At 71.4% G+C, this 454,520-nt stretch carries 436 protein-coding genes, 9 tRNA genes, 1 other RNA gene and 2 pseudogenes (2 of these 448 running past the window's edge); 239 read left to right on the forward strand and 209 right to left on the reverse strand.

Going from position 1 to position 454,520, the window contains the following annotated elements; genetic code table 11:
* The 4 genes from ORG17_RS18305 to ORG17_RS07235 all read left to right on the forward strand — a co-directional run.
* A protein-coding gene (locus tag ORG17_RS18305; RefSeq protein WP_214521232.1) for an ABC transporter permease crosses the window boundary here: on the forward strand, positions 1-1,115 show its 3' portion. 286 nt of this gene lie to the left of the window's left edge; only the last 1,115 of its 1,401 coding nucleotides appear in the window; its start codon lies beyond the left edge, outside the window; the stop codon is at positions 1,113-1,115.
* Positions 1,116-1,579: 464 nt separating this feature from the next.
* Positions 1,580-3,349 (forward strand): 2-isopropylmalate synthase, encoded by a 1,770-nt coding sequence (gene leuA / locus ORG17_RS07225; RefSeq protein WP_110860436.1) that lies wholly within the window; start codon positions 1,580-1,582, stop codon positions 3,347-3,349.
* A 211-nt stretch (positions 3,350-3,560) separates the two neighbouring features.
* Positions 3,561-4,415: a DNA repair protein RecO gene (gene recO / locus ORG17_RS07230; protein ID WP_027465318.1), complete on the forward strand. Its 855-nt coding sequence runs from the start codon at positions 3,561-3,563 to the stop codon at positions 4,413-4,415.
* Complete coding sequence (locus tag ORG17_RS07235) at positions 4,412-5,209, forward strand: isoprenyl transferase (protein ID WP_214526339.1); 798 nt, start codon at positions 4,412-4,414, stop codon at positions 5,207-5,209. The genes recO and ORG17_RS07235 overlap by 4 nt, the downstream gene beginning before the upstream one ends.
* 77 nt (positions 5,210-5,286) lie before the next feature.
* Here the strand turns inward: ORG17_RS07235 and ORG17_RS07240 are convergent, their stop codons facing one another.
* Entirely contained in the window at positions 5,287-6,234 is a 948-nt protein-coding gene (locus ORG17_RS07240; RefSeq protein ID WP_214526338.1) for a LysR family transcriptional regulator, read from the reverse strand.
* Between the two features lie 70 nt (positions 6,235-6,304).
* Here ORG17_RS07240 and ORG17_RS07245 point away from each other — a divergent pair, with 70 nt between their 5' ends.
* From ORG17_RS07245 to ORG17_RS07260, 4 genes are all read left to right on the forward strand, one after another.
* Complete coding sequence (locus tag ORG17_RS07245) at positions 6,305-7,360, forward strand: aminotransferase class V-fold PLP-dependent enzyme (RefSeq protein ID WP_214526337.1); 1,056 nt, start codon at positions 6,305-6,307, stop codon at positions 7,358-7,360.
* Positions 7,361-7,467: 107 nt separating this feature from the next.
* Positions 7,468-8,853 carry a glycine--tRNA ligase gene (locus ORG17_RS07250; RefSeq protein WP_027465322.1) on the forward strand — a complete coding sequence of 462 codons (1,386 nt, stop codon included), beginning with the start codon at positions 7,468-7,470 and terminating at the stop codon, positions 8,851-8,853.
* A gap of 130 nt (positions 8,854-8,983) precedes the next feature.
* Entirely contained in the window at positions 8,984-9,718 is a 735-nt protein-coding gene (locus tag ORG17_RS07255; RefSeq protein WP_214526336.1) for a DsbA family oxidoreductase, read from the forward strand.
* Between the two features lie 5 nt (positions 9,719-9,723).
* Entirely contained in the window at positions 9,724-9,969 is a 246-nt protein-coding gene (locus ORG17_RS07260; protein ID WP_214523611.1) for a hypothetical protein, read from the forward strand.
* An 8-nt stretch (positions 9,970-9,977) separates the two neighbouring features.
* Here the strand turns inward: ORG17_RS07260 and ORG17_RS07265 are convergent, their stop codons facing one another.
* Positions 9,978-10,463 (reverse strand): aminoacyl-tRNA deacylase, encoded by a 486-nt coding sequence (locus ORG17_RS07265; RefSeq protein ID WP_214526335.1) that lies wholly within the window; start codon positions 10,461-10,463, stop codon positions 9,978-9,980.
* A gap of 47 nt (positions 10,464-10,510) precedes the next feature.
* On the opposite strand from ORG17_RS07265, the gene dusB reads away from it, so the two are divergent.
* The 11 genes from dusB (at position 10,511) to ORG17_RS07320 (ending at position 24,403) form a co-directional block, all read left to right on the forward strand.
* The gene (dusB, locus tag ORG17_RS07270) at positions 10,511-11,683 is read left to right on the forward strand and encodes a tRNA dihydrouridine synthase DusB (RefSeq protein ID WP_071248081.1); all 1,173 of its coding nucleotides are present in this window, start codon (positions 10,511-10,513) and stop codon (positions 11,681-11,683) included.
* Positions 11,680-12,975: a deoxyguanosinetriphosphate triphosphohydrolase gene (locus ORG17_RS07275; RefSeq protein ID WP_111057776.1), complete on the forward strand. Its 1,296-nt coding sequence runs from the start codon at positions 11,680-11,682 to the stop codon at positions 12,973-12,975. The genes dusB and ORG17_RS07275 overlap by 4 nt, the downstream gene beginning before the upstream one ends.
* 40 nt (positions 12,976-13,015) lie before the next feature.
* The gene (gene dnaG / locus ORG17_RS07280; protein WP_214526334.1) at positions 13,016-14,935 is read left to right on the forward strand and encodes a DNA primase; all 1,920 of its coding nucleotides are present in this window, start codon (positions 13,016-13,018) and stop codon (positions 14,933-14,935) included.
* Positions 14,936-15,954: 1,019 nt separating this feature from the next.
* Positions 15,955-17,571, forward strand: coding sequence for an ABC transporter substrate-binding protein (locus ORG17_RS07285; protein ID WP_214527824.1), 1,617 nt, complete (start codon positions 15,955-15,957; stop codon positions 17,569-17,571).
* Between the two features lie 117 nt (positions 17,572-17,688).
* Complete coding sequence (locus tag ORG17_RS07290) at positions 17,689-18,765, forward strand: ABC transporter permease (RefSeq protein WP_214527827.1); 1,077 nt, start codon at positions 17,689-17,691, stop codon at positions 18,763-18,765.
* 2 nt (positions 18,766-18,767) lie between these two features.
* Positions 18,768-19,793, forward strand: coding sequence for an ABC transporter permease (locus ORG17_RS07295; RefSeq protein ID WP_176708626.1), 1,026 nt, complete (start codon positions 18,768-18,770; stop codon positions 19,791-19,793).
* On the forward strand, positions 19,790-21,514 hold the full coding sequence (locus tag ORG17_RS07300) for an ABC transporter ATP-binding protein (protein WP_214527823.1): 1,725 nt from the start codon (positions 19,790-19,792) through the stop codon (positions 21,512-21,514). The genes ORG17_RS07295 and ORG17_RS07300 overlap by 4 nt, the downstream gene beginning before the upstream one ends.
* A gap of 148 nt (positions 21,515-21,662) precedes the next feature.
* Positions 21,663-22,592, forward strand: coding sequence for an ATP-binding cassette domain-containing protein (locus ORG17_RS07305; protein WP_110862089.1), 930 nt, complete (start codon positions 21,663-21,665; stop codon positions 22,590-22,592).
* The gene (locus ORG17_RS07310) at positions 22,589-23,599 is read left to right on the forward strand and encodes a D-isomer specific 2-hydroxyacid dehydrogenase family protein (protein WP_301565240.1); all 1,011 of its coding nucleotides are present in this window, start codon (positions 22,589-22,591) and stop codon (positions 23,597-23,599) included. The genes ORG17_RS07305 and ORG17_RS07310 overlap by 4 nt, the downstream gene beginning before the upstream one ends.
* Before the next feature lie 115 nt (positions 23,600-23,714).
* A tRNA-Asn gene (locus ORG17_RS07315) sits at positions 23,715-23,787 on the forward strand.
* Between the two features lie 121 nt (positions 23,788-23,908).
* Positions 23,909-24,403, forward strand: a complete 495-nt coding sequence (locus ORG17_RS07320) for a hypothetical protein (RefSeq protein ID WP_214527822.1) — start codon at positions 23,909-23,911, stop codon at positions 24,401-24,403.
* 58 nt (positions 24,404-24,461) lie between these two features.
* On the opposite strand, the gene def is transcribed toward ORG17_RS07320, so the two are convergent.
* On the reverse strand, positions 24,462-25,037 hold the full coding sequence (def, locus tag ORG17_RS07325; protein ID WP_071248054.1) for a peptide deformylase: 576 nt from the start codon (positions 25,035-25,037) through the stop codon (positions 24,462-24,464).
* 39 nt (positions 25,038-25,076) lie between these two features.
* On the opposite strand from def, the gene ORG17_RS07330 reads away from it, so the two are divergent.
* The 6 genes from ORG17_RS07330 to ORG17_RS07355 all read left to right on the forward strand — a co-directional run bounded on the left by ORG17_RS07330 (position 25,077) and on the right by ORG17_RS07355 (position 30,036).
* Positions 25,077-25,991 carry a DMT family transporter gene (locus ORG17_RS07330; protein ID WP_181440182.1) on the forward strand — a complete coding sequence of 305 codons (915 nt, stop codon included), beginning with the start codon at positions 25,077-25,079 and terminating at the stop codon, positions 25,989-25,991.
* Between the two features lie 113 nt (positions 25,992-26,104).
* Positions 26,105-27,316 carry a glycosyltransferase gene (locus tag ORG17_RS07335; RefSeq protein WP_027465335.1) on the forward strand — a complete coding sequence of 404 codons (1,212 nt, stop codon included), beginning with the start codon at positions 26,105-26,107 and terminating at the stop codon, positions 27,314-27,316.
* Between the two features lie 13 nt (positions 27,317-27,329).
* A tRNA-Ile gene (locus ORG17_RS07340) sits at positions 27,330-27,404 on the forward strand.
* A 7-nt stretch (positions 27,405-27,411) separates the two neighbouring features.
* Positions 27,412-28,536, forward strand: coding sequence for an AI-2E family transporter (locus ORG17_RS07345; RefSeq protein WP_173033412.1), 1,125 nt, complete (start codon positions 27,412-27,414; stop codon positions 28,534-28,536).
* Complete coding sequence (locus ORG17_RS18310) at positions 28,533-29,378, forward strand: DUF1684 domain-containing protein (RefSeq protein WP_214527821.1); 846 nt, start codon at positions 28,533-28,535, stop codon at positions 29,376-29,378. The genes ORG17_RS07345 and ORG17_RS18310 overlap by 4 nt, the downstream gene beginning before the upstream one ends.
* A 157-nt stretch (positions 29,379-29,535) precedes the next feature.
* Positions 29,536-30,036, forward strand: coding sequence for a DUF3145 domain-containing protein (locus ORG17_RS07355; RefSeq protein WP_027465337.1), 501 nt, complete (start codon positions 29,536-29,538; stop codon positions 30,034-30,036).
* Positions 30,037-30,279: 243 nt separating this feature from the next.
* Here ORG17_RS07355 and ORG17_RS07360 read toward each other — a convergent pair whose 3' ends face one another.
* From ORG17_RS07360 to aceE, 6 genes are all read right to left on the reverse strand, one after another.
* Positions 30,280-31,524, reverse strand: coding sequence for a beta-ketoacyl-[acyl-carrier-protein] synthase family protein (locus tag ORG17_RS07360; RefSeq protein WP_027465338.1), 1,245 nt, complete (start codon positions 31,522-31,524; stop codon positions 30,280-30,282).
* Positions 31,525-31,611: 87 nt separating this feature from the next.
* On the reverse strand, positions 31,612-31,860 hold the full coding sequence (locus ORG17_RS07365; RefSeq protein WP_017886710.1) for an acyl carrier protein: 249 nt from the start codon (positions 31,858-31,860) through the stop codon (positions 31,612-31,614).
* 122 nt (positions 31,861-31,982) lie between these two features.
* Positions 31,983-33,035, reverse strand: coding sequence for a beta-ketoacyl-ACP synthase III (locus tag ORG17_RS07370; RefSeq protein ID WP_071405345.1), 1,053 nt, complete (start codon positions 33,033-33,035; stop codon positions 31,983-31,985).
* On the reverse strand, positions 33,032-33,973 hold the full coding sequence (locus ORG17_RS07375; RefSeq protein WP_111039661.1) for an ACP S-malonyltransferase: 942 nt from the start codon (positions 33,971-33,973) through the stop codon (positions 33,032-33,034). The genes ORG17_RS07370 and ORG17_RS07375 overlap by 4 nt, the downstream gene beginning before the upstream one ends.
* 78 nt (positions 33,974-34,051) lie before the next feature.
* A complete protein-coding gene (locus ORG17_RS07380; RefSeq protein ID WP_027465341.1) occupies positions 34,052-35,278 on the reverse strand; it encodes a PucR family transcriptional regulator in 1,227 nt (408 codons plus the stop codon).
* 7 nt (positions 35,279-35,285) lie between these two features.
* On the reverse strand, positions 35,286-38,030 hold the full coding sequence (gene aceE / locus ORG17_RS07385) for a pyruvate dehydrogenase (acetyl-transferring), homodimeric type (protein WP_071405343.1): 2,745 nt from the start codon (positions 38,028-38,030) through the stop codon (positions 35,286-35,288).
* A 241-nt stretch (positions 38,031-38,271) separates the two neighbouring features.
* Between aceE and ORG17_RS07390 the strand changes: the two genes are divergently transcribed.
* Together ORG17_RS07390 and ORG17_RS07395 are read left to right on the forward strand one after the other, a co-directional pair.
* Complete coding sequence (locus ORG17_RS07390) at positions 38,272-38,760, forward strand: peroxiredoxin (RefSeq protein WP_017886715.1); 489 nt, start codon at positions 38,272-38,274, stop codon at positions 38,758-38,760.
* 56 nt (positions 38,761-38,816) lie between these two features.
* Positions 38,817-39,743: an alpha/beta fold hydrolase gene (locus ORG17_RS07395; protein ID WP_214527820.1), complete on the forward strand. Its 927-nt coding sequence runs from the start codon at positions 38,817-38,819 to the stop codon at positions 39,741-39,743.
* A gap of 15 nt (positions 39,744-39,758) precedes the next feature.
* Here the strand turns inward: ORG17_RS07395 and ORG17_RS18315 are convergent, their stop codons facing one another.
* The 5 genes from ORG17_RS18315 to ORG17_RS07420 all read right to left on the reverse strand — a co-directional run bounded on the left by ORG17_RS18315 (position 39,759) and on the right by ORG17_RS07420 (position 44,225).
* Entirely contained in the window at positions 39,759-41,345 is a 1,587-nt protein-coding gene (locus tag ORG17_RS18315; RefSeq protein ID WP_214527819.1) for an alpha/beta fold hydrolase, read from the reverse strand.
* Entirely contained in the window at positions 41,342-42,313 is a 972-nt protein-coding gene (locus ORG17_RS07405; RefSeq protein ID WP_214527818.1) for an amino acid--[acyl-carrier-protein] ligase, read from the reverse strand. Before ORG17_RS07405 ends, ORG17_RS18315 begins: the two co-directional genes overlap by 4 nt.
* Entirely contained in the window at positions 42,310-43,485 is a 1,176-nt protein-coding gene (locus ORG17_RS07410) for an acyl-CoA dehydrogenase family protein (protein ID WP_214527817.1), read from the reverse strand. Before ORG17_RS07410 ends, ORG17_RS07405 begins: the two co-directional genes overlap by 4 nt.
* Positions 43,482-43,769, reverse strand: a complete 288-nt coding sequence (locus ORG17_RS07415; RefSeq protein ID WP_214527816.1) for an acyl carrier protein — start codon at positions 43,767-43,769, stop codon at positions 43,482-43,484. The genes ORG17_RS07410 and ORG17_RS07415 overlap by 4 nt, the downstream gene beginning before the upstream one ends.
* Before the next feature lie 81 nt (positions 43,770-43,850).
* Positions 43,851-44,225, reverse strand: coding sequence for a holo-ACP synthase (locus ORG17_RS07420; protein ID WP_171907809.1), 375 nt, complete (start codon positions 44,223-44,225; stop codon positions 43,851-43,853).
* Positions 44,226-44,331: 106 nt separating this feature from the next.
* Here ORG17_RS07420 and ORG17_RS07425 point away from each other — a divergent pair, with 106 nt between their 5' ends.
* Both ORG17_RS07425 and ORG17_RS07430 read left to right on the forward strand, forming a co-directional pair.
* Positions 44,332-45,369 (forward strand): nitroreductase family protein, encoded by a 1,038-nt coding sequence (locus ORG17_RS07425; protein ID WP_214527815.1) that lies wholly within the window; start codon positions 44,332-44,334, stop codon positions 45,367-45,369.
* Positions 45,366-46,940 (forward strand): phenylacetate--CoA ligase family protein, encoded by a 1,575-nt coding sequence (locus ORG17_RS07430; RefSeq protein ID WP_254791666.1) that lies wholly within the window; start codon positions 45,366-45,368, stop codon positions 46,938-46,940. Before ORG17_RS07425 ends, ORG17_RS07430 begins: the two co-directional genes overlap by 4 nt.
* 18 nt (positions 46,941-46,958) lie before the next feature.
* Here ORG17_RS07430 and ORG17_RS07435 read toward each other — a convergent pair whose 3' ends face one another.
* The 5 genes from ORG17_RS07435 to ORG17_RS07455 form a co-directional block, all read right to left on the reverse strand.
* Complete coding sequence (locus ORG17_RS07435; protein WP_214527814.1) at positions 46,959-47,510, reverse strand: hypothetical protein; 552 nt, start codon at positions 47,508-47,510, stop codon at positions 46,959-46,961.
* Positions 47,507-48,487, reverse strand: a complete 981-nt coding sequence (locus ORG17_RS07440) for an aldo/keto reductase (protein ID WP_071248013.1) — start codon at positions 48,485-48,487, stop codon at positions 47,507-47,509. Before ORG17_RS07440 ends, ORG17_RS07435 begins: the two co-directional genes overlap by 4 nt.
* A gap of 77 nt (positions 48,488-48,564) precedes the next feature.
* The gene (locus ORG17_RS07445) at positions 48,565-49,098 is read right to left on the reverse strand and encodes a hypothetical protein (RefSeq protein WP_027465351.1); all 534 of its coding nucleotides are present in this window, start codon (positions 49,096-49,098) and stop codon (positions 48,565-48,567) included.
* 41 nt (positions 49,099-49,139) lie between these two features.
* Positions 49,140-50,012 carry a hypothetical protein gene (locus ORG17_RS07450; protein ID WP_214527813.1) on the reverse strand — a complete coding sequence of 291 codons (873 nt, stop codon included), beginning with the start codon at positions 50,010-50,012 and terminating at the stop codon, positions 49,140-49,142.
* Complete coding sequence (locus ORG17_RS07455; RefSeq protein WP_214527812.1) at positions 50,012-50,656, reverse strand: SatD family protein; 645 nt, start codon at positions 50,654-50,656, stop codon at positions 50,012-50,014. Before ORG17_RS07455 ends, ORG17_RS07450 begins: the two co-directional genes overlap by 1 nt.
* A gap of 248 nt (positions 50,657-50,904) precedes the next feature.
* Between ORG17_RS07455 and ORG17_RS07460 the strand changes: the two genes are divergently transcribed.
* Positions 50,905-53,076: a hypothetical protein gene (locus ORG17_RS07460; protein ID WP_214527811.1), complete on the forward strand. Its 2,172-nt coding sequence runs from the start codon at positions 50,905-50,907 to the stop codon at positions 53,074-53,076.
* Between the two features lie 54 nt (positions 53,077-53,130).
* Positions 53,131-53,203: transfer RNA gene (locus tag ORG17_RS07465), tRNA-Val, on the forward strand.
* 16 nt (positions 53,204-53,219) lie between these two features.
* Here ORG17_RS07465 and ORG17_RS07470 read toward each other — a convergent pair.
* Together ORG17_RS07470 and ORG17_RS18435 are read right to left on the reverse strand one after the other, a co-directional pair.
* On the reverse strand, positions 53,220-54,017 hold the full coding sequence (locus tag ORG17_RS07470; RefSeq protein ID WP_348522465.1) for a helix-turn-helix transcriptional regulator: 798 nt from the start codon (positions 54,015-54,017) through the stop codon (positions 53,220-53,222).
* The gene (locus ORG17_RS18435) at positions 53,960-54,142 is read right to left on the reverse strand and encodes a hypothetical protein (protein WP_348522466.1); all 183 of its coding nucleotides are present in this window, start codon (positions 54,140-54,142) and stop codon (positions 53,960-53,962) included. The genes ORG17_RS07470 and ORG17_RS18435 overlap by 58 nt, the downstream gene beginning before the upstream one ends.
* A 147-nt stretch (positions 54,143-54,289) precedes the next feature.
* Between ORG17_RS18435 and ORG17_RS07475 the strand changes: the two are divergent.
* From ORG17_RS07475 to ORG17_RS07500, 6 genes and pseudogenes are all read left to right on the forward strand, one after another.
* A pseudogene (locus tag ORG17_RS07475) lies at positions 54,290-54,487 on the forward strand (Atu4866 domain-containing protein); the annotation flags it as partial.
* On the forward strand, positions 54,485-55,219 hold the full coding sequence (locus ORG17_RS07480; RefSeq protein WP_214527825.1) for an SDR family oxidoreductase: 735 nt from the start codon (positions 54,485-54,487) through the stop codon (positions 55,217-55,219). The pseudogene ORG17_RS07475 and the gene ORG17_RS07480, both read left to right, overlap by 3 nt.
* A gap of 204 nt (positions 55,220-55,423) precedes the next feature.
* Positions 55,424-55,666, forward strand: coding sequence for a hypothetical protein (locus ORG17_RS07485; protein ID WP_214527809.1), 243 nt, complete (start codon positions 55,424-55,426; stop codon positions 55,664-55,666).
* Positions 55,667-55,747: 81 nt separating this feature from the next.
* Positions 55,748-56,287: a GNAT family N-acetyltransferase gene (locus tag ORG17_RS07490; protein WP_214527808.1), complete on the forward strand. Its 540-nt coding sequence runs from the start codon at positions 55,748-55,750 to the stop codon at positions 56,285-56,287.
* Between the two features lie 89 nt (positions 56,288-56,376).
* Entirely contained in the window at positions 56,377-57,042 is a 666-nt protein-coding gene (locus ORG17_RS07495; RefSeq protein WP_214523786.1) for a hypothetical protein, read from the forward strand.
* A gap of 66 nt (positions 57,043-57,108) precedes the next feature.
* Positions 57,109-57,624 (forward strand): hypothetical protein, encoded by a 516-nt coding sequence (locus tag ORG17_RS07500; protein ID WP_214527807.1) that lies wholly within the window; start codon positions 57,109-57,111, stop codon positions 57,622-57,624.
* Positions 57,625-57,767: 143 nt separating this feature from the next.
* On the opposite strand, the gene ORG17_RS07505 is transcribed toward ORG17_RS07500, so the two are convergent.
* On the reverse strand, positions 57,768-59,939 hold the full coding sequence (locus ORG17_RS07505; RefSeq protein ID WP_214527806.1) for a phosphocholine-specific phospholipase C: 2,172 nt from the start codon (positions 59,937-59,939) through the stop codon (positions 57,768-57,770).
* 239 nt (positions 59,940-60,178) lie between these two features.
* Between ORG17_RS07505 and ORG17_RS07510 the strand changes: the two genes are divergently transcribed.
* A complete protein-coding gene (locus ORG17_RS07510) occupies positions 60,179-60,931 on the forward strand; it encodes a GntR family transcriptional regulator (protein WP_214527805.1) in 753 nt (250 codons plus the stop codon).
* 84 nt (positions 60,932-61,015) lie between these two features.
* On the opposite strand, the gene ORG17_RS07515 is transcribed toward ORG17_RS07510, so the two are convergent.
* Positions 61,016-62,350: a nucleotide disphospho-sugar-binding domain-containing protein gene (locus ORG17_RS07515; protein ID WP_214527804.1), complete on the reverse strand. Its 1,335-nt coding sequence runs from the start codon at positions 62,348-62,350 to the stop codon at positions 61,016-61,018.
* Positions 62,351-62,479: 129 nt separating this feature from the next.
* On the opposite strand from ORG17_RS07515, the gene ORG17_RS07520 reads away from it, so the two are divergent.
* The 3 genes from ORG17_RS07520 to ORG17_RS07530 all read left to right on the forward strand — a co-directional run bounded on the left by ORG17_RS07520 (position 62,480) and on the right by ORG17_RS07530 (position 65,382).
* Positions 62,480-62,605, forward strand: coding sequence for a hypothetical protein (locus tag ORG17_RS07520; RefSeq protein WP_284731136.1), 126 nt, complete (start codon positions 62,480-62,482; stop codon positions 62,603-62,605).
* Positions 62,606-62,863: 258 nt separating this feature from the next.
* The gene (locus ORG17_RS18320; protein WP_214527803.1) at positions 62,864-63,850 is read left to right on the forward strand and encodes an endonuclease/exonuclease/phosphatase family protein; all 987 of its coding nucleotides are present in this window, start codon (positions 62,864-62,866) and stop codon (positions 63,848-63,850) included.
* 182 nt (positions 63,851-64,032) lie between these two features.
* Positions 64,033-65,382: a cation:dicarboxylate symporter family transporter gene (locus ORG17_RS07530; protein ID WP_214527802.1), complete on the forward strand. Its 1,350-nt coding sequence runs from the start codon at positions 64,033-64,035 to the stop codon at positions 65,380-65,382.
* 26 nt (positions 65,383-65,408) lie between these two features.
* Here the strand turns inward: ORG17_RS07530 and ORG17_RS07535 are convergent, their stop codons facing one another.
* Positions 65,409-65,921, reverse strand: coding sequence for a hypothetical protein (locus tag ORG17_RS07535; protein ID WP_214527801.1), 513 nt, complete (start codon positions 65,919-65,921; stop codon positions 65,409-65,411).
* 132 nt (positions 65,922-66,053) lie between these two features.
* On the opposite strand from ORG17_RS07535, the gene ORG17_RS07540 reads away from it, so the two are divergent.
* From ORG17_RS07540 to ORG17_RS07550, 3 genes are all read left to right on the forward strand, one after another.
* Positions 66,054-66,896, forward strand: coding sequence for a hypothetical protein (locus ORG17_RS07540; RefSeq protein WP_214527800.1), 843 nt, complete (start codon positions 66,054-66,056; stop codon positions 66,894-66,896).
* A 258-nt stretch (positions 66,897-67,154) separates the two neighbouring features.
* Positions 67,155-67,850 carry a FadR/GntR family transcriptional regulator gene (locus tag ORG17_RS18500; RefSeq protein ID WP_214527799.1) on the forward strand — a complete coding sequence of 232 codons (696 nt, stop codon included), beginning with the start codon at positions 67,155-67,157 and terminating at the stop codon, positions 67,848-67,850.
* Between the two features lie 174 nt (positions 67,851-68,024).
* The gene (locus tag ORG17_RS07550) at positions 68,025-68,993 is read left to right on the forward strand and encodes an amidohydrolase family protein (protein WP_214527798.1); all 969 of its coding nucleotides are present in this window, start codon (positions 68,025-68,027) and stop codon (positions 68,991-68,993) included.
* Between the two features lie 152 nt (positions 68,994-69,145).
* Here ORG17_RS07550 and ORG17_RS07555 read toward each other — a convergent pair whose 3' ends face one another.
* From ORG17_RS07555 to ORG17_RS07570, 4 genes are all read right to left on the reverse strand, one after another.
* A complete protein-coding gene (locus ORG17_RS07555; protein ID WP_301565237.1) occupies positions 69,146-70,354 on the reverse strand; it encodes a glycosyltransferase in 1,209 nt (402 codons plus the stop codon).
* A gap of 120 nt (positions 70,355-70,474) precedes the next feature.
* On the reverse strand, positions 70,475-71,812 hold the full coding sequence (locus ORG17_RS07560; RefSeq protein ID WP_214527796.1) for an ABC transporter substrate-binding protein: 1,338 nt from the start codon (positions 71,810-71,812) through the stop codon (positions 70,475-70,477).
* A gap of 56 nt (positions 71,813-71,868) precedes the next feature.
* Positions 71,869-72,699, reverse strand: a complete 831-nt coding sequence (locus ORG17_RS07565) for a carbohydrate ABC transporter permease (protein ID WP_214586008.1) — start codon at positions 72,697-72,699, stop codon at positions 71,869-71,871.
* Complete coding sequence (locus ORG17_RS07570; protein WP_214527794.1) at positions 72,699-73,685, reverse strand: carbohydrate ABC transporter permease; 987 nt, start codon at positions 73,683-73,685, stop codon at positions 72,699-72,701. The genes ORG17_RS07565 and ORG17_RS07570 overlap by 1 nt, the downstream gene beginning before the upstream one ends.
* Before the next feature lie 241 nt (positions 73,686-73,926).
* Here ORG17_RS07570 and ORG17_RS07575 point away from each other — a divergent pair, with 241 nt between their 5' ends.
* On the forward strand, positions 73,927-74,808 hold the full coding sequence (locus tag ORG17_RS07575; RefSeq protein ID WP_214527793.1) for an inositol monophosphatase family protein: 882 nt from the start codon (positions 73,927-73,929) through the stop codon (positions 74,806-74,808).
* Between the two features lie 78 nt (positions 74,809-74,886).
* Here ORG17_RS07575 and ORG17_RS07580 read toward each other — a convergent pair whose 3' ends face one another.
* The 6 genes from ORG17_RS07580 to ORG17_RS07605 all read right to left on the reverse strand — a co-directional run bounded on the left by ORG17_RS07580 (position 74,887) and on the right by ORG17_RS07605 (position 80,482).
* Positions 74,887-75,906, reverse strand: coding sequence for a LacI family DNA-binding transcriptional regulator (locus ORG17_RS07580; protein ID WP_214527792.1), 1,020 nt, complete (start codon positions 75,904-75,906; stop codon positions 74,887-74,889).
* A 2-nt stretch (positions 75,907-75,908) separates the two neighbouring features.
* Positions 75,909-76,559 carry a 2'-5' RNA ligase family protein gene (locus ORG17_RS07585; RefSeq protein ID WP_214527791.1) on the reverse strand — a complete coding sequence of 217 codons (651 nt, stop codon included), beginning with the start codon at positions 76,557-76,559 and terminating at the stop codon, positions 75,909-75,911.
* Positions 76,560-76,726: 167 nt separating this feature from the next.
* The gene (locus tag ORG17_RS07590; protein WP_214527790.1) at positions 76,727-77,746 is read right to left on the reverse strand and encodes a LacI family DNA-binding transcriptional regulator; all 1,020 of its coding nucleotides are present in this window, start codon (positions 77,744-77,746) and stop codon (positions 76,727-76,729) included.
* Positions 77,747-77,883: 137 nt separating this feature from the next.
* On the reverse strand, positions 77,884-78,990 hold the full coding sequence (locus ORG17_RS07595; RefSeq protein WP_214527789.1) for a tyrosine-protein phosphatase: 1,107 nt from the start codon (positions 78,988-78,990) through the stop codon (positions 77,884-77,886).
* 169 nt (positions 78,991-79,159) lie between these two features.
* Positions 79,160-79,981 (reverse strand): trypsin-like serine protease, encoded by an 822-nt coding sequence (locus ORG17_RS18325; RefSeq protein WP_214527788.1) that lies wholly within the window; start codon positions 79,979-79,981, stop codon positions 79,160-79,162.
* A gap of 3 nt (positions 79,982-79,984) precedes the next feature.
* Positions 79,985-80,482, reverse strand: coding sequence for a hypothetical protein (locus ORG17_RS07605; protein WP_214527787.1), 498 nt, complete (start codon positions 80,480-80,482; stop codon positions 79,985-79,987).
* A gap of 185 nt (positions 80,483-80,667) precedes the next feature.
* On the opposite strand from ORG17_RS07605, the gene ORG17_RS07610 reads away from it, so the two are divergent.
* Complete coding sequence (locus ORG17_RS07610) at positions 80,668-81,321, forward strand: TetR family transcriptional regulator (protein ID WP_214527786.1); 654 nt, start codon at positions 80,668-80,670, stop codon at positions 81,319-81,321.
* A gap of 45 nt (positions 81,322-81,366) precedes the next feature.
* Here the strand turns inward: ORG17_RS07610 and ORG17_RS07615 are convergent, their stop codons facing one another.
* The gene (locus tag ORG17_RS07615) at positions 81,367-81,894 is read right to left on the reverse strand and encodes a COG4315 family predicted lipoprotein (protein WP_214527785.1); all 528 of its coding nucleotides are present in this window, start codon (positions 81,892-81,894) and stop codon (positions 81,367-81,369) included.
* Between the two features lie 131 nt (positions 81,895-82,025).
* On the reverse strand, positions 82,026-82,532 hold the full coding sequence (locus tag ORG17_RS07620) for a hypothetical protein (RefSeq protein WP_214527784.1): 507 nt from the start codon (positions 82,530-82,532) through the stop codon (positions 82,026-82,028).
* A gap of 133 nt (positions 82,533-82,665) precedes the next feature.
* Between ORG17_RS07620 and ORG17_RS07625 the strand changes: the two genes are divergently transcribed.
* Together ORG17_RS07625 and ORG17_RS07630 are read left to right on the forward strand one after the other, a co-directional pair.
* Complete coding sequence (locus tag ORG17_RS07625) at positions 82,666-83,037, forward strand: tRNA-dihydrouridine synthase (RefSeq protein ID WP_152377983.1); 372 nt, start codon at positions 82,666-82,668, stop codon at positions 83,035-83,037.
* Positions 83,037-84,341: a glutathionylspermidine synthase family protein gene (locus ORG17_RS07630; protein ID WP_071244428.1), complete on the forward strand. Its 1,305-nt coding sequence runs from the start codon at positions 83,037-83,039 to the stop codon at positions 84,339-84,341. Before ORG17_RS07625 ends, ORG17_RS07630 begins: the two co-directional genes overlap by 1 nt.
* A 6-nt stretch (positions 84,342-84,347) precedes the next feature.
* On the opposite strand, the gene arr is transcribed toward ORG17_RS07630, so the two are convergent.
* The 5 genes from arr to ORG17_RS07655 form a co-directional block, all read right to left on the reverse strand.
* Positions 84,348-84,770, reverse strand: a complete 423-nt coding sequence (gene arr / locus ORG17_RS07635; RefSeq protein WP_214527783.1) for an NAD(+)--rifampin ADP-ribosyltransferase — start codon at positions 84,768-84,770, stop codon at positions 84,348-84,350.
* Positions 84,771-84,790: 20 nt separating this feature from the next.
* A complete protein-coding gene (locus ORG17_RS07640; RefSeq protein WP_214527782.1) occupies positions 84,791-85,183 on the reverse strand; it encodes a hypothetical protein in 393 nt (130 codons plus the stop codon).
* Positions 85,180-85,752 carry a TetR/AcrR family transcriptional regulator gene (locus ORG17_RS07645; RefSeq protein ID WP_214527781.1) on the reverse strand — a complete coding sequence of 191 codons (573 nt, stop codon included), beginning with the start codon at positions 85,750-85,752 and terminating at the stop codon, positions 85,180-85,182. Before ORG17_RS07645 ends, ORG17_RS07640 begins: the two co-directional genes overlap by 4 nt.
* Entirely contained in the window at positions 85,745-86,593 is an 849-nt protein-coding gene (locus ORG17_RS07650) for an alpha/beta fold hydrolase (RefSeq protein WP_214527780.1), read from the reverse strand. Before ORG17_RS07650 ends, ORG17_RS07645 begins: the two co-directional genes overlap by 8 nt.
* 73 nt (positions 86,594-86,666) lie before the next feature.
* The gene (locus ORG17_RS07655; RefSeq protein WP_250892544.1) at positions 86,667-87,509 is read right to left on the reverse strand and encodes an SDR family NAD(P)-dependent oxidoreductase; all 843 of its coding nucleotides are present in this window, start codon (positions 87,507-87,509) and stop codon (positions 86,667-86,669) included.
* Positions 87,510-87,633: 124 nt separating this feature from the next.
* Here ORG17_RS07655 and ORG17_RS07660 point away from each other — a divergent pair, with 124 nt between their 5' ends.
* The 3 genes from ORG17_RS07660 to ORG17_RS07670 all read left to right on the forward strand — a co-directional run bounded on the left by ORG17_RS07660 (position 87,634) and on the right by ORG17_RS07670 (position 89,477).
* Positions 87,634-88,623, forward strand: a complete 990-nt coding sequence (locus ORG17_RS07660) for an MFS transporter (protein WP_301565236.1) — start codon at positions 87,634-87,636, stop codon at positions 88,621-88,623.
* Positions 88,560-88,832, forward strand: a complete 273-nt coding sequence (locus tag ORG17_RS07665) for a hypothetical protein (RefSeq protein ID WP_250892543.1) — start codon at positions 88,560-88,562, stop codon at positions 88,830-88,832. Before ORG17_RS07660 ends, ORG17_RS07665 begins: the two co-directional genes overlap by 64 nt.
* A 69-nt stretch (positions 88,833-88,901) precedes the next feature.
* Positions 88,902-89,477: a GrpB family protein gene (locus ORG17_RS07670; RefSeq protein WP_214527778.1), complete on the forward strand. Its 576-nt coding sequence runs from the start codon at positions 88,902-88,904 to the stop codon at positions 89,475-89,477.
* Positions 89,478-89,502: 25 nt separating this feature from the next.
* Here the strand turns inward: ORG17_RS07670 and ORG17_RS07675 are convergent, their stop codons facing one another.
* Entirely contained in the window at positions 89,503-90,456 is a 954-nt protein-coding gene (locus tag ORG17_RS07675) for a nuclear transport factor 2 family protein (protein WP_214527777.1), read from the reverse strand.
* A 240-nt stretch (positions 90,457-90,696) separates the two neighbouring features.
* Complete coding sequence (locus ORG17_RS07680; protein ID WP_017885670.1) at positions 90,697-91,167, reverse strand: MarR family winged helix-turn-helix transcriptional regulator; 471 nt, start codon at positions 91,165-91,167, stop codon at positions 90,697-90,699.
* A 63-nt stretch (positions 91,168-91,230) separates the two neighbouring features.
* Between ORG17_RS07680 and ORG17_RS07685 the strand changes: the two genes are divergently transcribed.
* Both ORG17_RS07685 and ORG17_RS07690 read left to right on the forward strand, forming a co-directional pair.
* Positions 91,231-91,758: a phenolic acid decarboxylase gene (locus ORG17_RS07685; RefSeq protein ID WP_017885669.1), complete on the forward strand. Its 528-nt coding sequence runs from the start codon at positions 91,231-91,233 to the stop codon at positions 91,756-91,758.
* 2 nt (positions 91,759-91,760) lie between these two features.
* Positions 91,761-92,573, forward strand: coding sequence for an alpha/beta hydrolase (locus tag ORG17_RS07690; protein WP_214527776.1), 813 nt, complete (start codon positions 91,761-91,763; stop codon positions 92,571-92,573).
* Here the strand turns inward: ORG17_RS07690 and ORG17_RS07695 are convergent.
* Together ORG17_RS07695 and chrA are read right to left on the reverse strand one after the other, a co-directional pair.
* Positions 92,551-92,943 (reverse strand): arsenate reductase ArsC, encoded by a 393-nt coding sequence (locus ORG17_RS07695; RefSeq protein ID WP_214527775.1) that lies wholly within the window; start codon positions 92,941-92,943, stop codon positions 92,551-92,553. The two genes, ORG17_RS07690 and ORG17_RS07695, sit on opposite strands and share 23 nt — an antisense overlap.
* A 14-nt stretch (positions 92,944-92,957) precedes the next feature.
* Positions 92,958-94,172, reverse strand: a complete 1,215-nt coding sequence (gene chrA / locus ORG17_RS07700; protein ID WP_214527774.1) for a chromate efflux transporter — start codon at positions 94,170-94,172, stop codon at positions 92,958-92,960.
* Positions 94,173-94,217: 45 nt separating this feature from the next.
* Between chrA and ORG17_RS07705 the strand changes: the two genes are divergently transcribed.
* Complete coding sequence (locus ORG17_RS07705; protein ID WP_214527773.1) at positions 94,218-94,886, forward strand: arsenate reductase/protein-tyrosine-phosphatase family protein; 669 nt, start codon at positions 94,218-94,220, stop codon at positions 94,884-94,886.
* A gap of 165 nt (positions 94,887-95,051) precedes the next feature.
* On the opposite strand, the gene ORG17_RS07710 is transcribed toward ORG17_RS07705, so the two are convergent.
* Positions 95,052-96,209 (reverse strand): glycosyltransferase family 4 protein, encoded by a 1,158-nt coding sequence (locus tag ORG17_RS07710; RefSeq protein WP_214527772.1) that lies wholly within the window; start codon positions 96,207-96,209, stop codon positions 95,052-95,054.
* Between the two features lie 504 nt (positions 96,210-96,713).
* On the opposite strand from ORG17_RS07710, the gene ORG17_RS07715 reads away from it, so the two are divergent.
* A complete protein-coding gene (locus ORG17_RS07715; RefSeq protein WP_214527771.1) occupies positions 96,714-97,055 on the forward strand; it encodes a hypothetical protein in 342 nt (113 codons plus the stop codon).
* Between the two features lie 25 nt (positions 97,056-97,080).
* Here ORG17_RS07715 and ORG17_RS07720 read toward each other — a convergent pair whose 3' ends face one another.
* Entirely contained in the window at positions 97,081-97,578 is a 498-nt protein-coding gene (locus ORG17_RS07720; RefSeq protein WP_027465412.1) for a hypothetical protein, read from the reverse strand.
* Positions 97,579-97,715: 137 nt separating this feature from the next.
* Positions 97,716-98,549: an SDR family oxidoreductase gene (locus tag ORG17_RS07725; protein ID WP_111057716.1), complete on the reverse strand. Its 834-nt coding sequence runs from the start codon at positions 98,547-98,549 to the stop codon at positions 97,716-97,718.
* A gap of 189 nt (positions 98,550-98,738) precedes the next feature.
* Here ORG17_RS07725 and ORG17_RS07730 point away from each other — a divergent pair, with 189 nt between their 5' ends.
* On the forward strand, positions 98,739-99,053 hold the full coding sequence (locus ORG17_RS07730; RefSeq protein ID WP_071244494.1) for a hypothetical protein: 315 nt from the start codon (positions 98,739-98,741) through the stop codon (positions 99,051-99,053).
* 22 nt (positions 99,054-99,075) lie between these two features.
* Here the strand turns inward: ORG17_RS07730 and ORG17_RS07735 are convergent, their stop codons facing one another.
* Positions 99,076-99,405, reverse strand: a complete 330-nt coding sequence (locus tag ORG17_RS07735) for a hypothetical protein (protein WP_214527770.1) — start codon at positions 99,403-99,405, stop codon at positions 99,076-99,078.
* Between the two features lie 106 nt (positions 99,406-99,511).
* Here ORG17_RS07735 and ORG17_RS18330 point away from each other — a divergent pair, with 106 nt between their 5' ends.
* From ORG17_RS18330 to ORG17_RS07750, 3 genes are all read left to right on the forward strand, one after another.
* A complete protein-coding gene (locus ORG17_RS18330) occupies positions 99,512-100,468 on the forward strand; it encodes an AraC family transcriptional regulator (RefSeq protein ID WP_214527769.1) in 957 nt (318 codons plus the stop codon).
* Positions 100,469-100,587: 119 nt separating this feature from the next.
* Complete coding sequence (locus tag ORG17_RS07745; protein WP_051596707.1) at positions 100,588-101,202, forward strand: DapH/DapD/GlmU-related protein; 615 nt, start codon at positions 100,588-100,590, stop codon at positions 101,200-101,202.
* Positions 101,203-101,444: 242 nt separating this feature from the next.
* Positions 101,445-101,861, forward strand: coding sequence for a VOC family protein (locus tag ORG17_RS07750; RefSeq protein WP_027465416.1), 417 nt, complete (start codon positions 101,445-101,447; stop codon positions 101,859-101,861).
* Here the strand turns inward: ORG17_RS07750 and ORG17_RS07755 are convergent.
* From ORG17_RS07755 to ORG17_RS07770, 4 genes are all read right to left on the reverse strand, one after another.
* Positions 101,842-102,597, reverse strand: coding sequence for a methyltransferase family protein (locus ORG17_RS07755; RefSeq protein WP_301565235.1), 756 nt, complete (start codon positions 102,595-102,597; stop codon positions 101,842-101,844). The two genes, ORG17_RS07750 and ORG17_RS07755, sit on opposite strands and share 20 nt — an antisense overlap.
* Before the next feature lie 33 nt (positions 102,598-102,630).
* Positions 102,631-102,789, reverse strand: a complete 159-nt coding sequence (locus ORG17_RS18335; protein WP_301565234.1) for a hypothetical protein — start codon at positions 102,787-102,789, stop codon at positions 102,631-102,633.
* Positions 102,790-102,853: 64 nt separating this feature from the next.
* Positions 102,854-103,000 (reverse strand): hypothetical protein, encoded by a 147-nt coding sequence (locus ORG17_RS07765; RefSeq protein ID WP_155896806.1) that lies wholly within the window; start codon positions 102,998-103,000, stop codon positions 102,854-102,856.
* 155 nt (positions 103,001-103,155) lie between these two features.
* Positions 103,156-104,376, reverse strand: coding sequence for an alcohol dehydrogenase catalytic domain-containing protein (locus tag ORG17_RS07770; RefSeq protein ID WP_214527768.1), 1,221 nt, complete (start codon positions 104,374-104,376; stop codon positions 103,156-103,158).
* 123 nt (positions 104,377-104,499) lie between these two features.
* Here ORG17_RS07770 and ORG17_RS07775 point away from each other — a divergent pair, with 123 nt between their 5' ends.
* Together ORG17_RS07775 and ORG17_RS07780 are read left to right on the forward strand one after the other, a co-directional pair.
* Complete coding sequence (locus ORG17_RS07775; RefSeq protein ID WP_214527767.1) at positions 104,500-104,838, forward strand: DUF3140 domain-containing protein; 339 nt, start codon at positions 104,500-104,502, stop codon at positions 104,836-104,838.
* A 23-nt stretch (positions 104,839-104,861) separates the two neighbouring features.
* Positions 104,862-105,077 carry a hypothetical protein gene (locus ORG17_RS07780; protein ID WP_138803199.1) on the forward strand — a complete coding sequence of 72 codons (216 nt, stop codon included), beginning with the start codon at positions 104,862-104,864 and terminating at the stop codon, positions 105,075-105,077.
* Between the two features lie 42 nt (positions 105,078-105,119).
* Here the strand turns inward: ORG17_RS07780 and ORG17_RS07785 are convergent, their stop codons facing one another.
* The gene (locus ORG17_RS07785; protein ID WP_214527766.1) at positions 105,120-105,968 is read right to left on the reverse strand and encodes a glycoside hydrolase family 16 protein; all 849 of its coding nucleotides are present in this window, start codon (positions 105,966-105,968) and stop codon (positions 105,120-105,122) included.
* 125 nt (positions 105,969-106,093) lie between these two features.
* Positions 106,094-106,354, reverse strand: a complete 261-nt coding sequence (locus ORG17_RS07790) for a hypothetical protein (protein ID WP_027465422.1) — start codon at positions 106,352-106,354, stop codon at positions 106,094-106,096.
* Between the two features lie 75 nt (positions 106,355-106,429).
* Here ORG17_RS07790 and ORG17_RS07795 point away from each other — a divergent pair, with 75 nt between their 5' ends.
* Positions 106,430-107,389, forward strand: coding sequence for an SDR family NAD(P)-dependent oxidoreductase (locus tag ORG17_RS07795; protein WP_214527765.1), 960 nt, complete (start codon positions 106,430-106,432; stop codon positions 107,387-107,389).
* A 239-nt stretch (positions 107,390-107,628) separates the two neighbouring features.
* Here the strand turns inward: ORG17_RS07795 and ORG17_RS07800 are convergent, their stop codons facing one another.
* The gene (locus ORG17_RS07800; RefSeq protein WP_214527764.1) at positions 107,629-108,855 is read right to left on the reverse strand and encodes a cobalamin-independent methionine synthase II family protein; all 1,227 of its coding nucleotides are present in this window, start codon (positions 108,853-108,855) and stop codon (positions 107,629-107,631) included.
* A 390-nt stretch (positions 108,856-109,245) separates the two neighbouring features.
* Here ORG17_RS07800 and ORG17_RS07805 point away from each other — a divergent pair, with 390 nt between their 5' ends.
* Both ORG17_RS07805 and ORG17_RS07810 read left to right on the forward strand, forming a co-directional pair.
* The gene (locus ORG17_RS07805) at positions 109,246-110,085 is read left to right on the forward strand and encodes a DUF1684 domain-containing protein (RefSeq protein WP_071244514.1); all 840 of its coding nucleotides are present in this window, start codon (positions 109,246-109,248) and stop codon (positions 110,083-110,085) included.
* A 68-nt stretch (positions 110,086-110,153) separates the two neighbouring features.
* Positions 110,154-111,176: an SLAC1 family transporter gene (locus ORG17_RS07810; RefSeq protein ID WP_027465426.1), complete on the forward strand. Its 1,023-nt coding sequence runs from the start codon at positions 110,154-110,156 to the stop codon at positions 111,174-111,176.
* A gap of 69 nt (positions 111,177-111,245) precedes the next feature.
* Here ORG17_RS07810 and ORG17_RS07815 read toward each other — a convergent pair whose 3' ends face one another.
* Positions 111,246-111,806, reverse strand: coding sequence for a histidine phosphatase family protein (locus ORG17_RS07815; RefSeq protein WP_214527763.1), 561 nt, complete (start codon positions 111,804-111,806; stop codon positions 111,246-111,248).
* A gap of 243 nt (positions 111,807-112,049) precedes the next feature.
* Between ORG17_RS07815 and ORG17_RS07820 the strand changes: the two genes are divergently transcribed.
* From ORG17_RS07820 to ORG17_RS07830, 3 genes are read left to right on the forward strand one after another with little or no spacing between them, the layout of a single operon-like run.
* Positions 112,050-113,276, forward strand: a complete 1,227-nt coding sequence (locus tag ORG17_RS07820; RefSeq protein WP_214527762.1) for an LLM class flavin-dependent oxidoreductase — start codon at positions 112,050-112,052, stop codon at positions 113,274-113,276.
* Positions 113,273-114,658, forward strand: a complete 1,386-nt coding sequence (locus tag ORG17_RS07825) for an NtaA/DmoA family FMN-dependent monooxygenase (RefSeq protein ID WP_214527761.1) — start codon at positions 113,273-113,275, stop codon at positions 114,656-114,658. The genes ORG17_RS07820 and ORG17_RS07825 overlap by 4 nt, the downstream gene beginning before the upstream one ends.
* Positions 114,655-115,797: an LLM class flavin-dependent oxidoreductase gene (locus tag ORG17_RS07830; RefSeq protein ID WP_214527760.1), complete on the forward strand. Its 1,143-nt coding sequence runs from the start codon at positions 114,655-114,657 to the stop codon at positions 115,795-115,797. The genes ORG17_RS07825 and ORG17_RS07830 overlap by 4 nt, the downstream gene beginning before the upstream one ends.
* A 418-nt stretch (positions 115,798-116,215) precedes the next feature.
* On the opposite strand, the gene ORG17_RS07835 is transcribed toward ORG17_RS07830, so the two are convergent.
* Genes ORG17_RS07835 through ORG17_RS07845 form a run of 3 tightly spaced genes read right to left on the reverse strand, consistent with a single transcriptional unit; the run spans position 116,216 to position 119,166 of the window.
* Positions 116,216-117,232, reverse strand: a complete 1,017-nt coding sequence (locus ORG17_RS07835) for a transporter substrate-binding domain-containing protein (RefSeq protein ID WP_214527759.1) — start codon at positions 117,230-117,232, stop codon at positions 116,216-116,218.
* A 45-nt stretch (positions 117,233-117,277) separates the two neighbouring features.
* Positions 117,278-118,051: an amino acid ABC transporter ATP-binding protein gene (locus ORG17_RS07840; protein ID WP_214527758.1), complete on the reverse strand. Its 774-nt coding sequence runs from the start codon at positions 118,049-118,051 to the stop codon at positions 117,278-117,280.
* Positions 118,051-119,166: an amino acid ABC transporter permease gene (locus tag ORG17_RS07845; protein ID WP_214527757.1), complete on the reverse strand. Its 1,116-nt coding sequence runs from the start codon at positions 119,164-119,166 to the stop codon at positions 118,051-118,053. Before ORG17_RS07845 ends, ORG17_RS07840 begins: the two co-directional genes overlap by 1 nt.
* Positions 119,167-119,321: 155 nt before the next feature.
* Between ORG17_RS07845 and ORG17_RS07850 the strand changes: the two genes are divergently transcribed.
* From ORG17_RS07850 to ORG17_RS07865, 4 genes are all read left to right on the forward strand, one after another.
* Positions 119,322-119,573, forward strand: coding sequence for a DUF4287 domain-containing protein (locus ORG17_RS07850; RefSeq protein ID WP_214522219.1), 252 nt, complete (start codon positions 119,322-119,324; stop codon positions 119,571-119,573).
* A 92-nt stretch (positions 119,574-119,665) separates the two neighbouring features.
* The gene (locus tag ORG17_RS07855; protein ID WP_214527756.1) at positions 119,666-120,673 is read left to right on the forward strand and encodes a hypothetical protein; all 1,008 of its coding nucleotides are present in this window, start codon (positions 119,666-119,668) and stop codon (positions 120,671-120,673) included.
* Positions 120,674-120,755: 82 nt separating this feature from the next.
* A complete protein-coding gene (locus tag ORG17_RS07860) occupies positions 120,756-122,147 on the forward strand; it encodes an alpha/beta fold hydrolase (protein WP_214527755.1) in 1,392 nt (463 codons plus the stop codon).
* On the forward strand, positions 122,144-123,694 hold the full coding sequence (locus ORG17_RS07865; RefSeq protein ID WP_214527754.1) for a GMC family oxidoreductase: 1,551 nt from the start codon (positions 122,144-122,146) through the stop codon (positions 123,692-123,694). Before ORG17_RS07860 ends, ORG17_RS07865 begins: the two co-directional genes overlap by 4 nt.
* 28 nt (positions 123,695-123,722) lie before the next feature.
* On the opposite strand, the gene ORG17_RS07870 is transcribed toward ORG17_RS07865, so the two are convergent.
* Together ORG17_RS07870 and ORG17_RS07875 are read right to left on the reverse strand one after the other, a co-directional pair.
* Positions 123,723-124,289: a GIY-YIG nuclease family protein gene (locus tag ORG17_RS07870; RefSeq protein WP_214527753.1), complete on the reverse strand. Its 567-nt coding sequence runs from the start codon at positions 124,287-124,289 to the stop codon at positions 123,723-123,725.
* Positions 124,290-124,776: 487 nt separating this feature from the next.
* Positions 124,777-125,622 (reverse strand): siderophore-interacting protein, encoded by an 846-nt coding sequence (locus ORG17_RS07875; RefSeq protein WP_110863873.1) that lies wholly within the window; start codon positions 125,620-125,622, stop codon positions 124,777-124,779.
* 84 nt (positions 125,623-125,706) lie between these two features.
* Here ORG17_RS07875 and ORG17_RS07880 point away from each other — a divergent pair, with 84 nt between their 5' ends.
* The 10 genes from ORG17_RS07880 to ORG17_RS07925 all read left to right on the forward strand — a co-directional run bounded on the left by ORG17_RS07880 (position 125,707) and on the right by ORG17_RS07925 (position 136,521).
* The gene (locus tag ORG17_RS07880) at positions 125,707-126,390 is read left to right on the forward strand and encodes a biliverdin-producing heme oxygenase (protein WP_214527752.1); all 684 of its coding nucleotides are present in this window, start codon (positions 125,707-125,709) and stop codon (positions 126,388-126,390) included.
* Positions 126,391-126,561: 171 nt separating this feature from the next.
* Positions 126,562-129,219, forward strand: a complete 2,658-nt coding sequence (locus ORG17_RS07885; protein WP_214527751.1) for a phosphoenolpyruvate carboxylase — start codon at positions 126,562-126,564, stop codon at positions 129,217-129,219.
* A gap of 632 nt (positions 129,220-129,851) precedes the next feature.
* On the forward strand, positions 129,852-131,060 hold the full coding sequence (locus tag ORG17_RS07890; RefSeq protein WP_301565232.1) for a multidrug effflux MFS transporter: 1,209 nt from the start codon (positions 129,852-129,854) through the stop codon (positions 131,058-131,060).
* A gap of 59 nt (positions 131,061-131,119) precedes the next feature.
* Positions 131,120-131,455 carry an STAS domain-containing protein gene (locus ORG17_RS07895; RefSeq protein WP_017886068.1) on the forward strand — a complete coding sequence of 112 codons (336 nt, stop codon included), beginning with the start codon at positions 131,120-131,122 and terminating at the stop codon, positions 131,453-131,455.
* The gene (locus ORG17_RS07900) at positions 131,455-131,868 is read left to right on the forward strand and encodes an ATP-binding protein (protein WP_035808261.1); all 414 of its coding nucleotides are present in this window, start codon (positions 131,455-131,457) and stop codon (positions 131,866-131,868) included. The genes ORG17_RS07895 and ORG17_RS07900 overlap by 1 nt, the downstream gene beginning before the upstream one ends.
* 130 nt (positions 131,869-131,998) lie before the next feature.
* Entirely contained in the window at positions 131,999-132,982 is a 984-nt protein-coding gene (locus ORG17_RS07905) for a helix-turn-helix transcriptional regulator (RefSeq protein WP_214528147.1), read from the forward strand.
* A 50-nt stretch (positions 132,983-133,032) separates the two neighbouring features.
* The gene (locus ORG17_RS07910) at positions 133,033-133,638 is read left to right on the forward strand and encodes an RBBP9/YdeN family alpha/beta hydrolase (protein ID WP_214528145.1); all 606 of its coding nucleotides are present in this window, start codon (positions 133,033-133,035) and stop codon (positions 133,636-133,638) included.
* A 107-nt stretch (positions 133,639-133,745) separates the two neighbouring features.
* A complete protein-coding gene (locus ORG17_RS07915) occupies positions 133,746-134,819 on the forward strand; it encodes a hypothetical protein (protein WP_214528143.1) in 1,074 nt (357 codons plus the stop codon).
* A gap of 119 nt (positions 134,820-134,938) precedes the next feature.
* Positions 134,939-135,784, forward strand: coding sequence for a Nif3-like dinuclear metal center hexameric protein (locus tag ORG17_RS07920; protein WP_214528141.1), 846 nt, complete (start codon positions 134,939-134,941; stop codon positions 135,782-135,784).
* Positions 135,785-135,786: 2 nt separating this feature from the next.
* A complete protein-coding gene (locus tag ORG17_RS07925) occupies positions 135,787-136,521 on the forward strand; it encodes a zinc ribbon domain-containing protein (RefSeq protein WP_214528139.1) in 735 nt (244 codons plus the stop codon).
* Positions 136,522-137,089: 568 nt separating this feature from the next.
* Here the strand turns inward: ORG17_RS07925 and rnpB are convergent.
* From rnpB to map, 3 genes are all read right to left on the reverse strand, one after another.
* An RNA gene (gene rnpB / locus ORG17_RS07930) (RNase P RNA component class A) lies at positions 137,090-137,450 on the reverse strand.
* 205 nt (positions 137,451-137,655) lie between these two features.
* Positions 137,656-138,405, reverse strand: coding sequence for a polyphosphate--glucose phosphotransferase (gene ppgK / locus ORG17_RS07935; RefSeq protein ID WP_027465446.1), 750 nt, complete (start codon positions 138,403-138,405; stop codon positions 137,656-137,658).
* Between the two features lie 41 nt (positions 138,406-138,446).
* A complete protein-coding gene (gene map, locus ORG17_RS07940) occupies positions 138,447-139,310 on the reverse strand; it encodes a type I methionyl aminopeptidase (protein ID WP_027465447.1) in 864 nt (287 codons plus the stop codon).
* 150 nt (positions 139,311-139,460) lie between these two features.
* Between map and ORG17_RS07945 the strand changes: the two genes are divergently transcribed.
* The 6 genes from ORG17_RS07945 (at position 139,461) to ORG17_RS07970 (ending at position 149,222) form a co-directional block, all read left to right on the forward strand.
* Entirely contained in the window at positions 139,461-139,640 is a 180-nt protein-coding gene (locus ORG17_RS07945; RefSeq protein WP_027465448.1) for an SPOR domain-containing protein, read from the forward strand.
* 101 nt (positions 139,641-139,741) lie between these two features.
* Entirely contained in the window at positions 139,742-141,079 is a 1,338-nt protein-coding gene (gene glnA / locus ORG17_RS07950; protein ID WP_027465449.1) for a type I glutamate--ammonia ligase, read from the forward strand.
* 36 nt (positions 141,080-141,115) lie between these two features.
* The gene (locus ORG17_RS07955) at positions 141,116-144,067 is read left to right on the forward strand and encodes a bifunctional [glutamine synthetase] adenylyltransferase/[glutamine synthetase]-adenylyl-L-tyrosine phosphorylase (protein WP_214528081.1); all 2,952 of its coding nucleotides are present in this window, start codon (positions 141,116-141,118) and stop codon (positions 144,065-144,067) included.
* Between the two features lie 547 nt (positions 144,068-144,614).
* On the forward strand, positions 144,615-146,249 hold the full coding sequence (locus ORG17_RS07960) for a glycosyltransferase family 2 protein (protein ID WP_214528080.1): 1,635 nt from the start codon (positions 144,615-144,617) through the stop codon (positions 146,247-146,249).
* Positions 146,242-147,798 (forward strand): glycosyl hydrolase, encoded by a 1,557-nt coding sequence (locus ORG17_RS07965; RefSeq protein WP_214528079.1) that lies wholly within the window; start codon positions 146,242-146,244, stop codon positions 147,796-147,798. Before ORG17_RS07960 ends, ORG17_RS07965 begins: the two co-directional genes overlap by 8 nt.
* Positions 147,795-149,222 (forward strand): UDP-glucose dehydrogenase family protein, encoded by a 1,428-nt coding sequence (locus tag ORG17_RS07970; RefSeq protein WP_051596711.1) that lies wholly within the window; start codon positions 147,795-147,797, stop codon positions 149,220-149,222. Before ORG17_RS07965 ends, ORG17_RS07970 begins: the two co-directional genes overlap by 4 nt.
* A gap of 456 nt (positions 149,223-149,678) precedes the next feature.
* Here the strand turns inward: ORG17_RS07970 and glnA (ORG17_RS07975) are convergent, their stop codons facing one another.
* Entirely contained in the window at positions 149,679-151,103 is a 1,425-nt protein-coding gene (gene glnA, locus ORG17_RS07975) for a type I glutamate--ammonia ligase (RefSeq protein WP_027465453.1), read from the reverse strand.
* Between the two features lie 141 nt (positions 151,104-151,244).
* Here glnA (ORG17_RS07975) and ORG17_RS07980 point away from each other — a divergent pair, with 141 nt between their 5' ends.
* On the forward strand, positions 151,245-151,700 hold the full coding sequence (locus tag ORG17_RS07980) for an RDD family protein (protein WP_071244549.1): 456 nt from the start codon (positions 151,245-151,247) through the stop codon (positions 151,698-151,700).
* A gap of 183 nt (positions 151,701-151,883) precedes the next feature.
* On the opposite strand, the gene ORG17_RS07985 is transcribed toward ORG17_RS07980, so the two are convergent.
* Positions 151,884-152,600, reverse strand: coding sequence for a DUF4191 domain-containing protein (locus tag ORG17_RS07985; protein ID WP_027465455.1), 717 nt, complete (start codon positions 152,598-152,600; stop codon positions 151,884-151,886).
* A gap of 128 nt (positions 152,601-152,728) precedes the next feature.
* Between ORG17_RS07985 and ORG17_RS07990 the strand changes: the two genes are divergently transcribed.
* Entirely contained in the window at positions 152,729-153,619 is an 891-nt protein-coding gene (locus ORG17_RS07990; protein ID WP_214528078.1) for a hypothetical protein, read from the forward strand.
* A gap of 77 nt (positions 153,620-153,696) precedes the next feature.
* Here the strand turns inward: ORG17_RS07990 and sucB are convergent, their stop codons facing one another.
* The 3 genes from sucB to ORG17_RS08005 form a co-directional block, all read right to left on the reverse strand.
* Entirely contained in the window at positions 153,697-155,211 is a 1,515-nt protein-coding gene (gene sucB / locus ORG17_RS07995) for a 2-oxoglutarate dehydrogenase, E2 component, dihydrolipoamide succinyltransferase (RefSeq protein WP_138803228.1), read from the reverse strand.
* A 73-nt stretch (positions 155,212-155,284) separates the two neighbouring features.
* On the reverse strand, positions 155,285-156,658 hold the full coding sequence (lpdA, locus tag ORG17_RS08000) for a dihydrolipoyl dehydrogenase (protein WP_027465458.1): 1,374 nt from the start codon (positions 156,656-156,658) through the stop codon (positions 155,285-155,287).
* 156 nt (positions 156,659-156,814) lie between these two features.
* Positions 156,815-158,305 carry a leucyl aminopeptidase gene (locus ORG17_RS08005; protein ID WP_214527607.1) on the reverse strand — a complete coding sequence of 497 codons (1,491 nt, stop codon included), beginning with the start codon at positions 158,303-158,305 and terminating at the stop codon, positions 156,815-156,817.
* Between the two features lie 76 nt (positions 158,306-158,381).
* Between ORG17_RS08005 and ORG17_RS08010 the strand changes: the two genes are divergently transcribed.
* The 6 genes from ORG17_RS08010 to ORG17_RS08035 all read left to right on the forward strand — a co-directional run bounded on the left by ORG17_RS08010 (position 158,382) and on the right by ORG17_RS08035 (position 164,855).
* On the forward strand, positions 158,382-159,311 hold the full coding sequence (locus ORG17_RS08010) for a proteasome assembly chaperone family protein (protein WP_027465460.1): 930 nt from the start codon (positions 158,382-158,384) through the stop codon (positions 159,309-159,311).
* A gap of 157 nt (positions 159,312-159,468) precedes the next feature.
* A complete protein-coding gene (locus ORG17_RS08015; RefSeq protein WP_111057239.1) occupies positions 159,469-160,788 on the forward strand; it encodes an MFS transporter in 1,320 nt (439 codons plus the stop codon).
* A gap of 193 nt (positions 160,789-160,981) precedes the next feature.
* Positions 160,982-162,241, forward strand: a complete 1,260-nt coding sequence (locus ORG17_RS08020; protein ID WP_027465462.1) for an RNA polymerase sigma factor — start codon at positions 160,982-160,984, stop codon at positions 162,239-162,241.
* A 6-nt stretch (positions 162,242-162,247) separates the two neighbouring features.
* Entirely contained in the window at positions 162,248-163,507 is a 1,260-nt protein-coding gene (locus ORG17_RS08025) for a MurT ligase domain-containing protein (protein WP_214527606.1), read from the forward strand.
* Positions 163,504-164,277, forward strand: coding sequence for a type 1 glutamine amidotransferase (locus ORG17_RS08030; protein WP_214527605.1), 774 nt, complete (start codon positions 163,504-163,506; stop codon positions 164,275-164,277). The genes ORG17_RS08025 and ORG17_RS08030 overlap by 4 nt, the downstream gene beginning before the upstream one ends.
* Before the next feature lie 128 nt (positions 164,278-164,405).
* Positions 164,406-164,855 (forward strand): hypothetical protein, encoded by a 450-nt coding sequence (locus ORG17_RS08035; protein WP_071244556.1) that lies wholly within the window; start codon positions 164,406-164,408, stop codon positions 164,853-164,855.
* Between the two features lie 71 nt (positions 164,856-164,926).
* Here ORG17_RS08035 and ORG17_RS08040 read toward each other — a convergent pair whose 3' ends face one another.
* Positions 164,927-165,151, reverse strand: a complete 225-nt coding sequence (locus tag ORG17_RS08040; RefSeq protein ID WP_017886093.1) for a DUF7455 domain-containing protein — start codon at positions 165,149-165,151, stop codon at positions 164,927-164,929.
* Positions 165,152-165,318: 167 nt separating this feature from the next.
* Here ORG17_RS08040 and ORG17_RS08045 point away from each other — a divergent pair, with 167 nt between their 5' ends.
* Positions 165,319-167,445 carry a DNA gyrase/topoisomerase IV subunit B gene (locus ORG17_RS08045; RefSeq protein ID WP_214527604.1) on the forward strand — a complete coding sequence of 709 codons (2,127 nt, stop codon included), beginning with the start codon at positions 165,319-165,321 and terminating at the stop codon, positions 167,443-167,445.
* 286 nt (positions 167,446-167,731) lie between these two features.
* Here the strand turns inward: ORG17_RS08045 and ORG17_RS08050 are convergent, their stop codons facing one another.
* On the reverse strand, positions 167,732-170,218 hold the full coding sequence (locus ORG17_RS08050; RefSeq protein WP_214527603.1) for a DNA gyrase/topoisomerase IV subunit A: 2,487 nt from the start codon (positions 170,216-170,218) through the stop codon (positions 167,732-167,734).
* A 43-nt stretch (positions 170,219-170,261) separates the two neighbouring features.
* Between ORG17_RS08050 and ORG17_RS08055 the strand changes: the two genes are divergently transcribed.
* The gene (locus ORG17_RS08055; RefSeq protein WP_214527602.1) at positions 170,262-171,428 is read left to right on the forward strand and encodes an alkaline phosphatase family protein; all 1,167 of its coding nucleotides are present in this window, start codon (positions 170,262-170,264) and stop codon (positions 171,426-171,428) included.
* Between the two features lie 33 nt (positions 171,429-171,461).
* On the opposite strand, the gene sepH is transcribed toward ORG17_RS08055, so the two are convergent.
* Complete coding sequence (gene sepH, locus ORG17_RS08060; protein ID WP_173033640.1) at positions 171,462-172,490, reverse strand: septation protein SepH; 1,029 nt, start codon at positions 172,488-172,490, stop codon at positions 171,462-171,464.
* 298 nt (positions 172,491-172,788) lie between these two features.
* Here sepH and ORG17_RS08065 point away from each other — a divergent pair, with 298 nt between their 5' ends.
* On the forward strand, positions 172,789-173,088 hold the full coding sequence (locus ORG17_RS08065; RefSeq protein ID WP_017886098.1) for a DUF4193 domain-containing protein: 300 nt from the start codon (positions 172,789-172,791) through the stop codon (positions 173,086-173,088).
* Positions 173,089-173,216: 128 nt separating this feature from the next.
* Here the strand turns inward: ORG17_RS08065 and ORG17_RS08070 are convergent, their stop codons facing one another.
* Positions 173,217-173,648 carry a DUF3093 domain-containing protein gene (locus ORG17_RS08070; protein ID WP_110859581.1) on the reverse strand — a complete coding sequence of 144 codons (432 nt, stop codon included), beginning with the start codon at positions 173,646-173,648 and terminating at the stop codon, positions 173,217-173,219.
* 63 nt (positions 173,649-173,711) lie between these two features.
* On the opposite strand from ORG17_RS08070, the gene dut reads away from it, so the two are divergent.
* From dut to dxs, 5 genes are all read left to right on the forward strand, one after another.
* Positions 173,712-174,203, forward strand: coding sequence for a dUTP diphosphatase (gene dut / locus ORG17_RS08075; protein ID WP_071244561.1), 492 nt, complete (start codon positions 173,712-173,714; stop codon positions 174,201-174,203).
* Positions 174,200-174,922 (forward strand): DUF3710 domain-containing protein, encoded by a 723-nt coding sequence (locus ORG17_RS08080; RefSeq protein ID WP_232536646.1) that lies wholly within the window; start codon positions 174,200-174,202, stop codon positions 174,920-174,922. The genes dut and ORG17_RS08080 overlap by 4 nt, the downstream gene beginning before the upstream one ends.
* A gap of 32 nt (positions 174,923-174,954) precedes the next feature.
* Positions 174,955-175,734 carry a DUF3159 domain-containing protein gene (locus ORG17_RS08085; RefSeq protein WP_111030153.1) on the forward strand — a complete coding sequence of 260 codons (780 nt, stop codon included), beginning with the start codon at positions 174,955-174,957 and terminating at the stop codon, positions 175,732-175,734.
* A 128-nt stretch (positions 175,735-175,862) separates the two neighbouring features.
* Positions 175,863-178,679 carry an aconitate hydratase AcnA gene (acnA, locus tag ORG17_RS08090; RefSeq protein WP_027465472.1) on the forward strand — a complete coding sequence of 939 codons (2,817 nt, stop codon included), beginning with the start codon at positions 175,863-175,865 and terminating at the stop codon, positions 178,677-178,679.
* 151 nt (positions 178,680-178,830) lie between these two features.
* Positions 178,831-180,768 (forward strand): 1-deoxy-D-xylulose-5-phosphate synthase, encoded by a 1,938-nt coding sequence (gene dxs, locus ORG17_RS08095; protein ID WP_214527601.1) that lies wholly within the window; start codon positions 178,831-178,833, stop codon positions 180,766-180,768.
* Between the two features lie 121 nt (positions 180,769-180,889).
* Here dxs and ORG17_RS08100 read toward each other — a convergent pair whose 3' ends face one another.
* The 4 genes from ORG17_RS08100 to ORG17_RS08115 all read right to left on the reverse strand — a co-directional run bounded on the left by ORG17_RS08100 (position 180,890) and on the right by ORG17_RS08115 (position 186,295).
* Positions 180,890-183,028, reverse strand: a complete 2,139-nt coding sequence (locus ORG17_RS08100) for a 3-hydroxyacyl-CoA dehydrogenase NAD-binding domain-containing protein (protein ID WP_301630798.1) — start codon at positions 183,026-183,028, stop codon at positions 180,890-180,892.
* 2 nt (positions 183,029-183,030) lie between these two features.
* Complete coding sequence (locus ORG17_RS08105; protein ID WP_111030148.1) at positions 183,031-184,248, reverse strand: thiolase family protein; 1,218 nt, start codon at positions 184,246-184,248, stop codon at positions 183,031-183,033.
* Between the two features lie 128 nt (positions 184,249-184,376).
* Entirely contained in the window at positions 184,377-185,717 is a 1,341-nt protein-coding gene (locus ORG17_RS08110; protein ID WP_372450003.1) for an HRDC domain-containing protein, read from the reverse strand.
* On the reverse strand, positions 185,714-186,295 hold the full coding sequence (locus tag ORG17_RS08115) for a DUF3000 domain-containing protein (RefSeq protein ID WP_214527599.1): 582 nt from the start codon (positions 186,293-186,295) through the stop codon (positions 185,714-185,716). Before ORG17_RS08115 ends, ORG17_RS08110 begins: the two co-directional genes overlap by 4 nt.
* Positions 186,296-186,318: 23 nt before the next feature.
* On the opposite strand from ORG17_RS08115, the gene ORG17_RS08120 reads away from it, so the two are divergent.
* On the forward strand, positions 186,319-187,542 hold the full coding sequence (locus ORG17_RS08120; protein ID WP_071244565.1) for an alpha/beta fold hydrolase: 1,224 nt from the start codon (positions 186,319-186,321) through the stop codon (positions 187,540-187,542).
* Between the two features lie 129 nt (positions 187,543-187,671).
* On the opposite strand, the gene ORG17_RS08125 is transcribed toward ORG17_RS08120, so the two are convergent.
* The 10 genes from ORG17_RS08125 to ORG17_RS08170 all read right to left on the reverse strand — a co-directional run bounded on the left by ORG17_RS08125 (position 187,672) and on the right by ORG17_RS08170 (position 198,274).
* Positions 187,672-188,205 carry a hypothetical protein gene (locus tag ORG17_RS08125; protein ID WP_214527598.1) on the reverse strand — a complete coding sequence of 178 codons (534 nt, stop codon included), beginning with the start codon at positions 188,203-188,205 and terminating at the stop codon, positions 187,672-187,674.
* Positions 188,202-188,927 carry a hypothetical protein gene (locus tag ORG17_RS08130; RefSeq protein WP_214527597.1) on the reverse strand — a complete coding sequence of 242 codons (726 nt, stop codon included), beginning with the start codon at positions 188,925-188,927 and terminating at the stop codon, positions 188,202-188,204. The genes ORG17_RS08125 and ORG17_RS08130 overlap by 4 nt, the downstream gene beginning before the upstream one ends.
* A complete protein-coding gene (locus ORG17_RS08135) occupies positions 188,924-189,340 on the reverse strand; it encodes a DUF6188 family protein (RefSeq protein ID WP_017886112.1) in 417 nt (138 codons plus the stop codon). The genes ORG17_RS08130 and ORG17_RS08135 overlap by 4 nt, the downstream gene beginning before the upstream one ends.
* The gene (locus ORG17_RS08140) at positions 189,337-189,747 is read right to left on the reverse strand and encodes a DUF6188 family protein (protein ID WP_071244569.1); all 411 of its coding nucleotides are present in this window, start codon (positions 189,745-189,747) and stop codon (positions 189,337-189,339) included. Before ORG17_RS08140 ends, ORG17_RS08135 begins: the two co-directional genes overlap by 4 nt.
* Positions 189,737-190,336: an Imm26 family immunity protein gene (locus ORG17_RS08145; RefSeq protein WP_214527596.1), complete on the reverse strand. Its 600-nt coding sequence runs from the start codon at positions 190,334-190,336 to the stop codon at positions 189,737-189,739. The genes ORG17_RS08140 and ORG17_RS08145 overlap by 11 nt, the downstream gene beginning before the upstream one ends.
* A gap of 210 nt (positions 190,337-190,546) precedes the next feature.
* Entirely contained in the window at positions 190,547-191,011 is a 465-nt protein-coding gene (locus ORG17_RS08150) for a hypothetical protein (protein WP_214527595.1), read from the reverse strand.
* Between the two features lie 48 nt (positions 191,012-191,059).
* On the reverse strand, positions 191,060-191,407 hold the full coding sequence (locus ORG17_RS08155; RefSeq protein WP_214527594.1) for a hypothetical protein: 348 nt from the start codon (positions 191,405-191,407) through the stop codon (positions 191,060-191,062).
* Between the two features lie 13 nt (positions 191,408-191,420).
* Complete coding sequence (locus ORG17_RS08160; protein WP_214527593.1) at positions 191,421-196,760, reverse strand: DUF6531 domain-containing protein; 5,340 nt, start codon at positions 196,758-196,760, stop codon at positions 191,421-191,423.
* Between the two features lie 147 nt (positions 196,761-196,907).
* Complete coding sequence (locus tag ORG17_RS08165; RefSeq protein ID WP_111110380.1) at positions 196,908-197,366, reverse strand: SufE family protein; 459 nt, start codon at positions 197,364-197,366, stop codon at positions 196,908-196,910.
* Entirely contained in the window at positions 197,363-198,274 is a 912-nt protein-coding gene (locus ORG17_RS08170; protein WP_214527592.1) for a sulfurtransferase, read from the reverse strand. Before ORG17_RS08170 ends, ORG17_RS08165 begins: the two co-directional genes overlap by 4 nt.
* Before the next feature lie 124 nt (positions 198,275-198,398).
* On the opposite strand from ORG17_RS08170, the gene zapE reads away from it, so the two are divergent.
* The 14 genes from zapE to ORG17_RS08240 all read left to right on the forward strand — a co-directional run bounded on the left by zapE (position 198,399) and on the right by ORG17_RS08240 (position 210,360).
* Positions 198,399-199,421 (forward strand): cell division protein ZapE, encoded by a 1,023-nt coding sequence (gene zapE / locus ORG17_RS08175; RefSeq protein WP_214527608.1) that lies wholly within the window; start codon positions 198,399-198,401, stop codon positions 199,419-199,421.
* A gap of 210 nt (positions 199,422-199,631) precedes the next feature.
* Positions 199,632-200,906 (forward strand): ammonium transporter, encoded by a 1,275-nt coding sequence (locus ORG17_RS08180; protein WP_182709770.1) that lies wholly within the window; start codon positions 199,632-199,634, stop codon positions 200,904-200,906.
* Positions 200,907-201,003: 97 nt separating this feature from the next.
* Entirely contained in the window at positions 201,004-202,125 is a 1,122-nt protein-coding gene (locus ORG17_RS08185) for a DUF6177 family protein (protein WP_214527591.1), read from the forward strand.
* The gene (locus ORG17_RS08190) at positions 202,122-202,478 is read left to right on the forward strand and encodes a hypothetical protein (protein ID WP_214527590.1); all 357 of its coding nucleotides are present in this window, start codon (positions 202,122-202,124) and stop codon (positions 202,476-202,478) included. Before ORG17_RS08185 ends, ORG17_RS08190 begins: the two co-directional genes overlap by 4 nt.
* 45 nt (positions 202,479-202,523) lie before the next feature.
* Positions 202,524-202,883, forward strand: coding sequence for a DUF6507 family protein (locus ORG17_RS08195; protein ID WP_027465489.1), 360 nt, complete (start codon positions 202,524-202,526; stop codon positions 202,881-202,883).
* Positions 202,880-204,880 (forward strand): hypothetical protein, encoded by a 2,001-nt coding sequence (locus tag ORG17_RS08200; protein WP_214527589.1) that lies wholly within the window; start codon positions 202,880-202,882, stop codon positions 204,878-204,880. The genes ORG17_RS08195 and ORG17_RS08200 overlap by 4 nt, the downstream gene beginning before the upstream one ends.
* A gap of 16 nt (positions 204,881-204,896) precedes the next feature.
* Positions 204,897-205,646 carry a hypothetical protein gene (locus tag ORG17_RS08205; protein ID WP_214527588.1) on the forward strand — a complete coding sequence of 250 codons (750 nt, stop codon included), beginning with the start codon at positions 204,897-204,899 and terminating at the stop codon, positions 205,644-205,646.
* Positions 205,647-205,840: 194 nt separating this feature from the next.
* Positions 205,841-206,488, forward strand: a complete 648-nt coding sequence (locus ORG17_RS08210) for a hypothetical protein (protein ID WP_214527587.1) — start codon at positions 205,841-205,843, stop codon at positions 206,486-206,488.
* Between the two features lie 5 nt (positions 206,489-206,493).
* Positions 206,494-206,832 (forward strand): hypothetical protein, encoded by a 339-nt coding sequence (locus tag ORG17_RS08215; protein WP_214527586.1) that lies wholly within the window; start codon positions 206,494-206,496, stop codon positions 206,830-206,832.
* Positions 206,833-206,889: 57 nt separating this feature from the next.
* Positions 206,890-207,237 (forward strand): hypothetical protein, encoded by a 348-nt coding sequence (locus ORG17_RS08220; RefSeq protein ID WP_214527585.1) that lies wholly within the window; start codon positions 206,890-206,892, stop codon positions 207,235-207,237.
* 283 nt (positions 207,238-207,520) lie between these two features.
* Positions 207,521-208,345, forward strand: coding sequence for a hypothetical protein (locus tag ORG17_RS08225; RefSeq protein WP_214527584.1), 825 nt, complete (start codon positions 207,521-207,523; stop codon positions 208,343-208,345).
* 239 nt (positions 208,346-208,584) lie between these two features.
* Complete coding sequence (locus ORG17_RS08230; protein ID WP_214527583.1) at positions 208,585-209,379, forward strand: hypothetical protein; 795 nt, start codon at positions 208,585-208,587, stop codon at positions 209,377-209,379.
* A gap of 139 nt (positions 209,380-209,518) precedes the next feature.
* Positions 209,519-209,668, forward strand: a complete 150-nt coding sequence (locus ORG17_RS08235; protein WP_214527582.1) for a hypothetical protein — start codon at positions 209,519-209,521, stop codon at positions 209,666-209,668.
* A gap of 35 nt (positions 209,669-209,703) precedes the next feature.
* Entirely contained in the window at positions 209,704-210,360 is a 657-nt protein-coding gene (locus ORG17_RS08240; protein WP_214527581.1) for a tyrosine-protein phosphatase, read from the forward strand.
* 119 nt (positions 210,361-210,479) lie between these two features.
* Here ORG17_RS08240 and ORG17_RS08245 read toward each other — a convergent pair whose 3' ends face one another.
* Positions 210,480-211,451 carry an aldo/keto reductase gene (locus ORG17_RS08245; protein ID WP_176708751.1) on the reverse strand — a complete coding sequence of 324 codons (972 nt, stop codon included), beginning with the start codon at positions 211,449-211,451 and terminating at the stop codon, positions 210,480-210,482.
* Positions 211,452-211,550: 99 nt separating this feature from the next.
* On the opposite strand from ORG17_RS08245, the gene ORG17_RS08250 reads away from it, so the two are divergent.
* Together ORG17_RS08250 and ORG17_RS08255 are read left to right on the forward strand one after the other, a co-directional pair.
* Entirely contained in the window at positions 211,551-211,958 is a 408-nt protein-coding gene (locus ORG17_RS08250; protein WP_111057211.1) for a ChaB family protein, read from the forward strand.
* Positions 211,959-212,027: 69 nt separating this feature from the next.
* Positions 212,028-212,996, forward strand: coding sequence for a beta-ketoacyl-ACP synthase III (locus ORG17_RS08255; RefSeq protein ID WP_027465501.1), 969 nt, complete (start codon positions 212,028-212,030; stop codon positions 212,994-212,996).
* Positions 212,997-213,090: 94 nt separating this feature from the next.
* Here the strand turns inward: ORG17_RS08255 and ORG17_RS08260 are convergent, their stop codons facing one another.
* Complete coding sequence (locus ORG17_RS08260) at positions 213,091-213,963, reverse strand: hypothetical protein (protein ID WP_185974168.1); 873 nt, start codon at positions 213,961-213,963, stop codon at positions 213,091-213,093.
* Between the two features lie 38 nt (positions 213,964-214,001).
* On the opposite strand from ORG17_RS08260, the gene ORG17_RS08265 reads away from it, so the two are divergent.
* Positions 214,002-214,649, forward strand: coding sequence for a hypothetical protein (locus ORG17_RS08265; protein WP_214527580.1), 648 nt, complete (start codon positions 214,002-214,004; stop codon positions 214,647-214,649).
* Positions 214,650-214,666: 17 nt separating this feature from the next.
* On the opposite strand, the gene ORG17_RS08270 is transcribed toward ORG17_RS08265, so the two are convergent.
* From ORG17_RS08270 to ORG17_RS08290, 5 genes are all read right to left on the reverse strand, one after another.
* On the reverse strand, positions 214,667-215,629 hold the full coding sequence (locus tag ORG17_RS08270; RefSeq protein WP_214527579.1) for a hypothetical protein: 963 nt from the start codon (positions 215,627-215,629) through the stop codon (positions 214,667-214,669).
* Between the two features lie 252 nt (positions 215,630-215,881).
* The gene (fliW, locus tag ORG17_RS08275) at positions 215,882-216,250 is read right to left on the reverse strand and encodes a flagellar assembly protein FliW (RefSeq protein ID WP_027465503.1); all 369 of its coding nucleotides are present in this window, start codon (positions 216,248-216,250) and stop codon (positions 215,882-215,884) included.
* The gene (locus ORG17_RS08280; protein WP_214526922.1) at positions 216,247-217,128 is read right to left on the reverse strand and encodes a flagellin N-terminal helical domain-containing protein; all 882 of its coding nucleotides are present in this window, start codon (positions 217,126-217,128) and stop codon (positions 216,247-216,249) included. Before ORG17_RS08280 ends, fliW begins: the two co-directional genes overlap by 4 nt.
* A 2-nt stretch (positions 217,129-217,130) precedes the next feature.
* On the reverse strand, positions 217,131-218,552 hold the full coding sequence (gene flgK, locus ORG17_RS08285; RefSeq protein WP_071244592.1) for a flagellar hook-associated protein FlgK: 1,422 nt from the start codon (positions 218,550-218,552) through the stop codon (positions 217,131-217,133).
* Positions 218,553-218,556: 4 nt separating this feature from the next.
* Positions 218,557-219,042, reverse strand: a complete 486-nt coding sequence (locus tag ORG17_RS08290; RefSeq protein WP_214526924.1) for a flagellar protein FlgN — start codon at positions 219,040-219,042, stop codon at positions 218,557-218,559.
* A gap of 443 nt (positions 219,043-219,485) precedes the next feature.
* On the opposite strand from ORG17_RS08290, the gene ORG17_RS08295 reads away from it, so the two are divergent.
* From ORG17_RS08295 to ORG17_RS08390, 20 genes are all read left to right on the forward strand, one after another.
* Positions 219,486-220,301 carry a sigma-70 family RNA polymerase sigma factor gene (locus tag ORG17_RS08295; protein ID WP_214526926.1) on the forward strand — a complete coding sequence of 272 codons (816 nt, stop codon included), beginning with the start codon at positions 219,486-219,488 and terminating at the stop codon, positions 220,299-220,301.
* Positions 220,302-220,419: 118 nt separating this feature from the next.
* Positions 220,420-221,277 carry a flagellin N-terminal helical domain-containing protein gene (locus ORG17_RS08300; protein WP_027465508.1) on the forward strand — a complete coding sequence of 286 codons (858 nt, stop codon included), beginning with the start codon at positions 220,420-220,422 and terminating at the stop codon, positions 221,275-221,277.
* A 106-nt stretch (positions 221,278-221,383) separates the two neighbouring features.
* Positions 221,384-222,763 (forward strand): flagellar filament capping protein FliD, encoded by a 1,380-nt coding sequence (gene fliD / locus ORG17_RS08305; RefSeq protein WP_301565400.1) that lies wholly within the window; start codon positions 221,384-221,386, stop codon positions 222,761-222,763.
* An 11-nt stretch (positions 222,764-222,774) separates the two neighbouring features.
* Positions 222,775-223,248, forward strand: a complete 474-nt coding sequence (gene fliS / locus ORG17_RS08310) for a flagellar export chaperone FliS (RefSeq protein ID WP_027465510.1) — start codon at positions 222,775-222,777, stop codon at positions 223,246-223,248.
* Entirely contained in the window at positions 223,238-223,564 is a 327-nt protein-coding gene (locus tag ORG17_RS08315; RefSeq protein ID WP_027465511.1) for a hypothetical protein, read from the forward strand. The genes fliS and ORG17_RS08315 overlap by 11 nt, the downstream gene beginning before the upstream one ends.
* A 503-nt stretch (positions 223,565-224,067) precedes the next feature.
* Entirely contained in the window at positions 224,068-224,412 is a 345-nt protein-coding gene (locus ORG17_RS08320) for a flagellar basal body protein (RefSeq protein WP_214526929.1), read from the forward strand.
* A complete protein-coding gene (locus tag ORG17_RS08325) occupies positions 224,409-224,804 on the forward strand; it encodes a flagellar basal body rod protein FlgC (protein WP_071244596.1) in 396 nt (131 codons plus the stop codon). The genes ORG17_RS08320 and ORG17_RS08325 overlap by 4 nt, the downstream gene beginning before the upstream one ends.
* Positions 224,804-225,145: a flagellar hook-basal body complex protein FliE gene (gene fliE, locus ORG17_RS08330; protein ID WP_214526931.1), complete on the forward strand. Its 342-nt coding sequence runs from the start codon at positions 224,804-224,806 to the stop codon at positions 225,143-225,145. Before ORG17_RS08325 ends, fliE begins: the two co-directional genes overlap by 1 nt.
* Positions 225,145-226,815 carry a flagellar basal-body MS-ring/collar protein FliF gene (gene fliF / locus ORG17_RS08335; protein ID WP_214526932.1) on the forward strand — a complete coding sequence of 557 codons (1,671 nt, stop codon included), beginning with the start codon at positions 225,145-225,147 and terminating at the stop codon, positions 226,813-226,815. Before fliE ends, fliF begins: the two co-directional genes overlap by 1 nt.
* A gap of 8 nt (positions 226,816-226,823) precedes the next feature.
* On the forward strand, positions 226,824-227,864 hold the full coding sequence (gene fliG, locus ORG17_RS08340) for a flagellar motor switch protein FliG (RefSeq protein ID WP_071244891.1): 1,041 nt from the start codon (positions 226,824-226,826) through the stop codon (positions 227,862-227,864).
* Positions 227,857-228,531, forward strand: coding sequence for a FliH/SctL family protein (locus tag ORG17_RS08345; protein WP_214526933.1), 675 nt, complete (start codon positions 227,857-227,859; stop codon positions 228,529-228,531). The genes fliG and ORG17_RS08345 overlap by 8 nt, the downstream gene beginning before the upstream one ends.
* On the forward strand, positions 228,528-229,871 hold the full coding sequence (locus ORG17_RS08350; protein WP_214526934.1) for a FliI/YscN family ATPase: 1,344 nt from the start codon (positions 228,528-228,530) through the stop codon (positions 229,869-229,871). The genes ORG17_RS08345 and ORG17_RS08350 overlap by 4 nt, the downstream gene beginning before the upstream one ends.
* Complete coding sequence (locus tag ORG17_RS08355) at positions 229,871-230,302, forward strand: flagellar FliJ family protein (protein WP_214526935.1); 432 nt, start codon at positions 229,871-229,873, stop codon at positions 230,300-230,302. Before ORG17_RS08350 ends, ORG17_RS08355 begins: the two co-directional genes overlap by 1 nt.
* The gene (locus ORG17_RS08360) at positions 230,299-231,036 is read left to right on the forward strand and encodes a C40 family peptidase (protein WP_027465519.1); all 738 of its coding nucleotides are present in this window, start codon (positions 230,299-230,301) and stop codon (positions 231,034-231,036) included. Before ORG17_RS08355 ends, ORG17_RS08360 begins: the two co-directional genes overlap by 4 nt.
* Complete coding sequence (locus tag ORG17_RS08365; RefSeq protein ID WP_214526936.1) at positions 231,033-232,469, forward strand: flagellar hook-length control protein FliK; 1,437 nt, start codon at positions 231,033-231,035, stop codon at positions 232,467-232,469. The genes ORG17_RS08360 and ORG17_RS08365 overlap by 4 nt, the downstream gene beginning before the upstream one ends.
* A gap of 25 nt (positions 232,470-232,494) precedes the next feature.
* The gene (locus ORG17_RS08370) at positions 232,495-232,938 is read left to right on the forward strand and encodes a flagellar hook assembly protein FlgD (RefSeq protein WP_027465521.1); all 444 of its coding nucleotides are present in this window, start codon (positions 232,495-232,497) and stop codon (positions 232,936-232,938) included.
* An 80-nt stretch (positions 232,939-233,018) separates the two neighbouring features.
* Positions 233,019-234,194 carry a flagellar hook protein FlgE gene (locus ORG17_RS08375; protein ID WP_214526937.1) on the forward strand — a complete coding sequence of 392 codons (1,176 nt, stop codon included), beginning with the start codon at positions 233,019-233,021 and terminating at the stop codon, positions 234,192-234,194.
* A 177-nt stretch (positions 234,195-234,371) separates the two neighbouring features.
* Positions 234,372-234,545 carry a hypothetical protein gene (locus tag ORG17_RS08380; protein WP_176708767.1) on the forward strand — a complete coding sequence of 58 codons (174 nt, stop codon included), beginning with the start codon at positions 234,372-234,374 and terminating at the stop codon, positions 234,543-234,545.
* A 23-nt stretch (positions 234,546-234,568) separates the two neighbouring features.
* Positions 234,569-234,895, forward strand: coding sequence for a Cd(II)/Pb(II)-sensing metalloregulatory transcriptional regulator CmtR (cmtR, locus tag ORG17_RS08385; protein ID WP_111093928.1), 327 nt, complete (start codon positions 234,569-234,571; stop codon positions 234,893-234,895).
* A complete protein-coding gene (locus tag ORG17_RS08390) occupies positions 234,877-235,566 on the forward strand; it encodes a cation diffusion facilitator family transporter (RefSeq protein WP_214526939.1) in 690 nt (229 codons plus the stop codon). Before cmtR ends, ORG17_RS08390 begins: the two co-directional genes overlap by 19 nt.
* A 25-nt stretch (positions 235,567-235,591) precedes the next feature.
* Here ORG17_RS08390 and ORG17_RS08395 read toward each other — a convergent pair whose 3' ends face one another.
* From ORG17_RS08395 to ORG17_RS08445, 11 genes are all read right to left on the reverse strand, one after another.
* A complete protein-coding gene (locus ORG17_RS08395; protein ID WP_071244608.1) occupies positions 235,592-235,882 on the reverse strand; it encodes an ArsR/SmtB family transcription factor in 291 nt (96 codons plus the stop codon).
* A 120-nt stretch (positions 235,883-236,002) separates the two neighbouring features.
* Positions 236,003-236,158, reverse strand: a complete 156-nt coding sequence (locus tag ORG17_RS08400) for a hypothetical protein (protein WP_017887460.1) — start codon at positions 236,156-236,158, stop codon at positions 236,003-236,005.
* A 111-nt stretch (positions 236,159-236,269) separates the two neighbouring features.
* On the reverse strand, positions 236,270-237,118 hold the full coding sequence (locus tag ORG17_RS08405; RefSeq protein ID WP_214526941.1) for a pentapeptide repeat-containing protein: 849 nt from the start codon (positions 237,116-237,118) through the stop codon (positions 236,270-236,272).
* Positions 237,119-237,383: 265 nt separating this feature from the next.
* Entirely contained in the window at positions 237,384-238,985 is a 1,602-nt protein-coding gene (locus ORG17_RS08410) for a Na+/H+ antiporter (RefSeq protein ID WP_301565228.1), read from the reverse strand.
* A gap of 160 nt (positions 238,986-239,145) precedes the next feature.
* Positions 239,146-240,279 carry a DUF475 domain-containing protein gene (locus tag ORG17_RS08415; RefSeq protein ID WP_214526943.1) on the reverse strand — a complete coding sequence of 378 codons (1,134 nt, stop codon included), beginning with the start codon at positions 240,277-240,279 and terminating at the stop codon, positions 239,146-239,148.
* A gap of 214 nt (positions 240,280-240,493) precedes the next feature.
* A complete protein-coding gene (locus ORG17_RS08420; protein WP_027465528.1) occupies positions 240,494-242,062 on the reverse strand; it encodes a helix-turn-helix domain-containing protein in 1,569 nt (522 codons plus the stop codon).
* 110 nt (positions 242,063-242,172) lie between these two features.
* Positions 242,173-242,970, reverse strand: coding sequence for an anti-sigma factor (locus ORG17_RS08425; protein WP_214526944.1), 798 nt, complete (start codon positions 242,968-242,970; stop codon positions 242,173-242,175).
* Complete coding sequence (locus tag ORG17_RS08430; protein ID WP_214526945.1) at positions 242,967-243,512, reverse strand: RNA polymerase sigma factor; 546 nt, start codon at positions 243,510-243,512, stop codon at positions 242,967-242,969. Before ORG17_RS08430 ends, ORG17_RS08425 begins: the two co-directional genes overlap by 4 nt.
* A 68-nt stretch (positions 243,513-243,580) precedes the next feature.
* On the reverse strand, positions 243,581-244,198 hold the full coding sequence (locus ORG17_RS08435; protein ID WP_214526946.1) for a class F sortase: 618 nt from the start codon (positions 244,196-244,198) through the stop codon (positions 243,581-243,583).
* A 29-nt stretch (positions 244,199-244,227) separates the two neighbouring features.
* Positions 244,228-245,067 carry a DUF4397 domain-containing protein gene (locus ORG17_RS08440; protein WP_214526947.1) on the reverse strand — a complete coding sequence of 280 codons (840 nt, stop codon included), beginning with the start codon at positions 245,065-245,067 and terminating at the stop codon, positions 244,228-244,230.
* Positions 245,068-245,176: 109 nt separating this feature from the next.
* Positions 245,177-246,256 carry a hypothetical protein gene (locus ORG17_RS08445; protein WP_214526948.1) on the reverse strand — a complete coding sequence of 360 codons (1,080 nt, stop codon included), beginning with the start codon at positions 246,254-246,256 and terminating at the stop codon, positions 245,177-245,179.
* 128 nt (positions 246,257-246,384) lie between these two features.
* Here ORG17_RS08445 and ORG17_RS08450 point away from each other — a divergent pair, with 128 nt between their 5' ends.
* From ORG17_RS08450 to csrA, 13 genes are all read left to right on the forward strand, one after another.
* Positions 246,385-246,687, forward strand: coding sequence for a flagellar FlbD family protein (locus ORG17_RS08450; RefSeq protein WP_110863815.1), 303 nt, complete (start codon positions 246,385-246,387; stop codon positions 246,685-246,687).
* A 1-nt stretch (position 246,688) separates the two neighbouring features.
* Positions 246,689-247,513 carry a motility protein A gene (locus ORG17_RS08455; protein WP_214526950.1) on the forward strand — a complete coding sequence of 275 codons (825 nt, stop codon included), beginning with the start codon at positions 246,689-246,691 and terminating at the stop codon, positions 247,511-247,513.
* 2 nt (positions 247,514-247,515) lie between these two features.
* The gene (locus ORG17_RS08460; RefSeq protein WP_214526952.1) at positions 247,516-248,445 is read left to right on the forward strand and encodes an OmpA/MotB family protein; all 930 of its coding nucleotides are present in this window, start codon (positions 247,516-247,518) and stop codon (positions 248,443-248,445) included.
* Between the two features lie 143 nt (positions 248,446-248,588).
* Positions 248,589-249,467 carry a flagellar motor switch protein FliM gene (locus ORG17_RS08465; RefSeq protein WP_027465537.1) on the forward strand — a complete coding sequence of 293 codons (879 nt, stop codon included), beginning with the start codon at positions 248,589-248,591 and terminating at the stop codon, positions 249,465-249,467.
* Entirely contained in the window at positions 249,467-250,171 is a 705-nt protein-coding gene (fliN, locus tag ORG17_RS08470; RefSeq protein ID WP_214526954.1) for a flagellar motor switch protein FliN, read from the forward strand. The genes ORG17_RS08465 and fliN overlap by 1 nt, the downstream gene beginning before the upstream one ends.
* A gap of 7 nt (positions 250,172-250,178) precedes the next feature.
* Complete coding sequence (locus ORG17_RS08475) at positions 250,179-250,739, forward strand: FliO/MopB family protein (RefSeq protein WP_027465539.1); 561 nt, start codon at positions 250,179-250,181, stop codon at positions 250,737-250,739.
* A complete protein-coding gene (fliP, locus tag ORG17_RS08480; protein ID WP_071244631.1) occupies positions 250,736-251,572 on the forward strand; it encodes a flagellar type III secretion system pore protein FliP in 837 nt (278 codons plus the stop codon). Before ORG17_RS08475 ends, fliP begins: the two co-directional genes overlap by 4 nt.
* A 9-nt stretch (positions 251,573-251,581) precedes the next feature.
* Positions 251,582-251,857, forward strand: a complete 276-nt coding sequence (locus tag ORG17_RS08485) for a flagellar biosynthetic protein FliQ (protein ID WP_027465541.1) — start codon at positions 251,582-251,584, stop codon at positions 251,855-251,857.
* Complete coding sequence (locus ORG17_RS08490) at positions 251,857-252,615, forward strand: flagellar biosynthetic protein FliR (protein ID WP_214526957.1); 759 nt, start codon at positions 251,857-251,859, stop codon at positions 252,613-252,615. The genes ORG17_RS08485 and ORG17_RS08490 overlap by 1 nt, the downstream gene beginning before the upstream one ends.
* Positions 252,616-252,619: 4 nt before the next feature.
* Positions 252,620-253,813: an EscU/YscU/HrcU family type III secretion system export apparatus switch protein gene (locus ORG17_RS08495; RefSeq protein WP_035808276.1), complete on the forward strand. Its 1,194-nt coding sequence runs from the start codon at positions 252,620-252,622 to the stop codon at positions 253,811-253,813.
* Positions 253,810-255,864 carry a flagellar biosynthesis protein FlhA gene (locus tag ORG17_RS08500; RefSeq protein ID WP_027465543.1) on the forward strand — a complete coding sequence of 685 codons (2,055 nt, stop codon included), beginning with the start codon at positions 253,810-253,812 and terminating at the stop codon, positions 255,862-255,864. The genes ORG17_RS08495 and ORG17_RS08500 overlap by 4 nt, the downstream gene beginning before the upstream one ends.
* Positions 255,839-256,804 (forward strand): hypothetical protein, encoded by a 966-nt coding sequence (locus ORG17_RS08505; RefSeq protein ID WP_214526959.1) that lies wholly within the window; start codon positions 255,839-255,841, stop codon positions 256,802-256,804. The genes ORG17_RS08500 and ORG17_RS08505 overlap by 26 nt, the downstream gene beginning before the upstream one ends.
* 4 nt (positions 256,805-256,808) lie before the next feature.
* Positions 256,809-257,087, forward strand: a complete 279-nt coding sequence (gene csrA / locus ORG17_RS08510) for a carbon storage regulator CsrA (RefSeq protein ID WP_027465544.1) — start codon at positions 256,809-256,811, stop codon at positions 257,085-257,087.
* A gap of 90 nt (positions 257,088-257,177) precedes the next feature.
* Here csrA and ORG17_RS08515 read toward each other — a convergent pair whose 3' ends face one another.
* Positions 257,178-259,316, reverse strand: coding sequence for an acyl-CoA dehydrogenase family protein (locus tag ORG17_RS08515; protein ID WP_214526960.1), 2,139 nt, complete (start codon positions 259,314-259,316; stop codon positions 257,178-257,180).
* A gap of 198 nt (positions 259,317-259,514) precedes the next feature.
* On the opposite strand from ORG17_RS08515, the gene ORG17_RS08520 reads away from it, so the two are divergent.
* The gene (locus ORG17_RS08520) at positions 259,515-260,981 is read left to right on the forward strand and encodes a peptide MFS transporter (protein WP_214526962.1); all 1,467 of its coding nucleotides are present in this window, start codon (positions 259,515-259,517) and stop codon (positions 260,979-260,981) included.
* A gap of 166 nt (positions 260,982-261,147) precedes the next feature.
* Here ORG17_RS08520 and ORG17_RS08525 read toward each other — a convergent pair whose 3' ends face one another.
* From ORG17_RS08525 to ORG17_RS08545, 5 genes are all read right to left on the reverse strand, one after another.
* On the reverse strand, positions 261,148-261,435 hold the full coding sequence (locus ORG17_RS08525; protein ID WP_214526964.1) for a hypothetical protein: 288 nt from the start codon (positions 261,433-261,435) through the stop codon (positions 261,148-261,150).
* Positions 261,436-262,414: 979 nt separating this feature from the next.
* Entirely contained in the window at positions 262,415-265,783 is a 3,369-nt protein-coding gene (locus tag ORG17_RS08530) for an ATP-binding protein (RefSeq protein WP_214526966.1), read from the reverse strand.
* Positions 265,780-266,568, reverse strand: a complete 789-nt coding sequence (locus tag ORG17_RS08535) for a DUF4194 domain-containing protein (RefSeq protein WP_214522518.1) — start codon at positions 266,566-266,568, stop codon at positions 265,780-265,782. Before ORG17_RS08535 ends, ORG17_RS08530 begins: the two co-directional genes overlap by 4 nt.
* Positions 266,565-268,130, reverse strand: a complete 1,566-nt coding sequence (locus ORG17_RS08540) for a DUF3375 family protein (protein ID WP_214526968.1) — start codon at positions 268,128-268,130, stop codon at positions 266,565-266,567. The genes ORG17_RS08535 and ORG17_RS08540 overlap by 4 nt, the downstream gene beginning before the upstream one ends.
* A 115-nt stretch (positions 268,131-268,245) precedes the next feature.
* Positions 268,246-268,318, reverse strand: a tRNA-Val gene (locus ORG17_RS08545).
* Between the two features lie 215 nt (positions 268,319-268,533).
* Between ORG17_RS08545 and ORG17_RS08550 the strand changes: the two genes are divergently transcribed.
* From ORG17_RS08550 to ORG17_RS08565, 4 genes are all read left to right on the forward strand, one after another.
* A tRNA-Gly gene (locus tag ORG17_RS08550) sits at positions 268,534-268,605 on the forward strand.
* 82 nt (positions 268,606-268,687) lie between these two features.
* A tRNA-Cys gene (locus ORG17_RS08555) sits at positions 268,688-268,761 on the forward strand.
* A gap of 47 nt (positions 268,762-268,808) precedes the next feature.
* Positions 268,809-268,883, forward strand: a tRNA-Val gene (locus ORG17_RS08560).
* Between the two features lie 126 nt (positions 268,884-269,009).
* On the forward strand, positions 269,010-269,390 hold the full coding sequence (locus ORG17_RS08565; RefSeq protein ID WP_214526970.1) for a hypothetical protein: 381 nt from the start codon (positions 269,010-269,012) through the stop codon (positions 269,388-269,390).
* 195 nt (positions 269,391-269,585) lie between these two features.
* Here ORG17_RS08565 and ORG17_RS08570 read toward each other — a convergent pair whose 3' ends face one another.
* The gene (locus ORG17_RS08570; RefSeq protein ID WP_214526972.1) at positions 269,586-269,783 is read right to left on the reverse strand and encodes a hypothetical protein; all 198 of its coding nucleotides are present in this window, start codon (positions 269,781-269,783) and stop codon (positions 269,586-269,588) included.
* A 190-nt stretch (positions 269,784-269,973) separates the two neighbouring features.
* Between ORG17_RS08570 and ORG17_RS08575 the strand changes: the two genes are divergently transcribed.
* The 3 genes from ORG17_RS08575 to ORG17_RS08585 all read left to right on the forward strand — a co-directional run bounded on the left by ORG17_RS08575 (position 269,974) and on the right by ORG17_RS08585 (position 272,586).
* The gene (locus ORG17_RS08575; RefSeq protein WP_214526974.1) at positions 269,974-270,156 is read left to right on the forward strand and encodes a hypothetical protein; all 183 of its coding nucleotides are present in this window, start codon (positions 269,974-269,976) and stop codon (positions 270,154-270,156) included.
* A gap of 166 nt (positions 270,157-270,322) precedes the next feature.
* On the forward strand, positions 270,323-271,456 hold the full coding sequence (locus tag ORG17_RS08580; protein WP_214526976.1) for a YwqG family protein: 1,134 nt from the start codon (positions 270,323-270,325) through the stop codon (positions 271,454-271,456).
* Positions 271,457-271,611: 155 nt separating this feature from the next.
* Positions 271,612-272,586 carry a DUF6891 domain-containing protein gene (locus ORG17_RS08585; RefSeq protein ID WP_214526978.1) on the forward strand — a complete coding sequence of 325 codons (975 nt, stop codon included), beginning with the start codon at positions 271,612-271,614 and terminating at the stop codon, positions 272,584-272,586.
* On the opposite strand, the gene ORG17_RS08590 is transcribed toward ORG17_RS08585, so the two are convergent.
* Together ORG17_RS08590 and ORG17_RS08595 are read right to left on the reverse strand one after the other, a co-directional pair.
* Entirely contained in the window at positions 272,583-273,560 is a 978-nt protein-coding gene (locus ORG17_RS08590) for a hypothetical protein (protein ID WP_214526980.1), read from the reverse strand. The two genes, ORG17_RS08585 and ORG17_RS08590, sit on opposite strands and share 4 nt — an antisense overlap.
* 300 nt (positions 273,561-273,860) lie before the next feature.
* Positions 273,861-274,322 carry a hypothetical protein gene (locus ORG17_RS08595; RefSeq protein ID WP_214526982.1) on the reverse strand — a complete coding sequence of 154 codons (462 nt, stop codon included), beginning with the start codon at positions 274,320-274,322 and terminating at the stop codon, positions 273,861-273,863.
* A gap of 149 nt (positions 274,323-274,471) precedes the next feature.
* On the opposite strand from ORG17_RS08595, the gene ORG17_RS08600 reads away from it, so the two are divergent.
* Positions 274,472-275,656, forward strand: a complete 1,185-nt coding sequence (locus ORG17_RS08600; protein WP_301565224.1) for an MFS transporter — start codon at positions 274,472-274,474, stop codon at positions 275,654-275,656.
* Between the two features lie 24 nt (positions 275,657-275,680).
* Here ORG17_RS08600 and ORG17_RS08605 read toward each other — a convergent pair whose 3' ends face one another.
* Entirely contained in the window at positions 275,681-276,076 is a 396-nt protein-coding gene (locus ORG17_RS08605; protein ID WP_214526984.1) for a hypothetical protein, read from the reverse strand.
* 225 nt (positions 276,077-276,301) lie between these two features.
* Here ORG17_RS08605 and ORG17_RS08610 point away from each other — a divergent pair, with 225 nt between their 5' ends.
* The 3 genes from ORG17_RS08610 to ORG17_RS08620 all read left to right on the forward strand — a co-directional run bounded on the left by ORG17_RS08610 (position 276,302) and on the right by ORG17_RS08620 (position 278,318).
* Entirely contained in the window at positions 276,302-276,448 is a 147-nt protein-coding gene (locus ORG17_RS08610; RefSeq protein ID WP_214526986.1) for a hypothetical protein, read from the forward strand.
* Positions 276,449-276,524: 76 nt separating this feature from the next.
* Positions 276,525-277,019, forward strand: a complete 495-nt coding sequence (locus ORG17_RS08615) for a hypothetical protein (protein WP_214526988.1) — start codon at positions 276,525-276,527, stop codon at positions 277,017-277,019.
* Positions 277,020-277,265: 246 nt separating this feature from the next.
* Positions 277,266-278,318, forward strand: coding sequence for a BLUF domain-containing protein (locus ORG17_RS08620; protein ID WP_214526990.1), 1,053 nt, complete (start codon positions 277,266-277,268; stop codon positions 278,316-278,318).
* 3 nt (positions 278,319-278,321) lie between these two features.
* On the opposite strand, the gene ORG17_RS08625 is transcribed toward ORG17_RS08620, so the two are convergent.
* From ORG17_RS08625 to ORG17_RS08655, 7 genes are all read right to left on the reverse strand, one after another.
* Entirely contained in the window at positions 278,322-278,822 is a 501-nt protein-coding gene (locus tag ORG17_RS08625) for a GNAT family N-acetyltransferase (RefSeq protein WP_301565223.1), read from the reverse strand.
* Positions 278,823-278,852: 30 nt separating this feature from the next.
* Entirely contained in the window at positions 278,853-279,086 is a 234-nt protein-coding gene (locus ORG17_RS08630) for a DUF4190 domain-containing protein (protein ID WP_173033783.1), read from the reverse strand.
* 35 nt (positions 279,087-279,121) lie between these two features.
* Positions 279,122-279,760, reverse strand: coding sequence for a DUF1345 domain-containing protein (locus ORG17_RS08635; protein ID WP_027465558.1), 639 nt, complete (start codon positions 279,758-279,760; stop codon positions 279,122-279,124).
* 51 nt (positions 279,761-279,811) lie between these two features.
* Positions 279,812-280,987, reverse strand: coding sequence for a zinc-dependent alcohol dehydrogenase (locus ORG17_RS08640; protein WP_214526992.1), 1,176 nt, complete (start codon positions 280,985-280,987; stop codon positions 279,812-279,814).
* The gene (locus ORG17_RS08645) at positions 280,984-281,436 is read right to left on the reverse strand and encodes a hypothetical protein (protein WP_071244646.1); all 453 of its coding nucleotides are present in this window, start codon (positions 281,434-281,436) and stop codon (positions 280,984-280,986) included. The genes ORG17_RS08640 and ORG17_RS08645 overlap by 4 nt, the downstream gene beginning before the upstream one ends.
* A gap of 303 nt (positions 281,437-281,739) precedes the next feature.
* Complete coding sequence (locus ORG17_RS08650; RefSeq protein WP_214526994.1) at positions 281,740-283,395, reverse strand: catalase; 1,656 nt, start codon at positions 283,393-283,395, stop codon at positions 281,740-281,742.
* Between the two features lie 234 nt (positions 283,396-283,629).
* Positions 283,630-284,373 (reverse strand): HpcH/HpaI aldolase family protein, encoded by a 744-nt coding sequence (locus tag ORG17_RS08655; RefSeq protein ID WP_214526996.1) that lies wholly within the window; start codon positions 284,371-284,373, stop codon positions 283,630-283,632.
* A gap of 272 nt (positions 284,374-284,645) precedes the next feature.
* Between ORG17_RS08655 and ORG17_RS08660 the strand changes: the two genes are divergently transcribed.
* The 3 genes from ORG17_RS08660 to ORG17_RS08670 all read left to right on the forward strand — a co-directional run bounded on the left by ORG17_RS08660 (position 284,646) and on the right by ORG17_RS08670 (position 286,978).
* Positions 284,646-285,239 carry an HdeD family acid-resistance protein gene (locus ORG17_RS08660; protein ID WP_181440137.1) on the forward strand — a complete coding sequence of 198 codons (594 nt, stop codon included), beginning with the start codon at positions 284,646-284,648 and terminating at the stop codon, positions 285,237-285,239.
* Positions 285,239-285,529, forward strand: a complete 291-nt coding sequence (locus ORG17_RS08665) for a hypothetical protein (protein ID WP_071244650.1) — start codon at positions 285,239-285,241, stop codon at positions 285,527-285,529. The genes ORG17_RS08660 and ORG17_RS08665 overlap by 1 nt, the downstream gene beginning before the upstream one ends.
* A gap of 66 nt (positions 285,530-285,595) precedes the next feature.
* A complete protein-coding gene (locus ORG17_RS08670; protein ID WP_214526997.1) occupies positions 285,596-286,978 on the forward strand; it encodes a hypothetical protein in 1,383 nt (460 codons plus the stop codon).
* An 84-nt stretch (positions 286,979-287,062) separates the two neighbouring features.
* Here ORG17_RS08670 and ORG17_RS08675 read toward each other — a convergent pair whose 3' ends face one another.
* A complete protein-coding gene (locus ORG17_RS08675; RefSeq protein WP_209134452.1) occupies positions 287,063-287,269 on the reverse strand; it encodes a hypothetical protein in 207 nt (68 codons plus the stop codon).
* A gap of 133 nt (positions 287,270-287,402) precedes the next feature.
* On the opposite strand from ORG17_RS08675, the gene ORG17_RS08680 reads away from it, so the two are divergent.
* Positions 287,403-287,474: transfer RNA gene (locus ORG17_RS08680), tRNA-Gly, on the forward strand.
* 284 nt (positions 287,475-287,758) lie between these two features.
* Here the strand turns inward: ORG17_RS08680 and ORG17_RS08685 are convergent.
* Genes ORG17_RS08685 through ORG17_RS08695 form a run of 3 tightly spaced genes read right to left on the reverse strand, consistent with a single transcriptional unit; the run spans position 287,759 to position 289,409 of the window.
* Complete coding sequence (locus ORG17_RS08685; RefSeq protein ID WP_182709820.1) at positions 287,759-288,028, reverse strand: DUF6510 family protein; 270 nt, start codon at positions 288,026-288,028, stop codon at positions 287,759-287,761.
* Entirely contained in the window at positions 288,028-288,819 is a 792-nt protein-coding gene (locus tag ORG17_RS08690) for a ferredoxin reductase (RefSeq protein WP_214526999.1), read from the reverse strand. The genes ORG17_RS08685 and ORG17_RS08690 overlap by 1 nt, the downstream gene beginning before the upstream one ends.
* A complete protein-coding gene (locus tag ORG17_RS08695; RefSeq protein WP_111022879.1) occupies positions 288,816-289,409 on the reverse strand; it encodes a molybdopterin-dependent oxidoreductase in 594 nt (197 codons plus the stop codon). Before ORG17_RS08695 ends, ORG17_RS08690 begins: the two co-directional genes overlap by 4 nt.
* Positions 289,410-289,644: 235 nt before the next feature.
* Here ORG17_RS08695 and ORG17_RS08700 point away from each other — a divergent pair, with 235 nt between their 5' ends.
* The 8 genes from ORG17_RS08700 to ORG17_RS08735 are packed head-to-tail and all read left to right on the forward strand — an operon-like array spanning position 289,645 to position 298,681.
* Entirely contained in the window at positions 289,645-291,246 is a 1,602-nt protein-coding gene (locus ORG17_RS08700; protein WP_214527000.1) for an ABC transporter substrate-binding protein, read from the forward strand.
* Positions 291,243-292,271, forward strand: coding sequence for an ABC transporter permease (locus ORG17_RS08705; protein WP_111022881.1), 1,029 nt, complete (start codon positions 291,243-291,245; stop codon positions 292,269-292,271). The genes ORG17_RS08700 and ORG17_RS08705 overlap by 4 nt, the downstream gene beginning before the upstream one ends.
* Positions 292,268-293,155, forward strand: coding sequence for an ABC transporter permease (locus ORG17_RS08710; protein ID WP_214527001.1), 888 nt, complete (start codon positions 292,268-292,270; stop codon positions 293,153-293,155). Before ORG17_RS08705 ends, ORG17_RS08710 begins: the two co-directional genes overlap by 4 nt.
* Positions 293,152-294,939: a dipeptide ABC transporter ATP-binding protein gene (locus ORG17_RS08715; protein ID WP_214527002.1), complete on the forward strand. Its 1,788-nt coding sequence runs from the start codon at positions 293,152-293,154 to the stop codon at positions 294,937-294,939. Before ORG17_RS08710 ends, ORG17_RS08715 begins: the two co-directional genes overlap by 4 nt.
* Complete coding sequence (locus ORG17_RS08720) at positions 294,936-297,032, forward strand: CocE/NonD family hydrolase (RefSeq protein WP_214527003.1); 2,097 nt, start codon at positions 294,936-294,938, stop codon at positions 297,030-297,032. The genes ORG17_RS08715 and ORG17_RS08720 overlap by 4 nt, the downstream gene beginning before the upstream one ends.
* Positions 297,029-297,673 carry a TetR/AcrR family transcriptional regulator gene (locus tag ORG17_RS08725; RefSeq protein ID WP_035808288.1) on the forward strand — a complete coding sequence of 215 codons (645 nt, stop codon included), beginning with the start codon at positions 297,029-297,031 and terminating at the stop codon, positions 297,671-297,673. Before ORG17_RS08720 ends, ORG17_RS08725 begins: the two co-directional genes overlap by 4 nt.
* A 29-nt stretch (positions 297,674-297,702) precedes the next feature.
* Positions 297,703-298,125 carry an SIP domain-containing protein gene (locus ORG17_RS08730; protein WP_214527004.1) on the forward strand — a complete coding sequence of 141 codons (423 nt, stop codon included), beginning with the start codon at positions 297,703-297,705 and terminating at the stop codon, positions 298,123-298,125.
* A gap of 52 nt (positions 298,126-298,177) precedes the next feature.
* Positions 298,178-298,681 carry a Dps family protein gene (locus ORG17_RS08735; RefSeq protein WP_071244661.1) on the forward strand — a complete coding sequence of 168 codons (504 nt, stop codon included), beginning with the start codon at positions 298,178-298,180 and terminating at the stop codon, positions 298,679-298,681.
* 86 nt (positions 298,682-298,767) lie between these two features.
* Here the strand turns inward: ORG17_RS08735 and ORG17_RS08740 are convergent, their stop codons facing one another.
* The 6 genes from ORG17_RS08740 to ORG17_RS08765 all read right to left on the reverse strand — a co-directional run bounded on the left by ORG17_RS08740 (position 298,768) and on the right by ORG17_RS08765 (position 305,384).
* Entirely contained in the window at positions 298,768-299,430 is a 663-nt protein-coding gene (locus ORG17_RS08740) for a response regulator (RefSeq protein ID WP_214527005.1), read from the reverse strand.
* Positions 299,427-300,674, reverse strand: a complete 1,248-nt coding sequence (locus ORG17_RS08745) for a sensor histidine kinase (protein ID WP_214527007.1) — start codon at positions 300,672-300,674, stop codon at positions 299,427-299,429. The genes ORG17_RS08740 and ORG17_RS08745 overlap by 4 nt, the downstream gene beginning before the upstream one ends.
* Positions 300,671-301,381, reverse strand: coding sequence for a DedA family protein (locus tag ORG17_RS08750; protein ID WP_214527009.1), 711 nt, complete (start codon positions 301,379-301,381; stop codon positions 300,671-300,673). Before ORG17_RS08750 ends, ORG17_RS08745 begins: the two co-directional genes overlap by 4 nt.
* A 93-nt stretch (positions 301,382-301,474) precedes the next feature.
* Positions 301,475-302,359, reverse strand: coding sequence for a glycosyltransferase family 2 protein (locus tag ORG17_RS08755; protein WP_214527010.1), 885 nt, complete (start codon positions 302,357-302,359; stop codon positions 301,475-301,477).
* Entirely contained in the window at positions 302,356-303,849 is a 1,494-nt protein-coding gene (gene rfaE2, locus ORG17_RS08760) for a D-glycero-beta-D-manno-heptose 1-phosphate adenylyltransferase (protein WP_214527012.1), read from the reverse strand. Before rfaE2 ends, ORG17_RS08755 begins: the two co-directional genes overlap by 4 nt.
* Positions 303,846-305,384, reverse strand: coding sequence for an aldehyde dehydrogenase family protein (locus ORG17_RS08765; protein WP_214527014.1), 1,539 nt, complete (start codon positions 305,382-305,384; stop codon positions 303,846-303,848). The genes rfaE2 and ORG17_RS08765 overlap by 4 nt, the downstream gene beginning before the upstream one ends.
* Positions 305,385-305,518: 134 nt before the next feature.
* On the opposite strand from ORG17_RS08765, the gene ORG17_RS08770 reads away from it, so the two are divergent.
* Positions 305,519-306,607: a glycosyltransferase family 9 protein gene (locus ORG17_RS08770; RefSeq protein WP_214527016.1), complete on the forward strand. Its 1,089-nt coding sequence runs from the start codon at positions 305,519-305,521 to the stop codon at positions 306,605-306,607.
* Positions 306,608-307,384: 777 nt separating this feature from the next.
* On the opposite strand, the gene ORG17_RS08775 is transcribed toward ORG17_RS08770, so the two are convergent.
* The 7 genes from ORG17_RS08775 to ORG17_RS08805 all read right to left on the reverse strand — a co-directional run bounded on the left by ORG17_RS08775 (position 307,385) and on the right by ORG17_RS08805 (position 314,249).
* Positions 307,385-308,089, reverse strand: a complete 705-nt coding sequence (locus tag ORG17_RS08775) for an SDR family oxidoreductase (RefSeq protein ID WP_214527018.1) — start codon at positions 308,087-308,089, stop codon at positions 307,385-307,387.
* Between the two features lie 62 nt (positions 308,090-308,151).
* On the reverse strand, positions 308,152-309,585 hold the full coding sequence (locus ORG17_RS08780) for a PfkB family carbohydrate kinase (protein WP_232536471.1): 1,434 nt from the start codon (positions 309,583-309,585) through the stop codon (positions 308,152-308,154).
* On the reverse strand, positions 309,582-310,205 hold the full coding sequence (locus ORG17_RS08785; protein WP_214527020.1) for a D-sedoheptulose-7-phosphate isomerase: 624 nt from the start codon (positions 310,203-310,205) through the stop codon (positions 309,582-309,584). The genes ORG17_RS08780 and ORG17_RS08785 overlap by 4 nt, the downstream gene beginning before the upstream one ends.
* On the reverse strand, positions 310,202-311,530 hold the full coding sequence (locus tag ORG17_RS08790; RefSeq protein ID WP_214527022.1) for a glycosyltransferase: 1,329 nt from the start codon (positions 311,528-311,530) through the stop codon (positions 310,202-310,204). The genes ORG17_RS08785 and ORG17_RS08790 overlap by 4 nt, the downstream gene beginning before the upstream one ends.
* On the reverse strand, positions 311,527-312,528 hold the full coding sequence (locus ORG17_RS08795; protein WP_214527024.1) for a glycosyltransferase: 1,002 nt from the start codon (positions 312,526-312,528) through the stop codon (positions 311,527-311,529). The genes ORG17_RS08790 and ORG17_RS08795 overlap by 4 nt, the downstream gene beginning before the upstream one ends.
* Before the next feature lie 87 nt (positions 312,529-312,615).
* Positions 312,616-313,695, reverse strand: coding sequence for a glycosyltransferase family 9 protein (locus tag ORG17_RS08800; RefSeq protein WP_214527025.1), 1,080 nt, complete (start codon positions 313,693-313,695; stop codon positions 312,616-312,618).
* Positions 313,692-314,249 carry a D-glycero-alpha-D-manno-heptose-1,7-bisphosphate 7-phosphatase gene (locus ORG17_RS08805; RefSeq protein ID WP_214527026.1) on the reverse strand — a complete coding sequence of 186 codons (558 nt, stop codon included), beginning with the start codon at positions 314,247-314,249 and terminating at the stop codon, positions 313,692-313,694. The genes ORG17_RS08800 and ORG17_RS08805 overlap by 4 nt, the downstream gene beginning before the upstream one ends.
* A 100-nt stretch (positions 314,250-314,349) precedes the next feature.
* On the opposite strand from ORG17_RS08805, the gene ORG17_RS08810 reads away from it, so the two are divergent.
* The 3 genes from ORG17_RS08810 (at position 314,350) to ORG17_RS08820 (ending at position 316,882) form a co-directional block, all read left to right on the forward strand.
* On the forward strand, positions 314,350-315,333 hold the full coding sequence (locus ORG17_RS08810; RefSeq protein ID WP_214527027.1) for a glycosyltransferase family 9 protein: 984 nt from the start codon (positions 314,350-314,352) through the stop codon (positions 315,331-315,333).
* A gap of 50 nt (positions 315,334-315,383) precedes the next feature.
* Complete coding sequence (locus ORG17_RS08815) at positions 315,384-315,740, forward strand: PRC-barrel domain-containing protein (RefSeq protein WP_027465587.1); 357 nt, start codon at positions 315,384-315,386, stop codon at positions 315,738-315,740.
* A gap of 185 nt (positions 315,741-315,925) precedes the next feature.
* Positions 315,926-316,882, forward strand: coding sequence for an SGNH/GDSL hydrolase family protein (locus ORG17_RS08820; protein ID WP_214527028.1), 957 nt, complete (start codon positions 315,926-315,928; stop codon positions 316,880-316,882).
* Here ORG17_RS08820 and ORG17_RS08825 read toward each other — a convergent pair.
* A complete protein-coding gene (locus ORG17_RS08825; protein WP_173033836.1) occupies positions 316,839-317,708 on the reverse strand; it encodes a universal stress protein in 870 nt (289 codons plus the stop codon). The genes ORG17_RS08820 and ORG17_RS08825 overlap by 44 nt on opposite strands.
* 176 nt (positions 317,709-317,884) lie before the next feature.
* Between ORG17_RS08825 and ORG17_RS08830 the strand changes: the two genes are divergently transcribed.
* Positions 317,885-318,364 carry an NUDIX domain-containing protein gene (locus tag ORG17_RS08830; RefSeq protein ID WP_301565218.1) on the forward strand — a complete coding sequence of 160 codons (480 nt, stop codon included), beginning with the start codon at positions 317,885-317,887 and terminating at the stop codon, positions 318,362-318,364.
* A 208-nt stretch (positions 318,365-318,572) separates the two neighbouring features.
* Positions 318,573-320,654, forward strand: coding sequence for an MSCRAMM family protein (locus tag ORG17_RS08835; protein WP_214527030.1), 2,082 nt, complete (start codon positions 318,573-318,575; stop codon positions 320,652-320,654).
* A 656-nt stretch (positions 320,655-321,310) separates the two neighbouring features.
* Here the strand turns inward: ORG17_RS08835 and ORG17_RS08840 are convergent.
* Positions 321,311-322,672: an MFS transporter gene (locus tag ORG17_RS08840; RefSeq protein WP_111057129.1), complete on the reverse strand. Its 1,362-nt coding sequence runs from the start codon at positions 322,670-322,672 to the stop codon at positions 321,311-321,313.
* Positions 322,673-322,901: 229 nt separating this feature from the next.
* The gene (locus tag ORG17_RS08845; RefSeq protein WP_214527032.1) at positions 322,902-323,816 is read right to left on the reverse strand and encodes a hypothetical protein; all 915 of its coding nucleotides are present in this window, start codon (positions 323,814-323,816) and stop codon (positions 322,902-322,904) included.
* Positions 323,817-323,909: 93 nt separating this feature from the next.
* Here ORG17_RS08845 and ORG17_RS08850 point away from each other — a divergent pair, with 93 nt between their 5' ends.
* Positions 323,910-324,125, forward strand: a complete 216-nt coding sequence (locus ORG17_RS08850; protein ID WP_027465592.1) for a hypothetical protein — start codon at positions 323,910-323,912, stop codon at positions 324,123-324,125.
* Here the strand turns inward: ORG17_RS08850 and ORG17_RS08855 are convergent.
* Positions 324,122-324,859, reverse strand: coding sequence for a YidC/Oxa1 family membrane protein insertase (locus ORG17_RS08855; protein WP_214527033.1), 738 nt, complete (start codon positions 324,857-324,859; stop codon positions 324,122-324,124). The genes ORG17_RS08850 and ORG17_RS08855 overlap by 4 nt on opposite strands.
* Before the next feature lie 61 nt (positions 324,860-324,920).
* Positions 324,921-325,214: a hypothetical protein gene (locus ORG17_RS08860; RefSeq protein ID WP_110863747.1), complete on the reverse strand. Its 294-nt coding sequence runs from the start codon at positions 325,212-325,214 to the stop codon at positions 324,921-324,923.
* 66 nt (positions 325,215-325,280) lie between these two features.
* Between ORG17_RS08860 and ybaK the strand changes: the two genes are divergently transcribed.
* From ybaK to ORG17_RS08945, 17 genes are all read left to right on the forward strand, one after another.
* Complete coding sequence (gene ybaK, locus ORG17_RS08865) at positions 325,281-325,766, forward strand: Cys-tRNA(Pro) deacylase (protein WP_071244681.1); 486 nt, start codon at positions 325,281-325,283, stop codon at positions 325,764-325,766.
* A gap of 96 nt (positions 325,767-325,862) precedes the next feature.
* On the forward strand, positions 325,863-328,469 hold the full coding sequence (locus ORG17_RS08870; RefSeq protein WP_214527035.1) for an ATP-dependent Clp protease ATP-binding subunit: 2,607 nt from the start codon (positions 325,863-325,865) through the stop codon (positions 328,467-328,469).
* A 615-nt stretch (positions 328,470-329,084) separates the two neighbouring features.
* The gene (locus ORG17_RS08875; protein ID WP_146238520.1) at positions 329,085-329,318 is read left to right on the forward strand and encodes a hypothetical protein; all 234 of its coding nucleotides are present in this window, start codon (positions 329,085-329,087) and stop codon (positions 329,316-329,318) included.
* Between the two features lie 171 nt (positions 329,319-329,489).
* A complete protein-coding gene (locus ORG17_RS08880; RefSeq protein ID WP_214527037.1) occupies positions 329,490-330,032 on the forward strand; it encodes an adenine phosphoribosyltransferase in 543 nt (180 codons plus the stop codon).
* A gap of 124 nt (positions 330,033-330,156) precedes the next feature.
* Complete coding sequence (gene thrS, locus ORG17_RS08885; protein ID WP_214527039.1) at positions 330,157-332,178, forward strand: threonine--tRNA ligase; 2,022 nt, start codon at positions 330,157-330,159, stop codon at positions 332,176-332,178.
* On the forward strand, positions 332,178-332,831 hold the full coding sequence (locus ORG17_RS08890) for an HIT family protein (protein WP_250892354.1): 654 nt from the start codon (positions 332,178-332,180) through the stop codon (positions 332,829-332,831). The genes thrS and ORG17_RS08890 overlap by 1 nt, the downstream gene beginning before the upstream one ends.
* 13 nt (positions 332,832-332,844) lie before the next feature.
* Positions 332,845-333,765, forward strand: coding sequence for a pyridoxal 5'-phosphate synthase lyase subunit PdxS (pdxS, locus tag ORG17_RS08895; protein WP_027465600.1), 921 nt, complete (start codon positions 332,845-332,847; stop codon positions 333,763-333,765).
* A complete protein-coding gene (gene pdxT, locus ORG17_RS08900; protein WP_027465601.1) occupies positions 333,755-334,366 on the forward strand; it encodes a pyridoxal 5'-phosphate synthase glutaminase subunit PdxT in 612 nt (203 codons plus the stop codon). The genes pdxS and pdxT overlap by 11 nt, the downstream gene beginning before the upstream one ends.
* Positions 334,367-334,485: 119 nt before the next feature.
* A complete protein-coding gene (locus ORG17_RS08905) occupies positions 334,486-335,253 on the forward strand; it encodes a YebC/PmpR family DNA-binding transcriptional regulator (protein ID WP_017887357.1) in 768 nt (255 codons plus the stop codon).
* Between the two features lie 2 nt (positions 335,254-335,255).
* The gene (gene ruvC / locus ORG17_RS08910) at positions 335,256-335,903 is read left to right on the forward strand and encodes a crossover junction endodeoxyribonuclease RuvC (RefSeq protein ID WP_035808297.1); all 648 of its coding nucleotides are present in this window, start codon (positions 335,256-335,258) and stop codon (positions 335,901-335,903) included.
* Entirely contained in the window at positions 335,900-336,520 is a 621-nt protein-coding gene (ruvA, locus tag ORG17_RS08915) for a Holliday junction branch migration protein RuvA (RefSeq protein WP_027465602.1), read from the forward strand. The genes ruvC and ruvA overlap by 4 nt, the downstream gene beginning before the upstream one ends.
* Positions 336,517-337,560 (forward strand): Holliday junction branch migration DNA helicase RuvB, encoded by a 1,044-nt coding sequence (gene ruvB, locus ORG17_RS08920; protein ID WP_214527041.1) that lies wholly within the window; start codon positions 336,517-336,519, stop codon positions 337,558-337,560. The genes ruvA and ruvB overlap by 4 nt, the downstream gene beginning before the upstream one ends.
* 90 nt (positions 337,561-337,650) lie before the next feature.
* Positions 337,651-338,052: a preprotein translocase subunit YajC gene (locus ORG17_RS08925; RefSeq protein ID WP_214527043.1), complete on the forward strand. Its 402-nt coding sequence runs from the start codon at positions 337,651-337,653 to the stop codon at positions 338,050-338,052.
* A gap of 91 nt (positions 338,053-338,143) precedes the next feature.
* Positions 338,144-339,895, forward strand: a complete 1,752-nt coding sequence (gene secD, locus ORG17_RS08930) for a protein translocase subunit SecD (RefSeq protein ID WP_110860016.1) — start codon at positions 338,144-338,146, stop codon at positions 339,893-339,895.
* On the forward strand, positions 339,895-340,899 hold the full coding sequence (secF, locus tag ORG17_RS08935) for a protein translocase subunit SecF (RefSeq protein WP_111057120.1): 1,005 nt from the start codon (positions 339,895-339,897) through the stop codon (positions 340,897-340,899). Before secD ends, secF begins: the two co-directional genes overlap by 1 nt.
* Positions 340,899-341,246, forward strand: a complete 348-nt coding sequence (locus ORG17_RS08940) for a rhodanese-like domain-containing protein (RefSeq protein WP_027465606.1) — start codon at positions 340,899-340,901, stop codon at positions 341,244-341,246. The genes secF and ORG17_RS08940 overlap by 1 nt, the downstream gene beginning before the upstream one ends.
* A gap of 69 nt (positions 341,247-341,315) precedes the next feature.
* Positions 341,316-343,640: a RelA/SpoT family protein gene (locus ORG17_RS08945; RefSeq protein ID WP_231495664.1), complete on the forward strand. Its 2,325-nt coding sequence runs from the start codon at positions 341,316-341,318 to the stop codon at positions 343,638-343,640.
* Between the two features lie 678 nt (positions 343,641-344,318).
* Here the strand turns inward: ORG17_RS08945 and ORG17_RS08950 are convergent.
* The 3 genes from ORG17_RS08950 to deoC form a co-directional block, all read right to left on the reverse strand.
* Entirely contained in the window at positions 344,319-344,927 is a 609-nt protein-coding gene (locus tag ORG17_RS08950; RefSeq protein WP_214585986.1) for a hypothetical protein, read from the reverse strand.
* A 195-nt stretch (positions 344,928-345,122) separates the two neighbouring features.
* On the reverse strand, positions 345,123-346,076 hold the full coding sequence (locus ORG17_RS08955) for an ROK family protein (protein WP_214527949.1): 954 nt from the start codon (positions 346,074-346,076) through the stop codon (positions 345,123-345,125).
* A 147-nt stretch (positions 346,077-346,223) separates the two neighbouring features.
* Positions 346,224-346,955: a deoxyribose-phosphate aldolase gene (gene deoC, locus ORG17_RS08960; RefSeq protein WP_214527948.1), complete on the reverse strand. Its 732-nt coding sequence runs from the start codon at positions 346,953-346,955 to the stop codon at positions 346,224-346,226.
* A gap of 43 nt (positions 346,956-346,998) precedes the next feature.
* On the opposite strand from deoC, the gene ORG17_RS08965 reads away from it, so the two are divergent.
* From ORG17_RS08965 to ORG17_RS08980, 4 genes are read left to right on the forward strand one after another with little or no spacing between them, the layout of a single operon-like run.
* Positions 346,999-348,531 carry an SDR family oxidoreductase gene (locus ORG17_RS08965; RefSeq protein WP_250892599.1) on the forward strand — a complete coding sequence of 511 codons (1,533 nt, stop codon included), beginning with the start codon at positions 346,999-347,001 and terminating at the stop codon, positions 348,529-348,531.
* Positions 348,528-349,112 carry a GDSL-type esterase/lipase family protein gene (locus ORG17_RS08970; protein WP_071244688.1) on the forward strand — a complete coding sequence of 195 codons (585 nt, stop codon included), beginning with the start codon at positions 348,528-348,530 and terminating at the stop codon, positions 349,110-349,112. The genes ORG17_RS08965 and ORG17_RS08970 overlap by 4 nt, the downstream gene beginning before the upstream one ends.
* Positions 349,112-349,543, forward strand: coding sequence for a DUF6804 family protein (locus ORG17_RS08975; protein WP_083404122.1), 432 nt, complete (start codon positions 349,112-349,114; stop codon positions 349,541-349,543). Before ORG17_RS08970 ends, ORG17_RS08975 begins: the two co-directional genes overlap by 1 nt.
* A 49-nt stretch (positions 349,544-349,592) precedes the next feature.
* Complete coding sequence (locus ORG17_RS08980) at positions 349,593-351,146, forward strand: stealth conserved region 3 domain-containing protein (RefSeq protein ID WP_214527947.1); 1,554 nt, start codon at positions 349,593-349,595, stop codon at positions 351,144-351,146.
* A gap of 550 nt (positions 351,147-351,696) precedes the next feature.
* Here the strand turns inward: ORG17_RS08980 and ORG17_RS08985 are convergent.
* The 5 genes from ORG17_RS08985 to ctaE form a co-directional block, all read right to left on the reverse strand.
* Entirely contained in the window at positions 351,697-352,656 is a 960-nt protein-coding gene (locus tag ORG17_RS08985) for a phosphodiesterase (protein WP_163343615.1), read from the reverse strand.
* A 165-nt stretch (positions 352,657-352,821) separates the two neighbouring features.
* Complete coding sequence (gene qcrB / locus ORG17_RS08990; protein WP_071244691.1) at positions 352,822-354,510, reverse strand: cytochrome bc1 complex cytochrome b subunit; 1,689 nt, start codon at positions 354,508-354,510, stop codon at positions 352,822-352,824.
* Positions 354,510-355,574, reverse strand: coding sequence for a cytochrome bc1 complex Rieske iron-sulfur subunit (gene qcrA / locus ORG17_RS08995; RefSeq protein WP_027465615.1), 1,065 nt, complete (start codon positions 355,572-355,574; stop codon positions 354,510-354,512). The genes qcrB and qcrA overlap by 1 nt, the downstream gene beginning before the upstream one ends.
* Positions 355,575-355,607: 33 nt before the next feature.
* The gene (gene qcrC / locus ORG17_RS09000; protein ID WP_027465616.1) at positions 355,608-356,417 is read right to left on the reverse strand and encodes a cytochrome bc1 complex diheme cytochrome c subunit; all 810 of its coding nucleotides are present in this window, start codon (positions 356,415-356,417) and stop codon (positions 355,608-355,610) included.
* A 21-nt stretch (positions 356,418-356,438) separates the two neighbouring features.
* Complete coding sequence (gene ctaE, locus ORG17_RS09005) at positions 356,439-357,077, reverse strand: aa3-type cytochrome oxidase subunit III (protein ID WP_027465617.1); 639 nt, start codon at positions 357,075-357,077, stop codon at positions 356,439-356,441.
* A 70-nt stretch (positions 357,078-357,147) separates the two neighbouring features.
* Here ctaE and trpD point away from each other — a divergent pair, with 70 nt between their 5' ends.
* Entirely contained in the window at positions 357,148-358,203 is a 1,056-nt protein-coding gene (trpD, locus tag ORG17_RS09010; RefSeq protein WP_214527946.1) for an anthranilate phosphoribosyltransferase, read from the forward strand.
* A 195-nt stretch (positions 358,204-358,398) separates the two neighbouring features.
* Here trpD and glpK read toward each other — a convergent pair whose 3' ends face one another.
* Together glpK and ORG17_RS09020 are read right to left on the reverse strand one after the other, a co-directional pair.
* Complete coding sequence (glpK, locus tag ORG17_RS09015; protein ID WP_017887334.1) at positions 358,399-359,910, reverse strand: glycerol kinase GlpK; 1,512 nt, start codon at positions 359,908-359,910, stop codon at positions 358,399-358,401.
* Between the two features lie 79 nt (positions 359,911-359,989).
* The gene (locus tag ORG17_RS09020; protein ID WP_214527945.1) at positions 359,990-360,715 is read right to left on the reverse strand and encodes an MIP/aquaporin family protein; all 726 of its coding nucleotides are present in this window, start codon (positions 360,713-360,715) and stop codon (positions 359,990-359,992) included.
* Between the two features lie 316 nt (positions 360,716-361,031).
* Here ORG17_RS09020 and dhaK point away from each other — a divergent pair, with 316 nt between their 5' ends.
* The 3 genes from dhaK to dhaM all read left to right on the forward strand — a co-directional run bounded on the left by dhaK (position 361,032) and on the right by dhaM (position 363,508).
* Positions 361,032-362,033, forward strand: a complete 1,002-nt coding sequence (gene dhaK, locus ORG17_RS09025) for a dihydroxyacetone kinase subunit DhaK (RefSeq protein WP_027465620.1) — start codon at positions 361,032-361,034, stop codon at positions 362,031-362,033.
* 117 nt (positions 362,034-362,150) lie between these two features.
* On the forward strand, positions 362,151-362,777 hold the full coding sequence (gene dhaL / locus ORG17_RS09030; protein WP_214527944.1) for a dihydroxyacetone kinase subunit DhaL: 627 nt from the start codon (positions 362,151-362,153) through the stop codon (positions 362,775-362,777).
* Positions 362,774-363,508: a dihydroxyacetone kinase phosphoryl donor subunit DhaM gene (dhaM, locus tag ORG17_RS09035; protein WP_214527943.1), complete on the forward strand. Its 735-nt coding sequence runs from the start codon at positions 362,774-362,776 to the stop codon at positions 363,506-363,508. The genes dhaL and dhaM overlap by 4 nt, the downstream gene beginning before the upstream one ends.
* 42 nt (positions 363,509-363,550) lie before the next feature.
* Here the strand turns inward: dhaM and ORG17_RS09040 are convergent, their stop codons facing one another.
* On the reverse strand, positions 363,551-364,129 hold the full coding sequence (locus ORG17_RS09040; protein ID WP_214527942.1) for a TetR/AcrR family transcriptional regulator C-terminal domain-containing protein: 579 nt from the start codon (positions 364,127-364,129) through the stop codon (positions 363,551-363,553).
* Between the two features lie 54 nt (positions 364,130-364,183).
* On the opposite strand from ORG17_RS09040, the gene ORG17_RS09045 reads away from it, so the two are divergent.
* Entirely contained in the window at positions 364,184-365,404 is a 1,221-nt protein-coding gene (locus ORG17_RS09045; RefSeq protein ID WP_214527941.1) for a beta-ketoacyl-[acyl-carrier-protein] synthase family protein, read from the forward strand.
* Here ORG17_RS09045 and ORG17_RS09050 read toward each other — a convergent pair.
* On the reverse strand, positions 365,391-366,224 hold the full coding sequence (locus tag ORG17_RS09050; protein ID WP_175474960.1) for a helix-turn-helix domain-containing protein: 834 nt from the start codon (positions 366,222-366,224) through the stop codon (positions 365,391-365,393). The genes ORG17_RS09045 and ORG17_RS09050 overlap by 14 nt on opposite strands.
* 102 nt (positions 366,225-366,326) lie before the next feature.
* Between ORG17_RS09050 and ORG17_RS09055 the strand changes: the two genes are divergently transcribed.
* A complete protein-coding gene (locus ORG17_RS09055; RefSeq protein ID WP_214527940.1) occupies positions 366,327-367,007 on the forward strand; it encodes an SDR family NAD(P)-dependent oxidoreductase in 681 nt (226 codons plus the stop codon).
* 14 nt (positions 367,008-367,021) lie between these two features.
* On the opposite strand, the gene ORG17_RS09060 is transcribed toward ORG17_RS09055, so the two are convergent.
* Positions 367,022-367,462 carry a GNAT family N-acetyltransferase gene (locus tag ORG17_RS09060; protein WP_027465627.1) on the reverse strand — a complete coding sequence of 147 codons (441 nt, stop codon included), beginning with the start codon at positions 367,460-367,462 and terminating at the stop codon, positions 367,022-367,024.
* Positions 367,463-367,609: 147 nt separating this feature from the next.
* Here ORG17_RS09060 and ORG17_RS09065 point away from each other — a divergent pair, with 147 nt between their 5' ends.
* Complete coding sequence (locus tag ORG17_RS09065; protein ID WP_214527939.1) at positions 367,610-368,641, forward strand: alcohol dehydrogenase catalytic domain-containing protein; 1,032 nt, start codon at positions 367,610-367,612, stop codon at positions 368,639-368,641.
* Between the two features lie 16 nt (positions 368,642-368,657).
* Here the strand turns inward: ORG17_RS09065 and ORG17_RS09070 are convergent, their stop codons facing one another.
* From ORG17_RS09070 to ORG17_RS09090, 5 genes and pseudogenes are all read right to left on the reverse strand, one after another.
* Positions 368,658-369,254, reverse strand: coding sequence for a copper resistance CopC family protein (locus ORG17_RS09070; RefSeq protein ID WP_214527938.1), 597 nt, complete (start codon positions 369,252-369,254; stop codon positions 368,658-368,660).
* 241 nt (positions 369,255-369,495) lie between these two features.
* Positions 369,496-369,651: a hypothetical protein gene (locus ORG17_RS09075; protein ID WP_163343611.1), complete on the reverse strand. Its 156-nt coding sequence runs from the start codon at positions 369,649-369,651 to the stop codon at positions 369,496-369,498.
* A gap of 144 nt (positions 369,652-369,795) precedes the next feature.
* A pseudogene (locus ORG17_RS09080) lies at positions 369,796-372,191 on the reverse strand (ATP-binding cassette domain-containing protein).
* A 91-nt stretch (positions 372,192-372,282) separates the two neighbouring features.
* Positions 372,283-372,735: an NUDIX hydrolase gene (locus ORG17_RS09085; protein WP_173033886.1), complete on the reverse strand. Its 453-nt coding sequence runs from the start codon at positions 372,733-372,735 to the stop codon at positions 372,283-372,285.
* Positions 372,736-372,745: 10 nt separating this feature from the next.
* Entirely contained in the window at positions 372,746-373,507 is a 762-nt protein-coding gene (locus ORG17_RS09090) for an SDR family oxidoreductase (protein ID WP_214527937.1), read from the reverse strand.
* 154 nt (positions 373,508-373,661) lie between these two features.
* On the opposite strand from ORG17_RS09090, the gene ORG17_RS09095 reads away from it, so the two are divergent.
* On the forward strand, positions 373,662-374,135 hold the full coding sequence (locus ORG17_RS09095) for an NfeD family protein (protein WP_071244706.1): 474 nt from the start codon (positions 373,662-373,664) through the stop codon (positions 374,133-374,135).
* A complete protein-coding gene (locus ORG17_RS09100; protein ID WP_214527936.1) occupies positions 374,132-375,337 on the forward strand; it encodes an SPFH domain-containing protein in 1,206 nt (401 codons plus the stop codon). The genes ORG17_RS09095 and ORG17_RS09100 overlap by 4 nt, the downstream gene beginning before the upstream one ends.
* Positions 375,338-375,409: 72 nt before the next feature.
* Here ORG17_RS09100 and ORG17_RS09105 read toward each other — a convergent pair whose 3' ends face one another.
* The 9 genes from ORG17_RS09105 to ORG17_RS09145 all read right to left on the reverse strand — a co-directional run bounded on the left by ORG17_RS09105 (position 375,410) and on the right by ORG17_RS09145 (position 386,176).
* Positions 375,410-375,760 (reverse strand): RNA polymerase-binding protein RbpA, encoded by a 351-nt coding sequence (locus ORG17_RS09105; protein WP_027465636.1) that lies wholly within the window; start codon positions 375,758-375,760, stop codon positions 375,410-375,412.
* A gap of 109 nt (positions 375,761-375,869) precedes the next feature.
* Positions 375,870-377,441 carry an apolipoprotein N-acyltransferase gene (gene lnt / locus ORG17_RS09110; RefSeq protein WP_214527935.1) on the reverse strand — a complete coding sequence of 524 codons (1,572 nt, stop codon included), beginning with the start codon at positions 377,439-377,441 and terminating at the stop codon, positions 375,870-375,872.
* 32 nt (positions 377,442-377,473) lie between these two features.
* Positions 377,474-379,912 (reverse strand): DEAD/DEAH box helicase, encoded by a 2,439-nt coding sequence (locus ORG17_RS09115; RefSeq protein WP_214527934.1) that lies wholly within the window; start codon positions 379,910-379,912, stop codon positions 377,474-377,476.
* Positions 379,909-380,661, reverse strand: a complete 753-nt coding sequence (gene tatC / locus ORG17_RS09120; RefSeq protein WP_214527951.1) for a twin-arginine translocase subunit TatC — start codon at positions 380,659-380,661, stop codon at positions 379,909-379,911. The genes ORG17_RS09115 and tatC overlap by 4 nt, the downstream gene beginning before the upstream one ends.
* Before the next feature lie 539 nt (positions 380,662-381,200).
* Entirely contained in the window at positions 381,201-382,172 is a 972-nt protein-coding gene (locus ORG17_RS09125) for a helix-turn-helix transcriptional regulator (RefSeq protein ID WP_214526232.1), read from the reverse strand.
* The gene (locus ORG17_RS09130) at positions 382,165-383,217 is read right to left on the reverse strand and encodes a helix-turn-helix transcriptional regulator (RefSeq protein ID WP_214526231.1); all 1,053 of its coding nucleotides are present in this window, start codon (positions 383,215-383,217) and stop codon (positions 382,165-382,167) included. The genes ORG17_RS09125 and ORG17_RS09130 overlap by 8 nt, the downstream gene beginning before the upstream one ends.
* Before the next feature lie 71 nt (positions 383,218-383,288).
* Positions 383,289-384,209, reverse strand: a complete 921-nt coding sequence (locus tag ORG17_RS09135) for an FKBP-type peptidyl-prolyl cis-trans isomerase (protein ID WP_214526230.1) — start codon at positions 384,207-384,209, stop codon at positions 383,289-383,291.
* Between the two features lie 42 nt (positions 384,210-384,251).
* Entirely contained in the window at positions 384,252-385,430 is a 1,179-nt protein-coding gene (locus ORG17_RS09140; protein WP_214520315.1) for a tRNA (adenine-N1)-methyltransferase, read from the reverse strand.
* Positions 385,427-386,176 (reverse strand): HAD family hydrolase, encoded by a 750-nt coding sequence (locus ORG17_RS09145; RefSeq protein WP_253183650.1) that lies wholly within the window; start codon positions 386,174-386,176, stop codon positions 385,427-385,429. Before ORG17_RS09145 ends, ORG17_RS09140 begins: the two co-directional genes overlap by 4 nt.
* Positions 386,177-386,323: 147 nt before the next feature.
* Here ORG17_RS09145 and ORG17_RS09150 point away from each other — a divergent pair, with 147 nt between their 5' ends.
* Positions 386,324-387,247, forward strand: coding sequence for a proteasome assembly chaperone family protein (locus tag ORG17_RS09150; RefSeq protein WP_027465645.1), 924 nt, complete (start codon positions 386,324-386,326; stop codon positions 387,245-387,247).
* Between the two features lie 864 nt (positions 387,248-388,111).
* Here the strand turns inward: ORG17_RS09150 and mshC are convergent.
* The 3 genes from mshC to ORG17_RS09165 form a co-directional block, all read right to left on the reverse strand.
* Positions 388,112-389,356 (reverse strand): cysteine--1-D-myo-inosityl 2-amino-2-deoxy-alpha-D-glucopyranoside ligase, encoded by a 1,245-nt coding sequence (gene mshC, locus ORG17_RS09155; protein WP_027465646.1) that lies wholly within the window; start codon positions 389,354-389,356, stop codon positions 388,112-388,114.
* Positions 389,353-390,183, reverse strand: coding sequence for an undecaprenyl-diphosphate phosphatase (locus ORG17_RS09160; RefSeq protein WP_027465647.1), 831 nt, complete (start codon positions 390,181-390,183; stop codon positions 389,353-389,355). Before ORG17_RS09160 ends, mshC begins: the two co-directional genes overlap by 4 nt.
* Before the next feature lie 67 nt (positions 390,184-390,250).
* Entirely contained in the window at positions 390,251-391,579 is a 1,329-nt protein-coding gene (locus tag ORG17_RS09165) for a M20/M25/M40 family metallo-hydrolase (protein WP_214526229.1), read from the reverse strand.
* A gap of 161 nt (positions 391,580-391,740) precedes the next feature.
* Between ORG17_RS09165 and ORG17_RS09170 the strand changes: the two genes are divergently transcribed.
* Positions 391,741-391,826: transfer RNA gene (locus ORG17_RS09170), tRNA-Leu, on the forward strand.
* A 400-nt stretch (positions 391,827-392,226) separates the two neighbouring features.
* Here the strand turns inward: ORG17_RS09170 and ORG17_RS09175 are convergent.
* The 7 genes from ORG17_RS09175 to ORG17_RS09205 all read right to left on the reverse strand — a co-directional run bounded on the left by ORG17_RS09175 (position 392,227) and on the right by ORG17_RS09205 (position 400,250).
* Complete coding sequence (locus ORG17_RS09175; protein WP_214526228.1) at positions 392,227-392,811, reverse strand: CxxCxxCC domain-containing protein; 585 nt, start codon at positions 392,809-392,811, stop codon at positions 392,227-392,229.
* An 11-nt stretch (positions 392,812-392,822) separates the two neighbouring features.
* Entirely contained in the window at positions 392,823-393,962 is a 1,140-nt protein-coding gene (locus ORG17_RS09180; protein WP_071244714.1) for a zinc-dependent alcohol dehydrogenase, read from the reverse strand.
* 155 nt (positions 393,963-394,117) lie between these two features.
* Positions 394,118-395,446, reverse strand: a complete 1,329-nt coding sequence (locus ORG17_RS09185) for an NAD(P)/FAD-dependent oxidoreductase (RefSeq protein WP_027465651.1) — start codon at positions 395,444-395,446, stop codon at positions 394,118-394,120.
* A 32-nt stretch (positions 395,447-395,478) separates the two neighbouring features.
* The gene (locus tag ORG17_RS09190) at positions 395,479-395,688 is read right to left on the reverse strand and encodes a hypothetical protein (RefSeq protein WP_214526227.1); all 210 of its coding nucleotides are present in this window, start codon (positions 395,686-395,688) and stop codon (positions 395,479-395,481) included.
* A gap of 7 nt (positions 395,689-395,695) precedes the next feature.
* Entirely contained in the window at positions 395,696-397,486 is a 1,791-nt protein-coding gene (locus ORG17_RS09195) for a DEAD/DEAH box helicase (protein WP_214526245.1), read from the reverse strand.
* A 188-nt stretch (positions 397,487-397,674) separates the two neighbouring features.
* Positions 397,675-398,919: a DNA polymerase IV gene (dinB, locus tag ORG17_RS09200; RefSeq protein ID WP_214526226.1), complete on the reverse strand. Its 1,245-nt coding sequence runs from the start codon at positions 398,917-398,919 to the stop codon at positions 397,675-397,677.
* 167 nt (positions 398,920-399,086) lie between these two features.
* Positions 399,087-400,250 (reverse strand): acyl-CoA dehydrogenase family protein, encoded by a 1,164-nt coding sequence (locus ORG17_RS09205; protein ID WP_214526225.1) that lies wholly within the window; start codon positions 400,248-400,250, stop codon positions 399,087-399,089.
* 23 nt (positions 400,251-400,273) lie between these two features.
* Here ORG17_RS09205 and ORG17_RS09210 point away from each other — a divergent pair, with 23 nt between their 5' ends.
* Positions 400,274-401,068 (forward strand): SGNH/GDSL hydrolase family protein, encoded by a 795-nt coding sequence (locus ORG17_RS09210; RefSeq protein ID WP_182065056.1) that lies wholly within the window; start codon positions 400,274-400,276, stop codon positions 401,066-401,068.
* A 28-nt stretch (positions 401,069-401,096) separates the two neighbouring features.
* On the opposite strand, the gene ORG17_RS09215 is transcribed toward ORG17_RS09210, so the two are convergent.
* From ORG17_RS09215 to ORG17_RS09230, 4 genes are read right to left on the reverse strand one after another with little or no spacing between them, the layout of a single operon-like run.
* The gene (locus tag ORG17_RS09215; RefSeq protein WP_250892118.1) at positions 401,097-402,431 is read right to left on the reverse strand and encodes a serine hydrolase domain-containing protein; all 1,335 of its coding nucleotides are present in this window, start codon (positions 402,429-402,431) and stop codon (positions 401,097-401,099) included.
* A 42-nt stretch (positions 402,432-402,473) separates the two neighbouring features.
* On the reverse strand, positions 402,474-403,706 hold the full coding sequence (locus ORG17_RS09220) for a D-alanyl-D-alanine carboxypeptidase family protein (protein WP_081827297.1): 1,233 nt from the start codon (positions 403,704-403,706) through the stop codon (positions 402,474-402,476).
* A 25-nt stretch (positions 403,707-403,731) separates the two neighbouring features.
* On the reverse strand, positions 403,732-404,361 hold the full coding sequence (locus tag ORG17_RS09225) for a DUF1097 domain-containing protein (protein ID WP_214526223.1): 630 nt from the start codon (positions 404,359-404,361) through the stop codon (positions 403,732-403,734).
* Positions 404,354-405,667 (reverse strand): amidohydrolase family protein, encoded by a 1,314-nt coding sequence (locus ORG17_RS09230; protein ID WP_214526222.1) that lies wholly within the window; start codon positions 405,665-405,667, stop codon positions 404,354-404,356. The genes ORG17_RS09225 and ORG17_RS09230 overlap by 8 nt, the downstream gene beginning before the upstream one ends.
* A 146-nt stretch (positions 405,668-405,813) precedes the next feature.
* Here ORG17_RS09230 and ORG17_RS09235 point away from each other — a divergent pair, with 146 nt between their 5' ends.
* Genes ORG17_RS09235 through ORG17_RS09245 form a run of 3 tightly spaced genes read left to right on the forward strand, consistent with a single transcriptional unit; the run spans position 405,814 to position 409,186 of the window.
* A complete protein-coding gene (locus tag ORG17_RS09235; protein ID WP_071244719.1) occupies positions 405,814-406,491 on the forward strand; it encodes a FadR/GntR family transcriptional regulator in 678 nt (225 codons plus the stop codon).
* Positions 406,488-407,600, forward strand: a complete 1,113-nt coding sequence (locus ORG17_RS09240) for an acetamidase/formamidase family protein (RefSeq protein ID WP_214526221.1) — start codon at positions 406,488-406,490, stop codon at positions 407,598-407,600. Before ORG17_RS09235 ends, ORG17_RS09240 begins: the two co-directional genes overlap by 4 nt.
* Positions 407,597-409,186, forward strand: a complete 1,590-nt coding sequence (locus tag ORG17_RS09245) for an AtzH-like domain-containing protein (RefSeq protein WP_214526220.1) — start codon at positions 407,597-407,599, stop codon at positions 409,184-409,186. Before ORG17_RS09240 ends, ORG17_RS09245 begins: the two co-directional genes overlap by 4 nt.
* Here the strand turns inward: ORG17_RS09245 and ORG17_RS09250 are convergent.
* The gene (locus ORG17_RS09250; RefSeq protein ID WP_027465662.1) at positions 409,183-410,001 is read right to left on the reverse strand and encodes a TrmH family RNA methyltransferase; all 819 of its coding nucleotides are present in this window, start codon (positions 409,999-410,001) and stop codon (positions 409,183-409,185) included. The genes ORG17_RS09245 and ORG17_RS09250 overlap by 4 nt on opposite strands.
* A 226-nt stretch (positions 410,002-410,227) precedes the next feature.
* Between ORG17_RS09250 and ORG17_RS09255 the strand changes: the two genes are divergently transcribed.
* The 3 genes from ORG17_RS09255 to ORG17_RS09265 all read left to right on the forward strand — a co-directional run bounded on the left by ORG17_RS09255 (position 410,228) and on the right by ORG17_RS09265 (position 412,716).
* Complete coding sequence (locus tag ORG17_RS09255; RefSeq protein WP_027465663.1) at positions 410,228-411,061, forward strand: Sir2 family NAD-dependent protein deacetylase; 834 nt, start codon at positions 410,228-410,230, stop codon at positions 411,059-411,061.
* Positions 411,062-411,296: 235 nt separating this feature from the next.
* Positions 411,297-411,935, forward strand: a complete 639-nt coding sequence (locus tag ORG17_RS09260) for a histidine phosphatase family protein (protein WP_111056426.1) — start codon at positions 411,297-411,299, stop codon at positions 411,933-411,935.
* 49 nt (positions 411,936-411,984) lie between these two features.
* A complete protein-coding gene (locus tag ORG17_RS09265) occupies positions 411,985-412,716 on the forward strand; it encodes a hypothetical protein (RefSeq protein ID WP_214526219.1) in 732 nt (243 codons plus the stop codon).
* A gap of 136 nt (positions 412,717-412,852) precedes the next feature.
* Here the strand turns inward: ORG17_RS09265 and ORG17_RS09270 are convergent, their stop codons facing one another.
* On the reverse strand, positions 412,853-413,923 hold the full coding sequence (locus ORG17_RS09270) for a glycosyltransferase family 4 protein (RefSeq protein ID WP_214526244.1): 1,071 nt from the start codon (positions 413,921-413,923) through the stop codon (positions 412,853-412,855).
* 5 nt (positions 413,924-413,928) lie between these two features.
* Positions 413,929-414,921: an alpha/beta fold hydrolase gene (locus tag ORG17_RS09275; RefSeq protein WP_250892089.1), complete on the reverse strand. Its 993-nt coding sequence runs from the start codon at positions 414,919-414,921 to the stop codon at positions 413,929-413,931.
* A gap of 113 nt (positions 414,922-415,034) precedes the next feature.
* Here ORG17_RS09275 and treS point away from each other — a divergent pair, with 113 nt between their 5' ends.
* Together treS and ORG17_RS09285 are read left to right on the forward strand one after the other, a co-directional pair.
* A complete protein-coding gene (gene treS / locus ORG17_RS09280; RefSeq protein ID WP_027465667.1) occupies positions 415,035-416,744 on the forward strand; it encodes a maltose alpha-D-glucosyltransferase in 1,710 nt (569 codons plus the stop codon).
* 35 nt (positions 416,745-416,779) lie between these two features.
* Positions 416,780-417,526 (forward strand): 3'-5' exonuclease, encoded by a 747-nt coding sequence (locus tag ORG17_RS09285; protein ID WP_027465668.1) that lies wholly within the window; start codon positions 416,780-416,782, stop codon positions 417,524-417,526.
* Between the two features lie 164 nt (positions 417,527-417,690).
* Here the strand turns inward: ORG17_RS09285 and ORG17_RS09290 are convergent, their stop codons facing one another.
* The 3 genes from ORG17_RS09290 to glgA all read right to left on the reverse strand — a co-directional run bounded on the left by ORG17_RS09290 (position 417,691) and on the right by glgA (position 420,033).
* Positions 417,691-417,939, reverse strand: a complete 249-nt coding sequence (locus tag ORG17_RS09290; RefSeq protein ID WP_017887280.1) for a type B 50S ribosomal protein L31 — start codon at positions 417,937-417,939, stop codon at positions 417,691-417,693.
* A gap of 102 nt (positions 417,940-418,041) precedes the next feature.
* Positions 418,042-418,824, reverse strand: coding sequence for an ABC transporter ATP-binding protein (locus ORG17_RS09295; protein ID WP_017887279.1), 783 nt, complete (start codon positions 418,822-418,824; stop codon positions 418,042-418,044).
* Positions 418,825-418,833: 9 nt separating this feature from the next.
* Entirely contained in the window at positions 418,834-420,033 is a 1,200-nt protein-coding gene (gene glgA / locus ORG17_RS09300; protein ID WP_027465670.1) for a glycogen synthase, read from the reverse strand.
* A 47-nt stretch (positions 420,034-420,080) separates the two neighbouring features.
* Here glgA and ORG17_RS09305 point away from each other — a divergent pair, with 47 nt between their 5' ends.
* On the forward strand, positions 420,081-421,322 hold the full coding sequence (locus tag ORG17_RS09305) for a glucose-1-phosphate adenylyltransferase (protein ID WP_027465671.1): 1,242 nt from the start codon (positions 420,081-420,083) through the stop codon (positions 421,320-421,322).
* A 122-nt stretch (positions 421,323-421,444) separates the two neighbouring features.
* Positions 421,445-422,083, forward strand: a complete 639-nt coding sequence (serB, locus tag ORG17_RS09310; protein ID WP_214526218.1) for a phosphoserine phosphatase SerB — start codon at positions 421,445-421,447, stop codon at positions 422,081-422,083.
* Between the two features lie 12 nt (positions 422,084-422,095).
* On the opposite strand, the gene fabG is transcribed toward serB, so the two are convergent.
* Complete coding sequence (fabG, locus tag ORG17_RS09315) at positions 422,096-422,809, reverse strand: 3-oxoacyl-ACP reductase FabG (RefSeq protein WP_027465673.1); 714 nt, start codon at positions 422,807-422,809, stop codon at positions 422,096-422,098.
* Positions 422,810-422,974: 165 nt separating this feature from the next.
* On the opposite strand from fabG, the gene ORG17_RS09320 reads away from it, so the two are divergent.
* From ORG17_RS09320 to ORG17_RS09330, 3 genes are read left to right on the forward strand one after another with little or no spacing between them, the layout of a single operon-like run.
* Entirely contained in the window at positions 422,975-423,397 is a 423-nt protein-coding gene (locus ORG17_RS09320) for a DUF3099 domain-containing protein (protein ID WP_051596733.1), read from the forward strand.
* Positions 423,397-423,705: a hypothetical protein gene (locus tag ORG17_RS09325; RefSeq protein WP_371830589.1), complete on the forward strand. Its 309-nt coding sequence runs from the start codon at positions 423,397-423,399 to the stop codon at positions 423,703-423,705. Before ORG17_RS09320 ends, ORG17_RS09325 begins: the two co-directional genes overlap by 1 nt.
* Entirely contained in the window at positions 423,702-424,667 is a 966-nt protein-coding gene (locus ORG17_RS09330; protein WP_214523403.1) for an SURF1 family cytochrome oxidase biogenesis protein, read from the forward strand. Before ORG17_RS09325 ends, ORG17_RS09330 begins: the two co-directional genes overlap by 4 nt.
* Before the next feature lie 217 nt (positions 424,668-424,884).
* Here ORG17_RS09330 and ORG17_RS09335 read toward each other — a convergent pair whose 3' ends face one another.
* Positions 424,885-426,483 carry an ABC-F family ATP-binding cassette domain-containing protein gene (locus ORG17_RS09335; protein ID WP_027465675.1) on the reverse strand — a complete coding sequence of 533 codons (1,599 nt, stop codon included), beginning with the start codon at positions 426,481-426,483 and terminating at the stop codon, positions 424,885-424,887.
* Between the two features lie 115 nt (positions 426,484-426,598).
* On the opposite strand from ORG17_RS09335, the gene ORG17_RS09340 reads away from it, so the two are divergent.
* A complete protein-coding gene (locus ORG17_RS09340; RefSeq protein WP_071244729.1) occupies positions 426,599-427,198 on the forward strand; it encodes a biotin transporter BioY in 600 nt (199 codons plus the stop codon).
* Between the two features lie 317 nt (positions 427,199-427,515).
* Here ORG17_RS09340 and ORG17_RS09345 read toward each other — a convergent pair whose 3' ends face one another.
* From ORG17_RS09345 to sufB, 5 genes are read right to left on the reverse strand one after another with little or no spacing between them, the layout of a single operon-like run.
* Complete coding sequence (locus ORG17_RS09345; RefSeq protein WP_017887270.1) at positions 427,516-427,845, reverse strand: metal-sulfur cluster assembly factor; 330 nt, start codon at positions 427,843-427,845, stop codon at positions 427,516-427,518.
* A complete protein-coding gene (gene sufC / locus ORG17_RS09350) occupies positions 427,845-428,618 on the reverse strand; it encodes a Fe-S cluster assembly ATPase SufC (protein ID WP_071244730.1) in 774 nt (257 codons plus the stop codon). The genes ORG17_RS09345 and sufC overlap by 1 nt, the downstream gene beginning before the upstream one ends.
* A 57-nt stretch (positions 428,619-428,675) precedes the next feature.
* On the reverse strand, positions 428,676-429,002 hold the full coding sequence (locus tag ORG17_RS09355; protein ID WP_017887268.1) for a non-heme iron oxygenase ferredoxin subunit: 327 nt from the start codon (positions 429,000-429,002) through the stop codon (positions 428,676-428,678).
* Positions 429,002-430,297, reverse strand: a complete 1,296-nt coding sequence (gene sufD, locus ORG17_RS09360) for a Fe-S cluster assembly protein SufD (protein ID WP_250892088.1) — start codon at positions 430,295-430,297, stop codon at positions 429,002-429,004. The genes ORG17_RS09355 and sufD overlap by 1 nt, the downstream gene beginning before the upstream one ends.
* On the reverse strand, positions 430,298-431,716 hold the full coding sequence (sufB, locus tag ORG17_RS09365; protein WP_027465678.1) for a Fe-S cluster assembly protein SufB: 1,419 nt from the start codon (positions 431,714-431,716) through the stop codon (positions 430,298-430,300).
* A 251-nt stretch (positions 431,717-431,967) separates the two neighbouring features.
* Here sufB and ORG17_RS09370 point away from each other — a divergent pair, with 251 nt between their 5' ends.
* A complete protein-coding gene (locus ORG17_RS09370) occupies positions 431,968-432,942 on the forward strand; it encodes a COX15/CtaA family protein (RefSeq protein ID WP_214526217.1) in 975 nt (324 codons plus the stop codon).
* 365 nt (positions 432,943-433,307) lie between these two features.
* On the opposite strand, the gene ORG17_RS09375 is transcribed toward ORG17_RS09370, so the two are convergent.
* Positions 433,308-434,234 (reverse strand): heme o synthase, encoded by a 927-nt coding sequence (locus ORG17_RS09375; RefSeq protein ID WP_214526242.1) that lies wholly within the window; start codon positions 434,232-434,234, stop codon positions 433,308-433,310.
* A 424-nt stretch (positions 434,235-434,658) separates the two neighbouring features.
* On the opposite strand from ORG17_RS09375, the gene tkt reads away from it, so the two are divergent.
* The 6 genes from tkt to pgl all read left to right on the forward strand — a co-directional run bounded on the left by tkt (position 434,659) and on the right by pgl (position 442,974).
* Positions 434,659-436,752, forward strand: a complete 2,094-nt coding sequence (gene tkt, locus ORG17_RS09380) for a transketolase (protein ID WP_111046387.1) — start codon at positions 434,659-434,661, stop codon at positions 436,750-436,752.
* A 138-nt stretch (positions 436,753-436,890) separates the two neighbouring features.
* Positions 436,891-438,003 (forward strand): transaldolase, encoded by a 1,113-nt coding sequence (tal, locus tag ORG17_RS09385; protein ID WP_214526216.1) that lies wholly within the window; start codon positions 436,891-436,893, stop codon positions 438,001-438,003.
* A complete protein-coding gene (locus tag ORG17_RS09390; RefSeq protein WP_214526215.1) occupies positions 438,003-439,601 on the forward strand; it encodes a glucose-6-phosphate isomerase in 1,599 nt (532 codons plus the stop codon). The genes tal and ORG17_RS09390 overlap by 1 nt, the downstream gene beginning before the upstream one ends.
* A 22-nt stretch (positions 439,602-439,623) precedes the next feature.
* The gene (gene zwf, locus ORG17_RS09395; protein WP_027465683.1) at positions 439,624-441,162 is read left to right on the forward strand and encodes a glucose-6-phosphate dehydrogenase; all 1,539 of its coding nucleotides are present in this window, start codon (positions 439,624-439,626) and stop codon (positions 441,160-441,162) included.
* Positions 441,159-442,103 carry a glucose-6-phosphate dehydrogenase assembly protein OpcA gene (locus ORG17_RS09400; protein ID WP_027465684.1) on the forward strand — a complete coding sequence of 315 codons (945 nt, stop codon included), beginning with the start codon at positions 441,159-441,161 and terminating at the stop codon, positions 442,101-442,103. Before zwf ends, ORG17_RS09400 begins: the two co-directional genes overlap by 4 nt.
* A 100-nt stretch (positions 442,104-442,203) precedes the next feature.
* Positions 442,204-442,974, forward strand: coding sequence for a 6-phosphogluconolactonase (gene pgl, locus ORG17_RS09405; RefSeq protein ID WP_027465685.1), 771 nt, complete (start codon positions 442,204-442,206; stop codon positions 442,972-442,974).
* A gap of 821 nt (positions 442,975-443,795) precedes the next feature.
* Here the strand turns inward: pgl and ORG17_RS09410 are convergent.
* The 9 genes from ORG17_RS09410 to uvrA all read right to left on the reverse strand — a co-directional run.
* A complete protein-coding gene (locus ORG17_RS09410; RefSeq protein ID WP_027465686.1) occupies positions 443,796-444,164 on the reverse strand; it encodes an RNA polymerase-binding protein RbpA in 369 nt (122 codons plus the stop codon).
* 3 nt (positions 444,165-444,167) lie between these two features.
* Positions 444,168-444,419: a preprotein translocase subunit SecG gene (gene secG, locus ORG17_RS09415; protein ID WP_017887256.1), complete on the reverse strand. Its 252-nt coding sequence runs from the start codon at positions 444,417-444,419 to the stop codon at positions 444,168-444,170.
* A 111-nt stretch (positions 444,420-444,530) separates the two neighbouring features.
* The gene (gene tpiA / locus ORG17_RS09420) at positions 444,531-445,310 is read right to left on the reverse strand and encodes a triose-phosphate isomerase (protein WP_071244733.1); all 780 of its coding nucleotides are present in this window, start codon (positions 445,308-445,310) and stop codon (positions 444,531-444,533) included.
* Positions 445,311-445,353: 43 nt separating this feature from the next.
* Positions 445,354-446,571, reverse strand: coding sequence for a phosphoglycerate kinase (locus ORG17_RS09425; RefSeq protein ID WP_214526214.1), 1,218 nt, complete (start codon positions 446,569-446,571; stop codon positions 445,354-445,356).
* Positions 446,572-446,574: 3 nt separating this feature from the next.
* Positions 446,575-447,579: a type I glyceraldehyde-3-phosphate dehydrogenase gene (gap, locus tag ORG17_RS09430; RefSeq protein ID WP_214526213.1), complete on the reverse strand. Its 1,005-nt coding sequence runs from the start codon at positions 447,577-447,579 to the stop codon at positions 446,575-446,577.
* 270 nt (positions 447,580-447,849) lie between these two features.
* Complete coding sequence (whiA, locus tag ORG17_RS09435; protein ID WP_027465690.1) at positions 447,850-448,830, reverse strand: DNA-binding protein WhiA; 981 nt, start codon at positions 448,828-448,830, stop codon at positions 447,850-447,852.
* A gap of 75 nt (positions 448,831-448,905) precedes the next feature.
* On the reverse strand, positions 448,906-449,805 hold the full coding sequence (gene rapZ, locus ORG17_RS09440) for an RNase adapter RapZ (protein WP_214526212.1): 900 nt from the start codon (positions 449,803-449,805) through the stop codon (positions 448,906-448,908).
* A gap of 103 nt (positions 449,806-449,908) precedes the next feature.
* Positions 449,909-451,939 carry an excinuclease ABC subunit UvrC gene (uvrC, locus tag ORG17_RS09445; protein ID WP_214526211.1) on the reverse strand — a complete coding sequence of 677 codons (2,031 nt, stop codon included), beginning with the start codon at positions 451,937-451,939 and terminating at the stop codon, positions 449,909-449,911.
* Positions 451,940-454,520: the 3' portion of an excinuclease ABC subunit UvrA gene (gene uvrA, locus ORG17_RS09450; RefSeq protein ID WP_250892085.1), read on the reverse strand. 461 nt of this gene lie beyond the right edge of the window; 2,581 of the gene's 3,042 nt are visible here — the last part of the coding sequence; its start codon lies off the right edge, out of view; it ends in the stop codon at positions 451,940-451,942.

Here is a 454,520-nt window from a genome sequence, read left to right on the forward strand (position 1 = left end):
CCCTCCGGGCGCGGATCACCCGCACCGGCCTGGTCGTCGGCGTGCTCGGCGGGGTCGTCGGCGCCGTCGTGGGCACCGCGCTCTCGGCCCTGTTCGTGGTCGTCCTGCGGGGCAACGGGGTCCTGCCCGACGCCGAGTACACGTACGTCCCGTGGGAGCTGGTCCTGCCGGTCGTGGCCGTCGTCCTCGCCACCTGGGGTGCCTTCGCTGCCGGGTCGCGCCGCGTGCTCACCGTCACACCGCTCGAAGCCCTGTCGTCGTCTGTCGAGCCGAGCCACGACGACGTCCGGTCCGGTACGGCCCGCAAGGTCTGGGCGATCGTGCTCATGGCCGGCGGCGCGGTGCTGATGCTGCTCGGGCTCGCGGTGAGCTCGCTGTCCCCGGTCGCGGTCCTGCCGGCGGCGCTCGGTGGGTTCGTGTCCTTCGCGGGGGTCGCCGTGGGGGCGACGATCGTGATGCCGCCCGTGCTGCAGCTCATCGGCCGCATCGGCTCGCACGACCCAGTCGTCCTGCTCGCCGGACGGAACGCGATGCGGGCGCCGGGGCGGTCCTCGCGGGCGACCATCGGGCTCGTCATCGGTGTCACCCTGCTCGTCACCTTCGCGGTGGCACTCGGCATCATGCAGCACGTGCTCGAGACCGAGATGCGCGCCATGAGCGCGGGGAGCGCCACCCCCGGGATGATCGAGGCGCAGCGGGACCTCTTCGTGCAGATCAACGCCGTCGTCAGCGTGATCGTCGGGTTCTCCGCCGTGATCGCCGCCGTCGGGGTCGTGAACGCGCTGGCGCTCGGGGTGCTCCAGCGTCGACGCGAACTCGGGCTGCTGCGGGTGCTCGGCCTGACCGGCGCGCAGGTCCGACGGATGATCGTGACCGAGGCCGTGCAGATGGTCGTCGCGGCCGTCGTCTCGGGGCTCGCACTCGGCACGCTGTACGGCTGGGTCGGCGGGCAGACGCTGCTCGGCTCGCTCGGGACGCCCGTGGCACCGGTGCTGCCGCCGCTGACCATCGGCATCGTGGTGATCGGCGCGCTGGTCCTGGCGGTCGTCGCCACCATCGCCCCGGTGCGGCGCGCGATGCGCGTTCCGCCGACCGAGGCGCTCGCGGTCGACTGACCCGTCGCCCTGGTCGCACCACACGACGAACGGGAGGCCCGGTGTCAGCTGGCACCGGGCCTCCCGTGTCGTCGTGTGGTCGCGCCGACGTGCCCTGGCCGGCCCCACCACGCCGCTCACGTCCGCCGAGGTGTCACGAACCGTCGTCCGGACGCGGCCCGGGCGACAGATCGTGACCGCTCGGCGACCGGCGAGCGGCAGGTCTCGACCACTCGGCACCTCACCCGGCACCTCCCCGGCACCCACCCGGCACCCACTCGGCGCCCCGTTCGACGGCCCCGGGCGGTCCCGCGTCACACGCTTGCGCCAGCCTGGTACACCGGTGCTACCGTGGGTCCCGATGTACTCGGCACTCCTCCTCCTTCGCTGCCGCGACGAGGCCTGACACTCCGGCCCACCTCGTCGCGGAGTCCGTCGTGGCCGCACCACAACAGCTCACGAACACGCGACGAAAGCGAAGAACGATGCAGAACACCCAGCAGCCCTCCGGGATGCCGATCCACAAGTACGTCCCGTTCCACGAGCAGATCAGCGTCGACCTGCCGGACCGCACCTGGCCCACGAAGCGCATCGACAAGGCGCCGCGCTGGTGCGCCGTCGACCTGCGTGACGGCAACCAGGCCCTCATCGACCCGATGGACGCCGAGCGCAAGCGGGCGATGTTCGACCTCCTCGTCCGGATGGGCTACAAGGAGATCGAGGTCGGGTTCCCGAGCGCCTCGCAGACCGACTTCGACTTCGTCCGGTCGCTGATCGACGAGGGCGCGATCCCCGACGACGTCACCATCCAGGTGCTGACCCAGGCGCGCGAGCACCTCATCCAGCGCACCTACGAGGCGATCGACGGCGCGAAGCAGGCCATCGTCCACCTGTACAACTCCACGAGCATCGTGCAGCGCGAGGTCGTCTTCCGCACCGACGTGCAGGGCGTGGTGGACATCGCGGTCACCGGCGCAAAGCTCTGCAAGGCCGCCGAGGCGACGCTGCAGCACGATACGACGATCTACTACGAGTACTCGCCGGAGTCCTACACGGGCACCGAACTCGAGGTCGCACTGGAGATCTGCAACGCCGTCCTCGAGGTCTTCGAGCCGACGCCCGAGCGCAAGGTCATCATCAACCTGCCCGCCACCGTCGAGATGGCCACGCCGAACGTCTACGCCGACTCGATCGAGTGGATGTCCCGCCGCCTCGCCCACCGCGAGGACGTCATCCTGTCGCTGCACCCGCACAACGACCGGGGTACCGCGGTCGCGGCCGCCGAGCTCGGCTACATGGCCGGCGCCGACCGCATCGAGGGCTGCCTGTTCGGCAACGGTGAGCGCACCGGCAACGTCGACCTGGTCGCCCTCGGGATGAACCTGTTCACGCAGGGCATCGACCCGGAGATCTCGTTCGCCGACATCGACCAGGTGAAGCGGACGGTCGAGTACTGCAACCAGCTGCCGGTGCCCGAGCGCCAGCCGTGGGCGGGCGACCTCGTGTACACGGCGTTCAGCGGCTCGCACCAGGACGCCATCAACAAGGGCTTCGAGGCGATGAAGGCCAAGGCCGCCGCCGCGGGCAAGGACATCGACGAGATCGAATGGGCGGTGCCGTACCTGCCCGTCGACCCGAAGGACATCGGCCGGTCGTACGAGGCCGTCATCCGCGTCAACTCGCAGTCCGGCAAGGGCGGTGTGGCGTACCTGCTCAAGACCGACCACGCCCTCGACCTGCCCCGCAAGCTGCAGATCGAGTTCTCCGGCGTCGTGCAGCGGCACACCGACACCGAGGGTGGCGAGTTCTCGTCGCAGCGCATCTGGGACGTGTTCCAGGACGAGTACCTGCCCGCGTCGATCGACGACGAGAAGTGGGGCCGGTACGAGCTCACCAAGACGGCGACGTCGAGTGACTTCGAGGGCACGACCTCGCTGTCCGTGGCACTCCGGGTCGACGAGGGCGCGGTCACGGCCGAGGCCGTCGGCACCGGTCCCATCGACGCGTTCCTGAAGGTGCTCGCCGAGCAGGGCGTCCAGGTCACGCTGTACGACTACTCGGAGCACACGATGAGCGCCTCCGGTGACGCGAAGGCCGCGTCCTACGTCGAGCTCGACGTCGACGGCGTGCGTCTGTGGGGCGTCGGCATCGACGCCGACATCTCGACGGCGTCGCTCAAGGCGATCGTGTCCGCGGTGAACCGCGCGGTGCGTGCGGGTGCCGCGGCCGGCGCACCGGAGCTCGTCTCGGCCTGAGACGCGACCAGCCCTGGAGGCGCGGTGCGGGTCCGTCCCGCGCCGCGCCTCCCGTCTGTGCCCGGTCTTTCCCCCCGTCACGCGCGATGGCAGGTCGAATCGGGCGTACCTGGTCGATTCTTCCGACCAGGTACGCCCGATTCCGCTCGGTACCCCCGGGCCCCGGCCCGCAGCACACGCGGCTGTCGGCGGGGCGGGGGATACTGGGGGCATGCCGCTGTACCGGGACGAGTGCGTCGTGTTGCGCACCCACAAGCTCGGTGAAGCCGACCGCATCGTCACGATGCTCTCGCGGCAGCACGGCAAGATCCGCGCCGTGGCCAAGGGCGTGCGGCGGACCGCGTCGAAGTTCGGCAGCCGCCTCGAGCCGTTCATGGTCGTCGACGCCCAGTTCTACGAGGGCCGGTCGCTCGACATCGTCACCCAGGCGGAGTCGCTCGGCGCGTACGGGGCCCAGATCGTCGCCGACTACGGCGCGTACACCGCGGCCAGCGCCATGGTCGAGACCGCCGACCGACTGAGCGAGGCCGACGCCGGGCTGCAGCAGTACCTGTTGCTCGTCGGGGCGCTCCGCTCGTTGTCGCGGGGTGAGCACCAGTCCAGCGCGACCCTCGACTCGTACCTGCTCCGCGCGATGAGCATCGCGGGGTGGGCGCCCTCGTTCAGCGACTGTGCGGTGACGGGGGAGCCCGGCCCGCACTCGGCGTTCGTGGTGCAGCTCGGGGGTGTCGTCGCCGACCGTGCGGCACCACCGGGGACCCCGCGGCTCGACCCGGCGACGCTCGGGGTGCTCGGCTCCCTGCTCGCCGGAGACTGGGCGACGGTCGACGCCACCGATGAGCGGACGCGTTCGCGGGCCTCCGGCGTGGTCGCGGCCTACGCCCAGTGGCACCTGGAACGATCGCTCCGGTCCCTGCCGCACGTCGACCGCTCCGAACACCCGATGCCGGTGCCGCAGACCCACGGCGGACCCGAGGCGACGGCGCGCGCGGTGGCCTCGACCCCGGCACCCGCCGTACCCGAGCCCGACCCTGATCCCGCTGTCGAAGGAGCCCCCACCGCATGAGCCCCCGCCGCCCCGACGACGTCGAACCGTTCCGCCCGATCGACTGGACCGGCGAGACGCCCCCGGCGATCCCGGCCCGGTTCGTGCCGGAGCACGTGGCCATCGTCATGGACGGCAACGGCCGGTGGGCGAACGGCCGCGGCCTGACGCGGATCGAGGGGCACAAGGCGGGCGAGGCCTCGCTCCTCGACGTCGTCGCCGGTGCGATCCAGATCGGCGTCCGGCACGTGTCGGCGTACGCGTTCTCGACGGAGAACTGGAAGCGCTCCCCGGAAGAGGTCCGGTTCCTGATGGGCTTCAACCGCGACGTCATCCGCCGTCGCCGCGACCAGCTGCACCAGTGGGGCGTCAAGGTGCGGTGGGCCGGCCGCCGTCCGAGGCTGTGGCGGAGCGTGATCGACGAGCTCGAGACCGCCGAGCGGATGACGGCGGGCAACGACGTCCTCACGCTGACGATGTGCGTGAACTACGGCGGCCGGAACGAGATCGTCGACGCCGTGCGGGGCATGGCCGAGGACGTCGCCGCCGGACGCCTGAAGCCGAGCCAGGTCACCGAGAAGGCACTCGCCAAGCGGCTGTACGTGCCCGAGATGCCCGACGTCGACCTGTTCCTCCGGAGCTCGGGGGAGCAGCGCACCAGCAACTTCCTGCTGTGGCAGTCCGCCTACGCCGAGATGGTGTTCCTCGACCGGCTCTGGCCGGACTTCCGTCGCACCGACCTGTGGGGTGCGATCGAGGAGTACGCCAGCCGCGACCGACGCTACGGCGGCGCGGTCGACACCCCGACGGCCTAGCCAGAGCCCAAGCCCAAGCCCAAGCCCAAGCCCAAGCCCAAGCCCAAGCCCGAGCCCAAGCCCCGAAGCCCGGCCGCTCAGCCCGGCAGCGGCCCCTCGAGCAGGTGGGCGGCGGAGCGCACCGCGTCGAGCGCCGCACGGACGCTCGGCACACGGTCGGCACCACGGGCGACGACGACCTCGACACGCCGGGCGAGCTCGTCGTCCACGGGGTCGATCGCGACACCGGCGGGGATGACCGTCGTCGCGAGTGCCAGCCGGGGGAGCAGCGCCACCCCGAGCCCGGCGGCGACGAGCCCCACCACGGCGGCCGCGTTGTCCGTCTCCAGCACGATGTCCGGCGTGAACCCCGCGCTCGCGCACGACGCGAGCAGGTGCCCACGGCAACGCGGGCAGCCCCCGATCCACCGGGCGTCGTGGTGGGACGCGAGGTCCACGACGGTGGAGCCGGCGGGCCGGAGTCGCGCAGCGCCTCCTGGCTCGACCGGCGTCACCAGCGCGAGCGGGTCGCGCCCCAGGGCCCGGGTGACGAGGCCCGGGTCCGGTGTGGTCCCGACCTCGTCGCCGACGTAGGTGAAGGTCAGGGCGACGTCGACCTCGCCGCCGCGCAGCAGGTCGAGTGCCTCGGGCGGCTCCACCTCGACGTACGAGGTCGTCACGCCGGGCGCCGTCGCGGCGAGCCGGGCGAGCACCGCGGGCACGAGGGCGGAGGACGCGCTCGGGAACCCGGCGAGTCGCACCCGGCCACGGCCGAGTCCGCCGACGGCGTCGAGGTCCTCGCGCGCCGCGGTCAGCGCGGCCTGGACGTGCAGGGCGTGGTCGGCGAGCACCTGCCCCGCATGCGTGAGGGTCGCGCCCCGTCCGCCCCGCAGGACCAGCGCGTGGCCGAGGCGCTGTTCGGCCCGGGCCAGCAGCTGGCTGACGGCCGGCTGGCTCGACCCGAGTGCGGCGGCAGCGCGGGTGATCGACCCGCCGTCGGCCACGGCGCGGAGGACCCGGAGCAACTGGGGATCGATCTCGTCCATCACCCGATGTTATCGGTGGCACAACGAACCGGCTCTGGCGTGATGGGACGGGAACGAGGACGCTGTCCGCATGGACTCCTTCCCCGCCGGCCGCGGCTACCTGGCGGCGTGCACCGCGGGCCTGCCGACCCGCGGCACCCTCGCCGCCCAGCGCGCCGACCTCGACGCGTGGTCCCGGGCCGAGACGTCGCCCGCCCGGTACGGCGCGCTGGTCGAGCAGGGACGTGCGCTCTTCGCCGCGCTGGTCGGCGTCCCGGTGGAGCGCGTGGCGACGGGATCGCAGACCTCGGTGATGGCCGCGGTCGTCGCCGACGCGCTGCCGGACGGCGCCGAGGTGGTCGTCCCCGACGGCGACTTCAGCTCGGTCGTCTTCCCGTTCCTCGCCCAGGCGCACCGCGGCGTCCGGGTCCGGAGCGTCCCGCTCGAGCGGCTCGCGGCGTCCGTCGGGCCCGACACCGCCCTGGTCGCGTGGTCCGCGGTGCAGTCCGCGACCGGCGTGGTCACCGACCCCGACCCGGTCGTGGCCGCCGCCCGACGCGTCGGCGCCCTGACCCTCTGCGACCTCACGCAGGCCGCCGGCGTGCTGCCCGTCGACGCCGCACCGTTCGACGTGACGCTCACGCACACCTACAAGTGGCTCTGCGCTCCGCGCGGCGTCGCCTTCATGACGCTCTCCGACACCGCCCTCGGCCGGCTCCGCCCGGTGCAGGCCGGCTGGTACGCGGGCGCGGACGTCTGGTCCTCCTGCTACGGCCCCGCCATGCACCTGGCCGACGACGCGCGTCGCTTCGACGTCTCGCCGGCCTGGCAGGCGTGGCCCGGTGCCGTGGCCGCCCTCGAACACGCGGTCGGGCTCGACCAGCGGGCGGTCTGGAGGCACGCCACCGGTCTCACGGATCGGCTGTGCGACGCCCTCGGGTCGCCCCGGCAGGGCGGCGGGCAGGCGATCGTGACGTTCGCGGACGCCGACGGGGCGGCCCTCCGGGCCCTCACCGCCGCAGGCGTCACCGCCTCGGGGCGTGCCGGGCGACTGCGCATCGCGTTCCACCTGTGGAACGACGAGTCCGACGTGACCGACGTCGTGGCCGCGCTCGGCGGGGTGGGGCCGGGCACGTCGGCGAGGTGAGCATGGAGGGCGGACCCGTGGCGGGCCTCCCGGGCCAGGATCGCCGGTAGTCTTGCCCGGACCGTTTCCGCACCGAGCACCCAGCTCGGCGACCTCTGGAGCACCCTTTGGCACAGCCCTCCCGTCTCGACAGCGTCATCGCCCTGGCCAAGCGCCGCGGCTTCGTCTTCCAGTCGGGTGAGATCTACGGAGGCTCCCGCTCCGCATGGGACTACGGGCCCCTCGGTGTGGAGCTCAAGGAGAACATCAAGCGCCAGTGGTGGCAGCGGTTCGTCCGGGGCCGCGGGGACATGGTCGGACTCGACTCCGCGGTGATCCTGCCCCGCAAGGTGTGGGAGGCCTCCGGGCACGTCGCGACCTTCACCGATCCGCTGGTGGAGTGCCTGCACTGCCACCACCGGTTCCGCGAGGACCACCTGCTCGAGGCGTTCGAGGCGAAGAAGGGCCGCGCCCCCGAGGGCGGCATGGCCGAGATCGCCTGCCCGAACTGCGGCACCCGCGGCGAGTGGACCGAGCCCCGCGAGTTCTCCGGGATGCTCAAGACCTACCTCGGCCCGGTCGAGTCGGAAGAGGGCCTGAACTTCCTGCGCCCCGAGACGGCGCAGGGCATCTTCGTCGACTTCGCGCAGGTCGTCACGACGAGCCGCATGAAGCCCCCGTTCGGCATCGGTCAGGTCGGGAAGGCGTTCCGCAACGAGATCACGCCCGGCAACTTCATCTTCCGCACGCGCGAGTTCGAGCAGATGGAGATCGAGTACTTCGTGCCGCCGGCCTCGGCCGAGGAGCACTACGAGCAGTGGATCGCCGACTCGGTCGCGTTCTACACCGACCTCGGCATCGACCCGGAGAACCTGCGCCGCTTCGACGTGCCGGACGGCGAGCGGGCGCACTACTCCGACGCCACCGCCGACATCGAGTACCGCTTCGGCTTCACCGGCTCGGAGTGGGGCGAGCTGATGGGCGTCGCGAACCGCACCGACTTCGACCTGAACAACCACATCGAGGCGTCCGGCCAGGACCTCCGGTTCTTCGACCAGGCCGCCAACGAGAAGTACGTGCCGTACGTCATCGAGCCGTCGTTCGGGCTGACCCGTGCACTCATGGCGTTCCTGCTCGACTCGTACCACGAGGACGAGGCCCCGAACGCGAAGGGCGGCGTCGACAAGCGCACGGTCCTGCGCCTCGACCCGCGCCTGGCCCCGGTGAAGGCCGCCGTCCTGCCGCTGTCGCGCAACGAGCAGCTCTCGCCCGTCGCCCGCGGCCTGGCCGACGACCTGCGCAAGAACTGGAACGTGGACTTCGACGACGCCGGTGCCATCGGCCGTCGCTACCGTCGCCACGACGAGATCGGCACGCCGTTCTGCATCACGGTCGACTTCGACACGCTCGAGGACAAGGCCGTCACGGTGCGCGAGCGCGACACCATGGGCCAGGAGCGCGTCTCGCTCGACCAGCTGCAGGGGTACCTGGCGCAGCGGTTGCTCGGCGCGTAGGGGTTCCGCGGCTCCGCCAGACACCGGTGTTCGTGTGTTGCACACCCGCAGCAGGGTGTTCGACCTGCGAACACCGGTGTTTTGCTGCCAGCGACGGGAATGCGCGCCGCAGGAACGCGTTGGGGTCAGCATGAACGACTCCGTGAAGGTCGATGTCTGGTCGGACATCGCCTGCCCCTGGTGCTACATCGGCAAGCGCAAGTTCGAGGCCGGCGTCGCCGCCTTCGGCGCCTCGAGCGAGGGCCGCCCCGTCGAGGTCGAGTACCACTCCTTCGATCTCAGCCCGGACACCCCCGTCGACTTCGAGGGCACCGAAGCCGAGTTCCTCTCGGGCCACAAGGGCATGCCCGTCGACCAGGCGCAGCAGATGCTCGACCAGGTCACCGCCATCGCCGCTGGCGTCGGTCTCGACTACGACTTCGAGGCCATGCACCACACCAACACCGTGAAGGCCCACCAGGTCATCCACCTCGCCAAGCAGCACGGCAAGCAGCTCGAGATGGTCGAGCGTCTGTTCACCGCCTACTTCGAGCGCGGCGAACACGTCGGACAGGAGTCCTCCCTCGCCGATCTGGCTGCGGAGATCGGCCTCGACCGCGACGAGGTCCTCAGCACCCTGCGCGACGACGCCCAGCTCGCCGCGGTCCGCGCCGACCAGGCCCAGGCGCAGGCGTACGGGATCAACGGCGTGCCCTTCTTCGTGATCGACGGCAAGTACGGCGTCTCCGGCGCCCAGGACCCGACGGCGTTCGAGCAGGTGCTCCGCCAGGTGGTCGCGCTCCGCGAGACCACGCCGGAGGAGGTCGCCTCGGCGGCCGAGCGCGCGGCGGACGACGCGAGCGCGGACGTGGCGGTGACCCGATGACGGACATGACCATCAGCGACCAGGGCGCGGTGCGCCTCCAGGCCGAGACGTCGGTGCCGTCCGTACCGGACGCGCTCACGGGGCTGCCGGGCGCGTTCGGTGGTTCCGGCGTCCCCGGTCTGGAGGCCCGTCCCGCGTTGCTGACGCTCGTCACGCCCGGCGGTGCGCCGGTCTGCGAGGGCGACGCCTGCCTGATCGACGCCGGCTCGTTCGCCGGGGCCGAGGGCGACTGGTCCGAGGTGCCGGACTGACGGCTGCGTCAGTCGCGCTGCGGTTCCTCGTCGGTGATGTCGGCGACGGTCGCGCCGTAGGCGGCGACGAGCGCGTCGGCGTCGACGAAGGCGCTCGCACCGTGCCGGCCGGCGCCCAGGGCGACCCGGCGGCCGACGATGCGTTCGTCGGCGTACACCGGCAGGTCGCCCGTGGCACCGATCGGCGTGATGGTGCCGCGCTCGTAGCCGGACGCTTCGAGCGCCGTGGTGGCGTCGGGCATCGAGAGCTTGTTGACGCCGACGACCGTGCGGAGCTTCTTCCAGGCGATGCTGCGGCCGCCGGGCACCAGGGCGAGCAGGAACCCGCCGTCGTGGCGCTTCACCACCAGGGTCTTGACGATGTCGCCGGGCTCGATGCCGAGCAGTCCGGCGGCCTCGTGCAGGGAGTTCGCGGCCGGGCGCTCGACCACTTCGACCGGCAGGCCACGGGCCTGGGCGTCGGCGTCGAACCGGGTGCTGGCGTCGGTCGTCATGTGGAGAACGCTACCGGCGCGCACCGACGTGGGAGAATGGGAGACGTATGACGATCACTGACGCACCCGGGACGGCGACCCGTCCGGCGAAGCCCCTGCGCATCGGCCCCATCGAGGTCGACGTGCCGGTCGTGCTCGCGCCGATGGCGGGCATCACGAACATGGCCTACCGCCGGCTCTGCCGCGAGTACGGCGCCGGCCTGTACGTGTGCGAGATGATCACCTCGCGCGCGCTCGTCGAACGGACGCCCGTGTCGATGCAGCTCATCCAACACCACGAGTCCGAGACCCCGCGGTCGATCCAGCTGTACGGCGTCGAGCCGAACACCGTGGCCGAGGCGGCGACGATCCTCGTCGGTGAGGACCGTGCCGACCACATCGACCTCAACTTCGGCTGCCCCGTTCCCAAGGTGACGCGGAAGGGCGGCGGCGCGGCGCTGCCCTGGAAGCTCGACCTCTTCCAGGAGCTCGTCACGAAGACCGTGCGCGCCGCGGGCGACGTCCCCGTCACGGTGAAGATGCGCAAGGGCATCGACGAGGACCACCTGACCTACCTCGACGCCGCACGCATCGCGCGCGACGCCGGTGTCGCCGCGGTGTCGCTGCACGCCCGCACCGCGAACGAGCACTACTCCGGGCACGCCGACTGGTCCGCGATCGCCACGCTGAAGGAGACCGTCACCGACATCCCGATCCTCGGCAACGGCGACATCTGGTCGGCCGCGGACGCGCTCCGGATGATCGACGAGACCGGCGCCGACGGCGTGGTCGTCGGGCGTGGCTGCCTCGGCCGCCCGTGGCTGTTCGGCGACCTGGCCGCGGCGTTCCGCGGCGAGGGGCTGCGGTACATGCCGTCCCTGGGCGAGGTCGCCGACGGGTTCCGCCGGCACGCCGAGCTGCTCGTCGAGTTCTTCGGCGACGAAGAGCACGCCTGCCGCGACATCCGCAAGCACGTGGCCTGGTACTTCAAGGGGTACCCGATCGGCAGCGACGTCCGGGCCGGCCTGGCGATGGCGTCGAGCCTGCAGGAGATCGACGACTTCCTCGGCCAGCTCGACCACGACGCGCCGTACCCGGGTGCCGACGCCGAGGGGCCGCGCGGTCGTGCCGGGCACCCGAAGCGCACCGCCCTGCCCGACCGCTGGCTCGAGAGCCGCGACGTCGACTCCGAGTTCCGCAAGGTCCTGGCCGCCGCCGAGCTGCACCACAGCGGCGGATGAGCGCCACCGCCTCGTACGGCCCGGCCGACGCGGAGCGCTGGCTCCCCGAAGAACACGGCAACCGCCGCTCGGACTTCGCCCGTGACCGCGCCCGACTGCTGCACTCCAGCGCCCTCCGGCGTCTGGCCGCCAAGACCCAGGTGCTCAGCCCGACGGCGGGGCTCGACTTCGCCCGCAACCGGCTGACCCACTCGCTCGAGGTCGCGCAGGTCGGCCGCGAGCTCGCCGACTCGCTCGGGCTCGACCCCGACGTGGTCGACACCGCGTGCCTGGCGCACGACATCGGGCACCCGCCGTTCGGGCACAACGGCGAGACCGCCGTGAACGCCTGGGCCACCGGGATCGGCGGCTTCGAGGGCAACGCGCAGACCCTCCGGCTGCTGACGCGGCTCGAGCCGAAGGTCTACGGCGTCCGGCCGGGCTCCGACGTCGACCGTCCGTACGGGCTCAACCTGACCCGCGCGTCGTTGGACGCCAGCTGCAAGTACCCGTGGCCGGCGGCGCAGGGGGTCTCGGAGTCGTCTTCCGGGCGCACCAAGTTCGGCTTCTACGACGACGACCACGACGCCTTCGAGTGGCTCCGCGCCGGCGCCCCGCGCCGTCAGCGCTGCATCGAGGCGCAGGTCATGGACCTCGCCGACGACATCGCGTACTCGGTGCACGACTTCGAGGACGCCGTCGTCGCCGGGTTCATCGACGTCGCGGCCCTGGGCGACCGTGTCGGCGAGAACGACATCGTCAGCGCCATGCACGCCTGGGTCGGCGACGACCTGAGCCGCGACGAGCTGCTCGAGGCGTTCGACCGCCTGCGCGAGTTGCCGCTCTGGATGACCGCGTACGACGGCTCCCGCCGTGACGCCGCACGCCTGAAGAACCTGACGTCGCAGCTGATCGGACGCTTCGCGCGCACCGCGACGACGGCCACCCGTGAGTCCTACGCCTCGGGGTCGCTCGTGCGGTTCGCCGCGTCGGTCGTCACCCCGCCCGAGATCATCGGTGAGATCGCGGTGCTCAAGGGCATCGTCGCGGCCTTCGTGATGACCCAGGGCGACCGTCAGCCCGTGTACGAGGACCAGCGCCGCGTGCTCACCGAACTGCTCGACGCGCTGGCGGCGACGGGGGCGTCCGACCTGGAGCCCGGCTTCGCCGCTGACTGGCACGCCGCGGGTGACGACGCCGGCCGACTGCGCGCCGTCGTCGACCAGGTCGCGAGCCTGACCGACCAGGGTGCACTCGCGTGGCACCGACGTCTGGTGGTGGGTGACCGTGAACCGGTCCACATCGCCGTCTGACCGGTCCGCCGACGTCGGTCCCACGAACTAGGATCGAGGGGTGGCTGGCAGGATCGCGCGGAACGACATCGACGAGGTCCGCTCGCGTGTCAACATCGCCGACGTCGTGGGCGACTACGTCACGCTGAAGCATGCGGGCGTCGGGTCGATGAAGGGCCTCTGCCCCTTCCACGACGAACGCTCCCCGTCGTTCCACGTCCGGCCCCAGGTCGGCCGCTACCACTGCTTCGGCTGCGGTGAGGACGGCGACGTCTTCAGCTTCATCATGGCGCAGGACCACACCACCTTCGCCGAGGCCGTCGAGCGCATGGCCGCGAAGATCGGCTTCACCCTGCACTACGAAGAGGGCGACGGGCCGCGCACCGACTACAACACCCGTGCCCGGCTGATCGCCGCGAACGAAGCCGCGCTCGAGTACTTCACGGGGCAGCTCACCACCGCTGCCGCCGACCCCGCCCGCCGGTTCCTGGGGGAGCGCGGGTTCGACCCCTCGGCCGCCCAGCACTTCGGCGTCGGGTTCGCCCCGAAGTCCTACGACATGCTCAAGGACCACCTGCGCGGGCGCGGCTTCACGATGGAGGAACTCGTGTCCGCCGGCCTCGTCAGCCAGGGTGACCGCTCGCCGTACGACCGGTTCCGCGGGCGCCTGATGTGGCCCATCCGCGACGTCACCGGGGCGACCATCGGCTTCGGGGCGCGCCGCCTGCTCGAGGACGACAAGGGTCCCAAGTACCTCAACACGCCCGAGACCCCGATCTACCACAAGAGCCAGGTGCTCTACGGGCTCGATCTGGCACGCCGCGACATCTCGAAGCAGAAGCAGGTCGTCATCGTCGAGGGCTACACCGACGTGATGGCGTGTCACGTCGCGGGCATCACGACGGCCGTCGCCACCTGTGGCACGTCGTTCGGCGTCGACCACATCAAGGTGCTTCGGCCGATGCTCGGTGACCTGGCCGGCGCCGACCCGAACGCCAACGGCGAGGTCGTGTTCACGTTCGACCCCGACGAGGCCGGGCAGCGCGCAGCCTCGCGTGCCTTCGCGGAAGAACAGCGCTTCGCCGCGCAGACCTACGTCGCCGTGGCGCCCGGTGGGCTCGACCCGTGCGACCTCCGGCTCGCCCGCGGTGACGACGCGATCCGCCGATTGGTCACGAACAAGCGCCCGATGTTCGAGTTCATGATCCGCCGCACCCTGGACGGCCACGACCTCGAGACCGTCGAGGGGCGCGTCGGTGCCCTGCGCGCTGCTGCGCCCGTGCTCGCCGGTATCCGCGACCGCTCACTGACACAGGGCTACGTGCGCGAACTCGCCGGCTGGCTGGGGATGGAGATCCCCGAGGTCCGTCGGTCGGTCGAGACCGCCCGGCGTCGTGCGGGGTCCGCTGCCCAGGACGAACGGTCCGCGGGCTCGGGGCGCGACGGCCGTGCCGGAACCGGCACCGACGGGGCCGACACCCCCGACGAGCCCGTCGCCGGGATCCGTTCGCTGCCGAACGACCCGATCAGCCGCATGGAGCGCGACGCCGTGATGGCGATGGTGCAGCAGCCCACGTCCGTCGGGGCACCGATGCTCGGGCTCGCCGCGTCGGCCACGTTCTCGACGCCGATGCTCGCCGCCGTGCGGGACGCCGTGGTCGCCAACGTCGAAGTCATCGGCGCGGGGGACTGGCTCGACCGGCTGCTCGCCGACGTGCCGGCGCCCCTCCGCACCCTGACGCACGAACTCGCCCTCGCACCGATCCCCGCGCGCAACGCCGAGGACCTGGCGGCCTACTGCCGGAGCATCGTCGTGGCCCTGGTCGAGCGCGACCTGCTCGCCCGCAAGGCCTCGTTGCTCGGACAGCTGCAGCGCGCTGACCCGCACGAGCAGGCCGAGCGTCGCGCCGAGATCCAGCGGCAGCTCGTCGACATCGACGGGCAGCGGATGCGGTTGCGCGCTGACGCCGAGGCGTCCTAGGGCTCTTCCCGCGCTGTTGGTGGGCGCGGGGTCGCACGACGCGCCGCGTGCGTCTCGCCGAGGTCGCGCAACTGTCGCGCGGTGGGGCTGCGGCGGCGGTTGGTTCTGTCCGCGACGGCGTGAGTGGTCGGGACGTGCCGCGTGTGGGGCGTCGAGTGGTTGCGAAGCGTCGGTTGGCCGGGGTCCGGCCGACGGGACGTGACCGCTGGGGGTGGGGCGGGCGGGGAGTCGTGACCGGTCGGCGGGGATGAGGGGCGGGGCGGGGCGGGGCGGGGCGCGGGGCGGGCCTCCCGGCCGGGGGTGAAGTCGCACGACGCGCCGCCGGCGCCCCCCCCGAGGTCGCGCGAACCGTCGCACGGTGGGGCTGCGAGCGGCAGGCGGTTCTCTCGGCGATGGCGTGAGTGGTCGGGACGTGCCGCGTGTGGGGCGTCGAGTGGTCGCGAAGCGTCGGTTGGCCGGGGTTCGGACGACGGGACGTGACCGCTCGGGGTGGGTCGGGCGGGGAGTCGTGACCAGTCGGCAGGGGCGAGGGGTGGGGCGGACGCGGCGCGGGCCTCCCGGCCGGGGTGTGCGGAGTCGCACGACGCGCCGCGTGCGTCTCGCAGAGGTCGCGCGAACCGTCGCGCGGTGGCGATGCGAGCGGCAGCTGGTGTGACCTCGGGTGCGTGAGTGGTCAGGACGTGCCGCGTGTCGGGCGTCGAGTGGTCGCGAAGCGGCGGCCGCCGGGGTTCGGACGACGGAACGTGACCGCTCGGGGTGGGAAGTGGCGGGAACGGCCGAGAACGAGCGCCAGACGCCCCAGGTTGCACCACGCAACTTTTGTGCGTGACGCGCCGCTCGACTCCGGCGGAATCATGCATCACGCGGCGGGCCCGTGCATTACAGCGGTGTAAACAAATCGCCCCCGGTTCGTTCTGTTCCGTGACAGGGTGATACCAATGAGCGTTCCTGGCCGGGCACACAGACGTTCCACCCTCCGGCTCAGGACTCTTGCAATCATGACCAGAGAGGCAGCGGACATGGCATCCGTGACCAAGTGGGGCAAGCGCGGCATCGCGCTCGGCGCCGGTGCAGCAGCGACGGCGCTGGTGCTGACCGGCTGCGCGAGCAGCAGCGTGAGTGACACCGAACTGAACGGCCTGAGCATCGGGACGACGGACAAGATCACGTCCCTCGACCCGGCCGGTTCCTACGACAACGGCTCCTTCGCCGTGCAGAACCAGGTGTTCCCGTTCCTGATGAACACTCCAGTGGGGAGCCCGGACGTCGAGCCGGACATCGCCACGAAGGCGGAGTTCACGAACCCGACCACCTACGAGGTCACCCTCAAGGACGGGCTAGAGTTCGCGAACGGCAACAAGCTCACTTCGAGCGACGTGAAGTTCTCGTTCGACCGCGAGCTGAAGATCAACAACGAGAACGGTCCGCAGTCGCTGCTGGCCAACCTCAAGAGCATCGACACCCCGGACGACACCACCGTGGTGTTCAACCTGGACCACGCCGACCAGACCTGGCCGCAGGTGCTCTCGAGCCCCGCGGGTCCGATCGTCGACGAGGACGTCTTCAGCGCGACGAAGCTCACCAGCGCCGACGACATCGTCAAGGGCAAGGCCTTCGCCGGGCAGTACCAGATCAGCTCCTACAAGGAGAACGACACGATCCAGTACAAGACCAACCCGAAGTACGACGGCCTGCTCGGCAAGGCGAAGACCGGCGAGGTCACCGCCAGCTACTACACCAAGGAGACCGACCTCAAGCTCGCCGTGCAGAAGGGCGACGTCGACGTGGCGTACCGCTCCCTGACGCCGACCGACATCTCGGACTTGCGCAAGGACGACTCCCTCAAGGTCACCGACGGCCCCGGTGGCGAGATCCGCTACGTGGTCTTCAACTTCAAGACCCAGCCGTTCGGCACCGGGCAGGACGACGCCGACGAGGCGAAGGCCCTGGCCGTGCGTCAGGCTGCCGCCGACGTGGTCGACCGTGCCCAGCTCGCGAAGGAGGTCTACAACGACACCTTCACCCCGCTCTACTCGATGGTCCCGGACGGCCTGACCGGCGCGGTCCAGCCGTTCAAGGAGATGTACGGCGACGGCGACGGCGGCGCGGACGTGGCGAAGGCCAAGAAGACGCTGTCGGACGCCGGTGTCACGGGCAAGGTGCAGCTCGACATCCAGTACGCGCCCGACCACTACGGTTCGGCCTCGGACGACGAGTACGCGCTGCTCAAGCAGCAGCTCGAGGACTCCGGTCTGTTCACTGTCAACATCCAGTCGACGGTCTACACGACCTACGCGCAGGAGCGCACCAAGGACGCCTACCCCGTGTACCAGCTCGGCTGGTTCCCGGACTTCTCCGACGCCGACAACTACCTGTCGCCGTTCTTCACCAAGGAGAACTTCGTCCAGAACCACTACGACGACCCGGAGATCCAGGACCTCATCGCGAAGGAGCAGGCCGAGTCCGACACGGACAAGCGTGCTGCCCTGATCGAGCAGGCCCAGGAGCGCGAAGCCACCCAGATCTCGACGCTGCCGCTGCTGCAGGGCAAGTCCGTCGCGGTCGCAGGCAAGGACGTCAAGGGCCTGACCCTCGACGCCTCGTTCAAGTTCCGGTACGCCACCCTGAGCAAGTAGCACCAAGCCCCACGTGCAGGCCGCGGGCGTTCCCACGAGGAACGCCCGCGTGCCTGTGCAACGGCGACGAAAGGCACACACCCCGTGACCCTCAGCACTCCCGAGGCGACGCAGGACGTGAACGGCACCGATCCCACCAAGCCACAGGCACAACGCAGTGCCAAGAACAGTGGCGGCGGACTCGGCCGGTACATCCTCGTCAGGTTCCTCCTCATCATCCCGACCGTCTTCATCCTGGTGACGCTCGTGTTCTTCCTGATGCGCGTCATCGGGAACCCGATCACCGCATCGGTCGGCGGTCGTCTCACGCCGAGCCAGCTGCAGGAACGCCTGCACGCCGCCGGGTACGACCGGCCGGTTCTCGTGCAGTACTTCGAGTACCTCGGCAACATCCTGCGCGGTGACTTCGGCACCTCGTCGACGGACAACCGTCCGATCACCGACATCATCGTCACGTACGGCGGCGCGACCGCGGAGCTCGTCTTCTACGCGCTCATCGTCGCGCTCGTGCTCGGCATCCCGCTCGGCATGCTCGCCGCGTACACGCGCGACAAGTGGCCGGACGTGCTGCTCCGTGCGCTCGCGATCCTGACCTACGCCACGCCGGTGTTCTTCGGTGGTCTGCTGCTCAAGCTCGTCTTCTCGGTGTGGCTCGGCTGGCTGCCCCTCGGCGACCGTGCCTCGACCCGGGTGTCGCTCATCCTCGACGGCATCCCGGGCGCGAGCGGCGTCTACATCATCGACGCGCTCCGCACCGGCAACGCCGCGGTCATCGGCGACGTGCTGCAGCACGCCGTCCTGCCGGCGCTGACGCTCGGTCTGCTGACGGCGGGCATCTTCCTGCGCCTGGTGCGCGCGAACATGATCGGGTCGCTCGGCTCGGAGTACGTCGACGCCGCCCGGTCCCGCGGCGTGCGCGAGTCGCGGCTCGTCCGCACCCACGCGTTCCGTCCGGCCCTCGTGCCGATCATCACCGTGATGGGGCTGCAGATCGCGATGCTCCTGGGTGGCTCGGTGCTCACCGAGACGACCTTCGGGTGGCGCGGCCTGGGCTTCGAGCTCAACCAGTACCTGTCGGCCCGTGACTTCGTCGCGGTGCAGGGCATCGTCGCGATGCTGGCGGTGATCGTCGCGGTGACCAACTTCATCGTCGACGTGGTCGCCGCCCTGATCGACCCGAGAGTGAGGTTCTGACGATGGTCGACACCACCCTCGTCGACCGCCACGAGCCGCTCTGGAAGCGGCTGCCCGTGGTGGTCCAGCTCCGCCGGAGCACCGGCTGGCAGCGCGCCATGCTCATCGTCGGCGTGGTCATCTGCGCCCTCTACCTGCTCGTCGCGGTCTTCGCACCGCTCCTCGCCCCGTACGGCTTCGGTCAGCTGCAGGGCGCGGACGGGCAGAGCTTCCCGCGCACCGGCGAACCGAGTGCCGAGCACATCTGGGGAACCACGGTCGGCGGCTTCGACGTGTTCAGCCGCGTGCTCTACGGCGCCCGCACGGCCGTGCTCGTCGTCATCGTCGCCGTGATCGTCTCGATCATCGTGGGCGTCCTGCTCGGCATGGTCTCCGGGTACCTGGGCGGCTGGCTCGACCGCGTCCTGGTGGTCGTGGCCGACGCCATCTACGCGTTCCCGTCGCTGCTGCTCGCGATCATCGTGTCCATCGTCATCTCCGGCGGCAACTCGAGCTACTCGGGCGGCATCATCGCGGCGGCGATCTCGATCACCGTCGTGTACGTGCCGCAGTACTTCCGCGTGGTCCGGGCCGAGGCCGTCCGGCTGAAGAACGACGCGTTCGTCGAGTCGGCGCGCGTGATGGGCACGAACCCGTGGCGCATCATGACGCGGCACGTCCTGCGGAACTCGACCCGTTCCCTGCCGCTCATCCTGACGCTCAACGCGAGCGACGCGATCCTGACCCTGGCCGGCCTCGGCTTCCTCGGGTTCGGCATCGGCCCGACGTCGGGCGCCGAGTGGGGCTACGACCTGAGCCGCGCGCTCTCCGACGTCGCGAGCGGTGTCTGGTGGACCGGTGTCTACCCGGGTGTCGCGATCGTGGTGCTCGTGCTCGGCGTGACCTTCATCGGCGAGAGCCTGAACGACATCTCCGACCCCCGCCTGCGTGCACGCCGACGCCTGAAGCAGCTCGTGTCCACGCGCGACAGGCGCGACCCCGAGGCACCGCGCACCGCCGGGAACGACACGGAAGGGACGGGCGCATGACCCCGACCACCCGCCTGCAACCGGGCGACACCACCACCGAACCCGTCGTCGTCGTGGACGACCTGACCGTCACGTTCGCGACCGACGGCGGCGCCGTCGACGCGGTCAAGGGCGTCAGCCTCGACGTCCGCCCCGGCGAGGTGCTCGCCCTGGTCGGCGAGTCCGGCTCCGGCAAGTCCGTCACGGCGCGCAGCATGCTGCGGCTCATGCCGGAGACGGCGACGCTCGGCGGCGCGGTGCTGCTCGACGGCACCGACGTGGTGAGCGTCGGCGCGCAGAAGCTCCGCAGCCTGCGCGGAACCGCCGGGGCGATGGTGTTCCAGGAACCGTCGACCGCCCTCAACCCGGTCTTCACCGTCGGGTGGCAGATCGCCGAGGGACTCCGCGCCCACGGCGGCGTGTCGAAGAAGGAAGCTCGGGCGAAGGCCATCGACTACCTCGGTCGCGTCGGCATCCCCGACCCCGAGACCCGCGTCGACCACTACCCGCACCAGTTCTCCGGCGGGCAGAAGCAGCGCGTGGTCATCGCGAGCGCACTGGCCCTCGAGCCGAGGGTCATCATCGCGGACGAACCGACTACGGCGCTCGACGTGACGGTGCAGGCCGAGATCCTCGACCTGCTGCGTCGCTGCCGTGACGAGTTCGGCACCGCGATCGTCGTCATCACGCACAACATGGGCGTGGTCGCGGACCTGGCCGACCGCGTCGCCGTGATGTACCAGGGCGAGATCGTCGAAGAGGCCACGGCGTCGGCGCTGTTCGCGACGCCGCAGGCCGACTACACCAAGCGGCTGCTCGCGGCGGTGCCCCGGCTCGAGGCGTCCACCGGGGTGGCCCGGCTCGAGGCGTCCACCGGGGTGGCCCGGCGCGCCGCGATCGCCGAGGACGTCACCCCGCTGGTCGAGGCGAAGGGGCTCGAGATCGAGTACCCCGGGCGGCTCGGCTCGCCGGCGTTCAAGGCGGTCAAGGGTGTCGACCTGGCGATCCGTCCGGGCGAGGTCCTCGGCCTGGTGGGGGAGTCCGGCTCCGGCAAGACCACCATCGGCCGGGCCATGGCGGGCCTGACGAAGGTCACCGGCGGCTCGCTCAAGGTCCTCGGCGCCGAGATGCTCGGGTACCGCGAACGCGACTTCAAGCACCTGCGGAAGGACATCGGGTTCGTGTTCCAGGACCCGGCGACCTCGTTCAACCCGCTGCTGACGATCGCCGAGTGCGTCGCCGAGCCGCTGGTCGTGCACCGGGAGGTCTCGAGTCCGCGTGCCGCGCGCAAGCGGGTGGACGAGCTGCTCGAGGCCGTGCAGCTGCCGGCCGCGTACGGCGACCGCTACCCGCACGAGCTCTCCGGTGGGCAGCGCCAGCGCGCGTCGCTCGCCCGGTCGCTCGCGCTCCGGCCGAAGCTGCTCATCGCCGACGAGCCGACGAGCGCGCTCGACGTGTCCGTGCAGGCGCGCGTGCTCGAGCTCTTCCTCGAGCTCCAGCAGGACCTCGGCTTCGCCTCGCTGTTCATCAGCCACGACCTCGCGGTCGTCGGCGCGCTGTCCGACCGGATCGCGGTGCTGTACCGCGGTGACCTGGTCGAGACGGGCACGACGGCGCAGGTCCTCGGCGCGCCGCAGCACCCCTACACGCAGCGGCTCCTCGCGTCGTTGCCGGTGCCGGACCCAGCGGAGCAGGCGGAGCGACGGCGTACGCTGGAGCGACTGGAGCACGCCGGGTCCTGACACGACGTGACCCACCCTGGAGGCCCGGCCAGCGTCGTCGACGCACGCCGGGCCTCCAGGGTGGTCGGCTCCACTGCTGTACGCACGACGGACCTGCCAGGGCGGTCCGTCGCGAACCGCCGCCAGGGGGCGGCGTGGAAGGGGACCCATGATCGCGGTCAACGGACCGGCGGTCGTCGCGGACGACGTGTCGATCGAGTACCGGGGCGGACGCGGGGGCGAGTCCATCCGGGCCGTAGACGGCGTGAGCCTGACGGTCCGGCAGGGGGAGATCCTCGCCCTGCTCGGTGAGTCGGGCTCGGGCAAGTCGACCTTCGCCGCCGCCATCGCCGGCCAGCTCGGATCCCACGGCGAGGGCGAGGGGGCCCTCCGTCGGCACATCGTCGGCGGCGAGTTGACCGTGCTCGGCCAGAAGACCCGGGGCCTCCGCCCGTCGTCGCGCAAGCTCGAACGGCTGAGCGGCCGGATCGGCTACCTGCCGCAGGACGGCGCCGACCGGCTCAGCCCGGACCTGACCGTGGGCGAGGCCGTCGCCGAACCGATCTACGCACGCGACCGCCGGTTCGACCGGCGCGAGGCCGGGCTCATCGTGGCCCGGCTGCTCGACGCGGTGCACCTGCCGCTCGGGGCGATGCGCCTGAACACGTGGGAGCTCTCGAGCGGGCAGCGCCAGCGTGTCGCCCTGGCGAAGGCGCTCGTGCTCGAACCCCAGTTGCTGGTCGCGGACGAACCGGCACGCGGCGTCGACGTGCTCGTGCGGCAGTCCGTGCTCGAGGCCCTGGCGACGCTGCAGCGCGGCCGGCAGTTCTCGGCCGTCGTCGTGTCCAGCGACCTGCGCGAGGCCCGCGCCCTCGCCGACCGCGTCGCCGTGATGGCCGATGCCCGGCTCGTCGGGCTCGGCACCTTCGACGAGGTCCTCGACAACCCCGTCGACCCGTACGTGAAGACCCTCGCCTCGACCGCGGCCCGCGGGGTGAAGCGTCGTCCGGCACCGAGCACGTCTCGCCGTTCGTCGGCGCCGCGCCGTCCGCTCGCCGCCGGCACTGGCCCGCGCACCGACCGTCAGGAGAACGCGTGAGCACCACGAACCAGGGCCCACGGGGTCACCGCGCCGTCGTCCCCACGTCGGGTGCACCGCTGCCGATCGAGGCCCCGCAGCCCGGGCCCGTCGCCGTGCTTCCGGAGCCGACGGACCTGCACGTGGACGCCGTGACCGACGCCGGGGGCACCGTCGCGCCGCTCGACGCCGACACCCGCGGGGTCGTCTGGCTCGACCCCCGCGACCCGTCCGGTCTCGCCGACGCCCTGTCGTCCGCACCCGGGGTGGGCTGGGTGCAGCTGCCGTTCGCCGGTGTCGACGCCTTCGCACACCTGATCCAAGAGCACGGCGACCGCGTGCTGTTCACCTCGGCCAAGGGTGCCTACGCGGAGCCGGTCGCCGAGCACGCGCTGGCGTTGACCCTCGGCACGCTCCGGGTCCTGCAGAAGCGCGCTCGTGCGTCGTCGTGGGCGACCGAGCCCGAGGGGGTCTCGCTGTACGGGCGGAACGTCGTCGTGATCGGTGCCGGCGGGATCGCGCTCGAGTACCTCCGGCTGCTCGCGCCGTTCGACGTCGACGTCACCGTCGTGCGCCGCTCGCCCGACCCCGTCCCGGGAGCCGCGCGGACCGTCACCACCGACGAGCTCGACCAGGTCCTGCCCGACGCCGACGTCGTGATGATCGCGGCGGCGATGACCTCGGGCACCGCGAAGCTCTTCGGCGAGCGGCAGTTCCGGATCATGAAGCCCTCCGCCCGGCTCGTGAACATCGCGCGCGGTGGACTCGTCGACACCGACGCCCTGGTCGCCGCGCTGCGCGCCGGGGAGATCGCCGCGGCCGGCCTCGACGTCACCGACCCCGAACCGCTGCCCGACGGGCACCCGCTGTGGTCCGAGCCCGGAGCCGTCATCACCCCGCACCAGGCCGACACCCCGGACATGGTCGCGCCCCTGCTGGCCGAGCGCGTCCGATTGAACGCCACGGCGTTCCTCGGGGGCGACGGCGAGGGCTTCGTCGGCGTCGTCGACCCGGTCGCCGGGTACTGACCCGGGGGCTCCGCCGCGCGGCGCGCCCGGGCGGCGTGTCCGATGCGGTGGAGGGCGCCAGGGTCCTGCTATGCTGTTACCCGTTGTTCGCACGTCATTCGCCAGCGGACAGTGATCCTCGATAGCTCAATTGGCAGAGCAGCCGGCTGTTAACCGGCAGGTTGTTGGTTCGAGTCCAACTCGGGGAGCGACAGGTCCTCATCCTTCCGGATGGGGACCTTTTGCGTTCCCGCTGCCGAACTGCACCTGCGCACCGGATCCGCAGCGTTCGCGCGGCTCGTGCCCGGTCGATGCTGTTAGCGTTCACAGGTGCACCGTTCCCGTTCCCGTTCGCCTCGACTCGCGCTCCTGGGCGTGGTCGTCGCCGCGACGGCGGTGCTCACCGGCTGCAGCAGCGTCGGCCCGGACACCGATGCCTCCGAGGACCCGACGAGCTCGGACACCGGGCTGGGCTCGGGCGCGTCGCCGGTGGTCTTCGCGTTCGTCTGCGACCGCGGCGGATCGGACAGCGAGACCTACACGACCTACTCGGCGGTGTGGGATGCCGAGCGTGCCGACTGCTCGGCGAAGCGCCTGACCGGCTCGGTGCCGTCGAGTCAGCAGCAGGCCGCGGTGACGGCGGCGCGTGGCGACGCGACCCTGGTCGAGCTCGCGAGCGCCTGCGCGGTGCGCGGCTCGGACCCGTGGACGTCGGCGGTCGCCGACGAGCGCGGTGCGCACGTGGCCGCAGGCCTCCTGCGGTACTGCCCCGGACACCCGGAGACCGACCACCTGCGGGACGCACTGGCGGCCTACCGGGGCTGAGCCGGGCCTCCAGACCGAACGCCGCACCGGCGACGGGCCGACGGCGGCAGGACGGGCGTCAGCCCTCGGGGTGGTCGCGTCCCGGCAACCAGGACTGGCCGGGTCCGCCCCAGCTGCTCTTGCGGATCGCCTTGGCGACCTGCTTGCCGTAGGGGTGCACCAGGCGGTCGGCGTAGAGCCAGCCGTCCAGGTGGTCGTACTCGTGCTGGAAGATCCGGGCCAGCCAGCCGTGCGCCTCGACCTCGAACGGGGTGCCGTGCTCGTCGAAGGCCCGCAGCAGGGCGCTCTCGGAGCGGCGGAGTGGGAACCGCTCGCCCGGGATCGAGAGGCAGCCCTCGGACTCCTCGTCCTCGTCGAGCTCCTCGACGGACTCGGGGACCGGGGGCGTGATCCACAGGACCGGGTTGACGGCGGCGCCCCGGTGCAGGACGTCGTCGTCATCGGTGTAGGAGTACACGAACAGGCGCTTGCCGACGCCCACCTGCGGTCCGGCCAGGCCGACGCCGGGGGCCAGGTCCATGGTCTCGAGCATGTCGGCGACGAGGGTGCGGAGGTCGTCATCGAACGCGGTGACCTCGGCTGCACGCTCGTGCAGGACGGGTTCGCCGGTGATGCGGATCGGGAGAACGGCCATTCACCCAGGTTATCCGGCGGGGGACGGTAGCCTCGACGCGTGACGACGGACCTCCAGCTGCCGGACGCCGTGAGCAACCTCACGCCGTTCCAGGCGCTGATGATCCCGGTGGCCCTGATCGGCGCGGTCTTCCTGTCGCTCGGGGCGCAGTTCCAGAGCCGCGGGGTGCAGCGGGTCGAGGCACGTCTCGGTCGGCAGTCGAAGGGGCTGAGCGTCCGGCACGTCGTCGGGCTCGTCTCGAGCGGCTACTGGGTGCTCGGCACGCTCATGCTCGGCATCGCGGTGGTGCTCCAGCTCATCAGCATCACGTTCGCCCCCCTGATCGTCGTGCAGCCGCTGGGCGCCGTCGCCCTGGTCATCACGACGTGGTTCTCGTCGCGGTCGTCGGGCGTCCCGCTCGGTCGTCGTGCGCGACGGGCCGTGTGGACGTGCATCATCGGCGTCGGCATCTTCGTCGGCATCGCGGCGTTCGTCGGCCACGAGAGCGCGATCACCCGCCAGCAGCTCGTCACCGTGCTGGTGATCCTGGCCGTCGTGCTGGTGCTCGTGCTGGTGTCGTTCCGGCTGGTGGCCAAGCACCGCAGTGCGCTCTACTACATCGTCGGGGCCGGGGTGCTCTACGGGTTCGTGGCGACACTGGCCAAGGTCGTCCTCAACCGGTTCGTGAACGGCACCTTCGACTGGCTGACCGTGCTCGCCATCGCCGGCGTGATCGTGGCGGCGTCGCTCGGCGGGTACTTCGTGCAGAACGCGTACTCGAGCGGATCGGCCGACCTCGTGATCGCGGGGCTGACGGTGATCGACCCGATCGTCGCGGTCGGCATCGGCGTCATCGTGCTCGGCGAGGCCTCGGGGGCGCCGTGGTTCGCGGTGGCGGGGTTCGTGGTCGCCGCGGGCATCGCCATCACCGGGGTGTTCCTGCTCGCCAAGCACCACCCGCAGACCCGGGCCTGATGCCGCGCGCCCGGTGGTCGCCGCCCTCATCCGCGCGGCTGACGCGACCGTCGATCCTGGTGCGATAGCGTCACTGCCGACCAGCCATCGCCCACGAGAGGACGAACTCAGCCGTGTCAGGAGACGCCACCACCGCCACCGCCGGACCGACGGGTGCGACGGGCGGTCACCGACCGTTGCGCGTGCTGATCGCAGCGGACACCTTCGCCCCCGACGTCAACGGCGCCGCCACCTTCGCCGAGCAGCTCGCCGTCGGTCTCGCCGAGCGCGGGCACGAGGTGCACGTCGTGGCCCCGGCTTCGAGCCGCCAGTACGGCACCTTCGACGAGGAGCACCACGGCGTCACGCTCGTCGTGCACCGGCTGAAGTCGTACAAGTGGCCGCTGCACCCGTGGCTGCGCTTCGTGTGGCCGTGGAGCGTCCGGAAGTGGACCGGTCCGATCCTCGACGCGGTCAAGCCCGACGTGCTGCACATCCAGTCGCACGTGGTCATCGGTCGCGGCATCGTGCACGAGGCGAACGACCGCGGCATCCGGGTCATCGCGACGAACCACTTCATGCCCGAGAACCTGCTCGAGTACACGCCGTTCGGCAAGTGGACGCTGCCCCTCGCGCTGAAGATCGCGTGGAGCGACGCCGCCAAGACCTACCGACTGGCCGACACCATCACCACACCGACGAACCTGGCCGCCGACTACCTGCGGAAGGCGATCGCCGGACAGCAGGTCCTCGCGATCTCGTGCGGCATCGACGCGTCCCGGTACGTGGCGCGCGAGGGACGCCCGGTCAACAACGACATCGTGTTCGTGGGTCGTGTGGCGCCCGAGAAGAACCTCGACGTGCTGGTCCGCGCGGTGGCGCTGCTGCCCGCCGAACTGTCCGCGACGCTGACGATCGTCGGCGACGGCGAGATGATCCCGAAGCTCACCGCGCTGGCGAAGGAGCTCGGGCTCGAGGACCGCGTGCGGTTCCTGGGCTTCGTCTCCGACGAGCGCAAGCAGGAGGCCCTGACCAACGCGACGGTGTTCGCGATGCCGTCCACGGCGGAACTGCAGAGCATCTCGTCGCTCGAGGGGATGGCCTCGGGCCTGCCCGTCGTCGCCGCCGACTCGATGGCGCTGCCGCACCTGATCGACGGCAACGGGTACCTGTTCACCCCGGGCGACGTGGACGACCTGGCGGCGAAGCTCACGACGGTGCTCACCGCGCCCGAGTCGGAGTACGTGGCGATGCGGGAACGCAGCCTGGCCATGATCGAGGCACACGACATCAACCGCACGCTGTCGACGTTCGAGTCGCTGTATCGTGGTGAGCCGGTGGCCTGAGGGTCTCCGGCGAGGGGCGGTAGCCAAGCTGGTCAAGGCAGTCGGCTCATAACCGAACGATCCGCGGGTTCGAGTCCCGCCCGCCCTACGTGCACATGCCAAGGAAGCGCGACACGTCGCAGGACGACCACGCACCGACACCGAACGTCACCTTCGAGGTGACCCGTGGCGGTACCGGCGTGCGCGTGAACGCCTTCCGCATCGGGTTCATGGGCGCCATCGGGGTGCTCGTCGCGCTGCTCGCCGGGTCGATCATCAACGAGCTGAGCACGGTCCTGGTCTACATCGGGGTCGCGCTGTTCCTGGCGCTCGGCATCGACCCCCTCGTGTCGTTCCTCGAGCGGATCATCCCGCGCTGGTCCGCGATCACGATCGTCGTGGTGGTCGTCCTCGGGGCCTTCGCCGGCATCGTCTTCGCCGTCGTCCCGATCCTGGTGGAGCAGACCTCGAACCTGGTCCAGAACTTCCCCGAGATCGTGCAGGACATCTCGCAGCAGCCGTGGGTGCAGGACCTGTCGAAGCAGTTCGCCGGGTCGTTCGACATCGACCACGCGCTGCAGTCGCTGCAGTCCTTCGTCGAGAAGCCGGGCAACCTGCTCAGCGTCGGCGGCGGGATCCTGGCGGTCGGCAGCGGGATCCTGTCCGGGGTCACCGGGGCGCTCATCGTCATCATCCTGATGCTCTACTTCCTCGCGTCGATGCGGGGCATGAAGCGCGCGGCCTACCGGTTCGTCCCGGCGTCGCGTCGCCAGAACTTCATCGACGTGAGCGAGCAGATCACGCAGGCGGTCGGCCGGTACGTCGTCGGGCAGGTGTCGCAGGCGCTCATCAACGGCATCCTGAGCTTCATCTTCCTGCTCATCATCGGTGCACCGCTGCCCGTGCTGCTCGCGTTCATCGCGTTCCTCGGCTCGCTGATCCCGCTGGTCGGCACGCTGGCCGCCGCCATCGTGATCTCGCTGCTCTGCTTCTTCGCGTCGCCGGCCACCGCCCTGTTCTCGGGCATCTACTACCTGGTCTACATGCAGGTCGAGGCCTACCTGATCTCCCCGCGCATCATGTCGCGGGCGGTCCAGGTGCCCGGCGCCCTCGTGGTCATCGCGGCGGTCGCGGGCGGCACGATCGGCGGCGTGCTCGGCGCGCTCGTGGCGCTGCCCGTCGCGGCGTCGGTCATCATCATCGTGCAGAAGGTCATCTACCCCCGCCAGGAGCAGGCGTGACGAGCGGCACCGGCGCTGCCGACGACGCGCTCGTCGCCGCCTTCGCCGAGCACGTCCACGATCGTGACCGCTGGGCGCGCAGTGCCCGTGGGCCGCTCGCCCTGGTGAACGCCCAGCACGTCGACCACCCGCAGCCGGTCTGGCCGGTCCCCGGGACGTGGGCCCCGGCCGTCGGCGGACTCACCGTGACGGCCGAGGCATCCGACGGCGTCGTCGTCGACGGCGTCCCGGTCGACGGCACGGTCCTGGTGGCCGGGGACACCGCCGTCGTGCCGTCGACCGTCGCGCTGCCGGACGGCTTCGCCGGCACCGTCAGTGGCGACACCCTGCGCGTCTGGGACCCGTCGTCCGAGGCGATCGCCCGCTTCGCCCAGATCGCCCGCTTCGCCTGGTCTGGCGACTGGGTGACGTCCGGCACGTACGTCCCGCTGGTCGGGGACGCCCTGGAGGCCCGTGGCAGCGTCCGTGACGCCGCCGGCGACGCCCTGCCGGTCGCCGGACACGTCGAGACCGTCGTGGGTGGTGCCGCGGTGCGCTTCGTCGCCGTCCGGTCGGCTGCCCACCGCGGAGCCGCCCGGCTGCAGCTCATCGTGCAGGACGCCACGAGCGCCCTGCCCGAGGACGACCCGGGCAGCACCTACTCGATGGGTCGGTTCCTGTACCTCGACGACCCCGGCGCCGAGGCCACGATCGAGCTCGACTGGAACCGGCTGGTACTGCCGCCGTGCGCGTTCTCGTACCAGTACGCCTGCCCGATCCCACCGGAGGACAACCGCGTCCCGGTGCCGATCACGGCGGGGGAGCGGCACCCGGTCGACGCGAACTGTGCCGTTCTGCACTGATCCGGTCGGGTCCTTGCCGTTCCCAGGCGTGGCGCTGCATAATGGGCGTGTCCCGTCGGGACATCACAATCGCATACCGATGGTTCCGTGGCCCCTCGGGTCAGGATCCTCCGCACCAGGTCGATGGGGAAGTCGCACCTGACGTATCGGAGGAACCGTGAACGGAACGACGACAGGAGTGCTCTACGTGCACTCCTCACCCCGCGCGCTCTGCCCGCACGTCGAATGGGCAGCAGGTCGCGCGATGAACCGCGCCGTGAACTTCTCGTGGCTCGACCAGCCCGCACAGGACGGTGCGCGCCGGACCGAGTACACGTGGACCGGTGCGGTGGGCGCCGGTGCCGCGATCGCGTCGGCCCTGCGCGGGTGGGAGCACCTGCGGTACGAGGTCACCGAGGAGCCGACGAGCGCCTCGGACGGCGGCCGCTGGATGCACACGCCCGACCTCGGTGTGTTCTACGCCCAGACCGACGTCACGGGCAACATGGTCATCCCCGAGGACCGGGTGCGCTACGCGATGGAGGTCGCGGGCAGCAATGCCCTCGAACTGCACCGTGAGCTCCGACTCGCCCTCGGGCAGGCCTGGGACGACGAGCTCGAGCCCTTCCGCCACGCGGCCGAGGGCAACCCGGTCGTCTGGCTGCACCGCGTCGGCTGACCCGACTCGCAACACGCCGGCGTCTCGGGTGGGCCGGATGTCGGCGTCGGGTGCGCAACACGCCGGCGTGTTGTCCTGACACCGCCGAAGACTCGAGACGCCGCCGAACACGGCGGCGTCTCGTCGTTCCCGGGGCGCCTCAGCGACACGACGGCGTTTTGGCGGGACTCCGAACCGGCACCGGAACGACGGAAGCCCGCCCCGACGACGCGGGACGGGCCTCCTGGCAGAGGGTGTGACGGATCAGACGCTGCGGAACGCGACCACGGCGTTGTGGCCGCCGAAGCCGAACGAGTTGCTGACCGCGAGCAGGTCGCCCTCGGGCAGCGCACGCGGCTCGCGGGCGACATCCATGACGATCTCCGGGTCCTGGTCGTGCAGGTTGATCGTCGGCGGGGCGACGCGGTTGTGCAGTGCGAGGACGGTGAAGACCGCCTCGATCGCACCGGCACCACCGAGCAGGTGCCCCGTGGACGCCTTGGTGGCGGACACCACGACGTCGTCCAGGTGGTCGCCGAAGACCCGACGCATCGCGTGGTACTCGGCGACGTCACCGACGGGGGTCGAGGTGGCGTGCGCGTTGACGTGCACGACGTCCTCGATGCTCGCGTCGGCGTGCTCGAGGGCCTGCAGGACCGCACGGGCGGCGGCGCTGCCCTCGGGGTCCGGCGCAGTGATGTGGAAGGCATCGGAGGTGATGCCGGAGCCGGCGACCTCGGCGTAGATCGTCGCACCGCGGGCTTCCGCGTGCTCCTTCGACTCGAGGATGAGCGCTGCTGCGCCGTCACCGAGCACGAAGCCGTCACGCGTGACGTCGTACGGACGCGAGGCGGTCTCGGGGGAGTCGTTGCGGCGCGACAGGGCCTGCATCGCGGCGAACGCGGCCAGCGGGAGCGGGTGCAGCGCGGCCTCGGCGCCACCCGTGATGACGATGTCGGCGTCGCCGTCGGCGATGTGCCGGTACGCCTCGGCCAGCGACTCGGTCGAGGACGCGCAGGCCGACAGGTAGGTGCGGGCGCCGCCGCGGGCGCCGAACTCCATCTCGATGGCGGCGGCGGGGCCGTTCGCCATGAGCATGGGGACCGTCATCGGCAGGACGCGACGCGGGCCCTTCTCGCGCAGGGTGTCCCAGGCGTCGAGCAGCGTGTTGACGCCACCGATGCCGGTCGCCCAGTCGACGATCAGGCGCTCGGGGACGACCGACTCGTCGTCGATGCCGGCGTCGGCCCAGGCCTCGCGCGCCGCGACGAGCGACAGCTGCGACGAGGGGTCGAGGCGCTTCGACTCGGGGCGGGTGAGCTGGTCGGTGAGGAACCGGCGCGCCTGGCCGGCGAACTCGACGGGGAGCTCGAGCTCGGCGTAGCGGGGGTCCTCGATGCGGGTGATGCCGGACTTGCCGGCGAGCAGCGCGTCCCAGGTGTCCGGGGCGGTCGCGGCGAGGGGTGAGATCGCACCGATCCCGGTGACGACGACGGTCTTCTTGGTCATGGGACGACGTGTTCTTTCGTTGGGGTGAACAAGATGAGCGCCGTGGCCCGCAGGGGTCCGCGGGCCGCGGCGCTCAGGAAGCTCGTGTCAGGCCTGGGCCTTGACGATGTAGTCGACCGCGTTGCCCACGGTCTTGAGGTTCTTGACCTCTTCGTCCGGGATCTTCACGTCGAACTTCTCCTCGGCGTTCACCACGATGGTCATCATCGAGATGGAGTCGATGTCGAGGTCGTCCGTGAAGGACTTGTCGGCGGCGACGGTGTCGGTGGCGATACCGGTCTCGTCGTTGATCAGCTCGGCCAGACCGGCGAGGACTTCTTCGTTGGACAGGGCCATGAGTGTTCTCCTTGAAGGGGGGTGTCGTTTGACCGTTGACCAGCCTAGGGCACGCGGGGTCCGGGTGCGCGGAGGCTCGTCGGGATGGGGACCGGGCGCGCGGCTGCGCGACCGGGCGGGGATCAGGGGAGGACGACCACCTGCGCACCGAAGACGAGTCCGGCGCCGAAGCCGATCTGCAGGGCGAGGCCGCCCGACAGGTCCGGGTGCTCCTCGAGCAGGCGGTGCGTGGCGAGCGGGATGCTCGCGGCGGAGGTGTTGCCGGTGGTGGTGATGTCGCGGGCGATCGTCACCGTCTCGGGCAGGCCGAGCTGCTTGGCGAACTCGTCGATGATGCGGATGTTCGCCTGGTGCGGCACGAAGGCGGCGAGGTCCTCGGGGCGGACTCCAGCGGTCTCGAGCGCCTGGCGGGCGACCTTGACCATCTCCCAGACGGCCCAGCGGAACACCGTCTGCCCGGCCTGGCGCATGGTCGGACGCGGTGCGCCGGCCTCCCACTCGTTGTAGGTCGCGGTCATGCCGATGGCGTCCCACTTCGAGCCGTCGGAACCCCAGATGGTGGGGGCGATGCCCGGGAAGTCGCTCGGGCCGATCACGGCGGCGCCGGCACCGTCCCCGAGCAGGAACGAGATCGAGCGGTCGGTCGGGTCGACGACGTCGCTGAGCTTCTCGGCGCCGACGACCAGCACGTGGTCGGCGAGTCCGGACTTGATGAACGAGTCGGCCTGGGCGATGCCGTAGGCGTACCCGGCGCAGGCGGCGCTGATGTCGTACGCGGCCGCCGGGGTGGCCCCGATGCGCTCGGCGAGCAGCGACGCCATCGACGGGGTGGCGACGGTGTGCGTGACGGTGCTCACGAGCACGACGCCGATCTGGGACGGCTCGATGCCGGCCTTCTCGATGGCCTCGCGCGCGGCGGCCTCGGCGAGGTCGACGGCCTCGACGTCCTTGCCCGCGCGCTTGCGGGTGATGATGCCGGTGCGCTGCCGGATCCACTCGTCGGACGAGTCGATCGGGCCGACGAGGTCGTCGTTCGGCACGACGTTCTCGCCGCGGGCGGCGCCGAACGCCAGGATCCGGGTGAACTCGTGGCCGCGGCGCTGCTGGAGCAGCGGGCGCGCGGATCCGGTCGGGAGGCCCGTGGGGGCGTCCGTCGGGGTGGTCGGGTCGGTCATGCGGTTGCGTCTGCTTCCTGGCCCGCGCGCTGCAGCAGGTCGATCGCTGCAGGCAGGTCGTCGGGGGTCTTGATGGCGACGGTCGGCGTGCCGCGGAGGCCGCGCTTCGCCAGGCCGACGAGGGCACCGGCGGGTGCGAGCTCGATGATGCCGGTCACGCCGGCGGTGGAGAAGGACTCCATGACCGCGTCCCAGTGCACGGGGTTCGCGATCTGCTGGACCATCAGGTCGACGAAGCGGCGGCCGTCGTCGACCCGGGAGCCGTCGGCGTTCGTCCAGATCGGCAGGGTCGGGTCCTGCACCGTGGCGGCGGCCGCGACCGGGGCGACCCGCTCTACGGCGGGGGCCATGTACCGGGTGTGGAACGCACCGGCCACGGCGAGCGGGATCACGCGGGCCTTGGCGGGCGGGTCGGCGGCGAGGGCCGCGATCGCGTCGGCCGCACCGGCGACGACGGTCTGGCCGCCACCGTTGTGGTTCGCGGGCACCAGGCCGTGCTCGGCGAGGGCTGCGGCCACGGCGTCCGCGTCGCCACCGAGGACGGCGGCCATCGAGGTCGGCTCGAGCGCGGCGGCGTCGGCCATGGCCCGGCCGCGTTCGGCGACCAGGGCGACGGCGTCGGTCGGCTCGAGGATCCCGGCGACCGCGGCGGCGGTGAACTCGCCCACCGAGTGTCCGGCGACCCCGCCCACCAGGGCGCGACGGCCCTCGGCGAGCAGTGCGTCGGCGGTCACCAGACCGGCGGCGACGATGAGGGGCTGTGCGAGCGCGGTGTCCTTGATGGTGTCCGCGTCGGAGTTCGTGCCGTGCTCGGCGAGGTCGACGCCGATCGACTCCGACCACTGCCCGACTCGTTCACGAACGGTGGCGTCCTCGAGCCAGGGGGCGAGGAAGCCGGGGGTCTGGGAGCCCTGTCCGGGCGCGACGACGACGATCACCGGACAATCCTCGCGTTCTCGTCCCGCGGGGCCCGTGTGGACTTCCCACACGAATCCCCGCGGGACATTGTTGGTTCTCTACCGCCGTGGGGTGATGCGGCGGCGTCCGGTCGCGGACTCGGACATCGCGCCGAGGATGAGCGCCGACTGCACGATCAGGGCGTCACGGGCGTGCGTGGCGTCCCAGCCGATGATGTCGGCGACCCGGCGCAGGCGGTAGCGCACGGTGTTCGGGTGCACGAAGAGCTCGCGCGCCGTGGCCTCGAGCGAACGCCCGGTGTCCAGGTAGCACCAGAGCGTCTGCAGGAGCTCGGTGGACTGGTCCTTGAGCGGGACGTAGATGCGCTGCACCAGGGCCGACCGGGCGAGGGGGTCGCCAGCCAGGGCCCGCTCGGGCAGCAGGTCGTCGGCCAGGGCCGGGCGGGGCACGCCACGCCAGGCACGCGCGACGGCGAACCCGGCGAGGGCGGCCTTCGCGCTCGTCGAGGCGTCGACGACCCCGGGGACCTCGTTGCCGAGCACCAGGTGACCCTCGCCGAACAGGGGTTCGAGGGCCTGCGCGATGGTCGTGAAGGAGACAGGCTCCTCGCCCTCGGGGACGTCGTCGCGCGGGGTTGCGCGGCCGATCACCACGACGAGCCGCGATCCCTGGACCCCGACCAGCACGTCGGCGTCCATGTGCCGTGCGGTGCGCCGGACCTGGTCGACCTCGAGCTGCTTCGGTGCGGTACCGACGAGCACCGCGACCTCGCCGTGGCCGTGCCACCCGAGGGCGGCGATGCGGGAGGGCAGTTCGTCGTCGTACTCGCCGGAGAGGATCGAGTCGACCACGAGCGCTTCGAGCCGGGCATCCCACAGGCCACGGGCCTCGGCCGCGCGGGCGTAGACGTCGGCGGCGGCGAACGCGATGTCGCGGGAGTACTTGAGGATCGCCTCCTGCAGCATCTCGTCGTCGGCGGCGCGTTCCTCGACCACGGTCACCACGACGCGGATGAGCTGCAGGGTCTGCTGCAGGCTCACCGAGCGCAGGAGTTCCCGCGGGGCGGACCCGAAGACGTCGGCCGCGGCGATCCACGGCGTCGACGCGGTGCCCTCGAGCCAGCTGATGAACGAGGTGATGCCGGCCTGGGCGACGAGGCCCACGGCGGAGCGGCGCCCCGGCGGCATCTCGCTGTACCAGGGGAGCGTGTCCTCGAGTCGCTTGATCGTGGCGGTGGAGAGTTCTCCGGACACCTGACGGAGCCAGGAGAGCGCACGCTCGCGCGCGCTCTCCTGGCTCTCGTGGTCCGGGCGGACCGTCGTCACGGGTTGATCAGCTCTCGCCGCCCGCGCTGCCGGTGGTGCCGGCGGTCACGTCGTGCAGGCGGTACTTGTCGATCGCCTGCTGGACGAGCGCGCCGTCGACCTTGCCCTGGCGGGCGAGCTGCTGCAGCGTCCGCACGACGACCGAGGGGCCGTCGATGTGGAAGAAGCGGCGAGCGGCCGGACGGGTGTCCGAGAAGCCGAAGCCGTCGGCGCCGAGCGTGGCGTAGTCGGTCGGCACGAACGGGCGGATCTGCTCCTGCACCAGGTGCATGAAGTCGCTCACGGCGACGACCGGGCCCTCGGTGCCGAGCAGACGCTCGGTGACGAACGGCGTGCGGGCCGGTTCGTTCGGGTTGAGGAACGCCTGCTGCTCGGCGGCCACACCGTCGCGGTACAGCTCACCCCAGCTCGTGACGCTCCAGACGTCGGCCGACACGCCCCAGTCCTCGGCGAGGAGCTGCTGCGCCTCGAGGATCCACGGCACGGCGACACCGGACGCGAGCAGCTGGGCCTTCGGGCCGTCGTGCTCGCTCGCCTTGAGCAGGTACATCCCCTTGAGGATGCCCTCGACGTCGACGCCCTCGGGCTCGGCCGGCTGCACCAGCGGCTCGTTGTAGACCGTCAGGTAGTACATGACGTTCGGGTCGGCGTGCTTCGGCGAGCCGTCCTCGTTCGTGCCGTACATGCGGTCGAGGCCGGCCTTGACGATGTGGCCGATCTCGTAGCCGTACGCCGGATCGTACGAGACGACTGCCGGGTTCGTCGTGGCGAGGAGCGGCGAGTGGCCGTCCGCGTGCTGCAGGCCTTCGCCCGTCAGCGTGGTGCGGCCGGCGGTGGCGCCGATCATGAAGCCACGGGTCATCTGGTCGCCGGCGGCCCAGATGGCGTCGCCGGTGCGCTGGAACCCGAACATCGAGTAGAAGACGTAGACCGGGATGAGCGGCTCGCCCTGCGTCGAGTACGAGGTACCGACCGCGGTGAACGCCGCGAGGGCACCCGCCTCGTTGATGCCGACGTGGATGATCTGGCCCTGCGGGCTCTCCTTGTAGGCCAACAGGAGCTCGCGGTCGACCGACGTGTAGTGCTGGCCGTTCGGGTTGTAGATCTTCGCCGACGGGAAGTAGGCGTCCATGCCGAAGGTGCGTGCTTCGTCCGGGATGATCGGGACCACGCGGTCGCCGAAGTCGGGCGAGCGCAGCAGGTCCTTCAGCAGGCGCGCGAACGCCATGGTGGTGGCGACCTCCTGCTTGCCGGAGCCCTTCTTGACGACCTGGTACTTCGAGTCGTCCGGCAGCGTGAACTGCGTGTACTTCGTACGACGTTCCGGCACGTAGCCACCGAGCGCGCGACGACGCTCGTGCATGTACTGGATCGCCTCGTCGTCGTTGCCCGGGTGGTAGTACGGCGGCGTGTAGGGGTTCTCCTCCAGCTGCGCGTCGGAGATCGGGATGCGCATCTCGTCGCGGAACTGCTTGAGGTTGTCGAGCGTGAGCTTCTTCATCTGGTGGGTCGCGTTGCGGCCCTCGAAGCTCGGGCCGAGGCCGTAGCCCTTGACCGTCTTCGCCAGGATGACGGTCGGCTGGCCCTTGTGCTCGGTCGCGGCCTTGAACGCGGCGTAGACCTTGCGGTAGTCGTGGCCACCGCGCTTGAGGTTCCAGATCTGGTCGTCGGTGTAGTCCTTGACGAGCTCGAGCGCCTTCGGGTCGCGCCCGAAGAAGTTCTCGCGCACGTAGGCACCGTTCTCGGCCTTGTACGTCTGGTAGTCGCCGTCCGGCGTCTGGTTCATCAGGTTGAGGAGCGCGCCCTCGGTGTCACGGGCGAGCAGGTCGTCCCACTCGCGGCCCCAGACGACCTTGATGACGTTCCAGCCCGCACCGCGGAAGAACGCTTCGAGCTCCTGGATGATCTTGCCGTTGCCACGGACCGGACCGTCGAGTCGCTGCAGGTTGCAGTTGATGACGAAGTTCAGGTTGTCGAGGCCGTCGTTCGCGGCGACCTGGAGCTGCCCGCGGGACTCGACCTCGTCCATCTCGCCGTCGCCCAGGAACGCCCAGACCTGCTGGTCCATGGCGTCCTTGATGCCGCGGTTCGACAGGTACTTGGCCTGCTGCGCCTGGTAGATCGCGTTGATCGGGCCGATGCCCATCGACACGGTCGGGAACTGCCAGAAGTGCGGCATGAGGCGCGGGTGCGGGTAGGACGACAGGCCGCCGCCGGCGTGCGACTTCTCCTGCCGGAACCCGTCGAGCTGGTCCTCGGAGAGGCGCCCTTCCATGTACGCGCGGGCGTACATGCCGGGGGAGGCGTGGCCCTGGAAGAAGACCTGGTCGCCACCGGAGGGGTGGTCCTGCGCGCGGAAGAAGTGGTTGTAGCCGACCTCGTACATCGCAGCGCTGGACGCGTACGTCGAGATGTGCCCGCCGACCCCGATGCCGGGACGCTGTGCACGGTGCACCGTGATGGCCGCGTTCCAGCGGATCCAGCGGCGGTACCGGCGCTCCAGCTCTTCGTCGCCGGGGAACTCCGGCTCGTTCTCCGGCGCGATGGTGTTCACGTAGTCCGTCGTCGGGACCATCGGCACACCGAGGTGCAGTTCCTTGGACCGCTTGAGCAGGCTCAGCATGATCTCGCGACCGCGCTGGTGTCCGTGGGTCTGGACCAGCCCGTCGAGGGACTCACGCCATTCGGCGGTCTCCTGCGGATCCTGGTCGTTCGCCCCGGCGCTGTACGGGTCCTGGTCGTTCACCGTCACCCTTGACCTCGTTCGTTCTCGTGGTGGTGGACATGGTGGCTCCGGTGGTCGGGTCGCGACCGGCTGGGGCCCCGTCCACTCTAGGCCCCAGGACCGACGCTGATGCTGATGGTGACGTGCAGGTGGACGGGTGCTTGCATTCGCGTGTCGTCGGCGTAGCATGGCCGATCGTGCACACGCGATCTGCGGCGCACGGACCCGACGGGCACACCCCTCGCCCGAGGAAGAAGCACACGTAGCGATGGCACTGGAGATCGGCTCACTCGCGCCGGACTTCGAGCTCCCGAACCAGTTCGGTGAGCACGTCCGACTCAGCGACTTCCGCGGCAACCGCCCGGTCGCACTCGTCTTCTTCCCGCTGGCGTTCTCGTCCGGGTGCACGAACGAGCTCTGCACCCTGCAGGACAACATCACGATGTTCCAGGACCAGCGCATCGAGCTCCTCGGCATCTCGGTCGACTCGAAGGCGACGCTGCGGTCGTTCGCCGAGACGAACGGCTACGACTTCGAGCTGCTCGCCGACTTCTGGCCGCACGGCGCGGTCTCGAAGGAGTACGGCGTGTTCCTCGAGCACAAGGGCTTCGCCACCCGCGCGACCTTCGTCATCGACGTGCAGGGTCGGATCAAGGCCTCGATCATCACCGAGCCCGGCCTGCAGCGCGACGTCGCCGAGTACAAGGCTGCCCTCGACCGGCTCGCCGCCTGCTCGGCACCCGTCCCCGTCGGCTAGCGTTCCGAATCCCTCCTGACGGACGCGTCCGCGTCGACGGTCGGACAGGAGGCCCGGTGCACGCCATCGACACCGACCCACGTGGTCACGGGGTCACCGCTGATGCGTACGCCCCGTACCCGGTGCGCGTCACGCCCGGCACCTGGGGGCTGATCCGCACGGTCGTGGAGGCCCCGACCCGGCCCGTCGTGGTGCACCACCGCGCCGGCCCGGACCCGCTCCTGCTGCTGCACGGCGTCGCCGGCTCCTGGTCGACGTGGACACCCTTGCTGCACGCCGCACAGGGCGTCGGCGACCGCGGCCTGGTGCTCGTCGACCTGCCCGGCTGGGGGTCCTCGCCGGCTCCGGACGGTCCGCTCGGGCTCGACGCCGTCACGGGTGCCGTGTCGGCGGTCCTCGGCGCGCTGGGTCTCGGCGCGGTCGACGTGGTCGGGCACTCCATGGGCGCGTTCGTCGGGTTGCACCTCGCGGTGGTGGCGCCCGAGCGGGTGCGGTCGCTCGCCCTGGTGTCCGGCACCACGGTCGCGACGGCCGGTGCGGCTCGACACCCGGTGCGGGCGCTCGGCACCCTGCCGGCGTTCACCCTGCTGCGTGCGGGCCTCACGGTGACCGGGGGCGTCGCTCGTCCGCTGCTCCGGGGGATCGCCCGGGTCGGTCTGTTGCCGCTCGTCGCGGCGCCGGTGTTCACGCGCGTGCGACGCCTGGACCCGAGCGTGCTCGAGGCCTTCGTCGAGGAACTCCGGCCGGAGCAGTTCACCGAGGCGGCACGGTCGGCGGCGGCGTACGACGTCGACCGGTGGCGCGCCGTCACCTGCCCGGTGACGGCGATCGCCGGGCGCGACGACGTGTTCGCCCGCGTCTCGGACCTCGAGGCGCTGCGGGTGCTCGTGCCGCAGGTCCGGACGGTGTTGCTCGACGACTGCGGGCACTTCGCACACGTCGAGCGTCCCGACGCCGTCGCGCGGGAGCTCGGCCTCCGCTGAGCCGGTCGGGCCGCGTCAGGTGTGGACGGGGAACGTCGCCGCGACGCGGGAGCGCACCTCGGCGACGACGGCCTCGCGCATCGCCGGGGAGAACAGCGCGTGGTCGCCGTCCTCGACGCGGACGACGGACACCGAGCCGCGACGGTCGTCGCCGGGCCAGCGTCGGACGGCCTTCTGCCCGCCGAGCCGGTCGAACAGGGCTGCGTCCTCGGGAGCGACGATCACGACGACGTCGGTGCCGTGCTCGACGAGCGGGCGGACGTGGCCGACGACCCCGCCCATCCGGTCACGACGGGCGATCCGGTCGCGGACGGCCTTCGGCACGAACCGGTTGTACCGCTCGCGCACCCACATCCGGGCGGGCGACGGGGCGTCGATCGCCCGGACCCCGTCGGCGTACGAGCCGGGCTCGGCCGGGACGCGACGGTAGTCGTTCGGGCTGATCTCGACGACCAGGCGCGGGGCCTCCTCGACGGCGCGGCCCGCGACCCAGGCGCCGGCACACATGCCGACGAGCACGAGCCGGTCCGAGGGTGTGGCGAGTGCGGTGACGACGGCGGACTGGTCCTCGACCCACTCCTGCGCGAACAGGAAGCTCCGCTCGTCCTCGTGCACGCCGGTGCTCTCGCCGGTGGCACGGCGGTCGACCCGGACGACCCGGGCGCCGTCGCGGGCGAGGGCGCGGGCGAGTTCGACCTGGTAGTCGGTGGCGCCCACGCGGTGCTCGGCGCCGCCGCTGTGGAGCACGACGACGGGGGCGTCGTGGTGCTGGGCGGACGAGACGGTCTCGATCCCGAACAGCCCCTGATCGCCGAGGTGGACGATCCGCTCCGACACGCGGCCGTCGACGTCGAGGACCTCGTCGAGGACGGGCGCGCGGACGGGCACCGCCGTCTCGGGTGCCCAGGTGTCGAGCCGGGCGACGACGGTGTCGACGGCGGCTCCGGGGATGCGGGCGTGGATGCTCGTGCCGTCGAGGAGCTCGGCGCTGCCGGTGACCTCGGTCACGTCGACACCGCCGAGGGGCTTGGGTGGCCGGGCACCCGGACGGACGAGCGCGACGGTGGGCCCGGTGCGCGGGGCGAAGGCGAGGTCCGAGAGCGCGGCGGCCTCGTCCGGCTCGACGTCGAACCCGATGAGGCTCTCGACGCCGTCGACCACGCGGTCGGCACCGATGGTGATGGTCGCGAGGGCGCGCTGCCGACGGAGCCAGCCCTTGCCCGATGCCGGGGCGTCCCAGACGACGAGGCCGTCGGTGTCCGCGGCCGCGTTCGCCGCGACGAGGGCGGCCGAGGCCAGCCCGACGAAGGCGACGTGCTGCACCCCCGTCGTGCGGAGCACGGCGGCGGCGTGGCGCGCGGACCGGACCTGCGCGTCCGGTGTGGTGTCGGGGGCGCCGTCACCACGTCCGGACGGGTCGTAGCGCACCGAGGCGATGCCACGGGCCTCCAGGCGGTCGGCCAGCAGACGGAGCGTGCGGTACGCGATGACGCCCTCCTGCCCGAGCGGCGGGCAGATGACGACGCCGGCGCGCGCGGCGGCGGGGAGCTGGACCGCGGCGCGGATCGCCGGCGATCCGGACCAGCCGTGGAGCGTGGTCACAGGGCGAGGGCCGCGCGGGCGGACGCCGGCCAGGCGCCGAGGTCCGTGCCGTGGGCGGCGAACAGGGCGATGGTGATGCGCTCCAGGCCGAACGCGATGCAGGCGCTGTGCGCGACCTGTCCGTCCTCGGTGCGGAGGCCGAACGAGGTGCCGAAGTGGTCCTCGTGCAGGTTCGCGGAGCTGATCGCGGTGGCGTCGTGGTCGGGGCCGTAGACCTTCGTCACGAACTCGAACTTGAGCGCCTGCTCGACCTGGTTGCGGGCGAGCATCTGCCCGACGCGGCCGAAGAAGGGGTCATTGGCGGGGACGACGTCGACCTCGAGCCCGAACGACTCGAGCAGCGCGCGCATCACCGGGATGCTGCCGTCCCGGTGGGCCGCCGCGGACGCGGGGGTGCCGACGTGCACGAACTCGTGCATGTGGAAGGCCTGCAGGCGCATCGGGTCGAGCGAGGGCTCCCGGCGGAAGGAGTCGCCGAGGACGTCGAAGAACCGACCCTGCCGGGGCACGGTGTCGCCGATCAGGCCGTAGACCGGGTGGCAGACCGCGGGGGTGAGCATGAGGTCGGCCGGCTCGAGGAACCCCTCCCAGCGCTCACCGCGCTCGCGGGCGGCGAGCAGTGCGCGGTGGGTGCGGTCGTCGCCGGTGAACCCGGAGATCGACGCGGCGAGGTCCGGGAACGACGCGATGTAGTCGGTGCGCTCGAACGACGCGAGCGGCTCGACCGGCGGGAAGCGCAGGACCTCGGCGCCGAGGTGCTGCTGGCTGCGCACCGCTGCGGCGTCGACCGCGGCGTACACGCGCTCGAAGACCCCGGTGCGGCCGTAGAGGCCGGGCGTGCCGAGGTCGAGGAGGACGCCGTCGGTGAGCAGGCGGGCGCGGAGGGCGGCGCGGGCGGCGTCGAGCGCAGCGGCGGTGTCCGCGGTGCTGGTGTCGGTGGTGTGCGTGGTGGTGTCCGTGATGGTCACAGGATCACTCCCGTCATGATGGCCAGGTCGGCGTCGTTCTTGAGGAGACGGTCGTTGCTCACCATGACGGCGGCCCCGTGGGCGTCTCGGAGGTGTCGGGCGATGCTCATCGGACCCGAGGCGGCGTAACCCGCGATCCCGACGATGCGCAGCGCCTTCGTGACGATGTCGGTGACGCGCTCGGACGCACCGATCTTCAGGGCGTTCGCGGCGAGGGCGTACGCGCTCGAGGCCAGCACGTCCGGGTCGTCGGCGGCGGCGTCGAACCGTTCGGCGGCGTGGCGCACCGAGTCGGCCAGGGCCTGCAGGTCGACCAGGAGCTCGGCCAGCCGCAGCGCACCGGGCGGGGTCGTCCCGACGGCGGCGCGGGCCTGCTTGCGGACGGCGCTGCGGGCACGTTCGGCGGACGAGACCGCGATGCCGAGCCAGACCGAGGCCCAGAGCACGTGCGACACCGGCAGGACGGTCTGGGCGGAGATCGTGGCGTAGTCGTCGCGGAACACGCGGTCGATCGTCGTCTCGGTGTCGAGGATCCACCCGTTGCTGCACGTACCGCGGAGCCCCATGGTGTCCCAGGTGGACGTCTGCGACAGGACCATCGTGTCGGTGCGGCAGATGAGCAGTCGCTGGTCCGACGCCGGGGCGTCCGGGTCGCGTCGGGCGGTGACGAACACCGCGTCGGCCTCGGTGGCGTACGAGATCACCGGCGCGTCCTTGCGCAGGCGGATCCGGCCGTCGTCGGTCGGCTCGATGGAACACGTGGACCGCCGCGCGTCACCGCCGACGCCGCGCTCGGTGGTGGCCGACGCGACGAGCGCACCCCCACGGACGGCCTCGATGGTCTCGAGTACGCCGGCACCGTCGCCGCCGTGCCGCCAGAGCGCCATGACCTGGCCCTGGTGCATCGCGAACACCATGCCGGTCGCGGCACAGGCCCGGCCGAGTTCGGTCGCGATCGCGGAGAGCTCGGCCACGGAGGCACCCTCGCCACCGTGCTCGGTCGGCACCGCTGCCGCGAGCAGGCCGTACTCCCGCATCGCGGCGATGGCCTCGCGCGGGGGTCGGGCGTCGCGGTCGACCTCGTCGGCGAACTGTGCGGCGACCTCGGCCACCGCGCTCGCACGCTCGGCGAAGCGGTCGATGACCGACGGAGCGGGCAGGGCCAGGGTCACGACGCGAGCTCCGCGGCCGCGCTGATCGACTCGACGCTCGCGAAGGTGGACCGGTTCAGCACGGAGTCGGGGAACTCGACGTCGAGGTCCGACTCCACCGCGAGCATCACGTTGACGGTGGCGTGCGAGGTCAGGCCGAGGGCGTAGAGGTCGGCGATCGACGCGACGTCCCACGCGTCGACCGTCAGCCGGCCGTGCTCGGCGAGGGCGCGACGGACGGCCCGGTCGGTGGCCGGGTCGGCGATCGTCGCGGTGGTGCTGGAGGGGTTCGGGTCCTGTTCCATGACTGCAACCGTAAAGAGGAACGGCCCTCGGGAAACCGCCGTGCCGGTGCGGGAAACCGCACCCCTGTCCGGAGCGCCGGGTCAGCGCTCCGAGAGGGCCACCGCCGTCGCCACCGCGAGCCCCCGTTCGTGTGCCAACGAGACCGCGATCGGGCCGCACCCGATCGACTCCGCCAGCGCCGCGGCCGCCCCGGACAGCTCGACCGTGGGGGCCCCGCCGGCATCGAGCACGACGGCGACGTCCCGCAGCGGGATCGCCTGGTCCGGAGCCGGCCGGAGCAGCTTCACGACGGCCTCCTTGCCCGCGAACCGGGCAGCGAGGCGCTCCGGGTCGTCGCCGGTGTCGGTGCGTTCCCGCAGGGTGAACACCCGGTCCAGGTACCGCTCGCCGTGCGCCGTCACGGCGTCGACGACGTCCTCGACCGCGGCGAGGTCGGTGCCGGTGCGGATGGTCATCACGAGGAGCAGGCTACGCACGAGTTCTCCACAGCGCATTCCCCGAGGGGCATGGGGCGCCGAGGGGGTTCGTATGATCGTCGCCAGGGACCACCGAGGGGGAACGATGGCATCACCGTGGACGGGCATCATCGAGGACGCGCGGCACTACCCGTCGCCGCACAACTCGCAACCGATCGTCGTGCGCGTCGAGGACGACCGCACCGCGACCGTGTTCTACGACCTGCGACGGGGGTTGCCGGCGGAGTCGTTCGGCATCCCGTTCGGGCACGTCTGCGCCGGGGTGTTCCTGGCCGGGCTCGACGTGGTGGCACGAGCGCACGGGTTCACCGTGCAGGAACGGCTCGACCACGCCGAGATGGACTTCGGTCGGCTCGACGCCGGTGCGGACGACCACCTGCACCGGCTGGGCACGGTGACGTTGCGTCCGCACGTGGTCACCACGGACGACCGGGAGGCCCTGGCCGGCTTCCTCGCACGGCGCACCTCACGCAGGCCCTACGACGCAACGCTCGTCGACACCACCGCGATCGAGGCCGCGTCCGCCATCGCATCGGCGGCCGGACAACGCTTCCGCACCACCGACGACCGGGCCACCGTCGACGAGATCGTGCGCGTCAACCAGGAGACCCTGTTCGACGACCTGCAGCACGACGCCGTGCACGACGAGATCCTGCACTGGCTGCGGTTCTCGAAGCGACAGGCAGCGGCCACCGGCGACGGGCTGTCCGCCGAGACGATGCTCATGCCCGGCCCGGTGCTCCGGTTCGCCATGGAGCACCGCGGACTCTGGCAGGCCCCGGGCATCGGCGGGGTCTTCCGCAGGGTGTACCTGTCCACCATGCGGGGCGTCCGACAGCTCGCCTGGCTCGAGGGACCGTTCAGCACCCCGGCCGAGTACGTCGAGGCCGGACGGGTCTTCATGCGCATCTGGCTCGAGTTCTCCGCGCGCGGCATCGCCATGCACCCCTTCGGGACCGTGATCACCAACCCGCGGTCACACGCCGCGTTCGTCGAACGCGCGGGCGTCGACGAGTCCGACGGGCGGATGGCCTGGATGCTGTTCCGGTTCGGACACAGCGACCCACCACCCCTGGCACACCGCCGACCCGCCGCAGCGATGACCGTCGGGGGGACCCGGTGAAGCGCGCAGCGGTGTTCTCGGTGGTGTGGGTGGTCGAGACCTTCGTCGCACTGTTCATGCCCCGCGTCGGCACCCACAAGCTCCTGCTCACGCCGGGCATCGAGCCACTCCGCTGGACCCTCGGACGCTGGCGCGCCTGGCGGACCGCGGAACGGGCCGCGAAGCGGGTCCCCGCGTACCGGGCGTTCCTGGCGGAGTCCGGACGGGCCTCCAGGCTCGACACCCGTGGCGGGATCGCCGCGGCGATCTCGGGACTGCCCGAGATGGACAAGGACTCCTACGTCAAGCGCTGGAGCATCCCCGAGCGCTGCATCGACGGACGCCTGCCCCGACGCGGCGTCGTCGTCGACGAGTCCAGCGGGTCGAGCGGCACCCCGACCAGCTGGGTGCGAGGCCCCGACGAACGCCAGGCCACCCGACAGCTGCTGCAGCTCGGGTTCTCCCGCACCGCCAAGGACCTGTCGAAGCAGCCGTTCGTGCTCAACGCCTTCTCGCTCGGGGCCTGGGCCACCGGGATGAACGTGACCGCCTCGCTCACCGAGTCCTCCATGATCAAGTCGATCGGCCCGGACCGCGACAAGATCGTGCAGACGATGCGCGAGTTCGGCACCGACTTCACCTACATCATCTGCAGCTACCCACCGTTCCTGAAGGCCCTGTTCGAGGACGACCGGCTCGACTGGAGCCAGTACACGATCGTCGCCGCGTTCGGGGGCGAGGGCATCAGCGAGAACATGCGCGCCCACATCGAGCAGTACGCGCAGGCCGTGCTCGGCTCCTACGGGGCGAGCGACCTCGAGATCAACCTCGGCATCGAGACCCCGTTCAGCGTGCAGCTGCGCCGGGCGATCGCCGCCTCACCGGAACTCTCCGCCGCCCTCACCAAGCAGGGCGAGTACGGGGTGCTGCCGATGGTGTTCCAGTTCAACCCGTTCGGATACCTGATCGAGACGAACGACCTCGGCGAACTCGTCGTCACGATCGCCCGCTCCGAGAACATCAGCCCACGCATCCGCTACAACATCCACGACCGCGGACACGTGGTGCGGATGAAGGAGCTGCGGTCCGTGCTGCGGGCGACCGGACACGCGGCGCTCGCCGCCGAGGCCGAGCTCGACCTGCCGCTGCTGTTCCACTACGGCCGGTCCGACCTGTCCGTCGACTACAACGGCGCCGTCGTCGCACCCGACGTGGTGCGGGACGTCGTGTACGGCGACCCGGAACTGCTCGAGGCCGTCGAGAACCACCGGCTGATCAGCTACGAGGACGACCGCGGTGACCGGCAGCTGCACATCGCGTTCCAGCTCGCCTCGGGTGCTGGCGGGTTCGACGCGGATGCCGCCCGGGGTGACGTGATCGCCGAGCTGCGCCGGCTGAACAAGGACTTCTCGAACGCGATCCGCACGGCGCCGCCCGGCACGCTGCCGACGGTGGCGTTCTACCCGTACCGGACGGGGCCGTTCCGCGAGGACGGCAAGAAGCTCAAGAACGAGTACGTGTGGCAGCTGCCGGCCGGGTCGGTCGCGCAGTGGGACCTCGACCTGTCGTGGGTCGCGGCGAAGGAGGCCTGAGCCGAGCCGGTTCCGGCGCTAGTCGTACTGCGGCGGCCAGTCGAAGGGCGCCGGCAGGTGCGGGACCTCGCCGACGGTCGTGACGACGAGGACGATCTGGCGCAGGTCCGTGAGCTCGATCGAGCGCGGGTTGCCGATCCTCCGGTGCCCGTCGACCCACACCGTCAGTTCGCCGCGCAGGCCACCGACGTGCTCCGGGCCGAGCGAGACGCCCCACTCGTCGAAGAACTGCCCGAGCGTGAACGTCTGCTCCGTCGGGGACTCGACGTGCACGATGCCCGAGGTGTCGTGCGTGTGGATCTCCGCGGCGAACTTCCGGCTGTCCGAGTGCCCGACGTTCGCCGGGACGGTCACCGGTTCGTCGCCGTCCAGGATCGTCAGGTGCGTGTGCACGTGCTCGGCCAGCCGTTCGCCCCAGACGTTCCGGAGCCCGGCGGACTCGGCGCGGGCCGACAGGTCGGTCGGCCGTGGCCAGGGCGGAGCGTCGCGGGCGGTGGCCGGTCCGGATGCGGCGCACCCGGACAGCAGCAGGAGTGCGGCCACCGCGACCGCGACGCTCCGGCGTCTCACCAGCGGTCGTGGACGCTCGCGCGGAACCACGTGTCGTACAGGTCGTGCACGGTGGCGTCCAGCCCCTCGATCGGCGGCAGGTCGCCGGCGGCGGCGTTCGAGCGCGCCTGCTCCGGGTTGCGTGCGCCGGGGATCGCCGCGGTGACGCCGTCCTGCGCGATGATCCACGCCAGCGCAGCCTGCGGGACCGAGACGGCGTCCGGCAGGGACGCCGCGAAGGTCTGCGCGGCGCGCACGCCGTCGTCGTAGTCGACGCCGCTGAAGGTCTCGCCCTGGTCGAAGGCCTCGCCGTGGCGGTTGTAGTTGCGGTGGTCGCCCTCGGCGAACGACGTGTCGGTCGTGTACTTGCCCGAGAGCAGCCCCGAGGCCAACGGGACGCGCGCCAGGATGCCGACCCCTGCCTCCAGGGCGGCCGGCAGCACGCGGTCGAGCGGCTTGAGGCGGAACGCATTGAGGATGATCTGGACGCTCGCGACGCCGGGCCGGGCGATCGCGGTGAGGGCCTGGTCGGCGGTCTCGACGCTGACGCCGTAGGCGGCGACCGAGCCGTCGGCGACGAGCGCGTCGAGGGCGTCGTAGACAGCGTCGTCCTCGTAGACCGGGGTCGGCGGGCAGTGCAGCTGCACGAGGTCGAGGGTGTCCTGCCCGAGGTTCTTCCGCGAGCGGTCCACCCACTCGCGGAAGTTCGCGGCGACGTAGTTCTCGGGGACCTGGTCGGCGCGACGACCCATCTTCGTGGTGATCGTCAGCGGCACGTCGGGGTTCGCGGCACGCCACGCGCCGATGAGCTGCTCGCTCCGGCCGTCGCCGTAGACGTCGGCGGTGTCGAACAGGGTGACGCCCGACTCGACGGAGGCGTCCATGACGGCGTTCGCGTCGGCTTCGGAGACGGGACCCCAGTCACCGCCGAACTGCCAGGTGCCGAGACCGATGGGGGAGACGGAGCGGCCGGTGCGGCCGAGGGTGCGACTCTGCATGGGTCCGAGCGTAGTCAGAGGGGCACGGGCGGGGTTCAGCCGAGCGTTCAGCCGAGCGGGGTTCAGCCGCGCGGGGTTCAGCCGATCGTGGTGACGCCGCGGCGCAGGAGCGCTCGCGCCGCCCGGGCGCGGGGGATGACCCAGACGGCTGCCCACAGGGCCATCGCGCTCCACAGCAGGATGAGCATCGTCGTGATGAGCGTGCCGTGCTGGTCGCGCATCGACCACGTCATCGCGATCCACAGGACGCCGAGGACGACCTTGCCCCAGCCGGCGCCCTCACGGTCGGCCTGGGCCTGCACGAGCGGGATCCACTGGTCCGCCGGTACACCGTCGGGCACCTGGCCGTCGGCGATCCACTCGCGCACGACGATCGACCGTTCGTAGCCGCCCTCGGCGCGCCAGGCGCGGCGCTGCAGGACGACGGCGATCGCGGCACCCGCCACAGCGGTCGGGATGCCGACCGAGACCAGGACGGCGGTGGTCGCCTCGGTCCACGAGGACAGGACCAGCATGACCAGGACGACGGCGAAGGCCGCGCCCGTCACACCCGCACCGAGCAGGCGGAGCCGCCCGGCTTCGTCGAGGACACCGACTCCGACACCGTTCACGGGGAGAGCGTACCTGCGGTGATCGGGGGCGGGGCTGTTCGTCAGCCCAGTGCCAGCAACCAGCACATGCCGGCGGCGGCGAACGCCATCGCCCAGCTCACCAGGCTGCCGATCAGGAAGTACTCGGCCTGGTACCCGGTCGTCTCGCGGCGGATCTCGGGGAAGCGGACGATCCCCTTCGCGGCGATCAGCGCCGCCACGACGGGGAAGGCGCCGGCCAACGAGAACCCGGCCAAGAGCAGACGCTCGATCGGGCCGATCATGCGTCCGCCCTTGAGGGTGACCGTGCCGTCCGTGTCCGTGTCCGTGTCCGTGTCCGTGTCTGCCCCGGTTGCCCGGGTGGTGCGGCGCCGGTCGAAGCGCTTCCGGCGGGTCGGTTCGGCCGCCACTGCACCGAGCCGTGCGTCGGGCGACAGCCCCGGGGGCAGCGCCTGGGCGACGACCACGTTGGCCGAGTCGACCAGGAACAGTGCGGACCCGATGCCGGCGACGAGCGCCGCGAGCGGCACCGCTCCGACGAACGCCGGGCCGGCGTCACGGTGCCAGTCGACCACGAAGCCCGAGGGGTCGACAGTCGGCGCCCAGAGCAGCAGCACGGCGACGGCGACCGCGAGCAGGACGGCCGGCCAGGACCCGGAGCGTCGGAGCCAGGGGAGTGCCCGATCGCGACCGCCGGGTGCACCGCCGGACCGCACCGGGATCGTCGTCGCGACCCACAGGGCCGCGAGGACGACCGCGACCAGCACCGACCAGACGGCGAGGCCGAGGCCGAGCACCGCCACAGCCGTCACGGCGGCCCAGAGCAGGACGATCACCGTGGAGGTCAGCACGCGCCGTGGTGCGGCGTCGGTCCCGGTCCGTGCGCGGACGACGTCGGCGAGCCCGACGAGGGTCAGGAGGACTCCGGCGAGCATCAGCGGCCCCCGTCCCCGAGGACACGCAGGCCCTCGACCAGGGCGGCGACGCCCGACTTCTGCACGGACTGGGACACCGCCGACGGGGTGATCCCCTCGTCCGCGGCGATCTGTGCCTGCGTCCGGCCCTGCACCAGACCGAGTGCGATCCGGCGGGCGCGGGGTGCGAGTCGCGAGACGACGTGGTCGCGGCTGAGGAAGTAGGCGTTCACGAGTCGCTCCGTCGTTCCGTGGCGGTCGTCGGCGTCGTGGTACCAGGACCGCAGGAACGCGGTCCGGCCGTCCTCGCGCCGGTGGGTCTCGTTGATGGCGTCCCGCGCCGACCACCAGCCCGGGCCGTCCTGCAGCGGGCCGGCGCCGCCGGTGCCGATCGTCCGGACCTGTCCTCGGCCGAGGCCGAGGCGGATCTGCACGGTCGGGGGGAGTGCGAGGGTCGCGGCCGTCGTCGCCACGAGGGCGTCGGTGAGCGTGCTGTAGATGACCTGGAACTCGTCGCCGACCGTGGCGCGGAGGGGATCGAGCGCGGTGACGTCCGCGGTACTGTCGAAGGCGTGCTCGACGTCCTGCTGGGCTGCGGAGCGGTCCTCGAGCGTGCGGGAGTCGACCAGGTCGACGATCACGGCGATCACGGGCTCGGACTGCATGGGTTAAGCGTAGAGCTTCATATCGTCGAAAGTAAGCCTCGGGCTAAACCATTCGGGTCAGCCACTCCCGCCACCGCGCGGGCACGCGGCTGAAATGTCACCTTCTGGACGTCCGGCGGCGAACCTGACAGCATGGGCGGATGCTGTCGGAGGGGGACGAGCAGATGGATGGTGCACGACCGGGGACGGGTGTCGCCAGCGCGGGACCGACCGAGACCGCGGTGCGGCGGCAGTACGGTCCGCCACCCGTGCCGTCGATCGCGTGGAGCGGGGGCCGCGCGGTGCTCGCCTTCGTCGTGCCGTTCGCTGCCGGGCTGGTGCTGGCCGGGGTGGTGCTGCTGCTCGGCATCCGGGGTGGTCGAGTCGCCCTGGTGAACGGTGCGTTCGTGGCGCTCGACGGGGCCGGGGTACCCGTGGCCCTGCTCGCCGTGGGCACGGTCATCGCGGCGCTCGGGCTTGGTTTCGGGGTGACCGCAACCACCGTGGTCATGCTCGCGGTCGCAGACGACGCGGTGGCGGGGCCGCGCGACGCCTGGCGGTGGTCGGTCCACCACCGGTGGCTCGTCGTCGACGCCGCTCTCGTCGCGTTGGTGGCGTTGGCGGCGGGGACAGCCACCGCTGTGTCGTGGCGGGCAGGTGGATGGGGCGCCGTCGTGATCGTCGTGCTGCTGGTGCTCGGTGCCGTCATCGTGGCGCCCCTGCTGCTCGGCTGGGCGTTGCTCGTGGCCGGTGTGCCCCGTCGATCGGCCTTCCGTCGTGCCTGGGGAGCTGGTCGGGTCGTCGTCCGTGGTGGGCACGAGGCGACGGCGACGCCGCGTCGAGCGCTCGTCGGGGGAGCGACACTGATGACGGTGCTCGGGGTCGGCGTCCTGCTGCTGCTGCGCCTGTTGCCGCCGTCCGCGCTCCGGAGCAGCGTGGTCGTGGCCTGGTGCTGTGTCGCCGTGACCGGATTGGTGCTGCTCGTCGTCGCGATCGCGGTGCGCGGCGCCGCAACGCGGAACGAAGGCGGTCGACTTCGGTCACCGCTTGTGGCGGACTCGGCGGCCGGGGAACGACGGGCGAGTCCCGGCCTCATTGGAGCAGCGGCGTTGCTCGTGCCGGCGGTGGTGTTCGCGGTGGTCGTCTCGAGCAACCCGCTCGGCGCCGTGCAGTACGACGCCGCGTCGGTCGCTGCGCGCGCCATCTCCGGTGGAGACGTCGCCGACGTCACGGGGCAGACCGCTGTCGTGAGTGCGCCGTACACGCCTCCGAGCAGCCTTCGGATGTGTCGACAGGCGTTCTGTGACGGGGCCATGGAGATGCCCAGCCGGACACTCGGATCCGCGGTCGGCAGCGCGGGTGACGGCGGGCTGCTCATCGCCCAGTGGAAGGTGCGGTTCGACGGCGAGGAAGCGCAGCAGTACGAGCTCGAAGTCGTGCACTCCCGGCCGGACCAACTCGATGCGGCGCCGAAGTCGGACGGTGCCGCCTGGCCCGCGGGGAGACGGGCGGAGAAGCGCGACTCCGCCGACGAGGCACCGGCCGTCGATCGCCCCGAAGGGCGTCGCACCACGGTCGCCGCCGTCGACATCGTTGAGACCGACCGGGACCGCGTCAGCTACTGGATGACCGACGTCGCAGTCGCGAGTTCCGGCGACCGGCCGGTCGTGGTCGGGATCGCCCGCGGCGGTGAACCGGAAGGACGCTCGCACCTGGTCGCCGTGTTCTGCGAGGACGTGTCCTGCGTCGAACACACGGTTCGGCAGGTGGCGCTGCCGTGGATCCCGCCGCTGGACCACCAGGGCGTGGACGTCGCCGTCGCGCCGGACGGCACCGCGGTGGTCTCGCTGGTGTCGGAGACCGACGCTCGTTCGCCGACCTTCACCGCCCTTCGGCTGGTGTCGTTCAGCCCGGATGGTGGTCAGCCCGTCGTCCGCGACCTGTCGCACGCGATCCCGCCGGGGGAGCCGGTCCGGGAGTGGGACGAGGCGTACGACGCGCGGGTGGCGATCGGCGGCGACGGGAACCCGGTCGTGCTCGCGCGGTCGAACGGTGTCTCGACCCAACGGCTGACGTTCTGCGCGGATGCGTCGTGCTCGTCTTCGTCGCACACGGACATCACGCCGAAGGGGCCGACGAGCCTCCTTCCGGCGTTCGTCATCGACCGATCGGGGCGGCCACTCGTCGCGGTCCGTGACGAGGAACGCGGCACTCTGGGACTGCTCTCGTGCCGTGACGCGCGGTGCACCAACTCCGAGCAGACGACGATCGCCCGGTTCCCGCCGGTGCAGGACGAACGGTCGGGCACCAGCACGCTGGCGATCGGCCTCAGCGCCGACGACACCCCCATCGTGCTGTCGGGTGGCGTGTCGGAGGACCGGGACGAGGACGTGCAAGGACTCGTGATCCGCTGCGACCGACCCCGGTGCGGGGCGTCGTGACGTGCCCGCTCGGTTCGACGACGATCGAGCGCTGACGCCCTAGGATCGTGGTGAGGGCCTTTAGCTCAGCTGGTAGAGCGCCACGTTTACACCGTGGATGTCGTCGGTTCGATCCCGGCAGGGCCCACCGAGAAGACCCGGGTTCAGCGCGTGGCCGGTCCTCCACCGGGACCGGCCAGCAAGCCGTCAGCCGCTGAGGCGCCACGGCCATCCGGCTTCGAGGTCGCGGCCGCCTCGCTGATCGTCGATGTGCTCGCCGTGCCCATGGACAGCAGGATGAGCGCGCGCGCCGTTGCAGAGCCGGCCTCGCAGCCGTAGACGACGAGCTGCAGGCCGGGTGACCCCTCGACGGCGAAGGTGTGTGCGTCGAACTCCAGCCGCCCGACCTCCGCGTGCGCGAACTGCTTCGCGGTGGTCGTCTTGCGCCGTACCCGTTGCGTGCTCCACCGTTCGGCGAACTCCGGGCTGGCGTCGTTCACTTCCGCGATGAGACGGAGGAGGCGCGGGTCGCTCCCGAACTCCGCGGTCGCCGCCCGCAGGCTCGCGACGGTTGCGTCTGCGGCGCGGGCCCAGTCGGCGTGGAAGTGCCGCGCCGTCGGGTCGAGGAAGGTCATCCGCACGAGGTTGTCGAACCGTCCGAAGGGTGCGTACACCGCACGGGCCAGGGCGTTCGCGGCGAGGACCTCGTGCGCGGGGTCGATCACGCACGCGGGGTGTGTCGACCACGAGTCGAGCAGCTTCCCGAGTGCCGGCGTCACCGACGTCGCCACGCGGGGGCGTCGTGGCGAAGCAACCAGCCCTGCCAACGCGAACAGGTGGTCGCGCTCGTCGCCCTCGAGCTCGAGCCCGTCGGCGATGCCCTCGAGCACAGCGGCGCCGGGGCTCACCTCTCGCCCTTGCTCGAGGCGCGTGTAGTAGTCGACGCTGAGGCCGCCCAGCACCGCGAGTTCCTCGCGGCGAAGCCCGGGAACCCGGCGGACACGAGCGACTCCGGGGCGAGGCGCCCGCGGACGGCGCGCAGGTACCCGGCGAGGGTGAGGTCGTCGGCGGGCACGGGCACGGGCACGGGACCAGGGTAGGTGGCAGGAGCTCCGCCTCCCTGGTCCTGCTGCACCCCGGCACGACAGGGCGATGGTCGGGGGCTGCACGGCGTCGAGGCTGAGCGCATGGACACCAGCAGCGCACCCCACCCCACCCCGTTCACCCCTACCTCGGCCTCTGGGCCACCGCCGATGGTCGCATCCGCCACGAGCTGCGGCCCGACGGCCGCTACGTGGAGGCCCGAGGTGACCGTGAGGCGGCCTACGTGGGCACCTACGAGGTCGACGGAGACCACATCGACTACCGAGACGACACCGGCTTCACCGCGGACGGCGACTTCAGGGACGACGTCCTGCACCACGCCGGCATGGTGCTGCACCGACGGAAGGTCGTCCTCGTGACGGGCGCCTCGAGTGGCATCGGTCGCGCGACGGCGATCCGCCTCGCCGCGGCCGGCCACCCCGTCGTGCTCGGGGCCCGGCGCACCGACCGGCTCGACGAGCTCGTCACCGAGATCGAGGGGGCGGGCGGTACGGCGATGGCAGTGCCGCTCGACGTCACCGCCCTCGCCTCGGTGCAGGAGTTCGCGGTTGCTGCCCGGGCACGCTTCGGGCGGATCGACGTGCTCGTCGCGAACGCCGGCGTGATGCCGCTGTCACCCCTCGCCGCAGGCCTCGTCGACGAGTGGGACAGGATGATCGACGTCAACGTCCGCGGCCTCCTCCACAGCATCACGGCGACCCTGCCCACCATGCTCGCGCAGGGCACCGGCCACGTCGTGACGATCGCATCCGTCGGCGTCTACGACGTCTCGCCCACGGCTGCTGTCTACTGCGGCACGAAGTTCGCAGCACGGGCGATCACCGAGGGGCTGCGTCAGGAGTCACCGCGCGGGATCCGTGTGACCACCGTGTCGCCAGGAGTGACCGAGTCCGAGCTCGCCGCAACGATCACCGACGCCTCCGCCGCCGCCGCGATGGTCGTCTACCGTGCCGAGTCGATCTCCGCTGACGCGATCGCCCGCGCTGTTTCCTACGCGGTGGCCGAGCGACCCGCCGTCGACGTGAACGAGATCGTCGTGCGGCCTGCGGCCCAGCGTTGATTTGCTCCGCAGTGTCGCAGCGACCCGCCGGGTGAGGCGTGACGGGTGACCGTCACCCCGGGAGGGGCTACGACACAGGTCACGAGTGCAACAGCGTTCAGAGCGATGAGGGCGATCGCCCACCGGCGTGAGGCTGTTCGACGCGTGATTGGATCACGGTAGCGGTCCTCGGCGATCACCCTGGCGTCCGGTAGCGTCAGCGCCATGACCCAGATGCAGCGACGCAGTCTGCTCGAACGGCTGATCGGCAAGCCCCTGCCGTGGCTCGTCTGGGTGTGGGCGGTCATCGCCCTGGTCTGGCTCGTCCTCGCCGTCGTCGAACCGTACCGGTTCCACACGCAGATGGCGGTCATCTGGATCATCCTCGCCGCCGTGCAGATCGGCTCGGTGTCCTACACCCGTGCGCAGGAACGGAAGCGTGCTCGGAACGCAGGCGACGACTCGTAATCGGCCCGACGCAGGCGCCCGAAGCATGAGCGTGCGCAGAGCTCGGCGAGATGCCTGGGTGCTGCGTGAGAGCGTGCGGTCGTGACAGACGAACCCCTGCTCGAGATCCGGTCGGCGTCCGAGACGGACGCGGCGTGCGTGGCTGCGGTCGTCGTCCGTGCGTACGCCAACCAACAGGGCTGGGTGAGCGACGCCGAGCTGGTGACCGGGGAGCGGACGACCCCGGACCAGGTGCGTGCGATGATCCGTGCCCCGCGGTCGGTGGTGCTCGTCGCGGTTCACGACGCCACCATCGTCGCGACCTGTCACCTGCGGGCCTCCGACCGGGCGACGGCGCACCTCGGCATGCTCGCTGTGGACCCGGCGTGGCAGTCCCGAGGCATCTCCCGGCGGCTCCGGACCGCGGCGATCGCGTACGCCGAGGAAGCCATGGCATGCGAGTCCGTCGAGCTCGAGGTGCTCAGCGTGCACGAGGGACTGCGACGCGTGTACGAGCGAAGCGGGTTCATCGCGACGGGGGAGACCCGACCGTTCCCGGCACACGTCGCTCGCGTCGCGGGGCTGCACTTCGTCGTGCTCAGGAGATCGCTCGGCGCGTCTGGACAGACCCCGGACGTGTGACCCGGGCGGCGCGCCGCCGCCGGGACCCGTAGGCTCCAGGCGGACCCACCGGTGCACGGGGCGCACGGCGGGATCCGAGGGGGAACCACATGTCCATCACATCCAGGATCACCACCGCGGGGACGGCGACCGTGATCGTCGTGCTCGCACTCTCCGGCTGCGCCGGGACCGGCACCACGGCACCGGGAGTGGAGCGGGCCACACCGCGGTCGTCGGCACCGACACAAGCGCCGACCCAGGCACCGACGGAGACGCCGACCGCGCCGGCCACCGTTGACTCGGCCACGAAGGACCTCACGTTCGAGGACGGCGACGCGCTCTCGGCGAGCACGCTGCCCGCGTTCGGGCTCCAGGTCTCGGCGCTCGACGGCTGGGAGCAGACCGGCGAGGACCCGACGACCGGGTCGCGGGAGTACACGAACGCCGACGGCTCCGTGGCGACGATCACGCAGCAGCGGCTGACCGACCTCGACCCGACGATCGGGGACCGTGCCGCCACCGAGCAGCTGTTCACGGCTGCGGGGCTGCCGGCCGACCGGCTCGAGGAGCAGCTCCTGCCGACGATCACGGGCGGCACGGCGCAGTTCCTGTCGATCGCCGGGCACAACACGGACGGGTCCTGGTCGGCGACGGTCGCGCGCGCCTTCGCGAAGCCCGGAGCGGCGCTCATCGTGAAGGTCCGGACGACCTCGCAGGATGCGCTCCGTCCCGACCTGCACGACATCCTGGTCAACGCGCAGGTGGTCGTCGCCTAGCGAGTCGACCCGCTGCGACGGGTCGCTGCGACGGGCGCCCCCGACGGGTCCCTATGCTGAGTCCTCGTGCGCCGCTCTGCCCGTCTCCTGACCGTCCTCGTGATCGTCACCCTGTTCGCCGTCGGGGTCCTGTCGGCGGTGGTGTTCATCCAGCGTGTGCTGGCGGATCCGGCGAGCGACGTCGCGTGGGTCGGCACCGTCCGGGCGACGGGGTTCATCGTCATCGGGGTCATGCTGACACTGCTCGGACGGCGAGGGCTGTCCGCGGCCGTCGACGCGGTCAACCTGCTCGCCGACGCCGGTCCGGTGCGCCCGCTCACGGTCGTGGTGTGGGTCGTCCTCGGTGCCACCATCTACTCGATCCTGCGCGGCTGGACGGTGATCGTCCCCGTCGCGGCCGTCGTCGGTGCGATCGTGGTGGCGTTGCCGTTCGTCGAACGCTTCCTGGACGCGGCGCTGGCCCGGCAGGCTGCGCGAGCCGACGCCGACGCCGACGCCGACGCCGACGCCGACGCCGACGCCGCTGACGCCGCGACACCGGTCGCACCGGTGGCACCCGCCGGGTCCGCCGCCGACGCGTGAGACGGCACGCGGGACGGCACGCGGGACGGACGTGAGACGTTCACGAGACGAGACGGGAGGCCCGGTGCCAGCTGGCACCGGGCCTCCTGTTCGTCGTGGACGCGGCCTGACCGCCCCTGCCGACCCACGCGGGTCGGCCCGCGTCAGCGCTCCGCGCGTCCGGCGAAGCGGTACCGGAACCCGGGCACACCGTCCGCGGTGACGACCACGTCGTAGTACCCCCACTCGTCGAGCGGCCAGTGCATCGTCTTGTGCCCGGAGCCGCGGACGTGTGCGGTCTCGCGGTGCTCGACGAAGTCGTTGGCCACGAGCACGAAGCGGAGCTCGGCCCTGCCGGTGTTCTCGAGCAGGAGCTGCAGGGTGCGCCGACCGCGCGGGTCCCGGACGACCGAGACGTGCGGCACGCCGCCGGTCGCCCGACCACCGACAGCGACGGTGCCGGCGAAGCGCCGGAGGAACCGGTCGGGTCCGTAGACGCTGACGTCGTAGGCACCGGCGGTCGTCGTGGTGTCCCAGGCCCAGTCGGCGGTGGCGCCGACGGGGACGGTCTTCGGGTGGGCGGCGAACGGCATCGCGGTGTTCGGGTAGACCAGGAAGTTGACCCCCTGACGGCCGTCGTTCGCGAGCGTCACGGTGACCCGGCCGGTGCGGTGGTCGACGGTCGCGTCGGCGTGCTGCCGGTAGGGCAGGCTCCGGTGCCGGACGGTGCCGGGCTCCTGGACGGGCAGGGTCTGCGCACCGATCGCCGGTTCCTCGATGGGTGGCTTCGCCTGGTCGGCGTCGGCGGCCGCGACCAGCGCCCGGGTCTGCTCGATGCCGGGGACGACGTCTGGGCCGGGGATGCTCGGGTCCGGCGCGGTGAAGTCGAAGCAGCTCGTCAGGTCTCCGGAGACGGACCGTCGCCAGTCGGAGATGTTCGGCTCGCGGACCCCCGTGACGTGCTCGAGGAACTGGATCACGGACGTGTGGTCCGCCACCTGCGAGTTGACCCACCCGCCACGGCTCCACGGCGACACCACGGTCATCGGCACGCGGGCACCCATGCCGATGGGCAGCCCGTCGACGTACTCGTCGGGGGTGCCGGGTTCGGCGAACGGGGGGACGACGTGGTCGAAGTACCCGTCGTTCTCGTCGTAGTTGACGAGCAGGACGGTCGAGGCCCAGGTGTCCGGGTTGCTGAAGAGCGCCTGCACGACGGCGTTCGTGTAGTGGGCGCCGTAGTCCGGGCTGGCCGCCGGGTGCTCGCTCCAGCCGTAGGGGGCGATGACGTACGACACGGTGGGCAGGCTGTTGGTCGCGCAGTCCTGCCCGAACTGGCTGAGCAGGTGGGTGACGTCGAGGCCCTTGCCCGAGTTCGGCTTCCACCCGTCGTGCAGCCCGGCACGCGCGGCGAGCTCCTGCTGGGCGGGGTCGGAGGACGCGAGCGCACGGTGGTACTGCTCGAACAGCCAGAGCGGGTTGTCGCCGTAGTCGCCGACGTACGGGTCGGCTGCGCTGTCGCCGACCTCGTCGTTGGCGTAGGTCTTCCAGGTGACGCCGGCCGCCTGCAGTCGTTCGGCGTAGGTGGTCCAGGCGAACACCGGTTCGTAGTCCGCCGGGTTGTCGGTCGCCGGTCCGCCCTGCGCGCCGCGGGGGTCGATGGTGCCGGACCACTGGTACAGGCGGTTCGGCGTCGTGGGCCCGTTGAGCGAGCAGTGGTAGTCGTCGCAGACCGTGAAGGCGCCGGCGAGTGCGCGCTGGTAGGGGATGTCCTCGCTCGTGAAGTAGCCCATCGTCTGGGCGCTCTTCGCGTCGACCCACCGGTTCCAGGCACCGCCGTTCCACGCGGTGTGCCCACCGCCCCAGGAGTGGTCGAGGCCGTCGGCGTTCTGCGCGTTGAACCGGGTGGTGTCGAGCCGGAACGGCAGCATCGCGCCACCGTCGGTGCGGGCCGCCGCCGGCTGGTGGAAGACGTCGTGTCCGGTCGGCAGCTCGAGCGCCTGCTTGTCCGAGAACCCGCGGACCCCGGGCATCGTGCCGTAGTAGTGGTCGAAGGACCGGTTCTCCTGCATGAGCACGACGACGTGCTTCACGTCGGCGATCGTGCCGGTGGGGACGGCACGAGCGGTCGCGGCGCTGGCGCGGTCGGTCGCGCCCGGTCCGAAGGCGGAGCCGGCGGCGACGCCGGCCATGATCGCGGCCGCGCCGCCGATCAGGACGGTCCGTCGACTGACTCCGGGTCGGACCGCGGCGGTGTAGGCGGCGTCCGGGGTCAGCGGTGGTGCGGCGTCCAGGTTGACGTCGGGTGCGCCGTGTTCGGGCTTCCTCGTGCTCATCGGGGGTCTTCCTGATCGTGGGGAGTGCGGGCGCCCGGTGGGAGAACGCCCGTCAGCATGACAACCAGGTGCGCTGAACCGGGTCTGGCCTGGTCGTGGCAGGCGGGTGAACGCGTCCGGTGGAAACGGGACGGAGGTGTCCGGGTGCCCGACTGTTCGGTGCCGTCCTTCCGGGATCTTCAGCACCGACGCTGCCTCGCACGTGGACAGCTCGTCGCGGGGCAGAGGAGGATCAGCGGGTGCGACGACTGTTCCGGGACCTCGCCGAGGACCTCGCCGACCGGGTGCTCCGCGGTGAGTTCGACGACACCGGCGTCCTGCCGGCCGAGCACGACCTGGCGGCCGACTACGCCGTCGCCCGTGGCACCGTGCGGAACGCACTCGGGCTGCTCCGCGACCGCCGGGTCCTGACGGCACGGGCCGGGTCCCGCTGGCGCGTCCGCACCACGTCGCTCGGCCACGACGCCGGCGCGCTCGAGTCCTTCGGTCAGCTGGCCAGGGCGCGTGGGCACGAGCCCGGCGGTCGGGTCGTGGCGGTCGAGGAACGGCCGGCCACCGTGCGTGAGCGGCGCCTCTTCCGCGCTGCGCACGACGAGCCCGTCCTGCACGTCGTGCGGGTGCGCTCCCTCGACGGTGTCGACGTCATGCTCGAGCGCACCGCCTACGCGCCGTGGGTCGCCGCCGTCATCCGGACGATCCCGGGCGGGCAGACGTCGGTGTCGGCGACCCTGGAGGACCGGTTCGGCATCCGGGTCGGTGCCGCCGTCACCACCGTGGACGCGCTGCTGGCGGACGACGCCGACGCCGCGCTCCTCGGGGTCCGGCCCGGAGCGGCGCTCCTGCAGGTGCGCCGGTCCAGCACCGCGGACGGCCGCCCGCTCGAGGCGGGCGACGACCGGTACGTCGCCGGCACCGTGCCGCTCCGGATCCGGACGGCGTCCGCAACGACACCGACACCGCTGACCGGCACCCGGCACGACGACGCGGGATGAGACGGACGGGAGGCCCGGTGTCAGCTGGCACCGTGCCTCCCGTCCGTCTCCACTCGACCGCACAGCGTGGGCCGGCAGGCGGGATCAGCGTCGCTGTGAGCCGTCCGCGGCGGCGGCGACGGCCGCCGCCAGCCCGGCCTCGATGACGTCCACGGGGTCGGGCAGGGTGGCGATCGACGCCGCGACCTGACGGCTGCGGGCGCGGTGGGTCGGCGAGGCGAGGACCTCGCGGACCGCCTGACGGATCGCCGCCGGCCGCGGCGTCCCGGAGCGCAGGTTCCGCCCGCACCCGGCCCACGCGACCCGGGCGGCGACCTCCGGCTTGTCCTCGGTCGACCCGGCGACCACGAGCGGCACGCCGTGCGCGAGGGCACGCTGCACCCCGCCGAACCCGCCGTTCGTGACGACGACGCTGCACCGCGGCAGGAGCTGGTCGTAGGGCAGGAAGGTCGCCACCCGGGCGTTCACGGGCAGCCCCGTGCCGAGCGCGCGTTCGACCTGGTCGACCGGGCGGCCACCGGTGGTGGCGACGACGAGGACGTCCTCGTCCACCAGCGCGCGGAGCGTCGGCGCGATGAGCCGGCCGAGGTCGACGGTGTCGATCGTGCCCTGGGTCACGAGCACCACCGGGGTGTCGGTGTCCAGGTCGTCCCACCACGCGGGCAGGTCGGCCGCGGGCGTCGGTGCCGCGCGGGTCACGACCGGACCGACGAACCGGACCGAGTCGGGGAGCTCGCGGCGCGGGTACTCGAGCTCCGCGACGCTCAGCTGGAACAGGGTGTCGAAGCAACGGTAGGCGAAGTCGAAGGTCCCGGTCTGCGACGGCGGCGCCCCCACCTCGGCGAGCACGACGTCGACGGCCTGCTGCAGCGGCCGGGTGAGGACGGGGTGGATCGCCGCCGTGAGCAGTCGGTTGCGTGCGCGCGCCAGCGGCCCGCGACCCGGCGAGAGCGCGGTGCCGAAAGGTGCGGCGTCGACGCTGGTGAGCGTCACCGGGGTGGTCGCGATCCCGAGCACGGGCAGGCGGTCGCCCGGCGGCAGCGCGAGGTACGGGGCGAGGCCGGTGAACGTCGCCTCGCCGAGCACCGCGTCGAACCGACTCGCTGCCAGCAGGGCCGCCAGCGCGCGGTACTGGGACAGGATCGGCCGCACGAACATCGCGATGATGCCCTCGCGGACGACCGCCACCCCGCGCGCCGCCGTGGCGTCGGCGAGCCGGTCCTGCAGCTCGGCGTCGTCGAAGTCGGCGTCGGCCGGCAGGGCCACGAAGCGGAGCCCGGCGCCGACGACGAGGTCGCGGTACTTGGACCCCGTCAGCACGGTGATCTCGTGGCCGCGCTCGGCGAGGTCGCGCCCCACGTCGACGAGGGGCGCGAGGTGGCCGTAGACGGGCGGGGCGCAGAGCAGGTACGAGGACACGGAGGCCGCTTCCGTCGGGGATGGCCGGACGTTCGGAGCGTAGGCGCGGCGAGCAGGCGCGTGGCGCGGCACGGACTGGGAGTGGGTGAGAGTCCTCGAGCATCGGCACGTCGGCGCTAGGGTCGCAGCATGACCACACCCGCGGGGGCGAGTTCGGGCAACGGCTACTGGCGCGGCCAGATCGGGGCGACGGCCCTGTTCGGCGTCGGCCCGGTGTCGTCGCGGCGATCGTCTCGGTGCTCGGCACCCTCGTGACGGTCGGCATGCTCGTGTGGCGCGTGGTCGAGGCGAACGGCAGCTAGCTGCCCGCGGTCGCGCGTGCGGCCCGCGACGTGCGCGGTGACGGACTGGAGGCCCGGTGCCAGCTGGCACCGGGCCTCCAGTCCCGTGTCGGCCGGCGCACGGCGTGGGCAGGCGCCCCACGTTGCTGCCACTGCTGTGGCCCAGCAGGATCCTCAGCGGGCGGTCTCTGTTCACCGGCAGCCGCGGGTGGCCGTGCGCGAGGATCCAGGGGTGTCTCGTCGTGCGGCTGCTGTCTCGACCACCGTGGTGGTTGCGACCCTGCTGGTCGGTGCCACCTTCGTCGCCGCTCCGTGGCTCGGCGTGGGGCGGGCTCCGGTGCTCGCCGCCGTGCTGCCGGCCCGGTCCCTCGTGACCGCAGGACTGGTCGCTGCCGGTCTCGCCCTGGTGCTCGTCGCCATCGTCCTGCGACGCACGCGAGCCGTGCGGCTGGTCGCTGCGTCGCTCGGGGCGGTCCTGCTCGTCGTCGCCGTGGCGAACACAGCGGTGCTCGGCGTGCGGGGATGGGACGTGCGGCCGGTCGACGGTGCCCGGGGTGCACTCCGGGTGTTCGAGTGGAACACCAACGGAGGACTCGTCGGCGCGCAGGGCATCGCCCGCGCGGCACTGACCGCACGGGCGGACGTCGTCGTGCTCCCCGACGCGGGCGACCGACGGGTCGCCACCGCGGTGGCTCGGTGGATGGGGCAGCACGGTCGGCCGGTGCGGCTGTTCATGGGTGGTGCCGGCACGCAGGTGGCGGTGCTCGTCGGGGCCGATCGCGCGTTCGGCGCCTCGATGTCGCCCGGCGTCGATCCGGTGAAGACGATGACGGTGTCCGGGCCGTCGATCCCGACGATCGTCGCTGTGCACGCGCCGCAACCGATCGGGCGGGGACTGGCGGGCTGGCGGACCGATCTGCGGTGGATCGGCGAGCAGTGCGGCCGCGGCGCTGACGTGGTCGTGTCGGGGGACTTCAACGGATCGGTCGACAGCTTCGACGGTGGGGGTCTCGGTTCGTGCCGGGACGCCGCGTCGACCGTGCACGGCGCGGGGCTCGGTACGTGGCCGACGTGGCTCGATCCGCGGCTGGCGATGCCGATCGACCACACCCTGGTCGGTCCGGCGGCCGGAGTCGTCCGGTCGTGGAGCGTGCTGACGAGCCAGGACGAGTCCGGTGCTCGGCACCGCCCGACCCTGACGGTCGTCGGCGGCAGCTGACCCGGACGGCGGCCCCTGTTCCGGTGGGCGAGTGGCCCTGTTCCGGTGGGCGTGCGGCCCTGTTCCGGTGGGCGTGCGGCCCTGTTCGGTGGGCGTGCGGCCCTGTTTCGGTGGGCGTGCGGCGCGGCAGGTGGGAACAGACTCGCAACGTCGTCGAAACACGCCCGCGGTGAGGTGGATGCATGGACATCACCACCACGGATCGTGCCCCCGCCCGCTGGTACCACTCGCTGTTCGTGCAGATCGCGATCGGGGTGGCCCTCGGCATCGCCGTCGGGGTCTGCTTCCCCGCGGCGGCACCGGTGCTGAACGTCGTCGGGCAGGGGTTCATCCGGCTGATCGAGATGGTGATCGCGCCGCTCGCGTTCATCGTCGTGGTGACGGGCATCGTGCACGTCGGCGACCTGCGCTCCGTGGGACGGATCGCCGGCAAGGCGATGGTCTACTTCCTGCTCGCGTCGTCGTGCGCGCTCGTGTTCGGCCTGCTGGTCGGCAACCTCGTGCGCCCCGGGGCCGGCCTGCGGATCGACCCGTCGTCGCTCGACGCCTCCGCCGTGGCGGCGAAGACCGCCGGCGGCACAGCTCCGGACGCGGGGACCTTCATCCTCGACCTCATCCCGTCGAGCGTCGTGAACGCGTTCGCGACGAACGACATCCTGCAGGTGCTCGTCTTCGCGGTGTTCGTCGGCGCGGCGATCGCCGCGATCGGCAGTGACCGTGCGCGGCCGCTCGTGCGGGGCCTCGACCTGTGCCTCGAGGTCGTCTACCGCATCCTGGGCTGGGTGATGCGTCTGTCGCCGCTCGGTGCGTTCGGGGCGATGGCGTACGTGGTCGGGCAGTACGGCATCGACACCCTGGGGTCGTACGGGCTGCTGATCGCTGCCTGCTACGGCGCAGCGGCGGTGTTCATCGTGGCGCTGCTCGTGGGCGGGCGGCTGCTGTCCGGGGTGCCGATCTGGCGGTTCGTGTGGCACACCCGCGCCGAGTTCGGGCTGGCTCTGGGTACCGCGTCGACCGAGGCCGTGCTGCCGCGGATGATCACCCGGCTCACCGAGGTCGGCGTCTCACGGAGCGTCGCCGGACTCGTCGTGCCGACGGGCTACTCGTTCAACCTCGACGGGGCGGCGATCTACCTGTCGATCTCGCTGCTGTTCCTGACCCAGGCGTTCGGGGTGCCGCTGACGCTCGAGCAGCAGGTCGCCGCACTCGGGGTGCTGCTGCTGACGTCGAAGGGCATGGCCGGGGTGCCGGGCTCGTCGTTCCTGGCGCTGTCCGCGACGGCGACGAGCCTCGGGCTGTTCCCGGTCGCAGGCGTCGCGCTGCTGCTCGGTGCCGACCGGATCATGGACGCGATGCGGGTGAGCGTCAACCTGCTCGGCAACTGCGTCGCGACGCTCGTGGTGGCGCGGTGGCAGGGCGAGCTCGACCGTGAGCGGGTGGACGCGGTGCTGCGGCCCGGGCGAGGGGTGCGGCCGTCGTCGGAGCCGTCGCCCGCAGCGGGCGGAGCGGTGGTGTCGGCGCCGGTTCGCTGAGGGGTCGGGGCGCGCTCGCGGCGCGGTCAGCGTTCGAGGACGGCGCGCTGCTGGTCGTACTGCTGGCGGGTCCGGTGTCCGCCCATCTTGCGGACGACGGCGCCCGAGGGATCACGCGTGATCCGCCACCAGATCGCGGTGCAGAGCGCGTCGACCGGCAGGGCCGTGCCGACTCCGACCAGGAGCTGCCGACCGAGGTCCGTCCGCCACGGCAGCCCCGAGACCTCGAGCGCGGTCACGACGAGCAGGCACACCACGATGGTGATCGGGCTGAGCCAGAGCTTCCGCACGGTGCGTTGACGTGCCACGTCGATCTCCGCCAGCTGCGCCAACGGCAGCGTCGATCCGACGTGCTCGCGCGGCTCGCCACCGACGATGACGGCGGCAGGGCCGGGGGTGGTCGCTGTGTCGTCCGCGTCCGTGGCGGGTCGCCACACCACGTCGTCCAGGTGCACCAGGTCGTCGTCGATGCGGAACCAGCCGCCTTCGAAGCCGTCGGCAGCGGCGTCGGGATCGGCGCGGGGCGTGGTCGTGGTCACGTCGGTCATCCTGGCAGCAACAGGGGCCGCTGGGGCACCACCGCTTCGGGGGTGGGGCGGCGGCGTCGCCCGCGGGCCCGGGGCGCGTTCTGCTGGCAGGATGGTCCCGACACCACGGGGGCGGGGGCCGGCATGGGCACGGAACAGCAGGACTGGCGTGACCAGGGGACGGGCCCGACGACGGGGCGAGGGAATGCGATCGCCATCGCGCTCGTGCTGCCGGTGCTGCTCGTCGTGAGCTGGGCGGTCCAGATCGGGGCGTACCTGGCGCGCGACTTCGGGTCGATGGACGACCGGCTCGGAGCAGGGGGCGTGCTGACGCGGCTGGTCATCGGCGCCGTGCTCGCCGTGGGGATCCCCGTGGTGGTGCTCGTCGTGCAGGTCCGGGCTCGTCGGCGTGAACCGCGCCACTCACTGGTCGCCGTCGTCGCGGCGATCGTCGTGCTGGTCATCGCCGTGCCGTGGAACGGCCTGGTCCTGACGTCACAGGTGCGGAGCATGGCCGCCGACGCCCGGCAGTGGGCGCAGCCGGCGACCGCCGCCGAGCGGCACTTCGCCGACGGTGACGCCCGGGCCACGCTCGAGCGGATCGGGGACCGCACGGTGCGGATCCTCGGCGGCGACCGGAAGTCCGCCTACCGCGATGGCGAGCGAGCCGGTGGTGCGTACAGCGAGGAGTGCCAGCTGTCGAACGCCCACCAGGGCGTGCGGTGGATGTACTGGTACGACCCGGGGGAGTACACCGACGAGCAGGGCAACGAGCTCCTGCCCGAGGACCACACCGTGATCGAGGGTGCGAACCGCGACGTGGACGGAGTCCGGGAGTACTGGGCGTCCGAGGGGATCGACGCGCGGTCGGAAGAGGACATGGTCCCCGACCAGATCGCGCCGACCGCCGACTGGCTCGAGAGCGGCTCGTCGTACACGCGGCCCGGTCCGGACGTCGACTTCCGCACGATCTGCCTGGTGCGCTGAAGGTACGCGCCGTGGTGGGGTCGCCTGGCAGGTGGGCCGTTGGGTCCTTTGACCTCCGCCCGTCTGGGCATGCTCGACGCATGGCCCGCCAGATACTCGACGGTGGTGAGGACGGCGACCGGGGGCCCTGCGGCGGTCTCGGTCCGCGCCGGTGGCGGTCCTGATCGCGATCTGACTCCGCGCTTCGGGTCCGTTCAGCAACCTTGCTGGGCAAGCGACGGGGCGTAACCTACCAATTGTTGGACATTTGGAGGACTCATGTCGCCACTCAGCCGGCTCCCACGATCCGGAACGCTTGCGGAACAGGCCGCTGATCGACTCCGTGCATCCATCACCGATGGTGTGTGGCCGGTTGGGACACGCGTCCCTGCGGAGCACGACCTCGTCGAGCAGCTGGGTGTGAGCCGGAACACCGTACGCGAGGCGCTTCGTGGACTCGTCCACACCGGTCTCCTCGAGGCGAGGGTGGGGGATGGAACCTACGTGATCGCGACCAGCGAGCTGCGGTCGGCCATCTCCCGGCGTTCTGCGACGTCAACGCCGGACGAGGTGATGGAACTCCGCGCGGTCCTCGAGGAACACGCTGCGGCCCTCGCCGCCCGACGTGCTGTCCCGGAGGACATCGCCACGCTTCGCGCACTCCTGGCCGTAGCGACTGGTGAGCGGGTTGACATGGAACGCATCGCCGCTGCGGACAGACGATTCCACCGAGAGGTTGCCCGGATCAGCGGTAATGGACTTCTCGCAGATCTCCATGAACATCTCGGAGCAGCCGTCAGTGAGGTCGTCGGGGGGCTCGAGGCCGACGATCGAATCGCTGATGAGCATGCTGCGCTCCATGATCGGCTCGTCGACAGCATCGAAGCGCACGACGAAGCCGGAGCGCGCCTGGCGGCCGTCGAGATCGTCGCCGTGGTCCGCCGAGTCGGCGGACCCTCGAACATCGATTGCTGACGCTGGTGCCTCACCGGGTCACGATCCGCCGATGAACCACCCCTGACTCGACGCTCTTGCGTCGACAATGACCGGTCACTGCTTCACGGACCGCCGTACCGGGCCACCGAGCCCGGTCCTCTCCGCGCCCAGAACGGGCGCAACTGCACCACCGCACCACGAAGGAACCCGACCATGAAGTTCATCGGACTCGAAGAACACATGATGCCCGCTGAGATCTTCGACGCCGCCGGCGCCGACGGTCACGCAATGATGGATCAGCCGTACCTCGACGGCCTCAACGACCTGACCGACGGCGGCGAAGCCCGCATCCAGCGAATGGACTCCGCTGGCATCGACGTCCAGGTGCTCTCCTCCGTCGCACAGTTCGTGCAGGTCCTGCCCCCACACCAGTCGACCGAGCTCTCCCGGCGCCTCAACAACACCATGGCGAAGGTGGTCGACAACCACCCTGATCGGTTCAAGTTCTTCGCCACCCTCCCGATCTCCGACCCGAAGGCTGCCGTCGCGGAGCTCCGTCGCGCCGTCGAAGAGCAGGGTGCCGTCGGCACGATGATCCACGGGCAGACCAACGGCGTCTTCCTCGACGACCCCTCCATGCGGCCGATCCTCGCCGAAGTCGAACGTCTCGGCGTCCCGATCTACCTCCACCCCGGCTTCCCGCCCATCGAGGTCTTCAAGGCCTACTATTCGGGCCTCGACCCGTATGTCGCGACCATGCTCTCCACGGGTGGATGGGGATGGCACGCGGAGAACGGTATGCACATCCTCCGGATGGTCTCGAACCTGGTCTTCGAGCGGTTCCCGGACCTGCAGATGGTCGTGGGCCACATGGGCGAGAACCTGCCGTTCTCCCTCGCGCGCGCGGACGAGTGGCTCACCCCGCGTATCAAGGGACTGACCGGGACCGTCGCGGAACAGGTACGCGATCACCTCCACATCACCATCTCCGCCTACACGACGGTTCCGCCGCTCCTGTGCGCGCTCGAGGTGTTCGGCATCGACCGGATCCTGTTCGCCGTCGACTACCCGTTCGGCGACTCCGCAACGCACACGAGCTTCATCGAGAACGCACCCCTCAGCCCGGCCGACAAGCGGAAGATCGCGCACGGCAACGCTGAAGCCCTGTTGACGCGACTCTGAACCGACCCGTCGGCAGCTGGACCGAGTGGCAGCCGCGAGGAGGTGGGCTCCCTCGCGGCTCGTCCTGCCCCTGACGGGCCGCTTGAGATCAGCTCGTCGGCGGACGTCGCCGTGCAGAATCGGGTGTGGCGGACGATGTTCGAGCAGGCTCGTCACCGCGGGGCGGGCGTCCAGCCGACCAGGCGCTCGACGGCGGCCAGGACGACGGCCGGGGGTTCGCCTGTCACGATCTCGGTCTGGATCCGTCCGGCCGCGGAGCGGAACTCGGGCTCGGTCAGGAGTCGCGACGCGGTGGCGCGGATGTCCTCTGCGGTCGCCGCCGCGGCGTCGAGGACGAGTCCGGCGCCCAGGGTCTCGACGCAGCTGCCGTTCGGCAGCTGGTCGGCGCCGAGCGGCAGGACCAGCAGGGGCACGCCGTGCGCGAGCGCTCCGGTCACCGATCCGGATCCGCCGTGGTTCACCACGAGGTCCACGAGCCCGAGCACCGTGTCCTGCGGGACGTACTGCTCGATCCGGATCGCTCCCGGGCCCTCCGGCACCGGGAAGGTCGTCGGGTCGACCCAGGGTCCGGTGGTCACGAGGATCCGCGCCGGCAGGGCCGCGAGCGCGTCGATGAGCCGGGCGAACAGGTCGCCGGACTTCGTGTTGAACTCGGTGCCGAGCGTGACGTAGACGCGGGGTTCGTCGCCGGCGGCCAACCACGCCGCGGCATCCGACGAGTGTGACGACCAGGTGTCCGGCCGCATCCGGATCACCGGGCCACGCAGCTCGTGCCCGGATCGCATCGACGCCGGGAACGGGACGACGGTGAGTGCGCCGCCGAGCATCTCCTGCTGCGGGTCGGGCCCGAGTCCCGCGCGTCGGCGGAGCGCCTCGAGCGGCTCCCGCACCGCGTCGCGCCAGGTCCCACCGGCCGAGGCGAAGGCCAGGACCACCACGCACGGCACCCCGGCACGTTCGGCGGCGGTCATGGCACCGAAGTCGAACTCCCCGCAGACCACGAGGTCAGCCGACCACCGAGTGACCAGCCGTCCGACGTCGACGACGGCCCCGGCGGCCGCGTCCCCCAGGAAGACCTGGGGGACGCGGGTGAGCACCGCACTCGCATCGATCGGGGTCAGGGTGCCGGTGCCCGGCCTGCTCGCCGGCAGTTCCACGTCCCGCGGCTGCCGGTGCGAGAACCCGGTCTGTTCGAGGACCGCCTCGCGTGCGCCGCTCAGTGCGGTCCGGTGTCCGGCAGCGCTGGCCGCGCGGGCGAGCGGCAGCATCGGCGCGAGGTGTCCCCGGCCCCGTGGGAACGAGAACACGATGCGCAGGGGTTCCGGAGCCCCGTAGCCGGGCCGGCCGTTCGCAGCAGACACCACAGGGCTCCGATCGTCGTGCGGGCTCCCCGCCCGCTTCGTCAGACAACCGTATGGCGAACGGCGGTCGCGCTCCATGAACCCTTGGTCAGCCTCGACGGGGCGTGCACCCGGAGTCGGTCACTTGCCAGCGGCCTCGTTGTAGGACTCGATCTGCTTGCCGGCCTGCTGTTCGGCGTCCTGCATGGTCGATTCGACGTCGGCACCCTCGACGATCCGGTTGAAGGCGCCGATGACGGTGGCGCGCACCGTCGGGAACGCGCCGGTGATGCAGCCGGCAGCGGCGACGCTCGTGGGGTCGTCGGCGAGCTGCTGGTACATCGTGGCGATGTTCGGGTCGGACAGGGAGCGCTTGCCCACGGTGGTGTCCTGGGCGTCGGTGTTCATCGCGACGTAGCCGGTCGCCTTCGCCCACTCGGCCTGCACGTCCGGCGTCTGGAGCCACTTGGCGAACGTGTACGACGCCTGCTGCTCGGCGGACGAGTGGCCCTTGCCGGAGATCCACAGCGCGTTGCCGCCGATGACCTGCCCGGCGTCGTCGGAGGCCGACGTGGTGGGGAACCGGGCGACGACGGACTTCGAGCCGTCCGGGTCGACCGTCGTGTAGGCGCCGGAGGAGGTCAGCAGCATCCCGACCTTGTCGCTCGAGAACGCCGAGTTCTGCACGGTCGAGTCCGTACCGGGGTTCAGGGCGGCGCCGTCCTGGTAGAGCTTCTGCCGCGTGGTCATGAACTGCACCTGGGTGTCCGAGGTGAGCGAGACGCCGGTGACCGGCTTGCCCTTCCGCCCGTTCTCCGGCGTGCAGAACGCCTGACCGCCCGAGGCGGTGAGCTCCTCGAGCATCCACGAATCGCCCATGTTCATGCTCATGCCGTAGCCACCGGTCGCGGCGTGGATCTTCTCGGCCCAGGTCGCGACCTGCGCCAGCGTCTTCGGCGGTTTCGTGGCGTCGAGGCCGGCCTTCGCGACGAGCGCCTTGTTCAGGTAGAGCACGGGCATCGAGACCGAGAACGGCATCGCCGCGAGTTGCTTGCCGTCGCTGTAGTAGGTCGCGGCGGCCGGCGCGATCGTGTCGGTACCCGACTTCGATCCACTGACCGTCGCGGGGGACACCGTCTGGCCGGAGTCGATCATGAAGCCGGTCGACACGTCGTTCATCATGAGCAGGTCCGGCGTCGAGCCGGACTGCACCGCCGCCGTGTACTTCGTCTGGACGGCCGCGTAGTCCCCCTGGAACGACGACTTGACGGTGATGTGCTGGTCGTTCTCCTTGTTGAAGCGGGCGACGAGCGCGTCGAGCTCGGTCGCGGGCGGCCCGGACATGGCGTGCCAGAAGTCGACGGTGACGGGGCCGGAGCTGTCCGATGCGGAGCTCGACGTGGAGCACCCGGTCAGGGCGAGGACCGCGACGGCCCCGGTGGCGAGTGCGGTGAGGGCGGTGGAACGACGTGCGGGCATGGTGCGTCCTTCGGGTGTGGGGCGGGCGGGGGTCGGGGAGGGGAGCGAACGTGTCGTCACTTGAGCGCGCCGGCGGTGAGGCCACCGGCGAGGAACCGCTGGGCGACGAGCACGAGGACCAGGACGGGGAGGGTCACCATGGCGGCGCCGGCGAGGACCACGCCGATGTCGGCGGCCTCGGCGTCGGACAGCTGGGCGATGCCGACCTGCACGGTGCGGTGCTCCGGCGAGTTGGTGACGAGGAGCGGCCAGAAGAACCCGTTCCAGGCGGCCGTCGCACTCACAAGGGTGACCGAGACGAGCGTCGGGCGGGTGAGCGGCAGGAGCATGGACCGGACGAACCGGAAGTGTCCGGCACCGTCGAGCACCGCGGCTTCGCGCAGCTCGTCCGGGAAGCTCAGGAACGCCTGGCGGAACAGGAAGATCGTCAGCGCCGAAGCCACGAACGGCAGGAAGACGACCAGGAGCGTGTCGATGAGGTGCCACGACGAGACGGTCAGGTAGTTCGCGATCAGCGTTGTCTCGCCGGGGATCATCATGCTGGCGAGCAGGACGAGGAACAGGGCGCGGGTGCCCCGGAGCCGACAGAACACCAGGGCGTAGGCGGTGATGATGCCGATGACGACCTGCAGCACCGTCTGGGCGAGGGTGACGACGACGCTGTTCAGGAACTGCTGCCCGAGCGGGACGACCTGCGTGGCCCGGACGATGTTGTCGAGTGTCAGGTGGATCGGCACGAGACCGGCGAGGCCCTGGTCCAGGTACCGGGTCGGGGTGAGCGCGCCCTCGAACACGTAGTAGAGCGGGAAGCAGACGACGACGACCGCGATGACGAGCCAGGCGTAGACGAAGAGGCTCCGGAGCCGGCGTGCGGTGACGGGGCGCATCAGTAGTTCACCCGCTTCTCGAGCACGCCGAACTGCACCAGCGACAGCCCGAGGACCAGCAGGAACAGGACGACCCCGAGCGCGGCGGCGAGGCCGAAGTTCGCGCTGCCGGACCCGAACGCCTGCTGGTAGATCGCGTAGACGAGGGTCTTCGACGAGTCGGCCGGACCGCCGCCGGTGAGGATCTGGATCTGCCCGAAGGTCGTGAGTGCCTCGACCGTGCCGGTCACGACGACGAAGAAGAGCGTCGGCGTGACGAGCGGCAGGGAGATCGACCAGAGTGTCCGCACGGGCCCGGCACCGTCCAGGTGCGCCGCCTCGATGACGTCCTGGTCGATGGCGCCGAACGCTCCGAGCAGGAGCAGCACGGTGAACCCGAGCGACCCCCAGATCGTCACGACGATGACGCTCGCCAGGGCCCACTGCGTGCTCGTCAGGAACGGGACGGGCGCGCCGCCGAACTGGGTGATCACCGTGTTCAGCAGCCCGTTGCCGGGTGCGAGCATCGCCGCGAACGCCACGGACCCCGCTGACACGGACACGACCATGGGCGCCGTCAGGAGTGCGCGGAAGACCGGCAGGCCGCGGAGCTTCACGGTCAGGGGGATCACCACGAGCAGACCGAACACGATCCGGCCGACGACCACGCCGACGCAGAAGACCGCGGTGGTCAGCATCGTCCGTCCGAACGCGGGGTCGGTGAACGTGCGGACGTAGTTCTGCAGCCCCACCGAGCCCGCCGGCTGACCGAAGATGTCGGTGCCCTGGGTGCTGAGGACCAGGACGCGGCCGAGCGGGTAGAAGACGAAGACCGCGAACGCGAGCAGCGCCGGGGCGAGGAGCACCAGACCGAGTCGGCGGTCCGAGCGCAACGAGGACCGCGTCGTCCGGGTCGTCCTGGTCGGACGCCGCGACTGCGGCGACCGCGGCGACCCTGCGGTACGCGGGGGACCGGCGACCAGGCCGGACCTGACGGGGACCGTCATGGGGCGGACTCCTCCGAGTAGGGAACGTTCCCTAACCGGGAACGACTCCACTGTGCGGCGGGGGTCGAAGACCGGTCAAGGCACGTCGACCACCCGCCGTCACCCGTTCACGCCGCGTTCAACCCCTCCGCCGATCGGGCGCCGACGTGCACCGCCGCACGCCGCGCGTTCACCTCGGGTTCGGTCCGTCGACCGGCGTGGTTCGCCGTCCAGGAGCCTCGACGTCGTAGAACCGAGGACCATGCGAACCGTTCCTGCTCCCCAGACACTCCGGGCGATCGCCGAGGAGGCCGCGCGCACCGTCGCGCCCGACCTGCTCGCCGTGTTTCGCGCCCCGATGACGATCAGCACGAAGCGCGACGCGCACGACGTGGTGACCCTGCACGACCGCGCGGCGGAAGAGGCGATCACGGCGGTGCTCACCGCAGCCGTGCCCGGCTCCGTCGTCCTCGGCGAGGAAACCGGCACCACCGGCAGTACCGGCACCACCGGGGACACCGACGGCACCGGGGACACCGGCAGCACCGATGACCCCGTGGTGCGGTGGATCGTGGACCCGATCGACGGCACCGCGAACTTCGCCCGCGGACTCGCGTACTGGTGCATCTCGATCGCGGCCGAGGTCGACGGCGAGGTCGTTGCCGGGGTGGTTTTCGACCCGGTCGCGGACCACGTGTTCGCGGCGGACGACGACGGCGCCTGGCTCGACGGCGCCCCGATGCACTCGTCGTCGGGGCCGGATGACGCAGCGACGGTCCTGACGAGCTTCCCGGTGCAGCAGGACCTCGACCTGCTCGGCGAGGCCGCGGCGTTCGACCTGCTCCGGGACCTGACGCTCCGGTACCGCCACCACCACAGCCTCGGCAGCGGTGCCCTCAACCTGGTGCACGTCGCCGCCGGGTGGTCGGACGTGACGATGGGCTTCGCCACGCACCCGTGGGACGTCGCCGCCGGAGCGCTGGTGCTCGAGCGCGCCGGCGGGTGGTTCCGGGGCTTCCGTGGGGGCGACGTCGTCGACCGTGCACACCTGGCGGACGACTACGTCGCCGCCGGCGCCGGAGGATCGCACGCCGAGCTGGTGCGCCGGGTGCAGGAGCTGTCGGCCACGACCGCCGCCGACTGAGCCGCCGACCGGGCCGCCAGTCGGCCCGCCGGCCCGACCGCCGGCCGCGGACCGACCCGGCGCGGGCGTCGCGAGCGGTCAGCCGAGCGGGTGCCCGGCGACCGCCCGCGCGGTGGACCCACGCGGCAGCAGGCGTGTCGGGAGCACCTCGTGCCGGTCGCCGCGGCGACCCCGGAGCCGCTCGACCACGAGCTCGACCGCCCGCGCGCCCATCCGGACGCGCGGCTGGTCGACACTCGTCAGGTCGAGCCGTTCGCCGAGACCGGTGCCGTCGAACCCGGTCACCGCCGCCATCCGGGGGAGCGCGAGCCCCGCGCCGTCGGCGATCGCCACGAGCCGCGCCGCGGTCGCGTCGTTCGTCGCGACGAACGCCGTGACCCCGTCACCGAGGTGCCGCGCGATCCGTGCCGGGTCCGCCGCCAGGGCCTCGACGTCGTCGACGCGGTGCTCGCCCGGTGCGCCGAGCTGCCCGGTGACCGCGGCGTGCGCGACGGCACGACGGGTCGTCGACGGGTGGCCGGACTCCGCCACGAAGCACGTGCGTCGGTGCCCGAGGGCGGCGAGGTGGAGCACCAGTGCCCGCACGCCCGACTCCTCGTCGGCACGCACGGTGTCGAGTCCGAGACCGGCGAGCGCCGACCCGCTCGATCCGAGGACCGCGACCGGCAGGTCGCGCGCGACCGCCGCGAGCCGCGCCGGGGCGAGCCGACTGCTCAGGACCGCGACCCCGAGCACACCGTCGGCCGATCCGCGGGAGGTGTGCAGGGCCTCCAGGCCGTCGGCCAACCGGGCAGGGTCACGGAACCCGTCCACGACCCGGAGCGCGAACCCGAGGGTCTGCGCGGTCGCGCGTGCGCTCCGGAGTGCTTCGTCGTGGAACGGGTTCGCGGCTTCGGTGACGACCACCCCGAGGACGAGCGGCGCGCCCTGCGCGCGTCGCCGGGCGAGCGAACCGACCGGGAGGCCCAGCTCGTCCGCCGTCCGCACCGCGAGTTCCCGACGTGGCCGGGACACACCGTCGTCGCCCCGCAGGGCGAGTGACACGAGCGATCGCGAGATGGCACACCGCTCGGCGACGTCGCGGAGGGTCGCGGCCACGGTCAGGCGAGCTTCCAGGTGTGGACGTGCTCCCAGGTCATCGTCTGCCACCAGCGACCGGACCAGTCCGGGCTCGCGGTGCGGTAGAGCACGACGGTGTCGCCGCGGAACCCGGTCGGGACGTCGACGTCGAGCTCGCGGATGAACGCGCCGACCTCGTCGTGCAGGTCCGGTCGGCCGTACAGGTCGTGCGAGGCGAGCGAGAGGTGCGCGCGGTACTGCTCCGGGTCGTAGTCGTTCGCCAGCGGGACCTGCATCGGCTGCCGGAACGGGGCGACCACGGCCTCGATGTCGGCGGCGAGCCGGACGAAGTCGTCGTTGTGCGAGCCGTCCGGTCGGGTCGCGACGTCGTAGACGAACCCGATGCCCTGTTCTCGGATGCCGGCGTTGTGCACGTCGAACCCCGGTCGGCCGTCGAGCAGCGCCGAGACGGCCGCGACGACCTGGTCCTCGTGGCTGCCGAACGGCTGGCTGCCGACGAGCGTGGCGTGCGGCGGGAAGGCGCCGGCCGACAGCAGGCCGTACTGCGCGCGGAGCTGGTCGGTGACGACCGTGACGGCTCGGCAGGTGCGGGCGTCCGGGCGCAGGTAGATGCCGTGGCGGTACGGGTCGCTCGGGTCGCGCGGCAGCTTGGCGGTGACGTTCTGGGGCATGGGTCCGTCCGTGGTCGGGGATGGGGAACGTTCCCGATAATCGGGAACGTTCCCCATGATCGACCGGACGGGTCCGGATCTCACCCGTCGGTCCGTGACGGGACGGTGAACGATGGATGTCGGCGGGGCCGTGTCGGTCGTGCTCGTCGCTCCGCTCCGCTCGGCGCTCAGACCCGGGCGGCGGTCCGGCCCGGTACCAGGGTGCCGTCGACCGCGTTGTGGGTCACGCCCGTCGACCGGCCGTCGATCTGGTCGACCACGTCGTCGACGGACAGGCGGCCGATCAGGCCGAGTGGCTGTCGCCACGAGGTGATGCCGAGCAGCTCGGTGGCGAGTGGGGCGACCCCGTCGTAGCCCGTGACCGACAGGTCGTCCGGCGCACGGAGGCCGCGACGGCGCATCGACTCGAGCACACCGACGGCCCAGCGGTCGCTCGGTGCCATGATCGCGGTGACGCCGCCGGCCCGCAGGACCTGCTCGACGAACGAGTCGAGGTCCTCGGGGTCCGCTCCGTGGTCCTCGGAGCGGATCCGGAGCACCTCGGCGCCGCGCGCACGGAGTCGGCGCACCATCGCGTCGGTGCGTGCCGACTGCGTCAGCGACCCGGCCGGTGTGACCGTCAGCACGGCGACGCGGCGGTGTCCGAGATCGGCGACGTGGTCGGCGAGCCCGCGTCCGCCGCGGCGCTCGTCGCAGTACGCGCTGCTCACCGCATCGTTCGTCTCGGGGCGCCCGGAGACCACGGTCGGGATGCGCCGGGCGAACGGCAGGACGTCGGCGATCGGCAGGGCGCCGCTGCAGACGATGAGCCCCTCGACGCGCAGGGAGACCAGGGTCTCGAGCGCTCGGCGTTCCTCGCTGACCGGGAACGACCCCGCACCGGTGGCGGTGACGACGCGGTACCCGCGCGCCGCGGCCTGCAGCTGGAACGCGGTCAGCAGGTGCCCGTAGAAGGGGGTGGAGGCATCGCGGACGAACACCCCGAGCGTGTGCGTGCGGTGTGCCGACATGCCGCGGGCGTTCGCGTTCGCCACGTAGCCGAGGTCGATGGCGGCGCGCTTGACCCGCTCGGTCGTCGACGGAGCCACGCCGTACGCACCGGCGAGGGCTCGGGAGACGACCGACTTCGACACACCGGCCAGGGCGGCGACGTCGTGGATGGTCGGGACGGCGGGGTGTCCGGTCACCGCGGGCGCCGTTGTCTGGAGGACTGCACGAGTGTCACGGTAGCCGGAGGGACGCTCGGACCGGGCGACGGTGGCGGTGAACAGTTGGTCACGCCGACCGCCGGCGCGGCGCGCGGGCGGTCGGCGGCGGTGCCGAACTAGCGCTTCGTCGCCGGGTGCCGCACCGTCAGGCGGTATCCCTTGGTCGTGGTGCCGTCCTGGGCCGTCACGGTGATGTGCGCGGTCCGCCCGGAGACGTGCACGCTCGTGACCGCGTTCGGGTTCGTGGTGTGCACGTGGACGTCCGCAGCGCGCAGCGTCCGGACCGGGGCCGTGACCGTCGCGCCGTGCGACGAGGCAGCGGCGGGCAGGTGGACGCGCACGCCCGCGACCGTGATGGAGGACGCGGTGGGGTCGTTCGACACGAGGAAGCGCTCGCGCAGGGCGGCGGCCTCGTGCTTCGTCACGCCGATCGTGTCGCTCAGGTACGAGTCCATGCCGCCGTACTCGGTCGCGATGTCCTGCTCGAAGGTGCCCTGCAGCAGCTGCGGTGCGGCCCAGGTCACCCCGAGCTGCGTGTTCGAGAGCAGGTAGTCGTGCAGGATGTCCGCGCTGTCGACGCCGAGCACCCGGTCGAGCAGGTCCACGACGGTGCCGGTGCGGTCCATGCCGTGGGAGCAGTGGATCAGGACCGTGCCGCTGGTGTGCGTGGCGAGGATCCGGAGCACCCGGCGGTACGCGGTGATCATCGACCCGGGTGTCGCCTGGTCGACCCGGCCCTTGTCGACCAGGTCGTGGTACATCGCGGTGTCATCGCTGTAGTCGCCGTCCGCGCCGAACATCGAGATGTCGACGTGTCGTGCACCCGGGATCGCGACGTCCGGCTTCGCGGCGATCTGGGACGGCGTGCGCAGGTCGACGACGAGGTCGACGTGGTACTCGTCGGCCAGGGTCGTGGCCCCGGCCGCGGTGATCTTGTCGAGTGACTCGGAGCGGATCAGCCGCGGGGCGTTCACGGTCTGACCGGACCGGCCGTGGACTGCGGCGAGCTCACGGCCGTTGACCAGCCCGGGGACGTCGGTGATCGGGTGGTCGGCGGCGGTGAACGCCGGCTGCAGGGTGTCGTCGGCGTGGGCGGCGGTGACGGAGAACGCGGCGGAGGCGACGACGGCCAGGCCGGCGAGGGCGGTCGCGGCGACGCGGGTGGTGCGCGGGGAGTGGAGGCGTGGGGAGCGGGTGAGTGGGGAGTGGCGGCGCGGGGACACGGGGCAACCTCGATCTGATCAGGACCCTGGGGTCGTGGGGAGCCGGACGTGGTGACGTCCGGCTCCCCGCAGGATCGCGGCGAGGGTCGTCGGCGGTGTGGCGGCGAGGTGGCCGGGGTGTGTCCGGGTCATGAGGCAGCGCTCAGTCGCCCACCCGGCGGCCCGCGCCTCAGGACGCCGGGGCCAGCCGGTACCGGAACAGCTCGGTCAGCACCTGCTGGACGGGCGTGTAGAGCAGCACCGTCGAGCCTGTCGTGCTCGTCGTCGTGCTGCCCGAGATGATCCCGTACAGCCGGTTCGTGGTGCTGATCACCGGTCCGCCGGCGTCGCCCGGCTCGATGCCGGCGCCGACACCGGCCTCGGCGCGCGCGGCGGCGAGGTGCTGCGCGCCGGGACGGCTTGCTGCCGGCACACGTGTGGAGGTCCAGGAACACAGCAGCCCGCTCGACGCCCCGCTGGTGCAGAAGGGAGCGGCATCCGGTTGGCCGATGCCGGTCACGGCGGGACGTGCCAGGACCCCGCCGACCCGGTTGAACACGCGACCCGATGCCCGAGGCGTCCAGGTCGCGACGGACGGGTCGCACGACCCGGTCGCCGCCCGGGCCCGGGTGCACGCCAGGGGCGGGACGACCGCGAGTTCGAGGTCCGACTCCGCGGACTGCCAGACCACGCTGCCGACGGTCGCACCGTCGAGCTGCACGGGTGCCTGCAGCGGCGCGCAGTGCCTCGCGAGCACGACCCACCGGGTCGCCCGCTGGTACTGCGTGAACTGGCTGCGGAACCCCTTCGCGGCCAGCACGGCACCGACCGTGCAGGTGCCGCCGGGGACCCCGACCTCGGTGCCGGCGATGATCGGCGCTGCGACCCGGTCGGGGTCGCTCGTGGTGGCCGAGGCGGAAGGAGCCCAGGTGAGGGTGGCCCCGACGACGGCCGCCAGGGACACGGCGACGGCCAGGGCGCGGACGAGCGCCGGGTGCGCGTGGCTGGTCACGGGTCAGCCGAGCGTGCGGGTGCCGTTGACGCGTCCGATCACCGACAGGGTGTCCGGGTCGGCGAGCCGGGCGTGCCAGTGCAGCGTCGTCGTCCCGCGCGGCAGGTCCGGGAACGTCGCGGTGAAGCGGTAGTGGCCGCTGGCGCTGACGAAGTCGTCCCCCGACGTGACCTCGGCGATGTGCTTGTCGAACAGGCCGCGGGGCTTGCCCGGAGCGTCGTAGTAGACGATGACCAGGGTGTCGGGCTTGCCGGTCCCGGCGAAGGTGATGCCGGTGAAGCTCTTCCGGTCGGGTCCGCCGTAGGTCTTGGCGGTGAACGCCACGGCCGCAGGCTGGGCCGAGGTGTGCGCGGTGTGCGTCGTGTGGGAGATCGTGGCGGCTCCGGCCTGCGCGGGGACCAGGACGCCTGCGGCGAGCGCACCGCCGAGGGTGACGCAGGTCGCGAGCACGGTCAGTCGGCGGACCGACGGGGTGCGGTGGGTGGACGGGGTGGAACGCATGGGACTCCTCGGTTCGTGGCGGTGCGGCCGGGCGGCTCGGTGTGCGTGAACGCTAACAACGCGTCAGACGATCGTCTAGCGAAATAGTGAACCTGAGGAGATCAGAGGCATCGCCCCCGGTGTGACCACTGCCCATGCCTGGTCAGACGTTCGTATGATGAACCAAGGTCCGACCGAGGAGTGCGATGAACCAGCGGCAGCAGGCGAAGACCAAGACCCGCGAGCAGATCATCGAGGCCGCGGCGTCCGAGTTCGCGAGCCACGGCTACGCGGGGACCTCGTTCGCGCGGGTGGCCGCCGCGATGGACCGGCCGAAGTCGGCGATCGGCTACCACGTGTTCTCGTCCAAGCACGAGCTCGCCTTCGCGGTCATCGAGCGGCAGCAGGAGCGTTGGGCGGCGATCGACTCGCGGATCACGCAGCCCGCGGGGCTCGAGCACCTGCTCGTCATGCTGACGTCCGCCTGTTCGGACGCGATGCGGTGTTCGGTGGCGGCAGGGGCCATCCGGCTGAGTCACGAACTCCGTGGTGCGGGGGAGGTGATCCCGCGGGTCTTCACCTGGGATGACTACGTCCGTCGCCACCTGTCGGCTTCGAGTGGAGGTGTCGGCCCGGACACCGATCCCGAGTGGGCACGTGCGGCGGACCTGGTGCTGACGTCCACCTTCGGGGTGATGTGGGCCCGGACGAGCGTGCGGCTGACGCGGGACACCGAGGGGCAGCTCCGTGACCTGTGGGCGGCGCTGTTCACCGGGCTCGGACTGCCCGGCGTGCATGCGCTGCTCGAGCGGGTGGAGCCCGTGCGGGTGGGTGGGGACCCGGGCCTGGCCGAGAACTGACCCCGGCGGGCCCGGCATGTCTGCCGTCCCGCCGGGGCCTCCGGTCTACTTCTTCTGCTCGGTCCCGTCCGGGTTCACGACGTACCAGACGCCCTTGTCGCCCTGACCCGTCACGTCGCCGGCCTTCTTGTCCCCGACGAAGGTGTAGATCGGCCGACCGTCGATGGTGATCTGCCGTCCGCCGTCGACGCCCTTGATGGTGCCGACCCTGCCGGTGATGCCGGACGCCTTCGGCGTCGTCGTGGTCGCTTCGATCGCGGGCCACGCGGTCGCGCATCCACCGGTGCAGGTGCTCGTGCCGGAGTCCTTGACGTCGGCGTCGAAGTAGTAGGCGGTCATGCCCTTGCCGTCGACGACGACCTTGCCGAGCGACGTCGCGGCGACGGTCACGTCGACCGAGGGTGACGAGCCGGTCGTCGCGGGTGCGTCGCCCTGCGCGGCGGGGGACGGGGAGGGCGAGGGTGTCGCGGACCCGGCCGTGGAACAGCCTGCGAGGCCGAGGGCCAGGAGCAGCGCGGCCCCGAGTGCGATGGACACGGGTCGGGATGACGGGGTGCGGTGGGGTGTCGACACGGGGGCTCCTCGTGGTCAGGTCTCGCCGCTGACTGCTGGCCAGACGTTCGTCTAGCGAACGTAACCGCAGGATGGTGCGGCGGCCAGCACCCTGCGCACCCTCTCATCGAGCGGGGCCACGGAGCAGGGCGTCAGCGTTCCGTCTGCTCGACGAGGTGGACGCCCTCGACGCGGCCGATGACGGCCAGTGACGCGGGGTCGATCAGCAGGGCGCTCCACGACGCTCGGTCGGCGTCGCGGGGCAGCTCGGGCAACGCCGCGGTGAAGGCGAACCGGCCGGTCGGGCCGACGGCGCTGCTGCCCGGCTCGACCTCCGCGACGTGGACGGTCGCGACCTGGCTCTCCGGGGCGGCGTAGTGGACGACCACGACGGCGCCGGGCCTCCCCGAGCCGGCGAACCGGACGTGCACCACACGGTCCGTGCCGACCGTCCGTGGAGACCTGATCGCGAACCGGTGCGTGCTGTTCGCTGCGGGCGGCGCGCCGAGTGCGGTGCCGAGCGCGCCGGATGCCCCCACCCCGAGCGCCTCGGGTCCCGGCGCGGCCGGCGCGGGCAGCGCGAGGGCGACCGCGAGCGCCGCGACCCCGACGGCGAGGGCGATCGGTGCCGCCCGGACCCGATCGGTGCTCCGCGACATGGTCGACCCTCTCGTGGACGGTGTGCGGCGGGTGCCGCCACCGCACACGCTACCGGTTCGCCAGACGATCGTCTGCGCTGGCCGACGTGCCGACGCGGACATCAGCTCGTGGTGAGCGGTACTGTTCCCCTTCGTGAGTGTTCGTCGCCGTGCTTCCCGTGTCGTCTCCATCGGGGTGGTCGCAGCCCTGGCAGCGTCGTTGACCGGGTGCGGCGAGGGAGCCGGCGTCGACAGCGACTACGCGAAGATCTGCCGCGACAACGCGACCGAGAAGCGTCTGCCGGACGACGACTGCAACAACCACGGCGGGCACGCCGGCTGGTACTTCCTGCCGCTCTTCGCCAACCGTGCCACGAGGGTCCCCGGCGTGGGGGACGCGGTTTCCGGCGGCACGAGCGCCCTGCCCGCCGGGAAGACCGCGAAGGCCGGCGTCTCGTCCCGTGGGAGCTCCGTCACCAAGGGCGGCTTCGGCGGAGCCGGCGGACACGGTGGGTTCGGCGGCTGATGGAGCGCATCGAGTTCCCCGAGCGTCCGGACTGGCGGCGCCGGATCCAGCAGACCGGGTTGATCTACTCGCGGTCGGTCCGCGACGACGGCACGCCCGTCGAGTACTGGAACGACACCGCCGCGTACGTCTTCACGCTGCCGGAGGTCGAGGCGCTCGAGCGACAGACCGAGGAACTGCACCGGATGTGCCTCGAAGCCGCGCGGTACCTCGCCACCGGTGCCCTCGGCACGCTGGGCCTGACGCGAGCAGGGTTCGACCTCGCCGCCTGGTCGCTCGAGCACGATGAGCCCGACCTGTACGCGCGGTTCGACCTGGCCTACGCCGGAGACGGTTCACCCGCCAAGATGCTCGAGTACAACGGGGACACCCCGACCGGGTTGATCGAGGCATCGGTCACGCAGTGGCACTGGATGCAGGACCGGCTCGCCACCGGCGAACTCTCCGCCGAGACCGACCAGTGGAACGGCATCCACGAGGCGATGGTGGCGCGCTGGCGGACACTGCTGCACGAGTCCCTGCGCGCCGAGGACGGTGGGCGACTGTTCGTGGCGCACTCCGACCTCGACACAGCGGGCGAGGACTGGGACACCGTGGCCTACATGCGCGACCTGGCGGGGGAGGCCGGGTGGGAGCACACCGGCATCGAGATGAAGGACATCGGCTGGCACGCGACGGCCCGCCAGTTCGTCGGCGACCAGGAGCCGGCCGGTTCGTCGCGGAGCGTGTTCACGCTGCCCGGGGACGAGCCGGGGACCCAGTACCCGGTGATCCGCAACCTCTTCAAGCTGTACCCGTGGGAGGACCTCGTCTCCGGAGACGACCGGGCGCAGGGCGACGAGGAGTTCGGCGCCTTCCTGGTCAGCGACCGCGGGCGGCTCGGCCGCTGGTACGAGCCGGCGTGGAAGATGTTCCTGTCGAACAAGCTGCTGCTCGTCGCGCTCTGGCGCTTGTTCCCGGGCCACCCGAACCTGCTGCCGGCCTTCGCGGACGGTCCGAACGGCATGCGCGACTTCGTCGTGAAGCCCGTGTTCGGGCGCGAGGGCGACGGCATCGCGGTGCACCGAGCCGACGGTTCGGTCACGACGAACGGTCGCGAGTACCGGCGCCCCGGTACCGGGGCCGAACGGGTGTGGCAGCAGTACCACGAGCTCCCGGACTTCCCGGGGTCGAACGGGCACAACCACCCGGTGCTCGGGTCGTGGGTCGTGGGCGGCGAGTCTTTCGGGGTCGGCATCCGCGAGTCCGACGGGCCGATCACGGACTACTGGTGCCGGTTCGCCCCGAACCTCATCGCGGCCTGACGTCGGTCAGTTGACGATCTCGCCGCGTTCCTCGGGCGGGAGCGCGACGAGCCGTTCCCGCCACCGGCGCAACGCCTCCGGGGTGAGCCGTGTCCACCCGGTCTCCTCGCCGACCACGCGGAGCGGGAGGGCACTGCGGTACGACCGGGTCGGGTTGCCGGGGAACTTCTTGTCGGTCACGTTCGGGTCGTCCTCGAAGGGACCGGTCGGCTCGACACGGTACACGCGCGGCTCACGGTCGCCGGGCACGAGCTCGGCCGCGAGTTCGGCCGCGAGCCCGGCTCCGTCGTGGGTCGCCGTGAAGTACACGTGGTTCATCACGACGTCGGGGCGGTAGTTCGAGCGGAAACCGGGGGAGAGGAACTCCCCGGGTCGCAGGGCCGCCACGGTGCCGTGCCAGAACGGACCGGTCTCGTCTGCTGCTGCCATGGCGTCAGCCTACGAACGACTCAGCGCCCGTGTCCGACCAGTGCGCGCCACCGCGGCTGTTCCGAGACGACGACGGCGACGCACAGGACGGTGACGACGATCGCGACCGCCGTCGGCCACAGGAACCAGGCCGCAGCGACCGCCCCCACGAGGTGCGCGAGGACCGACGCGATCGTGACCGCTCCCGGTGCCGCGACCGGCGGGTCACCGCCGGGTCGGTCACCAGGGGTCCCGAGCACCGCCGGCGGCACGACGAGGACCAGGACGGCGGCGATCGCGAGCACCGGCGAGTGGGGCCACAGTGCCCAGGGGACGCCCACCCACGCGACGAGCTCCGCCAGGAACCGCAGGCCGCCACGGAGCGGGTCGTGCCCGACGGGCCTCGACGGGCGCGCCGCCGTGGATGCGGTCACCGTGTCGTCGCGGCACGGAAGCCACGATCCAGGAAGTCGACCATCCACGCGGCACTCGCATCGACGTCCGTGTCCATCTGGAACCCACCGGACGCCTCGATCGTGGCGAACCCGTGCAGGACGCTGCGGAGCACCCGGAGCGCGTGGATCTCGTCGTCCGGGTCGAGCGGGTAGTCGCGGAGCGCCGCGGCGAAGGACGCCAGGGTGCGGCCGAGAGCGACCGCCAGGGGGTCATCAGCACCGGTCGGCCGGACGCTGACGGCTGCCTGGTACCGCGCCGGGTGCTCCTGGACGCTCCGGCGCACGGTCTGCACCGCCGCCTCGAGCGCACTCCGACCGCTGCGCCCCTGCATGGCGTCGCGGAGCGCGTCACCGAGCTCGTTCGCGCCGAGGATCGCGATCCTGCGGGTGAGGTCGCCGAGTCCGTCGACGTGCTTGTACAGCGACGGTGCCTTCACCCCGAGGCGATCGGCGACGACGCTCATGCTCAGCTGGGCGAGGCCGATCTCGTCGGCCAGCGTCGCCGCGGCCTCGGTGACGGTCGCCGGGTCGAGCCCCGCCCTAGGCAACGGGACCTGCGACGGGCAGCGTGCGGGCGAGGAACGGCAGCAGCAGGGCGAGGAGCGCCGCCGGCGTCTCGGTGTGGGGGTAGTGACCGGCGCCGTCGATCACGGCGAGTTCGCCGAGGCCGTCCGGCAGGTCGGCGAGGATCCGCTCGCCCTCGGCGCGGGGCTCGGCCCAGTCCGGATCGGCACTGCCCTCGACGACCAGCACGGGGCACCGGACGGCACCCAGCTGCTCGCCGGCGTCGGCGGGCGACGTGCGGGTCATGGCGCGGAGGACCGCCATCCGTTCCGGCAGCCGCAGGGTCGTCTCGATCCGGCTGCGTTCCGTCGCCCAGTCGGCGGGCTTGGTGGGCACCGCGATGTCGAGGTACGCGAGCCAGCCGGGCAGGCTGCCGCTCGTCATGACCCGCGCGAGCTGGACGGTGCCGGCGCGGTGCCGGCGGTTGCGCAGCAGTCCGCCCAGGTCGACGGACTGCTTGCGCGTGAACGGCGCCAGTTCGACGATGCCCGCGACCAGGTCCGGGGCGGTCGCCGCGGCGATCGTCGCCGCACCGCCGCTGATGGACTGCCCGACGACCACGGCCGGGCCGCCGAGGTGGCGGGCCACGGCGACGAGGTCGCGTGCGATGTCGGCGCGCTCGTAGCCGGCCCACCCGGTACTCGAGTCGCCGCAGCCGCGGAGGTCGACGTTCGCCACCCGGTAGCCGGCCGCGACGAGCTCCGGCACGACGAAACGGTAGGCGTGTCGGCTGTCGCCCATGCCGTGGGCGAGGACCACGAGCGGGCCTGTTCCGGAGAGGTCGTAGGCGATCGTGCCGCCCTCGGTGTCGAGGTGTTCGAGCATGTCGTGGCTCCTTTGGCTACGGGTAGTAACTGAAAGGCTAATACCCGTAGCCGGGGTTAGCAAGGGGCAGGTGTCACGCATCCAGGTCGAGCGTCGTCGACAGCTCGGGGAACGCCTGCGCCTGCTCGACGAGCTGCTGTCCCTTCTGCACGATCCCCGCCACGCTGTCCGTGCCGGCGGCGAACCGCAGCGGCGGCTCGGGCATCGCGATCAGCGTCAGCAGCACCTGCGCGAGCTTCGCGGGGTCGCCGGACTGGTTGCCCCGCATGCCGCGGAAGAACTCCTTCGACCCGGCCGAGAGCGGAGCGTAGTCGTCGATCGCGACGTCACCCCAGAAGGTCGAGTCGCCCTCGGCCAGCAGGTCGGTGCGGAAGAAGCCGGGCTCGACCACGGTGGTGTGGATGCCGAAGGGTGCCACCTCGTCGTGCAGGGCCTCCATCCAGCCCTCGAGCGCGAACTTCGACGCCGAGTAGGCGCTCCCACCGGCGCCGGCGACGATGCCCGCGGTGGAGCTGATGCTGATGACGTGCCCGGAGCGCTGCCGTCGCATGACCGGGAGCACGGCGCGCGTCACGGCGAGCGCTCCGAAGAAGTTCGTCTCCATCTGCGCACGGAACTGCACGGCCGAGATCTCCTCGAAGTACCCGGCCTGGAAGCTCCCGGCGTTGTTCACCAGGACGTCGACGCCGCCGAACCGGTCGGTCGCGGCGTCGACGGCGGCCCGGACCGATTCCGGGTCGGTCACGTCGAGCGCGACGGCGAGCAGGTGCTCGTGGTCGCCGAGGACGGCGCGGACCCGCTCTGGGTCGCGTCCGGTCGCCACGACCCGGTGCCCGGCGTCGAGGGCAGCCCGGGCGAAGTCGGTGCCCATCCCGCGGCTCGTGCCGGTGATGAGGAAGGTGCTGGTTCCGGTCATGGTGTTCCCTTCGTTCGTGGACACCACCATCGAAGCCCCACCACCACCCGCCCAGTGAGGCTCCGGCGAAACGGGGTCCTGCAGAACCTCCCTGTCTGCGGGACGATGCCCCTACCGTCGGTCCGTGACCACGACGACCTCCGACCTCCCCACGACCGACCGGGCGACCGACGGCCGACTGCCCTGGTTCCCGCTCGCCCTGCTCGCCGCGATCGGGTTCCTCCTGGTCGCCATGGAGACGATGCCGGCCGGGCTGTTGCCCGCGATCGCCGACGGGATGGGCACGACCGAGGGCACGGTCGGCCTGTTCGTCAGCGCGTACGCCATGGGCACGGTCATCGCCACGGTCCCGGCGATCGCCCTGACCCGCGGGTTCCGCCGCAAGCCGCTCATCGTGGCCGCCATCGCCGTGCTGCTCGTCGCGAACACCCTGACCGCGTTCGCGCCGAACGTCGCGGTCGCGCTGGTCACCCGGTTCGTCGCCGGCGCGATGTCGGGGACGATCTGGGGCATGTTCGCCACCTACGCCCGGCGGATCAGCCCGGCCCGCTCCGCCGGGGTGTCGCTCGCGATCGTCTCGACCGGCGCGCCGGTGGGGTTCGCGCTGGGCACCCCGCTCGGGTCCTTCATCGGCGACGCCCTGGGCTGGCGGTCGTCGTTCATCGGGCTGAGCCTGGTCGGCGTGGTGGTCCTGGCGCTGATCGCGCTGTTCGTGCCGGATGCCCCGGGGCAGACGAGCGCCGCGAAGCTGTCCGTCGTGAAGGTGTTCCGGATCCGCGGCATCGCGGTCATCCTCGCCGTGATCGCGACGTGGATGGTGGCGCACAACACGATCTACACGTACATCTCGCCGTACCTGCGGGCGACCGGCACCGACCTGAGCGCCGGGCTGGTGCTGCTCGTCTACGGGATCGCCGCGATCCTCGGCGTCGTCGTGACCGGCGCCCTGCTCGACCGCCACCCCGACCCCTGCTGCACGGCAGCGTCGGCCTGTTCGTCCTGGCCGGCGTGGTGCTGCTCGTCGGCCACACGTCACCGGTCGCGGTCCTGGTGGCCTCGGGCCTGTGGGGGATCGGCTTCGGCGGTTCGTCGACGCAGCTGCAGGCCGCCCTGACGACCGCCGGCGGCGAGGACTCCGACGTCGCGAGCGCGTTCCTGCCGGTCGCGTTCAACATCGCGATCTTCGCGGCCGGCCTGTTCGGCGCCGCCCTGCTGTCGGCCTTCGACGGGCTGGTGCTCGCCGTCGTGATGATCGTGTTCGGGGCGGTCGCGGCGCTCCTCACCGTCATCGGTCGCGGATCGGCGTTCCCCGCGAAGCTCTGACGCGACCGCGGCCGGACCGCGACCGCGAAAGCCACCGCGACCGCGACCGCCGGCTGCGATCATGTCCGGGTGCACCACGACGAAGTCCACCCCCGCCCGGACGTCACGACCGTCGAGATCATCGGCGGCCCGGAACCGGTCACCGTGCCCCTGCACCCCGCCGACAGCGGGTGGGCTGCGGTCTTCGCGGACCACCGGCGACACATCCTGGAGGCCCTCCCCGGCTCCGGCACGGACGCTCCGGTCGTCGAGCACATCGGCTCCACGGCCGTCCCCGGCCTGGCCGCGAAACCGATCGTCGACATCGTGGTCGCCGTCCCGGACGTCACCGCCGAGGCCACCTACCTCGACCAGCTCCTCGCGATCGGGTACGAGCTCCGTGTCCGCGAGCCCGGCCACCGCCTGGTCCGGACGCCGGCCCGTGACGTCCACGTGCACGTCTACGAGCGGGGCGCGGCGGCGGTCGACGAGTACCTGCTCCTCCGAGACCACCTGCGCGCCGACGCCGGTGACCGGGCGCTGTACGAACGGACGAAGCGGGAGCTGCTCGAGCGGAGCTGGGACGACATGAACGCCTACGCCGACGCGAAGACTGCCGTGATCACCGCGATCAAGGAGCGGGCGCGACGGAGCCGCGCGTCCTGAGACGCGCGGCTCCGTCGGCCGAGTCTCAGTTCCGCGGGACGACGTCCCAGTGCTCGCGGATCAGGTTGCCGTCGACCCGGAACAGGTCGGCCGCGCCGAACGGTGCGTCGGCCTTCGCCCCGACCGGCTTCGAGAACGTCCACACCAGGTCGCCGTCGGCAAGCGAGATGACGGACTCCTGCTTCGGCAGGCTCTGCGCGGCGCTGCCGGCGAAGAACTGCTTGAGCGCGGCCGTGCCGTTCGCCGCGACCGAGTTGTGCTGCAGGTACGCCGGGTCGAACTCCTCGTCCAGCACGGACACGTCGTGGTCGCGGAACAGTCGGTCGTACGCGGTCACGGCGAGCACCCGGTTGTGCTCCTCCTGCTGTTCGGTCAGGTGACGGTCACGCTTCGCGGCCGGGTACAGGTCGCTGAACATGCTGTTCGTGTTGCCGCTGGCCGGGGTCCCCGTCGGCACCGTCTGGCGGAGTGCCCACCACTCGCTGATGCGTCCGTCGCGCATGCGGAACAGGTCGACGGCGGCGTCACCGGTGCGTTCGTCCGTCGGCTTCGCGGTGATCTGCCAGTGCACCGCGACCAGGTCCGCGTCCCCGGCGACGTGCTTGATCACGGCGTGGGCGCCGGGTACCCGGGAGCGGTCCGCGGTGAACTCGGCGAGCAACGCGGACGGACCCGAGGCGCTCGTCGCACCGTGGGCGACGGCACCGGTCGCGACGGCGGTCCGGGCAGCCGCACGGGCCTGCGCGGACCCGGGGGACCGGAACGCGCACCGGAACAGGTGCCGGACCGTGGCCTCGTTGCGCTGCTCGGCACGACGGTCGAGCCGAGACACCGCCGTGCCGCCCGAGGTGGTCCGCGCAGCAGGGGCCACCCTGTGGCGTGCGGCGGTCGCGGTGGTGTCGGAGGTGGAGGTGTGGAGGGGTGCCGCCACGGCCGGACCGGCCACGAGCGACACGGCGATGGCGACCGGAGCTGCCACCGCACACGCCTTGGCGATGATGGGGAGAAGTGATGTCGTCTGCACGGCAGAACGATGGAACCGGACCCTGGAAGCCGACGCGCGCCGTGGAGCCGCCACGCGCTGCGACCGTGACCGGCTTCTCAGTCGCGGTGCGCGCCTCCAGGGTGGCCTGTGCACGCGCTGCCAGGGTGACCCGCTCCCGCTGGTGATCGACGGCCCGGACCTGTGCGACGGCTCACGCGCACTGTCAGCCGATCCCTACGCTCCGGGCTCGTCGATGGCCAGACGGAGCTCGGCGAGTACGGGCAGCGCGGCGCGCAGCGCGTCGACCCCGTCCGGGCCCAGGCGTTCGAGCGCGCCGACCAGGACGTGCTCGGCCGAGGCGTCGTAGACCCGGAGCCGCTCGGACGCGAGCTCGGTCAGGGCGATCTCGGTGCTGCGGCCGTCGCCGGTGGCGAGCCGCCGGTGGACGAGCCCGCCGCGTTCCATCGCGGTCACGAGGTTGCTGACCGTGGAGCGGGCGAGGCCGAGGGACCGGCCGAGCGCCGTCGGCGTGAGCCATCCGGCCTCGTCGAGTCGTCGCAGGACCTCGATCTGGGCATCGGGCAGCTCCGGCAGCGCACCGTCACGGCGTGATGCGTTCAGCAGGGTGCGGCGGAACGGGCCGACCTGGTCGCTGAGTCGCCGGGCGATGTCCCGGAGTCCTGCGGTGTCGTGCTCGCTGCCCATGTCCTCAGCTTAGGTTCTCGAAAAAGGTTTGCAACAAAACTATGTTTGGCGCAGGATGAGAGCATGACGATCACCACCTCAGTCGCACAGCCCGTCCCGTCGCAGGACCTCTCCGGCATCGTCGGACACCGGTTCATCTACACGTACGCCAATGGCTGGCAGTACGAGATGTACGTCAAGAACGCCACCACCATCGACTACCGCATCCACTCCGGCATGGTCGGCGGGCGCTGGGTTAAGGACCAGCAGGTCGACCTCGTTGTGCTCACCGCCGGCGTCTACAAGGTGTCGTGGAACGAGCCGACCGGCACGAGCGTCGTCGTGACCGTGGTGCCGGGGGAGCGCGTGCTGCACGGCACGATCTTCTTCCCGCACTGGGTCGAGGAGGACGGCAGCAAGACCGTGCTGTTCCAGAACGACCACCTGGACCGGATGCGCGAGTACCGCGACGCCGGCCCCACCTACCCGATCTACGTCGTCCCCGAGTTCGCCCACATCACCCTGTTCGAGTTCGTCGGCCAGGACGACGAGACCGTCGTCGACACTGCGCCCGCCGACCTGCCGGCCGGGTTCGCCGACCGGAGCAACTGAGCATGACCGCGGAACGTCCGCTGGAGCGTGCCCTGACGAGCATCCGGCTCGAGCACCGGGGCGGGGCGCTCCGGGGGTGGGAGTACCGCCCGGCGTCGGCGTCGGCATCGGCGCCCGCGGCTGCCGGCGGCGCGGTGCTGTTCGTGCACGGGTTCGGTGACTCGTCGATCGGCCCGCGCCAGCTCTTCGTGCAGGCCGCGACCGTCCTGACCGACACCGGTCTGACGGTCCGCTCCTACGACCGTCTCGGGCACGGCACGAGCGACGGACGGTTCGCGGACATCTCGATCGGCGACGAGGTCGAGCAGGTCGTCACGATGATCCGGGCGTTCTCGGCCGACCAGGGGGCACCGATCGACGTCGTCGCCCACAGCCTGGGCGCCGTCGAGTCGGCGATGGCGGCGGCCCGGGTCCCCGACCTGGTGCGGAGCCTGACCCTGTGGTCACCGGCCGGGGTCGTGGTCGACGACATCGCCGTGCACGACGCCATCCAGGGGCAGCCGCTCGCACCCGTCCGTGACCGCGGCTGGTTCGACTTCGGTGGGACCGCCCTCGGGCGCGGGTTCGTCGACGAGGTCCGGGACGGACTCGACGTCTACGCCCAGGCCCGCGGGTACGACGGGCCGGTCGACGTGCTGCACGGCACCGCCGACGAGATCGTCCCGGTCGAGTACGGCCGGCGCTACGGCGAACTGCTCAGCGGGGCGACGTTCACCGCGGTCGAGGGTGCGGACCACGTCTGGTCGTCGGTCCCGTGGCGCGAGCAGCTCGTCGACCGCCTGCTCGACCGCGTCAGGGAGCGGTCCGGGCGATGAGGTCCTGCACCCGCGCGCGAACGTCGTCGCGGATCGGCCGGACGGCGTCGAGGTCGAGCCCCGCGGGGTCGGTCAGCTCCCAGTCCTCGTAGTGTTTGCCCGGGAACACCGGGCAGGCGTCCCCGCACCCCATGGTGATGACGACGTCGGCAGCGCGGACGGCATCGGTGCTGAGCAGGGCCGGCTGCTCGCTCCGGATGTCGATGCCCTCCTCGAGCATCGCCGCGACGACCACGGGGTTGAGCTGCTCGGCCGGTTCGGAGCCGGCGCTCCGGACGTCGACGCGGCCAGCGGCCAGGTGCTGCAGGAAGCCGGCGGCCATCTGGGAACGACCGGCGTTGTGGACGCAGACGAACAGGACGGTGGGCATGCGGGGTGCTCCGATCAGAGGACGACGGCGCCGAGCAGGCCGGCTCCGAGGACGACCGCCCACGGGGGAGCGGACCAGCGGGTGAGGGCGATGAAGGCAGCCACGGCGAGCGCCAGTGCGGGTGCCGAGCGGACCCCCTCGGTGATGACCGGGTCCCAGAGCGCCGCGGCGAGGAGCCCGACGACGCCCGCGTTCACACCGGCCAGCACGCGCCGAGCCCACGGCAGGGCGCGGAGCACGTGCCAGAACGGCAGTGCGCCGACGACCAGGAGTGCCGCCGGCAGGAAGATCGCGACGAGTGCCACCGCGGCGCCGACGAGCCCGCTCGGACTCCCGTCGGCGACGGCGCCGAGGTAGGCGGCGAAGGTGAACAGCGGCCCGGGCACCGCCTGTGCGGCGCCGTACCCGGCCAGGAAGTCCGCGTGGTCGACCAGGTGGGTGGCCACGGTCTGCGACTCGAGCAACGGCAGGACGACGTGGCCGCCGCCGAAGACGAGCGAGCCCGCCTGCGCGAAGACCCCGAACAGGCGCACGGCCCCGGTGCCGCTCGCAGCGACGGGTGCCGCGACGAGCAGGGCGGCGAACGCGACGAGCGCCGACACGGCGACCCAGCGGGGGAGCCGCACGGCGACCTCGGTGCCTGCGACCTCCTCGACCGGTTCGACCGGTCCGACCACCCGACCGAGCCACAGCACGCCGACCACGCCGCACGCGGCCATGACCGCGACCTGCGGCCCCGGGCCGGGGACGAGCAGCACCACGATCGCGGCGGCGGCCGCGATGGTCGCCCGACGGCGGTCCGGTGTGAGTGTGCGCGCCATGCCGAGCACCGCCTGCGCCACCACCGCGGCAGCGGCCGCCTGCAGCCCGAGCAGCCACCCGGCGCCGGCCAGGTCGGGCGTGCCGGACACGAGCAGGGCGAACGCGACGAGCAGCACCGCGGACGGCAGGGTGAAGCCGCACCACGCGGCGAGGAGTCCGAGCAGTCCGGCGCGCTGCAGCCCGAGTGCCATCCCGACCTGGCTCGACGCCGGTCCGGGCAGGAACTGGCACAGTGCGACGAGGTCGGCGTAGGCGTCGTCCCGCAGCCAGCGGCGACGCACCACGAAGGCCTCGCGGAAGTACCCGAGGTGTGCGACCGGCCCGCCGAACGAGGTCAGCCCGAGCCGCAGGAACACCAGGAACACCGATCCCGCGGACGACCGCAGGGGCTCGGGGTTCGTCGTCACCCGCTCATCTTGACGACGGCAGATGGTTCAGTCAACATTGAACCGATGAACACTCGGCGGCAGGACCTCGAGCAGCGTGCGGCGCAGCACGCGGCCCTCGGCGACGTCGCCCGCCTGGCGATCGTCGACCTGCTCGCCGCGTCCGACGCCAGCCCGAGCGAGGTGCGGGCCGCCCTCGGGATCTCCGGGCCGCTCCTGGCGCACCACCTGCGCGTCCTCGAGCAGGCCGCTCTGGTCACGCGACGCCGTTCCGACGGCGACGGGCGACGCAGCTACCTGCACCTCGAGCCGAGCGGTGTCCCGCACGGTTCGGCAGCGGTGCCCGGCCCGGTGTCCCGCGTGCTGTTCGTCTGCACCGGCAACTCCGCGCGCTCCCCGCTGGCCGCGGGCGTCTGGGCGCAGGTCAGCGAGATCGGCTCGCTGTCGGGCGGGACGCGTCCCGCGGCCGCCATCGCCCCCGGGGCGGTCGCCGTCGGGGAACGCCACGGCCTGGACCTCGGCCGCCACGTCCCGCGTGCCTTCCGCGACCTCGTCGCCGACGGCGACCTGGTCGTCACGGTCTGCGACCGTGCGCACGAGTCGATCGACGACGGCGACAGCCTGCACTGGTCGCTGCCGAACCCCTCGCGCGTCGGTACGCCGGACGCGTACGAGGCCACCTTCGCGGACCTCCGGTCCCGCGCCACCGCGCTCGCTGCGCGCCTCGCCGCCTGACGCGGCCCCACGAACGGAACGTCCCGATGAGATCCCCCCTCCTCATCGGGGCGTTCTCCTTGCTCGACCGCCTGCGGACTGGAGGCACGGGGCGGGCCCGCACCGTGCCTCCCGTCCGTCGCGTGGTGCGCCCAGGGCGGCGCGCGCTCGCGGGGGAGCCGTCACTCAGGGCCGGCAGCTGCCGGCGACCAGCCGGAGGACCTGATCGGTGTGCCGTTCCGGCGTCGCCAGCCGTGCGTGCTCGATCGCGGCGGCGGTGTGCGGCCGCAGCAGCGTCCGGTCCGAGGCCAGCTCGATGATCGTCGTGGCGAGCCCGAACGCGGTCTCGTCGTCGGTCAGGACGGCGGCGGAGCCGAACTCGCTCGCCAGGCGGATGTCGGACACGATGACCGGACGGTGGTCCCGGAACGCCTCGAGTGCGGTCATCGGCTGGCCGTCGTGCTCGAGCGAGCAGACCACCGCCGCGTGCCCGCAGAGCAGCAGGTCGTGTACAGCCTGCGACGACAGGCGGCCGTGGACACGGACCGACACCGGCGTGCGGGTCGGGGGGACGGTCCCGCCGGCGACGTCGACCCGCACCGCGTGTGCCCCGAGTCGGATCTCCACCAGCCGGATCGCGTTGAGGAGGACGTCGAGGCGCTTGTCCGGCGTGAACCGCGACGCCCAGACGAGCCGGAGCGGGCCGAGTTCCGGCGCCGGCGGCGGTTCGACCGGCCGGCGGCCGAGGGCGTTGGGCACGACGTGGACCGGGCCGACGCCGGCCTCGCGCAGCGCACGTGCCTGTCGTGTCGTCGGGGTGACGACGACGTCGGCCGCCCCGCAGACGGCCACGGCCATGTTGCGGCGCGCGTCGTCCATGGGGTGCCCGGTGAAGCGGTGCCGTGTGGGCCGGATGCCGGTCACCACACGGTGCGCGTGCCGTGCGAGGGGCGCCATCGCCGCCGCGGTCCGGCCCCGGACCGGCGCCGAACCGTGCACGGTGTGGATCGTCGGCAGCTCGAGGGAGCGCGCCGTGGTCAGCGCCGCCGCGGCGAGGCCGAAGTCCGAGTGGGTGACGACGAGGTCGATCCGTTCCTCGAGCATCAGCGTGCCGAGGCACCGGCGGACACTGACCGAGTTGCGGACCACCGGCAGGTCGCTCTCCGGGGCGCTGATCGACGGTTCGACCTCGAACAGGCGGACGCCGTGCCTCCGCAGCTCCGCGGTCTCGCTCGACCGCGGCGTCGCCACCCAGACGACGTGACCGGACTCGGCGAAGGCCTTCGCCTGCTCGACCAGCGCGGCGCGCTCACCACGCATCGCCGACAGGGGGAAGTCGCTCACGAGCAGGACGGTCGCCTTCGCCGCTGCCACGTCAGCGGCCGGTCTCGAGCACGGTGGTCTTGCGGGGGCTGCGCATGCGGTCTCTCACGGTTCGGGAGCGGGACGGGTGCTGGGAACCGTAGGCGTTCAGAAGACGATCGTCTAGTGAACCGCCTTGCTGCTGAGCGGGCCTTCACGACTCCCCGGGCGGACGCCCAGCCCGGGCGAAGGCGGCGGACGGACGAGACTGTCCGGTTCCGGCGGATTCCGTACACGTCTGAGCCGTGGTCGTCGTACAGTCTCGGGAAGCTACCCCGCCGGACCCTACCGGCGGGTGCCCGACACCCTGTTCCCGGGCTGGCCTCGTCATGACCACCGCGTCGAACCCGACGGCGTCGTAGCGCGAGGACGTCTGCTCCTGACCCGAACTCGTGGCAGACGTCCTCGCACCTTCCCGCTATCGTCGAGGAACCGCCGGTCCCCGATCTCGGGGCGAGCAGCGGCCAGGGGACCACGGGGGACACCATGCAGCACCAGCGCGCCATCACCGCACTCACGACGCTCATCGCGACGATCGCCCTGGCGGTGACGCTCAGCGGGTGCACGGCATCGTCGTCGGCGTCACGGACCGTCACACCGGACGCCTTCGAACGCGTCGTCGTCGACGCGTTGGCCGACGTCTCGGATGCGACGCCCGAGGTCGACTGCGGTGCGGACGACATCGCGATCGAGGACGGCGCAGAGGTGCACTGCGACGTGAACACGGCGGGCTACGACGTGGTCTACGACTCGGTGTCGACGATCAGCACCGACGGCGGCGATGACTACCACGTGGACGTGGACGTGGCCGACCAGCCGAAGGACTGATCGGCCACCGCACGGTGTCCGACGACTAGCGGTCGGACGCCTCGACGACACAGCTCTCGACCTGCTGGGCGGCCTTCGAGTCGTCGGCGAACGGCGTCGGCGCGTCCGAGGTGGTGGTGGTCTCGTCGGCGACCGCCTGCTTGGCGACGTCGTTCACGGCGTACAGCGGGCCGTCGAAGTCGTCGGCCGTCGGGTCGGCGGTGGTCGCCCAGATGGTGACCTCGTCGTCGTTCGAGTCGTTGCTGTCCGCCGGGACGATCGCGGCACCGAGGTACCAGCCGCCGTCACCCTTCTGGATGTTCGCGAACTCGGTCGTGTCGTGCGACCCGACGGCCTTGTCGATCATGTCGACGGCGGCGCTGGCGGCCACGTCGCACTGGGCCGATTGGGACTTCTCCTCGGAACCGGGGACCTTGCCGACGGGGTTGATGTTCTGCGCTCCGCCGGGGTCGCAGGCGGTGAGCAGGAGGGCTACGGTGGCGGCGCCGAACAGCGCCGTGACGGTCTTCGCTCGCGTGGACATGGCCCTGAACGTAGGCCGAGCGTGGTGAGCGGCGACCCAGCCAGGAGCGTCCCCCGACGACGGACGGGAGGCCCGGCGCACGTCGTGCCCCGGGCTTCCCGTCCGTCACCTGGTCCCGTTGCCGGACCGGCGTCCCGTCACAGGATCGGGGTGCCGCCGGTGACGGCGACCCGCGCGCCCGAGACGTAGCTGCCGTCGTCGCTGGCGAGCAGCACGTAGACGGGTGCGAGCTCGGCCGGCTGGCCGGGACGGCCGAGCGGCGACTGCTTGCCGAACTGCTCGACCTGCTCCGGCGGCATCGTCGACGGGATCAGCGGCGTCCAGATCGGACCGGGTGCGACGCTGTTCACGCGGATGCCGCGATCGCCGAGCAGCTGCGCGAGCGCGGCGGACAGGTTCGCGACGCCGGCCTTGGTGACGTCGTAGGGCGCCAGGTTCGGCTTCGGGTTGTCGGAGTTCACCGAGCTCGAGCCGATGATCGACGACCCCGGGCCGAGGTGCGGCAGCGCGGCCTTGACGAGGTGGAAGTAGGCGCTGAGGTTCGTCGCGAGGGTGTGGTCCCACTCCTCGTCGCTGATCTCCTCGATCGTCTCGTGGGTCATCTGGTATGCGGCGTTGTTCACGAGGACGTCGAGCCCGCCGAGCTCCGAGACCGCCTGGTCGATGACCGATCGGCAGTACGCGGGGTCGCTCACGTCGCCCGGGAACAGCACGGCCTTCCGACCGGCTTCCTCGATCCAGCGCTTCGTGTCCTGGGCGTCGTCCTCTTCCTCCGGCAGGTAGCTGATGAGGACGTCAGCACCCTCGCGCGCGAAGGCGATCGCGACGGCCTTCCCGATGCCGCTGTCCCCGCCGGTGATGACGGCACGCTTGCCGGTGAGCTTGCCGGAGCCGCGGTACGACTCCTCGCCGTGGTCGGCCTTCGGCGTGAGCTCCTGGTCGCTCCCCGGGGGCTGCTGCTGCTCGGTCATGTCTCTCCCTGTGCTCGGTTTCCCTGGACGTCCCCGATGCTGGGCGGGCGCCACTGAACGCCCGTCCAGGGTCACGGCGTACCCCGTTCCGCGCTCGAAGATGTGTACCCGGCACGACGGCGGCCTACCGTGGCAGCGGATCAGGGAACCGTCACCGCGACGGATGCTCCTCTTCACCAGGGAGCAACGTTGAAGTACGTGAACTACGCGGGTACCGTCCGTGTCCTGACGAGCGACACGATCGCCGATGCGGTGATCCGGTACGCCGCAGCACTGCACCAGAGTCGGCTGAGCGACGTCGTGTCGATCCCGACGGCCGACGACTTCGGGGTGGCGAGCACGATCGAGGTGCTCCTGGCCCCGGCGATCCCGGTCGCCCTCGAGCCGGCTCCGGACGACGACCTCGAACCCGAGGGCGAGGCGTTCCTGCTCGAGCTCGGTCGGCGCACCGAGGCCGTGCTCGCCGTCGACACCAACGCGTCGCCGCCGGACTTCGGGCGCTGAGCGGACGCTCCGCAGGCGCTCCCTACGCCACTGGCCCCTCGGTCAGGTCCGACCGGGTGTCCGCGTGGATCACCTCGTCGTGCTCGAACGCCAGCGCGGCGGCGCGCAGCCGTGCCACGAACACGGTGTCCTCGCGCTCGAGCTCGTCCTCTTCGGCGTCCTCGACGACGAGCTGGCTCGACGGACCGATGAGCACCTTGGTCGTCGTCATGGTGCCGTCGGCGGCCACGGCGGGGATCGCGACGGTGTCCGCCCGGTTGCCGCCGGCCAGTGCTGCGGCGTACTCGATCACGGCGTCGGCCACGTCGTCGCTCGTCAGGATCGTCGAGCGGTCGTACTGGATCTGCTTCATGTCCGGGCCTCCATCTGCACAGCCAACAGGCCGTCGGCTGGCCGTCGTACAGGAACACGGCGCGTCGCTCGTTGCGCCGACGCCGACTTGTCGTCAGGATCATTACGTGCCCGAGACCATGCACCGCCTGCAGCGGGAGATCCAGACCGCCGAGCCGTCGGTCGCGGCCGAGGCGATGGCCCGGACGCACATCACCCACGGGCTGTCGGTCGAACCGACGGACGCCGAGTTCGTGTTCGAGGAGCGCGTGCGCGGCACGGCACTGCTGTCGCTCGAGTCGACCCGGTGCACCGGGGTCCTGAGCGGCACGATCGAGCCGGGCGACGCGATGATGATCTTCTGGATGAAGTCCGGGGTCGCCCAGCTCGACGAGAACACCGTGAAGATCGGCCGCCCGACGCTCTTCCGTCAGGGGCCCCAGCGCTTCCGCTGGATCGCCTGCAACAAGGACGTCCTGCGCATCGACCGTTCGATCGTCGAGCAGGTCGCGGCCGAGCGCGGCGACTGGGCACCCGGTCCCATCGAGTTCCGTCCGCGGCACGTCCCCGAGGGCGCGCCGCTCGCTGCCTGGTGGCTCATGGTGCGGTCCGTCGCGCAAGAGGTGCTGGCCGGACCGGACGCCGTGCCGATCGAACGCGAGCGGGAGCTCGCCCGGTTCGCCGCCGGTGGTCTGCTCACCGCGATCCCGCACTGGCCGGTCGGGCAGCACGAGCCGGCGATGGCCTCCACCGCCCGCTTCGCCCGTGCCGAGACCTTCCTGCTCGAGCACGCCACCGAGCCGATCACCGTCGACGACGTCGCCGAGGCCGCCGGCCTGAGCGTGCGCGGCGTGCAGGCGGCGTTCCAGCGGCACCACGGCATCACCCCGACCATGTACCTGCGCCGCATCCGGCTGCTGCTCGCCCGCGAACAGCTCGAGTCGGGCGACGGGCGGAGCATCGCCGAGATCGCCCGGGCCACCGGGTTCGCCCACCTCGGCCGGTTCGCGGGGAGCTACCGCGAGGAGTTCGGCGAGCTGCCCCGGCAGACGGCGTCCACCGCGCGCGACGGCGCCCGCGCGTAGACGAGCTGCCGCGCGGGCCCGCAAGAATCCCGCAACCGCCCGCCGTCCGGCCGATCGCCGACGATCGTCGCCCTACGTTTGCGCTGCACGGACACGCAGCCACGACGACTGGAGACCCCATGGCCGGCTCAGCAGCACCACCCGTCCCGACCGCGGTCGTCCCGCCGACGACCGATCCGTCGACGTTCGGCCGCCGGCTCGTCGAGGACGCCTCCTACGCCGGTGAGCACTTCGTCTTCACCGCACTGCTCGGATCCCCGCTGCTGCCCCGGATCGTCCGTCGGCTGCTGCTCCGTGCCGCCGGTGCACACGCCGAGTCCGGTGTGGGCACCGGGTTCTCGCTGACGGGCGACCCGAAGCACCTCACGATCGGCCGGGGCGTCTTCTGCAACCGGAACGTGACCGTCGAGGCCGTCGCCCCCGTGACGATCGGTGCGAACACCGCGATCGGGATGCAGGTGCTCATCATGACGAGCCACCACGAGATCGACGCCGAGGGCCGCTGGAGCGACGTCGCGACCGGCCGCCCGGTGGTCGTCGAGGAGCACGTCTGGATCGGTGGCCGCGCCACGATCCTGCCCGGCGCCCACATCGAGCACGATGTCGTGGTCGCCGCCGGCGCCGTGGTCGTCGGCCGCCTGGCGGCGCACGGCGTCTACGCCGGCGTCCCCGCCAAGCGGATCCGCGAGCTCGCCCCGTCCGCGCGGCCGCCGGTGGTGGACCCCACCGCCTGACGGACTGGAGGCGCGTGGCGGCGCCGCCACGTGCCTCCCGTCCGGCGTTGGTGCTGCTTCGAAGACGCCGGCGTGCTGCTGTGACGCCGCCCCGCCGTCGAGACGCCGCCGAATGTGGAGGCGTCTCGACGACCTGGCGGCGCCGGACGAAGACGACGGCGTCTCCGTCCGCGGGGACGCGCACTCTGCCAGCATGATCACGACGCGGGCGACGGCGCCCGCGCAGGACGAGGGAGACCGTCATGACCGTTCGCCTCAACCCCTACCTCGGGTTCCGGAGCGGCGCCCGCGAAGCGCTCGAGTTCTACCACTCGGTCTTCGGCGGCACGCTCACCATCGGCACGTTCGGTGAAGCCGGCATGAGCCAGGACCCCGCCGACGCCGACAAGGTGATGCACGGGCAGCTCGACGGCGACCAGGGCCTGCTCCTGATGGCCTCGGACGCGCCGTCCGGCATGCCGACACCGGCGGAGAGCAGCATCTCGCTCTCGCTCAGCGGCGACGACCACGAACTGCTGACGCGGTGGTGGAACGGCCTCGCCCAGGGCGCGACGATCGTCGAACCACTCACCACCGCGCCCTGGGGCGACACCTTCGGCATGCTGACCGATCGCCACGGGGTGTCGTGGCTGGTCAACATCAGCGGCGCGACGAGCTGAGCGGCACCGAACCCACGCGCGCCGGCACCGGCCACCGCGGCACCCAGCACCGGACCTGCTCGGCGTAGCGGCGGAAGTCGTCGCCGAACCGTTCCGCCAGGTCCGATTCCTCGAGCGGGCGGACGATGCAGTTCCAGACCACGGAACCGGCGATCGCGTAGACGACGACCAGCCACGACGACAGCAGCAGGCCGACGGCGACGCCCTGGGTGATGCCGGCCAGTGCCATCGGGTTGCGCACCGACCGGTACGGCCCGGCGACCACCAGGCGGTTCGCGGTGGCCGAGGGCAGCGGTGTGCCCTCGCCCTTCGTCGACATCGCCGCTGCCGACGCGATGCCGAGCGCGCTGGCCAGCAGGAGCACGACCACACCGACGACGGTGAGGGCGGTGACGTAGGGTGTCGGCAGCTGCGGGTGCAGGCCCCAGCGGTGCTCGGCGAACGCGATGACCAGGGGGAACACCCCGAGGAACAGGCCCCAGAAGACGACGATCTGCAGCACGGTCGCGGTGACGTGCCGGGAACGCGGGGCCGCGGCATCAGCCGTCCGGATCCGCAGCGGGCCGCTCGTCACCCACTCCGTCGGGACCCGTCCGAGCAGGACGAGGGCGAGGGCGACCGTCGAACCCACCGTGGCGGCCAGCATGACGAGCACGCCCCAGCCCGCCTCGCCGATGACGGTGGCCCAGACGCTCAGGGCGACGAGCACCAGGGCGGTCCACACCGTCGTGACCACCGCGGCGGCTCGGACCCCGGCGGCGGCGAGCGCCTAGCCGACGACGAACAGCGGGACGTCGAACACCGCGACGAGCACCGGGTCGAGCGAGCCGAGCGTCGCCGTGCGGATCCACGGCAGCGTCGCGACGGCGATCCACCAGGCCGCTCCGCCGACGGCTTGCAGCGCGTAGTACCGCCGGCCCCAGGACATGGGTGCACGGTAGCAGTGCGCGGCGAGGGCCCGGGCCGTGGCCGCCCTCGCTCCCGCTGGTGGGTCAGTCGGTGTGGTTGATCTGTCCGAGCCAGCGGCCGAAGGACGGGGTGCGCTCGTCGTGCAGGCTGGGCAGGACGGGCTTCGGCAGGCAGGTGCGCTCGTCGGTGACGGTTCCGGTGCCGGTGCTCTTGTGGAGGTCGAGGCTCATGGTGGGCTCCTTCGTAGTCGGTGGAGAGTTCGACACCGGGCGGGGCCGTTCCATTCCCACCCGATGCCGTCGCGGTCCGGTGCAGCGCGGTCCGGCGCAGCGCGTTCCGGTGCGTCGCGTTCCGGTGCGTCGCGTTCTGGTGCGTCGCGTTCGGTTCAGGAGGTGCCGAGCTCGACCTTGATCCAGCCGGGTTCGCGTCGGTCGAACGCCTGGTAGGCAGCGATCGCGTCGGTGATCGGCTCGTGCTCGGTGATCAGGGCCGTCGGGTCGAACTGTCCGGCGGCCACCATGTCGATCAGCGGTGGGGTGACGGAGTGGTGGTCGCAGTTCCCCATCCGCACGGTCAGGTTCTTGAGCATCGCCTCGCCGATCGGGTAGTGCTCGGCCGTCGGTCCGTACACCCCGATGATCCCGATGCGGCCGTACTTCGCCACGCTCGCCACCGCCCAGCGAGCCACCTGCGAGGGGCCGTCACCGGGCTTCCACTGCTGCTGCGCACCGAAGCCGTCGGGCGCGGCATCGGGTGCGACCGCGGCGACCTCGGCGTCGAACGCCGCCGCCTGGTCCTGGTCGACCGCCGCCGGGCCGCGCTTCGGGCGTTCGGCGTCCACGCCGACTGCGTCGATCACGCAGTCCGCGCCGATGCCGTCGGTCAGCGACATGATCGTCTCGACCGGGTCCTCGGCGTTGTAGTCGACGACCTCGCAGTGCTGGGCGAGCGCGGCAGCGAGCCGGGTCTCCTCGCCGTCGACGACGATGACGCGGGCCGCACCCTGCTTGTACGCCGAGGCCGCCGCGAACTGTCCGACGATCCCGGCGCCGAACACCACCACGACGTCACCGCGCGTGACTCCCGCGAGCTCCGCGCCGAACCACCCCGTGGGGAAGATGTCGGACAGCAGGATCGCCTGCTCGTCGGAGACGGTGTCCGGGAGCGGGTGCATGGTGTTGCGGGCCCACGGGACGCGGACGTACTCCGCCTGCATGCCGTCCACCGGTCCGGTCGAGGCCGGGCCGCCGAAGAACGCGGTGCCCGCCTGCGGTCCGTTGCTGTTCGAGCGGTCGCACTGGGCGGTCTTGCCCATCCGGCAGTACCGGCAGGCACCGCAGGACACCGTGGAGTTGATGACGACGCGGTCGCCGGGGCTGAAGCCGCGCACCGCGTCCCCGACCTCGGTGACGACGCCGACGGCCTCGTGACCGAGGATGGTGCCCTCGACCATCGGCGCCATCGTGCCGCGGACGAAGTGCAGGTCGGTACCGCAGATCGCACTGCGGGTGATCCGGACGATCGCGTCCTCCGGGTCCTGGATCGTCGGCTCCGGGACCTCGTCGAGCCGGATGTCGCCGATGCCGTGCCACACGACTGCGCGCATGTCATGCCTCTTCCTGTTCGGGTGCGGGGTTCGCAGGGTCAGGAAACGCGCGAGGGGCTGGGCACGGTCGGAGGCGCATCCGCCCTGCGCAGTCGTCCAGCACCGTCGGGTTGTCTCGACGGCATGAGCGAGCACGACGACGAGCAGACCCGGGCCGACTTCGACGACGCGGTGAACATGACCGCCACCGAGCTGCGGAAGTGGCTCGAGACCGACGAGTCGAAGTCCGTCGGGCAGAAGCCGTCCGGCGGCGGCGAGTCGACCGGCCACGAGAGCGGTCGGCACATCATCCGCATCCTCGAGAAGCACAAGGCCGACCGCACCGACGACGACCTGGCGCACATGCGGAAGGTCGTCGGCTACGTCGCCCGGCACTCGGAACAGCGTCCCGACGGCGACGTGCACGACACCCCCTGGCGGTACTCGCTCATGAACTGGGGCCACGACCCGGAGAAGCACTGACGGCATCGGGCAGAATGGGTGGCGTGAACGAGACGGGCATGCCGCGCTTCCGACGGATCTGGTCGACCGTGCAGGTCGGTGTCCTCGCGATCGCCGTCGCGTTCTGCGTCGTGATGCTCGTGATCGGGCAGGGCAAGCTCGACCGGGTGTACGCGGTCGCCGCGGTGTTCTTCGGACTCGCCCTGGTCGGGCACAGCACCTACCTGTGGCTCGTCGCCCGGGCGAACCGCCGTCCCTGAGCGGGCAGCGCGGGACCGACCGGGTCGGCTGCGCGGGCCCGGCTAGGCGTTCTGGTGGACCCGCAACCAGTCGATCGTCATCTGCTGCGGGAACCGCGTCGAGGCGTCGGGCGAACCCGGCCAGTTCCCGCCGACCGCGACGTTGAGGATCACGAAGAACGGCTTGTCGAACACCCACGTCGCCGAGCCGACGTCGGCCCGGGTGACCGTCCGGTACGCGACACCGTCGACCGTCCAGGTGATCGAGCCGGGGCGCCAGTCGACCCCGTACACGTGGAAGTCGTCGGCGAAGGCTGCTCCGGACGGAGCCGTGTACGCCGCCGAGATGCCCTGCGCGCCGGAGTACCCGGGCCCGTGCACCGTGCCGTGCACGATCCCCGGCTCGTACCCGACGTTCTCCATGACGTCGATCTCCCCGCACGCCGGCCACCCGACCTGCCCGATGTCCGCGCCGAGCATCCAGAACGCCGGCCAGATGCCCTGACCGCGGGGGATCCGGATCCGCGCCTCGATGCGGCCGTACTGCGCGGTGTAGGTGCTCTCGGACTTCAGTCGGGCCGACGAGTACGAGCCGTCGGCCTCGCGGTGTGCGGTGATCACGAGGTTGCCGGCCCCGTCGAGCGCCGCGTTCCGCCGCGAGTCCGTGTAGGTCTGCAGCTCGGCGTTGCCCCACCCGCCGGCACCCAGGTCGTACCGCCAGATCCCCGGGTTCGGCGCGCTGCCGGCCGGGCCGTCGAACTCGTCGGCGGCGAGCAGCACCGGGGCGGCAGCCGACGGGGTCGCTGCCTGCGCCGACCCGTCCGCGCCGATCGCCGTCGCGCCGAGGGCCGTCGTCGCGGCTCCGGCGAGTCCGAGCGTCATGAAGCGCCGTCGATCGATGTGCTGGTCCATGTCGTGCTCCCTGCAGCGCGATGGTGGTGTGGTCGTCGGATCATGCACCATCCGGACGAGTCAGGCCAGGGCCGCACCGTGGTTGATCCGCCCCGCGCAGACCGCAGCCGGCGCCGACGGACCCGTCAGCCGAAGCGCATCGCCAGCGGCACGAGCAGGCCCGCGACCCAGACGAGCACCATCACGAGGGCGCCGACCGCGATGAGCCGTCGGCGACGCCGCAGCTTCGGGCTCCGCTCCTCGCCCCACATCTGTGCACGGACCAGCACCCGGTTCGCCTGCTCGACGACCTTCCGCACCTCGGGGTCGTCGACGTCGAGGACACCGGAGCGGGCGTGCTCGGCGATGACCGCGGCTTCGTCGACGGTCAGGTCGTCCTTGCGCATGCTCCATCTTCGCACCGCGTGCAGGGGTACGACCCGGCTGTGCGGGAACGGACCACGGCCGGGTACCAAGGACACATGGGACATCGGTACCGCGGGAAGATCGTCGTCATCACCGGAGCATCGAGCGGCATCGGGAGGGCCGCCGCACACGAGTTCGCCCGGCAGGGCGCCACGCTCGTGCTCGCCGCACGCGGGCACGACTCGCTCGAGGCCGCAGCCGCCGAGTGCCGGAAGCTCGGCGCCGAGGCGACCGCGATCCCGACGGACGTCGCCGACGAGCACCAGGTCAAGGACCTCATCGGCACGGTGACGACCCGCTTCGGTCGCATCGACGTCTTCGTCGGCAACGCGGCCCTGTTCGTCTACGGCCTGTTCGAGCAGACCCCCACCGAGGCGTTCAAGCGCGTCGTCGACACGAACCTGTACGGGCACCTCAACGCCGTCACGCACCTGCTGCCGCACTGGAAGCAGCGCGGGAAGGGCACCTACGTGCTCGTCGGCTCGATCCAGTCGCTGCTCTCGGCGCCGTACCAGTCGGCGTACGTCACGAGCAAGCACGCGGCCCTCGGCCTGGTCGACGTGCTCGGCGACGAGTTCGCGGGCACCGGCATCAGGTTCACCGCACTGCTGCCGTCCACGATCGACACCCCGATCTACCAGAACGGTGCCAACTACACCGGCAAGACCTCGCACCCGCTGCCGCCCACCGTCTCGGTCGAGCGGGCCGGCCGTGCCGTCGTGCAGGCCGCCACGCACCCCAGGCGCTACCGCTTCGTCGGACGGATCCAGGCGTCGCTCGTGCCGCTGCAGTACGTGTTCCCGGGCCTGTTCCACAAGATCACGAAGCCCATGGTGGAGACGTTCGCGCTCCGTGGCAAGGGCGCCCCGACCGACGGGAACCTCTACGCCCCCGCCGACGCCGCGAACGCGACGAACGGCGGCTGGGTCGCGAAGCGACGGCGCGTCACGCGCCCCGTGCTGTGGGCCGGAGCGCTCGTCGCGGTCGCGGCCGTCGCCCTGCGCCGGCGCCGCTGACGGCCTGGAGGCACGGTGCCAGCCCGCACCGTGCCTCCCGTCCGCCCGTGCGTGCGTGCACAGCCGGGCGCACCTCCCCGAACCGGGCGTACCTGCGGAAACGGGCGTACCTGCCGGAACCGGGCGTACCTGGCGGAACCGGGCGTGCCCAGCGGAACCGGGCGTACCTGCCGTGTTCTTCTTGGCAGGTACGCCCGATCTCGCCAGGTATCGCAGCCGTTCTGGGAAGGAACGGACGGCTAGAAGAGCTTCGCGCTCGCGCGCCGGGCACCCTCGCCGAGGGACTCGAGCTTCGCCGCGGCGATCTGCGGGTGCACGCGGCCGCCGAGGCCGCAGTCCGTGCCGGCGATGACGCGCTCACGCCCGACCACCGACGCGAACCGCTCGATGCGCTGCGCGACGAGATCGGGGTGCTCGACGACGTTCGTGGCGTGGCCGACGACACCGGGGACGATGACCTTGCCCTCGGGCAGGGTGACGTCCTGCCAGACGGTCCACTCGTGCTCGTGGCGGGCGTTCGCGGCCTCGAACGAGTACGCGCCGGCGTCGATGTCGAGCATCAGGTCGACGATGTGGCGGAGCTCGATGTCGGTGGTGTGCGGGCCGTGCCAGGAACCCCAGCACAGGTGGAAGCGCACGCGGCTGGTGTCGAGGCCCCGCAGCGCGTGGTTGAGCGCCTCGACACGGACGCGGGTGAAGGCGCGGTAGTCCTCGATGCTCGGCTCGGGGTTGATCTGGTCCCAGTTCTCGGCGATCGAGGGGTCGTCGATCTGCAGCACGAGGCCGGCGTCGAGGATCGTCGTGTACTCCTCGCGCAGGGCGTCGGCCCATGCCCAGATGTGTTCTTCCTCCGTCGCGTAGTACTCGTTCGCGATGCGGGCGGCGGAACCGGGGGAGAGCGCCGTGATGAAGCCGTTGTCCGCGCCGGCGGCCTCGACCGCGTGCTTGAGGTTCGCGGCGTCGGTGGCCGCGGCCTCGTGGCCGGTGTAGGTGATCGGGCCGGTGGTGGTCGGGAACGCGGTGGCGTTCTTGCCGGTGCCGATGCCCGACTCGGGGTCGGTGTAGGCGTCGTGGAAGATCGTCCAGTCGCGGCGGTCCGGGAAGCTCGTGAGCCGGATGTTCCCCGGCGTGGACCGGACCGGCTGCTGCGAGAAGATGTTCTCGTCGGTCAGGCTCAGGCCGCTGACGCGCTGGAACGAGTAGCCCCACCAGGCGCCGTAGTCGACGCTGTTCGACATCGCCTTGCCGAACTCGCCGTCGCCGGGCTGCGTGATGCCGAGCGCGGTCTGCCGGGCGACGACGTCGTCGACGGCCGCGCTCGTCAGGGCCCGGACCTCGTCGGTGGTCTCGAGCGTGAAGCCGTCGGCGGCCACGGGCCGTGCGGCGTTCGCGGCGATGAGCTCCGGGGTGCGGGGGAGCGATCCGGCGGTGGTGGCCTGGATGCGGTCGGTGTTCTCGAAGGGCATGCGCTGCCTTCCTCTCGATGGGTGCGGACTGTCGGGAGTCGGGGGCCGCGCGCGAGGCTTCGCGGTGCGCTGCAGTGCCACTCTGCCACGAGGGGTCCGGCCCGTTACGTTCCGCGACCACGGCTTCGTGCGGACGCCGAACGACGGGGTCGATGTCGTACGACACCGACTCGGTCGCCTGTTGCGTGCGCGGACAGTTGCAGGCGCGTGCGAACGACAGGATCGATGTCGTACGACGTCGACGGTGTCGTTCCTCGTCGACCAGCCCACCGCCCGCCCCCGCGCACACAACGGCCCGCGCGCGCCGGCCACCGCCCGCCCGCACGACCCCCGCCGACGTACGGCGACACGATCGTCGCGCCGCCGGGCCACGCGTCGTACGGTCGACCCATGAGCACGACGACCCCGGCGAACGCCACGACCCCGACCACCACGACCGCACCGACCTTCGCCGAGTCGTGGACGACGTGGCACGACGACCACGAGCAGGCCCGAGCGAGCGAGCACGGGTTCCTCGCGATCACCAGCATCCGTTGGCTCACCGCCACGCCGGAACGCTTCGAGGACGCACCGGGCAGCTGGTCGACGGACGAGGACGGCCCGGTGGTCGCACTGGCCGAGGACGAGACGATCGAGGTCGACGGGCAGCAGGTCACCGGGACGCACCGGTTCGGCCCGCTGCCCGAGCGCTCGAGCACGAACGTGGTGTGGCGCGACGGCGAGGAGACCGTGGTGATCGAGGTCGCCCGGCGAGGCGGCAGCGACCTGCTGCGCCCGCGACACCCGTCGAACCCGACCCGCGTCGGCTACCACGGCACCCCGGCGTACGCCCCCGCTGAGCACTTCGTCGTGGACGCGCACTTCGAGCCGTTCGACACCCCGCGCGAGGTCACCGTGGGCAGCGTCGTCGACGGCCTGCTGCACGTGTACGAGGCCCCCGGCGTCCTGACGTTCGACCTCGACGGGCCGCGGTCGCTCCTGGCGTTCAACGGGCACGCCGGCGGCCTGCACGTGCTGTTCACCGACCGCACGAGCGGAGTCACGACGTATGCGGCGAACCGGAGTCTCGACATCGCCGCACCGGATGCCGACGGTGCAACCCGCATCGACTTCAACCGGTCGACGAACCTGCCGTGCGCGTACACCCCGCACGCGACCTGCCCGCTGCCGCCCGCCGAGAACCGGCTCGACGTGGCGATCGAGGCGGGCGAGCAACTACCCGCAGCCTGACCGCGGAGCACGCGCGGCCGCCGGGCGCGCACCGACGCAGCCGACCCGTCCACGAGAATGGGGGAGCCATGCCACGACCCACCTCCCGCATCCCGCTCAACACCCTCGCCGTCCCGTTCGGCCTCGCCGGCTTCGCCGAGACGTGGTCGTACGCCGCCCCCGTGCTGCACCTGCCCACCGTGGTGCCGCAGGTGTTCTGGGCGATCGCGGCCGTCGCGTGGGTGTGGCTGCTCGGTGCGCACGCCGTCCGGGGCGCACGCGTCAGCGAACGGCTCGTCGACCAGCTCCGCCACCCGGCGCAGGGGCCGATCGCCGCGCTCGTGCCCGCGACCGCGATGCTGCTCGGCGTCGACCTCGCGCGGTTCGCCCCCGTCGCCGGGCAGGTCGTGGTGCTCGCCGCCGTGGCCACCGCGGCCGGCTTCGCCGCCTGGCTGCTGAGCACCTGGTTCGAGGGCCGACTCGCCCTGGAGTCCGTGCACGGCGGCTACCTGCTGCCGACCGTCGCCGCGGCGCTGGTCGCCTCGGTCGCCACACACGAGGTCGGCGTCGGCTGGCTCTCCTGGCCGGCCCTCGGCGTCGGCGTGTTCTTCTGGGGCGTCATGACCGGCCTGCTGCTCATCCGGCTGGCGTTCCGACCGGCGCTGCCGGGGCCGCTCGTGCCGACGATGGCGATCCTGGTCGCGCCGCCGGCGGTCGCCACCCTGTCGGTGTTCGCCCTCACCGACGGCGCTGTCACCCTGCCCGTGCAGGCCATCGCGGGCCTCGGCGTCCTGATGGTCCTCGTGCAGCTGGCCCTGCTGCCGCGGTACGTCCGCCTGGCGTTCTCGCTCGGGTTCTGGTCGTTCGTGTTCCCGGCCGCCGCGGTCGCCACCGCCGCAGTGGAGTGGTTCCGGGCACTCGCGCTGCCGTCCGCCTGGATCCCCACCGCCGCGTTGCTGGCGCTGCTGAGCGTGCTCGTCGCGGTCGTCGGTGCCCGCTCGATCGGTCTCGCCGTGCACCACCTGCTCGGGCAGGCCGAGCGGACCCTGCACGACGCCGACGACGAGGACGCCGCCCCCGGCCCGGTGACGGGCGCGACCCGCGTGGTCTGACGAGCGGCGCGGTCGGGCCGCGCAGGCGGCGGACGGGAGGCCCGTGGCGGCCCCGCCCCGCGCCTCCCGTCAGGTCGCGGGGACGCGTCTCCAGCCGCTGGTCGCCCGCCAGGCGGGCGCGTCGAAGCGGAAGACGCTGCCCATGCCGGGCTGGTCGAGGGCGCGCGTGATCGGGACGCCGCGCAGGTGGGCCAGGAGCAGCGCGCCGACCGCACCGTGCGACACGATCGTGAGGTCGCCGGTGGCGCAGTGCCGGCGGACGGCCGCGACGATGCGCTCCTGGGCGTCGATCGCCCGCTCCCAGCCGCGGACCGACTGCTCGGGTCGGGCGAAGAACGCGTCGACGACGGCCTCGAACTCGGACGGCGGCAGGTAGCCGGTCGCGCTCCGGTCGATCTCGCCCAGCAGTGGTTCGTGCTCGACCGGCAGTCCGACGGCGCTGGCGAGCAGGTCGGCGGTCTCGACGGCCTTGCGCTCGGTGCTCGAGACGATCCGCCGGGAGCCCGGTGTCCAGGCGAGCCGGTGTGCGGCGGCGGCCCGGACGCGGCCCTCGGGCGACAGCCCCCACGACTCGATCGGGACCGCGGGGTCGACCACCACTTCAGCGTGGGTCAGGAACGACGAGACCATCCGGCGATCCTCGCACGGTGCGAGGTGCGCCCCGGCCCCGTCCCCGGCCCGTCTGGTGCGAGGTTGTCCACTCCGTGCCCGGTCTGTTCCGACGCACCGAGTGGACAACCTCGCACCGAGCGACGCCTCGCGCCGCCCGCGACGCCTCGCGCCGCCCGCCCGCCGCGCGTCACACGGCGACACCGTCGGTCACGTTCCGCAACACCGCTTCGCCGCCCGGCCGAACCGTCCTAGCGTCGCCCCATGACCGTGCCCGACCGCATCACCCTCGTCACCGCGCTGCAGGGCGCCGGCTGGCATCCCGCCGCCTGGCGCGCCGCCGGCTCGGCAGCGCACCGGCTCACGAGCCTCCGGCACTGGCGCGACGTCGTCGTCGAGCAGGACCGGCTCGGAGTCGACGCCGTCACCCTCGAGGACTCCTTCACCGCCGGCCCCACCGACCCCGACGGCGACCTCGACACGTCGACCGTCGTCGGCCGCCTCGACGCGCTCCTCGTCGCGAGCGCGGTCGCCCCCGCGACCCGCGCGATCGGTCTGGTGCCGACCGTCTCGGTGACGCACACCGAACCGTTCCACGTCGCCACGGGCCTCCAGACCCTCGACCACGTCTCACTGGGGCGAGCCGGGTGGCGGATCCAGGTGAGCCCGACGACCCGCGAGGCCGCGCTGTTCGGCCGCCGACCCGGCGGCGACGACGCGGCCACGCTGTTCGACGAGGCCCGCGAGGTCGCCGAGGTCGTCTCCCGCCTCTGGGACAGCTGGGACGACGACGCGATCATCCGCGACGTCACGACCGGCCGCTTCATCGACCGCGACCGCATCCACAACGCGGCGTTCTCCGGTTCGTTCGTCTCGGTGCACGGCGCGTCGATCGTGCCGCGGTCGCCGCAGGGACGGCCGCCGGTGTTCGCGCTGGCACACCGCGCCGACGCGGCAGCGCTGGCCGTGGACGCCGCGGACGTCGCGCTGGTCACGCCCGGGTTCGACGGCCTGGAGGCGCAGGACGCGTTGGCACTCGTCCGTGACGCCGAGCAGACGGCCGGGTCCGACCTCCGTCGTCCGGTCCTCGCGGACCTCGCGGTGCTCATCGGGTCGTCGCCGGCAGCCGCCGCCGACGAGCTCGCCGCACTCGACGCGGCAGCCGGTACCCGGTACGCCGCCGGCTCCGGGTCGGACACGTCCGTCCTCGCGACGACGGTGCCGGACCTCGTGGCACGGATCGGGGACCTGCGGGCCCTCGGGTACGCCGGCGTCCGGCTCCGTCCGCTGCGCATTCCGATCGACTCGACCGCCATCGCCAGGCAGCTCGTCCCGGCGCTCGTCACCGCGGGGCTCCGCGCCGACGTGGCGTCCCGTCCCACCGCCGACCTGCGCACGCGGCTCGGCATCGCGCCGGCGGTCAGTCGGTACGCGCGTCCTGCCGTCACCGGTGCCGGTGTCGGTTCCGTCTCCTCGGGGGTCTCAGCATGAGCGCCAAGCGTCTGGTCCACCTCGCCGCCCACTTCCCGGGCGTCAACAACACCACCGTCTGGAGCGACGACCGCGCCGAGAGCCAGATCGCGTTCTCGTCGTTCGAGCACTTCGCCCGGAACGCCGAGCGTGGGTTCTTCGACTTCCTGTTCCTCGCCGAGGGGCTACGGCTCCGCGAGCAGAAGGGCCGCATTCACGACCTCGACGTCGTCGGGCGTCCGAACACGCTCGCGATCCTCGCCGCCCTCGCCGGCGTCACCGAGCACATCGGCCTGGTCGGCACCCTGCAGACCACGTTCAACGAGCCGGTGGAGCTGGCGAAGCAGCTCGCCACCCTCGACCACCTGACCGACGGCCGCGCCGGCTGGAACGTCGTGACGAGCTCGGACGCGTTCCACGGTGCGAACTTCCGCCGTGGGGGATTCCTCGACCACGCCGACCGGTACACGCGAGCCGCCGAGTTCGTGGAGCTGTCGCGCGAACTCTGGGACTCGTGGGAGTCGGACGCGATCGTGGCGAACGGGTCGGGCGCCGCCGGGACCCTGGCCGCCGGGGCCTTCGCCGATCGCTCCCGCATCCACGACGTCGACCACCACGGCCCGCAGTTCGACGTGACCGGCACGTTCCCGGTGCCGCGCAGCCCCCAGCGGCACCCGGTGATCGTGCAGGCGGGTGACTCCGACGAGGGTCGCGACCTCGCCGCCGGGCACGCCGAGGTGATCTTCTCGCTGCACACCGAGTTCGACGACGCACGGAGCTTCTACGGCGACGTGACCGAGCGACTCGAACGGGTCGGACGGTCGAAGGACGAGCTGCTGATCCTGCCCGGCGCGACCTTCGTGCTCGGCGAAACGGCGGACGAGGCCGAGGAACGTTCCCGGGCGATCCGCCGCGCCCAGGTCAGCCCGGCGACGGCGATCGCGTTCCTCGAACAGGTGTGGAACCGTGACCTGTCGTCGTACGACGTCGACGGGCCGTTGCCCTCGATCGAGCCGGACCTGGAGGGCGCCGACATCACCCGTGGCCGCGTCCGTCACACCCGCGACGTCCCCGCCCTGGTGCAGTCCTGGCGGGACCTCGCCGCGGCCGAACACCTGTCGATCCGTGACCTGGTCATCCGGGTTTCGACCCGCGGCGGCTTCGTCGGGACGCCCGCACACATCGCCGCCGAGATCGACCGGTACGTGCAGGAGCGCGCCACCGACGGGTTCGTCGTCGTGCCGCACACCAACCCGTACGGGCTCGACGAGTTCGTCGACCGGGTCGTCCCGCTGCTGCAGGAGCGCGGCGTGTACCGGCAGTCGTACGACGAGGGCGCCACGCTCCGCCAGACGCTCGACCTGCCCGGACGGGTCCTCGACCGGCAGCGGGTGCTCGCATGAGCCCGGTCCCGCTCTCCGTCCTCGACCTCGTGCCGGTGAGCAGCGGGTCGACCCCCGCCGAGGCCCTGGCGAACACGGTCGACCTCGCGCAGCGTGCCGAACGTGCCGGGTACGCCCGGTACTGGCTGGCCGAGCACCACCTGAACCCCGGGGTCGCCGGCAGCGCACCGACGATCGTCATCGGTGCGGTCGCCGCCGCCACCTCGACCATCCGGGTCGGCAGCGCCGCGACCCTGGTCGGCAACGTCCGCGGGCTGCAGATCGCCGAGACCTTCGGCACGCTCGCCGCGCTGTACGGGCCGCGCATCGACCTCGGGCTCGGCCGCTCAGGAGCACCAGCACCCGGCACCCCGAAGCCGCCGTCGCTCGCCCCGCGGACCGACCAGGTCGTCGACGGCCTGCTCGTCCCCGCGCCGTTCGAGTTCCGCATCGCGCCGGGCAGCCGGTTCGCCCTGCAGGGGGAGCTGCTCGGCCGGGTGCCGGGCGACGTCGACCGGTTCGCGGACGAACTCGACCTGATCCGCGGCCTGTTCGCGGGCACGTGGTCGCGGGACGGCGCGGTGATCGAGGCCCCGCCGTCCGCGGGCGCAGCCGTCGAGCTGTGGATCCACGGCTCCACCGGCGGCGAGAGTGCCCGGATCGCCGGCGCGCTCGGCCTGCCGTACGGCGCGAACTACCACACGTCGCCCGGCACGGTCCTGGCGTCGGTGCAGGCCTACCGCGACGCGTTCTGCCCGGGCGTGCTCGACGCGCCGCACGCCATCGTGTCGGCCGACGTGCTCGTGGCGCCGACCGCGGCCGAGGCGGACCAGCTCGGGACCGGGTACGCCCAGTGGGTGCACTCGATCCGCTCCGGCGTCGGGGCGATCGAGTACCCCACCCCGGACGAGGCTCGAGCGGCGCGGCTGCCGGACGATGCCGCCGCGTCGGTGGCGGACCGGCTCGCGACGAGATTCGTCGGCGACCCGGCACACGTCGCGGAACGGCTCGAGACGCTCCGACGGGTCACGGGAGCGGACGAGTTGCTCGTCACGACGATCGCGCACGACCACGACGCCCGGGTGCGCTCCTACGAGCTGCTCGCCGCGGAGTGGGCGGCGCGCGCCGACCTGCGGGAGCCGGCGGCCGCCGCGCGCTGACCGACGCGGAACGACTCCGTCGCTGTCGTCCGACAGCGACGGAGTCGTTCGTGCGCGCAGCGCACGGTGCGGGCCGGGCACGGGGTGCGGAACCGGGCACGGGGTGCGGAACCGGGCACGGTACGGCCTGGAGGCACGGTGCCAGGCCGCCACGGGCCTCCCGTCCGCACCGTGGTGGCGTCGCGGACCCGTCCCGTGTTCCGGGGCGAGCACAGCTCGAGTGGTGCGTCCCGAGCGACATCGTCGCAGTCGTACGACGTCGACATCGTCGTTCCTGCTCGTCCGCGAAAGCCCGCGCACGCAACGAGCGACACCACCGAGGTCGTACGACCTCGACGGTGTCGCTCTGCATCAGCACCAAGCACGAGCACCAGGCATCAGCACCAGGCCCCGATGCGCCGAACCGGGGCGCGCGGCCTCAGCTGTTGTCGAGCGGCAGACCATCGGGGTTCACCTCGGACGTCTTCACGGCCTCGTTCGACAGGTTGTAGGCCGCGAGCCACTTCGCGTAGGTGCCGTCCTCGATGAGCTCGTTGATCGCCGCCGCGACGGGCTTCGCGATGCCGCTGTCCCGCTTCGTCGTCGCGGCGATGAGCCCCTGCAACGAGGAGCCGGCGCCGGAGTACGTGCCCGCGGTCTTCGTCGGCTTCGCGGTGCTCTTGCTCTGCGTGTTCTGGTAGGCGATCGTCGGGTTCGGACCGAAGTAGGCGTCGATCTTGCCCGAGTCGAGTGCGAGCCTGACCGCGTTGCCGTCCGGGTAGTACTTGATCGTGAAGTCCTTGCCCTTGGACCGGAGCTCCTTCTGCCACTCGAGCAGGATGTTCTCCTGGTTCGTGCCGGAACTGACGGACAGGGTCTTCCCGGCGAGCACGGACGGGTCGCCGTCGAAGCGCAGCGAGCTCGACGCCAGCACCTGGAACGCCAGGTTGTCCTGCCGGTACGAGGCGAAGTCGTACTTCTCCTTGCGCTGCTCGGTGACCGTGACGTTCGAGAAGCCGGCGTCGTACTTGCCGCTGTCGATGCCGACGAACAGGTTGTCCCACGTGGCGTTCTGCACGTCAGCGCGCAGCCCGAGCTTCGCGGCGACGAGCCGTCCGAGGTCGGGCTCCGAGCCGGTGATGGTCTTCTGGTCGTCGCCGGTGAAGGCGAGCGGCGGGAACCCGGCGGGCAGAGCACCCACGCCGATCGTCAACTTGCCGGACTTCCGGACGGCGGCAGGGAGCGCGTCGTGCAGCTTCGTGTCCTCGGTGACCTCGAGGGTCGTCTCCTTCGCGGCACCGTTCGAGGCGGCGCCGATGGTGACGGAGCCGTCGGGTGCGCCGCTCGTGTCGGCGGAAGCGCCCGCGGAGCACCCGGCGAGGGCGACGACGACGCCGGCTGCGAGGACGAGGAAGCCGGCGCGGTTGCGCCAGCGGGCGGGGGTGATCGTGGACATGGTTCTCCTTGGGGTGCGTGCGAGGATCAGGGATCGGGTCAGGGGTCAGCGGACGCGGGACAGGAAGTCGCGCGTGCGGGTGTGCTGCGGGTGGTCGAGCACCTGGGCCGGCGGCCCCTGCTCGACGACCCGCCCGTGGTCGAGGAACACGACGTGGTCGGCGACCTCGCGGGCGAAGGCGATCTCGTGCGTGACGATGACGAGCGTGGTGCCCGTGTCCGCCAACCCCCGGATGACCCCGAGCACCTCGCCGACGAGCTCCGGGTCGAGCGCCGAGGTCGGCTCGTCGAGCAGGACCACCGACGGCTCGAGTGCCAGCGCCCGCGCGATGGCCACGCGCTGCTGCTGCCCGCCGGAGAGCTGCCGCGGCCGGGTGTCGCCACGGTCGCCGAGTCCGACGCGCTCGAGCAGGGCCGCCGCGCGGGCGCGGGCCACGGCACGGGGGACTCCGGCGGCGATCGGCCCCTCGGCCACGTTCTCGAGCGCGGTCAGGTGCGGGAACAGGTTGAAGTGCTGGAACACGAAGCCGATCCGCGACCGCTGCCGCAGGATGTGCCGCTCGGGAAGCTCCTTCCAGCGGGGGACCCCGTCGCGCCCAGTCCGGAGTCGGACGCCGATGGGCTCGCCGCCGACGGTGACGACCCCGCGGTCGAGCGGCTCGAGGTGGTTGATCGCCCGGAGCAGCGTGGACTTGCCGGAACCGGAGGGGCCGAGGACGACGGTCACGCTGCCGGACGGCAGCGACAGGTCGACGCCGTCGACGACGACCGTGTCGCCGAACGCCTTGACGGCCCCGTGGATCGCGATGGCGGCGCTCATCAGATGCTCCTCTCGTCGGTGGTGGAAGCAGCCCCGGACGCGACCGCGCGCTCGGCGACGGCTGCCTGTGTGCGGCGACCCGCGCCTCCAGGCCGTCCCCGACCACGTCCGGTGCCGCCGCCCCGCAGCACGCTCCGCACCCGCTGCCACGGTGTCGGCGGCAGCGCCCGGACGGAGCCGCGGGCCGTCCAGCGCTCGACGTAGTACTGCACGACCGACACCGCGCTGGTGAGCACGAGGTACCAGATCGTGGCGACGACGAGCAGCGGGATGATGTCCGTCGGGTAGGTGCTCGACAGGTTCTGCACCACGCCGAACAGGTCGAGCAGCGAGACGTAGAACAGCAGCGACGAGGCCTTCAGCAGTCCGACGACCTGGTTGACGAACGCCGGGACGATCGACCGCAGCGCCTGCGGCAGGATCACCCGCACGAACTGCCGGCGACGGGGGAGCCCGAGCGCCTGCGCGGCCTCGTGCTGGCCGTGGTCGACGGCGAGCACGCCGGCGCGGACGATCTCCGACGCGTAGGCGATCTCGCTGAGGCTCAGCCCGATCACACCGATCGCCAGGTCGCCGAGCACGTTGGCGGTCGGCACCTGGAACTGCGGCCCGAAGGGGATCCCGATGCCGATGGTCGGGTACAGCGACCCGAGGTTGTACAGGAAGACGAGCACCAGGATGAGCGGCACCGACCGGAACAGCCAGACGTACCCCCACGCGAGCCCGGACAGCACCGGGTTCTGCGACAGCCGTGCGATCGCGACGACCACACCGCCGGCGAAGCTGATCACCGCGCTCAGCGCCGTCGCCGTCAGCGTCAGCTGCAGTCCGGTCAGGACGGCGGGGCTGAACAGCCACTTGCCGACGGCGGGCCAGCCCCACTGCTCGTTGGTGAACAGCGTCTCGACGAAGTTCAGCAGCACCACGAGCACGAGGGCCGCGGCGATCCACCGCAGCGGGTGGCGCAGCGGCACGACGGGGCGGTCGAGTGCGGCGTGTCCGGCCGCGTCGATGGTCGCGGTCTCCGGCCTGGAGGCGCGGCTCGGCTCGGGCGTCCGGCCCGCGTCGTCGACGCTGGTCGCCTCCCGCTGCGGGGCCCTGGTGGTGTCGGTCATGTCGCGACCGTAGGAGGCCCGAGCGGCGCCGACAACGCCTCGCGCAACACCCCGCCACGCGACGCAACACCCGGCCATCCGGCGCAACGCGGCGTCACAGAACGCCTGCCCCGCGTGACGTTCCGTGACGGCGGACGGAGCGCTACCGTTGCGCCATGACAGCGCATCGTGTGACCGCCCCGGTGCCCCCGGCGGACGGCACCAAGGTGAAGGGTCCGGCGTCGTACTTCCCGAGCATCGAGGCGACCTACGGGCGCCCGGTGCAGGAGTGGCTCGACCTGGTCGCGGACCGGCTCGACGGCCACCAGCACATGGAGGTCGTCGGGTGGCTCAAGTCCGAGCACGGCCTCGGGCACGGGCACGCGAACGCCCTGGTCGCCTACGTGAAGCACGCGCTGGCCTCCTGAGCCGACGTGCGGTGCGGTGCCGTGGCGGGTGTCGCTCGCGCTGCTCGTTGCGTGGTGCAGCGGGTGTCGGTGGTCGTTCCTAGCGTGGTGGGGTGGCCGAACCCGTCGATGCGTGGTGGCGCCGCCGACAGTGGTCGCGCGGCGAAGCGGTGCCGTACGCCGTCGGACAGTTCCGCGCCGACTGGGCGCCGTACCCGGTGCTCATCCGGCAGTACCACCCCGACTGGAACCACGGCGTCGTCCTGACCCAGGTCCCCCCGGCGGCCGAGGTCCTGCTCACCTGGGAGTGCGACGTCGGGCACGTCTTCGTCGCGACCCCGTCCGAACAGCGGTCCCGTCCCGGCCGTGAGCGCCGTCGCTCCGTGTGGTGCCCCGAGTGCGCGGTGCAGGCCCACCCCCAGCGGTGGCCGGTGCTGCCGTCGGACTGGCCCCAGACGGTGCCCGTGCCGCAGCGGGTCGTCCGGAGCGCCGGACGACAGACCCTGCCGGCGGCTCCGGTGCGCGGGGTCCCGGCCGGAGCCGTCGCGTCGAGCCGTGCCCGCTCTCGTCGGCCCGTCGCCGGGTCGGCCGGGTCGGCAGGCTCGGCCGGGTCGGCCGGTGGTGCACCCCGTCGGACCGCCCAGTCCGCTCCCCGCACGATCTGCCCGAAGACCCCGCGGCTGCCGTCGGGTGAATCGTTCACGAGCGTCTGCGCCCCGGCGACGGCCTCGGCGGTCGAAGCCGAACTCCGGGGCATGCTGTCCGAGCGGTTCGCGTTCACCTACGACCACTCCGCCATCCGACTCGACCGGCCGTTCTTCGACCACGTCGAGGCCTGGCCGGACATCATCCTGCCCGAGCTCCGCGTCGCCATCGAGTACGACTCCACCGGTCGGCACGGGCTCGAGCACGTCGGCCCGCGGCAGGAGACCGACCGCAGGAAGGACCGAGCGATCCGTGCCGTGGGGTGGGAGGTCGTCCGCATCCGCACCGGGCGGCTGCCGGCGCTCGGCCCGTACGACCTGCAGGTCTCGGGAATCTCCGGCCGGACCGTCGAGCGGCTCGCGGACACCCTGCGCGAGCTCCGGGGCGCGCTGTTCGTCGACGCCTACGCCCGGTGACGCCGCCGATCGGGGTACAGGCGCGGCGGCACGGGGTACGGCCCGGCTGGGAGCGGTCGCGAGCGACGGGTAGGTATACAGGGTGACCACCGTCTTCTGTCTCCACGCCCTCGGCGCGAGTTCCGAGGAGTTCGCGCTGCTGCGCGCTGAGCTCCTCGGCGACCTCGACCTGATCGGCATCGACCTGCCCGGCTTCGGTCGCAGCCCGGCGTCGTCCGGCACCACCGTCGAGGAGATGGCCGTCCTGGTGGAGCGCGCGATCGGGGCGAGCGGCTCGACGGAGTGGATGCTCCTCGGGCACTCGATGGGCGGCAAGGTCGCCACGGTGGTGGCCGACCGCACGATCTCCGGCGCGAACGGCCTGTTCGGGCTGCGAGCCGTGGTGCTCCTCGCCGCGTCCCCCCTCGCTCCCGAGCCGATGGACGACGACCGCCGTTGGACGATGCTCTCGTGGGCTGCCGGTGGCCCGATCGGCGCCGAGGACGCCGAGGAGTTCGTCGCCGCCAACACCGCGGCACCCCTGGCGCCCGCGCGGCACAGTGCGGCGGTGCAGGACGTCGAGCGGACCGACCCCGCGGCCTGGACGGACTGGCTGTCCCGCGGCAGCCGCGAGGACTGGTCGGACGCCGCACCGAACCCGGTGCCCGCCCTGGTGCTCGCCGGTGCCGAGGACGGCGACCTCGATGCCGACGCCCAGCGTCGCCTGACCCTGCCGCACTGGCCGAACAGCGAGCTCCACGTCGTCGACGGCGCCGCCCACCTGCTGCCCTGGGAACAGCCCGAGGCCGTGGCCGAGCGCATCCGCGACTTCTGGCAGCGCCGGGTCACGGGGTCGCCGGTCGTCCCCGTGGAGCACGCCCGCGTGATCGCCTCGCCGCGGGTCAGCGCCCGGACCCGAGGCCTGCTCGCCGAGCGCGCCCTGCCCGACGACCCGTCGGCTGCACCCCACGCGCTGACGCCGACGCAGTTGGGCACGCTGCGTGCCGTCGCGCGGATCGTCGTCCCGCAGCCCGGCACCGACCAGGTCGACCTGGCACTGCGGGTCGATGCGCAGCTGGCCGCAGGGCTCGGCGACGGCTGGCGGCCGGACAGCCTGCCGGTGGACGCCGAGGCCTACCGCGCCGCGCTCGACGTCCTCGCCGCGCCCGCCCGCGACGGTGTGCTCGACCAGGCCCTCGAGTCCGTGGCTGCCGGGCGGTACCGCGCCGACGGCGATCTCGACGCCGAACAGCTGCGCGCGTGGTTCGAGGACGCCAGCGTCGACCTCGTGAAGCACTGGCTTGCACACCCCGCCACCATGGCCGCCATCGACTTCGACGGCTACGCGAACGGCGGCGACGGCGTCCGCAAGCAGGGCTTCCAGCTGCTCGCGGCGGGCCAGCGCGAGGCCTGGGAACCCGAGGCCCCCGCCGACCCCGGCACCGCCACCGCCACCGCGATGGACACCGCACCGACGACCGGAGCTACACGATGAGACTCGACGGACAACGCACGTACGGCACGGACGACGTCGTCGACGTTGTCGTGGTCGGCACCGGGGCCGGGGGAGCACCGCTCCTCGCGTCGCTGGCCCGCCGTGGCCTGACGGTCGTCGCGCTCGAAGCCGGCCGCAACACCGAGCCGGGCGACCACGTGCCGGACGAGGTCGCCGCCCCCGGTGACATCAACTGGATGGACGAGCGGCTGAGCGGCGGCGGAGCCCCCACGGCCTTCGGCCCCAACAACAGCGGCACGGGCGTCGGTGGCTCGACGCTGCACTGGGGCGCGTTCACCCCGCGGCCGAGCGAGCACGACCTGCGACTGCGGACCGAGAGCGGCGCGGGGCAGGACTGGCCGATCAGCCACGCCGAGCTCACCGGCTGGATCGAGCAGGTCGAGCACGACGTCGGTGTCGCCGGCCCCGAGCACTACCCGTGGGACCCGTCCCGTCGCTACCGGATGCGCCCGCCGGGCCGGAACGCCTCGTCGGACATGATGATGCGCGGTACCGCGGCGGCCGGGATCACCGCGACCGATGCCCCGGTCGGCCTGACCACCGAGGACCGGCACCAGGAGCACCACGGGCTGCGCCAGGCCTGCGTGTCCTGCGGCTCCTGCCACCAGGGCTGCCGCAACGGCTCGAAGGTGTCGATGGACACGACCTACCTGCCCGCCGCCGTGGCGTTCGGTGCCGAGATCCGTCCGGAGTCCTTCGTGCACGGCATCGAGCTCGACGCGGCGGGACGGGTCGAGGCCGTCCTGTACACCGCCGACGGGCGCGAGCACCGCCAGCGCTGCCGGACCCTCGTCCTCGCCGCGGGCGGTGTCGAGACGCCGCGGCTGCTGCTGCACACCGGTGTCGCGAACGGCAGCGGACAGGTCGGCCGGAACTTCACCGCGCACGGAGCAACCCAGGTGTGGGCGCGGTTCGACGAGTCGATGCGCTCGTACCGCGGGTACCCGTCGTCGATCATCACCGAGGACTTCGTCCGACCGGCGGACGCCGACTTCGCGGGCGGCTACCTCATCCAGAGCCTGGGCGTGCAGCCACAGACCTTCGCGACCTCGCTGGTCCGGGGTGGCGGACTCCGCGGTGCCGAGCTCGTCCGGGCGCTGCAGGACTACCCGTTCTCGGCCGGCGTCGGCATCAACGCCGAGTGCCTGCCGTACGACGACAACCGGCTCGAGCTGACCGACGAACTCGACGAGCACGGTGTCCCGCGTGCCCGGGTCTCGTTCACCCCGGGCTCGAACGAAGAGGCGATCCGCCGCCACGCGGTCCGCACGATGACGACCATCGTCGAGGCAGCCGGTGGCCAGGACGTCCGGGTGCTCGAACGCACGGCGCACACCATCGGCACCGCGCGGATGGGCACGGACCGCGAGACCTCCGTCGTCGACCAGGACGGCCGCTCCTGGGACGTCCCGAACCTGTGGATCGCCGACAACTCGGTGTTCCCGAGCGCGGTCATCGCGAACCCGGCGCTGACGATCATGGCGCTCTCGCTCCGCACCGCCGACCGCATGCTGCAGGCCGCCTGAGCAGGCGCCCCGACGGCTCGGTCGCGGCTCATCCCCGGAGTGCGAGCGCCTCGCTCGTCCACCGGGCGTGCAGGTCCCACGGGTCGTCGACCCCGGCGGCGACGGCGTCCACGTGGGCCAGGAGCTCCGGCGTCACCCGGAACCACTCGGTACCCGGGTACCGGCTGGCGGCGAACGTGGCGTGCCGTCGGCGTTCGAGGGTCCGGTCACCGCGCTCGAACGCCAGCAGGTCCTGGTGCGGGATCGCCGCGAGCCGTTGCCGGGGGTTCATCGTCGTGCCGATCTTGATGCGGTCGCCGAAGTCGTCGCGCATCCGCAGGTAGTAGACGACGTCGACCCGAGGGGGAGCGAGGTCGCCGTCCGGCACCTCTCCCCAGCGCCACTCGCACCGGGCGCACACCATCCCCGAGGGGTAGCGCACCCCGATCCGCGAACCGCACGCCGGGCACGGGCCGGGCAGGGTGTCCTCGATGCCGGGGTGTTCGGCCGCGAGGTCGGCGACGAACGCGACGTGCGCACCGCACAGGGGGACGCCCGCGAGACCGTCCGCGAGCACGCCCGCGCAACCCGGCACGCAGCACGACGAGGTGACCATGCGCGGAACGCTAGCCCGACCCACCGACGTGCCCCGGGCCTCCCGGCCGCTGCGCGCTGGGCGTACCGGGCGTCCCTGGTCGAATCGGGCGTACCTGGTGCGTTCTTCCGACCAGGTACGCCCGTTTCCACCAGCCATCGCGCCCGTTCTGGGAAGGAACGGGCGTACCTGCGGGAACCGGGCGCCCGGCCGCCGGCCGTCCAGACCGAGAACGGGCATGCCGACCGAGATCGGGCGTACCTGGTCGAATCGGGCGTACCTGGTGCGTTCTTCCGACCGGGTACGCCCGTTTCCACCAGCCATCGCGCCCGTTCTGGGAAGGATCGGGCGTACCTGCGGGTACCGGGCGCCCGGCCGCCGGCGTACCGACCGAGAACGGGCGTGCCGACCGAGAACGGGCGTACCTGGTCCGTTCTTCCGACCAGGTACGCCCGTTCCCACCAGCCATCGCGCCCGCCATGGGAAAGAACGGGCACGCAGGCCGCCGTCAGTCGGTGAAGATCACCCCGACGGGCTCGCGCTTCTCCTCCTGGAACTCGTCCTCACCGCGACCGAGCGCCCAGTACGCCGACAACGACATCTCGCGCTTCTCCAGCCCCCAGTCGTCCTGCAGCAGCCGACGGATCGCCTTCATCGCGGTCCGCTCGCCGTGCGCGAAGACCTGGACCGGCCGGGAGGCACGCGGCAGCCCGCGGGCCGTCTCCAGCAGGAGCGTGCCCGGCTGGGCGCCGGTGGCGTCCCGGTGCAGCCACCGCAGGTCGACCCCCGCCGGGTGCCGGAGGTCCTGCTCGTCAGCGGGCCCGGCCACCTCGACCAGGGCGACCCCGGTGGCGGAGTCGGGCATCGACTCGAGTGCTGCGCCGATCGCGGGCAGGGCGCTGTCGTCACCGAGCAGCACGTGCGTGACCGCCGGGTCCGTGGTGGGCGCGTAGCCACCACCGGGCCCGGACAGGGCGAGCCGATCGCCCGGCTGCGCGGACGCTGCCCAGGGACCGGCGAGGCCCTCGTCGCCGTGCACGACGAAGTCGATCGCGATGGTCCGCGTGGTGTGGTCGACCGCACGCACCGTGTAGGTGCGGCGGGCGGGGCGGTCGTGCTTCGGCAGGGTCTCGCGCAGGGCCTCGAGGTCGTACGGCGGCACGAGTCCGAGCGACGGCTTGGCGAGCAGGAGCTTGACGTACTTGTCGGTCGAGCCGAGTCGGTCGGGGTCGGCCTGGGCGACGAAGTCCTCGAAGGCCGAGCCGCCCAGGTGCACGCGCACCATGTGGGGCGAGAGCCGTTCGGTGCGGTCGACGACGAAGACGTGCTGGGGGCGTTTGGGTTTCGAGCTCATCGTGGGGGAGCTTCCTCTCGCGGGTTCGGCGCCACCTGGGTGATCCCTGCTTGACGCGCGCATCACTAAGGTTAGCCTTACCTCATGGACTCGACCGTCATCCCGTTCTCCGAGCTGCTGCGGCGTCGCACGCGGCGCTCGCACGGTGCCTCGGCCACGAGCGGCTTCATGCAGGACCTGCTCGGCGGCGACTGCGACGTCGCCGACTACGCGGACCTGCTCGGACAGTACGCCTTCGTGTACGACGCGCTCGAGCGGGCGGCGGAACGCATGGCCGACCACCCCGTGGCGGCGCCGTTCGTCACCGCGCAGCTCACCCGGATGCCGGCGATCCGTGCCGACCTCGAGTACCTGATCGGCCCGGACTGGTCCGAGCTGGTGTGCCCGCTGCCCGCGACGACCGCGTACGTGCGACGCCTCAACGAGGTCGCGGCCGAGTGGCCCGGCGGCTTCGTGGCACACCACTACACGCGGTACCTCGGCGACGTGTCCGGCGGGCACGTGATCGGACAGGTGCTGGCCGAGCGGTTCGGGTTCGACACGAACGGTGTCCTCTTCTACATCTTCGACCAGGTCGCCGACCCGAGCGACTTCGAGCACACCTACCGGGCCCAGCTCGACGCCGCGCCCTGGACGGCCGACGAGCAGGAGCGGGTGATCGCCGAGGTCGAGCTGGCCTACGAGCTGAACCGCGGGCTGCTCGCCGGCCTCGATGCCCGCCGTGCTCCGTTCCGTCGGGAGCCGGGCAGCGCGTCCGTGCCCGCCTGACCGGCGGCGGCAGTACCCAGGCCAGCCCGCCCGAACCCGCCTGCCCGCGCAGCGGCTGCGCACTCCCGCCCGGCCCCGCGTCCGTCCGGACGGTCGACGTCATGCGCCCCCGGGTGCCGATACGCTGCTGGGACCCGGGACCAGCCTCCCGGACGACCCGGAAAGGACTCCATGACGGCGATCGACGGATCTGCACGCCACGAGCGCGCGCGGGACGACGTCAGCGGTGCGGTCGACAGTGACCTGCGCGCCGACGTGCGGTACCTCGGCAACCTCCTCGGCCGGGTGCTGCGGGAGAACGGGGGCGACGAACTGCTCCACGACGTGGAGTCGTTGCGCGCCGCCGTGATCGACGCCTACGAAGGCGACCACGCCGAGGGTGCAGCGCGTGCCCAGGCGATCGTCTCCGGCATGTCGGCCGAACGCGCCGAGGCCGTGGCACAGGCGTTCACCACCTACTTCCACCTCACCAACCTGGCCGAGGAGCACCACCGCGTGCGGGTCCTCCGCCAGCGCGGCGACGACGGCGGCGTCGCCGGGGACTCGTTCCCCGCCACCTACGCCGAGCTCGTCGCCGAGGTCGGCGAGGCCGAGGCCGCCGAGCGCCTCCGCACCCTGCGGTTCCACCCGGTGCTGACGGCCCACCCGACCGAGGCCCGCCGCCGCGCCGTCACCACGGGTGTCCGCCGCATCACGGACCTCATCGACGAGCGTGACCGCGCCCGCAACGCGACGGCCCGCGCCGAGAACGAGCGCCGCCTGCTCGAGGAGATCACGACCCTCCTGCGCACCTCCCCGCTCCGCACCACCCGGCCGACCCCGCTCGACGAGGTCCGCACCGCGATGAGCGTGTTCGACCAGACCCTGTTCGAGATCGTCCCGCAGGTCTACCGCCTGCTCGACGACCGGCTGCAGGGCGACGACGCCGGCCGCGCTCCCGTGATCGCGCCCGCGTTCGTGCGGTTCGGCACCTGGATCGGCGGCGACCGCGACGGCAACCCGCACGTGACGGCCGACGTCACCCGCCAGGCCGCCGAGATCGCGGCGGAGCACATCCTGCTCGGCCTCGCCCGCGCGACCACCCGCATCGGCAGTGCCCTGACCCTCGACGCGAGCGACACCCCCGCCGACGCCGGCCTCACCGCCCTCGTCGCCGCGCAGGAGTCCCTCGACCCGGGCATCGCCGAGCGCATCGGCGTCCGCGCACCGAACGAGACCCACCGTCGTGCGCTCCTGTTCGTCGCCGCGCGCATCGACGCCACCCGGACCGGCACCACGCCGCTGGCCTACGACGGCCCCGAGTCGCTGCTGGCCGACCTCCGCACCATCCAGGCGTCGCTCGTCGCCGCCGGTGCGATCCGCCCGGCGAACGGCGAGCTGCAGAACCTGATCTGGCAGGTCGAGACCTTCGGGTTCCACCTGGCCGAGCTCGAGGTCCGCCAGCACTCGCAGGTGCACCGCACCGCCCTGACCGAGATCCGCGCCGGTGGCGAACTGAGCGAGACCACCGAAGAGGTCCTCGCCGTGTTCCGCACGATCGCCGGGCTGCAGTCCCGCTACGGCGTCCGCGCGGCGAACCGGTACATCGTGTCCTTCACGCAGTCCCCGGCGGACCTGGCGAACGTGCACGAACTCGCGGTCGCCGCGCTCGGGTCCGCCGAGGCCGCGCCGGTGCTCGACGTCATCCCGCTGTTCGAGACCTTCGCCGACCTGCACGCCAGCGTCGACATCCTCGACGAGGCCGTCCGCACCGAGGCGTTCCAGCGACGCCTCGCCGCGACCGGCCGTCGGCTCGAGGTCATGCTCGGCTACTCGGACTCGTCGAAGGACGTCGGCCCGGTGTCCGCGAACCTGGCGCTGTACGACGCGCAGGCCCGCATCGCCGACTGGGCCCGCGACAACGACATCGAGCTGACCCTGTTCCACGGCCGGGGCGGTTCGCTCGGCCGCGGTGGCGGTCCCGCCAACGAGGCCGTCCTCGCGCAGCCGCCGGGGTCGATCGACGGCCGCCTGAAGCTCACCGAGCAGGGTGAGGTCATCTTCGCCCAGTACGGCGACCAGGACATCGCCGCCCGCCACCTCGAGCAGATGGCCTCGGCGACGCTGTTCGCGTCGTCGCCGTCGAACGAGGCGCGCACCGCGGCCGCGGCCGCCCGGTTCGCCGACCTCGCCCAGCAGCTCGACGACGTCTCGCGCGTCGCCTTCTACGACCTGGTCAAGGCCGACGGCTTCGCGCCCTGGTTCGCCCGGGTCACCCCGATGGAGGAGATCGGCCTGCTGCCCCTCGGCTCCCGCCCGGCCCGTCGTGGCCTGTCGGTGGAGTCGCTGGAGGACCTCCGCGCCATCCCGTGGGTGTTCTCGTGGACGCAGGCGCGCATCAACCTCGCCGGCTGGTACGGGCTCGGCTCCGCGCTCGAGGCCGTCGGCGACGTCGACGTGCTCCGCGCCGCATACGCCGAGTGGCCGCTGTTCGCCGCGATGATCAAGAACGTCGAGATGTCGCTCGCGAAGACCGACGAGCACATCGCCCGCCGGTACCTCGAGCTCGCCGACCGCGACGACCTCGCCGCGAAGGTGCTCGACGAGATGGTCCGCACCCGCGACTGGGTGCTCCGCGTCTCCGGCGGCAGCGACGTGCTCGAGGACCGGCCCGTCCTGGCCCGCGCCGTGCGCCTCCGCAGCCCGTACGTCGACGCGCTGTCGCACCTGCAGCTCCGCGCGCTGCGCGCCATCCGCACGTCCGGCAGCACGGACCCGACGGACGCCGACCACCGGCTCCTGCTGCTCACCGTCAACGGGATCGCGGCCGGCCTGCAGAACACGGGCTGACGCCCCCGACCGACGGACAGGAGGCCCGGTGCCAGCTGGCACCGGGCCTGCCGTCCGTCCGCGCGCACGTCCCGGGCCGCTCCGCCCAGTGGTCACGAAGCGTCGGCTGCGCCGTCGCCGGGCGACGGAACGCGACCGCTCGGCGGACGTGAGCGGGGTGTCGTGACCGCGCGCGCTTCGCGCCGCCGCTCCGCCCGAGTGGTCAGGACACGTCGGGTTGCCCCGGCCGAGGGGTCACGAAGCGTCGGCTGCGCCGTCGCCGGGCGACGGAACGCGACCGCTCGGCGGACGTGAGCGGGGTGTCGTGACCGCGCGCGCCTCGCGCCGCCGCTCCGCCCGAGAGGTCAGGACACGTCGGGTGGCCCCGGCCGAGTGGTCACGAAGCGTCGGCTGCGCCGTCGCCGGGCGACGGAACGCGACCGCTCGGCGGACGTGAGCGGGGTGTCGTGACCGCTCGCGGCACCGGACGGGAGGCCCGTGGCGGGCCCGCACCGGGCCTCCCGTCCGTCCGCGCGCACGTCGCAAGGCCCGCGTTCCGTGCGCAGCAACGGTCGCGTCCAGCACCTCGACCCGACCGTTGCTGCTCTCGAAGTGCCTGTCGAATCGATTCGGGGACGCGTAGCGTGTCCGAGGTGACGACGGAGCGCAGCCTGGGACCGACGACGACCGTGCTGCCCCCGATCGTGCCGCTGGCGCTCATCGTCGGGGTCTCGCCGTTCGCGACGGACATGTACATCCCCGCACTCCCGGCCATCGCGCGTGACCTCGACACCACGCCGGGCGCGGTGCAGCTGTCGCTCACGGCGTTCCTCGTGGCCTTCGCGGTCGGCCAGCTGCTCGTCGGACCGGTGAGTGACGGGATCGGACGTCGGCCGATGCTCGTCGTCGGGACCGCCCTGTTCGCCCTGGCGTCGGTCGGCTGCGCGCTCGCGCCCGACGTCGTGACGCTGGTGGTGGCCCGCGTCGCCCAGGGACTCGCCGGTGCCGCGGGCGCCGTGGCCGGTCGGGCGATGGTGTCCGACGTGACGAGCGGCACCCGGATGGCGAAGGTCTTCGGCACACTCGCGGCCATCAATGCGATCGGCCCCGTGGTGGCCCCGCTGGCCGGGGGAGCGGTGCTGACGGTCGGCACGTGGCGGCTCATGTTCGTCGTGCTGGCCGTGCTCGGTGCCGTGTTCTTCGTGGCCGTGGTGCTGCGGTTCCGCGAGACCCTGCCGCCGGAGCGTCGCGGTGGCGTCGGGTTCGCGGCCAACGGGCGGCGCATCCGCGAGCTCCTGGCGATCCCGCGGTTCCGGGCCTACGTGCTGAGCGGGGTGCTGTCGACGGTGGGGTTCTTCGCGTACATCGCGACGAGCTCGTTCGTGTTCCAGTCGGAGTTCGGGTTCTCCGAGGGGCTGTACACGCTCGTCTTCGCCACGAACGCGTCGATGATGATCGTCACGACGCTGCTGTTCGGTCGGCTCGTCGGACGGTTCACCGAAGACGCCCTGCTGACCCTGGGCCTGGTCGTCGGGACGGTCGGGGCCACGGCCGTGCTCGTGTCGGCGCTCCTCGGACTCGGGCCCGTGCCGGTGTGGTGCGCCCTCGCGGTCGTGACGGCCGCGTGGGGGTTCGTCCTGCCGGCGGCGATGACCCGCACCCAGCACGTCGGCGCGGCGCACCCGGGGACCGCGGCCGCCCTGCAGGGCGGGCTGACCTTCGGCATCGGCGGTCTCGGCACCCCGCTCGCCGGAGCCCTCGGCGGCACGGCACTGGCGATGGGCGCGGTGATGGCAGCGCTGATGGCCGCGGCCGTGGTGGTCCAGGTGACGGCGGCGCGGCGAAACCGGTCCCACAACTGACGGTCTGAGCCGGTAGGTTGCTGGTTGCAAGGCGCACCGATCTGAGGAGACCCACCGAGATGGACATCGTCGTACACGAGGCGGAGACCGACACCGCCGTCCTGGAGTGCAGCGGCCGGCTCAACATGGTCTCCGCGCCCACGTTCCGCGAGACCGTCGCCCAGATCGTCGGCAACGGGCGTTCGCGGCTCGTGGTCGAGCTCTCCGGGGTCGAGTTCATGGACTCCTCCGGCCTCGGTGCCCTGGTCGGCAGCCTCAAGACCGCGCGGCAGGCCGGCGGCGACCTCCGCATCGCGGCGCCGTCGGAACAGGTCCAGATGGTGCTCAAGCTCTCGAACATCGACAAGATCCTGCGGACGTACCCCGACGGGGACGCCGCGGTGACCGACTGGTGATGACCGCCCCCGTCGCCGAGCACATGCTCGCACTGGCGTGCCCTCCGGACGACGTGTCCGCCGTGCACGACTTCCTCGCGGGCGTGTGGCAGCACGAGCCGTCCGTCGCCGCCGAAGACCGGATGGCCCTCGAGCTCGCCCTGGTCGAACTCACCTCGAACGTCATCGAGCACGGCGCCCGGCCGGACGGCGTCTCGTGCGAGCTCCGGCTCGAGATCGGCGACGAGCGCTTCCAGGCGTTGCTGTCCGACGACGGGGTCGCAGCGACGGTGGATCCCGACGCTGCCGTGCTGCCCGACGACTTCGCCGAGGGTGGTCGCGGGCTCGCCCTCGTCCGGATGGTCGTCGACGACCTGCGGTACGAACGCGTGGCCGATCGGAACCGCTGGACGGTGCTGCGCTCCCGGCACTGAGCGGGAGCACGGCCGTCACGCATCGACGGAGCCGCACCGGTCGTCCGCCCAGCGCACTCCGTGGGCCGTAAACCGCAATGACGGATCGCGGATTGTCGCGTTTCCCGGACACCGTGTCACGATTCGCGCGATGACTGTCGAGCCTGATCCCCGGATCCGGTTCGAGACGTCCGGCGCTGGACTCGACGCGGCCGTGCAACTGTACGAAGAGGCCTACGAGAGCACGGGGTTCTCGGCGTCCCGGACCGATCGTCCGTTCGCGTACCGGTTCCAGGTCGTGGGCGACGGATCGATGACGTTCCGCTCCACCCGGTTCGACGGGCGGATGCAGGGCGAGGTCGAGGTCCCCGACGAGTACGTCGTGATGTGGACCTCGGACGGCGGTGGCCGCGTCGACGTCGGTCGCCAGGAGGTCGACTTCGCACCGGGGACACCCCGGGTGTTCCCGACACGGCGCCCCTTCGCCTTCGACCTGCAGGAGATCCGCCAGAGCCTCGTGCAGTTCGACCGCACGTACCTGGAGCGCGTCGCCGCCGAGGTGCACGGCACCCGGCCCGGCCCCCTCGTGTTCGACCACACCGCCGCGCCCCGGCCGGAGGACCTCCGCGCCTGGAACGCCCGGGTGCAACGAGCCGCAGCGATCGTGCTCGGCCCGGCACCACTCACCGCGCTGGCCCTCGCCGAGACCGTTCGTGAGACCGCGCTGGCGTTCCTCGACACGTTCCCGCACGAGTCCATCGCCCCCGACGTCGCGCTGCCACAGGGAGCCACGGGTCGCGTCCGCGAGGCCGTGGAGTTCATGCACGCCTTCGCCCACACGCCCGTGACCACCACCGACGTTGCCCAGCACGTCGGCCTGAGCGTCCGGGGGTTGCAGCAGGCGTTCCAGCGGCAGGTCGGAACGGCCCCGAACGCGTTGCTGCGGGGGATCCGCCTGGACCGCGTGCACGAGGAACTCCGGCGTGCGTCGGCGGGCGACCTGACGGTGGCGAGCGTGGCGTTGCGCTGGGGCTTCGCGCACCTCGGCCGGTTCTCGGCGGCGTACGCGTCGCGCTTCGGGCAGTACCCGCGCGACACGCTGCAGCAGCCCCGAGGCGCTGTCCTGCAGCCCTGACGCGCGTCACACTCCGGATCGGGGCCTCGCCGGTTCGCTACGCTGCCCGGGTGAGCAGACCGCGACCGTGGGTGATCGTCCCCGGCATCTGGAACTCGGGCCCGGACCACTGGCAGTCCGTCTGGGAGCGGGAGCAGCAGGACGAGCACGACCAGCACGACCGTCACCCTCAGCGCGCCGCCGTCCGCATCGCCCCCACCTCGTGGAGCGACCCGGAGCCCGACGACTGGCGCGCCGCGATCTCCGCGGCCGTGGCCTCGTGCACGGAGCCCCCGGTCCTCATCGCCCACAGCCTCGGCGTCCTGGCCGTCGCCGACTGGCTCGCCACCACGGCGGACGCTCCCGCGCTCGTCGCCGGTGCCTTCCTCGTTGCCCCGCCCGACCCGCTCGGTGCCGCGTTCCCGGCCGAGGCCTCGGGCTTCGTGGCACCGCGCCCGGTGCCCCCGGCCCAGCAGGTCCCGACGCGCCTCGTCGTGAGCGACGACGACCCGTACTGCAGCGCGGACCGGGGCGTCGTGTTCGCCGACGTCATGGGAGCGGACGTCGTCCGTGTCGGTGCCCTCGGGCACGTGAACGTCGCCAGTGGTGTCGGTGCGTGGTCGGCTGGACGGGAACTGCTGCGGGCGTTCGAGGACGGCCTCCGCCCAGCCCGGTGACCACGGCACGCGACACGCCGCTCAACTCCGCTCCGATATGGCAGGCGGCGCAGCGACACTCCGCGGATGTCCCGCATTTCGGCCCGCGCGATATTTATCCTTCGAGCATGGAGACCCAGTCCGGCGCACGCACCCCGCTCGTGGACCCGTTCGGCCGCGAGCTCGAGGAGTGGCTCCGCGACGCACCGGCGACCCGCGCCCCGTACGTGCCGGACCTCGTCGTCCCGCCCGTCACCGGCCCCGTGCAGCGCCCCGGACACCCCGCTATCAGCACCTCGACCGCCGACGAAGCGGCCGTCGACCCGACGACCGCTGCGGCGCACGTCGCCACCCCGGCCCCGGCTGACGAGACGACCCCGGCCGATGAGACCACCCCGTCGGCACCCGCCGCCCCTGCGTTCCGCCGCGACCGCGCCCGCCACGCCGCGGTCTGCGCCCCGTCGTTCCCGGAGCCGCCGGAGCGTCTGGCCCTGCGCATCGAGGACCTCGCGGTTGAGGTCTCGTCGTCCACCGGCCGCAGCAGCATCGAGCGCATCGTCCTGCTCGAGGACGAGGTCCGCCGCCGTGACGAGGACCTCGCTCGCCTCGCCGCGTGGGAGGCCACCGTCGCCGGCTCGGAGGACCCCGAGGTGACGGCCGCCCGCGCCTTCGCCCACACCGTCTTCGCCGACCTGCTGACCGATGCCGCCGCCGAGGCGGACCGCCGCGACCGCGCCGCAGCCCGCCGCGCAGCGACCGCTCCCGTGGCGCTCGTCACCCGGGCGGCCCCCGTGCCGACCCGCGCAGCACGGAGCGTCCCCGCAGCAGAGCAGGCACCCGCACCGGAAGCCGCACCGGTGGTGGAACTCGTCACCCCGGAACGCGACGAACCCGTCCGACCGGTGCTGGGCCTCCCGGCCGTGTCCCCGGTGTCCGCGGCCACGCGACCCACCCCGCTCGTCCTGCCCGCCACCGGGCCGACGGTCATCGACCGCGCGGCCTTCGCCGCCGCGCTCACCGCGCACCAGGGCGTCACCGCCAGCACGCCGGTCGTCCTGCCGGACGCCGTCGCCGCACCCGTGGTCCCGGCCCCCGTCGCGCAGGCAGCGGAAGCCGACACCGCCACGGCGGCAGCGCCGGCCCCGGCCGGCTGGTGGTCGCGACTCGTCGACCGGCTGCTCGGCCTGCTCGGTCGTCGCTGACGGCTTGCGGCCACGACGCCGTCGGCTGCACTGCCGTCGGCTGCACTGCCTGGAGGCCCGGATCACCCCACACGGACCGGCTGCCCCGTCCGGGGCGGTCGCCTCGGTACACTGACGGGATGCCGACGCTCCGCGAACTCCAGGCCGTGATCGAGGACCTGTGGCCCGCCGCCGGTGCCGAGTCGTGGGACTCCGTCGGGCTCGTCGCAGGCGACCCGAACGCCACCGTCGAGCACGTGCACCTCGCCGTCGACGCGGTGCCGGCCACCGCCCGTGAAGCCGTCGAACTCGGTGCCGGGCTCCTGCTCACGCACCACCCGCTGCTGCTGCGCGGGGTGACGACGATCGCCGAGTCGACCTACAAGGGCAGCGTCCTCGCAACCCTGGTGCGTGGCGGCAGCGCCCTGCTCGCGGCGCACACCAACGCCGACGTCGTGACGACCGGCACCTCGGCCGTCCTCGCCGACCGACTCGGTCTCACCGAGCAGCGACCGCTCGACGCCGGAGCCGACCCCGACACGGGCATCGGCCGAGTCGGGGTGCTGCCCGAGGGGACGACCCTCGGCGCCCTCGCCCGGAAGCTCGTCGACCTGCTGCCGCCCACGGCCACCGGGGTCCGCGTCTCCGGTGACTTCGACCAGCCCGTCCGCACCGTGGCGCTCTGCGCGGGTGCGGGGGACTCGCTGCTCGGCCACCCCGCCGTGCTCGACGCCGACGTCTACATCACGAGCGACCTGCGGCACCACCCGGCCTCGGAGTTCCGCGAACAGGCGCTGCTCGGCGGCGGACCTGCGCTCATCGACACCTCGCACTGGGCCACCGAGTGGCTCTGGCTCGACGTCGCCGCCGAGCAGCTGCGCACCCGGGCCGGGGTCCGCGTCACCGTGAGCGACCTCCGCACCGACCCGTGGGACTTCGCCGTCCTGCCGGCCGCCGAACCCACCACCCCCACAGAAGGAGCCTGACCATGAAGGCAGCACCCGAGGACCAGGTCATCCTCCTCGACGTCCAGCGTCTCGACAACGACGTCACCCGCATCGCGCACCGCATCACGTCGTTGCAGAAGGGCGACCAGCTGACCGAGCTGAGCAAGCAGGCCGCGGCGCTCCGGAGCGAACTCGTCGCCGCCACCGGCGAGGTCGAGGACGCCGAGCGCGACCTCGCCCGCCTGGAGTCCGACACCGCTGTGGCACAGGCCCGTGTCGAACGCGACACCACGATGCTGCAGAACGTCGCGAACGCGAAGGACGCCGCCGGACTGCAGAGTGAGCTCGACTCGCTGCAGCGGCGCATCGGCGGCCTCGAGACCGCCGAGCTCGAGATCATGGAGAACCTCGACGGGCTCCGCGCCCGGGTCGGCGACATCGAGGCGAAGCTCGCCGACGTCGAGGCCGCCCGCGCTGGTCTGGTCGCCGAGCGCGACGCGGAGATCGCCCGGCTCACGGCCGACCGCGAGTCGGCCGAGCAGGCCCGCGCCGACGTCGCTGCGAAGGTGCCGGCGGAGCTGCTGGCCCTGTACGACCGGCAGCGGGCGCGCTACGGCTTCGGCGCCTCGCTGCTGCAGGGTGGCGTGTCGACGGCCTCGGGCGTGGCGCTCAACAACTCCGACCTGCAGACCATCCGCCGGGCTGCGCCCGACGACGTGGTGCTGTGCCCCGACAGCGACGCGATCCTGGTGCGGACGGCCGAGTCCGGGCTGTAGTCGCGAGCGACGTCCGTGGCGGAGGCGCGGTGCCAGCTGGCACCGCGCCTCCTGACCGTCGTGCGCTGGTCGCAACGCGTCGGGGGCGTGCCGCCGAGAGGTCACGAACCGTCGGCTGCGGTCCCGCCGGCCGACCGTTGGTGACCGCTCGGCGGACCTGAGCGGGGAGTCGTGACCGCGCGCGGCGCCTGACGGGAGGCCCGTGGCGGCGCAGCACTGCGCCTCCGGCCCGTCGTGGGCTGGTCGCAACGCGTCGGGTGCGTGCCGCCGAGAGGTCACGAACTGTCGGCTGCGGTCCCGCCGGCCGACGGTTGGTGACCACTCGGCGGACCTGAGCGGGGAGTCGTAACCGCGCGCGGTGCGCGCGCCGCCTGACGGGAGGCCCGTGGCGGCGCAGCACCGCGCCTCCTGACCGTCGTGCGCTGGTCGCAACGCGTCGGGGGCGTGCCGCCGAGAGGTCACGAACCGTCGGCTGCGGTCCTGCCGGCCGACCGTTGGTGACCACTCGGCAGACCCGAGCGGGGAGTCGTGACCGCCTGCGCGGGCCAACGCGGCACGGAGAAGGGGGCGAATGGGCCGGCCGTACGCCGGGTTCTGTCCCGCCGCTTGCACGGCGGTGACGGCCATCTCTCTCGGACCGACGTTGCCGTCGGCCTCCAGCGGTCTACCCGAGGACTCGGCGAGCAGCCTCAACGTCCTCTGTCTGACCTTGCTCCGGGCGAGGTTTACCGAGCGGATCCGGTCACCCGGACCCCTGGTGGTCTCTTACACCACCGTTTCACCCTTACCGACGTCTCCGCCGGCGGTCTGCTTTCTGTGGCACTGTCTCGCGGATTGCTCCGGGTGGGTGTTACCCACCGCCCTGCTCTGTGGAGCCCGGACGTTCCTCGGCGCTCCCGGGGGAGCGACGCGACCGTCTCACCGACCCATTCGCTGGAGCGAGTCTACCCGGCTCCGCGGTGCCCGATGCGAGGGGAGCCGCACCGACACGCGTACCTGATGAGAACGGGCGTACCTGGTCGGGAGTTCCGACCAGGTACGCCCGATTCGACCAGGTACAGCCGCTAGCAGGCACGCCCGCGATCAGGGACGCCCGCCACCAGCGCCCGCGACCAGGCACGCCCGCAACGAGGACTAGACGCTGCGCGCCGCCAGGGTCGCGGCGCCGATGATGCCGGCGTTGTTGCGGAGCGTCGCGGGGATGATGTCGGCCTGCAGATCGAGCAGCGGGAGGAACTCCTCGTACTGCTTCGAGACCCCGCCGCCGACGACGAAGAGCTCGGGGGAGAGCAGGGCCTCGAGCGTCGAGTAGTACTTCTGCAGGCGCTTCGCCCAGTGCTTCCACGACAGGTCGTCGCGCTCCTTGGCGGCGAACGAGGCGCGCGACTCGGCATCGTGCCCCTCGATCTCCAGGTGCCCGAGCTCCGAGTTGACGATGAGCACGCCGTCGTTGATGAGCGCGGTGCCGATGCCGGTGCCGAGCGTCGTCACGATGACCAGCCCGTCCTTGCCCTTGGCCGCGCCGAACTGCTGCTCGGCGAACCCGGCGGCGTCGGCGTCGTTGACGAAGTGGATGGAGCGGCCGAGTTCCTTCTCGAACAGTGCCTCGGCCTCGAAGCCGATCCACTTCTTCGACACGTTCGCGGCGGACATCGTCTTGCCGTCCCGCACGATCGCCGGGAAGCAGACGCCGACGGGGACGTCGTCACCGGGGGCGAGCTCGCCGATGATCTCCTTGACCACCGCCGTGATGTCCTGGGGCTTCCCGCCCTCGGGCGTGGCCTTCTTGATGCGGTCCGTGGTGAGGGCGCCGGACGCGACGTCGACGATCGCGCCCTTGATGCCCGTACCACCGATGTCGACGCCGACTGCGAGGGAGGTCATGAGGTTGTCGTGCCTTTCGGTTGCCTGCCGGAGGTGTCCGGTCAGGAGACGGTGAGGAGCTCCGCGCCGCGTTCGGTGACGACGAGGGTGTGCTCGAACTGCGCGGTCCACGACTTGTCACGGGTCGAGACCGTCCAGTCGTCGGACCAGATGTCGGCCTCGATGCCGCCGAGCGTGAGCATGGGTTCGATGGTGAACACCATGCCGGGTTCGATCACCGTGTCGTACTGCGGTGCGTCGTAGTGGGGGATGATCAGGCCGGAGTGGAAGGCACGACCGACGCCGTGTCCGGTGTAGTCGCGGACGACGCCGTAGCCGAAGCGCTTCGCGTACGCCTCGATGGCACGACCGATCACGTTGACCTGCCGGCCCGGGGCGACGGCCCTGATGCCGCGACGCAGTGCCTCTTCGGTGCGTGTCACCAGGTCCGACACCTCGGGTGCTGCCTGCCCGACGACGAACGTGCGGTTCGTGTCGCCGTGCATGCCGTCCTTGTAGGCGGTGATGTCGATGTTGACGAGGTCGCCCTCCTGCAGGACGGTGTCGTCGGGGATGCCGTGGCAGATGACCTCGTTGAGGCTCGAGCAGAGCGACTTCGGGTAGCCGCGGTACCCGAGCGTGGAGGGGTAGGCGCCGTGTGCGACGACGAACTCGTGCCCGATCCGGTCCAGCTCGTCGGTGGTCACACCGGGGCGGATGGCCTCGCCGACGGCGTCGATGGCCTGCGACGCGATGCGTCCGGCGACGCGGATGCGCTCGACCTCGTCCGGTGTGTAGGTGTCACCGAGACCGTGCTCGTGGGGCTCGACCTTCCCGACGTACTCCGGACGCTCGATGTCCTTCGGGACGGCGCGGTGCGGGGAGATGCGGCCGGCGGTCAGGTGTCCGTGTTCGTCCCGGGGCATGCGGACCACTCTAGCCGCGGCGCGACGCGCCGAACGCAACCGCCCCACGGTGCGGCCCGACGCCGGTGGGCGTGACTGCCTGGAGGCCCGGTGCCGGTCCGCCGGACCGGCACCGGGCCTCCAGACGGTTGCGTGGGTACGGTGGGCGGCATGAGCGAAGACCGCATCGAGTCCCAGTGGTGGTTCAACGACAAGACCGGCCAGGTCGAGCAGGGCCCGCAGTCCCCGCAGCGTGACCGGATCGGTCCGTTCGCGACGCGAGAAGAGGCGCAGCACGCGCTCGACCGCATCGCCGCGAACAACGAGAAGTGGGACGCCGAGGACCGCTGAGCACCGCGGGCGGCGCCCCGGTGACGCCCCGCGCACACCGCCGGACCACTAGCCTGGGACGAGGCCCGCCAGCGGCCACCCGATACACGGAAAGGTCGTGCATGGACAAGCAGACGGACTTCGTGCTCCGCACCATCGAGGAGCGCGGCATCAAGTTCATCCGACTCTGGTTCACGGACGTCATCGGGACGCTGAAGTCGGTGGCGATCGCCCCGGCCGAGGTCGAGGGCGCGTTCGCCGAGGGCATCGGGTTCGACGGCTCCGCGATCGAGGGCCTCACCCGTTCGTACGAGGCCGACGTCCTGGCGCACCCGGACCCCTCGACCTTCCAGATCCTGCCGTGGCGCGGCGAGATCGACCCCACCGCGCGGATGTTCTGCGACATCACGACGCCGGACGGGCAGCCCGCCGTGGCCGACCCCCGCAACGTGCTGAAGCGCACCCTGGCGCGGGCGAGCGACCGCGGGTTCACGTTCTACACGCACCCCGAGATCGAGTTCTACCTGCTGAAGAGCCGCGAGTGGAAGGACGGCGGCCCGCAGCCCGTCGACCAGGCCGGCTACTTCGACAACGTCCCCGGCGGCAGCGCGCACGACTTCCGTCGCCGGTCGGTCCGGATGCTCGAGGACCTCGGCATCTCGGTCGAGTTCTCGCACCACGAGGCCGGCCCCGGGCAGAACGAGATCGACCTCCGCTACGCCGACGCGCTGACGATGGCGGACAACATCATGACGTTCCGCACCGTGGTGAAGGAAGTCGCGATCGAGCAGGGCGTCTACGCGACGTTCATGCCGAAGCCGATCTCCGGCCAGCCCGGTTCCGGCATGCACACCCACGTGTCGCTGTTCGAGGGCGACCAGAACGCCTTCTACGAGGCCGGTGGCCAGTACCAGCTGTCGCAGACGGCCAAGCACTTCATCGCCGGCGTGCTCAAGCACGCGCCGGAGATCACCGCGGTGACGAACCAGTTCGTCAACTCGTACAAGCGGCTCTGGGGCGGCGACGAGGCCCCGTCCTTCGTGACCTGGGGCCACAACAACCGCTCGGCCCTGGTGCGCGTGCCGCTCTACAAGCCGAACAAGGGCCAGTCCTCGCGCATCGAGTACCGCGGCATCGACTCGGCGGCGAACCCGTACCTGGCGTACTCGCTGCTGCTCGCCGCCGGCCTCAAGGGCATCGAGGAAGAGTACGAGCTCCCCGCCGAGGCCGAGGACAACGTCTGGAGCCTCAGCGACTCGGAGCGCCGGGCCCTGGGCTACAGCCAGTTGCCCGCGAGCCTCGACCACGCCCTGAGCCTCATGGAGGACTCCGAGCTGGTGGCCGAGACCCTCGGCGAGCAGGTGTTCAACTTCGTGCTGCTCAACAAGCGGCAGGAGTGGAAGCGATACCGCGACCAGGTCACCCCGTTCGAGCTCGACACCAACCTCGGCGCGCTCTAGAGCCGAGCGCCCTGACCCCTCGGGAGCACGTTCCACATGACCGGTCGGACGACGACGTCACGTTCGGAGCTGGCCCGTCTGGGGTTCGCGGAGCTGTCGGAGAGCCTCGAGCGGGCTGCCGACCTGGAGGCCCGGTTCGGCCCCGACGTGCCGCTGCCGGTCGCCGGGTCTGCCGCGCTCTGGGGCGGCACCGCTGATCCGGACGGCGCCCTGCGGATGCTCGAGCGGCTGCTCGAGCGCGCGCCGGACGAGCTCCGCCCCGTCCTGACGGACGACGCGGCGACCGAGCGCCTGGTCCGCCTGCTCGGCGCCTCGATCGGTCTCGGGGAGTTCCTGCACCGACGTCCTGCGGAGCTCGCCCTGCTGCTCGAACCGGTCGGCGAACCGTGGTCGCAGGAGCGGTACACGGCGTCGCTGACCGAGGCCGTCGACGGCACCACGGGTGAGGACGCCCGGATGCGCCTGCGCGTGCGCTACCGCCGGCACCTGGCCCAGATCGCCCTGTTCGACGTGCTGCACCCCGTGCCGACGGACGCGTTCCCGGCCGTGGCTGCCGGACTCGCCGACCTGGCGGGAGCCACCCTCGACGCGGCGGTCGACATCGCGCGGCGCGAGGTGCCGTTCCCCGCGGCCGACGTCGCGGCCACGCCGCTCGCCGTGATCGCGATGGGCAAGGCCGGTGCGCGCGAGCTCAACTACGTCAGCGACGTCGACGTCATCTTCGTCACCGAGCCCACCGACGACGTCCTCACCGACCGGGCCGTGCTGGTCTCGACCCGCATCGCGATCGCCGCCATGCACGCGATCACCGACCTCGCCGCCGAGCCCGCCCTGTGGGAGGTCGACGCGAACCTCCGGCCCGAGGGCAAGGACGGCGCGCTCGTGCGCACCCTCGACTCGCACGTGGCGTACTACGAGCGCTGGGCGAAGGGGTGGGAGTTCCAGGCGCTGCTCAAGGCCCGGCCGATCGCCGGGTCCGCCGACCTCGGTGCCCGGTACGCCGAGGCCGTCGCGTCGTTCGTGTGGAACTCCTCCACCCGGCCGGGCTTCGTCGAGTCGGTGCAACGGATGCGCGAGCGGGTGACCGAGCACATCCCCGACGCCGACGTCGACCGGCAGCTCAAGCTCGGCCCCGGCGGCCTGCGGGACGTCGAGTTCACCGTGCAGCTGCTGCAGCTCGTGCACGGCCGCGACGACCCGTCCGTGCGGGTCCGGTCGACGCTCGAGGCGATGGACGCCCTGACCGACGCCGGGTACGTCGGCCGTGCCGAGGCCGCTCGGTTCGGGCCGGACTACGCCCTGCTCCGGGTGCTCGAGCACCGCATCCAGCTCCGGCGCCTGCAGCGGACGCACCTGATGCCCTCCGACGAAGAGGAACTACGGGTGCTCGCCCGGTCGAGCGGTGTCGCCGCGTCGGCCCCGGCGCTCGAGGCCCGCTGGCGTGCCGTGAAGCTCGAGGTCCGCGGGCTGCACGAGCGCCTGTTCTACCGGCCGCTGCTGTCCGCCGTGGCCTCGACCGAGGACGAGATCGTCCTGACCAACGACCAGGTCGTCGACCGGCTCGCGGGCGTCGGTTTCGTCGACCCCGCCGGAGCCGTCGGCCACATCCGCGCCCTGACGCAGGGCACGAGCCGGCGTGCTGCGATCCAGCGGAACCTGCTCCCGGTGCTCCTGCGCTGGATGGCCGAGGGGCCGGCACCGGATCGTGCGCTGCTGGCCTTCCGGCGGCTGAGCGACGGCCTGGGGGAGTCGAGCTGGTTCCTCCGCATGCTGCGCGACTCGTCCGGTGCCGCGCACTCGCTCACCACGGTGCTGTCCGAGTCGGCGTTCCTGTCCGGGCTGCTCGAGCGGTTCCCCGAGGCGGTCGCCTGGCTCGACGAACCCGAGGCCCTGCTGCGTCCGCGGCCGATCGACGCCCTGCTCGCCGAGATGACCGCGACCACCGCCCGGCACGGCAACGACGTCGACGGCTCCGCGGCGCTGCTCCGGTCGACCCGACGTCGGGAGACCCTGCGGCTCGGCATGGCCGCCGTGCTCGGCTCGCTCGACGTCGACGGCCTCGGCCCGGCCCTGAGCGACGTCACCGAGGCCACCCTTGCCGGTGCCCTCGCGCTCGCGCGCCGTGACGCCCCCGAGGGCTTCGAGTTCGGGATCATCGCGATGGGCCGGTACGGCGGGCGGGAGCTCGGCTTCGGCTCGGACGCCGACGTGCTGTACGTGTACCGCGCACCCGAGCTGGCCCCCGAGGTCGCTTCCCGGACCGCCCAGACCATCGTGCGCGAGCTCAACCGCCTGACCGAGGACACGATCCACCCGCTCGACCTCGACATCGACCTGCGCCCCGAGGGCAAGAACGGTCCCGTCGTGCGGACACTCGAGTCCTACGGCGCCTACTACGCCCGCTGGTCGCTCACGTGGGAGGCGCAGGCGCTCCTCCGCGCCCGCGGGGCCGTCGGCGACGCGCAACTCCTGCGTGACTTCGAGCACCTCGCCGACCGCACCCGGTACCCCGAGCGGATCGACGACCACCAGGTGCGCGAGGTCCGCCGCATCAAGGCCCGCGTGGAGTCGGAGCGGCTGCCCCGCGGCGCCGACCCGGCCCGGCACCTCAAGCTCGGCCGGGGATCGCTCAGCGACGTCGAGTGGTTCGTGCAGCTCCTGCAGCTGCAGCACGCGCTCGAGATCCCGTCGCTCCGCACCACGTCGACGCTCGAGGCGCTCGACGCCGCGGTCGACGCCGGACTCGTCGGCGCCGAGGACGGCGAGCGGCTCGGGGCCGCCTGGCGCTTCGCATCGCGCACCCGGAGTGCCCTCGTGCTGTGGTCGGGGAAGACCACCGACGTCCTGCCCGTCGACCGCGTCCAGCTCGAGGGTGTCGCCCGTCTGATGGAGTACCCGCCGGGCTCCGCGAGCCGCCTCGAGGACGACTACCTCGGCGTCACGCGGCGCGCCCGACAGGTGTTCGAGCGCGAGTTCTACGGCGCCTGACCCGCCCGCGACAGGACGCCGCGTCGCCTGCGACGGGACGCTGCGTCGCCCGCGACACGCCCGGACGTCTCCGGACGGGCCCGACCTGAGCCGCCGTCGAAGGTTAATTCCCCGTGTCGAGGGGCGTCCCCCGACGGCACCCCGTTCGTACCCCTGTTCGAAACAGAGTCCATCTCGTTACCGCGTCGTGACCGAACTCCCACCGGACCGCCAGGGGACCATTTCCGGTGCCCCCCGACACGCCACGAGACCACCTGCTGACCAGGGCTTTCCACCGCACCCGACCCGTGCCTCCAGACCGCACCTGTCGCCCATCGAGGTGAGCCTCCGCGGTCGCGCGGTCCGCAGGAGTGCTGTCAGCACGACGGGGGACCGCTCCGACCGGCCGAGAGGGGGACCAGTGTGTACCCCGTAACGCGCCCGTAACGCCCCCGGACGGGGGCCGCGTTGCGCGCGCGTTCAGGTTCTGCATCAATGGCATCACCCGAACCGGCCCTGATTCCCCGATGAAGCGGAATCTCCACCTCGAACGTTGAAGCAGGGATCAGTGTTCACCTTCATTCTGCAGATCAGGCAGATGGTCGAAGGGCACCCCGAGTTCTACCTGTTCGCCGTGTACTCCGCGGTGATCTGGTTGCTCTGGTTGCTCAAGGTCGTCATCTCCGCCCGCTACCGCCCCTTCACCGGCACCTTCGTCGGTACCACCAGCGTCGTCGTCCCCGTCGTGGACGAACCGCTCGACCTGTTCCGCGACGTCATCGGCCGCATGGTCGAGCAGCAGCCCGGCGAGATCATCGTCGTCATCAACGGTGCTCGCAACGAGGCGCTCGAAGAGGTCTGCGACGAGTTCGCCCCACTCGTCCGCTGGACCCACACGCCCATCCCGGGCAAGCGCAACGCCGTCAAGGTCGGCACCGAGATGTCCAACGGCGACATCACCGTGCTGGTCGACTCCGACACCGTCTGGACCCCCGGCGCGCTCGAGGAACTCCTCCGGCCGTTCGCCGACGAGTCCGTCGGTGGCGTCACGACCCGGCAGCGCATCCTCGAGCCGGAGCGCAGCTGGATCACCCGCTGGGCCGACTGGCTCGAGAACTCGCGGGCGCTCTACTCGATGCCGGCACAGAGTGTCCTCGGGCAGATCGGCTGCCTGCCCGGGCGCACCATCGCGTTCCGCCGGAGCATCCTCATACGGGTGATGGACCGGTTCATGCACGAGAAGTTCATGGGCGTGTTCCTCGAGGTCTCCGACGACCGGACGCTGACGAACCTCACGCTCAAGGAGGGGTACCGGACCGTCTACCAGTACACCTCGCTGGTCTACACGGACGCCCCGCTGCAGGTGAAGAAGCTGTTCAAGCAGCAGCTGCGCTGGGCCCGCGGCTCGCAGTACAACACGCTGCGGATGCTGCCGTGGATGCTCGGCCACGCCCCGATCCTGGCGGCGTTCTTCATCACCGACATCATCCTGCCGTTCATGCTCTTCGGCGTGATCGCGGGCTGGATCTACCGCGCCTTCACCGGTCAGGGCGAGAACCTGTACCAGGGCATCCTGTCGCAGTACGGCTTCTCGACCGGCTTCGTCTACGTCGCGGCGCTCATGGTGATCTCGAGCGTGCTGAGCATGGCGATCCGCCAGATGCGACACCTGTCCGAGAAGCCGAGCGACTTCTTCCGCCTGCCGATGTTCATCATCGTGTCGACGTTCTTCCTGATGCCGATCCGGCTCATCGGCTTCTTCCGTCTGGCGCACGCGTCCGGCTGGGGGACCCGAGCCGGCGCCTACGCCGGTGGTCCGATGCAGGAGGACCCGTCGGACGCCGTCCAGCCGCTGTCCGCCACGGCGCAGATCCCGGTCAGCCCGATCGACGCCGAACGTGCCCGGATGAACGGCGCGGACGCAGGCTCGGTGGGTTCGGGGTCGTCCGCTCAGCTCGACACCGTCGACCAGGTGGCCGTCGACCGCGCGTTCGACGAGCTCTTCGGCGCCGACGCGGCGACCAACTCCACCACCACCGTCCTCGCCACCCGCCGCGAGGCCGCAGCCGCGGTCGCGCAGCAGGAGGCCCAGCGAGCAGCCGCGCCGGCCCCCGCCCGAGCCCGCCGGTACAACCCGTACGCAGCGATCCCGTACGTGATCGGCATCGCGATCTTCGCCCTGGAGGCGTTCCTCATTGTCTGACATCATCCGTTCCTCGAGTGCTTGGTGGGCGCAGTCCAGCAAGCACGCCCGCCGGACGGCCATCGGCACGACGGCCATCGTGCTAGCGCTCGGCCTCATCACCTGGTCGGTGTGGATCTCGCCCACCGGCCCCGTCTCGACCGCCGTGCACCAGGCGCTCGGCGTCGAGGCGCCGAAGGCCAAGAAGGTGTCCGCCGCCGAGCTGCAGACGCAGCTCGACGCCGCCCAGGAGCGCATCTGGTCGCTCGAGGGCAAGCTCGACTCCCGCACGGCCCAGGCCGGGTCGCGCGGCGACCAGATCTCGGAACTCAAGGCGCAGATCGCGTCGCTGCAGTCCCAGCTCGGTGCCGCGAAGAGCTCGGGAGGCTCGTCCAACGTCAACGCCGCGGGCTCCGGCAGCGGTGGCTCGGGTTCCGGCGGGTCCGGTGCCGGTTCCGCCGGCGGGTCCGGTTCGGGTTCGTCGGACAACGGGTCGGGCAGCGGTTCGGGTTCGGGTTCGGGCAACGGCGGTGGGTCGAAGCCGAACCCCGGCCCCTCGACCGACCCGGGTGCCACCCCGGTCGTCACGCCGACGAAGGCCGAGATCCTCAGCCAGCAGTCGCGCTGGTACGGCCTGTACACCGCGCAGTCCCCGTTCAACTGGGCCGAGTACGACGAGGTCTCCCGTCAGGTCGGCACCGCGTCGAACATGACCGGCTTCTTCCAGGGCTTCGACCAGGAGTTCAACGCCACCGCGGTGCAGCGCTCCTGGGCCAACGGCCGCGTCCCCCTCATGACGTGGGAGACGGTGCCGGCGCAGGCCGGCAACGACCAGAAGTACGTCCCCGGGTACACGAACGACGACATCTCCGGTGGGTCGTTCGACGCCTACCTGACGAAGTACGCCAAGGCGCTTGCGGCCAACGGGCAGCCGATGGTCATCCGTCTCGACCACGAGATGAACGGCTCCTGGTACAACTGGTCCGAGGGTGACGCCCAGAAGAACCCCGTCGGCTCCTACAAGAAGATGTGGAAGCACGTGCACGACGTCTTCCAGGCGAACGGCGCGAACAAGTACGTCATCTGGGACTGGTCCCCGAGCCGCATCGACAAGCTCGGCAACACGAAGTACCAGACGCTCGAGTACATGCAGCAGTACTACCCGGGTGCGGACTACGTGGACTGGGTCGGCATGAGCGGCTATTACCGTGACGCCACCGAGCAGCCGACGTTCGCCACGACCTTCGGAGCGACGCTCGCGCAGCTCCGGCAGATCGCGCCGGGCAAGGGCATCATGCTCAACGAGATCGGGGCGACCGAGACCGGCACGAGTGTCGCGAACCCGCAGAAGACGCAGTGGATCAACTCGCTCTTCGATGCGCTGGCGGACCCCGCGAACAAGGACATCGTCGGCTTCGCGTACTTCAGCGAGACCGCGACCACCATCATCGACGGCAAGCGCACCACGAACGACTGGCGTCTCAACTCCCGCGCCGATTCCCTCAAGGCCTTCGCCGAGGGCATCAAGCGCAACGACATCGACTACGACCTGCAGGAGGTCACGCAATGAGCGAGTCCAAGAAGTCGACCGCATCGGCCGACACCCGTCCCGCACCCGTCATCAGCGTCATCGGCACCGGCTACCTCGGTGCCACCCACGCGGCCGCCATGGCCGAGATGGGCTTCGAGACCATCGGCGTCGACATCGACCCGTCGAAGCTCGCCGCGCTGTCCGCCGGTGAGGTCCCGTTCTTCGAGCCCGGGCTGCCCGAGCTCATCACGAAGCACGTCGCCAGCGGCAAGCTCCGCTTCACCTCCGACATCGCCTCGGCCGTGGCCGCTGCGGACGTCCACTTCGTCTGCGTCGGCACACCGCAGAAGGCCGGATCGCACGCCGCGAACCTTGCCTACGTGGAGAGCGCCACCCGTGGTGTCGCCGAGAACCTCACCCACCCGGGCCTCATCGTCGGCAAGTCGACGGTCCCGGTGGGCACGGCATCGCGACTCCGCGGCATCGTCCGCGAGTTCACCCCCGCCGGCATCGACGCGGAGCTCATCTGGAACCCCGAGTTCCTGCGCGAGGGCAAGGCCGTCGAGGACACGCTGCACCCGGACCGTCTGGTCTGGGGCGGAGCCTCCGAGGCCGCCGACGCCGTGATCCGCGAGGTCTACGCGGCACCGATCAGCGAGGGCACGCCGGTCATCACCACCGACCTCGCCACCGCGGAGCTCGTCAAGGTGAGCGCCAACGCGTTCCTCGCCACGAAGATCTCGTTCATCAACGCGATCTCCGAGATGTGCGCGATCACCGGTGCCGACGTCTCCACGCTGGCCGACGCCCTCGGCCACGACGCCCGCATCGGCCGGAAGTTCCTGAACGCCGGCCTCGGCTTCGGCGGCGGCTGCCTGCCGAAGGACATCCGGGCGCTCATGTACCGCGCGAACGAGATCGGCGCGGGCCAGGTCGTCGGCCTCATGCAGCAGGTCGACGAGATCAACATGGGGCAGCGCCAGCGGGTCATCGACATGGCGATCGACTCGGCCGGGGGATCGGTGCTCAACCGTCGCGTTGCCGTCATCGGTGCCGCGTTCAAACCCCTGACCGACGACGTCCGGGACTCCCCGGCGCTGAACGTCGCCGCTGCGCTGCACCTCCGCGGCGCGCAGGTGACGCTCTGGGACCCCGAGGCGATGGAGCCCGCGAAGCGCTCGTTCCCGACGCTGAGCTACGCCGCCTCGATGACGGACGCGATCGAGGGCGCCGACGTCGTCCTCGTACTCACCGAGTGGGACGACATCATCACCGCCGACCCGGTCGCCCTCGGTGACCTCGTCGGGCGCCGCGTCGTCATCGACGCGCGCAACTGCCTCCCGGTCTCCGACTGGGTGAAAGCGGGGTGGACCGTCCGTTCCCTGGGACGTCCCACGCCGGTCACGGGTGCACCCGTGAGCGTCGCAGCGGGGACGAACGACGCGTTGGCCACGAGCCGCTAGTCACCGTTCGCGAGACGGGGTCCGTGCCGGGCGGCGCGGGCCCCGTTCCCGTGCGCCCGGGGCCGTACCTGGTCGAATCGGGCGTTCCTGGTCGAATCGGGCGTACGTGGTCGAATGGGGCGTACCTGGTCGTTCCGGGCGTACCGGGTCGAACCGGGCGTACCGGGTCGGAAGTTCTGACCAGGTACGCCCGATTCCGCTTTCCAGTCCAGCTGCGATGGGAAGGAACGTGCGTCGCGACCGCCTGGAGGCCCGGCGCCCGCCCGCCGGACCGGCACCGGGCCTCCAGGCGGTCGCGTCAGCACCCCGAGCAGACGGTGGCCGCGTTCTCTCGCGCTGGGCGACACCTCACGGGCGGCGCAGCCCGTGAGGTGTCGCCCAGCCCGAAACGTGGCCGGCACGACGAAGGGCCCCGCACCTGACGGTGCGGGGCCCTTCGTGTGGTGTCAGCGGAACTCAGACGCCGAAGTACAGCTCGTACTCGAACGGGTGCGGGCGCTGGGCCAGCGGGAGGATCTCGTTCTCACGCTTGTAGTCGATCCAGGTCTGGATGAGGTCCTCGGTGAAGACGTTGCCCTTCGTGAGGAACTCGTGGTCCGCCTCGAGCGCGTCGAGCGCCTCGTCGAGGGAGCCGGGGACCTGGGGGATGCCCTTCGCCTCTTCCGGCGGGAGCTCGTAGAGGTCCTTGTCGACCGGCTCGTGCGGCTCGATGCGGTTCTGGATGCCGTCGAGGCCCGCCATCAGCTGTGCGGCGAAGGCCAGGTACGGGTTGCCGGAGGCGTCGGGCGCGCGGAACTCGATGCGCTTGGCCTTCGGGTTGGTGCCCGTGATCGGGATGCGGATCGCCGCCGAGCGGTTGCCAGCCGAGTAGACCAGGTTGACCGGTGCCTCGAAGCCCTTGACCAGTCGGTGGTACGAGTTGATCGACGGGTTGGTGAAGGCGAGCAGCGCCGAGGCGTGCTTCAGGATGCCGCCGATGTACCAGCGGGCGAGGTCCGACAGCCCGCCGTAGCCGTTCTCGTCGTAGAAGAGCGGCTTGCCGTCCGACCAGAGCGACTGGTGGGTGTGCATGCCCGAGCCGTTGTCGCCGAAGAGCGGCTTCGGCATGAACGTGGCGACCTTGCCCCACTGGTCAGCGGTGTTCTTGACGATGTACTTGAACTTCAGGATGTCGTCCGCGGCGTGGACCATCGTGTCGAACTTGTAGTTGATCTCCTGCTGGCCGCCCGTGCCCACCTCGTGGTGCGAGCGCTCGAGCTCGAAGCCGGCGTCGATCAGCTTGAGGGTGATGTCGTCGCGCAGGTCGGCGGTCTTGTCGACCGGCGACACGGGGAAGTAGCCGCCCTTGTACGGGGTCTTGTTGGCGAGGTTGCCGCCCTCTTCGTCGCGACCGGTGTTCCAGGCGCCCTCTTCGGAGTCGACCGCGTAGAAGGACTCGTTCTGCGTGACCGAGTAGCGGACGTCGTCGAAGATGTAGAACTCGGCCTCGGGGGCGAAGAACGCGGTGTCCGCGATGCCCGTCGACGCGAGGTACTTCTCGGCCTTCTTCGCCACCTGGCGCGGGTCACGGCCGTAGATCTCGCCGTTCCGCGGGTTGTAGATGTCGAAGATCATGATGAGCGTGCGCTCGGCGCGGAACTGGTCGACGTACGCCGTGGTGACATCGGGGATCAGCTGCATGTCGGACTCGTGGATCGACGCGAACCCACGGATCGAGGAGCCGTCGAACAGCTGGCCGACCGAGAAGAAGTCCTCGTCGACGGTGGATGCCGGGATGTTGAAGTGCTGCTGCACACCGGGCAGGTCCGTGAAGCGGATGTCGAGGAACTTGACGTCGGTGTCCTTGATGAAGGCCAGGACCTCGGAGGAATCGCTGAACATGGGGCCGATCTCCAATGGGTTGGGTGATGTCGGAGGCACCGGTCAAGGCACCTCCGACGAGGCTATTGACACGGGGTTTCCCGGACATGACTGGTTTGTTTCGGGCGTGTTACGCCCGGGCCGTCGCCTACGCTGGGGACCATGGCCCGCAGCACTCCCAGTCCGTCCGCGCCCTCCGAGCACCCGGACGGGTGGCCGGGCAAGGACCTCGGTCTGCCGGAGTCCGGACCCCGGAGTGTCGGGCGGATCGGCCGGCGGGTCGTGGCGCTGCTGATCGACGGCGCGCTGGCCGACCTGGTCGCCTACGTCACCGGCGTGTGGTCGCCGGTGAACGGTTCGGGCGACATCGCGCACTCGTGGGTGCAGATCGCCATCTTCGCCGTGCTGCAGATCGTGTTCATCTGCCTGCTGTCCGGGTCGTTCGGCCACATCTGCGTCGGACTGCGGGTCGTCCCGATGCGCGGGGGCTACGTCGGGGTGTGGCGGCCGATCCTCCGGACGGTGCTGCTCTGCCTGGTGGTCCCGGCGCTCATCATCGACCGCGACAGCCGGGGCGCACACGATCGCATCGCCGGGACGGTGCTCGTCCGGCGCTGAGCCGGGCTGTGTGGTGCGAGGTTCCGTACTCGGTGCCCGCCTGCGCTTCCCGCACCGAGTACGGAACCTCGCACCGTGCAAGACCGGCTTCGAGCGAGGCACGCACCCCGCTTGCACCCCGCACGCACGAGAACGCCCCCGACCAGGTGGTCGGGGGCGTCCTCATGTCGTGTGGGGCTTCGGTCAGCGCGGCCGTCCGGCGCGGGCCCGCATCGGGTCCATGCCCTTCGGGATCGAGGCCGCGGGGCTCTGCGTCAGCGAGTCGAGACGGTTCGCGACCGCCAGGACCTCGTTGCGGTTGAGCGACTTCTTGAGCTTGTTCATGGCGCGGGGCAGCTTGTGCAGCGTCAGGCTCTCACCGGTACCGTCACCCACGTGCAGCACGTGCACGGCGACGTTCGGGACGATGCGCTGGACCTTGCGGCGCTCCTCGTCGACCTGGCGGTTGAGGTTGCCGCGCTGGCCCTCGGTGATCAGGACGACACCCGGGCGACCCACGGCGCGGTAGACCGCTGCCTGCGAGCGACCGTGCACCGCGACCGGCATCTCGCTCGAGCGCCACTGGCGACGGAGCGAGTTCGACAGCACGGCACCGACGGCGCCGGGCTGGCCTTCGATCTGCGAGTACGCGGCACGTTCGGCCAGACGACCGAGCACGATGAGGAAGAGCAGCACACCGAGCAGCACACCGGCGACGATCCACAGGACGATCGCGAGCCAGTTCTGCCCCGGCAGGAGCAGCGCCAGCAGGACACCGAGGACGACCGGACCGACGAAGGCGAGGGCGAACCACCAGACCGACGACGGGTCGGCCTTTCGGGTCATCTGGAAGACCTGGAACATCTGCTTGAGACGCCCCGGCTCCTTCGCCTTCTTGTCTGTGGAAGAGCTGCGTGCCATGCGAACAGGATACGGCCTCCGTGCGCCGGGGGAGACCGTCGCGTGTCCGGCTGTGCGCGAACACGTCTTGTCCACAGATGGTGCGGGAGAGCCTGGAGGCCCGCCGCGCCACCGCCACGCTGGTCACCATGGAGACGAGCACCGACCACCACCCGGATCGCTGGATCGCGACCGGCAACGAGCGCGACGAGCACGAGGAGCACGACGGGCACGCCGGGCACGACGGGCACGACGAGCGCGACGTGCTCGTGTGGGTCGCCGACCGCTCCGCGGCCGCCGAGCGCCACCTCGTCCCGGTGGCCGCGGTCGGTCGGACGCCGACGGGGCGTCTCGTCGTCGACCTCGACCGGCCCACGGGCACGCCGCTCGTGCCGGCGCTCAACCGGCTCGGCACCCCGACCACCGGCGTCGCGGTGACCCTGACGGTCCCGCTCCTGGAGCTCCTGGTGGCGGTGCACGACGGCGCGGTCCTGCTCGGTGCCGCCGGCATCGACGACGTGCTGGTGGACGACTCCGGTGCCGTCGTGCTCTGCGACCGCCCGACGAACGCGACGAACCCGACCAACTCACTCAACGAGACGAACCCGATCAGCCCGACCAACGCGGCGACCCCGACGCACACCGCGCACCCGGGGGATGCGACCCGGACCCTCGTGCTCGCAGCCCGGAGCGTGTGGGACCGCGTCGACCCGGCCGACCCCGCCCAGGCCCAGGTGCTCGGAGCGCTGCAGGACGCCCTAGACGGTGACGGGCCGAGCGCACGAGCAGCACTCGACGTCGTCCGTGCCGCCGCCGCGCCCCGCCCGTTCCGGTGGACCCCCGTGCCGAGCGATCTCGTGTTCGCCGAACCGCCGACACCGGACGGGCAGGACGGACTGCTCGATCGCCTGCGGGACGTGGTCGAGCACGGCGTCCCACTCGGAGCCGGACGACGACTCCCGCTCCGCCGTGTCCTCGTGGGGCTCGTCGTCACCGTCGGGTCGGTGGTCGCCGCCCTGACCCTGCTCGGCAGCGGGTGACGCCGAACCCGACCGGGAACGGGAACGGCCCCGGCTCCCACGAGGGGAACCGGGGCCGTCGGCCGTGCTGCTGGTGATCAGTACCCGAGGTTCGGGGCGAAGTTGCCCTCTTCGAGACGGTTCTTCACCGCGACGAGGTACCGCGAGGCGTCCGCACCGTCGATGATCCGGTGGTCGTACGACAGCGCCAGGTAGACGAACGAGCGGATGGCGATGGCCTCCTGGCCGTCGACCTTCACGACCGCCGGGCGCTTCGTGACGATGCCGGTGCCGAGGATCGCCGACTGCGGCAGGAACACCACGGGGGTGTCGAACAGCGCGCCACGCGAACCGGTGTTGGTCAGCGTGAACGTGCCGCCGGCCAGCTCGTCGGGCTTCAGCTGGTTGTTCCGGGTGCGCTCGGCGAGGTCCGCGATGGACTTCGAGAACTGCGCCAGGTCCAGCGAGGCCGCGTCCTTGATGACCGGGGTCAGCAGCCCGCGCTCGGTGTCCACCGCGATCGAGACGTTCTCGGTCTCCGGGTAGACGATCTCGTCACCCTCGACCGTGGAGTTGATCTTCGGGTGGGCCTTCAGCGCCTCGGACGCCGCGAGGGCGAAGAACGGCATGAAGGAGAGCTTCGAGCCGGTCTTCTCGAGGAACTCCGCCTTGTGGGCATCGCGGAACTGCGCCACCTTCGTGACGTCGACCTCGACGACGCTCGTGAGCTGTGCGGTCGAGGTCATCGACTGCACGGCACGCTCGGCGACGACCTTGCGCAGGCGGGTCATCTTCTCGCGGGTTCCGCGCAGTGGCGAGACCTCGGCGACGAACGGGCCGGAAGCGGCGGCGGGTGCTGCTGCAGCCGAGGCGGCCGGGGCCTTCGCGGCGGCGGCGAGGACGTCCTCCTTGCGGATGCGCCCCCCGACACCGGAGCCCGTGACCGTGGACAGGTCGACGCCCTGCTCGTTCGCGAGCTTGCGCACCAGCGGGGTGACGTAGCCGGAGGCTGCGCCGTCCTGCGTGGGGTTCGGCACCGCGGCGGCGGCCGTGGCACTCGGCGCGGACGCCGGAGCCGGTGCGGCTGCCGGAGCGGCCTGGGCCGGCACGGCTGCCGGCGGTGCGGCTGCGGGCGGCGGGACCGGAGCGGCGGCCGGGACCGGCGCTGCTGCGGGCGGGGCGGACGGTGCCTGCGGGGCGGCAGGCTGCGTCTGACCGGCGGGGGCGGGCTCGGGCTCGGTGGGCTCGGGGGCGGGGGTCTCGGCCTCCTGCTCCGTGCTCGGAGCGGCCTCGGGCTCCTCGGCGTCGGCAGCGGCGGCGTTCGCGTCGTCGGCGCCGGAGTCGGACGAGTCCGAACCGCCGTCGGACGAGCCGGAGCCGTCACCGATCTTCACGAGGGCGGTGCCGACCTCGACGGTCTCGTCCTCCTGCACCAGGATCTCCTCGACGACGCCGGCGATCGGCGACGGGATCTCGGTGTCGACCTTGTCGGTCGAGACCTCGAGCAGCGGCTCGTCGACCTCGACCCGGTCACCGACGTTCTTCAGCCATCGGGTCACCGTGCCCTCGGTGACGCTCTCGCCGAGCGCCGGGAGGTTGACGGATTCGCTCATCGGGTGGACTCCTCTTCGCGGGGGATTGCAGTGGTTGTTGGTGTCATTGTCACAGTGCGGTGACCGGTGCCGGTCACAGCGCGTGCAGCGGCTTGCCCGCGAGGTGCAGGAACGCCTCGCCGAGGGCTTCGTTCTGGGTCGGGTGACCGTGCACCAGGGGAGCGATGTCCTCCGGGTAGGCCTCCCAGTTCACGGCGAGCTGGGCTTCGCCGATGAGCTCGCCGACGCGGGCACCGATCATGCTGACCCCGACGACGGGGCCGTCCACGACGCGCACGACCTTGACGGAACCGGAGGTCCCGATGATGTGGCTCTTGCCGTTGCCGGCCAGGTTGTACTCGTACGAGTCGACCTTGTCGGCGCCGTACTGCTCTTCGGCCTTGGCCTGCGAGAGCCCGACCGACGCGACCTCGGGGTCGGAGTAGGTGATCTTCGGGATGTTCTTGTCCTCGATGACCACCGGGTTGAGGCCGGCGATCTCCTCGGCGACGAAGATGCCCTGCTGGAAGCCGCGGTGCGCGAGCTGCAGGCCGGGGACGATGTCGCCGACGGCGTAGACGTTCGGGATGTTCGTGGCGAGACGCTCGTTCGTGGTGACGAACCCGCGGTCCATCGCCACGCCGACCTCGTCGTAGCCGACGTTCTGCGTGACGGGGCCACGGCCGACGGCGACGAGCAGGACGTCACCGTCGAAGGTCTTGCCGTCCTCCAGCGTGACGACGACGCCGTTCTCGTGCTGCTCGACGCCCTGGAACCGGACACCGAGCGAGAACTCGATGCCGCGCTTGCGGAACGCACGCTCGAGCTGCTTCGACATCGACTCGTCCTCGGCGGGGACCAGGTGCGGCAGGCCCTCGACGATGGTGACCTCGGCGCCGAAGGACTTCCAGACGCTGGCGAACTCGACGCCGATGACGCCGCCGCCCAGGATGACGACCTTGTTCGGGACGTAGTCCATGCGGAGTGCGGTCTCGGAGGTGATCACGCGGCCGCCGATCTCGAGCCCGGGCAGGGACTTCGAGTAGGAGCCGGTCGCGAGCACGATGTTCTTGCCGGTGACGGTCTGGTCGCCGACCTGCACGGTGTTCTGCGAGGTCAGACGCCCCCAGCCCTCGACCACGGTGATGCCGCGGGCCTTGATCAGGCCCTGCAGGCCCTTGTACTTGGAGTTGATGACGCCCTGCTGGTAGTCGATCACCTTGGGCACGTCGACACCGGCGAACTCCGCGATCACGCCGTACTTCTCGGCGTCACGCGTGCCGTCGGCGATCTCGGCGGCGTGCAGCAGCGCCTTGGTCGGGATGCAGCCGCGGTGCAGGCACGTCCCTCCGAGCTTGTCGCCCTCGATGAGCGCGACGCTCATGCCGAGTTCGGCGGCCCGGAGCGCAGCGGCGTACCCACCACTCCCGCCACCGAGGACAACGACGTCGTAAGTCTGTTCCGTCACCTGGTGCAACTCCCTCGTGCGTGTCGGGCCGATCGGGCCCTACGTGGACACCGCGGAGGGCGGCGTCCGACGGTCGGACCGCGTGGTTCCGGTCCCGTCCCGTGCAGTACCGGTGGGAGGCGCGTCGGTGCGCCGTTCCCACCGGTACCAAACCTACTACTCGGACTGGAGGTCTTCTGCGAGAGCGATGAGCGTCCGGACCATCACGCCCGTCGCACCCTTGCCCAACCAGGCGTACCCGCCGCCCTTGTTCTCCGACGGACCCGCGATGTCGAGGTGCGCCCAGGGGACACCCTCGCCGGCGAAGCGCTCGAGGAACTTGCCCGCGAGCAGCATGCCGCCGGCCGGGTTGCCGACCGTGGCGTTGACGATGTCGGCGACGTCGCTGGACAGCCGGGCCTCGAGCTCCTCGGGCAGCGGCATCGGCCAGATCGGCTCCGAGACGCCCTCGGCGACGGCACGGACCTTCGCGACGAGGTCGTCGCTGCCCATCAGGCCGGTGGTGCGATCACCGAGCGCGACGACCTGGGCGCCGGTCAGCGTGGCGACGTCGACGAGCGCGTCGGGCTGCTCGAGCGACGCGGCGGCCATCCCGTCGCCCAGCACCAGGCGGCCCTCGGCGTCGGTGTTCGTGACCTCGACCGTGGTGCCGTTCTTCAGCGTCAGGACGTCGCCCGGGCGGGTCGCGGTGCCGGAGGGCATGTTCTCGGCGAGGGCGAGCCACGCGGTCACGCGCACGTCGAGTCCCAGCCGGGCGGCGGCGACGGTCGCCGCGAGCACCGTGGCGGCACCGGTCATGTCGGTCTTCATGCCGAGCATGGACGCCGCGGGCTTGAGCGAGAGGCCGCCCGAGTCGAAGGTGATGCCCTTGCCCACGAGGGCGAGGTGCTTCGTGGCGGACTCGGGTGCGTACCGGACGACGACCAGTCGCGGGGGACGGGCCGAACCGCGGCCGACGCCGAGGATGCCGCCGAAGCCCTGCTCCTCGAGCGCCTGCTCGTCGAGGACCTCGACGGTGAGCGGCAGGTCCGAGGCGAACCCGGTCGCGACGTCGGCGACGTCCTGCGGCCCGAGGTCGCCCGCGGCGGTGTTCACGAGGTCGCGCACGAGCGACGCGGCGTCGGCGACGATCGCGGGGCGCACGGCGGCGTCGGCTGCGACGTCGGCGGGCGCGACGACCTCGATGCGCTGGTCACCGCGGGCCGGGGCCTTGGTGCCGGTGCCCTTGTGCCGGGTGAAGGCGTACGCGCCGAGCGCCGCGCCCTCGAGGGCGGCGTCGACGAGCTCGGCCGAGTCGGTGGGCAGGGCGAGCGTGATCGAGTCGACGCGGGGGAGCTGTCGCACGGCACTGCCGGCGGCCGCGCGGATCGCCGCGGCACCCGTGGCGGAGCCGAGCCCGATCAGCGCGACCGACTTCGCACCGACGCCGGTGGCGGGCAGGCGGACGAGCTGGTCCTTCGCGCCGGTCACCCCGATCGCGGCGAGGTCGAGGCCGGCGAGGGCGTCGAGCGCGCCCAGGGCGGTGGGAGCGAGCACGGCGGTGCTGTCGGCCTCGCCGGACGAGCCCGGGCGGACCCCGACGACGAGCACGTCGGCGGTGGTGGTCTCGGGGGGTGAACTGGTGGTGGAGAGCGTCGGTCGGACCATGCTCCAACCCTACCGAGGGCCTGTTCGCTGTCGGCGTGGTCGTCGCGCACCGGGGACGTCGGAGGCCCCGCCTAGCATGGGGACGGTGAACCACCCCGAGGAGCTCTACACGTTCGACGCGGACGCCCCGACCGTGCCAGCAGGGTTGCACCTGATCGCCGGGCTGACCGGTTTCGCCGATGCCGGATCGGCCGTCGCGCAGGTGACGAACTCGATCCTCGAGGACCTCGACACCGAGCTCGTCGCCGAGTTCGACCCGGACGTGCTGCTCGACTGGCGGGCCCGTCGCCCGGTCATCACCTTCGAGCACGACCACATCAGCGCCGTCGAGCCGCCCCGTCTGGCCCTGCACCTGGTGCGCGACGAGATCGGCCAGCCGTTCCTGTTCCTGTCGGGCTACGAGCCGGACTTCCAGTGGAACCGCTTCGTCCGGGCCGTCACCGGGCTCGCCGCCGACCTGCAGGTGGCCGACACCACGTGGGTGCAGTCCATCCCGATGCCGGTCCCGCACACCCGTCCGATCAGCCTCACCGTCTCCGGCACCCGGGCCGACCTCGTCGAGCAGATGAGCGTCTGGAAGCCCGAGACCCAGGCGCCGGCGAACGTCCTGCACCTGGTCGAGCACCGCCTCGCCGAGACGGGCGCGCAGGTCACGGGGCTCGTGCTGCTCGTGCCCCACTACCTGTCCGACACCGAGTTCCCCGACGCCGCCGTCGCCGCGCTGTCCGGCATCGCGGCCGCGACCGGGCTCATCTTCCCGACCGACGCCCTGCGCGAGTCCGGTCGCGAGTTCCTGACCCGCGTCGAGGAGCAGGTGGCCGGCAACCCCGAGCTGCAGCGCCTGGTCTCCGTGCTCGAGGAGCGGCACGACACGTACATGGAGGGCAACCCCGTTGCATCGCCGCTGACCGGCGTCGACGGCGAGGTGCCGACCGCGGACGCGATCGCGGCCGAGCTCGAGCGCTTCCTGGCCGACCGGCGCACCCAGGGCGACGCGACCGACTGACCGTCGCGGGATCCGGGCGTCCCGACAGGACGGCCTGGAGGCCCGTGGCGGCCCCGCACCGCGCCTCCAGGCCGTCCTCCGGTCGCCCGCACGACGTGACGCACCTCGACGACGCTCGTCGCGTATCGACGCGGGGACGCGTCGGTAGCCTGGTCCGGTGAACTCCCGTCGTGCCTTCCTGATCTGGGGTGTCGCGGTCCTCGCGTACGTCCTCGCCGTGGTGCAGCGGTCCTCGCTCGGGGTCTCCGGGGTCGATGCGCAGGACCGGTTCGCCGTTTCCGCCGCCGTCCTGTCGACCCTCGCCGTCGTGCAGATCGCCGTCTACGCGGGGCTGCAGATCCCGGTGGGGATCGCCCTCGACCGCGTCGGCCCCCGCCGACTGGTGCTCCTCGGCGCCGCGCTGCTGGTCGTCGGACAGGCGATCGTCGCGGTGTCCCCGTCGATCGGACCGGCCATCGCGGGGCGGGTGCTCGTCGGCGCCGGTGACGCGATGACCTTCATCTCGGTGATCCGCCTGGTGCCGATGTGGTTCAGCGGCCGGATCCTGCCGCAGATCTCGCAGTGGACCGGCAACCTCGGGCAGATCGGCCAGATCCTGTCGGCGTTCCCGTTCGCGGTGCTCCTGCACACGGTGGGCTGGACCCCGGCGTTCGGCGTCGCGGCCGCGGCCAGTGCCGTCGGTCTCGTGCTCGCCGCGGTCTTCGTGCGGAACGGTCCCGTGCCGGTGCGGACGGACACGATCCCGCTGCCGCACTCGTGGGGTGCCGCGTTCAGCACGTTCGGGCACGCGCTCCGCCGCCCGGGCACGCAGCTCGGGTTCTGGTCGCACTACGTCACGCAGTCGTCGGGCACGGTGTTCTCGCTGCTGTGGGGTGTCCCGATGCTCAGGGGGCTCGGGTACTCCCCGGGTGAGGCGGCGGGGTTCCTCACGATCATCGTGGTCGTCGGGTTCGTCGCCGGCCCGGTGCTCGGCGTGCTCTGCGCGCGGTTCCCGATGCGCCGGTCCAACCTGGTGCTCGGCGTGGTCGTCCTGCTCGCGGTGCTCTGGACGGCGATCCTGCTCTGGCCCGGGCACCCGCCGACGTGGTTGCTCGTGCTGCTCGTCGTCGCGATGGGGATCGGTGGGCCCGGTTCCCTGATCGGCTTCGACTTCGCCCGGACCTTCAACCCGGTCGGCTCGCTCGGCTCGGCGAACGGCGTGGTGAACGTCGGCGGGTTCCTGGCGGCCTTCGTGATGATGTACCTGATCGGTGTCGTCCTCGACGCGGCGGCACGGGCGACCGGCACCACGGTGTTCGCCTGGGAGAACTTCCGGATCGCCCTCACGGTGCAGTACGTCGTGGTCGGTTTCGGCGTCGGGATGCTCCTGCACGCCCGCCGTCGGACCCGCCGCGTGCTGCACTCGGAAGAGGGAATACGCGTCGGGCCACTCTGGGTTGCACTCGTTGCACGCCTGCGGAAGCGGCACGTGCAATAATGATTACGGACCCGTTCGGGACCCCTGTCTGTCGGAGCACTTCGGTGCGCCGGTGAACTCGGGGGACTTGACATGGGTCCTAGTGCTGCCCGGAACGGTAGGACTCGTACGACGCGGGGGACTGCGGCGCGGGACCTGGGCGGCGAGGGAGGCCACGACCCCACGAACGTGGCACGACGAGAGAGGTGATCGCATGGCTGCCCGGAGCACGACGATCGATCCCACGAAGGACACCGAGCCCGAGGGCGCTGTGGCAGAGGACGCCACGGACACCGAGGGCACCGCAGCGCCGAAGAAGCGCGCCACGAAGGCCCCCGCCAAGAAGGCGCCCGCCAAGAAGGCGGCGCCCAAGGCGAAGAAGACCGACGCCGTCGACGAGGCGATCGCCTCCGACGAGCCCGTCGAGGAGCCGACCGACGAGGCCGACGACACCGACGACAAGACGGCCAAGCCGGACGCCGCTGCCGCGGTCGCCGCCGGTGCGCTCGTCATCTCGCAGACCGACGACGACGAGGCGCCGGTCTACTCGACGACCATCACGGGTGCCACCGCCGACCCGGTGAAGGACTACCTGAAGCAGATCGGCAAGGTCGCCCTGCTCAACGCCGAGCAGGAGGTCGAGCTCGCGATGCGCATCGAGGCCGGCCTGTTCGCCGAGGACAAGCTGCAGCACGCGACGGGGCTCTCGAAGCCCGCCGAGCGTGAACTGCGCTGGGTCGCCCGTGACGGTCAGCGTGCGAAGTCGCACCTGCTCGGCGCGAACCTCCGCCTGGTCGTCTCGCTCGCGAAGCGCTACACCGGTCGTGGCATGCAGTTCCTGGACCTCATCCAGGAGGGCAACCTGGGCCTGATCCGTGCGGTCGAGAAGTTCGACTACACCAAGGGCTTCAAGTTCTCGACCTACGCGACGTGGTGGATCCGTCAGGCCATCACCCGTGCCATGGCCGACCAGGCCCGCACCATCCGCATCCCGGTGCACATGGTCGAGGTCATCAACAAGCTCGCCCGCGTGCAGCGGCAAATGCTGCAGGACCTCGGTCGCGAACCCACTCCGGAAGAGCTCGCGCGCGAGCTCGACATGACCCCGGAGAAGGTCGTCGAGGTCCAGAAGTACGGCCGCGAGCCGATCTCGCTGCACACGCCCCTGGGCGAGGACGGCGACTCGGAGTTCGGTGACCTCATCGAGGACACCGAGGCGGTCGTGCCGGCCGACGCGGTGGGCTTCACGATGCTGCAGAAGCAGCTCGAGAGCCTGCTCGACTCCCTGTCCGAGCGCGAGGCGGGCGTCATCCGCATGCGCTTCGGCCTCGGTGACGGCCAGCCGAAGACCCTCGACCAGATCGGTGACACGTTCGGCGTGACGCGCGAGCGCATCCGTCAGATCGAGTCCAAGACGATGGCGAAGCTCCGCCACCCGTCGCGGTCGCAGTCGCTGCGCGACTACCTCGAGTAAGCCGGCATGCGCTTCTTCATCCCGATCCTGATCGGGCGGATCCTCCGTGCCCTCGCCCGTGCGAGGGGCGGCGGGTCCGCCTACCCCGGGTACATCGTCCTGAAGCTCGTGCCGGACTTCCTGCAGCACGTGACGAAGCAGTTCCCGAACGGCGTCGTCTTCGTGCTCGGCTCGAACGGCAAGTCGACGACGACGCACATGATCTCCGACATCGTCCGGGCGCACGGGCTGCGGGTCTTCACGAACCCGTCCGGCGCGAACCTGCCGCAGGGCATCGCATCGGCCCTGCTGTCCGAGGTCTCACTGACCGGCCGGCTCAAGGCGGACATCGGCATCCTCGAGGTCGACGAGGCCTTCGCGGTCGAGCTCGCCGGCATCCTGTCGCCCTCGACGGTGACGATGCTCAACGTGCAGGTCGACCAGCTGTACCGGTTCTTCGAGACCGAGCGGGTGGCGACGATGATGCTCGACACCGCCGCGCTGTCGACGGCGAACGTCATCACGAACCACGACGACCAGTTCCTCGACGGCTACTCCGGCACCCCCGGGCAGCGCGTCCTGCGGTTCGGTGCGAGCGACGAGGTCATCGCCGCGGCACCGAACGGTCTGCAGAACGCCGATTCGTTCGACGCCGGTGACCGTGCTCAGCACACCGCCGACGCCGAGGTCGTGGCCCAGACGGGCGACGGCGCGACGATCCGCTTCGACGGTGTCGAGATCCCGGTCCGCCTGCCCGCCCGCGGCCTGCACTACGCGGTCGACGCCGCTGCGGCCACCGCGACGGCCAGTGCGGCCCTCGGCGCGCAGTTCCGTGCCGACGCCGTGACCAAGGCCTTCGGCACGATGAAGCCCGCGTACGGCCGCGGAGAGCGTCTGCCGATCGCGGGCGAGTCCGCCGAGTTCACGATGTTCAAGAACGCCGCGAGCCTGCAGCTCAACCTCGACGCCCTACCGGACCAGCCCGAACAGGTCCTCATGGCGATCGACGAGGGCACGCCCGACATCTCCTGGATCTACGACATCGACTTCTCGAAGCTCGACCACGTGGACGTCGTCTCCGGTGACAAGGCGTGGCAGATCGCGATCGCGCTCGAGCACGCCGGTGTCCGCATCGGCTGGGTCGAGCCCGACGTCGAAGCAGCCATCAAGCACATGGAGCAGCTCGGCTCGACGACCCGCGGGACGAAGAACTTCATCGTCAACTACGAGATCATGATGATCGCCCGCAAGGCCCTGGGCCACCCGGACATGGAGAAGACCGCATGACGGCCGACCGGCTGACCATCCTGCACGTCTACCCCCGGCAGATGGGCGTCTCGGGCGACCGTGGCAACGTCGCGGCCCTGGCCCGCCGTGCGGCCGCCGCGCGCATCGAGACACAGGTCGTCGAGTACGCGCCCGGTGACGAGCTCCCGACCACGGCGGACGTCGTCGTGATCGGCAACGGACCGCTCAGCGCGATGCGTTCCCTGGGCGACGACGTCACCCGCATCGGCGGCGCGCTCCGTGCGTTCGCGAACGATGGTGTACCGGTCATCGCGGTCGGCGGTGGGTTCGACCTGGCGACGAACGAGGTCGTGCCGACCGAGGGTGCGCCGGTCGCCGGGTTCGGTGTGTTCGACGCCCGTGCCGTCCGCGGTGCCGAGCGGCGCGTGAACTACTTCGTCCTCGAGACCCGGTACCCGCTGCTCCCCGGAGCACCGAAGCGTCTCGCCGGCTTCGAGGACCACGCCACCACGATCGAGCTCGCGGCCGGGGTCAGCCCGTTCGCCGACGTCGTGTCCGGTGGTGGCAACCAGGCGGGGGCCCCGGTCGAGGGTGCGATCGTCGGCACGTCGTTCGGCACGCACACGCAGGGCCCGATCCTGCCGCTCAACCCGCAGCTGACCGACGGTGTCCTCGCCGCGGCCACCGCACGGCTGGGCCGCGAGTACGCGCCGGGCGCGGAGCAGACGGCGACCATCGACCGCTACGCACGTGAAGCGCGCGCCACGGTCGACCGTTACGTCGACAAGGCGTTCAAGCGCATCGCCTGATGCACGAAGCAGAAGGCCGGGTCCCGAGGGGGCCCGGCCTTCTGCATGCGCACGGATGGCAACAGTTGCCAAGAGCGTCCACCCGGATTCAACATCTGACATGTTGGAGGTCGACAAAGGAGGCTCCCATGCACCACAACAAACTCGTCCTCGCCCTGGTCGGTGGACTCATCGTGACCCTGACCACTGCCGGCACGGTCGCCCAGACGGCTCCGGCTGAGGCCGCGACGACGCGGATCAGCTCCGCCTGCAGTTCGGTGCCGACGACCACGACCGAGTCCGACGGCGTCCCGGGGCCGATCTTCTACAAGCGGCTGCAGTGCCTGGCCAGCAGGGCCGGGTACTCGGGTGACATCGATGGTCGTATGACTTCGCCCGCTTGGTTCTTCGTCGCGAAGCGCCTCGCGGTCGGCGGGTACTACCAGTCAGGGAACTTCTACGGAACTGAGCACCCCCTGACCATCGCAGCACTGCAGCGTTGGGCGGCTGCCCACGGCCGCTACAGCGGCCCCATCGACGGTGTGTGGGGACCGAACAGCTACCGGGGCGCCGCCTGGGCGCTGAACCGCGAGTTCTAGGACGGACTGCAGACAGAAAGGAGGCGCGGTGCCAGCTGGCACCGCGCCTCCTGTCCGTGTGTCGGTCGCGACTACTTCGACTCGTAGAGTCGGCTGCTCTCGTCGTGCCACTCGATGGCGGTCGCCGCGAGCTTGTCCTTGAACTCGGCGCCGTGGTGGGCGCAGAAGTAGAGCTCGCCGCTCGACATGGTGGCTCGGATGTAGGCCTGCGCCCCGCAGCTGTCGCAACGGTCGGCGGCGGTCAGCTGGTGGTTGCTGACTTCGTCGATGGAGGGGTCCTGCACGGTCTGGGTCATTGCTGTGCTCCTCACGGATCGCAGGTGGTGCCGGGTGGTTGCACCATTTCAACACGTGATGCCTGAGAGCGACGCATTGTCGGGCCCTGTTTCGCTCAGCGCGGATCGCTTGGCCCCAGTGCGAGTGTCCACACGGTGCTGTCGGTGCCGCTCGGTAAACTCCGACGGTGAGCTCCGACTACTCCGCACGCCATCTCTCCGTCCTCGAAGGGCTCGAGGCGGTCCGGAAGCGGCCGGGCATGTACATCGGCTCGACGGACTCCCGGGGCCTCATGCACTGCCTGTGGGAGATCATCGACAACTCGGTCGACGAAGCCCTCGCGGGGCACGGTGACGAGATCGGTGTCGTGCTGCACGCCGACGGCTCGGTCGAGGTCCGCGACACCGCCCGGGGCATCCCAGTCGACGTCGAACCGAAGACGGGCCTGACCGGGGTCGAGGTCGTGTTCACCAAGCTGCACGCCGGCGGCAAGTTCGGCTCGGGGTCGTACGCGGCCTCGGGTGGCCTGCACGGCGTCGGCGCCTCGGTCGTGAACGCGCTGTCTGAGCGCCTCGACGTCGAGGTCGACCGGGGCGGCAAGACCTACGCCATGTCGTTCCACCGCGGCGAGCCGGGCATCTTCGACGACAGCAAGGGCATCGGCCCGGACGCTCCGTTCGCGCCCTTCACCTCGGGCAGCGAGCTGCGTGTGGTGGGCAAGGTCAAGAAGGGCGTCACCGGCTCCCGGATCCGCTACTGGGCGGACCGTCAGATCTTCACCGCCGACGCTCGGTTCAGCACCGACGACCTGGTCACCCGTGCACGGCAGACCGCGTTCCTCGTGCCCGGGCTCGGCATCACCATCACCGACGAGCGCGCGGCGTCGATCGACGCCGCTGCCGCCCGGGCCGAGGCGACGGGCACCACCGTGGCCGCCGGGCCGGTGGTCGAGCGCTTCCGGTACGAGGGCGGGATCGGCGAGTTCGTCGAGCACCTCGCCGTCGACAGCCCCCTCACCGACGTCTGGCGCGTGCAGGGGACCGGCACCTTCACCGAGACGGTGCCGATGCTGGACGACAAGGGCCACATGGTCTCCACCTCGGTCGAGCGCGAGTGCGAGGTCGACCTGGCGCTCCGCTGGGGCAGTGGTTACGAGACCGTGTTCCGCAGCTTCGTCAACATCATCGCGACGCCGAAGGGCGGCACGCACCAGGCCGGGTTCGAGTCGGGCGTCGTCAAGGCCGTCCGTGCCCAGGTCGAGGCGAACGCGCGCAAGCTCAAGGTCGGGCAGGACAAGCTCGACAAGGACGACGTCCTCGCCGGTATGACCGCCGTGCTGACCGTGCGGTTGCCCGAGCCGCAGTTCGAGGGGCAGACGAAGGAGATCCTCGGCACCCCGGCGGTCCGGAAGATCGTCGACCAGGTCGTGTCGAAGCGCCTCACCGAGATCCTCACCTCGACGCAGCGCACCGAGAAGGCACAGTCGGCGGCCCTGCTCGAGAAGGTCGTGTCCGAGATGAAGACCCGCATCTCGGCGCGGGCCCACAAGGAGACGCAGCGCCGTAAGAACGCGCTCGAGAACTCCTCGCTGCCGACGAAGCTCGCCGACTGCCGCTCGCAGGAGACCGAGGGCACGGAGCTCTTCATCGTCGAGGGTGACTCGGCGCTGGGCACCGCGAAGCTCGCCCGCAACAGTGAGTACCAGGCGCTGCTGCCGATCCGCGGCAAGATCCTCAACGTGCAGAAGGCGTCCGTGTCGGACATGCTCTCGAACGTCGAGTGCGCGTCGATCATCCAGGTCATCGGCGCCGGTTCGGGCCGCACGTTCGACATCGACCAGGCCCGCTACGGCAAGATCATCATCATGTCCGACGCCGACGTCGACGGTGCCCACATCCGCACGCTGCTGCTGACGCTGTTCTTCCGGTACATGCGGCCGATGATCGAGCAGGGCCGGGTCTTCGCCGCCGTGCCGCCGCTGCACCGGGTCGTCGTGGTGAACCGCGGCAAGCCGAACGACACGCTCTACACGTACTCCGAACAGGAGCTCCAGACGGTGCTGAAGAAGCTCGAGAAGACGGGCAAGAAGTACCAGGAGCCGATCCAGCGGTACAAGGGCCTCGGCGAGATGGACGCCGACCAGCTGGCGGAGACCACGATGGACCGCGCGCACCGCACCCTGCGCCGGGTGAACGTGACCCATGCCGAGGGTGCAGCGAAGGTGTTCGAGCTGCTCATGGGCAACGACGTGGCGCCTCGCAAGGAGTTCATCCTGGCCGGCGAGGGCCTGGACCGCGACCGCATCGACGCGTAGCGCCTTCACCCCCGGGCCGCGCAGCGGCCTGGTGTGCTCACGCGCTGGGCGACAGTCCACGCGGCCCGCGGCCCGTGAGGTGTCGCTCAGCGCGAAACCGCGCCGCGTCCGCGACACGGCGATGGCGGACGGGAGGCCCGTGGCGGCGCCGCCCCGCGCCTCCGGGCCGTGCGCCCTGCGTTCTCACGCGCTGGGCGACACCTCACGGGGCTCGCAGACCGTGAGGTGTCGCCAGGCGCGAAACGGCGCCGTGTCAGCGACACCGGAGGCGGACGCCGGCGCCCGCCTACGCCTCGCCGGCGGTGCCGTCGAGCGTCGCAGCGCTGCCACCGATCGAGCCGATGACCGCCTCGAGCGGGGCGCCCGACCCGTCACGCTTCGACAGCCAGTCGGGCAGGGTCCGTGCGGCGCCGTCCGTGCCGACGGCGTGTGGCGGCGCGATGCCCGCCCATCCCACCGTGAGCCCGTCCTCGCCCTTCAGGAACGCGTGCGCCCGGACACCCTGGGTGGCACGGCCCTTCGCCGGGAACTCCGACAGCGCGGAGACCTTGGCGCGACCGGCGTCGGTGCCGGGCAGTGCTGTCGAGGTGGTGGACACCGTGGCGACCACGGCATCGTCGGAGCGTGCGACCGAACCGAACCAGATCACCGAGGCGCCGTCGGCCAGGGCCATGCCGGCGACACCACCGGCGGGCAGCCCCTGCGCCCGGACGACGGACGCCGGGAACCGCAGCAGTTGCGCGTTCGAGCTGATGAACACCAGGTCGTCGGACTCGGGCGCCTGCGCCGCGCCGACCACGTGGTCGCCGGGCTTCAGGCCGATCGCGACGAACTCCGGCTTGTCGGGCCATGCACCCGGCACGACGCGCTTCACGACGCCGTGCGCGGTGCCGATCGCCAGCGAGTCCGAAGACGCACCGGACAGGTCGACGATCGCCACGACCGTCTCGCCCTTGGTGAGCGCCAGGAAGTCGGTGACCCGGACGCCGGCGTCGAGCCGGACCGCGGCGGGTGGCACGGCGGGGACGTCGACGGGGGAGAGCCGGAGGACCCGCCCGGTCGAGGTGATCGCGCCGATCTGCCCCCGCACCGTGCTCACCACGGCGGAGCGGACGGCGTCGTGCTTCGAGCGCTTCGGCACGCGGACGATGCCGAGCTCCGACGTCGGGATGTCGACGCGGATGAGCCGTCCGGTGGTCGAGAGCAGCACGCGGCAGGGGGAGTCGGCGATCTGCAGGGACTCCGGGTCGACCGCGGCCTTCCGACCGCCCTTCACCGGGGCGTCGGCCTCGGTGAGCAGCGTGCGGCGCGGGGTCGCGAACTTGTCGGACACCTCGGTCAGCTCGAGGGCGACCTGCGCGCGGAGCCGTTCGTCGGACGCCAGCAGTTCCTCGAGGGCGGCGATGTCGGCGAGCAGCTGGTCGCGCTCGGCCTCGAGCTCCATCCGCGAGAACTTCGTCAGACGGCGCAGGCGCAGCTCGAGGATGTACTCGGCCTGTACCTCGGACAGGTCGAAGACGTCGCGCAGGCGGTTGCGCGCTGCCTCGGAGTCGTCGGAGGTGCGGATGACCTGGATGACCTCGTCGATGTCGAGGATCGCGATGAGCAGGCCCTCGACCAGGTGCAGCCGTTCCTTGCGTCGTGCCAGCCGGTACTGCGACCGGCGGGTGACGACGTCGAGCCGGTGCTGCACGTAGACGTCGAGCAGCTCGCGGAGCCCGAGGGTGCGCGGTGACCCGCCGACCAGCGCGACGTTGTTGATGCCGAAGCCGTCCTCGAGCGGGGTGTGCTTGTAGAGCTGCTCGAGCACGGCGGTGGGGTTGAAGCCGCTCTTGATGCCGATGACGAGCCGGAGCCCGTGGTTGCGGTCGGTCAGGTCGTTGACGTCGGAGATGCCGACGAGCTTCTTGGACTGGACGCCGTCCTTGATCTTCTCGATCACACGCTCGGGGCCGACCAGGTAGGGCAGCTCGGTGACGACGAGCCCGACCTTGCGCGGGGTGAGGTTCTCGACGCTCACCTTCGCGCGGGTGCGGAACGAACCACGGCCGGTGGCGTAGGCGTCGCGGACCCCGGAGAGCCCGACGATCGTGCCGCCGGACGGCAGGTCGGGGCCGGGCACGAACTCCATGAGCTCTTCGAGGGTGGCCTGCGGGTTCATGAGCAGGTGCTTCGCGGCCTCGACGACCTCGCCGAGGTTGTGCGGCGCCATGTTCGTCGCCATGCCGACCGCGATGCCGGAGGCGCCGTTGACGAGCAGGTTCGGGAACGCCGCCGGCAGCACGCCCGGCTGCATGATCTGGTTGTCGTAGTTCGGGACGAAGTCGACGACGTCCTCGCCCAGGCCCTCGGTCATCGCCATCGACGGTTCGGCGAGCCGTGCCTCGGTGTACCGGGCGGCAGCGGGGCCGTCGTCGAGGGAGCCGAAGTTGCCGTGGCCGTCGACGAGCGGCACGCGCATCGTGAACGGCTGGGCCATGCGGACCAGCGCGTCGTAGATCGCGCCGTCGCCGTGCGGGTGCAGCTTGCCCATCACCTCGCCCGTGACGCGGGCGCTCTTGACGTGTCCGCGGTCGGGTCGCAGCCCCATCTCGGCCATCTGGTACAGGATGCGACGCTGCACCGGCTTCAGGCCGTCGCGGGCGTCGGGCAGTGCCCGCGAGTAGATGACGGAGTACGCGTACTCGAGGAAGGAGCCCTGCATCTCCTCGGAGACGTCGACGTCCTCGATGCGCTCACCGTCGGGCAGGCCGACTACGTCCGTGCGTGCCATGGCACCTTTCTGGAGAACCGGAGTCGTCTGGGAGACTCGTGGGATGGGAACAAGCGTACCGACGGCCCCCGACGCCGTCGCGAACCTCGCCGACGTCTTCCCGAGTTGCCTCGTGGCGCTCGGCGCTGCGGACGACGCGTGGTTGCGGAACGACGGCCTGGAGGCCCGGATCACCCTCCGCCCCGCCCGCTCGGCGATCGTCGTGCTGGTCGACGGCCTCGGTTCCGCCGCGCTGGCGGCGCGCGCCGGGCACGCCCGCTGGCTGACCGGCGCGAAGGGCACCGGCACCGCGAAGAAGCTCCGGAGCGGGTTCCCGACGACGACCGCGGCCGCCCTGAGCACCCTGACCACCGGCCGGTCGCCCGGCACCCACGGCGTCGTCGGGTACAGCGGCTGGAACCCGGACACCGGTGCCGTGATGAACCTGCTGGGCGGCTGGGACACCGAGGTCCCTGCGGACTGGTTCCTGACCCGGACCCTGTTCACCCGGGCCGCGGAGCTCGGACTCGATCCCGTCGTCGTCGGGCCGGACCGGTACCGCTCGTCCGGGATGACCGCGAACGTGCTCGGCGGCGCCCGGTACGTGTCGGCGGACACGATTGCCCAGCGCGTCGACGCCGCACTGGCCGAGACCACCGGCGGCCGCTCGCTCGTCTACCTGTACGTGCCGGAGCTCGACTCGATCGGGCACAAGTACGGCTGGCAGTCCGACCGGTGGACGGCGGCCCTCGAGCTGCTCGACGGCGAACTCGCCCGCCTCGACGCCCGCAGCGCCGACGGCGTGGGGGTCCTGGTGACGGCGGACCACGGTGTGCTCGACGTGCCGGACCACGCGAACATCGCCATCGACCCGCTGCTGCTCACCGACGTCGTCGGCGTCGCGGGTGACCCGCGCTGCCGCCAGCTCACCGTCGCACCGGGCACCGACGTGCGCGCCCTCGTCGGCGCGTTCCGGGCCCGCTACGGCAAGAAGGCGTACGTCGCCAGCCGTGCCGAGGCGATCGAGGCCGGGTGGTTCGGGCGGGTGTCCGACGAGGTGCTGCCGCGCATCGGCGACGTGCTCGTCGTGGCGCGCGGCTCGTGGGCGTTCAACGACGACCGTGCCCTGCGCGAGGACGAGACACCGAAGCGCATGATCGGCCAGCACGGCGCGATGACCGACGAGGAGACGATCGTGCCGCTCCGACTCGCCGGCGAGTTCGCCCACTAGGACGTCGGCGCCGACGGTCGGTGCACGTGCTGATCAGGCGGGGTCGTCGTCCGGACGGGTGCCGAAGACGATCTCGTCCCAGCTCGGCATCGAGCGACGGTTGCGCTTCTTGCGTTCGCCACGGCTCTCGGACTCCGGCGCCGAGGCCGGACGGACGTCGGAGGACTGCGGTGCGGTGTCGTGCGCGCCGCCGTCCTCGAAGCCCTGCAGCGGGATGTCGACGACGCTGATGGAGGTCCCGCGGGCGGGCTCGTCGCGCTGTTCGCCGAAGGACGCTGCTTCGCGTTCACCGCGGCGACGGCGGAGCGCCTCGAGCAGGTCCGCGGTCTCGTTGCCGGGAGCACGCTCTTCCACGGCGGCCTGGCCGATGCGGGGCAGCGGTGCACGGAGCGGCGCGTGCTGGGACGGCTCGGGCTCGGCGGCCGGCTGCTCCGGCTCGTCGACGCGGAAGGCGCCGGAGTCGAAGCGGGTGCCGTCGTCGTCCTGCTGCTCGAACTCGACCGCACGCAGGCGCGGGGCGATGCCCTCGTCGTCGGTGTGCGAGAGCCGGTGAGCGTCACCGTTGTCCGGCGCGAGGGTCGAGGTCTTCGGGTCGAAGTGCCACTGGGCGTCGTGCTCGACCTCGCCCGCGGTGTAGCGGACGCGGACCTGCCACCCGCTCTCCGGGTGCTTCCACGAGCCCCAGGTGATCGCGGTGGCCTCGCCGGCTTCGAGCTTCGCGGTGATCGCGGGGCCGAAGGTGTCGGGGGACTCGTCGTCGACCGGGGTGACCGGCACACGGTGCGAGGCGTCGAGGATGAAGGCGCGCTCGGCGAGGACCGGCCCCTCGAAGCGACGGACGTACTCGACGTCGACGTCGAGCGCGGCGGCCACGTCGGCGGCGTCTGCGCCGCCACGGATGCGTGCCTGGACGTCCTTGGGGGAGACCCGCTTCTGCGGACCGGCGTCGGGGTTCGCCTGGCGCACCTGGCCTGCCAGCGACGACGTGACGGGCAACCGGAACTCGGTGCCGCCGTCGGTCGCCAGGAGGAGTGCGCCGGACTCGACTCCGATGACTCTCACGTCTTGCATGGTTCCGCCTTCCCAGCGTCGCGTACGGTCCTGCTGTCGTACCCCGTGAGTATGCAGGGACGACGGGCGGTTTCCGGGGAGGCGCACGGGCGTGCCGCGGACATCCGCGTGGCCGATCCCGGGCACGCGGCCCTCCGGCAACGGGTGTCGGGAATGTCCGGTTCCGGTCGTGGGTTGCACCGCCAGCACGACCCGCCGCAGCACTCGGTTTGCGCTCTGGCGGGGCGTGGTGCAAACTGTCGCCGCCGATCACCCGGCGACGACCTCTCGATACGAGAAATGGATGGGCATGGCCACCGATTACGACGCCCCCCGGAAGACCGACGACAACTCCGACTCGGAGTCGATCGAGGCCCTCAAGGAGCGCGTTCCCGACAAGATGTCGGGGGTCGTCGACGATGATTCCGACAACCCCGGCAGTTTCGAACTCGCCGGGCAGGACCTCAGCGACGTCGACCTCGACGTCGTGGTGCTGCCCCCGCAGGTCGACGAGTTCACCTGCGTCGAGTGCTTCCTCGTGAAGCACCGCTCCCAGCTCGACCACGAGTCGAAGCTCGGACCGGTCTGCGCGGAGTGCGCGTCGCTCTAGCGAACACAGCCGCGTCGTCCTCGACGCAACGATCAGCGAAGGCCCCGCATCCTCCAGGGATGCGGGGCCTTCGTCGTGTGCTGCGAGGCGGGGCCGAGCCGCGCCTCCAGGCCGTGGAGCGTGGTCCGTCAGGACCGCAGCGCCTCGACGACCTTGCCCGGGTGCCGGACGCTGACCAGCCAGTAGGGCGTGGGGTCCGCGTCGTCGCGCACCTCGACCTTGACGACCCCCCGGACGTAGCCGCGGAAGAGCGTCCACGCGCGGGCGTCGAGTGCCGGCCCGCGCTGCTCGGTGGCCGCTGCGCCCTCGAACGCCTCGGTTGTGCCGACGAGCGTGCGGGGGAGGTGTGCCTTGCCCGCGCGGAACTCGGTGTCGGTGACCTCGATGGTGGGTGCGAGTGCCCACAGGAGGACCAGGACCCCGAGCTCCATCCCGATCGCCACGAGGACGCCAGCCAGGACGCTGATGGGGAGGAAGACGAGCAGGGTGGCGGGGATGACGAGCGCCGTCGCCAGGTACAGGGCGGGCGGGGCCCAGAGTCGTTCGCGGTACAGGGTCACGGGTCCATTCGATCACGAGCGAGCGAGGTCACGGAACGGTCACGGCTGCACTACCCTCGTCACGTGACCGAACCAGTCGACGTCCTCTGGACCGGGGAGCACGCTCCCGGCCACGCCCACCCCGGCGACGCGGGTGCCGATCTCGTCTCCACCGAGGCCTTCGTACTGCAGCCGGGGGAACGACACCTGGCCGCCACGGGGCTGCGCATCGCGCTGCCCGAGGGCTACGCCGCGTTCGTGGTCCCGCGGAGCGGCCTGGCGGCGAAGCACGGCATCACGATCGTGAACAGCCCCGGCACCGTCGACTCCGGCTACCGCGGGGAGATCAAGGTCGCCCTGCTCAACACCGACCAGACGGAACCGTACGAGGTGCACGCCGGCGACCGCATCGCCCAGTTGATCGTGATGCCGGTGCCGCAGGTGACCTACACCCGGGTCGACGACCTGCCGGACAGCGTCCGCGGACAGGGCGGGTTCGGCTCGTCGGGCTACGGTGACCGGAGCGACGCCGTGACCGGTGCCGCCGCAGACGCTCAGGAAGGAACGCGCGCATGAAGTTCGGCCGACGCAAGCGGGACGAGGTCGAGGTGGCGGACGCCGTCACCGACGACATCGAGGTCGCGGACACGTCCCCCGAGGTCGACATCGCGACGGATGCCGACGCGGACCTCGACGAGGTCGACGCGGTCGCCCCGACGGACAAGTCCGCTCCGGAGGACCGGGCCGAGAACGGCCCCCACGACGAGACCGAGGCGAACCTGGTCCGCCCCTACGTCGACCTGGGCGGGGTGAAGGTGCTCCCGCGCGAGGGCCTGCACCTGCGCCTCGAGGTCGAGGAGGGCTCGCAGCGCGTCGTCGCGGTCGGGCTCGACTACGACGAGTCCACGCTGCAGGTCCAGCCGTTCGCGGCGCCCCGGTCCACCGGCCTGTGGCACGAGATCCGCGCCCAGATCGCCGAGCAGATCGAGCGCCAGGGCGGAGTCGTGACCGAGGTCGACGGCCCGTTCGGCCCCGAGCTCCGCGCGTCCGTCCCGGTCGCCGTGGACGGCGACGGCGGCACCGCCGGCTCCCGTCCGGCCCGCTTCGTCGGCGTCGACGGCCCGCGCTGGTTCCTGCGCGGCGTGATCGCCGGCAAGGCCGCCGAGCAGCCCGACGACGCCAGCGAGATCGAGGAGCTGTTCCGCAGCGTCGTCGTCGTGCGCGGCACGACGCCGATGCCGCCGCGCGACCTCATCCCGCTGCACATGCCCAAGTCGACGCAGACCGCGATCTGACCGACTGACGACCAACCCCGCCTGGAGGCACGGTGCCGGACCACGACGACACCCCACGACCCGAGACGGCTGGCTCCGACCCCGCTGCACCCGCGGCCGAGCCGTCGGTCGCACCGTCCTTCTCCGCGCAGTTCCGCGACGCCGTGCAGAACGCCGGCATCGCCCGCGTCGCGCCCGGTGAGGCTCCGTCCGGCAGGGCGCTGCTCGGCGCGGTCGGCGGGGTGCGCGGCCTCGCCGAGTCGGTGCTGCCCGGGTTCGCGTTCCTGGTCGTCTACGCGATCACGAAGGAGCTCGTGCCGAGCGTCGTGATCCCGGTGGCGGTCGGCCTGGTGTTCGTGGTGCTCCGGCTGCTGCAGCGGCAGTCGGTGACGATGTCGTTCGCGGGCATCCTCGGCGTCGCGGTCTCGGCCGGCCTCGCGCTCATCACCGGCCGTGCGGAGAGCAACTTCATCCCCGGGATCGTCATCAACGCCGTCTGGCTCGTCGGGCTGCTCATCACGCTGGCGATCCGCTGGCCGCTCATCGGGCTCGTCGTCGGCTTCCTGCTGCCGGCGAACGAGGACGGCTCGCACGTCGACTGGCGCGCCGACCCGGTGAAGCGCCGCGTGCTGACGGTCGCCACCTGGATCTGGGTCGGGCTGTTCGCGGTCCGGCTCGCGGTGGAGGTCCCGCTGTACCTGACGGCGCAGGTCGAACTGCTCGCCGGGCTGAAGCTCATCCTCGGCGTGCCGCTGTACGCGGCGGTGCTCTGGGTGACGTGGCTGCTGGTCCGCACCGTGTTCGTCCGACGCGACGACGTCGCCCCGGTGTAGAGTTCTCTCGACATCAAGATAGTTCTCGCAGGGCGCGCACGCGTTCTCGGGATTAGGTTTGCCTTGCTGGTGGGACGGTCCACGGCCCGCGAGGATGAGGGCAAACCGATCAGTAGGGAGGCGGCACGGTGGCTGCAGTCAATAGCTTCGGCTCGAAGGACACACTGTCGGTTGGGGGTGTCGACTACGCGATCCACCGGATCGACTCGGTTCCCGGGCACGAGAAGTTGCCCTACAGCCTGAAGGTGCTGCTCGAGAACCTCCTCCGCACCGAGGACGGCAAGAACGTCACCGAAGGACAGATCCGGGCGCTCGGCTCCTGGCGGCCCGACGCGGAGCCCGACACCGAGATCCAGTTCTCGCCGGCGCGCGTCGTCATGCAGGACTTCACCGGTGTGCCGTGCATCGTCGACCTCGCCACCATGCGCGAGGCCATGGCGGACATCGGCGGCGACCCGAACAAGATCAACCCGCTGTCCCCGGCCGAGATGGTCATCGACCACTCCGTCATCGCCGACCTGTTCGGCAGCACGGACGCCCTGCAGCGCAACACGGACCTGGAGTACGAGCGGAACGGTGAGCGCTACCAGTTCCTCCGCTGGGGCCAGACCGCGTTCGAGGACTTCAAGGTCGTCCCGCCGGGCACCGGCATCGTCCACCAGGTGAACATCGAGTACCTGGCGAAGGTCACCTACACGCGTGACTTCGACGGCGAGACCTACGCGTACCCGGACACCCTGGTCGGCACCGACTCGCACACCACGATGGTGAACGGCCTCGGCGTGCTCGGCTGGGGCGTCGGCGGCATCGAGGCCGAGGCCGCGATGCTCGGCCAGCCCGTGTCGATGCTCATCCCGAAGGTCGTCGGCTTCAAGCTCTCCGGTGAGATCCCGGCCGGCGTGACCGCGACCGACGTGGTGCTCACCATCACGCAGGAGCTCCGCAAGCACGGCGTCGTCGGCAAGTTCGTCGAGTTCTACGGCGAGGGCGTCGGCGCCGTCCCGCTCGCCAACCGCGCCACCATCGGCAACATGTCGCCCGAGTTCGGTTCGACGGCGGCGATCTTCCCGGTCGACGACGTCACGCTGGACTACCTGCGGCTGACCGGTCGCGACGAGGCGCAGATCGCGCTGGTCGAGGCGTACTCCAAGGCCCAGGGCCTGTGGCACGACGCCTCGGTGGAGCCGAACTACTCCGAGTACATGGAGCTCGACCTCTCCACGGTCGTGCCGTCCATCTCGGGCCCGAAGCGTCCGCAGGACCGCATCGAGCTCACGAACGCGAAGAGCCAGTTCGAGCTCGACCTGAACAACTACACGACGCCGTCCGAGCAGACCGACCTCGACGACGCGGTCGAGGAGACGTTCCCGGCCTCCGACCCGATCGCCGCCGGTTCGACCAACGAGGACACGGCGCTGCACGAGCACGTGCACGTGTCGAGCGCACCGTCGACCGCCTCGGCGCCGACGAAGGTCGCGATGGACGGGGCCGATCCGTTCACGATCGACCACGGTGCTGTCGCGATCGCCGCGATCACCTCGTGCACGAACACGTCGAACCCGTCGGTCATGATGGCCGCCGGCATCCTCGCCCGGAACGCCGCGAAGAAGGGCCTCACCGCGAAGCCCTGGGTGAAGACCACCCTCGCACCCGGGTCGAAGGTCGTCACCGACTACTACGAGAAGGCCGGTCTCACCACCTACCTCGAGCAGCTCGGCTTCTACACGGTCGGCTACGGCTGCACTACGTGCATCGGCAACTCGGGTCCGCTGCCCGAGGAGATCTCGCAGGCCGTGCAGGACAACGACCTCGCCGTCACCGCGGTGCTCTCGGGCAACCGCAACTTCGAGGGCCGGATCAACCCCGACGTCAAGATGAACTACCTGGCGTCCCCGCCGCTGGTCATCGCCTACGCCCTCGCCGGGTCGATGCACTTCGACTTCGACAAGGACGCCCTCGGCACCGACCAGGACGGCAACGACGTCTACCTGACCGACATCTGGCCCGACGCGGCCGAGGTGCAGCAGGTCATCGACGAGTCGATCGACACCGAGATGTTCACCCACGAGTACGGCTCCGTGTTCGAGGGCGACGACCGCTGGAAGAACCTGCCGACCCCGACCGGCGACACCTTCGAGTGGGACCAGGAGTCGACCTACGTCCGGAAGCCCCCGTACTTCGAGGGCATGACGATGCAGCCCGACGCGGTGTCGGACATCTCCGGCGCCCGGGTGCTCGCGAAGCTCGGCGACTCGGTCACGACCGACCACATCTCGCCGGCCGGTTCGATCAAGGCCGACAGCCCCGCCGGCCAGTACCTCGCCGAGCACGGCGTCGACCGCAAGGACTTCAACTCCTACGGCTCGCGTCGCGGCAACCACGAGGTCATGATCCGCGGCACGTTCGCGAACATCCGTCTGCGCAACCAGCTGCTCGACGGCGTGGAGGGCGGCTACACCCGTGACTTCACGACGCCGGACGGTGCGCAGTCGTTCATCTACGACGCCTCGCAGCACTACCAGGAGCAGGGCATCCCGCTCGTCATCTTCGGTGGCAAGGAGTACGGCTCCGGCTCGTCCCGTGACTGGGCGGCCAAGGGCACGAACCTGCTCGGTGTCCGTGCGGTCATCACCGAGAGCTTCGAGCGGATCCACCGCTCGAACCTCATCGGCATGGGCGTCGTCCCGCTGCAGTTCCCGGCGGGCGAGACGGTCGAGTCCCTCGGGCTCGACGGCACCGAGGTCGTGTCGATCTCCGGGCTGACCGAGCTGAACGAGGGCCGCACCCCGAAGACGGTGCACGTCACCGCGACGCCGAGCGAGCACTCGCCGGCCGGCAAGCAGCCGATCGAGTTCGACGCGGTCGTCCGCATCGACACCCCCGGCGAGGCCGACTACTACCGCAACGGCGGCATCCTGCAGTACGTGCTCCGCTCGCTCGTCTGAGTCCGCTGAACGATAGGAGCGTCGTACGCACGGGTCGCTGACGCGACCACAGATCGGACCGGAGGCCCGTGGCGACACCGCCACGGGCCTCCAGTCCGTCACCTGGTAGCGGGAATAGGGTGATGGCTTGGTACCCACGAAAGGAGCGCCCGTGAGCCTGCTCGCCAGCATCACGTCACCGCGCGACCTGAAGCGTCTCTCCGACGCGCAGATGACCGACCTCGCCGCCGAGATCCGGCGCTTCCTGGTCGCCGAGGTCGCGAAGACCGGTGGGCACCTCGGGCCGAACCTGGGCGTCGTGGAGCTGACGCTCGCGATGCACCGCGTGTTCGACTCGCCGAACGACCCGTTCGTCTTCGACACCGGGCACCAGTCGTACGTGCACAAGCTCGTCACCGGGCGCCAGGACTTCTCGAAGCTGCGCGAACGCGGCGGCATCGCCGGCTACCCGCAGCGGAGCGAGTCCGAGCACGACATCGTCGAGTCCTCGCACGCGTCGTCGTCGCTGTCGTGGGCCGACGGCATCTCCCGCGCGTTCGGGCAGACCGGGCAGACCGACCGCACCGTCGTCGCGGTCGTGGGGGACGGTGCGCTCACCGGCGGCATGACGTGGGAGGCGCTCAACAACATCTCCGACGACAACGATCGGCGCCTGGTCATCGTCGTCAACGACAACGGCCGCTCGTACGCCCCGACGATCGGTGGCATGGCGCGGTTCCTGAGCTCCGTGCGCACCCGCCGCGAGTACCGGGCCCTGTACGAGGGCACGCAGGCTGTGGCGGCCCGGTTCGGCGCTCCGGGTCGCGCGGTGTACCGAGGCATGCGCGGGGGCCTGCACGGCTTCCTGTCGCGGCTGACGAACAACGAAGCGCTGTACTCGAACCTCGACATCAAGTACATCGGCCCGGTGAACGGCCACGACCAGCAGGCGATGGAGGCAGCGCTCCGGCAGGCCAAGGAGTACGGCGCTCCCGTGATCGTGCACGCGATCACGGAGAAGGGCCACGGCTTCGAGCCCGCCCTGCGCGACCAGGCCGACCAGTTCCACGCCGTCGGGCACATCGACCCGGAGACCGGGGAGTCGCTCGACGCCGCATCGGGGCCGTCGTGGACGTCGGTGTTCGCGTCTTCCCTGGCCGATGCCGGCGCCTCCGATCCTCGGATCGTCGCCATCACGGCGGCGATGCTCCGGCCGACGGGGCTCCACCTGTTCCAGGAGCAGCACCCCGACCGGGTCTACGACGTCGGCATCGCCGAGCAGCACGCCGTGACGACCGCCGCGGGCCTCGCCTACGGCGGTCTCCACCCGGTCGTGGCGCTCTACGCGACCTTCCTGAACCGTGCGTTCGACCAGGTGCTGATGGACGTCGCCCTGCACCGGGCCGGCGTGACGTTCGTGCTCGACCGTGCCGGCATCACCGGCCCGGACGGCCCCTCGCACCACGGCATGTGGGACCTCGCGCTGCTGCAGGTCGTGCCGGGGATCCGGATCGCCGCGCCCCGCGATGCCCCGACGCTGCGCGAGGAGTTCCGCGAGGCGATCGCCGTCGACGACGCCCCCACCGTGCTGCGGTGGTCGAAGGGGCAGGTCGGACCGGACATCCCCGCGATCCGTCGTCTCGCCGATGGTGTGGACGTCCTGCACGCCGCCGCGGACGACGTCGAGGACGTGCTCTTCGTCGCCGTCGGGTCGATGGTGCCGGTGGCACTCGAGGCCGCGGCGCTGCTCGAGGCGCAGGGTATCGGCGTCACCGTCGTGGACCCGCGCTGGGTGGTGCCGATCCCGACGTCGCTGATCGAGCTGTCGCGGACGCACCGACTCGTGATCACCATCGAGGACGGCGTGCGGGTCGGCGGCGTCGGGACCCGGCTGCGGCAGGACCTGCGCGCTGCCGGGGTCGACACCGGGGTGAACGAGCTCGGGCTGCCCGACGCGTTCATCGACCACGCGACCCGGTCGCAGATCCTCGCCGACGCGGGGCTGACGGCGCAGGCCATCGCCCGTGACGTCATCGACCAGGTCGTCGGGACGAAGCTGCCGCAGGCGAAGCCCGCGCGGTCCCGCGAGTCCGCGGCGTCCGACCGCTGACCGCGCGGTCCGGTCCGTTCAGGTCCGGTCCGGTCTGTTCAGCAAAACACCGGTGTTCGCGCTCCACACCGCGTTCTGCGGGTGTTCGGTGCGCGAACACCGGTGTTTTGCGTACTGGGCTCTAGCGGGAAGCGGGGCCGACGATCCGCGGCTCGTGGAACGTGCCGCCGAACACTCGCTCGGACGCGCCGGAACGGTCGAGGTACGGGCTGATCCCACCGGCCTGGAACGGGTAACCCGCACCGAGGATGAGCCCGAGGTCGATCTCCTCGACGTGCTCGACGACCCGGTCCTCGAGCATGCGGTGCAGCTCGTCGGCCAGGGCGTCCTCGAACCGGCGCTGCATCTCGGCGGCGTCGACGGGCTTCGCGTCCTTCTTGGACGGCGCGACGAGCTTCACGGCGGCGGGGTCGTACCCGGTCGCGTTGCCCTTCTTGTCGCGGGTCAGGATCGTCCCGTGCTCGGCGATCTTCTTCAGGCCGTCACCGGGGTAGAAGCGCTCGGGCCAGGCCGCGTGGTGCGAGTCGAGCACGTGCGCGCCGACCGGCAGCCCGACGAGCTCGAGCAGCTCGAACGGTGACATCGGCAGGCCGAGTGGTGCGGCACCCTGGGCGACGGTGTCGAACGAGGTGCCCTCTTCCACGCCGCGCATCGCCTCGCCGAGCACCCGGGCGAGCACCCGGTTGACGACGAAGCCCGGCTGGTCCGCGGTGATGATCGCGGTCTTCTTCAGGGTCTTCGCGACGGCGAGTGCGGTGACGAGGGCCTCGTCCGAGGTCTTCGCCGCGCGCACCACCTCGAGCAGCGGCATGACCGCGACCGGGTTGAAGAAGTGGAAGCCGACGAGTCGCTCCGGGTTGGTGAGCACCGACGCCATCTCGTCGACGGAGAGCGACGACGTGTTCGTGGCGAGGATGGCGTCCGGTGCGATGACCTGCTCGATCTTCCGGAGGACCTCCTGCTTGACGGTCATCTCCTCGAAGACGGCCTCGATCACCCAGTCGGCATCGGCGAAGGCGTCGTAGGACACCGACCCGCTGACGAGTGCGGTGATGCGGTTCGCGTCGTCGGGGGAGATCCGGCCCTTGTCGAGCAGCTTTGCGACCTCGCCGCGGATCCGCTCGACGCCGGCGTCCACACGGGACTGGTCGACGTCGGTGATGACGACGGGGACGCCCAGGCGTCGGGCGAACAGCAGCGCGAACTGCGACGCCATCAGCCCGGCGCCGAGGACGCCGACCTTCGTGATCTTCTTCGCGTCGACGCCCTCGGGAGCGCCGACGGGCTTCTTCGCACGCTTCTGCACGAGGTCGAAGGCGTACATCGACGCGGCGAACTGGTCGCCCGAGATGAGGTCGGCGAGGGCCTCGTCCTCGTCGGCGAAGCGTTCGTCGAGCGAACCCGACTTGGCGGCGGCGACGAGGTCGAGCGCCCGGAACGGCGACTTCGGCACGGTGCCGATCTTCGACGCGACCTGTCCGCGAGCGACCTTGACGACGGTGCCCCATGCGGCCTTCTCGAGCATGCCCGGCGCGTTCTTCCGCACCACCTTGGTCGTTCCGGTGATGACGCCGTCCGCCCACGCCACGGCGGAGGGCAGGAACGTGACGGACGGGACGAGCACGTCACCGATGCCGATCTCGACCGCGGCCGGGCCGTCCATCAGGCGGTTGTTCTTGAGCGGGTTCTCGACGATGACGCGGAGCGCGCGCTCCGGGCCGATCAGGCGGGGGAGCAGCGTCGCGCCGCCCCAGCCGGGGATGATGCCGAGGAACACCTCGGGAAGCCCGATGCCCTGCGCCGCGGACGAGAACGCCCGGTAGGTGCAGTGCAGGGCGATCTCGAGCCCACCGCCGAGCGCCAGGGTGTTCACGAACGCGAACGACGGCACCCCGAGGTCGGCGAACTTCTTGAGCGTGGCGTGCCCGAGGGCGGCCAGGTCGTGGGCGGCCTCGCGCGACGGGACCGCGGCTGCCTGGGACAGGTCGGCCCCGGCGGCGAAGCAGTACTCCTTGCCGGTGATGGCGACGCCCTGGATCGTGCCGGCGGCGGCCTCGGTCTTCAGGGTGTCGAGCACGCCGGCGAGCTCACGGAGCGTGCGGGGCCCGAGGGTGTTCGGCCGCTTGTAGTCCTTGCCGTTGTCGAGCGTGATGAGCGCCAGCGTGCCACCCGAGGGCATCGTGACGTGCTTGACGAACGAGTGCGTGACGACCTCGTCCTCGCTGAGTTCGGCCAGTCGGTCGTTGTCGACGATGGTCATGGTCACGCCCCCTTCCGAGCCGAACGCTCGGCCGACTTGCTGTGGTTCGGGTTCTCCCAGATGACGGTGCCGCCCTGGCCGAGCCCGATGCACATCGTGGTGATGCCGTACTTGACGTCCGGTCGCTCGGCGAACTGCGCGGCGAGCTGGTTCATCAGCCGGACGCCACTCGACGCGAGCGGGTGGCCCACGGCGATCGCGCCGCCCCAGGCGTTCACGTTCGGGGAGTCCTGGGCGATGCCGTAGTTGTCGAGGAACGCGAGCACCTGGACGGCGAACGCCTCGTTGATCTCGAACAGGCCGATGTCGTCGATCGACAGGCCGGCCTTCGCCAGGGCCTTGTCGGTCGCGGGGACCGGGCCGACGCCCATGACCTCGGGCTCGACGCCGGCGAAGGCGAACGAGACCATGCGCATCTTCGTCGACAGTCCGTGCTGCTTCGCGCCGTCCTCGGACGCGAGCAGGCTCATGGTGGCGCCGTCGTTCAGACCGGCGGCGTTGCCGGCGGTGACCCGTCCGTGGGGCCGGAACGGCGTCTTCAACGCGGCCAGCGCCTCCAGGGTCGTCCCCGGCCGCGGCGGCTCGTCGGTGCTGACGACGTCCCAGCCGTCGCCCTTGTTGACCTCGACCGGGATCACGTCCGGCTGGAGCTTGCCGTTCGCCCAGGCGGCGGCGTAGCGCTGCTGGGACTGGACGGCGTAGGCGTCCGTGCGGTCCTTCGTGATCGCGGGGAAGCGGTCGTGCAGGCGCTCGGCGGTGGCGCCCATGACGAGGGCGTCGCTCGAGACCATGCGCTCCGCGACGAAGCGGGGGTTCGGGTCGGCGTTGAAGCCCATCGGGTGCCGGCCCATGTGCTCGACACCACCGGCGATCGCGATGTCGGCGGCGCCGAAGGCGATGGCACCCGCGAGCGTCGTGACGCTCGTCATGGCGCCGGCGCACATGCGGTCGATCGCGTAGCCGGGCACCGACTTCGGCAGACCCGCGAGCATGCCGACCGTTCGGCCGAGCGTCAGCCCCTGGTCACCCTGCTGCGTGGTCGCCGCGACGGCGACGTCGTCCACGGCTGCGGTGTCGAAGGCGTTCCGGTCGAGCAGTCCGCGCATCGCGTGCACCGCGAGGTCGTCGGACCGGGTCTTCCAGAACACCCCCTTCTCGCCGGCTCGTCCGAACGGTGTGCGAACGCCGTCCACGAACACGACGTCTGATGCCTTTGGCAATCCGGGCCTCCCAGATCCTCATCGATCGGGCCGGAACGCAGGTCGCTCCGGCCTGGCCGGGCCTCGCCCGGCGACCCTCCCGACGCTATGCCCCCAGCCTGGGCGGCCGCATGCCGGTTGGGCAGTTCCTACGACTCGTCGTCGTCCGTCGCCGCGGGCCGCTGTGCAGCAGCCACAAAGGCCGACGCGATGATCGACGCGAGTTCCTCGACCTGCCACGGGCGGGCGTCGTGCTCGGCGAGGGCGGCGCCGACCAGCTCGGTCGACACAGGCGACGGCGGGGCCCACGACACGAGCCGGAGCGTCTCCGGCGTGAGCAGGTTCTCGAGCGGGATGTCGAGCTCCTCGGCACGCTTCGTGACCGCGGCGCGCGCGGCCTTGTACCGGCGGTCGGCGGCCGGGTTGCGGTCCGCCCAGGCGCGGGGCGGGGGCAGGGTGGCCTCGCCGGCACCGCGGAGACGGGGGAGGTCCTCGGTGGTGCGGCCTTCCTCGACGGCGGCCCACCAGCGGTCGAGCGCGGAACGGCTGGCGCGGCCCGTGAAGGTCTTCAGCGCACCGAGTTCGGCGCGGGACTCGGGTGCGGCGGCCGCGGCGGCGATGATCGCCGAGTCGGGGATCGTGCGTCCGGGGGCGATGTCCGCCTGTCGGGCGTACTCGTCACGGGCGAGCCAGAGCGACCGGGCGATCGCCAGTGCTCGAGCACCACGGAGCGCGTGCATGCCGGACAGCCGACGCCAGGGCTCGGCACGGGCGGGCTTCGGCGCGCGGTGCAGGACAGCGTCGAACTCCTCCTGGGCGATCCGGGTCTTGCCGGCCTCGTCGAGCTTCTCGGCGAGGGCGTCGCGGAGGTCGGGCAGCAGCTCGACGTCGAGCGACGCGTAGACGAGCCACGACTGCGGCAGGGGACGGGTCGACCAGTCGGCGGCCGAGTGCGCCTTCGCCAGGGTGATGCCGAGCAGCTGCTCGACGACGGCGCCGAGGCCGACACGGGGGAACCCGGCGATGCGGGCGCCGAGTTCAGTGTCGAAGATGCGCGTCGGGACGAGGCCGACCTCCTGCAGGCACGGCAGGTCCTGCGAGGCGGCGTGGAACAGCCACTCCTCGTCGACGATGGCGGCCTGCAGCTCCGAGAAGTCGCCGATCGGGATCGGGTCGAACAGGAACGCACCGGCACCACGGCGGAACACCTGGATCAGGTACGCGCGCTGCGAGTAGCGGTAGCCGCTGGCGCGCTCGGCGTCGACCGCGACGGGGCCGTGGCCGGCGGCGATGGCGGCGACCGCCTCGAGGTAGTCCTCGCGCGTGTCGATCACCTTGACGGCGTCGTGCGATGCCTCGAAGGCGGGGCTGGCGGCGGCCGGAGCGGCCGAGCCAGCAGCGGCAGCCGGAGCAGTCGAACCGGCAGCCGTGGCTGCGGGCGCAGCCGGGCCGGTCGATCCAGCGGCGTCCTGGGGAGCGGGGTCGGTCACTTGGCGAGCCTCCTCGGGGCCAGCAGGGTCACGCCGTCCGATGCCGGCGGCAGACCGGCGAGCATGGCGACGATGTCCTGCCAGGCCCGGACGTGTGCGGTAAGGTCGTCGCCGCGTGGTGTCCACGACGCGCGGAGTTCCAGCTGAGCGCCGTCGCCCTGTGCGGCGAGGTCGCCGTACCCGCGCGAGATGATCTTGGTGGCCGTGCCAGAGGCGTGGTCGTACGTCGCACCGTGCGACTCGAGCGCGTCGACGAGCCAGCTCCAGGTGACGTCGGCGACGAACTCGTCGACGCCGATCTCCGGCTCGAGCGGCGCCTGCGCGAACGAGACGACACGGAACGCGCCGCCCCAGCCCTCGGGTTCTTCCGGGTCGTACAGGGCGATGAACCGTCCGGTGCCCAGGTCCGACTCCACCCCGTGCGCGGTGCCGGACACGTCCGCCGCCAGGGCGATCGAGAACGGTGCGATCCGGGTCGGCGAGGGGATCTCGGTGACGGTGGTCTCGGTACGGCCGCTGCCGCCGGACACGAACGCGCGGAGCCGCGCGAAGGCGTCGGGCTCTCGGGTTTCGGACACACATGCAGACTAGGCTCCGGGCCATGTCCCGATCCGCGCGACCCGCCGAGGACGTCGTCCAGGAGACCGCTCGATCGGCCGGGTTCATCGCACTCGGCGCCGGTCTGGCAGCTGCCGCGGTGGGGACGGCCGTCATCGGTGGCTTCGTCGCCGCCGTCGCCCGCGCCGTGGTCACCCCCGACCGCAAGCGCAACGAGCGCGTCCCGATCCACGCCGTCGACCCCGTCCGGAAGACCGTCACGATCGAGCGCACGGCCGACACCGAGCTGCAGGGCCGCTACTCGCTCTGGTTCGGCGGCGGCACCGGCCACATGCGCGTCGGCGAGGTCCTCGGCACGACCGACACCACCGTCACGCGCCGCATCATCGCGATCGACGCCGGCGACCCGACCGCCGCACGTCGCGGTCGCTGGGGCGGCTGGTTCTACCTGACCCCCGGCGAACTCGACGTGCCCGTCGAGGACGTCGACATCCCCACCCCGAACGGCCCGGCTCCCGCGTGGGTCGTCCGCGCCGACGATCCGGCAGCGCCCTGGGCGGTCCTGGTGCACGGCCGTGGCGTCACGCGTGCCGAGACGATCCGCGCCGTCCCGGTGTTCCGCGCCGCCGGGTACTCGGTGGTGCTCGCCTCGTGGCGGAACGACGGCGTCGCCCCGCCGAGCGTCGACGGCCGCTACGGCCTCGGCAGCACCGAGTGGGAGGACGTCGACTCCGTCCTCCGCTGGCTCACCGCGCAGGACGCCCAGAGCGTCGTCCTGATGGGCTGGTCGATGGGCGGCGCCGTCGTGCTGCAGACCCTGCTCCGCTCGCGCTTCGCCGGCCTGGTCGACGGGGTCGTGCTGGAGTCGCCGGTGGTCGACTGGCACGCGGTGCTGAAGTCGCAGAGCCAGCTCCTGCGTCTGCCGCGTCCGGTCCGCAAGGTCGCGCAACGCCTGCTCCGCACGCCGGTGCTGCACCGGCTCGCCGGGCTCCAGGCTCCTGTGGACCTGCGCGAGCTCGACATGGTCACGCGCTCCGACGAGCTCACGGTGCCGATCCTGCTGCTGCACAGCGACGACGACGGGTTCGTGCCGTCCTCGGCCTCGCACGACCTGGCCCGCGCACGGCCCGATCTGGTCCGGCTCGAGATCCAGACCACGGCCCGGCACACCAAGCTCTGGAACCACGACGCCGACTGGTTCGACGCCCGCATCCTCGCGTGGCTCACCGAGGTGGTCCAGCGGCGCGGGGCGACCAGCGCGCGGTAGACGCGACCGAAGGGCGGACGGGAGGCGCGGTGTCAGCTGGCACCGCGCCTCCCGTCCGTCCTTGCGTCCGTTCGGTCGCATCGTGAGCAGAAATGGTCGGGTCACCGTCCGACACCCGACCATTCCTGCTCACGAAGCGGGTGGTCCGGCATTCGTTCCGTTCGTCGTCTGCTGTCGCGGCCCGAACTCCTCGAGACGAGTCGCCGGTCGGCCGAGCTGCGCTGGGCCGTGCGTCCGGTCGAAGGCATCGCTCATCGTCGTGAGCGGCGGTCGGACCGTCACGGTCCATTCGCCACTGTCGAACGCGTCGATCCGGACGACCAGGTTCGACTCGTCGGTCAGGTCCGAGCCGGGGAGGTAGCCGAGGAACTCGCCGTCGATGAGCTGCCGCATGCTGTCAGCGATCTCCACCGCCTCGGCATGGCTCAGGATGAGCCCGGGTTCCGCCGCCGCGTCGACGCGGCGTTCGAGTGGGAGCGCTTGGACCGGCTTGTCAGGGGACGTGACGGCGTACAGGGTCGTGAGGACCCAGACGAGCTCTGGTGAATCGAGCTCTGATGTTTCGAGCTCTGAGAAGAACTGGACCAGATCGGGCAGCACGATGTGATCAGCGGGGATCGTGTACGTGACCATCTCGAGGTCCTTCGGCAACGTCGTGGTCATCCGGTCTCCTCTGTTGTCTCGACCTGTGGCGAGAAGCCGCCCACGCTCATGGCAGCGAGGACGTCGGTCCTGCCCGGCGTGAACGCGATGATCGCGACTGCGGTGTCAGCCTGCACGGTGGAGAGCCCCGGCTGCTCGTCGCCGAGCGGTGCGAGCACACGGGCGAACTCGTCGAGCCCGCGAACGTCGGAGCCACTGTCGGCGGCCATCGTGTACTTCGTCAGGAAGGTCCGTGCCGTCGAAAGGGCTCCCTGTTCGAAGATGCGGACCCGGACCTCGGCCGGACACTGCGATGCCACCTCGAGCGCCAGTTCCGCCCCCGGGGCGTCTGATGCGCGCAGGCGCCTGCACAGCTCCTGGACGGTGATGTGGACGAGTCCGACGGAGCGGTCGACCGCCGTGGCAGCCACGAGCGTCCGGTCCGTCGCGCGCAACACGACCGTCACGAGTTCATCGCCGTGCTCGACCTGACAGATCAGGACGAGCTCGTCTCCGAGGGCTTCGAGTGGGTCGATGAACGGTACGAGGTTCGGCTGCTTTGTCGAATAGCTCCTCCGGATGACCGCTGCGAACGAGCGTGCGGACACGTCGGAGACGAGCACTTGCGCGTCCGATCCCACTGCGGCGAGGACCTCGACGACACGATCTGGCAGGTCCACAGTCGTTCCGTTGGTGACCGCTCGGAGATGGTGGATCGAGATGGCCGGGGGTGCGTCCGTCACCGTCTGATCTCCGCGGACGACGGGCTGTGTCGGTACCGGACCTCGCCGTCGGGCAGAACGTCGATGTCCACTCGTGCGCGCCCCGGTTCGCTGTAGTGCCAGGACGGACCTCGGCGGTTCGACCAGCCCTCGAGCAACTCACCCGAGGCGAACCGGATGGCGATCCGCGCGCCCGTGACTGCACCGTCCGAGACGACCTTGTTGTGCAGGGCAAGGAGGTCGAGCAGGGACGGTTTGTCGCCGGGATCGAGGAACGCGTGCTCTCCGTCAGAGCCTGTCAGCGCGAAGTCGGTCTCGAACCGGAGCGAAGCACCGCTCGAGAAGCGGATCGTCACGTCTGGTCCGATGCTGATGAGGTCGACGGTGTCGCCGGCGATGTCCAGCGCGAAGGGCTGGCGCGGAACGCCGCTCATCCTCGATCTCCTTCCGTGCCCGTGCCCGTGCTTCCGGTCGGCGGCTCGGTGCGGGCCGGGCGACCCTTCGGCCCGGAGACCTGCCAGGACTCGAACTCGGCATCGGGACCGGCGACGAGGGTGTCCCCGCCGTCGAAGATCAGCGTCAGTACGCCGTTCTCTGTCGAACTCCGAACGAGCTCGGCACCGAACAGCCGCAGGACCGGGAGCAGTGAGTCCTTGCGGTCGGGATCGACGACCGCGGTGCTTCCGGACCGGTCGGTGACGGTGCACTCGGATTCGAGCTGGACGCGGTAGCCGTTGCCGAACCCCAGCTCGAGCCGGAAGTCGACGCCGATGAGGTCGAGCGTGCCCGCGCGCTCGACGGTCATCGCGTCCCCGGTGGGGTCAGCGGTGTCAGCGACCATGATCGTTCCCTTGTGCGGATTGCTGTTCAGGAGCTGCCCTCGCTGAGTCTGCTCGAGCAGATCGAGGTTCTCCGAAGAGTTCCCATGACGTCGGAGTGGGGCGGTAGCGGGGGTCGTCGTACACCGGCCGCCACGGTTCCAAGCCGTGGTGGGCACGAACCGCTTTCTCCACGACCATCGGGGAGTCGACGGTCAGATGCGGAACACGGCGGGCCTCGTCAGCCGTCGCCCTCCTCATCCTCGACCTGTCGAAGTTCGTGACGTGCACCCCGTCGTGGTCCTCCGATCCGTGGCTGAACGCGGGCAGGAACCGGCGTTGGTCGGGAATGCTGTTGCCCACGATCTGCCACATGCCCGGTCGGAATCGCGCATCGAACGTCATCCGCGCGAGAATGGGAGTCGCTGCCGTCACCTCGCTGAGGTGGAGGCTCTGCACTGAGCTGACGGGCGCGACGAGGTCGAAGATGATGACGTAGAGCGCCTTCGTGTACTTGCCGATCACCTGTCCGAGCACCACCTTGCTGTCGTTGAGCGGCACGGCGAACACGTCACCGACCGCAACTGGGTAGATCTGTTGCTGTGAACTCAACGTGGTCCTTTCAGGCTTTGGTTGCACACGTCACAAGTGCGATCGCGGGGGAGCTTCGCCCCAACTCCGATGGGCAACTCGACCCTGACGGGTGATGCTGTTCACGGATGGGGAGCCACCCCCGCGTGGACCGGTGGACTCAAGAGAGCACGTTTCGTTCTCGTGGGCCGGTTGCTCTGTTTCTGCTCAAGGCTCGCGACCGTGCGGTGTTCACGGTGGCATTTCGGTCGAACGCCCGGTGGTGCGGGTTGTCATCGCCGGCACTCGCGTTCCCGACCCGAATGCCCGGGCAAATCCGTCCCGAATCTCGACCCGATCTGTGTCGATGATGATCGTCCACAACGAGCCGTCGCTCATGTCGAGGCGGATGACTGCTCTGTCGATATCACCGACTTCGGATGGGTTGAATCCGACGAACTCGCCATCGACGAACTGCTGCGTGGTTTCGGTGAGTCGCATGAACGAGGCATTGTCGAGCACCGGATTGGGCAAGTGGGGCGCGCTCGAGAGCTGCTCCAGTTCGGCAACGTCCAGTCCGGGATCTCTCGACACGTTCACGAATATGTCCTCGGCCGTCCATGAAAGCTGCGGCAGATGAAGGGAGGACACGACGTCGGCGAGGTCGAACCATCCGCTATCGCCCTGTTCAGATTCACGGGTAAAAAGTCGCAGCATCGGATCCGATTCAACCTCGCCTTGCCCTCCGGTTGAAGACGCTGGCAATCATTCGTCAAATAGCAGTTGTTGAGCGCTGGGAATGTTTCTTGGCATCGAATCCGTGAACCACGGAAGCTCTAGACTGTCAATCCTCCCGTTCTTCGTCCAGATAAGAACTTCGCCGACAACTTCAGAAGATTCATCTGCATAAGAGGCTTCGATCGGAAGGGGCTGGTCCGGCAAGTTGACGGCGGGTGAGTTGTCAAGGTCTATCTGCCAGATCCGTGGACCAGTCGCTCGGAATCCTCGAATTGCTTGCGCTTGGTCCTGCAATGGTCCTGATTCAGGTAGGAGTAGGTGATCCAAGCAAGTGCGGATGAGATCGTGCAGACGTGATTCGTCTTCTGCCTTCATGTTGCCCCAATCTTCAAGGTGTGTCCCTTGGGATGAACATTGTACCGACACGAGGGGTGTCCTCTACATTGGATCCACGTACGCGAACAGTTGCGTCGCTTATCGGTACATCTTCAACAAATTTGCCGGGGGGTAGATCTTTTTTGTCGAGGTGATGGGCAACGGCCTCGATGACCGGACGCTTCCCTCCCATCGAGTCGACGAGCGGATCGAGTCCGTGTTCCTTCTTGTCGAAGATGTGCCCCATCTTGTTCGGATCTTCGAGAACCTTGTCTGCAATTCGCTGAGCGCGCTCACCGAGTCCTGTCGGAGGTAAAGGAGCGACGTCGGAAAGCCTGTTCACCGCGGTCGGCAGGTGCACTTTCGACATCGTGCCGCCGGTCGCCGCCGACGTCGCGGCACCCTCGGCAGCGTTCCGGAGCAGACCACCCGGGGTCACCGGCTGGCCGCTCACCGCGTAGTTCGCGACGTTCTCGGCCGCACCTTCTGCTGCGTTCTTGACCAGCTGCTTAGCGATCAGGGCACCGGCACCACCGCCGACCGCACCGAAGGCCCCGCTGACGGCGACCTGGCCCCAGTTCACCTCGCCGGTCGTGGCCTTCTGGATGATTGTGTCGGCACCGGCGCTGATGAGCATCATGCCGACCGGACCGCCGACGCCGGTGGCGACGAGCACCCCGCCCGCGACGACCATGGCACCGCCGGCGACGTACTCCCAGTTGTTCGCGAACCAGTCACCGGTCGCGGCTGCGGCACGTGCGAGCGGCCCCTGCTGCGCCGCCGCGTAGGCCTCGAGCTCGGCGTCGGTGACCGGCGCGAGTCCGAGCGGGTCGATGGCGTGCAGCGGATCATTGCCGGCGAACGAGTACGGGTTGCCCGCCCAGGCTGCTCCCGCGGGCGCGGTGACCGGGTCGACGGACAGGAAGCCGCGCGACGACGGGTCGTAGGCGCGGGCGCCCATCCACTCCAGGCCGGCGACCTGCAGCGAACCGTCGGCGCCGAGTGCGATGCCGCCGGGCAGGCCGGAGCCGCCGAGGTCGACGAGCGTCTGCCACGGGTCGGCGTCGTCGGCTGCTCTCGTGGTGCGCCGACCGCTGGCGATCCAGCGGTCGTCCACCGCGATCAGGCCGCCGGGAGCGCGGAGCACCGGCTCGTCACCGACGGCCAGGAGCGTCGGTGCGAACGCGGCTGTGTCCCAGTCGATCGGGACGCCGTCGACATCGGCGAGTTCACCGAGGGCGTCGACGTGCAGGTCGGTCGTGGTGCTGCCTGCCGCGGTGGTCTCCGCCACCCCGGTGAGGTGACTCTGCGGGGTCCAGCCGTACGTGGTCGTCACGCCGTTGGCTCGGAGCGCCTGCACCCGACGACCAGCGCCGTCGTAGGCGTACTCCGCCTCGGGCGACCCGTCCACGGCGTCGACGCCGATCAGCTGACCGGCGGCGTCGTACGTGAACCGTCGGGCCCCGGAGTCCGTCCGTTCCTCGACCAGACGACCAGCGACGTCGTAGACCCAGCCGGTGCGACTGCCGTCCTGGACGGACGCCACCAGCTGCGCGGCATCGTCATGCTCGTAGGTGGTGCTCCCACCGGGTCCGTCGACCCGGGTGATGCGCCCGTCGGCGTCGCGTTCGATCGTGCTGGCGTGCGTGCCGTCCGCGTCGATGCGCGTGTGCCGGACCACGTGTCCGTTCGCGTACTCCCAGGTCTGCAGCTGATCGCCGCCGCGGGCCTGCAGGAGCCGCCCCGCCGCGTCGTGCTCGTACCGGACCTCGCCGAAGGCCGAGTGGTCGACGCGGACGACCCGCCCGGTGGCGTCGAGCTCGTACCGGGTCGTGGACCCGTCAGAGGACTGCACCGAGGTGCGGAGTCCGTCGGCATCGTGGGTCCACCGGGTCTCGCGCGCGCCGGTGGCACGACGGACGAGCTGGCCCAGTCGGCTGAACTCGAGGACGTGGGTGGCGGGGGAGTCGGGACGGGTCTCGTCGGTGATCGTCACCGTGCGAGCACGCGCATCGCGGTCGATGCGGCCGATGAGCCGGTCACCGGCGTACTGCGCGGATTCACGACCGGCCGCGTCGTACTCCCACCGCAGGACGCTGCCGTCCGGGTCGGTCTGGGTGAGCTGGCGCCCGGCCGCGTCGTAGGTCGCCGTCGTCGTGCGACCGAGCTGATCGGTGGACGAGGCCACCTTGTCGAGCTGCGTGTACGTGCGGACGGTCACCCCACCCAGCGGATCGACGGTGCGGACGAGGCGCCCACGCTGGTCGTACTCGTACCGGGTGGTGCCGCCGAGCCCGTTCACCGCGGCGACGAGTTGCCCGGCGGCGTCGTAGCGGAAGGTCCGCTGGCCGAAACGGGTGTCCCGCGCCGACACGACCCGACCCACGCGGTCGTACCGGTACCGGGCGGTGCCGACCCCGGGCACGTCGGCGTGGACGACCCGACCCTGGCGGTCGTACTCGGTCCGGGCGACCTCGCCGGTCGGCAGGGTGCGCGCGACGACCCGTGAATCGGCGTCGTAGGTCAGCGTGGTGCGTGCGCCGGCGGGGTCGATCGCGCTGACCGGGCGGCCGCACGCGTCGTACTCGTACCGGGTGGTGCGACCCGCCGGGGTGGTGACGGCGACGACGCGTCCGGCCAGGTCACGCTCGATCCTGGTGAGTCCACCGTCCGCGTCGACGAGTTCGAGCGGTCGGCCGCAGGCGTCGTACGTCGTGAGTTCGGCGGAGGCGTCTGTGTGCTCGAGCCGGGTCGGGCGCCCGAACTCGTCGGTCGTGACGGACACGGCATCGAAGGCGTCCCGGACCGTGGAGACGCCGTCAGCGCGCGAGCGCCCCACCTCGGTGCGGACACCGGTGGGGTCGACCGTCGCGCCGAGGGCTCCGACCGCGTCGTGCTCGCGTCTCCAGGTGCCGCCGGCCGGGTCGACCACGGCTTCGAGTCGGGAGAGCGCGTCGTGCACGAACGCCCACTCGGCACCGTCGGGCAGGGTCATCGACGAGACGTTGCCGAAGGCGTCGAAGTCCTTCGTCACGACGCGACCGAGGGGATCCGTGGTGGACACGATCTCGCCGTGCTGGCCGTAGGCGACCTCGGTGCGGGCACCGGTCGGATCGATCGTCGCCGTGACCCGACCGCCGTCGCCGTGCTCGAACCGCCACAGTCCGCCGTCCGGGTCCTCGCGTGCGGTGAGCAGGCCGGCGCCGTCGTACCGGTAGCGCGTGCGGTGGCCGAGCGGTGTGACGGCCTCGACGATCCGGCCTCCGGCGTCGCGGATCAGACGTGCGGTGTCGCCGACGGCGTTCTCGACGCCGACGACCTCGCCGGAGGCGTCGTGGTGGAAGACGACGACGACGCCCGTCGGATCGGTGGTCCGGACCAACAGGCCGTCCCGCCACTCGAGCACGGTGCGACCGCCGACGGGGTCGACGATGGTCGACGGGTTCCGGTCGTCGCCCGCGTACGAGTACTCGACGACCCCACCGTTCGGGGTGACCACCGTGGTCATGCGGTCCTGCTCGTCGTACCCGAAGGTCAGGTCGGCGCCCTCCGGTGTCACGGTCCGGACGCGCCGTCCCCGCTCGTCGTACCCGTGGACGGTCACCTGCCCGTCGCGCTCGGTCACCGAGACGAGGTTGCCGTGCGGGTCGTACGACATCGACTGACGCCGCCCGTCGGTGTCGATGATCCCGACGACCCGGCCCTTGCGGTCGGCGATCCACGTGTTGGTGTGGTCGCCGTCGACGTCGGAGACCGAGGTGACGCGGCCCGGCAGGTACGCGAACCGCACGCGCCGTCCGAACGGCGTGCGCTGCTCGACGACACGGCCACGGGCGTCGTAGGTGTTCTCGCACTCGACCACACCCGTGGCAGCGGTCACGCGGTCGATCAGCCCGTCGTCGTTCCAGCGGTACCGACGGCTGCCGACGGCGTCCGTCGCACGGACGAGTCGACGAGCATCGTCGTAGTGGTACTCCACGCGGCGTCCGTCGGAGGCGGTCGTCGACGCCACACGGTCGCCCGCGTACTCGACGTCGATGAACCGTCCGAACACGTGCGACAGGCGGGTGATGCGGTCCTGCTCGTCACGCCGAACGGTCACGGTGGTGCCGGCTCCACGGCCGCTTCGCAACCACAGTCCGGACGGCGTGAACTCCCAGTGACCGCCGGCGTTGTCCTGGACGACGAGGGCGTTCCCCTCGGCCCGGAGCCACAGGTCCTCGCCGACCGCGCGGTCCCAGCCGTCGCCCTGCCGCGGGAAGTCGACCTGCCGGCCGTCGTCGAGCACGACCGACGCGGCGTCGTCGGTGATCTCCAGCCGGGTGTCGAGGATCGAGGACCACCCGAGCCCGAACACCCCGGCACGGCCGTCGAGCGAGTTGTACATCCGGGTGAGCCGGAGCGACGCCGCCTGCCCGGCGAACGACAGGTCGGTCTCGGGCTCCAGGAAGTTGCCCGTGGCGGTGTTGACGGGATCGTCGGCGAACCCGTTCGTCGGAGGCGTCCCCATCGCCGAGAACGGTCCGATGGTGAAGTCGTCACGTCCGGCGTCGATGCCCGCCGCGGACAGGGCCGCCGCGATCGCCGCGTCCGACAGCGTCGCGGGCCCGGCACCACCACCGGCGGCTTCGAACTGCGCGGCGACGGTGCCCGCCCAGTCGGCGTCCTGCCCGTTCGCGGTGAGCCAGTCGTTGACGGCGGTCAGCAGCGACTGGGCGTTCAGCGTGCCCCAGCAGGGGTTGCACTCGGCCTCGTAGTCGCTCAGGGCGTTGCGGAACGTGGAGACGGCACCCGACAGGTCGGAGTCGAGCGTGCGGGTGTTCGCCTCGAAGGAGCGGAGGTCTTCGGGGACGGCCGACGACGTCCCACCGCTGGTCCCACCACCCGCGGGGATCTCGCGCCCCTTGACGCTGACCTCGTCCGCCTGCAGCCGCGGCTCCGGTTCCGGCTCCGGGGGCTTCGGGTCGTCACCGCCGCCGAACCACGTCGAGATCTCGTGTCCGGCGCCGACGAAGAAGTTCTCCTCGCGTTCACGCTTGCGGGCGTCCCACGCCTTCGCCTGCTTCCGCCGGTCGTCCTCGTCCTTCGCGGCGTCGCGGAGTTCCTGCACGAACCCCGACAGGCTCTGCAACGACTCGACGAGCTTCGTCGCGCTGCGCGCACCGATGTCGGCGTTGTCCGCGAAGACCTCGGAGAAGTACCCCCGGAACTCCGCAGTCGCGGTCGTCACCGACGACGACCGCGATCCGGCCTGGCCGCCGATCGACGACGCGAGCGCCGTCGAAGCCGATTTGAGCGTGTCCGCCGCGCTGTACGAGTAGCCGGTCGGATCGTTCCCGTGGATCTTCGCCATCGTCAATTCCCCCCATGGTGCTGACCGGCCCATCCTGTCACGGCCGGCGACTGAAATGCCAGAGGACCGCATGCATCCGAAACGAGCAACGGACAGGAGGCGCGGTGCCAGCTGGCACCGCGCCTCCTGTCCGTCAACGGGTCGCGTCTACGCGACCGCCGCCTGCACCTGACGCTGGACGCGTCCGAGCATGCCCACCATGCCGCGGATCCGCAGCGGGCTGACCGCCTCGGACAGACCGATGGTCAGCGGGTAGTCCGTCGGGACGGCGAGCACCTGCTCGACGGTGAGGCCGGAGAGGCCCTGCGCCAGGATCGAGGCGAAGCCGCGGGTGGTCGGTGCCTCGCGCGGGGCGGTGGCGTGCATCCGGACCACGTCCGGGGCGTCGCCGTCCTCGCCCACCGTCACGGTGATGAAGACGGGGGACTGGCACTCCTCGACACGTTCGAGCTCGTCCTCGTGCCCCTGCAGGCGTTCGGGCAGCGCAGGCAGCTCGTTCGAGAACTCGAGCAGGAGCTGCAGGCGGTCCTTCTGGCCCAGGGCGAGGAAGTCGTCGCGGATCTCGGCGAGGGTGGCGGGGAGTGGTTCGTCGGTGCTGGCGTTCATCGGTTCGGAACAGTACCCGGCTCGGATCCCTGCACGATGGGGACGCGGACGGCGCTGCCCCACTCGGTCCACGAGCCGTCGTAGTTGCGGACGTTGTCGTAGCCGAGCAGGTGCTGCAGGACGAACCAGGTGTGGCTCGAGCGCTCACCGATGCGGCAGTAGGCGATGACCTCGTCGGCGTCACCGATGCCGGCACCGTCGCGGTAGACGGCGTCGAGCTCGTCGCGTGACTTGAAGGTGCCGTCGGGGGCTGCGGCCGTCGCCCAGGGGATGTTCACGGCGGTGGGGACGTGGCCGCCGCGCAGCGCGCCCTCTTCGGGGTAGTCGGGCGCCGTCGTGCGCTCCCCGCTGTACTCCGGGGCGCTGCGGACGTCGATGAGCGGCTTGCCGAGGTGCGCGAGGACGTCGTCCTTGAAGGCGCGGACGGGCTCGTCGTGGCGCTCGACGACGGGGTACTCGACGGGCGTGACCGGGGTCTCGTCGGTGGTCAGGGCGCGGTCCTCGGCGATCCACTTGCCACGACCACCGTCGAGCAGGCGGACGTCCTCGTGGCCGAACAGGGTGAACACCCAGAGGGTGTAGGCCGCCCACCAGTTGTTCTTGTCGCCGTAGATCACGACCGTGGTGTCGCGGCCGATGCCCTTGCCGCCGAGGAGCTCGGCGAAGGCGGCACCGTCGATGTAGTCGCGCTGCACCGGGTCGTTGAGGTCGGTGTGCCAGTCGATCTTCACGGCGCCCGGGATGTGCCCCGTCTCGTAGAGCAGGACGTCCTCGTCGGACTCGACGACCACCAGGTCGGGCGCGCCGGCCCCGGCGTCGAGTTGCTCCTGCAGCCACTCGGTGGAGACGAGGCGCTCCGGGTGCGCGTAGGCGGCGAACTTCTCGGACGGGTCGACCGGTGCGGTCATCGGGGGTACCTCCAGGGGTGCGGGGGAGCGTGGTGCTGGCGCCGGACTAGGATCGGGCGTCGGTGCCTGTGGGCAACGGTACGCGGACGTACCGTGCCCCTGACGCAACGTGACACCCCACGACATGCTTCCCGGAAGGGTTCCCCGATTGCCCGCTCACCTCGTCGACCGTGATCCCCGGGTGACCCCGCAGCAGATGGCCGCGGCGCTCGTGCCCCCGCCCCAGTTCACGGACGCGTCGTTCGACTCGTACCGGCCGGACCCGGACTACGACTCGCAGGCCTCGGTCCGCGATGCCGTCGCCGCGTTCGTGGCCGCCGGTCCCGCGGACGCCCCGCGGCGCGGGCTGTTCGGGCGCCGGAAGCAGTCGGCGGAACCCGCGGCGAAGTCCGGCGTGTACCTGGACGGCGGGTTCGGCGTGGGCAAGACCCACCTACTCGCAGCCGCCTACCACGCGGCCACCGGGCGGAAGACGTTCGGCACCTTCATCGAGTACACCGCGCTCGTGGGCGCCCTGGGGTTCCAGGGGACGGTCGACCTGCTCCGCGGCACCGCACTGGTGTGCATCGACGAGTTCGAGCTCGACGACCCGGGCGACACGATGGTGATGACCCGGCTCATCAAGGAACTGACCGAGACCGGCACCCGCTTCGCCGCGACGTCGAACACGCCACCGGGAGCCCTGGGCGAGGGACGCTTCGCCGCGCAGGACTTCCTGCGCGAGATCCAGGCCATGTCGGACCGCTTCGACACCATGCGCATCGACGGCCTCGACTACCGCCGACGTGCCGTGGACGAGTCGGCGCAGGTGGTGTCCGACGTGCCCGCCGCGCTGCCGTCCGGCTCCGTGACGCTCGACGACTTCGGCGCGGTGGTCGCGCACCTGGGTTCCGTGCACCCCTCGAAGTACGTCGCGCTGGTCGAGGACCTCGACGCCGTCGGACTCACGGACGTCCGGGCGTTCACCGACCAGACCGACGCGCTGCGCTGGGTCGCCCTGGTGGACCGGCTGTACGACGCGCAGGTGCGGATCGTCGCCTCGGGCACGCCGCTCGACCAGGTGTACCCCGACGTGATGCTCGAGGGCGGCTACCGCAAGAAGTACCTGCGCGCGGCGTCCCGCGTGGTGGCGCTCACCCGCGCCTGAGGACCCCTCGCCGTCAGACCGATCTGTCCACGGCGGTCTCCTGCCCCTCGCGCAGGGGACATCGGGCCGGCGGAAACACGACGTTTACAAACGGCGCGGTCGCGTTACATCCGCGAAACAGTTCGTGCTCCCTCGTGAAACCTCGCCTCGCCAGACTCTGTGACACCCGAGGCGGTCCAAGAGCCGCTCGTGCAATCGAGAGGTGAGCAGATGCTTGATCAGGGCAACACGACGTTCGTGTTGGTGATGGCTGCGCTGGTGTTGTTCATGACACCCGGCCTGGCCTTCTTCTACGGCGGCTTGGTGAAGGCCAAGTCCGTCATCTCCATGATGATGATGTCGTTCGGTGCGATCGCGCTCGTGAGCGTGCTCTGGGTGGTCTACGGCTACGCGATCGCCTTCGCCAACCACGGCGACGGCACGGCGGTCTCCGGCGTGGTCGGGTTCTTCAGCATCGACTGGAACCAGATCGGCCTCGGCCAGGCCTTCGAGGAGGCGAAGTCCTCGAACATCCAGGCGGCGTACCCGTCGATGGCCTTCGTCGGGTTCCAGGCGACGTTCGCGATCATCACCGTCGCGCTCATCTCCGGCGCCATCGCCGACCGCGCCAAGTTCGGCGCGTGGATGGTCTTCGCCGGCGTCTGGGTCACGGTCGTCTACTTCCCGGTCGCCTCGTGGGTCTTCAACCTGACCTCCGGCTGGGCCGCCACGTGGGGCGTCATCGACTTCGCCGGTGGCACCGCGGTGCACATCAACGCCGGTGCAGCGGGTCTCGCCCTGGCGATCGTGCTCGGCAAGCGCGTCGGCTTCGCCAAGGGCGCGCACAAGCCGCACAACCCGCCCTTCGTCCTGCTCGGTGCCGCCATCCTGTGGTTCGGCTGGTTCGGCTTCAACGCCGGCTCCGAGGGTGCTGCTGACGGCATCGCCGCGATCGCCTGGGTGAACACCCTCGCCGCCCCGGCCGCCGCCATCCTCGGCTGGCTGCTCATCGAGAAGCTCAAGGACGGCAAGGCGACCTCCGTCGGTGCCGCCTCGGGTGCCGTCACCGGCCTCGTCGCGATCACCCCGGCCTGTGCCGCGCTGACCCCGGGTTGGGGCATCCTGCTCGGCTTCCTCGCCGGCATCGTCTGCTGCTTCGCCATCGACTGGAAGTACCGCCTGGGCTTCGACGACTCGCTCGACGTGGTCGGCGTCCACCTGGTCGGCGGCATCTTCGGCACGCTGTTCCTCGGCTTCTTCGCCAACGACACCGGCCTGATCTACTCCGGCTCGTTCGAGCAGCTCGGCAAGCAGGCGGCTGCAGCGGGTGCCGTCGGCGCGTACTCGTTCGTCCTGGCCTTCGTCATCGGCTGGATCATCGAGAAGACGATGGGCTTCCGCGTCAAGACCGAGGACGAGGTCGCGGGCATCGACACCGCGGTCCACGGCGAAGAGGGCTACGTCCTCTACGAGCAGACCGACGACAGCCCGGTCAGCGTCCGCTAGACACGCTCCACCACCGCACGACGACGGGCCCCGCGCACACAGCAGCGCGGGGCCCGTCGTCGTGTGCGGGACCATCCCCGGCCGGTAGGGTTCCGGCGTGGACGACGTCACCCTCGCGCACCCGCTCGTCGACGCGGTCGGGCCCGGCTTCGTCGTCTCCGAAACCGACGCCGCGATCGTGTCGCTGTCCTCCGCCCGGATGGGGCTCGTGCTCGAGACACGGGCCGCCGACCTCGCGTTCGTGCTGCTCACCCCGCCCACCAGCCGCCTCACCCCGGCGATGCTCGCGATGCTCCGGCGCACGAGCAGCGCGTGGGTCGTCCGCGAGGGCGACCGCTACCGCGCCGCCGGCTCCACCGAGGTCGTCGACGACGTCGCGACCGCGATGTTCGCCCCGCAGGCCTCCCAGCGCACCACCCGGCTCGGCGCCGACGAGGTCCCCTGGGTCGAGCTGATCGTGTCCGTCCACCACCCCGCCACCGAGCAGGCCGGCATCGGTCGCACCGCTGAGCTCCTGCTCGGGGGACTCGCCGGCAGTGCGCCCACGGCCTGGGGCACGGTCGAGCCGGCCACGCTCGCGTGGAGCGTCGGTGCCGTCACGGACTTCGCCCGTGGGCGCGCGCCCCGACCGACCCGGCTCGTCGCCGTCGGCCCGGTCGACGGTGGGTTCGCCGCGGTACAGCTCCGCATCGAACGGTCCGCGACGGGCGTCACCGAGGAGACACGGCTGGCACTGCCTCGGCCAGGGCCCACGCGGCCGGTCCCGGGGCGACGCGCCAGCGGCGGGCCGGCCGTGCCGGTGGGGAGAGGCACGGTGCCGGTCCCCGGGAACGGCTCGCCTCCGGTGGACGGTCCGGTCGTCGACGTCCTGGCCGACCTCGCGCGTCGACAGCGCGTGCTGCTCGCAACGGCGTGGCGGGCGGGCGGGCACGCAGACGCGACCCTCGCCGCTCGGCAGCGCGGCATGCCCGTCCCCCTCGGAGCGGTCGTCGGTGCCGCCGCCGTGCGGGACCTCGGCGTCGACACCGGTTCGTTGCCGGTGGGTGCCATGCCGGTCGGGACGCCGCGCGTGCCGTCGCTGCTGCTCGACTTCGCGCCGCCGACCGCAGGGCTGACCGGGGGCGCCGAGGTGGAGGCTCGCTGGCGGCGGCTGGCCGAGCTCGGCACCGCGCTCGGCCCCCGTGCCGTCGAGCTGCTGGGATTCGGGGCGGACCGATGAGCGCCGAGTGGACGATCCTCAGCGCCGACCACGTGGACGCTGCAGCCGTGCTCACCGGAGCCGCCGCGGTCGACCCCGCGATCGGCATCCGCCAGCTCTGGGCGGGCGATGCGCTGCAGCTCGTGTCGGACGACGGGGTGGTGCTCCTCACGCTCTTCCAGTCCCGCCGGCTCGACAGCACCACCGATGCCGAACGGCTGCTCACCAGACCGTTGTCGGTGGCGGGTGATCGGCTATGGTGGACCGAGAACCACGCGGCCGCGCAACCCCCGTTCCGGGGGACGGCCGAACGGATCGTGCACAGCATCGCGGACGCCGCCGGGGGAACGGCTGCGTCCCGAGCCGCGCACTGACCACGCGATCGCTCTGACCGAGCGGGACGACGACCAGGGGGAGCCATGGGGAACGGCTGGCAGATCGAGCCCGCGGGCGTGCAGACGACGCTCACCGACACCGAGACCGCGGCGACGAACCTCTCGACCGCGTTCGACGGTCTTGCCGACGCCCACGCGGCGCTCACGACCGCCGTCGGGGACGACCAGGCGGTTGCCGGCGCCGTCGCGGCACTCATCGAGAGCCACTCTGCCCTCCTGACCCGCGTGGGCAACCACATCACGGCCGGTCTGGCCGGCGCTGCCACCGCGACCCTCGCCTACTACCACGGTGACGAGGAGATGGCTGCGACGGCGCAGACCAACGCGATCCGTGCCTCCAGTACCGGCGATTTCTCGGCCTTCGACCTGGGTGGTGACCAGTGACGAGCCAGTGCCGCGCTGACGGCCTGATCGATCCGGACGCGATCCCCGGCGCGAACATCGACGCGGCGAAGGTCGAGACCGCCGGCACGGCGTTCTCGACGTCGGCCACCGACGTCGAGACGCGCGGCGGCGAGGTGAAGACCGCCTGGGCGAAGCTCGGCAGCAGCTACACCACGCCGGACTCCACCGAACTGCTCGCGGTCATGGACGGCGTCGAGACCGACACCGCTTCGCTCGCCGCGACCCTGCAGAAGGCGTCGACGTTCATCGGTGACTACGCGACCGCCGTCGCGCCCATCGCGAAGCGGCTCGTCGAGCTGAAGGCCGAGGCCGCGACGTTCGTCGAGAAGGCGCTCAAGGGCAAGACCGTCGGCCCGTGGGACCCGGAACACCCCGCCAACCAGGGCATCGTCGGGCTCGTCCAGAACTTCGGCGAGGTGCTCGACGACGTGCACCTGCCGTGGGACCAGTACACGCCGTACGTCGACGAGAACAACGAGCTGCTCACCAAGGTCGCCGAGCAGGAGACCAAGCTCTCCGCGGCTTCCGCCGAGTGTGTCAACGCGATCAACGGGCTGCGCACCGACATGTGCCTGGCCCCGGTGCAGGCCGTCGACTACACGGCGGCCGTCAAGGCGAACGAACCGATGCCGTGGGGGAGCACCGGGCGCGGTGACCAGTCGTGCCAAGAATCGTTCGACTCCGGCGTGTACGACGCCGCGAAGGGCACGGTCGAGGGACTCGGCGGACTGATCGGGTACAACTCGCAGACCGGCGAGTGGGGCGACGGCGACTGGGCGGCGCAGTCCTGGAAGGGCTTCGCGGAGTCCCTCGGACTGATCGTCCTGTTGGGCAGCCCGCCGCTCCTCCTCGCCGCGGCGCTGCCGAAGGGCGTCCTGCCGGATGTCGTCGGCGACACCGCGCGGAACATCATGGACCAGCAGAAGACCCTCGTCGAGGGCTTCGTCGGGTCGCCAGAGGACTGGCGGGACGACCCCGCTCACGCCGCCGGTGGTGCCGCGTTCAACATCGGCACGCTCTTCATCCCCGGCGCGGGCGAGATCGGCGCGGGCGCGAAGGTCGCGGCGCTCGGGTCGCGGCTCGCGGTGCTCGTGGCGGACGGCAGCAAGCTCGCGGCGATCGGTTCGAAGGTCGCGGCCGCCGGCACCACGATCGTGCGCGTCGGGGATGCGCTGTCGAGCCTGCCGGGCAAGGCGTTGTCGGGAGTCTCGGACCTGCTGGCGCGGGGGCGTGGCGGGTTCGCGGATGCGCTCCGGGGGCTCGGGGACAAGATCCCCACCGTGAAGGTCAGTGTCGAGCACGCCATGGCGACGCCGGACGGGTTCGGGGTGGGGGTCGGGCGGCCGCACATCGAGGTGGGGAACCCGGGTTCGGGTGGGCACTGGTTGCACTCGGTGGCGGATCACGTTGAGCCGTCGGGGACACACAGGGGCGGACACGGTGATCAGGTGGTCGAACCAGCCGCACCGCCTGCTCGTGACCCCCACACGGCGATCGCTCCGGGGGACCAGCCGGTCATAGGACGCGTGGAACTCCAGTCTGATCACGCGACCGCGACGTGGGAGCTGGTGAAGCGCAACAAGGCCGGAATGGCCGAGCAGCAGTACTTCACCGGGATTCACCAACCAGGTGACGGAACTGTGCCGGAACTCGTGATCCGGACCGACGACGGGAGAAAGGTAGCCCTGGACGGCTTCCGAGTGGAGGCCGGCGAACGCGTCTTCGTGGACACGAAGGGCGATCACTCGTTCTGGTACACGTTCAAGAAGTGGACGCCCGAGCAGTTGTTCGCGAAGGACGGCGCTGAGATCGACAAGGTGGTCTCGAGCATCCGCCGGCAGCTTCAAGCGATCGAGGACGTCGGTGGCGGCCGACTAGAATACATCGTGACGGACAGACGCTTCGGCGAACTCCTCGATGACACGCTCGTCGACCAACGGCTCGACGTCGATGTGATCATTCGGTCGATGCCATGACGACGGACGGAAAGAATTGACCTCGATCTGGACCACACAGCAGCCTTCGATCCGGGTCCAGTGGGGAACCCGGTCGTTCGACGCAACTGGGGTGATATCGGCGTTGCGAGAGTCATTGAAGGTGTTGGCGCTCTGCGGACCGCCATTCGCTGGCCCTTGGACCCTCCTCGACCCCTCCTCCCAGGACGCGGACGGCTCGCGTGTCGACGAGCTCGCCGACTCCGATGTCGAGCTCCTCATCGAACGAGGAGTTGCGCGTAACCATGATGGTCAGCCATTTCCGCAAGACGGTTACGGTGTGACGTTGGTGAGCATGCCGACCGAGGGTGTCGGGGCCTCCTTGCGACTGCATGTCGGCGCGTCGGTGACTCGGCACATCGTGAACGAAGTTGCAGTGTCACTTCGGGCGCTCGAACCAGGAGCGTCAGTAGACCTCCGGGACTCCTTCGGAAAACATCAGGCCGAAGTCGTCGGGAGACTCGTCGAACTCTGGCACGCCGATCTTGCGCAGGTCTCCGTGCGCGACGCCAACCGGAGTCAGAAACGATTTGCAACCCTCATCGGTCTGACCAACTTCTTCCGCGGAGACCACAGTTCCGTTTTGTCCGCGATCGACCTGCCGACCGCAGCCAAGACGACGGTCGCGGACGGGGGCACGTGGCTCATGATCGATGACGACTCCGACGACTTGGTGACAACAGTGGCGAGCATCGTGGCGACCGCCGATGTCATCGAGGATGCCGGCGGCCTCATCGTCTCTTCTTGATCGCCGTCGTGGACTCGCATGACGGCGCGTAGCGGTGGCCAGACAATTCGGCAGATCGTGTTTCGAGGGACAACGGCCGGCGAGCCGCGGGCGATGATCACCCCGGACCCACGCGCCTGGAATGCGGCGACTCTCCGTCGCACCTCCTCGTCGCTGAGCGGTCTGCTCCCAGCAGCGTTCTACCCGTTGTGGGGATGAACTACGACGATGCGCCTGCCCCTCTGCGGGACGCACTCGAAGGCTTCTCGGAGGCTTCCGCGATCACAATCCGATCCGAAATCCGGAACATCCTCGATTCTGGTAGCAGCGATGAGGGCGTGTTCTCGCTGATCTCGGGGTTCAACGCAAACATCGATCCAGTCGACGACTTCAGAGTCGGCGGTCGGGCCTTGTCGGCGCTGCCGGGGAAGGCGTTGTCCGGGGTCTCGGACCTGCTGGCGCGGGGGCGCGGCGTGTTCGCGGATGCGCTCCGGCGGCTCGGGGACAACATCCCAACCGTGAAGGTCAGCGTCGAGCACGCCAAGGCGACGCCGGACGGGTTCGGCGTCGGGGTCGGGCGGCCGCACATCGAGGTGGGGCGTCCGGATCCGGGGTCGCACTGGTTGCACTCGGTGGCGGACCGGGTCGACGGTGGGTCTCACCGCGCCGAGTCGTCCGCGGGGCTGATTCCCACACCGGAACGATCGAAAGGCCGAATTCGATCAAGTGATCGGACGGCGGTTCAGCGAAGGTGTCTTCACGGACGAGAAGCAGATGTGGATGCAGTTGTTGTGGGACTAGAACAGTCCGGGGGGCTTCGTGGTCCGTACCGCTCACCCGACGAAGCTCGGAGGCTGACGTGACAGGCATGACCGAGATCGGGTACGAGAACTATTCAGCCATAATCCCACTCCTCGGGGGCTTCCTCGAGAACCTCTACCAGCGTTGGTGGGACGACTACTCGTCCGTTGCCGTCTACATCGACTTCTACATCGCCGGATTCAGCGGGGAGGAGCTTGCGGAGATGCGGATGGAGTTCGTCTCGTTACGTGTGGATGGCGCAGAGGACGGCGAGGTGGAGTCGTTCCTTCGCGGTATGAACGCGAACTACCGCATCGGTTCAGGGTCAGGTCGAGCGTTGTTGCGGGAAGTGGGGCAGCGAGTCGACGAGCTCGCCAACGGCGCGATTCCGAAGGCCTTCGACTGAACCTGCTCGGGCTTCTTCATCAAGACCGCATTCCCAACGCCTCCGGAGGTGTGATACATGCCTGAGATCGAAGATCTGGGTACGGTGGAACTTCGTCGAACATTTCCCGCGCTTTCGTCTCTTCTCCCTGCAATCTTCTACCCCGCCTGGGAGATGGACTACCGTGATGCGTCTGAAGCATTAAATGATGCTCTGGAAGGATTTTCCGCGCAGTCCGCCATCGGTGTACGAGCGGAGATCGAATCAGTACTCAATACCGATGTGGACGATGCAGCCGTGTCGGCTCTCCTCCTCAAGCTGAACGCCAGCGTCGACCTGATGACCCACACCGGATTGGGGGGACGGGCGTTCCTCGAGGAATTCGCGAGCGCAGTCGTAACCCACGTTTTCCGGCCGTCGGCCTAGCGACATCCATCGAGGCACCGGTAACGACAACTCATTGAGCTCTTGGCACAGGGGCCGATTCAAGAGCCAGAGGCCTCGCCGATCGAGTCCTGTACCTGACGTCATCGACCCGCAGAATGCACTCGCGATCCTCACGTTCGATCTGCTGGGATCGGGGTGGGAACGCTCGGTATTCTTGATCAGCTGCGGCGCCAAAGGCAGACAGTCTGCGGCAAGTGATCATCGAGATTCCCGTCTCCTTCGAGACGTCGACCCGAGCCGGAGGACTGAAAGGTTGAACTCAGTGGGGCATCTGCACGGCTTGCAAAATCGCCTTGCGATCTTGACCTTCGACAGCATGCCGAGCGGCTGGTCGCGCGCGACGTCGGTCTTCGTGAACGTCGGTGTCTCGTCGCGACTGCAGCGGGCGGTGCTCACCGCGAGCGGGATGACTCTTGACCCTCCCGCCGACCTGGCGGAGTGGAAAGCTTGGAAGGATCTTCGAGTCTTGATGTCGGACGCGAACCACGGCGCTTGGTTCACGGGGCGGCTCCAGGTCGAGAGCTCGGGAGCCTATCGGTTCGATTTCGACTGGGACACTGAGCCGCAGTGGCCGGTCCAGGTCGACCTCGATGGCAACATCGTGCAGTCTGAGCGCGTCGAGACCCAGCAGCTTCGCGACGATCTGCAGCGGTACCCGCGGGATGCGGAGATCGCGCCGGAGTGGCTCATCCAGCGCCTCGCAGCCAATCCGCTTCGTTTCGTGGACGCGTGGCAACCAGCGCTCGCGCCGCTGGCAAACAGTGAGAACTGGGTGATCGTTCGAGACATGATCCGCGGCGCCATCCAGGCCGGTAGTGATGACGCCGGCGTCGCAGTGGAAGCAAATCAGGTTGCTGAGGTCGTCTCCAGCGAACTCGTCGGCTCGACGCGCGTCGGACAGGTCTTGCGCCTCTGCCGGGAGGCGTCCGAGGGCGGACTGATCGAGTTCAGACCGGGGTCGACTGCGGATGCAGCGGAGTCAACGAGCGCGGCGCCCGACAATGACGAGGTCCTCCGGGTCAATGTCGAGGCCTTGATGGCTCCGCTAGTAGCTCTTGCCGGGCAGGAACTCCTCAACGCGCGGTGAACACCATGATCATCGGCTGGAAGATCCGAACACCTCGGTGTACCTGAGCCGGGAGATACAGCATGTTGGTTGCGCTGATCGTGGGTCGATATTCTTGATCCACTGGGGACGGGACGGTGTCGAGCACCTGCAACAAGTCCGCGTCGAGAGCCACGTCTCGCATGAGGCGGCAACAAGGGCCGGAGGCCTCGCCGATTGAGTTCTGCAGCTGAGTCATCGACCAACAGGATGCGCTCGCGATGCTCACGTTCGACCGGCTGGGATCAGGGTGGCAACGTTCGACGAGTGTCTTCGTCAGTCTCGGCGTGACCGCGCGAATCGAGCGGGCCGTCGACACTGGCGTTGCAGTCATTCACACCTCTCCCGCTGACCTCGCGGAATTCGAGGCGTGGAGTCGACTGCGCGAAGTCATGGCCGAACCAGAACAGGGTGCCTGGTTCACAGGGCTCCTGCGCCTCGATTCACGTGGTGCTCAGCAGTTCGAGTTCTCCTGGGACGACGAGCCCCGATGGCCACTGTTGATCGACATCGATGGACAGCTCGTGGACTCATTGCCGGTGGAGAATTCGGAATTGCGAGAAGACATGGTGATGCATCCGCGGCCTGCGTCTACGACACCACCATGGCTCGTCGAACGTCTCGGCGCATCTCCGCTGCACTTCTCCGACAGGTGGGACGCCCGACTCGAGCCGCTCGGGAGCAGCCCGAACTGGTCGATCGTCCGGGAAATGGTCCGTGACACGATCCAGCTGCTCGGCGATGATCGAGATGCCGTACTGGAACGTGATGTGATCACGGAAGCGGTTTACAGTGAACTGCTCGCATCGACACGGGTGAGTCAGATGATGCGCCTACTCCGAGATGCAGCGGCAGCTGGTGTGGTCGACGACCCGGCGCAGCTGAATTCGGACGAGGGTAACCCGTCGCGAGACGCGATCAGCAACGACCAAGCGTTCCATCGCAACGTCGTCGTGCTGCTGTCGCTCATCGACCAGCTCGCGGACCAGGAGATCGCCAACGTCGTGAGCTCTTGAGAGGAGCTCCGGGGACCACTCCGATTGTCGCTCCTGCGGCACGCCGTTCCCGGAGGACACGTTCTGGGAGGCCTTCAACCCGTGGCTCGAGGGTCCCGAACCGACGCTCTCCTGCGGAAACTGCGGGAAGACTGCCCCGATGGGCGATCACGACACGGCCGGGAGCATCGTCGTCAGTCCGCTCTGGATCGTCATGTCGGGCAACGGTTGGTACCTCGTCCCGGAACTCCTGGGCGCGCTCCGAACGGACTTCGGCGGTCGCTGGACGTGGGTGAGCCACCACCCGTAGCGGCTTCCCGCGTCCGCGCGCGGCAGGATGAAGGCGTGAACTCGACGACGAGCATCCTCACCAATCTCCGCCCCGTCGGCGGTACCGCCCTCCAGGCCGACCACCCTCGGACCGTGTACCGGGCGAACACCGAACCGGTGGGACCGGACGCCTACCCGCCCGGTCTCGCGGCGGTGATCGACCTCCGCCGGGTCGACGAGACCGCCGCCGTGCCGCATCCGCTCGCGGCGTCGCCCGGCTACCGAGGTGTCCCCATGTTCGATCCGTCGTCGGGGCTGGAGTCGGCAGCCGAGGCCATCGCCCTCGAGGACCAGTACATCGACTGGCTCGACCGGCACCGCACCGGGATCGCCGAAGCACTCCGCGCCGTTGCTGCCACCGACGGTGACGTGTTGGTGTGCTGCTCGGCCGGGAAGGACCGCACCGGGATCGTCAGCGCGCTGCTCGCGCGGCACTGGGGCGCGGACATCGACGCGATCGGTGAGGACTACGCCATGAGTGCGGACCGGCTCGTCGACCGCTTCGCGCGGGAACGCGCAGCGAGCGCCGACCCCGAGGCCACCGCGATCGCGCAACGGTGCGTGCCGGAGATCATGACCACGGTCATCGACCACGTCGAGCGTCGCTGGGGTTCGGTCGATGCGTACCTGCGGGCGATCGGCCTGCAGGACGAAGAGATCGCGCGCCTCTGATGGCGACGCTGGTCGCGTTCTGGACGTGACCACGCACTGGAGGCGCGGTGCGGGTCCGACCCGCACCGCGCCTCCAGGCAGATGGTCGCGTCAGCGACCCGTTGGTTCCGTCGGCGACGTCACCAGGCGTAGTCCTCCGGCGAGGTCTTGTGCCCCGGGAAGATCTCGTCGAGCCGGTCGAGCGCACGCTGGTCGAGGCGGATGTCGACGGCTCGGACCGCGGACTCCCACTGCTCCATCGTGCGCGGGCCGGTGATCGGCGCGGTGACGCCGGGCTGGTGCAGCAGCCACGCGAGGGCGAGCTCGCCGGGGGTGTGGCCGAGCTCCTTCGCGAAGGACTCGTAGGCCTGGAGCTGGTCACGGTGCGCCTCGACGTACTCGGCGCTGCGGCCCGAGAGGCGACGCGAGCCGTTCTCGGTCTTCTCGATGACGCCGCCGAGGAGCCCGCCCTGCAGCGGGGACCACGGGATCACGCCGAGGCCGTAGTGCCGGGCGGCGGGGAGGACCTCACGCTCGACGTCGCGGACGACGAGGTTGTAGATCGACTGCTCGCTGACGAGGCCGAGGAAGTTGCGGTGCTTCGCGGCTTCCTGCGCCTGGGCGATGTGCCAGCCGGCGAAGTTCGACGAGCCGACGTAGAGCACCTTGCCCTGCGCGACCGCGAGTTCCATGGCCTGCCAGATCTCGTCCCAGGGGGTGTCCCGGTCGACGTGGTGCATCTGGTACAGGTCGATGTGGTCGGTCTGCAGGCGGCGCAGCGAGGCGTCGAGCGACTGGCGGATGTTGTACGCCGAGAGCTTGCCGCCGTTCGGCCAGTCGATCATCTCGCCGTAGACCTTGGTGGCGAGGACCGTCTTCTCGCGACGTCCGCCGCCCTTGGCGAACCAGCGGCCGATGATCTCCTCGGTGGCGCCCTTGCCCACCGAGCCGCCGTAGCCGTTGGCGGTGTCGAAGAAGTTGACGCCGAGCTCGTGGGCCCGGTCCATGATCGCGTGCGAGTCGTCCTCGCTGGTCTCCGGGCCGAAGTTCATCGTGCCGAGCACGGCGCGCGAGACCGACAGCCCTGTCCGTCCGAGGTGTGTGTAGTCCATGAGACGGGTCTACTCGTGACGCGCTGCGGGCGCCAGGCCCTGGGAGTACCGGTCGAGGGGTGGGGAGTAGTCAGGGGGTACCACTCGAGAGGAGCAGCCATGCCAGCCAAGGACGAGATCCCCAGCACCCTGCAGCGGTCACCGGAGCACGCGCAGGAGGTCTTCGAGAAGACACTGGACTCGGCGAACGAGACCTACGGCCCGGGCGAGCGGGCGCACCGCACGGCGTTCGCCGCCGTGAAGCACGAGTACGAGAAGGTCGGCGACCACTGGGAGGAGAAGGAGTCCTCCGGGCCGTCCGACTCCGGCGCCGCTGGCTCCCGCGGTTCCGGTTCGCGTTCTTCGGGGAAGACCGAGGGCGGCGTCGACGCGAACGCCTCGAAGGCGCATCTGATGGACGTCGCGAAGCGACTCGACGTCAGCGGTCGCTCGAAGATGACCAAGGACGAGCTGGTCGAGGCGATCGGCAAGGCGAACGACCGCGCGACCGCAGCGGCGCGGAAGTGACCGCGGGTGCGGGGCTCTCCATTCCCCGGTCGGCATGCGGCGGTGGAGTGAGGGGGTAACGTGCCGACGATGAACATCCCAGCACTCCGCGGCAGCCGCATCCTCGGGTTCGGCCACCACCAGCCCGAACGCGTCCTGACCAACGACGAGCTGTCGACGATGGTCGACACGAACGACGAGTGGATCCGCACCCGCACCGGGATCCAGACGCGTCGGATCGCCGGGCCCGACGACACCGTGACGTCGATGGCGATCGAGGCCGGACGTCGTGCCCTCGCCGACGCCGGGGTGTCACCCTCGGCCGTCGGACTCGTCATCGTCGCCTCCACCACCCACCAGGACCGCGCGCCGTACACGGCAGGTCGGGTCGCCGCCGCTCTCGGCATGACGAACGGCCCGGCGCCGATCGACATCAACACCGCGTGCAGCGGTTTCGAGTACGCGCTCGGGCTCGCCGACCAGTCCATCCGCACCGGTTCGGCCGACGTCGCGCTCGTCATCGGGTCCGAGGTGCTGTCCGGCATCGCCGACTGGACCGACCGGTCGACGTGCGTACTCGTCGGTGACGGGGCCGGTGCCGCCGTGCTCGGGGTCGCCGAGACGCCCGAGATCGGCCCGGTGTCATGGGGGAGCGTGCCGCACTTGCTCGACGCCGTCCGTGTCGAGGGGTCGCCCGGGCGGTTCAACCAGGAGGGCCGCTCGATCTACCGGTGGGCGATCACCGAGGCCGAGGGGCACGCCCGCAAGGTCGTCGAGGCCGCCGGGCTCTCGATGGACGACATCGAGGTGTTCGCGTTCCACCAGGCGAACCTGCGGATCATCGAGCCGCTCGTGACCGCGCTCGGTGGGGAGTCGAAGTTCGTCATCCGCGACGTCGTCGAGTCCGGGAACACCTCGGCCGCGAGTGTGCCGCTCGGGCTGTCGAAGGCGTGGGAGCGTGGCGACCTGCCGGAGGGGGTGCCGGCGCTGCTGTTCGGGTTCGGTGGTGGGTTCGCCCACGCCGGGCAGGTCGTGACGACGCCGGTGCGGTCCTTCTGAGGCGCAGTTGCACGAACGGCCCGGGCTCGGCTGCTGAGCATCCGTGCCCGGGCCCTGCTCGGTCGTCGCGCCGGGCCGTTCTCGGTCGTCCTGGCTAACGCTTCGAGCGGGGGTCGTCCTGGCCCGGCTCGGTCCAGAGGTCCTGGTCCTTGCCCGCGCCGCGCTTCCACGGCAGGGCACGCCGGGTCTTCTCGGCAGTCGGTGTGACCGTCAGCACGATCGGGAACTCCGCCGGCGGCATGCCGAACCCCGTCCGCGACGCCTGGATCACCTTGCGGCCCAGGGCGTGGTTCCCGAGACCGCCGACGGCCGCTCCGATGCCGAACGGGAGCGCGCGGCCGAGGACCGAACCGCCCTGCCGGATGGCGAAGCGCTTGATGAACTGGTCACGGACCTGTCCGCCGATGCCGTTGACGACCTGCTTCGGCAGCGAGGACGTCACCATCTCGCCCCAGAACGCGGTCCGGGCCTGACCGCCGGCGGCCTGTCCGGCGAGCTGCTTGATGAGCTGCGTGCCCGGTGCGCCGAGGATCATCGCCATCACCAGGGTGCGGGCGCGCTCCGGGTCGTCCAGTGCGATGCCGTGGACCTCGGTCACCGACTGTGCGAACAGGGCGGTGGTCTCGAGGAACCCGACCGTCTCGGCGCCGCTCAGTCCGAGCGCAGCTGCCATCCCGACCCCGGGGATCACCGCACTCGCACCGACCGCGGCACCGCCGGTCGTGACGGCGGCAAGGTACTGCCGCTCGAGGATCTGGATCACCTCGGCGGGGGTCGCGTCGGGCTTGCGGCGACGGATCGCGTTGACGTGCGCGACCACGACAGGACGCTGCACGCTGATGACCCGATCGAGCCACTTGGCCCAGCCCGAGGGCTGGACCTGCTGCGTTCGGGGGTCGGAAGAGGTGGGGGAGACCGGTGCGGTCGGCAGGGGCACGATCGACTGGTCCTTCGGGGCACGGGCCATGCGTTCACCGTACGCCGGGCACGTGAGAGGCTCGCTGGGTGGACACCGATCCGGAGCAGGGACCCCTCGACGCCGCCCGTCGTGCGGCCGGGTTCCTGACCGTCCGGCAGGTGGCCGCCCTCGCGCCCGAGGTCCGGGTGCTCGATCCCGCGTCCGTCCTGATCGGGGTGGGCGTGTCGGTCCTGCCCGGCGTGGAGCTGTACCCGTCCACGACGCTCGAGACCCGTCACGGTGGGGTGATCACGCTGGCCGCCGGTGCCCGCCTGGGCCCCGGACCCGTGACCGTCGTCGCGTCGGCGTCGGCCGTGCACATCGGCGAGGATGCCGAACTCGGCCCGGGCCCGGTGACCATCGTGGCTGACGGGTCGGACGTCGTCATCGGTGGTCGGGCTCGCCTGACGGCCGGGTGTCTCGTCGAGGGGCCGGCGCGGATCGGCGAGGGCGCGCAGGTGCTCGGAGCGGTTTCCGTGCGCGACGTCGAGCTCGAGGACGGCGGCGACCACCGCGAACCCGACCCGGACCACCGCGGCGGGGTGGTCAAGGGCACCGGGCCGGTCCGTGGTGTGCGCGTGGGACTCGGTGAGGTCGTCGTCGGTGGGGTGGCGCACGCCGGTGAAGCGTCTGATCGGCCGAGGATCGAGCGTCAGCGCACGTACCACCCGGACGCGCCGCGTCGTCCGCGCTGATCGTCGAACACGCAGCCTCAGCACGGCACACCCGCGCGCCGGAGGGCAGCCCGCACCCGGTCGGGCTGCATCAGGTCGGACCACGAGAGCCGGACGACCACACGGACCTCGGGGAACGACCGGATGAAGTCCTCACGACGTTTCTCGCGCCAGTGCGCGTCTGCGGTGGATCGCCCGTCGAGCAGCGCCGGGTCCTCGTACTTCGCGCGGCCGTCGACCTCGACCACGACGCCCTGGTCGGGGAACCAGAAGTCCACGATCGCCGTGGCCGATCCGGCCCGGGCGAACACGTGCTGCTGCACCGGCTCCGGCACCCCGATCTCGCGGAAGCGCACGCGGCACACTGACTCCGCCGGTGACCCCGACAGCGCCGAACTCATCCCCACGGCGATCCCCGCCTTGTCGTGGCCCGTGGGCCCCGTCGCGGCGAGTTCGTCGAGCAGGACCTCGGGCAGGAGATGCCGATCGTGGAGCGCCTGGTCGATCATCGGCAGCGCGAACTCGAGGGTGGATGAACCCGCGATGTCGACGAGGGTCCGTGCCAATGACGTGACGGGCGCTCCGTCGATCTCCGCGGGGGTGGTCGCGGGCAGGCCGGCCCACCGCGCGTCCGGCGTCGGCTCGCGGACGAGCGGTCCGGGATGGAGCCGCAGATGTGCTGACGTGTCGGAGCGTTCGCGGCGCGGATCGACCACGTCGACCTTCGCCGGAGGGGCATGGACGAAGGGGAGTCCGTGCACGGCAGCCGCAGCCGAGCGCGCGAAGGCCCTCGGCGCGTGGATCATCGGCGCGGTTGCGCGCACCAGGAGCAACAGGTGGTCCTCGGGCCGGAGTCCGACGACCGACGACGGGGAGACCAGGACCCCCGGACGTACCGCGACCAACTCGCCCCGACGGACCCGGCGTTGCAGTGCCCGGCGTTCGGCGCTGGGCTTGCCGGTCGTGCGGATGAGGGGGATGGTGCGTGCGCGGTCGTCCATGGATCAACCATCGATCGCCGGGACCGACCACGGGGCGACGGTGAGCCGATCTGTGGATGACGAGCCGCGCCTCCAGGCTGTGGAGGGATGAGGCGGAAGCAACTTGCGACGATGTCGATGTCGTACGACGGCGACTCTGTCGCTGTCACGCGTGCGCAACAGTTGCAGACGCGGAGGTGCGACAGCACCGATGTCGTACGACGTCGACAGTGTCGTTCCGCGTCGACCGGCCCCGGCCCGCCCCGCCCCCACCTACACCCGCGCGAGCTCCGCCCGCAGCGGCAGGTCCTGCTCCTCGAGGATGACCTGCGCGCCCACGGCCGTCCGGGCGTTCACGACGATCGGCGCGAGCAGGTTCACCGTGGTGCCGGACGCTCCGGGGTTCGCGACCACGAGCAGCATCGCGTCGGCGGGGTCGGTCAACCCGAGCCCGGCGGCCTGCTCGTCGGTGAGCTCCGGCGCGTACGACGGCAGGTGCACCGCGGCGTCGAGCAGGAACAGCCGTGCGTCGTCGCCGACGAGCGTGAACAGCCCCTCGGCGCCGTCGACCGGCGAGAGCTCGAAGGCCGCGGCGGGAGCGAGCCCGAACGGCGGGACGGCGAAGGTCAGGGAGATGCTCATCGGAGGTAGTCCATCAGGGTCGGCTGCAGGACCTTCGCGGTGACGGCGAGGGCTGCCTGGTAGTTGGTCTGCTGCACCTGCAGGTCGAGGACGGCCTTCGCGAGGTCGACGTCCTCGATGTCGGCGCGGCGGCTCTCGAGCGAGACGGTCGCGGACTTCAGCGAGTCTTGCGCCGCGAGTGCAGCGGCGTGCCGGACGCCGACGTCGGCCTGGGCGCCGCGGACGGTCCCGAGCGCCGTGTCGACGTCCCCGATGCGAGCGTTCACGTTCACCCCGTTCTGCAGGTCGCTGACGATGGAGTCGATCATGCCGAACACCGAGTCGTCGCCGGAGCCGAAGACCGCGGTGCCGGTGGTGTCGACCCGCACCGTGGTGCCGTCGCCGACCCGACGGGACACGTCGGTGCCCGAGGCCGCCCAACCCGTCGCGGGGTCGTAGGCGACAGCGGCGGTCGATGATCCCGCGAACACCGAACGGGTGCCGTAGGTCGCGTTGGCGCGTGCCTCGAGGTCGGCCTTGAGCGACCGGAACTGCGTGACGAACGCGTCGCGGTCGGTGTCGCTCATGGTGCCGGAGTTCGCGGCCCGCACCGTGAGGTCGCGGACGTTGTTGAGCACCGAGTACACGCCGGACAGCGCACTGTCGGTGGTCGCGAGCCACGCCGCGGCGTCGTTCGCGTTCCGCGAGTGCTGCGCGGCTGCGGCCTGCTCCTTGCGCACCTGCATCGACGACGCGGTGCCGACCGGGTCGTCCGAGGGCTTCTGGATCGCACGCAGCGTCGTGGCCTGGTCGGTGAGCTCGGCGACCCGCGCGGCACCGGCCTGCAGCCGGGCCGAGGCGGCCGCCATCGACATCTGGGTGGTCACACGGGTGATCACGATCAGCCCCTCCCGACGAGTCCGACGCGGTTGATGATGGTGTCGAGCATCTCGTCGACCGCGGTCAGGACGCGCGCCGCGCCCTGGTACGCGTGCTGGTAGCTCAGCAGGTTGACGTTCTCCTCGTCGAGGTCGACGCCGGCGCTGGACTGCTGCTGGTTGCGCGCGTTGGTGAGCGCGAGTCCGGTCATCGTCGATTCCGACGTGGCCGACCTGGAGGCGGTGCCCACCCCCGCCACGAACGTCGCCCAGACCTGGTCGGCGCCGTCCGACGACGCCCCGAGTCGCGCGAGCGCGTCGGCGAACGAGTCGTCGAGTTCCCCCGCCGCGTTCCGCGTCGCCAGCCCACCGGCGTCCGTGGGGACGACGCCGAGTGCCTGGGCGGCGGGGACGCCGGCCGCCAGGGAGAAGAAGGGGGCGCCGGTGGTGCCGGCCGGGGTGGTCCCGGCGGCGTGCAGGGCGTTCACGGTCGTGGCGAGCCGCGTGGCCACGGCGTCGTAGGACGCGGAGGCCTCGGCGAGTGCGCCGCCGGTGCCGGTGCCGGACGCGGGTGCGAGGACCGCGAGGGCGCCACCGATCGACCCGCCGCCCAGTCCGACCGCCCCGGCCGTGCCGGTGGTCCAGGTCAGGGTGACCGCGGTGCCGTCGGCGAGACGTTCGCCGCCGCCGAGGGCGACCGAGCGGGCGTCGGTGCCCTGCACGAGCGGGTTGCCGCCGAGGAGCACGTCGACCGTGCCGTCGGCGTTCGTCCGGGTGGTGCCGCCGGCGAGCGTGGCGATCTGCTGCGTGAGCTGGTCGCGCTGGTCGAGCAGCTCGTTGGCGTTGCCGCCCGAGGCGAGCGCGGTGCGGATCTGGCCGTTCAGGTCGGCGACCTGCTCCGCGGCGCCGTTCAGCTGGGCGACCTGCCCGGTCAGGGTACCGCGCACCGAGGACCACTGCGCGTCGACGGCCTTCGAGCCGGCAGCCAGGGCGGCGACGACGGTGCCGGCGGCCCCGAGCACGGCACTGGCGGCACCCGGGTCGTCGGGGTGGCTGGCGAGCTCGCTCCAGGACGACCAGAACGCGTCGAGCTTGGCGCTCAGGCCGTCCTTGCCGGGCTCGTGCAACCCGGTCTCGAGGGCGGAGAGCGCCGTGGCGCGGGCATCGGCGTAGGCCGACGAACCGGCGGCGACGCGGACACCGGCGTCGAGCGTCAGGGACGCCAGGCGGGCGATGCCGTCGACCGAGACGCCCTGGCCGGCGAGGGCCGCGGTGCCCCGCATGAACCCGGTCTGGGTCGCGGGGATCGAGTTCTGCGTGACGCGCTGCCGCGTGTAGCCCGCGGTGCCGGCGTTCGCGATGTTCTGGCCGGTGACGTCGATGCCGGCACGGGCGGCTGCGAGGCCGGAGTAGGCGGTCGCGAGGGATCCGAAGGTGCTGACCACGGTGTTAGAGCGTCCCCTCGAACAGGCGGGCGCCGTCCTGGCCTGCGCCGGACGTGCCACTGGCGTCGTAGGTGGCGGCGCCGGTGACGGTCCCCGCCAGGGTCTCCTCGGTGGCCTGGGCGGCGGCACGGAGGAACCGGTCGTTCTCGTCGCGCAGGGCGCCGATCTGGGTGGTCAGTTCGACCATCGCGGTGAGGTGTGACGACAGGATCTCGCCCCACGGCCCGTTCGGTGCCGCGGCGACGACGTCGCGCAGGGGAGCGTCGGTGGCCACGCCCCACTCCTCGGCGACCTCGGCGCTCTGCGCGGCGCGCTCGAGACCGGTGCTGCGGAGCCGGTCGAGGACCTGCTCGACCTCGCGGCTGGCGTGCGACACCCAGCGGGAGCGGCCCGCGGTGAGCAGGAGCTGTTCCTCCTCGAGCTTGAAGGTGAGCAGTTCGAGCAGCTCGCGTTCGCGCCAGAGCACGGCGGACAGGTCGTTCACGCTCATCAGCTCCTCCCAGGTGGTGGTTCGTCGGGGTGGTCCCCGGTCCGTCATCCTGCGGACACCGGGACCTATCGACTCCGTGACCGCGACCGTAAGCCCCGGCGGCCGAGTGCCGTCCCCCGTACTCGTCGACTCTGTGACCCGATGACCCCCGTCGGGGGACAAGAACGAGCGTTCCCGACCCCGGGTCCCCCCAAATGCCGACCCGAAACCGGGCCTGACACCCCCGCACTGGGGACGGTTGTGCACCTGTTCAGCGCATTGCCAGCCGATACATTCAGAACGCACCCCGGGGGACACCCGGAACCGCTCGGGAACGATGCGGGGTGCACCGCTCGGAGGGACCCGGGCGGGTCTTCGGCGTACGCACCGGCCATCCGAGGCCGGCGTCCGTCGCGCCCACGGACGGGTGAGCCGACACACGTCAGGTCGACCAGGGGAACAGCATGGACCGCACCGAACGCAACGCGATGATCGTGGAGCACCTCCCGCTCGTGGGCTACATCGTGGCCGACGTCCGCTCCCGGGCGACGCACCTGGACCGCGACGACCTCGCCGCCGTCGGATCGCTCGCACTCGTCGCAGCCGCCGAGGCCTTCGACCCCACCCTCGGCGTGCCGTTCGGCGCCTACGCCCGCACCCGGATCGCCGGTGCGCTGGCCGACGACATGCGCTCGGCCGACTGGGCCTCCCGCGGCACCCGGAAGCGGATCCGCGAGACCCTGGCAACGCAGGAGGCCCTGTCCGCACGCCTCGGTCGGAGCGTCGGTGCCCAGGAGATCGCCGATGCCATGGGCGTCGACAAGCAGACCGCCGTCGACGCGATGAGCGACGCCGCCCGGACCGTCGCGCCGCTGGACGAGACCGTGCACGACCTCGTCCCCGCAGACCTGCCGCTCCCCGGGGACGACCTGCTCGAGACCGAGAGGCGCCGGTACCTCCGCGCCGCAGTCGAGGCCCTGCCGGAGCGGATGCGCTTCATCGTCGAGGCCGTGTACTTCGGCGACCGCTCGGTCACCGACGTCGCCGCCGAGCTCGGCATCACGCACTCGGCCGTCTCGCAGCAGCGCTCCGAGGCGATGCGCCTGCTCCACGACGGTCTCGCCGCCCACTACGGCGACGGCACCACCGTCGAGCCCGCGAGCCGCACCACCGCGGCCCGCCGCAGCGCCTACCTCGCCCGTGTCGCCACGAACGCCGCCGCCGGTGTCGCCCGTGCCGTGCACGACGCCGCGTCCGGCCCGGCCGTCGCGGCGAGTTGAGACGTCGGCGGAAACTTCTCCGCCGATCCCCTAACGACTCCCGGCAACCGGCCGAGAGTCATCCATGTCAGCCCACGGACGGGCCGACGCACGACCCACATTCACGGAGGAAACCACCATGGGTATGTCCATCAACACCAACCTCTCGGCACTCAACACGTACCGGAACCTCAACGCGACGCAGAACGACCTGTCGAAGTCCCTCGAGAAGCTCTCGACCGGCCTCCGCATCAACCGTGCTGCCGACGACGCTGCCGGTCTGTCGATCTCCGAGGGGCTGAAGTCCCAGGTCGGTGGCCTCACGGTCGCCGCCCGCAACGCGCAGGACGGCATCTCCGTCGTGCAGACCGCTGAAGGTGGCCTCACCGAGACCCACTCGATCCTCCAGCGCATGCGCGACCTGGCTGTCCAGGCCGGCAACGACTCGAACAACGAGGACTCGCGAAAGGCGATCACGACCGAGGTCGGTCAGCTCCAGGAGGAGCTGCAGCGCATCTCGGACTCGACCAACTTCAACGGGATCAAGCTGCTCGACGGCAAGGCCTCCACCACGGCTGCCGGTCCCGGTACCGGCAAGCTGACCTTCCAGGTCGGCGCGGACGGCTCCGACGCCAGCAAGATCGACGTCGACCTCACCGGCGCGGACGTCTCGAAGGTCGCCACGGCGGTCAAGGCGCTCGACTTCACCACGGGCGACAACGCTCGCCTCGCGGTGACCGAGCTCGACGCGCAGATCAAGTCGGTCTCGGAGGCTCGTTCCAACCTCGGTGCGGTCCAGAACCGCTTCGACCACGCCATCAACGTGACGAACGTGGCCAAGGAGAACCTCACCGCTGCCGGTTCGCGCATCACCGACGTCGACATGGCGCAGGAGATGGTCAAGTACACGCGCGACAACATCCTCAGCCAGGCCGGCACCTCGATGCTCGCGCAGGCGAACCAGAGCACCCAGGGCGTGCTCTCGCTCCTGCGCTAGCCATCACGACGTCCGTCCTCCGGGCCCGATCGGGTGTCCCGGAGGACGGACGCCACCATCCTGACCACCTCCACGACGCCAGGGAGTGTCGACGATGTCCTCGTCCGTGTCCTCGAGCAGCAGCCTCGCGATCGACGGTCTGGTCAGCGGTCTCAAGACGACCGACCTCATCAACTCGCTGATGAGCGTCGAGGGGGTCCCGCAGACCCTGCTCAAGAACAAGCTCATCACCACCAACTCGTTCATCTCGTCACTGCAGACGCTCAACGGGTTGATCCAGGGGCTCGCCACGGATGCCGCGAAGGCCTCGTCGCTCGACCTCTTCGCCGCGACGAGCACCGCGCCGACCGTCACCGCCGTCACCGGTACCGGGGCGACCGCCGGCTCCATCAGCTTCACCGTCGGTTCGACCGCCTCGGCACAGGTCGGGGTCACGGCCGCGATGTCGACGTGGTCGACCGGTGCGCAGCCGATCACGATCGTCGGCGCGGACGGCAAGTCGACCACCGTGACGCCGGCGTCCGGTTCGCTCGACGACGCCGTGTCCGCCCTGAACAAGTCCGGTGCGGGCGTCACCGCGACGAAGGTCTCCGCCGGCACCGACGCCGACGGCAGCAAGCTCTACCGCCTGCAGCTCACGTCCGGCACGACCGGGGCGGCCGGCGGCTTCCAGGTGTACCGGGGCGGCGCCGACGACGTGGCAGCGGGCACCGCGACGAACGTCCTCACCGAGACCGGTGCCGCCGTCGTCACCACGGCGACCGACGCCAGCGTCACCCTCTGGGCCGGCACCGCCGCCGCGCAGACGGTGACGAGCGCGACGAACACCTTCACCGGGCTCGTCCCCGGGCTCGACGTCACCGTGTCGAAGGCCACCACCGAACCCGTCACCGTGACGGTCGCGCAGGACACCACCAAGGCCCAGTCCGTGGCCTCCGGGCTCGTCGACGCGATGAACGCGGTCGCCGCCTACTACAAGACGAACACCGCGGTGTCGAGCTCGACCAGCGCGACGTCCGGCACCACGACGACGAAGGCCGGCGTCCTGCTCGGCGACGGTGCGTCCCGCGACGCCGTGCAGCGGCTCACGAGCACGATGTCCGCCCCCGTCGACGGCAAGTCGCCGTCGACGATCGGGATCGAGATCACGAGGGACGGCAGCTTCACCTTCGACCCAGAGGTCTTCCAGAAGGCACTCGCCGCCGATCCGAAGGCCACCCAGGCGATGCTCTCCGGCGTCGCCGCGAACGTCGGTGCCGCGGCCAGCGCCGCCTCCGACAAGTACGACGGCTCCGTCACCACGTCCATCACCGGGCAGCAGGCCGTCGCCAAGGACCTCAACACCCAGATCGACAGCTGGACCGACCGGCTGACGAGGCGCCGGGCCGCGCTGCAGACCCTCTACTCATCCCTCGAGACCAGCCTCAGCAAGCTCCAGTCGCAGTCGAGCTGGCTCGCCGGCCAGCTGGCCTCGACGTCGAGCTGACGGGAACGACCATGACCTTCGACTTCCAGGCAGCCGCATTCCGCCAGGCCGCCCAGCCGCGCACCGTCACCGACCAGCGTCGTGCCCAGTACACGAACGAGGCCGTGCTGTCGGCGACGCCGGCCCAGCTCGTGACGATGCTCTACGACCGGCTGCTGCTCGACCTGCACCGTGCCGAGGCCGCGCAGGTCGCCGCCGACTGGGAGGCGGCCCGCGAGCAGCTCCTGCACGCCCAGGCGATCGTCGGCGAGCTCTCGAGCACCCTCCGGATCGACGTCTGGGACGGCGGCGAGGGTCTGCTCGCCGTCTACAACTACGCCTCCACCTCGCTCATCACGGCGAACGTGCACCGCGACGTGCAGGCCACCCGTGACTGCATCCGGATCCTCGAGCCGCTGCGTCAGTCGTGGCACGAGGCAGCCGCGTCGCTGCCCGCGACGCCCACCACGCAGCAGCCGACCGGGGGAGCCCTCGGTGTCGCCTGATCCGTCCGCAGAGCTGTCGCCTGAGCAGCCGGACGGACGAGCCGCATGGGAGGCCCTGCTCGCCTCCCTGGAGCACGACGCCGCCGGGCAGGCGGCCGACTCCACGGCCGTGGCCGGGTGGTCGGAGCCGGCCGGGCTGGGACCGCTGCCGCGGGACCTGGTGGGACGGGCCTCCCGGCTGCTCGCCGCGCAGCGGGACCGGATGACGGTACTCGAGGCCGACCGCCGCTCGACGCTGGAGCACCTCGGTGCCCTGCGCGCCGTCGACGCCACGCGCGAGCCCCGCGGCTCCGTGTACCTCGACGCTTCCGCCTGACCCGCGCCCCCGAGCGACGATGTCGTCGTCGTACGACAGCGACCCTGTCGCTTCCGCGCGCGTGCAACTGCTGGCGCGCGCAACGGGCGGCGTCTGCACGGAGCGACGATGTCGTCGTCGTACGACGGCGGCCCTGTCGCTCTCGCGCGCGTGCAACTGCTGGCGCGCGCAACGGGCGACGTCGTCGTTGTCGTACGACGTCGGCTCCGTCGCTTCCGCGCGCGTGCAACTGGTGGCGCGTGCACGGGGCGACGATGTCGATGTCGTACGACGTCGACGGTGTCGCTCCCGTGCGCGTGCAACTGTCCGCGCGCGCAACGAGCGACACCGCGCACCGACGCCGCACCCGCACCCACCGCCCCCCGTTCGGGGCGACGCCTAACGCGGCGGACGACGGACTCCGATAGCGCCACTCGAGCACGGATCGCTCACCAGTTCGGCCAGGGATCGGCCACCACCGCACGGCGACGTCGCACCGACGACGCCTGACGAGGGGATCCTTCGTGTTCGATTCCGTGACGAGCATCGCGCTGCAGAGCGCACTCGACGGTCTGTCGATGCGCCAGAAGGTGATCGCGAACAACATCGCGAACATCAACACGACGAACTACCACGCCGAGAAGGTCCAGTTCGAGGACGCCCTGGCGAAGTCGATCGTGGACGGCGACGGTGCCACCACGCCGACGATGGCGCGCAGCCTCGAGCCGACGAACACGAACGGCAACAACGTCAACCTCGACGAGGAGACGCTGTCGAACATCGACACCGTGCTGCGGTACCAGTTCGCCACGCAGGCGATGAACTCCGAGCTCACCAGCGTCCGTGCGGCGATGCGGACGAACTCGTGACGACCTTCGACGCGATCGGCATCGCGAGCACCGGCCTGACCGTGCACCGGAAGTGGCTCGACGCCGTCTCGGACAACATCGCCAACGCGAACACCGTGAAGTCGATGGACGACACCGCGTTCCAGGCGCGCTACGTCGAGGTGCAGGAGGGCAACGGCGTCTCCGGCGCCTACGTCAAGGGCGCGGCGTTCGGCAGCGCCGCCGGCCGTGTGACCTACGACCCGGACAACCCGCTCGCGAACGAGGAGGGCTACGTCCGCATGCCCGACATCGACCTCGGCACGCAGATGGCGGACCTCATCATGGCCCAGCGCGGCTACCAGGCGAACGCCGCCGTGGTCGACCGTGCCAAGACCGCCTACGAGGCGGCACTGCAGATCGGGAAGAACTGATGCCCATCGACGCCGTGAACGGTGTGACCACCAACGCGATGACGAACGCCCTGACGAGTGTGTCGGGGACGTCCAGCGACAGCACGAACGCCACCGCAGCCGCCGGCGCGACGACCGACGGCAGCGGGTTCGCCGCGAGCCTCGGCAACGCCGTCGACGGGCTGCAGTCGTTGCAGAGCGACTCGAAGACCCTCGCGCTCAAGGCCGTGACCGGCAACCTCGACGACATCCACGACGCCACGATCGCCGCCACCCGCGCGCAGGTCTCGCTCGAGCTCGTCTCCGCCGTCCGCAACAAGGGCGTCGACGCCTTCAACGAGATCATGAGGATGCAGGCCTGATGCCCGTCGCCGTCAAGAACGTCTTCGCGCGCCTCAGCGCCTACGTGAAGGGCTTCTCCGCCGCCCAGCGCACCATTGCGATCCTGGCGATCGCGGCGCTCGTGCTCGGCGGGATCGCCCTCGCGTCCTGGCTCGGCAAGGCGTCCTACGCCCCGCTCTTCACCGGGCTCGCCGCGGCCGACGCGAGCTCCATCACGGACCAGCTGCAGACCGACGGTGTGCCGTTCCAGCTCACCGACGGCGGTGCGACGATCCTCGTGCCGCAGGCGCAGGTGTACTCGGAGCGGCTCAAGGCGGCGTCGAACGGCCTGCCGTCGTCGAACGAGGGCGGCTACTCGCTGCTCGACAAGATGGGCGTGACGAGCTCGGAGTTCCAGCAGGACGTCACCTACAAGCGCGCGATGGAGGGCGAGCTCGCCAAGACCATCGGTGCGATGGACGGCGTGCAGACCGCCACCGTGCAGCTCGCGATCCCGGAGAAGTCGGTGTTCGTCTCCGAGGAGAAGGACCCGACCGCGTCGGTGTTCATCGCGACCGAGAACGGCACGCAGCTGAGCACCGACCAGGTGCAGGCCATCGTGCACCTGACGAGCGCCTCGGTCGAGGGCATGCAGCCCACCGACGTCTCGGTCGTCGACGCCAAGGGCCAGACCCTGTCCGCCGTCGGCACCGGTGCGACCGGGAGCGGCGCCGACCAGGCCGCCGACTACGACGCGGCGACGAGCAAGAAGATCCAGGACCTGCTCGACACCACGCTCGGCGTCGGCAACGCGACCGTCGTGGTCTCCGGGACGATGAACCAGGAGTCCGGCACCCGGACGTCCGAGAGCTACACGTCTCCCACGTCGGGCCCGGTCGCGCTGAACGAGTCGAGCACCACCGAAGAGTACGGCGCCGGCGCCGGTGCGGGGACCGGCGCGACCGGGGTCCTCGGTCCGGACAACATCGCCGTCCCGAACGGCACCGCGACGAGCGGCACCGGCGACGACGGGTACAAGAACGAATCGGCGACGAAGAACAACGCCGTCGACCACACCACCGAGACCACGCAGATCCCCTCGGGCGGGCTCGACCGGCAGACCATCTCGGTCGCGCTGAACTCGAAGGCCGACGCCGTGCAGAACGCGAACCTGCAGAGCATCAACGACCTGGTGTCCGCCGCCGCGGGGGTCGACCAGAACCGTGGCGACCAGGTCAAGGTCGCGATGATGGACTTCGACACGAGCGCTTCCGACCAGGCCGCGAAGGCCCTCGAGGCCCAGCAGAAGGCCGACCAGCAGGAAGCACTGTGGTCGTCGATCCGCACCGCGGGCATCGTGATCGGCATCGTCCTCGCCGTCATCGCGATCATGTTCTTCGTCGCCCGCCGCAACCGGAAGCAGGAGCGCGAGGCCGTCGACCTCGGCGAGCTCGACGCCTTCGCCGGCGAGACGTTCCAGCTGCCCCTCGCGATGGACGGTGTCGACGACCGGGCGACGCTCGGTGCCGGTGACGCCCCGACCGCGGTGCTGTCGACGATGCCCGGCGGCGACGCCCCCACCGAGGTGCTGACGACCGAGGAGATCACCGCCGAGCGCCGCCGTCAGGACATCTCCGCCCTGGCCGAGCGCGACCCGAAGCGCACCGCCGAGCTCCTGCGCGGGCTCCTCGACGACCGGGCAACGGTGTGAGCGCGCTGATGCCGAGCCCCGGCGGCGGTTCCGGTCCGAGCGACCGTGCCCTGACCGGTGCGCAGAAGGTCGCGCTCATCCTCATGCAGATGGAGACCGACCGCGCCGCCGAGGTGATGAAGCAGTTCACCGAGATGGAGGCCGAGGAGATCTCCGCCGAGATCGTCCGGATGCGCCGCGTCGAGGACACCGTCGTCGACCAGACGCTGTCGGAGTTCCACCGGATCACGATGAGCGGCCGGCTGCAGAAGCGCGGCGGCAAGGAGACCGCCCTCGGGCTGCTCGAGGCGTCGTTCGGTGCCGAGCGGGCCGCCGGCGTGATGGACCGTCTGGCCTCGAACCTCGCCGGCCAGTCGTTCGACTTCCTCGACGACGCCGAACCCGGCCAGGTCATCTCCCTGCTCGAGGGCGAGCTGCCGCAGACGATCGCGCTCGTGCTCGCCCACCTGGGCCCCGGGCAGGCCAGTGCCGTGCTCGCGGGGATCGACGAGCGCGTCCGCACCGACGTCGCCCAGGCCTTCGCGACCATGGGCAGCGCGACCCCCGAGGCCGTCGGCATCGTCGCCGGTGTGCTGCGCCAGCGCGCCGGGGCCGTCGTGTCGCCGCGCGAGAGCGTCGAGGTCGTCGGTGGCATCGCACCCCTGGTCGACATCATCAACCGCTCCGACGTCGCGACCGAGAAGGCCGTGCTCGAGGGACTCGAAGCCCGCGACCCGGAGCTCGCCGAAGACATCCGCTCCCGCATGCTGACCTTCGAGGACATCGTGAAGCTCGAGTCCCGCGACATCCAGCAGGTGCTGCGCGGCATCGACTCGAAGATCCTCGCGACCGCCATGAAGGGCGCAGCCGGACCCGTCGTCGAGACCATCCGCGCGAACGTGTCCGAGCGCAACCGCGAACTCCTCGACGACGAACTGCAGGCCATGGGCCCGGTCCGCGTCTCGCAGGTCGAGGAAGCCCGTGCCGAGGTCGTCCGCTCCGTGCGCGAGCTCGAGGCCCAGGGCGTCGTCACCGTGCACCGCGCCGAGGAGGACGAGCTCGTTGACTGACACCGTCGTGCACCGCGTCGCCTTCCCGGTGCTCGCCGACCCCGCCGGACGCGAGCGCGCGTCGAGCGCGGACGTCCGCGGGCACGCGGCCGGGTACACCGCCGGCCTGCGGGCCGCGCAGGCCGAGACCGACGCCCTGCGCAACCGGCTCGAGGCCGAGCACGCCGCGCGGGTCACCGCGCTGCAGGCCGACACGGCACGCCGGGTCGCGGTCCTCGACGCCGCCACGAACGCCATGCTCTCCACGGTCGCACCCGTCCTGGCGGACGCCGAGGCGTCGGTCGCGAGCGCGGCAGTCGACCTGGCCGAGGCGATCGTCGGCAACGTGGTCCGCGCCACCAGGCCCGCACACGACGCGACCGTCGCCGACGGTCCGGACGGACAGGGCAGCCGGGAGGCCCGGATCGCGTCCGGCGCGGAGGCCACCGTCCGTCGGGCGCTCGCGTCCGTGGACCGCACGGTCCCGGTGGCCGTCCGGCTGAGCCCGGCGGACGCCGCGCGCGTCGCCGGCCTCGACCTGCCGGTGCCGGTCGTCGCCGACGGCGCCCTGCGCGACGGCGACGCCGTCGTCGACCTGCCGGACGGCATGCTCGACGCGCGCATCGCCACGGCGCTCGACCGCGCCCGCACCGCCCTCGGGGTCGACACGACGGGAGCCGACCGGTGACCGCCACGCTGCTCCGTCCGCGCGGTCTCGACGAGGCGCTCCTGCGTGCCGCACCCCAGCGGGTCGGTGTCGTCACGAGCGCCGTCGGCCTGGGGCTGACGATCGCCGGGCTCGACGCCCGCGTCGGCGAGGTCGTCACGGTCGGCGCCGAGGACGGCGAGCAGACCGCGGTCGAGGTCGTCGCCACCGATGCCTCGGGCGTCCGCTGCATGCCGCTCGGCCGCCTGACCGGCGTGACCGCGGGCACCCCGGCGCGTCCGACCGGCCGCCCCGTGCTCGTGCCGACCGGATCCGGCCTGTTCGGCCGCGTGCTCGACGGACTCGGCCGACCGATCGACGACCGCGGCCCGCTCCAGGGCCCCGGCGGCGAACCGGTCACCTGGGTCCCGCTCGACCACGACACCCCGAGCCCGATGGCCCGGACCCGCATCGACACCCCGATGCAGCTCGGCGTCCGCGTGCTCGACACCCTGACCACCGTCGGCCGCGGGCAGCGCATGGGCCTGTTCGCCGGGTCCGGCGTGGGCAAGTCGTCGCTGCTGTCGATGATCGCGCGCGGGAGCGACGCGGCCGTCAACGTCATCGCCCTGGTGGGGGAGCGCGGCCGCGAGGTGCGCGAGTTCCTGGAGGACGACCTGGGACCGGAGGGGCTCGCCCGCTCGATCGTCGTCGTGTCGACCTCCGACGAGCCCGCGCTCATGCGCCTGCGCGCCGCGTTCGTGGCCACCCGCATCGCCGAGTCGTTCCGCGACGCCGGCCAGGACGTCGTGCTCATGATGGACTCGCTCACCCGCGTCGCGATGGCGCAGCGTGAGATCGGGCTGTCGGTGGGGGAACCGCCGGCCACCCGGGGCTACCCGCCGTCGACGTTCTCGGTGCTCGCAGGACTGCTCGAGCGCGCCGGGACCGACCGCGTCGGCAGCATCACGGGCATGTACACCGTGCTGGTCGACGGCGACGACCACAACGAGCCGATCGCCGACGCGGCCCGCAGCATCCTCGACGGCCACGTCGTGCTCGACCGCAAGCTCGCGATCACCGGGCACTTCCCGTCGGTCGACGCCCTCGGCTCGGTGTCCCGCGTCGCCTCGAAGGTCACCCGACCCGAGCAGCGTGCCGCCGCCACCGTGCTGCGGAAGGTGATGGCCGCCCGTGCCGGCGCCCAGGACCTGCTCGACGTCGGTGCGTACCAGCGCGGGTCGAACCCGCTCGTGGACGCCGCCGTCGACCACCAGGGATCGATCGACGCGTTCCTGCGCCAGGGCATGAACGAGCGGGCGACCGCCGACGCGTCCTGGCAGCGCCTCGGCGGCCTCGTGCAGCAGCTGGGGGTGTCGTGATGGCCCGCCGCTTCTCGCTCGCCGGACTCCTGCGCCTGCGTCACACCGAACAGGACCGTGCCGCCGCCACGCTGGCCACCGCGAACGAGCGCGTCCGTGACGCGGCCGACGCCCGGATCGCCGCACGCCGGAGCCTCGCCGACAGCGAGGACGCCCAGCCGATCCAGGACGCCGCCACCCTGAGCGCCGTCGCCGCAGCACGTGCCGCGACCCGCGGGATGCTCGAGGAGCTCGACGCCGTGGTGCAGAACCGCCGTGCCGACGCCGACCGGGCACAGCAGGACTACACCGCCGCCCGTCGTGCCGCCGTCGGCCTCGAGAAGCTCGAGGGCAAGCACACCGAGCAGCAGGCGGCCGAGGAACTCCGGACCGAACAGAACGCCCTCGACGAGATCGCGGCACGACGCCGCACGGAAGGTGGTGCCCGATGAGCGTCGAAGCGGTGCTCTCCCGGATCTCGGAGATCCGGTCCCAGATCGACACGCTGCGCGGCGGGACGGCCACGGCTGCCCCGAGCGCCTCCGCCACCGGTGGTGCCGCGGGGTCCTCGGCCTTCGCCGACGCCCTCGCCACCGCCGACGGCACGACCGGCGCGGCGACCGCTGCCGGTGCGACCGCCGCAGCCTCCGCGACGGGCACCCGTGCCCCCGCGACCTCGGTCGACGCCGGGGCCGGAACCCTCGCCACCGGCAGCGGTGCGACCGGCGCCGACGTGGTGGCCGACGCGAAGAAGTACCTCGGTGTGCCGTACGTGTTCGGCGGGGAGACGACCGCGGGCATGGACTGCTCGGGCCTGGTGCAGACGGTCTTCAAGGACCTCGGGGTCACGATGCCCCGGGTCGTGCCGGACCAGGCGAAGATGGGCGTCGAGGTCGGCTCCCTGAAGGACGCGCAGCCCGGCGACCTGATCATCCCGAAGGGCGAGGGCCACGTCGTCATCTACGTCGGCGACGGCAAGGTGCTGCACGCGCCGCGCCCCGGCAAGGACGTCCGGATCGTCGACAACTGGTACTCCCAGGGCGACATCGCGACCATCCGCCGGATCGTCCCCGCACAGGCGGCCCCGGCGGCCGTCGCCGCGCCGACCGCCTCGACAGCGCGTTCCGCGACCGACCTGCAGACCGCCGCGCTGCTGTCCATGATGCAGTCCGGGAGCGCCGCATGAGCCTGACCATCGCCACCCAGCCGTCCGTGTCCACCGCTCCGGGCCCCACCCGGGGTGCATCGTCCGACCCCGCTGCTGCCGGGTCCTTCGGTGCGGCACTGACCGCCGCCGTCGCGACCGAGCGGCGCCCCGGAGACGGTGCCGCCGGGCGGGACGACACCGACGGCCGCACGGCGGACGGCTCGGCCGCGACGCCGAGCACCGCCGCCACGCCGTCCGCGTCCACGTCCGCGTCCGCGTCGGACCAGTCGGTGCCCGCGACCGGTTCCCCGTCGGGTGACGCGCAGGCGCTGCTCGCCGCCGGACTCGTGACCGTGGCCGCACCGACTGCTCCGGCGGGCCTCACGAGTGGCCCGGGGGACCAGTCGGCCACCGCCGCCGCCGAGACGCCCGCCGGCGACCAGCACGTCGCCGTGGCCACGGCGGGGACCGCCGGAACGACCGCGACACCGGCGTCGGTCACCGAGGACGCCTCGACGCCGGTCCCGTCGACCCCGGCGCCGACCACCACCCTCGCCACGACGACCCCGCAGCAGGCGCCGGCGGCGGGCGGTGCACGGCAGAACGCTGCCGGAGCGACGACGGGCACGGCGACCACCGCCACGACGACGCCCGCCGTGTCGCCCGCCGGCACCGCGTCTCCGGCCGCCGCCGCGACGATCGTCGCGGGCGCCACCCCCGCGACCACCACATCCGCGACGACCGCCGTCTCGATGGCCACGGCCGCGACCGACCCGGCGACCACCGCCCCGACGGCCGCCACCGCGATCGCGGCCCCCGCCGCCACCCGCACCGCCGACGGCGACACCGCCACCGTGCCCCCGGGCCAGGCGCCGGTCGTCACGGCCGCCCCGGCAGCCGGCGCCGGCTCCCGAGCCGGCCACGGGACGGAGCAGCAGGCGTCGACGCCGGGTGATCCGGGCCTCCCGGCCGTCGCCCCCAGCCGCGGTGGCGAGACGCCGTTCGTCATGTCGACGACGCCGACTGCCGCGCCCGCCGCGACGACCGCGCCGGCCCCGGCACCGCTCGCCCAGCAGCTGGCGCGACCGGTGTTCTCGCTCGCACAGGCCGGCCCCGGCGAGCACGTCGTCACCGTGCAGGTCGTGCCGGACAGCCTCGGCCCGGTCACGGTCCGCGCGCACGTCACCGCGCACGGCATGCACGTCGAGCTGTTCGCCGCGTCGGACGCCGGCCGCGAGGCCGTCCGCCAGGTCCTGCCGGACCTGCGGCGGGACACGGCCGGCACCGGTGTGAGCACCACGCTCGACCTGTCGTCGCAGAACCAGCCGCAGGACGCGCCGGGTCGCGACGAGCGTCCGGCCGCGCGTGCCGTGCCTGGCGACCCCGGCCTGGAGGCGCGGGTCACCCCGCGCGCGCAGCCCACCGCCCACACGCCCTCCATCCGCACCGCGGGACTCGACGTCCTCGCCTGATCCGGCTCACGAACAGGAACTCACCATGCCCATCGACGGCATCACCGGCAGCGTGGACCCGACCGCGCAGGCAGCGGCACTGGCCGCCAACTCGACGGCCCAGAAGTCCCAGACGATGGACTCCGAGGTCTTCATGAAGCTGCTCGTCACGCAGCTGCGCAACCAGGACCCGTCCTCGCCGATGGACACCAACCAGATGATCAGCCAGCAGACGCAGCTCGCGATGATGGAGCAGATCACCAACCAGACCACGACGGGGAACGAGAACTTCTCGCTCCAGATGCGCATCGCCGCAGCGAACCTCGTCGGCAAGCAGGTCAGCTACACCGACGCCGACTCGGGCAAGTCCGTCACCGGGACCGCCTCGGCCGTGTCGTACGCGAACAGCGTCCCCACGGTCACCGTGAACGGGAAGGAGGTCGCCCTCGACGTGATCTCCGGCATCACCACCACCGCTCCGGCGTCCTGACGCCCGCTCGTTCCTCCCTCGTTCTTCCTCGTACTCCCTCGTTCTTCCTCGCTCTTTCTGCCTCTCCGAAAGGACGCACCATGCTCCGCTCGCTCTACTCCGGGATCTCCGGCCTCCGCTCCCACCAGCAGATGCTCGACGTCACCGGCAACAACATCGCCAACGTCAACACCGTCGGCTTCAAGTCGTCGACCACCGTCTTCCAGGACACCCTGTCGCAGATGACCCAGGGTGCCGGCGGACCGCAGACCGGCATCGGCGGCACGAACCCCGCCCAGATCGGCCTGGGCGTGCAGGTCGCCGGGGTCTCCACGAACTTCTCGCAGGGCTCGGCGCAGGCCACCGGCAAGGCCACCGACCTGATGATCTCGGGCGACGGCTTCTTCGTCACCCGCCTGGGCAACGACACCGTCTACACCCGCGCCGGTGCGTTCGACTTCGACGCGGACGGCCGCCTGGTCACCGCCGACGGCAAGATCGTGCAGGGCTACCCGGCCACGAACGGCGTCGTCAACGAGAACGGCCAGCTGTCCGACATCACGCTGCCGCTCGACGCCGCAGCCCCGGCGGTCCGCACCACCGCCGCCACGGTCGCCGGCAACCTGCCGTCCGAGACCGCCGTCGGCCAGACCATCACCCGCGAGGCCACTGTGTACGACGCCTCGGGCGCCAAGCACACGATGTCCCTCGCCTACACGCGCACCGCCGACGGCTGGGACGTCACCGGGCGCAACGGCCAGGGCACCACCGCGACGACCTCGCTGACCTTCGGCACCGACGGCAAGCTGACCGCCGGCGGCACCCTCGCCGTCGGTGGCATCCGGGTCGACATGGGCGAACTGACCGGGTTCGCCTCGCTCAACACCGCGGCGATCGGCTCGCAGAACGGCCGCGAGGCCGGCGCGCTGCAGGGCTACTCGATCGCGAAGGACGGAACCGTCACCGGCACGTTCTCGAACGGCGCGTCGCTCGCGCTCGGCCGCATCGCCCTCGCCACGTTCGCCAACCCGGCCGGCCTCGAGAAGACCGGGGCGTCGGGCTACCGCGCCACCGCGAACTCGGGCGGTGCGACCGTCGGCGGTCCCGGCTCGGCGGGCGTCGGTTCGCTCGCTGCGGGGACGCTCGAGATGTCGAACGTCGACCTGTCGCAGGAGTTCACGAACCTGATCGTGGCGCAGCGCGGGTTCCAGGCGAACGCCCGCATCATCACCACCTCGGACGAGGTGCTGCAGGAGCTCACCAACCTGAAGCGCTAGGCGCGGGGCTCGCGTCGCGGGCGCTGCGCTCGCGTCTCGCGTCGCGGGCGCTTGGTGAGCAGGAACGGTCGGGTACTGAAGGGGGACTCGACCGTTCCTGCTCACCATCGTTCGTGGTGCAGGGAGTTCGGCGCCGGTTCGTGACGAAACGCTGCGTCGCGACGTCTCATCGGTGCGATGCGCGAGAACCACGACACCGACCACCAGTCCGACCACCGCTGCTGCAGCGTCTTCGACCGCTGGCGGTGTGATCGACCACCAGGCCACGACGGCGTGCACGAGTCGCGTGCTCCCGGCGGCCGCACGAGCTGGAACGACGCGCTGACCGGGCGGCGGCTCGGCGAGGTCTGAGCCCGAGCGGGTATGGTCAGCGCATGCTGACCATTGCCTCGCGGCACGACGTGCTGAACCGTCTCGGGCGGGCGCTCTCCGACCCCACGCGTGCGCGGATCCTGCTCCGGCTGCTCGACGAACCCGGCTACCCGGCGCGGCTCGCCGAGGAACTCGAGCTGACGCGGACGAACGTGTCGAACCACCTGTCGTGCCTGCGCGGCTGCGGGATCGTCGTCGCAGTCCCCGAGGGCCGTCGGACCCGCTACGAGATCGCCGACCGCAACCTCACCCGTGCGCTCGAGTCCCTGGTCGACGTGGTGCTGGCGGTGGACGTCGCCGACGACGACGGATGCGAGGTCGAGCGGTGACCACGGCCGCGATGTCGCTCGCACCGGCTCGTGTCGGCGTGCTCCGGCGACGGATCAGGTGGATCGTCGCGGCGACCATCGCCTACAACGTGATCGAGGCCGTCGTGGCGATCGCCGCCGGTTCGGTGGCGTCCTCCACCGCGCTGATCGGCTTCGGGCTCGACTCGATCGTCGAGGTCCTGTCGGCAGCGGCCGTCGCGTGGCAGTTCGCCGGGCGTGACCCAGAGGCCCGGGAACGAACGGCACTGCGGGTGATCGCGATCTCGTTCCTCGGGCTCGCCGTCGTGGTGAGTGTCGATGCCGTCCTGACCTTCACGGGCCTCCGGTCGCCGGAGCACAGTCCGGTCGGCATCGTCCTGGCCGCGGTGAGCCTGGCGGTCATGCCGTTCCTGAGCCTCGTCGAACGGCGGACCGGACGCGAACTCGGCTCGGCGTCGGCGATCGCCGACTCGAAGCAGACGCTGATCTGCAGCTACCTGTCGGCGGCGGTGCTGCTCGGCCTGCTGGCGAACAGCCTGTTCGGCTGGTGGTGGGCCGATCCGCTCGCAGGACTCGTCGTGGTCGTGTTCGCCGTGCGCGAGGGTCTCGAAGCCTGGCGCGGTGACGCGTGCAAGCAGCCGGTGTCGGCGCTGACCGGGGAGCGCGAGCGCGAGGGGTGCGACTGCTGCTGATCGGAGTCTGCCTGAGGCTGGCGGTTCAGCCGGCTTCGGACTCGCTGACGTGGCTGACCGCGTCACCGACGATGTGGGCGATGTGCTCGTCGTGCAGCGAGTAGACGGCGTTCCGCCCGATGCGCTCGACCTGCACGATGCCCGCGAGCCGCAGCGTGCGGAGGTGCTGGGACACCAGGGGCTGCGACAGCTCGGTCGCTTCGGCGAGGGAGCCGACGTCGGAAGGCTGGGGAATCAGCGCGGACAGGATCCGGAGTCGGGCGGGCGAGGACAGCGCCTTGAAGAGTTCGGCTGCTGCTTCGATCCCGTCTGACATGGACTCATGTAAGCGCACGCGCATACGTGCATGCAACACGACGGCCCCGGCGCGGTGCGTCGGGGCCGTCGTGCAGGTCCGTCGATCGGTGCTGATCACGGGCCTGCGCTGATCAGGAGATCAGTGCTCGTCGTAGTGGTCGCCGTGCTGGGCGTGCTTGTGTCCGTCGTGGACGAAGTCGACGTGGTCCTCGTGCTGGACCGTCTCGTGGCCGCAGCCGTCCTGGTGGGTGTGCTCGGCGACGGTGTGCTCTGCGCTGTTCTCGTGCTCGGCCATGGTGACCTCCTGCTGATCGTCGGTTGGGATGCCCTCAGCGTAGATCACATATGCAGAAGTAGCAATACATTTATAGATGAGAACCGGTGTCAACTCCGGGACCGAGCTCGCTCAGCGCTCGATCGCCGTCGACGACCACTGCGACGGTGGGTCGATCCCGTCGGGCACCAGAGTGGCGGAGTCACCGCGTGCCGCGTTCACCTGCGCCTGTGTGAGGAACACCGCCGTGGACAGGTCCGCTCCGTCGACCCGTGCATCCCGCATGTCGACGCCGAGCAGGTCGACTCCGGACAGGTCGGCACCGCGCAGGTCCGCCGCGATCAGCGTGGCTCCCCGCAGGTCGGCCCCGCGCAGCGAGCGTGCGCGGAGGTCGGAACCGGCGAGGTCCGCCCCCGGTCGCAGCAGGCCGTCCGGTGCGTCGTCCGCACCGGTGCTGTACCGGCCCCGTACCTCGGCGCTCACCTCGACGAGGACATCGCGCACTCGAGCGTGCAGTGGCTCCACGTCCAGCGCGAGGAGCATCGACCGGCCAGCGTCGAGGCTTCGCCGGATCTCCTCCGCGAGGAGGGCAGCGTCGCCTGCTGAGTCTGGGGTCACCGCGCGGTCCTGCGCCTCGGCGAGGTGCCAGAGCATCTCGTGCAACCTGCGGACGATCGGGAACACCCGGAACATCTCCGCGCGGGAGTCCGGGTGGTCACGCCAACTGACCCCGTCGTAGAGGGTCTGGGACACGTACTGGCCAGCACCGGAGCAGTCGAAGACGGTGCAGCCCCGGAACCCGCGCGGCCGCAGCGCCTGGTGGATGGAGCAGGAGAAGTCGTCAGCGAGGTTGCCGCAAGGGGTGCCGGCGGGTTTGTCGATCGGGAAGTCGGCGGAGCGCTGGAACCCGAAGGCGGTGCAGCAGAGCGCGAAGCAGCTGCCGCAGTCCGCGCGCAGGGCGGACCGGTCGGTGGTCGTCATGGAGTGGTCTTCCTCTGGTGGTCTGGATGGTGTGCCGGGTGCGGGGGAACTCCTGGTGGAGTTCCCCGTCCGGGCGCACGAGACCACCCCCGCGCGTCGGCGGGGCGAACCGGTGGTGCTGGGTGACCGGTGGGTCACCGAGAGAGACGGAGGATCACTGCGGCCAGGCTAGCGTTCCCGGTGCAATGGGATCGGGAAACGGGCGTCCCTGGTCGGAACGACAGACCGGGTACGCCCGTTTCGACCAGGTGTGCGCGGAGTCGCCCTACGACGACGTGGGCGGTGACGCCACCGACTCGATGCCATCCAACCGCGCCTCTTCCGCGTCGTACCCCGCACGCACCTGGCGCAGCACCAGGTCGTCGATCTCGTCGGCGTCGCGCAGGCGCAACAGGGTCCTCGCCTTGTGCTGGACGAGTGCGAGCTCGAGGGCGACCGCGTTGTCGTGCCGCTGCAGCGCGGGGTGGTCGTCGTCGTCCCCCTCGCGGGCCTCGATCACGTCGAGGTGCGCCTCGTAGTCCTTCCGCAGGCGATCGACGGTGGCACGATCGGCTCCGGTCGACCGTGCCAGGCGGGGGAGCGCATCGAGCGCCTCCTCGATCGCGGTGCGTTCGGCGTAGCGACGTTCCTCGCTGACGGACTCGTCCTCGGGCAGCGCGGCGCGACGCAGGACGGCCGGCAGCACGAGGGCCTGGCCGACGATCGTGACGATGACCACGCCGGCGGTGACGAAGACGATGAGGTCCCGCTCGGGGAAGTCGCCACCGGACCCCAGGGTGCGCGGCACGGCGACGGCCATGGCGAGCGACACCGCGCCCCGGAACCCGGCGAACCCGCTGACGAGCCGGTCGCGGTGCCCTTCGCGGGGTTCCCCGCCGGTACGTCGGGTGACGAGCCAGATGGTCCCGCCCGCGGCGTTCAGGAACGCGAACCGCACGATGACGAGCAGCACCGCGACCGCGAAGACGATCCCGGTCCCGCGCAGCAGGTCGGCGGGGTCGAGTGCGCGTGCGGCGACCATCGCCTCGATGCCGACCAGGACGAACAGCGCGCCGTTGAGCAGGAAGGTCAGGAACGACCAGAACGCGCGCACCTGCTGACGGGTCTCGGCACGGTCGAGCTTGGGGCCGACCTGGCTGACGACGATGCCGGCCGCCACGACGGCGAGCACGCCGGAGGCGCCGATGGCCTCGGCGGCCAGGAAGGCTGCGAAGGGCACGAGCAGGGTGACGAGGTTCTCGAGCACGACGGTGTCGACGCGCCGCAGCACCATCGTCCCGATCCACGCGGCGGCGAGCCCGGCGGCGACCCCGCCGATGTAGGACAGGACGAGCATGCCGGACACGCCCCAGAACGTGAGCTCCTGCGTGCCGACGGTGACGGCCACCGCGATGCCGTAGACGACGAGGGTGGTGCCGTCGTTCACCAGGCTCTCGGCCCGGAGCACCGTGACGTTCCGCCGCGGCAGCATCTTCGTGAGCACACCGACCGCGGTCGCGTCGGTCGGGGCGACCGCGGCGCCGAGCACCCAGGCCGGCCCCCACGGCATCCCGAGCAGGTGCAGCAGCACGGCGACGGCACCGGCGGTCACCACGACGAGCAGGGTGCCCATCAGGACGATGCCGCGCAGGTTCTTCCGGATCTCGCGGAGCGACGTCGTCAGGCTCTCCCAGTAGAGCAGCGCCGGCAGGAACAGCAGCAGCACGGCCTCGGCGGGCAGCTCGACGTCCGCGAACTCCGGCACGAGCCCGAGCAGCGCGCCGAAGACCAGGAGCAGCACGGGTGGCGCGATCCGGATCCGGTCGGCCACGGCCGCCGTCAGTGCGATGGCGAGGCCGAGCACGACCACCAGTTCCGGTCCCAGCACGTGCACTCCGATCGTCGTCCGACCCGCCAGTCAACGCCGATCCACGGTGGATCCTTCCAGAACAGCCGGACGACGCGCCGCACCACACCCGGACGACGCGCCGCACCACACCCGGACGACGCGCCGCACCGCGCCGCACGACGCGTCACGAGCCGCCGCGTCACACCGCCCGCGGCCGCCGCACCACGCGCCGCCACCACGCGCGCCACGGCAGGGAACTCACCAGCGCCGACCCGATCACGACGGTCCCGAACCACCCCACGACGACGCCCGGGATCGGCACGAGCAGACTCGCCCACAGCAGCACCGACAGCACCCCGAGCACGTACGCCGCACCGGCCTTCAGGTACCGCAGCCGCTTCAGTCCCGCAGCCTGGTCGACCCGCGAGGTCAGGCGGGCCAGGAACACCGCGCCCACCCCGATCGCCCCGATGGCGACGGCGGCCTGCTCGAGGGCCCCGAGCCCGTCCGATCCGAGCGGCCCGGACCCCGCCAGGCTGTACACGCCGTCGAGGATCTCGAACAGCATGAACACGACGAGCCCCCGCTCGAACACGACGGTCGACGCGTACAGGTGGATGCGCCAGGCTCCGCGGCCGACCCCGATCGACGCCGTGTCCGACGCGCCGCCGACGGGGCCGCTGCGCAGCGCCCACGACGCGGTCCGCTTCGACACGAGGTACGCGGCGATGCCGGCCACCCCGCCGAGCGCGACCGGCAGCAGCGCACCGGCGGCCCACCCGGAACGCGACCCGACGAGCACGGAGGTCACCACGACCCCTGTCGCAGCGGTGACCAGCGACCAGACGCGGGGTCGCGCGACGGAGGCGAGCCGCGCCTCCAGGCTGCCCAGCCACGACCTGCGGGACGCGCGGTCGGTGTTGAACAGGTACTCGGCGAAGACCTGCCAGATGAACGCGGCGCCGAAGGCGGCGAGGGCGGGACGCACCTCGGCCAGGTGCGCGGAGAACGAGCCGGGCGCGAAGACGGCTTCCTCGACCGAGCTGGCCGGGTCGGTCGCGTCACCGACCGCGACGGCGGCCGGAGGCAGGAGCAGGCGCATCGCGAGCACGCCCGCGACGATGCCGAGCGACAGGAACAGCCGCCGGGCGGGGGAGTGCAGCCGGCCGGCGATGCCGGCCATCGGCACGGACGAGTCCGCGGCCATCGCGATCTCGAGGAACGCGAGGGCCACGAAGGCGAGCCCTGCGGCGGGGCCGAGCACCAGCCAGGCCGCCGCGGCGGCCGCGATGGTGATGAGCAGGGGGACGGTCAGGAGTGATCTCGTGGCCATCTGCCCATCCAGCACGGTCGGCCTGGGCGGCGCATGGAGCGCTCCTGGGCATCGGCCTGGAGGCCCGTGGGGACCCCGTCAGACGGGTGACGGCCCGTCCCCACTTGCGGGGACGGACCGTCCGGGGGAACGCAAAACACCGGTGTTCGCGTGTTGAACCGCGGTCTGCGCGTGTTCAACCGGCGAACACCGGTGTTTTGCGTCGGGTTCAGGGTCAGTCGTGGAACGTCTCGATGGACGCGCCGAGCGAGTTGAGGCGCTCCTGCAGCTGCTCGTAGCCACGGGCGATGATGCCGACGTTGCGCAGGACGCTCTCGCCCTTCGCCGCGAGCATCGCCAGCAGGATCACCACGGCAGGCCGCAGTGCCGGCGGGCAGCTGATCTCGGCCCCGGAGAAGTGCGTCGGGCCGGTGACGTCGAGGCGGTGCGGGTCACGCAAGGTGACGCTCGCGCCCAGGCGGGTGAGGTCGAGCAGGTGGATCGCCCGGCCCTCGTAGACCCAGTCGTGCACGAGCGTGGTGCCCTCGGCCATGGCCGCGATCACGACGAAGAACGGCAGGTTGTCGATGTTCAGGCCGGGGAACGGCATCGCGTGGATCTTGTCGATCGGCGCGTGCAGCTCGGACGGGTGCACCGTGATGTCGACGAGACGGGTACGGCCGTTGGCGGCTGCGTACTCCTCGCTGACGTCGAAGCGCAGGCCCATCTCGGCCAGGGTCGCGAGCTCGATCTCGAGGAACTCGATCGGCGCACGCGTCACGGTGAGGGTCGACGCGGTGACGATGCCGGCGGTCAGCAGGCTCATCGCCTCGACCGGGTCCTCGCTCGGCCAGTAGTCCACGACCTCGTCGATCTTGCTCTTGCCGGTGATGCGGAGCGTGGTGGTGCCGATGCCCTCGATCTGCACCCCGAGCAGCTCGAGGAAGAAGCAGAGGTCCTGCACCATGTAGTTGGGGCTGGCGTTCCGGATGACGGTCTCGCCGTCGCGGGCCGCGGCGGCCAGGATCGCGTTCTCGGTCACGGTGTCGCCGCGCTCGGTGAGCACGACCGACTTGGTGGGGACGGCCTGGTTCGCGACGTCGACCTCGTACCAGCCGGAGGTCGCCTCGACGTCCACGCCGAACGGACGCAGCGCGATGAGGTGCGGCTCGACCGTGCGGGTGCCGAGGTCGCAGCCGCCGGCGTAGGGCAGACGGAACGACTCGTACCGGCCGCTGAGGGGGCCGAGGAACATGAGCACGCTGCGGGTGCGGCGGGCGGCGTCGGCGTCGATCGCGTCGAGGTGCAGGTCGTCGGGGGCGACGATCTCGAGGGTCTCGCCGTCCTCCGACCAGGTGACGCTCGCGCCGAGGCTGCGGAGCACGTCGATGATGCGGTCGACCTCGACGATCCGGGCGACCTTGTGCAGACGGGTGACGCCGCGGTTGAGCAGCGAGGCGCAGAGCAGCGCGACGGCGGCGTTCTTGCTCGAGTTCACCGCGATGGAGCCGCTGAGCTTCCGGCCGCCCTGCACGCGCAGGTGGGCGCGCTGCGGGGCGCCGCCGATCGAGACGATCTGCTGGTCGAGGGCGTCGCTGATGCGGGTGAGCATCTCGAGGGACAGGTTCTGCCCACCCTGCTCGATGCGGTTGATCGCGCTCTGGCTGGTGCCGACGCGTTCGGCGAGCTGGGCCTGCGTCATGCTGCGGCCCTTGCGGGCGCCCCGGATCAGGGCGCCGACCTCACGGAGGGGTGCTGCGGTCGCCGGAGATGCCGGCGAGACGACGGTGGTGGTGTCGGTCATGCGCGCCACGCTAACACGCTCATGAGATAAATCGATGGAAGATCGACACCCTTTGCGCGTCCTGAGGTCTCGAATACGTCACAGTTGGGAATTTCGGGGGACGAAACTGCTCAGGGATCGGTCAGGGTGCCCCGGACGATCGAGTCACCGGAGTGCGCCGGATCACCGTCGTCGGCCTCGGCCGAGACGTCCACGACCGGGAACTCCGCGGTGTCGACGCCGTCGGGCACCGTGAAGCGGCCCTGGTCGCCGTCGAGGTAGCCGACGCTCACCAGTCCGCCGAGGTCCGACCGCATCATCCAGACTTCGCGCAGCGGACCGGTGCCGGAGCGACCGCGCTCTCCGTGCAGGTCGACGAGCAGGGTCACCCGGCCGTCCTGGTCACGTTCGAGTTCGGCGCGGCCGGTCGTCCCCGACCAACCGGGCAGCGCTGCGAGCTCGGTGTTCGCCAGGACGGTCTCGGTGTCGCCGCGGGGGAGTCCGGGGACGATCCCCGACGCCACACCGATGCCGAGGACGACGGCCAGGACACCGACGCCGGCGATCACCAGCGCCAGGACACGGCGACGACGCGGACGGGATCGGTGTCGGCGTGCCACGGCGTGGTGCTGCCCGTCGGACGGCGTGGCGGCGGACGCGCGTTCGGCCGCTCGTCCTGGATCGGTCGCCGGCGCCGCGGCCTGCTGTGGCGTCCGGGCGATCTCGGCCGCGATCCGGTCCCACACGTGCTCCGGGGGCGCGGCCAGCGTGACGTCCTCGGACGCCCGGGTCACCGCGGCGACCCGCTGCAGCGCGGCCACCTCGTCGCGGCACCGGTCGCAGGACGCCAGGTGCTCGGCGACGTCGTCGGTCGCGACCTGGTCGGAGACCGCGAGCATCGCCAGCGTCTCGTCGTCGACGTGCTTCATTCGATCACCTCCAGACGTGTTCGGAGCCGAGCCAGACTTCGGTGGATGTGGCTCTTGACGGTGCCCAGCGGCAGTTCGAGCCGTTCGGCGATCTCACGATGGCTGAGGTCGTCGTAGAACGCCAGTCGCATCACGCGCCGTGGGACCTCGTCGAGCCGCTCGAGCTCTCCGGCGACCAGTGCGCGTTCGGCCAGGTCGAAGGCCGGTTCCGGCGCCGGGGTGGTCTCCTCGACCACGTCCGCGTCGGCGGCGCTGGCGTGCCGTCGGCGCTCGTTCTGCGCGTCGGCGATGCAGTTCCGGGTGATGCCGACCAGCCACGCGCCGAGCGGGGCGCGGCCGGGGTCGTAGCTCGTGCTGCGCTGCCAGGCCTTCACGAAGACCTGCTGCGTGACGTCCTCCGCGGCGGCCGGGTCGGCCAGGGCGCGCAGGGCCAGCGAGTACACGAGTGACGACCACCGCTCGTAGACGGCTCGCAGGGCGTGCTCGCCCCCGGCGCGGAACGCGTCCGAGAGCTCGCTGTCGTCCGGGAGGATGGTCGTCACGTCTTCCTGTCGCTGGCGCGGTCGTCGTCGACCACGATCCGATCGTAGGGGGCGGATCGTCGCCACGGTCAGGCCGGGACCGCGGTCACGACGAGGTTGCTCTCGTAGTGTCCGGTGGCTGCGTCGAACGTCCCGCCGCAGGTCACCAGGACGAGCCGTCGGGGCCCGTCGTGACGGAACACCTCACCCCAGGGGAGTCCCTGCTTCTCGAGCATGCTGACGGAGTCGATCCGCCACGCGGTCTCGGCACCGTCCGCGTCGGTCAGGGTGACCCGGGTGCCGGACGGGGCGTCGCCGAGGCGGGAGAACGGGCCGATGCCGTAGCCGACCGCGTCGACGTGGGCCGCGATGACGACGGTGCCCTCGGTGGACGACGGTGCGGCACCGAACCGGTACCAGCCCGCGGTGGCCGGGTCGGGCGGGAGCGCCAGCGCGCCGTCCTCGTCGACCCCCTCCGGGCGGACCGGCGCGCTGATGCCGGCGTGGTCGACGGTGATGGTGGTCGGGGCGTGGGCGTCCCGGACCGGGGGGATCGTGGCGGCCTGCTGCGGCACCTCGGTCGAGAACGCTGACGGGACCGGTGTGGGGGTGGTGGTCGTCAGGACGGACGGCTGCCCGCCGGGGGTGGTCCCGGCCGACGAGCACCCGGTCAGGGCGGCGGCCGCCACGGCGACGAGGAGCGTCACCGTGGCGGACCGCACGGGGCGTGGCACGTTCAGCGGCGGGTCGCTGCGTGCCGGCGGCGGAGCACCACGGCCCCGATCGCGGCAGCGGCGGCCAGTGCGGCCGCCGCTGCGCCGACCAGGGGCAGGGGGTCCTGGTCGTTCGTGGCCACGAGACCGGCGTTCCCGGCAGGGACGCCGTTCGGCGTGCCACCGAGGTCCGCGATCGTCTGCGTGGCGAGGGCGAGGTTGTCATCGTCCAGGCTGCCCCAGGCGTAGACGATGGTCGACGAGCCCGCGGTGACCGCGACGTCCGCCGGGCCGATCACGGGGTCGGTGGTCCCGGTGGCGGCGACGGTCGCCGACACGGTGCCGGCCGGCAGCTCGAGTGCCTGCTCGTCGGGGTTCGACAGGTTCGACACGACGGCCTTCCCACCGGCGAGGACGTCGACGGCCGGTGCGGCGGCGACGTGCCGGACGACCAGGCGTCCCTGGCCGGCCGCGACGGCCGAGGTGTCGTTGGTGAACACCGTGGCGGTCGGGGACCCGTCCGTGGCGTCGTGGGCGACGGCGGTGTAGTTGCCCCCAGCGTCGAACGAGACGTCCGCCGGGCCGATGATCGGCTTCGACGCATCGGTGGCGTCCGAGGCGGTGATCGCGAGCTGGTGCGCACCGGCCGGCACCATCATGGGGCCGGCGAGGGTGCCCGGGGTGAAGTCGTCGATGGCACGTTCGCCGTCGAGGTAGACGTCGACGGTGACGTCCGGGACGGCGTGGAGGACCGAGAGCGTCGCGTCGCCGGTGGCGGCGGTCGCAGCGGTCGCGGGCAGTACGGCCGCGGCGGCGGCGAACAGGACACCGGCGCTGAGGCCGGTGGCGAGTGTCTTGCGCATGACGTGTCTCCTTCGGGCCTGTCCGGGCCGGTGCGGACGACGTCGTCCTCGACGTCGTACCCCCACTACCGCCGGAGCACCCCGATCGGATGCAGCGATTTCCTGGGGATCAGCTGAGACGGCGCCAGACCCCTGCGTTGCCCGGACGCGACCAGGTCTCCGGATCGCCCGTGACGGCCTCGTCCCCGGCTCCCAGGTCGGTGAGCCGGTACGCGGAGTCCGGCGTCCACCCGGCGACGACGCTCGCGCGGCTGCCGTCGACCGGCACGGCGAGCCCGGAAGTGCGGAACCAGCCTGCGACGGTCAGGTGCACGACGTCGTACTCGGTGGCCACCGCGGACCAGTCCGGCAGCACCCAGTCGCCCTGCCGTCCGGTCGCCACGGCCCAGTCGTTCCGTCGGGTCGTCCCCGTCACGTCGAGCGGCCAGCGCCGGCACAGCGCGGCCCAGTCGGCGGGACCCTCGACGGTGCACACGCGCGCCGTGGCATCGGCCGGCACCGCCGAGACGATGGCGCGTTCCTGCCCGAAGGAGTCCTCGACCGCCCAGAGCGCCAGCGGCCCGGCGGACGGGAACGGCGCTCGCGTGTGCTGCGCGAGCGGCCACGGCGGCGTCGTCCACCACACCCCGCTGCCGGTCCCCGGACTTCCCTCGGAGATCTCGTCCCGCAGCTCCAGCGCCCAGTCGGCCAGTGCCGCCTCCGCGCTCGGACGACGGGGCTGGTCGCCCTCGTCGAACTCGACGCTCCATGCTCCGCCCTGCGGGTCGGAGAGCCGGCGCACGACCGGGCTGTCGACCGCCCACCGAGCGAGCCGCCGAAGCGCGGCCAGCAGTTCCGTCCGAGCGAGGAGCGCGTCCAGCGCATCGGGCTGCTGCCACCACAGCGCGCTCTCCGCAGTCGACTCGAGTGCGACCACGACGTCGTCCTCGCCCACGGACGGCAGGGACACCGCCGCGAGTGCGCTCGCCACCGCTGCCAGATTCGGAGCCGGATCGGGTTCGACCTCACCACCGATGCCGAAGAGCGTTCGGTCGTCGCCGCGTTCGACGCCGAGGTGGTGCTCCGCCCAGAAGAGCAGGTCGCCGAGTTGTAGGGCGGCCGGGTCGTCGGGGTCCTGGACACCGCTGACGAGCTCCAGGCAGAAGCGCCGGCCACGCGGGTGGGCGAGCAGGTCCGAGGCATCGATCACCGAACCAGGCTAGTGACGGCCGCTAACGCACCCGTCGCACCCGCCGATAGTCCTCCGTGCAGGCCCACGGACGGGCCCGCATCCCGCCCCACGGACGGCGGCGGGACGATCGAGAACCAGGACGGGCCATGATCGTCGTCACACGACTGAACGGCAGCGGATTCGCTGTGAACCCCGATCTCGTGGAGCGCATCCAGGAGACGCCGGACACGACGCTCATCATGGTCGACGGTGCGAAGTACATCGTGCGGGAGTCGATGGCCGACGTCATCGACCTGATCGCCGCGTACCGCGCACGCATCGTCGGCATGGCCTACGGCACCGACCAGGCCCCCCGGTCGAGCACGAACACCGGCCCGCAGCCCACGCTCGCCCCGGTCGCCGCACTCCGCTCCACGCAGCACGGCCGCGCGCTGGACGGGGGTCGCTGACGTGGACATTGCAACGATCGTCGGCATCCTGCTCGCCTTCGGCGCCCTGTTCGGCATGGTCCAGATGGAGCACGTCGAGCTCGGTGGACTCTTCCTGCCCGCCCCGATGCTGCTCGTGTTCGGCGCCACCATCGGCTGCGGCATCGCCAGCACCACGCTGAAGGACGCGATCGCCAGCTTCAAGGCGGTCCCGAAGGCGTTCACCGGCAAGGCCACCCCGCCGGCGTCGGTCATCGACGACGTCGTTGGGCTCGCCGAGACCGCCCGCGCGAACGGCCTGCTCGCCCTCGAGCAGGAGGCCGACAAGCACGACGACCCGTTCATGAAGAAGGCGCTGCAGAACATCGCGGACGGCACCGACGGCGACGAGCTGCGGATCCTGCTCGAGGACGAGATCGAGTCGAACGCGGCCCCGACACGGAGCGCGAGTGCGTTCTTCATGGGCCTCGGCGGCTTCGCCCCGACCGTCGGCATCATCGGCACCGTGGTCTCGCTGACCCACGTGCTCGCGAACCTCGGCAAGCCCGACGAGCTCGGACCGCTGATCGCCAGCGCCTTCGTCGCCACCCTGTGGGGCCTGCTGACCGCGAACTTCATGTGGCTGCCGATCGGCGGCAAGCTCCGCAAGCTCGCCCAGCTCGAGTCGGACCGCCAGACGCTCTTGATGGAGGGGCTGCTCGCGGTGCAGGCCGGCAGCCAGCCCCGTCTGCTCGGTGAGCGGCTGAAGGCCATGGTCCCGCCCGCCGCCCGCGCCGACACGGGTGGCAAGGCCGGCAAGGCCGGCAAGAAGGCCGACGCGGCCGACGACCAGCAGCTGGCGGCCTGACCGTGAGCGCCAACCCCCGGGGCCGCGGCCGCGGTCGCGCGAAGAAGTCCCACGACGAGGCCGAGCACCCCGACGAGCGCTGGATGGCGTCGTACATGGACATGATCACGGTGCTGATGTGCATGTTCCTCGTGCTCTTCGCGATGTCCACCGTCGACCAGGAGAAGTACATCCAGCTGAAGCAGTCGCTCGCCACCGGCTTCGGCGAGGTCGACTCGCAGAAGATCGACACCGCGAGCGGCACCGTCGTGACGAAGGACCAGGTCGAGGACGGATCCGGCTACTCGACGGACAAGTCCCAGGCCGACCACTCGACCGCCTCGTCGGGCACGAAGGACACCAACGTCGACCCCGCGTCGACGGTGGTGCCGACGACGGCGACGAAGCAGGACCTCGCCGAGGCGAAGCGCGAGCTCGACGACCTGACGAAGCTCGAGCGTGCGATCCAGCACAACCTGGCGAAGGCGGGCCAGACCGAGAACGTGCAGTTCACCGTCGACGCCCGCGGCTTGATCGTCCGGTTGATCGGCAGCGAGACGTACTTCGGCACGAACAGCGCGGACCTGTCCGACCGGGCGCGGTCGATCATGGACGCCATCGCGCCGGTGCTGAAGACCTCCGACCACGACGTCAGCGTCGAGGGGCACGCCGACCAGCGGAACTCGACGGCGCCGTACGCCACCAACTGGGAGCTCAGCGCGGCGCGGGCGACCGGGGTCCTGCGCGACCTGGTCGAGCGGGGCGGGATGCCCGGCGAGCACGTGCAGAGCGTCGGGTTCGGGTCGAGCCGGCCACTGGCGAAGGGCGGCACGGACCGGGACCTCGCCCTGAACCGGCGGGTCGACATCGTGGTCCTGTCGAACGCCGACCAGGACGTCAGCGCCCTCATGCCGGCGCTGGCGAAGGCACAGGACGGAGCGCAGCAGGGCTGAGACACCGAGCGCAGCGGGGCTGGGACACGGAGCGCAGCAGGGCTGGGACACGCACCGCGCGGAGCGCACCAGCGCTGACGCCACCGCCCCACTACGGGGTACAGCACTGACGGGTGCCCCACAGGTGACCGATAGACGCACCCGTGACCGAGACCCTGCCAGCGCCCGAGGTGTACGACTTCGCGCGCCCGTCGACGCTGGCCCGTGAGCACGCCCGGGTCCTCGAGCTCGCCTTCGAGACGTTCGCGCGCCAGTGGGGTACGCAGCTGACGGCGAAGGTCCGCGCGGTCAGCCAGGTCACCTGCGAGCAGGTGGAGATGACGACGTACGACGAGTACGCCGCGTCGCTGCCCGCGCTCACCGGCATGGTGCTGCTGCCGATCACCGGCCTGACCCCGAAGGGCGTGCTGCAGGTCCCGCTCGACGCCGCGCTGACGTGGGTGTCGCACGCGCTGGGCGCCTCGAAGCCGCTGCCGACGCCGGACCGCACCTTCACGCCCATCGAGCAGGCTCTGGTCCGCAAGATCGTCGAGGACGCCCTCGACGACCTCCGCTACTCGTTCGGCGGGCTGCTCGCGCAGGACGTCGCGGTCGGCGGGTTCCAGTTCAACAGCCAGTTCGCCCAGGCCGCGCAGAAGGGCGACCTGATGATCGTCGCCTCGTTCTCGATCCGGGTCGGCGACCGCATCGCCCCCGGCACGCTGGCCCTGCCGGCCGAGGCCGTCCTGCCGCAGCTCGGCGAGGCCGCAGCGCACGTGTCGCCGGCCGACGCCCGAGCCCTGCTCGACGCGCAGCTCGAGAGCGTGCCCGTGGGCGTCAGCCTGCGCTTCGCCCCGGCCGCGGTCCTGCCGACGCAGGTCCTGCGGCTCGCCGTCGGCGATGTCCTGCCGCTGCCGCACCCGCAGCACCGGCCCCTCACCATCGCGGTCGACGGCGAACCCGTCGGCACCGCCGCGGTCGGCGCGAACGGCTCGCGCCTCGCCGGCATCGTCGTCACCACCACGAGCACGGAGCAGCACTGATGACCGAAACGACCACCCTCCACACCGCAGCGGCCGAGTCGCTCGCGGCGCAGCTCCCGACGGCCGCCCCCTTGACCGCGGTGCTCCTGCCTGGAGGCGCGACACCGGTCGTGCTCGACGCGGCGACGGACGCCGTGGTCGCCTCGTTCGTCGGCGGCCTGTCGGCCGACCTGGCGCTCGTGCTCACCGACCTCGAGGCGATCACGGCCGCCGGAGGCACCGACCACGGCATCGTGGCCGTCACGGACGTGCTGCGTCCGTCGCTCGAGGCTGCGGCCTCGGTCCTCGGCGTCGGGGTGCTCGGCGAGGCGCACCGCGAGTCGGCCGCGTCACTGCTGGCCGACCCGGACACCGTCGTGTTCGAGCTCGCCGCCGGTGGCCTGCCCGCCGGGTGGTTCGGCATCCGGGTCCGCGAGAACGGCACGGTGTCCGCGCCCGTCGTGGCGAACCTGCCCGCCGGCAACCTCGGCCGGATCAACAACGTCGAGATGACCCTGACGGTCGAGATCGGCCGCACCCGGATGTCGGTCCGCGACGTGCTCGGCATGGAGCCCGGGGCTGTCGTCGAGCTCGACCGCAGTGCCGGCGCCCCCGCCGACGTCCTGCTGAACGGCCGCCTCATCGCGCACGGCGAGGTCGTCGTCGTCGACCAGGACTACGCGGTCCGGATCACCCGCATCCTCGACGTCGCCGAGACGGTCTGATCCGCACGTGGACACCCTCGTCGTCACCCTCCGCGTCGCGCTCTCGCTCGGCGTCGTGCTCGCCCTCATGTGGGTGCTGCACCGCGCGAGCCGCAAGCGCTTCTCGGGCAAGCCGTCGGGCCGTCGTGCGGCGACCGTCGAGGTCGTCGGTCGGCAGGGCATCGGTGGCAAGGCGAGCGTCGTCGTGGTCGACGTCGAGGGGGAGCGGCTCGTCCTCGGCGTGTCCGAGCACGGGGTCAACCTGCTCACCAGCGGGCAGGCGCCCGCGCCGGAACTCACCATCGTGACCGGACCGGTGGCACTGCCGGTGCGTCCCGCCCCGTCGGCCGACGCGTTCGGTCGGGAACTCGCGCAGCAGTCGGACGCCACCACGGGCCTCCCGGCAGGCACGGACGACGTGACCCGGGCGACCGACGCGACCAGCGCCGTCGCGCCGTTGCCGATGCGCCCGCGCAACCGTCGCCCGCAGCGCGCCGTGCCGAGCGCCCAGCAGCTGCAGGGTTCGATCCTGTCGGTCGACACCTGGCGCCAGGCCGCGGCCGCGCTGCGGAACCGGCGGGCCGGGTGAGGGCGGCAGGGCCGCACCGTCTGGCACGGTCGGGTCGACTCGTCGCCCTCGTCCTGCTCGGCCTGGCGGTCGTGGCCGGGTTCCTGATGCTCACGACGACCGGTGCGCACGCTGCCGGTGTCGTCGAACCCACCGCCCCGGCGACCCCGACCGCCCCCGCGACCGGAGACTTCAGCGTCAGCGTGAACGGCCCGGACGGCACCCCGTCGTCGGCCGTGGTGACGCTCATCGGCATCACGCTGCTGAGCGTCGCACCCGCGCTGATGCTCATGATGACGTCGTTCACGAAGATCTTCGTCGTGCTCGCGATGACCCGGAACGCGCTCGGGCTGCAGTCGATCCCGCCGAACCAGGTGATCGCCGGACTGGCACTGTTCCTGTCGCTGTTCGTGATGGCGCCGGTGCTCGGGCACATCAACGACGACGCCCTGCAGCCTTACCTGGCCGGGCACCTCGACTTCAACCAGGCCGTCGAGATCGGCACGAAGCCGCTGCGCACGTTCATGCTCCACCAGACCCGCGACGAGGACGTCGCCCTGATCACCCGAGCCGCCGGGCTCGACAACCCGAAGTCGATGGCGGACGTGCCGATGACGACGGTGATCCCGGCGTTCATCATCTCGGAGCTCCGCAGCGCGTTCATCATCGGGTTCGTCATCTTCATCCCGTTCCTGGTGATCGACCTCGTCGTCTCCGCGGCCCTGATGTCGATGGGCATGATGATGCTCCCGCCGGTCATGATCTCGCTGCCGTTCAAGATCCTGCTCTTCGTGCTGGTCGACGGCTGGGGCCTCATCATCACGTCGCTCATCGAGAGCTACCACGTTGTCTAGGGGGCACGCATGAACCAGCAGGCCGTCATCGACCTCGTGCTCCAGGCGCTCCTGGTGTCCGGCAAGCTCGCCGCCCCGGTGCTCATCACCTCGCTCGTCGTCGGCTTCGCGATCTCGCTGTTCCAGTCGGTGACGCAGATCCAGGAGGTCACGCTCTCGTTCGTGCCGAAGGCCGTCGCCGTCGCGATCGCGCTGGTGGTCTGCGGCAACTGGATGATCTCGGAGATGATCGCGTTCACGCACGTCGCCTTCGACATGATCCCGAAGCTGCTCGGGGCCGGTTGATGGAGCTCAGCATCGACGCCGACCGTCTGGAGGCGACCATGCTCGCCGGCGTCCGGCTCGTCGCGTTCTTCGTCATCGCGCCGCCGTTCTCGTACCGGGCGTTCCCCGGCACGGTGAAGGTGATCCTCGGGCTGGGGCTCGCCATCGGCGTCGCCCCGCGCGTCGCCGTCGGCTACGAGTCGCTCGACACGGGGCCGTTCCTGCTCGCCCTGCTCACCCAGCTCGTCGTCGGGCTGTCCCTCGGGTTCCTGGTGTTCCTGGTGTTCGCCGCCGTGCAGTCGGCGGGTGCGCTCATCGACCTGTTCGGCGGGTTCACGCTCGCGCAGGCGTTCGACCCGCAGTCCCAGGTCAACGGCGCCCAGTTCACCCGCCTGTTCCAGATGACCGCGCTCGCGCTGCTCTTCACCTCGGGCGGCTACCAGCTCATCGTCGGTGGTCTGGTGCGGTCGTTCGACGCCGTGCCGCTCACCGGCACCTTCGCGGTGGACGGGCTCGCGTCGATGCTCGTGATCGCGATGTCGCAGATGTTCCTCGCCGCCCTGCAGATCGCCGGTCCGCTCGTCGTCGTGCTGTTCCTGGCCGACGTCGGCCTCGGGCTGCTGACCCGCGTGGCACCGGCGCTCAACGCGTTCCAGATGGGCTTCCCGATCAAGATCGGCCTGACCGTCCTGTTCGCCGGAGCGCTCTTCATGGCCCTGCCCTCGGTGGTGTCGTCGCTGACCGGCGACGCCGTCGAGGCGATCACGGGACGGGGGTGACGACGTGTCCGACAGCGGAGAACGTTCCGAACAGGCAACCCAGCAGCGGATGCGCGAGGTCCACGAGAAGGGCCAGATCGGTCGCTCGCAGGACCTCGGCGCGTGGATCGGGATCGCCGTCGCGGCGCTCATGATCCCGGCCGCGATCGGCAACGCCGCGGCCGCCGGACAGGACCAGCTCCTCGCCGTGCAGCGCGTCATCGAGGACCCCGAGCTCGGTGCCGTGCAGGCCCTGCTCGCCGATGCCCTCGGTTCGATGGGTGCGACCCTCGGCCCGATGCTCGCGGTCGTCGCGGTCGCGGTGCTCGCCGCCGCCGTCACCCAGGGCGGGGTGCACTTCCGCAAGATGACGCCGCAGCCCGACCACTTCGATCCGATCGCCGGACTGAAGCGCGTGTTCGGCACCCAGGCGCTCTGGAACGGGGCGAAGGCGCTGCTGAAGACCGCCGTCGTCGGGCTCGTCCTGTGGTTCGCGGTGCAGGGGCTCATGCCGGTCCTGATGACGAGCGGCTCGCTGCCGCTGTCGGCCGTGCTCGAGGCCGCCGCCGCCGGGTCCGGCACCCTGCTGCGCGCCGCGATCGTCGCCGGGCTCGTCCTCGCAGCCCTCGACGTGTTCGTGGTGATCCGCCGCAACCGGAAGCGCACGATGATGACCAAGCGCGAGGTCAAGGACGAGAACAAGCGGAGCGACGGCGACCCGCTGGTGAAGTCGCAGCGCCGCTCCCGTCAGCTCGCGATGAGCCGCAACCGGATGATCCAGGCCATCGGCACCGCGGACGTCGTGATGACGAACCCGACCCACTACGCCGTCGCGATCAAGTACGAGCCGGGGAAGTCCGCGCCCCGGGTGGTGGCGAAGGGGGCCGGCCCGGTCGCCGACGTGATCCGCGCCCGTGCCGAGGAAGAGCGGGTGCCGATCGTCCGCGACGTCCCGCTCACCCGGGCACTGCACGCCACGTGCGAGCTCGGGCACGAGATCCCCGTCGACCTGTACACGCCCGTGGCCCGCGTCCTGTCCTTCGTGATGGCGCTCAAGGCGCGCGGCACCGCGGCCGGCACGCACGCGCCGCCGCGGCCGACCACCCCGGACGAGGTCGCGAGCGTCATCGACCCCGCCACCCTGACCGGGGACCTCCGCCCCCGCAGGCTCCGCACACCGCGCACCGCAGAGAACCAGACCGAAGGACTCCCCGCATGAACCGCAAGGACCTGCCGAAGCTCGTCGTCCCGGTGTTCATCGTCGGCATCATCCTGCTGCTGATCCTGCCGGTGCCGTCGTTCCTGCTCGACTTCCTGATCATCATCAACATCCTGCTGGCGCTGGTGATCCTGCTCACGACGCTGTTCGTGAAGAAGCCGCTCGACTTCTCGGTGTTCCCGTCCCTGCTGCTCGTCGCGACGCTGTTCCGGCTCGGCCTCAACGTGGCGTCCACCCGGTTGGTGCTCGGCGAGGGCTTCGCCGGCGACGTCATCCAGGCGTTCGGCCACGTCGCCGTCTCCGGGTCGATCATCATCGGCGCAGTCATCTTCCTGATCCTCATCGTCATCCAGTTCGTCGTGGTGACGAAGGGTGCCGAGCGCGTCGCCGAGGTCGGGGCACGCTTCACCCTCGACGCGATGCCGGGCAAGCAGATGGCGATCGACGCGGACCTGAACGCCGGGCTGATCACCGACCAGGAAGCCAAGGAGCGCCGCGCCGCGGTGTCCGCCGAGGCCGACTTCTACGGCGCGATGGACGGTGCGTCGAAGTTCGTCAAGGGCGATGCGATCGCCGGCATCCTGATCATCATCATCAACCTGATCGGCGGCATCGCGATCGGCATGCTGCAGAACGGACTGTCCGCCACCGACGCCCTGTCGAAGTACGGCATCCTGACGATCGGCGACGGCCTGGTCACGCAGATCCCGGCGCTGCTCATGGCGGTCTCGACGGGCATGATCGTCACCCGGTCCGGCGCCGAGTCCGAGATGGGGTCCTCGGCCGCGACCCAGCTGTCGCAGTCGCGGAACGCCCTGATGATCGCCGGTGTCGCCGCGATCGCGATGGGCTTCATCCCCGGCATGCCGATCCTGCCCTTCCTACTCGTCGGCGCGACCCTGCTCTTCACGGGCTGGCGCATCGGCCGGAACGCCGCCCGGGCCGAGGCCGACGCCGCCCAGCAGCAGGCACTCGCGGCGGCGGCACCGACCGGCGACACCCCGGAGGACCTGCTCGAGCAGATGCGCGTGCACGCCCTCGAGATCCTGCTCGCCCCCGACCTGGTCGACATGGTCTCCGGCGCCTCCGACGACCTGCTCGGCCGGGTACGTGCCCTCCGCCGCAAGATCGCGATCGACATGGGGATCGTCGTCCCGCCGGTCCGCACCCGCGACTCGATCGACCTGCCGCCGTCGACGTACGCCATCCGGATCGCCGGCGTCGAAGCCGGTCGTGGCACCGCGCCCGCCCGCAGCGTCCTGGCGCTCGGCGACCACCTGGACGGCCTGCCCGGCACCTCCACCGTCGAGCCGGTGTTCGGCCTGACCGGCAAGTGGGTTCCCGCCGAACTGCGGCACGCCGCCGAGATGACCGGCGCGACCGTGATCGACCGGGTCTCGGTGCTCGTCACCCACCTGCAGGCGGTCATCGGCGACAACGCCGCGCGCCTGCTCACCCGCGAGGACGTCAAGGTCCTGACCGAGGGCGTCAAGCAGGTCAACCCCGCCGCGGTCGAGGAACTCGTGCCCGGCATGCTGTCGATGGCCGAGCTGCAGCGGGTGCTGCAGGGCCTGCTCGCCGAGCGCGTGCCGATCAACGACCTCGGCCGGATCTGCGAGGCCCTCACGCTCCGCGCCAAGGTGTCGACCGACCCCGAGGGGCTCGTCGAATCCGCCCGTGCGGCCCTCGGACCGGCCCTCGCCGCCCGGCACACCGACGCCGGCACCCTGCGCGTCATCATGATCGACCCGATGCTCGAGCAGTCGATGCTCGAGGGGCTCCGGCCGTCCGAGCAGGGCAGCCAGATCGTGCTCGACGCGCACCGCATCGAGCAGGTCCTGGGCTCCGTCCGCGACGCCGTGCGCTCCGTGGAGGACCAGGGGCTCTCCGCCGTCCTGGTCTGCGCCCCGCAGCTCCGCCCGGCCGTGCACCGCATGGTCGCCGCCCAGTCGAACGGGCTCCCGGTGCTGTCGTACCAGGAGGCCACCGCCGCGGGCTCCACCATCGAGACCGTGGGAGTGGTCCGTGCCGCCGACCCGATTGCAGCGTAGCGGCGCGACGCTCGAGTCCCTCCGCGACGCGGTCCGGACCGAGTTCGGCGCGGGTGCGCGGATCGTCGCGGCCGAACGCGTGACCACGCCGGGTTTCGGCGGGCTGTTCCGCAAGGCGCACGTCGAGGCCACCGTCGAGGTGCCGGAACCGGGGGACCAGCCCACCGCCCGGGTCCTCATCGCCGACTCGCCCGTGCAGCGCGTCGGCATCGCCGCGCTGCTCGCCGACGCCGAGGCAGCCGAGGCACGCATCGCCGGCACCGACGGCACCAGGGCGACGCGGGCCGACGCCTTCGCGTCGGTGCTCGACGGGTTCCAGGCGGACGGCATCACGCCGAGCGCCCCGCGCCCGACGCTCGCGCCGTCCGAGCCGGACGCGCCCACCGGGGTCGACCCGCGCCTCCAGGCCGCCGTCGACGCGCAGACGGTGGCGGACGCGCAGGCGGTGGCCGTCGCGCAGCCGGTCGTCGAGACCCGGTCGGGAGGCCCGTCCCACGTCCTCGACGCGCCCTCGCCTGCACCGGTGGGCCGGCCCACGGCCCCGACCGTGCGGTCCGCGGACGGTGACCTGGTGCTCCTGGTCGGGCGGCCGAACGACGTCGACGCGGCCGCCGGGCTCTTCGCGGTGCGGCACGCGCTCCGGCCGACGGACGCCGCCGACCGCCGTGCGGCGATCCTGGCGCGGGCCGACGGTGTCCGCGACGGGCACGCCGTGCTCGCCGTCGCCGCGTGGGACGACCGGGCGACCGGCGACGCGCTGCAGGCCGACCAGGTGTGGGTCGTGGTCGACGTCGGGCGGAAGCCCGCGGACTCGGCCGCGATGGTGTCCGCGGTGGCCTCGCGGCTGCCCGTGGTCGGCGTCGTGGCGATCGGTGCGGGGGAGACCGCCACGCCCGGGTCGGTGGACCTGCTGGGGCTCCCCGTCGTGTCGCTAGGCTGAACGGGTGCTGGTACTCACGCGGAAGGTCGGCGAGCGGATCCTCGTCGGCGACGACATCGTCATCACGGTGCTCGACTCCCGGGGCGACGGCGTCCGGATCGGCATCGACGCCCCGCGCGGCGTGAAGATCCAGCGCGAAGAGGTCGTGCGTGCGGTCGCCGAGGCGAACGCCGAGGCCGCCGCTGCCGGTGACGACGCCGAGGCGCAGCTGCGCGCGGCGCTCGGGGCTCGCGGCGGGGCGGCCGCGGGCGGCCAGGCTCCGCCGGAGCCGACCGACTCCTAGCGGCCGACACGGCCACGCCCGTCACGGGCGCGGCTGCACGCCCGTCACGGACGTGGCTGCACGTCCGTCACGGGCGCGGCCGCGTGTCCGTCACGGACGGGGCTTCTTCTCCTGTTCGGGCAGGCGGCCGGCGGCGGCCTCGGCCGCGAACCAGGCGCGTGCCTCGTCCTGCCGGGCCTGCTCGGCGCCGAGCGCGATCGGCGCCCGGACGTGACCGGGCTCGTAGCCGAAGGTCTCGATCAGCTGCGGCACGATGGGCCGGACCCGGGCGACGAGCCGGTCGATGTACGCCGACACCGCACGGGCCCGCTGCGCCGACAGCCGGCCGTGCAGCAGGTACCAGTCCAGGTGCTGCTCGAGCAGGCCGAGCGCGAACAGGTCGCGCAGCCACACCAGCACGCGTCGGGTGTCGCCCTCGGTGACCTCGTCGAGCGCCTCGGTGAAGGCGTCCCACTGCATGAGCTCGGCGTGCGCCTTCGACGCCTCGATGAGCTCGTGCTGCGAGCGGTTCAGCAGTCGTGCGGCGCGGGCTCGGTCCTTGCCGGCCGACGCCAGGCGCATGCCGATCTCGGCGACCATGGTGTCGACCCGACCGGCGAGCAGTTCGCGCTGCGTGCGAGGGTCCTGCAGGTCGGCGACGCTGGCGGCCAGGGACCCGCGGTCCGCCACGGTCTGGCCGAGGCGACGGATGCCGGACGCGTCGGCCAGCTTGGACGCCGCGACGGCCGCCACGAACTTCGCGGTGGACGCCGGGTCCTTCGGGGCCTTCGCACGGAACTCGGTGAGCAGGCGCTTGCCGACGAGCTGCAGCAGCACGGTGTTGTCGCCCTCGAACGTCACGTAGACGTCGAGGTCGGCGCGGAGCCCGGTCAGACGGTTCTCGGCGAGGAACCCGGCACCGCCGCAGGCCTCGCGGGCCTCCTGCAGGGTGTCGAGCGCCGACCACGTCGACATCGACTTGAACGCCGCGGCCTGGGTCTCCAGGTCCTCCCGGCGCTCCGGGGTGTCCTCGCGCCCGCTGAAGACGTCGTCGAAGGTGCGCAGGAGCTTCTCGTGCGCGAACGACTGCGCGAACACCGTCGCCAGGCGCGGGATGAGACGGCGCTGGTGCCGGCCGTAGTCGAGCAGCACGCCCTCGGTGCCGTCACCGGTGGGGAACTGCCGGCGCTGCATCGCGTACGTCAGGGCGATCTGCAGCGCGATCTTCTGCGCGACGACCGCGGCGCCGTCGAGCGACACCCGGCCCTGCACCAGGGTGCCGAGCATCGTGAAGAACCGGCGACCGGGCGAGGCGATCGGCGACGAGTAGGTGCCGTCCGCGGCGACGTCGCCGTAGCGGTTCAGCAGGTTCGTGCGGGGGACCCGGACGTGGTCGAACGCGAGCCGGCCGTTGTCGATGCCGTTCAGGCCGCCCTTGGGGCCGTCGTCCTCCCCGCTCACGCCTGGCAGGAACGCCCCCTCGGCGTCGCGGAGCGGGACGTAGAACGCGTGCACGCCGTGGTCGACACCGGCGGTCACGAGCTTCGCGAACACGACGGCGGCGTGCCCGTGCAGGGCAGCGTTGCCGATGTAGTCCTTCCACGCACCGCGGAACGGCGTGTGGATCTCGAACTCCTCGGTCGCGGGGTCGTACGTGGCCGTCGTGGCGATGCTCTGCACGTCCGAGCCGTGGCCGGTCTCGGTCATCGCGAAGCAGCCGGGGACCGCGAACGAGACGATGCCCGGCAGGAACTCGCGGTGGTTCGCCTCGGTGCCCAGGTGGTGCACGGCGGACCCGAACAGTCCCCACTGCACCCCGGCCTTGATCTGCATCGACGGGTCGGCGACGACGAGCTCCTCGAACGCCGCCAGGTTGCCGCCGTGGTTGTCCTGGCCGCCGAACTCGGCGGGGTAGGGACGCTGGATCGCCCCGGCGTCGACCAGGGTCCGGAGCTGCTCGAGCACGCGTGCCCGGTGCTCGGGGATCGGCTGGCCCTCGATCTTCTGCATCGCGGGGTCGAGCGCGAGCCGCCGGGAGATCCGGCGGTCCTCGGCCCAGCGTCCGAGCAGGAGCTCCTGCACCAGGTCGACGTCGATGCGGACGTCGGTGTCCGTGCCGGCGGTCGGGGTGCCCGCTGCCGGGTCGCCGGCGGCGTCGGCGTTCGGCGCGGCGTGCTGCGCGTCGACGTCCGGCGCGGTGTCGTTGCCGCTGGCGGGGGTGGTGCGCTGGGCGGGTGCGGTGTCGACCATGGGCGGAGTCCTCCTGAACTGCGGTGTCCGTGTTGCACCGTCCACGCTAGACACCGGTGCCGACAGTGGCGGGAACGCCGTGCGGGCCGCACAACCCCGTGTCGTCGGTGGCGTCACGAGGTCGTGGGAACCCTCCAAAGACATGAGCCGTGTTCGACGATTGGGCGTGCCCACCCGGCCAGGGGCAGACTGGCCGCCATGTCACGTACCACCCCCGCGGACCGCGAAGGCCGTCCCGGACGCACCTTCTTCGGGCAACCGTTCGAGCTCTCGACACCGTTCGCCGTGGAGCTCTGGGAGCGGTTCTCGTTCTACGGGATGCAGGGCATCGTCCTCATCTACATGTACTACACGGTCACGCAGGGCGGCCTGGGGATCGACAAGGGCATCGCCACCGGCATCATGGGTGCCTACGGCGGCGCGGTCTACCTGTTCACGATCATCGGGGCGTGGATCGCCGACCGGCTGATCGGTGCGGACCGGACCCTGTTCGGCAGCGCGATCGTCGTGATGCTCGGGCACATCGCCCTCGCGCTCATCCCCGGGGTGGCCGGGGTCGGGGTCGGCCTCGTGCTCATCGCGCTGGGCTCCGGCGGGCTCAAGGCCACCGCCACCACGATCGTCGGCGGCCTGTACAGCCGCGAGGACCCGCGCCGCGACGCCGGCTTCTCGCTCTACTACCTCGGCGTGAACCTCGGGGCGTTCTTCGGACCGCTGCTCACCGGGCTGCTGCAGAGCTCGCTCGGCTTCCACTGGGGCTTCGGCCTGGCCGCCGTCGGCATGGCGGCGGGCCTGGTGCAGTACGCGATCAGGCGGGGGAAGCTGCCCGAGGTCGTCCGCCACGTGGCGAACCCCGTCGACCGCCGCCGCCTGCCGCTCATCGGTGCCGGCGTCGTCGTCGCGCTCGTCGTCATCGTCGTCGCCGTGCTGACCGGCCTGCTCAACGTCGGCAACCTGCCCACCGTCGTGGTCGCGGTCGTCGTGCTGGCCACCATCGGATACTTCGTCGTGATCCTGTCGAGCGGCATCACCCGTGACGAGCGGTCGCGGGTCTTCGCGTTCATCCCGCTGTTCATCGGCAGCGCCGTGTTCTGGTCGCTCTACCAGCAGCAGTTCACCGTCGTGACGGTCTACTCCGACGAGCGCCTCGACCGCTCGCTGTTCGGGTGGGAGATACCGGTGTCGTGGGTGCAGTCGATCAACCCGGTCTTCATCATCGTGCTGTCCGGCGTCTTCGCGGCGCTGTGGACCAAGCTCGGCGACCGCCAGCCGTCCACCCCGACGAAGTTCGCCCTCGGCACCGGGATCATGGGGCTCGCGTTCCTGCTCTTCCTGCCGTTCACCGGTTCGGGCGAGAACGGCACACCGCTGCTGGCGCTCGTCGGCATCCTGCTGGTCTTCACGCTCGCGGAGCTGCTGCTCTCGCCGGTCGGCCAGTCCGTCGCCACGAAGCTCGCGCCGCCCAAGTTCCAGACGCAGATGGTCGCGTTGTTCTTCCTGTCGGTGTCGCTCGGCACCGCCGTCACCGGGGTGCTGTCCCGCTACTACGACCCGGCGAACGAGGCCCCGTACTTCACGATCCTCGGCCTGGTCGCCGTCGTGGTGGGCGTGGTCCTGCTGCTCCTGGCCAAGCCGGTGCTGCGGCTCATGCGCGGCATCCGGTAACCTGAGCGGAGCCACACGCCGACGCAACCAAGGAGTCACCACCCATGCTCGAACTCATCGCAGGGATCATCATCGGCGTCGGCGTCCTCGGTGGCGTCGGGTGCTGCATGGCCGTCGCGGCCATGATGAAGAGCGGCTCCGAGGAGTACTGAGTCCCTGACCCGGACTACTCGCCGTTGTCGGTCGTGACCGGCACCAGCTGACGACTCAGGACGGTCGCGCGCTCGAAGGGGCCGCGGCCGTCCTTCGTGTACACGGGCTCCTCGAACGCGACGGTCCACGTGCGCTGTGTCCCGCCGATCTGACTCCCGCCGGGAGCCACGATCACCCCGATCGGCTCGTCGGCCCACTGCTCGCCACCCCGATCGGTGTCGATGACCTGCACGAGGGCACCGATGCCGAGACCGGGAGCGTCGTCGGGGCGGGGACTGGGGGAGCGGCGGCGTCCGAACACGCCATCACCGTAGCGGCGCGTGGTCATGGAACGTCTGTGCGGCAGCTGCCGACACGCTGACGGCCTGGCCGCCGGGTGGTCAGGACACCCCGCCTGCGGCGCGTCGAACGGTCGCAGACCGTCGGCGGCAGCGCCGCCAGGCGACGGTTCGTGACCGCTCGGCGAACCTGAGCGGGGTGTTGCGACCGGCGGGACGACGGCCGGGAGGCCCGTGGCGCGCCCGCACCGCGCCTCCAGGCCGCCGGCGGTCGCGCCCAGAGCGCGGGCCGGGTGGTCAGGACACCCCGTCGACACCGCGTCGAGTGGTCACGAAGTGTCGGCTGCGCCGCCGCCAGGCGACGGTTCGTGACCCCTCGGCGAACCTGAGCGGGGTGTTGCGAGCGGCGGGGCAACGGCCGGGAGGCCCGTGGCGGACCCGCACCGCGCCTCCCGACCGCCGACGGTCGTGTCCAGGCCGCGGCCGGGTGGTCAGGACACCCCGCCTGCAGCGCCTCGAGTGGCCACGAACTGTCGGCTGCGCCGCCGCCATCCGACAGTTCGTGACCGCTCGGCGGACCTGAGCGGGGCGTTGCGACCGGCGGGACGACGGCCGGGAGGCCCGTGGCGGGCCCGCACCGCGCCTCCAGGCCGCTGTCGGTCGCGCCCAAAGCGCGGGCCGGGTGGTCAGGACACCCCGCCGACACCGCGCCGAACGGTCACGAACGGTCGGTTGCGCCGCCGCCAGGCGACGGTTCGTGACCGCTCGGCGGACCTGAGCGGGGTGTTGCGACCGGCGGGACGACGGCCGGGAGGCCCGTGGCGGGCCCGCACCGCGCCTCCAGGCCGCTGGCCGGGTGGTCAGGACACCCCGCCTGCAGCGCGTCGAACGGTCACGAACGGTCGGCTGCGCCGCCGCCATCCGACAGTTCGTGACCGCTCGGCGAACCTGAGCGGGGTGTCTCGACCAGCCGACACGCGCGACCACTCACCGCGGCCCGCGTCAGACGGCTGCCGGCTCCACCCGGGCGATCTCGGTGATGGACGAGTGGCCCGTCTCGGGGTGCTTGCGCATCGACAGGAGCCGCTCCATCGACGGCTCGAGCGCAGTGACCTTGTCGAGCGGCGCACTCACGACGAGCTGGAACCCGAGCCGGAGCCACGCGGTGACCGCACGGCCGGCGAACTCCGAGTCCGCCTTGATGAACGCCTCGTCGAGGAACACCGGCGCGAACCGGGGCCGGGGACGGGTCTCGTCACCGAGTTGGTAGCGCAGCGCGGCGCCGACGATGAACGCCACGAGTTCCTGCGTCTCGCCACCGGACTTGTCGCCGAGTGACGAGTACACGCCGAGGTCGTTGCCGTCGGTGTCGTACCGGACGGCCGTGATCTCCATGTGCCGGCGGACGTCGAGCACCGCGTCGCGCTGGGTGGTGCGGCCCCGGGCAGCGTCCGGGTCGGGCCGGATGACCGCCATGAAGCGCCGGAGCCGCCGGAACCGCGTCTCGAGCACGTCGTCGGTCAGCTCTGTGTCGACCGAGGCCGACAGGGCGCGGAGCTCACGGCGGAAGGCGGTGACGTCCTCGCGGGTGACCCGGCGGATCTGGATCTTCAGGCGGTCCCGGTTCGCGCCGAACGGCAGCTCCCGCAGGATCTCGTTGACCGGCTCGAGGCGCTCCTCGATCTCGACGACGGCGCGGTCGAAGGCGCCGGCGAGCGGAACGAGGTCCTCGCCGCTCCACTGCGACAGGCGTCGACGCCACTCGCTCCGACGCGCGTGCAGGCCGGTCGCCACGATCTGGTCGAGGATCGCGTGGTAGTCCGGGTACGACGCGACGCCGGTGCCGAGGTTCGGGTCGGGCCAGGCGTCCTGGTACCGCTGGAACGTCAGCGTCAACGAGGTCGAGGCTGCTGCGGCACCGTCGAGTGCCTGCGTGAGCCGCTCCTCGAGCCGGCGCTTCAGCCGTCGCGTGGCGTCGTCGAACCCGTCGACGCCGTCCGGGGCGCCGATCTCCTCGAAGGTCTCCTCGAGCAGGCGGGCCTGCTGGTCGTCCGGCAGCGAACCGGGCGAGGACTCGAAGCGCTCGAGGATCTCGGCGGCGGCGTCCTGGCCGTCGACGAGCACCGCGTGGCGCTCCTCGAGCCGCTCAACGGACAGTCGTGCGGCGGAGCGACGGTCGGCGGCCTCGTCGAGGGACTTCCGGAGCCGGGCGACCGAGGCCCGCAGCGTCCGGAGGCCGTCGTCGGCGGCGAGCAGCGCCTGCCGTTCCTCGTCGAGCCGGGCGAGGGACGTTCCCAGGCCGTCGACGTCGATCGCGGCCCACGTGGCGTCGACCACGTGCTGGTGCGCGGCGCGGAGCACGTCGAGCGCGGTGAGGTCCTGCGCGACGTCGGTGCGGCGGGCCTCGAGCGTGGCGAGGTCCTGCGCGATCGAGGCGAGCTCCTGCTCGACCGCGGCGACGCGGGCCTCGTTCGTGAAGCCGATGACGTTCGACTGGCGGCGGTCACCGTGCGCGCCACGACGGCCGTCACGCAGCTGCCCGGACTCGGTGACCCGGCGGCCACCACCGCCGAGGTCGGACGCCGAGGCGACACAGCGGGCGTCGGTGCGGTCGGACTCGATCCGCTCGCGCACCCAGGTGCTGAACGGCGACGGCTTGATGGCGAGCTTGCCGGACACCATCGCCGGGTCGCCGTCGAGGTCCAGGTGCGGGCCGGTCGGCACACCCTCGAACTGCACGCGGACGGGCAGGCGCAGTGCGTCGATCGCCTCGCTGAAGTCACCGAGGCGATCCTGGTCGACGAGCAGCGTGCGGGCGACGGGCGCCAGGACGGACTCGATGGCCGTGCGCCAGCGCTCCTCGCCGGGCAGCACGTCGAGCAGTTCCGCCACGAAGGGCAGTTCGGCCGGGTCGATGCCGGCGGCGCGGGCCATCGCGAGCCGGGCTTCGTGCATCGGCAGCGGCATGGCGCCCTGCCGGTGCTCGAGCGACTGGCGCTCCTGCCGCAGGGACCGTTCGCGGTCGAGGAGCGGGTACTCCTCGCGGGTGAGGGCGTCGCGGCGCTCGTCGAGGGCCGTGCGCGCGTCGGTGTACGACCCGAGGAACTCGTGCGAGCTGCGCTGTGCGGCGGTGAAGTCGGCCTCGGTCGCGACGGACGTGCCGAGCACCGCGGTGCGCTCGTCGAAGGTGCCACGGGTGCGGACCACGGCGTCGCGCTCACGGGTGAGCCGTTCGATGCGGTCCTCGAGCTGGGCGAGCGCGTTGCCGCCCTGGTCGCGGAGCCGGGCCTCGGCGTCGCGCAGCTCGATCTCGACGGCGGCGTGCCGGGCCTCGGCCGCGGCGACCTCGGCGCGCGATGCCGTGCGCTCCCGGGCGTTGCGCGAGACCTCGGCGTCGAGCAGGTCGCGCTTCCGCGAGGCCGTCCAGTGCGCGAACGGCGACACCTCGGCGCCGGTCGCGATGCCGTCCAGGGCCGCTGCGGCTTCGGTCGCGCGCGAGATCTCGTCGTGCAGGTCGGTGATGGGGGAGAGGATGCGGACCTTGCGCTCCTCGGTGTCCATCGCCTCGTACGCCTCGTCGAGGGCGGAGAAGTGTGCGAGGGCCCGGTCGGCCGCCTCGTACGTGCCGGGGGTCTCGAGCACGAGCGACTTGTACAGCGCGTCGACGGTCGGCAGGTGCTGGCCGGCCTGGATCCGGGCGAGCAGGCGCATCGCCCGGTTGCCGCCGCCGGAGTCACCGATGCCCAGCCGCGTCTGCAGCGTGTACGCGAGCTCCTGGTAGGTGTCGCGGATGACGAGCCCCGGAACGCGACCGGTCAGCTCGAGGTGGTGGAACCGCGACGGCACGAACTCCTCGAGCCGGCGCAGGTCGAAGGTGTCGTCGACCGTCGCCATGGTCATCTGGATGTCGCCGACCCCGCGGGCGCGCTTCGGCACGATGTACGCACGCAGCACCGTGAAGCGCCGCTCGTCGTCGTTCCGGAACGTGACCGCCGCAGCGCCCCAGGTGGTCTGGTCGTCGCCGCGCAGGTTCACGTCGCGCAGGCTGCCGGTCTCCGGGTCGCGCCGGGTGTCGACCTTGCCGCGCAGGTACGTGAGCAGGTTGCGCTGGTCGGCGCTGCGGGCGCGGCCGGTGGTGGCGTCGTTGGAGGCGCCGTTGAACGGCACGTCGGACGGCATCATCACGGCCAGGTAGGCGTCCATCAGCGTGGACTTGCCCGTGCCCGAGGCGCCGGAGATGAGCGTCGCCGTGCCGGACAGCTCGACCTGCCGGTGGCCGTGGAACCCACCCCAGTTGACGACCTGCATCGACTCGGCGCGCCACTGCGCGACCGTGTCGAAGAGCGCCGGGATCTCGAACGTGTCGGTCACGCTTCCGTCTCGCCTTCGTCGTCGGTGTCGGTCTCGGCTTCGCCGTCTGCCGGGAGGCCCGGGTCGTCCCCGTCGGTCGGCTCGCCACCCGGGGCGGTCGCCTCACCCTGCGCGGTGGTGGTCCGCAGCCAGGCGTCCAGTTCGAGCAGGCGCTCCAGGGGGAGCAGCACCTCGACGACGCTCGCCACCCGGAAACGGTCCGGGTCGGAGGTGCGGATCAGGATGCGTGCGGTCACGAGACGCTCGATCGCTTTGGCGACCCGGCCCTCGTCGCGGGTGCGGTCGGTCGCGGTCGCCGGACGGAAGCCCGCCACGTGCCCGAGGATCTCGGACCGGTCGACGACGACCTGGTCCGGGCCCGGTCGGGCGTCGGCGCGCAGGCGCATCCGCAGGTAGACGAGGACGATCGTCTCCTCGCGGGTGTACGGCAGGTCGCGGAGCAGGGTCGGGAACGTGCGGCGCTGGCTCTCCGACCGGGCCTGGCGCTTCCACGCGACCTCGCGGTCACGGTCGACGTGCAACTCGAGGAACAGGTCGTTCAGGCGGGACCGCAGCTGGTACTCGGCGTCGAGGACCGCACGCCACTCGTCGGGGTGCGTGCGGGAGCTGACGTACGAGTGCCGCAGCAGGGCCACCAGGGCGCGTCGCTGGTGCTCGTCGAGCCGGCCCTCGTCGCCCTCGAAGAGGGCGAAGCTGGACTCGTCACGCTCGTCGTCCTGCATCACGGATGCGGGGTCGTCGTAGGGGACCGTCTCGTCGACCGGTGCCGGCGTCGTGTCGCTCACCGTGCCTCCTGTGCGTTCTCGTCGTGTGCGTCGCCGACCGGAGTGCGCTCGTCGTCGAGCGCAGCGGTGGGCATGTGGAAGGTGATCGCGGTGCCGTCGGGGCGCACCGTGCGGTGCTCGGCGACGTGGGCGGCCGACTCGAAGTCGTCGCGCCCCGTCAGCAGGTGCGCGAGGCCGAAGAGCTCGACCGGTCGGCGCTGCTCGGGCGGCAGCCCGTGGAACGCATCGACGCTGGAGTCGGCCTCGGCGAAGCGGAGTGCCGCGCGCAGCTCGGTCAGGAGCGGCCCACCGTGCTTGCGGAGCATCTCGACGTCGAGGTCCTCGAAGACGTCGTCGTCGGGCTCCTCGATGGGCGGCGGCACGGACTCGGCGTCCGGGTCGTAGAAGCGCTCGCGCAGCGTGCCGACCTCGGCCGCCGCCGGCAGGAGCGGCAGCGGGATCCGGTCGCGTGCGCCGCCCTGGTCCATCAGGGTGGCGAGGCCGCGGTTGATCGAGCGGAGCACCGCGTCGAGCTCGCGGTCGCGCACCACGTCGTGGGCGACGATCTGGTCGCGGAGCGTGGCGGTGAGCTGACGGCGCTGGGCGAGGACGTCCTCGATGCCCTGGCGCAGGATCGTCACGGTGTTGCGGAAGGCCCGACGCTCGCCGGCTCCGAGGCCCTGCGCGAACGGGTGCGCCAGGATCGTCGCGATGTCGTCGCGGAGCCGCAGGAGCAGGGCGTCGTCGCGGAGGAGCTCGAAGGCACCCTCGAAGGCACGGCCCTCGGGCGTCGCTTCCATCAGGTTGTCCGTGCGCGCCAGGTAGTCGTCGAGGATCTCGCCGATCGGGCGGACCTCTTGCCGGAAGTCCTCGACGATCGAGCGGTGCATCGTCGCGACCGCTTCTTCCACGCGCTTGAAGTCGCTCGGCAGCTGCCGGATCAGGTCGGAGATGTTCGTGTACCCGTCGCGCATCCGGTCGTCGTCGACGGCCACGACGTCGTCGCCGTGCTCCAGGCGCTCCCGCTCGGCCTGCAGCTCGGCGATCTGGGCGTCGATCCGGCGGATCTGCACGTCGGGGTCGGGTTCGGCGCGGGCCGCCCACCGGTGCACCGCGTCCACGATCATCGCCAGCCGGCTCTCGCTGATCAGGGCGCGGTCGGCCGACAGGGCGTCGACGAGGCTCAGGGCCTCGAGGGCGTGGCTGGTCAGGGAGTACTGCTCGTCGCCGTCGGGGGAGTTCGAGCGGACGAGCCACTGGGCGCCGACCCACTCGCGGCACAGCGCCCGGCCGTTCGGGCGGGCCTCCTGCTCGCCCCCGGTCGGCTCGCTGTCGGTCTGCGCACTGGCTGCCGGCACCGCCTGGTCGCTGGCGGGCACGCGGGCACCCGCCGCCTGCAGGCGCGCGACGTGCTCCTCGACCTGCAGGTGCATGCGGTCGGCGGGGACGTACTGCACGTCGCGGTCGAAGACCGTGCGGAACACGGCGAGGACCGTGGCGCTGGTCGGCCGGGACATGAGCCGCAGGGTCGGACGGTCGAGGACCGCTCGGACCCGGGCGAACTCGAGGTCGACGTCGGTCATGCGCCCCTTCGTCCGATCGTGCTGGTGGTCTGGCCCGCGTGCTGCGGCCTGATGAGATGACAAGAGCCCGACGCTGCTGCGTCGGGCTCTTGTCGGTGGTGTTCGTGTTGCTCTGTGGGCGATACCAGACTCGAACTGATGACCTCTTCGGTGTGAACGAAGCGCGCTACCAACTGCGCCAATCGCCCCCTGCACTGTTCGTGCGGATCGATACTAGCGGAAGTCCGGCGGTGCATCGAACACATCGCGCGGCCCGGGTGTGGCGCGCTGCCCACAGGGGGTGTCGAACCGCCCCGATCCGCATGAACTCGGGGGACACGCCCGGTGAACGGGGAGGATTTTGGTGGAAGTGCCCCGGTGCGTATAGAGTTTACGTCGTCGCCGCGACAGCGGAACGACAAGTGCGGATGTGGCGCAGTGGTAGCGCATCACCTTGCCAAGGTGAGGGTCGCGAGTTCGAATCTCGTCATCCGCTCGAGTGTGGGTCTTCTCGAAGGCCCGCGACTCACCAGAGGGTATCCCACCGTTCGGGTACTCACGGAGACGTGAACCTCGATGGTGGGGTGGCCGAGAGGCTAGGCAGCGGCCTGCAAAGCCGTCCACGCGGGTTCGAATCCCGTCCCCACCTCCAGATCCACCCTCCAAGACCTTGATGGACTCCGGTCCACGCAGGGACTTGGGCGATTGGCGCAGCGGTAGCGCGCTTCCCTGACACGGAAGAGGTCACTGGTTCGATCCCAGTATCGCCCACCACCACGAAGCCCCCGGCAGGACCACCAGGTCCGGCCGGGGGCTTTCTGCTTCGTTCCGGTCTGCTCGCCGTTCCTAGTCCGCCAGGACCGCGATGCTCCGTGGACCCCGCCCGGTACGGTGGTGGTCATGCAGATCGGCCGGAGGTGGAAGCGTGCCCGACGCGCGACCACGCCGGTGCTGTTCCACAAGGTCTGCGAGTGGCAGCGGAACGATCGGGACCCCGGCGACGTCGTCACCGAACGAGGAGTCTGGCTGGCGTTCACCGCGCGCCGAGTCGCGGTCTACGAGTTCGACGGCCGTGACACCCACGCTTCAGTGCATCAACCGGACGAGCTGCTCGACCCGCAGTGGCAGGAGAAGATCGACGAGGCGCCGGCAGCGTGGCTCCTGACGCACCTGGAACGATTCGCGAGCGGAGTGGACGTCCGCCGGGCGGTGTTGGACGACTACGCCCTCCGGCACGGTGGCGGATCACCGCCGACCATCGAGTGGGCGATCCGGCTGTAGCGACGGCGTTCCCTCGAGGCCGACCGGGATGGCCCAGACCGAGCCGATTATCCGGCGCCTCAACAGTGCTGAGATCCCGGGGTCGATCGGTTGATCGGTCGGGTCAGACTCCGTCGGGCGCTGCCTGTGGGGTCTCGCCGGGGCGGACCTGCGAGCCTTTCGTCGTTCCCGTTCCCGTTCCCCGCCCCGCGCCGCTCAGCTGACCGGGTTCCGGCGCAGCAGGAACGTGCCTGCCTCGACGGCCGCACGGACCGCGGTGAGTGTCTCCGAGGGTGCGTGTCCCGTCGTGTCGATCACGTGGTGTTCGAGCGGCCGGAGCGCGGAGAACTGCTCCCGCATCGCGAGGATCGGCGCCTCGTCGACGAGGGCGTCCGGAAGTGGTGCAGCATCCACGGCCCGACGATGCCGTCGACGACGACCACGAACCCGGGAACGAAGCAGCGGCCGCCGCAGCGTCCATGAGCTCGGAGGCGAGCCGCTGCCACGAGCCCGCACACGGGGTCGTCGGAGGTCGGACACGCGCGACGTTGGCGGTGCAGCCCGTGGTCGGCCAGGGTGGGCAACGGCGTGCCTGTGCCCTCCGATGGCCGACTCCACCGCAGCAGAAGCGGCCAGCATCCGCATCGCCACCGAGCAGGCGACCACCGGCCGGCCCCACCGCGTCGTCACCGACTGCCGCACAGTGCTGGCGCTCCTGCACGTCGCCGCCCGCGACGACGTGCAACGCGGTCCCCGCCTGATCCCGCTGCATCTGGCGGTACCGTGAGCGCAGAGCACTCTCGGGGGAGCAGCATGAGCACGTACCGTCCACACCGACACCGTCCGTCCGCCGGTGTCCTCACCGGTGCAGATGCCGTCGCATCGTTCGTCGGCGGGGCGGTCATCGGCGTCGTCTCGTCTCTCACGCTCGGTCCCCGCCGTTGACAGCGGACATGCCGGCGGACGTCATCGTCGACACCAGCGCCGCTGCCGCGGTGCGCACCCCGCCGGGGCTGCAGGTGTTCGGCGCCGTCTACACGCTCGTGTACACGTTCGGCGTCATCGCCTACATCGCCATCTCCGTTTACTACGACGCGTTCGACTACCGCAGTCAGAGGGAGTCGTCCCTCCTCGCGGCCGCGTGGGTGCTCCCGTTCCCCATCGTCGCGCACCTGCTCCATCTCGTCCTGTACCGGAGCGGCCGCCAGCGCCGGCAGGCGACTGCTCGGCGAACCGCAACCCGAGTCGTCGCCGAGGCAACTGCCGCCGGTTACCCACCCCTGGACGCCTGGCAGGTCGAGCGGATGCTCCTTGCGGAGGACAACGGTCCTGCCCCGTTCACCGGGACAGGGAAGGAGCCGTACCGGTCCCTCCTGCGATGGGACCTCCCGACCGACGATCCGTCGTTCGTCGTGACCGCCGTCCGCAGCGGCACGCCGGAGAGCATCCGCCTCAGCGCGGCGTCCTCGTCAACCCGGGGTCATGGCGCTGCCGCAGCGCACCGAGCCCGAGCCGGTCTTCGGCTCCTCGGCGCGTACCGGTCGGACCTCACCGCGCCGTTGGTGTCCTCGCGGCTCGGCGGGCTGCCCGCCGTTCACGATGGATTCGACTGGCCGACCTGCGCTGAACACGACGAGCCGATGCAGTTCACCGCGCAGCTCGAGTACGACGGCAGCCTCATCCTCGTCTTCATCTGCCAGGCAGACCCGGGCTCGTGCCCGTCCTGGGACCCGGACGCCGGGTCCAACGCTGCCATCGTCGTCGGTGGACGCGAGCTGCACCCGGCCGGACGACCGGCATCACCGTCCGGCACCGCCGTGCTCACCGGTGAACCATGGCTCCTCGGCGTGCACCAGGCAGGGGCGGATGACTACTCCGACGCGTTGATCGAAGCGCGCGCCGACGGTGTCACCGTCGCCGGCCAGTGGGGCGGGAACCCGGCGTGGATCCAGAACGACGAGACGCCGGACGGATACCGGTTCGTCGCGATGCTCGACGAGGACCCCCTCGGCTCGAACTTCGGCGGAGGGTCCGCGTACGTCTTCGCCGACGGCCACGGTCACGCGAAGGTCCTCACGCAGACGTAGGCCGCGATCCGCACGGTTCCGCGAGCATCCTCGTCTGCCTGAGCCCGCCGTGGTCCGCGTCCTGCCGGCGCAGGACCTCGAACTGCTGCACCACCACACGCCCGGACCGGTACGCGTCCGGGCGGCGTGACACCGTCGCCGCATAGGATCCGTCCGTGGGGATCTTCGACAGGTGGCGGCGGCGGAAGCCGGACGACAGCATCGACCAGACCGAGTACGACATCCTCGACGAGGTTGCACCCGACGAGCAGATGATCGACGAAACGGTCACCGAGCAGATGCTGCCCGGGTTCCGCCGCTTCGACGACATCGTCGAAACAGTCATCGAATGGTACGAGGACGACGCACCGGACCTTGACGAGCTCCGCCGCACTGTCCTCGAGCGCACCCGACTCATGTGGGATGCACGCCGGACAGAGGAAGCAAACTGGGACTGGCGCAGCAGCCAGTACGACCGTCTCCGGTTCGCCTTCGCGGAGCTCGCCCGCGACGGCTTCGTCACCGGTATGAACCTCGGCGTCGACCAGAGCGACGGGTTCCTGGAAGCACGTGACCGGAGGACCCCGGACGAGACAGCACCCGACGGACACCGAGAGTGGGCGTACGTCTACTTCCACGAGCAGGACACGGACGGGCTCGCCCTGCACCGGTGCGTTCTCCGCCTCGCGTACGGGTCGTTCCGCCCAGCACCTGACATCGATCCCGACCTGGTCGCGAAGTCGATGCTCTCCACCCGAGGTGAAGCAGCCGTCAACGAACGGTCCCAGCTGACCGCCGGTGAGCGGGTCGCCAGCGTCCTCACCGACCGAGGGTTCGACATCGACTGGGACGGCACCCCCAGCAAGCGCATCGGCGTCGTCATCGACCAGTGGCGGAAACCACTGCCGTTCACCGACCTGGACGAAGCCCGCGCGGTGGTCGCCAACGAACGCCTGCGCGTCCTCTGGCCCGGCGAGCGGGGGACCGCCGACGCGGCAGCGCTTGACGAAGAGGACGGCCGCTGGCACGTCTGGGCAACCGACGAGAAAGCCGGCGCCTGGTCCGACGGCTCCTGGCACGACGACGTCGGCGACGCACTCGACCGGTTCATCAGCACCGCCCGGTTGAACCAGCGACGTCCGCTGCGCTAGCTTCGGCGTGCTCGCGCTGCAGCGCGACCCCACAGCGCAGCAACGCTGACGAGGACGACTCCTCCGGCGACGGTTGCCCACGGCATGCTGTCGGAGAACATGCCGACGATGAGCCACGTCACGACTGCGAACGTCACCGCGATCGCTACTGCCCAGTGCCACGGCCACACGTTCGCCTGCGCTCGGGCTTTCCGAGCTGCGACCTGCCAGAGGTCCTCACCACGGGTCCCGTAGCGGCCGGCCCACTGCCGCTCGTTGATCCACGAAGGTCTCGGCACCCGAGGCGTCTCCGCCTGACGGTCGACGCGTGCATCGTGCGGCGCAGATGGTGCCGCCCGGCTCGGAGCCGGCAACGGCACCGGTTCGTCACGCGGCAACGAAGACCCGCCGTACATCCATTCACCACCGAGCAGGAACGACCGGCCTGGCTCGTCTGCTGCCGCTGCCCGGTGGAAGTCGGACACCCGACCCTCAGCGGTCCGTCGAGGGTCGTCCCATTGGTCCGCGTCAGCGAGGACGTCGGCGACGTACCGGCTGAGTTCCGTTTCATCGCCCCACGACGCCGTGACCAGCTCATCGAGCTGCAGTCGGATGACGGGGTTCGTTGTCCGCTCCGCCACCGAGGTGACATCCGAGAGGAACCGATTCGCGGGCTCAGCGAACTCCGGCCACACGGCGACCACCGCTGGCAGCCGCGTTCGGAACGCCTCAGCAGCGGTGGACCAGGGCACGACGGCATCGGTGAGGCCCGGGCTCTCGTCTTCACCAGCTGCAAGCGCTGCGAGGAGCCGGTCAGCGTGCGCTGCGAACCAGGGTTCGGGGACGAACCCCATCCACAGGAACGGCAGGAGCCACTGCACTTCCCACTCACCGGTGACCGCGTCCAGGTCGACCTCCCCGGCGTGAACAGCCGGGTCGGCTCCCACCATCGGCGACGAAGCGGCCAGCACGTTCAGCATCACGGAGTTCCCCACGAACCGACCCTATCGACCGGTCGGAAGTGGCCGTCGCCACCTCAGACGAACTCGAGTTCACCCACCGGAAAGACGTGTGCCACCTGCAGGGCGTTACCGACGCCAGTCGATCGGGACTTCCGAGCGGCGGGTCCACGACGGGAGCCGCCCGGGCGAGCACCGTGTGCTGTCCGAGCATGTCCTGTACGAGCCGCACCTGTACGCCAGCGGACATGGTCAGGTTCGCCGCCGTGTGGCGCAGGTCGTGCGGCCGTCGCTCCCTGTGCCGCCGAGTTCCGACGGGCGCTGGTCGTGGTCCGGCTATGCCCCGGCGTCTTCGACGGCGTCCGCCGGTGTCGGCTCTGCCGTCATCCTGGTGCGGTCGAGCCGCCACCGCGCGATCGCTGCGGCGATGCCGGCGGCTGCGGAGGCGATGAGCGGCCACGTCCAGATGTCGTCCCCATCGTTCATGACGAGGAAGAGCGCGAAGGATGCCGCCGCGAGTGCGCCGGCGAGCAGTGAGTGTGCGACGGCGTGGACGAGGCGGCTCCGGACTCGCATCAGCGCTCGGCTGAGTCCGTGGGAGAAGGGGATGGAGGCGATGCCGCCGATGGCCGCTCCGATGCCGGTGAAGACGAGCGAGGCCGGAACGAAGAGGGAGAGGGCGATGGGGTTCCACCACGCAACGGCGATGACGGTGGCGACCGGCGCGGTGATGAGCGTCATCCACAACCAGCTCTTGACGATGAGCTCGGTGGTCTCGGCCACAGTCCACGGTTTCATGCCACCCATGATGCGTCGCGGTCGCTGACGATTCGTCAACGACATGTCGATCGAGACCGAACAGTGAGGGTTCCGGCAGGCTTGCTCCGCGTCGCGACGAATGAGCGTGATCGTTGGCGGTCCGGCCCGTGATCGGCCAAGGTGGGCACGTGACCGCCCCGTCGACGACCACCGCCCCTCGGCTCGCTCCGCTGTACGCCGCGGGGTTCGTGACCGCCTTCGGGGCGAACGGCATCGCCGCGGCGGTCGGTGGCGAGCACCTCGAACTCGGCCTGACGCTCGCGTGGCTGGGGCTCTTCCTGGCGCTCTACGACGTCGCCGAACTCGTCCTCAAGCCGGTCTTCGGCGCACTGTCCGACCGCATCGGCCCGCGACCGGTGATCGTCGGCGGACTCGTCATCTTCGCGGCAGCTTCACTGATCGGCGTGTTCGGGACCGGACCGTTCTGGCTCGGCCTCGCGCGTCTGCTGCAGGGTGCCGGCGCCTCCGCGTTCTCGCCGGCATCGTCCGCCGCGGTCGCCCGCCTCGTTCCGGCGCACCGTCGCGGGACGTACTTCGGTCGGTACGGCTCGTGGAAGGGTCTCGGCTACGCCGGGGGACCGGTCATCGGTGCACTCGTGGTGCAGTTCGGCAGCACGCAGTGGCTCTTCGGGATCCTCGTCGTGATGGCTCTCGCGACGGCGGTGGCGGTGCTCGTCGCCGTCGAGCCGATCGTGCCCCTGCCCCGGCAGCGGGCCACGCTCGCCGTGATGGTCCGAGCGGCCACGGAGCGCCAGTTCCTGATCCCGGTCGTCGTCCTGGCAGTCGGCAGCGCTGCGATCGGCGCGCTGACCGGGATGCTCCCGGCGCTCGGTACCGAGGTCGGCATCCCGCTCCTGGTGTCGACGCTCGCGGTCGCCGTCCTCGCGGTGACGTCGTCGCTCGTGCAGCCCGTCGCCGGTCGACTGCACGACGCCGGGCGTCTCGGCACCGGGGTGGCGGGTGTGGCCGGGACGGCCGCGGTGGCCGCTGCGTTCCTGGTGGTCGCCGTCGCACCCTCGGCGGTGGCCGTCTTCATCGCGGCCCTGCTCGCCGGAGCCGGTGTCGCCACGCTGACACCCGTCGCGTTCGCGCACCTCGCCGGCACGACACCGCCCGAGCGGCTCGGGCGGACCATGGGCTCAGCGGAGCTCGGGCGTGAGACCGGGGACGCCGTCGGACCACTCGTCGTCGGTGGTGTCGGCAGCGCGATCGGGCTGCCGTTCGGGTTCGCGGCCTTCGCGGTGGTGGCGCTCGTCGGGACGCTCGTGGCATCGCGGTTACCGTCGAAGGCGGCCGCAGCACGGGACGCGTAGGGCACAGACGAACCCCATCGGGCGCTACGCGTACGGGTCAGCGGACACCGTCCCGTAGGCATTCGTCCGACGTCGACGATCGCGGCGCGCAGCGACCCAGCGAGCCACCGCGAGCGCGAGCAGCGCGGCGGACACCCCGGCGAGCAGCCACAACCACCCGTCGTCGTCCTCGATGAGCAGCCGCAGGGCCAGCACTCCGAGCGGTGCTGCCACCAGGATCCGTCGGAGCTCGCGCCACGACGGCTTCCACAGCGTGGTCAGGCCCTTCTTCCACCGGCCGACCACGACGTACGCGATCACACATCCTGGGATGCAGAGGGCGAGCCAGTTCGCGACCGCCCGCACCCCTTCGTCGTAGAACGGATGCGCCACTTCGCGGAGGACGCCGCCAGCAGCAGCCGCAACGAGCAGCCCCCACATCCGCGCCTCCCAGCGGCGAGGGTGCCACCAGGGTGTGCGCCACAACGGCACTCGCTCACGGACCACCGGCATCGCGACTCCTCCCCGGTCGGGCGTCCAGCCTATGCGCGACGTCGATCGACGACGGAACCGAGAGTCTGCCGTCCCTGGCGGGAATCCGGCTGTTCCGCGTACGGTGTGACGGGACGAGGCCGACACCGAGGGTCGGTCCGACGAGGGGGCACCATGAAGATCTTGAGCATCGTGGCACGGGGACTCGGAGCGTTGCTCACGACGGTCGCCAAGACGATTGGCGGGATGCTGGGCGCGAAGCCGTACATCGATTCCCACGCGGCGGAGCTCCTGCCGCGTCGCGAGGACTACCGCCCCTAAGCAGCGAGACCGTGGCTCCGCTCCGTCACCGTAGGATCGTCGAGCCGCATGCAGCGGAACGACGGGGGAGCACCTGATGGAACAGCACACTGAACAGCGCACGCGACCGCGGGTCGTCACGATCGCCGTGGCCCTCTGGTGGGCGTCCGTCATCATCAGCCTCGTGGCCGCTGCGCCCGGCATGGTCGTGTCCATGCGCGAAGCCGGCGGCGCGATCATCGGGGCGTCGCTCGGGCTCGTCCTCGTCCTCGCCTGGTCGGCACTGTTCGTGTGGCTGGCGACGCGGATGGGACGAGGCTCCGGGAACGCGCGACTCTGGCTCGCCATCATCGCCGGGCTGACTGCCTGCAGCGAAGTGATCACCATCGCCACCGACGGCGTGGGCTGGAACCTCGTCGACACCGTTTGCGTCGTCGTCGCCGCGGTGCTCAGCTACCTGCCCAGTGCCCGTCCGTTCTTCCCGCGCGAGGAACGACGCTCGCGAGCAACGGAACCCCGCACCATCGGGTGGGACCCGACGACGGGCGAGCGCATCGTCGAGGCGCCCCCGTCGGCCGACCGCGCGCACTGACGCTCGCCCCGGAAAGCGGCCGGAGAACGTGCGTTCCCCGTAGTGGGGGTACCGCCGGACGCTGCCGGATGGTTCCATTCAGAGGTCGGCATCCTCCGGGTGCCGCTCAGCCACGGACCGTCTTGCGTCGCAGTGAAGGTGGTCACCGCTGGTTACGGTGGCCACGAGGTGCCGTCGAGTCGATTCGGGTTCGACACGGCGGCGCCTCCCACACACCGGGGGACCGTCCGACCAGGAAGCAGCACCATGCGATCGCTCGTCTACACCAGCACCCAGACCCGTCCGATCACGGATTCCGAACTCGCCCAGATCCTGGCGGTCGGTCGCGAGAAGAACACCCGGCTCGGCGTCACCGGCATGCTCGCGCACCGCGACGACAACTGCATCGGGATCATCGAGGGCGAGGACGACGTCGTCCGGGAGCGCTTCGACCAGGTCCGAGCCGACCCGCGACACACGAACGTCCGGGTGCTGCTCGACGAGCCGATCACACAGCGCTCGTTCCCGGACTGGTCGATGGCGTTCCAGTCCCTCGACCCGCTGATGCACGACGTTCCGGGGTTCAGCGACCTGTTCAGCCCGGGTCGCCCGACCGACCTGGCGTTCGGGGCCTCCCGCGCTCGCGCACTCCTGGACTGGTTCCGCAAGCACCCGCTGGCACCACTGACGAACCAGAACGCCGCGGACGAGGAAGTCCCGCGCACGCGGGCGATCAACGGTGCGATCGCCGTCCTCCACGACGGCGGACTCTCACGCTTCTCGCTCGAGGGCGTCGCGTCCCGGTCGGGGATGCGGCAGGCCGAGATCCTCGAGCTCTTCCCCTCCGAGCACGCACTGCTGGCCGCCGCGGTGATGCGGTGGACCCGCGCGGTGTCGGCACCGCTGCTGCCGCTCGCCGGTGAGAAGGGCACGGTCGCGTTCCTGCACGCGCTGCTCTCCGCCCACGCCGAGGACCCGTCCCTCATGCGCCTGATCGCCGCGACTCTCGCCATCTCGACCGACCCGTCGACGGACGGCGCCGACTACTACCGGTCCGCGTACCTGCAGTTCCGCGAGACCGTGCGCACCGCGCTGCAGGAGGACGTGCGCTCCGGCCGCGAACCGGCGACGATGGACCCGATCCGCGGGGCGCAGCAGCTGCTCGCCCTCTACGACGGCATCCGCCTGCAGGCGCTGCTGACGCCGGACACCGACGTCGTCGACGCGTTCGACCGTGCCGCCGCACGAATGCGCCGCGGCTGGTCCGAGCAGTACGAGGAGACCACCGTGTGGGACATCTCCGCGCCGGTGGGGGACTGACCCTCAACGCACCAGACGCACGGTCCGGGGGATCGGTCCGAACGCCGACTCGGCACCGTCGGGTGCGAACCCGTTCCGCCGGTAGAAGGCGTGCGCCCGCGGGTTGTCCGCGGCCACCCACAGCGACGCCGGACGATCGGCGAGCACGGTGTCGAGGAGTGTCTGGCCTGCTCCGGTCCCGTGCGCACGGGCCAGGACGTAGAGCGTCGTCAGCTCCTCGGGGCGGACGGCATCCGGCTCGGGAGTCGACTGCGCCGCGGCGAACCCCACGACACCGGTGCTGTCCAGGGCGACCTGGACGACTCCTCGGGCGCCAGGAATCGCGAGCGTCGACCGCCACATGTCGACCCGGCGACCCGCGTCGAACCACGGGCTCGTGTCCGGGTCGTCGACGAACCGACCGTACGTCTCTCGCCACGACACCGTGTGCACGTGGGCGATCGCATCCGCATCGGCGGGCGTCGCCGGCCGGATCAGCGTCGAGACGTCGTCATCGTTCCCCACTCGGTCAGGGTAGCGACCGGCGACCGGTGCTCAGAGCTGGAGGTCCAGGTCGAAGAACCCCGCACCGCCGAGGAACAGCGGCACGATGATCCCGAACATCGTCAGCGTCGCCCCGATCAGGATCGCCGCGAACGCGATGCCGTCGCCCCGCTCACCGGTCAGTCGCACGTCGCGCCGCACGATGAACCCGACGACGAGACCGCCGATCGGTGCCACGAACGCGGGGGCGCTCGGCGCGGTCTGGTCAGGAGCGAGGTCGGTCACGCCGGTCAGCCTCGGGGCGACGAGGATCCCTCCGCTCACCCCTGACCGAGGTTCGTCACGAGGTTGATGGCGACCGCGATCAGCACCGTCCCGAAGAAGTACGACAGCAGCGCGTGCGGCAACGCCTTCCGCCGGGTCTCGCTGTCATCCGGCTCGACCTCTGGTGCCGCGTACGACATGCCGATCGTGAAGGCGAAGTAGGCGAAGTCGCTGTAGGTCGGCCGCCCGTCCTGCTTGACGTCGAACCCACCGCCCCGGTGGTCGAGGAAGAACATCCGGGCGTACTTCAAGGCGTAGACCGTGTTGACCAGCGCCCACGCCACCATCGTGCCGAGCACACCCAGGATGACCGCCGCGACCGAGGCCGGATCTCGCGCCTGGCTGGCTTCGCTCAGCGCCAGGACGACGGCGGCGAGACTCGCGAAACAGGCCACGATGAGCGCGTTGTCACTGACCCGTGTCTCGGACTCCTCGCGTGCGAGACGCTCGGTGCCGTCGGCGTCCTGGCGCCAGCACTTGTGCCAGACCTGGACCAGCGCGATCAGGCCCGCCGTGCACCAGGCCGCGAGCGGCCCGAGGGACGGAGCCCCGGTGAAGGTCAACGCGACCCCGACCAGGACCCCGATCCCCGCGATGACGAGCGCCCGGCGCGTGGAGAGTATCCGGTCGTTCATCGTCGTGCCTTCATGGTCGTTCCTTCCTCCTGTCCGCTGCGTGGTCGGTCGTCACACGCCGGGGGTGAAGACGGCGCGGACGCAGCCGTCGTCCTTGTTCTTGAACATCTCGTACCCGCGCGGCCCTTGCGACAGTGGCATCACGTGCGTGGCGAGGTGCTCGGTGCTGATCTCTCCCGCGGCGATGCGGTCGAGGATCATCGGGATGTAGCGGTGCCCGTGCTGCTGCGCACCGCGGACCGTCATGCCCTTGTTCATGATCGCGCCGAACGGGAACTTGTCGACGAGCCCACCGAAGACCCCGAGCGAGAACAGGCTGCCGCCCTTCCGGCACGCGTAGATCGCCTCGCGCAGGGCGGTCGGCCGGTCGGTCTGCAACCGCAGCTGCTGCTTGGCCTGGTCGTACAGGTACAGCGGTCCGGTGCCGTGCGCTTCCATGCCGACGGCCTCGATGCAGATGTCGGGACCCCGACCGCCGGTGCGTTCCTTGAGTTCCGGGAGCACGGCGTCGCTCGTGTAGTCGAGCGTCTCGGCACCGATGTGCTCGCGCACCTGTCGCAGCCGTTCGGGCAGACGGTCGATCACGATCACCTGCTCGGCGCCGAGCAGCATCGCCGCACGAGCGGCCATCTGGCCCACACCACCGGCGCCCCACACTGCGACGGTGTCACCCGGTGTGATCCCGGCCAGGTCGGCTCCGGTCCACCCCGTGGGTGCGGCGTCGGAGGCGAACAGGGCGGCCGTGTCGGACACGCCGTCGGGGACCGTGAACGCCCCCTGGTCGGCGTAGGGCACGCGGACGTACTCGGCGTGGCTGCCCGCGAACCCGCCGAGCGCGTGGCTGTAGGCGAAGCAGCCGCCGATCGACGACCCCCACATCGCCTCGGTCAAGCCCGGGTTCGGGTTGCCGTTGTCGCAGAGTGAGAACTGCCCGTGGGTGCAGTACCAGCACTGCCCGCAGGCGATGAACGAGCAGACGACGACCCGGTCGCCCACCTTGTGCTTCGTGACGGCCGATCCCGTCTCGACGACCTCGCCCATGAACTCGTGCCCCAGGACGTCACCGGATCGCATGGTCGGGATGTACCCGCCGAGCAGGTGCAGGTCCGAGCCGCAGGTGGTGCTCAGACGCACCTTCAGGATCACGTCGTGATCGTTGAGGATCTTCGGGTCCTCCACCGTCTCCACCGCGGTCTCGTTGACCCCGGTCCAACAGAGCGCCTTCACAGCACACCCTCCTCGTTGCTCCGTTTCGTCGCCACGTCCACCAACGCGCCGGTGGGTGTGGCCTTCCGTCGGCCGTGGGGGACCGGATCCACCCGGAGCACCTCGCCGACCTCGATGAGTTGCTTCGCCTCACGCAGAGCGGCCCGCAGCCGACCCCGTGGGTCCGGGCCGCCGCCTCGGAACCGGGCACGGAGCTCGGTGCCACGATCGCCGGGCGCGGGACGGGCCTCCACCTCGACGTCCTGCCCGAACGCCGTGAGCGGCGCGGGGATCCGCCCGCCTGGCAGCACCGCGTCCTGCCCGCGGTTCACCGTGACCGCGTGCCAGCCGGAACGCGGTTCGGCCAGCACCTTCCGTGCGGGCCCGGGTGCGCCGCGTCGGCGGCGCGAGACGACGACGCCGACGGCAGCCGTGACCATCGCAGCGGCGGCAAGGTTCCGGGCCCTCATCGTGGTGTCCCAGCGAGGAGTCGGTGGGCAGCGGACGCGTTCGCGCCACACCGCCGGGGATTCGTGTGTTCCATCGCGGCCTCCATGAGTCGCATCGGTGCGGATCAACGGGACGGGAGCGACGACCACGCGATCGTGCCGGTCGGGACCACGGAGTCGCTCCTGTCGATCCACGATGAGCGTGGCCTCCATGGCGCCGTCCCGGGTTGTCCGCGACGCGCTGCGGCAGGTGACGGCAGCGAGACGGACGGGAGGCCCGGTGCCAGCTGGCACCGGGCCTCCCGTCCGTCCTGGGGTCGCGTCTCAGACGCGCACGGCGCGTTCGTCGGGGACGCAGTGCGTCATCATCAGGCCCTCGACGTCGCGGGAGCCGTTGTGGCCGAGGTTCGCCAGGCGGGCGAGCTCGTCGTCGCTGAGCGTCTGTGACTGCAGCGGGGGCAGGTCCTTGACCTCGTCGAGGGTGATGCCGAGCCCTTCGCCGACACGACGACCCAGGTCGTCCTCGACCATGTAGAAGTGCCAGAGCATGCGCTCCTGCACCGGACGGGCCGCCTGCGAGATGAGGTCGACGAAGTTCGCGACGAGGTCGTCGCGCTCCCAGTCCTGCAGGAGCAGGTACCGCTGGCCGGCCTGGGTGTAGTCGTTCGTCCGGGGGATCCGCTTGCGGGTGAGCCGCCCGACGATCTCCGGTCCCTGGTCGTCGTGGGTCGGGTACTCCGCCTCGCGCAGGCCGCCGGTGATCGACGGCTCGTAGTTGACGTGCGGGTTCTCGCCGCCGTGGTCCTGGTGGTACGCCATCTGTCCGTCGCGCTGGTTGGTCGCGACGGCGCCGTTCTTCGGGGCGTTCACCGGCAGCTGCAGGTAGTTCGGGCCGACGCGGTAGCGCTGCGTGTCCGAGTACGAGAACGTGCGGCCGACGAGCATCTTGTCGTCGGAGAAGTCCAGGCCGTCGACGAGCACGCCGGTGCCGAAGGACAGCTGCTCGTTCTCGGCGAAGTGGTTCGTGACGTTGCGGTTCAGGACCATCTTGCCGACGGGCTTCGGCGGGAACTCGTTCTCCGGCCACACCTTCGTGTCGTCGAGCGGGTCGAAGTCGAGCTCCGGGTGCTCGTGGTCGTCCATGAGCTGCACACGGAGCTCCCACTCGGGGTACTCACCACGCTCGATCGCCTCGTACAGGTCCTTCGACGCGTGCCCGAGGTCGCCGGCCTGCACGGCTGCGGCGTCGGCCTCGGTCATCGACGACACACCCACCGACGGGATCCAGTGGTACTTGACGAGCTTGGTGTCACCGTCTGCGTTCACCCACTTGTAGGTGTTCACGCCGAAGCCCTGCTGGGTGCGGTAGTTCGCGGGGATGCCGCGTGGGCTGAACAGGTTGACGAGCATGTGCATCGACTCGGGGGTCTGCGACATGAAGTCGAAGATGCGCGCCGGCTCCTGCCGGAAGGTCACGGGGTCGGGCTTGAGGGAGTGGATGACGTCGGGGAACTTGATGGCGTCGCGGATGAAGAAGACGCCGAGGTTGTTGCCGACGAGGTCCCAGTTGCCGTCCTCGGTGTAGAACTTCACGGCGAAGCCGCGCGGGTCGCGGGCGGCCTCGGAGGAGTCACGGCCGCCGATCACGGTGGAGAACCGGATCGCCAGGTCGGTGCGCTTGCCCGGCTCCTGGAACAGCTTCGCGCGGGTGTACTGCGCGATTGGTTCGTCACCCCACGCGCCGGTGGCCTCGAAGTACCCGAAGGCGACCGCACCGCGGGCGTGCACGACCCGCTCCGGGATCCGTTCGCGGTCGAAGTGGCTGATCTTCTCGAGGAACTGGTAGTTCTCGAGCGTCGCCGGGCCACGGGCTCCGACGGTGCGCTGGTTCTGGTTGTCGTACACGGGGTGGCCCTGGCGGTTCGTCAGGATGCGGCGGTCGTCGCCCTCGGCGGGCGGTTGGCTGGAGACGTCGGTCATGTCTCGTCCTCTCTGCGGTCGCGGTCGGCTCGGGTTCTCGACCGAGTGTGGACCGGGGCGCGGGCACGCCCTCCCAGCGGCCTCGAGGACGCGGACGAGGGCCGGTCGCCGGTGCGTTCGCCGATGACGGCCCAGCAGTGCTTCGCCGCGGACGGTCCGTCAGTACTTCGCCGCGGACGGTCCGTCAGTACTTCGCCGCGGACGGCCCAGCAGTACTCCGCCGCTGACGGCCCGTCAGTACGAGGTGCGACCGGTGGCTGCGGCACCGAGCACCGCGGCCGCACCGTGGGCGAGCAGGGTCCCGTCGGTGACGACGGCGACGCGGTCGAACCCGAGCGCGCGGAGCCGTTCGGCGCGGGCCAGGTCGCCGGCGAAGGCGCCGGTGTGCTTGCCCGCGCGGCGGGCTGCGGCGACGATCGCGGGGAGTGCGCCGTCGCCGTGCAGCAGTGCGTCCAACTCGATGCCCAGTCCGATCGACAGGTCGAAGGGGCCGACGAACACCGCCGAGACGCTCGGGACCGCCACGATCTCCTCGGCGGCACCGAGACCCTCGGGTGTCTCGAGCATCACCCACACCTCGGGGTCGGCAGCGGCGGCGGACGGTGCCACGCCGCCCCAGAGTCCCGCCATCGGCCCCCAGCTCCGTCGGCCCCGCGGTGGGTAGTGCGCGGCACGGACGGCGTGCTCAGCCTGCTCGACGGTCTCGATCATCGGGACGACCACGATGTCGGCGCCGAGGTCGAGCGCACGGCCGATCGCCGCGTTCGAGCCCTCGGCGACCCGGACGGCGACGGGGACCTGCGGTGCGACCGCGGCGAGCGCCGGCATCGTCGCCAGGAGCGTGGCGTCGTCGAAGGCGCCGTGCTGGGCGTCGAGGCCGAGCCAGGCGAACCCGTTCTGCGCGATCTGCGCGGTGGTGCGGGGTTCGCCGAGGGTGCACCACACACCGTCGGCGCGGCCGTCTCCGAGTGCTGGCACCGTGGTCCTCCGTCTCGTCTGCGATCGCGAGCGCCGATGGTTCGGCGTCCGGCGCGCCAGGCTACCGCCCACGGGGACCTCGACCCTCACACGGCGGCGGTGCCGGGGACAGCCCGCGCCCCGATGCGCACGCATGGGACATGGACAACTACTCACCTCCGGGTGTAGTCCTGTGCGCAGGACGCACTGCACGGGCGGTCACAGGTCGCCAGCACCAACCAGCACCACAGCACCACAGCACCAGTCAGGACCTGCAGGGAGGTCGGACGGACATGCATGACGAAGGTGGCGTCGATCTGCGGACGGGATCGCGCCCGCCAGGCGGCGACGGAATCCGGTGGGCGTTCGGGATCGTCGGCGCGGTGGGCGTGCTCGCCGGACTGGCTGCGATCGTCCTGCCCCACGCGACGCTGTTCGCTGTGTCGTGGGTCTTCGGGATCTACCTGGTCGTGTCGGGAGCGGCGCTGGTCGTCCGGGGGTTCCAGGTGCACCCTCGGGTCTGGTGGCGTCAGGCCGGGCTGGTGGTCTTCGGGGCGCTCGTGGTCGCCGGCGGCGTCGTCGCGATCGTGTTCCCGCCGATCGGGGCGCGGTGGGTGGCGCTGCTGCTCGGGTTCGCCTGGATCCTCGAGGGCATCGCGCTCGTCTACGCCCCGTGGGTGGGCCGCCGGCCGTTGACCGTGGTGCTCGCCGTGCTCAGTGTGCTGAGCGGCATCCTGGTGATGAACCTGCCAGGTCTCGGCGCCCTGGTGACGGTGGCCGCGGTGGGGAGCGTGCTCATCGTGTTCGGTGTCGTCCAGCTCGTCGTCGCGTTCAGCTGGCCGCGTCCGGAGGAGGAGCGGGCCGGCGTTCCGATCCCCAGCCCCTGATGCTCGCCGTCCGCTGGGAGCAACAGGGACCGAAGTCGTGGGTGGCGCGCGACCACGGGACCAGCCTGGGGCTCGTGCTGCACGTCCGTGAGCGGTTCCTGGCGTTCGACCAGGACGACCGGCCGCTCGGGAGCGCAGCGTCCCTGGCGGCGGCTCAGCAGCTCGTCGCCGGTGCCGTCCGCTCGAGTGCCCCGGCGCGGCGGGACACCGTCGCGGTGGTGCTGTCGGTGCTCGCGGCACTGACCGTCGGGGGAGCGGCCGTCGTGCTCGCCGCTCGCGCGCTGATCTGAACGGCGATCATCGGCGGCGAGGCGGACCGGCGCACGCACGGCGGGTGCACCGGTACCGTTGCGTCCGTGAACGACGACCCCGATGCCGCCATCGCCCAGCACGTCCACGACGCCTGGGACGGTTCCCTGCGCCTGGTGCACATCACGATCTCGGACGAGGACGGTGACGCCTACCCCGGGCAGGACGTCGACCGGTGGGTGATCGACGTCCGCGTCCCGATCACCGACGAAGACGAGACCGAGGCGGTCTCCGTCGCCGAGGTCACCGCGTTCACGAGCCGTGCACCCGAGTCGCTCGAGGCACTGGTGCTCGGCTACCAGGTCTCCGACGTCGCCGGGTCCTTCGCGTCCGCCGTCGCCGCGCAGGACGCGACGGAGGAGACGTTCTTCTCGCTGCAGACCCACGCCGCCGAGATGCTCGGCAAGCCCGACCTGCTCGCCGTCGACCGGCTCACGGTCCGTCCCGCGTACCGGGGGCTGCCCGGACTGGTGCCGGCGATCGTCGACGCCGTCCGCCACGGACCGGCCGGGCGCACCGCTTCGTGGGTGCTCACGGACCCGACGGTGTGGGACGTGCCGTTCGGTGAGGACGACCGGTCAGCCGGCGCGTTCGTGCAGTGGGCCGACACCGCGGTGCTCACCTCGATGAACGCCGCGCCGGACGACCTGGAACGCCTGTCGCTCGTGCCGCCGGCCGGTGGCATCGTGATGGGGTCCCGGTCGGACGAGGTGCACCTCGGCGACGCGATCGACCACGCGATGACGCAACCGGCGATCGCGGTGCCGTTCGACCTGCCGCCGAAGCTCCCCGCCAGCATCTGGGCCGCCGCGCCCGAGGACGTCCACGGCGTGCACCCGGACGAGACCACGGGGTCGATCACGGTGGAGACGCACGACGAACAGCTCGAGGTCGTCGGTTCGCCCGGCACCGCACCGCAGCTCGTGGGGATCTCGGCCTCGGCCGACGCCGCGACCCAGGAGTGGCTCCGCACCGTGCACCAGCGCTGGTGGCAGTACGAGCCGGACCTGCACGCCCGCATCCACGACGTCGTCGACGAGTACCTGTCCACCGGGCACATCGAGTCGGCGTCGGACGAGCTCGCCGGGCACCTGCACGCCCCCGACCTGCCGCCGTACCGGACGGAGTGGCCGGGCACCGGCACCGTCCTGCTCGAGGAGCTCGGCGAGGACACCGAGCCCATCGTCTTCGACGCCGTGCTCGAGGACGGCACCCGGCACGAGCACATCGGCGTGGTCGTCGTGCACGAGTCCGGACACGTCCGTGCGTTCCTGCACGACGAGTGGGAGCCCGGGTTCCCGGCCGCGGAGGCCGCGGTCGCGCACCTCATCGGCCTGGGTGCCGGCGAGTTCTTCGCGGACGCCCTGCACGACGAGCTGTCCGCGGGTGTCGAGCACGCGATCCTGACGGGTGACGTCCGCGGCCACTGACGGCCCGGCGCACCCGGCACACGGCCCAGCGCACTCGGCCAACCCGGCGCACCCGGATCGGTCAGCCCAGCCGGACCCGCCGGTTCAGACCGGGCGGTAGATCGCGATCGGCGGGGTGCCGTCGTCGCCCGCGTCGTGGGCGTCGCCCGTCGCGAGCCAGGTGCGGCCCTCGTGCTCGATCGTGGTCGGCAGGTCGCCGTGCACCAGGATCCGGATCGCGGGGGCGTCGCCGTCGACCAGGTCGACGCCGTGGGCCTCGGTCCCGCCGGGATTGTCGTGCACGTAGCTCATGGTCCGATCGAACTCCGTCGACCTGACGGACGGCCCGCGCCGCGCCGGACACGCCCGGAACCTTCACCGGAACCGGTGATGCCGCCCGTCATCGGGTAGAGTCATCTCCGCACGGCCAGCACGGCCTGTGAATGCGGATGTGGCGCAGTGGTAGCGCATCACCTTGCCAAGGTGAGGGTCGCGAGTTCGAATCTCGTCATCCGCTCAGAACAGGAAGACCGGAACCCCCGTCGCTCGGAAGAGCGGTGGGGGTTCCGTCGTTGCGGGGCGTCGGAGCACCGAAGGCGTGGGAGCCCAGCGGGCGCAGGCTTCGGGTACCCGCGCCCACCGGGCGCGGAGGCGACCCTGCCCCCACTGGCACGCGCCGGGTGGGTGGCCCGGCGCAGTTCCGAGGATGTATCCGGAGCCGTCCCCCGTTCGGGTGGGAACCGGATCCAGGGTTGCGGGAACCCGCAAGGAACCCGCACGACCCGCCGTTGGAGCCTTGCGCTACTCGATGCCGTCCGGTATCGACGCCGACATCGTGCGGGCGCCGGGCAACCCCACCCACCGCCGGGCTCCGGACTCGACGACCGTGACGAGCACCGTGTCGCACCCTCGGCAGCGCGCCACCGACCCCATCGCGGAGCGGTGGACGGTGGTCTGCCCGAGCACCCCGAGCGAACCGCACCCGGCGCAGCGCAGGGCGACCACGGTCGGTTCGGGTCCCAGGCTGTCGGCCAGCGTCCCCGCCAGCGCGTTGCCGTCCACGACGACCATCAGTTGCCCCCGAACCGTTCGGCACGGACGTCACTCGTGTCGTGCCCGAGCTCGGTGAGCCAGCGCAGCACCTGCTCGACGAACGGCGTCGACCCGCACACGTAGACCAGGGCACCCGCGTCCGGCGGGAACACCGCGGCAGCGAGCGCGTCCCGCGTCAGCCGACCGGCCGGCACGGACGAGCCTGGAGGCGCGGTGCGGCTGTACACGTGGGTCACCTCGAGCGGTGCGCGGCTCGCGAGCGCCTGGTCGAGTTCCGCACGGAAGAACACGTCGTCCGGTGTGCGGACGGCCGCGAGGAGCCGGAAGGGCGCCAGGTCGTCCGCCTCGGCGTGGGCGGTCACCATCGCGACGAGCGGCACGATGCCGGAGCCGCCGGCGATGAGCTGCACCGGACGGGTGGACTCACCCGGCCGCCAGACGAACCAGCCGCCCAAGGGGCCGTGGACCTCGAGCGCATCGCCGACCTCGACGGCGTCGACGAGGAACGGGGAGACCTCGCCGCCGTCCACCCGGTCGACCGCGAGCACGACGTCGGTCGCGGGGCCGGCCGACGCGATGGAGTACGAGCGCTGTGCCTGGTAGCCGTCCTCGGCGGTCAGCCGCAGGTCCAGGTGCTGCCCGGGGTCGTTGCCCGGCCAGGTGGGGACGTCGAGGACGATCCGGCGCGCGTTCGTCGTCTCGCGGCCGACGGACGCGACGGTGGCGGCGTGCCAGGCCGGCCGCCTGCGCGTGGCGGGACGAGCGACGGGGGTGATCCGTGCCTCCAGGCCGGTGTCGGGGAGCGTCACCAGTACCGCTCTTCCTTCCACGGGTCGCCGTGCAGGTTGTAGCCCGCGTTCTCCCAGAAGCCGGGTTCGTCGTCGGACTGCATGACGATGCCGCGCACCCACTTGGCGCTCTTCCAGAAGTACAGGTGGGGCACCAGCAGGCGGGCGGGCCCGCCGTGCTCGGGCGTCAGGGGCTCGCCGTCGGCCTCGAACGCGATCCAGGACTTGCCGTCGAGCAGCTCGTCGAGCGGGACGTTGGTCGTGTACCCGCCGTAGCTGTGCACCATGCAGTAGTCGAGTTCGGTCTCGACGTCCTCGAACAGGCGGTCGAGCGGGACACCCCGCCACGGCATGTCGAGCTTGGTCCAGTGCGTGACGCAGTGGATGTCGACGGTGACGTCCTCGACGCCGAGCGCGTGCACCTCGTCCCAGGTCCACTGGTGCAGGCCGGACTCGGTGCGGATCGAGAAGGCCCAGTCGGTCGGCTCGATGTCGGGCGTCGCTCCGGCGGACAGGACGGGCCAGTCGCGGACCAGGGTCTGACCGGGCGGGATGCGGGTGTCGTCGCGGTCGTCGCGTCGACCGCCGAACCCGCGGGTGAACGTGGCCATGGTCCTCCTCGGGGACGTCGGTGCGTTCCCGATCATGCCGCGAACCGGGCGCGCCCGTGTAACGGGTTGGTAAACGTTCCACGTGTGGACGGAACGGTCGTGCGCGGCGGCGGATCGGCGCGGGCTCGCCGATCGGGTCGGACGCGGTGGTGACCCGCGCGGCGGGAGCGGGCTTGGGGGATCGGCCCGGGACCTCTATCGTTCACCGGAACGATTACAGGAGGGGTCACCCCGAATGCAGCCCATCGTCCCCGAACCCCGAGGCGCCCACGGTCCGAGCCGTCGGGCGCTCATCACCGGCGCCGCCGGTCTGGCCGGCCTCGGCCTGCTCACCTTCGCCGGATGCAGCTCCGGCGCGTCCGCCGGCACCCCCACGATCCCCGAGGCGGCGGCCACCGGCGTCGCCCGTCGGGGCGGACGCCTGCGCATCGCGCGGCCCGCCGCCTCCGCCGCCGAGACCCTCGACTCCGCGAGCTCGCTGTCGGCCTACGAGTACCTCGGCGCGCTGTACAACCGGCTCGTCAAGCTCGACCAGCAGGGCACCCCGGTGCCGGACCTGGCTGAGGAGTGGTCCGCGAACGCCGACGGCACCGAGTGGACCTTCGCGCTCCGCCGGGGCGTGGTCTTCCACGACGGGTCCCGGTTCACCGCCGACGACGCCATCGCCAGCATCCGGCACATCCTCGACGAGAAGACCGGCAGCCCGCAGGCCGGGGTGCTCGGCGAGGTCATGGACGCCGACTCGATGCGCGCCGTCGACCCGTACACGCTGCGCTTCTCGCTGACGAAGCCGAACGCCGAGTTCCCGTCGCTGCTCACCGCCTACCAGTGCTACATCGTGCCGGCCGACGCCATCGCCGACATCGGCCGCACCGGGATCGGGACGGGGCCGTTCCGGCTGTCGTCGTTCACCCCCGCCGGTGCGGGCAGCGTCGAGGCGTTCCCGGACCACTTCGCCGGCCACCCGGCGCTCGACGGCATCGACTTCTACTCGATCCAGGACACCACCGCGCGGGTGAACGCCCTGCTCGCCGGGCAGATCGACCTCATCTCGCAGACGAACCTGGACTTCGCGACCGCCCGGGTGGTGTCGGCGTCCGACCACGCCACCGTCGCCCGGTCGAAGAACGCCCAGTGGTACACGATCCCGATGCTCGCCACGAGCGACGAGTTCAGCGACCCGCGGGTGCGCCAGGCGATGAAGCTCGCCTACGACCCCCGGAAGATCGTCGACACGGCGCTGCAGGGCACCGGTTCGGCAGGCTGGGACAACCCCGTGCCGCCGCAGCTCGCCGCGTTCGTCGACGACCACCGCGAGTACGACCCGGACAAGGCCCGGGCGCTGCTCAAGCAGGCCGGGCGTGCGGACTTCCGCGCCGCGATCTACACGTCGAGCTACGAGTCGGTGTTCACCCCGATGGCCGTCGCCTACCGGGACGCCGTCGCCGATGCGGGCATCCGTCTGACCGTCCGCAACGCCAGCTCGGACTCGTACTACACGCAGATCTGGATGCAGAAGCCGCTCATGGTGAGCTACTGGTTCACGGGGCGGCCGATCGACCAGCTGCTCAACCAGATCTTCCGCTCGGGGTCGTCGTACAACGAGAGCGCCTGGTCGAACGAGACCTTCGACGGGCTGCTCGACGACGCCCGCGCCGAGATGGACGACGCCAAGCGGCTCACCCTGTACCAGGACGCCCAGCGGCTCGTCGTCGAGGACGGTGCCGACATGACGCCGATGTTCGGCGACCGGCTCGTGGGGTTGTCCCGCGACGTCGTGAACTACTCGGAGTACGGCTTCGAGTTCGACTACCTGCGGATCGGACTGCGCCGATGACGACCACGAACACGCCGTCGGACGTCCTCGTCCCCGTCCTCCGCCGCGTCGGCATCGCCGTGCTGACCGTGGTGCTCGCCTCGCTCTTCGTGTTCCTCGCGGTGCAGGCGCTCCCCGGCGACGTCGCCCAGCAGCTGCTCGGGCAGAACGCCACCCCCGACGCCGTCAAGCAGCTGCGCGAGACCCTCGGCCTCGACCAGAACGTCTGGCTCCGCTACCTGCAGTGGCTCGGCGGCGCGGTGCACGGCGACTTCGGCACCTCGCTCGTCAGCGGCGAACCGGTCGCCCCGACGCTGTTCACGGCCTTCCGGAACAGCATGCTCATCGCCGTGCCCGCGATGCTCGTCGGCGTCACGGTGTCCCTGACGCTCGGGGTCGTCGCCGGTGTCCGCCGCGGCCGTCCGAGCGACAAGGTGATCTCGATCGTCAGCCTGGTCGTGATGAGCGTGCCGGAGTTCATGGTCGCCACCGTCCTGGTGCTGCTGTTCGCGATCGGCCTGCCGGTCTTCCCCGCCGTCGTGCTGCGGGGGAGCGACGCCACCGTCGCCGAGCTGCTGCCCACCATCTGGCTGCCGATCATCGTGCTGACCCTCGCGATGGCCGCCTACATCGTGCGGACGGCCCGCTCGTCGACCATCGACGTGATGGCGTCGGAGTTCGTCACGACAGCCGAGCTCAAGGGCCTGACGATGCGCCGGGTGGTGTGGAAGCACGCGGTCCCGAGCGCCCTGCTCCCGACGCTGAACGTCGTCGCGCTCAACGTCGCGTGGCTGCTCGGCGGTGTCGTGGTGGTCGAGAACGTCTTCAACTACCCGGGGATGGGCAAGCTCATGCTCGAGTCGGTCTTCAACCGCGACCTGCCCACCATCGAGGCGATCGCCCTGCTGAGCGCCCTGATCTACGTCGTGTGCAACCTGGCCGCCGACCTCGTCGCGCTCGCACTCGACCCGAAGCTGCGGACCCGCCAGCGACGACCGCGCACGCGCACCCGCAGCGCCCGCAGCACCAGGAAGGCCGCCGCATGACCGCCACCGCACCCCGCCGCCGCGTCGGACGCGACGTGCTCGCCGGCGCGCTCGCACCCCTGCGCGGGTCGACGGCGCTGAGCATCGGCCTCGGCCTCATCGCCCTGCACGTCGTCCTCGCCCTGCTCGCGCCGGTCATCGCCGGGCACGACCCGGTCGCCACGAACGCCGGCGACGTGCTCGCCGGTCCGACGTGGACGCACTGGCTCGGCACCGACCAGTACGGGCGTGACGTCCTCTCCCGCACCCTGAACGGCGGCCGGTACGCGCTTTCCGTGACCTTCCTCGCCACCACGATCGCCGTGGCGGTCGGCACCGTGCTCGGGTGCGTCACGGCCTACGCCGACAACTGGTTCGACGAGGTCGTCATGCGCGTCGTCGACGCCCTGCTCAGCGTGCCGTCGATCCTCGCGCTCCTGGTCGTCGTGACGGTCTTCGACGCCGGCCTCTGGGTCATCGTCCTCGCCGTCACGGTCGTCTACGCCCCTGCGGTGACCCGTGTCGTCAGCGGCGCCGCCCGCACCGTGATCACGCAGGACTACGTCACCGCGGCCCGCGCCCGGGGCGAGCGGCCGCTGTCGATCGTGTTCCGCGAGATCCTGCCGAACGTGCTCGACGTCGTGCTCGTCGAGTACGCGATGCGGGCCTCGTGGATCGTGCTGCTCGTCGCGTCGCTGTCCTTCCTGGGCTTCGGCGCGAACCCACCGACCCCGGACTGGGGCCTGATGGTGCAGGAGAACCGCACCGCGCTCACCGTGGTGCCGCTCGGCACACTCGCCCCGATCGTGGCACTCGCCACGCTGGTGATCGGACTGAACCTCGCGGCCGACGGCCTGAGCAAGTCGCTCGGTGTCGACCGTGCGAAGCAGGGAGTCAGCGCATGACCCGCACCGACACCGGCACGACGTCCGCCGCGACGACGACCGTGCCCGACGCGATCGTCCGCGTCGACGACCTGTCCATCTCGTACGCCGCCGGCAAGCGGCGCGTCCCCGTCGTCCGGGGCGTCTCGTTCGCGATCGAGGCCGGTCGCACCCTGGGCCTGGTCGGCGAGTCCGGCAGCGGCAAGTCGACCGTCGCGCGGACGCTCCTCGCACACCTACGGGCCGGGTCGGCGATCGACGGCGGGACGGTCCGCGTCGACGGCGCCGACGTCTTCGCCCTGTCGCCGGCCGGCCGCCGGGCGCTCCGCGGCGGCACCGCCTCGGTCGTCGCCCAGAACGCCGGGCAGGCACTCACCCCGTCGATGCGCGTCGGCGAGCAGATCCGCGAGGCCCTCCGCGCCCACGGCGAGCCCGACGGCCCCGAACGCGTCGCCGAGCTGGTCCGGCTGGTCCGGCTGCCGGACCCCGACGCGATCGTCCGTCGGTACCCGCACCAGTTGTCCGGCGGCCAGCAGCAGCGCATCGCCATCGCGATGGCCGTCGCCGCCCGGCCGCGCGTGCTCGTCCTCGACGAACCGACCACCGCCCTCGACGTCGTCACCCAGGCCGCGGTCCTCGACCTGGTCGCCGACCTCGGTCGGCAGCTCGGCATGGCCGTCCTGCTCGTCAGCCACGACCTCGGGGTGGTGTCCGCCATGGCGGACGAGATCGCCGTGATGCGCGACGGCGAGGTCGTCGAGCACGCCGCCACGGCGGCGCTCTTCGCCGCTCCGCAGCACGAGTACACGCGCGCCCTGCTGGCCGCGGTGCCGGACGGGCGACGGCCTGGAGGGACGGATCGCGACGCCCTGGACGCGACCGTCCCCGGGACGGTCGGCTCCCCGGCGACCCGCACCGCGCCTCCCGAGCGTGCAGCCCGCCCCGTGGTGGCCGCTGACGACCTGGTGATCCGCTACGGCCGCGGCCTGCCGGCCGCCGTCGACGGCGTCTCGTTCACGATCGCCGCGCACGAGACGCTCGCCGTCGTCGGCGAGTCCGGCAGCGGCAAGTCGACGCTCGCGACGGCGCTGGCCGGCCTGGTGCCGGCCGAGTCGGGGACGTTCACGTACGACGACGGCACGACCCGCGGCGACCTGCGCGAGCCGATCGCCGGTCGCGCGCCCGACCTGCGGCGCGCCGTGCAGCTCGTGTTCCAGAACGCGGACACGTCGCTCAACCCGCGGCGCACCGTGGGTGCAGCCGTCGCGCGGCCGCTCCGGCTGTTCAGCGGCTCGTCCTCGCGCGAGCGCGTGGGCGCCCTGCTCAGCCAGGTCGGGCTCGGGCCGGAGTTCGCCGACCGCCTGCCCGCGCAGCTGTCCGGTGGGCAGCGCCAGCGCGTCGGGATCGCGCGCGCACTCGCGGCCGAGCCGTCGCTCGTGATCGCCGACGAGATCACCACCGCGCTCGACGTGCAGGTGCAGGCGGGGATCCTCGCCCTGCTGGCCGACCTGCAGCGCGAGCGCGGCCTCGCCTGCCTGTTCATCAGCCACGACCTCGCCGTGGTGCGGGGCGTGGCGGACCGGGTCGCGGTGATGACCGGTGGCCGGATCGTCGAGATCGGACCGACCGAGCGGGTGTTCACCGGCCCGAACCACCCGTACACGTCGACGCTGCTCGCGGCGACCCTCGAACCCGGCAGCACGACCCTGCCCGACGTCGGTGACGGGGTGCCGCGCTGGCGGCACGCCGACGGCTGGACCGACCACGGCGACGGACACCGCACCCGCAACTGGGAGGACGCATGACGACCGACGACGGCACCGACCACGGCACCGCCGCCGCCACCTTCACCGCCATCGGCGACCCCGGCTCGCTGCCCGCGGGCGTGTCGGTCCGCGACGAGTGGATCCCGATGCCCGACGGTGTGCGGCTGCACGCCCGGATCTGGGCACCGTCGCAGTCGCCGACGCAGTCGGGTGACCCCGGCGGTCCGACGCCGGTGCTGCTCGAGTACCTGCCGTACCGGCTCGACGACTGGACCGCACCACGCGACTCGGAGCGGCACCCCTGGTACGCCCAGCACGGGTACGCCTCGGTGCGGGTCGACATCCGCGGCACCGGTTCGTCCGACGGGTTCTTCGACGACGAGTACAGCGAGCAGGAGCTGCTCGACGGTGAGGCCGTGATCGCCTGGCTCGCCGAGCAACCGTGGTCGACGGGCGCCGTCGGCATGTTCGGCATCTCGTGGGGCGGCTTCAACGCGCTGCAGCTCGCGGCCCGGGCACCCGCCGCACTCAAGGCCATCGTGACGGTCTGCTCGACGGACGACCGGTACGACAACGACGTGCACTACGTCGGCGGCGCCGTGCTCGGCATCGACATGGCGGCCTGGGGCGCGACCATGTTCGCCTTCAACTCCCGGCCGCCCAGGCCCGAGGTCGTCGGCGCCGGGTGGACCGACCGCTGGCGGGAACGCCTCGAGGCGAACCGCCCGATGACGCCCGTGTGGCTGGCGCACCAGGAACGTGACGACTACTGGCGGCACGGCAGCGCGGCCGAGGACTACGACGGCATCCGCGCCGCGGTGCTCGCGGTCGGTGGCTGGGCGGACCCGTACCGGGACGCCGTGCTCCGGCTCGTCGACCACGTCAGCGCCCCCGTGAAGGGCATCGTCGGCCCGTGGTCGCACCAGTACCCGGACCGTGGACTCGCGCCGGGTCCGTCGATCGGGTTCCTGCAGGAGACCCTGCGGTGGTGGGACCGCTGGCTGCTCGGGGTGGACACCGGCGTCGAGGACGACCCCGCACTGCGGGCCTGGATCAACGAGGGCGAAGCCCCCGCGCCGTACTACGCCGGTCGCCGCGGTCGCTGGATCGGTGCCGAGGCGTGGCCCTCCGCCGCGACCCACGAGCGCGTCCTGCCCCTCGCCGCCCTGCGGGGCGGTGACCTCGGACCGGTCGTGGTGCGGTCACCGCAGCACACCGGGGTGGACGCCGGTCGGTTCTTCCCGTTCGGCAACGCCACCGACCTGCCGCCGGACCAGCGCGCCGAGGACGGCCGGTCGGTGACCTTCGACCTGCCGGTCGGCAAGGCGTTCGACCTGCTCGGCAACGTGCTCGTGCGGTTGTCCGTCACGAGCGATGCGCCCCGGGCCACCCTGACCGTCCGGCTCTGTGACGTCGCACCGGACGGCTCGTCGACGCTCGTCACACGCGGGGTGCTGAACGCCGCGAAGCGCGACGGCATGGACCGCGACGACGTGCTCGTGCCCGGGACGCCCGCCGAACTACCCGTGCGCCTGGTCTCGACCGGACACCGGTTCGCCGCCGGACACCGGCTGCGCATCGCGGTCTCGTCGTCCTACTGGCCGTGGGTGTGGCCGCACGGCGTCGAGGCCACGGTGACGATCGACCCGACCGCCTCGAGCGTCACCCTGCCCACCTGGACCCGGTCGACCGACGACGGGGTGGTCTTCGCCGAGCCCGAACGGTCCGAGCCCCTCGTGATCGAGCGCGTCGCGCCGGCCGACCCGCTGCCGCAGCGCACGGTGACGCACGACGTCGAGACGGGGGAGTGGACGCTCGACGTCGACCCCGGGTACGGCGGCGGGCGCATCTACCCGGACGGCCTCGTGTTCACCGAGGACGCCCGCGAGACGTACCGGATCCGCTCCGACGACCCGACCAGCGCACGGGCGAGTTCCCGTTGGGCCATCGGGCTGGCGAAGCCGGAGTGGGCCGCGCGCCTCGAGACGTCGTCCGAGGTCACCGCCGACGCCGACACCTTCCACGTCGTCAACACCGTGCGCGCCTGGGCCCGCGATGGCGGACCCGAAGAACCCGAGGTGCTGGTCACCGAGCGGACCTTCGTCGACGACGTCCCACGGACGTCGGCGTGACCGCGGCGGCACGGGTCCGGCAGCGGCCGGAGGTCCGACGCGCGATGATCGTCGAGGCCGCCCGCGCGGTGATCGTCCGGAACGGCGTCGGTGCCACCGGGTTGCGCGACATCGCGGCCGAGGCCGGCGTCTCCGTCGGAACCGTCACGTACCACTTCGGCAGTGTCGCGGAGATCCTCAACGAGGTCGTGGTGCTCGAGACGGAGCGCTTCTACGGCGCCATCGTCGCGGCCGTCGACGCCGAACCCGACGTGCTGGTGGGGCTGCGGATGCTCGTCGCCCCGCTGTTCGGCGACACCGAGCAGGTCCGGCAGCACTGGCGGATCTGGTCCGACTACTGGACCGCGGTGGTGCGACGGCCCGAGGTGGCCGCCGAGTACGCCGAACGCATCCGCGTCTGGGAGGCGTGCCTGGTGCGGGTCATCCGGCGCGGGGTGGAGGCCGGGGTGTTCGTCGACGTCGACGCCGACACCGTCGCGCTGCAGCTCGCCGCGTACAGCGACGGCGTCGCGACGCAGATCGCCCAGGGCGTCCCGGGACTGACGAACACGGTCGCCCTGTCCTGGATGTGGCGGTTCCTGTCGCACGAACTCGGTGTGCCCGCTGTGGACATCGCCGGAACCGGTCGTTCCCCCTTGTGATGAGGTAAGGCTTCCCTTACCGTTGCCACATGGCACGGACCCGGCGACAGCCCAGCGAACGCATCCTCATCGCGGGCGGTGCCGAGGACCTCGTCGAGATCCACCGCCAGCTCGAGGAACTCCCCGAGAACGCGTACGGGCAGGTCTTCGTCGAGGTCGCCCTCGACGAGCAGATCCGCATCCTGCCGGCTCCGCCGCGCGTCACCGTGACCTGGCTGGTCCGGAGCACCCGCAGCTCGGCCGTCGCCCCGCTGGTCTTCGCGGACCACGGCGAAGCCCTCGCACACGCCCTGACCGGCTGGGCCGCCGAGTGGTGCGTGACGGGCTGCGAGCCCCGCACCTCGGTCTGGATCGGGTGCGCGGACAGCCCGTGGATCGAGCGCGCACGGTCCATGGTGCAGCTCGAACTCACCGACGCCGGCCAGCAGGTCCAGGTCGAGTACGGCGGGTAAGGGCAGCCTGCTCTTCCTTGCAATGTGCAAAAGACGGGGGCATGGTTGTGTCATGACCACGCAGAGCAGCACCACCACCCCGAGCACCACGTCCCCGTTCTCGACCACGCCGGAGCTCGCAGCCGGGGTCGCGCAGTTCCTCGCCCCCGTCGTCATCGACCTCGAGGCGCTCGTCGTCAACGGCAAGCAGGCCCACTGGCACGTCCGTGGCCGCAACTTCGTCGGCGTGCACGAGCTCCTCGACGAGATCGTCGAGCACGCGCAGGACTACGCGGACAAGGCTGCGGAGCGCATCGTCGCCCTCGGCCTGCCGGTCGACTCGCGCATCGCGACCGTCGCCGCGAACACCACCCTGCCGCCGCTGTCGCAGGGCTTCCAGAACTCGGACGTCACCATCACCGAGGTGATCGCCCAGATCGACGCCGCACTGCTGCAGGTCCGCCGTGCGGTCGACGGCCTCGACGAGGTCGACCTCAACAGCCAGGACGTCGCGATCGAGATCGAGCGCGCGCTGACCAAGGACCGCTGGTTCCTGCAGGCGCACCTCGCCGCCTGAGTCGCGACCACACCTCTGACAGGAGGCCCGGTGCCAGCTGGCACCGGGCCTCCTGTCCGTCTGCGGTCACGTCTCGGGCCCGCACCTCACACGGACGGCGTGACCAGCCCGCTCTCGTAGGCCAGCACGACGGCGTGCACCCGGTCCCGCAGCTGCAGCTTCGCCAGGACCCGGCCGACGTGGGTCTTCACGGTCTGCTCCGCGATGAACAGCTCCGCCGCGATCTCACCGTTCGACCGCCCCCGCGCCATCAGCAGGAACACGTCGCGCTCCCGGTCCGTCAGCACGTCGAGCACCTCGGTCCGCGGGGCCGTCGGCTGCGGACCGGCGACGAAGGCCTCGACGAGGTGCCGGGTCACCCTCGGTGCGAGCAGGGAGTCGCCGGCTGCGACGGTCCGCACGGCCTGCACGAGCTCCTCGGCGCTCGCGTCCTTGAGCAGGAACCCGCTCGCCCCGGCACGGAGCGCGTCGAACACGTAGTCGTCGATGTCGAACGTCGTGAGCATCACCACGCGGACGGGCGACTCCGCGGGCGCCGCGGTGATCCGCCGGGTCGCCTCGATCCCGTCGAGCTCCGGCATCCGGACGTCCATCAGGATCACGTCCGGCCGGAGCCGGATCGCCATGACGACCGCCTCGGCCCCGTTCGCTGCCTCGCCGACGACCTCGACGTCGTCCTGGGCCTGGAGGATCGCCCGCAGTCCGACACGGAACATCTGCTGGTCGTCGACCACCATCACCCGCGTCATCGGCTTGCCCCGTCGGCCGTCGGCTGCGACGTGGTCGCGGTGGGCCGGGTGGGCAGACTGACGGCGACGCGGAAGCCGCCGTCCGGGTCCGGCCCGTGGTCGATGGTGCCGCGGAGCGCGGCGACGCGCTCCCGCATGCCCGCCAGACCGAAGCCGCCGTCGTCCGGCGGCGCACCGGGCACGCTGCCGACCGGTGGCGCGGTGTTGGCGACCTCGACCGTGAGGGCCGACCCGTGCCTCCCGACCGTCACGACGGTGGTCGCACCGGGCGCGTGCCGGGCCACGTTGCCGAGCGCCTCCTGCACGACCCGGTACACGGTGAGCTGCGCGAGCCGGTCGACGTCGTCGAGGTCGGGGTCGAGCCCCTCGTCGAGTCGGAGTTCGACGGGGATGCCGGCCGCGCGGGTGGCCTGCACGAGCGCGTGCAGGTCGGCGAGCCGCGGCTGCGGTGCGCGCTCGGCGGCGGCGTCGCCACGCAGGGTGCCGAGCAGCTGCCGCATCTCCCGCAGGGCCGTGCGCGAGGTCTCGGCGATCGCGGCGAACTCGGTTCGGGCCTCCGGCGGCAGGTCCGCGACGCGGTACGGGGCGGACTCGGCCTGCATGTGCACGACGGACATGCTGTGGGCGACGACGTCGTGGAGCTCACGGGCTATCCGGGAGCGCTCCTCGACCGTCCGGCGTCGGGCCTGCTCGAGCTCGGTGTCGCGGCGGGCGGCGGCGAGCTCCTCGCGCACGGTCCGGCGCTGCCCGATGACCACCGCAGCGGCCGCCACGACGAGGGTGTCGCCGGCACTCACCACGAAGCTCGTCGCCCAGACGTCGACCTGCCCCCACCGGTCGGGCGTCACGCCGATGAGCAGCAGGGTGAGCAGCGTCGCCGCGACCCAGACCACCGCGGTGAGCCGCCAGGTGGTGCGGACGCCCAGCACGACGAGCAGCACACTCAGGCCGATGATGCTCGTGACCGAGACCGGCCAGGGCCCGACGGTGCCGGGTGCCGTCAGGATGCCGAGGCCGGCGAGGGCGACGAGGTGCGCGACCGACGCCGTGCGGGGGACGAGCGGTGCGAGGCCGATGCTCGCCGACAGCACGGCGGTCGCGAGCATCGCGAGCGGCACGGGGACGCCGTAGAACACCGCGGTCACGGGTGCGGCGACGGCGAACAGGGACACCACGACGACGACGAAGCCGATCTGCACGGCAGGCCGGACCCAGGTGGGTCGGGGCTTCGGGACGACGGTCACGGGCGGGCGGTCTCTCCGGTTCGGACGAGGCAGGGCTCGGGGGCGGTGGCGGGGGCGGGTGTGGCAGCGGCAGCGGCAGCGGCAGCGGCGGCAGCGCGGGCCTCGCGGGCTTCGCGCCTGCGGCTGATGGTACCGAGCACCCGGTCGACCGCGATCCCGAGCCCGGCGGCGACCACCATCGACACCAGGGCCGCGACGATCGGTTCGTGCAGCACGCTCGACGCGGCCAGGGCGATCCCGATCGACACCGCCGACCACGCCACACCCGCGATCGCGCTGATCGCGAGGAACCGGCGGTAGGGCAGGCCGGTCGCGCCGGCGGTCATGTTGACCGCGACCCGGCCGACCGGAATGAAGCGCCCGGTCAGGATGAGGCTGGCCGAGCGGCGCTGCATCTGCCGCTCAGCGAACGCGAAGGCCGCTGCGATCCGTGGTCGCTTCGACCGGGCCAGCCGGGCGAACCCGATCCGGCGACCGATCGAGTACGCGATCGAGTCGCCGGCGATCGCTCCGAGGGCGGCGGCGGCGAGCACCACGGCGAGCACGGGCTGCCCGGACGTCGCGGCGACGGCGGCGATCGCGACCAGGGCGGACTCGCTCGGCACCGGCGGGAAGAAGCCGTCCACCAGGCACAGGGCGAAGAGGACGACGTAGACGAGCGGACTCGCGGCCAGCTCGACGACGAGCGGGGTGATCTGGTCGAACACGGGGTGCTCCCTCCCGCCGACGGAACTCGTCGACGAGGACGACGCTACGGAACCGGCGCGCGCCGGCCATCCCGCGGTGGTCTCGACCACCCCCTACCGCGGTATGACGTTCCCGTCCGCGAAGACCACGTCGGGCGCGTCCACCCGGCGGTCGACGACGGTGGTCGGGGCCTCCAGGTGCACGGCACCCGAGGGCATGATGCCCGCACCGCCGAACCGTTCCATCACCCGCCACTGCGCGACGACGTCCTCGCCGGCGTGCTCGGGCGGCAGGGTGTCCCAGAACCGGAAGCCCCCGACCTCCTCGAGCGCACGACGGTCGTACAGCGCGCAGGCGCCGACCCACGCGACGCGGTAGGGCACCCACTCGCCGGGGTGCAGGTCGAGGTCAGCGGCGACGTGCGTCGGGTTCGCGGCGTTGTGCAGCGACCAGCGGTCGAAGCCGGGGGTCCCGCGGCGCACCACCTCGGGCACGACCGGGCCGTCCCACCGCTCGAACACCGAGGTCTCGTGGGGGCGTCGGTCCTGCAGGTACGACAGGCCCTGCACCGCGCTGCCGACGAACCCGCAGCCCAGGGTGCGCAGCGCGTCGAGCATCCGCGCGATCGACCCCGGCTCGAGCCAGACGTCGTCGTCGAGGAACAGCACCGCGGCGGCCTCGGCGTGGTCGAGCAGGAACTGCCGGTGCTCTGCCAGGCCACGCCGTTCCGGGTGGGTGAGGAGCGTGACGGGCCGGCCCTGCGCCTCCAGGACGCGGACCATCGCCGCGACCGCCGGCGCGCTGGCGGCGTCTCCGTCCGCGGACTGGTCGCTGAGCACGACGCGCAGGTCGACGTCGGTCTGGGCGGCGAGGCCGGCGAGCGTCGTGGCGAGCTCGGCCGGCCTGCCGACGGTCGGGATGAGCCCGTCGACGTCGACCGTGCTCGTGTCCGCTGGATCGGGGGCCTTCGCCCAGGACCCGGACCAGCGGGCGGTCACGGTGCCGGGTCCGGTTCGGGCCGCGCAGCGGCTTCGCGGATCCGGCGCACGACGGCGCTGGTGGAGTGCTCGGGCACGTAGTCGACCATGACGACCTCGCCGCCGTAGCCGCGTACGACCTCGGTCTCGGTCAGCATCTCGGGGGAGTAGTCCCCGCCCTTGACGTAGACCTCGGGGCGCAGCCGCTCGATGAGCGGGATGGGGGTGTCCGTCGCGAACACCGTGACCAGGTCGACGCAGGCCAGCGCGGCGAGCACGCCGGCGCGGTCCTCGGCCGGGTTGATCGGCCGCTCCGGGCCCTTCAGCCGGCGCACCGAGTCGTCGTCGTTCAGTGCGACGACGAGCAGGTCGCCCAGGTCACGGGCCTGGCGCAGGTAGGTGGTGTGGCCGCGGTGCACGACGTCGAAGCAGCCGTTCGTGAAGACCACGCGACGGCCGGCCTGCCGTGCGGCCTCGACCGCGGTGGCGAGCTCGTCGTGGTCGACGACCGTCGCCGCCGGCGCGGTCACCGAGTCGAGCAGGGCGGCGGCGGTGCAGACGGACGTGCCGGCCTCGCGGACGACGACGTCGGCAGCGGCCTGGGCGACCGCGACGGCGTCGCGCAGGGGTGCCTGCACGGCGAGGGCGACGGTCGCGGCGGCGCAGAATGTGTCACCGGCGCCGGAGGCCTGCTGCTCCGAGGCGGGCGTCGCACGCGTGCGGAACCCCTGGTCGGAGCCGGGCTCGAGCAGCACGGTGCCGTCGCGGTCGAGCGTGACCACCGCGGCACGGGCGCCGCTGCGGGCGAGCACGTCGGCACGGGCTGCGACGACGGTGCCGACGCGGTCGGCACCGGTGCCGAGCTCCGTGCCGAGCAGTGCGGCGGTCTCACCGGCGTTCGGCGTGACGAGGTCGGGGTGCAGCGCGGCCCAGCGGGTCAGGTCGTGCGCGTCGACCACGACGGCGCCGGGGCGGTCACGGTCGAGCATCGGCAGGACGTCCTCGGCGCGGACGCCCAGGCCGTAGTCGCACACGACGGCGGCGTCGGCGCACCGGATGGCGCGGGCCACCGAGCGGGCGAGGCGTTCGCCGTGCTCGGCGGTCGGGGTCGCGGCCAGCTCGTCGACCCGGACCACGACGCGGTCACCGCCGACCACGCGCGACTTCGTCGTGGTGCGGGTGCCGGGGATCTCGACCAGGAACGACGTGTCGACGCCGGCTGCCTCGAGCCGCTGGCGCAGGACGTCACCGGCCTCGTCGTCACCGATGAGCCCCACCATGCGGACCCGGGCGCCCAGGGCACGGGCGTTCACGGCCGTGTTCGCCGCGCCGCCCGGCACCGCGATGGTCTCGGTGACGCGGACGACGGGGGCCGGGGCCTCACGGGAAACCCGCTCGGCCTCGCCGACGGTCCAGCGGTCGAGGATGCAGTCGCCGATGACGACGACGAGGGGCTCGCGGTCGTCGATCGTGGCGACGAGGTCACGGACCAGTCGGACGTCGGCGGTCATCGGGTGCCTCCCACGGTGTCGGCGCTGCCGGCGGTGGCGCCGGCAGCGGCTGCGGCTGCGGCTGCGGGGCCGGTGGTGCCCGCTGCGGCACCGGTGCTGCTGGTGGCTACGGTGCTGCCGGCGGCTGCGGTCGACGGCTCGACGGTGCGGCGCGGCGGTGCGGCCTCGAGGTGCACCACGGTCGTGGTCGTCATCTCGTCGAGCAGGTGCGGGCCGTACCCGAACCCGGCGCCCGAGGCACCGCGGGGCTGGGCGCTGCCGCCCGGAGCGCCACCGAACACGGCGTTCACCTTGACGGTGCCGACGGGCAGCTCGGCCGCTGCACGGAGCGCGTGTGCGGTGTCGTTCGTCAGCACCGTGGCTGCGAGGCCGTAGCGGTCGGCCGCGGCGAGCCGGAGGCCCTCCTCGAAGTCCGACACGACGCGCACCGGGGCGATCGGGCCGAAGGTCTCCTCGGTCAGCACGAGCGTGTCGTCCGTGCAGTCGGTCAGGACGGTCGCCGGGTAGAACGATCCGAGCCCGCCGGGCGTGACGCCACCGGTCCGAGCGACGGCGCCGCGGGCGATCGCGTCGTCGACGTGGTGCTGCACCAGCTCGCGCAGCCGGTCGTCCACGAGGGGTCCGAACTCGGCGGCGGGTGCGGCCGTGCGGCGCTCCGCCTCGGCGACCAGCGCGGCGATGAAGGGCTCGGCGACGTCCTGGTGCACGTACACCCGCTCGACGCTGGTGCAGATCTGGCCGGTGTTCGCGAAGGCGCCGAGGGCGACCTGTGCGGCGGCCCACTCCGGGTCGACGTCGGCGTCGACGACGACGGGGTCGTTGCCGCCGTTCTCGCGGATGACGTGGGCGCGGGTGGTCACGGCCACCTCGCTCAGGCGGTCACCGGTCGCGGTCGACCCGACGTGCGCGTAGACGTCGATGCCCTCCTGCGCCAGGAGCTGCTCGCCGGTGGTCGCGTCGCCGTCGACACCGATGAGCACACCGTCCGGCAGGACCTCGGCGAGCAGCGCGTTGAGCCGGGCGAAGGTCGCGGGGCACCGTTCGCTGCCCTTGTGCACCACCGTGTTGCCCGTGACGATCGCTGCTCCGAGGATCCCGCAGGCCACGGCGACCGGGTCGTTCCACGGCGTCAGGGCGAGCACCACGCCGCGCGGGTGCGGCACTGACCAGTCGGCGGCACCGAACTGCCCGCGCAGGGCCTCACCCCGGTGCACCGGCCCGAGCTCGGCGTACTGCACGAGCGTGCCGATGCCGGCCTCGACCCCACCGATGGCGTCGCCGGGCACCTTGCCGGTCTCGCGGGTGTTCAGGTCCGCCAGCTCCTGCGCGTGCGCACGGAGGTGCTCGGCCGCGGCGTGCAGCAGTGCACCGCGCTCGGCCGGCGCGGTCCGGGCCCAGGCACCGGCAGCGGCACGGGCACGGGCGACGGCGTTGCGGACGTCGTCCTCGGTCGAGCGGCGCACGGTGGACGCGATCGATCCGTTCACGGGGTCGGTCACCACGAGGTCGTCGGCGGCGGGGGGTGCGATCGTCATGGGGTCCTTCCGGAGGCGGGCGGGGCCTCACACGGTGCTCGGGCTCCGCTGTGTGCGGTCACGGCATCGCGCTTCTCGTCCATCCGGGTCCGCTGCTGGGCGTCCGGACGGGTCCGACCGGTAGACGTGGAGCTGTGCAACAGATCGGTGTGGGCGGAGAACGGTTCGACGGTGTCGGCGAGATCGCGGTGCTCCGCGGTGGGGGACTGGGCGACCTGATGTTCGCCCTCCCGGCGGTCGAGGCCCTGGCCGCCGCGTACCCCGGAGCCCGGATCACGCTGCTCGGGGCACCGTCAGCGCGGCCGGTGCTCGAGGGCCGGAGCGAGGCCGTGCACGCCTTCGAGGAGCTCCCCGTCGTGCCCGGGGTCCGGGACTCCGGCGAGGGCGCACCGACCGAGCAGGACTTCTTCGAGCGGCTGCACGGGCGCTTCGACCTCGCGGTGCAGGTGCACGGCGGTGGCCGCAACTCGAACCCGTTCCTGCTCCGGCTCGGCGCCCGTCACACCGTGGGCACGGCCACCGAGGACGCCGAGGTCCTGGAACGCTGGGTCCGCTACGTCTACTACCAGCACGAGGTCGTCCGGGCGCTCGAGGTGGCCTCGCTCGCCGGCGCCGAACCGGTCACCCTCGACCCCCGACTGCACGTTCCCGAGGCCGCGCGGGCCGGGGTCCGGCAGCGCCTCGGCGTCCGGGGACGACTCGTCGCGATCCACCCCGGCGCCACCGACCCGCGTCGCCGCTGGAGCCCCTCGCGCTTCGCCGAGGTCGCCCGTGCACGGCTCGCCGCCGGGGACGACGTGGTGCTCGTCGGTGACGACTCGGACGTGCCGGCGTCGTCCGCCATCGTCGCGTCGCTGCCGCCCGAGCTGCGGGAGCGCGTCCACGACCTCACCGGGTCACTGCCGCTGCGTGAACTGCCCGACGTCCTCGCCGCCGCCGACGTCGTGGTCGGCGACGACTCCGGCCCACGGCACCTCGCCGTCGCCGTGGGCACGCCGACCGTCGGGGTGTTCTGGTTCGGCAACGTGATCAACGCCGGGCCGTTCGACCGCGGTCGGCACCGCGTGCACCTGTCCTTCGTGACGCAGTGCCCGGTGTGCGGCGCGGACGTGACCCAGGTCGGCTGGACCGCCGAGCGGTGTGAGCACGACCCGTCCTACGTCGACCAGGTCGAGCCGGAGGCCGTCCTCGCCGACGTCGAGGACCTGCTCCGCACGGTCTGACGCTGCACGCGGCGCCACGAGCGCCCGGTGCGAGGTTCCACATTCTGTGGGACGCTCCGGCCCTCGCACGGAGTGCGGAAGCGCGCACCGAGCGGTGGACGGATCGTCGGACGGCCCGGAGGCGCGGTGCCAGCCCGGCACGCGCCTCCAGGCAGCGCCGTGGCGCGTCACGACCGCCCGGTGCGAGGTTCCACACTCCGTGGGACGCTCCGGCCCTCGCACGGAGTGCGGAAGCGCGCACCGAGCGGTGGACGGACCGTCGGACGGCCGGGAGGCGCGGTGCCAGCCCGGCACGCGCCTCCAGGCCGCCCCATGTGGCGTCACGACCGCCCGGTGCGAGGTTCCACACTCCGTGGGACGCCCCGGCCCTCGCACGGAGTGCGGAAGCGCGCACCGAACGGTGGACGCGCGCGACTGACGGCCGGGAGGCGCGGTGCGAGCCCGGCACGCGCCTCCAGGCCGCCCCATGTGGCGTCACGAGCGCCCGGTGCGAGGTTCCACATTCCGTGGGACGCCCCGGGCCTCGCACGGGGTGCGGAAGCGCGCACCATGCGGTGGACAGACCGGCGGACGGCCGGGAGGCGCGGTGCCAGCCCGGCACGCGCCTCCAGGCCGCGCCGGGGCGCGCCACGACCGCCCGGTGCGAGGTTCCACGCTCCGTGGGACGCTCCGGCCCTCGCACGGGTTGCGGAAGCTCGCACCAGCGCCCGGCACACGGACACACGGGAGGCGCGGTGCCAGCCGGCACCGCGCCTCCCGTCCGTCAGCGGCGAGCGGCTACGGCCAGCTCGGCTCCGTCTCCGGCATGATCGACAGCTCGCGGATCTCGCAGCCGGCCGGCTGCGACAGCGCGAAGATGATCGAGTTCGCGACGTACTCCGGCTCGATGAGCTGCGCGTCCGGGCCCGGCTTGTACTGCTCGGTCCGGTCGGCGAAGAAGTTCGTGCGCATCCCGGCGGGGATGATGTTGGTCACGCCGATGCGACCGGCGGTCTCGGCGGCCAGCGCCTGCGAGAACCCGCGGACACCGAACTTCGACGCCGAGTACGCGGTGCCGTCGCCGACGCCGCGCAGGGCGAGCGACGAGGAGATGGTGACGACGCGGCCGTGCGTGGCCTCGAGGGCGGGCAGGGCGGCGCGCACGGTCGAGGCGGTGCCGATCAGGTTGACGCCGACGATCTGCTCCCACTTGCCGGACGAGATCGCGTCGATCGGGGCGGGGGTGTCGATGCCGGCGGCGGTGACGACGGCGTCGAGGCCACCGTGCCGCTCGGCGGCGTCACGGACCGCCTGCTCGACGGCGTCGGTGTCCGAGACGTCCACGGCGACGGCGTCGACGCCCTCGGGGACGGCGTCGATCCGCAGGTCCAGGACGATCGGGGTGCCGCCGGCCTCGGTGACGGCGGCCACGACGGCGGCTCCGAGGCCGGAGGCGCCGCCGGTGACGAGGACGCGGCCGATGGGGGTGGTGGGGACGGGCATGGATGTCCTTTGCGTAGTGGTGCGGGAAGTGGTCGAGCTGGTGTGGAACGGCGAGCGGACGCTCAGCCGACGCGTTCGATCGCGGCGGCGAGCCGGGTGGTCGAGCGGCCCGGGTGGAACGGCACGGTGACGACGCGGCCACCCCACTCGGCGAGGGTCGCCGTCTCGGGCAGTTCGCTCGCGGTGTAGTCGCCGCCCTTCGCCCAGACGTCCGGTCGGAAGCGGCGCAGGGCCTCGTCGGGGGTGGACTCGTCGAACACCACGACGGCGTCGACGCAGTCGAGTGCCAGGAGCAGCTCGACCCGGTCGTCCTGGGTCATGATCGGCCGGTCCGGGCCCTTCAGCGCGCGGACCGACGAGTCCGAGTTGAGGCACACGACCAGGCAGTCGCCGAGTGCACGGGCGGCCGACAGGGTGCGGGCGTGCCCGGCGTGCAGCAGGTCGAAGCAGCCTCCGGTCGCGACGACGGTGCCGCCGGCGCTCCGGACGTCGTGCACCAGGCGCATGGCGTCCCGGTCGGCCCCGGGCACGGCGAGCGGCGCGGGGCCGTCGTCGGCGAAGAGCGCGGTGACGCCACCGGCGGCCAGGTACTCGGACGCGGCGACCACGCCGGCGGAGACGGCCTCGGGGACGTCCGCGCCGGACGCCAGTGCGACGGCGACGCCCGCGGCGAGCCGGTCGCCGGCACCGCAGGGGTCCCCGGCGCTGACGGACGGAGCCGGCACGAAGCGGCTGTCGCCCTGGGCGTCGGCGAGCAGCGCACCGCGGTCGCCCATCGTCACCGCGACGGCGCCGGCCTGCCACTGCTCGACGAGCCGGGCGGCGGCGACGGTCGCGAAGGGCACACCGTGTCCCTCGACGTCGGTGAAGCGTCGCGCCTCGGCAGCGTTCGGGGTGGCGACGGTGGTGCCGGGGACGGGGGCGGCGCCCTTGGGGTGCGGGTCCCAGACCACCGGCAGGCGCTCGGCCGCACGGGTGAGGGCGTCACGGAGTGCCGGGGCAGCGGCGACCCCGCGGCCGTAGTCGGCGACGACGATCGCGTCGACGCCGTCGAGGGCGGCGGTCATCGCGTCGGTGGCCTCGGGCACGGGCGGGGTCGCGCAGCCCTCGTCGATCCGGACGAGGGCGTGGTCGACGACGCGCACGCGGGTCTTCACGGGCGTGGGGACGCCGGAGGGCCCGGCGACGATCGTGACGTCGGGCAGCAGGTCACGGATCTCCTGGGCACGGCCGTCGTCGCTCAGGACGGTGACCAGGGTGACGTCGTGGCCGTCGCGGGCGAGCATCGTCGCGACGAGTCCGGCGCCACCGGCACGGCGGTCGTCGGTGGCGACGTCCACCACGGGGACGGGGGCGTCCGGGCTCAGCCGCTCGCTCGTGCCCGACACGTCGACGTCGAGCAGGGTGTCCCCGACGACGGCGATGCGGAAGCGCGGTCCGGCGGTACGGCCACCGGCGGCGCCGGAACGCGGTGCGACGGCAGCGGGCCCGCTCATCGACGGCCCCCGCGACGCAGCGTCGGCTCCATCGCCTTGCAGAGCGCGTGCACCAGGACGAGCTGCGCCTCCTGCACGTTGGCGGACGGCCCCTTGATGCAGATCGCGTCGTCGACCAGGTCGGCGAGCGGGTTCGGTCCGGACCCGGTCAGCGCGAGGGAGCGGGCGCCCACGGCACGTGCGGCCTCGGCGGCCCGCAGCAGGTTCGGGCTCTTGCCGCTCGTCGACAGCAGCACGAGGACGTCACCGGCACGGGCGTGCGCCGACACCTGCCGCGCGAACACCTGGTCGTAGCCGTAGTCGTTCCCGATGGCGGTCACCGCCGAGGTCTCGGCGTGCAGCGAGATGGCCGAGTACGCCGGTCGGTCGCCCTCGAAACGGCCGGTGAGCTCGGACGTCAGGTGCTGCGCCTCGGCAGCCGAGCCGCCGTTGCCCGCGGCGAGCAGCCGACGTCCGGCGACGAGCCGCCCGGCGATGTCGTCCGCCCACTCGGCGATGTGGTCCCGGTGGTCGACGAGGGAGGCGATCACGGGGACCGACGCCGCGACGTGGTCGACGACGACGCGGGCACTGTCGGTGACGGCGCGGTCCTCGAGCCCGGTCTGCTGGTCGATGGTCATCGTGCGGTCCTCTCCGTCGACTGCGCGGCGCGGGTGGCCCGGCCGGCGTGGGTGGTGCGCGAGCGGCCGGCGGCGGGCCCGGTGGTGCTGGCGGACGAGGTCGCGCCGGCGAGCAGGCGCTCGTAGACGCGTTCGCTGTCGGCGGCGACCTTCTGCCAGGTGTAGCGGGACTCGGCGCGCTGTCGACCGGCACGGCCGTACGCCTCGCGGCGCTCCGGGTCGTCGAGCAGTGCGCCGACGGCCTCGGCGACCGCGGTCTCGTCGCGCGGCGGCACGTGCAGGCCGGTGGCGTCCTCGACGACGGTGTCGATGAGCCCGCCGACGCTCGACGCGACCACCGGGCGACCGCAGGCCATCGCCTCGAGCGGCACGATGCCGAACGGCTCGTACCAGGGGGCGCAGACGACGACGTCGGCGCTGCGGTAGACGGCGGGCATGTCGTGCTGCCCGAGCTGCCCGCGGAAGGTCACGTGCTCGCGCACGCCGAGTGACCGGGCGAGGGTGTCGAGGCGCTGGTACTCGGGGTCGTCCACCAGGTCGGCACCGGCGACACCGGCACCGCCCACGACGACGAGCTCGACGTCGCGGCCCTGTTCGACCAGCGCGGCGAGAGCGGCGATCGTCGTCCCGACGCCCTTCCGCTGCACGAGTCGTGAGGCGGTGAGCACCCGGAGCGGACGGTCGCGCTCTTCGACGGGGCCGTCCGGACGGAAGAGCGAGACGTCGACCCCGCACGGCACGACGGAGATGCGGTGCAGCGGGACGCCGAGGGCCTTGAGCTCGAACGCCTCGTCCGAGCACGTCGCGACGACCTGGTCGACGCTCCGGCCGACGGCGGGTTCGACCCACTCGCGCTCGGCCGGGCTGGTGTCCGCGGCACCCTGGTGCCGGCGCTTCACGACACCCAGGGCGTGGAAGGTCTGCACCACCGGGATCCGCACCCCACCGGTCCGGGCCTGCACCTGCGTCACCGCGTCGAGGGCGGCGTGCCCGGACATCCAGAAGTGCGCGTGCACCACGTCGGGACGGTCGAGGAACCACTCGGCGGCGAGCACCGACGCGAACGTCCCCATGAACGGGAACAGCTCGTCCTTCGGCACGGCACGCGCCGGACCGGCGTCGACGTGCACGACGTCCACACCGGGGCGCAGGGGCACACGGACGGGCTGCGACGCGTCGTCGCGCCGCGTGTAGACGGTCACGTGGTGGCCGCGGTCGGCCAGCGCACCGGACAGTTCGGCGACGTGGACGTTCTGCCCACCGGCGTCGACCCCGCCGAGCACGGCGAGCGGACTCGCGTGCTCGGACACCATGGCGATCTTCATCCGAGGCTCCCTTCGAGCGCGGCTCCCGCCGCACGGTTCCGTCGCACACCGCGCGCGACGGCGTCGCCGAGCAGGTCGTCCCAGTCGGCCAGGAACCGACCGAGCGCGTGCCGTGCGAGCACGGCCTCCCGCGCCACGAGTCCCCGTCGACGCGCCTCGTCCGGGTCCTCCAGCAGCAGCCTGGAGGCCCGCACCAGCTCCTCGACGTCGGTCGCGATCGCCCCGGCCTCACCCGGGACCGTGCGGGCCGCGTCCGTCGTCGCGAGCACCAGGACCGGCATGGCCATGTGCATCGACTCGATGAGCGACAGGCCGAGCGAGGTCCAGCGGTTCGGGTGCACGTAGGCCCGCCGTTCGGCCAGCGCCGCGTGCATGGGGTCGGCCTTCACGTCGCCCTGCGCGACCACGCGGTCGCCGAAGCCGAGCTCCGGCAGCCGTTCGGTGCCGATGCCCCAGACGTCGACCGGCGCGACCTCGGCGAAGCGGGGGAGCAGGTCGGTGCCGACGACACGGTTGCGCCGGACGGGTTCGTTGATGACGACGCCGAGACGTTCGAGCGCACCGGTGTACAGCGGGCCGGGGTCGACGACGCCGTGCTCGACGACGGTGGTCCTGGTGGTGCCGCAGTCCCACATCAGGGCGTTCCAGTGCGTCACGTGCGCGATCGTCAGGTCGTCGCGGTCGCGCATCGGGTGCAGGCTGTTCGGCACGTCGACCCGGGGCGCGTTGTGCTCCACGAAGACGATCGGTACGTCACGGCCACCGAGCAGACGGCGGGCTTCCTCGAGCTCCTCGGTGCGCTGCAGGACGACCACGTCGACCTCGGCCTCGGCGACGTCGGCCGGGTCGATCTCGATCGCGGAGTCCGGCCAGTCGCGCCCACCGCGGCCGAGTCCCCAGGCGTCGCGCGCCGGGGTGGTCGGGATGAGGTACTCGTGGGGGCCGCGGACGAAGGCGTCCATCCAGCCGCCGTGCACGTGCCACACGAGGATCCGCATGCAGGGCCTTCCGGTCGGTGTCGATGGGCTCGCTCCCCGCCGCTGCCGGAGCAGCAGGAGAAGGAGCAGGAGAAGCAGTGGCGCACGCTACGCAGCGCCTTCTGGGCCGCCCCGCAGACTTCTCGGATCAGTCCGCGAAACGCGGTCGAGGAGCCGTTCGTGGGCCTCCAGGACCTCCGCGATGCGCACTCCGGACAGGCACGGGTGGCCGGGGACCGGGCACTCGCGAGCGCGGCTGAGACGGCACGGTGCGGCCTGGTCGCCGAGCAGTTCGACGAGCGGGGCGTACGGCGCCCACTTCACGGCGGGGACGACGGGCGAGAACAGGCTCACGATGGGCGCTCCGACGGCCGCGGCGAGGTGGGCCGGACCGGTGTTCCCGACGACGACGACCTCGGCGCCGGCGAGGACGGCCGCGAGTTCGGCGGGGCTGGTGCGGCCGCCGAGGTCGATGCCGGTGTCGCCCGCCACGGCGGCGGTCAGTGCGCGTTCGCCGGGGGAGCCGGTGACGACGACGGGGACGCCGCGCTCGGCGTAGGCGGCGACGAGCGCACGGTGGTGGGACTCCGGCCACGACCGTGCCGGGACGCTGGCTCCGGGGTGGACGACCACGTAGCGGTCGAGGCCGGCCACGGGCGGGGGCAGGACGGCGTCGTGACGCACCGCGAGCCTCCCGTCGTCGTCCGGCGGCAGCCGGAACCCGGCCGCCTCGGCGATCCGCAGCGCGCGCTCGGGCTCGGGGAGGTCCTCGGGCAGGTCCTCGCCGGGGCACAGCCGTACGTCGAGCAGTGACCCGGGGTGGTCGACCGAGGCCCCGGAGACCCGGGGGACCCCGGCCAGGCGCAGGAGCAGCGCGAGGGGCAGGGGCGACTGGTGGAAGGACGTCAGGACGACGGCCTCGTCGGGCTGTTCCTCGGCGACCAGCGCGCGGAACTCGGCGAGCAGGGCGTCATCGATCGGGCGTGCGGTCTCGGTGACCCACGGTGCCGCCCACACCCGCACCCGGTCGATGCCGGGCAGCAGGTCGGCGGCCGGCGCCCCCTGCGGTCCGCACAGCATCGTCACGTGCGCGGCACCGGCGGTGACCGCGCGGACCGCGGGCCCGGCGACCAGGACGTCGCCGAAGGAGTCGAGTCGGGCGACGAGGACGCGCCGACCAGCGCTCACGCCCGGTCCGCCACGCTGCCGACGTGCTCGAGCACCAGGGTGACGGCCTCGTCCAGGCCCGCGGCGACGGTGTCGGCCTCGTCGGCCTCCTGACGGCGGGTGCGCGGGGTGGGCACGAGGATCCCCTGCGCGCCGGCGTTCCGGGCGGCCTGCACGTCGGCACCGATGTCACCGACGACGACGATCGACTCCGGCGGGATGCCGAGCCGCTCGGCGGCGTCGAGGACCATCCCGGGCCGGGGCTTCCGGCACGCGCAGTCGTCGCCGGCGTCGTGTGGGCAGACGCACCACACGTCGAACGGGCCGACGAGCTCGTCGACCCGGGCGTTGGTGGCATCGACCTGTTCGCGCGTGGCCATGCCCTTCGCGATCACCGACTGGTTCGTGACGACGCCGAGCTGCAACCCGGCGGCACGTGCCCGTTCGACGGCGCGCCGGGCACCGGGGACGGGGACGACCAGGTGCGGGTCGGCGTTGTACGGGACGTCCACCACGAGGGTGTCGTCGCGGTCGAGGAGCAGGCCGCGGATGACGCGGTCCGGTGCGAGGGCCATGCTCCGTGACTACCGGTCGACGGCCGGGGGCCGCCCCAGGAAGAGCCGCGGAGCGCGGTCCCGGCAAGACCGTCAGCGTGTCGGGTCTACCGTCGCCGCGGTGACCGCCCTCGAGAACCTGCCCGACCCCGACGGACGCCCGGAACTGCTCGTCCTCCGTGCCATCAAGCTCGGCGACCTGCTCGTCGCCGTCCCCGCGCTGCACGCGCTCCGTCGCGCGTTCCCCGACCACCGCATCACCCTGGCCACCACGGCCTGGCTGGCGCCGGTCGTCGAACTCGTGCCGGCGGTGGACGTCCACCTGGCCCAGCACGGTCTCGACCACCCCATCGCGGTGCCGCACGGTGCCGTCGACATCGCCGTCAACCTGCACGGCGCAGGCCCGGAGTCCTCGGACCTCGTCGCCGCGCTCGCCCCGCGCCGGGTCATCGGGCACGCCGACCCGACCCACGAGTACGAGGGTCCGGAGTGGCCGGACGACGTGCACGAGCGCGACCGCTGGGCGGACCTGCTCACGTGGCACGGCATCCCCGCGGACGCGACCGAGGTGCACATCGACCGCCCCGCCGAGCCGCCGGTGGTCGCCGACGCGGCCGTCGTGCACGTGGGTGCCTTCCACGGTGCACGGCACTGGCCGACGGACCGCTTCGCCGACGTGGTGCGCGGGCTCCGGGCGCGCGGTGCCGACGTGGTCCTGACAGGAGGCTCGGACGACGTCGTGCGCGCCCGTGCCGTCGCCGACGCGGCCGGCCTGGCGCCGGAGGCGGTCCTGGTCGGCACCCTGGACCTGCAGGCCTTCGCCGCGGTGATCGCCGCGGCGCGACTCGTCGTCACGGTCGACACGGGCGCTGCGCACCTGGCGTCCGCCTACGGGGTGCCCTCGGTCGTGCTGTTCGGCCCGGCACCGCCCGAGGCGTGGGGCCCGCCGTCGACCGGCCCGCACATCGTGCTCACCGACGCCTCGGTCCGTCGCGGCGACGTCTTCGCCGAGGACCCGGACCCGGCGATCCTGGCCGTGACCGCGGACGACGTGCTGGCCGCGGTGGACCGGCTCCGGGTGACCGCTCAGGCGGCCGGGCGGTAGCGTCGACCGAGAGCCACCCGGACCTGCCGGACGCTCGGAGGGAGTCCTTCGTGTTCGAAGCCGCGAACATCCGTGACTGGATCGGTCTGCCGGTCGTCGACGAGGCCGACGACAAGGTCGGCACGCTCGAGAGCATCTACTACGACACCGCCACGTCCGAGCCGGCGTTCGGTGCCCTGACCACCGGCATGGTCGGGTTCCAGAAGCTCGTCTTCGTCCCGCTGTTCGGCGCCACCGTCGCCCCGAAGCACCTGCGTGTGACGTTCCCGAAGAAGCTCGTCAAGGACGCCCCGTCGATCTCGACCGACGGCGAGCTCGACGCTGCGACCGAGCCCGAGCTGTTCCAGCACTACGGGCTGGAGTACCGCACCGGCAGCGGTGGCGAACGCCGACTCGGACGCCGCTGAGCCCGTCCCGCCCCACCGACCGATCCCACCCGACCGACCGATCCGCCGCACCCGCCCGGAGGCCGCAACTGCTCCGCACCGCCCGTACGACGCTGCTCGCCGCCCTGGCGGCGGTCGCCGTCGTCGGGCTGGTGGTGGCCGGGGTCGCGGCACCGGGGCCGGTGGAACGGGCGTCGGCCGCGCCGATGTGGCCCGTCCCGCAGCCCTACCCGGTGCCGGACGACCCGACCGAGCCGCTCGCCGACCTCCCGCCCGGCAGCGAGTACGTCGCCCTCGGTGACTCGTACTCCGCCGGCTACGGCCTGGGCGACCGGACCCGGCTGCCCACGAGCGCGTGCGTGCAGTCGGCCCGTGACTACCCGCACCGGCTCGCGGCGCGGTTCGGCCTCGACCTGACCGACGCCACGTGCGCGGGCGCCACCAGCGAGGACGTCACGACCGGACACCAGTTCAAGGGCGTCCCCCCGCAGATCGAGTCGCTGTCCTCGCGCACCCGGCTCGTGACCCTGACCATCGGCGGCAACGACGCGGACCTGTTCGGCACGGCCGCGTCGTGCCTGGCGATCTCGGCCGACGGCCCGGTGTTCTCCGGACGTGACGCGCCGTCGTGCAAGAGCACGCTCGTGCAGGACGGTGAGGACCAGCTCAGCCTGAAGATCCAGTCGCGGGTCGCGCTCGGGATCGCCGACACCCTGGCAGCGGTGCAACGGGCCGCGCCGAACGCCGTCGTCGTGTTCCTCGGGTACCCGGCGATCTTCCCGGACGCCGAGCACACCCCCGCGAAGGGCTGCTTCCGCTCGGCGCTCGACCTCGGCACGCTCGCGGGGTCGTTCCCCGCGGACACCTTCCCGTTCACCGATGACGACGTGGCGTACCTGCACGGTGTGCAGGAGGAGCTCGACGCCGTGTCCGCATCCGCCGCCGACGCTGCCGGGGTGCGGTTCGTCGACGTCCTCGAACGCACCGAGGCCCACTCGGCCTGCGCCCCGCGGGACGAGCGCTACGTCGCGGGTGTCAGCCTGACCGGCTCGAGCGACCTGCGACGCATCGACCTGCGGGCCGGCGCCCTGCACCCGAACGGCCGCGGAGTCGCGTACCTCACCGACCAGATGGCCGACGCGATCCGGGAACTCGCCGGCTGACCCGTCCGGACCCCGCGCTGTCCGTGTGGGCCGCCGGTGGGACGACGCAGACCGGTGCCGCCGTCTCACGGACGACGTCGTGGAGCAGTGCGCCGGACAGCACCCGCACGTGGCCCCGTCCGAGCACCACGAGCGACGCCCGCCGGGTGCGCGATGCGATGGCGTGCCCCGGGTGTCCCTCGACGAGCAGCGGCCGGATCCGCACCGCCGGGAACCGCGCGGTCAGGTCCTCGGTGACCCGCTGCAGCAGTTCGGCGTTCCGGGCGCGCCACCGCAGGGGGTCCTCGGCGAAGTCGGTGAGTCCGGTCCGGGTCAGCACGGGCATCTCCCACGCCCGGAGCAGCGTCAGTCGTCGGTGCAGCCGGACGGCCTCGGCCACGGCGATCGAGACGGCCCGCTCGTCGATCGGTTCCTCGACCGCCAGCACCACGTCGCCGTCGATCGGGTGCGGACCCTCAGGGACGATCACGGTCGGTACGGCCGCGCGGACCGCGACCCGCGCCGGGTCGCCGCCGGCGGTCGAACCCCGTCGGCTCCGGAAGGTCCCGATCACCAGGAGGTCACCGCCGTCGGACTCCTCGACCAGGGCACTGGCGAACGGCCCGGCGTGCCGGTGCACCTCGACGGTGGCTCCGGGCAGGGCGGCACGAGCGGCCTCGGCCAGGCGGTCGGCGACCGGTCCGGGGCCCTCGATCGCCGGGTCGGCACCGATGATCCGGATCCGCTCGATCCCGCTGTCCGCGCGGGCGGCGATCCACCGCAGCGCCTCGTCGTGCGGCATCGCGGCGTCCGCGGCCAGCGTCACCGTCGTCCATCGTTCGTCCATCCCGATCGGCCTCCTCCATCGCAGGTCCTCCGGGGGCGTCACACGGCGCTCCGTGCGCCACACGGTACTCCCGGCGCGGGCGTGGGGAACCGGCGGTGGGACCGGGCACGTCGGGTGGTGCGCGGCGCGTGTGTGGTGATCCGGGCCTCCCGTCCGGGTCTGCGTAGTCTCGGGGCGTGGTCGTGAGCGCCGGACTGTTGCTGCACCGGACCGGTCCGTCCGGGCCCGAGGTCTTCCTCGCGCACATGGGCGGGCCGTTCTGGCGAAACCGGCCGCGTGCCTGGTCGATCCCGAAGGGGCTGGTCGAGGCGGGGGAGGAGCCGCTCGGCACCGCGCTGCGCGAGTTCGCCGAGGAGATCGGCGTGCCCGCCCCGGTGAGCGCCGCGGACCTGACCGACCTGGGGGAGTTCCGGCAGGCGTCGGGCAAGCGCGTGCGGGTCTTCACGGCACGGGCGTCGGGGTTCTCGGTCGACACCGTGCGGAGCAACACCGTGCGGCTCGAGCTGCCGCGCGGGTCGGGGCGGTTCGTGGAGGTGCCCGAGGTGGACGACGCCCGGTGGGTCGGCCTCGACGAGGCGCGGGAGCTGGTGGTGGCCGGGCAGGTCGCAGCGCTCGACGCCCTGGTCGCGCTCGGTTGGGGTGCTGGCGGTTCCTGACGCGCCGCTCGTGTCGGTCGAGCGGTCACGAACTGTCGTCCGGCGGGCCTCCAGGCGACACTTCTCGGCCGCTCGGCGATCGGCGTGCGGCAGGTCGTGACCGCTCGGCGGGACCTTCTTGCTCGTGTCGTGCCCCGGACACGAGCCAAGCCCGCTGGATAGTCTGAGGGGGTGTCGGGTTCTCCGGCGCCACACCAGGGGAGTACGCATGCGGCGCTGGCGCGCGATCACGGCTGGGCTGACGGCCCTCGCACTCGGAGCAGGACTCTCGATCGGCGGCGCGACCAGTGCGTCGGCGGAGCCGGTCGGCAACTGGGGGGCCTTCACCCTCAGCGGAGCGAGCCGGGCCTACACCGGCACGATGACGCTCGCCGGGTTCCCCGAGACGACCTTCACGTCGGACTCCCGGCAGTCGACCGTCGTCAGCGGGGCATCGACCTGGCAGTCGGCGTCGACCCCGTCGGGCGCGGTCTACGGGACGAGCCGCGGCCAGACCTACATGAACCAGCGGCCGAACGTCGACTCGCCCACGTCCGGCGCATCGACGACCACCTACACGTTCGCCGAGCCGACACCGGGCGCCCAGAGCTGGTCGTTCGTGCTCGGCGACGTCGACGCCGATCGTGCGACCATCTCGGCCACCGTCTCCGGGGGCGGCGCCGCGACCGCGGAGCAGCTCGGCTACGTGAGCTCCTACAACTCGTGCTCGGCCGCCGTCGCCGGAGGACCGTCGTGCACCGCCGACCCCGACGGCACGACCGGGCGGGACCTGCCCTCCTGGGACCCCGCCACCCGGACCCTGACGTGCAACACCGGCGCGGTCGACACCGCCGGCGCCACGGCGTGGTTCACGCCGACCGTCTCGCTCACCAGCCTGACGATCACGTACCAGCAGCGCAGCGGTTTCCCGGTGTACCAGACCTGGTTCGCCAACCGCACCGCCGCGATCACCGGCACGGCGACCCTCGACGGAGCGCCGATCCCCGGGGCGATCGTCCGCGTCACCGCTCCGCGCGGCACCGTGTACACGACGACGACCAACGCCGACGGCACCTACGCGTTCCCGCAGCTGCCGGTCATCGCGAACTACCGCGTCGAGATCACCCCGCCGGACGGTGCCGAGGGCCCTGACCAGCCCACGAGGGTCTCCCTCGCGCAGACCGGCTCGCCGGGCGGCGTGGACCAGCAGGCCGACTTCGCGTTCACGTCGCCGGAGGACACCGTGTCGGTCATCGGCACCGTGGTCGACGAGGACGGCCGACCGGTCTCGAACCTCGAGGTCGTCATCACCGACCCGGACTCCGGGGACGTCCTCGTCGACACGACGACGAACAGCGAAGGCGTCTACACCGGCTCGGACCTGCCGGCGGACACCAACCTCGACGTGTCCGTCGCCGACGAGCCGCCCGTGACCATCACCACCGGCGACGACGACGCGGCACCGGCAGTCCCCGACGAGGTCGAAGCCCCGGCCGCCGTCGTCGCGACGGTCGCCGGTGTGGTCTCGCTCGACGGTTCACCCGTGCCCGCTGGAGCGGTGGTCGAACTCGTCGACGGCACGGGCGCCGTGGTCGCATCGACGGAGACCGACGCTGACGGTCGGTACGTCTTCGCCACCGCGGCGGGCACGTACACCGTCCGGACCGAACGACCCGAGCCAGGGGCGACCGGGGCGACGTCGAACACCGGTGTGCCGGCCGTCGCTGGCGAGCGTGCTTCGTCCGACCTGCCGTTCGCCTCCGCAGCCCCCGCCGCCGAGGTCACCACCGACCAGCCCGGCACGGTCGTCGACACGAACGGCGAACCCGTTCCCGACGTCGAGGTCGTCGCGACTCCGACGGACCCGCAGTCCGGCGATCCCGTGTCGGTCGTCACGGACGACGACGGTGCGTTCGACCTGACCGGACTGGAGCCCACGACGGAGTACGCCGTCTCGGTCGACGTCGAGGGGGCAGAGACGGCGACCGTCGTCACCCCGGAGTCCGGGGCTGCGACGCCGCTGGCGTTCGTGGTGCGGGCTGCGGCGGCTCCGGCTCCCGCACCGTCGCCGTCGGAGTCGCCGAGCGGTTCTCCTTCGGCGGCCCCGACCGGCCCCGCCGCCGGGTCGGGCTCCGGCTCCGCGCCGGTCTCGGGCCAGGGCGATGCGGGGGACGGTGGACCGCTCGCCTACACGGGCGCGGACCTCGGCCCGGGACTCATCGCCGCCGGGGTGCTCGTGCTGCTCGGTGCGGCGCTGCTGACCTACCGCGCGGTGCGCAACCGCCGCCGCACGGACCACCTGCAGGACTGACCGCGCGGCGGGCGCAGGACACGCCGCCCGGGTCCGCCGAGGGGTCACGAACCGTCGCCCGCCGCCCCCGCGTCCGCCGAGTGGTCGCAAACCGTCGCCCGCCGACCCCGGCAGACGACAGTTCGAGCACCCCCGACGCCCCGCCAACGGCAAGTCGTGACCACTCGAGGCCCGGGCACTGCGCGCGTCCGCCGCAGCCGCGCAACACGCCGCCGCGGGGACGCTGAGGGGTCACGAACCGTCGCCCGCCGCCCCGTGAGACGACAGTTCAAGCACCCCGGACGCCCCGCCGACGGCATGCCGTGACCACTCGGGGCCCGGGCACCGCGCGTGTCCCCGCAGCCGCACAACACGCCCCCCCGCGTCCGCCGCAGCCGCACAACACGCCCCCCGCGTCCGCTGAGGGGTCACGAACCGTCGCCCGCCGCCCCCGTAGGCGACAGTTCGAGCGCCCCCGACGCCTCACCAACGGCAAGTCGTGACCACTCGAGGCCCGGGCACCGCGCGCGTCCCCGCCGCCGCACAACACGCCGCCGCGGGGACGCCGAGGGGTCGCAAACCGTCGCCCGCCGCCCCCGCAGACAACAGTTCGAGCACCCCCGACGCCCCGCCGACGGCAAGTCGTGACCGGTCGACGCGCCGACCGCCGCCGGCTCCTAGCGCGTCCGCGGCCGCCGCACCGAACCCGTGGCGACGCCGATCGACCCCGTGACCGTCTGGATCGCCCGCCCGACGACCGGCACCGACGTGGTGACGACAGCGAGCGAGGACGTGATGGCCTCGATGGACGAGGTCGACAGGTGCTCCTGCGTGTGCGTGTGCACCGGGAACCCACGGCGCGCCAGCACGACGACCCCGAGTGCGCCGACCAGCACCGCGGCACCGGCGAACGGCAGGTACTGCAGCCCGACGATCCCGAGGGCCTGCCCGCCGAACGCCGCACCACCGGCGATGCCGATGTTCGACGCGCCGTTGACCAGCGCGCCGGCGATGTCGGGGGAGACGCCTCCGGCACGGATCGCCGCAGCCATGAAGAGCGTGCCGGTCGTGCCGTTCGCGGCCATCCAGACCCCGGCGACGACCATCGTCCCCATCAGGGAGCCGTGCACGAACGGCATCGTCGCGAAGGCCACGACCATCACGGCGACCGAGGCGATCAGCGTCTGCCGGGGCGCACGGTCGACGAACATGCCGGCGAGCCAGAGCCCGACGACACCGGTGCCACCGAGCACGAGCAGCGCCCCGCTCACCATGCCGGCGTCGAGCCCGGCGTCGATCGCGTACGGCCCGATGTAGGTGTAGACGACGTAGTGCCCGCCGAACAGCAGCATGTCGGCGATCACGACGGACAGCAGTCCGGTACGTGCCCAGGCCTTCGGCGAACCGATGTGCGGCGACGAGGCACCGCGGACGGCGGGCAGGAACAGCAGGGCGACGACCGCGAGTGCCGCTGCGGCGACACCGACGGAGAACACGGCCTGGCGCCAGCCGATGTGCTGCGCGACCCAGGTCGCGACGGGCACGCCGAGCACGAACCCGAGTGAGCTGCCCGAGTACACGAACGCGATCGCCCGTCCCGCCAGCCGAGGCGGGACGATCCGGGTGGCGTACGCCGAGGCGACCGAGAAGAACAGTGCGTGCGCGATGCCGCCGACCACGCGTCCGGCGCAGACCACGGCGAAGGACGGTGCGAGCGCGACCATCAGGTTCGACACGGTGTAGCCGACGAGCGTGGCGACGAGCACGGTCTTGCGGGGCAGCTTCGCGGTGAACGCGGTGAGCGGCAGCGCGAGGAGCGCGACGGCCGCGGCGTACACGGTGATGACGATGCCCATGGTGGCCTCGGTCACGCCGAGGTCGGCGCTCATCGTGCCGAGCAGCCCGACGGGCATGAGCTCGGTGGTGATGGCGAAGAACGTGGCCAGTCCGAGCACGGCGATGCCGACGATCGACTGGCTGGTGACGGTGATCGGCCGCGTGTGGGTCGACACGGCCGAGGTGGTGGTGTTGGTGGACACGCTGCTGACCTCCTCCGAGGCACGGTGGAGCGCGCGACGATGCCGATCGTTCTGACGGCGGTGACCGGGAGGGTCTGCGGGGCGCGCTCGCTGGCGGATGTGGATGATGTGGGTACGACTCCACGACGAGTGCGCTCATCCAGTGTTGCACGACGGAACGGCTCTCGCGAGGGCATCCAGCAAATACATCGGAGCGCTCCAACGAAACACTCAGCTGCCGGTCGCTCCCTCAGTACTCGTTCGTCACCCGGCCCTGGACCCCGCCGCCGCGCAGCTCGATCGTCAACGTGCCGCTCCTGGACTGCGCGGACATCGACACCGATCCGTGCAGCGCCGCCTGCCGCGGGAAGCACGCCGTCGACGACTCGATGCGGTCCGCCGTCGCCACCAGGCAGATCGTCGACCGGTCCGTCCCGATGCCGGCCCAGACGTTCCAGGGCGTCTCGGCGGTCCCGCCGTCGAGCGCCCGGTTCGTGAAGACCAGTCGCGTCGTGTGGAGACTCACCGGCGCAGCGACCGGCCCCGGCAGCTGGTCGGCGTACGTCTGCGGGACGTCGAGCAGCTGCTCGAGCGTGATCGTCCCCGCGGTCGGCGTGACGCTCGGCGCTGCGGCAACGTCCGGTCGCGCCGTCCCGACGAGCGTCCCGGCGGCGAACGCGACGCCCACCGCCGCTGCCGCGCCGCCCGCGATCCAGGCGCGTGGTCGTTCCGTCCACAACCACCGCCGCCACCGGGTCAGTCCGGTCGGCTCGGCCTGGAGGCCCGGCTCGTCCCCGCCAGAGCCCCTCGCGTCGTCGACGTGGTCGCCCCCACCGCCGTCGGTCGCCTCCGACCCGTCGGCTCCGGCAGGCACCGCCGCCGCGCCGGCGGGCGAGGACACCGGACCGGGCGCGGGCGCCTGCGCGGTCACGGACGCGTGCCCTGGACCCGATCGCGTCGCGGACGGGACGGACGTGCGGACCGGATCCGGGCCTCCCGGCAGTGGATACCGCGCCGTCGCGTCCGCACGCGCACGGGGTCGCCGTCCGCGTTCCAGGTCCTGCAGGGCGATCCGGGCGCGCGCCGCGTCCGCCGGGCTCGATCCTGCTCCCCAGGCGACGGCCTCGAGCCATGCCCGTTCCGCTGCCACGTCGTCGTGGGCCATGCGCACTCCCGCTCTGCCGGTCGCGTGGACAGGTCCATCGTGGCACCGCGCAGCCGTGCGCGCGCACCCAGAACGAGGGAGTAGGCGTGGTGCATGAGCACCGACCCCATGCCGCAGCACGACGCCGACGCCGAGACCCTCGAGCCGCTGAGCCACGACACGCAGTCCGGCGAGGCCGACTACGTCGCGACCAGCCCCGGCGGCGCCGGCACGGAACGTCACGTGCCGACCGCCGACGAGGAGCAGGGCCGCGGCACCGAGTACGACCCGGTCGACCAGGGACCGCAGCAGGAGGGCCAGGGCGGCTAGCGGACCACCCGTCGCAGCACGGCGCGTTCGCCGTAGGTCCAGGCCGCACTCGTCACGACGTAGAGCGCGGCGGCGAGTGGTGCGATCGCCGCGAAGACGACCGTGATGAACGGCACGTACCGCCCCACGGCGGCGGTCGCGGCGGCCCCGGGGACCCCCGGTTCCGGCGCCGGCACCGGGTTCCAGTGGGCGTTCGACCGGCGGCTGAGCTCGACGACGACCGCCAGCACCGCCAGCAGGACCAGCACCACCCAGGCGTGCACCCACAGCGGCGACGTGAGCGTGACGACGAGCGAGTGGCCGAGCGGGACCCCGACGAGCGTCGCCTCCAACAGGGCGTTCGCGGTGCCGTCGATCGAGGCGTGCGTGAACAGCGCGTAGACGAGCGACACCACGGGTGCCTGCGCCAGGACGGGCAGGCAGCCGGCCAGCGGCGAGACCTTCTCGTCGGTGTACAGCTGCTGCACCGCTCGCTGCAGCCGCTGGGTGTCGCGGCCGTGGCGCTTCCGGAGCGCCGCGAGCCGGGGCGCGAGGCGCCGGCGGTCCCGTTCGGCCCGCACCTGCAGCACGGACAGCGGGACGAGCACCAGGCGGACGGCCAGGGTGAGGAGCACGACGGCGATCGACGCGGCGAACGAGCCGGCGACGGGGGAGAGCGCCGCGGTGAGGGCGGTGACGAGGTCCGCGCCGCCGTGCAGCAGCGGGCCGACGAGGGGCAGGGTGGACAGGTCCATGACGGTTCCGATCAGTGGTGGGTCAGCGGGGTGCGCGAGCGGCCCGGCCACCGGTCGGTGGTCAGGCCGGGGTCGCGACCCCCGGTGCCCGTGAGCGGACGTGGCCGTCGGCGTCGGGGTGGCTCCACCCGATCCGGGTGACCAGGTCGGGCACCGCCGACCGATCCGACACGGATGCCGATCCGACCCCGAGGACGGCCGCGAGCACCGCGACGAGCAGTCGGGCGACGACGACGGTCACGGCGACCGCGGTCAGCCCGAGTGCCGCCACGGCCAGCAGGGGCAGCACCCCGGCGGCCGGGTCGCCGAGCACCAGCGCGGCGGTGGCGCGGAGCAGCAGCAGGACGGCGGTCATGGTCCGTTCAGCGTAACGCCCGCGTGCCGTCGAGGACCGGAAGGTGCGGCGGGGGAGGATCACGCCATGACCGCAGGTTCGCCGAGCACCCCAGCGACCGTCGCGCTCGAGGCGGCCGGGGTCCCGTACACGCCGCACGTGTACGAGCACCACGAGAGCGCCACCAACTTCGGAGAAGAGGCGGCCGCCGCCCTCGGGCTGCGCGAGGAGCAGGTCTTCAAGACCCTGGTCGTCTCCGTCGACGGCACCCTCGCCGTCGCGATCGTGCCGGTGGCGAACCGGCTCGACCTCAAGGCGATCGCCGCCGCGGTCGGGGGCAAGAAGGCGACGCTGGCGGATCCCGCCCTCGCCGAGAAGCGCACGGGCTACGTGGTCGGCGGGATCAGCCCGGTCGGCCAGAAGACCCGGCTCCGCACCGTGCTCGACGAGTCGGCGCTGTCGTACGCGAGCATCTTCGTGTCCGGCGGACGTCGCGGATTCGACGTCGAGGTGGCACCGACGGACCTCGCGCGGATCACCGAGGCGGTCGCCGCACCCATCGCGCGAACCTGAGTCGAGCCGCCGCAAGTTTTTTCCGGCCTCGGGAATGACCCCCGCCCTCCTGCGTTGCATTGAGTCGAAGGCACTCAAGTTCCCCAGGAGGTCCCTTTGCCAGAGACGTTCGGCCCGACCGGTAGCAACGACTCGTTCGACGAGTTCCTCGCCCGACTGCTCGCGGCACAGCGCACCGGTGACCAGCAGCGCGTCCGCGCGTTCGGTCGACCGGTCGACATCACCCGGCTGCTCAGCCGCCGGACCCACGAGCTGCTCCAGCACACCGCCGAGTACGCGGTCGCGCAGGGGCAGCGCGAGATCGACGCACTGCACATCCTGCACGTGCTCGTCCGCACCGAACCGTTCGACGCCGTCGTGCGTTCCGCCGGGGTCGACCCCCGGCGACTCGCCGAGGAGATCGAGCAGCGCCTGCCGATGGCGCACGAGCCACTGGCCGAGCAGACCGGCCGCCCGGCACTGACCGGCACCGCCCAGCGCATCCTCGTCGAGGCGACGCAGGCAGCGCGGGGCTTCGGCAGCACCTACACCGACCCCGAGCACGTCTTCTTCGCGCTCGTGATGGACCAGGAGACCGTGACCGGCCAGCTGCTCGCCAGCGCCGGGATCACCCCGCAGGTCATGCAGGACTACGCCCAGCAGGCCGCGGCAGCAGCACGAGAGGGGCGCCCCATGCCCGGAACACCCGACGCCGTCGACACCGACCAGGCCACCGACAGCGACACCCCGACGCTCGACCAGTTCGGCACCGACCTCACCCAGCGCGCCCGTGACGGGCACGTCGACCCGGTGATCGGCCGCGCCGACGAGATCGAGCAGACCGTCGAGATCCTGCTCCGCCGCACCAAGAACAACCCGGTGCTGATCGGTGAGCCCGGCGTCGGCAAGACCGCGATCGTCGATGGCCTCGCCCAGCGCATCGTCGACGGTGACGTCCCCGCCCTGTTGCAGGGCAAGCGGGTCGTCGCGCTCGACCTGCCCGGCATGCTCTCCGGCACCCGCTACCGCGGCGACTTCGAGGAGCGCCTCACCAAGGCGATGGACGAGATCGCGGCGCACGCCGACGAGCTCATCGTCTTCGTCGACGAGCTCCACACCGTCGTCGGCGCAGGTGGCGGCGGCGAGGGCGGCTCGATGGACGCCGGCAACATCCTCAAGCCCCGACTCGCCCGCGGCGACCTGCACCTGGTCGGCGCGACGACGCTCAACGAGTACCGCCGGATCGAGAAGGACGCCGCGCTCGAGCGCCGGTTCCAGCCCGTCACGGTGGGGGAGCCGAACGTCGAGGACGCCGTCGCGATCCTGACCGGCCTCGCCCCGCGCTACGAGGAGCACCACGGCGTCGCCTACACGCCCGAGGCGCTCCGCGCCGCCGTCGAGCTCTCGCACCGCTACGTGACCGACCGGCACCTGCCGGACAAGGCCATCGACCTCATCGACCAGGCCGGTGCACGCCGTCGCCTCGCCCTGTCGGGCGACGTCGACGTCGAGGCGCTGCGTGCCCAGGTCACCGACCTGACGGCCCGCAAGGACCGCGCGGTCGCCGAGGAGCACTACGAGGAAGCGTCCGACCTGCGCGACGAGATCGTCGGACTGGAGGCCCGGATCACCGCCGCCTCGTCGGCGGACGCCAGCCGCGCCTCCCGTCAGGAGTCCGCGGACACCTCGATCACGGAGGCCGACATCGCCGCCGTCGTGTCGCGTGCCACCGGGATCCCGGTGACCCGCCTCGGCTCGGCCGACAAGACGCGGCTCGCCGCGCTCGAGTCCGAGCTGCACGACCGAGTCGTCGGCCAGGACGACGCCGTGCGGGCGATCGCGAAGGCGGTGCGACGCAGCCGGACCGGCATGGGCGACCCGCGTCGTCCGGTGGGCAGCTTCCTGTTCCTCGGCCCGACGGGCGTCGGCAAGACCGAACTCGCGAAGGCCCTGGCGTCGTCGCTGTTCGGTGACGAGTCAGCGATGCTCCGCTTCGACATGAGCGAGTTCGGCGAACGCCACACCGTGTCCCGCCTGGTCGGTGCCCCTCCCGGGTACGTCGGCTACGACGAGGCCGGCCAGCTCACCGAACGTGTCCGCCGCAACCCGTACTCGGTGATCCTGCTCGACGAGGTCGAGAAGGCCCACCCGGACGTCTTCAACCTGCTGCTGCAGGTCCTCGACGACGGCCGGCTCACCGACGGGCAGGGGCGGACGGTCGACTTCCGGAACACCGTCGTCATCATGACGTCGAACATCGGCTCGGAGTTCCTGGCCTCCCGCTCGGGAGCGCTCGGGTTCTCCCCGGTCGGCGCGACGGACGGCTACGCGGAAGACGACCTGCGGGCCCGCGTCATGGGCAAGCTGCGCGAGGCGATGCGGCCCGAGTTCATCAACCGCATCGACGAGATCGTGCTGTTCCGCAAGCTCGACCGATCCCAGATCGCGTCGATCGTGTCGCTGCTGCTGCAGGACACGGCGCTCCGGCTGGTCGCACAGGACATGCTCCTTTCGGTGTCCGACGCGGCGGTCGACTGGCTCGCCGAGCACGGGTACGAGCCGGAGTACGGCGCCCGCCCGCTCCGTCGGCTCATCCAGCGCGAGGTCGACGACCGCATCGCGACCCTGGTGGTCGAGGGCGGGGTCACCGCGGGTGACACCGTGCGGATCGACGTCGAGGGTGACTCCCTGACGGCGAGCGTCGCGGAGCACGCGGCGGTCTAGTCCGGTCGCACGCACACACGAGGGCCCGGTACCGATTCGGTACCGGGCCTTCGGCGTGCACGGACCGCCGCGGTGTTCGGGAATGCAATTCCGGACGTTTTCCGGAAAAGGGGTTGCGCTCCGAATTGCGGTGCCGATAGTGTTCACTCGTCGCGAACGGTCGAACATTCGACCCGGACGACTCCGCCAGCTCGAGACCGAAAGGGGGCCGACCCATGATGATCACAACGACCACTCCGTTCCGTGGAATCCGTGGACGCGTCGGTACCCCGTTCCGCGTCCGCTGACCCGGGGCGTCCCACTCTCCTGACACCTGTGCCTCCGGGCACCGTGCGCTGAGCCGATCAGGCTCGCGCAGCACCGGTTCGTTCGTCTGCTGAACGGCTCGTCGACTCGTCGATGCGTGCCGTCCGATCTGCGCGGACGACGCCGGAAGAATGTCGGTGGACAGTGCGACGCTCTCGGTGTCGACGAGCATTCCGCGATCGTTGTCCGAACATTTCCGGACCATCCCGGAGTGCATTCTCACGCATTCAATTCCTGCTGCCCGCAACCCGGGCGGATTCGTCCTGCCCGACACCCGGGCAGCTCTGCCGTGCCCTGAAGGGGAACACCGTGTCCACGAAGACCACCACCCGTCCACCCGATACCCGCGCGGTGCGCCGCCGGGTCTCACTCGCCGACCGCATCGCACTCCGAGTCGGGATGTCGCTCATCATCTGGAGCCGACGCACCCGCAAGGAGCGGCCCGAGGTCGACCTCGCCACGCTGGCCCGCCTCGAGCGCGAACGCCAGCAGCGCGAGGCCGACTGGATCACCCAGGGCGCCGCCATGCGGATGTGGCGCTGACCCGCGGTGCTGCGTCGGCGGCGCCACACGCTCGCACGCATGGTGCGAGGTTCCGTACTCCGTGACCGCCCCTCGGGGTGGCACCACGTCCGGAACCTCGCACCACGCCGGGCCACCCTCGCACCGTGCGGGGCGTCCGGACGCACCCCGGGCCTCCCGTACCGTTGGCGGGTGACCGAAACCGCAGCTGCACTCGTCGAACGCCTCACCGCCCTCGTGCCGGACTTCCCGAAGCCGGGGGTGCTCTTCCGTGACGTGACGCCGGTGTTCTCCGACGCCGTCGCGTTCGGCCGCGTGTGCGAAGCACTCGCGGCACCGTTCGCGGTCGGAGCCGGGTTCGACGCGGTCGCGGGCATCGAGGCCCGGGGCTTCGCGCTGGCCGGGGGCATCGCCGCCCAGCACCAGGTCGGCGTGCTCACCGTGCGCAAGGCGGGCAAGCTCCCCGGCGAGGTCCTCAGCGAGCAGTACGCGCTCGAGTACGGCGAGGCCGAACTCGAACTGCGGCCGGGTCAGCTGCCCGCCGGCACCCGGGTGCTCGTCGTCGACGACGTCCTGGCCACCGGGGGGACCGGCGCCGCCACCATCACGCTGCTCGAACGCGCCGGGTACCAGGCCATCGGCTTCGCCGCCCTGCTCGAGCTCGACGGCCTGAACGGGCGCGAGCGTATCGAGCCGCGGCTGCCCGTCGCGACGCTCGGCGCCGTCCCGGCCTGAGCGCGGGCAACCGTCCGGTCGGGGCGCCCATTCGCTCTCTCCACAGGCGCATCCCCGGCGTCCGCACGCGAGCACGTCTCGCACTAGTCTTGACGCACCATTTCGATCGAGGAGTCCCATCATCGTGACCGAGTCAGTCGCACCCGCGCCCGCCGAGCTTCCCCAGGCACCCGAGCCCCGGACCGCGACGACGACCACGACCGGCACCGAGCTCTTCGACGGTGAGCGCGGCGTCGTCGCGATCCGCGTCGACGGTGTGCTGAAGGACCTCGCGGCGGACGTGCAGGCCGGCGAGACCGCCGAGGCCGTCACCCTGCAGGAGCAGGACGGGCTCGACATCCTGCGGCACTCGGCAGCCCACGTGCTGGCGCAGGCCGTGCAGCAGATCAACCCGGACGCCAAGCTCGGCATCGGGCCGCCCGTCACCGACGGCTTCTACTACGACTTCGACGTCGCCGAGCCCTTCACCCCCGAAGACCTCAAGGCGATCGAGAAGGGCATGGACCGCATCGTCAAGCAGGCCCAGCGCTTCCGTCGCGTGGTCGTCACCGACGAGCAGGCACGCGAGCTGATGGCGGGGGAGCCCTACAAGCAGGAGCTCATCGGCCTCAAGGGTGCGGCGTCCGACGGCGACTCCGGCGAGAGCGTCGAGGTCGGCGCCGGCGAGCTGACCGTGTACGAGAACGTCGACCCGAAGTCGGGCGAGGTGCTCTGGCAGGACCTCTGCCGCGGCCCGCACGTCCCGCACACCCGCTGGATCGGCAACGCCGCCAAGCTCATGCGCGTCGCCGCCGCGTACTGGCGCGGCTCCGAGAAGAACCCGCAGCTGCAGCGCATCTACGGCACCGCCTGGCCCGACAAGGACCAGCTCAAGGCGTACCTCGTGCGCCTCGAGGAAGCCGCCAAGCGCGACCACCGCAAGCTCGGCGCCGAACTCGACCTGTTCTCGTTCCCCGACGAGATCGGTTCCGGCCTGGCGATCTTCCACCCGAAGGGCGGCATCATCCGCCGCGAGATGGAGGACTACTCGCGCCGTCGGCACGAGGAGAACGGCTACTCGTTCGTCTACACGCCCCACATCACCAAGGGCGACCTGTTCGAGACCTCCGGGCACCTCGGCTGGTACAAGGACGGCATGTTCCCGGCCATGCACATGGACGAGGCCAAGGACGAGGACGGCAACGTCACCCGGCAGGGCGCCGACTACTACCTCAAGCCGATGAACTGCCCGATGCACATCCTGGCGTACCGGTCGCAGCCCCGCTCCTACCGCGACCTGCCGCTCCGGATGTTCGAGTTCGGCACGGTGTACCGCAACGAGAAGTCCGGCGTCATCCACGGCCTCACGCGCGTGCGCGGCCTGACCCAGGACGACGCGCACATCTTCACCACGCAGGAGAAGATGAAGGAGGAGCTGACAACGACCCTCGCGTTCGTGCTCTCGCTCCTGCGCGACTACGGCCTCGACGACTTCTACCTCGAGCTCTCCACGAAGGACCCGGAGAAGTACGTCGGTGACGACGAGATCTGGGACGTCGCGACGAACACCCTGCGCCAGGTCGCCGAGGAGTCCGGCCTCGAGCTGGTGCCGGACCCCGCCGGTGCGGCGTTCTACGGCCCGAAGATCTCGGTGCAGGCCCGCGACGCCATCGGCCGCACGTGGCAGATGTCGACCGTGCAGCTCGACTTCAACCTGCCCGAGCGCTTCGGCATCGACTACACCGCGGCCGACGGCTCGCGCCAGCGTCCGGTGATGATCCACCGCGCGCTGTTCGGCTCGATCGAGCGCTTCTTCGGGGTCCTCACCGAGCACTACGCGGGCGCGTTCCCGGCGTGGCTGTCGCCCGTCCAGGTCGTCGGCATCCCGGTCGCGGCCGAGTACGGCGACTACCTCGACGAGGTCATCGCGAAGCTCCGTGCCCACGGCGTCCGCGCCGAGGTCGACCACTCGGACGACCGCATGCAGAAGAAGATCCGCACGCACACCAAGGCGAAGGTGCCGTTCCAGCTCATCGCCGGTGGCGACGACCGCGACGCCGGCGCCGTCAGCTTCCGCTTCCGCGACGGCCGCCAGGACAACGCGGTGCCCGTCGACGAGGCCGTGGACCGCATCCTCACCGCGATCCGCGAGCGCGCGCAGGTCTGATGGCACCGTCGGGAGGCCCGGAGCAGGCCGCGGGGACCGGTCACGTCGACGACGTGGCCGGTCCGACCGCGGCCGCGGACACCGAGGGCGCGGACACCGATCCGCTGGTGATCCGCGACGCGGCCACCGGCGCAGCCGTCCCGGACGCGTTCCAGCGGCTCTGGAACCCGCACCGGATGGCCTACATCGACGCCGGCCGCGAAGGCCGGGGTCGCGGGCACGACGACGACTGCCCGTTCTGCGAAGCCCCGCGGATGTCCGACGAGGACGCCCTGATCGTGGCCCGGGGCGAGCACGCCTACGTGCTGCTCAACCTGTTCCCGTACAACAACGGGCACCTGCTCGTCTGCCCGTACCGTCACGTCCCGCTCTACGACGAGGCCACGCCGGACGAGCTGCGCGAGATCGGCGAGCTGACCCAGACCGCCATGCGGGTGCTGCGCGAGGTGTCGCACTGCGACGGCTTCAACATCGGCATGAACCAGGGCGAGGTCGCCGGTGCCGGCGTGGCCGCACACCTGCACCAGCACATCGTCCCGCGGTGGCAGTCGGACGCGAACTTCTTCCCGATCATCGCCCGGACCAAGTCCATGTCGCAGTTGCTCGGCGAGACCCGTCGACTCGTCGCCGACGGGTGGCCCCGGGCGCACTAGACTGGTCGGCATCATGAGCGACAGCACCAGCACCTCCGGCACCCCTGGCACCTCGATCACCGGCTCCGACCGCGTCAAGCGCGGACTCGCCGAGATGCTCAAGGGCGGCGTGATCATGGACGTCGTCGACGCCGAGCAGGCCCGCATCGCGGAAGAAGCCGGTGCGACCGCCGTCATGGCCCTCGAGCGCGTCCCCGCCGACATCCGTGCGCAGGGCGGCGTCGCCCGCATGTCCGACCCCTCGATGATCGAGGAGATCATCGCCGCGGTGTCGATCCCCGTCATGGCGAAGGCCCGCATCGGCCACTTCGTCGAGGCGCAGGTGCTGCAGGAGCTCGGTGTCGACTACATCGACGAGTCCGAGGTGCTGTCGCCGGCCGACTACGTGAACCACATCGACAAGTGGAAGTTCACCACCCCCTTCGTCTGCGGTGCCACCAACCTGGGCGAGGCGCTCCGTCGCATCACCGAGGGTGCGGCCATGATCCGTTCCAAGGGCGAGGCCGGCACGGGCGACGTGTCCGAGGCCACCAAGCACATCCGCACCATCACCAAGGAGATCGCGGCGCTCCGCAACCTGCGTGACGACGAGCTCTACGTCGCCGCCAAGGAGCTCCAGGCGCCGATCGACGTCGTGCAGGAAGTCGCCCGCACCGGCAAGCTCCCCGTCGTCCTGTTCACCGCCGGTGGTGTCGCCACCCCGGCCGACGCCGCGATGATGATGCAGCTCGGCGCCGACGGTGTCTTCGTCGGGTCCGGCATCTTCAAGTCCGGCGACCCGGCGGCCCGTGCCGCCGCGATCGTCAAGGCGACGACCTTCCACGACGACCCCCGGGTCATCGCCGAGGTCTCCCGTGGTCTGGGCGAGGCGATGGTCGGCATCAACGTCGCCGACGTCCCCGCACCGCACCGCCTCGCCGAGCGTGGCTGGTAGCCCGACGAGCGGCGCTCGGCCCCGCATCGGGGTCCTGGCGCTGCAGGGCGACTTCCGCGAGCACATCGCCTCGCTGACCGAGCTCGGCGCCGACGTGGTGCCGCTGCGTCGCCCGGAGGAGATCGAGACCCTCGACGGTGTCGTGATCCCCGGGGGTGAGTCCAGCGTGATGGACAAGCTGTCCCGCGCGTTCGGCGTCGCCGAGCCCCTCGCCGACGCGATCCGCGGTGGCCTGCCCACCTACGGCACCTGCGCGGGCATGATCATGCTCTCGTCGCGGATCACCGACGGCATCAACGGGCAGCAGACCCTCGACGTGCTCGACACCACCGTGCGCCGCAACGCGTTCGGAGCGCAGAACGACTCGTTCGAGATCGACATCCCGATGCCCGACCTCGGAGAGGCCCCGGTGCACGCGGTGTTCATCCGGGCCCCCGTCGTGGAGCAGCGCGGCGACGACGTCCACGTCCTCGGTGCGCTGCCGGACGGGCAGGTCGTGGCGGTGCAGCAGGGCAACGTCATCGCCAGCGCGTTCCACCCCGAGGTCGCCGGCGAGGACCGCTTCCACCGCCGGTTCCTCGACCTGGTGCGCAGCGCCTGAGGCGTGACCGCCCACCTGCCGCACCGACGGGACGGAAGCCGCGCCGCGCCTCCAGGCCGGTGTTCGGCCCACAGGGCCGCTAAACTGAGCGGGACTTTCCGCAAGACGCAAGGAGAACCGTGTCCGGGCATTCCAAGTGGGCAACGACCAAGCACAAGAAGGCGGTCATCGACCAGCGCCGTGCCAAGTCGTTCGCCAAGCTGATCAAGAACATCGAGGTCGCCGCGAAGATGGGCGGTGCCGACATGTCCGGCAACCCGACCCTGGTCGACGCCGTGCAGAAGGCGAAGAAGACCTCGGTCCCCAACGACAACATCGACCGCGCCGTCAAGCGCGGTGCGGGTCTCACGGGCGAGACCATCGAGTACACGACGATCATGTACGAGGGCTACGGCCCCAACGGCGTCGCGATGCTCATCGAGTGCCTCACGGACAACAAGAACCGTGCCGCGGCCGAGGTCCGGACCGCGATGTCGCGCAACGGCGGCACCATGGCCGACCCGGGCAGCGTCGCCTACAACTTCTCGCGCAAGGGCGTCATCTCGGTCACGAAGACCGACGGCCTCGACGAGGACACCGTGATGACCGCGGTGCTGGACGCCGGTGTCGAGGACGTCATCGACCAGGGCGGCGGCTTCGAGATCATCACCGAGGCGAGCGACCTGGTCGCCGCCCGCACCGCACTGCAGGACGCCGGCATCGACTACGACTCCGCCGACGCCGAGTTCGTCCCCGGCCTCAAGGTCCCGGTCGACGCCGAGACCGCCCGCAAGGTGTTCCGCCTGATCGACGCGCTCGAGGACTCCGACGACGTGCAGAACGTCTACTCGAACTTCGACATCCCCGCGGACGTCCAGGCCGAGCTCGACGAGGACGAGGGCGAGTAGCCGTGCTCCGTGTGCTCGGGGTGGACCCCGGGCTCACCCGGTGCGGCGTCGGCGTCGTCGAGGTCGCACCGAACCGGCGCGCACGACTCGTCCACGTCACGGTCGTGCGCACCCCGCCGGACATGCCGCTCGAGCAGCGGCTGCTCCGCATCGCCGACGGCATCGCTGCCGAGATCGACGAGCACCACCCCGATGCGGTCGCCGTCGAGCGGGTGTTCGCGCAGGCGAACGTCCGCACCGTGATGGGGACCGCGCAGGCGGCCGGCCTGGCGCTGCACGCCGCGGCCGCCCGCGGCCTGCCCGTCGGGCTGCACACGCCGTCCGAGGTCAAGGCCGCCGTCACCGGCTACGGCAACGCCGACAAGCGTCAGGTGCAGACCATGATCGCGCGCGTGCTCGGGCTCGACGAGGCCCCGAAGCCGGCCGACGCCGCCGATGCTCTCGCGTTGGCCGTGTGCCATGCCTGGAGGCTCGGATCACCTGATGCCGCCGGCTCGCGTGCCACGAACCTCACCCCCGCACAGCGCGCCTGGCGGGACGCGCAGGGCGGCACCGTCGACTCGCCGCTGGCCCGCGCGGCCGCCGCCGCGGCCCGCCCGCAGCGTGGCAGGTCGGCGTCGTCGGTGGGCGGCCCTAGGCTCGGAGCATGATCGCGAGTCTCCGGGGCACCTGCATCGACATCGCCGGCTCGGCCGTGGTGATCGAGGTCGGGGGAGTCGGGTACGCCGTCACCGTGACCCCCGCACACGCGCTGACGATGCGCCACGGGTCCGAGGTGTTCGTGCGGACCGCCATGATCGTGCGCGAGGACGAGCACCTGCTCTTCGGCTTCGAGTCGACCGACGCGCTGCAGGTGTTCGACCTGCTCCGCGGGGTCTCCGGCGTCGGCCCGAAGTCCGCGATGGGCGTCCTGGCCCACATGGACCCGGCACAGATCGCGAACGCCGTCGCGAACGAGGACGACGGCGCGTTCCGCAAGGTCTCCGGCATCGGCCCGAAGACCGCCAAGCTCATCATCGTCGCGCTCTCCGGCAAGCTCGTGGCCTTCGAGCAGGCTGCCGTGGTCGCCGCCGCACGGGGTACCGCAGTCCACCCCGCCGCGGTCGACGTCGTCTCGGCGCTCATCGGTCTCGGCTGGCGCGAAGACGCGGCGCAGACCGCGGTGGACGACGCCGTCGCCAACGAGCCCGGCGCCGCCGCGATGGGCACCCAGGCCCTGCTCCGCGCCGCCCTCGGTGCGCTCCGACCCGCGGCAGCCGGCCGGTGAGCGGCATCACCTCCGCCGGCGCCGAGTCGCAGGAAGAACTCGCGTTCGAAGGTGCGCTCCGCCCGCGCTCGCTCGACGAGTTCGTCGGGCAGCGCAAGGTCCGCGGGCAGCTCGACCTGCTCCTCAAGGCCGCGGGCATGCAGGAGCGCACGCCCGACCACATCCTGATGGCGGGTCCTCCCGGCCTCGGCAAGACCACGCTCGCGATGATCGTCGCGCACGAGACCGGGCGACCGCTGCGCATGTCGAGCGGCCCGGCCATCCAGCACGCCGGTGACCTCGCCGCCGTGCTGTCGTCCCTGGTCCCGGGCGAGGTGCTGTTCATCGACGAGATCCACCGCATGGCCCGCTCGGCAGAAGAGATGCTCTACCTGGCGATGGAGGACTTCCGCATCGACGTGATGGTGGGCAAGGGCGCGGGTGCCACGAGCATCCCGCTCGACCTCGCGCCGTTCACGCTCGTCGGGGCCACCACCCGGGCCGGCCTGCTGCCGAACCCGCTGCGCGACCGCTTCGGGTTCACCGCCCACCTCGAGTTCTACGAGAAGGACGAGCTCGAGCAGGTCCTGATCCGTGCGGCCCACCTGCTCGAACTCGACATCGACCGGACCGCCCTGCGCGAGATCGCCGGACGCTCCCGTGGCACCCCACGCATCGCGAACCGCTTGCTCCGCCGGGTGCGCGACTACGCCCTCGTGCACCGCACCACCGAAGGCATGGCCGCGGTCCAGGGTGCGCTCGACCTGTACGACGTCGACGAACTCGGGCTCGACCGGCTCGACCGAGCCGTCGTCGAGACCATGCTGACCCGGTTCGACGGGGGCCCGGTCGGCCTGAACACCCTCGCGGTCTCGGTCGGCGAGGAATCCGAGACCATCGAGTCGGTCGTCGAACCGTTCCTCGTCCGCGTCGGACTCGTGACCCGCACCCCCCGCGGGCGCATCGCGACACCGCGGGCCTGGCGACACCTCGGCCTCACCCCGGGGCAGGGCGACGGCGGGCAGCCAGGGCTCTTCGACGACCCGGAACCCACCGCCTGACCGCCGATCAGTCGGGTGACATGCCACGGACACCGGCGTGCCCTAGACTGCTACGGCCCGAAACCGAGCAACCAGAGAAGGCAACGCATCATGGGTCAAGAAGTCATCCTCATCGTCATCGTCGTGGCGTTCGCGGCCTTCATGTTCTACAACAGCCGCAAGCGCAAGAAGCAGCAGGCCGAGCTCGTGGACAAGATGGTCCCGGGCGCCAAGGTCATGCTGTCCTTCGGCCTCTACGGCACGCTCCTCTCCGTGAACGAGGAGAAGGTCACCGCTGACGTCGAGATCGCGCCGGGGACCATCGTCACCGTGCACCGTCAGACCCTGTCGCGCGTCGTCGACGACAACGCGTCCGACGTCGAGACCACCACGACCACCGACGACGAGCCGAAGCCGGTGGCCGAGCTCAACGGTGAGCCGGTCTACGGCGAGCGGGTCGACACCGACCGTGTCGACGAGTCCGACGCCACGAAGCGCAAGTCCGACGACTGACGCCCTCGGCCGCCGGGTCGTCTGACCCGGCGGCTTCCCTCTGCCGTCGCACGGTGTGCCGACGGTCCTGAACAGAAAGACGAGACGACCGGTGGCACGATCGACACCCGTCAAGAAGGCGCTGCGCTCGCTCACCTGGTTGGTGATCCTGATGGCGATCCTCGCCGGCGTGAACACCGCCGCGTCGATCCTCGCCGGCTCTTCGAAGGACGACACCGACAAGTGGTACCAGGGCGCGAGCTGGGTGCCGGAGCTGGCTCTGGACCTGCAGGGCGGCACGCAGCTGACCCTCGCGGCGCAGAACACCGAGGGCGACTCCGTCACCTCGCAGCAGCTGCAGCAGGCGGTGAACATCATCCGCCAGCGCATCGACGCCACCGGTGTCTCCGAGTCCGAGATCAACACCCAGGGCGCGAACAACATCGTCGTCTCGATCCCGGGTCGTCCCGACAAGGCCACGATCGACCGCATCGAGGCAGCCGCGAAGCTGACCTTCCGTCCGGTGCTCTTCACCGAGGCCGCGACGAACTCCGCCGTCGGTGACGACGGCAAGGGCACCGCATCGGCCACGCCGTACTCGCCGCCGGCCTCGCTCGCCGCGACGCCGAGCGCGAAGCCGACCAACGCGAGCGACCTGAACTGGGTCACGCCGAAGCTGCAGGACCTGTACACCAACTACAACTGCGCTGCTCCGGACGACGTCACCACGGCGCCCGACGACGAGCCCCTGGTCACCTGTGACCAGGACGGCGCGGGGAAGTACATCCTCGGACCGGTCGAGGTCTCCGGTGCCGACATCAGCAACGCCACCTCGGGTCTCGCCACCGACTCGCAGGGCACGTCGACCGGCCAGTGGGCAGTCAACCTGACGTTCAACGGCGAGGGTTCGAAGGACTTCCGCACCGTCACGAACCGTCTCGTCTCGCTCCAGCAGCCGCAGAACCAGTTCGCGATCGTGCTCGACGGTTCGGTCATCACCGCACCGACGACGAACTCCGCGATCACGAACGGCAAGGCGCAGATCACCGGCTCGTTCACGGCCGAGTCGTCGAAGACGCTGGCGGACCAGCTCAAGTACGGTGCGCTGCCGATCAACTTCCAGGTGCAGTCGAACGAGAACATCTCGGCGACGCTCGGCACCGCGCAGCTCATCGGAGGCCTCGTCGCCGGCCTGATCGGGCTGATCCTGGTGATCATCTACTCGGTCATCCAGTACCGGGCCCTGGCGTTCGTCACCGTGCTGTCGCTCGGGATCGCCGCGGTCCTCACCTACCTGGTGATCGCGATCATGTCGTGGCGCGTCGACTACCGCCTGTCCTTGGCGGGTGTGGCGGGTCTGATCGTCGCGATCGGCATCACGGCGGACTCGTTCATCGTCTACTTCGAGCGCATCCGTGACGAACTCCGGGACGGCCGTGCCCTCGAGAGCGCGGTCGAGTCCGGCTGGAAGCGCGCCCTCCGCACGATCCTGGCGTCCGACGCGGTGAACTTCCTCGCCGCCGTCACGCTCTACGTGCTCGCGGTCGCCGACGTGAAGGGCTTCGCGTTCACGCTGCTCCTCACGACCCTGATCGACATCGTGGTGGTCGCGCTCTTCACCCACCCGATGATGCAGCTCATCGCCCGCAGCCGGTTCTTCGGCGAGGGGCACCGGTTCAGTGGTCTCGACCCGGCAGCACTCGGTGCCGTCTACCGGGGGCGCGCCCAGTTCCGCGCACCCGTCGTGGACGGCAAGCGCCAGCGCAGTGCCGGTGAGGCACAGCGCCGACAGACGATCGCGGAGCGGAAGGCCCAGCAGGCCTCCGGCGACAACGGCTCGACGCCGGACGGGAAGGACGACTGATGGCCAGCTTCAGCCAGTTCGGCAGCGACCTCTACACGGGGAAGCGGTCGTACGACATCATCGGGCGCCGGAAGACCTGGTACCTGATCGCCCTCGTGATGATCGTGATCTCGCTCGTCACCCCGTGGCTCCGTGGCGGGTACCAGCTCGGCATCGAGTTCACCGGCGGCTCGGAGTTCACGATCTCCGACGTCAAGACGCTCGACCAGAACCTCGCCACCGAGACCGTCGAGGACGTCGTCCCGGAGTCGATCCCGCGCGTCTCGCAGCTCGGCACGCACGGCATCCGCGTGCAGACCGGGCAGCTCACCGACCGGCAGACCACCGAGGTGCAGGACGCACTGGCGAAGGCCTACGACGTCCCGGAGAGCCAGGTCGCCGCGACCTTCATCGGTGCGACGTGGGGTGCCGACGTGCTCGCGCAGGCCATCCGTGGTCTCGTGATCTTCCTCGCCCTCGCCGCGGTCTTCATGACGCTGTACTTCCGCACCTGGAAGATGTCGCTGTCCGCGATGGCGGCGCTGCTGCACGACCTGCTCATCACGGCCGGCGTGTACGGCATCGTCGGGCTCGAGGTCACTCCCGCGGCGGTCATCGGGTTCCTGACGATCCTCGGGTACTCGCTCTACGACACCGTGGTGGTCTTCGACAAGGTGCGTGAGAACACCGCGCAGGAATCCATCCGGACGTTCAAGCAGTCGGTCAACCTCGCGGTGAACCAGACCCTCGTCCGGTCGATCAACACCTCGGTCGTGGCACTGCTGCCGGTCGCGGCGATCCTCTTCATCGGGTCGTACGTGCTCGGCGCCGGTACCCTGCGCGACATCTCGCTCGCACTGTTCATCGGCATCATCGTCGGCACTTACTCGACGATCTTCATCGCGTCGCCGATGTACGCGCAGCTGCGTGAGAACGAGCCGAAGATCAAGGAGTCCGACGCCAAGAAGACCGCGGCGGCCGAGAAGCGCCGGCGTGAGGTCGACGCGGCAGAGGCGAGCGTCTGATGCCCATCGAGATCCAGGAGATCGACGTCGCCGAGGCGCAGCGCCGCCTCGACGCCGGAGCCCGCCTGTTCGACGTCCGCGAGCAGGGGGAGTGGGACGAGGTCCACGCTCCCCAGGCCACGCTCGTGCCGATGTCGGAGTTCGTGGACCGCTGGCAGGAGATCGACGGCGGCGACCAGCCGGCCATCATCGTCTGCCACTCCGGCGGCCGGTCATCGCGCATCGTCGCGGCGCTCGAGCAGTCTGGCGTGCCGGCCGTCAACCTCTCCGGCGGCATGCTCGCGTGGGAGCAGGCGGGGGCGCCGGTGGAGCGCGACGCCCAGGGCGAACCACGTCACGGGCACTGACCGGGGACGCGTAGTCTTGTCGGATCGAGCTCGGATCGAGCTCTCGGACCGAGTCCTGGGAGGCGCATCATGACGGACACCCGCGAAGAGCCGTCCGCGCCGAGCCGCCCGGGTTCCGCTCCGCGGCCCTCGAGCCCGATCGGTCCGAACACCACCGGCAACCTCGGTTCCCTCCGCTCACTGCTGCCGCGCCTGTTCTCGCGGGCCCAGCCGGCCGGCGCGGTGGACACGCTGATCCGCACGGTCCGCTCGCACCACCCCAAGGCCGACGTGACGCTCATCGAGCGTGCGTACTCGGTCGCCGAGCGCGCACACGACGGTCAGAAGCGCAAGTCCGGTGAGCCGTACATCACGCACCCGGTCGCGGTCGCGCAGATCCTGGCCGACCTCGGCATCGGCACGATCACCATCGCGGCGGCGCTCCTGCACGACACCGTCGAGGACACCGACTACCAGCTCGACCAGCTGCGGGCCGACTTCGGCGACGAGATCGCGATGCTCGTCGACGGCGTCACCAAGCTCGACAAGGTCAAGTACGGCGACAGCGCGCAGGCGGAGACCGTCCGCAAGATGGTCATCGCCATGTCGAAGGACATCCGCGTCCTCGTCATCAAGCTCGCCGACCGCCTGCACAACGCCCGCACGTGGGGCTTCGTCGAGTCCGCCTCCGCCACGCGCAAGGCGAAGGAGACGCTCGAGATCTACGCGCCGCTCGCGCACCGGCTCGGCATCCAGATGATCAAGCTCGAGCTCGAGGACCTGTCGTTCGCAGTCCTGCACCCGAAGCTCTACGTCGAGATCGACAGCCTGGTCAAGGAACGCCAGCCGAAGCGCGAGCAGTTCGTCCAGAACGTCATCGGCACCCTGAAGAAGGACCTGAAGGCCGCCAAGGTCCGTGGCGACGTCATGGGCCGGCCGAAGCAGTACTACTCGATCTACCAGAAGATGATCGTGCGGGGTCGCGAGTTCGACGAGATCTACGACCTCGTCGGCATCCGCGTGCTCGTGCCGACCGTCCGCGACTGCTACGCCATGCTCGGCTCGGTGCACGCCCGCTGGACCCCGCTGCCCGGTCGGTTCAAGGACTACATCGCGACCCCCAAGTTCAACCTGTACCAGTCGTTGCACACCACGGTGCTCGGACCGCAGGGTCGTGCGGTCGAGATCCAGATCCGCACACACGAGATGCACCAGCGCGCCGAGTTCGGTGTCGCCGCCCACTGGAAGTACAAGCAGCGGGCTGCCGGCCGTGACGCCGGTACCTCGTCGACCACGGACGACCAGGACATGGCGTGGCTCGCCCACATCACCGACTGGCAGGCCGAGACCAGCGACCCGGGCGAGTTCCTCGACTCGCTGCGCTACGAGATCGGCGCCAAGGAGACCTACGTCTTCACGCCGCAGGGCAAGGTCATCGGTCTCCCCGCCGGAGCCACCCCGGTCGACTTCGCCTACGCGGTGCACACCGAGATCGGCCACCGCACGATGGGTGCGAAGGTCAACGGCCGTCTCGTCCCGCTCGAGAGCCAGCTGTCCAGCGGCGACGTCGTCGAGATCTTCACGTCGAAGAACCCCGACTCCGGCCCCTCGCAGGACTGGCTGCAGTTCGTCCGCAGCCCCCGTGCGCGCAACAAGATCAAGCAGTGGTTCACCAAGGAGCGCCGCGAAGAGGCGATCGAGCAGGGTCGCGACGCCATCGCCCGGGCGATGCGCAAGCAGAACCTGCCGCTCCAACGCATCATGAGCCAGGACAGCATCGCCGAGGTCGCCTCGTCGATGCGGTACGAGGACGTCTCCGCCCTGTACGCCGCCATCGGCGAAGGCCACGTGTCGACGCAGTCGGTCATCGAGAAGGTCCTCGGCAACGTCCAGACCGAGACCGAGACGGACGAGCCGGAACTCGCGTTCCCGCGCCAGGTCACCAGTCGTCAGCTGCGCACGAGCGACAGCGGCGTGCTCGTCCGCGGTGCGCCCGACATCCTCGTGAAACTCGCGAAGTGCTGCACGCCGGTGCCGGGCGACCAGATCGTGGGCTTCATCACCCGAGGCCAGGGCGTCTCCGTGCACCAGTCGTCGTGCACCAACGTGAAGTCCCTCATGAACGAACCCGACCGGATGATCGAGGTCGAGTGGGCCCCGTCGTCGAAGTCGGTGTTCCTGGTGCAGATCCAGATCGAGGCGCTCGATCGGTCAGGCCTGCTCAGCGACGTCACCCGGGTGCTGACCGACCACCACGTGAACATCCTGTCCGCGACGGTGTCGACCTCGTCCGACCGTCTCGCGCTCAGCCGGTTCGTGTTCGAGATGGGCGACACCATCCACCTCGACCGCGTCCTGAACGCGGTGCGACGCATCGACGCCGTCTACGACGTCTACCGCGTCAGCGCCGGCTAGCGGCAGGGCCCCGCGCGGCACGTCCGTCGACCGGTCGCGAACCGTCGGCTGCGGCCCTGCCAACCGACGGTTCGCGACCACTCGGCGGACGCGAGCGGGGTGTCCTGACCGCCCCCACGCGCCCGACCGGAGGCCCACGGCAGCCCCGCCCCGCGCCTCCCGTGTCTCCAGCCCGTCCACCGGTCACGACTCGTCGAACCGGCACCGTCGACCGGTCACGAACCGTCAGCCGGGGCCCTGCCAACCGACAGTCCGCGACCACTCGGCGGACGCGAGCGGGGTGTCCTGACCGCCCCCACGCGCCCGACCGGAGGCCCACGGCAGCCCCGCCCCGCGCCTCCCGTGACTCAGCCCCATCCGCCGGTCACGACTCGTCGTACCGGCACCGCCGACCGGTCACGAACCGTCGGCCGGGGCCCGGCCAACCGACAGTCCGCGACCACTCGGCGAACGCGAGCGGGGTGTCTTGACCGCCCCCACGCGCCCGACCGGAGGCCCGCGGCAGCCCCGCCCCGCGCCTCCCGTGCCTCCCGCCCGTCCACCGGTCACCACTCGTCGCACGGGCACCGTCGACCGGTCACGAACCGTCAGCCGCGGCCCAGCCAACCGACGGTCCGCGACCACTCGGCGGAAGCGAGCGGGGTGTCCTGACCGCTCGGCGAACGCGCCGGCGACGCCCTAGCGGACAGCGCCCCCAGCGCCCCCAGCGCCCCCTGCCGCATCAGGCAGCCCCGGCAACCCCGGCAGCCCCCACAACCGCCGCTCAGCCTGCCGCACCATGGGAATCGTCCCGAGCGACCTCAGGCGCGCCTGCAGCTCGGCGACCGTGACCGCCCCGATCGCGAGCAACCCGTGCACGGCCGTCGCCTCGGCCACCCCGAACGCACCGGCCGTCGGCCCCGGCGTCCGGAGCAGGTCGACCGCGGTCCGCGTCGGCAGCGTGACCCGCAGCCGCGAGAGCTCGACGGTGTCCGCGACGTCGATCCGGACCTCTCGCAGGCGGACGTCCGGCCCGACGTGCACGCGCACCTGCGGCGGGATGCAGGCCTCGAGCGGCGCCGGCGGCCGGGACACCGCACCCCAGATCCACGCGGCGGTCAGCGTGCAGGCGATCAGGCGCGCGTCCCGCAGGACCCATGCTGCAGCGGCGGCGCGCAACCACGGCGTCTGCGGTTCGGCGGGGGAGGCCCAGCAGGGACCGACGGCGACCACCTCGCCGGCCAGGACCGCCGCACGCAGCTCGGGTTCCGGCCAGTCGTCACTGGTCAGCAGTCGCGGGCGGGGCACCCGCACATCCTGCCTGACCTGCGCGGGCGACCGACAGGCCTGTGGACAAGCCACCCACCTGCCGGGAGGCTCGTGGCGGGCCCGCACCGCTCCTCCAGGCCGTCGCCGGTCACGTCCACGGCGTGGGCCGCGTCGACGACGCGACCAGCCGCGCCCGCGCGCCGGATCGGGCCCGGCCGGACGGGACGCGCGCGCTCAGCGCAGGACGTCGGCGCGGTGCACGAGCGCCGCGGCACCGATGAGCGGACCGTCCTGGGACAACCCGGTCGGCACGATCTGCACCTTCGTGACGAACCCGAACTCGACACGCTCCGCCACGGCCTGCCGGGCGTACTCGAACAGGTCCGGCGTGACGTGCGAGAACCCGCCGCCGATGGCGACGATCTCGAGGTCGACCAGGCTCGTGGCGGCGGCGATGGCCTGCCCGAGGGCACGGCCGCTCCGCTGGACCGCGGCGACGGCGATCTCGTCGCCGGCGGCGTAGGCGGCCGAGAGCTCCTCGCCGGTCGTGCCCGCGAAGCCCTGACGACGTGCCCAGGCCACGGTCTTCGGGCCGCTGGCGATCGCCTCGAGGCAACCGGTGCCCCCGCAGGCGCAGGGGTCGTCGTAACCGCCGCACTCGACGTGGCCGATGTGGCCGGCGTTGCCCGTCGGTCCGCTGACGGTGCGACCGTGCAGGATGAGCCCGCCGCCGACGCCGGTGGAGACGATCATGCCCATGACGTGTTCGTACCCCTGGGCCGCGCCGACCCAGTGCTCGGCAAGGGTGATCGCCAGGCCGTCCATCCGGAGCGTCACCGGGACGTCGCCCGGCACGAGCGCCGCGATCCGGTCGCGCAGCGGGTGGCCACGCCAGACCGGCATGTTGAGCGGGGAGACGAGGCCGTGCTCCTCGTCGACGGGCCCGGCGGAACCGACGCCGACACCCACGAGCGTCGCGTCGGCCGGCAGCGCGCCGAGCGCGGCCGTGACGACCTCGTCGACGGCGGCCTGCAGCTCGTCCGAGGTGCGCTGGGGCCCGGTGGGGCTGCGGAACCGGGTCGCCGGCAGCACGACGCCCTGGTCGGTGACGAGCGCGGCCTCGACCTTCGTGCCGCCGAGGTCGACGGCCAGGGCGAGGGCGGGGGACTGAGGTGCGGTGCTGGACATGCGCGCTCCGATGCGGCGGTCTGGAGGCACGGTGCGGGTCGCCGACGCGTCGTCGCGTCCGGTAGGCACCGGCCTGGTCGTGGTGGGTCGTGCTGGGCGCGTGGGCTCAGCCCGGTGGGCTCAGCCAGGTCGGCTCAGCCCGTGGGTTCAGTAGGACGTCGTGTCGTCGCCGAGCGCCGAGGCGGCACCCGTCTCCGCGCGGTGCGCGACCTCGTCGAGGATGCGGGCCGAGGCGCTCGTGCCGATGCGGTTCGCGCCAGCCTCGACCATCTCGAGCAGGGTGTCGAGCCCGCGGACGCCGCCGGAGGCCTTCACGCCGGTGTCGGCACCGACCGTGCGGCGCATGAGGGCGATGTGCTCGGCCGTCGCGCCGCCGCCGGCGAACCCGGTCGAGGTCTTCACGAAGGCCGCGCCGGCGGTCTGTGCCGCACGCGAGGCCGCGACGATCTCGTCGTCGGTCAGGAACGCGGTCTCGAGGATCACCTTGACGACGGTGTCGCCGGCGGCGTCGACGACCGCGCGGACGTCCTGCTCGACGCGCTGCCAGTCGCCCGACTTCGCGGTGCCGATGTTCTGCACCATGTCGAGCTCGAACGCGCCGTCGGCCAGGGCCTGCAGCGACTCGGCGACCTTCGCCGCGGTGGACGTGGTGCCGTGCGGGAAGCCGATCACGGTGCCGACGCCGACACCGGTGCCCGTGAGGCGCTCGACGGCGTGGGCGACGTCGCTCGGACGGACGCAGACGCTGAAGACGCGGTGGGCGGCGGCTTCGTCGAGCTGGGCGTCGACGTCCGCGCGGGTGAGTTCGGGCTTCAGGATCGCGTGGTCGATGAGGCCGCGGACGGCATCGACGGTGACGGGGAAGGCTGCGTTGTCCACCCGGCAAGCCTACCCGTCAGGCGTGCCGCGTAGCGTGCAGGGCATGCAGGTCCTCGTCACCGGCGCCACCGGGTACATCGGTGGTCGTCTCGTCCCTCGTCTCCTCGAAGCCGGCCACTCCGTCCGGGTGTTCGTGCGTAACCCCCGGAAGCTCCAGGACGTCCCGTGGAGCAGTGAGGTCGACGTCGCGGAGGGCGATCTCCAGGACGCCGAGGCGGTGCGCGCCGCCGTCGACGGGATCGAGGCGGTCTACTACCTGGCCCACGCGATGGGGGCCGACGGCGACTTCGAGACCGCCGAGCGCGAGGCCGCGGAGACCATGGCGCGCGAGGCGAAGGCGGCCGGCGTCAGCCGGTTCGTCTACCTGGGCGGGCTGCACCCGGACGGTGAGCTGTCGAAGCACCTCCGCAGCCGCAAGGAGGTGGGGGAGATCCTCCTCGGCTCGGGCGTGCCGACGGTGGCGTACCAGGCCGGGGTCGTGATCGGCTCGGGCAGCACCTCGTTCGAGATGATCCGGCACCTGACCGACGTCCTGCCGTGGATGCCCGCGCCGCGCTGGGTCCGCAACCACATCCAGCCGATCGCGGTCCGCGACGTCCTGTACTACCTGGTGGCCGCGCTCGACGTCCCAGCCGACGTCAACCGCACCTTTGACATCGGCGGCCCCGACGTCCTGCGGTACGGCCAGATGCTGAACGGCTACGCGGTCGAGGCGAAGCTGCCCCAGCGCCCGATCACGGTCCTGCCGGTGCTCACCCCGCGCCTCGCCGCACACTGGTTCAACGCCGTCACCCCGATCCCACGCAAGCTCGCGACGCCGATCATCGAGTCGCTGCAGTTCGAGTGCGTGCAGCGCGAGCACGACATCGACGACGTCGTGCCGCAGCCCGAGGGCGGGCTCACCTCGTACCGTCGGGCCGTCCGCCTCGCGCTGAACAAGATGCGCAGCGGTCAGGTCCAGACGAGCTGGCGGAGCGCGACGCTCTCGAGCGCCTCGGCCGACCCGATGCCGAACGACCCCGATTGGGCCGGGCACACGGTCTACGTCGACGACCGGAAGCGGCACTCCAGTGCCTCCGCCGAGGACGTCTGGCGCGTCGTCGAGTCGATCGGCGGGGACAACGGCTGGTACTCGTTCCCGCTCGCCTGGGTCGCCCGTGGCTGGATGGACAAGATCGCCGGCGGCGTCGGCCTGAACCGCGGGCGTCGTGACCAGCAGCGCCTCGAGCAGGGCGACGCGCTCGACTGGTGGCGCGTCGAACGACTGGAGCGCGGCCGGTACCTGCGGCTCCGCGCCGAGTTCAAGTCGCCCGGTCGTGCGTGGCTCGAGATGACCGTCACACCGAACCCCGACGGCGGCAGCGACTACCACCAGCGGGCGATCTACTTCCCGCAGGGACTCGCCGGCCGGCTGTACTGGTACGGCATCCTGCCGTTCCACGGCATCATCTTCCCCGGTATGGTCGAGCGCATCACCGCCGCCGCCGAGCGGGAGTCCGACCACACCGGGTCCACGCAGCGCAACCGGACGCAGCAGACCGAGACCCCCGAGCCGGCGCACGAGGAGGCAGCATGACCGACGACCGCAGCCCCGTCCTCTTCCTGGGGGACAGCATCACCGAACAGGGTGACTGGGACACGTGGCTCCCCGACGAGCACACGCTGAACCAGGGCATCGGCGGCGACACGACCGACGGCGTGCTGACGCGCCTCGACGCCGTCGTCGCCGAGCAGCCCGAGGTGATCGTGCTGCTCATCGGCACGAACGACTTCGGCAACCACCGCGCCAGCGCCGAGCACGTGGTCCGCAACGTCGAGACCATCCTCGTCACGCTCCGCCGCGAGCTGCCGGGCGTACGTCTGCTGCTCGTGTCGATCCTGCCCCGGCAGGCCGAGTACGCCACGAAGATCGAACAGGCCAACCGGCACCTCCGGCAGTTCGTCGCCACCTGCCACGCGCAGTACCTCGACGCCTGGCCCGCCCTGGCCGACGGCGACCACCTGGACGCGCGCTTCACCGAGGACGGCCTGCACCTGACCGAAGAGGGCTACCGCGCGCTGGTCGGTGAACTGGTACCGGCGCTCGAGCGCGTCCGCGACCTGCCGCCGATGTCGCGGTCGATCCAGGCGATCGACCTCGACGGTTCCTCGGACTGATGGCCGCTCGCAAGGGGCGGCCCCCGGTGGGGTCGTCCCAGCACGGCGTGCCCGCAGGGTCCCCTCGACCCGCACCGGCCGCACCGGCCAGCGGTGCCCGTGCCACGCCGCCCTTCACCCGCCCGGCGCTGGCACCGTCGATGATCGCGGCGATCGTGCTGCTGGCCTGCGTCGCCATCGTCGACTCGTCGGGCTTCGTCTTCGCCCGCTGGGGCGTCACGGTGCTCGCGCTGATCGTGCTCGTCTTCAGCGTGCGCGGGAAGGTCTGGTGGGCAGCCCTCCTCATGGCCGCCGTCGCCGTCTGCTGGAACCCGCTCGTCACGGTGCCGATCCCCGGACAGGTGTGGGCGGCCCTGCAACTGGTCGCCGCCGCGCTCTTCATCGTGGTGGGCATCGTCGTCAAGGTGCCCCGCGAGTCGGACGGACGGTAGGATCGGCAGGTCGGGTACAGGACCCGACCGCACGACCCGAAGGGCATGGATGAACGACGAGACCGAGCCGGTGACCGAGAGTCCTCTGCTGAACCCTCGACCGTCCTCCGGCGGTCTCGACCGATCCGACGTCGTCGTCCGCAAGGGGCGACTGACCCTGATCAACGGACACCTCACGCCCCAGCAGTCGATGATCGAGGACCTGCTGTTCCTCGACGACGCGCTCACCGCGGCTGACGTCGACCACCTGCTCATCCGCGGCAACGACCAGCGCCCGGTGATCGCCCTCGACGAGCGTGACCGCCAGCGCGCGGAGAGCGCCGTGATGTCCGCGGCCGTCAACGAGCCCTTCTACGCGAAGCCCCCGGGCAAGCCGGCGGTGCTCGTGCAGGACGACGGACTCGGCTCCCTCGAAGAACCGGTGCTCCGCGTGTTCCGCCCGCGGCTCGAGCCGCTCGGACGCCTGCGCTACGGCGCCGAGACGAGCGTCCAGCTCGAGTTCTGGCGCGTCACCGACATCGAGGTCCTCGCTCCCGTCGAGAACGCCCTGATGCGTCGCAGCCTGCCGATCGACGAGTTCGTGCTCGTCGACATCGAACGCTACGGCCGCACCTGGCGAACCGTCGAGCACATGTTCGACGACCACGTCTCGGACATCCGCTTCCCGATCGACATCGTCTTCTCATGGGTCGACGGCAACGCCATCGAGTACCAGCGCGCCCGCCAGGCCGCACAGTCGAACGCCGTCCTGGGCGAGGGCGACGACGCCCCGGCCCGGTTCCGCCAGATCGACGAGCTGAAGTACGCGCTCCGCTCGGTGCACACCTTCGCACCGTGGATCCGCAAGATCTACATCGCGACGGACTCCCCGGCACCGCACTGGCTCGCCGATCACCCGAAGGTCAGGATCGTCCGCAGCGAGGAGTTCTTCGCCGACCCGTCCGTCCTGCCGACCCACAACTCGCAGGCCGTCGAGTCGCAGCTGCACCACATCCCGGGCATCAGCGAGCACTTCATCTACTCGAACGACGACATGTTCTTCGGACGCCTCGTCGACCCCTCGGCGTTCTACAGCCCGGGATCGGTCACGAAGTTCATCCTCGCGTCGACCCGGATCGGCCTCGGCTCCAACAACCCGGCGCGCAGCGGTTTCGAGAACTCCGCCCGCGTGAACCGTCGCCTGCTGCAGCAGCGCTTCGGTGCGGTGACGACCCGGCACCTTGAGCATGCCCCGACGCCCCTGCGCGCCTCGATCATGACCGAGATGGAGCACGAGTTCGCCGACGAGTTCGCGGCCACAGCGGCGTCACGCTTCCGCGCCGCCGACAACATCTCGGTGACGAACTCGCTGTACCACTACTACTCGCTGCTCACCGGTCGGGCGATCATCCAGGAGAACGCGGCCGTCGGGTACATCGACACGACCATGGTCTCCGGGCTCAAGGCCCTCGACGAGCTGCTGAAGAAGCGGAACGTGGACTTCTTCTGCCTCAACGACGGCAGCTTCCCGGAGGTCAGCGACGAGGAGCGCACGCAGCGCGTGACGGACTTCCTCGAGCGTTACTTCCCGTTCCCCGCGCCGTGGGAGCGCCCCAGCGCTTAGGACGCGCCAGCGGCCTGCTGGGGCGCTCCGGGCGAGCCTGCGAGCCCGGTCCCATGGGACGCCCAGGACGCGCCAGCGGCCTGCTGGGGCGCTCCGGGCGAGCCTGCGAGCCCGGACCCGGAACCCAGCCCCCGGTTCGGACCCTCCACCGGTCACGACTCCCCGCCACCCACACACCGGGCGGTCACAGCCCGTCGGCTGCGCCGCCGGCAAACGACGGAACATGACCACGCGACGCAGCACCGGCGGTGTGTCGTGACCACTCCGCGGGCCGGGAGGCGCGGGTCGGGCCCGCCACGGGCCTCCCGGCTGTCGGGCCGACCGTCGGGCGTGCCGTCGGGACGTACACGACGCCGCGCGGTCACGACACCCCGTTGGCTGCCCGCCGAGCGGTCACGAACTGTTGATTGCCGAGCCGCCAGCCGACGGAACGTGACCACTCGCCGCGCACTGACGGGGAGTCGTGACCGCTCGCGGCCGCCCTTGGTGAGCAGAAGAGGTCGGGTCCGCATGACGGACCCGACCTCTTCTGCACGCGAAGTGCGCGGCGCTACCGGTGGACGGGGGAGACGGGCACCGAGTCGAGCGTGAACACCGGGATACTCGAGGTGACCGGTGCCGGCTCCACGGCCGCGGGGATCGTCACGCCGTGTGCGGCGAGCTTCGCCTCGGTCTCGAGCGCGGAGACGGGCTGCCCGACGGTGGCGTAGTGCCCGATCGGCACCACCGAGTGGACGACGTTGTGCCCGTAGACGTGCACGAGGTTGAACGACTGCGCACCGTCACGGCCGCGGGTGCCGCCCTGGTACTCGGTGAGGTCCTGGGTGTAGCAGGTGGCGCTGGCGACGGACACCGGGATGCCGGCGAACACGGCACTGGTCGAGTAGTGCAGGTGACCGGCGATGATGGCGAGGACGTCGCTGCCCTCGACGACCTCGGCCAGGGCCTGCTGGTCACGCAACTCGACGAGGACGGTGAGGTCCTGGACGCTCGGTACGGGCGGGTGGTGCATCGCCAGGATGGTGCCGTGCGGCGCAGCCTCGGACAGGACCTCGGCGAGCCAGTCGAGCTGCTCGGGGGAGACCTCGCCGTGGTGGTGACCCGGCACGCTGGTGTCGAGGGTGATCACGCGGAGCCCGTTGACGTCGTAGACGAAGTCGACCGGGCGATCGGTGGGCTGCAGGCCGAAGAGCTCCTGGCGGAAGGCACCGCGCTCGTCGTGGTTGCCCATCGCCCAGATCACCTGCGCGCCGATGCGCTGCGCGGCCGGCTCGAGGATCTCGCGGACACGGGCGTACGCGCCCGGCTCGCCCTTGTCGGCCACGTCGCCAGTGACGACGATCGCTTCGGGACGGGTGCCCGAGGCTTCGATGTCAGCGACGATCTGCGTGAGCCGAGCGGCGGAGTCGACATCGCCGTACAGGTTGCGGTCCCCGGAGACGAGGTGCGTGTCGCTGAGGTGGAGGAGGAAGTGGTTCGGCCTGGGGTGTTCGGCCGTCCGGCTGTCCATCGGGGTCTCATTCCGTTGGCGGATGCGTGGTGCAACACGTTGCCACACCGTCCTGGACGAGTCCAGCACGCGGGAGTGAACCAGCCGTGAACTGGGGGCGGCGTGTTGCCCCTCACACGAAGAAACCCCCGCCACATCGTGACGGGGGTTGCTTCGTGCTACCGATCAGTGATCGCCGGGGCCGACCTGGGGAGCCTGGTGGCCACCCTCGAGGTTCGGGCCGTGGTGCGCGGCGTGCGCTGCCTCGAGCTCTGCCTTCGAAACCGGCTCGATGCGGTCCTCGAAGAAGAAGCGGGAGACGCCGGCGCGGACCTTCTGCAGACCCGTGATCTTGCCCTTGGCGTTCGGGCGGATCATCAGCGGCTTGTACTCGTTGAACTGCAGGAGCTTCCAGCGCTCGTACTCGTCGAGCTGCTCGTGCACCTCGATGTACTCGCCGTGGGGGAGTCGGACGATGCGACCCGACTCGTAGCCGTGCAGGACGATCTCGCGGTCCTTCTTCTGGAGGGCGAGGCAGACACGCTTCGTGATCCAGAAGGCGATGAACGGACCGAGGACCGTCGTCGCCTGGATCACGTGGATCACGTGTTCGATCGACACCAGGAAGTGCGTCGCGATGATGTCCGACGATGCTGCTGCCCAGAGGCTGGCGTAGAGCGTGATGCCAGCGGCACCGAACGCCGTGCGCGTCGGGGCGTTGCGCGGACGGTCGAGGATGTGGTGCTCACGCTTGTCGCCCGTGACCCACGCCTCGATGAAGGGGTAGAGCAGGATCGCCAGGATGAGCAGCACCAGGACCGCGATCGGCGCCAGGATGTTGAACGACACCGTGTAGCCGAACCACACGACCTCCCAGTGCGGCGGGACCAGTCGGAGCGCGCCGTCGGCGAAGCCGATGTACCAGTCGGGCTGGGTACCAGCGGACACCGGGGAGGGGTCGTACGGGCCGTAGTTCCAGATCGGGTTGATCGTGAACAGCGACGCGATGAGGGCCAGGATGCCCGCGACGATGAAGAAGAACCCACCGGCCTTCGCGGCGAACGCCGGGAGGATCGGGACACCGACGACGTTCTCGTTGGTCTTGCCCGGACCGGCGAACTGCGTGTGCTTGTTGATCACGACGAGCACGAGGTGGACACCGAGCACCGCGACGAGGATCGCCGGCAGCAGCAGGATGTGCAGCGTGTACAGGCGGCCGACGATGTCGGTCCCCGGGAACTCGCCACCGAACAGCAGGTAGGCGATCCAGACGCCGATGACCGGGACACCCTCGATCATGCCGACGATGATCCGCAGACCGTTTCCGGAGAGCAGGTCGTCGGGGAGCGAGTAGCCGGTGAAGCCCTCGGCCATGGCGAGGACCCAGAGCAGGAAGCCGAAGACCCAGTTGAGCTCACGCGGCTTGCGGAAGGCACCGGTGAAGAACACGCGGGCCATGTGCAGCATGATCGACGCCACGAACAGCAGGGCCGCCCAGTGGTGGACCTGACGGACGAAGAGCCCGCCGCGGATGTCGAACGAGATGTCGAGCGTGGACTGCAGGGCCGTCGACATCGCCACGCCCTTGAGCGGGACGTACGAGCCGTTGTAGACGACCTCGGTCATGGACGCCTGGAAGAAGAACGTCAGGAAGGTCCCGGAGAGCAGCACGACGACGAAGCTGTACAGCGCCACCTCGCCGAGCATGAAGCTCCAGTGGTCCGGGAAGATCTTCCGGCCGACTTCCTTGACGAGGCCCGAGATGCTGGTGCGCTCGTCGATGTAGTTGGCGACCCCGCCGATGATGCGGGATCCGCGCTCCGGCGCCGGCTTGTTCGACGACGTGTTCGGTGCGGTGGTGGTGGTGCTGGTCATCAGCGTTCACGCTCCCAGAAGGACGGTCCGACCGGCTCGTGGAAGTCGCTCTGGGCAACCAGGTAGCCGTCGTCGTCGATCGCGATCGGAAGTTGGGGGAGGGGGCGTGCTGCCGGACCGAAGATGACCTCGCAGTTGTTCGAGACATCGAAGGTGGACTGGTGGCACGGGCACAGCAGGTGGTGCGTCTGCTGTTCGTAGAGCGCGACGGGGCAACCGACGTGGGTGCAGATCTTGGAGTACGCGACGATGCCGTCGTAGCCCCAGTTCTCGTGGCCCTTGGACGGGTTGAGGTCCTTCGGGTCCAGACGCATCAGGAGGACGGAGGCCTTCGCCTTCTCCTCCAGCATGTGCTCGGACTCGAGCATGCCCTCGGGGATGACGTGGAACACCGAACCGATGGTGACGTCGGAGGCCTTGATCGGCAGACCCGTCGGGTCCTTCGTCAGGCGCAGGCCCTGCTTCCAGAAGGTGTGGCGGAGCAGCTCGTTGGGGTCCTCGGCCGGAGCGAGGTCACGGACCAGGACGATGCCGGGGAGCGGGAAGGCGGCCAGGGCACCGATCATCGAGTTGCGGATCAGCTTGCGCCGGCTGAAACCGGACTCCTTGTCGGCGAGCTGGAACGCCTCGACCGCCTTGGCGCGGGTCGCGTCGGTGCCGCGGGTGCCGTGACGGAGCTCGGTGATCTCGCGGTCGACGACGAGCGACTTCGACCAGTAGACGGCACCGAGGCCGAGGGCGAGGAGCGCGAGGGCGATCGACAGGCCCAGGAAGAGGTTCGCGGTGCGGACCGTCCCGAAGTCGCTCGGGTCGATCGGGAAGGCGACGTACGCCGCGATCGACAGGACGCTGCCGACGATCGACAGGTAGAAGTAGGCGGCGACCTGGCGCTCGGCCAGACGCTGCTTCTTCGGGTCGACATCGGTGCGACGCGGGCGGTGCGGCGGCTCGCCCGGGTTCTCGAACGGGTCGACGGGGAGGACCGCGATCCCGGGGGAGGTGGTCGTGCCGTGCTTCTCGACAGCCGAGGACGAGTTCAGCGTCTCGTCGTCGTGCTCTGCCATGGTGTTCCCTTCAGTGTCGTTCGACACGGACGATCAGTTGGACTTCGCGGTCAGCCAGACGGTCATCGCGACGACCGCGCCGAGTCCGAAGATCCAGATGAACAGACCCTCGGCGACCGGCCCCAGGGAGCCGAGTGCGAAGCCACCGGGGGACTTGTTGTCCTGCACGTACTTGAGGTACGTGATGATGTCGGCCTTCTGCTCCGGCGTCAGGTTCAGGTCGTTGAAGACCGGCATGTTCTGCGGGCCGGTGAGCATGGCCTCGTAGATGTGCTTGCCGGAAACCGTCTCGAGGCTCGGGGCGTACTTGCCCTCGGTCAGTGCACCACCGGCGCCGGCCACGTTGTGGCACATGGCGCAGTTGATGCGGAACAGCTCGGCGCCTTCGGCAGCGTCGCCGTCCTCACCGTTGGTGAGCTCGGTGGACGGGACCGACGGGCCGGGGCCGAGGGAGGCGACGTACTGCGCGAGTGCGTCGACCTGCTCGTCCGTGAACTGCGCGGGCTTCTCTTCGGCCTGCGGGCCCTGAGCGGCCATCGGCATGCGGCCGGTGCCGACCTGGAAGTCGACCGACGCGGCACCGACACCGATGAGGGACGGGCCCTCGCTCGTGCCCTGCGCGGAGAGACCGTGGCAGGTGGCGCAGTTCGAGGCGAAGAGCTTCTCGCCCTCGTTCACCTGCGACTGGCTCGAGGCGGCGACGGTGTTCGTGCTGTCGTCGGCGTTCGCCGTGGAGCTGAACAGTGCGTACGCGCCACCGGTGGTCATGAGACCCACGACGATGAGCGACACGGTCGCCATCGGTGAACGGCGGCCCTTCTTGGACTTGGTTCTGTTGAACATGTGCTGGGGGGTGTCCAGTTCCTACTTGAGAAGGTAGATGACGGCGAAGAGGAAGATCCACACGACGTCGACGAAGTGCCAGTAGTACGACACGACGATGGCGGTGGTCGCTTCCTTGTGGCCGAAGTTCTTGGCGGCGAAACCGCGGCCGAGCGTCAGCAGGAAGGCGATGAGGCCACCGGTCACGTGGAGCCCGTGGAACCCGGTGGTCATGTAGAACGCCGAGCCGTAGGCGCTGGAGGAGAGCGTCACGCCCTCGTGCCAGAGGTTGGCGTACTCGAAGATCTGGCCGCAGACGAAGATCGCACCCATCGCGTAGGTGACGAAGAACCACTCCGTCATGCCCCAGTGGCGAGGGTTCCAGCTCGTCCGGTGCACCTGGAAGCGCTCCGCAGCGAACACGGCGAACTGGCAGGCGAAGCTGGACAGCACCAGGATGATCGTGTTCACGGAGGCGAAGGGCACCTCGAGCTTCGCGGTCTCGGTCGCCCAGAGCTCAGGGGACGTGCTGCGGAGCGTGAAGTAGATCGCGAACAGGCCGGCGAAGAACATGACCTCGCTGCCCAGCCACACGATCGTCCCCACGGCCACGGCGTTCGGCCTGTTGAGGGCCGGACCGCTGGCTGATCTGGAGAGAGAGGTGCTAGTCACGTCCTCCATTATGGCCGAAACCCCCGACAGTGTTTTCGCAGGAGACTGGCGGGTCTCTCGAATTCACTACGATCGAGCCATGCCTGACGCACTTTCTTGGCCAGCGGTGATCAGCGCGCTCATGGCGCGCGAGGACCTGACGATCAGGCAATCCACATGGGCCATGGAGGAGATCGTGCACGGGCGCGCCACCCAGGCACAGATCGCAGCCTTCGCCGTGACGCTCCGCGCGAAGGGCGAGACCGTCGACGAGGTCGTCGGGTTCCGCGACGCGATCCTGGACGCCGCGGTTCCGCTCGACGTCGACCCGATGGCGCTCGACATCGTCGGGACCGGCGGCGACGTGGTCGGCACCGTGAACATCTCGACCATGGCGGCCATCGTGATCGCTGCCGCCGGGGTCCCCGTCGTCAAGCACGGCAACAAGGCCAGCTCGTCGAAGTCCGGGTCGAGCGACGTGCTCGCCGCCCTCGGACTCGATCTCACGATGGACGCCGCGCGTGTCGCGGACACCTTCCGGCGTGTCGGGCTGACCTTCGCCTTCGCCAACGCGTTCCACCCCGGTTTCGCCCACGCAGGCCCGGTCCGGCGCGAGATCGGCGTACCGACGGTGTTCAACTTCCTCGGCCCGCTCGTCAACCCCGCGCGGTGCGAGGCGAACGCCGTGGGTGTCGCCCAGCTCGAGCTCGTCCCGATCATCACGGGCGTGTTCCAGACGCGCGGCGCGACGGCCCTCGTGTTCCGCGGCGACGACGGACTCGACGAGCTGACGACCACCGGGCACAGTCACATCTGGGAGGTCACCGGCGGCCGCGTGACCGAGCACGACCTCGACCCGCGGGACCTCGGCATCGCCCGGGCACGCACGGACGACCTGCTCGGCGGCGACCCCGAGCACAACGCCGACGTCGTCCACCGGGTGCTCGCGGGGGAGACCGGACCCGTCCGCGACATCGTCCTGCTGAACGCCGCGGCCGGCCTCGTCTCGTTCCGCCTGGCGCAGGACCCGAACGAGTCCGACCGGCCGATCCTGCAGCGGTTCCGCGAGCAGCTCGTCGTCGCTGCCGAGGCGGTCGACTCCGGCGCCGGTGCGCGCAAACTGGCTGATTGGGTCGGCGCAGCTCCCGCCGCGTAGTCCACGCCGCCTCCACCCGAACCGCACCCTGCCGCACCGCGCCGGCAACCACCCGACGATCCGACGACCCGACGACCGGCCGCGCCCGACGCGCAGGAGACGCAACGCACAGGAGGCCCGGTGCCGGTTCCAGGAACCGGCACCGGGCCTCCCGTCGGTGCGTTCAGTGCACGCGGTCAGCGTGCGCGTGCTTCGTTACTGCACGTCCTCGTCGACCCAGTCGAAGGTCTTCGTGACGGCCTTCTTCCACAGGCGGAGCGTGCGCTCGCGCTCGGCGGCGTCGAGCTGGGGCTCCCAGCGCTTGTCCTCCTGCCAGTTGGCACGGAGCTCGTCGAGGTTGGCCCAGAAGCCGACCGCGAGACCAGCGGCGTAGGCCGCACCGAGCGCCGTCGTCTCCGCGACGACCGGCCGGACGACCGGCACGTTGAGCATGTCGGCCTGGAACTGCATGAGCTCGCTGTTCGCGGTCATGCCACCGTCGACCTTGAGCTCGGTCAGGTCCACGCCGGAGTCGGCGTTGACCGCGTCGAGGACCTCGCGGGTCTGCAGCGCCGTCGCTTCGAGGGCGGCACGCGCGATGTGCCCCTTGTTGACGAAGCGGGTGAGGCCGACGATCGCACCGCGGGCGTCCGGACGCCAGTACGGCGCGAAGAGCCCGGAGAACGCCGGCACGAAGTACACGCCGCCGTTGTCCTCGACGGTCTTGGCCAGGGCCTCGACCTCCGGGGCGCTGCCGATCAGACCGAGGTTGTCGCGGAGCCACTGGATGAGCGAGCCCGTGACGGCGATCGAACCCTCGAGGGCGTAGTGCGTCTCCTGGTCGCCGAGCTTGTAGCCGACGGTGGTGAGCAGGCCGTTCTCGGAGCGGACGATCTCGGTACCGGTGTTGAAGATCAGGAAGTTGCCGGTGCCGTAGGTGTTCTTCGACTCGCCCTGGTCGAACGCGGCCTGACCGAAGGTCGCTGCCTGCTGGTCACCGAGGATGCCGGCGATCGGGACCTCGCGCAGCAGGCTCGAGGACTCGACGTGACCGTAGACCTCGGAGGAGCTGACGATCTCGGGGAGCATCGACTTCGGGACGCCGAAGTCGGCGAGGATGTCGTCGCGCCACTGCAGCGTCTCGAGGTCCATGAACAGCGTGCGGGACGCGTTCGTGACGTCGGTCTTGTGGACGCCGCCGTCGACGCCACCGGTCAGGTTCCAGAGGACCCAGGTGTCGGTGGTGCCGAAGAGCAGGTCGCCCGCCTCGGCTTTCTCACGAGCACCCTCGACGTTCTCGAGGATCCACATGATCTTGGTCCCGGCGAAGTACGTCGCGAGCGGCAGGCCGACGATGGCCTTGTACTTGTCGGTGTCGCCGTCGGCGAGCTTGTCGACGAGCGCCTGCGTGCGGGTGTCCTGCCAGACGATCGCGTTGTAGATCGGCTTGCCGGTGGTCTTGTCCCAGACGACGGCGGTCTCGCGCTGGTTGGTGATGCCGACGGCTGCGACGTCGTGGCGCGTGATGTCGGCACGCGACAGTGCCTGACCGATCACCTCGCGGGTGTTGTCCCAGATCTCGGCGGGGTCGTGCTCGACCCACCCGGCGCGCGGGAAGATCTGCTCGTGTTCCTTCTGCCCGGTCGAGATGATCGAACCGGAGTGGTCGAACACGATTGCTCGGGTCGAGGTCGTGCCCTGGTCGATGGCGACGATGTAGTCGGCCATTGGTGCTCCTTACGGGTGTTCGGTGCGGTGCGTGCTCGGTCGTACGGAACGGCCGTCCACGCCTTCGGGGTGGGGTGGGTCAGCTGACGACGGGCAGCAGGGCGACGGACAGGCCAGCGGCGAGGGCGCCACCGATCAGTGGTCCGACGACCGGCACCCAGGCGTAGGCCCAGTCGCTCGAGCCCTTGCCCTTGATGGGCAGGAAGGCGTGCGCGATGCGGGGGCCGAGGTCACGGGCGGGGTTGATGGCGTAGCCGGTGGGGCCACCGAGGCTGACACCGATCGCGATCACGAGGAACGCGACGGGGATGGCGCCGAGGTCCGTGGGGGTCCCGCCGTTGGTGAAGGCGAGGACGACGAAGACCAGGACGAAGGTGCCGATGATCTCGGTGACGAGGTTCCAGCCGTACGAGCGGATCGCGGGGCCGGTCGAGAAGACGCCGAGCTTGGCAGCGGCGTCGGGCTCCTCGTCGAAGTGCTGCTTGTAGGCGAGCCAGACGATGACGGCACCGATGACCGCACCGATGAGCTGGGCGATCCAGAAGAGGAACATCTCACCGATGGTGATCTTGCCGAGGATCGCCTGCGCGAGGCTGACCGCGGGGTTGAGCTGACCGCCGGACTTGTAGGCCACGGTGGCACCGGCGAAGACCGCGAAGCCCCAGCCGATCGTGACCATCAGGAACCCGGCTCCGAAGCCCTTCGACTTCGCCAGCGACACGGCGGCGACGACGCCGCCACCCAGGATGATGAGCATCGCCGTACCGACGAGCTCGGACAGGAAATTGACGCCGATGCCGTCCATCGGTGACCTCCAGTGCGTGAGGGTGGGGGTCCGGCCGTGCTGCGCCGCACTCCCCGTTGAGTGATTGAGGCCAACCATAGTGATGCGGTTCACGGCCCGGCGATGAATTCGTGAGCGAAGTGCGGCATCGTGCACGAACGTGCAGGAGGAGTGTCCCCTGCACGATCCTGAGCCGGTGACGCGTCCTCGGCATGGTGCACGAACGTGCATCGGGAACGGACGGCTGCCCGTGCCGTCGATGTAGATTGGGCGCACTCCGGTCGACGACGCGCGGTGTGACCGCCACGGTTCGACCCCGTACCCGTGGAGGCACCGCATGAAGAAGCTCATCAACGACCCGCAAGCCGTGGTCGAGGAGACCGTCCGGGGCTTCGCCCGGGCACACGCCGGACACGTCGTCCTGGTCGAGGACCCGATCCACCTGCACCGCGCTGACGCACCCGTCGCCGGCAAGGTCGGGATCGTCAGCGGCGGTGGCAGCGGCCACGAGCCGCTGCACGCCGGCTTCGTCGGGTACGGCATGCTCGACGCCGCCGTGCCCGGCCCGGTGTTCACGAGCCCGACGCCCGACCCGATCGTCGCCGCGACGAAGGCCGTCGACGGCGGTGCGGGCGTGCTGCACATCGTGAAGAACTACACCGGCGACGTGCTCAACTTCGAGACGGCGGCAGAACTCGCGGCGATGGACGACGTCCGCGTCGAGTCCGTCGTGGTGGACGACGACGTCGCGGTGCAGGACTCCCTGTTCACCGCCGGCCGTCGCGGTGTCGCCGGGACCGTCGTGGTGGAGAAGTGCGCCGGCGCCGCCGCCGAGCGCGGGGACGACCTGGACGCGGTCGCCGCCGTGGCCCGGCACGTCAACGACGTCACGCGGTCGATGGGGCTCGCGCTGGCGTCGGGCACCGTCCCGCACGCGGGGGAGCCGTCGTTCGTGCTGGCCGACGACGAGGTCGAGCTCGGCATCGGCATCCACGGCGAGCCGGGCCGCGAGCGGATCGCGATGGCACCGGCGGACGAGCTGGTCGACCGCGTGCTCGAACCGATCCTGACCGACCTCGACGCTCCGGCCGGTTCGTCGCTGCTGCTCCTGGTGAACGGCATGGGCGGTACCCCGCTGTCCGAGCTCTACATCGCGTACCGACGCGCCGCCGAGGTCCTCTCCGACCGCGGCTACCAGGTCACGCGTAGTTTGGTCGGCGACTACGTCACGTCCCTCGAGATGCAGGGGTTCTCGCTCACCGTCACGGTGCTCGACGACGAACTCACTGCCCTCTGGGACGCCCCGGTGGAGACCCCGGCCCTGCGCTGGGGACGCTGAGCGACCGCGATCGCAACCGCAACCGCGACCGCAACCGCGACCGCAACCGACCACGACCGCTCGACCACCGGACCACGACACCGGGCCCACCGGGCCGGACACACGAAGGGAACCGCATTGGCGCTCGACACCGCATGGGCCATCGACTGGGTCCGTCGCACCGCCGCGACGATCGACGAACACCGCGCCGAGCTCGTCACGCTCGACCGTGAGATCGGGGACGGCGACCACGGCGAGAACCTCGACCGCGGGTTCCGGGCCGTGCTCGAGGCCGTCGACTCCGGGTCCTTCGACACCCCGGGGGCCGTCCTCAAGACCGTTGCGACGAAGCTCATCTCGACCGTGGGCGGAGCTGCCGGCCCGCTCTTCGGCACCGCCTACCTGAAGGCGGCACAGGCTGCCGGTGACGCGGCCGAACTCGACACGGACACCCTCGTCGCCGTCCTCACCGCCGCCCGCGACGGAGTCGTGTCCCGCGGCAAGGCCGCGGTCGGCGACAAGACGATGGTCGACGCGTGGAGCCCCGCGGTCGACGCCGCAGCAGCTGCTGCCGGTGCCGGCGACGACCCGAAGGCCGTGCTCACCGCAGCAGCCGACGCCGCCGCACGGGGTGCGGCGGACACCGAGCCGCTCGTCGCTCACAAGGGCCGCGCGAGCTACCTCGGCGACCGCGCGATCGGCTACCGCGACCCCGGTGCGCAGTCGACCGCGTACATCCTGCGCGCAGCGGTGGACGCAGCGTGACCGTCGGCATCCTGGTCGTCTCGCACAGCGCGGCGATCGCGACGGGCACCGTCGAGCTGGCACGGCAGATGGCTGCGGACGTGCCGCTCGTCGCCGCGGGCGGCACGGACGACGGCGGCATCGGCACGTCGTTCGAGGCGATCACCGCCGGCATCGAGGAACTCGCCCAGGCGGATGCCGTCGTGGTCCTGTGCGACCTCGGCTCCGCCTACCTGACGACCGACACCGCGCTCGACTTCCTGGACGACGACGTCCGAGCCCGCGTCCACGTGTCGCAGGCCCCGTTGGTCGAGGGCACGGTGGCGGCAGCGGTCGCCGCCCAGACGGGCGGTGACGCCGACGCGGTCCTGGCTGCCGCGGCATCGGCCGCGGGTTCCGAGGCGGACGCGAGCAGCGCCTCCCGTCCGTCCGGTGACCAGCCTGGAGGCACGGGGCCGGCCGACGGGGCTGCCCCCGTCGACGACGCGGCCGGGTCCGACCGCGTCAGCGCGTCGGTCGAGCTGGTCAACGAGACCGGGCTGCACGCCCGGCCCGCCGCGGAGTTCGTGAAGACGGCGGCGAAGTACGACGCGAGCGTGCACGTCAACGGCGTGGACGCGAAGAGCCTGCTGGCGATCATGGCCCTGGCGCTGCCGAAGGGTGCGACGGTGTCGATCGACGCGTCCGGGCAGGACGCGCAGTCCGCAGTCGACGCCCTGGTGGAACTGGTCCGGTCCGGCTTCGGCGAGTGACACCGCCGCCGGGGGAGCCCCCGGCGGCGGTGCCCGTCCCGGTCAACGGATCGAGATCGTCCCCGCCAGGTCGAGGTCCGAGGGGCCGCCGGTGACCCCGGCGTCTGCGAGCAGGGTGGCACCGAACACGGCGCTCCAGAACGTGCGGGCGTCCCGGGCGACACCGCTCGGGCTGGTCCAGCCCTGGTCGGCGACGACGCGCTCCAGGTAGCGCTCGGACTGCCGGAACAGCACGGCGAGCAGCAGCCGCACGCGCTCACGCTGCGCCGGGTCGTCCCCGGCTGCCCCGAGCGCGCGCACCACGAGCGGGGTCGACGGCATCGCGAGGGCGGTGCGGGCGAGGACCTGTCGGAACGACTCCGGCGAGCGCGCACGACGGCCGGCCGCCTGCAGTCGCGTGGTGTCGCGGAGGAACAACGCGAAGGCGGCGTCGAGCACCAGACGGTCCTTCGAGCCGTAGTGGTGCGTGATCTGGTTCGGGTAGACACCCGCGGCCCGGGCGACCTCGCTGACGGTGACGCTCCGAGCGCCCGCGCTGAGCAGTCCGGCCGTCGCGGCGAGGATCTTCGCCCGTGTCGCCGCGCCGCGAGCCGTGCCGGAGCCGTCCACCGTGGTTGCCATGTCGGAATTGTACGTGGTACAACTCAACTTGTTCAACGTACAAGAGGAGTTCCCGTGGACATCGTCATCACCGGCTACGGCGCGGTCTCACCCTTCGGTCACGGCGTCGCGCCGCTCTGGGACGCCCTGGTGGCCGGTCGCTCCGGCGTCCGGGCCCTGCACCGCGACGGAGCGCTCTGGGAACAGGTGCCGATCCGGGTCGGGGCCGATGCCGCACTCGACGCCGAGGGTGCGCTCGGGCGGGTCCGTGCGAACCGTCTCGACCGCAGTCAGCAGCTGGCACTCGTCGCCGCGGACGAGGCCTGGGCCGACGCCGGTGCCCCCGCGGTGGAGGGCGACCGCCTCGCCGTGGTCATCGGCACCGGGATCGGGGGAGTGGAGACGCTCCTCGACGCCCACGACGTGCTCGGGGCGTCCGGTGCTCGACGGGTCTCACCGCGCACGGTGCCGATGCTCATGGCGAACGGTGCCGCCGCGCAGATCAGCATCGCGTACGGGGCGCGGGGCGGTGCGTACACGACGGTGTCGGCCTGCGCCTCGGGGGCCGAGGCCATCGCCACCGCCGCGCGGCTCATCGCCACCGGTGAGGCGGACGTCGTCATCACCGGCGGGACCGAGGCCGCGGTCACCCCGGTGACGATGGCGTCGTTCGCCCAGTCGCAGGCCCTCGCGAAGCCCGACGGCGACGACCCGACGACCCTGTCCCGTCCGTTCGACGCCGACCGCCGCGGCTTCGTCCTCGGTGAGGGCGCCGGCATCGTCGTGCTCGAGCGTGCCGACCACGCCGCCGCCCGAGGGCAGCGGTCGCACGGCACGCTCGCCGGGTGGGGGATCACCTCGGACGCGCATCACATCACCGCACCGCTGGCGGACGGCAGCGAGCAGGAGCGGGCGATGCGCGCCGCGATCCGGATGGCGGGCCTCACCGGTGCGGACGTCGACCACGTGAACGCGCACGCGACGGGTACGCCGGTCGGCGACGTCGGCGAGGCAGCCGCCATCAGCCGTGCGGTGGGGACCGGAGCGCTGGTCACCGCTCCGAAGAGCGCCATCGGGCACATGTTCGGCGCTGCCGGCGCGGTCGAGGCGATCCTGACCCTGCGGGCGCTGGAGACCAGGACCGTGCCACCGACCCTGAACCTCGACCGGCTCGACCCCGCGGTGGACCTCGACGTCGTCTCCGGCACCGCCCGGACCGCGCCGCTCCGTGCCGCGTTGAACAACTCGTTCGGGTTCGGCGGTCAGAACGCGTCGCTGGTGTTCACCGCGGCGTGAGCTCCTGCAGGCCGGTGACCCGGAGCAGGTCGAGCTTCGCGGCGTCCTCGGAGCCCGGCACGACCGTGTAGACGACGATCCGCAGGTCACCGCCGGGGACGCTCAGCACGTCGCAGTCGATCTCCACCGGCCCGACGGGCGTGTGCACGACCTTGCGGCTCGCACGGTGCTCGGCGATCCGGCCGGTCTCCCAGCGGCGGGCGAACTCGGGGGACTCCCGCAGCAGCCGTTCGACCAGGTCCGCCAGGTCACGGTCCGCCGGGTAGCGCCCGTAGGCCTGCCGCAGGTCGGCGGCGAGGTCGCTCGAGAACTCCTCCTGGTGCTCGTCGTCCCAGTCCACCCCGTCGCGCTCCTGCGTGAAGTGCCGCCAGACCAGGTTGCGATCGAGCCCGACGTACCGCGAGGGGTCGCCGTTCACCGCGGCCCACAGCTCGTTCCAGAGCACGATGTCATGGGTGGCCGTGAACACCGCGAGCGGCACGTCGCCGAGCCGGTCGACCAGCCGCTGCACGCCGGGCGTGATGTGCCGCGGCACCACCTGACGCGACGGCGGGGCGACGCCGGCCACCCGGCACAGGTGGTCCCGCTCCTCGGACGACAGCCGGAGCGCCGTCGCGAGGGCCGCGAGCAGCTGCGGCGACGGGTTCGTCGCCCGGCCCTGCTCGAGGCGGACGACGTAGTCGACGCTCACGCCCGCCAGCGCGGCGAGCTCCTCGCGGCGGAGGCCCGGGGTCCGTCTGCCGGGACCGGCCGGCAGGCCGACCGCCTCGGGACGCACCCGGTCACGCCAGGAACGCAACACGTTCGCGAACTCGCTCATGACCACCATCATCGCCCCGCGCCTCCTGTCCGTCCTGGTACTGCCGGTCCCACCGTCGCACCGTGCCTGGGGGAGCCGGGCCGGCGGGGGCAGGCTGGGCACATGACAACGACACTGATCACCGGGGCCAACCGCAGCCTCGGACTCGAGACCGCACGCCGACTGATCGAGGCCGGCCACACCGTCCACGCCGGCATGCGCGACCCCGCCGCCGGAGACGACGCCCGCGCACTCGGCGCCCACGTCGTGCGGCTGGACGTCACCGACCAGGCCAGCATCGACGCGGCGATCGCGACGATCCCCGAACTCGACGTCCTCGTCAACAACGCCGGGATCCTCGGCACCTCGTTCGGGGTCGACGACCTCGACGCGAGCGCGATGGCGACAGTGCTCGACACCAACGTCACCGGCATCGTCCGGGTGACCCAGGCCGCGCTGCCACTGCTGCGACGCTCGGCAGCACCCGTCATCGTGAACGTCTCGTCGGGGGTGGGCTTCCCGCGCTGGCTGACGACGCCGGGGCACGACGAGTACGGGGTGCCGGCGGTGCCGTACGCGGCGTCGAAGGCGGCCGTGATCGCGTTGACCGTGCAGTACGCGAAGAACCTGCCGGGGTTCCGGGTGAACGCGAGCGACCCGGGCTACACCGCGACGGAGTTCAACGGGTTCGGCGGACACCAGACGATCACCGAGGGCACCGACGCCACGGTCATGCTCGCGACGATCGGCACCGACGGGCCGACGGGGGAGTTCCACAACCGCGAGGGACGCATCGAGTACTGAGGGGCAACGCTCCGTCAGTCGTGCACGTCGGCACCGAACCCCGGCCCGGGGCGCATCATCCAGCCGTCCGGGTCGGGCAGCGGGCGGAACCCGAACCGCTCGTACAGCCCGTGGGCATCCGCGGTGAACAGGGCGAAGCGCTTCAGGCCGAGCGGCTCGACCGCCTCGGTCACGCCGCGCACGAGTGCGACCCCGACACCGCGGCCCCGGGCGTCGGGGTCCACGAACACGTCGGCGAGCCACCCGAACGTCACGCCGTCGGTGATCACCCGCGCGTAGCCGAGCTGCGCGCCGGTCGTCGCGTCGTACACGCCGAAGTTCCGGGAGCCGGCGATGATCGCCTCCTGCGTCGCCCGGTCACGCCCGCGGGCCCAGTACGACTCCTCGCTCAGCCAGCGGTGCACGCGGTCGACGTCGAGGTCGGCGGGGTCGGCGGAGAAGCGCAGATCGGTCACGTGACGAGTCAACCGGCGGATGCGCCTGCGGCGCAACGGCCGATCGGGTCGGGGTGGACCGCTCGCGTGGTCGGGTGGCCGGGTGCCCGTCGGCCTGGAGGCCCGTGGGGACCCCGACGCGCGGGTCGCGTCTGTCAGGATGGCCGCATGCGCGCCGTCCAGTACTCCCAGTTCGGTTCCGTCCCCTCGATCGTCGACCTGCCGGAACCGGTCGCGCCCGAGCACGGCGTCGTCGTCCGGGTGGCTGCCACCGGTGTCTGTCGCAGCGACTGGCACGCGTGGAAGGGGCACGACGACTCGGTGCGGCTGCCGCACGTGCCCGGCCACGAGTTCGCTGGTGTCGTCGCGGCGATCGGGGCGGGCGTCCAGCGCTTCGCCGTCGGCGACCGGGTCACGGCCCCGTTCGTGTTCGCCTGCGGGACCTGCGCCGAATGCCTCGACGGCGCCACCCAGGTGTGCACCGCCCAGCAGCAGCCCGGGTTCGACCTGCAGGGCTCGTACGCGGACTCCCTGGTCGTCCCGCACGCCGACCTCAACCTCGTCGCGCTGCCGGACGCCGTGGACTTCTCGGTGGCGGCGGCGCTCGGCTGCCGGTTCGGCACCGCGTTCCACGCCCTGCACGCCCGAGGGCGCGTCGCCGCAGGGGAGTGGGTCGTGGTCTACGGCTGCGGGGGAGTCGGACTCTCCGCGGTCATGGTCGCCGTGGCCGCCGGCGCGCACGTCGTCGCCGTCGACGTCTCCACGGCCGCACTCGAGCGCGCCACCGCCCTGGGCGCCGACACCGTGCTGATGGACGCCGATGCCGTCACGACGGTCCGATCCCGCACGGGTGGCGGAGCGCACCTCTCGCTCGACGCCTACGGCAGCCGTGCCACCTCCGTCGCCGCCGTGGCGTCCCTGCGTCCGCGCGGCCGGCACGTGCAGGTCGGGCTGCTCCTCGACGACGAAGCCACTCCGGCGATCCCGATGGGCCGGATCATCGCCGACGAACTCGAACTGCTCGGCAGCCACGGCGCAGCGGTCGGGGAGTACGGCGCGATGCTCGACGCCGTCGTGGCGGGGCGACTGCGTCCGGAGCAGACGATCGGCCGCACGATCGGCTTCGACGACCTGCCCGAGGCGCTCGTCGCGATGGACCGACCCGCGACGTCGTCGGGCATGACCGTCGCGGTGTTCTGAGGCTCGGGCGTTCCCGTCAGCCCTCGGTCCGCGCGTCCGCGCCTCGGCGGATGCGCAGCACGACCGCGCCGATGACCAGCACCGCGAGGATCCCGACGACCCCGAACAGGAGCGCCTGCCCGCCGTGCCCGTGCGCGTGCGTACCGGCACCGGTGTTCGATGCGGCTGCCGCTGCAGTGGAGACAGCGGACGGCGTGGCCGCGGCCGTCGGGCTGGTCGTGGGCGGGGGAACGGACTGCGATGCGGCCGGTTCCACCGTGAACGCGAGCTGCCCCTCGATCGGATGGCCGTCGGGGGAGACGTACCGCCAGACGACGGTGTGCGGGCCGGGGGAGAGCGACACCGCCTTCGACATCGTGGTGCCCTCGACGGTCACCGCTCCGGAGGACTCGTCGGTACCACCGTCATCGCGGACCTCGACGCGCAGACCGGCTTCGAGCCCGGCCAGCGGTGCCTCGCTGAAGGTGAGCGTGACTCGCTCAAGGTCGGTGGCGACCGTGGCGCCGTCCGCCGGATCACTCGAGGTCAGCGCCGCGTGCGCCGACGCGGGTGTCGTGCCGATCAGCACGAGGAACGCGGACAGGGCGACGGCGAACAGGACCCGGGGTGTCACGGTTCGGGAGCGGCGTTGGTCATCTCGGTGATCGTGCACACGTCCACGCTAGGGAAGCGATGTCGAGCGTGCCGTCAGCCGAGCGGACCGGGTGGTAACACCTGAGTTGACATGAGCCTGAGTTGACATAATATGCATTATCGGCGCACAGCTGGAAGTCCGCGGAGAGCGCTGAGTGAGCAGAAAAGGTCGAGTCCGTACTCCGGACTCGACCTTTTCTGCTCACCGGGTGACGACGGCGTCAGTCGGCGGGCTTCGTCGGGACGTCGTCGGCGTCGATCTCGAGCGCTGCCGGCTCGCCGCCCTGTTCCTCCAGGGTGTCCTGGTCGGTGTCGGGCTGCTCCGGCGACTCGCTCTGGGTGGTCTCTTCGGCTGGGTCAGGCTGGCTGTAGCTCATGCGCCGGACGGTACGCCCGGGTTCCTGAACAGCTGCAAGCTCGACGCCGGAGACACCTGGTGAGCAGCAATGGTCGAGTCCATCCGCAGGACTCGACCATTGCTGCTCACGATGCGAAGCGCACCACTCACATGTTCCCCCGGCTCAGGCTCCGACGTACGCCGCCAGGTGCTGCCCGGTCAGCGTCGACCGTGCCGCCACCAGCTCGGCGGGCGTCCCCTCGAACACGATCCGCCCGCCGTCGTGGCCGGCACCCGGTCCGAGGTCGATGATCCAGTCGGCATGCGCCATCACGGCCTGGTGGTGCTCGATCACGACGACCGTCCGACCGGCGTCGACGAGCCGGTCGAGCAGGCCGAGCAACTGGTCCACGTCGGCCAGGTGCAGGCCGGTGGTCGGCTCGTCGAGCACCACGACGCCGCCGCGGTCGCCGAGGTGCGTCGCGAGCTTGAGCCGCTGCCGCTCTCCCCCGGACAACGTGGTGAGCGGCTGCCCGATCGTCAGGTACCCGAGCCCCACGTCGGCCAGCCGGGCGAGGATCGTGTGGGCCGCCGGCAGTGCGGACTCCCCCGCCGCGAAGAACGCCAGCGCGTCGGCGACGGACATGCCGAGCACCTCGCTGATGTCCTTCCCACCCAGGTGGTACCCGAGCACGGACTGGTCGAACCGCTTGCCGTCGCACTCGACGCAGGGGCTCGCGACGCCCGCCATCATGCCGAGGTCGGTGTACACGACACCGGCACCGTTGCACGCCGGGCAGGCGCCCTCGGAGTTGGCGCTGAACAGTGCGGGCTTCACGCCGTTGGCCTTCGCGAAGGCCTTCCGGATCGGCTCGAGCAAGCCGGTGTACGTCGCCGGGTTGCTCCGCCGTGAGCCACGGATCCCGCTCTGGTCGATGGCGACCACGTCGTCGCGCCCGGCCAGCGAGCCGTGGATGAGCGTGCTCTTGCCCGAGCCGGCGACCCCCGTGACGACGGTGAGCACCCCCGTGGGGACGTCCACGTCGACGTCGTGCAGGTTGTGGGCCGAGGCGCCGCGGATCGCGATCGCCCCGTCCGGACGACGCACCGCGGACTTCACGGTGACGCGGTCGTCCAGGTGCCGACCGGTCACGGTCCCGCTGGCACGCAGCCCGTCGACGGGCCCCTGGTAGCAGAGCGTCCCACCGCCGGATCCGGCACCGGGCCCGAGGTCGACGACGTGGTCGGCGATCGCGATGACCTCGGGCTTGTGCTCGACGACCAGGACGGTGTTGCCCTTGTCGCGCAACCGGACGAGCAGTTCGTTCATCCGCTCGATGTCGTGCGGGTGCAGCCCCGTGCTCGGCTCGTCGAAGACGTAGGTGACGTCACTGAGCGAGGAGCCGAGGTGCTTCACCATCTTCACGCGCTGCCCCTCTCCCCCGGACAGCGTGCCGGTGGGGCGGTCGAGCGACAGGTAGCCGAGTCCGATCTCGACGAAGGACTCGAGCAGGTCGCGGAGCCCCTCGAGCAACGGCCCGGCCCCGGGGTCGTCGAGCCCCCGCAGCCAGGTGACGGCATCGGTGACCTGCATCGCGCAGACGTCGGCGATGCTGCGGTCCGCGATCTTGGACGAGCGGGCGGTGTCGTTCAGCCGGGTGCCGTCGCAGGCCGGACACGTCGTGAAGGTCACCGCACGGTCGACGAAGGCCCGGATGTGCGGCTGCATCGCCTCGCGGTCCTTCTGCAGGAACGAGCGCCGGACCCGGTGCACGAGCCCCTCGTAGGTCATGTTGATGCCGGCGATCTTCTGCTTCGTCGGCTCGCGGTACAGGAAGTCCTGCCGCTCCTGCTCGGTGAAGTCACGGATCGGGGTGTCCCGGTCGAAGTAGCCCGACTCGGCGTACAGCCGCACGTTCCACCCGTCGGTCCCGTACCCGGGGATCGTGAGCGCGCCGTCCCCGAGCGACTTCGTGTCGTCGAAGAGCTGTGTCAGGTCGATGTCGTTGACCAGCCCCCGACCCTCGCAGTCGGCGCACATGCCGCCGAGCCGGGTGAACGAGACCTTCTGGGCCTTCGCGTCCGCACCCTTCTGCACCGTGATCGCTCCCCCGGCCGTCACGGTGGCGAGGTTGAACGAGAACGCGTTCGGCCCCCCCCGATGTGCGGTCGACCGAGTCGGCTGAACAGCACGCGCAGCATCGCGTTCGCGTCCGTCGCGGTGCCGACGGTGGAGCGCGGGTCGGCACCGATGCGCTCCTGGTCGACGACGATCGCGGTGGTCAGGCCGTCGAGCAGGTCGACGTCCGGACACGCGAGCGAGGGCATGAACCCCTGCACGAACGCGCTGTAGGTCTCGTTGATCATCCGCTGCGACTCGGCGGCGACGGTGCCGAACACGAGTGAGCTCTTGCCCGAGCCGGAGACCCCGGTGAACACCGTCAGCCGCCGCTTCGGCAGGTCCACGTCGACGTCGCGCAGGTTGTTCGCGCGGGCACCGCGCACCCGGATCCGGTCGTGCCGGTCGGCAGGGTGCGCGTCGGCGCCGGTGGGGTCGTCGTCGACCGGATCGGTGTGCATGCGCGTCAGCGTACCGACGGGAGGCCCGTGGCGGGGCCGCCACGGGCCTCCCGTCCGGTCCTGGGTCGGTCCTCAGGCCGTGGTGCGGTGCTCAGGCGCCGTGACGGCGCACCAGGTCCGGCAGCTCGGCGGGTTCGAACTCCTCGTCGGTCGCGTCGAGTTCGTCGGCGGTCCACCACCGCGAGGCGAGGATGTCGACGCGCTCGTCGTCGGTCCACTCTGCGTCGGACAGCTCGAAGTCCGGCGTGCGCACGACGTAGAACTCGGCGTGCCCGCGGTCGTGGTCGGCGAGGTCCCACTCGACGGTGAAGTCCCAGGACCACACCGGCTCGCCGGGTTCGTCGATGACGATCCCGGTCTCCTCGCGCAGCTCGCGGATCGCGGCGTCGCGGTGGGACTCCCCCGGGTCGACCCCGCCACCCGGCGTGATCCAGCGGTGGGCACCGTCCGACGAGGGCGACTTCGTGTCCATCAGGAACACGCGGCCCTCGGGGTCGAGCAGCAGGATGCGGGAGGTGCGGCGCAGGCCGGGCTTGGCGGTCACCCGCCCGACGTTAGCCGACGAAGCCGCTGACGTCGCCGACCAGCTTGGTGTGGTCGGCGGGGATCGGCTCGACGGCGGCCAGGGCGATCTCGGCCGCGAACTCGGACACGCTGTAGAGCTTGCCGACCTCCTGCCGACGACCCTCGATCGCACCGGGGTTCAGGCGGTTCAGCAGGGTCGCGGTGATCGTGCCCTCGATCATGTCGCCGGAGACCACGACGAACTCGATGCCGGCGGCCTCGAGCTGCGGGATGAGCTCGCGGAGGGCGAGTTCTCCGGCGCGCTTGCTCTTGGCGACCGGGACGTACTCGTCCATCGTCTCGGCGGTCTCGACGAAGTGGGCCTGGTGGCTCGTGACGAACACCACGCGGGACCCGGCGGGCATGTGCGGCACGGCGGTCTGCAGCATGTCGACCTGCGCGTCGCGGTTCAGGCGGAGCGCGTAGTCCTCGCCGACGCCGGACTCCATGCCGCCGGAGGCGTTCAGCACGAGCAGGTCGATGCCGCCCCACTCCTGCACGACGGTGTCGACGATTGCCTGCACGGAGACGTGCTCGGTGAGGTCGGCTCCGACGGCCAGGGCGGAACCGCCCGCCTCGACGATCTTCTCGGCGATCTGCTCCGCGCGCTTGGCCTTGTTGCGGTAGTTCACGACGACCTTCGCACCGGCCGCGGCGAGGTAGCCGACGGTGTCGGCGCCGATGCCACGGGACGAACCGGTGACGACGGCGCGCTTGTCGGTGAGGGATCCGGGGGCGAGGGGGTTGCTCACAGTCGTGTTCTCCAGGTCTGGTTCCGGCCGGTCGGGCGCACCGAGCCTACCAATCGCCTGCACGGCCGTCGGACGGCCCTGATATGTTGAACGGAGTTGTACCGGCTGTCGCGACGCAGCGAGCCGCCGCGCGCGACCGAGGGAGGGAGATCGCGTGAACGGAATCGATTGGATCCAGAGCACCGTCTGGATCGGCCTGGTGTTGCTCCTGGGCGTGGTCGAGATCTTCACCCTCGACTTCATCTTCATCATGCTCGCGGCGGGTGCCGCCGGCGGGTTGATCGCCGCGTTGCTCGGCGCCCCGTGGTGGCTGTCCGCCATCGTCGCCGCGGTCGCCGCCCTCGTGCTGCTGTCGCTCGTCCGCCCGCGCCTGCTCGTGGCGCTCGGCCGCGGTGCCGACCCACACCGCACCAACGTCGAGGGGCTCATCGGGCTCGCCGGCACGGTCGCGGTCGCCTTCACCTCCTCCAGTCCTGGTCAGGTGCGCCTGGCCAACGGCGAGACCTGGAGTGCGCGGTTCGCCGCGGACTCCGTCGACCGCACACCGCCACTCGGGACCCCCGTGGTCGTCGAGTCGATCGAGGGGTCGACCGCGGTCGTGCGCCTCGCAGAAAGGGCCACCTCGTGACCAGCATCTCCCCGGGGACGATCGCACTGCTCGTGCTCATCCTCGTCGTCGTCATCTTCGTGATCGTCGTCCTGGCGAAGGCGATCCGGATCGTTCCCCAGGCCACCGCGGGGATCGTCGAGCGACTCGGCAAGTACCACAAGACCCTCAACCCGGGCCTGAACCTCCTGGTGCCGTTCATCGACCGTCTGCGGCCGCTGCTCGACATGCGTGAGCAGGTCGTCTCGTTCCCGCCGCAGCCCGTGATCACCGAGGACAACCTGGTGGTCTCGATCGACACCGTCGTCTACTTCCAGGTGACCGACGCCCGTGCCGCGACGTACGAGATCGCGAACTACCTCGGCGCCGTCGAGCAGCTCACTACCACCACGCTCCGCAACGTCGTCGGTGGCCTGAACCTCGAAGAGGCGCTGACCAGCCGCGACAACATCAACGGCCAGCTCCGCGTCGTCCTCGACGAAGCCACCGGCAAGTGGGGCATCCGTGTCGGCCGAGTCGAGCTCAAGGCGATCGAGCCGCCCGTGTCCATCCAGGACGCCATGGAACAGCAGCTCCGTGCCGAGCGCAGCCGTCGTGCCGCGATCCTGCAGGCCGAGGGCACCAAGCAGTCCCAGATCCTCGAGGCCGAGGGGCAGCGGCAGGCCGCGATCCTGGCCGCCGAGGGTGACGCCAAGGCACAGGTGCTCCGCGCCGAGGGTGAAGCCCAGGCCATCGCGACCGTGTTCGAGGCCATCCACACCGGTGACCCGGACGAGAAGCTGCTCTCCTACCAGTACCTGCAGACCCTGCCGAAGATCGCCGAGGGCACGTCGAACAAGCTCTGGATGATCCCGAGCGAGTTCACCGAGGCCCTGTCCGGCATCGCGAAGGGCTTCAGTGCCAGCCGCGGTGGCGGTGGTGCCGGTCCGGTCGGCGGCGCTGCCAGCGGGACGGACTTCCTGTCCCGGATCTCGAAGCTCGCGAACGAGAGCCTGGCGAACACCGCAGCCGCGGACACCACGATGCCGCGCGCGGATGCCACCGCCGCGGACATCGTCCCCGAGTCCGACCTCGACGCACGCCTGGCCGAGTCGAACCGCAGTGTCGACGCACACCTGGCGGCCGCCGACGACGCGACCGCCGAGCAGGTCGAGGAGACTCCGCCCACGCCGGGCGACGACGCCTCCGGTCACCGGACCAGCGACGGCTCCGGTCGGCGCTGACGCTCCGGCACGGACGAACGACGACGCCCGCCCCGGGGAACCGGGGCGGGCGTCGTCGTGTGTTCGGTGGGGTCAGGCGCCGCGTCGTGCGCGGAGGACCTGCAGGCGCTCTTCGAGGAGCTCCTCGAGTTCCTCGCGCGAGCGGCGCTCGAGCAGCATGTCCCAGTGGGTGCGGGGTGCCTTCACGTCCTCTTCGGCAACCTCGACGGGGATCCCGTCGTCACCGAGCAGCCGGCCCTCACGGCCGGAGCGGGGCTCGGACCACGTCTGGGGGACGTCCGCGTCAGCGGAGAAGACGATGTCGAACGTCTCACCCGAATCCGTCTGGTAGACCGCACGCTTGCGATCCGAGAGCTCGACGCCCTCTTCGCTCTGGAGACTCTGACTCCCGAGCCGCATGCCGCGGAGACTCCGATCAGCCATGTGTGTGCTCCTCTCGCTCGTCTGCCCTCCACAACACTGTCCCACGCCCCATCATCCCGTACCGGCGCATTCACAGTCCGTTCCCAGTGGCTGGGCGCGGCGAGTCCGATCAAGAGCGGGTTCGACGACCCCAGGGCGCGCAGGCGAGGAGCACGAGGAGTCCGCCGAGGGAGAGCAGGAGCGTGATCGAGCCGGACAGGATCGACGCGGGGGTGGTGGACGTGCCGAGCGGCACGTCGGTCACCATCGAGGTCGCGGTGTACTCCGGCACGCGGTCGATCGTGCGGCCGCTCGGGTCGATGACCTGCGACGCTCCGACGGTCGAGATGTTCACGAGCGACCGACCGGTCTCGATGGCCCGCATCCGTGCGATCTCGAGCTGCTGCAGGTTCTCGTCGGTGCCCGAGAAGTCGGCGTTGTTCGTCTGCGCGAGGATCACCTGCGTTCCCCCGCGCACCATGTCGGCGGTCAGCCCGTCGTCGACGATGTCGAAGCAGATCGAGATGCCGGCACGGATCCCCGCGACCGACAGGACGTTCGGCTTCGTCCCCGGCGTGTAGTCGCGCTGCAGCAGTCCGATCAGGGACGGCGCGAGCTTGGAGAAGAACCAGCGGTCGGGCACGTACTCACCGAACGGCACCGGGCGCTTCTTGTCGTAGGACGACTGCCAGCCGTCGGCGGTCCACACGAACGACGTGTTGTGCAGCACCCCCGACGGGGTCTGCGTGATGGCACCCGCCACGATCGGGGCGTCGAGCGACCCCACGACCGAGTCGAGGGCGGACGCGATGACCGGCTGCTGACGCGGGTCGTACTCCGCACCGGCCTCGGGCCACACGACCAGGTCCACACCCTTCGCGTCCACGTCCGTCGCCGCGACCTGCGCAGCCAGGACGTCGCCGGGCTCCGCACGGTCGAAGTACCCCGCGGGACCGTTGCCCTGCACCGCCTCGACGCGGATCGTGCCGCTCGTCGCCGTCGGCCACGCCGGCACGGCCAGGACCGCCGCGACCAGCAGACCCGCCGTGGCCACCCGGACGGGCAGCCGGAGCGTGACGTCCGGCACACGGGGTGCCACGAGCGCGAGCGACACCACGACCGCGACGCAGTACACGACGACGAACGTCAGGCCGAGGACACCGACGTACGCGGCCACGTGCGCGAACGGCCCCTGCGACTGCGACAGGCCGACGCGCCCCCAGGCGAAACCACCGTACGGCCAGCTCCCCGAGAACCACTCGCGTCCGGTCCAGAGTGCGGCGACGACGGCCGGGAGGCCCCACACACGTCCGGCGGTCGAGGGCACCACGCGTGCGACCCAGCGGTACGCCAGGGCGATGGCGACGCTGCCGAGTGCGAAGAACGCGGCTTCGAGCAGGGCGAGTGCGAACCACGGGACCGGGCCCAGGTAACGACCGGCCCACGAGATGGCCGGGATCCAGAACGCCGCGCCGGCGAGGTAGCCGATCCACGCCGCGCGCCGCGCCCGCTGTCCCATCACCGCGAGCAGCATGCAGGCGAGTGCCGGGTAGGCGAGGAACCACCACCCGGGCGACGGGAACGCGAGGGCGAAGAGGATCCCGCCGATGACGGCCAACGGCAGCGCGGTGCCGAGCGGCAACGCGGCGAACGGGCCGGTCGCGACCGCCCCGCGGCCGACGCGCGCGGGCAGCCCACGCACACTGGTCTCCGGAACCCGCACCGTGCCTCCAGTCAGACCGCCGCGTAGGCGACGATGCCGCGGCGAACCGCGTCCGTCGCCCGTCGGGCGGTCTGGGCGAGCTCGTCGTCGCCGGCGTTCCGGATCTGGTCGAGCAGGTCGATGACCTGCTTCGACCAGCGCACGAAGTCGCCGGCCGGCAGGTCGAGGGTGCGGAGGACGTCGTCGAGGGCCGAGCCCGAGGCCCAGCGGAACATGCCGACCGCCATCGCCGGGGTCGGCGGCTGCGAACCGGCCAGACGCGCCGCACGCTCGATGTCGTCGAGGCGCGACCAGATGGTCAGTGTCTCGTCGAGCGCGGGGCGGAACGCACCGCGGGGCAGGGCGTGCTCCGTGCCGGGAGCGTCCTCGCGGCGGGGCTGGTAGATGATCGTCGCGGCCATGGCGGCGAGCTGTGCCGGGGTGAGGTCCTTCCAGACCCCCGCCTCGAGGCACTCGGCGACGAGCAGGTCGCGGTCACCGTAGATGCGCTGCAGGCGACGGCCACCCGCGGCCACCGTGGCTTCGCCGCTGCCGGCGTCCACCAGGTAGCCGAGCTCGAGCAGGACCTCGGTGACGCGGTCGAACGTCGTCGCGACGGCGCCCGTGCGGGACCGGATCTGCTGGACGAGCTTGTCGTTGGCGCGCTTGAGCTTCCACCAGCGCTCGGACCAGCGGGCGTGCGCCTCGCGTTCGGGGCAGGCGTGGCAGGGGTGGCGCTGCAGCTGGCGGCGGACCGCCGTGATCGCGGCCTGACGTTCCTGGCGGGCGCCGTGCGACGCCTCGCGACCGCCGGGCACGTTCGTGCGCTCGAGGTCGGAGAGCTCACGACGGAGCGCCGAGTACTCGGTGAAGTCGCCGAGGTGGCACTGCATCGCCTCGCGGTAGCCGTCGAGGGATTCCTGCTGCGAGCGGACCTTGCGGGCGAGGTCGACCACCGACCGGTCGGCCTGGAACTGGGCGAACGACGTCTCGAGGACCTCGCGCGTGCGCTGCCGACCGAACTGGTCGATCAGGTTGACGGCCATGTTGTAGGTCGGCTTGAACGACGAGTTGAGCGGGTACGTGCGACGGCTGGCCAGCGACGCGACGGCCTGCGGGTCGAGCCCGTCGGTCCACTGGATGACCGAGTGCCCCTCGACGTCGATGCCACGACGACCGGCACGACCGGTGAGCTGCGTGTACTCCCCCGGGGTGATCGGCACACGGGCTTCGCCGTTGAACTTCTCGAGCTTCTCGAGCACGACGGTGCGCGCCGGCATGTTCACACCGAGTGCCAGGGTCTCGGTCGCGAACACGACCTTGAGGAGCTTGCGCTGGAAGAGGTTCTCGACGACCTCCTTGAAGGCAGGCAGCAGGCCGGCGTGGTGTGCCGCGACCCCGCGCTCGAGCCCTTCGAGCCACTCCCAGTAGCCGAGGACGGCCAGGTCTTCGTCGAGCAGGGTGCGGCAGTGGTACTCCGCCGTCTCGCGGATCTCGTTGCGCTCCTGCACCGTCGTCAGGGACAGGCCCGAGCGCAGGACGTTGCGGACGCCCTGGTCGCAGCCGTTGCGGCTGAACACGAAGAAGATCGCGGGCAGGAGCATCCGCTCGTCGAGCATGTGCGCGATCTGTTCGCGGTGCACCTTCTCGGTGCGGGGCCCGCGACGCTCGGGGTAGCCACCACGACCGCGCCGACCGCGGTGGCCGCCGCCGTTCCGCTCACTCCGGGAACCGCCGCCGACCATGCGGAGCAGTTCCGGATTCACGCGGTTCGTCGCCGCGGCACCGCTCGAGTCGAACAGGTCGACCATCTTCGAACCGACCAGGACGTGCTGCTCGAGCGGCACCGGGCGGTCTTCGGAGACGATGACGTCCGTGTCGCCGCGGACGGTCTGCAGCCAGTCGCCGAACTCCTCGGCGTTGGACACCGTCGCGCTGAGCGAGACCAGGCGGACCTCGGTCGGCAGGTGCAGGATGACCTCTTCCCACACGGCACCGCGGAACCGGTCGGCGAGGTAGTGCACCTCGTCGAGGACCACCCAAGCGAGGTCGTCGAGCAGGTCCGAGTCGGCGTAGATCATGTTCCGGAGCACCTCGGTCGTCATCACGACGACGCGGGCGCGGGGGTTCACGTTCGTGTCGCCGGTGAGCAGCCCGACCTCGGACTCGCCGTAGACGTCGACGAGCTCGGCGTACTTCTGGTTGCTGAGCGCCTTCATCGGCGTCGTGTAGAAGACCTTCGCCGTCGGCTGGCGCATGGCGAGCCAGATGGCGAACTCGGCCACGATGGTCTTGCCGGCGCCGGTCGGGGCGGCGACCAGGACGCTGCGGCCCTGGTCGAGCGAGTCGCATGCGGCGAACTGGAACGGGTCGAGGTCGAACCGCAGGTCCGTCCGGAAGAGCTCGAGGTTTCGCGACCGGTTGCGCACCTTGGCCGCGGCGAACCGCTCGGCCGCACTCGTGCCGCTCACAGGCCGTACTCCTCGTCGAGCTTCGCCTGGCGCTTGGCCACACGGCGGTCGTGGAGCCACGCGATGAAGCAGGCCGCGATGTAGAGCACCACCATCGGGACGGCGAGCAGGAACATCGAGATGACGTCGGCGCTGGGGGTGACGATGGCGCAGAACACCAGGATGCAGAGGATCGCGACGCGCCAGCTGTTGATGATCGCGGACGCCGACAGCACCCCGACGAAGTTCAGCAGGACGAGGAAGACCGGCAGGACGAAGGCGATGCCCACCGCGACGATGAGCTTGATGACGAAGTCGTAGTACGCCTTCGCATCGACGATCGAGGTGTCCTGGCTCGACACGAAGCTGCCGAGGATGCCGACCACGTGCGGCAGGATGTACCACCCGAAGTAGCACCCGGCGAAGAACAGCGGGATCGCGGTGCCGAGGAAGCCCCAGACGTACTGCCGCTCACGCCGGACGAGCGCGGGCACGATGAACGCCCAGATCTGGTAGAGCCAGACGGGGCTGGCGATGACGATGCCGATGGTGATCGCGATCTGCAGCTTGAGGTCGAACGCCCCGGTGATCATCGGGAAGTTCAGCTCGGCCGTGTGTCCGCCGACCTTGGCGAGCTCGGTCACCGGTGCCCGCAGCGAGTCGAGCACCCACGGGGTGAGGAACCAGCCGCCGATCGCACCGACGACGATCGCCACGACTGCGCGGAAGAGCCGGTTGCGCAGCTCGATGAGGTGCTGCCCGAGCGACATGCGGCCTTCGGCGTCGGTCTTCTGGCGCCCCTGCCGCTTCGCTCGCCCGCGCGCGGTCGTCGAAGCCATGTGGTCGATCTTACGGGGTCGGGACCGACAGTCCGCCGGGGGTCGGCGCGGCCGCGTGGCGGGTGGGCGGGGGTGGGGGGGGTTGGCGCTAGCGGGTTCGGGCGTCCCTGGCGAGATCGGGCGTACCGACCGAGATCGGGCGTACCTGGCGAGATCGGGCATACCTGGTCAGAGCAACGCACCAGGTACGCCCGGAACGACCAGGTAGCCGAAGCCCATCGTCCATGATCGGGCGTACCTGGCGAGATCGGGCGTACCTGGCGAGATCGGGCACACCTGGCGAGATCGGGCACACCTGGCGAGATCGGGCACACCTGGCGAGATCGGGCACTCCTGGCGAGATCGGGCATACCTGGTCGGATCAACACACCAGGTACGCCCGGAACGACCAGGTAGCCGAAGCCCACCGTCCATGATCGGGCCTACCCGGTCGGAACGTGCAGCGCTCGGACGGGCCGCAGCGGCAGACCTCAGCCCGCAGCGAGGGCCGCGGCCGCGAAGTCGCGCACGGCGTCACGGGCCGCGGGCGGGTCGAGCACCACGGCACGACCCGGCAACCCCGCGACGAGCCGGACCACGCCGTCGAAACCGTGCGACGCCGCGAGCCGGATGCGCACACGACCGTCACCGTCGGTCGCGTCGGCGGTGTCGGACAGGAAGTCGGCGACCAGGGGCAGCGACGTCGAATCGAGTTCCACCGTGACGATGACGTCGTCGGCGGCCTGCTGGAACAGCGTGTCCGGGATCACGACCTGGTCGATGGTCTTCTCGGCCGGGCGGTCGTCGACGCGCGCCTCCGACATCCGGTCGAGCCGGAACGTCCGGAGCGCCTGCCGGTCGAGGTCCCACGCGCGCAGGTACCAGTCGGTGTCGATGGACTCGACCCGGAGCGGATCGACCCGTCGGGTGCCGCCCTGGGTCCGCGGTCCGGCGTACTCGAAGACCAGGCCGCGGCCGTCGGACATCGCCCGGCGGATCGTGGCGAGGGCGACGTCGTGCAGGTCCTGCCCGACGGCGACGGTCGACGCCGCTCCCCCGGCACCGCGGGACAGCTTGGCCATGAGCGCGCGGATGGCGTCACGGTCGGCGGCCTCGGGCAGCGCGGACAGGTACTGCAGGCCGGCGATGAGCGCCGACGCTTCACGAGCCGACAGACGCGGTGAGTCGTCGATCGCCACCAGGTTGGTCAGCACGATCATGTCGTTCTGGTCGAAGTCGTCCCAGGCGATGTCGAACAGGTCGCCGTGCTGGTACTGCATCGTCTCGCCGGGCACCCCGGACACCGCGATGAGTTCGACGGCGCGCCGGATGCGGGCCTCGGGCACACCGAAGTGCCGAGCGGCCTCGGCCACCGAGACCCGCTCGCGGTCGATCAGGTACGGCACCAGGGCGAGCAGGAACGCGAGCTTGTCCTGCGCCTGCAGGGGTTGGGCGTCAGCCACGAACGGGGTCCTCTCCGGGGGCTGCGGCACGATCGTCGTCGGTGTGGTCGCGCACGAGTGCGCGGAGGCGCTCTTCGACCCGTGCCCGCAGGTCGTCGGGCTCGAGCACCCGGACCTCGGGCCCGAAGGCGGCGAGTTCCTCGGCGAGGATCTGCGGGTCGACGTGGTGCAGCACGAGCGCGCCGTCGGCGTCGGTCTCGGTGTCGCGGCGACGGGTCAGTCGGCGTTCGGCGTCGGAAGCCGGCATCACGGCGATGCGCGCGGTGCGCTCGGCCCAGATCCGCTCGAGTTCGGCGAGGGTGCGCTCCCCCGCGCCGACGGGAGCGGTGTGCTGCCCGACCTCGTACTGGGTGACGGGTCCGACGATGCGGGCCAGCAGGTAGTTCTTGTCCGAGTCGGTCGCGAACTCGTGGGCGGCGAGCATCCACCGGCCGCCGTGCTGCACCAGGGCGAGTGGAGCCACTTCGCGCCGACGGGCGTCGTGCTGCCCCGGCGTGATGTAGTCGAAGCGGACTGCGGCACCGCGGTCGAGCGCGGAACGGAGCGGCTCGAAGGAGGCATCACGGGCACGAAGCCGCGGGGCGTACGCGTCGACCCCGAGCTGCAGGGCACCGTCGTCGTCCTCGGCACCGGCCGAGCGGACCTTCAGCAGGCCACGACGGGAGTCGGCGGACAGTGCGCCTTCGCGCCAGGCCATCGCGGCCAGGGAGAGCAACGCGGATTCGTCCGGGGTGAAGCGGACGTCGACGGGCAGGTCGTACTCGCCCTTCGGGATCCGGTACCGGAGCGTCTGGTTGTTGCCCGCGGCACCCGGGGTCTCGATGGTCTCGAGGGGGATGCCGAGCTCGCGGACGTCGTCCTTGTCGCGTTCGAACTGGCGCTCGAGCGAGGCGTTGTCGCCACCGGTCGAGAACCGCTGCCGGTACCCCTGCACGTTGGCCAGGATCTCGGCCTTGGTCAGCCCGGACTCCGTCGAGAGCAGCGCGAGCACGAGGCTGAACAGCCGCTCCTCGGCGGGCACACGGGGCACACGGGTCGCTGGCACGAGCCGATCCTACGGCAGCGCGGGTGCACCGGAGTGCACCCGCGCCGCGGTCCGTGGACGGTCGGACCGGGTCAGTTCGAGATCGCCCCGAGGACGTCGATCACGTACGCGTACGCGGTCCCCTGCTGGTTGACGATGGCCAGGACCTGGTCGCCGACGTGGTGCCCGACGATCGCGGTCCGGACGCCCTCGTCGACCTGGCCCTTGGTGAGCGGGATGGCCTGCGCGCCGGAACCGTCGGTCCAGCTGGATCCGGCGACGGACGGGTCGGCGCCCCAGGTGACGGCGGTGTACTTGATGACCGCGGTGTCCTTCGCGGTGAGCTCGCGACCGTCGCCCTTGCGGAGCAGGTGCGTCTCGTTCGACTTCGGCGCGCTCCACGACGGGATCGTGATGCCGGGGGCGCCGGAGGGTGCGAGCACCACGGCCGGCATCTTGTCGCCGGCGAGCTGCGGGGTGCCCGTGGCGCGGGCGTCGAACGCGCGCTTGACGTCGATGACGGCGATCACGGCGTCCTCGGTCTTCTTCGACGAGGAGCTGCCACCGGTGCCGTCGGTGCTGCTCAGGGCGCTCTTCGGCAGGGCCACCGCCAGGCGGTCACCGACGTGGGCGCACTGCAGCGAGGCACCGAGGGCCCCGTAGTTGCTCGCACCGGCGGTGATCGGTGCCGTCTGGCCGGAGTAGCCGCTCGTCTGGGCGACCACGCCCGTGGAGCCGTCGACCAGGGTGTACTCGACCAGGACGGGGGTGCCGTCGTCGATCGTGCGACCGCTGCCCTGCTTCAGCACGGACACCTGCGTGCCCTTGGTGGTCAGGCCCTTCGGCACGTTGACCTTCGGCTCCGAGCCGAACTTGCCGGTGGCGGTCACCGCTTCGGACGCGGCGCCGGGAGCGGCACAGCTCGAGGGCGTGGTGCCGGCACCGTTCGAGGCGCAGGCGGTGAGCGACACCGCGAGACCGATGGTGACCAGGAGTGCGGGGATGGTGCGCACGGACCCTCTTTCCGTTCGATGCAGGACGGGCACGCCGTCAGCCTACCGTTCGTCCTCGACGGCCCCGGACGGAGCCGCAGCAGCGTCCGACGGAGCCTCAGCAGCCCCGGACGGCGCCGCAGCACCATCCACCGCCGACGACGCCTCGGCGGCTGCGACCTTGCGCGCCTGCGCCGCCGACTGCCGAGCCACCTTGCGGAGCTTCTTGTCGCTCGTCGCCCGCTCGCCCACGGCGCCGGGGGTCCAGGCCTCGATGTCCTCGTCCGAGAACTCCGCCTTGCCCGCGCGGCGCTTCAGGTTCGGCAGCACCGTCCCGTCCGCCAGGCGTCGTGCCGTGATGAGGAACCCGGTGTGCCCGACCATGCGGTGGTCCGGGCGGACGGCAAGGCCCTCGACGTGCCAGGTGCGCACCAGGGTCTCGCTCGGCATCGGGTCGGTGAAGCGTCCGGTGTCACGCAGGGCCTCGGCCGTGCGGGACAGCTGTGTGACGGTCGCGACGTAGCAGACGATGAGCCCGCCGGGCACGAGGGCGTCGGCCGCGGCGTCCACGCACTCCCACGGCGCGAGCATGTCGAGCACGACGCGGTCGACGCTCTGCGGCTCGGTCGCGTCGGGCAGCGACTCGACCAGGTCGCCGACGGTGACGGACCAGTTGTCCGGGACGGCGCCGAGGAAGGTGCCGACGTTGCCCTTCGCGATCGCCGCGAACTCCTCGCGGCGCTCGAACGACTGCAGCTGCCCGGTCGGGCCGATCGCGCGGAGCAGGAACAGCGACAGCGCCCCCGAGCCGACGCCGGCCTCGACCACGCGGGCCCCGGGGAAGACGTCCGCGAAGGCCACGATCTGCGCCGCGTCCTTCGGGTAGACGATCGCGGCGCCACGCGGCATCGACATCACGTAGTCGTTGAGCAGCGGGCGGAGTGCGAGGTACTCGTCACCGGTGCTCGCCCGGATGACCGAGCCGTCGGGCTGCCCGATGACGTCGTCGTGCCGGAGCACCCCACGGTGCGTGTGGTACTCACCCGCGGTCTCGAGCGACAGCGTCGTGAGCTTGCCCTTCGGACCGGTCAGCTGCACGCGGTCGCCGGCCCGGAACGGGCCGCGCGGTGGCGTGTGCGGTGCGCCGCCCGCGGTGTGCGGGAGCGCTGCGGTCGGGTCCGCGGTCGGACTGGAGGCGCTGCTCGCGTCCGCCTCGTCGCGTGCGTCGTCGGTGTGGCTCATCGGGTGACCCCTTCGGTGTCCGCAGCGTGCGCCGGGTCCGGCACCGCGCCTCCAGTCCGTGCGGCCAGTGCCGGCGTCGTCAACTCGACCAGCCGGTCGACGTCGACGCCCGCCAGGGTGGTCAGGTGCACGTCGCCGCCGGCGATCTCGGACAGCGGGACGATGTGTTCGACGGCGACCGTGACGGCGCCGGAGGCGACGGCCGACGCGACGCCGGTGGCGGAGTCCTCGATCGCGACGCACGCGGTGGGCTCGACGCCGAGCTGCGCGGCGGCGGACAGGTACGCGTCCGGGAACGGCTTCGGGCGGTCGACGTCGTCGCCGGCCACGACGACGCGGAAGCCGCGCTCGCCCAGGGCCTCGGCGGCGACGAGTGCCATCTTGCGACGGGACATCGTGACCAGGGCGGTCGGGATGCCGCGGGCGTGGAGCTCCTCGACGAGCTCACGGGCACCCGGCCGCCACGGCAGTTCACCGGCGCGCAGGTGCTCCATCACGTAGTCGGTCATCCACTGGATGATCTCCTCGACCTCCATGTCGACGCCCTTGGCACGGAGGAGCTCACCGGAGCGCTCGAGACCGCTGCCCACCAGGGACAGGCCGTCCTCGTGGGTCCACTCGGCGCCGTAGCGGTTCGTCAGGTCGACCTGGGACCGCTGCCAGATCGGCTCGGTGTCGATGATCGTGCCGTCCATGTCCCACAGCACGGCTGCGGGCGGGACGAGGGCAGGAGGATGCGCGGTCACGGGCGACGAGTCTACCGGGGCCGTTCCGCTGGGCGCGGACGCGCGCGTGCGCCGACACCCCCTGGGCCTACAGTGGATGCCTGAATCGTGTCCGGCCGGGGGCATCGCTCCCGCCCCGCTCCGCTCCACCACCAGGAGGTCCGCTCCGTGCCACAGCACTCCCCCTTCAGCGACGGTCGCTTGCTCGTCGTCGCCTTCGAGGGCTGGAACGACGCCGGCGAGGCCGCGAGCGGTCTGGCGCGTCGCATCGTCGAGTCCCTCGGGCTCGACGAGCTGCGCGAACTCGATGGCGAGCGGTACGTCGACTACCAGTTCAACCGGCCCACCGTCGGCACCGACGACAACGGCGACCGCGGCGTGCAGTGGCCCCGGATCGTGCTGCACGGCCCCGGTGCCGAGGGCCGTCCGGTCATCGGCGCCACCGGCTCCCCCACCGACCGTGACGTCTTCGTGCTCGTCGGTCCGGAACCCTCGCGCACCTGGCGGGGCTTCTGCTCGGAGATCATCGACCTGGCGGACGTCTACTCGATCGACGCAGTCGTCTTCGTCGGCGCCATGCTCGCCGACGTCCCGCACACCCGACCGATCTCGGTCTTCGTGTCGAGCGAGAACGCCGGGGTCCGCGCCGCCTTCGACGTCGACAAGTCCTCGTACGAGGGCCCGACCGGCATCCTCGGGGTCCTCGCCGACGCGATGGACAAGGCCGGGCTGACCACGCTGTCCCTGTGGGCCTCGGTGCCGCACTACGTGCACAACTCGCCCTCGCCGAAGGCCACGCTGTCGCTGCTCGACAAGATCGAGGAGCTCACGGACGTCACGGTGCCGCGCGGGTCGCTGCTCGACGACGCCACCGAGTGGGAAGAGGGCATCGACGCCCTCGCCGCCGACGACGAGGACATGGCGTCCTACATCGGGCAGCTGGAGCAGGCGCGCGACACGGTCGATTCCCCCGAAGCCTCGGGCGACGCCATTGCGCAGGAGTTCGAGCAGTACCTCCGTCGCCGTGAGCGCAAGGACGGCAAGGACGGCGGCACCGCCGGTGGCGAGGGGCCGTGGCGGCCCCAGCAGTAGCCGTCACCCACTGACGGACGGGAGGCGCGGTGCCAGCTGGCACCGCGCCTCCCGTCGGTGGGCGGCGTGCGGTCACGACACCCCGCTCACCTCCGGCGAGTGGTCACGAACTGTCGGCTGCGGCCCGCCCGGACGACGATTCCTGACCCCTCGGCGGCACGCGCGCGGCGTGTCGCGACCACTCGCCGCGCGGGAGGCGCGGGTCGGCCCCGCCACGGGCCTCCCGTCCGGCGGACGCGAACGGTCACGACACCCCGCTCACCTCCGGCGAGTGGTCACGAACTGTCGGCTGCAGCCAGCCCAGGCGACAGTTCCTGACCCCTCGGCGGCACACACGCGACGCGTCGCGACCACTCCGCGGACGGGAGGCACGGGGCAGGACCGCCACGGGCCTCCTGTCCGGCGGACGCGAACGGTCACGACACCCCGCTCACCTCCGGCGAGTGGTCACGAACTGTCGGCTGCAGCCCGCCCAGGCGACAGTTCCTGACCCCTCGGCCGCACACACGCGACGCGTCGCGACCACTCCGCGGACGGGAGGCACGGGGCAGGACCGCCACGGGCCTCCTGTCCGGCGAACGCGAACGGTCAAGACACCCCGCTCACCTCCGGCGAGTGGTCACGAACTGTCGGCTGCGGGACGCCCGGGCGACAGTTCCTGACCCCTCGGCAGCGCGCACGCGACGCGTCGCGACCACTCGCCGCGCGGTCACGACACACCGGTCACGTCCGGCGAGTGGTCGCGAACTGTCGGCTGCGGCCCGCCCGGGCGACAGTTCCTGACCCCTCGGCCGCACGCACACGACGTGTCGCGACCACTCCGCGGACGGTCACAGCACCGGCGCGACGGCCAGTGCGCCGAGGTCAGGCCAGGCGGATGCCGAGCAACGCGTCGATCAGGTCGAGGAGTTCCGCCGTGCACGCCGTGCCGCCGGCGATCGCGGTGTCGACCGCGGCGACGGCACCGGGGGTGTCGAGGTCGTCGGAGACCCGCGCGCGGATGCGTGCCGCGACGTCCGCTGCGTCGTCGGCGTGCCCTGCGGAGGCTCCCGAGGCCCAGGCATCCCAGCCGGCGAGCCGGGTCTGGGCACTCGTCAGCTCGGTGTCGAACCACTCCCAGTCGTCGGAGTACTTGTGCGACAGCAGTGCGAGCCGGATGGCCCGCGGGTCGGCACCGTCGTCGAGCAGCCCGCGCACGGTGACCAGGTTGCCGAGCGACTTCGAGATCTTCGTGCCCTGGTAGGCGATCATCCCGGTGTGCACGAAGGCGTTCGCGAGGGGCTGGTGCGCGAGGGCGGCAGCGTGCCCGGCGCTCATCTCGTGGTGCGGGAAGACGAGGTCACTCCCGCCGCCCTGCACGCTGATCGGCAGCCCCAGGCGGTCACCGGCGATGACGCTGCACTCGATGTGCCAGCCGGGGCGACCGGGGCCGATCTCGGTGTCCCAGGCCGGTTCGCCGTCACGCGCGGCGCGCCACAGCAGCGGGTCGAGCGGATCACGCTTGCCCGGACGTTCCGGGTCGCCGCCGCGTTCGGCAGCGAGGGCGAGCATCGTCTCGCGGTCCAGGCCGCTCTCGTCACCGAGGGTCCACGCGTCGGTGGGGCGGTTCACGTCGAAGTACAGGTCGTCGCCCTCGGCGCCGTCGGTCGGGACCTCGTACGCGTAGCCGGACTCCTGCAGGAACGAGACCGCCTCGGCGACGCGCTCGACCTCGTCGGTGACGGCCACGAAGTCGTCCGGCGGCAGGATCCGCAGCGACTCCATGTCGCGGCGGAACAGGTCGACCTGCTCAGCCGCCAGGGCACGCCAGTCGACGCCGTCGCGGGCGGCACGCTCGAGCAGCGGGTCGTCCACGTCGGTGACGTTCTGCGCGTACTCGACGTCGAGCCCCGCGTCACGCCAGGCGCGGCCGAGCGTGTCGAATGCCAGGTAGGTCGCCGCGTGGCCGAGGTGCGTGGCGTCGTACGGCGTGATGCCGCAGACGTACAGCGCAGCGCGGTCCTCGTCGCGGGCGGGGTCCACCGGCTTGCCCGTTGCGGTGTCGTGGACGACCGGTCGGGGCGCGGCGCCGGGGACGTCGGGGACGGATGGGGCCTGCCAGGCCCTCACGGCTGGATCACTCCGAGCGACAACAACACGATGAGCACGATACCGAGTGCGATCCGGTAGACGACGAAGGGCATGAAGCTGCGCTTGCTGATGTAGTTCATGAACGCCGCGATCACGACGAACCCGACCACGAACGCGACGACGGTGGCGATGAGCGTGTCGGCGAGTCCGAACGGCGAACCGTGGTCGCCGAGGCTCGTCGCGGCCTCGTAGAACCCGGACAGGAACACCGCCGGGATCGCCAGCAGGAACGCGAAGCGCGCAGCGGCGGGTCGGGTGTACCCGAGGGCGAGCCCCATCGACACGGTCGCACCGGAACGGGACACACCGGGCACCAGGGCGAGCATCTGCGCCAGGCCGATGAGCAGACCACCGCGGAACGTCATCTGCTCGATGCGCCGCTCCTTGCGGCCGACACGGTCGAGCACCCCGAGCACGACACCGAAGACGATGAGGACGATCGCGACGATCCAGAGGGACCGGAACGTGGTCTCGATCGAGTCCTTGAGCAGCAGCCCGGCGACCCCGATCGGGATCGTGCCGAGGATCACCAGCCAGCCGAGGCGGACGTCGGGGTCACCCTTCGGCACGTCACGCTTGACCACCGATCGGAACCACCGCCCGATGATCCGGGTGATGTCCTTCCAGAAGTAGATGAGCACCGCGGTCTCGGTGCCGAGCTGCGTCACGGCGGTGAAGGCCGCACCGGGGTCCTTCGCGTCGGGCAGGAAGAGCCCCACGATGCGCAGGTGCGCGCTGGAGGACACCGGCAGGAACTCGGTGAGCCCCTGGACGAAGCCGAGGAAGATCGCCTCGAGGATGTGCATCGCACGGGCCTTTCGGGGGGGGGGGAGGTCGGTCAGGGCACCGCCACGACGGCGACCATGAACAATATCAGTACGTGGCGAGCAGGTCGGCCAGCACCCGCCGACCGAACGCCAGCGAGTCGAGCGGCACCCGCTCGTCCACGCCGTGGAACATCGCGGGGAAGTCGACACCGGCCGGCAGCTGCAGCGGCACGAACCCGTACCCCGCGATGCCGAGCGTCGAGAGCGCCTTGTTGTCGGTGCCGCCGGACAGCAGGTACGGCAGGACCGGGGCGCCCGGGTCGTGCCGGCCGAGGACGTCGCGGACGGCGTCGACCAGCGGACCGCCGAAGTCCTGCTCGAGGCCGATGTCGCGGAACGACATGACCACCTCGACGTCGGGTCCGGCGAGCTCCCGCACCCGCTCGAGCACGGTCTCCTCGTCACCCGGCAGGCAGCGGATGTCGACCAGGGCCTCGGCGGTGTCCGGGATCACGTTGTGCTTGTAGCCGGCGGTCAGCACCGTCGGGTTCGACGTGGTGTGCAGCGCAGCGTGGATGAACCGCGACGCCGAGCCGGTGGCCAGGGCGACCTCGTCCGGGCCGGTGACCGTCGGGTCGACCCCGAGGAACCGCGCCACCTCGGCGACCATCGCGTCCGTCGTGGCCGAGAGCCGGACGGGCCACTCCTCGCTGCCGATCCGGGCCACCGCCGCCGCGAGCTTCGTGACGGCGTTGTCACGGATCACGTGCGAGCCGTGGGCGGCGGTGCCGCGCGCGATCAGCTTCACCCACATGAGCGCCTTCTCGCCGGTCTGCAACAGGTAGGCGCGACGGTCACCGAGCGTGATCGAGTACCCGCCGACCTCGCTGATCGCCGCCGACGCCCCCGCGAAGACCTCCGGGTGCTGGTCGACCACGTGGTGGGACCCCAGGACTCCCCCGGCCTCTTCGTCGGCGAAGTACGCGATCACCAGGTCACGCTCCGGCGCACCGTGCTGCTCGATGACGTCGGCCAGCGACGTGAGCATCATCGCGTCCATGTTCTTCATGTCGACGGCCCCCCGACCCCACAGCGATCCGTCCTTGACCACGCCACCGAACGGGTCGACCGACCAGTTCGCCGGGTCGGCCGGCACGACGTCGAGGTGCCCGTGCACCACGAGCGCCGGCTTGTCACGGTTCCGACCGGGCACCCGCGCCACGACGCTCACACGGTCCGGCTCGGACTCGAACAACTGCGGCTCGAGACCCAGCGCGCGGAGCTTGTCCTCGACGTAGTGAGCCGCCTCGGTCTCCCCACGGGACTTCCCCTCGCCCCAGTTCGTCGTGTCGATGCGGATGAGGTCGCGGGCGATCGCCGCGGTCGCCTCGAGCTCGGGCACGGACTGCGGCTCGGAGGGCTCCGGGTTCGTCATGGCTCCACGGTATCGGTCGGCACCGACCCCGACGCCGAAGCCCGACACGCAGGACTCGCCCGGGATGCGCGACCGTGTTCATCGCGCGTTCAGACCCGTGCTAGTGTCTTCTCTCGGCAGGAACGCCGGGTTCAACCCGGGAAACAGACACCAGACACCCTGTCCGGGTGGCGGAATTGGTAGACGCGCTAGCTTGAGGTGCTAGTGCCCGTATTAGGGCGTAGGGGTTCAAGTCCCCTCTCGGACACAGGAAATGCGTCCCCCCTGACCTTTCGGTCGGGGGGCATTTTCTGTTGTGTCTTCCCGGCGAGTGCCGCCATCGCTGCGCTCAGGGCGTCACCGCCTCTGGGGCGCCACTTCGCTGCGCTCAGGGCGATCTCCGCGCCACTTCGCTGCGCTCAGGGCGGTTCAGGCGCCACCTCGCTGCGCTCGGGGCGATCGGGGCAGGAGCAGGTGAGTGGGCGGGCGGTGGACGCGGGACGTGCGGACTGGAGGCGCGGGGCGGGGCCGCAACGCGCCTCCAGGCCGGAACGTGCGCACGTCACGGGCCGGTGCGACGTTGCGCACTCCGTGTGACGGAACAAGGTCGCACCGAGTGGGCAACGCCGCACCATGGTGCAAGCCCGGCGGCCCGGCGGCGCGCGCGGTCAGCGCGAGCGGCACACCCGCTGCACCACCAGCACCACGGCACCGAGCGCCGCGAGCCATCCCCAGTTCGCGACCACCGGGTCGAGCACCTGGTGCCGCCAGTCCGACCGACTCGACCCCAGGCGCGACGCAACGGGGTGGTGCCCACGCTCCGCCGCGACGCCGGTCTCGCTGATCACCCGGTCCGGCCGCCCCCGGAGCGCATCGGTCACCCGGTGCGTCGCGACGTCCAGGCGGTCCCCGACGACGAGCAGCATCCAGTGCGCCAGGCGCCCCTCGCTGAACCGCCGGTAGGCGTACCGCCGGACCATCCCGGCGAAGCCGTGCAGGGGCTGCGCGGTGCCGAACACCGGCGTCACGTGGGCGTGCTCGATCGAGCGCTCCCGGCCGTGCGCACCGTCCTGCTGCGGCGGGAGGTCCCAGTGGGCTCCGGTGGCCGAACCGGCCTCGCGGGAGAGCTTCGGCACGGACGGCCGGTCCGCCGGGTCGAGGTCGCTCCCCCACCCCGGGATGCGGGCACGGAGCTCCTCGGCGGACGGCACCCGTCGGGGTGGATCGGCGATGTACGGGGTGTGGTCGGACATGTCGGGCCTCCTCACGGCACGACGACGGTCTTGATGCAACCGTCGAGCTTGGACGAGAACAGGTGGTAGCCCTCGGCGATGTGCTCGAGGGGGATGCGGTGCGTGATGATGTCGCTCGGCTTGAAGTGCCCGGCCTGGACGTGCTCGAGCAACCGCGGCCACTGGCGCTTCACGTGCGCCTGGTTCGTGTGGATCGTGACGCCCTTGTTCATCGCGTCGCCGAACTTCACCGCGCTCGGGATCGGCCCGTACGCGCCGACCGCCGAGACCGTGCCGCCCTTGCGGACGCCGTCGATCGCCCAGTTGAGCGCCGTCGGGGACCCGCCCTGCAGCTTCAGCTTCGAGGCGGTGACCTGCTGGGTGAAGTTGCCGTCCGCCTCGGCTCCGACGGCGTCGATCACGCTGTCCGCCCCCAGGAAGTCGGTCTGCTTCTTCATCTCGAGCACGACGTCGTCGACCTCGGCGAAGTTGATCGTCTCGGCGTGCGCGAAGCTCCGGGCCTTCTCGAGCCGGTACTCGAGCTGGTCGACGACGATCACCCGGCCGGCTCCCATGAACCACGCCGACCTGGCGGCGTAGAGCCCGACCGGCCCGGCACCGAGCACCACGACGGTGTCGCCCTCGCGGATCGACGCCAGCTGCGCCCCGAAGTACCCGGTGCTCAGTGCGTCCGTCATCATCAGGGCGTCGTCGTCGTCGAGCCAGTCCGGGATCACCTGCGGTCCGACGTCGGCGAACGGCACCCGCACGCGCTCCGCCTGCCCGCCGTCGTACCCGCCGGTGGTGTGCGAGTACCCGTAGATCCCGCCGACCGCGGTCGCGTTCGGGTTCACGTTGTGGCAGTTCGCGAAGAGTCCGCGGGCGCAGAACCAGCACGTCCCGCAGAAGATGTTGAACGGGACCATCACGCGGTCCCCGACCGACAGGGTCTCGACGGACGAGCCGATCTGCTCGACGACCCCGATGAACTCGTGGCCGAACGTGTGCCCGACCCGGGTGTCGGGCATCATGCCGTGGTACAGGTGCAGGTCCGAGCCGCAGATCGCCGCCCGCTCGACGCGGACCACGGCGTCGTTCGGGTGTTCGATCCGTGGGTCCGGCTTCTCCTCGACGCGGACCCGGTAGGGGCCGCGGTACGTCATGGCGCGCATGGACGCTCCTCTCACTCGTCCGTCCACGCTGGCGCGCGCCACGTTGGAACGGACACAGGACCGCAGATGGCGGACAGGCGGTGGACGTCCGCACAGACGGACGGGAGGCGCGGTGCCAGCTGGCACCGCGCCTCCCGTCCGATCTGTGGGTGGGTCTAGCTCTTCGACGCCTCGACGAAGTTGCGTCGCGGATCGGTTTCCTTGATGAGCGAGGTCGCGTCGCGACCCGACACGGCACCGGTGATCCAGCCGATGATGATGCGGGCCTTCCGGTTCAGGGTCGGCATCGCGTACACGTGGTACGCGCGGTGCGCGAGCCACGCGAGCAGGTTGGTCATCTTGATGCCCTTGATGTTCGCGGCACCCTTGCCGACACCGTACGACGCGACGGTGCCGATGGACGGGTGGCGGTACTCCTCGAGCGGCTTGCCGGTGATGGTCGCGACGATGTTGTCGGCGGCGACCACGGCCTGACGCACGGCGTTCTGCGCGTTCGGCGGGTAGAACGCCGGCTGCTTGTCGGCGGTCAGGTCGGGCACCTGCGCGACGTCACCGAGACCCCAGACGCCCTCGACGACCTGGTGGGTGTCCTCGGCCTCGACCTGGAGCTTCGCGTTCGCGGCGAGGTGGCCCTTCGGCCCGCGCGGCAGGTCGGAGGCGTCGAGGAGCGGGTTCGGCTTGACGCCCGCGGTCCAGACGAGCAGACCGGTGGCGAACTCGTCGCCGTCGGAGAACTTGACGACGCCGCCCTCGGCGCTCGGCATGGTGGTCTTCAGGCGGACGTCGATGCCCCGGGCACGGAGCGACTCGAGCGTCCACTTGGACAGCTCGGGGCCGACCTCGGGCGCGACGCGGTCGAGGGCGTCGATGAGCACCCAGCGGGGCTGCTCGCCGGCGAGCGACGGGTAGGTCTTGATGGCGGCCTGCGACACGTCGAACAGCTCACCGATCGCCTCGACGCCGGTGTAGCCACCGCCGACGAAGACGCTGGTCAGCAGACGGCGACGCTCGTCCTCGTCGCGGGTGGCGGCGGCCTTCGCGATGTTGTCGAGGAGCTTGGCACGCACGTAGGCGGCCTCTTCGACGCTCTTGAAGCCGACGCCGTACTCCTCGAGCCCGGGGGTCGGGAAGGTGCGGGTGACGGAACCGAGGGCGACGACGAGGTGGTCGTAGCCGAGGGTGCGGTCGTCGCCGCCGGCGGTCGCGATCGAGACGGTCTTGTCGGCCGAGGAGATCGCGGTGACCTTGCCCTGGATCACCCGGGTCTTGCGCAGTGCACGGCGCAGCTCGACGGTGACGTCCTTCGGCGCGATGTGGCCACCGGCGACCTCGGGCAGGAACGGCAGGTACGTGTAGTAGGTGTTCTGGTCCACCAGGGTGATGCGCATGGGCACCGTGGCCGCGTGCTTCTGGAGCTGCTTGACCGTGGTGTAGCCAGCGGAGCCGCCGCCGAGGACGAGGACGTGAGGGATCGAGTCTGCCATTCCTCCGGTCTACCGGACTTTGGCTTGGCGCGTCATGAGTTCCGCGGCCTGTCGCGGAGCCGCCACCACGCGGTCTCGGCCAGTTCGGGCCCCGTGAACACCCCGTGCGGGGTGCGGCGGGACTCGGTGAGCGAGAAGCGGCGCAGTCGGTAGCCGCCGCCGAAGCGGTCGATGATCGCCTCGGGTGGCGCCTCGGGGTCGCGCTTGACGTACCAGGTGCGGTCGTCGACCGGCTCGATCACGCCGCGGTCACCGTCGCCCGCCGATGCGGGAGCGCAGGATGTCGATGCGCTTCTGGATCTGCTCGATGCTCGCCTGCGCCACGGCCGGGCCACCGCTGATCCGCCGGAGTTCGGCGTGGATCGCACCGTGCGGTTCGTTCGAGTGCCGGGACCAGATCGACACGAGCCGGGCGAGCTCGGTGCGCTGCTCCTTGATCGTCATGTACATCGGGCGGTCGGGCTCGGGCGCCTTCGGCATGCCGTCCTTGGCCGTGCGGCCCTTGGACCGCTTGGCCTGGGTGGCCTGCCGGGCGCGCAGGAGGTCGCGCACCTGGTCGGGTTCGAGCAGCCCGGGGATGCCGATGAAGTCGAGCTCCTCGAGGGAACCGACCTCGCCGCCCGTGCCGAACTCACCGCCGTCGTAGAGGACGCGGTCGAACGACGCCTGCGAGTCGAGCGCCTCGAACGGCTGGACCTCGAGCAGGCTCTCGGACGCGCGGTCTTCCTTGTTGGCCTCGGCGACCATCGCGTCTTCGGGGTTGTACATGCCGTCGTCGGCGTCCTTCGGGCGGTCGAGGGCGTGGTCGCGCTCGAGCTCGAGGGTGGCGGCGAGGGCCATCAGGCCGGGGATGCTCGGCAGGAAGACACTCGCGGTCTCACCGCGGCGACGGGCACGCACGAAGCGGCCGATCACCTGGGCGAAGAACAGCGGCGTGCTCGCGCTCGTGGCGTACACGCCGACGCAGAGCCGTGGGACGTCGACGCCCTCGGAGACCATGCGGACGGCGACCATCCAGCGCGAGGTGTCCTCGGCGAACGCGCTGATGCGGCTCGACCCGGCGGCCTCGTCGGACAGCACCACGGTGGGACGCTCCCCCGTGATCTGCTGCAGGATCCGGGCGTAGGCGCGCGCCGTGGTGGTGTCGGTGGCGATGACCAGACCGCCGGCGTCGGGCACACCACGACGGACCTCGGTCAGGCGCTTGTCGGCGGCGGAGAGGACGGCCGGCATCCACTCGCCCTCGGGTGACAGCGCGGTGCGCCAGGCCTGGGCCGTGATGTCCTTCGTGACCTGCTCGCCCAGGGAGGCCGACATCTCGTCGCCCATCCGGGTCTTCCAGCGCATCTGTCCGGCGTAGGCCATGAACAGCACCGGGCGGACGACGCCGTCCTTCAGGGCTCGGCCGTAGCCGTAGTTGTAGTCGGAGATCGAGGTGCGGATGCCCTGCTCGTCGGGGGCGTACTGCACGAACGGGATCGGTGCGGTGTCGGACCGGAACGGGGTCCCCGACAGCGAGAGCCGCCGGGTGGCGCCGGAGAACGCCTCCCTGATGCCGTCGCCCCACGTCAGGGCGTCGCCACCGTGGTGGACCTCGTCGAGGACGACCAGGGAGCGGCCACCCTCGGTGATGCGCTTGTGCACCTCGGGGTTCATGCCGACCTGGGCGTAGGTGATCGCGACGCCCTGGTAGTGCCGGCCGAACATGCCGTCGCCGTTCTTGAACATCGGGTCGATCCGGATGCCGACACGGTCGGCGGAGTCGGCCCACTGGCGCTTCAGGTGCTCGGTCGGGGCCACGACGACGATGCGGTCGACGGTGCCGCGGGCGAGGAGCTCGGTCGCCAGCCGCAGCGCGAAGGTGGTCTTGCCGGCGCCGGGGGTCGCGGCCGTGAGGAAGTCGCGGGGTTCCTTCTCGAAGTACTTCGTGAGCGCTTCGATCTGCCAGGCGCGGAGCTTCGACGCCGTGCCCCAGGCGGCCCGGTCCGGGAACGCCGGCGACAGGTGCTGGACGGCCGAGTTGCCGGCCGCTTCGGCCAGGGCTGCGGCGTCGGCTTCGTCACGGGCGGCGTCACCCTGCGCCTGGGTTTGATGTGCCGGGCTGCCGTCGTGCGTCGACGACGATCCGCCTGCGCCGGACTGGTCGTCACCCGACTCCGCCCACAGCGTGGCGGGCTGCTGGTCTTCGTACTCCGCTGCGCTCACTGAACCCGATTCTACCGCCACCGTCAGTCCTGCCGAGCGTGCGGGACGCCGCCGTCAGGGGTCCGGCGGACCAGGGATGCCGGTCGCAGCACGTCGGCGCCGAAGCGTGCGGCGACCGCGTCGACCGTGGTCTCGGTGTCACGCCACGGCGCGTCGTCGTCCCACAGGGCGTTGCTCGCGGCCGCGGGCACGAGGTTCTCGCCACGCACCCCGATCAGCCGGATCTGGTTGCCCGGTCGGTGCAGCACGTCGTACAGCTCGACGGCTTCGCGGTGCAGGCGCTTCGCGACGTCGGTGGGCTCCGCCAGGGTGCGCGACCGGGTCAGGGTGGTGAAGTCGGTGTAGCGGACCTTGAGTGCCACGGTCCGGGCCTGCACGTCGGCCTGGCGCAGGCGGACGGCGACCTTGTCGGCCAGGCGCAGGAGTTCGCGGGCGACGTCGTCGCGCTCGGTCAGGTCGCGGCCGAACGTGACCTCGTGCCCGATCGACTTCTCGCCGACGCCGGTGTCGACCACGCGGGGGTCCCGACCCCAGGACAGGTCGTGCAGCCGCTGCCCGCCGGCCGGGCCGAGTGCCGACACCAGCGACCCGAGCGGGGTGTTCGCCAGGTCGCCGACCGTGCGGATGCCCCGGCGTTCGAGCGTCTCCTGCGTCTTGCCGCCGACGCCCCAGAGCGCGGACACCGGCTGCGGGTGCAGGAACGCCACGGTGTCGGCGGCGGGGACCACGAGCAGGCCGTCGGGCTTCGACCGGCTGGAGGCGAGCTTCGCGACGAACTTGGTCGACGCCGCGCCGACGGAGCAGTGCAGACCGGTCTCGGCGAGGACCGTGCGGCGGATGGCCTGGCCGATCTGCCACGGGGTGCCGTACAGCCGGAGGGCGCCGGCGACGTCGAGGAACGCCTCGTCGATGCCGAGGCGCTCGACCCGCGGGGTGAACCGGTCGAAGATCGCCATCACCGCGGCGGACTGCGCCCGGTACTTCTCGAAGTGCGGTTCGACGATGACGGCGTTCGGGCAGCGGCGCTTGGCGACGGCCATCGGCATCGCCGAGTTGACGCCGTAGCGACGGGCTTCGTAGGTGGCGGCGGTGACGACGGAGCGGTCGGAGTCGTGCCCGACGATGACCGGCAGGCCCACGAGGTCGGGGCGGTCGAGCAGTTCGACGGAGGCGAAGAAGGCGTCCATGTCGACGTGCAGCACGGTCGCCGAGACGTCGTCCACCGGTGCCTCGGAGACGAGGCGGTTCCGTCCGTCCTGCTTGCTCACACCGAGATGATGCCAGGCGCCGCCGACATCGCCGTGCCCGGGGCCGATCGCGATCGCACGGTGCGAGGTTCCGGACGTGGTGCGAGGGGGCGCGGGTGCCACCACGTGCGGAACCTCGCACCGGAGTGCCCCGCAGCGCAGCGCCTCGCACGGTGCGAGCGCAGCGCTCAGTCGAGCGGGCCGAGCACCGACGCGGCGATCGTCCGCGCCGCGGAGTCCCGCGACGACGGGTGGTACTGCCCCGCCCGGACGTCACGCGCCAGCCGCGCCAGCTCGCTCGACGACCGGAACGCCGAGCCGCCGACGACGCGCATGGCCTCGTCCACGACGTGCTGCGCGGTGTCCACGGCCCGGGCCTTGGTGCCGACGAGCAGCGGGAACCAGCGGGCTCCGAGGTCGTCGAGCTCGTCGACCGACCGCGCCAGCGACTCGACCTGCAGCGTGATCGCGTCGACCGCACCGCGCAGGTCGGCGATCGCCCGACGCACGTCGGGGTCCTGCGACCGCCTGGTGCCGTCGGCCGCGGTGCGACCCGCCACGGCGGCCGTCGCGAGCGTGATCGCGCGCTCCGCGACCCCGGCGTACACCGACGCGATGAGGAGCTCGAACGACGCGAAGATCCCGAACACGAGCGGGTCCTGGTTCGGCCCGACCGGCAGCGACCGGACGATGCGGTCGACGGGGACGTGCACGCCGTGCAGCTTCGTGGTGCGGCTCTGCGTCGCGCGCATCCCGAGCGTGTCCCAGTCGTCCAGGTGCTCGACGTCGCCGTCGGACCGCAGGACGAACCCGTGCACGAGCCGTGGCTCCGGCCCCGAGGTGTCCTTGCCGAAGACGCTCATCACGTCCCACGCCGGTGCGAGGGACGTGAACACCTTCGTGCCGGTGAACCGGTACCCGCCATCGCCGTCCGGCTCCGCCGTCGTCGACGAGTCGAACAGCACGGCGTCGTTGCCGGGTTCGCTCACCCCGAAGGCGAGCAGGTGGTCGTCCGCAGCGTGGTCGGTGACGGCCTGGAGGAACGACTCGCCTCGCGCACGCACGGCGCGGGCCGCCTGCACCCACACCTGGTGCATGCCGAGGCCGAGTGCCGTCGCCGGCGCGGCCTGGGCGAGGGCGCGCTGCACCCGCGCGGTGCCACGGAGGCCGAGGCCCGCCCCGCCCTGCTCGACCGGGACACCGATCCGCAGGTAGCCGGCGGCGCGGAGCTCGTCGAGGTCCTCGGTGCAGAACGCGTTCGCGGCGTCGTAGCCGGGGGCACGCTCGGCGATGCGGTCGAGCAGCTCGTCCGGCACCGCCCAGCCGACGGCATCCGTGTTGGCCTTCGTCATGCCACGAGACTAGGGTCCGGAACGTGTCAGATCGTCATCCTTGGACCAGGTACGTCGCGATCGGTGACTCGTTCACCGAGGGGATCGGGGATCCCGACCCCACCGTCCCGGGCGGCAACCGCGGCTGGGCGGACCGCGTCGCCGAGGTGCTCGCACACCAGACCGACGACTTCGCCTACGCGAACCTCGCGATCCGCGGGCGGCTGCTGCAGCAGATCATCGACGAGCAGGCCGAGGCCGCCGTCGCCCTGCACCCGGACCTCATCACGGTGTCCGCCGGCGGCAACGACATCATCCGCCCCGGCTCGGACCCGGACGAGCTCGCCGAGCGCGTGGACCGCCTCGTCGCCGACCTGCGCCGCGACGGAGCCACCGTCGTGCTGTTCACCGGCCCGGACGTCGGGATGACCCCGGTGCTCGGCATGGTCCGCGGCAAGACGGCGATCTACAACGAGAACCTGCACGCCATCGCCCTGAAGCACGGCGCCCTGGTGGCGAACACGTGGGCACTCCGGGTGCTCCGGGACCCGCGGATGTGGGCTCCGGACCGTCTGCACCACTCCCCGATGGGCCACTCGACGATCGCCGCGGCGGTGCTCGACACCCTCGGCGTGCCGCACGGGCTCGAACCGTTCAACCCGGACCCGCTCGAGGCGCGGCCTTGGCGCGAGGCCCGCGCCGAGGACCTCGGTTGGGCCCGGGAGTACCTGGTGCCGTGGGTGGTCCGGCGCATCAAGCACACCTCGTCCGGCGACGGGGTCTCGGCGAAGCGACCCGAGCTGCAGATCGTCACCGAGCACCCCTCCGACACCCCGTAGACGCGGCGCGACGCGGAGCCGCGGGCCCTCAGTCCGCGGGGCGCCGCAGCGTGAGCGGTCCGTCGTGCAGCGGCTCGGTCTGCCAGCTCGTCGTCGTCGATCCCGTGGCGGGGTCGATCCGGACGTGCGCCAGGTGCGGGGTCTCGACGAACCGCACGTCGACCAGGACCGTCCCGTCGTCCGCGACGGCACCGCTCGCGGCGAGCGGGCCCTCGATGACCCACTCCCCCTGCCCGACCGGCACCGACAGGGAGCCGCCGTCGACGTCGAGCGTGAGCCGCCACCCGTCGCCGTCGCGGGCCAGCGGACCGACGTCGGCGAGGCCCTGCAGCGGACCACCGTCCACGGCGGGCAGTCCCAGGGAGGCGAGCCGGGCCTCCAGGGCGGATGCCGAGGCTGCGTCGGGCGCGCGATCGACGGCGGGCAGCAGGTGCGCCCAGACCGCGTCGAGGACGGCCTGCATGTCGAGGCTCTGGCCGGTCATCGCGAGCACGACGTCCTGCTCCGGCAGGACCACGCAGAACTGCCCGTAGGCGCCGTCGCCGCGGAAGCCGTGACGGGCCATCCAGAACTGGAAGCCGTAGCCCTGGGACCAGTCGGGGTTGGCCTCGTCCGGGTTGGCGACCTGCGTGCTGGTCGCCTGCTCGACCCAGTCGGCGTCGAGGATCCGCTCGCCGTCCCAGACGCCGCCCTGCAGGTACAGCTGGCCGAGCTTGGCGACCGCGTCGGTCGGGGCGTAGCACCCGCTGTACCCGAGTTCCGCGCCGGTGTCGTCGCGGCGCCAGGCGAGGTCGTCGATGCCGAGCGGGTCGAGCAGGTGCGGGCGGAGCCACGCGACGAGGGAACCGCCGGTCACCCGCCGGACGATCTCGGCGAGGGTGTAGGTGCACGGCTGGTTGTAGGCGAAGACCGTGCCGGGCTCCGCGTCCGGCGGGAGCAGCAGGAACCCGCGCACGGTGTTCGTCGGGTCGAGGGCCTGGGCGCGGTCGATCGTCTCCTCGCGGTGGCCGCTCGCCATCGCGAGCAGGTGCCGGACGCGGATGCGGCGGCTGCGTTCGTCCGTGACGTCGGCGTCGAGCTCCGGGAAGTACGACAGCACGGTCGCGTCGAGGTCGATCAGGCCCGCCCGGACGGCGATGCCGACCCCCGCGGCGGTGAAGCTCTTGCTCAACGAGTAGAGCAGGTGCACGCGGTCGGCGGCGTAGGGCTGCCACCAGCCCTCGGCCGCCACCTGGCCGTGCCGGAGCAGCATGATGCTGTGCGGCTCCACGTCGGGCGTGGACTCGAGGGCGTCGAGCAGGGCGGTCACGCCGCCGGGATCGATGCCGAGGGCGGCGGGGGTGGTCCGGGGGAACGTCGTCATCGTCGTCACCCGACCGACTCTACGGTCGGCGGACGACGGGCGTCACGCCCCCTGGAACGGGTTCGTCCAGCGCCACCAGACGCCGGGGTCGTCGATCGTGCGCTCGAGCGCGAGCGGCACCGTGACCGGGTCGTGGTCGGAGATGCGGAACCGGACCTGCCCGACCCGTTCGCCCTTCGTGCCGAAGGTCACCTGCTGCAGCTTCGCCTTCGCGGTGACGGTGGTCTTGCCCCACACGAGCACCTCGGCCGCCTTCGTCGTGACCGCGTCGGCCTCGTCCTGCCACGGGGTCGAGAAGGTGCCGAAGGTCTGCCCCTGGTGGGTGAGCGTCACCACCTGGAAGTTGTCCGCCACGGACCGCAGCAACCGCTGCACGTCGACGTCGAGGGAGTCGTGGTCGACACCGCCGAGCATCACGCCGACGACGGTGACGTCCCTGCCACCGCGCTCGTACGTCGCCGCGAACAGCAGACAGGCGCCGGCCTCGTCGAGGGTGCCGGTCTTGATCCCCTCGATGCCGTCGAGACCGAGGAGCTTGTTCGAGTTCTCGATCTGCCCCGCACCGGGCACGGTCACCTGCTTCGTCCCGACGACCTGCTGCACGACCGGGTTCGCGAGCGCGAGCTGACCGAGCGCCACCAGGTCGGTCGCGGTGGACCGGTTGTCCGCGTCGAGGCCGGTCGGCTCCTCGATCGTGGTGTCGTCGAGGCCCTGCCGGTCGAGCCACGCGTCCGCGGCACGGTCGTACGCCTCCAGCGACCCGAACGCCCAGATGGCGAGGGCCCCTGCGTAGTTGTTCGCCGACTTCATCAGCATGACCTGCAGGGTCTGGTACTCGGACAGCTTCAGTCCGGCTGGCATCGGCGCGACCTCGCCGTTCACCGCCGCGTACTTGGCGTACAACCCCTGCATCTCCGGGTTGAAGGCGATCGAGGGCCCCGGCTCGCCCCGCTCGAGGGGCTTCGCGTCGAGGACGACGAGAGCGGTGACGATCTTCGAGATGCTCGCGATCGGCCGGGGCTTCGTGTCGCCGCTGGTGCGGAGGCTCTCCGGGAAGTCGGTCGCCTCGACCGCCGTGGCACCGTAGCCGGGGAACCGCAGGTCCGGCACGCTCGTCGTGGGTGCCGAGTAGGTGGTGGTGCTCGCGCTCGCGGGGGCGAACGGCACGACCGCCGCAGCGACGAGGTAGCCGGCGACGAGGAGCAGGACGGCGACCACCGAGATCGTGACCGGCCTCCGGACGGCGGAGCGGGGGCGGCGGACGACTGGTGACACGGGACCCGAGCGTACCGGTCCGCTCCTAGGCCGAGGCTGCGACGGGCTGGTCGGGCTGGCGTTCCGGAGCCGGGGCCGGGGCCGTGGCCGTGGCCACTGCGCCGCCGGCCGCGACGACGGGGTCGGCCTCTACGACGGTGCCGGCCGGGTCGGGCCGGGCGAAGGTCAGGCGGCGGGACAGGTACGCGAACACCGGACCGAGCGCGTTCATCAGCACGACCGACACCCAGGCTGCCCAGGCGTTCCCCGGGTCGAAGCCGAAGCCGCCGAAGCACGTCGCGAAGAACGAGGCGAACCCGAGGAACATCCCGGGGACGAGCCCGAACAGCTTCGTCCGACCCGTGTACATCAGGGCGCAGTTCACGACGAGGATGAGCAGCGCCAGCACGGTGTTCTGCGCCGCCTGCCCCTCGCCGAACAGGGTGCCGAACCGCTGGTCGAGCAGGACGATGACCAGGCCGAACGCCGACCCGATCGGCATCGCGGCCGACAGGCGGGTGGCGTTCCGCAGCGTCGGCTTGCCGCCGAGCAGGAACATCCCCGCCCAGCTGATGAAGATCGCCCAGGTCGGCAGGTGCAGGGCGTTGCCGCCGATGAACGCCGTGGCACCGGCCAGGACGGAGGCGACGATCTCGTGCGGGATCCGTTCACGCATGGCTGAGTTCCTTCGATCGGTTCGTGGTGGGGCTGGTGGTGAGACGGACGGTCCGGGTGGTCTCGGCGACGACCCGGCCGCGCTTGACGACGAGGGCACGGTCCGGCCGGTCGAGCAGGACGCCGTCCGGGTCGGTGGTGGAGAGCACGACGAGGTCGGCGGCGGCGCCGGGCCGGATGCCGTGGGTGTCCGCGACGCCGACGACCTCGGCCGCCCCGGTGGTGGCCATGGCGAGCACCCGTCGCAGGTCGTCCGGGCCGGACAGGTGCCCGGTCTGCGCAAGGAGCAGCCCGACGTCGAGCAGGTCGGCGTTGCCGAACGGGGTGAAGGCGTTCCGGACGTTGTTCGACGCGTAGGCGCTCGTGACCCCGGCGTCCCAGAGTTCGCGGACCGGCACGACCCCGCGCCGCACGTCGTGGTCGTCGGACCGTCCCCCGAGGTGCAGGTCGGTCGCGGGCAGCGGCACGACGGCGACCCCGGCGGCAGCGAGGCGGTCGAACAGCACCCGGCGCTCGCCGCGGGGCAGGCTCGCGATCGAGGTCACGTGGCCGAGCGCCACCCGTCCCTGCAGCCCGCGGGCGGTCACGCGGTCGGCGATGTGCCCGGCGAGGGCGTACCGCGGGTCGGAGGTGTCGTCGGCGAAGTCGGCGTGCAGGTCGGCCGGCACCCCGAACTCCTCGGCGAGGTCCAGGACCGTCTCGACGTGCTCGTGGCAGGCGGCCAGGGTGTGCTCGTTGTAGGTGCATCCCCCGATGACGTCCGCCCCCGCGGCGAGCGCCTGACGGAGCAGCGCGAGGGTGCCCGGTGCCTTGGCGATGCCCTCCTGGGGGAACGCGACGATCTGCAGGTCGAGGGCGTCCCGGTACTCGTCGCGCAGGTCGAGCAGCACCTCGACGCCGGTGAGCCCGACGATCGGGTCGACGTCGGGGTGTGCGCGGACGAGCGTCGTGCCGTTCGTGATGGCCTGGTCGAGCAGGGTGCGGGCGCGGTCGCGGACGGTGGCGTGGGTGAAGCCGCGCTTGAGCTCCCCCGTGACGGCGATGGCGCCGGCGAGGGTGCCGTCGGGGTTCGGGCGTTCCCGGTCGAGCAGGGCCTTGTCGACGTGCAGGTGTGCCTCGATGAGCCCGGGGATGACCACACGCCCGGCGCAGTCGACCACGCGGGTGGGAGTAGCACCGGTGTCGGTGCCGTGCGCCGAGCCCGAACCGGGCAGCGCGTCGGTCACGCTGACGATCACGCCGTCGGCGATCGCGACGTCGACGGATCGGCCGTCGGTCAGCCGTGCGTTGGTGAGGACCAGGTCCACGTCGAACCCTCTTCCGGTCGGTGCGGGTGGGACGTGCTCCACCATTCGCCCGCCGTGTTTCGGGTTCCGACGCCGCGTGTGACGGCCGTGCAAAAGATGGTCGTACCAATGAACCAAGCAGACCAACCGGCCCTACGGTCGAGGGCATGCACCGTGGACGGACCCTGAGCGCGGCGACCGCCGCCCACCTCGGCACGCTCGTGCTCGACGACCTGCAGCCCGGCGACAAGCTGCCGCCGGAACGCACCCTCGCCGAGGACCTCGCCGTGTCCCGCACGACCATCCGCGAGGCGCTGCAGGAACTCGAGCGCCGTCGCCTGGTCTCCCGGACCCCCGGCCGTGGCACCGTCGTGCTGCCGCGACCGGAGGAGGCGTCCGCCCTGCTCGACCACCACCGCGACGACCTGGACCACCGGGCCGAGCACGTCGCCGAGTTCCGGACCGTCGTCGAGCCGCAGGTCGCCGGACTGGCGGCGGCGCGGGCTGGCGAGGCCGACCTGCTGACCCTGGAACGCATCCTCGCCGCGACGCACGCTGGTCTGAGCCCGGAGGAGTCGCTCGCCCAGGACGTCGCCTTCCACGTGCAGGTCGCCCGCACCTCGGGCAACCCCCTGCTCGTGTCGTTGTGCGAGCTCAGCAGCGGTTGGGTGCAGGACGTGCGCGCCCGCTCGCACAGCACCAGCGAGGGGCGCCGGTCGTCGTTCGAGTGGCACGAGCGGATCCTCGGGCGGATCCGGGAGCACGACGTCGAGGGCGCGACACGGGCGATGGCCGACCACCTCGCCGACGTGGCCCACCTGGTCGAACGGAGGACGGACCGATGACCACCGCACACGAGACCACCGCCCCGGCGGTGGCGACCCTGCAGCCCGGCGCCGGACCCGTCCGCGGCGACCACTTCCTGCCCGTCGACCCGGAGACCGTCCTGTGGGGTCGCCTGCCGGGCGAGGGCGACACCCCGGCCCTGACCATCGCCCCCGGCGAGTCGGTCACCATCGACACGGTCAGCCACGAGGGGATCCTCCCCGACCAGGGCAGCGACCCCGTTGCCTGGTTCGGCGACCACGGCGTCGCACCGGAGCACGTCCTCGCCGACGCGGTCGCGATCGCCCGCTCCGGCCACCGCGACCCCGCGGCGGACGGTCCACACGTGGTGTCCGGGCCGATCGCGGTGCGCGGTGCCCGTCCCGGGGACGTGCTCACCATGACGGTCCTCGAGACCCTGCCCCGGGTGCACTACGGCGTCGTGTCGAACCGGCACGGCCGCGGTGCCCTGCACGGTGAGTTCCCGGTCGACGGCACGACGGTGAGCGTCTTCGCCGACGTCGTGGACACCGACCTGGGCCGGCGGGGCCGCATCCCGCTCACCGCCGCCCGCGACCGCTTCGCGCACTTCCCCCTCGCCCCGTTCCTCGGGATCATGGGCGTCGCCACCCCCGGGGAGCGGCTGCACTCCGTCCCGCCCGGTCGCCACGGCGGCAACATCGACGTCAACCTGTTGCAGGCCGGCTCGCAGCTGCACCTGCCGGTGCTCGTCCCCGGCGCGCTCGCCCACGTCGGTGACCCGCACTTCGCCCAGGGCGACGGCGAGGTGGCGCTCACCGCGATGGAGGCCTCGCTCCGCGCCACGATCCGCTTCGACCTGACCCCGGCCGCCGAGGCGACCGCGCGGTTCGGGGACCTGGTCTGGCCCGTCGCCGAGACGCAGGAGTTCCTCGTGCCCACCGGCATGGACCCCGACCTCGACGAGGCCGTCCGGCAGTGCGTCCGGCACGCCGTCGCGATCCTCGGCGCGCGCTGGGGCATGGAACGCCACCTGGCGTACGCGTACCTGTCCGCGGCGACCGACTTCAACATCTCGCAGGTGGTGGACCTGGTCACCGGTGTCCACGCCCGCATCCGCAAGGCCGACTTCGAGGAGCCCGTCCGATGACAACGTCCGCCACGTCGACGGCCCCCGACGGACTGCTCGAGGCGCTCGACGCCTACGAGACCGCCCTGCTGGCGAACGACCTCGACGCCCTCGACGCCGCCTTCGTCGACTCCCCCGGCACGATGCGCGGCGACGACCGTGGCCTGCTCGTCGGGCACGACGCGATCAGCGCGTTCCGCGGGGCGCGGGGTGGGGTCGCCACCCGGTCGCTGACGCACGTCGAGGTCCGCCCCCTGACCGAGGACCGCGCCCTCGTCGTGTCGGTGTCCCGGTTCGCCGCGGGTGGGCAGGGCCTCCAGACCCAGCTCTGGTGCCGCGACGGCGGCACCGGCTGGCGCATCGAAGCGGCCCACGTCACCGGCCGCCCGAAGGCCGTCGACACCACCGTCTGGCGGGCCGTCGGCGACCCGCTCGTCGCCCCCACCGCCTCCGGATCGCTCGACGGCCTGACCGTCGCCGTCAAGGACCTCTACGCCGTCCCCGGCCAGCCGGTCGGCGCGGGCAACCCGACGTACCTGCGCGAAGCACCGGTCGAGACCGCGCCCGCCGCAGCGGTCGCCGCGCTCCTCGCCGCCGGTGCCTCGATCCGCGGGATCGCGCGCACCGACGAGTTCGCGTACAACCTGACGGGCCGGAACGCGCACCACGGCACGCCGCCGAACAGCGCGGCTCCCACCCGACTGCCTGGAGGCTCGTCCAGCGGATCCGCATCGGCCGTCGGCCTCGGCACGGCCGAGATCGGGATCGGCACGGACACCGCGGGATCGGTCCGGGTCCCCGCCTCGTACCAAGGGCTCTGGGGCCTCCGGACGACCCACGGCACGGTGTCCCGCGACGGGCTGCTCCCGCTCGCGCCGTCGTTCGACACCGTCGGGTGGCTCACGCGGAGCCGCGTGGTGCTGCTCGCCGCCCTCGACGCCACCGTCCCGCCGCCGTCGGCGCCGGGCGGGGCACTCGATGCGACCGTGCTCGTCGTCCCCGAGGAACTCGTCGCACTCGTCGAACCGGCCGTCGCCCGGGCCTTCGCCGCCTTCGTCGAAGCACTCGACGAACCCGTCGCGACCGTCCGACTGCGCGACCTCGGCATCCCGGACCCCGCAGCGCTGCAGGAGCAGATGCGGCTCGTCCAGGCCGCCGAGGCCCTCGCCGCCCACGGCCCCTGGATCGACGCGCACCCCGGCGCCCTGAGCACCGTCGTCGGTGACCGGTTCCGCGTGGCACGCGCGAACGACCCCGACGCGACCGCGGACGCCGTGGCACGTCTCGACGAGGTCCGTGCGACGATCCGCAGTGCCCTGGACGGTCGGACCCTGCTGTTCCCGACCGTCCCCGGACCCGCACCCCTGCTCCACGCGGACACCGCGGCGCTCGAGCGCACCCGCACCGCCACCACGGCGATGACCGCGCTCGCGAGCGTCGGTGGGCTGCCCGCGGTGAGCGCACCGGCGCTGACCGTGGACGGCGCGCCCATCGGCGTCTGCCTGGTCGGTGGGCCGGCCACCGACCGTGCCCTGGTGATCCGCGCCGGGGGCCTGCTGCCCGACCGGGCCGCCCCGGGCCTCCCGACCGTCTCGGTGGTGCGCTAGGAGGCGAGCCGCCGGGCGTGGGTGACCGCCCACAGACCGACGGCGCTCGCCGCGGCCACGTTGAGCGAGTCGACGCCGTGCGCCATCGGGATCCGGACGGTCGTGTCGGCCGACGCGATCGCGGCCGGCGTCAGCCCCTGCCCCTCGGTGCCCATCACGAGCGCGACCCGGTCGGGCAGGTCCGCCACGAAGGCGTCGAGGTCGACGGACTCGTCGGTCAGCGCCATCGCGGCCAAGTGGAAGCCCTGCGCGCGGAGTTCCTCGCCCGCTGCGGGCCAGTCGCCGATGCGGGTCCACGGCACCTGCAGCACCGTGCCCATGCTCACACGGACACTCCGGCGGTACAGCGGGTCGGCGCACCGCGGGCTGACGAGCACCGCGTCGGCGCCCAGGCCGGCGACGCTGCGGAACACCGCGCCGACGTTCGTGTGGTCGACGATGTCCTCGAGCACGACGACGACCTTCGCGTCCCGCACCACGTCGGCGACGCTCGGCAGCTCGGGGCGCTGCATCGCGGCGATCGCACCGCGGTGCATGCGGAACCCGGTGAGCTCCTCGAGCAGGGCGTCGGCACCGACGAACACGGGGCCGTCGTGCTCCGCGACCAGGGGCAGGACGCTGTCGAGCCACTTCTCCTGCACCAGGATGCTCCGCGGCACGTGACCCGCGCGGACCGCGCGCTCGATGACCGTGTTCGACTCGGCGATGTACAGGCCACCCTCGGGCTCCGAGACCCGGCGGAGCGCCACGTCGGTGAGCCGGGCGAAGTCGTCGAGACGGGGATCGTCGAGGGAGTCGATGCGGACGGGGTGCACGGGGCTCGTTTCGGTGTGGTGCGGGGGGTGTGGGTGGTGTGGGTGGTGTGGGGCGCGGCGTGGGTCGCACCGTGGGTCCGGTGGGGCGGCGCTGGCGCGGGTCCGCCGACGGTCCGATCCGCCTGGGAAGCGACCGGGACGGTCGGGTGTTGAGGGTACCGTGAACAGGGTGCTGGATGATGCTGCGTCGACGACCGGACCGACCACCGGGGCGGCCGCCGGGTCGGTGACCGCCGACGACCTGGACCGCGTCGTCGAGGTGCTCGGCGGCAAGCGCATCGCCGTGCTCTCCGGTGCCGGTCTGAGCACCGACTCCGGCATCCCCGACTACCGCGGCGCCGGGCGGGTGGTGCGCAAGCCGATGACGTTCCAGGAGTTCCTGGCCGACCCCGCGAAGCGCCAGCGCTACTGGGCCGGATCGCACCTGGGCTGGCGGAGCTTCGCGGCCGCCGTGCCGAACGACGGGCACCGGGCGCTCGCCGCACTCGAGGACGCCGGGATCGTCGCCGGGGTCATCACGCAGAACGTCGACGGCCTGCACCTGCGCGCCGGGTCCCGCCGCGTCGTCGAGATCCACGGCTCGATGGACCGCGCCGTGTGCCTGCGGTGCGGCCAGGTGTTCTCCCGCTCCGACCTCGCCGCCACCATCGACCGGGCGAACCCCTGGATCGACGAGCCCGGGTCCGTGCAGCTGCAGCCGGACGGTGACGTCGAGATCACCGACGTCGAGCGGTTCGTCGTCCCCGCGTGCTCCGTGTGCGGCGGCGACCTGAAGCCCGACGTCGTCTTCTTCGGCGAGTTCGTGCCGGCCGAGAAGTTCCGCGAGGCCGTGTCGATCGTCGCCGACGCCGACGCGCTGCTCGTCGTCGGTTCCTCACTCACCGTGAACTCGGGCGTGCGGCTGGTCGACCACGCTGCGCGCCGCAAGAACCCGGTGGTCATCGTGAACCGCGGCGAGACCCGCAGTGACCGCCGTGCGGCGGTGAAGCTCGACGCCGGCACCACCGAGACGCTCGTGCACCTGGCGGAGCGGCTCAGCGCAGCGGCTTCGACCGACTAGCGCGGGCGGCGTCGCCGGACGGGCCTGCCAGGCACGGTCGCCGGACGGGCCTGCCAGGCACGGTCGCCGGACGGGCCTGCCAGGCACGGTCGCCGGACGGGCCTGCCAGGCACGGTCGCCGGACGGGCCTGCCAGGCACGGTCGCCGGACGGGCCTGCCGGGTGCGGTCGCCAGACGGGCCTGCCGGGTGCGTCTGCCGGACGGGCCTGCCGGGTGCGTCTGCGAAGATCGACGGGTGACGACCCTCCTGTACCTCGTCCGGCACGGCGAGACCGACTGGAACGCGCAACGCCGCATCCAGGGCTCCACCGACATCCCGCTCAACGACACCGGACGACGGCAGGCCGCCGAGGCCGCCGAACTCCTGACCCGCCGGCCGTTCGACGCCGTCGTCGCGTCCCCGCTGTCGCGTGCGGCCGAGACGGGCGCGATCATCGCCGACCGCCTGGGCCTCGACGCACCGACGACGTACCCGGGCCTGGCCGAGCGCTCCTACGGCGAGGCCGAGGGCCTGACCGACGACGAGGTGTCGGCACGGTACCCGCACGACGACATCCCCGGCCGGGAGTCCCGCTCCGCGCTGCTCGCCCGCGTCACCGAGACCCTCGGCGAGATCGCGGTCCGGTTCGACGCCGGCGTCGTCGTGGTCGCGACCCACGGCGCGGTGATCCGCAGCGTCGTGAACGCCGCAGCCCCCGGCACCGCCGACCGCCGCCACACCCCGATCCGGAACGGGTCCATCCACTCGTTCCGGTGGGACCCCGAACGCTTCCACGCCGAACTCGTCCGGTTCGACGACCCGATCGACGACGTGTCCGACGACACCGGTGGGTCGGCGTTCGAGTACCAGAACCCCTTGGAACGCCGGGGCTGACCGGGGACTAGGCTCCGACGCACCCGCACACCGGGGTGAGGGGAGCCACATGTCCGACGACGGGACCAGCCGACACGGCCAGCATGCCCTCGACCAACAGGGCGACGACCTCGACCGGGTGTTCGGTCCCGAGACGGCGAGCGTCCCGACCCGCACGCGGGCGCGCACCTGGTTCATCATCGGCGGCAGTGTCCTGGCGGTCGCCGTGGTCATCGCCGTGGTGCTCGGCTCGATCATCGGGAGTGTCCAGAACGGCATCGGTGGGGTCTTCCCGCGCCCCGATGTCGCGCTCGACCGGTTCGACGAGCGGGTGAGTGCCCTGCCCGGCGTCACCGACGTTCGGCACCACACCCCGTCGAAGACCGCGTTCGCCAGCTACGACGCCGTCGCCACCGTCCGCGCCGACCCCACGCTCGACACCGCGGCGCGGGGTGACCTGGTGGCCGCCATCAGTCGGGCTGCCGACGAGTCGGGCGGCAACGGCGTCCGGGTCGTCGTGATCGCCGACCTCGGCAACCTGGAGATCGGCGTTACCGGTGCCGGCGAGGTCGCGGCGAAGCGCCTGGCACTGGCGGACACGCTCGACCACATCGGCGGTGTCACCGAGGTCCGCTGCTCGTGGGAGCGCGGCGGCGACCCGTCCGACACCGCGGGCGACCAGTCCGTCGTCGTCCGGACCCCGGGTCGGGGTGCCGCGGTGCCACCGATCGTGGCGCGGGTGACCCAGGAGACGCAGAAGGTGTTCCCCGGGGCGGACGTGCAGGTCGTCGCGGCGAAGTGATCGGCGGTGGTCGCGGGGCGGGACGGGGCGGACGACGTGGAACGACACCGTCGACGTCGTACGACATCGACATCGTCGTTCCGCATCGTCACCAACCGCGAGACCACCAACCGCGAGACCACACCAGCGCCAGCCCTCAGCCCCGCCGGTCCCCCACGGCCCGCTCGACGGCCCGGATGACCTGCTCCGCCGAGTCCTGCCACCGGAACCGTCCGGCACGCTCGATCGACTTCCGCGAGGCCTCGTCCCACCGCTCTTCGACCCGCCGGACGGCCGCGGCGACGGCGGACGGCGACGCCGGGTCGAAGTACTCCGCAGCGGAGCCGCCGATCTCCCGGAAGATGGGAATGTCGCTGACGACGACCGGGGTCCCGACGCCCATCGCCTCGACGAGCGGGATGCCGAACCCCTCGTCGTACGACGCGGTCGCCAGCGCCGTGGCCAAACGGAGCACGGACAGGTACTCCTCGTCGGTGGCGCCGTCGTGGAACACGATCGCCCCAGCGGGCGCGAGCCCCTCGAGCCGTGCCCGGTCGGCGTCGGACACCCGCGACATGCAGTGCAGCGTCCAGTCCGCCCCGAGGAGCGGCAGCGCCGCCGCCAGGGTCTCGACGTTCTTGTACGGCATGAACGAGCCCATGTAGACGAGCGAGCGTCGACGTGGCGCTCCGGCCGACCGCGGTGTCGCCGGGTCGGCCGCGTTGTGGGCCACGGTCACGGGTCGCCGCGTCAGCCGGTGCTCGGTGATCAGCCCGGCGGTCGTCTCCGACACCGTCACCACCCCGTCGGCGCCGTTCAGCAGGAACCGCTGCGGCGCCCAGGACAGGTGGAACGCCCGCCAGCCGAGCCGCAGCGGCCACGAGAACTCCCGCGGGGGTGTGCGGTTGCGGTAGTAGATCAGGTCGTGCAGCGTCAGGACGAGCGCGTACCGACGGCCCCGCGACCCCATCGTCTGCATCGGCGAGAAGACCGCGTCGAGCCCGAGCCGGTTGACGCGCCGGGCGACGAGCGGCTCCCCCGCGTCCGTCGGTGCGGGCAGCAGCTCCCACGGCAGGTCGCTCGGCAGCGACTCGAGCTGGCGCTCGTCGCTGACGAGCAGCACGTACTCGTGCCGGTCCGGCAGGTGCTCGACGACCCCGGCGGTGAACCGGCTGATGCCGTCGTGCCGACCGATCCGCACGTACCGGCAGTCGATGCCGATGCGCAGGCGCGTCACGACGCGTCCGCCGTCCGGGAGGCCCGCCCCGCCCCCGACGGTCGGCTGTCCGTCGTGGCCCCACCGCGTCCAGGGCGTCCCTGGCGTCCGGTACGTCGGGTCGTGTCCGCCATCCGGCGGAGCACCGCCGCCGCGGCCGGAGCCGGCGTCTCGTAGTGCACCAGGTGGCCGACACCCGGGATCACGACGAGCTCGGCGTCACGCAGGCGCTCGGCGAGTGCGCGCTGTTCGGGGACGGCGGTGATGTCGTCGTGCTCGGCCGCGACGAGCAGCACGGGCACCGTGATCCGGTCCGCGTACTCGGAGACGTCGTGGGTGACCGAGGTGCGGAACGCCTCGAGCACGCTCGTGCGGTTCGCGAAGGCCGAGAAGTACCGGTCGTGCTGGTCGTGCACCCACCGGCGGACCGCGGGGTCGTGGGACTTCAGCATCGCGATGCTCATCGCCCGGACGATCGCGCCGTTCCGCAGGATCCCGAGCCCGATCGGCTTCGGCAGCACCGCGCCGGCACGGTAGTACCCGATCGCGATCGCGGTCCCCACGGCACGCGGTCCCTGCAGGGCCGGGGCGGCGATGGGGTTGACGAGGACGAGCAGTCGGGTGTCGAGCCCGGCGGCGACGGTGGCCGACACCACGATCGACCCGAACGAGTGCCCGAGCACCACGGTGTCGCGGCCGAGCCCGAGCGCGGCGTGGAACCCGGTCAGCCAGGCCACGTACGCGTCGACGTCCGACACCGGCAGCGGATCGGACACGCCGAAGCCGGGCAGGTCGGGCACGATCACCCGCACACCCTGCAGGTGCGCGGCGATGGTCTCGAGGCCGTGGTGGTCCCCGCGGAACCCGTGCACGGCGAGCACGGTGCGATCCGAGTCCTCGGGCCCGTAGACCCAGTAGTGCGTGGTCCGGCCGTCGACCTGGACGGCCCGGTGCACGACCGGGGTGGCGGCCATCAACGACTGGTACGGGGAGAGCACGGGCGGTTGCATCCGCGCCAGTCTAGGGAGCGAACCGCACGAAACCCCGGACACCCGCAGCATCTCGCGCCTATCGTGTCCGGGGCGGGCCGTCGACCGGTCCGTCGATGACGACGAGGAGCACGGTGACCTTCACAGCCCCGATCCAGCTGCCCGGCCTGACGCTCGACCCGCAGTGGTACAAGCGCTCGGTCTTCTACGAGTGCATGATCCGGTCGTTCGTCGACTCCAACGGAGACGGCATCGGCGACATCCAGGGCGTGATCGGCAAGCTCGACTACCTGCAGTGGCTCGGCGTGGACGCCCTGTGGCTGCCGCCGTTCTTCCAGTCGCCGATGCGCGACGGCGGGTACGACATCGCCGACTACCGGGCGATCCTGCCGGAGTTCGGCACGCTCGACGACTTCCGCGAGCTCGTCACGAAGTCGCACGAGCGGAACATGCGCATCGTGATCGACATGGTGATCAACCACACCAGCGACCAGCACGAGTGGTTCCAGCAGTCCCGCGAGGACCCGGACGGCCCCTACGGCGACTTCTACGTCTGGCGGGACACCGACGAGGACTACTCGAACATCCGCATCATCTTCGTCGACACCGAGGAGTCCAACTGGACCTTCGACCCGGTCCGACGCCAGTTCTTCTTCCACCGCTTCTTCTCGCACCAGCCCGACCTGAACTTCGAGAACCCCGCGGTCATCGAGGCGATCTACGACGTCGTCCGGCACTGGCTCGACATGGGCGTCGACGGGCTCCGGCTCGACGCGATCCCCTACCTGTTCGAGTCCGAGGAGGGCAACGGCGAGGGCGAGCCGGAGACCCACGAGTTCATCAAGAAGCTCCGCGCCATGGTCGACGACGAGTACCCCGGCCGCGTGCTCCTGGCCGAGGCGAACCAGTGGCCGCGCGAGACGGCCGCGTTCTTCGGCACCGACGAGGAGCCCGAGTGCCACATGGCGTTCGACTTCCCGGTGATGCCGCGCATCTTCTACTCGCTCCGGGCCCAGCACGCCGCCGAGCTCAAGGCGATCCTGTCCGAGACCCTCGACGTGCCGGCCAGCGCGGCGTGGGGTGTCTTCCTCCGCAACCACGACGAGCTCACGCTCGAGATGGTGAGCGAGGAGTACCGGCAGGCGATGTACGGCTGGTACGGCTACGACCCGCGGATGCGCTCGAACATCGGTATCCGCCGACGCCTCGCTCCCCTGCTCGACAACTCCCGCGCGGAGCTCGAGCTCATCCACGCGCTGCTGTTCTCACTGCCCGGATCGCCGTTCCTGTACTACGGCGACGAGATCGGGATGGGCGACAACATCTGGCTGCCGGACCGCGACTCCTCGCGCACGCCGATGCAGTGGACGCCGGACCGCAACGCCGGCTTCTCCACCGCCGACCCGGGCAAGCTCTACCTGCCCGTCGTCCAGTCGCTCGTGTACAACTACGCGCAGGTCAACGTCGAGGCGCAGCTCGCCCAGTCGCGCTCGCTGCTGCACTGGGTCCGGAACGTCATCCACACGCGCAAGGCCCACCCGGTGTTCGGCCTCGGGTCCCTGCACGTGCAGGAGACCTCGAACGACTCGGTCCTCGCCTTCGTCCGCTCGTGGGAGGGCTCCGGCCAGCAGTTCGGCCCGTCCGCCGAGGACGTCCTCTGCGTGTTCTCGTTCGCGACGAACCCGACCTCGGTCACGGTGTCCGCTCCGGAGTTCGCGGGGCGTCCGCTCTACGACCTGTTCGGCGGCGGTTCGTTCCCGTCCTTCGACGAGGACGGCAACGTGACGCTGACCATGGGCACGCAGTCGTTCTACTGGCTGCACGTCGGCGCGCCGACCCGGTAGTCGGGGGTGTCGGTGCGTCCCGTTAGCCTGACCGCGTGACGTTCCCCACAGCACAGCTCGACGCGCCCGCTCCGTCCCAGGACCTCACGGGTCGCCCCTGGTGGCACGCGCTGGGCGTCTTCGACCTCGAGACCACCGGGGTCGACGTCGAAACGGCCCGCATCGTCACCGCCCACGTCGGCCTCATCGACATGACCGGGGCCTCCATCGTCGAGGGTGCGTGGATCGCCGACCCCGGCGTGCCGATCCCCGAGGGCGCGGCCGCCGTGCACGGGTACACCACCGAGCGTGCCCAGGCCGAGGGGCGTCCCGCGGCCGAGGTCGTGGCCGAGATCATCGCCGCGATCGAGGCCGTGTTCGCCCGGGGCATCCCGCTGGTGATCTACAACGCCCCGTACGACCTCACCGTCCTCGACCGCGAGGCGAAGCGCCACGGGTTCGCCTCCCCCGTCATCGGCAACGTCGTCGACCCGCTGGTGATCGACAAGGCACTCGACACCTTCCGCAAGGGCAAGCGTACGCTCGAAGCCGCCTCCGAGCTCTACGGCGTCACGCTCGACGACGCCCACGACGCCGGAGCCGACGCGATCGCTGCCGGGCGTGTCGCCCAGGCCATCGCGGGCAAGTACCCGGACGAGCTCGGCATCTCCGCCGAGGAACTCCACCGCAAGCAGGTCGGCTGGTGTGCCGAGCAGGCCACCTCGTTCCAGGACTACATGCGCAAGAAGCGCGACCCGAACTTCACCGCCGACGGCCGCTGGCCGCACCGCAACGGCGCCTGACCCCGCACAGCCCCCGCAAGACACCGGTGTTCGCGCGCCGAACACCCGCAGAACGCGGCGTGACGCGCGAACACCGGTGTCTTGCGTCCAGGGCCCACGACCGCACAACGCGAACGGGCGGCCCTCCCGGAGGAGGACCGCCCGTGGGCGTTGCGTGGGGCTGCTTACTTGCTGAAGCCCTTGAAGCGCTGGTTGAACTTCTCGACGCGACCGGCCGAGTCGAGGATGCGCTGCTTACCCGTGTAGAACGGGTGCGAAGCGGACGAGATCTCGACGTCGATGACCGGGTAGGTCGCACCGTCGAGCTCGATGGTCTTGTCGCTGTTCGCGGTCGAACGCGTCAGGAACGTCTCACCGGAGGCCAGGTCGCGGAAGACGATGGCGCGGTACTCGGGGTGGGTGTCGGTCTTCATGGAGATTCCTCGATAGCGGTGATGGGATTGCGCGAACTGCGCGGGAAGTCGTCGGCTTGCGCCAGCCGTCCACGATACCAGAGAGACGGCGGGATCGCAGCGCTACGCGGCGCGTGCCGTGTAGCGACCGGCGTCCTTGGTGACCGAGAGGTCGATGCCGAACGCCTCGGTCAGGGTCTGGTCCGTCAGGACCTCGTCGATGGGGCCGGCGGCCTGCACGTGGCCGTCGGCGAGGACGAGCGCGTGGGTGAACCCGGCCGGGATCTCCTCGACGTGGTGGGTCACGATGACGATGGCCGGCGAGTCCGCACTCTGGGCGTAGCCGCCGAGGGTGCGGACGAGGCTCTCGCGGGCACCGAGGTCGAGCGAAGCGGCCGGTTCGTCGAGGAACAGGATCTCCGGGTCGGTCATCACGGCACGGGCGATCTGCACGCGCTTCTGCTCGCCGTCGCTGAGGTCGCCGAACGTGCGGTCGGTGAAGGACCCCAGGCCCCACTCCTCGAGCACGCGCTGCGCACGGCGGACGTCGAGCTCCTCGTACTCCTCGTTCCAGCGACCCGTCACCGAGTACGCCGCCGTGAGCACGACGTCGATGACCTTCTCGGTCACCGGGATGCGGCGTGCCAGCGCGGTCGACGCGAAGCCGATGCGCGGGCGGAGCTCGAACAGGTCGGCGCCGCCGAGCTCGGTCCCGAGCACCTCGACGTCGCCCGAGGTCGGGAACGTCTGGGCACCCGCGACCTGCAGCAGCGTGGTCTTGCCGGCACCGTTCGCACCGAGCACGACCCAGCGTTCGTCGTCCTGCACCTCCCACGAGATCGCGTCGAGGATGGTGGCCCCGTTGCGGACCACGGAGACGTCTGACAAGCGCACGACCGAGGGCATGCGACCAGCCTACGGGTTCTGGCCGAGCACCTGGTCGTAGACCTGCCGTGTCCTGGTGGCGATCGCGTCCCAGGTGAACTCGGTCTCGACACGGAGCCGTCCGGCGCGTCCCATGAGCTTCGCCAGCCCCTCGTCGGCGAGCACCTCGGTGAGGGTCGCCGCGAGGTCGGCCACGAAGCGGTCGGGGTCGGTCGGGGTTCCGGTGCCGTCCTGCACCTGGTCGATCGGGACGATGCGGCCGGTGAGCCCGTCGGCGACGACCTCGGGGATGCCGCCGGTGCCGGTGCCGACGACCGGGATGCCGCACGCCATCGCCTCGAGGTTCACGATGCCGAGCGGCTCGTAGACCGACGGGCACACGAACACGGTGCCCGAGGACAGCACGTTCACGATCTCCTGGTGCGCGAGCATCCGGTCGATCCAGACGACGCCCTCGCGGTCGGCCCGGAGCCCGTCGACGAGCTCGGTGACCTCGGCCAGGATCTCGGGGGTGTCCGGCGCGCCGGCGCACAGCACGATCTGCACGTCCGACGGCAGCGACGCCACGGCACGGAGCAGGTACGGCAGGCCCTTCTGCCGGGTGATGCGTCCGACGAACACGACGCTCGGGCGCGTCGGGTCGATGCCGAGGGCGCGGACGGCGTCCTCGTCGACGGTCGGCTTCCACGCGTCGATGTCGATGCCGTTGTAGACGACGTGGACCTTCGCCGGGTCGATCGACGGGTACGAGCGCAGGATGTCCGCACGCATGGCCTTCGAGACCGCGATGACGCCGTCGGCGTGTTCGAACGCCTCGCGCTCCATCCAGCTGGACAGGCGGTAGCCGCCGCCGAGCTGCTCGGCCTTCCACGGGCGGAGCGGCTCGAGGCTGTGGGCGGTGACGATGTGGGGGATGCCGTAGGTCAGCTGCGCGATCCGGCCTGCGGAGTTCGCGTACCAGGTGTGCGAGTGCACGAGGTCGGCACCCTCGACGTCGGCCGCGATGGCCACGTCGGTGCCGAGGGCCTGCAGCGCGCCGTTCGCCTGGCCGAGGCCGTCCGGGGTCCGGTAGCCCCACACGTCGGGTTCGTCACGGAAGGCCCCGAAGGCCCGGACACGGACTTCCGTGTCCGTCCCCGACCGCAACGCGGCGGTGAGTTCGGACACGTGGACACCCGCTCCGCCGTAGACCTCCGGCGGATACTCCCTGGTCAGCAGATCGACTCGCACTGGTTCAACGTAACCGGTTCCCAGTGCTGACGCCTACTGTGAGCGGCATGGCACCAAAGAAGGTCTTCGGCATCGTGCTCGCCGGCGGCGAGGGCAAACGACTCATGCCGCTCACGGCCGATCGCGCGAAGCCCGCCGTCCCGTTCGGCGGCAACTTCCGTCTCATCGACTTCGCACTGTCGAACCTGGTCAACTCCGGTCTGCAGAAGATCGTCGTCCTGACCCAGTACAAGTCGCACAGTCTCGACCGGCACGTCGCGGAGACGTGGCGCATGGAGGGGCTGCTCGGCTCCTACGTCGCGTCCGTCCCCGCGCAGCAGCGGCTCGGCAAGCGCTGGTTCGCCGGCTCGGCCGACGCGATCCTGCAGTCGCTCAACCTGCTGCGCGACGAACGCCCCGACATCGTCGTCGTCGTCGGTGCTGACCACGTGTACCGGATGGACTTCCACCAGATGGTCGAGGCGCACATCGCCTCCGGCCGCAGTGCCACGGTGGCGGCGATCCGTCAGCCGATCGGGCTCGCCGACCAGTTCGGCGTGATCCAGGTGGCCGACGACGACCCGACGAAGATCGAGGCGTTCCTCGAGAAGCCGAAGGACGCCGTCGGGCTGGCCGACTCCCCCGGCGAGATCCTGGCCTCGATGGGCAACTACGTGTTCAACGCGGACGCCCTCGTCGACGCGGTCCTGCGCGACGGCCAGCTCGAGACCTCGGCCCACGACATGGGCGGCGACATCGTCCCCGACTTCGTGGACCGCGGCGACGCCGGCGTGTACGACCTGCAGCGCAACGAGGTCCCCGGTTCCACCGACCGCGACAAGTACTACTGGCGCGACGTGGGCACCATCGACTCGTTCTTCGACGCCCACATGGACCTCATCGCGCCGGTCCCGGTCTTCAACCTGTACAACCAGGACTGGCCGATCTTCAACCAGCAGACGAACCTGCCGCCGGCGAAATTCGTCCGCGACGCGAACGGCAACACCGGGTCCACGGTGGACTCGCTCGTGTCGCTCGGTTGCCTGGTGTCGGGTGCGCAGGTCGAACGCAGCATGATCGGGCCCTGGTGCTCGATCGACTCCGGCGCGAAGGTCCTCGACTCGATCGTGTTCGAGCGCGCCACCATCGGCGCCGGGGCGGTCGTCAACCGCGCCATCCTCGACAAGGACGTCGTCCTCGCGCCGGGTGCGCAGGTCGGCGTCGACCGAGAGGCCGACGAGGCACGCGGCTTCACCGTCACCGAGTCCGGCATCACCGTGGTCGGCAAGGGCGTCCGCGTCGACGCGTAGGCACGACGCGTAGGCACGACGAACAGGGCAAGCACCCGGGGCGCAGCCCCGGACGGACGGCCTGGAGGCACGGCTCGCGTCACGGACGCGGCCGTGCCTCCTTCAGTCGGTACCGTTGGTGCGTGCCCCGCTTCCTCGTCGTCCTCGATGCCGATTCCACCCTCCTCGAGGACGAGGTGATCGAACTGCTCGCCGACAGTGCCGGGACCCGGCCACAGGTGGCGGCGATCACGGAGCGCGCCATGCGCGGGGAACTCGACTTCGCCGAGAGCCTCCGGGAGCGTGTCGCGACCCTGGCGGGCCTCCAGGCAGACGTCTTCGTCCGCGCACAGCAGGCGGTCCGTGTGACGCGGGGCGCCGACCAGCTCGTCCGCGGGGTGCACGCCGCCGGCGGCACCGTCGGCGTCGTGTCCGGCGGGTTCCACGAGGTGCTCGACCCGTTCGCCGAGCAGCTCGGTCTCGACCACTGCCGGGCGAACCGCCTCGAGGTCACCGACGGCGTGCTCACCGGCCGCGTGCTCGGTGACGTGGTCGACGCACACGCCAAGGCCGTCGCGCTCGGCGAGTGGGCGGACGCGGACGGGGTCGACCCGACACGGACGATCGCGATCGGCGACGGCGCGAACGACCTCGAGATGATGCGCGTCGCGGCGCTGTCGGTCGCGTTCGACGCGAAGCCGCGCGTGCGGGAGCAGGCGGACGTCGCGGTCGTCGACCGTGACCTGTCCGCCGTGCTCGCGACGCTCGGGCTGCGCGGCTGATCAGTCCGAGGGCTAGTGGCCCATCCCGAGGCCGCCGTCGACGGGGATGATCGCACCGGAGACGTACCCGGCGCCGTCGCTCGCCAGGAACAGCGTGGCGTCGGCGACGTCGTCGACCGTGCCGTAGCGGGCGGCCGGGATCGCCTTCTTGAACTCGGCCTGCAGCTCGTCGGAGAGCGCGGCGGTCATGTCCGTCTGGATGAAGCCGGGCGCGACGACGTTGGCGGTGATGCCGCGCGAGCCGAGCTCACGCGTGATCGACCGGGCCATGCCGACCAGTGCGGCCTTCGAGGACGCGTAGTTGACCTGGCCGATCTGGCCGTAGGCGCCTACGACGCTCGACATCAGCACGATGCGGCCGAACTTGGCCTTCATCATGCCCTTCGTGGCGCGCTTGACGACGCGGAAGGTGCCCGTGAGGTTCGTGTCGACCACGCTGGTGAAGTCGTCCTCGGACATGCGGAGGAGCAGCTGGTCGTTCGTGATGCCGGCGTTCGCGACGAGGACCTCGATCGGACCGAGCTCGGCCTCGACCTGCGTGAACGCGGCGTCGACGGAGGCCGTGTCGGTGATGTCGGCCTGCACCGTCAGCGCGCCCTCGGGACCACCCTGACCGCTGCGCGACGTCACGGCGACCCGGTGGCCGGCGGCGACGAACCGCTCGGCCAGCGCGTGGCCGATGCCGCGGTTGCCGCCGGTGATGAGGACGGTACGGGGGGTGCTCATGGTCGCTCCGTTCGGTGGGATCTGCTCGGCACGCGGTGCCGGGGACCCGGCGGACACGCCCGGACGAGCGTACCGGAGCGGACCACCCCGCCGGTTCGCGCGCGGCGCACCCACGATCGGTCCGGCGGGATTAGGCTTGACCACGGGTAGACGGAGACCATCTGTATGAAGAGCACGCACACGAGCATCACGTCGCTGCCGGACACACCGGAGCAGGACCGGGCGCACCGCCTGTCCCGCTATGTCTGGCAGATGGCCATCCGAGTGGTCCTCTTCATCTCCGCGGTGCTCGTGTACTCGATCTGGCACTCGTGGCTGGCGGTCATCCCGATCGTCCTGGCCGCGGTGATCCCCTGGGTCGCCGTCGTCATCGCGAACGCCGGCAGCCGGACCGAGAGCGACATGATCTCCCCCGCCGGGTCCATCGAGCTCTACGACGCCGTCGACCCGCGTCTCCGCGAACAGCAGGAGGACGCCCGGGCCCAGGCCTACCGCGACGAGCAGGACCGCCTCCGCCAGCAGGCGCAGCACGCGCAGGACGAGTGGCAGCGCAACGGCGACCGATCGAAGATGTGGGGACCCCGCTGATGGGTGCGACGTTCGACCTGCAGACCGAACCCGGTTCCACCCCGGTCTGCTCCCGCGCCGGCTGCGTGTCGACCGCCGGGTGGCGTGTGAACTGGCGCAACCCCCGGATCCACGCGATCGACCGCGTGAAGATCTGGGCCGCGTGCGAAGAACACCGCGACTTCCTCGCCGACTACCTGCGCTCCCGCTCGTTCCCGGTGCGCGTCACCGGCATGCACGAGGACGTCGACCACCTCGACGACGAGCGCGAGTCGACCGCGGCGCCGAAGAACGACGTCGGGGTGCGCTCCACCGGCACCTCGCGATGACCGACGGCTTCGACCCGCAGTCCCGGTACGGCCGCAAGCACGCCGCCAAGCTGCAGCGCGCGTCCGCCGAGTCGGGTGCCGCGGCGCAGCAGCACGACCCCCGCGAACCGTTCGTCGGCTGGCGCTTCGTCCGGAGCCGCCGCTGGCTCGGCTACTTCGCGATCGCCGTCGCCTTCGCCGTCGTCTGCGCGCTGTTCGGCATGTGGCAGTGGGACCGCCGCAACGAGGCCGTCCGGCAGAACGAGCAGGTCGCGCAGAACTACGACCACACCCCCGTCCCCCTCGACCGGGCGCTGCCGAAGGCCTCGAGCTGGCAGGACGAGCAGGAGTGGCTCCGGGTCTCCGTGACCGGACGCTACGACGTCGACTCGCAGCTGCTCGTGCGCAACCGCGTGCACAACGGTCAGCCCGGGTTCGAGGTCCTGACGCCCCTGGTCACGTCCGAGGGCCGCGCCTTCATCGTCGACCGAGGGTGGGTGCCGACCGGCAACGCCCAGGACGCCCCCGACCACGTGCCCGCTCCCCCGTCCGGCGAGGTCACCGCGATCGTCCGCCTGCAGCAGAGCGAACCGCGCATCCCCGGCCGCTCCGACCCGAAGGACACCGACCAGGTGCAGTCGGTCACGCTGGCCGACGTGGCGAACAAGGTCGACGACCCGATCTGGACCGGTGCGTACGGGCAACTCGCATCCGAGTCCCCCGCCCCGACCGAGGCCCGCCCGCTCGGCTGGGAGCGTCCGACCGCCGACACCGGGCTGCACCTGAGCTACTTCATCCAGTGGTTCCTGTTCGCCGCCGGCGGCTTCGGCTTCCTGGCGTACGTCATGGTGCAGGAGTACCGGAACCTCAACCAGGACGACCCCGAGGAGCGCGAGCGCGCCCTCGAGCGCGAACGCCGCAAGAACGCGAAGCCGAAGACGGACGCCGAGATCGAGGACGAGCTCATCGCGTCACGTCGCTGACGCGCTGGTGCTGTTCCGCAAGACGCCGTCGTCATCGCAACACGCCGCCGAACACGGCGGCGTCGCGCCGCTTTCGGGGCGTCTCGCCGACACGACGGCGTCTGACGTGTCCGCGAACGCGACCCCACAGCGGACGGGAGGCCCGTGGCGGCGTCGCCACGGGCCTCCCGTCCGCCTGTCCCCACGGCGAGTGCGCAAGACGCCGTCTCGCAGGCAGCTACGCGAGCTCGATGAGCTCCGCGTAGTCCTTGTTCCAGTGGTCCTCGGTGCCGTCCGGCAGCAGCAGCACACGCTCGGGGTTGAGCGCCTCGACCGCGCCGGCGTCGTGCGACACCAGAACGACGGCACCCTCAAAACCGGCCAAAGCGTTGAGGATCTCCTCGCGCGACGCCGGGTCCAGGTTGTTCGTCGGCTCGTCGAGCAGCAGGACGTTCGCGCCGGAGACCACGATCATCGCGAGCGACAGACGCGTCTTCTCACCGCCGGACAGGACTCCGGCCTTCTTGTAGCCGTCGTCGCCGGTGAACAGGAACGACCCGAGCACCCGACGGGCCTCGGTCTCGTTGAGGTCGGTCGATGCCGACACCATGTTCTCGATCACGGTGCGGTTGATGTCGATGTTCTCGTGCTCCTGCGCGTAGTAGCCGATGCGCAGACCGTGGCCGGGCTGGATCTCACCCGTGTCCGGCTGGTCCGCACCCGCCAGGATGCGCAGCAGCGTCGTCTTGCCCGCACCGTTGAAGCCGAGGATGACCACGCGCGAACCGCGGTCGATCGCCAGGTCGACACCCGCGAAGATCTCGAGCGATCCGTAGGACTTCGACAGCCCCTCGGCCATCAGCGGGGTGCGGCCGCAGGGCGCCGGGGTGGGGAAGCGGATCTTTGCGACCCGGTCGGCGACGCGCTCGTCTTCCAAACCGGCGAGCAGCTTGTCGGCTCGCGCGACCATCTGGTGGGCTGCCGCGGCCTTCGACGCCTTGGCGCCGAACCGGGCGGCCTGGTCCTTGAGCGTGGCGGCCTTCTTCTCGGCGCCCGCGCGCTCCTTGCGGCGGCGCTCCTCGTCGGCGACGCGCTGCCGCTGGTACAGCTTCCAGCCCATGTTGTAGATGTCGATGGTCTGGCGGTTGGCGTCCAGGTAGAAGACGCGGTTCACGACCTCGTCGACGAGCTCGACGTCGTGGGAGATGATGATGACGCCACCGGGGTAGGTCTTCAGGTGCTCGCGGAGCCACACGACGGAGTCGGCGTCGAGGTGGTTGGTCGGCTCGTCGAGGATCATCGTCTCGGCGTCCGAGAACAGGATCCGGGCGAGCTCGATGCGCCGGCGCTGACCACCCGAGAGCGTCTTGAGCTGCTGGTCGAGGATGCGGTCCGGCAGCTTCAGGTTCGACGCGATCGAGGCAGCCTCGGCCTCGGCCGCGTAGCCACCGAGCGCGTTGAACTGGTCGTCGAGGCGGCTGTAGCGCCGCATCGCCTTCTCGGCAACGGCCGCGTCGTCGCTCGCCATGTCGAGGGTCGCGAGGCGGATGCCCTCCACGAGCTCGCCGAGCCCACGGGCGTCGAGGATGCGCTTCCGCGCGGTCTCCTCCGGGTCGCCCGAGCGGGGGTCCTGCGGCAGGTAGCCGATCTCCCCACCGCGCTCGATCTTGCCGCCGGTGGGCTGCGTCTCGCCCGCGAGGGCCTTGGTCATCGTCGTCTTCCCCGCGCCGTTGCGGCCGACGAGTCCGATCTTGTCGCCCTTCTCGACACGGAAGGACACGTCTTCCATGAGGAGACGAGCTCCGACGCGGATCTCGAGTTCGTGCACGGCAAGCACAGTGGACGTCCAATCAGTTGGTGGGTTTGCACAACGGTGTGTGCGTGAGGTGCACCGCTACGCTGACGGGACCGATGGTTCCGAACGGGACCAGCAGTCCATTCTAGGAGAATCCATGACGAACGCCACCGGGTTCGCTCCCCGCGCAGTCCTCGCCGACCGTCTGCGCACGCACGGGCTGGCCACCGACGCCGCCCTCGTCGCCGGCGGAGCCCTGTTCACCGCCGCGATGGCGCAGCTCGAGGTCCCGATGTGGCCGGTCCCGATCACCGGGCAGACGCTCGCCGTCGTGCTCGTCGGCGCGACCCTCGGCGCACGTCGCGGCATGCTCTCGCTGCTCGTCTACGCCGTCGCCGGGCTCGCGGGTGCGCCGTTCTTCGCCGACATGCAGGGCGGCCTGCAGGCCCTGGCACTGCCGAGCTTCGGGTACGTCATCGGCTTCATCCCGGCCGCCGGGCTCGTCGGCTGGCTCGCGCGCCGCAACTGGGACCGCAACGTCGGTCGTGCGGCAGTGGCGATGCTGCTCGCGAGTGCCATCCCGTTCGTGACCGGCCTGCCGTACCTGGCCGTCGCGCTCGGCCAGCTCGGTGCGCCGAACGACGTCCAGTCGGTGCTCGCCGCCGGCCTGTACCCGTTCATCGTCGGTGGCGTCGCCAAGGCGCTCATTGCCGCCGGCATCCTGCCGCTCGCGTGGAAGGCCGTCGGCCGCCGCTGACACCTCGCACGAGAACGGCCCCGCACCGATCGGTGCGGGGCCGTTCTGCGTTCGGTGCGGGGCCGGGCCGGGCGTCGGTCGGTGCGGGGCCATGCCGGGGCGGGGTGTCGGTCGGTCACGACTCCCCGCCGGCCGGACACCGAGTGGTCGCATTCCGTCGTCTGGAGCACCGTCAGCCGACAGCACGTGACCACGCGGCGAACGTGAGCGGGCGGTCGCGACCGATCGGCGGCGCGCCCCGCGCGTGGCGTGCGCACAGACAGACGGGAGGCGCGGTGCCAGCTGGCACCGCGCCTCCCGTCCGTGGTGGGTCGCGACTAGATCGCGAACCCGAGGGCGCGCATCATCTCGCGTCCGTCGTCGGTGATCCGTTCCGGACCCCACGGCGGCATCCAGACCCAGTTGATCCGGAAGGCGTCCACGATGCCGTCGAGGGCGTTCGCGGTGTCCCCCTCGATGACGTCGGTCAGGGGGCAGCCCGCGCTGGTGAGCGTCATGCTGATGACGAGCGCGTTGGCGTCGTCGTCCCAGGCGAGGTCGTAGATCAGGCCGAGGTCGACGATGTTCACGCCGAGCTCCGGGTCCTGGACCTCCTTCAGGCCCTCGACGACCTCGTCGAACTTGTCAGGAGCGAGTGCGGCGATCATCAGGCCTGCGCCTCGGCGGCAGCGGCCTGCACGTAGCGGTCGTAACCCTCGTTCTCGAGGCGGTCGGCGAGCTCGGGGCCGCCCTGCTCCGCGACCTTGCCGGCCACGAACACGTGCACGAAGTCCGGCTTGATGTAGCGGAGGATGCGCGTGTAGTGCGTGATGAGCAGCACACCGAGGCCGGTCGCGGCCTTGGCGCGGTTGACGCCCTCGGAGACGATCTTCAGCGCGTCGACGTCGAGGCCGGAGTCGGTCTCGTCGAGCACGGCGAACTTCGGCTTGAGGAGCTCGAGCTGCATGATCTCGTGGCGCTTCTTCTCGCCACCGGAGAAGCCCTCGTTGACGTTGCGCTCGGCGAACGACGAGTCCATCTTCAGGTCGGCCATCGACTGACGGAGTTCCTTGATCCAGCCACGGAGCGCCGGAGCCTCACCGTCGATCGCCGTCTTGGCGGTGCGGAGGAAGTTCGACACCGTCACGCCGGGGATCTCGACCGGGTACTGCATCGCCAGGAACATGCCGGCACGGGCGCGCTCGTCGACGCTCATCGCGAGGACGTCCTCGCCGTCGAGGGTGATCGTGCCACCGACGACGTTGTACCGGGGGTGCCCGGCGATCGTGTACGCCAGGGTGGACTTGCCGGAGCCGTTCGGCCCCATGATCGCGTGGATCTCGCCCTCGTTGATGGTGAGGTCGACACCCTTCAGGATCTCCTTGGTGCCCTGATCGGTGTCGATCGAGACCTTGAGGTCACGGATTTCCAGAGTGGACATTGCGTTCCTTCGGTTGCAGCTGTGGTGCGGCGTCAGCCGCGGGAAGTGTTGGGGTGCTCAGTCGACCGGGACGACGTCCTGCACGTCGACGTAGACGTCGCCGTCGCGGACCTCGACCCGGAAGACCGGGACGGGCTCGTAGGCCGGGAAGTTCTGCGGCTTGCCGGTGGTCAGCGAGAAGCGGGACCCGTGGGCCCAGCACTCCAGCGAGTCACCCTCGACGAAGCCCTCGGCCAACGAGATGTCGCCGTGCGTGCAGGTGTCGCCGATGGCGTGGACCGTGCCGGACGAGTCCTTCACGATCGCGACCGCCGTGCCGCCGACGACCACCCGCATCGGGCTGTCCACTGCGATGTCGGCTTCGGCGCAGACCTTCTCGGCCATCAGGCGCTGGCCTCCGCGCCGTCGGACTGCGCGGCGCCGGCTTCGGCCGGTGCGGCGATGACCGAGCGGCCCTCGGCCAGCTCCTGCTCGACCGCGGCGATGAGGCGCTCCTCGAGCTCGGGGGCACCGATCTTCTGGATGACCTCGACCAGGAAGCCGAGCACGACGAGGCGCCGGGCTTCTTCTTCCGGGACGCCGCGGGACTGCAGGTAGAACAGCTGCTCGTCGTCGAAGCGACCGGTCGCACTCGCGTGTCCGGCGCCCTCGATGTTGCCCGTCTCGATCTCGAGGTTCGGGATGCTGTCGGCGCGGGTCCCGTCCGTCAGCACGAGGTTGCGGTTCTGCTCGTACGAGTCGGTGCCGTCGCCGGCGCGGCCGATCAGGACGTCACCGATCCAGACGGTGTGCGCGCCCTGACCCTGCAGCGCGCCCTTGTAGTTGACCCGACCGCGCGTGTTCGGCGCGTCGTGGTTCACGTAGACCTGCTGCTCGATGTACTGGCCGGCGTCGGCGAAGTACACGCCGTACATCTCGGTGTCGGCGCCCTGCGCACCGAGGTGCGTCGAGGGGTTGACCCGGATGACGTCGCCGCCGAGCGAGACCACGACGTGCTTGAGGAACGCGTCACGACCGACCTCGGCGAAGTGCGTCGCGACGTGCACGGCGTCGTCGTCCCAGTCCTGCAGGCTGACGACGGTCAGTCGCGAGTTCTGCTGCGCGACGATCTCGACGTTCTCGCTGAGCAGGGCGCTGCCGCGGTTGTCGAGCACGACGATGCCCTGCGCGTTCGGCTCGGCCGTGATGACCGTGTGCGCGGCGCGGGGCTGCGACCCGAAGTCGGAGCGCGTCACGGTGATGAACTCGTGTGCCTCGGTGGCCTTGATCGTGATCGCCAGCACGGCGTCGCGCGCGGTCCAGGCCGCGGCCGAGGCGCGGTCCTCGGGCAGCCCGGCGGAGCCGACGCGGGGGTCGTCGCTGCGACCCCACTCGACGTCGGCACCCTCGGACTGGCGGGCGAGGTACGGGTAGGCGGATCCGTCGAGTCCGCCGTCCAGCAGCGGCTGGAGCTTGGCGAGCGGCGCGAACTTCCAGTTGACCTCTCGGCCGGTGACCTTCGGGAACGCCTCGACGTCGCCGGACTGGAACCGCTCGGAGCGGGTCTGGACCGGCACCTTCTTGTCGGGGGCGTCCCAGCCGCCGTCGGAGTGGGCTCCGGCGCCGTGCTGGATGCCGCCCTGCGCTGCGGCAGCGGGCTCGATCGGCTGGTCGATGTGGGGAGGGGTGGTGCTGGACATCTAGCCGACGGATCCTTCCATGCTCATCTCGATGAGCTTGTTGAGTTCGAGTGCGTACTCCATCGGGAGTTCGCGGGCGATCGGCTCGATGAACCCACGGACGATCATCGCCATCGCCTCGTCCTCGGCCATGCCGCGGGACATGAGGTAGAAGAGCTGCTCCTCGCTGACACGCGAGACCGTGGCCTCGTGCCCCAGCTGCACGTCGTCGACACGGATGTCGATCGCCGGGTAGGTGTCGCTCCGGCTGATCGTGTCGACCAGCAGGGCGTCGCAGCGCACGGTGTTGGCGGCGTGGTGCGCGGCCGGGTCGACCCGGACCTCACCGCGGTAGCCCGCACGACCGCCACCACGGGCGATCGACTTCGAGACGATCGACGACGTCGTGTACGGCGCCATGTGGATCATCTTCGCGCCGGCGTCCTGGTGCTGACCGGGGCCCGCGAAGGCGACGGAGAGCGTCTCGCCCTTGGCGTGCTCGCCGGCGAGGTAGATCGACGGGTACTTCATCGTGACCTTGGACCCGATGTTGCCGTCGATCCACTCCATCGTCGCGCCCTCGTGTGCGATCGCACGCTTGGTGACGAGGTTGTAGACGTTGTTCGACCAGTTCTGGATCGTCGTGTACCGAACGCGGGCGTTCTTCTTCACGATGATCTCGACGACGGCCGAGTGCAGCGAGTCGGACTTGTAGATCGGGGCGGTGCAGCCCTCGATGTAGTGGACGTACGAGTCCTCGTCCGCGATGATCAGCGTCCGCTCGAACTGGCCCATGTTCTCGGTGTTGATCCGGAAGTACGCCTGCAGCGGGATCTCGACGTGGACGCCCTTGGGGACGTAGACGAACGAGCCACCCGACCAGACGGCCGTGTTCAGCGCAGCGAACTTGTTGTCACCGGCCGGGATCACGGTGCCGAAGTACTCCTCGAACAGCTCCGGGTGCTCACGGAGCGCCGTGTCGGTGTCCATGAAGATGACGCCCTGCTGCTCCAGGTCCTCGCGGATCTGGTGGTAGACGACCTCGGACTCGTACTGGGCGGCGACACCGGCGACGAGGCGCTGGCGCTCGGCCTCGGGGATGCCGAGCTTCTCGTAGGTCGCACGGATGTCCTCGGGGAGGTCTTCCCACGACTGCGCCTGCTTCTCGGTGGAGCGCACGAAGTACTTGATGTTGTCGAAGTCGATGCCCGTCAGGTCGGCGCCCCACGTCGGCATCGGCTTGCGGCCGAAGAGCGACAGCCCCTTGAGGCGGTTCTTCAGCATCCACTCGGGCTCGTTCTTGAGGTTCGAGATGTCGGTGACGACCTCTTCCGAGATCCCACGACGGGCGGAGGACCCTGCCGAGTCGGAGTCGGACCAGCCGAACTCGTATTGGCCGAGCCCTTCGAGCTCGGGACGGTCGATGAGCACGTCGGACATGGTCTCCTCGTTTCCTTCTCGCGGGACAGCGTTACAGGTGTGAACCCGTGGCGTCTGGACGCCATTCCACCGCGGACCGCTGACATGCGGACCCGGTGCTGCTCCCTCGCAACGACAATGGTTCCACGCAGTCCGTGGAGTGATCGGCGATCTCGGCCCATTCGGAGCCGGCGCCTGCCTAGACTTGACTGCTGCTGAACCCTCGAATCCTACAGGTTCACCGCACGGAACAACAGGAAGGCACCACCCTCGTGACACGCGTCGGATCCCCCGTCGAGCAGGATCTCCGGACCGGACGGTGGTGGTCGCTCCCCCGCGTGGTCGACCGTCGCGTGGTCGCACTGGCCTGGGCGTCCTTCGTGGTCGAGGTCGTGCTGATCGGCACCGGAGGCCTGGTGCGCCTCACCGCCTCGGGCCTCGGATGCCCCACCTGGCCCAAGTGCACGGCGGATTCGCTCGTCTCGACGCCGGAGATGGGCATCCACGGCATCATCGAGTTCGGCAACCGTCTGCTCACCTTCGTGCTCGTGATCGTGGCCGTCGCGATGTTCCTCGCGGTCGTCCGGATGCTGCGCACGCGCCCCGAACTCTTCTGGCTGGCGTTCGCTCAGGGCGTCGCGATCCCCGTGCAGGCCGTCATCGGCGGCATGAGCGTCTGGACGAACCTGAACCCCTTCGTGGTCGGGCTGCACTTCGTCGTCTCCGCCGCCCTCACCTCGGTGACCGCCGCGCTGGTCTACCGCACCACGCACGGCCCGCGCACCGCCCAGCGGCTCGTCCCCGGCTGGTACACGGGTGTCGTCCGCGGCACCGTCGCCGCCGTCGTCGTGACCGTCCTCGTGGGCATCCTGACCACCGGCAGCGGCCCGCACGCCGGAGCCGACGCCGCCGTCGACGGTGGCCGCCTGCACCGCACCGGGTTCGACCCGGCGGTCATGGAGCACGTGCACGCCTGGCCCGCGTACGCCCTCTTCGCCCTGACCCTGGTGCTCGTCATCGGAGCCGTCCGCCTGGGCCGACCGAGCAAGTGGCCGCTGCTGCTGCTCGCCGTCGAGTTCCTGCAGATCGCCGTCGGCCTCACGCAGGCGCGCACCGGTCTGCCCGTCGGGCTCGTCGGCACGCACATTGTGCTCGCCGGGCTGCTCGTCGGTGCGGTGACCGCCGTGGTGCTGTCGACGCGGGCCTCGGCCGGCCGAGACGCCGTCCGGGAACCCATCGACGCCTGACGCCCGGGCGCGTCGCGCGCTTGACACCCGTTCTCCGACACCCCACGAGTCGTTCGACTCGTGGGGTGTCGCGTTCGTGGTGGGCCTGGACGGGAGGGCGCTGCGGTCCGCAGCCACGCGTCCGCCCCGCGGCCGACGCCGACCGCGCCGGACGGGAGGCCCGTGGCGGGCCCGCACCGTGCCTCCAGTCCGCCCCGTGCCCGACGCAGGACGCCGGTGTCCTGCCGATACGCCGCCGAATGCGCGAGACGCCACCGGATTCGGCGGCGTCTCGGCGGATGGGCGGCGTCGTGTCGACACGACGGCGTCAACAGGACGCGACGGCGTCGTGCGGACCGAGCGCGCGCGGGCGCCCGCTCGACCGCCTAGAAGGTGAAGACCTGCGGCAGCAGCGGGTCGATGCCCACGGCGATGAAGAGCAGCGTCAGGTACGTGATCGAGCTGTGGAAGACCCGCATCGGCTGCACGTGCTCGACGTGCTGGATGGCCCGCGAGTACAGGCGGTGCGACTCGAGGACGAACCAGATGCCGCCGGCCAGCGCGACGACCGTGTAGAGCGGCCCCATGTGCCCGACCGGGATGAGCAGGAGCGAGCAGACGAGCGTCGCCCAGGCGTACAGCACGACCTGCAGGCCGACGACGGTGCGGCCGCGGACCACGGCGAGCATCGGCACGTCCGCCGCGTCGTAGTCGTCGCGGTACTTCATCGACAGCGGCCAGTAGTGCGGCGGCGTCCACAGGAAGATCACCATGAACAGGATGATCGGGGTCCAGGTCAGCGACCCGGTGACGCCCGCCCAGCCGATGAGCACGGGCATGCAGCCGGCCGAGCCGCCCCAGACGATGTTCTGCGGGGTGCGGCGCTTGAGCCACAGCGTGTAGACGAACACGTAGATGAGGATCGCGATGACGCTCAGCGCAGCGGCCAGCCAGTTCACCAGGAACCCGAGCACCGCGGTCGACAGGATGCCGAGCACCCACGAGAACACGAGGGCCTCGCGGTCCGACAGTTCACCGGTGACGAGCGGGCGGGTGCTGGTCCGCTTCATCAGCCGGTCGATGTCGCGGTCGATGTAGCAGTTGAAGGCCGACGCCGAACCGGCCGACATCGCTCCGCCGAGCATCGTCCAGAAGACGAGCCACAGGTCGGGGACGCCGCGTTCGGCGAGGAACATCGTCGGCGCCGTGGTGACGAGCAGCAGCTCCATCACGCGCGGTTTCGTCAACGAGACGTACGCACGGACCTTGCGGGACAGCGGCGATCGGGGTCGATCGGTGTCGGGCCGGGTCACGGTGGCAGTCGGCAAGAGAACCTCAGTCTGTTCGCATCAGCTCGCACACTCGGTGGACGACTGCGACGGCGTCCGGGCATGCGCTGACCCGGAATGTCCACGGGTCCCGACCAGTTTACGGGATGGAAGCGCCGCGACGGTGCCCCGCTCCGACATCCCGGCGTGATCCGGACGCGCTCGACACGCCCGGATCGACCGTCGGCGGCCACCCCGGTGTGAACATCGGGGGTCACCTGAACCCCTTCTGAGTACCGGGTCACTATGCTGGACACGCCCTCCCGCAGTGCGCGCCCCGATGACGTCGGCCGCGATGAGCCGGTCGGCCGCCGCTAGACGGCGACACGACTCGGCCCCGGGATGGCCACATGTCCGTGCGATGGCACGAGCCCTCGCACATGTCGCATCAAGAAGGGTCAACATCCAAGTGGCTGAATTCACCTGGGACGCCATCGACCGGAAGGCCGTCGACACGGCCCGCGTTCTCGCCGCCGACTCGGTCGAGGCCGCCGGCAACGGTCACCCCGGCACCGCGATGAGCCTCGCTCCGCTCGCCCACCTGCTCTTCCAGAAGGTGATGCGTCGCGACCCGAGCGACTCCACCTGGATCGGCCGCGACCGCTTCATCCTCTCCGCCGGTCACGCCTCGATCCTCCAGTACGTGCAGTTCTACCTGCACGGCTACGGGCTCGAGATCGACGACCTACAGCACCTGCGCAAGTGGGGCTCGAAGACCCCGGGTCACCCGGAGTACGGCCACACCGACGGTGTCGAGATCACCACGGGCCCGCTCGGCCAGGGCCTCGCGTCCTCGGTCGGCTTCGCCTACGCCCAGCGCTTCGAGCGCGGCCTGTTCGACCCGGAGACCCCGGCCGGCCAGTCGCCGTTCGACCACTACACCTACGTGATCGCCGGCGACGGTGACATGCAGGAGGGCGTGACGAACGAGTCCGGCTCGCTCGCCGGCCGCCAGCAGCTCGGCAACCTCATCGCGTTCTACGACTCGAACCAGATCTCGATCGAGGACAACACCGACATCGCGTTCTCCGAGAGCGTCGCCGACCGCTACGAGGCGCTCGGCTGGCACGTCCAGATCGTCGACTGGAAGAAGACCGGCGAGTACTCCGAGGACGTCGAGGAGCTCCACGCCGCGATCGAGGCCGCCAAGCAGGTCACCGACAAGCCGTCGCTCATCGTCCTCAAGACGATCATCGGCTGGCCGTCGCCGACCAAGCAGAACTCGGGCAAGATCCACGGTTCGGCGCTCGGCGCCGACGAGATCAAGGGCCTCAAGGAGATCCTCGGCTTCGACACCGACAAGACCTTCGAGGTCGCCCCCGAGGTCCTCGAGTACACCCGCGGTGCCGTCGCCAAGGGCCAGGCCGAGCACGCCGAGTGGCAGAAGTCCTTCGACGCGTGGGCCGCGGCCAACGCCGACAAGAAGGCACTGTTCGACCGTGTCCAGTCGAAGGAGCTCCCGGAGGGCCTCGAAGCGGCGCTCCCGGTCTTCCCGACCGACAAGGCCGTCTCGACCCGTGCCGCCTCCGGCAAGGTCATCAACGCCATCGCGCCGCTGATGCCCGAGTTCTGGGGCGGTTCCGCCGACCTCGCCGAGTCGAACCTCACCACGATCGAGGGCGCCAAGTCCTTCGGTCCGGCCGAGGCCTCGACGTCGACGTGGAGCACCGACCCGTACGGCCGCGTGCTGCACTTCGGCATCCGCGAGCACGCCATGGGCTCGATCCTGAACGGCATCGTCCTGCACGGGAACACCCGCCCCTTCGGTGGCACGTTCCTCATCTTCAGCGACTACATGCGTCCGGCGGTCCGTCTCGCCGCGCTCATGCAGGCGCCGGCGATCTACGTCTGGACCCACGACTCCATCGCCCTCGGCGAGGACGGCCCGACGCACCAGCCGATCGAGCAGGTCTCCTCGCTCCGTGCGATCCCCGGTCTCGACGTCGTCCGCCCGGCCGACGCCAACGAGGTCGCGTACGCGTGGCTCGAGATGCTCAAGCACACCGACCGCCCGGCCGGCATCGCGCTGAGCCGTCAGAACCTCCCCGTGTTCGAGCGTGGCGAGGGTGACGCCTCCGGTGAGGTCTTCGCCTCGGCGAAGAACGTCGCCAAGGGTGCGTACATCCTGGCCGAGGCGCCCAACGGCACCCCGGACGTCATCCTCATCGCGACCGGTTCCGAGGTCCAGATCGCGGTCGAGGCACGCGAGCAGCTCAAGGCCGAGGGCATCAACGCCCGCGTCGTGAGCGCCCCGTCGATCGAGTGGTTCCGCGCCCAGTCCGAGAACTACCAGGACCAGGTGCTCCCGAAGGACGTCACCGCTCGCGTGTCGGTCGAGGCCGGCATCGCCATGAGCTGGCGCGACATCGTCGGCGACAAGGGCCGCAGCGTCTCGATCGAGCACTTCGGTGCCTCGGCCGACTACCAGACGCTCTTCAAGGAGTTCGGCTTCACGACGGAGCACGTCGTGGCCGCCGCGAAGGAATCGATCGCAGCTTCCTGACCTGCAAGGGCCGGGTCCGGTTTCCGGATCCGGCCCTTCTTCCGGGAGGCCCGGCTCGGTTCCGCCACGGGCCTCCCGTCCCCGAAACCCCGACTCACGGTCCTCACGGACCCGTCGATGAAAGAAGAAGAGAAACACATGGCTGAGAACACCCCCACCGCCGCCCTCTCCGCGGTCGGCGTGAGCATCTGGCTCGACGACCTCTCCCGCGAGCTCCTCGAGACCGGCAAGCTCACCGAGCTCATCGAGCAGAAGAACGTCGTCGGTGTGACGACCAACCCGACGATCTTCGCGTCGGCCCTCGCCAAGGGCGAGCGCTACGACTCGCAGGTCAAGGAGCTCGCCGCTGCGGGCATCGACGTCACCGACGCGATCTTCGAGATCACCACGCAGGACGTCGCGAACGCCTCCGACGTCTTCAAGCCGATCTACGACGAGACCAAGGGCTTCGACGGCCGCGTCTCGATCGAGGTCGAGCCGGGCCTCGCGCACGACACCGCCAAGACCATCGAGCAGGCCAAGTTCCTGTTCGAGAAGGTCGGCAAGGAGAACGTCCTCATCAAGATCCCGGCGACGCTCGAGGGTCTCGAGGCGATCACCGAGGTCATCGGCGCCGGCATCTCCGTCAACGTCACCCTGATCTTCTCGCTCGAGCGCTACCGCGCCGTCATCGACGCCTACCTGGGTGGGCTCGAGAAGGCCAAGGCCGCCGGCCACGACCTCTCCAAGATCCACTCGGTCGCGTCCTTCTTCGTGTCGCGCGTCGACTCCGAGATCGACAAGCGCCTGGACGCCGTCGGCACCGACGAGGCCAAGGCCCTCAAGTCGAAGGCCGGCATCGCCAACGCGCAGCTCGCGTACCAGGTCTGGACCGAGGCGTTCGCCTCCGAGCGTGCCCTCGGCCTGCTCGAGTCCGGCGCCAACACGCAGCGTCCGCTCTGGGCCTCGACCGGTGTCAAGGACCCGTCGCTCCCCGACACGCTCTACGTGACCGAGCTCGCCGCCCCGAACACCGTCAACACGATGCCGGGCAAGACGCTCGACGCCACGTTCGACCACGGTGAGATCCACGGCGACGCCATCGCCGGCACGTTCGACCAGGCGCAGCAGGTCCTCGACCAGCTCGCCGCACAGGGCGTCGACTACGACGAGGTCGTCGCACTGCTCGAGAAGGAGGGCGTGGACAAGTTCATCGTCTCCTGGGGCGAGCTCGTCGACACCGTCAAGGCAGCGCTCGAGGGCGCCAAGTAGTGACGGTTTCCATCGCAGCCAGCGGCGACGCCGCGCGGGCCATCGAACAGGTGGTCCCGCGGCTCGTCGCTGACCTGGTGGCCTCGGGCATCACCGCCCAGGACGCCGATCTGTGGGGAACCGTCGCCGAGGCCGAGGCGTCGAAGCGCCTCGGCTGGGTGGAGGCCGTCTCGGTCTCCCGCCCGCTCGTCGCCGAGGTCACCGCGCTGCGCGAGTCGCTCCGTGCCGAAGGGGTCGACCACGTCGTCCTCGCCGGCATGGGCGGCTCGTCCCTCGCACCCGAGGTCATCACGCGCACCGCCGGCGTGCCCCTCACGGTCCTCGACTCGACCGACCCCGCACAGGTCCGCGCGGCCGTGACGACCGACCTCGAGCGCACGGTGCTCGTCGTCTCGTCGAAGTCCGGCTCGACGCTCGAGACCGATTCGCAGCGTCGTGTCTACGAGCAGGCCTTCCGCGACGCGGGCATCGACCCCGCCCGCCGCATCGTCGTCGTCACCGACCCGGGTTCCGCGCTCGAGGCCGCTGCGATCGACGCCGGGTACCGCGTCTTCACCGCCGACCCCACGGTCGGCGGCCGCTACTCCGCGCTCACCGCCTTCGGCCTCGTGCCGTCCGGGCTCGCGGGAGCGGACATCGCCGAACTCCTCGACGAGGCCGACGCGATCTCCGCGCTGCTCTCGGTCGACCTGGACGAGAACCCCGGGCTCGTGCTCGGTGCGGTCCTCGCCGGCACCGAGCCGCTGCGCGACAAGATCGCCATCGTCCCCGACGGCACGCACATCGTCGGTTTCGGCGACTGGGTCGAACAGCTGATCGCGGAGTCGACCGGCAAGGACGGCCGTGGCCTGCTGCCCGTCGTGCTGCACACGGACTCCCCCGAGGTCACCGCCGGCCTGCCCGACGTCCAGGTCATCCGCCTGGTCGGTTCGCGCGAGGACGAGCGTCACGTGGCCGAGGGCGAGGTCGAGATCACCGGCACGCTCGGTGGCCAGATCCTCGTCTGGGAGTACGCCGTCGCGGTCGCCGGTCGCCTGCTCGGCATCAACCCGTTCGACCAGCCCGACGTCGAGGCCGCCAAGGTCGCGACCCGCGCGCTGCTCGACGACCGCCCCGCTCCGGCCGAGCCGGCGTTCTCCGAGGACGGCATCGCCGTCCGCGCGACGCCAGGACTCGCGGTCGGTGCGACGCTCTCGGAAGCCGTGTCGGGCCTCCTGTCCGCACTCGACCCGACCGGCTACGTGTCGGTGCAGGCGTACGTCGACCGCACCACGAACAGCGGACTCGAGTCGCTGCGTGACGCGATCGCGGCGCGCACGGAGCGCCCCGTGACCTTCGGGTACGGTCCGCGGTTCCTGCACTCGACCGGCCAGTACCACAAGGGCGGCCCCGCCACGGGAGTGTTCCTGCAGATCGTGGCCGACGAAACAGACGACCTGGCGATCCCGGGTCGGCCGTTCACGTTCGGGCAGCTCCTCCGGGCCCAGGCTGCCGGCGACGCGAGTGTCCTCGCGGAGCACGGCCGGCCGGTCCTCACCCTCACCACGTCGGACGTCCACGCCGCCACCGCGGCGATCGCGTCCGCCGTCTCCCACTGACTCGTAAGGAGTTCACCGACTCATGTCACCGGTGGCAATCACCCCGGAGCACAACCCGCTCCGGCTGCCGACGGATCGTCGACTGAACCGGATCGCGGGACCGAGCACGCTCATCATCTTCGGCGTGACGGGCGACCTGTCACGCAAGAAGCTGATGCCCGCGGTCTACGACCTGGCCAACCGGGGGCTCCTGCCCCCGGGGTTCGCGCTCGTCGGGTTCGCTCGTCGCGACTGGGAGGACCAAGACTTCTCCCAGCTCGTCCACGACGCCGTCAAGGAACACTCCCGAACCCCGTTCGACGAGGACGTCTGGCGTCAGCTCGAACAGGGCATCCGCTTCGTACAGGGCTCGTTCGACGACCCCGAGGCGTTCCGCGAGCTGAAGCGCACCGTCGACGACCTCGACGCCGAGCGCGGGACGCTGGGCAACCACGCGTTCTACCTGTCGATCCCGCCGAAGATGTTCCCGGTCGTCACCGAGCAGCTGAAGCTGTCCGGGCTGACCGAGAAGCGCGAGGGCTCCTGGAGCCGCGTGGTCGTCGAGAAGCCGTTCGGCTCCGACCTCCGCACCGCGCGCGAGCTCAACGCGATCGTCGAGAGCGTCTTCGCGCCCGACGACGTGTTCCGCATCGACCACTACCTCGGCAAGGAGACCGTCCAGAACCTCCTGACGCTCCGGTTCGCGAACCAGATGTACGAACCCATCTGGAACTCGAACTACGTCGACCACGTGCAGATCACGATGGCCGAGGACATCGGCGTCGCCGGACGTGCCGCGTACTACGACGGCATCGGTGCGGCGCGCGACGTCATCCAGAACCACCTGCTGCAGCTCCTCGCGCTCACCGCGATGGAGGAGCCCGTCTCGTTCAAGGCCGCCGACCTGCGTGCCGAGAAGGAGAAGGTGCTCTCCGCCGTGCGCCTGCCCGAGGACCTGTCGACCGCCACCGCCCGCGGGCAGTACGACGGCGGATGGCAGGGCGGCGAGAAGGTACTCGGCTTCCTCGAAGAGGCCGGGATGAACCCCGAGTCCGGCACCGAGACCTACGCTGCGATCAAGCTCGACATCGCCACGCGCCGCTGGCAGGGCGTCCCGTTCTACCTGCGCGCCGGCAAGCGTCTCGGTCGTCGTGTGACCGAGATCGCGATCGTGTTCAAGCGCGTCCCCGAGGACGTCTATGGCAACACGCAGTCCCCGCTCGGTCAGAACGCGCTCGTGATCCGTGTCCAGCCGGACGAGGGCGTCACGCTCCGCTTCGGCTCGAAGGTCCCCGGCGTCGGCACCCAGGTGCGCGACGTGACGATGGACTTCGGCTACGGCCACGCGTTCACCGAAGCATCCCCCGAAGCGTACGAGCGACTCATCCTCGACGTGCTCCTCGGTGACCCGCCGCTGTTCCCGCGGCACCAGGAGGTCGAGCTGTCCTGGAAGATCCTCGACCCCATCGAGGAGTTCTGGGCCACGCAGGGCCAGCCCGAGCAGTACCGTCCCGGCACGTGGGGCCCGGCATCCGCCGACGCCCTGCTCGCCCGCGACGGTCGGACCTGGAGGCGTCCGTGAAGATCGACATGCCCGACACCACGGTGTCGAAGATCCAGAAGAAGCTCGTCCGCATCCGCGAAGAGGGCGGCGCCGTCGCCCTCGGCCGCGTGCTGACCCTCATCATCTCGACGGCCCTCGGCCACGAGGAAGAGGCGATCGAGGCGGCGAACGAGGCGTCCCGCGAGCACCCGATGCGCGTGATCATCGTCTCGAAGAACAGCGGTGACACGAAGTCCCCCGGCCGCCTCGACGCGCAGATCCGCGTCGGTAGCGACGCGGGGGCGAGCGAGGTCATCGTCCTCCGTGCGTACGGCGAGACCGCGACCGACGAGGAGAGCCTGGTCACCGGCCTCCTGCTGCCGGACGCACCCGTCGTCGCCTGGTGGCCGCAGACCGCTCCCGAGCAGCCCGCGGCGTCGGCCCTCGGCCGCATCGCGCAGCGACGGATCACCGACGCGGCCGCGCAGAAGGACCCGAACGGCGCGATCGAGGCGCTCGGTGCGTCCTACGTGCCGGGTGACACCGACTTCGCGTGGACCCGGCTGACCCTGTGGCGGAACCAGCTCGCCGCGGCGCTCGACCAGCCGCCGTACGAGCCGATCACCGCGGTCGAGGTCTCCGGAGCATCCGACAGCCCGTCGACGATCCTCCTCGCCGCCTGGCTCCAGCTGCAGCTGCAGGTACCGGTGTCCGTCGTCACGTCGCCGCGCGCGACCGGGTCGAGCGGCATCCACGGTGTGAAACTCGTGCGCGAGTCCGGCACCATCGAGCTCGAGCGCTCCCTGGTGGACGTCGCCACGCTCTCGATGCCCGGGCAGCCGACCCACGACCTGTCGCTGCCACGCCGCAACCTGCGCGACTGCCTGGCCGAGGAACTCCGTAGACTCGACCCGGACGTCCTCTTCGGAGACGTCGTCAAGCACGGGGTGCCCCAGCTGCGCGAGACCATCGCCCGCTGATCAACACCCCACACGGTCGGGCCGCCTGTCTGGTGCAGGCGGCCCGACCGGACCGAAGGCGGTCGGACGACCGGTCGGCCGCCACGAACACGGGAGTCACGTGACCAACGAACGGCGGGTGCTCGTGCACCCGGACAAGCAGGCCCTCGGCGCTTCGGTCGCCGCACGCTTCATCACCAAGATCATCGACGTGCTCGACGAGCAGGAGCGTGCCGACATCGCGATCAGCGGTGGCTCGGTGTCCTCCCTGGTCCTCGCCGCGATCGGCCAGTCGCCGGCGCGTGAGAGCGTCGACTGGTCGAAGGTGCACGTCTGGTGGGTCGACGAGCGCTGGGTTCCGGCGGACGACGCCGACCGCAACACGATCGGCACGCAGACCGACTTCTTCGACCACGTCGACATCCCCGCGTCGAACATCCACCCGATGCCGGCGTCGGACGGCGGGCTCGACATCGAGGCCGCTGCGACCCAGTACGAGCGCGAGCTGCAGGACGCCGCGCCCGAGGGTGCCGTCGCTCCGCGCTTCGACATCACGCTGCTCGGCGTCGGTCCCGACGGACACACCGCCTCGCTCTTCCCGGAGTTCCCGCAGCTCACCGTCACCGACCGTGCCGTCGTGTCGGTCGACGACTCCCCCAAGCCGCCGCCGCAGCGTCTGACCGTCACCTTCCCGGTGATCAACGCCTCGCAGCGCGTCTGGGTGATCCTCTCCGGTGCCGAGAAGGCCTCGGTCCTCGGGCTGGCCCTCGCGGGTGCGTCGATCGAAGACGTCCCCGTCGGTGGCGTGCAGGGTCGCAAGCGCACGGTCTTCTTCGTGGACCAGGACGCCGCGCGCGACGTCCCCGAGAACCTGATCGCGTCGACGTACTAGACGCGAGTTCATGACGGACGGGAGGCCCGGTGCCAGCTGGTACCGGGCCTCCCGTCCGTCTGTGGTCGCGCCCACTGCCGGCGCCGATCGGTCGCGACACCCCGCCAGCGTGACGCCGAGTGGTCACGAACTGTCGGCCGCGGACGCCCCAGGCGACAGAACGTGCCACCACGGCGCACCACACACGGCATGTCGTGACCACTCGGCGAACCAGCACTCGGCGCGGCACCCCGGCGCTGAGTGGCCGCGACACCCCGCCAGCGTGACGCCGAGCGGTCGCGACACCCCGGCGGCACCACGCCGAGTGGTCGCGAACTGTCGGCCGCGGGCGCCCCAGGCGACAGAACGTGCCACCACGGCGCACCACACACGGCATGTCGTGACCACTCGGCGAACCAGCACTCCGCGCGGCACTCCTGCGCCGGGACCCCTGCGCCGAGCGGTCGCGACACCCCGGCTGCGCGACGCCGAGGGGTCACGAACCGTCGGCCGCGGACGCCCCAGACGACAGAACGTGCCACCTCTACCCACCGCAGGCGGCGTGTCGTGACCACTCGGCGTACCGGCTCTCCGCGCGGCTCCCGGCACGGCACTCCGACGCCGAACGGTCGCGACACCCCGGCGGCACGACGCCGAGTGGTCACCAACTGTCGGCAGCGGGCGCCGCAGGCGACAGAACGCGCCACCACGGCGCACCGCACGCGGCGTGTCGTGACCACTCGACGAACCAGGCACCCGCGCGCAGAGCGCTGCCGGCGCTCCCCAGGACGCACGAAGGCCCCCGCACCATCGGTGCAGGGGCCTCCGTCAGCGTGAGTTCGCTAGGCCTTCTTCGCCGCGGTACCGCGACGCTCCCGGAGCTGCTGGAGCGCGTCCTCGAGGAGCTGCGCGGCCTCTTCCTCGGTGCGGCGTTCCTTCACGTACGCGAGGTGGGTCTTGTAGGGCTCCGTCTTGGAGACCACAGGAGGGTTCTCCTTGTCGCGCCCGGCCGGCAGACCGCTCGACGGCGAGTCCACCGTCTCAGGGATCTCCTCGTCGGGCAGGTTCGCGGCGAAGTACCGCACGACCTCGTTGCCCAGGGCGTCCCAGTACGAGATCGCCACGCGCTCGGCCTGGACCCCGCGGTCCTGTTCGCCCATCGGGCCCGCGCCGACGCGAGACCCTCGGATTGCACTGCCTCCACTTGCCATGGATCAGACCCCCGCCGTGAACTTGTTGATGAGACCGAGCACGATGATGGAGACGATCCAGACCAGACCGAGGATCACCGTGATGCGGTTGAGGTTGCGCTCGGCCACGCCGGACGCACCGAGGTTGCTCGTGACCCCACCGCCGAACATGTCGGAGAGGCCACCACCGCGGCCCTTGTGCAGCAGGATGAGGAGCGTGAGCAGGAGGCTCGTGATTGCGAGCAGGACCTGCAGCACGACGGAGAGTATCGCCACGACGTACCTTTCGTGTCAGTCAGCCGTACCAGTGTACCGGCCGCGCGGAGCACGGCCGGTACCTGGACGGGAGTGGTGCGGGCGACTGCCCGCGACGAGGTCGCCTGTGGACTACAGCCCGACGTGCTGACGGAACCGCGCGATGGCCGCGAACTCCTGCACGTCGAGCGAAGCGCCACCGACGAGCGCGCCGTCGATGTCGGGTTCGCGGAGGAAGCCCGCGATGTTGCCCGACTTGACCGAGCCGCCGTAGAGCACCCGGGTGTCGGCAGCAGCCTGGTCGCCCCAGGCTGCGGCGATGCCACGACGGATGGCCGCACACTCGTCCTGCGCCTGCTCGGCCGTGGCCGCCTGGCCGGAGCCGATGGCCCAGACGGGCTCGTACGCCACGACGATGTCGGCGGGCTTCACCGCGTCGAGCACGACACGGAGCTGCTCGACCGGCACGACGCCGGCGCCGCGCTCCTCGCGCTGCTCGCCGGTCTCGCCGACGCACACGACGGGGACGAGACCGTGCTTGACGGCCGCTGCGGTCTTCGCTGCGACGACCTCGTCGGTCTCACCGTGCAGCGTGCGCCGCTCGGAGTGGCCGACGATGACGTACTGGGCGTCGAGTGCCGCGAGGAACGCGCCGGAGACGTCACCGGTGTAGGCGCCGGAGTCGAACTGCGACAGGTCCTGCGCACCGAAGTGGATCGGAAGCTTGTCGGCCGAGATGAGCGTCTGCACGCTCCGCAGGTCGGTGAACGGCGGGAACACCGCGACCTCGACGTCGTCGAAGTCATGCCGGGCGTCCTTGAGCGTCCACGCGAGCTTCTGCACGGTGGCGATGGCCTGGAGATGATCGAGGTTCATCTTCCAGTTGCCCGCGATCAGGGGGACGCGGTTCATGCTGCGTCTCCCAACGCGCGACGGGCGATCAGTGGCGTCCGGGTCATGCGGTCCACCCCAGTGCTTCGAGACCGGGCAGCGACTTGCCCTCGAGGAACTCGAGGCTCGCACCGCCACCGGTCGAGATGTGGCCGAACTGGTCGTCCGAGAAGCCGAGCGACCGCACGGCGGCAGCGGAGTCGCCACCACCGACGACACCGAGGCCGTCGACCTCGGTCAGCGCCTGCGCGACGGTCTTCGTGCCGGCGGCGAAGGCCGGGAACTCGAACACGCCCATCGGGCCGTTCCAGAACACCGTCTTCGAACCCGAGACGGCCGAGGCGAACCGCGCTGCGGTCTCCGGGCCGATGTCGAGGCCGATGCCGTCCGTGCCGAACGACGAGGACTCGATGGCGTCGGCCGCCACCGTCTCGTGGTCGGCGTCGGCCGCGAAGCCGGAGGCCACCACGACGTCGGTCGGCAGGTCGATGGTGACACCGAGCTCCTTCGCCCGCGAGAGGTACTCGCGGACGACGTCGAGCTGGTCGGCCTCGAGCAGCGACTTCGCGACGCCGTGGCCCTGGGCCGCGAGGAACGTGAAGAGCATGCCGCCACCGATGCAGAGGGTGTCGACCTTCGGCAGGATGTGGTCTATGACTCCGAGCTTGTCGCTGACCTTCGAGCCGCCGAGCACCACCGTGTAGGGGCGCTCCGGGTCCTTGGTCAGTCGCTCGAGCACGCGGAGCTCGGTCTCGATCAGCGCACCGGCTGCACTGGGCAGTGCGGACGCGAGCTCGTAGACCGAGGCCTGCTTGCGGTGCACGACACCGAAGCCGTCGGAGACGAAGGCGTCGCCGAGGGCGGCGATGCGGTCCGCGAAGGCACCGCGCGTGGCGGCGTCCTTCGAGGTCTCCTCCGGGTTGAAGCGGAGGTTCTCGAGCAGCAGGACGTCGCCGTCCTCGAGGGCCTCGGCCGCGGCGGTCGCTTCGTCGCCGACGGTCTCGCCGACGAACGTGACCTCTTTGCCGAGCAGCTCGGAGAGCCGCTGGGCCACCGGTGCGAGCGAGAACTCGGGCTTGGGCTCCCCGTCGGGGCGGCCCAGGTGCGAGATCACGATGACGCGTGCGCCGGCGTTGACGAGGGTGTTCAGCGTGGTCAGCGACGCGCGGACACGGCCGTCGTCCGTGATGGTGCCGTCCTGGAGCGGGACGTTCAGGTCACAACGGACGACGACGCGCTTGCCGGCGAGGTCGCCGAGGTCCTCGAGGGTGCGGAGGGCCATGTGTTACAGACGCTCGCCGACGTACTCGGTGAGGTCGACGAGGCGGTTCGAGTAGCCCCACTCGTTGTCGTACCACGAGGTGATCTTCACGAGGCCGCCGATGACCTTGGTCAGGCCGGAGTCGTAGATCGAGGAGTGCGGGTCCGTGGTGATGTCGGTCGACACCAGCGGGTCCTCGCTGTAGAGCAGGATGCCCTTGAGGGAGCCCTCTGCGGCCTCCTTGTAGGCGGCGTTGATCTCGTCGACGGTGACCTCGGACTTGGTCTCGAGGGTGAGGTCGGTGATCGACCCGGTGGGGACCGGGACGCGCAGCGCGAAGCCGTCCAGCTTGCCGGCGAGCTCGGGGAGCACGAGGCCGATGGCCTTCGCAGCACCGGTCGAGGTCGGCACGATGTTCAGCGCGGCGGCACGGGCACGACGGGGGTCCTTGTGCGGGCCGTCCTGCAGGTTCTGGTCGGCGGTGTAGGCGTGCACCGTCGTCATGAGGCCACGCTCGATACCGAACTTGTCGTGGAACACCTTGGCGAGCGGCGCGAGGCTGTTCGTGGTGCAGGACGCGTTCGAGATGATGTGGTGGTTCGCGGGGTCGTACTGACCCTCGTTCACGCCGAGCACGATGGTGACGTCGTCACCCGAGGCCGGAGCGGAGATGATGACCTTCTTGGCACCGGCGTCGATGTGCTTCTGCGCATCGGCGGCCTTGGTGAAGAAACCGGTCGACTCGATGACGATGTCGACGCCCAGCTCTCCCCAGGGGAGGTTGGCGGGATCGCGCTCGGCGAGGACCTTGATGGCCTTGCCGTCGACGACGATGTTGTCGCCGTCGAGCTCGACGGTCGCGGGGAGCTTGCCCGTGATGGAGTCGAACTTCAGCAGGTTGGCGAGCGACGCGTTGTCGGTGAGGTCGTTCACCGCCACGATCTCGAGGTCGGAGCCCTTCGCGAGGGCGGCCCGGAAGAAGTTACGGCCGATGCGGCCGAAGCCGTTGATACCGATCTTGACGGTCAATGGATCTCCTGGTGAGTGTGGAGCGCCCAGGGGGCGCTGCTTTCGGGAGTCGCGCACCCTGGCGGGCCCGCGTGTGGTGGACGATACGCCCCGTAACGTCGCCGTAACGACCCTAGCAGTCGGACACTGCGTGCCCGAGCGGGATGACGGTCCGTCCGGACGGTCGCCGACCAGGCCGGGAACGGGTCCGGGAACGGGTCCGGGAAACGGACGGGAGGCGCGGTGCCAGCTGGCACCGCGCCTCCCGTCCGCAGGGTCGACAGACCGCGCTCAGGCCCCTTCGAGCTCCTCGGGAACGCTCGCTTCGGTGCCCGGGATGCCAAGGTCGGAGGCCCGCTTGTCGGCCATCGCCAGCAGGCGACGGATGCGGCCGGCGATGGCGTCCTTGGTCATGGGCGGGTCCGCGTGCTGGCCGAGCTCGTCGAGCGACGCGTCGCGGTGCTGCAGGCGCAGCGTGCCGGCGTACTGCAGGTGGTCGGGGACCTCGTCGCCGAGGATCTCGAGCGCACGCTCGACCCGGGCGCAGGCGGCCACGGCGGCCTGCGCGGAACGGCGGAGGTTCGCGTCGTCGAAGTTGACCAGGCGGTTCGCGGTCGCGCGGACCTCGCGACGCTGGCGCATCTCCTCCCAGTCGGCGGTGGTGCGCGCGGCACCCATGACGGTCAGCATCTGACCGATGGCCTCGCCGTCGCGGATGACGACGCGGTGCACCCCGCGGACCTCGCGGCCCTTGGCGGCGACCCCGAGACGCGACGCGGCACCGACGAGGGCCATCGCGGCCTCGTTGCCGGGGCAGGTGACCTCGAGCGCTGCGGCCCGACCCGGGTCGGTCAGGGTGCCGGAGGCCAGGAAGGCGCCGCGCCAGATGGCGGCGAGGTCCTCACGGTTGCCCGTGGTGAGGCGGTTCGGCAGCCCGCGGACGGGGCGGCGACGGGCGTCCATCAGGCCGGTCTGTCGGGCGAGGGTCTCCCCCGCCTCGAGCACGCGCACCAGGTAGCGGGTGCCACGGCGGGCGGACGCGGACGACCCCACCGAAGCCTCGCTGCGCACGCCGTAGAGCTCGGCGAGGTCCTTGCGGACCCGGTGCACGATGATCCGGGTGTCGAGCTCGACCTCGACCGCGATGCGGCCCGAGATGACGTGCAGACCACCTGCGAACCGGAGGATCGTGGCCAGTTCGGCGGCGCGGACCGTGTTGCGGTTCACGGCGACCCTGGCCAGTTCGTCCTTGACCTCGGCAGTCAACGGCACAGCATCATTCCTAACGTTCGTTCAGTGGTTCCCGCAGATCCGGCGGCACGGGCGTGGGAGCGGCCGGAGGGACGGTCACTCCCGGCCGAGATCTCGGTTCTTCACACGCACGGCGACGCCTGGCATCCCGCGGAGGAGGTTCGCCAACTCGGCGACGATGGCGACCGAGCGGTGCTTCCCGCCGGTACAGCCGATGGCGATCGTAGCGTGTCTTTTGTTCTCGCGCTGGTACCCCTCGAACACCGGCTCGAGGACGGAGGCGTAGCGATCGACGAACGGACGGGCTCCGGCCTGGGCCAGGACGTAGTCCGAGACCGGCTGGTCGAGCCCGGTGTAGGGCCGCAGTTCCGGCACCCAGTAGGGGTTCGGGAGGAACCGCACGTCGGCCACCATGTCGGCGTCGGCGGGCAGTCCGTACTTGAACCCGAAGCTCATCAGCGTGACCTGGACACCCACGAAGTGCTCGTCGGCGAAGTGCTCGATCACGGTGTTCGCGAGCTGGTGGATGTTGAGGTCGGAGGTGTCGATCACCACGTCGGACGCCTCGCGGAGGCCGGCGAGACGCGCCCGTTCGCGGGCGATGCCGTCGAGCAGGGTGTCCTCGCCCTGGAGCGGGTGGGGTCGACGGACCTGCTCGAAGCGCCGGACCAGCACGGCGTCGGTGGCCTCGAGGAACAGCACCCGGACGCGCGCGGACGTGCTCGAGCGGACCTGCTCGACCGCGTGCTCGGGGTCGGTGAAGAACCGCCCGCCTCGGACGTCGACCACCGTGGCGATCTTCGGGATCTTCTCCCCCGCGCGGTCGGCCAGCTCGGTCAGCGGGGCCAGCATCTGCGTGGGCAGGTTGTCGACGACGTACCAGCCCAGGTCTTCGAGGGCCTTGCCGACGGTGGACCGCCCGGCACCGGACATGCCGGTGACGATGAGGATGTCGTGCTGCGACGCGTGGGTGGTCGCGGTGGCGCTGTCGGTCATCTGGGAGTGGGCTCCGTCGTGGCGGCCCGGGCGCGTCGCCCGGGGAGGTCTCGGCTGCCGGACCAGGCTACCGCCCGGTGACGGCCGGGAGGCGCGGGGTTCGTCACGACGGTCGCTGCGGACCGTCGTCGGTCACCTCGGGGACCCGCACGGGGCCTCCGGGATCGGTGACGGGTACGGTGTCCGCGATCGCGTCGGCGTCCGGTTCAGGGGCGCTCGACGCGCTCGTGGCCGGTGCGCTCGTCGGCGTCTGGGCCAGCTTCGAGACCACGGCGGCAGCGGTCGCCGGGCCGATCCCGTTCACCTCGCCGATGTCCTCGGCCGTGGCCTCGCGCAGCCGGGCGACCGAACCGAAGTGCTTCAGCAGGGCGTTGACGCGGCTCGGGCCGAGACCGGGGATCTCGGACAACCGCGACCGGACGTCCCGCTTCCGCTTGCTGCGCTGGTGGGTGATCGCGAACCGGTGCGCCTCGTCGCGGATGCGCTGGATGAGGAAGAGCGCCTCGGAGTTGCGGGGCAGGATGACCGGGAAGTCGTCGTCGGGCAGCCAGAGCTCCTCGAGCCGCTTGGCGATGCCGACCAGGGCGATGTCGTGCACGCCGGCTTCGTCCATCGCGCGCTTCGCGGCCTGCACCTGGGGCTGGCCGCCGTCGACGATGAGCAGCTGCGGACGGTACGCGAACCGTTTCGTCGGCTTCGACCCCTCGACGACCTCGTCGGTCGTGACGTCCGGGACGTCCGGCAGCTCGGCGTCCTCGTCCAGCCGCGCCAGGCGCCGTGAGAGCACCTGGTACATGCTGTCGGTGTCGTCGGTGGTCTCGGCGATCGAGTACCGGCGGTACTGGTCCTTGCGCGGCAGACCGTCCTCGAACACCACCATCGACGCGACGACGTTCGTCCCCTGCAGGTGCGAGATGTCGTAGCACTCCATGCGGAGCGGCGCCTCGGTCATGCCGAGGGCGTCCTGGATGTCGGCCAGTGCCGCGGCCCGGGTGGTGTAGTCGGCCGAACGCTTGGTCTTGTAGAGCATGAGCGCCTGCCCGGCGTTCTGCGCGGCCGTCCGCGCGAGACCGGCACGATCGCCGCGCTGTGCCGTGCTGAGCTTCGTGCCGCGCCCGTTCCGACGCTTGCTGAGCCACTCCTGGAGCGCGTCCGCGTCCTCCGGCAGTTCGGGGACGACGACCTCGCGCGGGGGCTCGTCGGTGACGTAGACGCCCTGCACGATCTGCTCGACGAGGTCGCCCGTGGCGATGTCGAGCTCCTTGTCGACCACCCAGCCGCGGACACCGCGGATGCGGCCACCACGGACGGAGAACAGCTGCACGGCCGCGGCGAGCTCGTCCTCCGCGATGCCGAACAGGTCGAGGTCGACCGAGTCGCGGAGCACCACGGCGGACTTCTCGAGCACGGCTTCGAGCGCCTCGACCTGGTCGCGGTACTTCGCGGCCTGCTCGTACTGCATCGCGTCGGCCGAGGCCCCCATGCGCTGCCGGAGCTCGGTGATGACCCGACGGTCGTACGAGTTCATGAAGCGCACGAACTCCTCGACGAGGGCACGGTGCTCCTCGATGGTGACCTTCTGCGAGCAGGGGCCCCCGCACTTGCCGATCTGCCCCGGGAAGCACGGGCGGCCCGTCTGCATCGCCTTCTTGTACGACGAGTCCGAGCACGTCCGGATCGGGAAGACCTTGATCATCAGGTCGATGGTGTCGTGCACCGCCCAGATCTTCGGGTACGGACCGAAGTACTTCGCGCCCTTGATCTTGCGGTTGCGCGTCACCATCACCCGCGGCGCCTCGTCACCCAGGGTGACCGCCATGTACGGGTACGACTTGTCGTCGCGGAACTTGACGTTGAACGGCGGGTCGAACTCCTTGATCCAGGTGTACTCCAGCTGGAGCGCCTCGATCTCGGAGCCGACCGTCGTCCACTCGACACTGCGCGCCGTCAGGACCATGCGCCGCGTGCGCTCGTGCAGGGTCGGCAGCGGCGCGAAGTAGTTGCTCAGCCGGGCGCGGAGGTTCTTCGCCTTGCCGACGTAGAGCACCCGACCGGCTTCGTCACGCCAGCGGTAGACGCCCGGGTCGGTCGGGATCTCCCCCGCCTTCGGACGCCACGGGACGGTGTCCGCCACCTAGCGAGCACCCGCCTTCTGCTTGCTCGCCTTCTTGGTCGTGCCCTGCTGCTTCTGGGTGGCCTGACGTGCGCCGACCGCCTGCTGCTTGCCGATCCGGGCGTCCTGCGCGTCGAAGATCTCGCGCAGGAAGACACCGGTGTGGCTCTCCGGCACAGTCGCCACGTGTTCCGGGGTGCCCGTCGCCAGGACCGTCCCGCCGCCGGAACCGCCCTCAGGACCCATGTCGATCAGCCAGTCGGCGGACTTGATGACGTCGAGGTTGTGCTCGATCGTGATGACGGTGTTGCCCTTGTCGACCAGGCTCTGCAGCACGAGGAGCAGCTTGCGGACGTCCTCGAAGTGCAGACCGGTGGTCGGCTCGTCGAGCACGTAGACCGTGCGGCCGTTCGAGCGACGCTGCAGCTCGGTGGCGAGCTTGACGCGCTGCGCCTCGCCGCCGGAGAGCGTGGTCGCGCTCTGGCCCAGGCGCACGTAGCCGAGACCCACGTCGACGAGGGTCGCCATGTACCGGTGGATCGCCGAGATCGGCTCGAAGAACTCGGCCGCCTCGCTGATCGGCATGTCGAGGACCTCGGAGATGTTCTTGCCCTTGTAGTGCACCTGGAGCGTCTCGCGGTTGTAGCGCGCACCACCGCAGACCTCGCACGCGACGTAGACGTCGGGCAGGAAGTTCATCTCGATCTTGATCGTGCCGTCGCCCGCGCAGTTCTCGCAGCGGCCGCCCTTGACGTTGAAGCTGAAGCGGCCGGGCTGGTAGCCACGGGTCTTGGCCTCCTGCGTCTCGGCGAACAGCTGACGGATGCGGTCGAACACGCCCGTGTAGGTCGCGGGGTTCGACCGTGGCGTACGGCCGATCGGTGCCTGGTCGACGTGCACGACCTTGTCGAGCTGGTCGAGGCCCTTCACCCGGGTGTGCTTGCCCGCGATGTGCCGTGCGCCGTTGAGCTGGTTGGCGAGCACCTTGTACAGGATGTCGTTCACCAGCGTCGACTTGCCGGAACCGCTCACGCCCGTGACCGCGGTGAACACACCGAGGGGGAAGTCCGCGTCGACCGACTTGAGGTTGTTCGCGCGGGCACCCTGCACGGTGATGGCACGCTTCAGGTTGACCTTGCGGCGCTCGGCCGGCACCTCGATCGCGCGTCGGCCGGCGAGGTAGTCACCGGTGATCGACTCACGGTTCTCGATGATGCCCTCGTACGAGCCGGAGTGCACGACGTTGCCGCCGTTCACACCGGCGCCCGGGCCGATGTCGACGACCCAGTCGGCCGTGCGGATCGTGTCCTCGTCGTGCTCGACGACGATCAGCGTGTTGCCGAGGTCCTTGAGCTTGACCAGGGTGTCGATGAGTCGACGGTTGTCGCGCTGGTGCAGGCCGATGCTCGGCTCGTCGAGCACGTAGAGCACACCGGTCAGCCCGGAGCCGATCTGCGTCGCGAGTCGGATGCGCTGCGCCTCGCCGCCGGACAGCCCACCGGCACCACGTGCCAGCGTGAGGTAGTTCAGGCCGACCTCGAGCAGGAACTCGAGCCGTGCGCGGATCTCGCGGAGGACCGCCGCGGCGATGTGCGCTTCACGGTCGGTCAGCGTCAGCTCGTCCATGAACGAGTACGCGTTGTCGAGCGACATGTCGGTGACGTCCGCGATGCTGCGGTCGTTGACCGTCACCGCGAGCACCTCGGGCTTGAGACGGGTTCCCTCGCACACCGGGCACGGGACCTCGCGCAGGTAGCCCTGGAAGCGCTGCCGCTGCGAGTCCGACTCGGCCTCGGCGAACTTGCGCTCGATGTAGGGCATGACGCCTTCGAACCCGCTCGTGTACCGCATCTCGCGGCCGAAGCGGTTGCGCCAGGAGACGGACACCTGGAAGTCCTTGCCGGTCAGGATCGACGCCTGCACCGCGGGGTCGAGCTGGTTCCAGGGGGTGTCGAGCGAGAAGCCGAGCTCCTTGCCGAGGCCGCCGAGCAGCTTCTCGAAGTAGGAGTACAGCCCGCTCGTCCCGGTCCACGGCAGCAGGACGCCGTCACGCAACGAGGCCTCGGGGTCGCCGAGCACCAGGTCGGGGTCGACCGACATGCGCGTGCCGAGGCCGGAGCACTCGGGGCAGGCACCGAACGGCGCGTTGAACGAGAACGTGCGCGGCTCGATCTCGGTGAGCGCGAGCGGGTGGTTGTTCGGGCAGGAGAGGTTCTCGGAGTAGGTCCGGACCGCTCCGGGCCCCTCGTGGTCCACCAGGTCGATGCCGACGGTGCCGTCGGTCAGGCGCAGGGCGGTCTCGAGCGAGTCGGTGAGACGACCGAGGATGTCGTCGCTCGCCACCAGGCGGTCGACGATGACCGAGATGTCGTGCTTGACCTGCTTCTTCAGCTTGGGCGGGTCGCTGAGCTGGATGCGCTCCCCGTCCACGATCGCGCGGGCGTAGCCGGACGCCGCGAGCTCCTGGAAGAGGTCGACGAACTCGCCCTTCTTCTTCGAGATCACGGGTGCGAGGACCTGGAAGCGGGTGCCGGTCTCGAACTGCATGAGCTGGTCGGCGATCTGCTGCACGGTCTGCTTGCTGATCACCTCGCCACACGTC

Origin of the sequence: Curtobacterium flaccumfaciens pv. betae (assembly GCF_026241855.1) — a bacterium.
Taxonomy (GTDB): Bacteria; Actinomycetota; Actinomycetes; order Actinomycetales; family Microbacteriaceae; genus Curtobacterium; species Curtobacterium flaccumfaciens.

Excerpts from the sequence above, each read along its gene's own strand:
- ORG17_RS08050 (WP_214527603.1), bottom strand. The coding sequence starts at position 170,218 with ATGGCACGCACGGACGTAGTCGGCCTGCCCGACGGTGAGCGCATCGAG.
- ORG17_RS07550 (WP_214527798.1), top strand. The coding sequence starts at position 68,025 with ATGAAGTTCATCGGACTCGAAGAACACATGATGCCCGCTGAGATCTTC.
- ORG17_RS08370 (WP_027465521.1), top strand. The coding sequence starts at position 232,495 with ATGCCCATCGACGGCATCACCGGCAGCGTGGACCCGACCGCGCAGGCA.
- ppgK (WP_027465446.1), bottom strand. The coding sequence starts at position 138,405 with ATGACCTCCCTCGCAGTCGGCGTCGACATCGGTGGTACGGGCATCAAG.
- ORG17_RS08580 (WP_214526976.1), top strand. The coding sequence starts at position 270,323 with ATGCCGGCGGACGTCATCGTCGACACCAGCGCCGCTGCCGCGGTGCGC.
- ORG17_RS08605 (WP_214526984.1), bottom strand. The coding sequence starts at position 276,076 with ATGTGGGGGCTGCTCGTTGCGGCTGCTGCTGGCGGCGTCCTCCGCGAA.
- ORG17_RS08160 (WP_214527593.1), bottom strand. The coding sequence starts at position 196,760 with ATGGCGAAGATCCACGGGAACGATCCGACCGGCTACTCGTACAGCGCG.
- ORG17_RS08850 (WP_027465592.1), top strand. The coding sequence starts at position 323,910 with ATGAGCACCGACCCCATGCCGCAGCACGACGCCGACGCCGAGACCCTC.
- ORG17_RS07735 (WP_214527770.1), bottom strand. The coding sequence starts at position 99,405 with ATGAAGCAGATCCAGTACGACCGCTCGACGATCCTGACGAGCGACGAC.
- ORG17_RS07980 (WP_071244549.1), top strand. The coding sequence starts at position 151,245 with ATGGCCCGCAGCACTCCCAGTCCGTCCGCGCCCTCCGAGCACCCGGAC.
- ORG17_RS07570 (WP_214527794.1), bottom strand. The coding sequence starts at position 73,685 with ATGACGGTCCCCGTCAGGTCCGGCCTGGTCGCCGGTCCCCCGCGTACC.
- ORG17_RS09235 (WP_071244719.1), top strand. The coding sequence starts at position 405,814 with ATGCACCGTGGACGGACCCTGAGCGCGGCGACCGCCGCCCACCTCGGC.
- ORG17_RS07450 (WP_214527813.1), bottom strand. The coding sequence starts at position 50,012 with ATGCTCGCCGGAGTCCTCCTGACCCTCGTCGGGCTCGCCGACGTCGTC.
- ORG17_RS09275 (WP_250892089.1), bottom strand. The coding sequence starts at position 414,921 with ATGCAACCGCCCGTGCTCTCCCCGTACCAGTCGTTGATGGCCGCCACC.
- ORG17_RS07925 (WP_214528139.1), top strand. The coding sequence starts at position 135,787 with ATGAAGGCAGCACCCGAGGACCAGGTCATCCTCCTCGACGTCCAGCGT.
- ORG17_RS07775 (WP_214527767.1), top strand. The coding sequence starts at position 104,500 with ATGAGCGAGCACGACGACGAGCAGACCCGGGCCGACTTCGACGACGCG.
- ORG17_RS07275 (WP_111057776.1), top strand. The coding sequence starts at position 11,680 with ATGAGCGCCACCGCCTCGTACGGCCCGGCCGACGCGGAGCGCTGGCTC.
- ORG17_RS08210 (WP_214527587.1), top strand. The coding sequence starts at position 205,841 with ATGAACTACGACGATGCGCCTGCCCCTCTGCGGGACGCACTCGAAGGC.
- secF (WP_111057120.1), top strand. The coding sequence starts at position 339,895 with ATGGCCAGCTTCAGCCAGTTCGGCAGCGACCTCTACACGGGGAAGCGG.
- ORG17_RS08695 (WP_111022879.1), bottom strand. The coding sequence starts at position 289,409 with ATGGCCACGTTCACCCGCGGGTTCGGCGGTCGACGCGACGACCGCGAC.
- ORG17_RS08400 (WP_017887460.1), bottom strand. The coding sequence starts at position 236,158 with ATGGCCGAGCACGAGAACAGCGCAGAGCACACCGTCGCCGAGCACACC.
- ORG17_RS08860 (WP_110863747.1), bottom strand. The coding sequence starts at position 325,214 with ATGACCGCCGTCCTGCTGCTGCTCCGCGCCACCGCCGCGCTGGTGCTC.
- fliE (WP_214526931.1), top strand. The coding sequence starts at position 224,804 with ATGCCCATCGACGCCGTGAACGGTGTGACCACCAACGCGATGACGAAC.
- rfaE2 (WP_214527012.1), bottom strand. The coding sequence starts at position 303,849 with ATGACCGCCGACGTCCGACTGGTCCGTGACCTCGTCGCCACGATCGAC.
- ORG17_RS09425 (WP_214526214.1), bottom strand. The coding sequence starts at position 446,571 with ATGGCCCTCCGCACCCTCGAGGACCTCGGCGACCTCGCCGGCAAGCGC.
- ORG17_RS09265 (WP_214526219.1), top strand. The coding sequence starts at position 411,985 with ATGTCCGACGACGGGACCAGCCGACACGGCCAGCATGCCCTCGACCAA.
- cmtR (WP_111093928.1), top strand. The coding sequence starts at position 234,569 with ATGCTGACCATTGCCTCGCGGCACGACGTGCTGAACCGTCTCGGGCGG.
- ORG17_RS08835 (WP_214527030.1), top strand. The coding sequence starts at position 318,573 with ATGCGGCGCTGGCGCGCGATCACGGCTGGGCTGACGGCCCTCGCACTC.
- ORG17_RS08025 (WP_214527606.1), top strand. The coding sequence starts at position 162,248 with ATGCGCTTCTTCATCCCGATCCTGATCGGGCGGATCCTCCGTGCCCTC.
- ORG17_RS07830 (WP_214527760.1), top strand. The coding sequence starts at position 114,655 with ATGAGCCCGGTCCCGCTCTCCGTCCTCGACCTCGTGCCGGTGAGCAGC.
- ORG17_RS08020 (WP_027465462.1), top strand. The coding sequence starts at position 160,982 with ATGGCTGCCCGGAGCACGACGATCGATCCCACGAAGGACACCGAGCCC.
- ORG17_RS09075 (WP_163343611.1), bottom strand. The coding sequence starts at position 369,651 with ATGAGCTACAGCCAGCCTGACCCAGCCGAAGAGACCACCCAGAGCGAG.
- ctaE (WP_027465617.1), bottom strand. The coding sequence starts at position 357,077 with ATGGAGGACGTGACTAGCACCTCTCTCTCCAGATCAGCCAGCGGTCCG.
- ORG17_RS08620 (WP_214526990.1), top strand. The coding sequence starts at position 277,266 with ATGCGATCGCTCGTCTACACCAGCACCCAGACCCGTCCGATCACGGAT.
- ORG17_RS09180 (WP_071244714.1), bottom strand. The coding sequence starts at position 393,962 with ATGCGCGCCATGACGTACCGCGGCCCCTACCGGGTCCGCGTCGAGGAG.
- ORG17_RS08735 (WP_071244661.1), top strand. The coding sequence starts at position 298,178 with ATGACCACGCAGAGCAGCACCACCACCCCGAGCACCACGTCCCCGTTC.
- ORG17_RS07915 (WP_214528143.1), top strand. The coding sequence starts at position 133,746 with ATGGAGACCCAGTCCGGCGCACGCACCCCGCTCGTGGACCCGTTCGGC.
- ORG17_RS09140 (WP_214520315.1), bottom strand. The coding sequence starts at position 385,430 with ATGAGCCACACCGACGACGCACGCGACGAGGCGGACGCGAGCAGCGCC.
- recO (WP_027465318.1), top strand. The coding sequence starts at position 3,561 with ATGCCGCTGTACCGGGACGAGTGCGTCGTGTTGCGCACCCACAAGCTC.
- ORG17_RS08180 (WP_182709770.1), top strand. The coding sequence starts at position 199,632 with ATGCTTGATCAGGGCAACACGACGTTCGTGTTGGTGATGGCTGCGCTG.
- ORG17_RS08030 (WP_214527605.1), top strand. The coding sequence starts at position 163,504 with ATGACGGCCGACCGGCTGACCATCCTGCACGTCTACCCCCGGCAGATG.
- ORG17_RS08700 (WP_214527000.1), top strand. The coding sequence starts at position 289,645 with ATGCAGCCCATCGTCCCCGAACCCCGAGGCGCCCACGGTCCGAGCCGT.
- ORG17_RS07885 (WP_214527751.1), top strand. The coding sequence starts at position 126,562 with ATGACGGCGATCGACGGATCTGCACGCCACGAGCGCGCGCGGGACGAC.
- ORG17_RS08635 (WP_027465558.1), bottom strand. The coding sequence starts at position 279,760 with ATGAACGACCGGATACTCTCCACGCGCCGGGCGCTCGTCATCGCGGGG.
- ORG17_RS08065 (WP_017886098.1), top strand. The coding sequence starts at position 172,789 with ATGGCCACCGATTACGACGCCCCCCGGAAGACCGACGACAACTCCGAC.
- ORG17_RS08765 (WP_214527014.1), bottom strand. The coding sequence starts at position 305,384 with ATGACGATCGCACCCCCCGCCGCCGACGACCTCGTGGTGACCGACCCC.
- ORG17_RS08140 (WP_071244569.1), bottom strand. The coding sequence starts at position 189,747 with ATGGTCGCTGACACCGCTGACCCCACCGGGGACGCGATGACCGTCGAG.
- ORG17_RS08685 (WP_182709820.1), bottom strand. The coding sequence starts at position 288,028 with ATGGTCGTCGTGGACGGCAACGCGCTGGCGGGGACGCTGGCCGACAGC.
- ORG17_RS07825 (WP_214527761.1), top strand. The coding sequence starts at position 113,273 with ATGAGCGCCAAGCGTCTGGTCCACCTCGCCGCCCACTTCCCGGGCGTC.
- ORG17_RS08575 (WP_214526974.1), top strand. The coding sequence starts at position 269,974 with ATGGCCGACTCCACCGCAGCAGAAGCGGCCAGCATCCGCATCGCCACC.
- trpD (WP_214527946.1), top strand. The coding sequence starts at position 357,148 with ATGCCTGACGCACTTTCTTGGCCAGCGGTGATCAGCGCGCTCATGGCG.
- qcrA (WP_027465615.1), bottom strand. The coding sequence starts at position 355,574 with ATGGCAGAGCACGACGACGAGACGCTGAACTCGTCCTCGGCTGTCGAG.
- ORG17_RS07880 (WP_214527752.1), top strand. The coding sequence starts at position 125,707 with ATGGACTCGACCGTCATCCCGTTCTCCGAGCTGCTGCGGCGTCGCACG.
- ORG17_RS09050 (WP_175474960.1), bottom strand. The coding sequence starts at position 366,224 with ATGAGCGAGTTCGCGAACGTGTTGCGTTCCTGGCGTGACCGGGTGCGT.
- ORG17_RS07725 (WP_111057716.1), bottom strand. The coding sequence starts at position 98,549 with ATGACCGAGCAGCAGCAGCCCCCGGGGAGCGACCAGGAGCTCACGCCG.
- ORG17_RS08975 (WP_083404122.1), top strand. The coding sequence starts at position 349,112 with ATGGCCGCTCGCAAGGGGCGGCCCCCGGTGGGGTCGTCCCAGCACGGC.
- ORG17_RS08135 (WP_017886112.1), bottom strand. The coding sequence starts at position 189,340 with ATGAGCGGCGTTCCGCGCCAGCCCTTCGCGCTGGACATCGCCGGCGAC.
- ORG17_RS08780 (WP_232536471.1), bottom strand. The coding sequence starts at position 309,585 with ATGAGCGGGCCCGCTGCCGTCGCACCGCGTTCCGGCGCCGCCGGTGGC.
- ORG17_RS08295 (WP_214526926.1), top strand. The coding sequence starts at position 219,486 with ATGGACCGCACCGAACGCAACGCGATGATCGTGGAGCACCTCCCGCTC.
- ORG17_RS08035 (WP_071244556.1), top strand. The coding sequence starts at position 164,406 with ATGCACCACAACAAACTCGTCCTCGCCCTGGTCGGTGGACTCATCGTG.
- sucB (WP_138803228.1), bottom strand. The coding sequence starts at position 155,211 with ATGAGCGAATCCGTCAACCTCCCGGCGCTCGGCGAGAGCGTCACCGAG.
- ORG17_RS09355 (WP_017887268.1), bottom strand. The coding sequence starts at position 429,002 with ATGGCCGAGAAGGTCTGCGCCGAAGCCGACATCGCAGTGGACAGCCCG.
- ORG17_RS07305 (WP_110862089.1), top strand. The coding sequence starts at position 21,663 with ATGATCGCGGTCAACGGACCGGCGGTCGTCGCGGACGACGTGTCGATC.
- ORG17_RS08425 (WP_214526944.1), bottom strand. The coding sequence starts at position 242,970 with ATGAAGCACGTCGACGACGAGACGCTGGCGATGCTCGCGGTCTCCGAC.
- ORG17_RS07805 (WP_071244514.1), top strand. The coding sequence starts at position 109,246 with ATGAGCACGACGACCCCGGCGAACGCCACGACCCCGACCACCACGACC.
- ORG17_RS08825 (WP_173033836.1), bottom strand. The coding sequence starts at position 317,708 with ATGGACGAACGATGGACGACGGTGACGCTGGCCGCGGACGCCGCGATG.
- ybaK (WP_071244681.1), top strand. The coding sequence starts at position 325,281 with ATGACCGCAGGTTCGCCGAGCACCCCAGCGACCGTCGCGCTCGAGGCG.
- ORG17_RS08955 (WP_214527949.1), bottom strand. The coding sequence starts at position 346,076 with ATGTCCAGCACCGCACCTCAGTCCCCCGCCCTCGCCCTGGCCGTCGAC.
- ORG17_RS07785 (WP_214527766.1), bottom strand. The coding sequence starts at position 105,968 with ATGGACCAGCACATCGATCGACGGCGCTTCATGACGCTCGGACTCGCC.
- ORG17_RS09320 (WP_051596733.1), top strand. The coding sequence starts at position 422,975 with ATGAAGAGCACGCACACGAGCATCACGTCGCTGCCGGACACACCGGAG.
- ORG17_RS08155 (WP_214527594.1), bottom strand. The coding sequence starts at position 191,407 with ATGAAGGCAGAAGACGAATCACGTCTGCACGATCTCATCCGCACTTGC.
- qcrC (WP_027465616.1), bottom strand. The coding sequence starts at position 356,417 with ATGTTCAACAGAACCAAGTCCAAGAAGGGCCGCCGTTCACCGATGGCG.
- ORG17_RS07800 (WP_214527764.1), bottom strand. The coding sequence starts at position 108,855 with ATGCCCTTCGAGAACACCGACCGCATCCAGGCCACCACCGCCGGATCG.
- ORG17_RS08520 (WP_214526962.1), top strand. The coding sequence starts at position 259,515 with ATGTCACGTACCACCCCCGCGGACCGCGAAGGCCGTCCCGGACGCACC.
- ORG17_RS09410 (WP_027465686.1), bottom strand. The coding sequence starts at position 444,164 with ATGGCAAGTGGAGGCAGTGCAATCCGAGGGTCTCGCGTCGGCGCGGGC.
- ORG17_RS07610 (WP_214527786.1), top strand. The coding sequence starts at position 80,668 with ATGAACCAGCGGCAGCAGGCGAAGACCAAGACCCGCGAGCAGATCATC.
- ORG17_RS09215 (WP_250892118.1), bottom strand. The coding sequence starts at position 402,431 with ATGACGACGTTCCCCCGGACCACCCCCGCCGCCCTCGGCATCGATCCC.
- ORG17_RS07485 (WP_214527809.1), top strand. The coding sequence starts at position 55,424 with ATGACCCAGATGCAGCGACGCAGTCTGCTCGAACGGCTGATCGGCAAG.
- ORG17_RS07850 (WP_214522219.1), top strand. The coding sequence starts at position 119,322 with ATGACAGCGCATCGTGTGACCGCCCCGGTGCCCCCGGCGGACGGCACC.
- ORG17_RS08010 (WP_027465460.1), top strand. The coding sequence starts at position 158,382 with ATGGGGACGGTGAACCACCCCGAGGAGCTCTACACGTTCGACGCGGAC.
- ORG17_RS09185 (WP_027465651.1), bottom strand. The coding sequence starts at position 395,446 with ATGGCAGACTCGATCCCTCACGTCCTCGTCCTCGGCGGCGGCTCCGCT.
- ORG17_RS09065 (WP_214527939.1), top strand. The coding sequence starts at position 367,610 with ATGCGCGCCGTCCAGTACTCCCAGTTCGGTTCCGTCCCCTCGATCGTC.
- ORG17_RS07840 (WP_214527758.1), bottom strand. The coding sequence starts at position 118,051 with ATGAGCGCCGCCATCGCGATCCACGGGGCCGTCAAGGCGTTCGGCGAC.
- ORG17_RS07575 (WP_214527793.1), top strand. The coding sequence starts at position 73,927 with ATGCGAACCGTTCCTGCTCCCCAGACACTCCGGGCGATCGCCGAGGAG.
- ORG17_RS07770 (WP_214527768.1), bottom strand. The coding sequence starts at position 104,376 with ATGCGCGCAGTCGTGTGGCACGGCATCGGCGACATCCGGCTCGACGAG.
- ORG17_RS07285 (WP_214527824.1), top strand. The coding sequence starts at position 15,955 with ATGGCATCCGTGACCAAGTGGGGCAAGCGCGGCATCGCGCTCGGCGCC.
- pdxS (WP_027465600.1), top strand. The coding sequence starts at position 332,845 with ATGAGCGACAGCACCAGCACCTCCGGCACCCCTGGCACCTCGATCACC.
- ORG17_RS08190 (WP_214527590.1), top strand. The coding sequence starts at position 202,122 with ATGAGCGCCGAGTGGACGATCCTCAGCGCCGACCACGTGGACGCTGCA.
- ORG17_RS07795 (WP_214527765.1), top strand. The coding sequence starts at position 106,430 with ATGGGACATCGGTACCGCGGGAAGATCGTCGTCATCACCGGAGCATCG.
- ORG17_RS08195 (WP_027465489.1), top strand. The coding sequence starts at position 202,524 with ATGGGGAACGGCTGGCAGATCGAGCCCGCGGGCGTGCAGACGACGCTC.
- zapE (WP_214527608.1), top strand. The coding sequence starts at position 198,399 with ATGCTTCCCGGAAGGGTTCCCCGATTGCCCGCTCACCTCGTCGACCGT.
- ORG17_RS07650 (WP_214527780.1), bottom strand. The coding sequence starts at position 86,593 with ATGCTCGAACACCTCGACACCGAGGGCGGCACGATCGCCTACGACCTC.
- ORG17_RS08710 (WP_214527001.1), top strand. The coding sequence starts at position 292,268 with ATGACCGCCACCGCACCCCGCCGCCGCGTCGGACGCGACGTGCTCGCC.
- ORG17_RS08490 (WP_214526957.1), top strand. The coding sequence starts at position 251,857 with ATGGAGCTCAGCATCGACGCCGACCGTCTGGAGGCGACCATGCTCGCC.
- ORG17_RS08270 (WP_214527579.1), bottom strand. The coding sequence starts at position 215,629 with ATGGACGACCGCGCACGCACCATCCCCCTCATCCGCACGACCGGCAAG.
- ORG17_RS07245 (WP_214526337.1), top strand. The coding sequence starts at position 6,305 with ATGGACTCCTTCCCCGCCGGCCGCGGCTACCTGGCGGCGTGCACCGCG.
- ORG17_RS07810 (WP_027465426.1), top strand. The coding sequence starts at position 110,154 with ATGCCACGACCCACCTCCCGCATCCCGCTCAACACCCTCGCCGTCCCG.
- ORG17_RS08055 (WP_214527602.1), top strand. The coding sequence starts at position 170,262 with ATGGGAACAAGCGTACCGACGGCCCCCGACGCCGTCGCGAACCTCGCC.
- ORG17_RS08420 (WP_027465528.1), bottom strand. The coding sequence starts at position 242,062 with ATGACCGACACCACCACCGTCGTCTCGCCGGCATCTCCGGCGACCGCA.
- ORG17_RS08125 (WP_214527598.1), bottom strand. The coding sequence starts at position 188,205 with ATGACCACGACGTTGCCGAAGGACCTCGAGATGGTCACGTACACGATC.
- ORG17_RS07690 (WP_214527776.1), top strand. The coding sequence starts at position 91,761 with ATGACCGCGGAACGTCCGCTGGAGCGTGCCCTGACGAGCATCCGGCTC.
- ORG17_RS07820 (WP_214527762.1), top strand. The coding sequence starts at position 112,050 with ATGACCGTGCCCGACCGCATCACCCTCGTCACCGCGCTGCAGGGCGCC.
- ORG17_RS07240 (WP_214526338.1), bottom strand. The coding sequence starts at position 6,234 with ATGGACGAGATCGATCCCCAGTTGCTCCGGGTCCTCCGCGCCGTGGCC.
- ORG17_RS07415 (WP_214527816.1), bottom strand. The coding sequence starts at position 43,769 with ATGGAACAGGACCCGAACCCCTCCAGCACCACCGCGACGATCGCCGAC.
- ORG17_RS08290 (WP_214526924.1), bottom strand. The coding sequence starts at position 219,042 with ATGAGCGTGAACGACCTGTCCGCCGTGCTCTGGCGCGAACGCGAGCTG.
- sufD (WP_250892088.1), bottom strand. The coding sequence starts at position 430,297 with ATGTCCAGCACCACCCCTCCCCACATCGACCAGCCGATCGAGCCCGCT.
- ORG17_RS08360 (WP_027465519.1), top strand. The coding sequence starts at position 230,299 with ATGAGCGTCGAAGCGGTGCTCTCCCGGATCTCGGAGATCCGGTCCCAG.
- ORG17_RS08260 (WP_185974168.1), bottom strand. The coding sequence starts at position 213,963 with ATGGCCCGTGCCCCGAAGGACCAGTCGATCGTGCCCCTGCCGACCGCA.
- ORG17_RS08080 (WP_232536646.1), top strand. The coding sequence starts at position 174,200 with ATGAAGTTCGGCCGACGCAAGCGGGACGAGGTCGAGGTGGCGGACGCC.
- ORG17_RS08415 (WP_214526943.1), bottom strand. The coding sequence starts at position 240,279 with ATGGCCACGAGATCACTCCTGACCGTCCCCCTGCTCATCACCATCGCG.
- ORG17_RS07715 (WP_214527771.1), top strand. The coding sequence starts at position 96,714 with ATGCAGCACCAGCGCGCCATCACCGCACTCACGACGCTCATCGCGACG.
- ORG17_RS07955 (WP_214528081.1), top strand. The coding sequence starts at position 141,116 with ATGACCGGTCGGACGACGACGTCACGTTCGGAGCTGGCCCGTCTGGGG.
- ORG17_RS08120 (WP_071244565.1), top strand. The coding sequence starts at position 186,319 with ATGTCCCGATCCGCGCGACCCGCCGAGGACGTCGTCCAGGAGACCGCT.
- ORG17_RS08855 (WP_214527033.1), bottom strand. The coding sequence starts at position 324,859 with ATGGACCTGTCCACCCTGCCCCTCGTCGGCCCGCTGCTGCACGGCGGC.
- fabG (WP_027465673.1), bottom strand. The coding sequence starts at position 422,809 with ATGAGCACCCCCCGTACCGTCCTCATCACCGGCGGCAACCGCGGCATC.
- ORG17_RS08220 (WP_214527585.1), top strand. The coding sequence starts at position 206,890 with ATGCCTGAGATCGAAGATCTGGGTACGGTGGAACTTCGTCGAACATTT.
- ORG17_RS07420 (WP_171907809.1), bottom strand. The coding sequence starts at position 44,225 with ATGACCATCCGCACCGGCACCGACCTCGCCGCGGTCGAGGACGTCGTC.
- fliW (WP_027465503.1), bottom strand. The coding sequence starts at position 216,250 with ATGAGCATCTCCCTGACCTTCGCCGTCCCGCCGTTCGGGCTCGCTCCC.
- ORG17_RS07680 (WP_017885670.1), bottom strand. The coding sequence starts at position 91,167 with ATGGGCAGCGAGCACGACACCGCAGGACTCCGGGACATCGCCCGGCGA.
- ORG17_RS09175 (WP_214526228.1), bottom strand. The coding sequence starts at position 392,811 with ATGTCCGACCACACCCCGTACATCGCCGATCCACCCCGACGGGTGCCG.
- ORG17_RS08720 (WP_214527003.1), top strand. The coding sequence starts at position 294,936 with ATGACGACCGACGACGGCACCGACCACGGCACCGCCGCCGCCACCTTC.
- ORG17_RS08515 (WP_214526960.1), bottom strand. The coding sequence starts at position 259,316 with ATGGTCGACACCGCACCCGCCCAGCGCACCACCCCCGCCAGCGGCAAC.
- ORG17_RS08450 (WP_110863815.1), top strand. The coding sequence starts at position 246,385 with ATGATCGTCGTCACACGACTGAACGGCAGCGGATTCGCTGTGAACCCC.
- glpK (WP_017887334.1), bottom strand. The coding sequence starts at position 359,910 with ATGGCCGACTACATCGTCGCCATCGACCAGGGCACGACCTCGACCCGA.
- ORG17_RS08845 (WP_214527032.1), bottom strand. The coding sequence starts at position 323,816 with ATGGCCCACGACGACGTGGCAGCGGAACGGGCATGGCTCGAGGCCGTC.
- ORG17_RS07360 (WP_027465338.1), bottom strand. The coding sequence starts at position 31,524 with ATGACCAAGAAGACCGTCGTCGTCACCGGGATCGGTGCGATCTCACCC.
- ORG17_RS08150 (WP_214527595.1), bottom strand. The coding sequence starts at position 191,011 with ATGCTGCGACTTTTTACCCGTGAATCTGAACAGGGCGATAGCGGATGG.
- ORG17_RS07750 (WP_027465416.1), top strand. The coding sequence starts at position 101,445 with ATGACCGTTCGCCTCAACCCCTACCTCGGGTTCCGGAGCGGCGCCCGC.
- ORG17_RS07970 (WP_051596711.1), top strand. The coding sequence starts at position 147,795 with ATGAGCGAGTCCAAGAAGTCGACCGCATCGGCCGACACCCGTCCCGCA.
- ORG17_RS18335 (WP_301565234.1), bottom strand. The coding sequence starts at position 102,789 with ATGTCCTGGGGCCGGCGGTACTACGCGCTGCAAGCCGTCGGCGGAGCG.
- ORG17_RS09345 (WP_017887270.1), bottom strand. The coding sequence starts at position 427,845 with ATGATCGCCGCACTCGCTCCTGACAAGTTCGACGAGGTCGTCGAGGGC.
- ORG17_RS08485 (WP_027465541.1), top strand. The coding sequence starts at position 251,582 with ATGAACCAGCAGGCCGTCATCGACCTCGTGCTCCAGGCGCTCCTGGTG.
- ORG17_RS08940 (WP_027465606.1), top strand. The coding sequence starts at position 340,899 with ATGCCCATCGAGATCCAGGAGATCGACGTCGCCGAGGCGCAGCGCCGC.
- ORG17_RS08730 (WP_214527004.1), top strand. The coding sequence starts at position 297,703 with ATGGCACGGACCCGGCGACAGCCCAGCGAACGCATCCTCATCGCGGGC.
- ORG17_RS08230 (WP_214527583.1), top strand. The coding sequence starts at position 208,585 with ATGCTCACGTTCGACCGGCTGGGATCAGGGTGGCAACGTTCGACGAGT.
- ORG17_RS07370 (WP_071405345.1), bottom strand. The coding sequence starts at position 33,035 with ATGACCGACCCGACCACCCCGACGGACGCCCCCACGGGCCTCCCGACC.
- ORG17_RS08500 (WP_027465543.1), top strand. The coding sequence starts at position 253,810 with ATGAACCGCAAGGACCTGCCGAAGCTCGTCGTCCCGGTGTTCATCGTC.
- ruvA (WP_027465602.1), top strand. The coding sequence starts at position 335,900 with ATGATCGCGAGTCTCCGGGGCACCTGCATCGACATCGCCGGCTCGGCC.
- ORG17_RS08380 (WP_176708767.1), top strand. The coding sequence starts at position 234,372 with ATGCGCGAGAACCACGACACCGACCACCAGTCCGACCACCGCTGCTGC.
- dhaK (WP_027465620.1), top strand. The coding sequence starts at position 361,032 with ATGAAGAAGCTCATCAACGACCCGCAAGCCGTGGTCGAGGAGACCGTC.
- ORG17_RS08785 (WP_214527020.1), bottom strand. The coding sequence starts at position 310,205 with ATGACCATCGACCAGCAGACCGGGCTCGAGGACCGCGCCGTCACCGAC.
- ORG17_RS09240 (WP_214526221.1), top strand. The coding sequence starts at position 406,488 with ATGACCACCGCACACGAGACCACCGCCCCGGCGGTGGCGACCCTGCAG.
- qcrB (WP_071244691.1), bottom strand. The coding sequence starts at position 354,510 with ATGACCAGCACCACCACCACCGCACCGAACACGTCGTCGAACAAGCCG.
- ORG17_RS07585 (WP_214527791.1), bottom strand. The coding sequence starts at position 76,559 with ATGCCCCAGAACGTCACCGCCAAGCTGCCGCGCGACCCGAGCGACCCG.
- ORG17_RS08165 (WP_111110380.1), bottom strand. The coding sequence starts at position 197,366 with ATGAACGCCAGCACCGACGAACCACTCCCCGCCACCCTCGCCGAGATC.
- ORG17_RS08775 (WP_214527018.1), bottom strand. The coding sequence starts at position 308,089 with ATGCCCGTCCCCACCACCCCCATCGGCCGCGTCCTCGTCACCGGCGGC.
- ORG17_RS09225 (WP_214526223.1), bottom strand. The coding sequence starts at position 404,361 with ATGCGTGAACGGATCCCGCACGAGATCGTCGCCTCCGTCCTGGCCGGT.
- ORG17_RS08890 (WP_250892354.1), top strand. The coding sequence starts at position 332,178 with ATGGCACCGTCGGGAGGCCCGGAGCAGGCCGCGGGGACCGGTCACGTC.
- glnA (WP_027465449.1), top strand. The coding sequence starts at position 139,742 with ATGGACAAGCAGACGGACTTCGTGCTCCGCACCATCGAGGAGCGCGGC.
- leuA (WP_110860436.1), top strand. The coding sequence starts at position 1,580 with ATGCAGAACACCCAGCAGCCCTCCGGGATGCCGATCCACAAGTACGTC.
- ORG17_RS08565 (WP_214526970.1), top strand. The coding sequence starts at position 269,010 with ATGCAGATCGGCCGGAGGTGGAAGCGTGCCCGACGCGCGACCACGCCG.
- ORG17_RS08540 (WP_214526968.1), bottom strand. The coding sequence starts at position 268,130 with ATGACCGACGTCGACCTCGAGTTCGCCCGGGTCCGAGCGGTCCTCGAC.
- ORG17_RS09340 (WP_071244729.1), top strand. The coding sequence starts at position 426,599 with ATGACGAACGCCACCGGGTTCGCTCCCCGCGCAGTCCTCGCCGACCGT.
- ORG17_RS07875 (WP_110863873.1), bottom strand. The coding sequence starts at position 125,622 with ATGAGCTCGAAACCCAAACGCCCCCAGCACGTCTTCGTCGTCGACCGC.
- ORG17_RS08740 (WP_214527005.1), bottom strand. The coding sequence starts at position 299,430 with ATGACGCGGGTGATGGTGGTCGACGACCAGCAGATGTTCCGTGTCGGA.
- ORG17_RS07900 (WP_035808261.1), top strand. The coding sequence starts at position 131,455 with ATGACCGCCCCCGTCGCCGAGCACATGCTCGCACTGGCGTGCCCTCCG.
- ORG17_RS08005 (WP_214527607.1), bottom strand. The coding sequence starts at position 158,305 with ATGGTCCGACCGACGCTCTCCACCACCAGTTCACCCCCCGAGACCACC.
- ORG17_RS09295 (WP_017887279.1), bottom strand. The coding sequence starts at position 418,824 with ATGCCCTCGGTCGTGCGCTTGTCAGACGTCTCCGTGGTCCGCAACGGG.
- ORG17_RS07605 (WP_214527787.1), bottom strand. The coding sequence starts at position 80,482 with ATGCGTTCCACCCCGTCCACCCACCGCACCCCGTCGGTCCGCCGACTG.
- ORG17_RS09290 (WP_017887280.1), bottom strand. The coding sequence starts at position 417,939 with ATGAAGACCGACACCCACCCCGAGTACCGCGCCATCGTCTTCCGCGAC.
- ORG17_RS07565 (WP_214586008.1), bottom strand. The coding sequence starts at position 72,699 with ATGCGCCCCGTCACCGCACGCCGGCTCCGGAGCCTCTTCGTCTACGCC.
- ORG17_RS07870 (WP_214527753.1), bottom strand. The coding sequence starts at position 124,289 with ATGGTCACCTCGTCGTGCTGCGTGCCGGGTTGCGCGGGCGTGCTCGCG.
- ORG17_RS08795 (WP_214527024.1), bottom strand. The coding sequence starts at position 312,528 with ATGCGGATCCTCGTGTGGCACGTGCACGGCGGCTGGATGGACGCCTTC.
- ORG17_RS09245 (WP_214526220.1), top strand. The coding sequence starts at position 407,597 with ATGACAACGTCCGCCACGTCGACGGCCCCCGACGGACTGCTCGAGGCG.
- ORG17_RS07440 (WP_071248013.1), bottom strand. The coding sequence starts at position 48,487 with ATGCAGAGTCGCACCCTCGGCCGCACCGGCCGCTCCGTCTCCCCCATC.
- fliS (WP_027465510.1), top strand. The coding sequence starts at position 222,775 with ATGACCTTCGACTTCCAGGCAGCCGCATTCCGCCAGGCCGCCCAGCCG.
- ORG17_RS07265 (WP_214526335.1), bottom strand. The coding sequence starts at position 10,463 with ATGACGACCGACGCCAGCACCCGGTTCGACGCCGACGCCCAGGCCCGT.
- ORG17_RS09020 (WP_214527945.1), bottom strand. The coding sequence starts at position 360,715 with ATGGACGGCATCGGCGTCAATTTCCTGTCCGAGCTCGTCGGTACGGCG.
- fliN (WP_214526954.1), top strand. The coding sequence starts at position 249,467 with ATGACCGAAACGACCACCCTCCACACCGCAGCGGCCGAGTCGCTCGCG.
- ORG17_RS07520 (WP_284731136.1), top strand. The coding sequence starts at position 62,480 with ATGACCACACCCGCGGGGGCGAGTTCGGGCAACGGCTACTGGCGCGGC.
- dusB (WP_071248081.1), top strand. The coding sequence starts at position 10,511 with ATGACGATCACTGACGCACCCGGGACGGCGACCCGTCCGGCGAAGCCC.
- ORG17_RS07630 (WP_071244428.1), top strand. The coding sequence starts at position 83,037 with ATGGAGCGCATCGAGTTCCCCGAGCGTCCGGACTGGCGGCGCCGGATC.
- ORG17_RS07530 (WP_214527802.1), top strand. The coding sequence starts at position 64,033 with ATGGACATCACCACCACGGATCGTGCCCCCGCCCGCTGGTACCACTCG.
- ORG17_RS08395 (WP_071244608.1), bottom strand. The coding sequence starts at position 235,882 with ATGTCAGACGGGATCGAAGCAGCAGCCGAACTCTTCAAGGCGCTGTCC.
- arr (WP_214527783.1), bottom strand. The coding sequence starts at position 84,770 with ATGGCAGCAGCAGACGAGACCGGTCCGTTCTGGCACGGCACCGTGGCG.
- ORG17_RS09055 (WP_214527940.1), top strand. The coding sequence starts at position 366,327 with ATGACAACGACACTGATCACCGGGGCCAACCGCAGCCTCGGACTCGAG.
- ORG17_RS08965 (WP_250892599.1), top strand. The coding sequence starts at position 346,999 with ATGCAGGTCCTCGTCACCGGCGCCACCGGGTACATCGGTGGTCGTCTC.
- ORG17_RS07255 (WP_214526336.1), top strand. The coding sequence starts at position 8,984 with ATGAACGACTCCGTGAAGGTCGATGTCTGGTCGGACATCGCCTGCCCC.
- ORG17_RS09330 (WP_214523403.1), top strand. The coding sequence starts at position 423,702 with ATGACCGACGGCTTCGACCCGCAGTCCCGGTACGGCCGCAAGCACGCC.
- ORG17_RS08375 (WP_214526937.1), top strand. The coding sequence starts at position 233,019 with ATGCTCCGCTCGCTCTACTCCGGGATCTCCGGCCTCCGCTCCCACCAG.
- ORG17_RS07505 (WP_214527806.1), bottom strand. The coding sequence starts at position 59,939 with ATGAGCACGAGGAAGCCCGAACACGGCGCACCCGACGTCAACCTGGAC.
- fliG (WP_071244891.1), top strand. The coding sequence starts at position 226,824 with ATGCCGAGCCCCGGCGGCGGTTCCGGTCCGAGCGACCGTGCCCTGACC.
- ORG17_RS09305 (WP_027465671.1), top strand. The coding sequence starts at position 420,081 with ATGGCACCAAAGAAGGTCTTCGGCATCGTGCTCGCCGGCGGCGAGGGC.
- ORG17_RS08615 (WP_214526988.1), top strand. The coding sequence starts at position 276,525 with ATGGAACAGCACACTGAACAGCGCACGCGACCGCGGGTCGTCACGATC.
- ORG17_RS07985 (WP_027465455.1), bottom strand. The coding sequence starts at position 152,600 with ATGGCACGCAGCTCTTCCACAGACAAGAAGGCGAAGGAGCCGGGGCGT.
- ORG17_RS07745 (WP_051596707.1), top strand. The coding sequence starts at position 100,588 with ATGGCCGGCTCAGCAGCACCACCCGTCCCGACCGCGGTCGTCCCGCCG.
- ORG17_RS08170 (WP_214527592.1), bottom strand. The coding sequence starts at position 198,274 with ATGACCGCACCGGTCGACCCGTCCGAGAAGTTCGCCGCCTACGCGCAC.
- ORG17_RS08300 (WP_027465508.1), top strand. The coding sequence starts at position 220,420 with ATGGGTATGTCCATCAACACCAACCTCTCGGCACTCAACACGTACCGG.
- ORG17_RS07365 (WP_017886710.1), bottom strand. The coding sequence starts at position 31,860 with ATGGCCCTGTCCAACGAAGAAGTCCTCGCCGGTCTGGCCGAGCTGATC.
- ORG17_RS08675 (WP_209134452.1), bottom strand. The coding sequence starts at position 287,269 with ATGAGCTACGTGCACGACAATCCCGGCGGGACCGAGGCCCACGGCGTC.
- ORG17_RS07695 (WP_214527775.1), bottom strand. The coding sequence starts at position 92,943 with ATGCCCACCGTCCTGTTCGTCTGCGTCCACAACGCCGGTCGTTCCCAG.
- ORG17_RS07480 (WP_214527825.1), top strand. The coding sequence starts at position 54,485 with ATGGTGCTGCACCGACGGAAGGTCGTCCTCGTGACGGGCGCCTCGAGT.
- ORG17_RS07685 (WP_017885669.1), top strand. The coding sequence starts at position 91,231 with ATGACGATCACCACCTCAGTCGCACAGCCCGTCCCGTCGCAGGACCTC.
- ORG17_RS07540 (WP_214527800.1), top strand. The coding sequence starts at position 66,054 with ATGGGCACGGAACAGCAGGACTGGCGTGACCAGGGGACGGGCCCGACG.
- ORG17_RS09325 (WP_371830589.1), top strand. The coding sequence starts at position 423,397 with ATGGGTGCGACGTTCGACCTGCAGACCGAACCCGGTTCCACCCCGGTC.
- map (WP_027465447.1), bottom strand. The coding sequence starts at position 139,310 with ATGCCCCGGGACGAACACGGACACCTGACCGCCGGCCGCATCTCCCCG.
- sufB (WP_027465678.1), bottom strand. The coding sequence starts at position 431,716 with ATGTCCGACGTGCTCATCGACCGTCCCGAGCTCGAAGGGCTCGGCCAA.
- ORG17_RS09160 (WP_027465647.1), bottom strand. The coding sequence starts at position 390,183 with ATGCACATCCTCGAGGCGATCTTCCTCGGCTTCGTCCAGGGGCTCACC.
- ORG17_RS07835 (WP_214527759.1), bottom strand. The coding sequence starts at position 117,232 with ATGTCCACGATCACCCCCGCCCGCTGGCGCAACCGCGCCGGCTTCCTC.
- ORG17_RS08650 (WP_214526994.1), bottom strand. The coding sequence starts at position 283,395 with ATGACCGACGTCTCCAGCCAACCGCCCGCCGAGGGCGACGACCGCCGC.
- def (WP_071248054.1), bottom strand. The coding sequence starts at position 25,037 with ATGGCCGTTCTCCCGATCCGCATCACCGGCGAACCCGTCCTGCACGAG.
- ORG17_RS07920 (WP_214528141.1), top strand. The coding sequence starts at position 134,939 with ATGCCGACGCTCCGCGAACTCCAGGCCGTGATCGAGGACCTGTGGCCC.
- ORG17_RS08040 (WP_017886093.1), bottom strand. The coding sequence starts at position 165,151 with ATGACCCAGACCGTGCAGGACCCCTCCATCGACGAAGTCAGCAACCAC.
- ORG17_RS08715 (WP_214527002.1), top strand. The coding sequence starts at position 293,152 with ATGACCCGCACCGACACCGGCACGACGTCCGCCGCGACGACGACCGTG.
- ORG17_RS09040 (WP_214527942.1), bottom strand. The coding sequence starts at position 364,129 with ATGGCAACCACGGTGGACGGCTCCGGCACGGCTCGCGGCGCGGCGACA.
- ORG17_RS08355 (WP_214526935.1), top strand. The coding sequence starts at position 229,871 with ATGGCCCGCCGCTTCTCGCTCGCCGGACTCCTGCGCCTGCGTCACACC.
- ORG17_RS09105 (WP_027465636.1), bottom strand. The coding sequence starts at position 375,760 with ATGGCTGATCGGAGTCTCCGCGGCATGCGGCTCGGGAGTCAGAGTCTC.
- fliF (WP_214526932.1), top strand. The coding sequence starts at position 225,145 with ATGCCCGTCGCCGTCAAGAACGTCTTCGCGCGCCTCAGCGCCTACGTG.
- ORG17_RS07765 (WP_155896806.1), bottom strand. The coding sequence starts at position 103,000 with ATGAGCCTCGACCTCCACAAGAGCACCGGCACCGGAACCGTCACCGAC.
- tatC (WP_214527951.1), bottom strand. The coding sequence starts at position 380,661 with ATGTCGCTCGGGCAGCACCTCATCGAGCTGCGCAACCGGCTCTTCCGC.
- ORG17_RS07455 (WP_214527812.1), bottom strand. The coding sequence starts at position 50,656 with ATGCAGTCCGAGCCCGTGATCGCCGTGATCGTCGACCTGGTCGACTCC.
- ORG17_RS08405 (WP_214526941.1), bottom strand. The coding sequence starts at position 237,118 with ATGACGACCACCGACCGGTCCGCCCTGCGCGCGGACTGCGGCAGCTGC.
- ORG17_RS08365 (WP_214526936.1), top strand. The coding sequence starts at position 231,033 with ATGAGCCTGACCATCGCCACCCAGCCGTCCGTGTCCACCGCTCCGGGC.
- ORG17_RS07865 (WP_214527754.1), top strand. The coding sequence starts at position 122,144 with ATGAGACTCGACGGACAACGCACGTACGGCACGGACGACGTCGTCGAC.
- ORG17_RS08235 (WP_214527582.1), top strand. The coding sequence starts at position 209,519 with ATGGGCGATCACGACACGGCCGGGAGCATCGTCGTCAGTCCGCTCTGG.
- ORG17_RS08925 (WP_214527043.1), top strand. The coding sequence starts at position 337,651 with ATGGGTCAAGAAGTCATCCTCATCGTCATCGTCGTGGCGTTCGCGGCC.
- ORG17_RS07235 (WP_214526339.1), top strand. The coding sequence starts at position 4,412 with ATGAGCCCCCGCCGCCCCGACGACGTCGAACCGTTCCGCCCGATCGAC.
- ORG17_RS08805 (WP_214527026.1), bottom strand. The coding sequence starts at position 314,249 with ATGGCCCTCGCACCGGACCGCGTCATCCGCGGCCTGCTCCTCGACCGC.
- ORG17_RS07895 (WP_017886068.1), top strand. The coding sequence starts at position 131,120 with ATGGACATCGTCGTACACGAGGCGGAGACCGACACCGCCGTCCTGGAG.
- zwf (WP_027465683.1), top strand. The coding sequence starts at position 439,624 with ATGTCACCGGTGGCAATCACCCCGGAGCACAACCCGCTCCGGCTGCCG.
- ORG17_RS07300 (WP_214527823.1), top strand. The coding sequence starts at position 19,790 with ATGACCCCGACCACCCGCCTGCAACCGGGCGACACCACCACCGAACCC.
- ORG17_RS08440 (WP_214526947.1), bottom strand. The coding sequence starts at position 245,067 with ATGCGCAAGACACTCGCCACCGGCCTCAGCGCCGGTGTCCTGTTCGCC.
- ORG17_RS07345 (WP_173033412.1), top strand. The coding sequence starts at position 27,412 with ATGCCAAGGAAGCGCGACACGTCGCAGGACGACCACGCACCGACACCG.
- ORG17_RS08245 (WP_176708751.1), bottom strand. The coding sequence starts at position 211,451 with ATGGACTACACACACCTCGGACGGACAGGGCTGTCGGTCTCGCGCGCC.
- ORG17_RS07790 (WP_027465422.1), bottom strand. The coding sequence starts at position 106,354 with ATGCGCAAGGACGACCTGACCGTCGACGAAGCCGCGGTCATCGCCGAG.
- ORG17_RS07495 (WP_214523786.1), top strand. The coding sequence starts at position 56,377 with ATGTCCATCACATCCAGGATCACCACCGCGGGGACGGCGACCGTGATC.
- ORG17_RS07845 (WP_214527757.1), bottom strand. The coding sequence starts at position 119,166 with ATGACCGACACCACCAGGGCCCCGCAGCGGGAGGCGACCAGCGTCGAC.
- ORG17_RS07945 (WP_027465448.1), top strand. The coding sequence starts at position 139,461 with ATGAGCGAAGACCGCATCGAGTCCCAGTGGTGGTTCAACGACAAGACC.
- rapZ (WP_214526212.1), bottom strand. The coding sequence starts at position 449,805 with ATGACCGACAGCGCCACCGCGACCACCCACGCGTCGCAGCACGACATC.
- ORG17_RS08100 (WP_301630798.1), bottom strand. The coding sequence starts at position 183,028 with ATGACCATCGTCGACAACGACCGACTGGCCGAACTCAGCGAGGACGAG.
- ORG17_RS08645 (WP_071244646.1), bottom strand. The coding sequence starts at position 281,436 with ATGAGGGCCCGGAACCTTGCCGCCGCTGCGATGGTCACGGCTGCCGTC.
- ORG17_RS07425 (WP_214527815.1), top strand. The coding sequence starts at position 44,332 with ATGGCATCACCGTGGACGGGCATCATCGAGGACGCGCGGCACTACCCG.
- ORG17_RS08665 (WP_071244650.1), top strand. The coding sequence starts at position 285,239 with ATGCTCGCCGTCCGCTGGGAGCAACAGGGACCGAAGTCGTGGGTGGCG.
- ORG17_RS07560 (WP_214527796.1), bottom strand. The coding sequence starts at position 71,812 with ATGCCCGCACGTCGTTCCACCGCCCTCACCGCACTCGCCACCGGGGCC.
- ORG17_RS08945 (WP_231495664.1), top strand. The coding sequence starts at position 341,316 with ATGACGGACACCCGCGAAGAGCCGTCCGCGCCGAGCCGCCCGGGTTCC.
- ORG17_RS08705 (WP_111022881.1), top strand. The coding sequence starts at position 291,243 with ATGACGACCACGAACACGCCGTCGGACGTCCTCGTCCCCGTCCTCCGC.
- ORG17_RS07620 (WP_214527784.1), bottom strand. The coding sequence starts at position 82,532 with ATGTCGCGGAGCACCGATCGGGTCCGGGCGGCACCGATCGCCCTCGCC.
- ORG17_RS08595 (WP_214526982.1), bottom strand. The coding sequence starts at position 274,322 with ATGAAACCGTGGACTGTGGCCGAGACCACCGAGCTCATCGTCAAGAGC.
- sufC (WP_071244730.1), bottom strand. The coding sequence starts at position 428,618 with ATGTCCACTCTGGAAATCCGTGACCTCAAGGTCTCGATCGACACCGAT.
- tal (WP_214526216.1), top strand. The coding sequence starts at position 436,891 with ATGGCTGAGAACACCCCCACCGCCGCCCTCTCCGCGGTCGGCGTGAGC.
- ORG17_RS08985 (WP_163343615.1), bottom strand. The coding sequence starts at position 352,656 with ATGGACAGCCGGACGGCCGAACACCCCAGGCCGAACCACTTCCTCCTC.
- ORG17_RS07390 (WP_017886715.1), top strand. The coding sequence starts at position 38,272 with ATGGCACTGGAGATCGGCTCACTCGCGCCGGACTTCGAGCTCCCGAAC.
- ORG17_RS07720 (WP_027465412.1), bottom strand. The coding sequence starts at position 97,578 with ATGTCCACGCGAGCGAAGACCGTCACGGCGCTGTTCGGCGCCGCCACC.
- ORG17_RS07705 (WP_214527773.1), top strand. The coding sequence starts at position 94,218 with ATGAACACTCGGCGGCAGGACCTCGAGCAGCGTGCGGCGCAGCACGCG.
- ORG17_RS08390 (WP_214526939.1), top strand. The coding sequence starts at position 234,877 with ATGCGAGGTCGAGCGGTGACCACGGCCGCGATGTCGCTCGCACCGGCT.
- ORG17_RS08255 (WP_027465501.1), top strand. The coding sequence starts at position 212,028 with ATGAACATCCCAGCACTCCGCGGCAGCCGCATCCTCGGGTTCGGCCAC.
- ORG17_RS09165 (WP_214526229.1), bottom strand. The coding sequence starts at position 391,579 with ATGACGAACCCGGAGCCCTCCGAGCCGCAGTCCGTGCCCGAGCTCGAG.
- ORG17_RS08790 (WP_214527022.1), bottom strand. The coding sequence starts at position 311,530 with ATGAAGATCGCCATGGTGTCCGAGCACGCGAGTCCGCTCGCCGTGCTC.
- ORG17_RS08610 (WP_214526986.1), top strand. The coding sequence starts at position 276,302 with ATGAAGATCTTGAGCATCGTGGCACGGGGACTCGGAGCGTTGCTCACG.
- ORG17_RS07655 (WP_250892544.1), bottom strand. The coding sequence starts at position 87,509 with ATGACCGGAACCAGCACCTTCCTCATCACCGGCACGAGCCGCGGGATG.
- ORG17_RS08970 (WP_071244688.1), top strand. The coding sequence starts at position 348,528 with ATGACCGACGACCGCAGCCCCGTCCTCTTCCTGGGGGACAGCATCACC.
- ORG17_RS07905 (WP_214528147.1), top strand. The coding sequence starts at position 131,999 with ATGACTGTCGAGCCTGATCCCCGGATCCGGTTCGAGACGTCCGGCGCT.
- tpiA (WP_071244733.1), bottom strand. The coding sequence starts at position 445,310 with ATGAACCGCGTCCCCCTGATCGCGGGCAACTGGAAGATGAACCTCGAT.
- ORG17_RS08215 (WP_214527586.1), top strand. The coding sequence starts at position 206,494 with ATGACCGAGATCGGGTACGAGAACTATTCAGCCATAATCCCACTCCTC.
- ORG17_RS07260 (WP_214523611.1), top strand. The coding sequence starts at position 9,724 with ATGACCATCAGCGACCAGGGCGCGGTGCGCCTCCAGGCCGAGACGTCG.
- ORG17_RS08660 (WP_181440137.1), top strand. The coding sequence starts at position 284,646 with ATGCATGACGAAGGTGGCGTCGATCTGCGGACGGGATCGCGCCCGCCA.
- ORG17_RS08980 (WP_214527947.1), top strand. The coding sequence starts at position 349,593 with ATGAACGACGAGACCGAGCCGGTGACCGAGAGTCCTCTGCTGAACCCT.
- ORG17_RS08250 (WP_111057211.1), top strand. The coding sequence starts at position 211,551 with ATGCCAGCCAAGGACGAGATCCCCAGCACCCTGCAGCGGTCACCGGAG.
- glnA (WP_027465453.1), bottom strand. The coding sequence starts at position 151,103 with ATGTTCAGCGATTCCTCCGAGGTCCTGGCCTTCATCAAGGACACCGAC.
- ORG17_RS07990 (WP_214528078.1), top strand. The coding sequence starts at position 152,729 with ATGGAGACGAGCACCGACCACCACCCGGATCGCTGGATCGCGACCGGC.
- ORG17_RS07815 (WP_214527763.1), bottom strand. The coding sequence starts at position 111,806 with ATGGTCTCGTCGTTCCTGACCCACGCTGAAGTGGTGGTCGACCCCGCG.
- ORG17_RS07295 (WP_176708626.1), top strand. The coding sequence starts at position 18,768 with ATGGTCGACACCACCCTCGTCGACCGCCACGAGCCGCTCTGGAAGCGG.
- ORG17_RS08820 (WP_214527028.1), top strand. The coding sequence starts at position 315,926 with ATGTGGCCCGTCCCGCAGCCCTACCCGGTGCCGGACGACCCGACCGAG.
- ORG17_RS09205 (WP_214526225.1), bottom strand. The coding sequence starts at position 400,250 with ATGACGAAGGCCAACACGGATGCCGTCGGCTGGGCGGTGCCGGACGAG.
- ORG17_RS18500 (WP_214527799.1), top strand. The coding sequence starts at position 67,155 with ATGTCGCCACTCAGCCGGCTCCCACGATCCGGAACGCTTGCGGAACAG.